This window comes from Bradyrhizobium sp. B025 (assembly GCF_042257955.1).
In the GTDB taxonomy this organism is placed as follows: Bacteria; Pseudomonadota; Alphaproteobacteria; order Rhizobiales; family Xanthobacteraceae; genus Bradyrhizobium; species Bradyrhizobium diazoefficiens.
Window position 1 is genome coordinate 1209193 of sequence record NZ_CP170150.1, and the last position, 461373, is coordinate 1670565.

Annotated in this window: 334 protein-coding genes, 1 tRNA gene, 58 pseudogenes and 1 riboswitch (2 of these 394 cut by a window edge); of the genes and pseudogenes, 226 read left to right on the top strand and 167 right to left on the bottom strand. The window is 59.9% G+C overall.

Features of this window, described 5'->3' with window-relative positions:
• The 7 genes from sctV to ACE10W_RS05815 all read right to left on the bottom strand — a co-directional run.
• A protein-coding gene (gene sctV, locus ACE10W_RS05785; RefSeq protein WP_011084609.1) for a type III secretion system export apparatus subunit SctV crosses the window boundary here: on the bottom strand, window positions 1–1401 show its 5' portion. It extends 699 nt beyond the left edge of the window; only the first 1401 of its 2100 coding nucleotides appear in the window; it begins with the start codon at window positions 1399–1401; its stop codon lies off the left edge, out of view.
• Window positions 1402–1410: 9 nt separating this feature from the next.
• Window positions 1411–1839: a M48 family metallopeptidase gene (locus ACE10W_RS05790; protein ID WP_011084610.1), complete on the bottom strand. Its 429-nt coding sequence runs from the start codon at window positions 1837–1839 to the stop codon at window positions 1411–1413.
• 2 nt (window positions 1840–1841) lie between these two features.
• The gene (locus tag ACE10W_RS05795; protein WP_011084611.1) at window positions 1842–2378 is read right to left on the bottom strand and encodes a hypothetical protein; all 537 of its coding nucleotides are present in this window, start codon (window positions 2376–2378) and stop codon (window positions 1842–1844) included.
• A 33-nt stretch (window positions 2379–2411) separates the two neighbouring features.
• Window positions 2412–3305 carry a hypothetical protein gene (locus tag ACE10W_RS05800; RefSeq protein ID WP_011084612.1) on the bottom strand — a complete coding sequence of 298 codons (894 nt, stop codon included), beginning with the start codon at window positions 3303–3305 and terminating at the stop codon, window positions 2412–2414.
• 116 nt (window positions 3306–3421) lie between these two features.
• On the bottom strand, window positions 3422–3613 hold the full coding sequence (locus ACE10W_RS05805; RefSeq protein WP_014497948.1) for a hypothetical protein: 192 nt from the start codon (window positions 3611–3613) through the stop codon (window positions 3422–3424).
• Between the two features lie 42 nt (window positions 3614–3655).
• Complete coding sequence (locus tag ACE10W_RS05810) at window positions 3656–3964, bottom strand: hypothetical protein (protein ID WP_011084613.1); 309 nt, start codon at window positions 3962–3964, stop codon at window positions 3656–3658.
• A gap of 97 nt (window positions 3965–4061) precedes the next feature.
• Entirely contained in the window at window positions 4062–4622 is a 561-nt protein-coding gene (locus tag ACE10W_RS05815; RefSeq protein ID WP_014497947.1) for a hypothetical protein, read from the bottom strand.
• Between the two features lie 250 nt (window positions 4623–4872).
• Between ACE10W_RS05815 and ACE10W_RS05820 the strand changes: the two genes are divergently transcribed.
• A complete protein-coding gene (locus tag ACE10W_RS05820; protein ID WP_018647482.1) occupies window positions 4873–6327 on the top strand; it encodes a DUF1521 domain-containing protein in 1455 nt (484 codons plus the stop codon).
• Window positions 6328–6481: 154 nt separating this feature from the next.
• The gene (locus ACE10W_RS05825) at window positions 6482–7546 is read left to right on the top strand and encodes an IS630-like element ISRj1 family transposase (RefSeq protein ID WP_011084514.1); all 1065 of its coding nucleotides are present in this window, start codon (window positions 6482–6484) and stop codon (window positions 7544–7546) included.
• A gap of 570 nt (window positions 7547–8116) precedes the next feature.
• On the opposite strand, the gene ACE10W_RS05830 is transcribed toward ACE10W_RS05825, so the two are convergent.
• A complete protein-coding gene (locus ACE10W_RS05830) occupies window positions 8117–8320 on the bottom strand; it encodes a hypothetical protein (protein ID WP_011084616.1) in 204 nt (67 codons plus the stop codon).
• A gap of 416 nt (window positions 8321–8736) precedes the next feature.
• Between ACE10W_RS05830 and ACE10W_RS05835 the strand changes: the two genes are divergently transcribed.
• Window positions 8737–8913 carry a hypothetical protein gene (locus ACE10W_RS05835; RefSeq protein WP_161966260.1) on the top strand — a complete coding sequence of 59 codons (177 nt, stop codon included), beginning with the start codon at window positions 8737–8739 and terminating at the stop codon, window positions 8911–8913.
• A 556-nt stretch (window positions 8914–9469) separates the two neighbouring features.
• Here ACE10W_RS05835 and ACE10W_RS05840 read toward each other — a convergent pair.
• Window positions 9470–10162 carry a secretin N-terminal domain-containing protein gene (locus ACE10W_RS05840; RefSeq protein ID WP_020608155.1) on the bottom strand — a complete coding sequence of 231 codons (693 nt, stop codon included), beginning with the start codon at window positions 10160–10162 and terminating at the stop codon, window positions 9470–9472.
• A 182-nt stretch (window positions 10163–10344) separates the two neighbouring features.
• Here ACE10W_RS05840 and ACE10W_RS05845 point away from each other — a divergent pair, with 182 nt between their 5' ends.
• The 11 genes from ACE10W_RS05845 to ACE10W_RS05895 are packed head-to-tail and all read left to right on the top strand — an operon-like array spanning window position 10345 to window position 18768.
• Complete coding sequence (locus ACE10W_RS05845) at window positions 10345–10845, top strand: nodulation protein NolB (protein WP_026312858.1); 501 nt, start codon at window positions 10345–10347, stop codon at window positions 10843–10845.
• 8 nt (window positions 10846–10853) lie between these two features.
• Window positions 10854–11717 (top strand): type III secretion system inner membrane ring lipoprotein SctJ, encoded by an 864-nt coding sequence (gene sctJ / locus ACE10W_RS05850; RefSeq protein WP_011084621.1) that lies wholly within the window; start codon window positions 10854–10856, stop codon window positions 11715–11717.
• An 11-nt stretch (window positions 11718–11728) separates the two neighbouring features.
• Window positions 11729–12367, top strand: a complete 639-nt coding sequence (locus ACE10W_RS05855; RefSeq protein WP_011084622.1) for a nodulation protein — start codon at window positions 11729–11731, stop codon at window positions 12365–12367.
• Window positions 12364–12984 (top strand): type III secretion system stator protein SctL, encoded by a 621-nt coding sequence (gene sctL, locus ACE10W_RS05860; protein ID WP_011084623.1) that lies wholly within the window; start codon window positions 12364–12366, stop codon window positions 12982–12984. The genes ACE10W_RS05855 and sctL overlap by 4 nt, the downstream gene beginning before the upstream one ends.
• Entirely contained in the window at window positions 12981–14336 is a 1356-nt protein-coding gene (gene sctN / locus ACE10W_RS05865) for a type III secretion system ATPase SctN (protein WP_011084624.1), read from the top strand. The genes sctL and sctN overlap by 4 nt, the downstream gene beginning before the upstream one ends.
• Window positions 14312–14848 carry a hypothetical protein gene (locus tag ACE10W_RS05870; RefSeq protein ID WP_011084625.1) on the top strand — a complete coding sequence of 179 codons (537 nt, stop codon included), beginning with the start codon at window positions 14312–14314 and terminating at the stop codon, window positions 14846–14848. Before sctN ends, ACE10W_RS05870 begins: the two co-directional genes overlap by 25 nt.
• The gene (sctQ, locus tag ACE10W_RS05875; RefSeq protein WP_011084626.1) at window positions 14845–15966 is read left to right on the top strand and encodes a type III secretion system cytoplasmic ring protein SctQ; all 1122 of its coding nucleotides are present in this window, start codon (window positions 14845–14847) and stop codon (window positions 15964–15966) included. The genes ACE10W_RS05870 and sctQ overlap by 4 nt, the downstream gene beginning before the upstream one ends.
• On the top strand, window positions 15959–16624 hold the full coding sequence (gene sctR, locus ACE10W_RS05880) for a type III secretion system export apparatus subunit SctR (protein ID WP_011084627.1): 666 nt from the start codon (window positions 15959–15961) through the stop codon (window positions 16622–16624). Before sctQ ends, sctR begins: the two co-directional genes overlap by 8 nt.
• Before the next feature lie 2 nt (window positions 16625–16626).
• Window positions 16627–16902 carry an EscS/YscS/HrcS family type III secretion system export apparatus protein gene (locus ACE10W_RS05885; RefSeq protein WP_011084628.1) on the top strand — a complete coding sequence of 92 codons (276 nt, stop codon included), beginning with the start codon at window positions 16627–16629 and terminating at the stop codon, window positions 16900–16902.
• Between the two features lie 10 nt (window positions 16903–16912).
• On the top strand, window positions 16913–17734 hold the full coding sequence (gene sctT, locus ACE10W_RS05890; protein WP_011084629.1) for a type III secretion system export apparatus subunit SctT: 822 nt from the start codon (window positions 16913–16915) through the stop codon (window positions 17732–17734).
• Entirely contained in the window at window positions 17731–18768 is a 1038-nt protein-coding gene (locus ACE10W_RS05895; RefSeq protein ID WP_011084630.1) for an EscU/YscU/HrcU family type III secretion system export apparatus switch protein, read from the top strand. The genes sctT and ACE10W_RS05895 overlap by 4 nt, the downstream gene beginning before the upstream one ends.
• Window positions 18769–18777: 9 nt before the next feature.
• On the opposite strand, the pseudogene ACE10W_RS05900 reads toward ACE10W_RS05895, so the two are convergent.
• Window positions 18778–19560, bottom strand: a pseudogene (locus tag ACE10W_RS05900) (IS5-like element ISBj2 family transposase).
• 107 nt (window positions 19561–19667) lie between these two features.
• Here ACE10W_RS05900 and ACE10W_RS05905 point away from each other — a divergent pair.
• A pseudogene (locus ACE10W_RS05905) lies at window positions 19668–20461 on the top strand (IS630 family transposase); the annotation flags it as partial.
• A 254-nt stretch (window positions 20462–20715) separates the two neighbouring features.
• On the opposite strand, the pseudogene ACE10W_RS05910 reads toward ACE10W_RS05905, so the two are convergent.
• A pseudogene (locus tag ACE10W_RS05910) lies at window positions 20716–21021 on the bottom strand (transposase); the annotation flags it as partial.
• A 349-nt stretch (window positions 21022–21370) separates the two neighbouring features.
• Between ACE10W_RS05910 and ACE10W_RS05915 the strand changes: the two are divergent.
• From ACE10W_RS05915 to ACE10W_RS05935, 5 genes and pseudogenes are all read left to right on the top strand, one after another.
• Window positions 21371–22392: pseudogene (locus ACE10W_RS05915) on the top strand (IS110 family transposase).
• Window positions 22393–22626: 234 nt separating this feature from the next.
• Window positions 22627–22785, top strand: a pseudogene (locus ACE10W_RS05920) (IS630 family transposase); the annotation flags it as partial.
• Between the two features lie 324 nt (window positions 22786–23109).
• On the top strand, window positions 23110–24174 hold the full coding sequence (locus tag ACE10W_RS05925; protein WP_011084514.1) for an IS630-like element ISRj1 family transposase: 1065 nt from the start codon (window positions 23110–23112) through the stop codon (window positions 24172–24174).
• Window positions 24175–25177: 1003 nt separating this feature from the next.
• Window positions 25178–25579 (top strand): hypothetical protein, encoded by a 402-nt coding sequence (locus ACE10W_RS05930; RefSeq protein WP_011084637.1) that lies wholly within the window; start codon window positions 25178–25180, stop codon window positions 25577–25579.
• Window positions 25580–26413: 834 nt separating this feature from the next.
• Complete coding sequence (locus ACE10W_RS05935) at window positions 26414–26620, top strand: hypothetical protein (RefSeq protein WP_011084638.1); 207 nt, start codon at window positions 26414–26416, stop codon at window positions 26618–26620.
• A gap of 129 nt (window positions 26621–26749) precedes the next feature.
• Here the strand turns inward: ACE10W_RS05935 and ACE10W_RS05940 are convergent.
• Window positions 26750–28082: pseudogene (locus tag ACE10W_RS05940) on the bottom strand (IS5-like element ISBj2_B family transposase).
• A gap of 625 nt (window positions 28083–28707) precedes the next feature.
• Between ACE10W_RS05940 and istA (ACE10W_RS05945) the strand changes: the two are divergent.
• Together istA (ACE10W_RS05945) and istB (ACE10W_RS05950) are read left to right on the top strand one after the other, a co-directional pair.
• Window positions 28708–30084 (top strand): annotated as a pseudogene (gene istA / locus ACE10W_RS05945) (IS21-like element ISFK1 family transposase); the annotation flags it as partial.
• Window positions 30085–30092: 8 nt separating this feature from the next.
• Window positions 30093–30824, top strand: coding sequence for an IS21-like element ISFK1 family helper ATPase IstB (gene istB / locus ACE10W_RS05950; RefSeq protein ID WP_014497992.1), 732 nt, complete (start codon window positions 30093–30095; stop codon window positions 30822–30824).
• 771 nt (window positions 30825–31595) lie between these two features.
• Here istB (ACE10W_RS05950) and ACE10W_RS05955 read toward each other — a convergent pair.
• Window positions 31596–32036 (bottom strand): annotated as a pseudogene (locus ACE10W_RS05955) (transposase); the annotation flags it as partial.
• A gap of 371 nt (window positions 32037–32407) precedes the next feature.
• Between ACE10W_RS05955 and ACE10W_RS05960 the strand changes: the two are divergent.
• Window positions 32408–33025, top strand: a complete 618-nt coding sequence (locus tag ACE10W_RS05960; RefSeq protein WP_223153747.1) for a reverse transcriptase domain-containing protein — start codon at window positions 32408–32410, stop codon at window positions 33023–33025.
• A 48-nt stretch (window positions 33026–33073) separates the two neighbouring features.
• A complete protein-coding gene (locus ACE10W_RS05965; protein WP_223153746.1) occupies window positions 33074–33604 on the top strand; it encodes a maturase in 531 nt (176 codons plus the stop codon).
• A 292-nt stretch (window positions 33605–33896) separates the two neighbouring features.
• On the opposite strand, the gene ACE10W_RS05970 is transcribed toward ACE10W_RS05965, so the two are convergent.
• The 5 genes from ACE10W_RS05970 to ACE10W_RS05990 form a co-directional block, all read right to left on the bottom strand.
• A complete protein-coding gene (locus tag ACE10W_RS05970) occupies window positions 33897–36212 on the bottom strand; it encodes a hypothetical protein (protein WP_018647880.1) in 2316 nt (771 codons plus the stop codon).
• A 195-nt stretch (window positions 36213–36407) separates the two neighbouring features.
• The gene (locus ACE10W_RS05975) at window positions 36408–37070 is read right to left on the bottom strand and encodes a CpaD family pilus assembly lipoprotein (RefSeq protein WP_011084647.1); all 663 of its coding nucleotides are present in this window, start codon (window positions 37068–37070) and stop codon (window positions 36408–36410) included.
• 10 nt (window positions 37071–37080) lie between these two features.
• Entirely contained in the window at window positions 37081–38535 is a 1455-nt protein-coding gene (locus tag ACE10W_RS05980; RefSeq protein WP_018647881.1) for a type II and III secretion system protein family protein, read from the bottom strand.
• A 26-nt stretch (window positions 38536–38561) separates the two neighbouring features.
• Window positions 38562–39251, bottom strand: coding sequence for a response regulator transcription factor (locus ACE10W_RS05985; RefSeq protein ID WP_011084649.1), 690 nt, complete (start codon window positions 39249–39251; stop codon window positions 38562–38564).
• Window positions 39252–41264: 2013 nt separating this feature from the next.
• On the bottom strand, window positions 41265–42245 hold the full coding sequence (locus ACE10W_RS05990; protein ID WP_014497925.1) for a hypothetical protein: 981 nt from the start codon (window positions 42243–42245) through the stop codon (window positions 41265–41267).
• 685 nt (window positions 42246–42930) lie between these two features.
• Between ACE10W_RS05990 and ACE10W_RS05995 the strand changes: the two genes are divergently transcribed.
• The gene (locus ACE10W_RS05995; protein WP_011084653.1) at window positions 42931–43365 is read left to right on the top strand and encodes a VirK family protein; all 435 of its coding nucleotides are present in this window, start codon (window positions 42931–42933) and stop codon (window positions 43363–43365) included.
• 462 nt (window positions 43366–43827) lie between these two features.
• On the opposite strand, the gene ACE10W_RS06000 is transcribed toward ACE10W_RS05995, so the two are convergent.
• Entirely contained in the window at window positions 43828–44736 is a 909-nt protein-coding gene (locus ACE10W_RS06000; RefSeq protein WP_014497924.1) for a hypothetical protein, read from the bottom strand.
• A gap of 1407 nt (window positions 44737–46143) precedes the next feature.
• Here ACE10W_RS06000 and ACE10W_RS06005 point away from each other — a divergent pair.
• The 4 genes from ACE10W_RS06005 to ACE10W_RS06020 all read left to right on the top strand — a co-directional run bounded on the left by ACE10W_RS06005 (window position 46144) and on the right by ACE10W_RS06020 (window position 53153).
• Window positions 46144–47625 carry a pentapeptide repeat-containing protein gene (locus ACE10W_RS06005; RefSeq protein WP_304550874.1) on the top strand — a complete coding sequence of 494 codons (1482 nt, stop codon included), beginning with the start codon at window positions 46144–46146 and terminating at the stop codon, window positions 47623–47625.
• A 184-nt stretch (window positions 47626–47809) separates the two neighbouring features.
• Window positions 47810–48691, top strand: coding sequence for a pantoate--beta-alanine ligase (locus ACE10W_RS06010; RefSeq protein ID WP_011084658.1), 882 nt, complete (start codon window positions 47810–47812; stop codon window positions 48689–48691).
• A 550-nt stretch (window positions 48692–49241) separates the two neighbouring features.
• Window positions 49242–50483, top strand: a complete 1242-nt coding sequence (locus ACE10W_RS06015) for a cytochrome P450 (RefSeq protein WP_011084659.1) — start codon at window positions 49242–49244, stop codon at window positions 50481–50483.
• A 426-nt stretch (window positions 50484–50909) separates the two neighbouring features.
• The gene (locus ACE10W_RS06020; RefSeq protein WP_018648290.1) at window positions 50910–53153 is read left to right on the top strand and encodes a hypothetical protein; all 2244 of its coding nucleotides are present in this window, start codon (window positions 50910–50912) and stop codon (window positions 53151–53153) included.
• Window positions 53154–53483: 330 nt separating this feature from the next.
• Here ACE10W_RS06020 and ACE10W_RS06025 read toward each other — a convergent pair whose 3' ends face one another.
• The 3 genes from ACE10W_RS06025 to ACE10W_RS06035 form a co-directional block, all read right to left on the bottom strand.
• Window positions 53484–54494 carry an IS481 family transposase gene (locus tag ACE10W_RS06025; protein WP_011084661.1) on the bottom strand — a complete coding sequence of 337 codons (1011 nt, stop codon included), beginning with the start codon at window positions 54492–54494 and terminating at the stop codon, window positions 53484–53486.
• A 142-nt stretch (window positions 54495–54636) separates the two neighbouring features.
• Entirely contained in the window at window positions 54637–54930 is a 294-nt protein-coding gene (locus tag ACE10W_RS06030; protein WP_011084662.1) for an IS5 family transposase, read from the bottom strand.
• Between the two features lie 583 nt (window positions 54931–55513).
• A complete protein-coding gene (locus tag ACE10W_RS06035) occupies window positions 55514–55897 on the bottom strand; it encodes a hypothetical protein (RefSeq protein WP_011084664.1) in 384 nt (127 codons plus the stop codon).
• 227 nt (window positions 55898–56124) lie between these two features.
• On the opposite strand from ACE10W_RS06035, the gene ACE10W_RS06040 reads away from it, so the two are divergent.
• Window positions 56125–56550 (top strand): hypothetical protein, encoded by a 426-nt coding sequence (locus ACE10W_RS06040; protein WP_223153745.1) that lies wholly within the window; start codon window positions 56125–56127, stop codon window positions 56548–56550.
• A 151-nt stretch (window positions 56551–56701) separates the two neighbouring features.
• Here ACE10W_RS06040 and ACE10W_RS06045 read toward each other — a convergent pair.
• Window positions 56702–57498, bottom strand: a pseudogene (locus ACE10W_RS06045) (IS1380 family transposase); the annotation flags it as partial.
• 191 nt (window positions 57499–57689) lie between these two features.
• Complete coding sequence (locus ACE10W_RS06050) at window positions 57690–58229, bottom strand: GNAT family N-acetyltransferase (protein ID WP_014498653.1); 540 nt, start codon at window positions 58227–58229, stop codon at window positions 57690–57692.
• Between the two features lie 556 nt (window positions 58230–58785).
• On the opposite strand from ACE10W_RS06050, the gene ACE10W_RS06055 reads away from it, so the two are divergent.
• Window positions 58786–58992, top strand: coding sequence for a hypothetical protein (locus ACE10W_RS06055; protein WP_011084669.1), 207 nt, complete (start codon window positions 58786–58788; stop codon window positions 58990–58992).
• A gap of 389 nt (window positions 58993–59381) precedes the next feature.
• Here ACE10W_RS06055 and ACE10W_RS06060 read toward each other — a convergent pair whose 3' ends face one another.
• A complete protein-coding gene (locus ACE10W_RS06060; RefSeq protein ID WP_174719444.1) occupies window positions 59382–60728 on the bottom strand; it encodes a citrate-proton symporter in 1347 nt (448 codons plus the stop codon).
• 446 nt (window positions 60729–61174) lie between these two features.
• Here ACE10W_RS06060 and ACE10W_RS06065 point away from each other — a divergent pair, with 446 nt between their 5' ends.
• The 4 genes and pseudogenes from ACE10W_RS06065 (at window position 61175) to ACE10W_RS06080 (ending at window position 64616) form a co-directional block, all read left to right on the top strand.
• Complete coding sequence (locus tag ACE10W_RS06065; protein ID WP_231088534.1) at window positions 61175–61429, top strand: transposase; 255 nt, start codon at window positions 61175–61177, stop codon at window positions 61427–61429.
• Window positions 61430–61448: 19 nt separating this feature from the next.
• A pseudogene (gene tnpB, locus ACE10W_RS06070) lies at window positions 61449–61703 on the top strand (IS66 family insertion sequence element accessory protein TnpB); the annotation flags it as partial.
• A gap of 89 nt (window positions 61704–61792) precedes the next feature.
• Entirely contained in the window at window positions 61793–62428 is a 636-nt protein-coding gene (locus ACE10W_RS06075; protein ID WP_231166750.1) for an IS66 family transposase, read from the top strand.
• A 1426-nt stretch (window positions 62429–63854) separates the two neighbouring features.
• Window positions 63855–64616, top strand: coding sequence for a hypothetical protein (locus ACE10W_RS06080; RefSeq protein ID WP_232675272.1), 762 nt, complete (start codon window positions 63855–63857; stop codon window positions 64614–64616).
• Between the two features lie 2156 nt (window positions 64617–66772).
• On the opposite strand, the gene ACE10W_RS06085 is transcribed toward ACE10W_RS06080, so the two are convergent.
• A complete protein-coding gene (locus tag ACE10W_RS06085; RefSeq protein ID WP_224517533.1) occupies window positions 66773–68431 on the bottom strand; it encodes an outer membrane beta-barrel protein in 1659 nt (552 codons plus the stop codon).
• A 510-nt stretch (window positions 68432–68941) separates the two neighbouring features.
• On the opposite strand from ACE10W_RS06085, the pseudogene ACE10W_RS06090 reads away from it, so the two are divergent.
• A pseudogene (locus tag ACE10W_RS06090) lies at window positions 68942–69724 on the top strand (IS5-like element ISBj2 family transposase).
• A gap of 738 nt (window positions 69725–70462) precedes the next feature.
• Here the strand turns inward: ACE10W_RS06090 and ACE10W_RS06095 are convergent.
• Both ACE10W_RS06095 and ACE10W_RS06100 read right to left on the bottom strand, forming a co-directional pair.
• A complete protein-coding gene (locus ACE10W_RS06095; RefSeq protein WP_011084680.1) occupies window positions 70463–70879 on the bottom strand; it encodes an SET domain-containing protein in 417 nt (138 codons plus the stop codon).
• 684 nt (window positions 70880–71563) lie between these two features.
• Window positions 71564–72892, bottom strand: coding sequence for a hypothetical protein (locus tag ACE10W_RS06100; RefSeq protein ID WP_011084682.1), 1329 nt, complete (start codon window positions 72890–72892; stop codon window positions 71564–71566).
• A 1406-nt stretch (window positions 72893–74298) separates the two neighbouring features.
• Between ACE10W_RS06100 and ACE10W_RS06105 the strand changes: the two genes are divergently transcribed.
• The 3 genes from ACE10W_RS06105 (at window position 74299) to rpoN (ending at window position 80547) form a co-directional block, all read left to right on the top strand.
• Window positions 74299–74913, top strand: coding sequence for a J domain-containing protein (locus ACE10W_RS06105; RefSeq protein ID WP_011084684.1), 615 nt, complete (start codon window positions 74299–74301; stop codon window positions 74911–74913).
• A gap of 1100 nt (window positions 74914–76013) precedes the next feature.
• Window positions 76014–76799 carry a LuxR family transcriptional regulator gene (locus tag ACE10W_RS06110; RefSeq protein ID WP_018645272.1) on the top strand — a complete coding sequence of 262 codons (786 nt, stop codon included), beginning with the start codon at window positions 76014–76016 and terminating at the stop codon, window positions 76797–76799.
• Window positions 76800–79092: 2293 nt separating this feature from the next.
• Window positions 79093–80547 carry an RNA polymerase factor sigma-54 gene (gene rpoN, locus ACE10W_RS06115; RefSeq protein ID WP_011084688.1) on the top strand — a complete coding sequence of 485 codons (1455 nt, stop codon included), beginning with the start codon at window positions 79093–79095 and terminating at the stop codon, window positions 80545–80547.
• 684 nt (window positions 80548–81231) lie between these two features.
• On the opposite strand, the gene ACE10W_RS06120 is transcribed toward rpoN, so the two are convergent.
• Window positions 81232–81570, bottom strand: a complete 339-nt coding sequence (locus ACE10W_RS06120; RefSeq protein ID WP_275937772.1) for a hypothetical protein — start codon at window positions 81568–81570, stop codon at window positions 81232–81234.
• Window positions 81571–81642: 72 nt separating this feature from the next.
• Between ACE10W_RS06120 and ACE10W_RS06125 the strand changes: the two genes are divergently transcribed.
• From ACE10W_RS06125 to ACE10W_RS06140, 4 genes and pseudogenes are all read left to right on the top strand, one after another.
• Entirely contained in the window at window positions 81643–81813 is a 171-nt protein-coding gene (locus tag ACE10W_RS06125) for a hypothetical protein (RefSeq protein WP_014497906.1), read from the top strand.
• Window positions 81814–82369: 556 nt separating this feature from the next.
• On the top strand, window positions 82370–82714 hold the full coding sequence (locus ACE10W_RS06130) for a hypothetical protein (RefSeq protein WP_014497905.1): 345 nt from the start codon (window positions 82370–82372) through the stop codon (window positions 82712–82714).
• On the top strand, window positions 82711–83073 hold the full coding sequence (locus ACE10W_RS06135) for a Wadjet anti-phage system protein JetD domain-containing protein (RefSeq protein WP_026312353.1): 363 nt from the start codon (window positions 82711–82713) through the stop codon (window positions 83071–83073). The genes ACE10W_RS06130 and ACE10W_RS06135 overlap by 4 nt, the downstream gene beginning before the upstream one ends.
• Before the next feature lie 79 nt (window positions 83074–83152).
• A pseudogene (locus ACE10W_RS06140) lies at window positions 83153–83408 on the top strand (IS5/IS1182 family transposase); the annotation flags it as partial.
• 44 nt (window positions 83409–83452) lie between these two features.
• On the opposite strand, the gene ACE10W_RS06145 reads toward ACE10W_RS06140, so the two are convergent.
• Window positions 83453–83671, bottom strand: coding sequence for a hypothetical protein (locus tag ACE10W_RS06145; RefSeq protein WP_161966258.1), 219 nt, complete (start codon window positions 83669–83671; stop codon window positions 83453–83455).
• A 358-nt stretch (window positions 83672–84029) separates the two neighbouring features.
• Between ACE10W_RS06145 and ACE10W_RS06150 the strand changes: the two genes are divergently transcribed.
• The 8 genes from ACE10W_RS06150 to ACE10W_RS06185 all read left to right on the top strand — a co-directional run bounded on the left by ACE10W_RS06150 (window position 84030) and on the right by ACE10W_RS06185 (window position 92770).
• Window positions 84030–85415, top strand: a complete 1386-nt coding sequence (locus ACE10W_RS06150) for a sugar ABC transporter substrate-binding protein (protein ID WP_011084694.1) — start codon at window positions 84030–84032, stop codon at window positions 85413–85415.
• 69 nt (window positions 85416–85484) lie between these two features.
• A complete protein-coding gene (locus ACE10W_RS06155) occupies window positions 85485–86447 on the top strand; it encodes a carbohydrate ABC transporter permease (RefSeq protein ID WP_011084695.1) in 963 nt (320 codons plus the stop codon).
• Between the two features lie 12 nt (window positions 86448–86459).
• Window positions 86460–87320: a carbohydrate ABC transporter permease gene (locus ACE10W_RS06160; protein WP_011084696.1), complete on the top strand. Its 861-nt coding sequence runs from the start codon at window positions 86460–86462 to the stop codon at window positions 87318–87320.
• Entirely contained in the window at window positions 87317–88258 is a 942-nt protein-coding gene (locus ACE10W_RS06165) for a ribokinase (RefSeq protein ID WP_018645268.1), read from the top strand. Before ACE10W_RS06160 ends, ACE10W_RS06165 begins: the two co-directional genes overlap by 4 nt.
• A complete protein-coding gene (locus ACE10W_RS06170; protein WP_011084698.1) occupies window positions 88255–89025 on the top strand; it encodes an SDR family NAD(P)-dependent oxidoreductase in 771 nt (256 codons plus the stop codon). Before ACE10W_RS06165 ends, ACE10W_RS06170 begins: the two co-directional genes overlap by 4 nt.
• Window positions 89018–89845, top strand: coding sequence for an HAD-IIA family hydrolase (locus ACE10W_RS06175; RefSeq protein WP_018645266.1), 828 nt, complete (start codon window positions 89018–89020; stop codon window positions 89843–89845). Before ACE10W_RS06170 ends, ACE10W_RS06175 begins: the two co-directional genes overlap by 8 nt.
• Window positions 89845–90957, top strand: coding sequence for an ABC transporter ATP-binding protein (locus tag ACE10W_RS06180; protein ID WP_018645265.1), 1113 nt, complete (start codon window positions 89845–89847; stop codon window positions 90955–90957). Before ACE10W_RS06175 ends, ACE10W_RS06180 begins: the two co-directional genes overlap by 1 nt.
• Before the next feature lie 133 nt (window positions 90958–91090).
• Complete coding sequence (locus tag ACE10W_RS06185) at window positions 91091–92770, top strand: phosphoenolpyruvate hydrolase family protein (RefSeq protein WP_231166590.1); 1680 nt, start codon at window positions 91091–91093, stop codon at window positions 92768–92770.
• 4 nt (window positions 92771–92774) lie between these two features.
• On the opposite strand, the gene ACE10W_RS06190 is transcribed toward ACE10W_RS06185, so the two are convergent.
• Window positions 92775–93281 carry a hypothetical protein gene (locus tag ACE10W_RS06190; protein WP_018645264.1) on the bottom strand — a complete coding sequence of 169 codons (507 nt, stop codon included), beginning with the start codon at window positions 93279–93281 and terminating at the stop codon, window positions 92775–92777.
• An 800-nt stretch (window positions 93282–94081) separates the two neighbouring features.
• Here ACE10W_RS06190 and ACE10W_RS06195 point away from each other — a divergent pair.
• The 7 genes and pseudogenes from ACE10W_RS06195 to ACE10W_RS06225 all read left to right on the top strand — a co-directional run bounded on the left by ACE10W_RS06195 (window position 94082) and on the right by ACE10W_RS06225 (window position 106537).
• The gene (locus ACE10W_RS06195) at window positions 94082–95251 is read left to right on the top strand and encodes a Tm-1-like ATP-binding domain-containing protein (RefSeq protein ID WP_018645263.1); all 1170 of its coding nucleotides are present in this window, start codon (window positions 94082–94084) and stop codon (window positions 95249–95251) included.
• 52 nt (window positions 95252–95303) lie between these two features.
• Entirely contained in the window at window positions 95304–96104 is an 801-nt protein-coding gene (locus tag ACE10W_RS06200; protein WP_018645262.1) for a phosphoenolpyruvate hydrolase family protein, read from the top strand.
• Window positions 96101–97876: an FAD-dependent oxidoreductase gene (locus ACE10W_RS06205; RefSeq protein WP_018645261.1), complete on the top strand. Its 1776-nt coding sequence runs from the start codon at window positions 96101–96103 to the stop codon at window positions 97874–97876. The genes ACE10W_RS06200 and ACE10W_RS06205 overlap by 4 nt, the downstream gene beginning before the upstream one ends.
• Window positions 97877–98021: 145 nt before the next feature.
• Window positions 98022–98741: pseudogene (locus ACE10W_RS06210) on the top strand (pyruvate kinase); the annotation flags it as partial.
• Between the two features lie 1912 nt (window positions 98742–100653).
• Window positions 100654–102302, top strand: a pseudogene (locus ACE10W_RS06215) (trehalose-6-phosphate synthase).
• A gap of 1163 nt (window positions 102303–103465) precedes the next feature.
• Window positions 103466–105589 (top strand): prolyl oligopeptidase family protein, encoded by a 2124-nt coding sequence (locus ACE10W_RS06220; protein ID WP_018645236.1) that lies wholly within the window; start codon window positions 103466–103468, stop codon window positions 105587–105589.
• Window positions 105590–106330: 741 nt separating this feature from the next.
• The gene (locus tag ACE10W_RS06225) at window positions 106331–106537 is read left to right on the top strand and encodes a cold-shock protein (protein ID WP_018645234.1); all 207 of its coding nucleotides are present in this window, start codon (window positions 106331–106333) and stop codon (window positions 106535–106537) included.
• A 391-nt stretch (window positions 106538–106928) separates the two neighbouring features.
• Here ACE10W_RS06225 and ACE10W_RS06230 read toward each other — a convergent pair.
• The 6 genes and pseudogenes from ACE10W_RS06230 to ACE10W_RS06255 form a co-directional block, all read right to left on the bottom strand.
• A pseudogene (locus ACE10W_RS06230) lies at window positions 106929–107114 on the bottom strand (IS5/IS1182 family transposase); the annotation flags it as partial.
• Between the two features lie 593 nt (window positions 107115–107707).
• On the bottom strand, window positions 107708–108763 hold the full coding sequence (locus tag ACE10W_RS06235; protein WP_231166586.1) for an MFS transporter: 1056 nt from the start codon (window positions 108761–108763) through the stop codon (window positions 107708–107710).
• A gap of 318 nt (window positions 108764–109081) precedes the next feature.
• A complete protein-coding gene (locus ACE10W_RS06240) occupies window positions 109082–110101 on the bottom strand; it encodes an IS110 family transposase (protein WP_018645230.1) in 1020 nt (339 codons plus the stop codon).
• A 128-nt stretch (window positions 110102–110229) separates the two neighbouring features.
• The gene (locus tag ACE10W_RS06245; RefSeq protein WP_018645229.1) at window positions 110230–111786 is read right to left on the bottom strand and encodes an ISL3 family transposase; all 1557 of its coding nucleotides are present in this window, start codon (window positions 111784–111786) and stop codon (window positions 110230–110232) included.
• A 391-nt stretch (window positions 111787–112177) separates the two neighbouring features.
• A pseudogene (locus tag ACE10W_RS06250) lies at window positions 112178–112468 on the bottom strand (IS701 family transposase); the annotation flags it as partial.
• Window positions 112469–113003, bottom strand: a pseudogene (locus tag ACE10W_RS06255) (helix-turn-helix domain-containing protein); the annotation flags it as partial. It lies immediately after the preceding pseudogene.
• A 441-nt stretch (window positions 113004–113444) separates the two neighbouring features.
• On the opposite strand from ACE10W_RS06255, the gene ltrA (ACE10W_RS06260) reads away from it, so the two are divergent.
• Window positions 113445–114920, top strand: a complete 1476-nt coding sequence (gene ltrA, locus ACE10W_RS06260; RefSeq protein ID WP_011084718.1) for a group II intron reverse transcriptase/maturase — start codon at window positions 113445–113447, stop codon at window positions 114918–114920.
• Between the two features lie 123 nt (window positions 114921–115043).
• Window positions 115044–116402 carry an IS701 family transposase gene (locus tag ACE10W_RS06265; protein ID WP_018642936.1) on the top strand — a complete coding sequence of 453 codons (1359 nt, stop codon included), beginning with the start codon at window positions 115044–115046 and terminating at the stop codon, window positions 116400–116402.
• A 43-nt stretch (window positions 116403–116445) separates the two neighbouring features.
• Here ACE10W_RS06265 and ACE10W_RS06270 read toward each other — a convergent pair.
• A pseudogene (locus tag ACE10W_RS06270) lies at window positions 116446–117228 on the bottom strand (IS5-like element ISBj2 family transposase).
• 446 nt (window positions 117229–117674) lie between these two features.
• On the opposite strand from ACE10W_RS06270, the gene ACE10W_RS06275 reads away from it, so the two are divergent.
• The 5 genes and pseudogenes from ACE10W_RS06275 to ACE10W_RS06295 form a co-directional block, all read left to right on the top strand.
• The gene (locus ACE10W_RS06275) at window positions 117675–118781 is read left to right on the top strand and encodes an outer membrane protein (protein ID WP_231166585.1); all 1107 of its coding nucleotides are present in this window, start codon (window positions 117675–117677) and stop codon (window positions 118779–118781) included.
• 102 nt (window positions 118782–118883) lie between these two features.
• The gene (locus ACE10W_RS06280) at window positions 118884–119369 is read left to right on the top strand and encodes a hypothetical protein (RefSeq protein WP_231166749.1); all 486 of its coding nucleotides are present in this window, start codon (window positions 118884–118886) and stop codon (window positions 119367–119369) included.
• An 83-nt stretch (window positions 119370–119452) separates the two neighbouring features.
• Window positions 119453–120286: pseudogene (locus ACE10W_RS06285) on the top strand (transposase); the annotation flags it as partial.
• Window positions 120287–120974 (top strand): annotated as a pseudogene (locus ACE10W_RS06290) (IS3 family transposase); the annotation flags it as partial.
• A 113-nt stretch (window positions 120975–121087) separates the two neighbouring features.
• Window positions 121088–121587: pseudogene (locus ACE10W_RS06295) on the top strand (IS66 family transposase zinc-finger binding domain-containing protein); the annotation flags it as partial.
• 20 nt (window positions 121588–121607) lie between these two features.
• On the opposite strand, the gene ACE10W_RS06300 reads toward ACE10W_RS06295, so the two are convergent.
• From ACE10W_RS06300 to istA (ACE10W_RS06310), 3 genes are all read right to left on the bottom strand, one after another.
• Window positions 121608–121814: a hypothetical protein gene (locus tag ACE10W_RS06300; RefSeq protein ID WP_223153709.1), complete on the bottom strand. Its 207-nt coding sequence runs from the start codon at window positions 121812–121814 to the stop codon at window positions 121608–121610.
• Window positions 121815–121965: 151 nt separating this feature from the next.
• Window positions 121966–122775 (bottom strand): IS21-like element ISBj11 family helper ATPase IstB, encoded by an 810-nt coding sequence (gene istB / locus ACE10W_RS06305; protein WP_018270204.1) that lies wholly within the window; start codon window positions 122773–122775, stop codon window positions 121966–121968.
• Window positions 122772–124310, bottom strand: coding sequence for an IS21-like element ISBj11 family transposase (gene istA / locus ACE10W_RS06310; protein ID WP_011084704.1), 1539 nt, complete (start codon window positions 124308–124310; stop codon window positions 122772–122774). The genes istB (ACE10W_RS06305) and istA (ACE10W_RS06310) overlap by 4 nt, the downstream gene beginning before the upstream one ends.
• Before the next feature lie 971 nt (window positions 124311–125281).
• Between istA (ACE10W_RS06310) and ACE10W_RS06315 the strand changes: the two genes are divergently transcribed.
• From ACE10W_RS06315 to ACE10W_RS06340, 6 genes and pseudogenes are all read left to right on the top strand, one after another.
• Window positions 125282–125470 carry a DUF2188 domain-containing protein gene (locus ACE10W_RS06315; RefSeq protein ID WP_369525341.1) on the top strand — a complete coding sequence of 63 codons (189 nt, stop codon included), beginning with the start codon at window positions 125282–125284 and terminating at the stop codon, window positions 125468–125470.
• Between the two features lie 26 nt (window positions 125471–125496).
• Window positions 125497–126045 (top strand): annotated as a pseudogene (locus tag ACE10W_RS06320) (transposase); the annotation flags it as partial.
• Between the two features lie 258 nt (window positions 126046–126303).
• Window positions 126304–126761 (top strand): annotated as a pseudogene (locus ACE10W_RS06325) (SbmA/BacA-like family transporter).
• A 226-nt stretch (window positions 126762–126987) separates the two neighbouring features.
• Window positions 126988–127559, top strand: a pseudogene (locus ACE10W_RS06330) (transposase); the annotation flags it as partial.
• A gap of 417 nt (window positions 127560–127976) precedes the next feature.
• Complete coding sequence (gene nopM, locus ACE10W_RS06335) at window positions 127977–129722, top strand: T3SS effector NEL-type E3 ubiquitin ligase NopM (protein ID WP_026312873.1); 1746 nt, start codon at window positions 127977–127979, stop codon at window positions 129720–129722.
• A gap of 56 nt (window positions 129723–129778) precedes the next feature.
• Window positions 129779–129949: a hypothetical protein gene (locus ACE10W_RS06340; protein WP_018648285.1), complete on the top strand. Its 171-nt coding sequence runs from the start codon at window positions 129779–129781 to the stop codon at window positions 129947–129949.
• A gap of 170 nt (window positions 129950–130119) precedes the next feature.
• On the opposite strand, the pseudogene ACE10W_RS06345 reads toward ACE10W_RS06340, so the two are convergent.
• From ACE10W_RS06345 to ACE10W_RS06355, 3 genes and pseudogenes are all read right to left on the bottom strand, one after another.
• Window positions 130120–130367: pseudogene (locus tag ACE10W_RS06345) on the bottom strand (IS6 family transposase); the annotation flags it as partial.
• A gap of 286 nt (window positions 130368–130653) precedes the next feature.
• Window positions 130654–131241: an N-acetyltransferase gene (locus ACE10W_RS06350; protein WP_018648286.1), complete on the bottom strand. Its 588-nt coding sequence runs from the start codon at window positions 131239–131241 to the stop codon at window positions 130654–130656.
• Window positions 131242–131490: 249 nt separating this feature from the next.
• A pseudogene (locus ACE10W_RS06355) lies at window positions 131491–132150 on the bottom strand (IS6 family transposase).
• Window positions 132151–134463: 2313 nt separating this feature from the next.
• Between ACE10W_RS06355 and ACE10W_RS06360 the strand changes: the two are divergent.
• From ACE10W_RS06360 to ACE10W_RS06385, 6 genes and pseudogenes are all read left to right on the top strand, one after another.
• Window positions 134464–135528, top strand: a complete 1065-nt coding sequence (locus ACE10W_RS06360) for an IS630-like element ISRj1 family transposase (RefSeq protein WP_253574549.1) — start codon at window positions 134464–134466, stop codon at window positions 135526–135528.
• A gap of 17 nt (window positions 135529–135545) precedes the next feature.
• Entirely contained in the window at window positions 135546–136382 is an 837-nt protein-coding gene (locus tag ACE10W_RS06365) for a hypothetical protein (RefSeq protein ID WP_011084715.1), read from the top strand.
• Between the two features lie 398 nt (window positions 136383–136780).
• A pseudogene (locus ACE10W_RS06370) lies at window positions 136781–137559 on the top strand (IS5-like element ISBj2 family transposase).
• A 387-nt stretch (window positions 137560–137946) separates the two neighbouring features.
• Window positions 137947–139422: a group II intron reverse transcriptase/maturase gene (gene ltrA / locus ACE10W_RS06375; protein ID WP_011084718.1), complete on the top strand. Its 1476-nt coding sequence runs from the start codon at window positions 137947–137949 to the stop codon at window positions 139420–139422.
• Between the two features lie 123 nt (window positions 139423–139545).
• Window positions 139546–140896 (top strand): annotated as a pseudogene (locus tag ACE10W_RS06380) (IS701-like element ISBj6 family transposase).
• 416 nt (window positions 140897–141312) lie between these two features.
• A complete protein-coding gene (locus ACE10W_RS06385; protein WP_080668322.1) occupies window positions 141313–141645 on the top strand; it encodes a hypothetical protein in 333 nt (110 codons plus the stop codon).
• A gap of 137 nt (window positions 141646–141782) precedes the next feature.
• Here ACE10W_RS06385 and ACE10W_RS06390 read toward each other — a convergent pair whose 3' ends face one another.
• The 5 genes from ACE10W_RS06390 to ACE10W_RS06410 all read right to left on the bottom strand — a co-directional run bounded on the left by ACE10W_RS06390 (window position 141783) and on the right by ACE10W_RS06410 (window position 148108).
• Window positions 141783–142487: a competence protein CoiA gene (locus ACE10W_RS06390; RefSeq protein ID WP_011084720.1), complete on the bottom strand. Its 705-nt coding sequence runs from the start codon at window positions 142485–142487 to the stop codon at window positions 141783–141785.
• A gap of 111 nt (window positions 142488–142598) precedes the next feature.
• Window positions 142599–143030: a hypothetical protein gene (locus tag ACE10W_RS06395; RefSeq protein WP_018648597.1), complete on the bottom strand. Its 432-nt coding sequence runs from the start codon at window positions 143028–143030 to the stop codon at window positions 142599–142601.
• Window positions 143031–143076: 46 nt separating this feature from the next.
• Complete coding sequence (locus ACE10W_RS06400; RefSeq protein ID WP_080668323.1) at window positions 143077–143583, bottom strand: hypothetical protein; 507 nt, start codon at window positions 143581–143583, stop codon at window positions 143077–143079.
• 47 nt (window positions 143584–143630) lie between these two features.
• Entirely contained in the window at window positions 143631–147416 is a 3786-nt protein-coding gene (locus tag ACE10W_RS06405) for an AAA family ATPase (protein WP_018648595.1), read from the bottom strand.
• Between the two features lie 2 nt (window positions 147417–147418).
• Entirely contained in the window at window positions 147419–148108 is a 690-nt protein-coding gene (locus ACE10W_RS06410; protein ID WP_018648594.1) for an exonuclease SbcCD subunit D C-terminal domain-containing protein, read from the bottom strand.
• Between the two features lie 156 nt (window positions 148109–148264).
• Between ACE10W_RS06410 and ACE10W_RS06415 the strand changes: the two genes are divergently transcribed.
• A protein-coding gene (locus ACE10W_RS06415; RefSeq protein ID WP_109866565.1) for an IS3-like element ISRj2 family transposase occupies window positions 148265–149394 on the top strand; the annotation gives its coding sequence in 2 pieces (ribosomal slippage) (window positions 148265–148517 and window positions 148517–149394; 1131 coding nt in all).
• Between the two features lie 103 nt (window positions 149395–149497).
• Here the strand turns inward: ACE10W_RS06415 and ACE10W_RS06420 are convergent.
• From ACE10W_RS06420 to ACE10W_RS06455, 8 genes are all read right to left on the bottom strand, one after another.
• On the bottom strand, window positions 149498–150019 hold the full coding sequence (locus tag ACE10W_RS06420) for an exonuclease subunit SbcD (protein WP_011084725.1): 522 nt from the start codon (window positions 150017–150019) through the stop codon (window positions 149498–149500).
• Window positions 150020–150027: 8 nt separating this feature from the next.
• Window positions 150028–152136: an ATP-binding protein gene (locus tag ACE10W_RS06425; RefSeq protein ID WP_011084726.1), complete on the bottom strand. Its 2109-nt coding sequence runs from the start codon at window positions 152134–152136 to the stop codon at window positions 150028–150030.
• 7 nt (window positions 152137–152143) lie between these two features.
• Complete coding sequence (locus tag ACE10W_RS06430) at window positions 152144–153448, bottom strand: SIR2 family protein (protein ID WP_011084727.1); 1305 nt, start codon at window positions 153446–153448, stop codon at window positions 152144–152146.
• Between the two features lie 77 nt (window positions 153449–153525).
• Window positions 153526–154446, bottom strand: a complete 921-nt coding sequence (locus ACE10W_RS06435) for a nucleotidyl transferase AbiEii/AbiGii toxin family protein (RefSeq protein ID WP_018647871.1) — start codon at window positions 154444–154446, stop codon at window positions 153526–153528.
• A complete protein-coding gene (locus ACE10W_RS06440) occupies window positions 154436–155056 on the bottom strand; it encodes a type IV toxin-antitoxin system AbiEi family antitoxin domain-containing protein (RefSeq protein ID WP_026312796.1) in 621 nt (206 codons plus the stop codon). The genes ACE10W_RS06435 and ACE10W_RS06440 overlap by 11 nt, the downstream gene beginning before the upstream one ends.
• A gap of 213 nt (window positions 155057–155269) precedes the next feature.
• Entirely contained in the window at window positions 155270–156016 is a 747-nt protein-coding gene (locus ACE10W_RS06445) for a DCL family protein (protein ID WP_018647872.1), read from the bottom strand.
• Window positions 155991–158471 carry an AAA family ATPase gene (locus ACE10W_RS06450; RefSeq protein WP_231166584.1) on the bottom strand — a complete coding sequence of 827 codons (2481 nt, stop codon included), beginning with the start codon at window positions 158469–158471 and terminating at the stop codon, window positions 155991–155993. Before ACE10W_RS06450 ends, ACE10W_RS06445 begins: the two co-directional genes overlap by 26 nt.
• On the bottom strand, window positions 158464–158691 hold the full coding sequence (locus ACE10W_RS06455; RefSeq protein ID WP_131234255.1) for a hypothetical protein: 228 nt from the start codon (window positions 158689–158691) through the stop codon (window positions 158464–158466). Before ACE10W_RS06455 ends, ACE10W_RS06450 begins: the two co-directional genes overlap by 8 nt.
• Window positions 158692–158936: 245 nt before the next feature.
• Between ACE10W_RS06455 and ACE10W_RS06460 the strand changes: the two genes are divergently transcribed.
• The 6 genes and pseudogenes from ACE10W_RS06460 to ACE10W_RS06485 all read left to right on the top strand — a co-directional run bounded on the left by ACE10W_RS06460 (window position 158937) and on the right by ACE10W_RS06485 (window position 169863).
• Entirely contained in the window at window positions 158937–160133 is a 1197-nt protein-coding gene (locus tag ACE10W_RS06460; RefSeq protein WP_011084732.1) for a hypothetical protein, read from the top strand.
• 173 nt (window positions 160134–160306) lie between these two features.
• On the top strand, window positions 160307–162430 hold the full coding sequence (locus ACE10W_RS06465; RefSeq protein WP_375762586.1) for a ParB/RepB/Spo0J family partition protein: 2124 nt from the start codon (window positions 160307–160309) through the stop codon (window positions 162428–162430).
• 98 nt (window positions 162431–162528) lie between these two features.
• Window positions 162529–162942: a hypothetical protein gene (locus ACE10W_RS06470; protein ID WP_028176020.1), complete on the top strand. Its 414-nt coding sequence runs from the start codon at window positions 162529–162531 to the stop codon at window positions 162940–162942.
• 273 nt (window positions 162943–163215) lie between these two features.
• A pseudogene (locus ACE10W_RS06475) lies at window positions 163216–167539 on the top strand (strawberry notch-like NTP hydrolase domain-containing protein).
• The gene (locus tag ACE10W_RS06480; RefSeq protein WP_375762587.1) at window positions 167539–168606 is read left to right on the top strand and encodes a toprim domain-containing protein; all 1068 of its coding nucleotides are present in this window, start codon (window positions 167539–167541) and stop codon (window positions 168604–168606) included. The pseudogene ACE10W_RS06475 and the gene ACE10W_RS06480 overlap by 1 nt, the downstream one beginning before the upstream one ends.
• 330 nt (window positions 168607–168936) lie before the next feature.
• Window positions 168937–169863 carry a DUF2493 domain-containing protein gene (locus tag ACE10W_RS06485; protein WP_011084737.1) on the top strand — a complete coding sequence of 309 codons (927 nt, stop codon included), beginning with the start codon at window positions 168937–168939 and terminating at the stop codon, window positions 169861–169863.
• A 655-nt stretch (window positions 169864–170518) separates the two neighbouring features.
• Here ACE10W_RS06485 and istB (ACE10W_RS06490) read toward each other — a convergent pair.
• From istB (ACE10W_RS06490) to mobQ, 3 pseudogenes are all read right to left on the bottom strand, one after another.
• A pseudogene (gene istB, locus ACE10W_RS06490) lies at window positions 170519–171372 on the bottom strand (IS21-like element helper ATPase IstB).
• A pseudogene (gene istA / locus ACE10W_RS06495) lies at window positions 171372–172675 on the bottom strand (IS21 family transposase). Before istA (ACE10W_RS06495) ends, istB (ACE10W_RS06490) begins: the two co-directional pseudogenes overlap by 1 nt.
• Before the next feature lie 304 nt (window positions 172676–172979).
• Window positions 172980–173965, bottom strand: a pseudogene (mobQ, locus tag ACE10W_RS06500) (MobQ family relaxase); the annotation flags it as partial.
• A 163-nt stretch (window positions 173966–174128) separates the two neighbouring features.
• Here mobQ and ACE10W_RS06505 point away from each other — a divergent pair.
• Window positions 174129–174269, top strand: a complete 141-nt coding sequence (locus ACE10W_RS06505; RefSeq protein ID WP_156149859.1) for a hypothetical protein — start codon at window positions 174129–174131, stop codon at window positions 174267–174269.
• Between the two features lie 34 nt (window positions 174270–174303).
• Here the strand turns inward: ACE10W_RS06505 and ACE10W_RS06510 are convergent, their stop codons facing one another.
• A complete protein-coding gene (locus tag ACE10W_RS06510) occupies window positions 174304–176574 on the bottom strand; it encodes an outer membrane protein (RefSeq protein ID WP_231166583.1) in 2271 nt (756 codons plus the stop codon).
• 1083 nt (window positions 176575–177657) lie between these two features.
• Here ACE10W_RS06510 and ACE10W_RS06515 point away from each other — a divergent pair.
• Complete coding sequence (locus ACE10W_RS06515) at window positions 177658–178098, top strand: hypothetical protein (protein WP_026312808.1); 441 nt, start codon at window positions 177658–177660, stop codon at window positions 178096–178098.
• Window positions 178099–178133: 35 nt separating this feature from the next.
• Here ACE10W_RS06515 and ACE10W_RS06520 read toward each other — a convergent pair.
• A pseudogene (locus ACE10W_RS06520) lies at window positions 178134–178817 on the bottom strand (class I SAM-dependent methyltransferase).
• Between the two features lie 446 nt (window positions 178818–179263).
• Between ACE10W_RS06520 and ACE10W_RS06525 the strand changes: the two are divergent.
• Both ACE10W_RS06525 and ACE10W_RS06530 read left to right on the top strand, forming a co-directional pair.
• Window positions 179264–179470 carry a cold-shock protein gene (locus ACE10W_RS06525; protein WP_026312807.1) on the top strand — a complete coding sequence of 69 codons (207 nt, stop codon included), beginning with the start codon at window positions 179264–179266 and terminating at the stop codon, window positions 179468–179470.
• A 1101-nt stretch (window positions 179471–180571) separates the two neighbouring features.
• Window positions 180572–180898, top strand: coding sequence for a DUF736 domain-containing protein (locus ACE10W_RS06530; RefSeq protein WP_011084751.1), 327 nt, complete (start codon window positions 180572–180574; stop codon window positions 180896–180898).
• Window positions 180899–181006: 108 nt separating this feature from the next.
• Here the strand turns inward: ACE10W_RS06530 and ACE10W_RS06535 are convergent, their stop codons facing one another.
• Entirely contained in the window at window positions 181007–181423 is a 417-nt protein-coding gene (locus ACE10W_RS06535; protein ID WP_026312806.1) for a hypothetical protein, read from the bottom strand.
• A 137-nt stretch (window positions 181424–181560) separates the two neighbouring features.
• Here ACE10W_RS06535 and ACE10W_RS06540 point away from each other — a divergent pair.
• From ACE10W_RS06540 to ACE10W_RS06560, 5 genes and pseudogenes are all read left to right on the top strand, one after another.
• Window positions 181561–182342: pseudogene (locus tag ACE10W_RS06540) on the top strand (IS5-like element ISBj2 family transposase).
• 1269 nt (window positions 182343–183611) lie between these two features.
• Entirely contained in the window at window positions 183612–185978 is a 2367-nt protein-coding gene (locus ACE10W_RS06545) for an LPS-assembly protein LptD (protein WP_304550875.1), read from the top strand.
• 17 nt (window positions 185979–185995) lie between these two features.
• Window positions 185996–186187 (top strand): hypothetical protein, encoded by a 192-nt coding sequence (locus ACE10W_RS06550; protein WP_014497849.1) that lies wholly within the window; start codon window positions 185996–185998, stop codon window positions 186185–186187.
• 507 nt (window positions 186188–186694) lie between these two features.
• On the top strand, window positions 186695–188008 hold the full coding sequence (ltrA, locus tag ACE10W_RS06555) for a group II intron reverse transcriptase/maturase (protein ID WP_074076608.1): 1314 nt from the start codon (window positions 186695–186697) through the stop codon (window positions 188006–188008).
• Window positions 188009–188874: 866 nt separating this feature from the next.
• The gene (locus ACE10W_RS06560) at window positions 188875–189612 is read left to right on the top strand and encodes a hypothetical protein (RefSeq protein WP_014497847.1); all 738 of its coding nucleotides are present in this window, start codon (window positions 188875–188877) and stop codon (window positions 189610–189612) included.
• 695 nt (window positions 189613–190307) lie between these two features.
• Here the strand turns inward: ACE10W_RS06560 and ACE10W_RS06565 are convergent.
• Window positions 190308–190514 (bottom strand): annotated as a pseudogene (locus ACE10W_RS06565) (IS256 family transposase); the annotation flags it as partial.
• 75 nt (window positions 190515–190589) lie between these two features.
• Here ACE10W_RS06565 and ACE10W_RS06570 point away from each other — a divergent pair.
• The 6 genes and pseudogenes from ACE10W_RS06570 (at window position 190590) to ACE10W_RS06595 (ending at window position 195861) form a co-directional block, all read left to right on the top strand.
• The gene (locus ACE10W_RS06570; RefSeq protein WP_158646974.1) at window positions 190590–190760 is read left to right on the top strand and encodes a hypothetical protein; all 171 of its coding nucleotides are present in this window, start codon (window positions 190590–190592) and stop codon (window positions 190758–190760) included.
• A gap of 116 nt (window positions 190761–190876) precedes the next feature.
• Window positions 190877–191017, top strand: coding sequence for a hypothetical protein (locus ACE10W_RS06575; protein WP_154694111.1), 141 nt, complete (start codon window positions 190877–190879; stop codon window positions 191015–191017).
• Window positions 191018–191444: 427 nt separating this feature from the next.
• A pseudogene (locus tag ACE10W_RS06580) lies at window positions 191445–192025 on the top strand (IS6 family transposase); the annotation flags it as partial.
• Between the two features lie 776 nt (window positions 192026–192801).
• Window positions 192802–195120 (top strand): S9 family peptidase, encoded by a 2319-nt coding sequence (locus ACE10W_RS06585; RefSeq protein WP_011084771.1) that lies wholly within the window; start codon window positions 192802–192804, stop codon window positions 195118–195120.
• A gap of 205 nt (window positions 195121–195325) precedes the next feature.
• Complete coding sequence (locus ACE10W_RS06590; RefSeq protein WP_011084772.1) at window positions 195326–195625, top strand: transposase; 300 nt, start codon at window positions 195326–195328, stop codon at window positions 195623–195625.
• An 80-nt stretch (window positions 195626–195705) separates the two neighbouring features.
• Window positions 195706–195861 carry an IS3 family transposase gene (locus tag ACE10W_RS06595; RefSeq protein ID WP_014497843.1) on the top strand — a complete coding sequence of 52 codons (156 nt, stop codon included), beginning with the start codon at window positions 195706–195708 and terminating at the stop codon, window positions 195859–195861.
• Between the two features lie 376 nt (window positions 195862–196237).
• Here ACE10W_RS06595 and ACE10W_RS06600 read toward each other — a convergent pair.
• Window positions 196238–197570, bottom strand: a pseudogene (locus ACE10W_RS06600) (IS5-like element ISBj2_B family transposase).
• A gap of 392 nt (window positions 197571–197962) precedes the next feature.
• Between ACE10W_RS06600 and ACE10W_RS06605 the strand changes: the two are divergent.
• Entirely contained in the window at window positions 197963–198181 is a 219-nt protein-coding gene (locus ACE10W_RS06605; protein ID WP_223153707.1) for a hypothetical protein, read from the top strand.
• Between the two features lie 99 nt (window positions 198182–198280).
• Window positions 198281–198405, top strand: a pseudogene (locus ACE10W_RS06610) (aldehyde dehydrogenase family protein); the annotation flags it as partial.
• An 89-nt stretch (window positions 198406–198494) separates the two neighbouring features.
• On the opposite strand, the gene ACE10W_RS06615 reads toward ACE10W_RS06610, so the two are convergent.
• The 4 genes from ACE10W_RS06615 to ACE10W_RS06630 all read right to left on the bottom strand — a co-directional run bounded on the left by ACE10W_RS06615 (window position 198495) and on the right by ACE10W_RS06630 (window position 203163).
• Window positions 198495–200474 (bottom strand): RiPP maturation radical SAM C-methyltransferase, encoded by a 1980-nt coding sequence (locus ACE10W_RS06615; protein ID WP_011084777.1) that lies wholly within the window; start codon window positions 200472–200474, stop codon window positions 198495–198497.
• A 700-nt stretch (window positions 200475–201174) separates the two neighbouring features.
• Window positions 201175–201567: a hypothetical protein gene (locus ACE10W_RS06620; RefSeq protein WP_011084778.1), complete on the bottom strand. Its 393-nt coding sequence runs from the start codon at window positions 201565–201567 to the stop codon at window positions 201175–201177.
• Between the two features lie 46 nt (window positions 201568–201613).
• Window positions 201614–202081 (bottom strand): hypothetical protein, encoded by a 468-nt coding sequence (locus ACE10W_RS06625; RefSeq protein WP_026312699.1) that lies wholly within the window; start codon window positions 202079–202081, stop codon window positions 201614–201616.
• A 716-nt stretch (window positions 202082–202797) separates the two neighbouring features.
• A complete protein-coding gene (locus ACE10W_RS06630; RefSeq protein WP_011084781.1) occupies window positions 202798–203163 on the bottom strand; it encodes a Nif11-like leader peptide family natural product precursor in 366 nt (121 codons plus the stop codon).
• 213 nt (window positions 203164–203376) lie between these two features.
• On the opposite strand from ACE10W_RS06630, the pseudogene ACE10W_RS06635 reads away from it, so the two are divergent.
• Window positions 203377–204371, top strand: a pseudogene (locus ACE10W_RS06635) (IS481 family transposase).
• A gap of 251 nt (window positions 204372–204622) precedes the next feature.
• Here the strand turns inward: ACE10W_RS06635 and ACE10W_RS06640 are convergent.
• Together ACE10W_RS06640 and ACE10W_RS06645 are read right to left on the bottom strand one after the other, a co-directional pair.
• Complete coding sequence (locus tag ACE10W_RS06640) at window positions 204623–205942, bottom strand: type II toxin-antitoxin system HipA family toxin (RefSeq protein ID WP_011084785.1); 1320 nt, start codon at window positions 205940–205942, stop codon at window positions 204623–204625.
• Entirely contained in the window at window positions 205942–206193 is a 252-nt protein-coding gene (locus ACE10W_RS06645; RefSeq protein WP_011084786.1) for a helix-turn-helix domain-containing protein, read from the bottom strand. Before ACE10W_RS06645 ends, ACE10W_RS06640 begins: the two co-directional genes overlap by 1 nt.
• Before the next feature lie 471 nt (window positions 206194–206664).
• On the opposite strand from ACE10W_RS06645, the gene ACE10W_RS06650 reads away from it, so the two are divergent.
• The 11 genes and pseudogenes from ACE10W_RS06650 to istB (ACE10W_RS06700) all read left to right on the top strand — a co-directional run bounded on the left by ACE10W_RS06650 (window position 206665) and on the right by istB (ACE10W_RS06700) (window position 225925).
• Window positions 206665–208194, top strand: a complete 1530-nt coding sequence (locus ACE10W_RS06650) for a Wadjet anti-phage system protein JetA family protein (protein ID WP_231166582.1) — start codon at window positions 206665–206667, stop codon at window positions 208192–208194.
• Window positions 208184–208822, top strand: a complete 639-nt coding sequence (locus tag ACE10W_RS06655) for a DUF4194 domain-containing protein (RefSeq protein ID WP_011084789.1) — start codon at window positions 208184–208186, stop codon at window positions 208820–208822. Before ACE10W_RS06650 ends, ACE10W_RS06655 begins: the two co-directional genes overlap by 11 nt.
• Window positions 208819–212253 carry an SbcC/MukB-like Walker B domain-containing protein gene (locus ACE10W_RS06660; protein ID WP_018647407.1) on the top strand — a complete coding sequence of 1145 codons (3435 nt, stop codon included), beginning with the start codon at window positions 208819–208821 and terminating at the stop codon, window positions 212251–212253. The genes ACE10W_RS06655 and ACE10W_RS06660 overlap by 4 nt, the downstream gene beginning before the upstream one ends.
• A gap of 2 nt (window positions 212254–212255) precedes the next feature.
• Window positions 212256–213425, top strand: coding sequence for a Wadjet anti-phage system protein JetD domain-containing protein (locus tag ACE10W_RS06665; RefSeq protein ID WP_011084791.1), 1170 nt, complete (start codon window positions 212256–212258; stop codon window positions 213423–213425).
• A 514-nt stretch (window positions 213426–213939) separates the two neighbouring features.
• Window positions 213940–214230 (top strand): hypothetical protein, encoded by a 291-nt coding sequence (locus ACE10W_RS06670; protein ID WP_014497834.1) that lies wholly within the window; start codon window positions 213940–213942, stop codon window positions 214228–214230.
• A gap of 951 nt (window positions 214231–215181) precedes the next feature.
• Window positions 215182–216480, top strand: a complete 1299-nt coding sequence (locus tag ACE10W_RS06675) for a glycoside hydrolase family 28 protein (protein WP_014497833.1) — start codon at window positions 215182–215184, stop codon at window positions 216478–216480.
• A gap of 217 nt (window positions 216481–216697) precedes the next feature.
• Complete coding sequence (locus tag ACE10W_RS06680; protein ID WP_011084794.1) at window positions 216698–217738, top strand: pectinesterase family protein; 1041 nt, start codon at window positions 216698–216700, stop codon at window positions 217736–217738.
• A 2166-nt stretch (window positions 217739–219904) separates the two neighbouring features.
• A complete protein-coding gene (locus tag ACE10W_RS06685; RefSeq protein WP_018647405.1) occupies window positions 219905–220849 on the top strand; it encodes a hypothetical protein in 945 nt (314 codons plus the stop codon).
• A gap of 1898 nt (window positions 220850–222747) precedes the next feature.
• A complete protein-coding gene (locus tag ACE10W_RS06690; protein WP_018647403.1) occupies window positions 222748–223476 on the top strand; it encodes a hypothetical protein in 729 nt (242 codons plus the stop codon).
• A 93-nt stretch (window positions 223477–223569) separates the two neighbouring features.
• A pseudogene (gene istA, locus ACE10W_RS06695) lies at window positions 223570–225119 on the top strand (IS21-like element ISBj11 family transposase).
• The gene (gene istB / locus ACE10W_RS06700; RefSeq protein WP_253569675.1) at window positions 225116–225925 is read left to right on the top strand and encodes an IS21-like element ISBj11 family helper ATPase IstB; all 810 of its coding nucleotides are present in this window, start codon (window positions 225116–225118) and stop codon (window positions 225923–225925) included. The pseudogene istA (ACE10W_RS06695) and the gene istB (ACE10W_RS06700) overlap by 4 nt, the downstream one beginning before the upstream one ends.
• 436 nt (window positions 225926–226361) lie before the next feature.
• On the opposite strand, the gene ACE10W_RS06705 is transcribed toward istB (ACE10W_RS06700), so the two are convergent.
• The 3 genes from ACE10W_RS06705 to ACE10W_RS06715 form a co-directional block, all read right to left on the bottom strand.
• On the bottom strand, window positions 226362–226742 hold the full coding sequence (locus tag ACE10W_RS06705; protein ID WP_011084799.1) for a transposase: 381 nt from the start codon (window positions 226740–226742) through the stop codon (window positions 226362–226364).
• A 131-nt stretch (window positions 226743–226873) separates the two neighbouring features.
• The gene (locus tag ACE10W_RS06710) at window positions 226874–228481 is read right to left on the bottom strand and encodes a carbohydrate porin (protein ID WP_223153702.1); all 1608 of its coding nucleotides are present in this window, start codon (window positions 228479–228481) and stop codon (window positions 226874–226876) included.
• 507 nt (window positions 228482–228988) lie between these two features.
• A complete protein-coding gene (locus tag ACE10W_RS06715; RefSeq protein WP_161966254.1) occupies window positions 228989–229345 on the bottom strand; it encodes a hypothetical protein in 357 nt (118 codons plus the stop codon).
• 414 nt (window positions 229346–229759) lie between these two features.
• Here ACE10W_RS06715 and ACE10W_RS06720 point away from each other — a divergent pair, with 414 nt between their 5' ends.
• Window positions 229760–230278: a hypothetical protein gene (locus ACE10W_RS06720; protein ID WP_011084803.1), complete on the top strand. Its 519-nt coding sequence runs from the start codon at window positions 229760–229762 to the stop codon at window positions 230276–230278.
• 408 nt (window positions 230279–230686) lie between these two features.
• On the opposite strand, the gene hemN is transcribed toward ACE10W_RS06720, so the two are convergent.
• The gene (hemN, locus tag ACE10W_RS06725; protein ID WP_018648293.1) at window positions 230687–232024 is read right to left on the bottom strand and encodes an oxygen-independent coproporphyrinogen III oxidase; all 1338 of its coding nucleotides are present in this window, start codon (window positions 232022–232024) and stop codon (window positions 230687–230689) included.
• 1642 nt (window positions 232025–233666) lie between these two features.
• A complete protein-coding gene (locus tag ACE10W_RS06730) occupies window positions 233667–234383 on the bottom strand; it encodes a sulfite exporter TauE/SafE family protein (RefSeq protein ID WP_011084806.1) in 717 nt (238 codons plus the stop codon).
• Window positions 234384–235646: 1263 nt separating this feature from the next.
• On the opposite strand from ACE10W_RS06730, the gene ACE10W_RS06735 reads away from it, so the two are divergent.
• Entirely contained in the window at window positions 235647–235766 is a 120-nt protein-coding gene (locus ACE10W_RS06735) for a LuxR C-terminal-related transcriptional regulator (protein ID WP_018646991.1), read from the top strand.
• A gap of 347 nt (window positions 235767–236113) precedes the next feature.
• Here the strand turns inward: ACE10W_RS06735 and ACE10W_RS06740 are convergent, their stop codons facing one another.
• From ACE10W_RS06740 to nodD1, 9 genes are all read right to left on the bottom strand, one after another.
• Entirely contained in the window at window positions 236114–236839 is a 726-nt protein-coding gene (locus ACE10W_RS06740) for an outer membrane protein (protein ID WP_014497822.1), read from the bottom strand.
• An 822-nt stretch (window positions 236840–237661) separates the two neighbouring features.
• Window positions 237662–237907: a hypothetical protein gene (locus ACE10W_RS06745; protein ID WP_011084811.1), complete on the bottom strand. Its 246-nt coding sequence runs from the start codon at window positions 237905–237907 to the stop codon at window positions 237662–237664.
• A gap of 963 nt (window positions 237908–238870) precedes the next feature.
• Window positions 238871–239233, bottom strand: coding sequence for a hypothetical protein (locus tag ACE10W_RS06750; RefSeq protein WP_014497821.1), 363 nt, complete (start codon window positions 239231–239233; stop codon window positions 238871–238873).
• A 1478-nt stretch (window positions 239234–240711) separates the two neighbouring features.
• On the bottom strand, window positions 240712–241068 hold the full coding sequence (locus ACE10W_RS06755; protein WP_231166580.1) for a hypothetical protein: 357 nt from the start codon (window positions 241066–241068) through the stop codon (window positions 240712–240714).
• Window positions 241069–241412: 344 nt separating this feature from the next.
• Window positions 241413–241703: an ABC transporter substrate-binding protein gene (locus ACE10W_RS06760; protein WP_028154217.1), complete on the bottom strand. Its 291-nt coding sequence runs from the start codon at window positions 241701–241703 to the stop codon at window positions 241413–241415.
• A gap of 424 nt (window positions 241704–242127) precedes the next feature.
• Window positions 242128–242841 (bottom strand): MerR family transcriptional regulator, encoded by a 714-nt coding sequence (locus ACE10W_RS06765; protein ID WP_026312621.1) that lies wholly within the window; start codon window positions 242839–242841, stop codon window positions 242128–242130.
• A 122-nt stretch (window positions 242842–242963) separates the two neighbouring features.
• On the bottom strand, window positions 242964–243173 hold the full coding sequence (locus ACE10W_RS06770; RefSeq protein ID WP_014497819.1) for a hypothetical protein: 210 nt from the start codon (window positions 243171–243173) through the stop codon (window positions 242964–242966).
• A gap of 586 nt (window positions 243174–243759) precedes the next feature.
• Window positions 243760–244752 (bottom strand): transcriptional regulator NodD2, encoded by a 993-nt coding sequence (gene nodD2 / locus ACE10W_RS06775; RefSeq protein WP_011084818.1) that lies wholly within the window; start codon window positions 244750–244752, stop codon window positions 243760–243762.
• A gap of 633 nt (window positions 244753–245385) precedes the next feature.
• A complete protein-coding gene (nodD1, locus tag ACE10W_RS06780) occupies window positions 245386–246330 on the bottom strand; it encodes a transcriptional regulator NodD1 (protein ID WP_018646994.1) in 945 nt (314 codons plus the stop codon).
• 793 nt (window positions 246331–247123) lie between these two features.
• Here nodD1 and ACE10W_RS06785 point away from each other — a divergent pair.
• The 15 genes and pseudogenes from ACE10W_RS06785 to ACE10W_RS06855 all read left to right on the top strand — a co-directional run bounded on the left by ACE10W_RS06785 (window position 247124) and on the right by ACE10W_RS06855 (window position 266248).
• Window positions 247124–247756, top strand: coding sequence for a NodA family N-acyltransferase (locus tag ACE10W_RS06785; RefSeq protein ID WP_011084822.1), 633 nt, complete (start codon window positions 247124–247126; stop codon window positions 247754–247756).
• Window positions 247753–248412, top strand: coding sequence for a chitooligosaccharide deacetylase NodB (gene nodB, locus ACE10W_RS06790; protein ID WP_011084823.1), 660 nt, complete (start codon window positions 247753–247755; stop codon window positions 248410–248412). The genes ACE10W_RS06785 and nodB overlap by 4 nt, the downstream gene beginning before the upstream one ends.
• A 14-nt stretch (window positions 248413–248426) precedes the next feature.
• Window positions 248427–249884, top strand: a complete 1458-nt coding sequence (gene nodC / locus ACE10W_RS06795; protein ID WP_011084824.1) for a chitooligosaccharide synthase NodC — start codon at window positions 248427–248429, stop codon at window positions 249882–249884.
• On the top strand, window positions 249811–250440 hold the full coding sequence (gene nodS, locus ACE10W_RS06800) for a nodulation methyltransferase NodS (RefSeq protein WP_014497813.1): 630 nt from the start codon (window positions 249811–249813) through the stop codon (window positions 250438–250440). Before nodC ends, nodS begins: the two co-directional genes overlap by 74 nt.
• A 13-nt stretch (window positions 250441–250453) precedes the next feature.
• Window positions 250454–252163: a nodulation protein NodU gene (gene nodU / locus ACE10W_RS06805; RefSeq protein WP_375762588.1), complete on the top strand. Its 1710-nt coding sequence runs from the start codon at window positions 250454–250456 to the stop codon at window positions 252161–252163.
• 1 nt (window position 252164) lies between these two features.
• A complete protein-coding gene (gene nodI / locus ACE10W_RS06810) occupies window positions 252165–253085 on the top strand; it encodes a nodulation factor ABC transporter ATP-binding protein NodI (protein ID WP_011084827.1) in 921 nt (306 codons plus the stop codon).
• Between the two features lie 3 nt (window positions 253086–253088).
• Window positions 253089–253877 carry an ABC transporter permease gene (locus ACE10W_RS06815; RefSeq protein ID WP_011084828.1) on the top strand — a complete coding sequence of 263 codons (789 nt, stop codon included), beginning with the start codon at window positions 253089–253091 and terminating at the stop codon, window positions 253875–253877.
• Between the two features lie 255 nt (window positions 253878–254132).
• Window positions 254133–256159 (top strand): annotated as a pseudogene (locus ACE10W_RS06820) (carbamoyltransferase).
• A 165-nt stretch (window positions 256160–256324) separates the two neighbouring features.
• The gene (locus ACE10W_RS06825; protein ID WP_011084832.1) at window positions 256325–257437 is read left to right on the top strand and encodes a nodulation protein NodZ; all 1113 of its coding nucleotides are present in this window, start codon (window positions 256325–256327) and stop codon (window positions 257435–257437) included.
• 728 nt (window positions 257438–258165) lie between these two features.
• Entirely contained in the window at window positions 258166–259002 is an 837-nt protein-coding gene (locus ACE10W_RS06830; protein WP_018646999.1) for an SDR family NAD(P)-dependent oxidoreductase, read from the top strand.
• A gap of 252 nt (window positions 259003–259254) precedes the next feature.
• A complete protein-coding gene (gene nifA, locus ACE10W_RS06835; protein ID WP_014497807.1) occupies window positions 259255–261003 on the top strand; it encodes a nif-specific transcriptional activator NifA in 1749 nt (582 codons plus the stop codon).
• Between the two features lie 517 nt (window positions 261004–261520).
• On the top strand, window positions 261521–262387 hold the full coding sequence (locus ACE10W_RS06840; protein ID WP_011084835.1) for an electron transfer flavoprotein subunit beta/FixA family protein: 867 nt from the start codon (window positions 261521–261523) through the stop codon (window positions 262385–262387).
• A gap of 1211 nt (window positions 262388–263598) precedes the next feature.
• Window positions 263599–264750 carry a GFA family protein gene (locus ACE10W_RS06845; protein WP_014497805.1) on the top strand — a complete coding sequence of 384 codons (1152 nt, stop codon included), beginning with the start codon at window positions 263599–263601 and terminating at the stop codon, window positions 264748–264750.
• Window positions 264751–264872: 122 nt separating this feature from the next.
• A protein-coding gene (locus ACE10W_RS06850; protein ID WP_110115815.1) for an IS5-like element ISBj2 family transposase occupies window positions 264873–265633 on the top strand; the annotation gives its coding sequence in 2 pieces (ribosomal slippage) (window positions 264873–265212 and window positions 265212–265633; 762 coding nt in all).
• 315 nt (window positions 265634–265948) lie between these two features.
• Window positions 265949–266248 carry a 2OG-Fe(II) oxygenase gene (locus ACE10W_RS06855; protein ID WP_244611380.1) on the top strand — a complete coding sequence of 100 codons (300 nt, stop codon included), beginning with the start codon at window positions 265949–265951 and terminating at the stop codon, window positions 266246–266248.
• 543 nt (window positions 266249–266791) lie between these two features.
• On the opposite strand, the gene ACE10W_RS06860 is transcribed toward ACE10W_RS06855, so the two are convergent.
• The 5 genes from ACE10W_RS06860 to trpD all read right to left on the bottom strand — a co-directional run bounded on the left by ACE10W_RS06860 (window position 266792) and on the right by trpD (window position 272403).
• Window positions 266792–267259 carry a hypothetical protein gene (locus tag ACE10W_RS06860; RefSeq protein ID WP_018647484.1) on the bottom strand — a complete coding sequence of 156 codons (468 nt, stop codon included), beginning with the start codon at window positions 267257–267259 and terminating at the stop codon, window positions 266792–266794.
• Between the two features lie 469 nt (window positions 267260–267728).
• Window positions 267729–269039 (bottom strand): peptide ligase PGM1-related protein, encoded by a 1311-nt coding sequence (locus ACE10W_RS06865; RefSeq protein ID WP_018647485.1) that lies wholly within the window; start codon window positions 269037–269039, stop codon window positions 267729–267731.
• A gap of 792 nt (window positions 269040–269831) precedes the next feature.
• Complete coding sequence (locus ACE10W_RS06870; RefSeq protein WP_133415003.1) at window positions 269832–270092, bottom strand: hypothetical protein; 261 nt, start codon at window positions 270090–270092, stop codon at window positions 269832–269834.
• Between the two features lie 872 nt (window positions 270093–270964).
• Window positions 270965–271150 (bottom strand): hypothetical protein, encoded by a 186-nt coding sequence (locus tag ACE10W_RS06875; protein ID WP_014497801.1) that lies wholly within the window; start codon window positions 271148–271150, stop codon window positions 270965–270967.
• 239 nt (window positions 271151–271389) lie between these two features.
• The gene (trpD, locus tag ACE10W_RS06880; protein WP_014497800.1) at window positions 271390–272403 is read right to left on the bottom strand and encodes an anthranilate phosphoribosyltransferase; all 1014 of its coding nucleotides are present in this window, start codon (window positions 272401–272403) and stop codon (window positions 271390–271392) included.
• Window positions 272404–273599: 1196 nt separating this feature from the next.
• Between trpD and ACE10W_RS06885 the strand changes: the two genes are divergently transcribed.
• The 5 genes and pseudogenes from ACE10W_RS06885 to ACE10W_RS06905 all read left to right on the top strand — a co-directional run bounded on the left by ACE10W_RS06885 (window position 273600) and on the right by ACE10W_RS06905 (window position 282003).
• A complete protein-coding gene (locus tag ACE10W_RS06885) occupies window positions 273600–273833 on the top strand; it encodes a hypothetical protein (protein ID WP_014497799.1) in 234 nt (77 codons plus the stop codon).
• Window positions 273834–275341: 1508 nt separating this feature from the next.
• Window positions 275342–276586 carry a group II intron reverse transcriptase/maturase gene (gene ltrA / locus ACE10W_RS06890; protein ID WP_014497798.1) on the top strand — a complete coding sequence of 415 codons (1245 nt, stop codon included), beginning with the start codon at window positions 275342–275344 and terminating at the stop codon, window positions 276584–276586.
• Window positions 276587–276762: 176 nt separating this feature from the next.
• Window positions 276763–277867, top strand: a pseudogene (locus ACE10W_RS06895) (IS3 family transposase).
• An 89-nt stretch (window positions 277868–277956) separates the two neighbouring features.
• Window positions 277957–279002, top strand: a pseudogene (locus ACE10W_RS06900) (IS110 family transposase).
• A 2104-nt stretch (window positions 279003–281106) separates the two neighbouring features.
• Window positions 281107–282003, top strand: a complete 897-nt coding sequence (locus ACE10W_RS06905; RefSeq protein ID WP_011084854.1) for a YopT-type cysteine protease domain-containing protein — start codon at window positions 281107–281109, stop codon at window positions 282001–282003.
• 1239 nt (window positions 282004–283242) lie between these two features.
• Here ACE10W_RS06905 and groL read toward each other — a convergent pair.
• Complete coding sequence (gene groL / locus ACE10W_RS06910; RefSeq protein ID WP_014497791.1) at window positions 283243–284883, bottom strand: chaperonin GroEL; 1641 nt, start codon at window positions 284881–284883, stop codon at window positions 283243–283245.
• A gap of 84 nt (window positions 284884–284967) precedes the next feature.
• The gene (locus ACE10W_RS06915) at window positions 284968–285282 is read right to left on the bottom strand and encodes a co-chaperone GroES (protein ID WP_014497790.1); all 315 of its coding nucleotides are present in this window, start codon (window positions 285280–285282) and stop codon (window positions 284968–284970) included.
• Between the two features lie 950 nt (window positions 285283–286232).
• Here ACE10W_RS06915 and ACE10W_RS06920 point away from each other — a divergent pair.
• The gene (locus ACE10W_RS06920; RefSeq protein ID WP_011084858.1) at window positions 286233–286880 is read left to right on the top strand and encodes an FkbM family methyltransferase; all 648 of its coding nucleotides are present in this window, start codon (window positions 286233–286235) and stop codon (window positions 286878–286880) included.
• 822 nt (window positions 286881–287702) lie between these two features.
• Here ACE10W_RS06920 and ACE10W_RS06925 read toward each other — a convergent pair.
• From ACE10W_RS06925 to ACE10W_RS06945, 5 genes are all read right to left on the bottom strand, one after another.
• Complete coding sequence (locus ACE10W_RS06925) at window positions 287703–288869, bottom strand: flavin-dependent monooxygenase (RefSeq protein WP_014497789.1); 1167 nt, start codon at window positions 288867–288869, stop codon at window positions 287703–287705.
• A 1896-nt stretch (window positions 288870–290765) separates the two neighbouring features.
• The gene (locus ACE10W_RS06930; RefSeq protein ID WP_026312601.1) at window positions 290766–291509 is read right to left on the bottom strand and encodes a carbonic anhydrase; all 744 of its coding nucleotides are present in this window, start codon (window positions 291507–291509) and stop codon (window positions 290766–290768) included.
• Between the two features lie 8 nt (window positions 291510–291517).
• Window positions 291518–292231 carry a thermonuclease family protein gene (locus ACE10W_RS06935; protein ID WP_014497787.1) on the bottom strand — a complete coding sequence of 238 codons (714 nt, stop codon included), beginning with the start codon at window positions 292229–292231 and terminating at the stop codon, window positions 291518–291520.
• A gap of 1134 nt (window positions 292232–293365) precedes the next feature.
• On the bottom strand, window positions 293366–294091 hold the full coding sequence (locus tag ACE10W_RS06940) for a hypothetical protein (protein ID WP_014497786.1): 726 nt from the start codon (window positions 294089–294091) through the stop codon (window positions 293366–293368).
• Between the two features lie 345 nt (window positions 294092–294436).
• Complete coding sequence (locus ACE10W_RS06945) at window positions 294437–294727, bottom strand: hypothetical protein (RefSeq protein ID WP_131234261.1); 291 nt, start codon at window positions 294725–294727, stop codon at window positions 294437–294439.
• Window positions 294728–295078: 351 nt separating this feature from the next.
• Window positions 295079–295281: riboswitch (cobalamin riboswitch) on the top strand.
• Window positions 295282–295381: 100 nt separating this feature from the next.
• Here ACE10W_RS06945 and metE point away from each other — a divergent pair.
• The 9 genes and pseudogenes from metE (at window position 295382) to ACE10W_RS06990 (ending at window position 310312) form a co-directional block, all read left to right on the top strand.
• Entirely contained in the window at window positions 295382–297727 is a 2346-nt protein-coding gene (metE, locus tag ACE10W_RS06950) for a 5-methyltetrahydropteroyltriglutamate--homocysteine S-methyltransferase (protein ID WP_011084864.1), read from the top strand.
• A gap of 2029 nt (window positions 297728–299756) precedes the next feature.
• Window positions 299757–299963 (top strand): hypothetical protein, encoded by a 207-nt coding sequence (locus ACE10W_RS06955; RefSeq protein ID WP_026312600.1) that lies wholly within the window; start codon window positions 299757–299759, stop codon window positions 299961–299963.
• 702 nt (window positions 299964–300665) lie between these two features.
• On the top strand, window positions 300666–301676 hold the full coding sequence (locus ACE10W_RS06960) for a glycine amidinotransferase (RefSeq protein ID WP_198046591.1): 1011 nt from the start codon (window positions 300666–300668) through the stop codon (window positions 301674–301676).
• Window positions 301677–303255: 1579 nt separating this feature from the next.
• Window positions 303256–304746: pseudogene (istA, locus tag ACE10W_RS06965) on the top strand (IS21 family transposase); the annotation flags it as partial.
• Between the two features lie 8 nt (window positions 304747–304754).
• Window positions 304755–305618, top strand: coding sequence for an IS21-like element helper ATPase IstB (gene istB, locus ACE10W_RS06970; RefSeq protein ID WP_039183785.1), 864 nt, complete (start codon window positions 304755–304757; stop codon window positions 305616–305618).
• 225 nt (window positions 305619–305843) lie between these two features.
• Entirely contained in the window at window positions 305844–306659 is an 816-nt protein-coding gene (locus tag ACE10W_RS06975; protein ID WP_011084876.1) for a gamma-glutamyl-gamma-aminobutyrate hydrolase family protein, read from the top strand.
• Between the two features lie 163 nt (window positions 306660–306822).
• Complete coding sequence (locus ACE10W_RS06980; RefSeq protein ID WP_223153700.1) at window positions 306823–307692, top strand: EamA family transporter; 870 nt, start codon at window positions 306823–306825, stop codon at window positions 307690–307692.
• A complete protein-coding gene (locus ACE10W_RS06985) occupies window positions 307689–308975 on the top strand; it encodes an ATP-grasp domain-containing protein (RefSeq protein ID WP_038959894.1) in 1287 nt (428 codons plus the stop codon). The genes ACE10W_RS06980 and ACE10W_RS06985 overlap by 4 nt, the downstream gene beginning before the upstream one ends.
• Window positions 308975–310312, top strand: coding sequence for a glutamine synthetase (locus ACE10W_RS06990; RefSeq protein WP_375762589.1), 1338 nt, complete (start codon window positions 308975–308977; stop codon window positions 310310–310312). Before ACE10W_RS06985 ends, ACE10W_RS06990 begins: the two co-directional genes overlap by 1 nt.
• Before the next feature lie 157 nt (window positions 310313–310469).
• Here the strand turns inward: ACE10W_RS06990 and ACE10W_RS06995 are convergent, their stop codons facing one another.
• Together ACE10W_RS06995 and ACE10W_RS07000 are read right to left on the bottom strand one after the other, a co-directional pair.
• Window positions 310470–312167 (bottom strand): outer membrane beta-barrel protein, encoded by a 1698-nt coding sequence (locus ACE10W_RS06995; protein ID WP_080584265.1) that lies wholly within the window; start codon window positions 312165–312167, stop codon window positions 310470–310472.
• Between the two features lie 1118 nt (window positions 312168–313285).
• Window positions 313286–316096 carry a DUF5695 domain-containing protein gene (locus ACE10W_RS07000; RefSeq protein WP_038959897.1) on the bottom strand — a complete coding sequence of 937 codons (2811 nt, stop codon included), beginning with the start codon at window positions 316094–316096 and terminating at the stop codon, window positions 313286–313288.
• A gap of 466 nt (window positions 316097–316562) precedes the next feature.
• Here ACE10W_RS07000 and ACE10W_RS07005 point away from each other — a divergent pair, with 466 nt between their 5' ends.
• Entirely contained in the window at window positions 316563–316712 is a 150-nt protein-coding gene (locus ACE10W_RS07005) for a hypothetical protein (protein WP_231166578.1), read from the top strand.
• Window positions 316709–317182, top strand: a complete 474-nt coding sequence (locus ACE10W_RS07010) for a hypothetical protein (protein WP_011084884.1) — start codon at window positions 316709–316711, stop codon at window positions 317180–317182. Before ACE10W_RS07005 ends, ACE10W_RS07010 begins: the two co-directional genes overlap by 4 nt.
• 670 nt (window positions 317183–317852) lie before the next feature.
• Here the strand turns inward: ACE10W_RS07010 and ACE10W_RS07015 are convergent.
• The 4 genes from ACE10W_RS07015 to ACE10W_RS07030 all read right to left on the bottom strand — a co-directional run bounded on the left by ACE10W_RS07015 (window position 317853) and on the right by ACE10W_RS07030 (window position 321083).
• Entirely contained in the window at window positions 317853–318449 is a 597-nt protein-coding gene (locus ACE10W_RS07015) for an aminodeoxychorismate/anthranilate synthase component II (RefSeq protein WP_018646910.1), read from the bottom strand.
• Window positions 318446–319840, bottom strand: coding sequence for an aminodeoxychorismate synthase component I (gene pabB / locus ACE10W_RS07020; protein ID WP_026312597.1), 1395 nt, complete (start codon window positions 319838–319840; stop codon window positions 318446–318448). Before pabB ends, ACE10W_RS07015 begins: the two co-directional genes overlap by 4 nt.
• 153 nt (window positions 319841–319993) lie before the next feature.
• Complete coding sequence (locus ACE10W_RS07025) at window positions 319994–320311, bottom strand: Dabb family protein (RefSeq protein WP_018646908.1); 318 nt, start codon at window positions 320309–320311, stop codon at window positions 319994–319996.
• Between the two features lie 136 nt (window positions 320312–320447).
• Window positions 320448–321083 carry a GntR family transcriptional regulator gene (locus tag ACE10W_RS07030; RefSeq protein ID WP_018646907.1) on the bottom strand — a complete coding sequence of 212 codons (636 nt, stop codon included), beginning with the start codon at window positions 321081–321083 and terminating at the stop codon, window positions 320448–320450.
• Window positions 321084–321197: 114 nt separating this feature from the next.
• Between ACE10W_RS07030 and bioB the strand changes: the two genes are divergently transcribed.
• From bioB to ACE10W_RS07075, 9 genes are all read left to right on the top strand, one after another.
• Complete coding sequence (bioB, locus tag ACE10W_RS07035; protein ID WP_018646906.1) at window positions 321198–322193, top strand: biotin synthase BioB; 996 nt, start codon at window positions 321198–321200, stop codon at window positions 322191–322193.
• A gap of 50 nt (window positions 322194–322243) precedes the next feature.
• A complete protein-coding gene (gene panD, locus ACE10W_RS07040; protein ID WP_018646905.1) occupies window positions 322244–322597 on the top strand; it encodes an aspartate 1-decarboxylase in 354 nt (117 codons plus the stop codon).
• Window positions 322598–322672: 75 nt separating this feature from the next.
• Window positions 322673–323827 (top strand): 8-amino-7-oxononanoate synthase, encoded by a 1155-nt coding sequence (locus ACE10W_RS07045; RefSeq protein ID WP_018646904.1) that lies wholly within the window; start codon window positions 322673–322675, stop codon window positions 323825–323827.
• Window positions 323824–324459, top strand: coding sequence for a dethiobiotin synthase (gene bioD / locus ACE10W_RS07050; protein WP_011084893.1), 636 nt, complete (start codon window positions 323824–323826; stop codon window positions 324457–324459). Before ACE10W_RS07045 ends, bioD begins: the two co-directional genes overlap by 4 nt.
• Window positions 324456–325721, top strand: a complete 1266-nt coding sequence (locus ACE10W_RS07055) for an adenosylmethionine--8-amino-7-oxononanoate transaminase (protein ID WP_018646903.1) — start codon at window positions 324456–324458, stop codon at window positions 325719–325721. The genes bioD and ACE10W_RS07055 overlap by 4 nt, the downstream gene beginning before the upstream one ends.
• A gap of 1246 nt (window positions 325722–326967) precedes the next feature.
• Window positions 326968–327846 (top strand): 3-methyl-2-oxobutanoate hydroxymethyltransferase, encoded by an 879-nt coding sequence (panB, locus tag ACE10W_RS07060; protein WP_026312929.1) that lies wholly within the window; start codon window positions 326968–326970, stop codon window positions 327844–327846.
• A 3-nt stretch (window positions 327847–327849) separates the two neighbouring features.
• A complete protein-coding gene (gene panC, locus ACE10W_RS07065) occupies window positions 327850–328701 on the top strand; it encodes a pantoate--beta-alanine ligase (RefSeq protein WP_011084897.1) in 852 nt (283 codons plus the stop codon).
• 12 nt (window positions 328702–328713) lie between these two features.
• Window positions 328714–329073 carry a hypothetical protein gene (locus tag ACE10W_RS07070; protein ID WP_011084898.1) on the top strand — a complete coding sequence of 120 codons (360 nt, stop codon included), beginning with the start codon at window positions 328714–328716 and terminating at the stop codon, window positions 329071–329073.
• Between the two features lie 668 nt (window positions 329074–329741).
• Window positions 329742–329942 (top strand): hypothetical protein, encoded by a 201-nt coding sequence (locus ACE10W_RS07075; protein ID WP_014497761.1) that lies wholly within the window; start codon window positions 329742–329744, stop codon window positions 329940–329942.
• A gap of 345 nt (window positions 329943–330287) precedes the next feature.
• Here ACE10W_RS07075 and ACE10W_RS07080 read toward each other — a convergent pair whose 3' ends face one another.
• The gene (locus ACE10W_RS07080) at window positions 330288–330491 is read right to left on the bottom strand and encodes a hypothetical protein (protein ID WP_014497760.1); all 204 of its coding nucleotides are present in this window, start codon (window positions 330489–330491) and stop codon (window positions 330288–330290) included.
• A gap of 396 nt (window positions 330492–330887) precedes the next feature.
• Here ACE10W_RS07080 and ACE10W_RS07085 point away from each other — a divergent pair, with 396 nt between their 5' ends.
• The 5 genes and pseudogenes from ACE10W_RS07085 to ACE10W_RS07105 all read left to right on the top strand — a co-directional run bounded on the left by ACE10W_RS07085 (window position 330888) and on the right by ACE10W_RS07105 (window position 342244).
• Window positions 330888–331166 carry a hypothetical protein gene (locus ACE10W_RS07085; RefSeq protein ID WP_018648581.1) on the top strand — a complete coding sequence of 93 codons (279 nt, stop codon included), beginning with the start codon at window positions 330888–330890 and terminating at the stop codon, window positions 331164–331166.
• Between the two features lie 732 nt (window positions 331167–331898).
• Window positions 331899–332286, top strand: a pseudogene (locus ACE10W_RS07090) (ectoine synthase).
• Between the two features lie 571 nt (window positions 332287–332857).
• A complete protein-coding gene (locus tag ACE10W_RS07095; RefSeq protein WP_275451533.1) occupies window positions 332858–337810 on the top strand; it encodes a non-ribosomal peptide synthetase in 4953 nt (1650 codons plus the stop codon).
• The gene (locus ACE10W_RS07100) at window positions 337807–341832 is read left to right on the top strand and encodes an amino acid adenylation domain-containing protein (protein ID WP_250637787.1); all 4026 of its coding nucleotides are present in this window, start codon (window positions 337807–337809) and stop codon (window positions 341830–341832) included. The genes ACE10W_RS07095 and ACE10W_RS07100 overlap by 4 nt, the downstream gene beginning before the upstream one ends.
• Complete coding sequence (locus ACE10W_RS07105; protein WP_157789304.1) at window positions 341822–342244, top strand: hypothetical protein; 423 nt, start codon at window positions 341822–341824, stop codon at window positions 342242–342244. Before ACE10W_RS07100 ends, ACE10W_RS07105 begins: the two co-directional genes overlap by 11 nt.
• A 1623-nt stretch (window positions 342245–343867) precedes the next feature.
• On the opposite strand, the gene ACE10W_RS07110 is transcribed toward ACE10W_RS07105, so the two are convergent.
• On the bottom strand, window positions 343868–344551 hold the full coding sequence (locus ACE10W_RS07110; RefSeq protein WP_026312933.1) for a helix-turn-helix domain-containing protein: 684 nt from the start codon (window positions 344549–344551) through the stop codon (window positions 343868–343870).
• Between the two features lie 528 nt (window positions 344552–345079).
• Window positions 345080–346397 (bottom strand): annotated as a pseudogene (locus tag ACE10W_RS07115) (IS256 family transposase).
• A gap of 94 nt (window positions 346398–346491) precedes the next feature.
• Here ACE10W_RS07115 and ACE10W_RS07120 point away from each other — a divergent pair.
• Window positions 346492–346758 (top strand): DUF3551 domain-containing protein, encoded by a 267-nt coding sequence (locus ACE10W_RS07120; RefSeq protein WP_018648598.1) that lies wholly within the window; start codon window positions 346492–346494, stop codon window positions 346756–346758.
• 447 nt (window positions 346759–347205) lie between these two features.
• On the opposite strand, the gene ACE10W_RS07125 is transcribed toward ACE10W_RS07120, so the two are convergent.
• Window positions 347206–347625, bottom strand: a complete 420-nt coding sequence (locus ACE10W_RS07125) for a hypothetical protein (RefSeq protein ID WP_223153697.1) — start codon at window positions 347623–347625, stop codon at window positions 347206–347208.
• Between the two features lie 235 nt (window positions 347626–347860).
• Between ACE10W_RS07125 and ACE10W_RS07130 the strand changes: the two genes are divergently transcribed.
• Genes ACE10W_RS07130 through ACE10W_RS07140 form a run of 3 tightly spaced genes read left to right on the top strand, consistent with a single transcriptional unit; the run spans window position 347861 to window position 349689 of the window.
• The gene (locus tag ACE10W_RS07130; RefSeq protein WP_035668596.1) at window positions 347861–348235 is read left to right on the top strand and encodes a type II toxin-antitoxin system RelE/ParE family toxin; all 375 of its coding nucleotides are present in this window, start codon (window positions 347861–347863) and stop codon (window positions 348233–348235) included.
• Complete coding sequence (locus ACE10W_RS07135) at window positions 348232–348552, top strand: helix-turn-helix domain-containing protein (protein WP_011084909.1); 321 nt, start codon at window positions 348232–348234, stop codon at window positions 348550–348552. Before ACE10W_RS07130 ends, ACE10W_RS07135 begins: the two co-directional genes overlap by 4 nt.
• A 12-nt stretch (window positions 348553–348564) precedes the next feature.
• Entirely contained in the window at window positions 348565–349689 is a 1125-nt protein-coding gene (locus ACE10W_RS07140; RefSeq protein WP_011084910.1) for a DUF3800 domain-containing protein, read from the top strand.
• 264 nt (window positions 349690–349953) lie between these two features.
• Here the strand turns inward: ACE10W_RS07140 and ACE10W_RS07145 are convergent.
• Window positions 349954–351083 (bottom strand): IS3-like element ISRj2 family transposase gene (locus tag ACE10W_RS07145; RefSeq protein WP_109866565.1). Its coding sequence is split into 2 segments (ribosomal slippage): window positions 349954–350831 and window positions 350831–351083, totalling 1131 coding nucleotides; the frame shifts between segments, so codons are not numbered across the junction.
• A 168-nt stretch (window positions 351084–351251) separates the two neighbouring features.
• On the bottom strand, window positions 351252–351536 hold the full coding sequence (locus tag ACE10W_RS07150) for a hypothetical protein (RefSeq protein ID WP_018648303.1): 285 nt from the start codon (window positions 351534–351536) through the stop codon (window positions 351252–351254).
• Between the two features lie 862 nt (window positions 351537–352398).
• On the opposite strand from ACE10W_RS07150, the gene ACE10W_RS07155 reads away from it, so the two are divergent.
• Window positions 352399–353316, top strand: a complete 918-nt coding sequence (locus ACE10W_RS07155) for a TauD/TfdA family dioxygenase (RefSeq protein ID WP_011084919.1) — start codon at window positions 352399–352401, stop codon at window positions 353314–353316.
• A 909-nt stretch (window positions 353317–354225) separates the two neighbouring features.
• Here ACE10W_RS07155 and ACE10W_RS07160 read toward each other — a convergent pair.
• The 4 genes and pseudogenes from ACE10W_RS07160 to ACE10W_RS07175 all read right to left on the bottom strand — a co-directional run bounded on the left by ACE10W_RS07160 (window position 354226) and on the right by ACE10W_RS07175 (window position 356605).
• Window positions 354226–355260: a hypothetical protein gene (locus ACE10W_RS07160; protein WP_232585982.1), complete on the bottom strand. Its 1035-nt coding sequence runs from the start codon at window positions 355258–355260 to the stop codon at window positions 354226–354228.
• Window positions 355244–355591, bottom strand: a complete 348-nt coding sequence (locus ACE10W_RS07165; RefSeq protein ID WP_231166576.1) for a trypsin-like peptidase domain-containing protein — start codon at window positions 355589–355591, stop codon at window positions 355244–355246. Before ACE10W_RS07165 ends, ACE10W_RS07160 begins: the two co-directional genes overlap by 17 nt.
• A gap of 145 nt (window positions 355592–355736) precedes the next feature.
• Window positions 355737–355883 (bottom strand): annotated as a pseudogene (locus ACE10W_RS07170) (M12 family metallopeptidase); the annotation flags it as partial.
• A gap of 203 nt (window positions 355884–356086) precedes the next feature.
• Entirely contained in the window at window positions 356087–356605 is a 519-nt protein-coding gene (locus ACE10W_RS07175; protein WP_011084916.1) for a hypothetical protein, read from the bottom strand.
• A gap of 1256 nt (window positions 356606–357861) precedes the next feature.
• Between ACE10W_RS07175 and ACE10W_RS07180 the strand changes: the two genes are divergently transcribed.
• Window positions 357862–358068 carry a cold-shock protein gene (locus ACE10W_RS07180; protein ID WP_011084914.1) on the top strand — a complete coding sequence of 69 codons (207 nt, stop codon included), beginning with the start codon at window positions 357862–357864 and terminating at the stop codon, window positions 358066–358068.
• 294 nt (window positions 358069–358362) lie between these two features.
• Here the strand turns inward: ACE10W_RS07180 and ACE10W_RS07185 are convergent, their stop codons facing one another.
• Together ACE10W_RS07185 and ACE10W_RS07190 are read right to left on the bottom strand one after the other, a co-directional pair.
• On the bottom strand, window positions 358363–358893 hold the full coding sequence (locus tag ACE10W_RS07185; RefSeq protein ID WP_018648300.1) for a gamma-glutamylcyclotransferase: 531 nt from the start codon (window positions 358891–358893) through the stop codon (window positions 358363–358365).
• A gap of 45 nt (window positions 358894–358938) precedes the next feature.
• Window positions 358939–359295, bottom strand: a complete 357-nt coding sequence (locus tag ACE10W_RS07190) for a hypothetical protein (protein WP_223153695.1) — start codon at window positions 359293–359295, stop codon at window positions 358939–358941.
• Between the two features lie 496 nt (window positions 359296–359791).
• On the opposite strand from ACE10W_RS07190, the pseudogene ACE10W_RS07195 reads away from it, so the two are divergent.
• Window positions 359792–360922 (top strand): annotated as a pseudogene (locus ACE10W_RS07195) (IS3-like element ISRj2 family transposase).
• Window positions 360923–361091: 169 nt separating this feature from the next.
• On the top strand, window positions 361092–361907 hold the full coding sequence (locus tag ACE10W_RS07200; RefSeq protein WP_018642937.1) for a YopT-type cysteine protease domain-containing protein: 816 nt from the start codon (window positions 361092–361094) through the stop codon (window positions 361905–361907).
• Between the two features lie 583 nt (window positions 361908–362490).
• Here ACE10W_RS07200 and ACE10W_RS07205 read toward each other — a convergent pair.
• Window positions 362491–363251 (bottom strand): IS5 family transposase gene (locus tag ACE10W_RS07205; RefSeq protein WP_231088440.1). Its coding sequence is split into 2 segments (ribosomal slippage): window positions 362491–362912 and window positions 362912–363251, totalling 762 coding nucleotides; the frame shifts between segments, so codons are not numbered across the junction.
• 92 nt (window positions 363252–363343) lie between these two features.
• A pseudogene (locus ACE10W_RS07210) lies at window positions 363344–363513 on the bottom strand (IS5/IS1182 family transposase); the annotation flags it as partial.
• Window positions 363514–363970: 457 nt separating this feature from the next.
• Here ACE10W_RS07210 and ACE10W_RS07215 point away from each other — a divergent pair.
• The 11 genes and pseudogenes from ACE10W_RS07215 (at window position 363971) to ACE10W_RS07265 (ending at window position 374806) form a co-directional block, all read left to right on the top strand.
• Window positions 363971–364303, top strand: coding sequence for a cytochrome P450 (locus tag ACE10W_RS07215; RefSeq protein WP_269466507.1), 333 nt, complete (start codon window positions 363971–363973; stop codon window positions 364301–364303).
• 16 nt (window positions 364304–364319) lie between these two features.
• Complete coding sequence (locus ACE10W_RS07220; protein WP_018647443.1) at window positions 364320–365525, top strand: cytochrome P450; 1206 nt, start codon at window positions 364320–364322, stop codon at window positions 365523–365525.
• A gap of 83 nt (window positions 365526–365608) precedes the next feature.
• Entirely contained in the window at window positions 365609–366898 is a 1290-nt protein-coding gene (locus tag ACE10W_RS07225; RefSeq protein ID WP_018647444.1) for a cytochrome P450, read from the top strand.
• Window position 366899: 1 nt separating this feature from the next.
• Window positions 366900–367190 carry a ferredoxin gene (locus ACE10W_RS07230; protein WP_018647445.1) on the top strand — a complete coding sequence of 97 codons (291 nt, stop codon included), beginning with the start codon at window positions 366900–366902 and terminating at the stop codon, window positions 367188–367190.
• A gap of 4 nt (window positions 367191–367194) precedes the next feature.
• Complete coding sequence (locus ACE10W_RS07235) at window positions 367195–368040, top strand: SDR family oxidoreductase (protein ID WP_018647446.1); 846 nt, start codon at window positions 367195–367197, stop codon at window positions 368038–368040.
• On the top strand, window positions 368040–369383 hold the full coding sequence (locus ACE10W_RS07240; protein ID WP_018647447.1) for a cytochrome P450: 1344 nt from the start codon (window positions 368040–368042) through the stop codon (window positions 369381–369383). Before ACE10W_RS07235 ends, ACE10W_RS07240 begins: the two co-directional genes overlap by 1 nt.
• A 154-nt stretch (window positions 369384–369537) precedes the next feature.
• The gene (locus ACE10W_RS07245; protein ID WP_026312706.1) at window positions 369538–370536 is read left to right on the top strand and encodes a polyprenyl synthetase family protein; all 999 of its coding nucleotides are present in this window, start codon (window positions 369538–369540) and stop codon (window positions 370534–370536) included.
• Between the two features lie 142 nt (window positions 370537–370678).
• Window positions 370679–372229: a hypothetical protein gene (locus ACE10W_RS07250; RefSeq protein ID WP_026312707.1), complete on the top strand. Its 1551-nt coding sequence runs from the start codon at window positions 370679–370681 to the stop codon at window positions 372227–372229.
• A complete protein-coding gene (locus ACE10W_RS07255) occupies window positions 372226–373128 on the top strand; it encodes a hypothetical protein (protein ID WP_011084944.1) in 903 nt (300 codons plus the stop codon). The genes ACE10W_RS07250 and ACE10W_RS07255 overlap by 4 nt, the downstream gene beginning before the upstream one ends.
• 103 nt (window positions 373129–373231) lie before the next feature.
• Window positions 373232–373518 (top strand): annotated as a pseudogene (locus tag ACE10W_RS07260) (DDE-type integrase/transposase/recombinase); the annotation flags it as partial.
• Window positions 373519–374269: 751 nt separating this feature from the next.
• Window positions 374270–374806, top strand: coding sequence for a helix-turn-helix domain-containing protein (locus tag ACE10W_RS07265; RefSeq protein ID WP_018647449.1), 537 nt, complete (start codon window positions 374270–374272; stop codon window positions 374804–374806).
• 662 nt (window positions 374807–375468) lie between these two features.
• Here ACE10W_RS07265 and ACE10W_RS07270 read toward each other — a convergent pair.
• A complete protein-coding gene (locus ACE10W_RS07270) occupies window positions 375469–376074 on the bottom strand; it encodes a hypothetical protein (protein ID WP_131234258.1) in 606 nt (201 codons plus the stop codon).
• A 564-nt stretch (window positions 376075–376638) separates the two neighbouring features.
• The gene (locus tag ACE10W_RS07275; RefSeq protein ID WP_131234259.1) at window positions 376639–377220 is read right to left on the bottom strand and encodes a hypothetical protein; all 582 of its coding nucleotides are present in this window, start codon (window positions 377218–377220) and stop codon (window positions 376639–376641) included.
• 168 nt (window positions 377221–377388) lie between these two features.
• On the opposite strand from ACE10W_RS07275, the gene ACE10W_RS07280 reads away from it, so the two are divergent.
• Window positions 377389–377931 (top strand): hypothetical protein, encoded by a 543-nt coding sequence (locus ACE10W_RS07280; RefSeq protein ID WP_018647455.1) that lies wholly within the window; start codon window positions 377389–377391, stop codon window positions 377929–377931.
• Between the two features lie 22 nt (window positions 377932–377953).
• Here ACE10W_RS07280 and ACE10W_RS07285 read toward each other — a convergent pair whose 3' ends face one another.
• Window positions 377954–378994 carry an IS4 family transposase gene (locus ACE10W_RS07285; RefSeq protein WP_224516920.1) on the bottom strand — a complete coding sequence of 347 codons (1041 nt, stop codon included), beginning with the start codon at window positions 378992–378994 and terminating at the stop codon, window positions 377954–377956.
• Window positions 378995–379215: 221 nt separating this feature from the next.
• Window positions 379216–379389, bottom strand: a pseudogene (locus tag ACE10W_RS07290) (transposase DNA-binding-containing protein); the annotation flags it as partial.
• Window positions 379390–379521: 132 nt separating this feature from the next.
• Between ACE10W_RS07290 and ACE10W_RS07295 the strand changes: the two are divergent.
• The 3 genes and pseudogenes from ACE10W_RS07295 to ACE10W_RS07305 form a co-directional block, all read left to right on the top strand.
• Window positions 379522–379856, top strand: a pseudogene (locus tag ACE10W_RS07295) (transposase); the annotation flags it as partial.
• Window positions 379857–380143: 287 nt separating this feature from the next.
• The gene (locus ACE10W_RS07300; RefSeq protein WP_231088510.1) at window positions 380144–381298 is read left to right on the top strand and encodes an acyltransferase; all 1155 of its coding nucleotides are present in this window, start codon (window positions 380144–380146) and stop codon (window positions 381296–381298) included.
• A gap of 145 nt (window positions 381299–381443) precedes the next feature.
• Window positions 381444–381668 carry a hypothetical protein gene (locus tag ACE10W_RS07305; RefSeq protein WP_018647460.1) on the top strand — a complete coding sequence of 75 codons (225 nt, stop codon included), beginning with the start codon at window positions 381444–381446 and terminating at the stop codon, window positions 381666–381668.
• A gap of 81 nt (window positions 381669–381749) precedes the next feature.
• On the opposite strand, the pseudogene ACE10W_RS07310 reads toward ACE10W_RS07305, so the two are convergent.
• Window positions 381750–382099, bottom strand: a pseudogene (locus ACE10W_RS07310) (SOS response-associated peptidase family protein); the annotation flags it as partial.
• A gap of 31 nt (window positions 382100–382130) precedes the next feature.
• Window positions 382131–383318 (bottom strand): IS256 family transposase, encoded by a 1188-nt coding sequence (locus ACE10W_RS07315; protein ID WP_375762758.1) that lies wholly within the window; start codon window positions 383316–383318, stop codon window positions 382131–382133.
• A 1022-nt stretch (window positions 383319–384340) separates the two neighbouring features.
• Between ACE10W_RS07315 and ACE10W_RS07320 the strand changes: the two are divergent.
• Window positions 384341–385119: pseudogene (locus ACE10W_RS07320) on the top strand (IS5-like element ISBj2 family transposase).
• A gap of 52 nt (window positions 385120–385171) precedes the next feature.
• Window positions 385172–385474: a hypothetical protein gene (locus ACE10W_RS07325; protein WP_014497718.1), complete on the top strand. Its 303-nt coding sequence runs from the start codon at window positions 385172–385174 to the stop codon at window positions 385472–385474.
• Window positions 385475–385900: 426 nt separating this feature from the next.
• Here ACE10W_RS07325 and ACE10W_RS07330 read toward each other — a convergent pair whose 3' ends face one another.
• Window positions 385901–386104 carry a hypothetical protein gene (locus tag ACE10W_RS07330; RefSeq protein ID WP_014497717.1) on the bottom strand — a complete coding sequence of 68 codons (204 nt, stop codon included), beginning with the start codon at window positions 386102–386104 and terminating at the stop codon, window positions 385901–385903.
• Between the two features lie 672 nt (window positions 386105–386776).
• Entirely contained in the window at window positions 386777–387673 is an 897-nt protein-coding gene (locus ACE10W_RS07335) for a LysR substrate-binding domain-containing protein (protein ID WP_304550877.1), read from the bottom strand.
• Window positions 387674–387781: 108 nt separating this feature from the next.
• Here ACE10W_RS07335 and ACE10W_RS07340 point away from each other — a divergent pair, with 108 nt between their 5' ends.
• From ACE10W_RS07340 to ACE10W_RS07360, 5 genes are all read left to right on the top strand, one after another.
• The gene (locus ACE10W_RS07340) at window positions 387782–388531 is read left to right on the top strand and encodes an SDR family NAD(P)-dependent oxidoreductase (RefSeq protein WP_271554402.1); all 750 of its coding nucleotides are present in this window, start codon (window positions 387782–387784) and stop codon (window positions 388529–388531) included.
• Window positions 388532–388554: 23 nt separating this feature from the next.
• Window positions 388555–389406, top strand: coding sequence for a transketolase (locus ACE10W_RS07345; protein WP_370204084.1), 852 nt, complete (start codon window positions 388555–388557; stop codon window positions 389404–389406).
• On the top strand, window positions 389403–390413 hold the full coding sequence (locus ACE10W_RS07350; RefSeq protein ID WP_304550878.1) for a transketolase family protein: 1011 nt from the start codon (window positions 389403–389405) through the stop codon (window positions 390411–390413). The genes ACE10W_RS07345 and ACE10W_RS07350 overlap by 4 nt, the downstream gene beginning before the upstream one ends.
• Before the next feature lie 193 nt (window positions 390414–390606).
• A complete protein-coding gene (locus tag ACE10W_RS07355; protein WP_304550879.1) occupies window positions 390607–391632 on the top strand; it encodes a TRAP transporter substrate-binding protein in 1026 nt (341 codons plus the stop codon).
• Window positions 391629–393521, top strand: a complete 1893-nt coding sequence (locus ACE10W_RS07360) for a TRAP transporter large permease subunit (RefSeq protein WP_018646980.1) — start codon at window positions 391629–391631, stop codon at window positions 393519–393521. The genes ACE10W_RS07355 and ACE10W_RS07360 overlap by 4 nt, the downstream gene beginning before the upstream one ends.
• 45 nt (window positions 393522–393566) lie before the next feature.
• Here the strand turns inward: ACE10W_RS07360 and ACE10W_RS07365 are convergent, their stop codons facing one another.
• The 3 genes and pseudogenes from ACE10W_RS07365 to ACE10W_RS07375 all read right to left on the bottom strand — a co-directional run.
• Window positions 393567–394457 (bottom strand): SMP-30/gluconolactonase/LRE family protein, encoded by an 891-nt coding sequence (locus ACE10W_RS07365; RefSeq protein WP_011084962.1) that lies wholly within the window; start codon window positions 394455–394457, stop codon window positions 393567–393569.
• Between the two features lie 34 nt (window positions 394458–394491).
• Window positions 394492–394749 carry a hypothetical protein gene (locus ACE10W_RS07370; protein WP_231166575.1) on the bottom strand — a complete coding sequence of 86 codons (258 nt, stop codon included), beginning with the start codon at window positions 394747–394749 and terminating at the stop codon, window positions 394492–394494.
• Between the two features lie 36 nt (window positions 394750–394785).
• Window positions 394786–394830, bottom strand: a pseudogene (locus ACE10W_RS07375) (hypothetical protein); the annotation flags it as partial.
• Between the two features lie 120 nt (window positions 394831–394950).
• Between ACE10W_RS07375 and mmsA the strand changes: the two are divergent.
• Window positions 394951–395952, top strand: a pseudogene (gene mmsA / locus ACE10W_RS07380) (CoA-acylating methylmalonate-semialdehyde dehydrogenase); the annotation flags it as partial.
• Window positions 395953–396459: 507 nt separating this feature from the next.
• Here mmsA and ACE10W_RS07385 read toward each other — a convergent pair.
• Window positions 396460–398436 (bottom strand): PAS domain-containing sensor histidine kinase, encoded by a 1977-nt coding sequence (locus ACE10W_RS07385; RefSeq protein WP_231166574.1) that lies wholly within the window; start codon window positions 398434–398436, stop codon window positions 396460–396462.
• A gap of 228 nt (window positions 398437–398664) precedes the next feature.
• Between ACE10W_RS07385 and ACE10W_RS07390 the strand changes: the two genes are divergently transcribed.
• Both ACE10W_RS07390 and ACE10W_RS07395 read left to right on the top strand, forming a co-directional pair.
• On the top strand, window positions 398665–400185 hold the full coding sequence (locus tag ACE10W_RS07390; protein ID WP_018646982.1) for an ATPase domain-containing protein: 1521 nt from the start codon (window positions 398665–398667) through the stop codon (window positions 400183–400185).
• Window positions 400172–401854 carry an ATP-binding protein gene (locus ACE10W_RS07395; RefSeq protein ID WP_014497707.1) on the top strand — a complete coding sequence of 561 codons (1683 nt, stop codon included), beginning with the start codon at window positions 400172–400174 and terminating at the stop codon, window positions 401852–401854. The genes ACE10W_RS07390 and ACE10W_RS07395 overlap by 14 nt, the downstream gene beginning before the upstream one ends.
• 438 nt (window positions 401855–402292) lie before the next feature.
• Here the strand turns inward: ACE10W_RS07395 and ACE10W_RS07400 are convergent, their stop codons facing one another.
• Complete coding sequence (locus tag ACE10W_RS07400; RefSeq protein WP_014497706.1) at window positions 402293–402526, bottom strand: hypothetical protein; 234 nt, start codon at window positions 402524–402526, stop codon at window positions 402293–402295.
• Between the two features lie 369 nt (window positions 402527–402895).
• Between ACE10W_RS07400 and ACE10W_RS07405 the strand changes: the two genes are divergently transcribed.
• Window positions 402896–404092, top strand: coding sequence for a sensor histidine kinase (locus tag ACE10W_RS07405; RefSeq protein ID WP_014497705.1), 1197 nt, complete (start codon window positions 402896–402898; stop codon window positions 404090–404092).
• Window positions 404093–404271: 179 nt separating this feature from the next.
• A pseudogene (locus ACE10W_RS07410) lies at window positions 404272–404474 on the top strand (transposase); the annotation flags it as partial.
• A 741-nt stretch (window positions 404475–405215) separates the two neighbouring features.
• Here the strand turns inward: ACE10W_RS07410 and ACE10W_RS07415 are convergent.
• From ACE10W_RS07415 to ACE10W_RS07430, 4 genes are all read right to left on the bottom strand, one after another.
• Complete coding sequence (locus ACE10W_RS07415; RefSeq protein WP_018646984.1) at window positions 405216–405512, bottom strand: DCL family protein; 297 nt, start codon at window positions 405510–405512, stop codon at window positions 405216–405218.
• Between the two features lie 18 nt (window positions 405513–405530).
• Entirely contained in the window at window positions 405531–405974 is a 444-nt protein-coding gene (locus ACE10W_RS07420; protein ID WP_026312617.1) for a hypothetical protein, read from the bottom strand.
• A 511-nt stretch (window positions 405975–406485) separates the two neighbouring features.
• Entirely contained in the window at window positions 406486–406893 is a 408-nt protein-coding gene (locus ACE10W_RS07425) for a hypothetical protein (protein ID WP_038967866.1), read from the bottom strand.
• A gap of 100 nt (window positions 406894–406993) precedes the next feature.
• Entirely contained in the window at window positions 406994–407692 is a 699-nt protein-coding gene (locus tag ACE10W_RS07430; protein WP_244442003.1) for a LexA family transcriptional regulator, read from the bottom strand.
• Between the two features lie 240 nt (window positions 407693–407932).
• Between ACE10W_RS07430 and ACE10W_RS07435 the strand changes: the two genes are divergently transcribed.
• Genes ACE10W_RS07435 through ACE10W_RS07445 form a run of 3 tightly spaced genes read left to right on the top strand, consistent with a single transcriptional unit; the run spans window position 407933 to window position 409425 of the window.
• Window positions 407933–408331, top strand: a complete 399-nt coding sequence (locus tag ACE10W_RS07435) for a helix-turn-helix domain-containing protein (protein ID WP_244442004.1) — start codon at window positions 407933–407935, stop codon at window positions 408329–408331.
• 12 nt (window positions 408332–408343) lie between these two features.
• A complete protein-coding gene (locus tag ACE10W_RS07440) occupies window positions 408344–409126 on the top strand; it encodes an ATP-binding protein (RefSeq protein ID WP_038967868.1) in 783 nt (260 codons plus the stop codon).
• 32 nt (window positions 409127–409158) lie between these two features.
• Complete coding sequence (locus ACE10W_RS07445) at window positions 409159–409425, top strand: hypothetical protein (RefSeq protein ID WP_304550880.1); 267 nt, start codon at window positions 409159–409161, stop codon at window positions 409423–409425.
• Window positions 409426–409480: 55 nt separating this feature from the next.
• Here the strand turns inward: ACE10W_RS07445 and ACE10W_RS07450 are convergent, their stop codons facing one another.
• The gene (locus ACE10W_RS07450) at window positions 409481–410014 is read right to left on the bottom strand and encodes a hypothetical protein (protein ID WP_304550881.1); all 534 of its coding nucleotides are present in this window, start codon (window positions 410012–410014) and stop codon (window positions 409481–409483) included.
• Between the two features lie 171 nt (window positions 410015–410185).
• Between ACE10W_RS07450 and ACE10W_RS07455 the strand changes: the two genes are divergently transcribed.
• Window positions 410186–412054: a hypothetical protein gene (locus tag ACE10W_RS07455; RefSeq protein WP_304550882.1), complete on the top strand. Its 1869-nt coding sequence runs from the start codon at window positions 410186–410188 to the stop codon at window positions 412052–412054.
• Between the two features lie 169 nt (window positions 412055–412223).
• Here ACE10W_RS07455 and ACE10W_RS07460 read toward each other — a convergent pair whose 3' ends face one another.
• The 13 genes from ACE10W_RS07460 to ACE10W_RS07520 form a co-directional block, all read right to left on the bottom strand.
• Window positions 412224–413057 carry a host specificity protein gene (locus tag ACE10W_RS07460; protein ID WP_244442005.1) on the bottom strand — a complete coding sequence of 278 codons (834 nt, stop codon included), beginning with the start codon at window positions 413055–413057 and terminating at the stop codon, window positions 412224–412226.
• 495 nt (window positions 413058–413552) lie between these two features.
• Window positions 413553–414617 (bottom strand): IS630-like element ISRj1 family transposase, encoded by a 1065-nt coding sequence (locus ACE10W_RS07465; protein WP_026192128.1) that lies wholly within the window; start codon window positions 414615–414617, stop codon window positions 413553–413555.
• A gap of 147 nt (window positions 414618–414764) precedes the next feature.
• On the bottom strand, window positions 414765–415016 hold the full coding sequence (locus ACE10W_RS07470) for a hypothetical protein (protein WP_038952982.1): 252 nt from the start codon (window positions 415014–415016) through the stop codon (window positions 414765–414767).
• A gap of 107 nt (window positions 415017–415123) precedes the next feature.
• Window positions 415124–415540 (bottom strand): hypothetical protein, encoded by a 417-nt coding sequence (locus ACE10W_RS07475; RefSeq protein ID WP_028153911.1) that lies wholly within the window; start codon window positions 415538–415540, stop codon window positions 415124–415126.
• A 136-nt stretch (window positions 415541–415676) separates the two neighbouring features.
• Window positions 415677–416087: a lytic transglycosylase domain-containing protein gene (locus tag ACE10W_RS07480; protein WP_049832012.1), complete on the bottom strand. Its 411-nt coding sequence runs from the start codon at window positions 416085–416087 to the stop codon at window positions 415677–415679.
• A 12-nt stretch (window positions 416088–416099) separates the two neighbouring features.
• Window positions 416100–416447: an HNH endonuclease signature motif containing protein gene (locus ACE10W_RS07485; protein WP_028153910.1), complete on the bottom strand. Its 348-nt coding sequence runs from the start codon at window positions 416445–416447 to the stop codon at window positions 416100–416102.
• A gap of 10 nt (window positions 416448–416457) precedes the next feature.
• A complete protein-coding gene (locus tag ACE10W_RS07490; protein ID WP_038967769.1) occupies window positions 416458–416664 on the bottom strand; it encodes a hypothetical protein in 207 nt (68 codons plus the stop codon).
• Complete coding sequence (locus ACE10W_RS07495; RefSeq protein ID WP_028153908.1) at window positions 416664–416915, bottom strand: hypothetical protein; 252 nt, start codon at window positions 416913–416915, stop codon at window positions 416664–416666. The genes ACE10W_RS07490 and ACE10W_RS07495 overlap by 1 nt, the downstream gene beginning before the upstream one ends.
• Window positions 416902–417159, bottom strand: a complete 258-nt coding sequence (locus ACE10W_RS07500) for a hypothetical protein (protein WP_028153907.1) — start codon at window positions 417157–417159, stop codon at window positions 416902–416904. The genes ACE10W_RS07495 and ACE10W_RS07500 overlap by 14 nt, the downstream gene beginning before the upstream one ends.
• Window positions 417156–417416, bottom strand: coding sequence for a hypothetical protein (locus tag ACE10W_RS07505; protein ID WP_028153906.1), 261 nt, complete (start codon window positions 417414–417416; stop codon window positions 417156–417158). Before ACE10W_RS07505 ends, ACE10W_RS07500 begins: the two co-directional genes overlap by 4 nt.
• Window positions 417417–417419: 3 nt before the next feature.
• Complete coding sequence (locus ACE10W_RS07510) at window positions 417420–417842, bottom strand: hypothetical protein (RefSeq protein ID WP_145832157.1); 423 nt, start codon at window positions 417840–417842, stop codon at window positions 417420–417422.
• Between the two features lie 75 nt (window positions 417843–417917).
• The gene (locus tag ACE10W_RS07515) at window positions 417918–418181 is read right to left on the bottom strand and encodes a hypothetical protein (RefSeq protein WP_028153904.1); all 264 of its coding nucleotides are present in this window, start codon (window positions 418179–418181) and stop codon (window positions 417918–417920) included.
• An 11-nt stretch (window positions 418182–418192) separates the two neighbouring features.
• Entirely contained in the window at window positions 418193–418579 is a 387-nt protein-coding gene (locus ACE10W_RS07520) for a hypothetical protein (protein ID WP_038967771.1), read from the bottom strand.
• A gap of 496 nt (window positions 418580–419075) precedes the next feature.
• Here ACE10W_RS07520 and ACE10W_RS07525 point away from each other — a divergent pair, with 496 nt between their 5' ends.
• The 5 genes from ACE10W_RS07525 to ACE10W_RS07545 all read left to right on the top strand — a co-directional run bounded on the left by ACE10W_RS07525 (window position 419076) and on the right by ACE10W_RS07545 (window position 423042).
• Window positions 419076–419942, top strand: a complete 867-nt coding sequence (locus ACE10W_RS07525; RefSeq protein ID WP_038967772.1) for a hypothetical protein — start codon at window positions 419076–419078, stop codon at window positions 419940–419942.
• A gap of 669 nt (window positions 419943–420611) precedes the next feature.
• Window positions 420612–421502 carry a DUF2971 domain-containing protein gene (locus tag ACE10W_RS07530; protein ID WP_038945758.1) on the top strand — a complete coding sequence of 297 codons (891 nt, stop codon included), beginning with the start codon at window positions 420612–420614 and terminating at the stop codon, window positions 421500–421502.
• 127 nt (window positions 421503–421629) lie between these two features.
• A complete protein-coding gene (locus ACE10W_RS07535) occupies window positions 421630–422007 on the top strand; it encodes a VRR-NUC domain-containing protein (protein ID WP_038945757.1) in 378 nt (125 codons plus the stop codon).
• Window positions 422007–422648, top strand: coding sequence for a hypothetical protein (locus tag ACE10W_RS07540; protein WP_038945756.1), 642 nt, complete (start codon window positions 422007–422009; stop codon window positions 422646–422648). Before ACE10W_RS07535 ends, ACE10W_RS07540 begins: the two co-directional genes overlap by 1 nt.
• 100 nt (window positions 422649–422748) lie before the next feature.
• The gene (locus ACE10W_RS07545) at window positions 422749–423042 is read left to right on the top strand and encodes a hypothetical protein (RefSeq protein WP_143279770.1); all 294 of its coding nucleotides are present in this window, start codon (window positions 422749–422751) and stop codon (window positions 423040–423042) included.
• On the opposite strand, the gene ACE10W_RS07550 is transcribed toward ACE10W_RS07545, so the two are convergent.
• Window positions 422989–424083, bottom strand: coding sequence for a hypothetical protein (locus tag ACE10W_RS07550; protein WP_143279769.1), 1095 nt, complete (start codon window positions 424081–424083; stop codon window positions 422989–422991). The genes ACE10W_RS07545 and ACE10W_RS07550 overlap by 54 nt on opposite strands.
• A 963-nt stretch (window positions 424084–425046) precedes the next feature.
• Here ACE10W_RS07550 and ACE10W_RS07555 point away from each other — a divergent pair.
• From ACE10W_RS07555 to ACE10W_RS07565, 3 genes are read left to right on the top strand one after another with little or no spacing between them, the layout of a single operon-like run.
• A complete protein-coding gene (locus ACE10W_RS07555; protein WP_038967775.1) occupies window positions 425047–425679 on the top strand; it encodes a hypothetical protein in 633 nt (210 codons plus the stop codon).
• The gene (locus ACE10W_RS07560; RefSeq protein ID WP_304550883.1) at window positions 425676–426146 is read left to right on the top strand and encodes a hypothetical protein; all 471 of its coding nucleotides are present in this window, start codon (window positions 425676–425678) and stop codon (window positions 426144–426146) included. Before ACE10W_RS07555 ends, ACE10W_RS07560 begins: the two co-directional genes overlap by 4 nt.
• Before the next feature lie 40 nt (window positions 426147–426186).
• Window positions 426187–426639 carry a major capsid protein gene (locus ACE10W_RS07565; RefSeq protein WP_304550884.1) on the top strand — a complete coding sequence of 151 codons (453 nt, stop codon included), beginning with the start codon at window positions 426187–426189 and terminating at the stop codon, window positions 426637–426639.
• Between the two features lie 166 nt (window positions 426640–426805).
• Here the strand turns inward: ACE10W_RS07565 and ACE10W_RS07570 are convergent.
• The 3 genes from ACE10W_RS07570 to ACE10W_RS07580 form a co-directional block, all read right to left on the bottom strand.
• A tRNA-Val gene (locus tag ACE10W_RS07570) sits at window positions 426806–426880 on the bottom strand.
• 158 nt (window positions 426881–427038) lie between these two features.
• Window positions 427039–428337, bottom strand: coding sequence for a hypothetical protein (locus ACE10W_RS07575; protein ID WP_060910697.1), 1299 nt, complete (start codon window positions 428335–428337; stop codon window positions 427039–427041).
• A gap of 119 nt (window positions 428338–428456) precedes the next feature.
• Window positions 428457–429062, bottom strand: coding sequence for a DUF1134 domain-containing protein (locus ACE10W_RS07580; protein ID WP_028176026.1), 606 nt, complete (start codon window positions 429060–429062; stop codon window positions 428457–428459).
• A gap of 139 nt (window positions 429063–429201) precedes the next feature.
• On the opposite strand from ACE10W_RS07580, the gene ACE10W_RS07585 reads away from it, so the two are divergent.
• On the top strand, window positions 429202–429687 hold the full coding sequence (locus tag ACE10W_RS07585; RefSeq protein ID WP_304550885.1) for a YHS domain-containing (seleno)protein: 486 nt from the start codon (window positions 429202–429204) through the stop codon (window positions 429685–429687).
• Here the strand turns inward: ACE10W_RS07585 and cysQ are convergent.
• On the bottom strand, window positions 429681–430511 hold the full coding sequence (gene cysQ / locus ACE10W_RS07590; protein ID WP_028176024.1) for a 3'(2'),5'-bisphosphate nucleotidase CysQ: 831 nt from the start codon (window positions 430509–430511) through the stop codon (window positions 429681–429683). The two genes, ACE10W_RS07585 and cysQ, sit on opposite strands and share 7 nt — an antisense overlap.
• A gap of 185 nt (window positions 430512–430696) precedes the next feature.
• Between cysQ and chpT the strand changes: the two genes are divergently transcribed.
• The 7 genes from chpT (at window position 430697) to ACE10W_RS07625 (ending at window position 438261) form a co-directional block, all read left to right on the top strand.
• Complete coding sequence (gene chpT, locus ACE10W_RS07595; protein ID WP_028176023.1) at window positions 430697–431350, top strand: histidine phosphotransferase ChpT; 654 nt, start codon at window positions 430697–430699, stop codon at window positions 431348–431350.
• Window positions 431351–431547: 197 nt separating this feature from the next.
• Window positions 431548–434397 (top strand): hybrid sensor histidine kinase/response regulator, encoded by a 2850-nt coding sequence (locus ACE10W_RS07600; protein WP_304550886.1) that lies wholly within the window; start codon window positions 431548–431550, stop codon window positions 434395–434397.
• Between the two features lie 81 nt (window positions 434398–434478).
• A complete protein-coding gene (locus tag ACE10W_RS07605) occupies window positions 434479–434949 on the top strand; it encodes a chemotaxis protein CheW (protein WP_011084983.1) in 471 nt (156 codons plus the stop codon).
• Window positions 434950–435022: 73 nt separating this feature from the next.
• A complete protein-coding gene (locus tag ACE10W_RS07610) occupies window positions 435023–435388 on the top strand; it encodes a PleD family two-component system response regulator (protein WP_007600538.1) in 366 nt (121 codons plus the stop codon).
• A 75-nt stretch (window positions 435389–435463) separates the two neighbouring features.
• Entirely contained in the window at window positions 435464–436660 is a 1197-nt protein-coding gene (locus tag ACE10W_RS07615) for a chemotaxis response regulator protein-glutamate methylesterase (protein ID WP_304550887.1), read from the top strand.
• On the top strand, window positions 436657–437529 hold the full coding sequence (locus tag ACE10W_RS07620) for a protein-glutamate O-methyltransferase CheR (protein ID WP_304550888.1): 873 nt from the start codon (window positions 436657–436659) through the stop codon (window positions 437527–437529). The genes ACE10W_RS07615 and ACE10W_RS07620 overlap by 4 nt, the downstream gene beginning before the upstream one ends.
• Before the next feature lie 336 nt (window positions 437530–437865).
• Window positions 437866–438261 carry a hypothetical protein gene (locus ACE10W_RS07625; RefSeq protein WP_236842187.1) on the top strand — a complete coding sequence of 132 codons (396 nt, stop codon included), beginning with the start codon at window positions 437866–437868 and terminating at the stop codon, window positions 438259–438261.
• A 57-nt stretch (window positions 438262–438318) separates the two neighbouring features.
• Here ACE10W_RS07625 and ACE10W_RS07630 read toward each other — a convergent pair whose 3' ends face one another.
• From ACE10W_RS07630 to ctrA, 4 genes are all read right to left on the bottom strand, one after another.
• Window positions 438319–439479 carry a glutathionylspermidine synthase family protein gene (locus ACE10W_RS07630; RefSeq protein ID WP_304550889.1) on the bottom strand — a complete coding sequence of 387 codons (1161 nt, stop codon included), beginning with the start codon at window positions 439477–439479 and terminating at the stop codon, window positions 438319–438321.
• 3 nt (window positions 439480–439482) lie between these two features.
• Complete coding sequence (locus ACE10W_RS07635; protein ID WP_304550890.1) at window positions 439483–439872, bottom strand: hypothetical protein; 390 nt, start codon at window positions 439870–439872, stop codon at window positions 439483–439485.
• Window position 439873: 1 nt separating this feature from the next.
• Complete coding sequence (locus ACE10W_RS07640; protein WP_161536234.1) at window positions 439874–440278, bottom strand: DUF350 domain-containing protein; 405 nt, start codon at window positions 440276–440278, stop codon at window positions 439874–439876.
• A 168-nt stretch (window positions 440279–440446) separates the two neighbouring features.
• A complete protein-coding gene (gene ctrA, locus ACE10W_RS07645) occupies window positions 440447–441148 on the bottom strand; it encodes a response regulator transcription factor CtrA (RefSeq protein ID WP_008138878.1) in 702 nt (233 codons plus the stop codon).
• A gap of 449 nt (window positions 441149–441597) precedes the next feature.
• On the opposite strand from ctrA, the gene fliI reads away from it, so the two are divergent.
• From fliI to ACE10W_RS07675, 6 genes are all read left to right on the top strand, one after another.
• Window positions 441598–442923: a flagellar protein export ATPase FliI gene (gene fliI, locus ACE10W_RS07650; protein WP_060910703.1), complete on the top strand. Its 1326-nt coding sequence runs from the start codon at window positions 441598–441600 to the stop codon at window positions 442921–442923.
• 120 nt (window positions 442924–443043) lie between these two features.
• The gene (fliJ, locus tag ACE10W_RS07655) at window positions 443044–443463 is read left to right on the top strand and encodes a flagellar export protein FliJ (RefSeq protein WP_011084990.1); all 420 of its coding nucleotides are present in this window, start codon (window positions 443044–443046) and stop codon (window positions 443461–443463) included.
• Window positions 443464–443645: 182 nt separating this feature from the next.
• Complete coding sequence (locus ACE10W_RS07660) at window positions 443646–444191, top strand: sigma-70 family RNA polymerase sigma factor (RefSeq protein ID WP_011084991.1); 546 nt, start codon at window positions 443646–443648, stop codon at window positions 444189–444191.
• Window positions 444192–444228: 37 nt separating this feature from the next.
• On the top strand, window positions 444229–445320 hold the full coding sequence (locus ACE10W_RS07665) for an anti-sigma factor domain-containing protein (RefSeq protein ID WP_304550891.1): 1092 nt from the start codon (window positions 444229–444231) through the stop codon (window positions 445318–445320).
• 352 nt (window positions 445321–445672) lie between these two features.
• Complete coding sequence (locus ACE10W_RS07670; RefSeq protein ID WP_304550892.1) at window positions 445673–446632, top strand: AraC family transcriptional regulator; 960 nt, start codon at window positions 445673–445675, stop codon at window positions 446630–446632.
• A gap of 116 nt (window positions 446633–446748) precedes the next feature.
• Complete coding sequence (locus tag ACE10W_RS07675; protein WP_304550893.1) at window positions 446749–447969, top strand: NAD(P)/FAD-dependent oxidoreductase; 1221 nt, start codon at window positions 446749–446751, stop codon at window positions 447967–447969.
• A gap of 306 nt (window positions 447970–448275) precedes the next feature.
• Here the strand turns inward: ACE10W_RS07675 and ACE10W_RS07680 are convergent, their stop codons facing one another.
• The 8 genes from ACE10W_RS07680 to ACE10W_RS07715 all read right to left on the bottom strand — a co-directional run bounded on the left by ACE10W_RS07680 (window position 448276) and on the right by ACE10W_RS07715 (window position 455635).
• On the bottom strand, window positions 448276–448476 hold the full coding sequence (locus ACE10W_RS07680) for a hypothetical protein (protein ID WP_011084994.1): 201 nt from the start codon (window positions 448474–448476) through the stop codon (window positions 448276–448278).
• 294 nt (window positions 448477–448770) lie between these two features.
• Window positions 448771–450912: a flagellar biosynthesis protein FlhA gene (flhA, locus tag ACE10W_RS07685; RefSeq protein ID WP_038966504.1), complete on the bottom strand. Its 2142-nt coding sequence runs from the start codon at window positions 450910–450912 to the stop codon at window positions 448771–448773.
• 328 nt (window positions 450913–451240) lie between these two features.
• A complete protein-coding gene (locus ACE10W_RS07690) occupies window positions 451241–451543 on the bottom strand; it encodes a copper-binding protein (protein WP_028175166.1) in 303 nt (100 codons plus the stop codon).
• 16 nt (window positions 451544–451559) lie between these two features.
• Entirely contained in the window at window positions 451560–452012 is a 453-nt protein-coding gene (locus ACE10W_RS07695; protein WP_028175167.1) for a cupredoxin domain-containing protein, read from the bottom strand.
• 32 nt (window positions 452013–452044) lie between these two features.
• The gene (locus ACE10W_RS07700) at window positions 452045–453382 is read right to left on the bottom strand and encodes a copper oxidase (RefSeq protein WP_304550895.1); all 1338 of its coding nucleotides are present in this window, start codon (window positions 453380–453382) and stop codon (window positions 452045–452047) included.
• 13 nt (window positions 453383–453395) lie between these two features.
• On the bottom strand, window positions 453396–454820 hold the full coding sequence (locus ACE10W_RS07705; RefSeq protein ID WP_304550897.1) for a TolC family protein: 1425 nt from the start codon (window positions 454818–454820) through the stop codon (window positions 453396–453398).
• Window positions 454821–454829: 9 nt separating this feature from the next.
• Window positions 454830–455114: a hypothetical protein gene (locus tag ACE10W_RS07710; protein ID WP_304550899.1), complete on the bottom strand. Its 285-nt coding sequence runs from the start codon at window positions 455112–455114 to the stop codon at window positions 454830–454832.
• 77 nt (window positions 455115–455191) lie between these two features.
• Window positions 455192–455635, bottom strand: a complete 444-nt coding sequence (locus tag ACE10W_RS07715; RefSeq protein ID WP_161536228.1) for a hypothetical protein — start codon at window positions 455633–455635, stop codon at window positions 455192–455194.
• 151 nt (window positions 455636–455786) lie between these two features.
• Here ACE10W_RS07715 and ACE10W_RS07720 point away from each other — a divergent pair, with 151 nt between their 5' ends.
• Window positions 455787–457061 carry an MFS transporter gene (locus tag ACE10W_RS07720; RefSeq protein WP_060910709.1) on the top strand — a complete coding sequence of 425 codons (1275 nt, stop codon included), beginning with the start codon at window positions 455787–455789 and terminating at the stop codon, window positions 457059–457061.
• Here ACE10W_RS07720 and ACE10W_RS07725 read toward each other — a convergent pair.
• Together ACE10W_RS07725 and ACE10W_RS07730 are read right to left on the bottom strand one after the other, a co-directional pair.
• Window positions 457058–457464, bottom strand: a pseudogene (locus tag ACE10W_RS07725) (DUF4864 domain-containing protein). The gene ACE10W_RS07720 and the pseudogene ACE10W_RS07725 overlap by 4 nt on opposite strands.
• A 66-nt stretch (window positions 457465–457530) precedes the next feature.
• Window positions 457531–458172, bottom strand: a complete 642-nt coding sequence (locus ACE10W_RS07730) for a TetR/AcrR family transcriptional regulator (protein WP_171463838.1) — start codon at window positions 458170–458172, stop codon at window positions 457531–457533.
• Between the two features lie 240 nt (window positions 458173–458412).
• On the opposite strand from ACE10W_RS07730, the gene ACE10W_RS07735 reads away from it, so the two are divergent.
• The 3 genes in view from ACE10W_RS07735 to ACE10W_RS07745 are tightly spaced (each overlapping or abutting the next) and all read left to right on the top strand, a layout consistent with a single transcriptional unit that may run on beyond the window.
• Entirely contained in the window at window positions 458413–458910 is a 498-nt protein-coding gene (locus tag ACE10W_RS07735; RefSeq protein WP_011085005.1) for a (2Fe-2S)-binding protein, read from the top strand.
• Window positions 458907–459962, top strand: a complete 1056-nt coding sequence (locus ACE10W_RS07740; protein WP_060910711.1) for a xanthine dehydrogenase family protein subunit M — start codon at window positions 458907–458909, stop codon at window positions 459960–459962. Before ACE10W_RS07735 ends, ACE10W_RS07740 begins: the two co-directional genes overlap by 4 nt.
• Window positions 459955–461373 carry the 5' portion of a xanthine dehydrogenase family protein molybdopterin-binding subunit gene (locus ACE10W_RS07745; RefSeq protein ID WP_304550902.1) on the top strand. It continues 843 nt past the right edge of the window, so 1419 of the gene's 2262 nt are visible here — the first part of the coding sequence; the start codon lies at window positions 459955–459957; the stop codon falls past the right edge of the window. Before ACE10W_RS07740 ends, ACE10W_RS07745 begins: the two co-directional genes overlap by 8 nt.

Here is a 461373-nt window from a genome sequence, read left to right on the forward strand (position 1 = left end):
GGCGGCCTTGAGAGCCGCTGCATGCCGTTCTTCGATCCAGACCCGATTCGTTTCAGGGTCTTGTTGAAAGGGGATGCCGCTCAATTCGATGTTCGCGACATCGTCGTTGAGTGCCAAGTGCCCGGGATTGATCACATCACGCTCAACTGGCACACTATCGACATCGACCCTGAACTGCGACGAGGACAAGCTGTCGCCAATCTGGGCAGGGATCCGCGGAATGGTGATGCCAAGGTCCGCCGACACGAGCCTTGAAACACGCGAAATGCTCTCTTCCAGCTCGTCTTTGTCGATCGAATCCGTCAGGTTTGGTGCAAGGAACAACGCGATCGGAAGCGCTTCCGCATGTGCGGCCTGCTTTTGGACCGCTGCAGGAACCGGCGCCGATGCCGCGGCGCTAGCTCCTATTTTGGCGGCAGGCTTGTCGTCTTTGGGGCCGACCTTGACGTAGCTTGCGGCAGCGAACAGGACGGCCAGCACGGCAAACGGGGGCAAAGGAAAGCCAGGAACGAGCCCCATGAATACCAAGACGCAAGCGGCTAGCCTAAGTGCCTCCGTACTTGCGGTAAGTTGGTGAACGATATCGGCGCCGAGTCTGAGTTTGGAGGGTCCGTTGACGCGCGTGACAATGGTCGCGGCGGTAATTGACAGCAGCAGCGCCGGAATCTGCGAAATGAGCGCATCACCAATCGTCAAAAGAGTATATTGATGCAGCGCTTCATCGAGCGACATGCCCTTGGAGAGCAGGCCGATGCTTATTCCGCCAAGCATATTGATGCAGATCACGATCAGCCCGGCGATCGCGTCTCCCTTAACGAACTTCATGGCACCATCCATAGCGCCATGAAGCTGACTCTCTTGTTCCAAGGCGGCACGTCGGCGGCGTGCTTCGTGTTGATCGATGTGGCTGTTGCGTAGCTCCGCATCGATCGCCATCTGCTTGCCTGGTAGCGCGTCAAGCGTGAAGCGCGCAGACACCTCTGCGACGCGTTCGGCACCCTTGGCAAGAACCATGAATTGGACCATGGTCACGATCAAGAATATGACAATTCCGACCGCAATATTCCCTGAAATGACGAAGTCGCCGAAGGTGTGAATGATGCTGCCCGCGTCGCCTTCGGCGAGGATCAGCCGTGTTGTTGCAATCGTCAGCGCCAGCCGAAATACGGTGGAGATCAGGATGACGCCCGGCAAGGACGAGAAATCAAGCGGTGTGCTGAGATAGAGGGCAACCATCAGCAGCAATATGGCAAAGCCAAGATTGAAGCCGATCAGCATGTCGATCACGATGATTGGGATTGGCATGATCATCATGCCGATCGCTAGAAGCAGCATCAAGGCAACCATGAAATCCGGGTGGGCCGGAGCGCGCACGACAAAGCCGCGCAAGGTGTTGGCCATGATAGATCCCTATTGCTTTCGGATGAGGGCTGTACTCGCGCGCAATGACACATAGGTCTGGAAGACCTCGCGAGCCTCGGCCATGCGGCCAGCGTGCCGTAGCGCGTGACTGCGCAACAGCGTCATCGGTATGCGAGAAGAGGGTTGCGTATCAAGTGCGTCCAGCCGGTCCAGCACATGGAGTGCTTCCTCGCCGAGGCCCTCGGCGATGAGCGTGTAGGCTAGAATGCGGAGTAGACCGACGTCGTTGGAATGCTCGCGAGCTGCAATTCGCAACAGAGCCAGGCTGTGTGCGCTCTGCCCGCACGCGAGATGGACATATGAGAGTGCGCAAAGCAGGTCGCGCTCTGGCCCGGAGATCGACGGAATATCGCCGGATTTTGAGACTCCTGGAGCCAGGGGAACGGCGACGCGATGCAATCCATCAGGATCGGCCATGGCTAACCCTTGATTAAGCTGTTTTGGTTTTGTCGGAGCATTAGTAACCGCTGCAGCTCCTGCTGCAGGATTGCCAAGCACTCTCGCGCCGTCTTGTCTTCCGGCGTCGCCTCCAATGTTCGCGTCAAGCGTTCCAGAAGAACACCATGCTTGTCAGCGCGCAGTACGTCGGGATGACGAAGGCGCGGAACTACGAAGGAGAGTAGTCCGCGGGACAGATTGGGACCATAAAGCGAAGCCAATCTCGCGCGTGCATCTACCTCATTCGCTCCTGCTTCGCTTTCGAATAAAGTGACGCGTGAGATGGCGCCGACGGAATCGACCCCGAGCGCCGCTTCGCTCGCGCCATCAATTGGCAGATCATACGAAGCCGCATCCTGCCACGACGCCCGCTTCGTGCCGCTATCCGCATGGGCGCCTCCGACTTCGAGCTTATCACCTCGCGAAGGAGGCGAGCCGATGACTGGTGCGTGCTGGCCCGCATCTAACCCCTGCGATGAGTTGCCGGGCCCTACGGAGTTCTGAGGCAGCCTAGCCATAGCCTTCTCCTTCTCTTTTGCAGGGTAGAGACCTTAATAGGGCAAAGCGGCAGATCGGCCGTTGCGGCTGAGCAGAACTCGTCCATCCTCGATTCGATCAACGGTCCATCCATTACTTAAGAGCGCGCCGACGAAATACTTCTGCCCGGCAATAAGCAGATAAGGTTCGCTTCCGCGCCAGACGGCTTGGACAGCAATCGAAGACGGCATCTTTTCCTCTTTCACCGCGACAGCGTTCACAAGGGTCGGGGTACCATTGCTTTGACGATCGAACCATTGCTGGATTTCTTTCCATTTTGCGACGAGGTCCGGCGCAATCGTCCCTTCCGCGGTCACGACGCCGGGCCCGTGCCCGATCTTGACGTCAGGAAGGCCCTCTCGTTCGATCTGTTGGCGCAGTGATGCGGCCATTTCATCAGCAGCTCTCGCGTCAAAATGATCGACGGTTGGTTTAGCGGCAATTTCGACCGCGTGCGATGATCCGGTGCTTGGCGCCACCGCCCTATCGCCGGGGGCAAAGATGATTGAGACGGTGCCGATCGCGACAGAGCTGAGCAAGATCAGGCTGAGTGCCACGATCGAGCGGCGAGATCGCTTGCTCGAAGCAATTGGTTGGAAATCCTCTGCCGACCAGCGGATGGACATCGCGCCGGCATGAATGATCGCGGGAAGCGGCACTCTGACGCGCTCACCTGTTGCAATGCTAGCGTGACGGTCAATGCTGATTCTGGCAGCGAGCGCTTCGAGCTCGATCGAATCGCGCTGCGGGATGACGCGAAGATGATGCGGTTCGAGCCCTTGTTCAACGAAGATCATGTCCGCATCGAGGCCGCTGCCCACAATGCTCTCGCCGCCCGCCGTCTTTCCTTTGAGCCCGGTATAGACCCCCGAAAGCACCTCGAACTCAAGCGAAACAGAGTCGTTCACGATAATCCCCCGAATAACGAGAGAAGCCGTACGGCGGTGCCGTACGGCTCATCCAGACTTCGTCATTCACAGCGCGGCGACGGTAGCAACTGCGGTGAGCCACCCGTCTTGCAGAATTACTGGACGCGCTCGTCGGCGACCTTCTTCTCGGACGAGAGTTCGGTCGTAATTCTGCGCATTGCCACGGCCTGGGCCTGAACCTTCTGGCTCACACGCTCGAATTCAGCCATCTGGTTCTGGAAGCCGCTATCGCCGGTCTGCTGGGCACCAGCAGCGCCGCCATTTCCGCCAACATTGTCAACCGCCATGTCTATTTGCCTTTCTTTTGGGATAACGCTGGTTCTGATTTGTTACGAGGTGCGGGCCGGCGAGACGATCGCAGGAATGGAAAGGAACATGGGCGTACCGCCGAGCGTGCTGAGCCCGAGGTTCAGCTCCGGGCTCTTGCAGGCAGTCTCGTGCTTGGATTGCACCTCGGTCTTTTCGCCGGCGTCTTTGTGGTCTTCGGCCTTATCATGGTGACCCTCGTCGGGCACCAAGGTGTGGACCACCTTGTCAAAGACCTTGTCCACGGTCCCGCCCAGTGCCGAACCAATTGCCGCTCCGGCCGGGCCGCCTAGGTAACCGCCGGCGGCGCTTCCAATCATTTCTCCGATCATTGCGTTCTCCTATGTTCGTCTTGTTGCGCAGACGACTGTTCGCCTAGCTTCAGCGGCCTCATGCTAGGGGCGCTAGCTTTCGAAAAGCTGACGAGCCTCACGTTGAGGCGAGTGATATTTTGCGGCAGGCTTGCATCTGCTCGCAATCATCGGATCGCCCTGTCGCTCCCAGCGGCGCCCTATAGCCGGCTTGGATGAAGGCGAGTTGAGCCGTGCTTAGCTGCGCGTTCAGGAATGATTTGACTTGGCGGAACCTTCGCAGGCGCGTGGCTTGCAGGGTGGAGCACGGAAGCGGGATAAGGTCATCGAGCCGTGCGGATCTCAGCCCTCGCTTGTCCCGTTTGGCTAAGATGGCGGCTTGCGAAAGCTCACCTTTCGCGAAGTCTTGATGTTTGGGAAAATGCAGCGAGAGTTCAAGCTGTTGATCGCTCCTCGCAGATGATGTGCAGTTCCGGCGGGAGCGCTGATTGCGGTGAGGATGAGATGATTGGCTGATAACCGGCAACGTCGTGTCATTTGCCTGAAGACATGGGAGCACCGCTGGTACCAGACGAATCTTGCCAGGAGGGAATATTAAATCTTGCGATACGTTCAGCGAAGGATGCGTTTCGGACATCCGATCGATGCCAAAGTGCGTGCGGCTTGGCTCGCTGATCATCGTCAGCTTTTCGACAGGTGTTCGGGCTACCGTATCTGTGAGTTGAATGCGCGTGATGTGCTCGTGCGGTTACGGTGATGGGGCGAGAGAGGATCTCCATAGGCTGCCGGTTCTGGCAAGGGAATTAGTCGTTCGTTCGGATGAGCTGATCAGGCGCTCTCATGCAGATCTGAAGCGGCGGATCTTGGGTGACTATGCGCGTAACGCTCACAGTTTTACAGATGTCGTCTATGCAACAGGAGTGAACTAAATGCAGTATCTTCCCGTGGCCGGCCTGCCAGTGGTGGGTGCGCCCGACTCGATGAACGGAGTGGCGCCGGAGGGCGCTGTTGTCACTCCCACCTTCAACGCCATGTTGGGGCAATATGCCCCGGCGAGCTACCAGTACTTGCCGGTAGCCTCACCAGCCCTCGTCGGTACGGCCGTTGGGAGTGTCGTTCCGGTCGTCGTGGCGCCAGCCGTCGTTACGACGCAGGCGTACATGATGGCGCCTCCTCCTTCCACCATGCTGATGAGCCAGCTGAATCAGAATGCCGAGCCTGCTGTGGATCCGGTGTGGACGCATGAGGTCAAGGATGGCAAGGCCACGATCAACCTTGGGGACAAGTATACGATTACGGCCAATGAGAAGGATGGCACGTGGACAGTCCGCAACAACCAGACCGGCCATGTCACGGTCATTCATGGCGACCCGCACGTTGATGCCGACGGAGACGGCAAGGATGACTTCGATTTCAAGAAGGATATGACGTTTCAGCTCGACGACGGCACGAAGATTACTGTGAATAATGTCGACTACGGCAATGGCCAGGCCATCTCTTCAAAGCTTACGATTACGAACGGCCACAACGCGATCGTTGTCGAGGGGCTCGGCGACGACAAGGATGGCAAAAACAATCTGAGGGTGTCGCAGTCCAACGCTGGGATGACCCTTGACGAGTTGACGTCTGATGGTGCCCAAACGATCCATGAGAGTGGACAGGGATGGGTCGATGGCGCCGGACGCGCCGTGAATCAGGCGAGTATCGACGACGGCGAGCAAGGGCGTGGGCCGGGCAACTACCGGTATGCAAGCGGAGCGCCCACCTCTACGGCGCCCGTCTTCTTCGTTCCTCCTCCGCCGCCGCCTCTTGCGATGGTGCCTGTTGCGGCTGCCCAGGTGCCCACGCAGTCTTCTCAGCCGGCGCCAGTGTGGTCACATGAGGTCAGGGACGGCAAGGCTGAGATCAAGCTTGGTGATAAGTATTCGATCTTGGTCGACGAAAATGACGGAACAGTGCTCATTCGTAACAGTCAAACAGGCAAGATCACCTCGATTAAAGGCGATCCCCACGTCGATGCCGACGGTGACGGCAAGGTCGACTTTGACTTCAAGAAGAACATGACTTTCCAGCTCGACGACGGCACGAAGATTACTGTCGACACCGTTGATATCGGCAAGGGCAAAACGATGGCCTCGAAGCTGACCATTACTAACGGCGACAATGCCATGGTCGTCGAAGGGCTTGGAGACCGCTTTGACGGTAAGAACAATCTCAAGGTGACGCAGTCGAATGCGGGCCGTACGCTTGATCAATTGACTTCGGACGGAGCCCAGACGATTTATGAACAACCAGGCTCGGGCTGGGTTGACCGGTCTGGACGCCAGGTGAACCAGGAAATCATCGACAGCAATGAGAATCCAGGCACAACGTCCGATGCTTGAGTTGGCCTGAGGTCTGGCTGGTACTGCGAAGCGGTTCCAGCTTATGGGATAAGTCACTGAAGTGGGCGCTAGCGCCCGCTTTTCGTGTTCAGTGAGGAGATGAAGATACTAGTACCCACTTTTCTTGGAACGTGAGTCGTGATTCAAGGTCGGGATGATACCCGAAGCAAGAGAAGTCCACCTTTCGAGGAAAGATCGCAAGGTGCTTGAGGCGTGCTGTCGCTCACCGGTGACGTTGCAGCGCGATTTGAAGCGGGCGCGGATAGTTCTGTTGGCGGCGGATGGGCGCAGCACCCGGTCGATCGCCAAGGAAGTTGGGGTCCAGCCGCGGATTGTCAGCCTTTGGCGGCATCGCTATGCCGACCATGGCCTTGAAGGGCTGCAAGACAAGCCGCGGCCTGGCAAGCAGCCGATCTATACGAAGACGACCGACAAGCGGATTCTGAAGCTGCTGGATAAGCCGCCACCGCAAGGGTTTGCGCGCTGGACCGGCCCCCTTCTGGCCGAGGCGCTGGGCGATGTCGATGTCCAATATGTCTGGCGGTTCCTGCGCAGCCACAAGATTGACCTGGTGGCTCGCAAGTCCTGGTGCGAGAGCAACGACCCGAACTTTACGGCCAAAGCCGCCGATGTTGTCGGCCTCTATGTCGCGCCGCCGGCGAAGGCCATTGTGCTGTGCGTGGACGAGAAGCCCTCGATCCAGGCTTTGGAGCGAGCGCAGGGTTATCTGAAGTTGCCCAATGGCCGCGCCTTGACCGGCCAAAGCCACGATTACAAGCGGCATGGCACCACAACATTGTTTGCGGCGCTCGAAGTCGCCACCGGAAAGATCATCGCGACCCATTCAAAACGCCGGCGCCGCGTCGAGTTTCTCGATTTCATGAACAGCGTCACCGCGACTTTTCCGAACCGCAAGCTTCACGTCATCCTCGACAACCTCAACACCCATAAAAAGAACGAGGACTGGCTCAAGGCCCACCCCAACGTGCAATTTCATTTCACGCCGACAAGTGCGTCATGGCTCAATCAGGTCGAAGTATGGTTTTCCATCTTGCAGGGGCAGTCGCTCAGCGGCACCTCCTTCACGAGCCTCAAGCAGCTTCAGGAACACATCGATGCCTACGTCAACGCATACAACGACAGAGCCGAGCCCTTCGTCTGGACCAAGAAAAAGGTCCGTCAACGCCGTTTCAAAGGCCGCCGTATCACTCAGCTCTGATTCCGGGTACTAGGTGCGGCGGCCTCGATGAGGATCTTAGCTCTTAGCGTGATAGGGGCAGTCTGAGCTTTGGCGCCAATTCGTAGCGACAAATACGCCATAACTCAGGATCAGGCAGCAGCAACATGCCTCGATGCTGAGGGGGAGCGGTCCCCGGAGTTCTGCAGATATGGGCGCAGCGAGCGCCAAGTCTGCCTATGTTCCGGAAAATCTCGGAGGATCTCTCTAGCGCACGATCTCGCGGGCGGCTGCAGAACCAATCGAGGATAATAGATGACGAAGTTCATCGGCGGGGAGCGCTCGGGCTCGCTTAGAACGTCTGGTGCCCTGGCTAAAGAGCGCTCCTGATGAACCCTCATCGAAGAATATGTGACACGGCGGCATGAGCAAGTCGCTGCGGCGTCTTCCGAAAGTTGCGAGGTCCTGCAGAACGGCCGCACCGCCTGCCTGGAGGATCACCTAAGACGGTCTAGCGGCTGCTGTTGCCAAGTCCGCCTGCTTCACCCGATCGTTTTCGGTTCGGCTTGCCGTCCGTCAGGTCCTCCCTGTGCGCGTCTGATAATCCGGCCTTCAGCCATCATCTAGCTCGCTCATAGCGTCATCCATGTCTGACTGGGTATCGCTTATGACCTGGGTAGCGACGGCAACCAGAGCTTTTTCGAAGGCCCGCTGCAACAATGCTGCGTGCGAGTTGTCGCCGCCGTTCGCGGCGTTATCGGTGTTTGTGCCAGCGTCTGGCGCCGTTGCTGCGATATCGGCTGCGCCTGTGTCCATGTCATAAAACTCAGATAGCGGCGGTGCCGCGAGATGACCTATTCCTTTCGTGCTAGCAGGGGCAGCTTGCAAGAAGCTGACGAAGAGTGAGGCCGGATTGATGCCGCGATTCGTGCCCCGAGTGATCTCAGGTGGTCCGGTGTTTGGAGGTTTGTGCGAAGAACTGTGCTGGTTCTAACAACCGGTATGTTGAAGGTATTTAGGGGGGCCGGTCATACCCAGACTATCCTGATCCGCAACGCGCTTACCTTCATCTCGACGACATGGATCGCCTCGCGGTCCTTTCTGGCGGAGCTTCAGAAGACCCAGGTTGGGGCGGTCCCGCCTGCAATGGCCGGGCATGCGAGGGGCCGGCGTGCGGCGGCTCATCCTGAAAAAGGGGCGGTGCGCGATGGTCCTGCATGCGATGTCCCCGCTTGAGGCTCACCGTGCCGTGGCTCGGCTTCCGATGGGCCGACATCCAGAGTCTGCCATATCACATCTTGATCGAAGCCGGGATGTTCCTCGATCGCCTGAGCTATGGCCTGCGGCGAGAGATGCTGCTGGCCGTTGTCCGGCTCTGGCGCAGCGACGGCCGCAGGCGCGGCATATAGATTATCCTGCCAACCCGAGTCTGGCCCAAGGGGATGCGCTAAATCTGGGTAAGGCGGATAGAGGTGTCCTGTCTCCAAGTATGGAGAGTAGGGATGGCCCGCGTCGAGATAGGGTGAATAAGCCTCGCCCTGCAGCACTGGATGGGCGACTCCCTGCGCCGAAGCGGGAGCCTCTGAACCGCTGAGCTGCCGCTCGAACTCGGTTGCATCTGTAGCCGTCCGTGCTGTGTCGGGCTCCGGGCTCGTATTCGCCGGGGCGACTGCATTGAAATCCACCCTGTTTCTCCTTCCAACTGATGACGCGCATTGAGCTATGCGAAGCCTCAGCTAGCTCGGAAGCGCGCGTGCGGAGGCCCACATTGATCTTTAATGCCTCGCACTGCGTGAAGGCAGCGCTACCCAATTTCCCTCGAGCATCCGGTCTCTTATCCATCTATCGGGCTGCCTCAAGCAGGGCAGCCGTCAAGACCTCGCAGGCTCATGCTGGGGGCTTTAGCTTTCGAAAAGCTGACGATCGGATGCGACTTCAGTCGGAGCGGTCTTGCATCTTCGACCATCACTTCTGGCCTGGACCGGCTTCGCGCACAGCGCCCCCATGAAGCGGCGTTTCGGGAGAAGCTTCCGGCCGCCCGTCCCGGAAGACCGTGCTCGAGGAGCCGCGAAACAACATCAAAACCGACTCGTGTTGTGACCTCTCGGCGGCGGGACTGCGCCGGGCCTGCGCTTCCGCCACAAGGCCCTTGAGGGTCTGGTCCACCAGCGCAACAAATCTGGGTGGGCCAGAAGCAAGGATGAGGCCCTCTCCCGGGGCAGGTTTCACGATATAGCGCTCATCCGAGATGTTGAGCGCGTCGAGCGCGGCCTTGAGCGCATCGAAGCTGATTGGGTTCAATACAATGAGCCGGCTTTGCGCCTCTTGGGCGGCGGAGATGTAAAGGACAAGTCCGTCATAGTACCACTGGAGATTGTACAAAGCAGTCAAACGGTCAAGGAATTCTCGTGGCGGCAGGTCCGGCATTCGTCCACGAATCCGGCCCCTGACGTCGGCGCTGACATTGACCCTGATATTGAGATTGTTTCCGAACTCCTGCAGCGCCGCAGCAAGATCCTGATCGAGAACGGTGTAGCTATAAGGGGCGGGCGGCAGCGAAAGGGATGCAGCAGACGTGCGCAAAATTCCGACACAGATGAGAACACCGGCACAAAAAATTCTTTTTAAGATATGTACCACCGTGGACCGCGCGAGCATTCCTTGACGCCTTCCGCTCATTATGAAGTTAGAGTTTCGCCGCAGCTTGGAAGCCAAACGTGATCATTAGATGACCAAGTCAACCTGATCTCCGTCAGGTTTTCGTCAGCTCGGCAGCCTATGAACTTGATCGGTTCATCGGCTAAAGCTTAGGTCATCAAACCAGCACAATGACACACTCCATGTTGTTAGGCGCAACGCCGATCCCTCCCAGTTCAGCCGGTTGTCTTTCCGGTGCCTGCTCTCCGGCAGCTGCTGGCGAGCAGGCGCGTTTCGAGCAGTCCCTGGCGCAAGTAGCTCCCAATCAGGGGTCTGCTTTCCCGACCGCGAATCCACCCGCAGCGACTCCTCCGATATTGGAGGTCCAGCGCACGAATGTGCTGGCAAGTCCGCCGGGCGACCGAATCCTCCAAACCCTTTCCGGCATCTACCAGGGTCGAGCCGTTTCTCCGGCGATTGCGCCGGCTGTCGTAAATGGGGTGCAGCCTGGGCCGGCTGCGCAGCCACTTTTGCCGGCGGATAACGCCGGAGCCAATGCGGCTGTTAAGCCGGTTGGAGCTGATTTCGAATCGATGATGACGAATCTGCGAGACGTCTACAAAGACGTTGTTCAGGTTTCCCTCGTCTCCAAGGGCACCAGCGCCGTCAGCTCGTCGCTAAACAAGCTGCTATCGGCCGGCTGAGTAAGCTGATGACTGGCGATATGAAGAGGGGGAGCTCCGGCGGCCGTCAATCGTGGCGACGGCTTCGCGTGTTTCTTGCTATGCCCCTTCTCCTCTCGCTGATCGGCTGTAAGACCGATCTCTACACCAAAATTCAGGAGCGCGAGGCTAATGAGATGCTCGCGCTTCTCCTTGGCAAGGGCGTTGATGCTGTCCGTGTTGTCGCCAAGGACGGAACCAGCACAATCCAGGTCGAGGAAAAGCAGCTCGCTTATTCGATTGACCTGCTCAATGTTGAGGGGCTGCCGCGCCAATCCTTCAAGAATCTCGGCGAGGTGTTCAAGGGATCGGGCCTCGTTGCCTCGCCGATCGAGGAGCGGGCACGATACGTTTATGCTCTAAGCGAAGAATTGTCGCGCACGATCAGCGATATAGATGGCGTCCTTTCAGCACGCGTTCACGTCGTTCTGCCGAAGAACGACTTGTTGCGGCAAGGTGCGACCCCATCCTCGGCATCGGTCTTCATTCGACATGGCTCCAGCGCGAGGCTTTCGGCACTATTGCCGCAGATCAAGATGCTCGTCGCAAACAGCATTGAAGGGCTGTCCTATGACAAGGTCGCCGTTGTCTTCGTGCCGGTCGAGCGCGCTCCAGTCGAGCAGTCTGCCGGTCCGGGAGTCCCTGTGGCTCAGTCAGCAAGAGCCGGCTCATCGCCGTTACTTGCGCTTGCTGTAGGAAGCGCCGGAGCGGTATTCGGCATCGTCGCTTGCGTATTGCTGGGCCCGCGCATGCGTCAGTTTGGAAAATCATCGCGTAAGCTGAGCGTGTTCGGTAGGGGCTCGCGCCTGTCTGCTGACCAAGCGGCGGGCAAGATGATTGCTGATGCGTCATAGTCTGGACGCTCATGCCGCCATCAATGTCAACCACAGCCACAAAAACCAATCGCTCGTTCACGCTCGCAGCCGATCGGCTGCGCGAGCTTGCTGCCTCGGCCGATCCCGGTCGTTTCGCCGGGCTTCTTGACCCGCTGCTTTCACCTTCCACTTTGGCTCGGCTACAGCAGAGTGCCAGGCTACAGCCAAGGCTCGCCGAACTGCTTTTGGGCAGCAAGGGGGAGGTGAGCTGCGGCGACTGGAGCGAAGATGCTCTCCTGGGGCATGATCCGCGGCGGGCTGCGCTGCTCGCGGGCGGCATTTGGCATGCACGCTCCATCCTCAAGCTGTTCTCCAGGCACGATCTGCCTGTGTTGGTGGAGTTGATCGGTGCCGAGGCGCATGCTTTCGCAGTCCGGCATTTATCCTGCGCCGTCGCAACGGCCCCGATCGCCGATCCAGAGCAATTGTCCCGACAGATCGAATATGACGGGCATGCTTGTCTCGGCGCTTGGCTCGAAGAGACTTCATCGCTTGCTCGTATCCGCGTGCTTCTACGCTTGCCCGCTGGGACGGCCGCCGAGAGCTCAACTGCCGAGCACCGTAGCGCAGCAGGCCCGCTGCTTTCCCTCGTCATGGCTCATTTGCGCACTGAGGATGCTGGGGCATGACGGCCGATGCCCTCGCACCACCCGCGGCCCCGAAGATTCGGGCTCTTGGACCGCTGATCCCAGCTGCGCAGCTTGAGATCTGGCACGATGCCATACAGGCGCTGGCCGCTGCCGAGCGGCATCTGCAGCGGGTTCGAGGGTGGGCACGCCTGGCTTATGAGCGGGAACGTGCGCAGGGCCGCGCCGAGGGTGCAAAGGCTGGCGCAGAGGAAATGGCCCGGCTGATTGCGCAGGCGACTTGTGAACTGGCCCAACGCAAGGCGGTTCTGGAGCGGGAATTGCCGCAACTGGTCTTTGAGATCGTTCGCGATCTGCTTGGCGCATTTGATTCGGGCAAGATGCTGGTCCAGTGCGTTCGTCATGCCATCGAGCAAAGATATAAAAACACGGAGGTCTGCCTTCACGTATCCCCACTGAAAGCCGACCTGCTAGCCAGTGAGTTCAAGGATTATGACGGACTTGAGGGCCGGCCGAAGCTCAGGATTGAGGCGGATCCGGCGCTGAGCGCGGACCAATGTGTTTTATGGAGCGAGTTCGGCAACGTCGATCTTGGGCTTGCCGCGCAGCTGCGCGCGCTGCGCCTCGGCTTTGGCTTGACGGAGGAAGCTGAATCGTGACCGTGCAACGACCGACCCATCATGCCGCGGCCGCAGAAGGAACCGTAAAGGCCGCACTCTCATCCTTAAGATCTTCCGCCAAGCACATCGATACACGCGCTGTCCGCGGCCGGATCACGCGGGCCGTGGGCACGCTGCTGCACGCCGTCTTGCCGGAGGCCAGGGTCGGAGAACTGTGCTTATTGCAGGATCCTCGCAGCGGATGGTCGCTCGAGGCCGAGGTAATCGGTCTGTTGCCGGATGGGGTGTTACTCACGCCCATCGGGGACATGGTGGGGCTGTCCAATCGCGCAGAGGTGGTGACGACCGGGCGAATGCAGGAAGTGGCTGCCGGCCCCGATTTGCTCGGCCGCGTGATCGACAGTTTTGGCCGGCCGCTCGACGGCAAGGGCCCTATAAAAGCCGGCGAAGCCAGACCGCTGCGCGGCAGGGCGCCTAATCCGATGAAACGGCGCGCGATTGAACAGCCGTTCCCGCTCGGCGTCCGTGTCCTGGATGGTCTTCTCACATGCGGAGAAGGTCAGCGGATCGGAATTTATGGTGATGCCGGTTGCGGCAAGTCGACGCTGATGTCGCAAATCGTAAGAGGCGCAGCGGCCGACGTCACTATCGTTGCGCTGATCGGCGAGCGCGGTCGAGAGGTGCGTGAATTCATCGAACGTCATCTTGGCGAAGCCCTTCACCGTTCCGTCGTTGTGGTGGAGACTTCCGACCGTTCGGCGATGGAGCGGGCCCAATGCGCCCACATGGCGACAGCGCTAGCCGAATATTTTCGTGATCAGGGCCTTCGCGTCGTTCTGATGATGGATTCTTTGACGCGCTTTAGCCGCGCCATGCGTGAAATCGGACTTGCCGCAGGAGAACCGCCGACCCGGCGCGGATTTCCGCCATCCGTTTTTGCACTGTTGCCGGGCTTGTTGGAGCGCGCCGGCATGGGCGAGCATGGCTCCATTACGGCCTTCTATACTGTGCTTGTCGAAGGTGACGGCACGGGTGATCCGATAGCGGAAGAATCACGCGGCATCCTCGATGGCCACATTATTCTCTCCCGCGCGTTGGCCTCCCGGGAGCATTTTCCGGCGATCGACGTGTTGTCGAGCCGCAGCCGCGTCATGGATGCGATCGTGTCCGTGCCGCATCGCAAGGCGGCATCCTTTTTCCGTGATCTGCTGTCACGGTACGCTGAGGCCGAGTTCCTGATCAAGGTCGGTGAATACAAACAAGGCTCTGATCCGCTGACCGATCGGGCGATCGCCTCGATCGAGCAACTGCGGGCCTTTCTGCGCCAGGGGCAGGGTGAGGCGTGCAGCTTTGAGGAGACGATCGCATGGATATCGCGTCTGACCGCCTAAGTCCCGTTCACGCCTCGAAGCTGCGGCTCGTAAAGGACATGCGGGAGCGAAGCGCCATTCGTGAATTGTCTAACATGGAAGCCAAGCGCCACCTTGCGATCCAAGCTGTCCAACGAGCTTTCGAGCATCTTACACATGCCGAAGAGCGCCGGGCAAAGCTCGAGGCAGAGCTCTATCGGGAGATGCTAGCAGCCGATGCGATGTCTGTTTGCGAGCTGCAGCGGCGCTATCATCTCATCATCGGCCGGCTCACAGACGAGATTGCAGCGGCGCAGCAGGTTCTTGAAAATGCCCGTGCTGCTCAGGCGCAAGCTGAGACTGCGGTTCTTGAGGCGAGGGCCGTTTGGGCCAGGCGTTCAGCGGCGAGCCAGAAATGGCGTGAGATTGATCAAGACGTTCGGCGCACCACGAGTGCTCATTTCGAAGCCGCCGCCGAAATCGAAGCTGATGATGAAGTCTTGCTCCGCTACCGGCGCGGCCCGTCAGGGCAGACGGGAGGTGAGCCAGCATGATTGCAGATCCTCTCACGCGCGAGCTCGGGGCCTGCGGCGCGGAAGCCGCACCGGCCTCGGACCGGCCGGCTGAGCGCGCAGCCTTCATGCCGTCGCTGATCCTGTCGCACGCAGTGGCCTCGTGGCTTAACGAGATCACAGCGTTGCGTGCGCCTCTACAAGGCCTCCTCGGCGAGAAGCCGCTATCTGTGCGCGTGAGCCGGACCGTCTGGCAGGCGGAGCCGGCTGCGGCACCGATGCTCGACTGCGTCTTCGAAGTAGAAGGTGAAACCTTGATCCTGTCCTTGCCGGGTAAGCTTGCGGAAGCGCTGGTTCGGACCGTGCAGAATGGGCTTACCTTACCTTCTGAGCCGGCGCGTTCGCTGGTCCTGGAACTTGCGCTTGAACCCTTGCTTGCTGCGCTGGAAAGAATGACGCAGCGGAATCTGCAGCTTGTTCGCACCGAGGAAGCGCGGAGTACGCAGCCTTATCTTGAATTTGACGTCGCCTATGGTGAGCTCGCCAGCAAGGCTCGGCTGCTTCTATTCTCTCCGTTCGACGGTCCGGTGCCTCCGGCTTTCACCGTCCTCGGCGAGCTGCTCGGCCGATTACCGCGACAGGCGGCCAGGCTGCTTTCCGAACTCCCGGTCATCGTTGCAGGCCATATCGGCTCGCTCCGCGTCGCGATCGGCGTTCTTCGCCAAGCAGAGCAAGGCGATGCGCTGCTCCCGGACACAATTCCACTCGCGCGAGGCCAAATTGTTCTCGTTGCAGACCGATTGTGGGCCCCTGCAGAGATTGGCGGCGACAGGCTGGTGCTGCGAGGACCATTCCGCTTGCGATCCCACCCTCTAAAAAGTGAAGATGTGATGCCCCAAAACCAGATGCAACAGCAGCCCCCGTCAGAGGCGGATATCGACAGCATCGAGATCACACTCGTATTCGAATGTGGCCGCTGGCCGATGCCGTTGGGAACCTTGCGAACCATCAACGAAGGCCACGTGTTCGAACTTGGCCGGCATCTTGACGGGCCGGTCGATATCGTTGCGAACGGCCAACGTATCGGCCGAGGCGACATCGTGCGGATCGGCGAGGAGCTCGCCGTCAGGTTACGCGGCAGGTTGGCGCTTAATGACTGAAATTCAACCCAGCATCCTGGCGCTTCTTGCAATAACGGTCGGCCTTGGTCTCCTGGCCTTTGCTGTCGTCACAACTACAGCCTTTATCAAGGTCTCGGTTGTTCTCTTCCTCGTGCGCAATGCGCTAGGAACTCAATCGATACCGCCGAACATCGTCCTTTACGGAGCGGCACTCATCCTGACCGTCTTCATCAGCGCTCCAGTCTTCGAGCAGACCTATAACCGCCTTACCGATCCGCAACTTCGCTACCAGAGTTTCGATGACTGGGTGATGGCCGCCAAGGAGGGACAGGAGCCGCTGCGTGTTCATCTGAAGAAATTCACCAATGAAGAGCAGCGCCGCTTCTTCCTGTCATCCACCGAACATGTCTGGTCGGAGGAGATGCGCGGCAGCGTAACGGCAGATGATTTCTCAATTCTTGTGCCGTCGTTCTTGATTTCCGAACTCAAGCGGGGCTTCGAAATCGGTTTTCTTCTCTATCTTCCCTTCATCACGATCGATCTGATTGTCACCACGATTTTGATGGCCATGGGTATGTCGATGGTATCCCCCACAGTGATATCTGTCCCCTTCAAGCTCTTTCTGTTCGTCACTATCGACGGCTGGTCACGTCTCATGCACGGGCTAGTACTAAGCTACACCACGCCAGGAGGTTGACCATGAACGAAGCCAGCATCCTTACGCACCTCAGTCAATCGCTCGTGCTCTTCATGATCTGGGTTCTGCCGCCGTTGCTCGCAGCTCTGATCTCCGGACTGATCATTGGCCTTATCCAGGCGGCAACTCAGCTCCAGGACCAAACCCTGCCACTGACGGTCAAGCTTCTGGTTGTCGTCGCCGTGCTCGCCGGTTTTTCCCCGGTTCTCAGCGCCCCGCTGATCGACCAGGCCGAGCGCATCTTCAGCGAGTTTCCGGCACTCACCGCAAGATACTAGCAGAGCTTGGATGGCTGGCCTGTCACCCGCAGAGGCGCAAGTTCTCGTTCAGGGCTCGATCGAATTCGTCGCCGCAACCGGCCTGAGTGCGGCCCGCGCCCTAGGCATCATGCTGGTGCTTCCTGTCTTCACCCGGCCGCGTATCAGCGGCCTCATTCGGGGAAGCCTGACGATTGCGATTGGCCTGCCTTGCCTTGCTCAGATCAAGCTCGGTCTGCAGGCCTTGGACCCGAACACGCGCTTGGTTAGCGTTACCATGCTTGGCGTGAAGGAGGTGTTCGTCGGTCTGATGCTCGGCATCCTGCTCAGTATTCCACTATGGAGCATACAGGCAGTCGGCGACATCATCGATACCCAACGAGGAATTTCAAGCCAAGTTGCGGGGGAGGATCCCGCGACGCACAGCCAAGCGACTGGAACCGGGCTCTTTCTCGGTGTTACGGCGGTTACGATCTTCGTTCTGGTCGGCGGGCTGCAGACCATGGTGAGCGGCCTTTATGGCAGCTACCTAGTGTGGCCTGTCTATCAGTTTTTGCCTGCCTTGACAGTGCAAGGGGCAATGGAGTGTCTTGCCCTTCTCGATCGTATCATGATGACGACCTTGTTGGTCGCCGGGCCGGTTCTGGCCCTGCTGTTGCTGGTGGATATCTCGGTCATGATGCTCGGCCGTTTTGCATCTCAGCTCAAGATGAACGATCTCTCTCCGATGATCAAGAATGTTGCATTCGGGGTCATTATGGTCAGCTACACCGTCTATCTGCTCGAATATGCCGGTTCTGAAATCCTGACCTCGAACGACATGCTCGATCATCTGAGGAAGCTGTTGAAATGAGCTCTACGAGTGAGGAGAAAAAGCTTCCTCCGACGCCCAAGAAGCTGCGCGATGCGCGCAAGAAGGGGCAGAGCGCGCGCAGCTCCGATCTAGTGAGCGGCGTCAGCGCCTGTGCCGGTTTCGGCTGTCTGTGGTGGCGAGCGGGTGCCATTGAGGACAAGTGGCAGGAGACGGTCCGGCTGGTCGATAAACTGCAGGAGCAGCCGTTCACAAGCGCGGTGCCACAAGCGCTCAGCGGCTTGCTAGAACTTTCGATTGCCACTGTCGCTCCGTTGCTCGCCGCTGCCGTGACAGCAGCTCTTCTGGCCAATGTCCTGGCCAATGGCGGCTTTATGTTTGCTTCGGAGCCGCTCAAGCCGAAGCTCGAGAAACTCGATCCCATCAAAGGCTTGAAGCGTATCGTCTCGAAACGTTCGGCCATCGAGCTTGGCAAGACCCTGGCTAAAGTGGTTTTGCTTGGTGCGATCTTCTTTTTAACCGTGACCGCGAGCTGGAAAGCGCTGGTGTACCTGCCAGTCTGCGGCATGGGCTGTTTTGGTTTCGTCTTCACCGAGGTTAAACTGCTGATTGGCATTGCCGCTGGAGCTTTTCTGGTCGGCGGATTGGCTGACCTTCTAATCCAGCGTTGGTTGTTTATGCAGGACATGCGCATGACGGAAACGGAGGCCAAGCGGGAGAACAAGGAACAGCAAGGCAATCCGCAGGTGAAGCGCGAGCACCGGCGGCTGCGGCAAGAGTCGGCAAACGAGGCTCCACTCGGCATCAGCCGGGCCACGTTGATATTGCGGGGACCGGCAACGTTGATTGGTCTGCGCTATGTTCGCGGCGAGACCGGTGTGCCGGTGTTGGTCTGCCGTGGCGAGGGTGAAGCTGCTTCACAGCTGCTTGGTGAGGCGCGCGCGCTTCGCCTCAACATTGTGGAGGACAATGTTCTGGCGCGTCAGCTGCTCGGCAAGGCAAGGCTCGGCAACCCGGTGCCTTCGCAGTATTTCGAGTCAGTCGCAAAAGCGCTCTATGCGGCGGGGCTAGTCTAGGGTCCAGACTCAATTGAGCCAATATGCGACGAGAGCGGCGAGATGAACAGCGGCCAAAAAATTACGGGCGAGCTTGTCATATCGCGTGGCGATGCGCCGGAAGTCCTTGAGCCTGCCAAAGCAGCGTTCGATGACATTTCGTCCTTTGTAGGCGCGTTTGTTGAAGCGATGGATGACGACACGGTTAGATTTATTGGGGATTACGGGCTTGGCGCCACGACGAATGATTGCGCCGCGAAGCTTGTCGCCATCATACCCTTTGTCGGCGAGGAGCACGCTCATGGGTGGCGCGAGCGCCAGGACATCGGGAGCCGCAGCGATATCGGCATCCTGGCCTGGAGTCAGATGCAGGACGACCGGCCGGCAGAGCGGATCGCTCAGCGCATGGATTTTTGTCGTGCGGCCTCCGCGCGAGCGGCCGATTGCTTGATTGTGCTCCCCCCTTTTCCGCCGGAGCCACACCGGTGAGCTTTAATCGAGGTCGAGTCGAGCGACAGTACGACGCCGTCTTCGCCAGGCTTGGCCAGCGCTTCGAAGATTGCGCACCATCGTCCTCGCTTGGCCCAGCGATTGAAGCGATTGTAGATCGTCGTGTAAGGGCCGTATTCACGTGGACAATCACGCCATCGTGCACCCGATTGCAGCATGTGAATGATGCCGCTGACGATGCGTCGGTCGTCGTCCCGATCCGGCCCCGTCAGTCCCCTCGGCAGATGCGGTTCGATACGCGCCCATTGCCTGTCGTTCAGCCAAAACAAACCAGCGCGCATTCTCTCGCCCCCGAATCAACACGTAGGCAAGAGAATCACGTGGCGCTATTTAGGTACAGACCCTAGTCATCCGGAACGCAAGTTCGTCGCATTGGTTGATAGCTTGAATCTCGAGAGAGGAGAGCGCTTGTGGCGAATGCAGGTGGGAAAGGCCGGCCGATCGCGCCGTTGGTGCTGAGTCCGCAGGAGCGGGCGTACTTGGAGAGGCAAGTTCGTCGTCATCGTGCTGCGCGGTTGCTTTCCTGAGCGATGCCGCGCGATCCTGCGGTGGGCGGATGGCTTGCCAAGCAAGTCTGTGGCTGCCGAACTCGGCCTCCACGAACACACCGTTGGCAAGTCGCGCCGCCGATTTTTGAAGGATCGCTGTGATGGCTTGCTTGACGAGGCACGCCCTGGCCGCCCTCGCACCATCAACGACGATCAGGTTGCCGCCATGATCGATCGCACGCTGCGTACGACGCCGGCCAAGGCGACGCAATGGTTGATCCGCTCGATGGCTGCGGAAACTGGCTTTTCCCGCACCACGATCCGCCGAATGTGGTCGGCGTTCGGCTTGCAACCGCACCGTAGCCAGACATTCAAGTTGTCGAGCGATCCGCGGCTCGTCGACAAGGCACGCGACATCGTCGGCTTTACCTGTCCCCGCCGAACCGAGCCCTTGTCCTCAGCATCGATGAGAAAAGCCAGATTCAGGCACTCGATCGCGAGCAGCCGGTCTTGCCAATGATGCCCGGCATACCGGAGCGTCGTACGCACAGCTATGTGCGGCATGGTGCGACCACGCTGTTTGCCGCGCTCGATGTCGCCTCGGGGTTCGTCATCGGCAAATGCTACAAGCGCCACCGGGCAGTCGAGTCTTGAAGTTTTTAAAAGAGATCGATGCTCAAGTTCCTGAAGGCCTCGATGTCCATATCGTCATGGACATGTGTAGACGCCCCCGTTGGTGCAAGAAGAATCTTTCGAAGAGTGCGGAGCGTGGTCGGGCGCTGACATGTGTTCGGCCTTTTGTTGCGGCTGCCACATGCCGCTGGCCCGTATGGGAGTTCGCGGAACGGGTCCAATTCAACTTCGCGTGCTCGAGGCGCGTATCCATGATCTGGTTTTCCCATTCCTGTCTCGTGACCGTGCGCCATACTCTCCGGTTGACCTTCTCACACTCACGGTCCCTGCCGCGGAACTACTTCGCCGCAGCCGGAGCCCGATAGGTTCCGCCTCTCGCCATCAATGCCCAGACGATGCGCGCCATCTTGTTAGCGAGGGCGACGATCACCAGCATGGGCGGCTTGAGGGCAAGCATGCGCGCAAGCCAAGAATCCGCTGTCGAGTCTTTGCGCATTGCCCAGCGCACGGCCGCGCTCGCGCCGATGATCAGTAGTCGTCGCAGGGTTCGTTCGCCCATACGTGACGTCTTGCCGAGCTTCTGCTTGCCTCCGGTGGAGCGCTGCAGCGGGGTAAGCCCCAGCCATGCCGCAAAGTCGCGTTGCGACCGTGCACGTCGGCTGCGCGGCAAGACATTTAAGGATCTGATCCCGGCGCAGCTTCTTGCGGAAAAGCACGGTTCCTGATGCATCCGCGCCGTGCATCTGGAACACATTCTTCGCCAGATCCAACGCGATTATGCTAAATTCCGACATGGACGCCTCCGTTCAAGTGATGGTCAACGACACCACTTTGGCACAGCGATGCCGTGAGGGGGCGTCCACATGGGGTAATCGCAGGAGCGTGTTGCCCTAAAGACAATCAATAGTCTTGGAGGGTGGCTGTTCCCCGATAGGATGGAAATACGGGCTCACGACTGGACGCCGGGCCCAAGCATCGAATGGAGAACAGCCATGGAAGAGTATATCGGTCTCGATGTGTCGATGAAAGAGACGGCGGTCTCGATCCGTCGAGCAGGTGAACGGATCTGGCGCGGCAAGTGTGCATCTGATCCCAGTGTCATCGCCGCGCTCATCCGCAAGCGGGCGCCGGCCGTGAAACGCGTGGTGTTCGAGACGGGACCGCTGTCGGTATGGTTCTATCATTCTTTGCGCACCGAAGGATTGCCGGCGATCTGCGTCGATGCGCGCCATGATAAAGCGGCGCTCGATATGGCGGCGAACAAGACGGACGCGAACGACGCCGATGGTCTGGCGCAGCTCGCGGAAGTCGGGTTCTTTCGTGAGGTGCGCGTGAAGGGATTCAACAGCATGCTGACCCGCACGCTTGTCGCGGCGCGCACGCGGCTGGTCCGGATCACCACCGAGCTTTCGAACCAGATCCGCGGCGTCATGAAGACCTTCGGTCTGCTTGTTCCCGCCGGAAAGGGAAGCACCTTCGAGAACGTCCGGAACCTTCTGGCTGATCAGGACGGACTTGCATCCATCGTGCTTCCGATGCTGGAAGCCTGGCGTGGCATTCGCATCCGCGCCGCCGAACTCGGTCGCCAGTTGGTTCGGGATGCGCGCGAGAGTCAGGCCTGCCGCATCCTCATGTCGATTCCGGGCATCGGTGCGATCACCGCAACCTCTTTTGCCACAGCTATTGAGGAGCCTGACAACTTTAGGAAATCCCGATCTGTTGGCGCGTGGATCGGCCTGACAACGCGCCGCTACCAATCCGGAGAAGTCGATTATGATGGCCATATATCCCGACGTGGCGACCGCCATTTGCGTGGGCTTCTCTATGAAGCGGCAGCGGTCATTCTGACGCGCAGCTCAACCGACAGCGCTCTGCGGACGTGGGGACGGCATCTCCGGGAGAGGATCGGCTTCAAAAGAGCCGCCGTGGCTGTGGCACGGAAACTGGCGGTGATAAGCATACGATGCTTAAGACCGGCGAGCTGTTCAATCCGAATGCCGGAGCTGCCGCATAAGCTCGGATAGCGTTCAGAACCTGAACGCCTAAGGTATCCCTGCCAGGACGTGAGCCGAGCCATTCCGCTGATGGGGTTGCACTGCTGACTCAGCAAAGTGCGTCGTCCACATTGAAGGCTCGTCCGCGAAGCTCCATCATGCGGCGACCAATGTCGACCGCGAAGACAACCACGCACCCGGCAGCGTCTCTTGACGAAACTAAATGCTTGACGTCCCAGCAGCGATTAGACGACACCTCCGTCGGGCAACTCGAGGCCGACATCTGCACCTTCATCCACCTGCACAACCAAAACCCGAAGCCCTTCAAATGGACCAAGTCCGCAGACCAGATTTTGGCTTCCGTCAAACGCTTCTGCCACAAAACCCAGCAGACTTTATGTGGCGAACATTAGATTCACGTGACTAGGTCGTCCTGTCCTGACGCTGCGATCTGCAGGCTGGCGCTCAATCGATGCTCGCATCTTCCGCGAGGCGCCGATGCGCTCGCCCGATAGCCTCTGGGCCGCGGCCTCGCCGACCGGATCACCGGATCAGCTGCGGCGCCAAGCGCAACAACTTGTTCGCCCATTTCGGGAGCTTCAGCGCCTACACCCTCGAGGACGTCGACTTGTACCACCTTGGCTAGGGGACCCTGCCACTCGGTTGACAAGCCGGTAGTGCTGATCGTCAACTAGTACCCACTTTTCTTGGAACGTGAGTCGTGATTCAAGGTCGGGATGATACCCGAAGCAAGAGAAGTCCACCTTTCGAGGAAAGATCGCAAGGTGCTTGAGGCGTGCTGTCGCTCACCGGTGACGTTGCAGCGCGATTTGAAGCGGGCGCGGATAGTTCTGTTGGCGGCGGATGGGCGCAGCACCCGGTCGATCGCCAAGGAAGTTGGGGTCCAGCCGCGGATTGTCAGCCTTTGGCGGCATCGCTATGCCGACCATGGCCTTGAAGGGCTGCAAGACAAGCCGCGGCCTGGCAAGCAGCCGATCTATACGAAGACGACCGACAAGCGGATTCTGAAGCTGCTGGATAAGCCGCCACCGCAAGGGTTTGCGCGCTGGACCGGCCCCCTGCTGGCCGAGGCGCTGGGCGATGTCGATGTCCAATATGTCTGGCGGTTCCTGCGCAGCCACAAGATTGACCTGGTGGCTCGCAAGTCCTGGTGCGAGAGCAACGACCCGAACTTTACGGCCAAAGCCGCCGATGTTGTCGGCCTCTATGTCGCGCCGCCGGCGAAGGCCATTGTGCTGTGCGTGGACGAGAAGCCCTCGATCCAGGCTTTGGAGCGAGCGCAGGGTTATCTGAAGTTGCCCAATGGCCGCGCCTTAACCGGCCAAAGCCACGATTACAAGCGGCATGGCACCACAACATTGTTTGCGGCGCTCGAAGTCGCCACCGGAAAGATCATCGCGACCCATTCAAAACGCCGGCGCCGCGTCGAGTTTCTCGATTTCATGAACAGCGTCACCGCGACTTTTCCGAACCGCAAGCTTCACGTCATCCTCGACAACCTCAACACCCATAAAAAGAACGAGGACTGGCTCAAGGCCCACCCCAACGTGCAATTTCATTTCACGCCGACAAGTGCGTCATGGCTCAATCAGGTCGAAGTATGGTTTTCCATCTTGCAGGGGCAGTCGCTCAGCGGCACCTCCTTCACGAGCCTCAAGCAGCTTCAGGAACACATCGATGCCTACGTCAACGCATACAACGACAGAGCCGAGCCCTTCGTCTGGACCAAGAAAAAGGTCCGTCAACGCCGTTTCAAAGGCCGCCGTATCACTCAGCTCTGATTCCGGGTACTAGGGACGGTGCCATCTGGAGCATGTCTCTGGTCGTCTATCTCGAGCCGCGCTGCTACAAGTTCATACGATCACAGCGTTTATACGTCTCAAGATCGGCCCGAGTGCCACATTGCGCCGCACACGTTCGAGAGCCACAGGACGTAAGCCTGCGTGCGAGAGAAAAAGCAAGCCTCCAGCTAAACTCGAGACGCAAGGGTATTGCCGCCATTGTCCATCAACGCCGTTTTCCCGCGCGGGGTGCTTGCAACGTCTATTGCTTCACCTAACCCAACCCGCTAGCTGACACCGGACAAGCTTCGCCGAACATCGCAAGTTTGCGCCGGCAGTTAGCTCGTCGTATCGAAGCATGGATTTCGCATTCGGTCGGCAAGAACCTCTGGATGATCCCGTATAGCGGTGCCGCGGCGGTTAAGTGCCTGGCGGTCGCCTGGTTGCGCGAGCCGCCGAGATGGTTCTAATAGATCATATACGCCAGCCGGCCGAATCGGCTTCCAGCCGTCGAGGGCATCCACCGCGATTCAAAGTCGCTTTCATGTGGCCCGTCCAGAAGCGCTCGTTGGCTCAGAGGGCAGGGCCGTCAACAGGCCGAGCAGGCTGCCAGTGAAGCCTTCGAAGCAGGGTAGAAGCGATCGCCCGTTCCAGCGGCTTGGAGAATCTTAAACAATTATTGAATGTTGATTGCTGCTCCATGTACGTGCGCTCACCGACTTTGCCGCCGCCAGCCATCTACGCGCAGCCGGCACCATCCTCCATCCGATCGCCCCAGTTCTCAGCCTCTGGGCCGGCACCGGTGGGCAAAGCGACAGCACACGGACGCGCGCTTTACAGCCTATGGGCTCTGGCCGTATCGCGTTCACTGCCTCCTTTGCTGCCACGTTACCAAATGAGGTAGGTATCGCGTGTTGGCAATTGTGGTACCTTGTAGGGGATGATCGAAATGAGCGGCGAACAACTTAGTACGTTATAAGCCCTTCAAGCTAGGAGATCTCGAATGGCACCGAATGCAAGCGAAGACGAGAAACGCGAGCGGCGGCCACATGTCGGGCACGACCCGGCTCTGATATCTGGCGCTTCCGCCGATGGCGCTGGGAAATCTACGACAGCCGCATCGCCTATTCCATTTACTTTTCGGGAATGGCAGAGCTCGATTGAAGCGACAAGCAACCTGTTCGCTGCGGCCCTGAAGGACGGACTAGGTTTGGCGGCTTCCTCCCTGCACGATCAGGCCACCTTTCTGAAGGATATCGCGGACTCCAAAACTTCCTCGGAGCTGTTGCGGTGTCACCTGGATTTTCTGGAGAAATTCTGGTCGAGGTCGTTCAGCGCCGGCTCGAAGATATTGGATCATCTCAAGCCACAGCCATCACCCGCGGGAAGGCAGGCGCTTCACTGAGCTTGCGATAAGAGCCCGATCGCAGCTACTTCCTCCAGAGCCGAGGGCATATGTCGCCCACTGACGAGGGTGTGGGTCGCTTTAGTGGCTTCAGCTCACCCGCCAAATCCCACGATTGCTCTGAACTCAAGATGCCGCGAGTTATCTAAGATTCGTTTGCCATAGATACCTCTCTTTTTGTCGAATAGAGCTTTTCTTAGGCGGAGGCAGGCAACCGCTGTCCGCTCAAGGGGGCGCAGATCCGGTTGGCGGCCGATGCCGGGATGAGTGATGACGTGATCGCCACAAGCCTGGGCGTCGGCCACTTGGCGGTCTCCCACCCTTCGACGTTTTTGTCGAAGGCAACCTGGCGGAGAACCAGAGCGAAGAGCCGCCTACCGGGCAGAGCGCGAACTCAACGACAAGGAAGAGGCCCTTCTGGTGGCCACCGCCTGCGGCCCTCCGGCAGGCCGGGCGCTGGACACCGGAGCTGCTAGCTGGCGAATGCTCAGGCTGACGTGGTACCAAGCGTGCCGCCGGAACGTCGTTCTCACGCTTGACTGCAACTTGCCCACACGGGCCGCTTTCGTTTTGGGAATTGCCGGGTCTCGTCAGCTTTCAGTAAGCCAGCCCGGATACAGAGCCGTTGTGGTTAACGGGACGTGGCAGGGACAGCGCTATCTATCCAGAACGGTCAGCGCCGAGTCACGCTTTCCGCTAAACTCAACGGCAGCGCGGAGCGGCAGGGATAGTGCCTTTATCCAGCCCCCCAGGTCGGTAGGCGCCAGGCCGCGCCCGCGCTGTTTCCTGTCGCTGACCTTCTGTAGTCGGCTTTAAGCGTTCAGGGGGTGGAACATGGACGGCTTCAACTCAACATCCTCGCCTTATGCGCCGCAAGTGCGGCGCAACCAGCCGCTGCCAAGTTTGTCTCTTTATGTGCCCCCGAGCTGGCAGCAGGGAGATCCGTGGGCGCCGGAAGACCTCAAGTTGCGAATGGGTTTGCACAAGCTTCTGCCCCATCCGGATCTGAGCCAAATAAAAGTCTTACTCTCGGGGACGTGAACTAAACAGCCGGTATCGGGCCGCCAGGCTCGGAACACGAGATTTTTCTCCGCAGAAACTGAACTAGCTCCCGATTGAAGTCAGCCAAGGCGGCGAGTCGCCCGCGCTGCCTGCGATCCGAGTCGATCGTTAATAAGCCGAATTGGGCTGAACTGGACAGTTGAGCGTTGGCCAGAGTGAGAGCAGGAAGAGGGACAAAAGGTCTCTGAGCCAAGCCAGGACACGGCGGAGGTTGTGGCCAACGGCCGAGAGGAGAACGTTAGCGGCATCTCCGGCGCGGCCTTTGAGATAGCAGCGGCCAAGGTGACCTTCGTTCTTCATGTGTCCGATGATGGGCTCGATGGCGGAACGGCGGCGTAGCTCGCGCTTGATGACGCCGAAGACGCCGCGCTTCTGGCCCGAGATGAAGACGCGGCGGGGATTTTGTGTGTCGTGGCCGCGATATCCCTTGTCGACATAGGCCCGTTCGATCGGGCAGCCGGTGAGGCTCTCGGTGCGCTCGATGACGTTGCGAAGGGTGTGACCGTCGTAGGGGTTGTCCGGCAGCGAGCAGGCGTGGAGCACGAACAAGCCGCCCGGAGCTCTTTGGTTGTTGGTGACGATGGAGGCCTTCACGCCGAACTCATAGGGCGGCGGCCTTGCCCTTGCCGATGCACTCGACCTCCGGAGCATGGAAGGAATACAACTTCCAGCCGCGCTGGCGCTGCTGCTGCGAGCCGATCTGGGTGGCTCGGCTCAGCGGCAGGGCGAATGCCCCCTCCAATGCGGCCTGGCCCTCGGTCTTGCGGCGAATGTCGCGGATGATCCGGCCCAGCCGGCTGCGCAGGATGCGCAGCTGTCGCTGATGCCGGTTGAATTGTTTGGCATGAGCGTAGCGGCCCGCCATCATCGCCGCGCTTTTGGCCACGCGAACATAGGATTGCCGGAGCCTGACCCCGTGCTTCCTCGCCAGGCGGTTCAACCCGCGGATCGCTGCATGCAGCAGCTTGGCGTCGGTCGGGAAGCTGATGGCCTTCGGTTGGACGGTCGTGTCGACCGTGACCCGCTTGAGGTCCTGGCTGCGCAACGCACCGCTCGCGTGCGCCACGCGAAGGCTCTCGGCCAACAACCGCTCCAGCTTGTCGCCGAGCCGCTTGCGCCAGTGGCTCAGGTCTGAGCGCTCATGCGGGAAAACGTGCTGGAAAAACTCTTCGCCGGTGAAGAACTGGAAGTACGGATCGTGGACCCAGCGCTCGCACACCCCCTCGTAGATGTGCTTGAGCAGCAGCAATCCGATCATGAAGCGGGTCGCGATACCCGGCCTGCCGTTGTCGCTGTAGAGCGGCGCGATCTCGCCGTCGATCCAGTCCCAATCGACCCTGCCGGCGAGCAGAACCAGCTCGTGTCGCATGTTGATGATCTGGTCCAGCCGGGACCGGAACAGATCGTTCGAGCCTGTCGTCCTGTGCTTCTTTGGTCGCATCGGTCCCTCCGATGCAGCACAGAATCACGGTTCGCAGCGGCAGGGAAATCCAAAATCGAAATTGCAGGTTTTTGCTGTGAAGCCCCAATCCCCTGCAATCTCAAATGCCGCCGCAACCGGAAAACAGACTCTCAATCAAGTGCTTGGAGGCTTGTTCACGGACAACATCCGAAGCTGATCGCCGAGACACGTGAGGCGACTACCAGTCCTGGGGCGAGAGCTTCGTCGCCCTGGCCGAGGGTCTGCAGAACGCGCTGTGGTCGCTCGGCGGGCCAGCGCGTAAGCATCGCACCGGGCCAAGGCCCGAGCCCGTATCAGAGTCCCGTGAATGGTGTCGTAGTTCAGGTATCCCTGCAACACGCGGCGGAGCCACGCGCCGGTATCAACGATGAACGCCTGGCGGCGGTTCGTTACGCCGTGTCGTATCGTGCCATCCTGGCATTGCGGGAGTCGATTGTCACCCGTCGGATTGTGATGCGCGTTTCGCGGGATCGTGAGCGCGGATTTCAGGGGATCGTGAGCAACGATTTCGCGGGATCGTGAGCAAGGCTTTCGGAGCCTTGCAGCGCTTCGGCCGACAACTCAACCGGCTTAGGGATGACCTCGTGGTTAACGAGGAAGTCCAATGCCTACCCAGAGATTGTCGATGCGCCGGATCAAGGAAGTCCTTCGGTTAAAACATTTTCAAGGCCTGCCAGAGCGGGCCATCGCGCGGAGCGTGGGCGTCAGCAACGGCGTTGTGCACAGCTACCTGAGCCGCGCCCGCTCTGCTGGGTTGAGCTGGCCGCTTCCGGAGGGAATGACCGATGAAGACCTGGAGCTTTTGCTTTTCCCGGCCCCACGACCAGCGTCTCAGAGCCCGCAGCGGCCGGTGCCCGACTGGAGCTACATCGATAAAGAGCTCCGCCGGCGCAACGTAACCCGTCGCCTGCTCTGGGAGGAGTATCGCGCCGTTAATCCCGACGGTTTCGGGTACACGTGGTTCTGCACTACCTACGAGGCCTGGAAGGGGCGGGTCCGACCTTCGATGCGGCAGATTCATCTGGGCGGCGAGAAGGTGTTCGTGGATTTCGCCGGCGACACCATCGACATCGTCGATCCCCTGACCGGGGAAGTGCAGCCGATGAAGCTGTTCGTCGCGGCGATGGGCGCTTCGAACTACACCTACGCCGAGGCCTGCCCCAGCGAGAGCTTGGCCGACTGGATCCGGGCCCACGTCAACTTGTTCACGTTTTTGAGCGGAACGGCGACGTTCGTGGTCTGCGACAACCTCAAAGCCGCCGTCAGCAACCCCGACCGCTACGATCCCGGCCTCAATCGCACTTATGCCGAGATGGCGAGCCATTACGGCACGGCCATTCTCGCCGCACGGCCGCGGCGCCCAAAAGACAAGGCGAAGGTCGAGGTCGCGGTGCAAATCGCCCAGCGCTGGATTCTGGCCCGGCTGCGCAATCAGCGCTTCTTTTCCCGGGCCGAGCTCAACGCCGCCATCAAGACACTCGTCGACGAACTCAATGCTCGTCAAATGCGTGGCTTCGGCTCAAGCCGCGCCGAACTGTTTGCCGAACTCGACAAACCCAAGCTAACCCCGCTGCCAGATCAGCCTTATGCCTTCGCACGCTGGAAGCGCTGCCGCCTCGCTCCCGATTATCATGTCGAGGTCGACGGCCATTGGTACTCCGCGCCGTATCGTCTGATTGGCGAGCTGGTCGATGCCCGTATCGACGATCGGACGGTCGAGATCTTCCACAAGGGCCAGCGGATCGCCAGCCATGCCCGCGCGCCCAACCGACGCGGACACACCACCATCGCCGACCACATGCCCAGCGCCCATCGCCGCTACGGCAAATGGACCCCCGCCGCGGTGATCGCCGCCGGCGAGCGGATCGGTCCTTCGACAGCAGCGTTTTTCCAGGCCGCGATCGACGCCCGGCCCCATCCAGAACAAGGCTTTCGAACCTGCCTTGGCATTCTGGCGCTCGTCAAAAGCTACGGCGCCGACTGACCGGAATGGCCAAGGCCTTCGAGGAGCAGCGCCGATCGCCCGATCTCGAAGCCCTGCCGTTCGAAGATCGCATCGGCCTGTTGGTCGACCGCGAAGCCGCCGAACGCGACACCAGGCGGCTCACCACGCGCCTCAAGATCGCCGCACTGCGCCAGACTGCTTGCGTCGAGGACGTCGATCTGCGCACCCCGCGGGGCATCGACCGCGCCGTTTTCGCCAAACTCGTCGAAGGTCGCTGGATCGATCGCCACGAGAATTTGCTCGTCACCGGGGCAACCGGCCTGGGCAAAAGTTGGTTAGCCTGCGCGCTCGGCCACAAGGCCTGCCGCGACAACCGATCAGTCCTCTATCATCGCGTTCCAAGGCTGTTCGAGGCGCTCGCGCTCGCGCGCGGAGACGGACGCTACGCCCGGCTCCTCAAAAGCCTCGGCCGCGCTCAGCTTCTGATTTTGGATGATTGGGGACTATCGGTGCTCACCGCCGCGGAACGCCGCGATCTGCTCGAAATCCTCGAGGACCGACATGGCCGCGCATCCACCATCGTCACAAGTCAGCTCCCCGTGGACACCTGGCATGGAGCCATTGGGGACCCCACGGTCGCCGACGCCATTCTCGATCGCCTCGTCCACAACGCCCACCGCCTCCAGCTCACCGGAGAAAGCATGCGAAAACGCAGCGCCAAAACCATCACCCTTGACGGCAACCAGAACACTGACTCTATCTCCCATCGGCCGTAGCGGGCTGCTCACGATCGTCTGAATTCAGTGCTCACGATCGCGCGAAATCGATGCTCACGATCCGTGAAATCCGCATTGTGAAGTGCGGATTTCGTTGGGTGCACCGCGCAGATGTGCGTGAACCCGAGGAAGTCGAACGTCTTCGGGCGGCGTTGCCCCGGCGCGAGAGGCGCTCGGCCGCGTACCGTCCAAATTTCAGAATCCGGGTCTTCTCCTCATTTAGCGAAAGACCGAACTCCGCTATTCGCTCACGCAGGGCGTCGAGAAGGCGTAGGACCTCGGTTTTATTTCGAAGCCCATAAGACTGCCGCCGGCATAGCTGCCGCTGCTTCTCCACTCGTGGGTCCAGAGGTCGAAGACGTGATGCACATTCATATTTACGAAGAGCGGCGGGAGCACCGCCCGTTGCCGCGTACTTACTCGTGCTACGGGCTTCGATCTGAATTTTCATTGCACGCAAGGAACTCGCAACTGACGGCATTTCTGATTCTAGAGTGGCCAAGTTCAGAAACATGGCGAAGAAGCCCGCGCACTACATCGCACAGGCGAATCGAAAAAGATTCGGGATTAGCGGGATGAAGGAGATCGTCACGTGACAACGCCAGCGGTCAGCCGCTTGCGTATCAAATCAATCGCAAGAGCCGGAGGTCTGACGGAAGATGAGTTCCTGCCCGCCGCCGTGCATTGCCCGTCAGTAGCGGATCCGGCGCTGCAAGGAAGGCGCCGCGCTTTGGCAGGGGAGCGGAGCTGGTCGGCGACGCAGCGCCATTACGCCCGCGCGTCCTCGGCATCGTCCTGGGCGCACACCGTGGCGATGAAGGCGGAGACGAGGCGCCGTGCGCTCTTGCCGGCACGTGCCAGCGCATTGCGCATGAAGTGGACGCGGCAGCGCTAGTGGCGTTGAGAACTTCGCCGACCGTGGCCGTGATCCCTCATGAGTATCGGAGACGACGAGCCCGTAGCCCCGCAGGCCGCGGCGGACGAGCTTGCGCAGGAGCGCGGCCCAGAACGTCTCGGCTTCGGATGGGCCGACGTCAATGCCGAGCGCCTCACGCCGGCCGTCGCTGTTAACTCGACGCGATGGTCACCGCGACCGAGACGATGCGCCCCTGCTGACGCAGCTTCACGTACGTGGCCGATCCACAGATAGGGCCGATCGCCCTAGAGCGGGCGGTTGAGGAAGGCCTTCACGTTGTCGCCGATCTCACTGCACATGCCGCGCCGGTCATGCCTTCGACCACCAGCGCCATCAGCCGGAGGCCGAGTGTGTTCCCTAGTCACGAAGGCAGCATGAGCATCGTCGTTATGCGAGACGATGCCGCTCCGTCGGGGTCGATGGCCGCATCACGCATGGAAGGCAATCATCGGAACATGAGAGGCCCGATCGGGTCCACTGGATTGGTCTCCAGTGGGGGACAGCGGCGAGGCACTGCCAGAGCCGCGGTCCGAGCTGAGGTCGGGAGTCGGACTGGTCCATAGTACCTGTGAAGTCGTCGAAGGAAACGAGACGTATGGAGGGAAGGGGCCAGCCCGAGGGGAGCCCGCGCGAGAAGGCCAGGGTCCGGACACAGAGCCGGGTTGCCTTGCCGCCGAACCTCGATCGGGTGAACGCGGCGGCCAAGCGGGCTGCCCAAACCCGGTTCACGGCCTTGCTGCACCACATCGACGAGGACGCTCTGCTTCGGGCGTTTCGACGACAAAAGCGGCAGGCCAGCGCGGGGGTCGATGGGGTAACGATGGCGAAGTACGAAGAGGGGCTCACGGATAACATCCGCGACCTCTGCGGACGGGTCCACACTGGTCGCTACCGGCCACAGCCGGTGCGGCGAGTCTACATCCCCAAAGCCGATGGCGGTAAGCGGCCTCTCGGTGTGCCGGCGCTCGAGGACAAGATCGTCCAAAGCGCGGTGGCCGAGGTGTTGAGCGCCGTCTATGAGGCCGACTTCCTTGGGTTCTCCTACGGCTTCCGGCCGGGGCGGAATCCTCATATGGCGCTTGATGCCTTGCATACGGCGATCATGAGCCAGCGTGTGAACTGGGTGCTCGATGCCGACATACGCAGCTTCTTCGACTCGGTCGACCACGAGTGGCTGTTGCGGATGGTGGCGCACAGGATCGCCGATCCTCGCATCCTACGGCTCCTCGAGCTGTGGCTGCGGCCCACCAATGGCGTCGTCGTCATGCCCGCGGTCGCGTCGTGACCGTGCGCTATGCGGACGACTTCGTCATGGGCTTCGAGAGCAAGGCAGATGCGCCAGGAAATGCTCTTGGCCCTCAAGGTGCGGCTGGCCAGCTTTGGCCTGATGCTTCATGAGGGCAAGACGCGGCTGATCGAGTTTGGCCGGTTCGCGGCCGTCTCGCGTCAGCGGCGCGGCGAGCGGCGACCAGAGACCTTCGCCTTCCTCGGCTTCACCCACTACTGCGGGCGGACCCGAGATGGCCGGTTCATCGTGAAGCACAAGACGGAAGGGAAACGCCTGACGCGCAAGCTGACGGCGTTGCGCCAGGACGCCTGGCGGCTCATGCACGCGCCACTGGCCACGCAGCACGAGCGGTTCGCCGCCGCACTGCGCGGGCACTACGGCTACTATGGCAGGCCGCACAATTATCCAGCGCTCAACGGCTTCTACCGCGAAGTGCGTCGGATCTGGCTACGTTGTCTGAGACGACGCAGCCAGAAAAGTCGGCGCATGGGCTGGTCGGAGTTCGACACCCTGACGGCACGCTTCCCTCTGCCCGTTCCACGCATCACTCGCACTTGGGCGCAGGCGCGGATATGACGCGGGTTACCCTCGGGAAGAGCCGGGTGCGGGAAATCCGCCCGCCCGGATCTGTGAGGGCGAAAGCCAAATGGCTGAGCTACTCGACCGCGCCTCTCTTGCTCTGCAGAGTGCGGTGCTGCCGAATGCTTACTTGATCGATAGCTGCTTGAGATCATGGTGGCACTGGAAAGGTCGGATTTGCTCACCGCCCGGCATCGTTGAAGCGTGCTTCTAAGATCTCCGGAAGGAGGATCAGACGTGGTTTTAGGTCCGCCTGAGCAGCTGTCCGAGGTGCCGACGAGCCCCTCATTCAGCCAAATTGTGGCTGATGGAAGAGAAGAACGCGGCTTCCCGGTAGGCTCTCTGCCGTGTAGAGCTGACCGTGGATAAAAAAAGCGGTCATTGGGACGTCCCGGCTCGGCAGAAGGCCTAGATTCTGCAATATGTCGATCACGGCGGGCGAAGCCTCTTGGGAGGCGTGCGTCCAGCCGTCGCCCAAGAACTCTCCCAGTTCAGGCACTTGCGGGACTGGCTGATGGCCTGATGCAGGTGCGGCAGACGGCAGAGGAAGGTTCGGCGCCAGCGCCGAGGGAGCGTCCCTACTCCATTCGAACGGAGCCGCCGAATCAAGCCCTGGCGCAAGACCGCCGTAGATATCTGAGGAAGTCCTCAGTGCCGCAGGCCTAGCTTCGCCCGGCAAAGCGGGCCGAGGGTGATGAATGAGCTGAACGTCCTTGGGCCCTTCCGGTCCCAAGATGGCCGTGTAGCGTTCGCCGCCGATCTCAAAGTTCATGATTGGATGTTCCACAACAGGCAAGAAGTCCCACTCGCCTAACTTGGACAGCATCTCGTCGGGGGCCGGCTGGGTGCGATGGGAAAAATTCTTGGGAACGGCGAAAGAAACATCAAACGTATCGCCGACAGCGGGCGACAGCAGATGGACGAGCTGAACATCGTTGAGCCCTCCCGGTCCCAAGACGGCCATATAGCGCTCACCTCGAATGTCGTAGGCCTTTACCCGCTGTGCTGCATCCGGCAAGAGGCCCCAGCGGCGAAGCCTGTGCATCATATTCGGCGCGGCCTGAGTCCCGTGGGAGAAATGTTCGGGAACGCTCAAAGACGCATCAAAGGCTTCGCTGGCTGCTGCGATCGTCTGCTCAAGGGTGGTCTGCGCCGCAGCGCCTTCGTTCATCATCTGTCCAGAGTGGTCTTCAGAGGCGAAATCGGGCTGCCGCAAGCTCGGATGCCAAGCAGGGGCATCGAAAGGCGCTTCTTGAGCAACACTCTGCGCTGGCGAGGGAACGGTTGGACTCATCGTTGGCCAAGGCATCAGCGCATCGAAGGTCGGCGTTGGCAAAAGGTTCTCGCGGTCCGCTGCATCGAAAAGCGCGTCCTGAGGGACACTTTGCACCGGCGAGTGGATGATTGAACTCATCATTGGACCAGGCACCAGTGCATCGAAGGTCAGCGCGCGAAAGAGGTTCTCGCGACCCTCGGCATGGAAAAGCGCGTCCCGAGGGACACGTTGCACCGGCGAGGGAATGGTTGGACTCATCGTTGGCCAAGGTACCGGCGCATTGGAGGTCGCCGCCGACAAAAGGTTCGCACGATCCGCGGCATCGAAAAGCGCCTCCTGATCGACACTTTGCACCGGCGAGTGAACCATTGAACTGACCGTTGGCCCAAGCATGGTCGCCGGCAAGAAGCTCTCGGCTTCTGCAGCATCGAAAAGCACGTCCTGGGCGACACTTTCCGTAGGCGAATGGACGGCCAACCCCACTCCATGCCAGACCTGCGGAGCATTGAACCCCGGCGGCCGTGAGCTGCGCTCATCTGCATCGTCCCCAATCGGCTGCTCATCGGCCGGCATAGCTGAGGGGGTGGACGGCTGGATGACCTGGCGCGAACTGCCTCCTTCTCCGCCTAAATTGGTCTGCAGGGTAATGGCGCGATAGTCCCGAAGGCCATTCAAGGCGGAGATGAGCATCTTGTCCTTCGGGAACAACCTATCCGCGTGTCCGAGCAGTTTATCATCACTGAGGTCGGCAATGGACAAGGGTCGGAGCGCTACCGCCAACTTCCGCAGTCCGCTCGCATAGCTCTCGGCCGTTTTCCTGCCGATCTGTCGACCAAAACCTGCCTCGGCGGCATCCCTGATAAGACCCTCATCTTCCCTGGAAGGACGATAATGTGTTGAGAGGGGGCGAGCGTTGGCGTCGGGCTCGCGGTACCGACTGATCATTAACAATGCTGGCGCGATGACCCTGTCGTTTGGCAGCAGCTTCCTAGCGTTAGCGAGTAAGGCATCGTCATCGAGCCCAGCAATTGATTTGCCGGACTTCTTCAGCCCCTCGGCGAATTTGCGAAGCCGACGATCATAAATTTTGACGGTGGTCTCACTCGGCGGCGGCCCTCCATTGAGAGCAGCGGCCGATGCCGCCTGGATGAGGTGATCGTCTTCCTCAGTGACATCATGAAGCGCCGCGTGCGGATATACAGGGCCCGCCTCTCGCACGCCTGCCAGGTGCTGCTCAAACGCCACATGCTTTTGATCCGGCTGTTCCACGGCGGCATCCGACGCAGCGGACGCCTTATCGGCTGGGTTGATCGTGTTGAATCGGTCCATGTTCAGTCCGCAGGGCTCGCTCTCTCGCTATTTCGCTACTCACGTTTGCTTTCCAAAACCTGACATCGCCAAGCGGAAAGGTAGAATGAAAGGATAAATGATGGCTCGCAATTGCCTTCTCTGCGCCTTGCAGCATCGCTCGTGCGCCTGAGCGCCAGGTGCTGCACAGTAGGTTCCGACAAGCGCTTAAAGCGCCTATCGGAGCGGCTGCACATTCTGTGTTGTTGGTCCCGCTGCGTCCGGCGCTGTCGTGCTTGCTCCATCTTCTCCGTTGCCCTTGTTGCGCGCTGCGAGAGTAGAGTGACTAGCAAGAGGAGCGGCGGCGCGATCGCCATTTACCGTGCTGACAGACCGATTATCAACCAGGTCGAGCGGATCGTTCACCATCACTCCCAGGTTGTTTTTGGTCGAGCAACCAAGAGTCGGTTCGAACGAATTGTCGTCCACTGCTGGTCCTGCGATCAAAAGCGACGGACAGTTCGGAAGATGCGCTTCAAACGTAATCGCCTCGATCCTGACGGCGGAACGGCCCGATAAATTGAGGGGAGAAGCGGACAGCCGGATGTTAGAGGGAACAACCCCCATGGCGCGTGCTTCGTGCGCCACCTGCGCAATGAGCTTATGGGAGCCGCTGACATCCACATGGAGCGCATCCCGCCGGCCACCACTTGCGTCGGCGATAAAATTACGCAGCTGAAGCTTTTCGAGGGCATGGAGGCTCTGCAGAAGCAAGACACGCTTTTTCTGTTCGACCTGGACTCCTTGTTCGGCAGGATTGGGATGGATCGACGCAGTATTTGCGCAGCCCCCCAATATTGCGGCAAGGACAATCGAATGGGACAAATATCGCATGTTCATATGTCGATCCTCATTCGATGATAAAGCCGGCGTTGCCCGTCAGTCCCGGTGCGCTCGCGCGCGGCGCATCGCGGCCTTGAGGCGGCCGTGCCACCGTGTTCGTCAAGATGCGGCCTGCATCTGATGGCGGTGCGATGCGGTTGGTCGGAATACTTATCTGGCTTGGATTTGATCCCGGCCGTACGATGTAAGGTGTAACAACGATAACTAGCTCGGTTTCGCGTTTTTGAAACGATGAAGAGCGAAAAAGCGCACCAAGGATCGGTACGTCGCCGAGCCAGGGAAACTCGCCGATATCAGTGTTGAAGTTGCGCCTGATGAGGCCGCCGATTGCAAAGCTCTGGCCGCTGGCGAGCTCGACCACGGTGCTCGCCCGCCGCGTCGAGAGGGCAGGAACCGCCATACCATTGATCTTGACTTCGCCTTCGGTCGATAGTTCGCTGACTTCGGGCTTCACACGGACAATGATCTGGTTGTTGCTGAGCACTGTCGGGACGAATTCCAAGCTCACGCCGAACTGCCGGAATTGGACCGAAACCTGCCTGTTGTCCTGCATGACTGGGATCGGAAACTCGCCGCCGGCGAGGAAGCTTGCGGCTTCGCCGGACATTGCCGTCAGGTTCGGCTCAGCCAGGATTGAGGCGAGGTGCTCACTGGCGAGAGCGTCGAGAACAGCGCTGAGGTTGATATTGCCGGTGCTAAACCCGATCCCAATCGTGCCGCCGCCGCCAGCCCTGCCGGACCCTCCCGGTTTGCCGGTGGCAAGGAAAGCGCCGTTTGGGCCCGAGGCGGTGAAGTTGATGTTGAGATCCTTGACGGCGGTGCGGGAGACTTCTGCTACGCGCACGCTGAGATTTACCTGCAGTGAGCCGGCGACCTGGATCTTGTTGACGACCGGGGCGCCCGCGCCAACAAATTGCTCAGTGACCTTCCTCGCAGCCTCAACGACATCGGCATTGGGCGCTATACCGCTAAGGATCGCCCCGCGCGGGGTATAGCTGACCTGAATTGGATAGTCGCCGACCTCGGCCTTGAGCGCGGCCCGTAGATCCTCGAGTGGTTGGGTTACCACAATACGCAGCTCGGCAAGAGCCTCGCCGTTTTCGTTGAGGGCGAACAGGCTCGTCCGCCCGGACTTTTTGCCGAACACGAAAATTGTACTGCTCGACGGAGCTTGATAATCGGCAATTGCAGGGTCGGCGACAAAAATGGTCGCCGCCGGTGCGCTCAAATGCACCGTCTTTCCCTGTGACGAGGTAATATTGAGCGTGCCCGTGGTGCTGCCGGGTGCCGCACGTGGCATCTCTCCTTTGCCGTCCCGCTTGGTCTCGGCTGAGGCCGCAAGCGGAAACAGCAAAGCAAATCCGCATAGGAGGTAGCAGAGACGATTGAGAGCGGCAGAGCGTTGTGGGTTGGTGATCGCAGGCGGCTGGGTAGCGCCGGCGGCATTATTAAGGACCTTCAAGCGATTGTTGCCTTTAAGTGACGCTGCTAGGCAGCCGATGCTGTGCCAACGAGTTCAAGAGTGTAACCGACGCCGCGCGCGGTCTTGATTCTGAGCGTCGCACCCGCCTGGTTCAAATGCGCGCGTAAGCGATAAATCCCGACTTCCAGCGCATTGGTCGAAACCTCGTCATCGAACGCGTACAAGCTATCTTCCAGCGAAGCGCGCGGCACAGTGCGGCCGGCGCGATTGAGCAGATGCTCGAGAATGCACACCTCACGCCGAGCAATCCTCAGGATCCGGCCACCCACCGAGACTTGTCTGGCGATCGGATCGAAATGCAGATTCCCGAATGTCACGACCGGCGCCGTCATTTGCGTTGACCTTCGCAAAATGGCCCGCATGCGAGCGATGAGTTCGTCGATCGACACAGGCTTGGGCAGGAAATCATCCGCTCCCGCATTGAAGGTCGCGATCCGGCGGCTGAGATCATTGAGACTGCTCATCATCATTGCCGGCATTGATCGTCCTTCGCGCCGCAACTGCTTCAACCAGTCCAAACTATCCCCATCCGGCAAGACGGACTCCAGCAGTACGAGGTGGTAGTTTGCGCAATCCAGCGCGGCTGACGCCTCATCCAGCGTGGGCGTCACGTCCACCGCGAACCCGCAATTCACGAGCGTTGCCTTCACAGCGCGGCCAAAGTCCGCATGATGATCAACCAGGAGAATTCGCATCCATCGCCTCTCGTCCGTCCTCGGCAAGACTTGAGCGTGTTAGGGTTGACCAAGAGATCCGGCGACTGGATGCTGCCGGTCTGGCATGAATTCGAAAAGCCGTAGACGACCCGCAAGAGCTTGTTGGCAGGCGACCGATGCATGCGCATCCATTGACATCGGATATGTGACGGCTCGCGGCGGGTCGCCTGGGCGGGCGGCGCAGCTCAACATATCCGTTATGTTGGCAAGAGCTCTGCGATGACTTACGGGGTTGAGAGCCCTGGCGGCGCACTGATGCATCTGTGGGCGGCACATAGCAATGCCTGCATGCGCTGCGCGAATGCTAGCGGTAGTGATCGCGCGAGACTGCCCCAGCGAAAGCAAGGCACGGGCGAGATCAGCTGTATTTGTCGTCGAACAGGCTTGCGAAACCGACATTGAATACTTCCCAGTTCGTCTTGATCCGCGGTCAGTCTTGCGAGGCTGTTGGCCGTAGTGCCGTCAAGTCGCGGCATTGCAAGTGTTCCGCGCTAAAGACACTTCGCGCGCTATGTGCCGGCCAATGGGGCGTAAAAGGCCGAGAAGCGACGAAACGATCAACGCGTCCTTCGGGACAGACGTCCTCTCGTTTGCCGGCGTTATCCAAGTAAGATGTCAACCGTTCCAATGCTCGGTCGCTTCCGAGGCGTTCTCCGTCCCAACTGAGCTAGTGCTGCCAATGAAGGACAAATTACGTGCGGCATTGCTGTCGTGCCTTGTCTGAGGCGGCGACGCCGGCTCCATGTCGTCGGATCGGGTGCACGGCTCAGGAACTCTGCCTTTCGTCGGCATAGGCGAAACAAAGACTGCCCGCGTTGTTCTCGCGCGCTGGATCCAGGTCTGCCTGCGAAGACGGCGCTTCGCCCAGCCCTCACAGAGCAGATGAACGATGCAAGCTCTAAAAAGGAGGAGTTGGGTAGTGTGATCAACCGAATCGGCCGAGCATTGAGTTTTTGAGACGTTCGCAATTGTTGGTACCCGTCAGGAAGAGTTCACACGAGCGGACTGTGTCGCGAGACTGTCGGAAATCCTACAATCTGACGCGAGGTGAGATTCAAGTGCAATTGAATGCTCTTTGTCGGGGTGCCTTCAGTTTGGAATCGTTGTGAGGCAACGGCGACACAGTTCGACCATGCCGTCGAACTGCGCGCGGCGGTCCGTCTCGCTGTGTACAAAGCCGTGAGCATTCGTCCGTCCAATTAAACGTCTCGCAGAAGCGCTATTGAGTGCAGAAGAGGCAGGCGCTCTTGGCAAGCGGGGTAAGCCATGACACCAGGAGCGGGGCGATCCGATCCGCCTCATGCGTGTCAATTTAGCGGGGAGACCGTGGCGAGAGGTGGACGTCCACTTGATGAACAGGAAGCAACGTTCGAGGTGAAGACTGTCGATCGCTCGAGCCAAGTTGTTCGGCAAGGGATTGAGGAGAGAATCGATTGCCAGACGTCATCTTGAATGCGGCCTCCTTATATTGCGATCGACTATGAGCCTCTTAGGCGCGCTCCGCAAAATCGATTGTTTTGATGGAACGCATCCAGGTGACGGATCGGCTGTCTTGTAACAGCGCGGCTTATCGCGGGGAGCGAATGCCCGATGCGATCGCGGCCGAAACACCTGTTGCTTGACCGCGCGGCCAATTTCAGACCGAGTACAGAGAGGGACGCAGCGCGTTCAGCGGCGTAACTCCACCAAAGCCGCCAGCCAGCCGTGAGCTCGTATGTCGTTCGAACTCACAATGTCCAAGGCGCCGGGATGCTCCAACGAGCGCGCACAGGAGGAGGATTGTCCGACATCCTCGCGTCGCCGGAAGTGCATCTTGTCGGAGACCCAACCGCTCTGCCGCTCGACCGGCGAGTTGATCGGGCCGCCGGTCGCCGCATAAGCTTAAGCTGTTCTGCGTGTGCGGAGTTGGTACGCCGCTTCAAGGTCTTTCTTTTGGGAGTTTGGGTGCTTGAAAACCAACGAACCAGCCCAACGGTTTGGCCGAGAGACCATCTACTCATTGCTCTCGCGCTTATAGGGATTTTCTTCTCTGCCGGTGCGGTAGCTTTCCAAGTTTCCGCCCAAGAACAGGCGCTCGGTCTCTTTCGTTGGCGTTCTGCCAAGTGAGCACATCAAATCGACGTCCGCATCGATGTTGTCGTAGTCTTCAGCATTCATTCTGAGCGCAATGCTGCTCATCACGTCGTCTGGCGTCCAGACACTGTGCTTCGGAACAGTGTAGGTGTGCAGTGCGTTCGCATTGTTGGCGATCGCCCTCGCCCAATGATCGCGAGAAACGGCGAGTTTCGCCGGATCTTCGACCAACGATACGAAGGGTGATGTTGTTGTCTTGCCGCGCATATGCCAGCCAGCTTGGCGCGCCCGGTCAATAGGATACCGCTCTGGATGATCTCCAATGGAAGAATGATCCCGAGCCGTGTTGCGAACATGCAATATGGCGCTTGTGTTTTCGTCCGTATGCGGCTTGCAGTCACTATTCTGATTCTGAAAACGCCGCAGTGTGACATAAGACGACCTCACGACGTCGTCAAATACGCCGTCTCGGTCAATGCTAGGTGCGCTCGCCGGTGACCAGCGCGCCGCCTGCTGCACGGCAAGGTCGATCTCATTGCGAAGCACTTCAAGATTGGCACCTGTCAGTGTTGCTGCAAGCTGAGCGCGGGCACTGACAAATGATGGGGCTGGGCAGCTACCGGGTTCCGAGGCGGCCTCGCCTGGCGCAGACGAGGACGTGGCAGTCGCGGAATTTGCCGCTAAGCAGAGTGAAGGCGGCGTCGGGTAGGCCGAATCGAGGTCGTCTATATCCAAGTCATTCAGCTGCTGCTCGAAGCTTGCTTGATCTTCGGAATTGTGTGCCGTTGCGCTGCTCTCGGCGCCAAGCTCATCCTGTTGTCCATGGACGCGGCGCGCCTGCTGTACCACGTTGTGAACCTCAAAGGGAGTGTCCACAGCATTTCGTGGATCAACGTTCATATCTCTCTCCCTTCGAAGTGCCGGATGCCAGCCTAGATTGTTGCAGGCGCAGCTTTCGAGAAGCTGACAGACCAGAGAGGGCGCCATTTAGTTTCAGCTCTTGACGGAGTCGAATTGAGTCAGTCAGCATGGCGAACAGCCAGCCGGAAGGAAGTCGCGCGAAGCGTCGGATCAAAATCGGTGCTGCCGTTTGCCTCCTGGCATTGGTGTTCGATTGGGCTGCTATTGGATGCCTGAGATTGTTCGGATCGGCACGCCAGGACGCGCCCACCACTTCATTGTGGACGCGTGATCTAAGGCAGACAGCCCGTGCACAGCAAGATGGACGAGCCGGTGCTTGAGGTGGCGAAAGGCGCGTTCGTAGATCGTCTACTTATGCAGAGGCGAGAACTACATTCTCTCGCTCGAGAGGCCTGTGGCGGACCAGCGCAACCGGTTTGGTTTGCTGTTTCCAAGCGGACGACGCTGGATCAAGCCGGTCTAGTCGACGCGCGGGAAGCTAAGCCACTTCCGCAAACCTAACATACGAGGTTGTGATGTCGGAATAGCCATTACAACGTCTTGCGCGTCGTTGCGACAGGCTGCTTTGTACGAGCGCGCTTGTTGTCTGGAATCAGCCAAACGCATCGCGAGCATCACGACTTGGAGGCCGCAATCGGCGGTACTTATCGAGGGAGAAGAGCATATGAAGGTTACTGGCCGAGGACTAACGATCCTGTTGTCCTTGCTTTCGGCCGCGAGCGCGCCGGCAAGAGCCGACGACCCCTCGCCGAAATACACTGAAGTACTCAGAGCCCTCCAAGCGGGGAAGAATGTGAAGCTCATCCTCGATATGACCCACTGTACCAACGCGGATGGTGGCAAACCTGCGTCGGCGACGCAGGCCGGTCTGGTCATCAATGCCTTCAGGGTGACCAGCCAGAGCGGCATCAGCTTCGCCAATGCTCATCAAACGGTCGACAGCTCCGGACATGCCGTGACCGAGTACATCCGCCATAGCCTTAGCCGCGAAGGCAAGCTGACGGTGCGAGCCTCCAAACTTGTCGTCGGGACCACCGAACTCGCGAATCAAGGCGAATTCATCTGCGAAGTGCCGGATGGCGCAAAGTTCATCTGGTAACGAAGAGCACAGAGCAGACGGGCGCTTCGTAGACTTGATCCTCCATCGTGTGGACAGCTTCGCCGGGCATGATACGGATCTTTTCGATCGTCAGGACTGCCAGACTCTTTCTAGCCGTCTTTTCGTCAGGGAAGGATCAAGTTGCCTGAACTTGTTGCTCAGCTAACTCATGAATGTCGCCGATCTCCATTCGATCTTTGAGGTGGAAGATCGGCGGCTCATGCAGTCGTCGTATGGGGCTGAGCCAATACCTCTCGGTTGAACGTCCAGATGATCTCGCTACGTCCACGCGCTGCCCGCGGCCCTCGTGAGAACATCATATTTAAGCGGATCCAGCCAGGACCGGCGTTGTTGACGCTCCCCCTCGCCGGGCAGACGGACCGGAGGATTATAGCATGAACGCTGTTTTCGACTTTTCCAAGCATCGGAAAAGGCAAATCACCCTTTCCGGAGCCTGCGTCATCAGCCTTTTGCTCCTGACTTTTTGTACGGATTCGATGCGCTGGCCGTCCGAAAGTCGTCCAGATTCCCACCCAGAAATAGTACCTCACGCTCTTCGGTTGGGGTAGCACTCACCCATGCCAGATCGGGTTCATCATTTTCGGTTCCATCCTCGAGAATACTGACGATGTCTTCCGCCGTCCAAGTTGTGACCCTCGGCACCGTGTAGGTGTGCAACTCATTCGCGTTTTCCGCGATGACTTTGGCGCCAAACTCCTTGTCGTCGTCCGGCGAAACGAGCAGTAGTGAGGCGTCCTCGGACAGTGACACAAAAGGCGAAGAATTGGTATCGCCCCTCATGTGCTCTGCCGCTGCGCGGCCCAGATCTAGTCGTTGGCCTCCCCAGATATTCCAGGGAGCTTGCTCGTAACGCAAAGCCGCCATGGAACGCAAATGGGCCATCGCGCTTTGACGGTCCAACACATGTGGCCTGCAGTGGCTGGCGTGGTTTTGAAAGCGCTGCAGCTCCGTGTATGACGATGCCAACACGTCGTCGTAAACGCGGTCACTGTCGACGCGATAGGCTGACGATCCAGTCGCTCTTGGCCATTGTGCTGATCTTTGCGCAGCGAGTTCGATGTCTCTTCTGAGTTCCGCAAGGTTAGCGCAAGTCAACGTTGCGGCAAGCTGACCGCGCGTTCTCACGAACGATGCAGCCGCGCACCGTTCGTTCTCAGGGATAGCTTGCGCTTTCTTGTTGCCGTCCGTTACCGTCGGGTTCGATCCAGCCGCGGGTGAAGCTAATGATGCGAGGATTGGCTGAGCCTCTCCAAGCCGATGCTCAAAGTCTGCTTGCGCCGTCTCTTCCTGTTGTGGATCGAGGTTATGCATCCGAGCCTCGGATGGGTTGACGTTGTCAAATGGGGCCATTCCGGTCTCCTTTTGTCGGCCTTCAATATCGTCATGCAAAAGTTGATCAGATCAGGAGCAGGAACTGAGACGGGCGCAGTTTGTATAAGATGCACCGGTCTGGTTCTCGAACGTCCGGTGTTGAGGCGTGCGGCAGGCCCCTGACCGGCAATCCAGCTCATGCTTCTCGTCCAGATATTTGTGTTCGAGTCGGGCTCCAGTCCGGATAAAGATGCTGTTATGCTAGAAAGCCTAGCTGTCGAACAGCTGACCAGACCCAATTGCTTGAAGAAAGCCCGTGGCCATTGCGTCTGTGCCGGCGAGCCTGTTGTTTATTGCGGAGCAGAGTTTTGGCGAGATGGGCCATTGCCGCTCTCCGCTTCATGGCAGTACCGTATGAAAGGTTATGGGGAAGCAGCCCGGGGGAGGGCCCGCTTACCGTAAGCTTGAGCCGCATGGGGCAGCCTGCCTGGACTAGCTTGCATCGGCTCCCCGTGAAGGACTTTGAAAAGCTCTTCAAGAAGCTGCTGGGGATACTAACGCCGGATCATGCCGCGGCCATCGGGCTCTGACCGGGCCGCGTGGCATGAAGATCCATTGTTGGGAATACTGATGCGATGGATCGCGTCGGCGCGCCGAGCGTTAGTCGCAAAACAAGCCACGGGGGTGCGACTTCGATCGGCCCAACTCGTTCTCCCATAGATGGACCCGTCGGCTCGCGGAGCAGGCCTAGCCGATCGCGAGCTTTGGCTAACCAGGAGGCCGGCGATCCGCAAGTGTCGAATTGCAATTGATCGATTGCGTGCCCGTAAGGACTGCGGCTCTTGCCCTCCTGCAACCGAAGTCGGAATTTTTGCTTTCAAGGTGGCGTAGCGACCATAATGCGGTTTCTGTCAGCGGGACCGTGTTTGTCAGAATCAGAACATTCTGCGCCCATGTGGAAATTACGCTGCCGATTTAGCTCGACAATTCCGACTGATGCGGCTGGCACGGTTGTTGCTGCCGATGAGGTAAGGCCAGGCTGAGTGCAGAGCTAGGTGAACGATCACTGTTCCGCCCGCAAGCCGCGGGTCCATTCCGAACAAGAAGAAAGACCTAGAATGTTGCGCATTCGGGTTAATGGAGAGTGATGTGGAGTGTCGAAGAGCTGGCGAAAAGAAACACACTTTCGGACATATCAGCGCTGCCAAACAACGGATCAGGGTTGGTGGGTGTGGTAGACAATTGCACCGATTGGCAGTGGACACGCATGACAAGAATTCGGCTGACGTGGTCAAGCGTCGGCCGCCGCGGACAGCGACATGATAAGAGTCTCGTCGACACGTCGTGTCACCAAATCCCCCGGCGAGTTCGCCACAAAGCCCGCAGCCTGCGTCCATGCCAAGCACAAAGAGGTCCTCGTAATCCTGGCAGTACGGAACTCTCGACATGTCGCAAAGGATCGGCGCTGATAGCGAGTGCACCGTGAATGAAGGGGCAGAGCACTACTCAGATCCGAAAGACAAGCTTTCATCAGATGGCGAGTTCGTTCGGTACTGGAGCCGGGCTGCCGACCGGCTGCTGGCGGTTGCTGCTGTTAGGAGGCGAACCGAGGAGGCAATCAGAAGGACCGGGATTGGCTTGCAGCTATCCTCCGAGAACCTTAGCGGTCATGACCTATCAGATTTCCCGCTGCGACGCTGTACCCTCAATCGCGCGCAGCTCTACGGAACAAAGTTGGATCGAGCAGATCTTTCTGAGGCGAACCTTATCTGTCCGGGGCTAGAGCGGGCAAGTTTCATGGGGGCCAAGCTCGATTTTGCCTATATGCATGCGATGGCAGCGCAGGTCTGCAACTTCGATGATGCCAGTCTGCGCAATGTAATCGATGCAACCGGCAGCCTTTTTCACGGTTGCAGCATGAAAAGAACACGCTTTGACAACGCGATGCTCAACGGGCTCCTCGTTTACCAGTGCGACGCGAGTGATGCTGTATTCGACGGCGCGGAATTACAGGGCTCAACCATCAATGAATGCTTCCTCCCTTCAGCGTCCTTCCGCTTCGCAAAGCTGAGCCAGGTCACGATCACGAAGGCGCATCTGGCGGATTGCTCGTTCTTTCAGTCGAAGGGAGACTGTTTATCGATCGTGCGTCCCATCTCGATCGATGGTCTCGTCTTAGAGGGCGCTCATCTTCCGTATCTGAGACTCTCAAAGGTGAGCGGGCGGATTCGGGCGAGAGCCCTGAGCGCCCCATTCGCTGATCTTCACCTATCAAATCTTGCGGGAGCGGAGCTGGAACAGGCAGACTTGACCGAGGCGCGGCTTCTGTCCGTAGGCCTGTCCGACGCGAACCTCGTGGGTGCCGTGCTTACCGGTGCATCTATTCACTCCTGTCAGCTGAATGGGGCGGATCTATCTAGCGCATCAGGTGAAAGCATTTCGATAACAGAGAGCACAATGCGAGCGGCCAAATTCACCGGTTTTCGCGGCCGCTGCGCCTTTGTGCGCGACTGCGATCTGGAGCATGCGGACCTATCCCAAGCTTACCTCTACAGGTCGATGATCACCGGTGATCCGCCGCAATCAATGGCATTGAATCACGCAAATTTCGAGGGATCAAATCTCGTTCAGGCATATCTCGCCGCGGATATGACCGAAAGTAACCTGGAGGCAACGCGAGCCGCATACGTTCGCATGAACCAATCGTCCCTGCGCGATGCGAACCTGAGTGGGATATCGCCGTTCCAGGCCAGTTTCGTAAAGGTGGACTTTTCGGGCGCTAAGATAACCACTTTCGAGCCACCATTTTTCGCCGACCGTTGTCGGGGACTGCAGGTCGCTCTGGAGGGGCGGCAGCCGCGCGAACCATCAAGCTATCTGGCTGAATTCTCATCGGTGATCAGACGGGGTCGAGAAGGGTCAACCTGACTGCTTCGGAGCTGCAAGAACAGTGCGCGCGAGCTTTGGACAGTTCGTGCGGTGGTCGAGGTGTGAGAGGGCGTAAAACCTCTTTGGTGCTCGTTGGCGTGCGCGGCCCACGAGACGCTGGGCGGCGCGCCTTCCGAGATCCGAACGCGCCACTATTTTGGCGTTCAAAAAGCGGAGTAAGAAGATGCATCTGACAGGTCTTTCCGCAGGCAAGGCGTTCATCCGGGAGGTCGCGAGAACAGGTCAGACGATTGGAACGGTCCACACTCTCGGCGCCCTGCATCTTGGGCATGCAGAGCTGATTAGAAGAGCGGCATTGGAGAATGATGTCGCGATCGTCACAGTGTACCCGAACAAGATCCAGCTTAGACCAGGTGGGAGCTACGATTTCAATTTGGACGATGATATTGGACTTGCCCTACGTTCAGGAGCAACTGCCGTGATTTCGTCGAGCGACACCGAAATGTTCCCGGTCGGCTATCGAACGTATGTATCGCAAGGTGACTGTGATTTGCGTTTAGGGGGGCCTGAAACTTATTTGAAGGAAGCCGTTACTGGAGCAATCCGCTGGATCTGCTATTCGAGGCCAACTCGCAGTTACTTCGGCCTGAAAGATATAGGTCAGGCGATCCTGGTAAAGCGCGCCGTCGCAGACCTGCTTCTCGATTGCGAGATAAGGTTTGTGCCGACCGTGAGATACAAGAACGGAGTGCCCATTTCGTCGCGCTTGAGGCGATTTAACCGTTCCGAGCTTGATGAGCTGTCCTGTCTCTTCACGGCACTCAACCGTTCAAGAGAAGAGATCGCCCGAGGAGCGTCAAGCGTGAAGGATCTGGTCGCGTCGGCGACATCTCGGATAGAGTTTCGACAGTTTAGACTCGAGTTTGTTCGGATTGTCGACGCTGATAATTTCAAAGATTTAGAGCAGGTCAAGCTCCCATTCTTAATTATTGGGGCTGCAATGGCTCATGGCCTCACGGTTTCCGATAGCATCTATGTTCCAGATCAGGATACGCTCCTAAATGGTGCTCAGGATATCTGGATCGATTTGCCTAAGCAGTCGTAGCGAGTCGATTACTCATAGATCTTCGCCCGAAAAAGTAGACGGGGTTAGGTGGCTCTTAGCTCCATGTCGATTGGGGCGATATATGCGAGCGGAATGAAGCCAAGTTCGGTTGTAGGAGCCCTCAATGAAGGCGAAGTTTCGCGCTGGGCTCGCGCGGTAGCGCTCAGATAGCGATCGGGCAGCGCGATGACGTTCGTCGGCGGCCTCTGTTAGGGCGGCGCAGGACGGTGTCACTGGGAAGAACAGGACCTAGCCGCGGCAGCCGGACCAGCTCCTTCGCCGTCAGGGCAACGACAGCCACTATGTTGACGCCGATGCCGTTCCCGGAAACGGCGAGGCCAGCGGTGGTGACAGCTCTCAGCGATCCATTGAGTAGATGGAGCCGGAAAGTCAATGCGATCCTTACTGCCCGACATGGTAGGGCTGGCTAGCCGCACTTTGAGATAGTCTGTTCGGGTAGCTTGTCACAGCCAAACGCCACGACAGCTCAAACCGGTGAATCGTAAGTTTGGATCCGTAAGCTCTCGCGAACAAAATCTGCGGAGATGTTATGAACAGGCGATTGGAAATCCATAGAGCGGATGATGGATATATTATCCCGCTCAGCGAGCTGGATGTAAGCGAGGGCAAGCGCTTTCAAGACGACAGCATATGGGGTTGCTTCGAGCGGTTGCGAAGAGAAGATCCCGTTCACTACTGTCAAAATAGCGCTCATGGTCCATATTGGTCAATAACGAAATACCGGGATATCGTAGCGGTCGACACAAACCACCACGCGTTTTCGTCACAGCAAGGTGTCACCATTGTCGAGGTGCCTGATAAGCACTGGACCCCAAGTTTCATCAAGATGGGGCCTCCCCAGCACGCCGAGCAGCGCAACACGGTGAGTCCGATCGTCGGGCCGGAAAGCCTGACGAGGCTCGAAACCTTGATCCGCTCTCGGGTCCGGATGATTCTCGATGGCTTGCCGCGTAATGAAGTCTTCAATTGGGTAACCAAGGTCTCCATAGAGTTGACGACGCAAACGCTCGCCACGCTGTTCGACTTCCCATTTGAGGATCGGCGACTCCTGACCTATTGGTCGGACGCAGCTGTTACAACTCCTAAAGCAGGCTATGCCATCGACAGCTGGGACAAGCGAAGCACCATCTTGTCGGAGTGCCTGGACTATTTCACACGGCTTTGGAACGAGCGCATCAATGCCGAGCCACGCCTCGACCTGATTTCCTTGATGGCGCATTCACCCGTCACACGCCATATGGAGCCAACTGAGTTTCTTGGGAACCTCATTCTACTGATCGTAGGCGGCAATGATACCACGCGCAACTCGATTACCGGCGGCCTCCTGTTCATGAGCCAGTACCCCTCCGAACTGCGGAAACTAACTGACAATCCCAAGTTGATCTCGAGCGCCGTGTCTGAGATCATTCGATACCAGACGCCGATCGCACATATGCGCCGCACTGCTGCTATAGACAGCATCGTTGGGGGAAAACCGATCAGGACAGGCGACAAGGTCGTCATGTGGTACATCTCCGGCAATAGAGACGAAGAGGTCATTGAGAACGCCAACAGTTTCGTGATCGACCGCAAGAATGTGCGGCAACACCTCTCGTTCGGATTCGGAATCCATCGCTGTCTTGGCCGACACCTTGCGGAACTGCAGTTGAGAGTCCTCTGGGAAGAGATTTTGGATGGGGGATTGAAGATCAAGGTCGTCGGCGAACCCGAGCGAATTGCATCTAACTTCGTGCACGGCTATTCCGCTCTCCCCGTGCGGATTGAAGCTTAGGCCATGATCGGGACAGTCTCGACCGCCGGTGTGCGGTGGGTGTGGATTGATGTGAACTATCTTGGCTTCTTCAAACTGCGCAGATGAATGGATAGAAGCGAAGGTTCTGTCGGCAGCTATTTATAACCGGGCAGACGTTGAATCGCCCGTGAAGAACGATACGTGAGGCGAATGCTTGGTGCACGCGACTGTCATTTTTCTATAGCTGTCAGTTTTCTATAAGGGGGCGTCTGGCCTGTTCGCGTCTCAGCTGATGACACCGGAACTGACGCGGTTACTCCAGCAGCATGGAAGCTGCGATAGAAGTCGAACACAAGGCCGCATCTTCTTCCTTGCGCATCCGGATGAATGCTCTTGGTCAGCTAGTCGTCAGCCAGTCGGCCTATCCAGACAGGCTGCGCACCCTCAATTATCCGGAGATGAAGCATGAAAGGCATTGGCCGAGCTGGTCCATCAGAGCTTGAGGCCGCGGGAGCCGAAAGCATTAGGGAATCGAGCCGTTCGAGCCCGGAGTCTGGTCTCTTCCCTGGGGAACGCGATCAGTCCTTCGATGCCGTCGTAGGGCGGATACGGTCTGAGCCTGATGTGAGAGCGGCGACGCTTGCGAACCCGCCGCCAACTTCGGACGTAGCGGCGCCAACGAGGGAGGAGATAAAGGCAGCAAAGCGAGAATTGAGCAGCCTGCTTGAGGAACTTGAAGCTTGCCGCCGAGCGGCCGGGCATGCCCGGAACTTGCCGGAGAGACAAGATCTGATGGATCAGGTCGTCAAAGCAGGCGCAACAGTTCTGGCGTACTACGCCAGTCTGCCACCCGATTTGGCGCGCCGAATTCTGCCAAACGATCGGGCTCGCCGGCTCCGCGATGACACTGTGAGGGAGGCTGACGAATGTAATGAAGTGGCGACCCAGATTATCTACGAGCTGGAGGAGAGCAGAAAGAAAGCACAAGGCGTGCTCGACAGCCTCAAAGACATCGCCTCGCCTGCACAGCTGAGCCGCCTGTTTACAAGCGTTGCGAACCACTATGCAGCATGCATGGAGTTGTGGGGAAAGAAGGTGCTGCGCTGTGAGCGGATGCAGTCAGTCTGTGCCGCTACCGCCCACCTTCCAGGCAGCACGCCCGCCATGCGCACGGCCGAAGATGCCGCACTAAGGCATCATACGGGCTGGGCGCTCTTTACGAAGTGCATGTATCTGCAATCGCGGATCGCTCTCGTGGAGCTTTTAGTCAACTCGCAAGCGAGCACGTTGGAACCAGACGTGCGCGACGCCCTCATGGATGAGAGCGGGAGGGTGCGCCTGCTCGGGGCCTTCATCGGAGATGTTTTTCCGGCGTTCGTCTCGACGGCCCAAGCCGTTCTGTACAGCGATGGAGCGGCGCTCGAAGCGGAGCATCGCGCCGTTCTGGAAGGAGTCATGGAACGACTTTCGGAATTTGCATCGGGGCTGAGCGGCATGCTTGACAGCCTGAGGGGGACTGCAACGGAAACTGACCTTCCGTTGCCGTTGCTGGACCAGATCGTGGAAGCTGCGTGGGTGACGGCGAACGAAGTCATGCGGCTGCTGGCATTGCAGCCAAAGACGCAAGCCACGATTGAACCGCCGGCTTGGGCTGCGCTTCCGGATAATATTGGCCCAGCGGGCGGAGGCAGTCCGGCGCGCAGAACGGGCAAAGCAAGGCCCGCAGCAGCCGCAGGAGAGGGGAGTTCGACGGCCAGCCCCGCCACGCCGCAACTCGCTAGGCCCGATGCGGCGACGGCCCCGGCGGGCAAGGTCATCGTGCTCTCGGATCTCGGTACAAAGAAACTCGCCACTCCGGAGCAGGCACGCGCGTCATCCGCTGCGGCCGATAACCTCCAGATGTGGATGGCTCCGCCATCCAGGAAAGCACTGCCGGGATTACTTGAGCGATTGGACCAGTTGCTGCAGTTCGATCTGCCGGCTCAGCAAAGCGCCGCCTCGCAAGCTCGCCACATGAAGCCCGAGGACGCCGAACACGTGTTGGATATCGTCATCAAGCGCATGCAGACGCAGTCCTCCGAGATTGAGGCCTGTGTAGCCGCGCTGGAGGAGCCTCGCCGGCGAGGCCTGCTCACGCCTGCGCAAGTGCCTGAAGTGCACGAAAAAATAGTCCGGCTGACAAGGATGTGGTCCGAGGTTCAGGGACAGGCAAGCTCATTGAACGCGCGAAAGGCAGCAATCACAAGCGATTGCACGAAGACCTATGCGTTTCCATCGCAAGAATACCTAGAACAGTTGCGGGAAGCGGGAGAACTGGCGTCAGTGGATCCACCGCACGCCTTGAAGGGAGAGCCGGGGACGCTATTCGAAATCAAGCTGCAGCCCAGGGCGCTGCGCAGCGGTGCGATGCCAAGGCCGATGTGGGTGCACATCCATACCAAGCGCCCGGTAAATGCCTGGCAATTGGCAACGCTGGGCGATCGCGAATTCGCCGCTTGCCACGTCAAGTCCGACGAACAGCGCGGCTACAATCGGCACTGGCAGAGCGCTCGAGCCGCCGAGGGGCACGACAATGTCGTGATCCATCGCGGCAGGCTCACTCCTGTGTTCTGCAAGTCCTTGTTAAGCACCGCCGCTGGCCAGCCGTGGCAGCCCCTCCCCGATCCGGAGCACGCTTCAGCGCAGATGGCTCGACTGGGGATCCGGTGAGGTATCGTCTTGCGGCGGTGAGCCATCCGGTGACAGCGCTCATGCCTCCATCGGCTTGGCGGACTGCCTGAGCAGCGCCGAGCCCCATCAAGCTCTATCTTACAAAAGCATGGAGCCTGGAGAGAACACTCCTTTCGGGAGGGTTATCAGCCCGCAGTCCGGAGGATCGCCAATCGGCGCGCAAGCAAGCTTGCCATTGCGGGGTGTGGCGAACATCGGCGCTCGGATGAGAATGTAGGCCGCTGAGTGTTGCAAGACGGAAAACTTTGTAAAAGAAGGGACTTGAGCTGACAGCGAGTGCTTTGTCGCGGCAGGTGTCCGACAAAGGTTTCATGTGCGACCCCACGCAGCCGGCAACAATTTTTCTCTCGACAGAGCACTTGCGTCACGCAAAGTTTGCATCGGCGTCTTGCCGTAGCACCAGCGCCCCTGATGTGGGCGCACCTCATTGTAGGCAGCGATCCACTCATCGAGATCGCTCTGCAAGGCAGTGATGCTCGGATAGATCTTCTTGCGGAACACGACGCGATAGAACTCCTCGAGCACGGTGCGGTGGAAGCGCTCGACAATGCCGTTGGTCTGTGGGCTCCTCGTCTTGGTGCGGGTGTGATCGATGTCTTCGACGGCGAGGTAGAGCTCATATTCGTGATGCTCCGGATTGCCGCAATACTCGGTGCCGCGGTCGGTCAGGATCCGGTTTAGCGGGATGCCCCGCGCATCGAAAAACGGCACCACGCGATCATTCAACAGTTCGGCCGCCGTGATCGGCGTCTTGCGATCATACAGCTTGGCGAACGCCACCTTACTGTAGGTGTCAATGAAGGTCTGCTGATAGATCCGCCCGACCCCCTTCATGTTGCCGACATAGAAGGTGTCCTGCGCACCGCAATAGCCGGGGCACTCGCTCTCGAACTCGCCGTGCGCCTCCTTCTCGGACTTGGCCCTTTCCAACGCAACGAGCTGGGCCTCGGTCAGCACCAGGCCGTCCTGGGCCATCTTGGCCTCCAGCGCCGTCAGCCGCTTCTTGACGTTGGCGAGGTCGTGACGCAGCCACACCGCCCGCACGCCGAACGGGGAGATCGACAGGCCGCGGCTCCTGAGCTCATTGCTGACCCGCACCTGACCCCAGGCCGGCTGGTCGATCCCCAGCTCAACGACGGCTGCCTCGACCTCCGGCGCGACACGGTTCTTCAGGACCGGTTTCTTGCGGCTGATCTCAATCAGCGCCAGCTCGCCGCCCTTGTCGTACAGTTCCTTGAACCGGTAGAAGCTGTCGCGGCTATAGCCCATCATCCGGCAAGCCTGGCTGACGTTGCCGAGCTGCTTGGCCAATTCCAGCATGCCGACTTTCGCGCGAATGACTTCTGTTCCTGGGTCATGGTAACGTCTCCCTGTGAGACGCCGCGGGCTGCGCGGGAGCGCCCTTTAGGTGAGCGCTCCTGCTCGCCCGCAGCTCCATTCCCTGCCAGTTCAAACCTTGCCGTCAGATTAAGTCGAAACTTCTACAGACCATGACATATTCCATGTCCGGCTCGTCTGAGACCGCATCAAACATGCGCTTCCAGACGCCCGCCTTCGCCCAGTCGCGAAAGCGCGTGTACGCAGTTATCCAGTTGCCGAAGGCGCGCGGAAGATCGCGCCACGGACTGCCCGTGCGGGCAATCCACAGCGCGGCTTCGACAAACAGCTTGCCGCTCCGGCCGGGATCGCCCGGCTTGCCAAGACACAGCGGCTCCATCTTCGCCCATTGGGCGTCAGTCAAAACGAATCGGTCCATCCCAAGCTTGAATCACAACCAAGCCAGGATGAGAATCCTAATAAAAAGCCCAATTCTAACAATCTGCCAAAGTAGTGTTAGGGCGCGGATTCATTAAGGCGCAGCCATAGCCTGACTGACGCGAGTTGAACGAAGGCAAGGTAGTTGTCCTGACATCTGCTCCATTTTTTGATCTTCGCATCCAATGCCGGCGAGCCCGGGTGGATGGTCTCGTTGCTCGATGAGTTGGCCCGACACTTCTCGAGACGCCTACGAAGAAAACGGCCAACGAAACCCTCCTCACCCAGGCAACCCGGAAAGATCCCGAGCCATTCTGATGGCGAGGACACAACGACGCTGGCGCCTGCCATAGGCAATCCGCTCCTCCCGCCCGGGCGGGAGTCGAAAACTCCGGCTGGAAGCCGGGGTTTTCTTTTGTGCTATTATAGGCACCAGCTCTCGTAAACCGCCGCCAGTACAGTGCACCTCACGGCTTGAGCCGAATTGGCTTGGGCTTCGCTCCGTCCAAGGCTCGATCGTAAGCCGCAGGTGTCGGTTGGTCTGCGCTCTGCTCCACCTCAAATGGATTGGTAGAGATCTCACGTCACATGAAGTCTCCATCCGAGTCGGGCTCTGATGAAGGTTCATCATCGCTCGACGCTTTGGAGAGATACATCGAAGAATTGGTTGCGCGCTGCCATTCACCATCCCTATATCTCCACTGTTTGGACTGGGTGGGATCAAGTACCATATCATCGGGATCCACATGAACGAAGCCCAGTTGTTCTGCACGGGCTCTCGCTTCGTCATTGGCAGGACGCCAGTTCACTAGCGGCCGTTCGCCGTCTCGCCCTAGTTGGTGCTCGAGCAGAATATCGCCGGCGTTACCGACGAGCGGATGTGCAACCTGAAAATCCACGATTGATGTGACATCAGTCCGTCCGGGAAACAGTTCTCGCCACCGCTGGCTGGTGAAACCAGTCGCCATAGGAAATCCGGCTTCCGTTCTTTGGAGGCCGACGCTCGTATTTCCTAGTTGATAGCTGTAGCCGTTGTTGCACCTTTACTCGCGTCGGATCATCCCCGAAACGACCCGTGATCGCACCTACCAGGCTTGGTGGGACGGCAAGGGTAATGGGCTGCTGCGGGCAGAACTGCTTGTGGTTGTCGCGTCTGCAATTGCCTGAGAAGAGCTTGGAGCCTGACGAGCTTGCAATGCGTTATGCCGAGAAGACCCCGTCCAATGCCAGGAAATGCCTGACGCACGTGCGAGGAAGAAGCAGCAGCACCGGGCGCGCCGAGGAAACCATGCACGAACTTCAGCCGCAGCTAAGAAAAGCGATTGGGCATGGCGGGCGACACCAAATCGGAACGGTGGGCGAGATCGAGCGGAAACCAGCACACCCATGGCATTCCCCATCCTTCATTCAAAGCTCCTGCATTCTTGAAGAAGCCAGCAATCCTGAGAGTGCGACGAATCTGTACGATATCGATCAATCGGAGAGCCTGCAGCGAAGTCCGTCCAAGATTTCACGGACGTCTCCTATGGTCACGTCTCCGCGCCTGGCCGTCGTTCGAGTCGGCGCGCATCATGTGCACATGCACAAACCTCCTAACAATGCTAGCCCGTCCTATTCGTGAGAGTGCGGCTTTGGGGCCCGATTGATGCGGCCGAACATCTTGTCTGACGAGGCGCACAGGATTGCCTTCGGCTTTTCACCGCCTGACGACCCGTACTTTGCAACGCGCTTGAGGTATAGGTTGGGCGAACGGGGGGCGGACGCCCCGCCGGTCAAGGACCGAGCGGCAGCAGCGCACCTGGCAAGCAGCGGATCAGGTCGGCTTCCGGACAGGCCGCGGCGAACGCAAGGCGAATGCGGCTCGTGGTCTCGACCACACGGGCAGCGATTTTCAAGAGCCGAAGACGCAGCGTCGCGAACTCGGCAGCGGCCAATTCCCGGACTTTGGGAATGGCCTCGCGCACGGTCAGCATCAGCCAATAAGCGGCCGTATGGAGCACGAGACGGACCTGGTTGGCGAGCGCCGAACGGCAGCTGGTGCGGTCGGAGGCGAGCTGTGACTTATGCAGCTTGTCAGATTCTCGGCTTGGCCGCGCGCGCAATACAGGCTGTCGTAGATCCACTCGGCCGAGCCGACATCGAGGCTGGTGACGACGAAACGGATGTCGAGGCCGAGCATCGCCGCCTCAATACGGGCGACAGTGCGCCGTTCGCGATCCCAGGACTTTGCCTTGTGGCGGGTCTCGGTATAGCCACGCAGAACCGGCAGGTTCTCGATGGCGCGTCGGGTGCGGATGTCGTCGGCGACCTCGTCGACTTTTCTGGCGAGAGGCTTGGTGCCGGACAGACCGAAGATGTAGTCGATGCCGTTGGTCTCGCACCACGCCATTGCCTCCGGCCGGGCATAGTGCCCGTCGCCACGGAACGTAATTTGCGTGTTGTGCCATCGCGTGCGGATATGCCGTACCAGGCGGCGCAGATGGGCACGCACCTCGACGCCGCCCGGCGTCTTGCCGGGCCGCAGCACGACGGCCACGGGCCGGCTCTTATCCGTGTCGTAGACGTGGATCGACCGCCATCGAAGGCAGCTGTGACTTTCTTGGCGTGAACGGCTGGAAACGAGGATGGCAGAATCGTATCATCGGTCATGGCGGGCGTGGTTTAAGGTGATGGGGTGGCTTCGCAACCGAATCCTACGCCGCATCAGCGCTTTACACCACGCTCGCCAGCCCTCAGGCGCACTCTTACGAATAAGACGGGCTAGCGCTCCATCTCGCCCATAAGAATTTCATCTGAGACGTATCGTGGATTGGAAATGACAGTCCGCATTTCCGCATTCTTGCCCTCGTCCGCAAACCGGAATCCCTTCTTGTAGAAAAATGCTGAAGCTCCTTCATCTTGAGAGAGAAGGGATAGCTTGGAAAGGCCCGCGGACTGCCTAGTATGATCGGCGACTTCAATCATAGCCGTCCCGACCCCTTTGTACCTCGACCGGCCGAGATTTTCTATGCTGAGAATTCGCAAACTGTTGCGCCCCGGCGCCACGGTCATCGCTCCCACCTTATTGCGTTCATTGGCATCAGTAAACAAAGAAACACTTTGGGCGTTGCCAATATTGCTACTTACTCTGTGTAGGCGGACTGACACACCTGTCCTCTTGTCAAAAGCGGAAGACGCTGGTCCAGCAGCTAAAGCGGCCGTAAAAGCAGCACCATCTGCGCCAGAAGTGCCGGCCAGCGCATCGCGCTGCTGGTCCACACTTTGCCCGTCGGAGGGCCAGTTGTTGTAATTGGTTCTCATCACAACGAGCTACTATTTGGACGAGCTGACAGAAAGCTGACAAAGCCGACGCATGAGCCGGTCCTTTACGAATAAGACGGGCTAGCGTAATGATACTCATCGTAGGATGGAACATGCGACATATTGTTAACTCGATCGTCCATGACGACCACACTCCTATGCCGGTTGCATTGTGTTTCAGGTCGTTAGACCTGACTCCGCAGATAAGCAGCTTAGCTGTCCGTAAGCTGACGCCGAGAAATTAACGGAAAACTAGGTGTTTGGCCCCGGCATTTCTGCAGCGGATTGAGTTTGAATCGTTCCGGCTGGGAAGTTCAATCCTGAATCCAAACAGACCCTAGTCGGGTGCTCCGAGAAATGCATCGACGGAGGTGCGACGAGCATCCGATCATAAGTAGGTCTACAGGTTCCGAGCGGGTAGACGGAGCGATGCGGTGATGGCCGAACTTATCCATTCGGTCGATAGATCTGATCAAGAAAATCAATTTTACCGATTGTAGCGTCGTCATATAGACCGTCACCACGGCTGGGGCTAACCTAGGGAAGCGATCTCCCAATGAAGAAGTCAGTTTTGGTGACGGCGAGCGCCCTCGCACTTGCGACCGCGGCGGTACCTCCATTTGCTGCAGAAGTTGCCGCGCAACCGCTCACCTCCAGCGTGCAGGTAGCCGATACATCGTATCCTCAGTGCGCCGATGACCCATTGAATGGTATCTGCGATCTGTTTTTTTGCTTGACCGATCCCGCGTGCGTGCTGCACTGACGACGGAAAACAATCAAGCAGAGAATGAGGATCGAGCCTCGTGCGGCCGCTGCTCCGTCAGCGGCCGCATCCTTATGCCGTTCGTTTACGCTGGCGGATGGTGCGAGCCGCGCCTTCTTGTTCTCTAAAGATGATCAGAGTCATTGCTCACTCCAGCCGGCGGGTGACGGCAGCCCGATCGCTCAACTGCAGCATCGGCGAACGTTGGGTAAACGGAGAAAGCCGTTTCAGACCGCGACGCTGCCGTTACGGCCGGAACTCCTTCACGATGTCAAGCTGCGCCAGTTTTCAGGATAGATTGCTGTTCGGGCTAGCCCCATACCGTGCTCCTGCTCGATGTTCGCATTTCGGACGTCACAGATGTCATCCTTACCTGTTCGGCTAAGCTACTAGGGCGGCGATCGTGCCGTTACAGATGTTCGTCTATGGTTTCGCTCGAAATTGAGTGGCGCCGTCTCCGGCATCATCACCATGGCAAAGAGCCCGGCCGCGCTCGCGAAAAGCATGTACCAGGCGGGCGCGAGTGCGCTCCCGGTCAAGTAGATCAGCCATGTGACGACCAGTTGAGCTGTGCCTCCGAAAATGCCTATGGCAAAAGCGTAAGTCGTCCCGAAGGCGCCACCACGAATGTTCCTGGGCAAACTCTCGGCCATGCTTACGTAGAAGGCGCTATACGGAACCGTTCCGATAAGGGTGAGCGTGCCGAGGCCTCCTAAAAGTGCGAAGGCGCTGCGGCTCTCTGCAATCCACAAGAATACCGGATAGATCATCAGCAACGCAGCTGCCTGCGGCCATATCATGATGCGCCGGCGGCCTGCGCGGTCGGCGAGCAGGCCGCCCAACAGCGCCGCAGCAATGCCTGCCATATTGCTGATGAGCGTGGCGCCGAAGGCGAGAGGCGCGGATACGTGGAGGGTGTTCAAGGCGTAGGTGGTCATATATCCCGTAACGTAAGTAGTGATCGTGCAGCTGGCCAAGATGACGAATCCCAAGCTCATGATGCGGCGAGCGGCGGGCGATCGCCTTACAGGCCGGGTGACCAGAACCGGCGCCTCCGGGCGGAGAAACGTTTCGGGTAGGACGCTCCGCAGCCAAAGTCCGAACGGCAAAGTAACGGCGCCGAGCAACAGCGCGATCCGCCATCCGTATGCATTGAGCGCCTCACTTGTCATGGTGAGCGAGAGTATTTCTCCAACCAACGCTCCAGCCGTCGCAGCGACCTGTTGGCTCGCGGGCTGAAAGGAGACAGCAAGACCGCGGGCTTTGGCTGGTGCCGCTTCCATCAAGTAGGCTGTCGTTGGACCGACTTCGCCTCCGAGAGCAAAGCCCTGCAGCAAGCGTGCGAAGATGGCTAGCAACGGAGCGGCAAATCCTATTGTCTCGTACGATGGCGTAATGGCCAATAATAGGACCGCGACGCTCATCATAGCAAAGCTGGCGGTCATGGCAGGCCGGCGGCCAACCCGATCCGAATAGGAGCCGAGCACGATGGACCCGATTGGCCTGGTCACAAAACCCGCGCCGAAGGTTCCGAGTGACAGCATGAGGCTGGCGAACTGGTCGGTTGCCGGGAAGAACGCCTGACCGATCTGTATTGCGAAAAAGCTATAGGTGCCGAAGTCGTAGAATTCGAGCATATTGCCGATGGTGGCGCCCAACACCGCCCGGCGCGTTAAGCCTTCGTCTGCCGGACTGGGGACCGGCTCCAGCCTCTCTCGAGTTAATTGCCTCGCCATCCTCAACCTGATCTGGAGCGCGAACCCTGGCCCGAACATTTCCACCAGACACCGGTCGCGCAAAGTTGCAGTCCGCTTGCCCGAACTCGTCCTTCACGGCCATTGCGCCTGTCCACATGTAGCCTGAAGCGCGTCGCTACAAACCTCACGGTAACGTCTGCAATAAGAATGCCTGCCTTTCTGGGCCGATTTGACTTCTGGTCTGATCCCAGGCCTGGCCGGTAAGAGGTAAGCGGAGCTTTTCTCCCATTTGATTGACTGGTTTCGCTTCGGCTTTCGCTCTGCGATCCTTGGCTTGTCAGAGAGCCGAGAGGAGACTGAAGGCGATGGAACAATCGGGGGAGGAAGCCGAAGCTGATGGCTTTGTGGGGAAGCTTACGCGCCGGACGCGTTCTGGATGCCGGTTATGGTCTGCGGAGATCAAGGGGCGCGCTGTTTTCGAGAGCATGAAGCCCGACGCCCGGGTATGTGATGTCGCACGGCGTTATGGTGTGAAGGCCCAGCAGTTGACGACGTGGCGCAGATTGGCGCGTGCTGGCCGGCTCGCATTGGTCACGGACGACGCGGCGGATTTCGTGTCGATCGAGCTGAGCGATCCAGTGGCGTCAGGCAAGAGCGAGGGCCCGTCGAGATTACGATTGGCAAGGTTTCGGTCCGCCTGGATGCGGACGTGTCGGCGGTGCGGATCGCGGAGATCGTGACTGCGATCGAGCGCGGCGCATGATCATTCCGGCGCAGGGACTGCGGATTGTGCTTGCTGTGCGTCCTGTTGACTTCCGGTGCGGGCACGACGCGCTGGCCGGTCTTGTGCAAAACACGCTTGGGCTCGATCCGCATTCGGGCCTGATCGTGGTTTTTCGTTCGAAGCGCGCCGACCGGCTGAAGATTTTGCTATGGGACGGCACGGGCCTCGTTTTGGTCTACAAGCGCCTTGGCCGCGATGGTCGTTTCGAGTGGCCGCAGATCAGCGACGGCGTCATGCATCTGACGCGCGTGCAGTTCGAAGCGCTGTTTGAAGGGCTGAACTGGAAGCTGCTGAGCGCATCCTCGAGGGCTTCGACGGCATCCTTCAGGTCGACGGATACCAGGGCTATCATCGGCTCGCACGGCCCAAGCGCAAAGGCGGCGTGCCGCTGCGGCTGGCCGCATGTTGGTCCCACTCAAGGCGCAAGATCATCGCAGCGACTCCGAAAGCCGGCTCACCCATCGCCGAAGCCGTTCTCGCGCGCATCGCCGCACTCTATGCGATCGAGAAGGAGATCCGTGGCGCCGACGCCCCGGCTCGGCAAACGACCCGTAACGAGCGATCACGGCCGCTCGTCGCTGAACTCGAGAGGTTTCTGCGCGAGCAAGCCGCTCGCCTGTCGCCGGGCAGCGAGATGGGCAAGGCGATCGCCTATCTCCTGAACCATTGGGATGGCCTCACCTTGTTTCTCGACGATGGTTGCGTTGAGATGGACACCAATCCCGTCGAAAATCAAATCAGGCCGCTGACTCTGACGCGTAAAAATAGTTCATTTGCTGGTCACGACGAAGGTGGTCGTTCATGGGCGCGCATAGCTTCGCTCATCGCCACCTGCAAAATCAACAGCGTGGAGCCCTACGTCTGGATGAAAGCGACGCTCAAAGCGATCGCAACCGGTCACCCGCAGTCCCGGATCGACGAGCTCCTGCCCTGGTCGTTCGGCCGCACCTCGTAATTCTCCGTCGTTGCCGCCTCCATACCCCCCGCCAGCGATTTGCAAACACGTTGATCAACAGACTGCAATCCCCACGCCAAACCTTTGCGAGTGGGACGCGAACGTCGCTTACGGTAAGAGAAATATGAGAACCTGGTGCAGTTGTCGGGCGCCGCAGACATTACGTTGCTGTGGCGGGTTTGCGACAAGACTGGCTGGCGCCGAACATGATCGACGAGGACGCGAGCCACCTCAGCGTCACGCGTTGCGTCCGCTCCTTAAACAGCCAGTCGGGGCTGCGTCATCGCCTAGACGATGCTGCCAATCAACGCGCCCGAGGCGGTCTCTTGCGCGCGAGCAAGATCACCATTCACCAGTGCTCCACTTTCCGTCGCGGCCGGATCGCCAGCGGACGGGCAAACCGCTTTCCCCCGAGCCGCTTGGGTCTGGCGACCATCAGGACCGAGGCCGTCATGCGTTCCGCGCCGCTCGCTTGCATCTTGGCTATCGCCCGAGCGAGCGCGTCGTCCAGGACGTGAGAAGGCCCAGCTGTTCGGCCGCAACACCGACGAATGCCGATCTCAAGTCGTTAGGTGAGCGCGAGCTTCAGAGTCGCCCATCTTGGTCAACCATGTGGAGAGCTGCTAAGGCTAATCGATAGCGCCACACGCAGAAGCTAGCGTTTGTGTGCCCGGGCGGGCAAGCAAGAAACGGCTACGCTTCTTCGCCAGCGGACGCTTAGAGGAAGACGGCCATTTCAGCGGCGGCTTCGCCAACAATTACAACGATTTGTCTTAATCAGGACACGAGTGAATCCTCTTTTCCAACAACAAGGCGCGAGCGCCATCTGCATGACGCGTAGCATCAATAGCAGCCGGATAAAGTTGGCGGATCGTATTGCCTCATCTGACGATGAAAATCTCAGCTTGGCCGATGTAGCTCCGGCTGACGGCCTGTCCGACGTTGCATCATGGCGCGCAGGATCGGACGCACTGGGGACATCGCGGAGTGCGCATTAAACGCAGCGGCAGCCGCAGTCCCGAGATCATCGGCCAGCGCCGCACCTTTAGCCGTGCGCGGGATGATCGTCTGGGCTGCTTTGCGTCTGAGCGATTTCTTTCTTCATTTAATCAGGTGAACAGATCGCTCCGCTCTTGCCGGACTCTCAGATCGCGCTCTCGTCTGTTCTCGCGTTGGCCCGGCTATCGCGGTCATTCTGCTTATCGGACCAAGCATAGGCTCAAGTGCAGGCCAGAACAACTGGTCGCGGACAGAGATCGAAATGCACATGTTCGGTATGGGACTGGGGCTGGCTGCGGTCAGCGTCGCCTGACCTCCTAACGAGCTTTCCGTCAGATGAAACGATGCAGGACGCAGAGCTGCGCGCCGACCGCGAGTTGAGGTGGAATGAGTTCAGGATCGGAGATGATCGCATCAGACGTGGTAGATGCAGCCGCGAGTTTGTCTTTCTTCTTCGACCTTTGTCAGCTTCTCGAAAGCCAGCCTCTCTAACACTCGAACTTGGCCTCTTGATGACGAAGCTGCCCATGCCGGAATTCGTGACGAACTTCAGCTCATTCCCTCTGGGAGATATTCTAGAGGCCTTTGGTCTCTTAACAAAAAGGAGGGCTTTATGGCTCCAAGCCCGATCGATAATGCCCGTTCACCAGAATCACCGACAGCGCACGTCTGGACACAGGAAGATCATGATTTGTTCAGCGAGATCATGAATGAAGCTGGACCATCATCGTCTGCCGCACCTGAGGAAGCGGTAGATGTCTCCTTCGCCGCTCCCCAGAGATTTTTACACGGTTCGCAAATCGCCCCTGACTCGATGGTCGATAGGCTGTTCCACCGGGGTCTCTTGCCAGACTCGGACCAGCCGACAATGACCTATGAAATCCAGGGTCACCGCTACACGGCCGGTTTGGATGAGTGTAATCGCGTTCTTCTTGTTCATAACCCTGCGGAAGACCAAGTGCTTGGGGCCGGCCGGGCGGGGGTACCGGACTTCGGAGCCTTCTTCGCGGAGAACCGACGCTATGGAAGGCCGCTACCACAGCAATGGGCCACACCTGCCCTCATAGACAAGCTGCGCGAAGAAGGTTTCATGCCGACCGCCAATAGCCCCACGACCATCCATCTTAACGGACGGGCCTACAAAGCCGAACTAGCCGAAGGAGGATTCGTTAAGCTTACGCGGGTATGAGACCAACTTGACGGTGAGCCGATCGCGCTGGGTCTGAGTCGTGCGGTCACTTTGGTTGTCCTTACCTGGATAGACGGTTCATCGCTTAGCAGTGGATTGTTCGAGCCGCCAGCGGGTACGCATCATCGGGCCCGCTGGCAGCGCTCGAGATGCACGGTCATCCTGGCCATTCGTCTGCGTGGTGCCGACCTGTCATCCGGCCGGCAATATTGTCGCCGTGTTGCTTCACTCGAGGATGTTGCTGGCGCTTGACCGATACAGCTCCGGCTGTGGGCCAGTCCGAGGTTGCACCATTGCGCGCGGGATCGGAAGAACCGGGGTGCGTCGCGGAGTGCCCAAGGCACGCCGCCGCGCCCCGGTCCCGGGATCACCGGCCAGCGCCGCACTGTTAGCCGTGCGCGGGATGATCGTCTTCTCGGCTGCTTTGCGTCTGAGGGATCCCCGTGAGCGCTGCACGACGGTGTGCCGCGGCCGAACTGCTCGGGGCGGTGCTTCGCGAGGTGACCGAGAATTACCAGGGCAAACGGGGCTCGGCCGCAAGCCAGCGCTCGATGTCGGCTGGGTTCGGCAAATTGGGCAGAAACCGGTGCCCGTTGAGCACTTGCTTGGAAACGGCGGAGGCCCTGCAAGTGCGAGGCTGGATTGTCTTGGCGGACGCGAAGGTATTCTCAAGGAGGTGGCAGCAAAGATCGCCTAGCCGCAAGGACCGTCGCAAGTGGCGCAGTCGCTTTGCGTAGCAGTGGGATTGCGTGAGCGTATTTGTCGAGGAAATCGTGTCAATTTAACACTACCAAATCTGGGCGTTCTGCAAGCAGTAGCTCCACCGTAGAGTCACGCAAGATCGCATGCACATAGGCGTGTGCAACCAGCCTCAAAAACCGGAAAAGAACGTCATGGCGAACATCAATCTCAGCTCCCAATCTATTGCAGGTGCACGCGCCGGACAGCGAGCCGCCACCGCCCGGAAAGTCATTGAATGGCGAGCGCCGGCCCCGAGACGCCGAGGCTTCCACATGATCCACGGAATGAAGCCCATGGCGCGGATGCTCGCAGCAATTAGGCGCGGGCTAGCCTTGTCCGATCTTGACCGGTGCTGCGCAATCTGGTGGCTCTATCGTCTCCATTTCGGGTTCACCGGCGACGTGATGTTGGGGCTCGCCGCGGTCAGGATTGCCCAGGAGAGATCCCGCTGCGGAATTTAGGAATCGTGGGGGCGCGCCTTCCATACGGGCTCGGCGCCCTGCCGCCGGTTACGTGTTTGGCTGGCGAGGAAAAGTGGCCGAATGCCGATTGCCTTTAGTCTCCCCCAGCCAATTGGGCCGCATTCACTTCTAGCGCCGAGGATCTGCCCGTGGGGGTGGCACCAAAGTGCAGGCAAATACGATGAGCAGATTGCAAAAACTGAACTTGCGCTCGCCCTTCACACGATCAGTAAGCTGAATTTGATGTCGGATGATGCTGCTCATGAAGGTCCCAGCAGGGGCAGACGACCGGGCCATAGCGGGGAGTGTAGGAATCAGGACGGTCTGGAATCCTTGGTCACGTCTGGTGATCGGGGGCAAGGACGCGCGGCTCGCATTCCATCTGGTGATCTTCTGCTGTTACATGAAAGGAAATGACCCGCGTGAGTTCGCGTGGCGATGCAAGGGCGGGTAGCTCGCCAAGCAATACTGCCCGAGTCGTTGCGCTGGATGGATCCTCGCGCAGAACCTCACCGACGCTGTGTACCCACGGCTTGAATTCCTCTGTGAGCGGCTCGTCCGTTGCAGACCGCCAGCCGTTCAACTCTCCCCTCGGTGAATAAGCCGTTGATCTTTCGCCAGGCACTTTGCGTCCGCCTCCGGCCGCCGCGCGATGAGACAACGGCCGCGGCTTCCCGGTCGGTCGGCGCCTTCGCAATGGTACGCGGAATCGGCTTTGGAGCGAATTCCGGGTCAACGGATCGAGCTCTTATCACCAGAAACGAGCTCCGGTTCGCGAGCGGAGTTGCGCTCGCCTTGTCCATGCGGGCGGTTTGCAATCGAAGCAAGCCGGTGTACAGGCGTGATCGCGACATAGTCCTCGGCGGCGAATGGGCGCCGAGGACTGGGGCCATCAGCGAACTTCAGAACGGCCCCTAAGCATCTGCAGTTTGGAGCCTCGTAACAGTGAAGCCCTTAGTTGAGCTTGTAAGACGCCTGGAAGAACGTACCCCACCGTTCCATGCTGTAGTTCGCAAATCCTAGCGAGCCGCAGCCGTTTCCGCAGTCCGCGGAGTCCGCTTCCTTTTTCGTCCACATGGCCCAATAGCGGCCTCCAACGCCTAGGCTGATATTGTTGGTGACAAAGTAGGACAGAAGGCCTTCAACCTGGACGCCGCCGCCACCATTGCCGTGTTGCTCACTAAAGGTGGTCTTTTTGCGCAAGAGATGATTATCGCGGCCCTTGAAGTCGGTCCAGGGCAGGTAAGCGATGTCCGCATTCAGGCGCCAGCGCTCGGTCAGCATAGTTTCGGCGCTCAAGCCGATTCGAGGCGCATTCCATTGAGTATCTTGGCTGCCAACGATCCTATCGTCGCTCGGCTTGATACGACAAAAGTCCTGCGGATTTGTGAGCGGAACGCAACCCCTCGAGTCTGAGCTCTGGCTGTAATAGGCCCAGCCTATAAATCCGCCGATCTTGTAGTTCGTACTGCGCAGGACATCGTAACCGGCGTCGGCCGTGTAATATGCAAATCGCCCGTTTGACTCACCTGAACGAGTATTTAGGTAGGGGTATCCCTCGTGGGGCAGCCAATCTTCATCGTTCGATTTCCCTTTGTTGAAGAACCCGATACCAAGGCTACTCTTCAAGAACACTCCCCAGGGACTGTCGACACGGCCGAATACCTCCCCCGAAAGTCCGTCCAGTGCATGATAAGTGAGCCTGGAAATCAGTATGCTGGGGTCTTCAGGCCAGCCATACGGGACTGCGCTTTGATCCCACTGGAATCTTCCCCGGCTCAGCCAGAGCCGCGAGCCCCCTTCGAACGACCAACCGGACGTGTAGGGAATGGGTGGTACGCTGCCGGCTGATCTCGCATGCAGCGGCGAATCGGACTTTGGTGCGGCTTCTGGGTCCGCACCAAAGTGGTAGTTCAGACCAATTTTCCCAATGTGATAGTTGCTGGACAGGCTGGTCGTGCTCGCCGGCAAAATCGTAGACGGAGATAACTTCGCGGTCGAAGCGGTCGCGACGCTCGGCCCGCCAAAATGCAGATAGTCATACTCGACGTTCACCGACCATGAAGGCGTAAGGGCTTGCTCCACACCGAGCCCGATGACGCCACCAACTTGGCCATAGTCGAAATGGGTTTTCTCCTGTGGCAGGTCGCCCCCTTCAAAGTTGTTGACGATGTCGCCTCGATTATTTTGCCAGGCTGCACCTGCCTTGAGATAGGCAAGCGTTTGCCCGAGCGAGCCGAAGGCGTAACCGATGCGACCGGTCCCGGTCGCAAAGAGGTTCGGAGCTGCGTTGCAGTTTGCGCTTACAATCAAGTCTGAGGCTGCGAGGCAGGTGTTTGAGCCGCTCGCGACAGCTGCGCTGGCATCCAGTTCGAGGCCGTACACCCAACTATTGTTCTGCCAATTGTAGCCGATTTGGCCACCTGCGACGAAGGAGGGAATATCGACGACGTCGCCGTAGATCGGTGGGCCGAACGGATTGGTGAAAGAGGTTCGACCGTACCCGCCGCCTACATGCCCGCCAATGTAGCCTCCGGACCAGTTCCACACCGACGGTGGCAGGGCTTCTCGCCCGAGGTTCGCCATAGATGTACCCGTTGTGGCGATCGCCATGGTCGCAGCCCCCAAAAAGAGAACTCTTGATCGCATAAAGATTGCCCTGAACTTTCCCGAGTTGTAGTCGCGCTCGCTAAGTATCGCCGCACGGCAAATCGTCGGAGCACCAGGCCCCCAATAACGAGCCGGGGCCGCTCCGAAGATCACCGCACGACGATTGGTGATGACGTCCTCAACGTAGCAAGCCGCGTGCCGGAGCAATTCCTTTGTTCTGCAGGAGCTTACTAAGAGCGTGCCGCGTCAACTTCCCTACATTGGGTGGAAGGCGGACGAACGAGTGTCGAGGTTCGCTGCATTGCGGAGCTAGCGTCCAAGGCACGTGCATGTGCCGGAACTTTGTGGTCTGCCCGGTGAGCACAAGCTGGTTCAGCTTGGATGAGCCGTGAGATTTCAAGCCTAGTGTTCTTTTCACTCCGCGAGCTGCCTGATGGCAACCAGCCGGCCGTTGCAAGTTCAGCTCGTACTAGGGTCTGTACCTAAATAGCGCCACGTGATTCTCTTGCCTACGTGTTGATTCGGGGGCGAGAGAATGCGCGCTGGTTTGTTTTGGCTGAACGACAGGCAATGGGCGCGTATCGAACCGCATCTGCCGAGGGGACTGACGGGGCCGGATCGGGACGACGACCGACGCATCGTCAGCGGCATCATTCACATGCTGCAATCGGGTGCACGATGGCGTGATTGTCCACGTGAATACGGCCCTTACACGACGATCTACAATCGCTTCAATCGCTGGGCCAAGCGAGGACGATGGTGCGCAATCTTCGAAGCGCTGGCCAAGCCTGGCGAAGACGGCGTCGTACTGTCGCTCGACTCGACCTCGATTAAAGCTCACCGGTGTGGCTCCGGCGGAAAAGGGGGGAGCACAATCAAGCAATCGGCCGCTCGCGCGGAGGCCGCACGACAAAAATCCATGCGCTGAGCGATCCGCTCTGCCGGCCGGTCGTCCTGCATCTGACTCCAGGCCAGGATGCCGATATCGCTGCGGCTCCCGATGTCCTGGCGCTCGCGCCACCCATGAGCGTGCTCCTCGCCGACAAAGGGTATGATGGCGACAAGCTTCGCGGCGCAATCATTCGTCGTGGCGCCAAGCCCGTAATCCCCAATAAATCTAACCGTGTCGTCATCCATCGCTTCAACAAACGCGCCTCCAAAGGACGAAATGTCATCGAACGCTGCTTTGGCAGGCTCAAGGACTTCCGGCGCATCGCCACGCGATATGACAAGCTCGCCCGTAATTTTTTGGCCGCTGTTCATCTCGCCGCTCTCGTCGCATATTGGCTCAATTGAGTCTGGACCCTAGTTTTTGGGAGCGTGAGTACGCCAGGAAGCTAGGAGTCGTGCTCGGACCGCTTTAGGATCGACGCGCCCATTGTCTTGCGGCTTTCGTCCCTCGCGGCATCCTTGAGCGCGTAATGATAGTTGATCGGCAAGATCGGATGGACCTCGGCCGACGAAATCGATCACACGATAGTCGCTGATCTCTTATCTAAACAGGTCCTGATATGGCAGTATGTAGGATCGTGACCAGATGGGACGGATGCTCTCTGCATTGCGCGAAGCTAAATCGGAGGCGCAAAGATCGAGCCGCGATAAGCCCTCATCAAGTGCGTTTGTAACAGCACATCTGCTACTCTGACATCAAGCGGCACAATCGGCCTATCCTAAAGGTAATATCAGGATCGGTGCCCGGGCCATCTCAGGAAATATCGAGGATCAAGACTCAAAAGTCAGTGCGAGAACGGGCACATCCGCGGAGATCCGGCGTTGGGTAAGCTCTAGAGATGCAATGAAGTCCGCCTCGAGGAGATACCTCATCGAAAGCGCTCCCGCGACGGTGCGCCAAGGAGCTCTGCGCGCCAAGGGATGTCTGTCGAACAAGGCTCCGCTCGCAAATCTTCTTGCTCGGTAAGGCAGCTAGAAAATTGGCCGAGTCGGTCGATGGCCACAACGAGTTGCCGAAAGTCTTGCCGGCGTAATTCGCCAACGGATCAAGTCGTCAGACCGCGAACTTGAATCCACCGTCGCCTAGCCCGTTGGGGCATCAAGATTCATGGATGGTTCTTCATTCCACGATACGTCACACCGTGGATCGAAAAATAAGTAATTGCAGGTCAGTTCTTCACCGGGTTGTACGTCACGGGCTGTGAAAACTCGGCGGTCGTCTTGGTATGTGTTTGGGCGGCTGCTGTGGTTCATGAAGCGGGCATTGTCAGCATTGTACTCGATAACACCATCGTAAGCCTTGTAGTCTCTTGGATAGGCATGCTTATCAAGTAGCGCTTGGAATGTTGGAGCTAGGGCTTCGTATTGTTCAGGCGTCACCGTGATGTCAACGATTGGGTTGTGAATCCAGATCAACGAACCTTTGGGCAAACGAGTCGCGGAGAAAAGTCCAATACCGCCAAACCTGTCTGGCTTCAAAATTGTGTCGACGATCAGCATTGAAGAAGTCTCCCGGAGTTACTACCCAGCAAACTAACTGACGTGAGCTGCGAAATCTGCTGCACGAATTGGTAGGCTCGTTTATCCGCGCCTCCATCACAATTTATGTCTTCTCCAGGCGTATTGGGCCGCCTGCTGCGGATCGCCTCCAGCGACAAGGCCGTGAGCTGGGAGGGCTGCAAGTCAGTCGCATTCCGAGCAAAGATCCGTGTCGATTATAGCGGCGAGCTCGTGTCGCACGATCATGACCTGTTACCAGCGCGACGGCGCGCTCGATGCTCTCGCGGCCCGGCAAGCCGCCGACAAGCCCTTCATCGCAGCTTCAAGAGCCGCCCGCGGGTGAATGCGTCAGTGCGTGCCCAGGCAACTGTGGATGTGGAGCAGATATTGCAGGCAAAGTGCGCGGGAGGCCGGCACTCGACTGCCGATTTCGCTGCACAACCGCCTCGAGGCAATCAACGTGATCACGCCGTAGTTAGCAAGAAAACGGAGGTAGAAGTTCGGCCCAACGAGGAGTTGCTAAGCGATGATGCTGGCAAGTCATCGACGCGAGCAGCGGACATCTGTGCTGCCCAGAACCGCGCCAACCTCGCAGGAGCAGCCGGAGCAAGCTATGGTCCAATAACAAGTCCAATTCCGGAACTATCTGGACGGGCTCCATGCGTTTGAGATGTCCCTCGGCGTCTACATTCGTGGGTGATGGATGAGCCGAAGGTCATCGGAGCCTCCGGGTCCGAAAAGGGCGGTGTAGCGCTCACCATGAATGTCGTATTGTTTTGTCGGATGCGCTTCGTCCGGCAGAAGGCCCCACTGGCCGAGTTTCGCCCGCATCGTGTCCGGCGCGGGTTGGGTGCCGTGCAAAAAAGTCTCGGGAACGGAGAATGATGCAGCGTAAATCTCGCGGGCCGCGGGGTACGTCCTCTGAGCCCTGGAGGACGCCGGAGCGGCTTGCTCAATCGACCGTCCAAAAAGCGATCGGGCGGTTCGATCCGTTGGCTGCAGGCTGGGCGGCAGAACGTTTTCCGGTCGAGATCCGAATTGAATGGTTGAGCCTGGCGGATTGAGTGGGGTGCTTCGCCTCATCGCCCCCGCAGGCACGAACAGCGCCGTGTAACGGTCATTGTGAACGATAAAACTGGTAGGTCGGCTGTCCTGGCTCGGCGGGACGTTGCTGCGCTCGTGCGCAGCGGACGCGTGCTGGTCGCCGTGCTGCGCGTTGAACGGACCAACGGCCGCTTCTGAGTCCAGGGCTTGGTGATGACCCTCGTTTGGTTCGAGAGATGACGATGGGCGAGCGTTATCCACCATGGCCCACAGCAGATCCTGATCGTAGACTTCCTCAGGAAGGACGAACCGGCTGCTGGCCAGAAGCGGTGCGCCGGCGTCTTCAATTAACTCGCGACCGGTTGAATTGCCGGGCTCGGTGCGCTGGCGCGCAGTGGCATTTTCTTCCGCCAGGCTTAGTGTCCTCTGCCTCTTCGTAGGTTGGCCGGTGTAATCCTCATCCACAACGACTTCGTGACCTGAGCTGGAAGCGACCGAGGCTAGCTCGTTTGCAGCCGGCCGGTAGGCGCCGCTCCAGCTGAAGTAACGAACGGCTTCTTCGGGATCCGGTGCCAGACCACCCGGGGCTGGCCGGTTGAGAGACGATGCTAGGATCGCTTCGCGTATCGGCTCTTGCCACGGATCCTGATCGTGACCTTGCGCAGTCAGTTCCTCCGGCCCACCCTGCGGCGCGCGATGCTGCGCAGCGGCGTCCTCGCGTCTGGTGACTGCGTGTTCGGGATGAGGACGGTCCGTGCTCTGGTGCTCAAGTCCCAATGCCTGGGCCAGTCTAAGGCCTTCTTCAGACAGATGAGGGTAGTAGGGATCATGAAAAACGGGATTCTCTGCGATTGTCGAGGTATCAAGCTGGGGCACTTCATCCAAGTAAGGCTCAAACTCCGCTTGCTGCTGTTGCGGTGCCGCGGCGTGGTCACGGTCGAGTGGGTTGATGCGGTTAAAAGGGTCCATGTCGACTCTCCGGTGGTTTGAGTCGGCTCGCAATGCCGATCCAATCGTGTCACTGTCTCACTCTATTAGGATCAGCTGTCGACAAGCTGACGTGCTTAGAGACTAACCGGAGTGCGATCTCAGCTCAGTCATTTCGCCGCAATCGCGACTGGTGACGAAGCCGAGCAGGCGGCATCGTTTTTGCCTGTTTGGGACGGGCTCAAATACTGTCGGCACTCTGACGCCGCGATGATCTCGGCAACTGATTGTGGCTCTTCGGTCATCCCAACGTCTCACGCTTGCTCAGCTTGCACAATCTAATACGGTTGGTGGCCGACAACGGTTCCTGGCTCGCATGTTCGTGTGCCGTACCGCGGCGGATGCTCTCGCTCGGATTGTGGTTCTCTGCTGGTGCTCGGCCGGCAAGACACAGAAAGCCAATAGGCTTTATATCGGCGATCCTTGTCCGGTAATCGCGGCCACGCACATATTTGGTGCGCTCGCAGTAAAGATGTCGAGTGCATGCTCCGCGACCGCGCCGGCTGGGCGCCGTTGAGACCCTCCATGGCCTTCTTCTTGCCGCTCAGAACCAGCTCGGGCTCTCTTTGATCGCCGGCGGACTTGTGCTGCGGCGCACGTATTTGCCCCGCGATCGATTGTTCAGGCCCCAAAAATCGCTAATAGCAAAAGATTCGCCGCATCCTTTCCAGCAGGGCCGATCGTGCCTCCTGAAATCGCGAGTCAACATACGGCCCGGCTAAGCAGGGGATCAAAGCTCCTGGTCGCCGCGCTCGGCTGGCAAAATCAAGTACGTGAAGCGGATCCAACCGGCGAGAGTCGCGCGCCCGGTCCTCACCTTGGGCCCGGCCGCCTCGATTGCGCCGATAGCTTTTGCGGTGTTGCGCGGCCATCCTTGGCCGCTTCATCTCGCCGGCGTCTCTGGAACGATTCCGTCGCGGCACCGGGCGAGCAGAACACGCGCTCTGTTGCGCAGAATTTGTAGCACGCATGATCAACCGCAGGCGGCTGAGCGAAGGGCAGGATGTTGATAGTCTCATTCTGGCCATATCGCCTCGTCGAGAAGTTCTCGCAAATTCACCATCCGCGTTGCTCCGCTGCTTCCCTAAGCGCGTCATCAGCCAGATTCCTGCATAGCTCCCGCTTTGTTCGTATTCACCCGGTCCCGTTCAAGACCTCGATGTGCAGAGCCCGACAGCACATTGCAATTGAATCGATCTGAGATCGCAAAGAGATGATTGTCTGAACCAAGCGCGCGAGTCCTGGCATGTCGATTGCTGGGAAGTGCTTGCTACACCATGCACTGAACTAGACGCAAAGGCCGAGTCAGATCCAACTTGCCGTCGAAACCAATTCTCTAGCTTAGAAGCGGCGCTGCTTACTGCCGCTCCGCCCAACGGAGCCAAGTCATGCTGAGCGACACATCCAAATTCTTCGCCTCCATTCGCATCAACAAGCAGGAAGCGCAGGAGGAGCGCCGGACCGCGGTGCGATGCGAATGGCCTGATTGCCAGAACAAGGCAACCCATCCCGCGCCAAAGGGCCGCCACAATGCGCGCGAATATTGGCACTTCTGCATCGAGCATGCTCGCGAATACAATCAGTCCTACAATTTCTTCTCCGGGATGGACGCCGAAGCGATCGCGCGCTACCAGAATGACGCGCTGACGGGCCATCGTCCAACTTGGAAAATCGGCGAGCCCATCAGCGCCCGCAAGATGACCGGCAGCCCGGCCCATTCCGAGGACGACTGCGATGCTTTTTGCATGCTCGCTGAGCTGAAGGGACGCGCCCGCGCGGAGGCCAGGCCTGAGACGCGCAAGCTTTTCAATGCCAAGCGGAAAGCGTTGCAGGTGATGGGCCTGAATGTCGATGCGACGCTCGGAGATATCAAGGCGAGGTACAGGGCGATGGTCAAGAGGCACCACCCCGATGCCAATGGCGGCGACCGCTCTACGGAGCAGCGCCTGGTCGAGATCATCAAGGCCTACCATTACCTGAAGACCGTGGTGCGGGAGAGCTAACCCGGACACGACTTGAACGGCTTCACCTCACCCGCCATTCCATAGCCCTTCATCGTGTGAAGGCTGCACCCGAGCTGGCGTGTAACCCGCTTCAGACCCTAGGCCCGAGAGGCGCAACATTTCCGCCACGCCACAAGGAGTTCTATCAACCTGCTCCCGGACCGATCAACAACGAGCCTTTGTTTCTTTCCTCGTTCATTCGCTCTCTCCTCGGGTTTGCAAGGAGGGGGCAAGTCTTCACGACGCCGATGGGAAGTTCGCAAAGGCGAGCCACAGCGAAAGTTCGAAAGTGCCGTCCTCGACTGCTCGAAAAGCAGAGCCACACTAAACTGCTGCTCCGCTGCCCGCAGGAAGGTTGGTACTGGACTTGCCTCGCGCGTTAAGATGGCACTCAGGGAGTGCCATTCGCGCCCCGTCAATGCAGGTGAGACGGCAGGCCTTTAATCACGCTCTTGATCTATATCAAATTCTGTGTCGCGCATGAGACGTTGTCGCATGTTCGACGTATGTCACATCCGCTCAACCAGAGGAGACCATCTTTCTGCGAGTGCCCCTATTATGGGGGCAAGTTCTCCGATCGGCGAGTGGTGCGAGAATTGCTGTGCGCATCGGTGGTTCTTGGAAAGTCCTGAGGATCGCATGCACGCTGTCGTCCTCGTCAAGCAGCCATTTGTTGATGTCCGCGGGTGGTGGCCCAAAATGCGCAAGCACCTGAGGGCGCTGGACCCGTCCGGGTGTGGTGTGCCGAGCTGCGAACAGTTCCATGCCGACCTCGCTCCTTTGCGGTGGCGCTCGAGATGCCGGCATGTTCTTACGAGAAGTGCTGACCGTGTCCGCCGCAATCGTTGCATGATTTGCCAGCCGTTCTTTCGAGAGACTGGGGCACTGGCACCTCGGAGAGCAGCCCGACCGGTCAGCAGCGAACAAAGTCAGCTTCGCTTTGGCTCGACCTGCCAGCGTGCGTCAAGTCGCTCCGATTATCTTCTCGGAGCGTGCTGGGACCGTGTGAAACAGTTCTGGGCCGGCGCTTTCCTTTCGCGCGCGAGCTTTCAGCTGCAAGAAGCAAAGCCAACATCTGTGTAAGCAAACGGAAATAGAAAATGGATGACCAGTCGCACGGCAAAATGCCACTCGCTTCAAGCAGACGGGAAAGCCGCGGGCCCGACCTATTCAGCTTCATCGAGTGCGCTATACAGACAAGATCAATCGCAGCGCTGTTCGATCTTCTTGTGAATTTCGCGAGCAATGAAGGCTTTGATAAAGTCGCCTACGGAGCACTCTCCTGCTCCAATGAGCGTCGTTTGCCAGAGTATCTACCGCCCCCGCCAACTATAAACTTCCCGTCTGATTGGTGCCAACGCTATGCTGAACAAGAATATCAAGCGATCGACCCGGTGGTCCGGCGGACAGCAATGCTGCCAAGGCCCTTTCTTTGGGATGAACTAACCAGTCGATATGAACTGCAGCCCCGTGAGCTGCGCGTCTTACGCGAGGCCAAAGAAGCAGGCCTTAAGCATGGCATGAGCGTGCCATTGTTTGGATCGCAAGGCCGATCGGCTTTCGTATCGTTTGCATCTCCTTTCGATGATGCCGATCCACAGGATCGCATGGCTCATCTCACGACATTGGCGTCGGCGTTTCACAACGCTGTCGCGCAGATTACACCGCCGCTTGATGAGAGTTGCGAGACAGACATTCCGCTAACACCGCGAGAAACAGAGTGCCTATACTGGGTCGCAGAGGGGAAGTCAGCCTGGGTAATCGGGCAACTTGTTAACGTCACTGATAATACCGTCAATTTCCACATGAAGAACGTCATCAGAAAGCTAGGGGCGGCAAACCGGACAAATGCTGTAGCCAAAGCAACCCGGCGCGGCATCATTTAGCTCCGTACGCCTTCAAAGGAACGATCAAGGACCCTGCGTCGGCGGGCTCTTCCTTTGCGATTCATCTGCTGCGGTCGGGATAGCCGATCTCTAGTGGATTCAACGATGTACTTCAACGGAATTGGCTCAAACCAGATGACGGGGCAAGCGCATCCGGCGCGCGTGTCCGGTGTTTATCAGTGGCTGGCGTGGACCTAGGGGCGTCGGCGCTTCATGCAAGTCTCGCTGCGTCAGACTCGCCTGAGGCTGGATTTCCTAGTTCGGACAATGCAGGTCCTAGGCGGTAAATCGCATGCTTTGTCATACCGACCACGCGATCCCGGCGCTATTGATATGAAGTTCCATCCGTTTCAGATCGAGGATGTCGATCTGTTTGCCAGGAATCGCGCTGTTATAGGTTTTTGCAAGTAAGTGTTGCTAAACAGGCTGCTCAACGCAATGAACGGGTTGAAGCAACAATGACAACATCTTCATTCTCGCCACCAACCGTCTCGAGGCTCTCGAGGCTGCGCCAGCCGGCCGTCCCGGCCATATCAATCAGGCAACTGAGGTGCCGCTGCTCGATGCGACCGCCCGCGAAAGCTGGTTCGTCCCTATGGCAGGGGCTTGCCGCTGGACGAAGCCGTGATCGCTGAAGCCAGGCCCTTCACCTGAGCGGCAGCGCGGCCCTTATCGAGAAGTTGATGCTTCGCGTTGTGCAATCGAGGCTTGCCAGCTGCGGCAATGTCGGCGCGATTTCCACTAACATGAAGCTACCTGCCCGTGCGCAGCGAGTTCAATCGCGATGCGCATTGCATTGTGGCTATGGTGCGCGCCCCACAACTAGGCGCGTCCCAAGTTACCTATCGAAGGATTTGTGGTGAGGGGTCTCCAGCCGTCGACCTTGCGCATGTTGATCTGGCCGGGGGTGAGCAGGCCAGGACGGCATTGCCGCGGCGGCCGCTGATGGCAAACGGTCTTGATCTTGATCCGTCGCTCGAACTCCTCACGCGGCCGCTCAATTGCGTCGGTAGCCGGAATAAGATGTCGCGGCGCCAACTTCCGCTGCGGTGTTCTACAGCGCGGTGTATGGTGCTACCATCGGCGCAGAGGCAGCGGGAGCGCGAATGGCAGGTACGACGACGCGGGCGATGAGCCGGGGTTCGGCTCGGGAGCTTGCCTCTGCGACCCGGTGAGTTGTACCAAGAGCGCGAATTCTTCTTGTCGTTTCGCCGCAGCTCAGATGCCACTGAGGCGAGTGATTGGGGGCGGCATCCCACCGAAGCTTCGGAGAGGTGTTGTTTGGGGAGGCGGCAGGCTTCACCGGCAGCACCGATATGGCGAGGAGTGGGCCAACGCGCTGGCAAGACCCCGCTGGCCAGCGATGAAATGTTGCTCGAGGTCGTAGGAACATCATGGCGGTCTCGCGCGTGCGGACGCCTCTCGCGGAGCGAGTATGTCGGCCGGCCGCTGCAAGCAAGGCGACTGGCGCAGGGCTCTCGACCAAACCGACAAGATCGTCCCGCTCAGCGGCCAAGCGGAGGAAACTAACTGTCCCAGATTTGATGCGTCAGAGGCCCCAGATTCGTCATCCCGAATACGTTGGAACTTTCGGCAGGATAAGCCGAAGAGCAGGCCAATATATGCCCGCTATTCGAACTTCTGCCGATTTGCGTCAGCAACCCGGACAAGAGACTCTTCTCGACGCACATGGGGCAGACGCTAGCGGCCAACAAGCGGCAGGCGTTGGGCAGCTGAATGGTGATCGCCTCGCAATCGCGTTTGACGCAATAGCGATCTTGCGGCCGGTTCAACCCGCTACCTCAACTATTTTCGACTGCCAGCCCTAGTGCCAATTCGTTTGGGCAACTTCCTTCCACGATCGGCTTCGAAGTTCGCGCTAATTCGAGCGTGCAGCAAGGCTCGACAGCGAGGGACTGTCTGAGTGGCGGCAGGCACTGATCCTGAGCCCCGCGCAGCTGTTGCCGGCGCTCCTGCGGGAGGGTGGAGGATCGCGGCTACGCGCAGAACTCACCGAAACTGCCGGGGACTGCAAGTCCTTGATAGGAGTATCGCCACGGGAAGCTGTCCTGTTTGTTGATGCCCTCGCGTCACAGTGCCGCATCCGAATTCCTAGTCCTCTCATCTCGCGCACAATGGGGATTGACGAGGGAGCTCCGACTGAGTGTCGGATTCCGTTGTTCGCTGCCTTCATCTCACCTCGCATCCGCTTTTGCGCGACATCAAAGCGCTTAGATCAGCTCCTGACTAGATGAGCAAAACGCAGACCAACTTCAGTAACGGTTCTTGCTTCATGGCGCTCACGCAAAGATTAGAGTTCCGGCAATCCCAGTCGCTGGTCATGTCGCCGCAGCTGATGCAGGCGATCAAGCTGCTGCAATTATCTAATCTCGACCTCATGACCTTCGTGGAGGAAGAGCTGGAGTGTAATCCGCTGCTCGAGCGTGCCAGTGACGATGCAGCTGGGGCCGAAGCCCCGACTGAGGTCGATCAGGTCAGCGGCGATCAGCTGGCCGAGGCCCAAGTGCGCGACGCCCGGGATGGCGCCATGACCACCTATACCGAATGGGGTGGCGGCGGCTCGGGTGACGAAGACTACAATCTCGAAGCGTTTGTCGCGTCCGAGACAACATTGTCCGACCACCTGGCCGAACAACTGTCGGTCGCATTCACCGCGCCGGCGCAGCGCATGATCGGGCAGTATCTGATCGATCTCGTCGACGAAGCCGGCTATCTGCCGCCGGATCTCGGCCAGGCCGCCGAGCGGCTCGGCGCAACGCAGGAGGATGTCGAGCACGTTCTTGCCGTCCTGCAGGAGTTCGATCCGCCCGGCGTCTGTGCGCGTAACTTGCGCGAGTGCCTGGCGATCCAGCTCCGCGAGCTCGATAGATACGATCCGGCGATGCAGGCCCTCGTCGAGCATCTCGATCTCCTCGCCAAGCGCGACATCGCGAGCTTGCGCAAGCTCTGCGGCGTCGACGACGAGGACATCGCCGACATGATCGACGAGCTCCGCCGGCTCAGTCCCAAGCCGGGCATGAAGTTCGGGTCGGCGCGGCTGCAGACGATGGTACCCGACGTCTATGTCCGTCCGGCTCCTGATGGCGGCTGGCATGTCGAGCTCAACAGCGACACCTTGCCGCGCGTGCTGGTCAACCAGACCTATTATTCCAAGCTGTCGAAGAAGATCGGCAAGGACGTCGATAAGTCCTACTTCAACGACGCGCTGCAGAACGCGACCTGGCTGGTGCGCGCGCTCGACCAGCGCGCCCGCACCATCCTGAAAGTTGCGACCGAGATCGTGCGTCAGCAGGACGGCTTCTTTACCCTTGGTGTTGCGCATTTGCGGCCGCTGAATCTAAAGGCCGTTGCCGAGGCCATCCAGATGCATGAATCCACGGTGTCGCGCGTCACCGCCAACAAATACATGGCAACAAATCGCGGCACATTCGAGTTGAAATATTTCTTCACGGCATCGATCCCTTCGGCGGATGGCGGTGAGGCGCATTCCGCTGAAGCGGTGCGTCACCGCATCAAGCAGCTGATCGAATCCGAAGAGCCGTCAGCGGTTCTGTCCGATGACGCGATCGTTGAGCGCCTGCGAGTCTCGGGCATTGATATTGCCCGCCGCACGGTCGCGAAGTACCGCGAAGCCATGCGCATTCGGTCCTCGGTGCAGCGCCGCCGCGACAATATGTGGTCAACGATGAACAGTAGAGCATCGGGCGGAACTGGCCTCGATAAATAAACCCCCAGCTGTCGATTTAATCCGGAAGCGTAGCTTTGGAGGTCTCTGAAAGCGGGCCTTTGGAGCGAGATTGTTGATGGTGATGGAAGGAAGCTTCTGGCGCGGCATTTGAGGAGAGGTAGTATAGGCCGACTGCCGTCTAAGAGGGGCGAGCGTTTTCAGAGGCTCCGTCGGCGCCAAGCTCTTATTCCTCCCAAGTCCTCGCCTTGGCTTATTGTCGGCCGATATACGGCCCCGATCGGTAGCAGCCGGCTGATCTCGCACGCCAATGATCGCCACCACCTCTTCCGCGATAACTTTCCGGTTCGTTGCTACGCTGCACAACAAGGTTGTAGGGCGAATTATTGGCTTAACCATAATAGCTCGGCGCTAAATGTTGTAAAAACTACACTTGGAGCGCCCAGATTTTGGAAAATGAACAGGTTTTCGAGTGCGCAACTGTAGCCGCGCCCAGCATCGCCAAGTGCGGTTGGGCGGGATCGTCAGGATTGCGCCAAGTCGGGGCTGCTTAGGACCGGCGAGCTCATGGCGGCTTCAAGACAATCGACGACGTCCCGGCAGGAGGGACACATGACCTGGCTGAGCAGGGACAATCTGCCGAATGGCACGTGTTCTGACGAGGCGCATTCGAACTCGGCGGAAGCTAGCGACGCCGGCACACAAGTCGGCGTCGAACGCCATCGCTCATAGAGTCTTGAGATATTCGACAAGCGCTCGCCGTTCGGCGTCGGTCAACTCTGGTCCGATGATGCCGGGCGGCAGTTTCCTTAAGTCGGTTTCCTTACCCTCGAAAGAATGTCCGCGATTGCTGTTCCCAAGCAGCGACACATCGAAGTTCGTCAGACCGGCCGCACAGCTTTCGGACGACTGTGCTTTCGTCGCGAGCCCGACGTTGACCGGGTCGAACGCACGGCTGCCTACGCAAAACGACATCGGCCGCTTGGCGTGCGGCACCAGCATGTCTCTCAGGGTCGGAACAGACCCGTTGTGCAGATAAGGAGCTGTTGCCCAAACACCGTCCAATGGTCGCGCCCGGTACTGAGTGAAAAGCTGTCCCAGCTATTTAGGTTCATCGAGGGTACGATCAAGCATGTCATGCCGACCATCGTTGCCGAGATCGCCTATCAAAGCCTTGGAAGCGAAAAGCTGGTTGATTTTATCGATGAGCAGATACGCAGCGAGAAGACATCTGCAATTCGCACGCTGCTCTGCTCTTTCATGTTGCTCGAGATCGACTCGTTCCCTAGCTATAACCAGGATAAGTGAGTTTTACGAATCGGAAGATACGCCACGGTGGGTGACAGCTGTCATAACCGAGCGCCTGTACAGCTATTATCGGCAACGACCTCTGGCGGGCGCAACACGCAAAAAATTTGAGGAACTTGTTGTGACGCTAGAAATGCGCTTGGCCGGTAAATCTCGTCCAAGAGTTCGAGGAAATTATTTATCCGCCTTGAAGAAGAAGGCATTCAAAGAACCAAAGTCCTAAACTCTTATTCTGGATGAAGCGCCTCCTACAGTCAAAGATCGAGCCATGTCGCTGGACTTGCGGCGCGGATGGGGCGGCGGACTCGATCATGGCCATGGATCGCCTCAAGGGTCGCGCATGGCAACCGAAAGGCTACCATACGCCGGCCAGCTGATCGTTAGGGTCGCGCCGGGCGGCGATCATGGTTCGATGAACGCCGCTGCGCGCGGATCACGCCCGCCTGCCTTGACCAGATCGAACCACCGCTTCAGGTGCGGATGCGCGCACCAGTCGATCCGTCGTTGATCGACCGGGAGCGGTAGCCCGCGGGTCGCTTCGTCCGATGTCGATACGTTGCGCCACGCCTTCGATCTCGCCCAGGCCATCCTGGACAACAAGCATCTCGACGTGGACTATAAGACCTTCTCGCGACGGACGGTGAGGCACAGCAAGACGCTGGAACGCGTTGAAGGCGTCGTGGTTCGGCTCCTGAGTGGCGTCCTCGAGTTTCCTCCGGGCGCGCGGCCCCGCGAGGCACTGCGGGCGATCGGGCTGGAACGCTTTGCCCCGCCGCTGCTGATCGCGGGTAAGATCGATCTTCTTGGGGCCGATCTCTCCGGAGCCACTCCGCTCATCTCGGGATCGCGCCTAAGGAGGCAGATCATGTCCGCTTCCGGGAGCCGCCGGCGTATGTTTTGACGATCGAAAACTTGGCAAGCTTCAACAGGCACGTCGCCGAGGCCGACGCCGCTCGACTGGGTGCTACGCTGTATGTTGGCGGGTATCCCTCGCTTGCCAGCCAACAGGCCCTGCGCACGATCTCGGCAATGGTGTCCGAACAAACCCCGATCTTTCACTGGTCGGATATCGATCCGGACGGCACCTGGATATTCCACACGATGGAGCGCGCCGTCGGACGACCGATCCTGCCGCATCTCGGGGCGGGCGCCGACCAAAAAGTCCGCACCCGCTCGTTGCCCACCAAACTCCGGCATCGCTTCACTGGCGGCATACTTGGCCAAAGATGGATCCAAGATCCTCGAGCAGGAGGAGCTTGATCCGATTCTTCCTACGCCCACGTAGGCGTTCGGACTGACGAGGGCGCCAGCTTGCGTAACGGGCACGCTTGGCCATTGACGTAAGCGGCTCGGTGACAAGCTGGAGCTCTTGCTGGCCGAGAGCTTGAGGGGGCGCATGAGACCGGCGCGTTGCGGACGCGCGATCTCAAGCAGCGACGGTGGAGACCACCGTTCAGCCCAAGACCATCACCTCCCGACCGATGCCAAGCTGGAATATGCGGCGATTAACCAATCGGCTGGCCCGCGAGTGCGGCCTTAAGTTGCGGCAATCTTATCTGCGCATCGGCTCAGGCGCCTCTCAGTCATCGAGCCGTGAATGGCCACATGAAGAGCGACGGGCATCTCGGTCGCTGCCATCTCAAAGGGCCGGGAGGGGGACGCCGCCAACATCGCCTTCACCGCCGTCGACCACAATCTCCGCCTCACCCTCAGCCTGGCTGAGGCTTTCGTTGGGCCTAATCCGCAACGCCTTGTTGCTGATGCTCGCGGTCGCGCTCGAGCTTCGTCCTGCAATATGGCGGGTTGAGAGACCAGATTGTTTGCGGATCGAGAAAGGTTGCGGCAATGCATCAAGCACTCGTCCCTCTTAAAAGCAGCACAATCAAGAACAAGATCGAGGCGTCCGTGCCGCAAGGTGAGATTAACAGAGGGATTCGAACGAGCTACTATGCATCAGCTCGGGCGGTTGGCCCGGCTCGGCCCTCGTTTGTAGGCTGGCTGCGCGGGGTCTGAACATGGGCCTGCATTGATCATCTCCCCATGGCTTTTGCAACGGCTGCTGTAACGCTGTTTTCTTGACTTACCCAAAAATACCCAACTTCGATCTGAATGGGTGCATAAGGGCGGAAAATCACGGCTAGCGTTACCAACACTCGCGGCCCTGGAAGACGACAGGCACGTGAACTTGAGGGCCGAAGAGCCCAGAGGAGGGACCAATGCCAAGGACGCTAGCCGCACCGCGCGGCCATTCTTACCATTTCGTCAAAGCCGCTCTGATTTGCTCAACTCTCTTGTCCGGTGCGGCCGCATCTTTCGGCCAGGCCAAAGCGGAGGATATCAACTGGCGCCAGTTCGAGGGCGCTTCGATCGTTTGGGCTTACGACATCCATCCATATGCTGACGCGGTTGCAGCACAGCTTCCTGAGTTCGAGAAGTTGACGGGCATCAAGGTGACGCCCGAGCTTTATCCGGACGATGCCTATTGGAATAAGCTGACCATCCAGCTGAGCACAAAATCGCCCTCGTGGGATGTCGTCGGCACAGGAATTCAACCGGCTTGGGATCTTGCGCCCGGTCAACTGCTTGAGCCGCTCGACCGCTATCTGAACGACCCTAAGCTCACATCGGCAAGCTATGACTACAAGGACTTCTTCCCCGCATTGCGTGACGCGCTGACTTGGCAAGTCAATGGCGGGCAGATCGAACCGGGCCGGGGTCAGGTGTGGGCCATCCCGCACGGGTTCGAAAACATCCAATTGTTCTACCGTAAGGACATTCTTGACAAACACGGTATCAAGGTTCCGACAACCCCGCCGGAAATGTCGGCGGCATGCGAAAAGCTAAAATCTGCCGATCCCGCGATCACGCCCCTGGGTGTGCGAGGAGTGCGCTTTTGGAGCAGCATCCACACGGCCGCGATCTCAATCGCCAAGTCCTATGGTGTACACGACTTCGTCGTCAAGGACGGCAAGTTGGAAACCGGTCTCAATTCTCCCGAGTCGATCGCCTTCCACAAAGACTACGTGGAGATGATCAAGAGGTGTGCTGCCCCATCCTTTGCCAACGACAACTGGTACCAAGTGGTCGATGGCATCAATTCGGGTCGGACAGCGATGGCGATCGATTCTAACATGTTCGGGTTCTGGAACGATGTTGCCGGCAAGCCCGCTTCGGGCAAGATTGCCTTCGCTCCGCCACTGCGAGCTCCGAACGGCAAGACTTTCGAATCGAACATCTGGATCTGGTCCCTGGCCATGAATGCTGCTTCCCAGAAAAAGGGAGCGGCCTGGCTCTTCATTCAGTGGGCGACGTCAAAGCAGGTCGAGCTGAACGGTGCCATCGCCGGCAAGCTCGTCAACTCGCCGCGCGCTTCGACCTGGAGCGACAAGGTTTGGCTCGACTATGCGGCTAAACCGGAATTCACAAATTTCGTGGATACCTTCAAGAGTGTTCAGGACCGGGCTGCGCTCGCCTTTACGCCGCGCGTAGGGTTTGCCGAGGCCATGAACGCCTGGGCAGTTGCCATGCAGAAGATGGTTAATGGTGCGGACGTGAAGGCGACATTGGCCGACCTCGCCTCCGAGATTCGCTCCTCCATGTAAGGCAACCGGGGAGCGGCATCACCGGATTGCCGCCTCCACTACCCCCGCGTATCTTTCGAGAAGTGAGCGATGAACCTTCGAGGCATCGACGCAACCGTGATGCTACAATCATCGGTAGGCCAACTGGCACCGCCCAAGAAAGAGCAGGTGCAAAGCGCCGGGCAGCATGCTCTTGACTGGTGGAGCCTTGCTGCGATTGCTCCCGCGATCATCATACTGCTCGGATTTCTTTTTCTGTTTTTCTATGGCGTCTTCCAATCGCTGACCGATCTCAAGTTTGGCCGTCCCCTGGTTCGTTTCATTGGGGTCACCAACTATGAAGTGGCAATCAAGACTCAAGATTTCTGGAACAGCATGCGGGCGACCACGGTGTATGCCTGCTCCGCGGTCCTCGCGGAAGCGTTCTCTGGGCTTGCGCTCGCCAAATTGTTCGCAAGCCGCGTGTTTCTTGCACAATTGATGCGGCCTGTCATTCTCCTTCCGTTGGTATTGCCGCCCATGAGCGTCGCCCTGATGTGGACCACAATGATGGATCCACAAAACGGGATTCTGAACTATTTGCTTTCGCTCGTCGGGATCGGCCGCTTCGCCTGGATTTCGGACGCCGGTACGGCGATGTTCTCGCTAGTTCTCATCGACATATGGACTTACACACCATTTTTTGCGCTCATCATCTTCGCCGGTTTGCAGGGCATTAACGAGGAGATCAGAGAAGCCGCGCGGATCAATGGCGCTAAGGGTTGGGCGACGTTCCTCCATATTGAGCTTCCACTTATTGCACCGTATATCCTGATCGCCGCAGTCTTTCGGCTGATCGAGTCGCTCAATCAGTTCGATATCATCTTCGGAACAACCCAGGGCGGTCCAGGTGACAGTACCTCCGTGCTCTCGGTTCGCGCCTACATCACAGCCTTTCAAAACCTCGCCTTCGGGCGTGGTGCCGCGCTCATGGTTGTCAACTGGTTGATCGTGCTTCTCGGGACCTTGGCCATGGTAAAATTGTGGCGGTTGGTTCGGCAGCGCGTAAGCTAGAGGAGGCTGGCAATGCGCTTCAAACGCTTAACGCCCGCAAGCTTGTTCCTTAATGGACTGGTTGTTGTCTGTACGCTCATCCTGACATTTCCCCTGGTCTGGATCGTGATGATGTCGCTGAAGCAGCAGGCCGAGGTCATGACCTTGCCGCCGCGCTTTGTCTTCACTCCAACATTTGAAAACTTCCGCGTTTTGTTCGATGCCGCCCAGGCCGGGGCGACAAGCTACGGCACCATCAAGGTTGATTTCCTGACGCCGGTCGCCAATAGCGTCGTGATATCGCTTGGCGCGGTGCTCGTATCGCTGATCGCCGGCGTACCCGCAGGTTACGTCTTGGCAAGACGTGATATCCCTAGGAAGGAGGACATCGCGTTCTTCATTCTGGGCTTCCGCTTCGCGCCGGCACTCCTTGTCGTTATACCGCTGTTCAGCGTGTTCCAAACAGTTGGCCTTTATGACACTTATCTCGGCATGATCTGGGTTTATCAGGTCGTCACGCTGCCAATGATCATCTGGCTAAGCCGATCATATATCGAGGACATCCCAAAGGACATTGAGGAGGCGGCGGCCATGGATGGTGCAAAGCCGTTCCGTGTAGTCTGGCACATCGTTCTTCCGCTTCTAAAGCCCGGCCTAATCGGCGCTTCATTGCTCATTTTCTTGCTTGCCTGGCACAATTTCGCTCTCGGCCTGATCCTCAGTTCGACGAAAGCACCGGTCACCGTGGCCCTGCTCAAGCTGCTTAATCCAGGCGTTCAGTTCTATCCGGTCATGGCTGCGGGTTTGGTGGTGACCATGATTGTGCCGATCGTCCTGATTATCCTTGGCCAGCGTCATCTCGAACGTGGCCTTACCTTCGGGGCCGTGAAATGAGCCCCAGACCATTGATGTTCTTCGGAACGACCAATCTTGACCTCTGCTTCAACGTCGAGCGGCTTCCAACGCCGGGTGAAAGCCTGATGGGAAGCTTAAAGCAGAATGCGGGAGGCAAGGGCGCAAATCAGGCGGTCGCCGCCGCTCGATTGGGGCTTCGGCCGAGCTTCTACACCCGGCTTGGCGATGATGACGCTGGCCGATCGTTGCTGCAAGCGCTGCGTGAGGCAGGTGTCCGCCTTGATGCCATTGAGGTATGCCCGGGGGAGATATCCGGTTCTGCTCTTGTCCTCGTCGGCGACGACGGCTCCAACATGATTGTCATAGACCCGGGAGCCAATGCAAATGTCACTCCGAGCATGGTCGAGAAGGCGGCCGAATTCATTGAGCGGGACGCAATCGTCGTTGCCGAAATGGGCATGCCGGTCCCCGCGCTCAATCACCTTTTTGCATTGAAGAGCGTCAAGGAATTCGATCTTATTTTCAATCCGGCCCCCGTGAGGGCGGGCCTGTCGCCCGCGGCGTGGAGGAGTGTCGATTTCGTCACACCAAACCAGACGGAAGCTTTCGAGCTCACCGGTGTCGAGGTGCATGACTTCGACGGCGCCGCTCATGCGGCTGGAAAGCTTCTCGATCTCGGGCCGAAGGCAGCGCTGATCACGCTAGGTGCGCAGGGAGCCTACTACGCCGATGCCAGCGCGACTTTCGCGCTCCGCGCATTTCCTGTGAAGGTCGTTGATACGACCGCGGCGGGGGATGCCTTTAATGGAGCTTTCGCAGCCTCTCTTGCTCATCGGTTGCCGATACGAGAAGCGATCAAAAAGGCGCTCGCGGTTGCCGCCTTATGTGTGACGCGACGCGGCGCCCAAAGATCGATGCCTAGCAGTTGGGCCGTCGACGAATTTCTGAATTCTCAATCGATCTTGGAGTTGGAATGACCGAACAGTTCTCAGTTGCAGACAGGACCGTGCTTGTGACCGGTGCAGGTGGAGGCATTGGCTCAGCCATAGCTAATGCTTTCCGTCAAGGCGGTGCGAACGTCCTGGCAACCGACGCGAATTTGGAAAACCTGCGAGTCATTCTGACTCGTTTGCCGCACGGCAATGGCATCCTGCCGATGAGCATGGATGTGTCACGAGAAGATGATGTCGGCAGGGTGCTTGATGAGATCGCCAAGCGCTTCGGCAGGCTCGATGTCCTGATCAACAACGCCGGAATAAAATCGGCTCAGGCGCTTCTGACCGGAAATGCCGATCGAATCGAAAAAACCATCCAGATCAATTCCGTCGCAGTGCTTCGTTGCGCGAAGCTGGCGATCGAGCGCTTCATGAAGAGCAAAGGCGGCCGCATCGTCAATGTCGGGTCCTCGTTGTCATCTCAAGGTGCTGTTTTCAACTACCAGGCTGGCGGTGCCGACTATTGCTTGTCAAAAGCCATCGTGCACGATGTGACAAAGCTGCTCGCTTATGAATGTGCTCCGTTCAAGATCAACGTCAACGCGATTGCTCCCGGGATTATCGATACACCCTTGCACGGGCGTCCGCGGGAGGAAACCGAAGCGCGCCATAGTGGCCGAATTCCGCTGGGCCGGGTCGGACTGCCGGAAGATATCGCAGGGCTTGCGGTGTTCCTGGCCAGCCCCGCAGCTTCCTACATGACCGGGCAGATTGTCCATGTGAATGGTGGGATGCTGATGAATGGTTAGCCTCAGCTCTAAGATCAACTGGCCGCCGATAGAAGGGATTATCTCCGATCTGGATGGCGTCGTTTATCGTGGCGGCACCGCAATAGCGGATGCCATAGAGGCGTTTACGAGATGGCAGAAAGCAGGCGTGCCATTCTGCTTTGCGACGAACAATTCAACGCATACCCCGGAGGACGTCGTCGGCAGGCTGAGAGGATCTGGTCTTTCGATCGCACCGTCTCAGGTCGTTACAAGCGCTATCACCGCCGCAGAACTCGTTCGAACCAATTATCCGCACCTAACGCGAATCTATGTCATCGGAGCTTCCTCGCTTGTGACGGCCATGCGAGATGTTGGGCTGGAGGTCACGGACCGAGCGCCCGAAGCCGTCGTGATGGGGCTTGACCGGGACATCACGCATGAGAAGCTGCGAATTGCGGTTGAGTCGATCCTCAATGGAGCTGTGTTCATAGGAACCAATCCCGATCTTCTGCTGCCGACGGCCAGCGGGTTCGAACCTGGCGCTGGTGCGACCATTGCAGCTGTGGCCGCTGCTACGCAAGTGCAGCCTTCGATCGTTGGAAAGCCGCAAGTGCCGATGATCGAGACAGCGCTCTCACGCCTCGGTACGAAGCGCGGGTCGACCATCATGATCGGAGATCAAGTTCCTACTGATATTCAAGCCGGAAAGAGGGCGGGTCTTGCCACGGTGCTTGTTACAACCGGCGTGCCAACGCGTCAGGATCCGTCCTTGATGGCTCCCGACTTCATCGTATCGAGCTTGCGCGAGATTGAGGTGAGTGCTGCTCGCGCGGCTCAACCGCGACAGAGGAGGGCATAATGGCCGACGTTCGCCTGGAGGGCCTCAAGAAGACTTTTGGGACAATCGAGATCCTGCGTAATATCGACCTGACTATCGATCACGGCGAATTTGTCGTCTTTGTTGGTCCGTCCGGGTCGGGCAAATCCACGCTTCTGCGCATGATTGGCGGGCTCGAGCCCATCAGCGGTGGGCGGCTCCTCATCGACAATGAGCTCGTCAACGACATCGATGCGGCCGATCGCAACCTCGGCATGGTCTTTCAAAGCTACGCTCTCTATCCGCATATGACGGTGAAAGAGAACCTGGCCTTTCCCCTGCGCATGGCCAAAGCCGGGAAAGCCGCGATCGCCGCCAAGATAGCCAAAACAGCATCGCTATTGCAGATCGACCATCTATTGGAGCGCAAGCCTCGACAACTTTCAGGAGGGCAACGCCAGCGCGTCGCAATCGGGCGCGCCATCATGCGAGAACCAAAAGTTTTCCTGTTCGATGAGCCGCTCTCCAACCTGGACACCGATTTGCGCGTGCAGATGCGGGTTCAGATCGCCAAGCTCCACAAGCAGCTCGGAAATACCATGATCTACGTGACGCATGACCAGGTGGAGGCGATGACCATGGCTGACAAGATCGTGGTACTCAAGGACGGCAACATCGAACAGGTCGGCAGCCCGCACGATCTGTATCACAATCCCGCTTCGCGCTTTGTTGCAGGATTCATCGGCTCGCCCAAGATGAACTTCCTGGGCGGCAAGGTCGAAGCAGCTCATGAACATGGCATGGATGTCCGGTTGGACGCCGGGCCCACGATCTCCGTTCCGGTCCAGCCGGACCAGATGCTGGTTGGCAAGCCGGTCACTGTTGGAATTCGCCCGGACGACTTCTCCTCGTCAATGCCCGGGCAGCAGGAGATCTCGATTGAACTTGGGGTCGATTTCGTCGAGCATCTCGGCAGCGTCACGTACATCTACGGTAATGCCGGAAACGAAGCTCTCGTCGCCAGGGCGCCACACTCCGGTTGGCCCAAAGGCGCCTCCAAGTTCACCCTCACCGCCGCTCCAGCCGATTGCCACTTGTTCATGGGCAATGGAAAGGCGGTATGGCGGTTGCACGCACCTGCGAGTTGGAGCTAGTCTTCACGTAGAGCCGTGCGATGATGCGCGGCTCAGGATCGACAGGCGGACGGCTGAGGTGAAGGGAGCCGGTATCAGGCAGTTCTTCCGCAATTCCCGTTCGTTTGTCCTTGGTGCGGGGATCGGGTCGGGCATGACCGCCAGAGCCGCCGAGCGGGCGGGGGCCGATTTCGTGCTCGCGCTCAATGCGGGCCGTTTTCGTGCCATGGGTGGGGCCTCGCCTGCCTCGATCCTCCCAATCCGCAATAGTAACGAATTCGTGGCAAGCTTCGGACGGACCGAAATTCTGCCCAGCACGAAACTGCCGGTCTTCTTCGGCACCTGTACATTCGACCCCGAGCTCGATGTTGATCGTTGGCTCGATCGGATCATCAAATGGGGATTTGCCGGCGTGACCAACTTCCCATCGGTCATACACATCGACGATGAGCGCAGGTCATTGCTCGAGAAGTGTGGTCTTGGTTACTCCCGGGAAATCGAGCTCCTCGTGAAAGCTGCAAAACGCGGCCTGATGACAATTGCCTATACGCGCAGTCAATCCGAGGCGCGTCGAATGGTCGAAGCGGGCGCCGAGGCCATTTGCATCAACTTCAATCTAAACCGCGCGATTGAAAGCGGAGCCGATCCGTCGGTCAGCCTGTCTGAACTTGCAGCGCGTACGAGCGCCGTTGCGCGCGTTGCTCAATCCGTCAACAAGAGCACCATCTGCCTGCTTGGGGGCGGCCCCATTACGAAGCCGGACGAACTCCTCGACATCTGCCGCGAGACCGGAATCCAGGGTTTCATCGGAGGCTCTTCGCTGGACCGCGTGCCTCTGGAGATGTCGGTCCTCGAGGTGACGTCGGGCTTCAAGACCATCCACCTGTTGCGCGAGAAGGTGGATCTACTCGAACGGCAGCTGCAGTTGAGTGGTTTCAGGCACGGCGTGATCGCGCAGTCCTCGGCAATGAAGCGCATCCTTGAGATCACCAGACGCGTTGCGGCGACCCCCCGCCCGGTCCTCATCTGGGGGGAGGCCGGCTCTGGCAAGCGTAGAATAGCAACCCTGGTTCACGCGTTTAGCGACCGCAGGCACGCCAAAACGGCGTTGTTTCATTGCCGCCCCGGTCCGGCGATGGATATACTTGGCCCGTTGTTCGGCGCCGAGCGTCTTGAGAGCGGCAGACGCCAATTGTCACTCCTGGAGGCGTCGAGTGACGGTGCCGTCGTGCTATTGCATGTCGACCAACTTTCGCGCGATGGACAGGAGCGCCTTGCCGATTACCTCGAGACAGGCGGATTTACCCCTCTGAACGGGGTAACTGTCATGCGTTCCAACGCCCGGATCATTGCCACCGCGACCGTGGCCCGAGGCGCTGGTCTTGAAACGGTTCTGTGCGCGCGGCTTCTCGACCTTTTTACCGGGCTGGATGTCCAATTGCCTTCGCTACCCGACAGGCTTGAAGATCTGCCGCAACTCGTTCAACACTTCACCGTCGAAGCCAAAGGAGATTCCAGCGCCCAGACGCTCACGATAGAAAACTCTGCATTCCTTGCGCTCGCCGGGCACGATTGGCCAGGCAATTTGCGCGAGTTGCGGCAGGTCGTGAACCAGCTCGTGACCTTGCCATCAAGTCACATCACCGGTGAGGTGCTAAAGCCGTTGTTGGAGCCACCTTTTGGCGCACGGCCCGCGGCCTCGCTGTCCGAGCGAGACTGGATCATCGAGGGCTTGAAGAGAAACCGGCTTCACCGCGGCAAGACTGCTCGCTCTCTCGGGCTTTCGCGCAAAACCCTCTACAATAAAATCAAGAAACTGCGGATCCTCGAATAAGGCCTCATGCCCGTCGTAGCGGCTGCTTGGCCGTGGCGGCCTGCTCCAGGGAGAACCTCGGTACCGACGACGATCCATGAGAGCCAAGGCTTACGAGCCCGATATCCGATCCAATCGGCAGCGCAAGCGCCTCGGGTCGCAGATAGACGGCCCCATCCAGCTGCGAACCAAGCCGTTGCTCCGCTGCTGTCATCTTTGCCTCGTCCGCCGCGATAAACAGGACTTTGAACCCGCGCCTTGCAAACCACTCCATACGGCGAAGCTCGAGCTCCTGACCGCGATCGAGCGGCACTCCTGCCGATGTCCGTTCAATCATGCAGGCTGGCGGAAAATTCGTCACTCCGGTCATCTTTGCATCCTGTAACAGATCTCCGAGATCTTCCCAGCAGGCAAAGGGATCGATCATGACGACGGCCGCATAGCAGCAAGGGGGCGCCTTGGGGCTCGCGTGCAAGTCCCGCACGAGGCAGTCGTTCCAGTCGATGACAGGAAGTGTAGCCATGACGAGCATGGCATTCTGCGGAAGAGTCCGCAGTGACGGCGCATAGATCGTTATCTGATCACCGCGAGGCGAGGGGAGACTTGCGGCAAGGCGACCAAAGACATTGGCTCTCACGGTTCTACCCAATCCTACCCATTTGAACCTTTCGCCGATCTTACACGCCATTCCATCGAGGTCTAGACCACCACTCGTCGATCTTTGGGGGAGCAATGTCATGTCTTTCTTCGGCGGGGGAGCCGGGCTCGGCTGGATGCGATGAACGCTAACGCCGTCATAGCCGTTCTTGCTTGAGTAGCCTCTCCGCGCCTTGCTGTGAGCCGGATACGATTTGCCGATGCTGCCCGAGTTCGGCTCGTTCTGAAAAAGGGCCCGTGAAGCGTCTCGGGTAGAAAATTCCGGGCGAGCTATCGCTGCGTCCTACGGATCCGCTAGCAGACCGGCTCGTCTGCTTCCTCCCTGACTCGCGCCGCTGCTGGAAGATTCCGGCAGCGGCATCTTTTTGTCTCGGAGCGCGCCGACGATGCGGGCGGCCCAAACCACAAAGCTCCGCCAGCTGACGCTCGCCTCCTTGCAAAGGGGAGAGGCGGCTTCCCTCGTCACGGTGGCGCTCAGGATGAAGCGGCTGCTGCTATGGCCGCTTGGCAGCTACCCAACTTTACCCAATCGCGCTCGTATCCGGGCTTATGGGCCATTTCACTCCGATCTAGACCTCCAGGTGTCCAGAAGCGTCCAGGAGGAAGATCGTGTCTCACCATTACGCGGACGACGAAAGGTCGATCCGGGATGGTCAGCGGTGCGATCCTGCGGGCATGGCCGCGATCGTCGCAACCCTGGACACAAAGGGCCGCGAAACCGCTTATCTCGCGCGCGTCATCGAACAGTGGGGCCGCAAGACTCTTACGATTGATGTAGGCACATCAAACCGGAGGAACAGCAGCGATGCACGCGTGGTTTCACCCGCCGAGGTCTTGCGGGAAATAGCTGCAAGCGCGCGTGAAGAGGTCAAGGAGCTCCTCCGATCAGGTGCGATCGACGCCATCGTCGGCGTGGCGGGCGGCAAAGGCAGCGCGGTCTTCGGTGAAGTTGTATCGGATTTGCCGTATGGATTCCCGAAGCTACTGGTGAGCAGCGCGAGGCCAGCCCTCCTGGCCGAATTGGCCCTCCACAACGACATCATCCTCTATCCGACCCTGGTCGATCTTTTCGGGATCAACGCGTTCACCGAACGCGTTCTGGACAATGCGGGGCGGGCCATTGCGGCGATGCGCTATGTGCCCGCTCAGGATCGGCGGAAGAAGAAGACGGTTGCGATCACGGCCTTTGGGGTCACGACGCCGGCGGCAAATCGCTGTGTCGCGCGGCTGGCAGAGGCAGGCATCGACGCGATTGTCTTTCCGGCCAATGGCGCCGGGGGCCGCAAGATGGAGCAGCTCGTGTCCGCCGGCGAGTTCGATGCGGTGCTCGATCTGACCACAACCGAGCTCGCTGACGAGCTTGTCGGCGGCACCGCTAGTGCGGGTCCGGGTCGGCTCAAAGCAGCATCTCGCCGCATGATTCCGCAGCTCATCGCCCCGGGGGCCGTCGATATGGTAAATTTTGGCCCTCCCTCGAGCGTGCCTGCCGAGTTCAAGGAGCGCCAATTCTATTCGCATACCCCCTTCACGACGCTCATGCGTACGACCGTCTCGGAGAATGAGCGCATAGGCAGGCTCACAGCCGAGCGCCTTTCGCAAGCAAAGGCGCCCGCCCTCGTTCTGTGGCCGGTCAAGGGGGTCTCTGACTATGACCGGGACGGCGGCATCTTTCGAAACCCTGAAGCCGATAGGGCCTGGTTCGACGCGGTCAGGCGACATCTGCCGCGATCGATCATCGCCCGCGAGCTGGATTGTCACATCAATGATCCGGAATTTGCGGAGGCGGCCGCATCGTGGATCGTCGAACAATTGACACCAGGAGGTTCATCAGTTGCGGATGTTTGATCGGGCCGAAATACTCGCAAAGATCACAGCTCAAGTTGAGGCTGGAAAGGCAGTGCTTGCCGCGGCGAGCAGTTGCGGCCTCGTCGCAAAATGCGCAGCTCTCGGCGGCGCCGACATGCTCGTGGTCTACAGCACCGGGCTGTCGCGGTTGATGGGGCTGCCGACGAGCCGGATCGGCGATTCCAATGCGCGCACGCTCGAGCTCGCGGCGGAGATCCGCAACGTCGTCTCCTCGGTTCCTGTTATAGGCGGTGTCGAGGCCTGGGATCCCCTCCGGCTCGAGCTCGATGATCTCTTGGACAAGTTCTGGGCTGCCGGATTCTCCGGCGTGATCAATTACCCGACCATTTCAACGATGGGTGAGAAATGGCGCGAGCGTCGTGGCCGCGTCGGGCTCGGCTTCGAGCGTGAGGTCGAGCTGATCGCGGCGGCCCGCAAGAAGAACATCTTCTCCCTCGCCTATGTCGCAAGCCCGCACGATGCCAAGGCGATGGCAGCCGCGGGAGCCGACTGCATTGTCCCACATGTCGGCGCAACGCGCGGCGGGCTTGTGGGTCATGAGGCGGGACAGTCGATCGAAGAGGCCATCAGGCGCATCAACGAGATCAATGCTGCCGCTCAAGCCGTTCGGCCGGAAGTCATCCTTCTCTGCCATGGCGGGGCAATCGCCGAGCCCCAGGATACCTCGGAAGTCTACCGGTCTACCGGATGTGTCGGTTTCGTTGGCGCCTCCTCCATCGAACGGATTCCGATCGAGCGGGCGGTGAAAGCTGCAGCCGAAGAATTCAAAGCCGTTCCGCTCCCGCGAAAGCGTCAGCAATCAATGCAGAAATCTGCACCGAGGCACGAATGAACAACCCGATCACCAAATTGAAACCTAGTACCGCTTCCTCCTCCAAAGCGAACAAGCCGACGCACGATTGGGAGACGGACGTGCTCGTGATCGGCAGCGGCGCTGCCGGGCTGTCCGCGGCGCTCTATGCGGCAAAAGCCGGACTTCGCGTGACGGTATGCGAGAAGTCTGGCCGGCTCGGTGGCACGACCGCCCTCTCGAACGGCATGATCTGGGTTCCATGCTCAATGCAGGCTCGAGCGGCGAAAATCGATGATTCGATTGCGAATGCGAAGATCTATCTGCAACACGAACTTGGCGATTACTATCGTCCCGACTTCGTGGATGCCTATCTTGAAGACGGCCCAACGGCGCTCGCCAGCTTGGAGAATGGGGGTGAAGTCAAGTTCACACTGGCCTCCGCTCCGGATTATCATTCGAGCCAGATCGGCGGGATCGACATGGGCCGGACGCTGAGCCCCGCACCTTACGACGGACGGCTTCTCGGCAAGGATTTCGACCTGATAGGTGATCCGATTCGCGTCGTGCTCGGCGGCATGATGATTTCGTCCGGCGAGGTCAGAAGCTTTCTCAATCCCTTCCAGTCGGCTGCCTCGCTCAAGCACGTCCTTCGCCGGGTCAGCCGCTACGCAGGCGACCGGCTGCGCTACAGGAGGGGCACTGAACTCAGTGGCGGCAATGCTCTGATCGCGCGGTTATTGGCAAGCCTTCGCAGATACGACACTGAAATCTGGCCAAGCTGCCCAGCGGTTGATCTGATGAGGGAGGGAGGGAGAGTTACTGGCGCACTCCTCAAGCGGGATCGCACGGATCTCCGCGTCCGAGCCTCGCACGGAGTAATCCTGGCAACCGGTGGCTTTGCGCGGAACGGTAAATTGCGAGCCCAGCTCAGCCGAGCCCACCAGCACAATGATACGCTGGCCCACAGCGATGTCACAGGAGACGGCATTGCGCTCGCAGGCAGGCTCGGAGCTGCGATCGATAATGACGTTGCATCGAGTGGATTCTGGACGCCCGTGTCGATCCTCAGGAACGGCCGCTCCTCGCAAGTGGTCCCGTACGGCTGGCTCGATCGTGGCCGTCCAGGTGTCATCGCGGTGGGGCCAAATGCTAAGCGCTTCGTCAATGAATCCAATTCGTACCATGACATCTGTCTTGCCATGTTCAATAGCGGCTATCCGGCGGACAAGCGGTTCTATTTCATCTGCGACAAGGAATTCGTCCGCCTCAGAGGCATGGGACACCTGCTCCCCTGGCCCTGGACTTTGAGTATCAAGAAGTATGCCCGCTTGGGTTACATCGAGATTGGCCGGACGATTGCGGAGCTTGCGGCGGAATTGGGCCTCGACCCGCAAGAGCTCCAAAAGACCGTTGAAAAACATAATGCCCACGCAGCTGAAGGGCGCGATCCGCTTTTCAAACGCGGTGAATCGGCTTTCAACCGAACCCTGGGAGATCCCGCGGTCGGAAAGAAAAACCCGAACCTTGGAGCTATCAAGAACGGGCCATTCATTGCGCTCCCGATTGTCCCGGCGACCCTTGGAACTGCGACCGGCCTGTCAACGGATCCTGGCGGAAGGGTCCTAAATGGAAACGGCGTGCCGATCGCAGGTCTTTATGCCTGCGGCAACGACATGACTTCACCGATGCGTGGGATCTACCCTGGGGCCGGCATTACGATCGGACCAGCCATCGTGTTCGCCTACCGCGCGGTGAACAGCATCGTACAATCCACCCATCAGGGACAGACGGCGGCGGCATCCGGTGCATAAGTGCAGTGTTTTCACCTCTTGGTCCAGCAACGACGGACGGTGGAGAGAGCGAAAGTGCGCAACGTCGGCCAGCTCGCTTTGAATACCTTGTGAGCGGCCCTATCTCGTTTGATGCTGAACTTATCTTCTGAACTAGAGGGGCACGATGCGCCGCTCACGCCATGCCAAGATTGTCGCAACCGTTGGGCCGGCAACCGCATCACCTGAAAAGCTTTGTGCGCTCTATCTTTCGGGGGCTGATACTTTCACGCTGAACTTCAGCCGCGGGGACCCATGACGATCACGCCCGTGTGCTCGTCTCGATCCGTGCGCTGGAGCTGGAATTCAATCGGCCGATCGGCGTGCTGCAGGATCCGCAAGGCCCGAAGATCCGCAATGGCCGGCTCGATGAAGGCAAGCTCGCGCTGGATGCCGGGGAGACGGTCTGCTTCGCGCTAAGAGACAGGCGGGAAGCAGTCAATCCCGCGGCCTCATCCAGAAATATTCGCAGCCGCTTATCCCGGTCAGGCCCTGCTCATTGACGATGGGCGTTCGTCTAGCTAGTCGTCGAAAAGCTCGGTTCTGAACGGAGAATGGCGTGCGTTGTGATCGGCGGCGTCATCCGTGATCACAAGGGCGCCAGCCTTCCAGGCGCGCTGCTCAAGATCTCGCCTCTAACCAAGAAGGATCGAGTCTTGCGTTCGGCCTCGAGCTTGGCGTCGACTGGGTTGCTGTCCTTTGTTCAGAAACCATCTGACCTGGTCGAGGCACGAGCTTTGATCGGTGAGGCCGCCGGTGGCGTTGCCAAGATCGAGACCCCGATGGCGCTTGATCGTATTGGGATATGATCCACTTGTCAGACGCCATCATGGTCGCGCGAGGCGACCCAGAACGCGGGACCGGGTGTCCAGCGTGCCCGCAAATCGGAGGAGCGCATCGCGCGGCTGAACGACGAGGCGTAAGCGTTGCGACACCATAAATTCGTGCGAAGACGGCATCTTGATTGAGCTTAGCCAGCTACTCGCCCGCTGACGAGCGCGCGCAAAGGCGCGGTTTTGCCTCTGAGAGGAGAACCTTTGGGTCGACTTCGTCCTCTAGCTCGATAATGGCCGCAAGAGCTTTCGCTAGCGGCGTTCCTGCTAGCCGTTGATGCAAGCTCGCTAGGTGGAGATTGCCGCTGGTCAGCTTTTTCTCCTTCAGAATCGAAACGGTGCTTGCAGTGTACGTTGTTCTCTGCCCCTGCGACTGCAGCTCATTCTTCGTTGGCCGCCCGCCGGAACTCGCGTGCTCCGTCGTCCCTGTCCCCGGAGCTGGGCTCAACTCTAAAAAAATAGCATGCGTTCCGCGCGCCTTGCTCCAAGCTGGATTTGGTCTGCTGGACGACGGGCACTGCGCGTCGACTTTTTGTTCTCTGAATGTGTTGCGTCTTAATCGGCTTGATCGAAGGAGGTGAACGTATTTGGCCGCTTGCCTTCGAAAGGGTCGTCATCATTTGCGCAGCTGAATTGCCCGACGAGGGCAGCTCGTCCGTGTTGCTCAGGTCGTCTGGACTGGCTCATTGTGCCGCGCCGCTTGATGTGCGCGAATGATCGTACTTGTTGCGTCTCCGTCCATTTCGGGTGAACTTTGCAGGGGCCGGACCTCGGGGCCAAGCAAGAAAATGAAATCATGACTGCGATGGTGCATATGCGTCAACTGCGGCCGCTACGGTAAAGCCCGGATCGCCTTTTGTGCGCGGCTCGTTTTGCAGGAGTTAGCCGGGACCGGCATACGCTGTAAGCCTGCTCGTAACCCCATCTTGCTGGGGACGCGAAGCGCTGTCCCCGGCGGCTCGACTTGGCGCGGTGATGTTGCTATCGATTCGTACGGAGTTATTTAACGGCGCACGTCTCCGCTAGATTGGTCAAACGTTCGAGCTACAGTTTTGTTCGTTGGCGCATAGTCGGGAGCCGCCCGAATTTGTTAGTGCCGCCGGCAGAGCATTAAGCCGACCACATCGGAGGCATCCTCCTCACTGTGTATGAACAGGGGCATGTCATGGAAGCGGATCGTATCACCACGCACGGCCACAACCTGATAGACCGAATGTTGTGAGGCGCGGTAGTTTGATGCAAGGAGCTTCTTCTGGTTTCTACCTGGTATTCGGATGCGCGCTGGTGCGTTACGGAGGGCCACGCCAGAAGGCCTATGATGGCCGTCTATATCGTGCCGTCGGGATGGCGGAGCGGGCGGCCGATGTTGGCGCGCCGATCTGCGACATCCAGATGATTGACGTACTCGATGGACCTCGTCAATGCGCGCTCGCGCCATTCAAAGGGTGCCGATCAGGACGGTGACCTCGCCACAGCGCCCGAGTCTTCCTAGCGTCAAATCGATGAAGCCAAACGTCGTCTTGCCTTAATCCGACATCTCGTCGCCTCATCTACCACGACCGCCTTGAAGTCCTGGTTGGATGCGCAATCCGGCCATTTTGCTCGACTGGTCAGCTTCCCGAAAGCTGGACCTGCCATCGTGGCGTAGTGGAGATATCTCGGGGCTGATGTACGACCGCATCGAACGTAAACATCGCCAAAGGGAGCTACGAGATGGTTCGAATCCATGACGCGCTCGACAACGCAACGTTGGATTCCGGCAGCACATCAGGCGCGACCGAGCAAGATGAAACCTTAGGCCAAGCGGCCTTCGACCTGCACCTGGACGAGATACCGTTGGAGCAGATGCAAGAAGGAGGTGTAGGTCCTTCCCATACTGTTGCCTCGGGCGACGTGGAGCATCGCTCAGTAAGCCAGCAACCCGACATGAAGCTAGTCGTCATTTCGAACCGCGGCGCGCCGTTCGACCCCAATAAACCCCAGACCGGCGGACTTGCCGCAGCCCTCGAGCCGGTCGTCGAACGTTCCGGCGCGGTCTGGATGTTCTCCTCGGAGAATCGCGGCGACGGGACTGAGCGGCCCCTGCCACTCGTGAAGGCTGGCGAAGGCCATGTGGCCGAACTCGATCTGCCGGCCGCGCACCATCGCGGCTACTATCGAGATTATTCGAATTCAACCTTGTGGCCGGTATTACACTCCCTGTCCGACCGGATGTCGCGCGCGGAAGAGGGATACGACAGCTATCGACAGATGAACAACTTCATCGCGCGTGCGGCGTTCGACTTGCGGGATCGGGACGCATTCTGGGTGCATGATTATCATTTGCTCCCGCTCGGGGGCGATCTGCACAATCTCGGCATCGAGCGGCCGACCGGCTTCTTTCTGCACACGCCATGGCCGACGCCCGACATGATAGAGCGCGTACCCAATCATCGCGAACTATGAAGTCGATGCTGGAATACGATCTGCTCGGCTTTCAGACAAACCGGGATCTGAACAATTTCTTGGCCTGCCTGCGAACCTATTTCGGGCTGGAGAGCAAGGATGGCGTCGTGACCACGGAGCGTGGCCAGACGCGACTTCAAAAATTTCCAATCGGTATCGATCCCAGGCAATTCGCAGAGTATCTTGCGGCAGAGCTATCGCCCGCAGAGCAAGACAAAATATCGTCATTATTGCAAAACTTCGAGGGCGCCAAGTTTGCGATCGGCGTAGACCGGCTCGACTACACGAAAGGCATCGACAAACGCGTCGAAGCGTTTGACCAGCTCTTGGCGGGCGAGCCGGGCAGCATCTCGCTGTTGCAGATCGCGCCGTCCTCGCGCGCCGACGTCGACGAGTATCGAAAGTACAAAGAGGACGTGGAGAATGCGATCAACCATGTCAATGCCGAGCATGGCACAGAGGAGTGGAGGCCGATCCACTACACGAATGACCCGTTCAGCCAGGCTGCACTCGCGCGACTTTACCGCGCGGCACATGTAGGTGTCGTCACGCCGCTGCGGGACGGCATGAATCTGGTAGCGAAAGAATATGTTGCTGCCCAAGATCCGAAGGATCCCGGCGTTCTGGTACTATCGAAGTTTGCTGGGGCGGCTGAAGACTTCAACGAGGACGAGGCCCTGCTGGTAGATCCAAACCATCCCGAAGAAATCGCAGACGCTATTTCGAAAGCGGCCAATATGCCGCTTGAGGAGCGTGTCAGGCGCTGGCGGTCGATGATGGATAAGATTGAATCCTATACCATCCACGACTGGTCGGCGGACTACCTCCGGGAGCTGGACAAGAGCCGCATCACCGTTCCGGCTGATCAGTTCCACCACCTCGGTCTCGGCTGGACCAACGAGGCTCAAATGCCCCTGTATCAAAATTATGCCGCGGCGCTCACCGCCTATAACGAGACCGATCCCGCCGATGCAGCTTTGAAGGAGGCTGCCTATGCAGACGTGAAGTCGGCCTTTGTGGCTTTAGCGGCTCCACTGAAGCATACACAGGACAGACTCTGGGATCTGCCGGCGCCGACAGCTTCACGCGATGGTCATCGCGGACAAGAGGTCGGAGCCCGCGAGGACTGACCGGGCGAAAAGCATAGCACGGCGGATGACAGGCTTCTGTAGCAGGACGAGGAGCAATCCAGGCTTTGGCGCTGACGCGGTTCTTGTGGGCGGCGTGGGGCCCATGAATCAAGACATCATGCGAGTGGTCCATGATCAGAAGGGGACGATACAGTCAACTCATATTCTATCTCTAAACGACGCTGATGCGAGTGGTGGTGGCGCCGGTCGGCGCGCTGCTGCCGTTGATCGTTCCGCCCCGGAAAGCGGCGCTTGCTCTGGGCCGCAACAGCACCGTTACGGAACGGTTCGCAGTGAGGGTTGCACTAGCCTTGAACCAGCCCGGCTGATCCGGCAGCAGCGGGCATTCTCGGATCGAAAATCTCGCCCTTGATCTCGTTTGTGTAATAGGGGGTTCGAGGAAGACCACGGCTCGTGCGTGGGTTGCCGCCGGGTGGATCAGGATCGTTTAAAAGCTGGGCCGTAGCTCCCTCAATTGCTGCTGATGCCCAGCTTCATTTCGCCGTTTTACCCGAAGAACCTGATCTGGTGCTTGTACGTGTTGTTGATTGTCGGCTGAATCTTAAGACGTGTTGCAACGTAGGCCGTTTCTGGAGCGCTTTTACTCTCCTCGTCTCGAGCGCAAGCCTCTCGGCAATCAGTCAACGAACCGATCGTTCGGCGTGACTAGTGGGTTTCGCGAGGAAAAGGCTCGTCCAAATCGGCAACGCTTGCAGTCAGCGAGTCGGAGGTCGCTATGCATACCACCCTTGGCGATGCCGGCTTAGCTGCTGATCAATGCGCTGCTCTTCGTGGGGATGATGCCCGTCGACAAGTCTGCCCGGTGACCCAGCGAGAAGGAGCAATCTCATATGCGGAGGAAAGCTGCTTCGCTGTGTCCCGGGTCTTTGCCACTGAAGATCAAAAATGCTGGCGCTGTCTGGCAGGCTCTGCGCCGAGACGCTGTGATGTCGCTCGGCGTACCAATGTCGGCAACCGAACATGGTCGTGCAGCCACTAACGGCTGAAACTTGCGACTCTTCAGCCGGCACGCAGCTTGCAATGAACGGCCCGTGACATAGCGCAAGCCGCGCTATGTCATGCGCTTGTGTGCTTTCCGCCGCTTCTGCTTGACCCGGCAAGGCCCGCGAGCCTGACCGCTCGACCTCAGCCGGAGCAAATCCATGAATACATTACTCTTCTCCGCCACGCTGCTTTCGATTGCCTGCATCACCTCCACGGCGCTTTCACAGGAGCGAACGGATGCGGCGGTGACTGATGACCCATTCCTTTGGCTCGAGGAGATCGAAGGGCCAAGCGCAGTGGCTTGGGCTCGCGCCGAGAACGAGAAGACGCTCGGGGTGCTCCAGTCAGATCCTCGCTATGGGCACTTCTACGGACAGGCGCTCTCCATCCTGCAGGCCAAGGATCGGATCGCATATGTTTCATTGAAACGGCGCGGCTTGGAGAATTTCTGGCAAGATGAGAACCAGGTGCGCGGCGTCTGGCGACGCACCACGCTCGAGAGCTATCGTAGCAAAGACCCACAGTGGGAAACCATTCTCGACGTGGACGCCTTGGCGGTCGCCGAGAACAGGAATTGGATCTTCCAAGGTAGCAGCTGCCTTCCGCCTGAAGAGCGCCTCTGCCTGATTAGTCTTTCCGATGGCGGCAAGGATGCCGCGTCCATACGAGAGTTCGACTGCGACGCCAAGACCTTCGTTGCGGATGGCTTTTATCTCCCAGAGGGCAAGCAGCACGTCAGCTGGGTCGATCGTGACACACTCCTTGTTGCACGGGACTGGAACGAGGGGACTTTGACGCAAGCCGGCTACCCCTTTGTGGTGAAGGAGCTCAAACGCGCTCAGCCGCTCAGTGAGGCTCGCGAGATCTTTCGTGGCGAGCCCACCGACGTTTCGATGTCCCCCTTCGTGCTTCGTGACAGCGAGGGCAACATTCATGCGACCGGCGCGATCCGCGCAATCAGCTCTTTCGAGTCCGAGTATGTGGTCTTCCGCCCCGGTGGGCCCGTCAAGCTCAATCTGCCGAAGAAGGCCGCGATGATCGGTCTAGTGGGTAGTCACCTGCTTGTAAGGCTTGATGAAGATTGGAGGCCGCCGGGCGATATCAGCTTCGCCGCCGGATCGCTGATTTCGTATGATCTGGCCGAATGGAAACAGGATCCGATGCGCGCCAAAGCCTCGCTCGTCTTCCAACCTGGGCCCCGCCAGGCCCTGAGCGGGTTAGGCGCCACAAAGAATTTGTTGATCCTGACGATCCTTGAGAACGTTCAGAGCAGAGCGTTCGCTTATAAGTACGATCACGGAGCTTGGTCCGCGACGCCGATCCCGCTGCCGGAACATGCAAATGTCAGCCTGTCAGCCACCTCCGATGAAGCGGACCGAGCCATGTTCGCGGTCTCGAGCTATCTCAGACCAACCTCAGTCTGGTATTTTGATGCCGAAAGCAAAAGCCTTGAGGAGTTGAAGACGACACCGGCTGCCTTCGATGCGTCCAATCATATCGTGGAGCAGCTCGAAGCCACTTCGCGTGATGGCACGTCAATTCCCTATTTTCTGGTGCGGCCGAAGAACGCAAGGTTTGACGGGACGATCCCGACACTTCTTTATGGCTATGGCGGTTTCCAGGCTTCGCTTCTGCCCTCTTATCTGGGACCGGTGGGACGGCTCTGGCTCGAACAGGGCAATGCCTATGTCGTGGCGAACCTGCGTGGGGGCGGCGAGTTTGGCCCACAATGGCATCAAGCGGCCCAGACGGCAACGAAGCAGACGACATGGGATGATTTCATTGCCGTTGCCGAGGACCTGATCCGCCGGAAGATCACAAGTCCGAGCCGGCTCGGAATCATTGGCGGCAGCCAGGGCGGCCTGCTCGTTGGCGCCGCAATCACCCAACGTCCCGAACTCTTCAACGCGGCCATCATCAAGGTGCCGCTGTTTGACATGCTTCGATACACCAAACTGGGCGCAGGCGCCTCCTGGATCGGCGAGTACGGTGACCCTGCCATTGCCGAGCAGCGTGCGTGGATCGAAGGCTACTCGCCCTACCAGAAGCTGATGGCGGGCAAGACTTATCCCGCTCCCCTAATTCTTACCTCCACCAAGGACGACCGCGTGCATCCAGCGCACGGCCGCAAAGCTGCCGCGAAGCTCGCCGCGCTGGGCCAGCCTTACTTCTATTACGAGAACATCGACGGGGGGCACAGCGCCGCCGCCAACCTCAGGGAATATGCGCGTCAACTGGCCCTTGAATACACCTATGCATCGAGGCGGCTTTGTTCTGAGTAAAAACTCGGTCAGCGGGCTGAGACCATTGGTTATCTCAACGTCTTCACGGTGCTCAGCTGAATTCATCCAACCCAAGGCGAGAGAGCTGATGAGCCGCCGGCAGACGCGATGAAGGTCGTCAGATGCGCAAGTTACCGGTTTGAACAGCCTCCACCGCTGGCGAGCGGGTTTTCTGGCGTCCAACCACAACATGACGAGCGGGCGGTAAGTTGCCAGATGCGCTTCCTTGAGGATTGTCTCGCAGACCCCTGTTCGTCCGACATGGCCGGCGTGCGGCTAATATCTAAACGCGAACAGCTAAAGCGCAGCTCTGGGACTGTCTTCGTGCTTGAGAAAGCATGTCACGTAGCTCAATGCAGGCATGGCGCGGATTGATTATCCTGATCCAGGCTGCGCGAAGGAGTTCACGGCCGCCCTGTTGTTCAACGACGATCAATCCCATTCGCTTTAGCTCGGCTCCGGATGAGCGCGGCGTGTTCGAGGCTCTGCAACTCTTCTGTAAGCCGCTAGCGCGCGACGAGTGAAGCGAAGGTCAAAACGTCATCCGGATGCTGAAGCCTTGAAGCGAAGTGTGGTCGACGTCACGGCGCTTTCTGTCGTTTGCACAATGCGGCCGCAGATAGACCATGCGATAAAAAAGCGGGCACGTGACCAGCGCAGCGACGCTGGCGTCTTGCCGACCATCTTGATGGCCGGCAGACTCTTCGCTAGATCACAACGGTTCACTATGGAGATGCCGCCGTGGCAATGGGTATTGTGAAGTGGTTCAACTCGACCAAAGGTTATGGGTTCATCAGGCCTGAGGACGGAGGTCCCGATGTCTTCGTGCACATCGGTGCCGTCGAAAGGGCCGGTTACACCACTCTCGAAGAGGGGGCTCGGGTAAGTTATCAGCTCAAGGCCGGGCGTTCGGGCAAGATGTCAGCTGAGGATCTTCGGGTTGGCTGATCCGACTCGCCTCCGGAAACTGCTCTCTGCAAAGCGTGTTCTCGCACCTGTCCGGCGATGCCTTGTCAGGGCGCGCCGTGCGTTTGGCTTTTCGACGGTCTCTTCCAGCCATGAGGCTGTCTCGCAAACCGCATGACAGCGTCGATCTCCCGAGGCCGTCCACCGATCACTGCCGTCAGAGTTACAAGAGTTGCGAGCGGATCGCAGTGTGGGCGTGGCAAGATATTCCTGCGCCCCGAACCGTACGCTCGTGACCGACGCGCCGGGAAGTGCACGCCGCCGGGCTGGTGCTCCCCTGTCCAGGCGTGATGCATGTAGCTCATGAAGGTGCTCGCACAACCGGGTTCGTCCGTTATGGACCATACTGGCCGGCTGCGCTGAGGCAACAGCACGCCCGCAGCAGCTTCTCCGGCAGGATCGCAATCGGCGAATAGAGCGCGGCAAACTCGCGCTCCAGCGTCGACAGCGCCTCGTTCACGATCGTCCGGATCGCTCGCAGCGGATGGTCACGCCGCACCCGAGCCTCGAGATCGACGTGGCTGAACAGCTCGCCCGTTCGATTGTCGCCGCCGCGCACGCATCATTTCCGAATCTCGTCGGAGCCAATGAATCACGGTCGCTGGTCGGCGGCGAGCACGTTTTTCAACGGCCTGCTAGAGGCGTACCTCGCCTAAAGACTTTCGAGGATGAACGTTACGCGCGTGAATTGTATTGGGATTGGTCAAACCATCCACTTCGATAGACAGATTGGAGTAAGCGCCAAAGTCACCGCTGCGCGGCCAGTTGCTCCACCAGCTTGTCGCGTGGCCCTGCCGGGCCCGCCCTTGGACGCCTCCGGCTCGGCCTCTCGTGACTGGAAATGGGGCTCCTCATCCTCGGATGAACCCGCGCGCCACCGTACGCCACCCTCGTAGCCGAGCGACACGGACGCGCCGCCCGCCGCCATATGTGCCGGGTCGAGACCCGTTGTCCCTTCAAGGCGTCCATCTCCGCCTCCAATTGGTTCAAGCGAGCCAGCATCGCCTTGAAGGCGCCAGGGCGGCCCCTTAGTTGTTTCGTACGAGGCGGAACGCGTGCGGCTTCGATCCAAATGCATAGCACGCTGTGGAAATGTCGTTTGAGGCTTCGTTCTTAATTGTGGGACGGCAATAACTCGATCGTTGAGCGATATCATCTCGGACATGCTGCAGTCGCGGTTTCTGCAGGTGCTGCGTCACGCATGAAGGCAACAGCCAGCCCGATGCCGATGAGACCAATCAGAATCGATGCCGCAGCCAGAGACGGGACGCCGCTAGTCTCGACAAGGATGCCGCCGAGAAAAGCGCTAATGGCGATCCCCGCGAAGGTGGTCGAGCTGTTCATCGCCAGTACCAGCTTCGACCTATCTCCGGCCAGACCGAGAAGACGGTGCTGGATCGGGACGAGATACATGTAGCTCACGTTACCCCAAAAGAAGGCGATGAGCACGGTGAGGGCACCATGCTGTCTGAACGCAACCAAACCTACGAGCAGGATGAGTTGCGCGCCTACAACCGCAATGAGAACTTTATACGGGCCAAAACGGTCAGTCAGAACGCCGCACGCAACGTTTCCCGTCACGGCTCCGAAGCCGTAGGCAAAGAGTGCGGCTGAGAGCAGCGGCACCCCGGCAAGCAGAGAACCGATGATGAATACGCTCACATAGGAGTAAACGATGAACTCGGAAACGACGACGAATAACGTCACGGAAAGGATACCGTAGGTGGCCTTGGAGAGGCCTTTTGAGATCGGGCTGTTTCCGCGCTCCGGCGCCTTGGTAGCTATTCCGGACATCATCGGAGCGAAGATTTTCAATGCGAGAAGCCCGGCAATGACGACGAAACCGAATGAGAAGCGCCAGCCGATAGCATCCGCGATCCAGCTTGTGGCAGGAACGCCGGCAACCTGTGAAACAGTCATGCCGCCAAAGATGAGAGACAACGCGAACCCTTTGCGGGCTGGCGGCAGGAGTTCCACGGCCAGCGCGGTAGCCGACGGGGTGAACATCGCCGCGCCGTAGGCCGAAATGACGCGGCCTGCAGCAAGGGTGAGGAAGTTCGGAGCGATCGCGCAGATCAGGTTACCGATGATGAAGATCGAAACGGACAGAATCTGAACATTATGGCCGCTCATGGCCTTGAACATCCAGGCATTCAGCGGCGCGAAGACTGTCATTCGGCCCTTTAATTGCGGATTGTTGTCAATCACCTTTTAAACTTTCCGACGGCACGACGGTAGCGCTCGCGCTGTCGGAGCTGGTCAGGGTTGCGGAGACGGCGCGAGCGCGGCTGATGCGTACTTTGCCGGCCAGGCATTGGATCGCCCGGGCTGGTTATGTCTTCACTGGGGTCACGGTCCTTTCCGAGGTCGCGCAGCGCCTCATGATGATGTCCGGGTCGGACGCCTCAACGCTTGCAGCGGAGTACGGTCGAGCCGCCACCAGCCGAATGAACGAGGTCGCCTCAACACCGTCCCAGCGGGACATCGCCAGTCCGGCAGACCGGACCAGGAACTTGCGAGCAAATATCAGACTGGCTGCGGCTGCCCCCAGTCGAAGGATGTGCCATCGACCCAGATGCAGTGAAGGATGACTGCGATCTTTCGGGCGACAGCGACCTTTGCCTTCCTCATACCGATCCGCTTGGCGAGCTTCATGCCCCAGGCCTTGAGGGAAGACCACTTCTTTGTCCGATAGAGAAGTACGGTGGCGGCCTCAAACAAGTAGGTTCGGAGAAGCCGGTCGCCCCATCGAGATATCTTGCCGTTGATGTCAGTTTCGCCAGATTGGTTGCGCCGAGGTGTAAGGCCGAGGTAGGCGCCGACTGTCAACGCCGACAATGGGTCATCGATCGTATGGCGGAAAGTCAAGGCGGTCACCACGCCGACACCGGGAACGGTCATTAGGCGGCGCGTCGTCTCGTCCGCCTTCGCCAACTGGCGAACTTCGTCGTCGAACTTGTTCTGCTGCTGACAGATATGCTCATGGATCAACAGGAGCGGCGAGATCACGCTAAGGAGTGGATGATTATCGCCCAATAGCTCGCTGACCAGGTTGCGGAACTGCTGGCCGATTGCGCGCGGGAACAGCAAGCCGTATTCTTTGATCAAGCTCCGGACCTGGTTCTCGATGTCTCGGCGCATGGACACGAGCCGGGATCTCGCGACGAGTATCGCGCGGATCTTCTGACTTTCCTCGCTCTTGACCTTGACTTCTCGATACCAATCAACCCGCACCAGTTCGGCCAGACCTCGAGCATCATTCTGATCGCTCTTGTTCATGCGTACGGACAAAGCCGCGTGGGCATGCCGCGCGTCGATGCAAACCACTGGGAGATCGACCCTACGAAGTTCATGCCATAGCCAGCTCGCCATCGCCCCGGTCTCAAATCCGATGCGCTCCGCTTGTGGCGCCCGCTTGCGAAGCAATGCCGCGAGCGCCCCGGGGGCGGACTTTGCCTTTCCTTCGAACAAGATCTGACCCACTTCGTCGACCACACATACCGACGTTTCTTTTTGCGAGACATCCAGCCCAACATATTGCTTCATGGCCCCCTCCGATTCGTGAGATTGCGGGAAGGCTTGAAGATAGCGGACCTTTTTGAGCCGCGGGCGCCGACCGCAATTACGTCATCGTCTGCAAAATTGGCTCTGACGCAGTTTTGGTGCAGCTGGGTTTATTCTGCGCCGATTAGTCTGGCTTGAAGCAGATCGATTTTGCCACGGCCGTACATTTGGCGTCTGACGAGCTTGAGGCGCGTGATCTGCCCCTCAGTCTGTCCGTTGGACCAGGGCGAGGTGATCGCCGCCCGAACCGCCGCTTCATCGTTCGTTACGCCGCGGGCGAACGATGCAACAAGACTGGCGCGAGCGCGCTCGATCCATGGGACGAGGCCCGCCTCGGTCTTGCGTCGGATCATCAGGTGGAATTCGGCGATGATCTCGCGTGCCTCGACCAGGGGTGGCACGCCAGCTTCTACCGCAGCGACGGTCACCGTCTCTGCCTTCGATAGCGTATCCCGTCCGACGGTCATGAGACGAGCGATCGTTCTGGCCGATGGAATCCGATGAAGGGTTTCGACATCAGTCTTTTCGGCCCGCCGTCTACGAGTCGTCCACTCGCCGACAACACGAAGGGAGCCTCGGAAACCGCGCGCCCGTAAGCGGCGCCAAAGTTCAGCGCCGTTTCGGCAACCGGCTGCCCATTGGTCGTCGAGCCATGGCAGGTGCTGATCGAGAGAGCTCTCCCGGGTCCGGAAGACATCATGGCGTTCGCCGCGGATCACCTGTCGCACCAGCCCCCTGCTGTGGCCCGTCTGGCGCACTATCTGCTTGATCGGCGTCCCACCTTTCGACAGGCTCAAGATGGTCGCGTTAGCCTCCTCGCGCCGGAGATAGCCCTCATATTGGAGACGCTCCGCAGCTGTTAGCAGCTCGGGATTGATCGTAGTTGCTCCGATTGCGCTGCGGATCTGGCGCATCGATTTTCGGACGGCATCGAGGTAGGCCCGGCTGGCGTTCTCCATCAAATGCCAACGATCTGCGACCTGTACCGCGTGCGGCAGGGCCTTTGCTGCGGCTTCGCCATATCCTCCGCCGCGGTCGCGGGCGACGATCGCGATCGTGGGATGGGCGGCGAGCCAGGCTTGGGCGGTCGAGGGCTCACGGTCCGGCAGCAGGGTGACCACCCGGCGCCTTTCCAGGTTGCAGATGATGCTGGCGTATCGGTGATTGCGCCGCCAGGCCCAATCATCAATGCCGATAATCCTGAGCGGGTCAGCCGGCGGACGGCTACGGCGTCGAACCACGCGAAGGAGCGTATCCTTGCTCACCGGCAGCATCAGCCGTTTTGCGAAGCCTGCCGCCGGTCGTCCGCCAAGAGCCAGACCGAGGTGATGGACAATGGAGTCCAGCCTCGCCGTGCGTCGCGCTGATGGAGCCGGCACCCCTTCGTCGAAGCGCTCAGTAAAGATTTGGCGCCCGCACAGGACGGCGTCGCAGCGGAAGCGGCGGGCGACCACCAGGAGCTGTACGATCCGCCCCGAAAGCGGGAGGTCAGTCACGCGTCGCCGATACCGGCTATGGACACGCCGAGAAACTGTTCCGCACAAGGGACACAGACCGACGCTTCCGGACGCCCGGATCTCAATCACGGCCTTATCACCTTCGTAGTACGCACTCTCTACAACAAACCCACGCGGCACCAGACTGGAGCGGTGGAGTGCTTGCTGCATGGCGTTGATTCTCCTCCAATCAAAGCGCCACGCATCCCCCAAACTGCATCAAAAGTGAGTCAGAGCCAAATTTACAGGCCGATTGACACTTTGCTGTCCCGACGAATGGCCGAGCGCTCAATGCGTTTCGGTTCTATCTGACCGATCTCTGGAGGCGGACGCTTCGGCGGCGCAGTCAGCGGACCTGTCTGACCTGGGATCGCATAACGCAGATCACCGATGACTGGCTCCCCAAGGCTCGCATCCTTCATCCATGGCCGAAGCTGCGCTTCGCCGTCAAACACCCGAGGTAGGAGCCCGGTGCCTTAATTGGGCTCGCCGGGATCTGCGCGGGGGGCGCCCAGTGATGGGTGTCCCTACCGCGAACAGAATGCGTTTGCGCCACTGTTTTTCAAGGATTTGCTTTCGGCAATATGGGCACTGCTGAGACGGCGGCCGAAGGATGAGATCGACGATGGCGAAACGTACGGCGGGCATGGTTGGTTGAGGCGGAGGCCCGTTGATTCTCTTTTTTTTGCCCCGCGTATGCGAGGCGATGATGTTGCAGGAAGGCGTAGGCAATCATTGTCATCAGGGCGTGGCGATGAAGACCTTGCCATGATCGCCCTTCGAAGTGATCAAGTCCAAGCTCCTCCTTCAACTGCTGATGCGCCTGCTCACAAATCCACCGTGCCTTAATGGTCTCATCGACGCTGAGGACAATGGCTCGGTTCGGGTAAAGCCAGACAATATCGCGCACCTTATCGACGAATAGCGGATCGCTCGACAGTTTAAATGTCTGGCTGCGGTGCGGCTGCAGGCCGAACGCCGTCCACTTTCGGCCGATCGTGGTGTGAGAAAAGCCAGTTTCCGCAGCCATCGAGCGGATCGACCAGTGCGTCCGTCGCGCGGCGTCGTACGCAATGTCCGCTCGATTACCACAGCAACCTGATCGTCGTCGATGGTTCGAGGGCGCCCAGGACGGGCTTCGTCAAGCAGGCCATCACAGCAATCCTTCAAGAATCGGCGCCGCCACTTGCCAACGGTGTGTTCATGGATGCCAAGTTTGGCAGCCACCGACTTGCTTGGCAGACTATCTGCACACCGCAGGATCGCGCGGCAGCGCTCAGATAGCGATTCGGCAACGCGATGACGACGAGCCTCTCCAAGTACGCCCGCTCCTGCGGACTAAGCACCAGCGGCGCGATCGGCCGGCCTCGCACACCCGCATTCGCCACGAGCACTCTCCTCTGTCGAGATTCGAGCTATCAACTAATGTGACGAACTTGCGTTCCAGAGGACTAGCACTACTTTGGGTGCGCCGGGAGACCGGCAAGGAGGAGATGGTGAAAGTCCATTGCGATGAAGGTGTAGCGAACCACATCGGCCCCGAGCCGTGCGCAGGCGTCCGCGAGGGTGTCGGCGAAGCGTCGGTAGGGGAGCATGCAGGCCAGCCATTGAGCCGCGAAACAGTGTTATCTCGGGAGCCGACGCTGTCCAAAGAGCGGAAGGCAACATGGATGAGTGCGCAATTGCGAGCACCCGTCCAACCCGGCGTGGTCGTAGACCCTGGCATGCATGGAAGCTCCTTGTACGGGAACCGGGATATCTCCGGGTCGGCCATCTTCCTCCTCGGAGGAGGTGGTCCGCAGCGGGAAGGCGAGGAGCCGTAGCCGCTGATGCATGACACGGAGAAGTCTGACTCTGGCATAGTAGCTGAGAAGCCGACGAACAAAGCTGGATTACTGGCGGCGGAGTGGGCGGAGCCAAGGCCGGGGACCAAGGGAAACGCGGAACAGCAGCGCATGCACCGGACACAGGGCCGGGCTCGCATGACCCAGTCGCTGGACCGCGTACGGACAGCCGCAAGGCTGAGGAAGAAGGACCGGTTCACCGCGCTCTTTCACCACATCAATGTCGATACACTGCGGGCGGCGTTCTTTGCGCTCAGGCGTAGGGCTGCTCCCGGAGTGGATGGCATGACGTGGCAGGACTACGAGGAAGATCTCGAGCCCCGGCTCGCCGATCTGCACAAACGGGTCCAACGAGGAACGTACCGCCCGCAACCGTCTCGCCGGACGTACATACCAAAAGCAGACGGCAAGCAGCGTCCGTTAGCGATCGCGGCTCTCGAAGACAAAATCGTCCAGGGGGCCACCGTCATCGTGCTCAACGCCATCTACGAAGGAGACTTCTGTGGCTTTTCCTACGGGTTTCGGCCCGGCAGAGGACCACATGATGCGTTGGACGCGCTCTGCACAGCGATCGAGACGCGGCAGGTGAACTGGATCATTGACGCCGACATCCAAAATTTCTTTGGCGCAGTCAGTCAACCTTGGCTGGTTCGCTTCTTGGAACATAGGATCGGCGACAAGCGCATCATCCGCCTCATTCAGAAATGGCTGAAGGCGGGTATTCTCGAAGACGGCGTCGTAACCGCTGATGACAGGGGAACGGGTCAAGGTTCGGTGATTTCACCGCTCCTTGGCAACATCTACCTGCACTACGCTCTCGACCTGTGGGCCAAACGCTGGCGACAGCGCGAGGTCTCCGGCGGCATGATCATCGTGCGTTACGCGGACGATGTAGTAGTCGGCTTTGAGCGCGAGGATGACGCACGTCGTTTCCTTGACGCGATGCGCGCGAGACTGGAGGAGTTCGAGCTGACGCTCCATCCGGCCAAGACCCGCCTGATTGAGTTTGGTCGCCATGCGGCGGCTCAACGCAAGCAGCGCGGACTCGGAAAGCCGGAAACCTTTGCGTTCATGGGGTTCACGTTTATCTGCGGCAAATCACGCCGAGGGCGCTTCCAGCTTCAACGGAAGACCCGTGGCGACCGCATGCGAACCAAACTCCGCGAAATCAAGGAGGAGCTGAGGCGCCGAATGCACTGGCCGATCCCTGCACAGGGGAGATGGCTGAGGCAGGTCTTGACCGGCCACTTTGCGTACTTTGCTGTTCCGACGAATGGCCGAGCGCTCAATGCGTTTCGGTTCTACCTGACCGATCTCTGGAGGCGTACGCTTCGGCGGCGCAGTCAGCGGACCTGTCTGACCTGGGATCGCATAACGCAGATCACCGACGACTGGCTTCCCAAGGCTCGCATCCTTCATCCATGGCCGAAGCTGCGCTTCGCCGTCAAACACCCGAGGTAGGAGCCCGGTGCCTTAATTGGGCTCGCCGGGATCTGCGCGGGGGGCGCCCAGTGATGGGTGTCCCTACCGCGAACAGATTTGTCGGTTTAGTGAGCCTGTCAGGATTCCCGAATCGATTTTTCAATGATTCATAGGGGGTCGGCTTTTGGAGGGCCGACCATGGGGAACGCAACGTCGGATTGGGAAGACCAGCTCGAGCGTTGGCTGAAGCCATTCCTGGATCGCCTGGGTCACAAGGCCCGGCGGCGAATGTGTCCGCGTTACATTGCGGGGCTGATCGGCCCCGGTGAGCGCAAGAGCATTCAACCGATGGCGGAGCGCTTTGCAGCGGGGGATTACGATCAGCTGCACCATTTCATCGCCGATGGCGTCTGGGATGCGACGCCGCTGGAGACAGAGCTGCTCAGGGAGGCCGACCGGCTCGTCGGCGGCGATGATGCGGTGCTGGTTATCGACGATACGGCGGTGCCGAAGAAGGGCGAACACTCGGTCGGTATCGCGGCTCAATATGCCTCGGCGCTTGGCAAAACGGCGAATTGCCAAACATTGGTGTCGCTGACGCTCGCGCGCGGTGAAGTGCCGGTGATGATCGCATTGCGTCTCTTCCTCCCCGGGAGCTGGACCAGCGATGTCGCCCGGTTGAAGCGCGCCGGCGTACCGGTCGACTACCGATCGCCACGGTCCAAGCCAGAGATCGCTTTGGCGGAGATCGATCGCGCGATGGCAGCCGGCGTGCGCTTCGGTTGTGTGCTGGCGGACGCGGGATACGGCCTCAGTGCGCCGTTTCGACAAGGGCTCACGGCACGCGGGCTGGCGTGGGCCGTTGGCATCCCGCGTCACCTCAAGGTGTACCCGGTCGGCGTCAAGCTTATCTGGCCGGTTGCGATGCGCGGGCGTCCCCGCAAGCGGTCCATTCCGGATATCCTGTCGCGCCCGTCCGAAGACATGCTCGCCGACGCCAAGTGGAAAAATGTGAGTTGGCGAACGGGGACCAAAGGCCGATTGAAAGCCCGTTTTGCTGCGGTTCGGGTGCGGATCGCCGATGGACCTCCCCAGCGGATCAAGGACAAAGGCCAGCAGCATCTTCCCGGCGAGGAGGCTTGGCTGATCGGCGAACACAGGACATCAGGGGAAAAGAAATACTATCTCGCCAACCTGCCCGCCGCGACAGATCTGCGCACATTAGCCGCCGCCATCAAGGCGCGATGGATATGCGAACAGGCGCATCAGCAGTTGAAAGAGGAGCTCGGGCTGGATCACTTTGAGGGGCGATCCTGGCAAGGCCTGCATCGTCACGCGCTGATGACCATGATCGCCTACGCCTTCCTACAACACCGTCGCCTCGCCCAGGCGGGGCGGAAAAAAAAGAATCAACGGACCGCCGCCGCAGCCAAGCTTGCCGGCGGTACGCCACGCCATCGTCGATCTCATCCTTCGACCGTCAGCTCAGCGATGCCCGCACTGTCGAAAACGAATCCGTGAAAAGCTGCAACTCAATCTGCCAAAGTAGTGCTAGGGTCCAGACTCAATTGAGCCAATATGCGACGAGAGCGGCGAGATGAACAGCGGCCAAAAAATTACGGGCGAGCTTGTCATATCGCGTGGCGATGCGCCGGAAGTCCTTGAGCCTGCAAAAGCAGCGTTCGATGACATTTCGTCCTTTGTAGGCGCGTTTGTTGAAGCGATGGATGACGACACGGTTAGATTTATTGGGGATTACGGGCTTGGCGCCACGACGAATGATTTCGCCGCGAAGCTTGTCGCCATCATACCCTTTGTCGGCGAGGAGCACGCTCATGGGTGGCGCGAGCGCCAGGACATCGGGAGCCGCAGCGATATCGGCATCCTGGCCTGGAGTCAGATGCAGGACGACCGGCCGGCAGAGCGGATCGCTCAGCGCATGGATTTTTGTCGTGCGGCCTCCGCGCGAGCGGCCGATTGCTTGATTGTGCTCCCCCCTTTTCCGCCGGAGGCACACCGGTGAGCTTTAATCGAGGTCGAGTCGAGCGACAGTACGACGCCGTCTTCGCCAGGCTTGGCCAGCGCTTCGAAGATTGCGCACCATCGTCCTCGCTTGGCCCAGCGATTGAAGCGATTGTAGATCGTCGTGTAAGGGCCGTATTCACGTGGACAATCACGCCATCGTGCACCCGATTGCAGCATGTGAATGATGCCGCTGACGGTGCGTCGGTCGTCGTCCCGATCCGGCCCCGTCAGTCCCCTCGGCAGATGCGGTTCGATACGCGCCCATTGCCTGTCGTTCAGCCAAAACAAACCAGCGCGCATTCTCTCGCCCCCGAATCAACACGTAGGCAAGAGAATCACGTGGCGCTATTTAGGTACAGACCCTAGTCCCATCAGTAGGACTCGGTGAAATTAAAATCAACGGCGACACAGCGCCGTAGTCGGGGAAGCGCAGAGGGCTTCCTGTTGACATCACACGGGCCGGGTCTGCACGCGCCACCGCGCGTACACATTCAGCGCGCGAGCGGGCCACTCTCGGGTAACGTGGCCCTTGTCGGTATCGAGAGCAACTTGGCGCCACACGCCGCGACGAAGTGCCTGCATAGCCTGCGAATTCACTTCGGCACGCGACTTGCTCTCTTTGCGGCATCACCACCAATCGCTTGCGATGATCCTCGGGGGCGGACTCGGTGCGCGTCGCTGTTAGCGTCTGGTCCGCCCCGACGGTTTGCTGCGGCGATAACTTAAGGGCGCTCGGTCGTGGGCCGAGACAATACAGGGAAGTGTTGGATGCGATCCGGAGTTCTTCTTTTAGGAGCCACGACAATTGCGCTCGTCGCAAACGGTGCAGCGAACGCGGCAGACCTTGAGCCAGAAGTGAAACTGCCGCCCGCGGTGTGGAACTGGTCGGGAGGCTATATTGGCGGGCACCTCGGCGGCGGCTACGGCCGAACCTCCTTCAGCAATCCCTACGGTCCGTCAATCTATGGCGATGTCGTCGATACCCCAGTGCTTCTCGCGGGTGGCCAGGTCGGCTACAATTGGCAGAAGAATGGCTGGGTGTTCGGCGTCGAACTCGATGCCAGCGGTGCTGTCTCCGACGGCACGAATACTTGCCTCGCCGCCTCCGGCTTTGTCGTGAGTGCAAACTGCAAGGCAGGTCCCAACGTCTTTGCCACCGGGACTGGGCGCGTCGGTTACGCGTTTGGCGCGCTGGGCCGCACGTTGGCCTATCTTAAGGGAGGAGTGGCTTGGCAAAACAATCGAGGCGACGTCGTCAACAACTTTGAAGGCGGCGCGCCACAGGAGAAAACCCATTTCGACTATGGTCGCCTCGGTGGCGTCATCGGGCTAGGCGTCGAGCAAGCACTTACGTCTGCATGGTCGGTCAACGTCGAGTATGACTATCTCCATTTCGGCGGGCCGAGTGTCGCAACGCCTCCGACGGTGCAGAATCCGCCGTTCGCCATTCTTCCGGCGAACATAACCAGCCTCTCCAGCAGCTATCACATCGGAAAGATCGGGTTGAACTACCATTTTGGCGCCGACCCGTGGGTGGTGCGTTGGCCCGATGCGCCGCTCTACGCAAAAGCGCCCGCCGGCGCGGCGCCGATTGCTTACACGGCCGGTTGGTCGTTCGAAGGCGGATCGCGACTCTGGCTCAGCCGGGGTCGATTCCAATGGGACCGCAGCGCAGTGGCCTCCGGCGGCCTTGAAGACCCCAGCATGCTAATATCGAGGCTCACCTATCACGGACTTGACGGACTTTCCGGGGAGCTATTTGGCCATCTCGACAGCCCGTGGGGGGTGTTCCTGAAGGGCAACATTGGCCTTGGGCGCTTCGACAAAGGACACATGAACGACGAAGATTGGGGCCTCCCCCCGAACCTCTCCTAGGTCAACACGATATCAGGCCAGGCCAACGGGAGGTACACCTACTACACGGCCGACGTAGGTTATGATTTCCTCCGCGCCGCCAACTACAATGTCGGCGGCTTTATCGGCTGGACGTATTACGAACAGAGCTCCGACTCGAGGGGGTGTGTACAGATAGCTGCCCCACCTCCATGCTTGGCGCCGGACGACGACCAGGTCGTTGGCAGCCAGAATACTCAGTGGAATGCAGCTCGTGTCGGCCTAAGCGCCGAAACCATGCTCACCGAGCGTTGGCGTTTGAACGCTGACGTCGCTTACCTGCCCTGGACCGATTTCAAGGGGCGTGACCATCATCTCTTGCGCCCGACGACCATGTTTGATGAACAACGGAGCAATGGGGGCCGAGGCGTCCAGGTTGAAGGCGTCTTGTCCTACTTCGTCACCAGGAACTTCAGCGTCGGCGTCGGTGGCCGCTACTGGGCGATGTGGACCAACAGCCGAAGCGACTCATTGTGCAGCAGCAGCGGCTGCGTTGAACCGACCATGCTTGCGAAGTACAGCATGGAACGCTGGGGTACGTTCTTTCAGGCCTCCTATAAGCTCGATTGAAAAGATCGCACCAAAAGCCAAGAGCCAGGCTTTCGACGCCCCCTCAAGCTTTGGTAGTGACCATCCACCTCCGCGCCACCTGGACCGGCATGCGGATTATCCGAGCCGTTGTTGCAGGCGAGCGCAATCCCGACGTGTTGGCAACCTATCGGGACGTGCGTTGTCATTCTTCGACCGAGACAATCCGCGCGGCACTGGTGGGCAACGACCGGGAAGAACATGTCTTCGCCCTCCGTCAATCGCTGGAACTATACGACGTTTACCAGGCGAAGATGCTGGACTGCGACCGCAAGCTCGAAGCCTTGATCGCCGTATTGAGCAACAAAGGGGCAAAAGCGGGCGCAAAGTTATCAAAGCCACGCGTTAAGACCAAGCAGGTCAACACACCTACCTTCGATGTCAGGGCCGCGCTGTACGGAATGCTCGGCGTCGATTTGACTGAGATCCATGGGTTAGGTCCGTCCCTCTCGCTGAAGCTCATCGGCGAGTGCGGCACGGATCTGAGGGCATGGCCGAGCGCCAAGCACTTCACCTCGTGGCGCTGCCTTGCACCGGGCAACAAAATCTCCGGCGGCAAGGTGCTGTCTTCACGCACACGAAGATCGTCCAGTCGGGCAGCCGCACTGTTGCGATTGGCGGCCACTACTGTCGGACGGAGCGATACGGCGCTCGGCGCATTCTATCGCCGGCTATCCTCACGTGCAGGCAAATCAAAGGCGGTGACGGCGACCGCCCGCAAGATCGCAGTTCTATGCTACAACACCCTGCGGCACGGCATGCCCTACAGAGATCCGGGTGCAGACCAATATGAGCGACAATATCGCAGCCGTGTGCTCGCCAACCTTCAGCGCCGAGCCAAATCACTGGGCTTCGTGTTACAGGCTCTTCCGGGGGACGCCAATCCGGCTGTTTCTTAGGAAGGCCGCAGCCTACTTCGCGAAGGAAGCGACATGAAGTTCGCCTTCGTCGCGAAGCACCGGACGATCTGGCCGGCGGCATGGCTATGCGATGCGCTGGGAGTGTCGCGGTCGGGCTTCCATGCCTGGCTCAACCGCTCTCCCAGCGCCAGATCCCGCAGCGACCAGGAGCTCGGCGGCAAGGTCAAGGCCAGCTTCGTCGCCAGCGACCGCACCTATGGCGCACGCCGGGTGTGGCGTGACCTGCTCGCCGACGGGGCGGATTGCGGCCTGCACCGGATTGAGCGGCTGATGCGCCTGCAAGGCTTGCGGGCGCGGCCGCGACGTCGGCGCTTGCCGAAGGATGACGGCGATCGACAGCTCGAGACCGTACCGGCGAACCTCCTTGACCGGCAGTTCGCCGCCGAGCGTCCCAGTACACCAGCGAGCAGTTCCAGCGCCTGATGGCCGACCACGGCATCGTTGCAGCATGAGCCGCTCCGGCAACGTCTGGGACAACGCGGCGATGGAGAGCCTCTTCTCCTCGCTCAAGACCGAGCGTACGGCCAACAAGATTTATCGAACCAGAGACGAGGCACGCGCCGATGTGTTCGACTACATCGAACGATTTTACAACACGACCCGCAGGCACTCGACCATCGGCTATCTCAGCCCGGTTGCGTTCGAGCGCAAGGTGGGATTAGCTTAACCGGGTGTCCATCAAACCGGCAGCAGCTCAAGTGAAAAGAACTAGCTGCAGTTGCCTTTTTGATTGGCCGCGATCCGACATCGCGCTAACCCAGTAGGCCGTAAGCGTGGCGCAAGCTTGCGAAAGATGCGCAGTTCGGTCGATCGTCGGAAAGCTGGACGCTGATCAACTACAGCCTGTTTTGGAGGGCATCGAAGAGGCCGTCGCGGCTCTCGAAGCAGCCGAGGATCACGCCAATCCAAGAACCTGCGAGAAGCGAACTGCCGAGCGCAGAGCCAACCGCGGTCAGCTGCCGGAGTATTTGCCGCGCATCGTCGAGACCCTGATGCCCACTGCAACCTGCCGCCCGTGCTGCGCAGGCGTCCTTTTTGAAATTGGGAGCGATGAGAGCCAGAGGCTCGACGTCGTACCGGCGCAGTATCGCGTAATCGTCACTCGCCGGCCCAAACTGGCCTGCCGCGCTTGTCATGGCGTCGTCCTCCAGCATGCCGGGCCCGAACACTGCCCACGGAGCGGCTGGTCAGCGCATGTGATCGATGCCAAGTATCATTGGCATTTGCCGCTTTATCGCCAGGCGCAGATGTTGGCGACGCACGGCATCGCCATCGACCGTCGGCCAAGCCGGTAGTCTGATCACGTCCGCAAGCGTGGTCGGCTTGGAGTGAGCACGTCTGCATAGTCCTCGAGAGCCAACCTTCTTTCCTCGCTGATCGCGTCGGCGGCATGAAACTCGAGACCTGCGACAAGTTTCGCGGATACCGATACCGCGGCGGCGTGCTGCACCGAAAGCTCGCGGTGACGCTCAATCACATCAAAAATCGTATCAAATTCAGTCGCCATGGCGCATTTGCCCCAGGCCTATAGCGCGACGATCTGGGTCGGAAGAGCGCGGCGATCAGGATGGCGAGTCAGTGTCGCGGCGCGATGATGATCGCCGCGATGATTGTCGCGCGCAAGAGTTTTGTTTGCTTTGATTGTCGCGGAGCGTCAATCAAGCGAGCGTTTTTTGTGTCGCGTGCTCCGGTGGCCGCCCTGGACCACGCTTTCGCTCGAGGGCAGTCCGCCTGCGATAGCTCTCGACGTTCATCTCGACGATGGTGGCGTGGTGAACAAGGCGATCGATCGCCGCGAGGGTCATAGCTGGGTCCGGAAAGACCTTGTTCCATTCTCCAAAGGGCTGATTGGCGGTGATCAGCAAAGAGCGTCGCTCGTAGCGTGCGCTGATGAGCTCGAACAGCACACTGGTCTCGGCCTGGTCCTTGGTGACATAGGCAAGATCGTCCAAGATGACGAGATCGAAGCGATCGAGGCGGTTGATGGCGCCCTCGAGGTTGAGCTCGCGGCGAGCCACCTGGAGCTTCTGCACGAGATCGGTGGTGCGGGTGAACAGGACGCGCCATCCGTTCTCGATGAGGGCCAAGCCGATTGCTGCCGCCAAGTGGCTCTTGCCTCCACCGGGCGGACCAAACAGCAGCAGATTGGCGCCCTTGCCGAGCCAGCCGTCGCCGGCGGCGAGTGCGGTCATTTGCGCCTTGGAGATCATCGGCACGGCCTCGAAGTCGAAGCTGTCAAAGGTCTTTCCGGTAGGCAGCCGCGCCTCGACGAGATGGCGCTCGATGCGGCGGCGGCCGCGCTCAGCGATCTCGTGCTCGGCAATGGTGGCGAGGAAGCGCGCCGCCGGCCAGCCTTCTTTATCGGATTGCTCGGCAAATTGCGGCCACAGCGCCTTGATGGCGGGCAGCCGCAGCTCGTTGAGCAACAGATTGAGGCGCGCGGTGTCGACTACGTTGGTTGTGCTCATGCGGCGCCTCCGATCTCGGCGGTACCGATGAGGCATTCATAGGTGGCGAGCGGTGCGAGGCGTACCACGACGTTCGGCACCTGGGCGGGATCCGGGGCGAAGTGAGTACGTAGCCGGTTGAGGTCGGGCAGCCGGCCGTCGTTCAGGTCGGCCGTGAGCTGATTGGCGAGTTCGGCCTCGCAACCGCGCTCATGGGCGAGTGCGAGGAGATCGACCATGATCCGGCAGGCCTTCTTGTCCGGTAAGCGTTTGCGCAAGACGTCGAAGGCTCGGCGGTAAGCTTCCCGGGGGAACAGCTGGTCGCGGTAGACCAGGTTGAGGAGCGCCATCGGCTTGCGCCGCAAGGAATGGATCACGTGCCGATAATCGACGACCTGATCGTGCTTGCCATTGGGATGCGGCCGCCCGCGCGGCAAGGTGAGGAGATGCGTGCCGCCGACAAACACGTCGAGGTGATCGTCATACAGGCGCACCCGCAGCCGATGGCCGATCAAGCGCGACGGCACCGTGTAGAACACCTTGCGCAAGGTGAAGCCGCCGGACGATGTCACGTGGACGATCACCTCTTCATAGTCCGACGTGCGGCGGTCCGGCAGATCCTGAAGTGCGCTACGTTCACTGTCGATCCGCTTGGCGTTGCGGGCATTGCGGCGGCTGGCGATCTCATCGATGAAGCCACGATAGGCAGCCAGATCGTCGAAGTCGGCGGTGCCACGCAGCAACAGCGCGTCGCCGATCGCTCGCTTGAGATGACCATGCGAACTCTCGATCGCCCCGTTCTCGTGGGCGATGCCACGATTGTTGCGGGAAGGCCGCATGCCGTAATGGGCACAGAGGTCTTCGTATCGCCGCGTCAGATCGTCTTTGGCGTCGCGGTCGAGATTGCAAAAGGCGGCCGACAGGCTGTCGGTGCGATGCTCCCGTGGCGCCCCACCGAGTGACCACAAGGCATTCTGCAGGCCTTCGGCCAGAGCGACGAAGCTCTCACCGCCGAGCACGACATGGGCGTGCTCAAACCCGGAATAGGCCAGCCGGAAGTGATAGAGACGATGGTCGAGCGGTACGCCCGCGATCGTGACACCCAATTCGCCCATGTCGGTGCCGCGCTGACCGGGTTCGTGGGTCTGGCGGAAGATGACCTCCTGCTCCTCGCCGTGGATCGCCCGCCAGGCCCGGATCCGGCGCTCCAGCGCGCGACGGATGCCGGCGCCGAGCTCGGGATGGCGTCGGAGCAACTCCTCGAAGATCGTGACCGGCCGCACACCGGGGGCGGCCTTCAGCATCGGCACGATATCTGTCTCAAATACGCGGGCCAAGGGATCTGGCCGGCGACGGCCGCGGGGAGCCTTCTTCTGCGACGGAAGGCGTCGATCCTTCTCGATCCGGTAAGCGGTCGAGGTGCTGAACGACGCCTTGGCGGCGGCCACGGGTGGGCTATCGGTCTGACGGTACTTCATGTAGAGCCTCATTTGGTGATCGGTAATGTGTCGGCCTGGCACGCGAGTGATTCCTCTTGGCGGAAGAACCACTTGCATAACCAGCCGGCCGCGATCACCAGTCGGCGCGGTCCGCTGTGGATCGCGCCGACGCCGGGCTCGTAACTCCGGTCGGGCTACGCCCTCCCTGCGTCACGAGCCCGGCGTAGCCCTCTCATCATGGTCGACGCTCCACTTCCATCCTGTTCGCCGCGCGGCACAGGCCACATTAGATCGGCACCAACCAATCCTGGTAGGTGCTTCCAGTCCTTCTCAGCGATACTGCTTGGTAGCACCCTTGGGAATTGAGCCTCTCGGGGGGCCGCGGTGGTCGGTCTCGCTTATCCAAGGGCGAAGGCTGGCCACCGAAGTTTGCAGCGCGTGGTAGGGATAAGCGCTTCCGGAGGCGTGAGCGCCGAGTCACCGCCGCCAACTTCACTGGCCGCGCGGGCGCGGTAGGGACAGCGTCGGGTTCTCACTCCCGACGGCGCCGAGTCATGTCCGCGTGCCTCCAAGTCCGCGTGTGCGCCGCGGAGTGGAGCAACCATGATGCCAAATTTATTGCCTCGTACGATCTAAAAGAGGCAAGGTCGGACCCGCACGAGCGCTTTCTTACAAATGCGATCGAGTGCGGCTGGTCTCCCGGGAGTTTGGACCATGACGACATTCTATTTGGAGGGTTCATTTGTCGATCAAACGCAAACGGTCGCAGCACTCAACCATCAATCCAGCCTTCGACTCCAACGAGAAAGAGAGACTTGCTAGCAGCTAGGCCACATCTACGACGATTGAAGCTGCTACGTTCCGGTTCTCGTGAATAAGGGAAACTAAGGCGCGGCAGTTGGTCTCCGCGGGTACAGCAAACAGGCCAGCCTACAAGGCGCTGCTCCTTGGAGCCCACCAAATCCGGTAGTTGAGGCGACCGCGGCAGATTTGCAGAGTACGACCCCGTTTATCGATCCCAGGGGCGATGCCGGAGCAAGCTTATGGCAAGCGTTCAGTACTTCGTCACGCGCCATAAAGGCCAGTGGATGGTTGCGCTCAATTGCGAGTACTCCGGCCCCTACGCCACTGAGGAAGAGGCGATCCGCGTCGCGGTCGACGCTGCCCACAAGGAGGGAAAGGTAGGACGCGACGCTCAGGTTCTAGTTCAGGGCCATGACCACAGGTTCAGACACGAGTGGACATATGGCCAGGACCCATACCCACCGTCCGGCTAAATCGGGCTGGCGCTGGCCTTCTGGGCCGATCTCGGACACGGCCCTCAGGTGGTCACCCCGTAGTTTTGCAGCAGCGCCTTCTCGATCGCGGGCAAACAACTTGGCTTTGGCGCGCTGTCGACCAGAAAATGGCTTCGTTCTCGACGTCTTGATCCAGCGCCGAACGCGCTGCGCAGCGGCTCATGAAGAAGCTGTTGAAATACGCCGGCACGCCGCCGCGCGTGATGATCACGGACAAGCTCCGTTCGTACGGCCCTGTGAGGGCGAAGATGGGCTTTCACGTCGAACATCGCCAGCACAAAGCTCTTAACAATCGGGCCGAGATTTCTCATCAGCCGACGCGGCGACGCAAGCCGATCATGAAGGGTTTCAAATCGTCCGATCAGGCTCAACGGTTTCTGTCAGTTCACGATCAATCAGGTCGCGAACCTTTTCCACATCCCCTATCCCGGAGCCGTCACCGCCGACTTCCGTCGTGCTTCGCGCGAGCGAGCCTTTGCGACTTGGCGCGAAATCTCCGCGACAAGCCGAATCTCGAACTGAGAAGCGCCTCCTTCGGCTCGGCGGTCGATTAAGTTGACGATGCCCGACGGTCTCCTGTAATCCAAGAGGCCACAGATGCTCGGACCTCTCGTTTTTCCCCCGACCCAAGCTGTTCTTTCTCTCGGCGATCGTTTGGACCGCACTGACGATGCTGGTCTGGTATGGCTTCGCGAGCAATCTGTTCGAAGCGCCGCAAAAGGCAGGTCGGGTTGGCGACGTTCTCGTCGGCGCCGGCTCTCTGGTTCGACCTCTATTTCGCCGCGTGCGCCGCGATATTTGCGGCTGGCTGGATGTTGGTTGCGCCGCACCCCTGGGCGACGTGGTCGATTCTTGGCTCCGCGCTAATACTGTTCACCTCCTACTTTCAGGTCCAGGTCAGCGTCGCCATCAACAGCTGGTATGGGCCATTCTATGACCTTGTCCAGGCCGCGCTTTCGAAATCGGCGCAAGTGATGGTCCAGCAGTTCTACAGCGAGTTGTCGACTTTTGCCGGCATTGCTCTTGTTGCGGTCGTGTCGGTGTGATGACGCGTTTCTTCGTCAGTCACTACATCTTCCGCTGGCGGACGGCGATGAACGATATCTATGTTGCAAGCTGGCCGCGGCTGCGCGCCATCGAAGGCGCCTCGCAGCGCGTTCAGCAGGACCCCATGCGCTTTGCGAGCGGTCGGATATTCCTTCCAGGCTGCGTTCCGCCACCGCTTCCGCGGCGCGACCAGAGCCTTCGGATGATCCAGCCATCCAGCTGATGGAAGGTATCCCTCCATTGAGGCCGCCTTGTTTGACGGACGCGAGCGCTGCAGGTCCTAGGGGTAATCCTAGCATTACAGTTGCCTTTTTAGGAGATGTCTGAATCTATGGACACCATGATTCGGAGGTCGTGGACGCCAGCAGCGTCGATCGAGGAGACGCTTGCGTTGTGGGCGGCGTCGCTTCCAGAGATCAAGAAATGGATACGTCCGTTGTTCACGCAAGAGAGATGGCGTCACCTTGGCTGGCTGCTGGTCACACAGCCGGCGCAAGTTCTATGAGCTGCATGTTGCAGGAAGCTTGAAAGTGGCAACGGCGACGGTCGAGCGGATGGCGAAGCTCTGGCAGGTCGAGAAGACCATACGCGGTCAAAGCCCCGACGTAGGCGTTGCCGCGCGCCAGCAAGCCTCCACAGCGGTCGTCGCAGATCTCTTCGATCTCTGGCAGCAGACATTGCGGCGGATTTCCGGAAAATCAAAACTGGCTGAGGCAATCCGCTATGCCGTCTCGCGCCGTGCCATCTTCGAACGCTTCCAGACTGATGGTTCGCATCGAGCTCGACTCCAACATCGTTGAACGCGCCATCTGACCACAAACAATTACGAGAAAGAATAGCCTCTTTGCCGGTAGCGACGGCGGCGGACGAACCTGGGCGAACCATCGCAACACTGCTGCAGACAGCAAAGATGAATAACGTCGATCCGTGCGCCTGGCTCAGCCTAACGCCTCAGCGTATCGCCAACGGCTGGCCGAGCGGCGAAATCGACGCGCTTATGCCATGGAACCACGCCGCCTGACGGCCGCAGCTTGCCGCTTACCCTTCGACCGAGTACGTGGCAACGAAGAGTGGCAGACGCTCCGAACGCGTAAGCGCTGGCGGTGCCCATGCCAAGGCAATGGGGGCCAAGCTGGTCTTTGCGAAGCTTGACCGGTTCAACCTCAAACCGGGCTTGCTTCGGTCACCGCTGGCAACCGGCGACCCGGGGTTCTGCAGCGACATTCGTCAGCTTATCGACAGGTAGGCCTGCTAAGGGCAGAACGCTGCCACGTTGACGGCCCTCCGGGACTTATCTGGTCAACGAAATGGCAGGAAGCCTCGCAGCAGTATCGATCCATTTGCGCGTTTGGGCTCGTGTGAACAATGATCATGACACCCGGCCTGCTTCGCGACCTTGAGGAGCGGGGGTATTCTTGTTTTGGCGATGGAGATATTGATGAACACAGGACAGGCTCAGTGGAGTGCAGGTTCTTCCTCGGCCGCTTCTGAAGAGGGGGAGCAGGAAAGTTACCTCAGCGGCTTCAGCCGAGCCGTGGCGGATTTGCTCGAAGCCATGACAGGATATCGGACCCCGGCCTCCGCGCGCGCGCAGTTGCTGGACAACTGGGCGGCCGAAGAGGGGCAGGGCGAAGCCGAGAATCGGCGACAGGGACGCGCACGAATTAGGGGGGCGGACAACACTGGCTCGCACTCGCTGGATTTGTCCTCCCTCTCCCTGACCGCTTTGCCCGCCGCCCTGCCGCCAAGATTGCTGGAACTGCGCGCCAGGCACAACGAGCTAAGCAGCCTGCCCGCTAGCTTCCCACCCGGTCTTCAGCATCTTCTCATTAGCCATAACCGGTTGATCAGTTTGCCGGACGCTCTTCCGGCGACCCTCTCTCGGCTGGAGGTGGCCGATAACAGCTTGACCAGTCTGCCGGCCAACCTTCCGGCTGGGCTCGAGATCCTGAACGCAAGCGACAACCGACTAACTAGCCTGCCGGACGCTCTCCCGAGCAGGCTCACCTCGCTCGCGGTTAGTGGCAATCAGCTGACCGACCTCCCCGACTACCTCCCATCGGGGCTCATTGAACTCGATGTCAGCAGCAATCAATTGGCCGACCTCCCCGCCCCCCTTCCGAGCACCCTCCAATCGCTCAATCTCAGCGGTAACCGGCTGACCAGCCTGCCTGAGGATCTTCTTGAGGGGCGTGTACCGAATCTTAGTCTCAGCTACCCGCATTTGGAGAACCTCGAGTTCGGGGATAACCCGCTGCCGGACGACGTCCTCGCTAATCTGGCGACGGCTGAAGCGCCACCGCAGCTTGCGCAGCAATCTCTATATGAGGCTGCCGCGCAATGGCTCGCAGACGACCCGGCGACGCTGGCCAAATGGCAGCACTTTGCGGATGAGCCAGGCGCCCAGGACTACGCGCAGTTCCTGGAGAGGCTACGAGAGACCGTGAACTACGGCAATGACGAGTTTCGGCAGGCAGTGGCTGATGATCTGCAGCAGGCGGCCGCCAATCCGACATTGCGCGAGCAGTTCTTTGCGCAGGCGTCCGAGGCCAACGCGAGCTGCGAGGATCGTGTCACCTTGCACTGGAATGGTATGCAGACCGCGCGCCTCAACGCTGACGTCGAGGACGGGGTATATGACGATCGGCTTGGCGATCTGATCCAGCGCGGCCGTGTCGCCTTCCGCTTGGAGGCGTTGGACGAGATCGCGCGCGACAGGATCAACTCGCTCGCCAGCGGCAACCCGAACGTAGACGACATCGAAGTCTACCTGGCCTATCAACATCGGCTGCGCGAGCCGCTGGAGCTCAGTCACGTCGCCCCTGACATGCGCTTCCTGGCGGTCTCTCACGTAAGCGAGGATGATGCGACGGAGGCGCTCGACCTGGTCCGGGAGCGGGAAGCAAGCCAGTTCACCGACTTCATGGCAAGCCGCTGGCAACCCTGGGAGACGGTGCTGAGGCGCATCGCTCCAGACGAACATGCAGCGATGCAAGACCGGCTCGTCGAAGCCATGGGCGAAGAGTTCCAAAGCCGTCTGGATCAGCGACTGGCCGAACATGGTCTGGTGGGCGACGTCGATGCCGAGCGGGTGCTCGGAGCCCAAGTCCGAAACCAAATCGCAGGCGAGATCAAAGGCGAGGTCATGCACCGGCTGCTCGCAGAGCGCGGCCTAGAACAATAAGACTTCCCAACAGTCCCGCGGGGATATTCTTCGTTGCTCTGTGGCGCTGCCTCAAGATGGATCCTGCAATCGACATCATCTTTGAGCTGACGATTGCCGATTGGCGCTCGAGCGAGGAGGCTGAGGCGCGGCCCGTTGAGGCAGCACGCATCTACCGCCGTGAAGATCGCACGGTGTGCGGCAGCATGAAATGGTCGGCGCGCAGCCTCATTGCCGATTCCTTGTAAGACGGGATGCCCGGGCCTTCTACCGGGCTGCGGAATGCTCCGCCGGAATTCTGTCGTGACCGCGCGCCGCCTTTGCTTCGTACTCGTCCTCGGGCGAGCGAAATCGACGCGTCAACAACCGGCTTTGATCATCGCGATTGTCGCGGTCGGTCAAGTGCATGCTCTCAGTCGTTTGAACGAGCGGGAGCGCGCGAGCGGATCCATCGGAGAACGCATTGCCGAAGTTTTCGTCTTACTGGCGCACGATTTCATAGGTCACGCCAATGCCACGCGCCGCCAGCACTTCAGCACGTCCTCGACCATGCGCAAGCTTGAGAGGAAGCCGGAAATACAACCAAGCGGCATAGCTGATTACTTCCGGTGGGAAGCGATGGCGGCGATAAAGAGGGGTCCGGGCGGTCGGCGTGCTGGTCGTCACCACCCCCTCGGCGGCTCCAATTCGTTAACTTAACGCCATCCAGAGTCTTCCGAAGCCGTCGACCAGATGTGTCTCGATCAGTCTGCTGTCTTCCTCATTTAGACGGCCCGGCTTGTCGAACAGCGTCAGCGGAATGGTAGCTTCCCGACATCATGGAGCATCGCCGCGAGCCCGAGTCGCCCCAATACTTGCTGGCGAAATAATCAGCGCCGCCGCAGACAATACGTAAGCAGTGCTGAAAGGTGGCCCTCGTGAGCCAATGCGAACACAGGCTTTGAATTTCGCTTTATTTGGCTGCTCGCAACATTGGCGTGAGCGGCGGCGAAGAACCATGTTGTATTTTGCCAATGACCTCGAAGCCGTGGCTTTGATAAAAGGGGATGTGATCGGGATTCGAGCTTTCCAGATAGGCGGTAATGCCCTGCTCATCGCATCGTTGAAGAGCGTATTTCATCAACAATGTGCCAAGTCCTTGTCCGACCCAGTTCGGATCGGCCGCGATGAGAGGCAGGTACCAATGCGGCTCGGACGGATGATGTTCGGCCATTTCCTGCCGCAGGAGCGCCATATCTTCGGTGATCGCCGGGTTCAGGGACAGCGCCATTATTTCGTCTAACGCGGACTCGTCTTGCTGCACGCCAGGCGGCAGCCACAGGGCTGCGGCGCGGATCCCTTCCGTGACGTATGCTGTGCCGTGCTCGAATGCTGGTCCACCAGAGGCGTTAACGAACCGAGGCATGCTCCGAAGATATTGGCCTGCGTCAGGCCAACTCCACCGCATCAATGGATCGGCGGCAAAGCCGAGCACAATTGTCCAGACGGTGCTTGTTCGAATGTTTGCATTCGCACATTTGATATCCGACTCCGCCGGCATAATGTGGGTTCCAAATTTTCTGTCTACCTGTCAGAGTTACGTGGCACGACATAAAGAAGACGTGGCCGATCACCAGATTCCTGATATCGACCGGCTGCACCTGGGTTCTGCCCGCTGATGGTCATGTTCCGTAACGACTCAGAATAGATCCATCGCCCGGCACCGGCTCGCCGTGCTCAGCTTCCGGAGCGCTTTTTCATCACTGCAATCCCTGTGCCATACTGAATGTCGAGCGACGGCATCGTCAACTTAACCGACCGCTGAGCTGAAGGAGGCGCTTCTCAAAGGTTCGAGATTCGGCGATAGCGCTTGTCATGGAGATCTCGCGCCAAGTCGCAAAGGCTCGCTCGTGCCAAGCACGACGGAAGTCGGCAGTCAGGGCTCCGGGATCGGGGATGTGGAAAAGGTTCGAGACCTGATCGTGAACTGACAGAAATCGGTGGGCCTGGAGGAGTTGAAACGCATCATGATCCGCTCGCGTCGTCGCGTCGGCTGATGAGAATTCTCGGCCCGATTGTTGAGAACTTTGTGCTGGCGATGTTCGACCCAAAGGCCCGTCTTTGCCCTCGCAGCGCCGTACGAACGAAGCTTGTCCGTGATCATCACGCGCGGCGGCGTGCCGGCGGATTTCAAGAGCTTCTTCCTGAGCCGCTGCGCAGCGCGCGAGTCTCTTCCGCGCTGGATCAAGACGTCGAGAACGAAGCCATTCTGGTCGACAGCGCGCCAGAGCTAATGTTGTTCGCCCGCGATCGAGATAACGATCTCGTCCAGATGCCATTTGTCACCGCGAGCGGGAGCGCGCTCGCGGACCGATCGGAGAACGCCTTGCCGAATTTCGGTCCCCACTGGCGCACGGCTTCATAGGTCAACAGTGCCACGCGCCTCCAGCATTTCCTCGACTATGCGCAAGCTTAAGGGAAACGGGAACTACAACCAAACGGCATATTGACGCCGCCCCGGTGGGCTGCGCCGACAGACTTTCAGCGGTTGCGCAAAAGTACGGTGCACTGCGTGAGCGGGCTGGTGAGCTCGAAATGACGCTGCAACGGAGCCGGACGGCGCGGTCGCGGCCATCTCGTTTGAGCATTCACGGTCGCAAATCGACGCAGAGCGCGGCCCAACCCAAACAACGTCGACTGGTAGAGAAGCGTTCGCCTGAGCTGAACTTCTTGACGGTGGGGCGACCGCGAGTCACCGGACCCGGATTAACGAAGGTCGTCGAACGGCCCACGAAACCCTCGCCAAGGCGTGGGAGGCGAAATCCGCTGCTGCTGGCGCGTTCCAGTCGGCGAGCGCTCGCTGCGAGGAAGCTGCCGCGGGAATGGAGGCCGCGAAGAATCGCCGCGCTTCAGCCGAAGGGGCCTTCAATATGGCCTGTCAGGATATCGCCCGGTCGCAGGGTCAGGTGTTCCCGCTGATTGCCACCGACCCGGCTGTGTCCAGAGCGCTACGAACACGAACTCAAGAGCTCGACCGAACCGTAAATGATACGGACGCCGCCGTCCTGATGCGTCGGGACGACCTGGAGAGATCGCTGGAAGGGCTGACGCGGAGGCATCGACTGACGCCGTTGCAACCCTGACAACGGAAATCGATGCTCAACGAGCTGCCGATTGGCGTGATGCATGTCCCGGGCGCGGGAATTCAGGACAATCTGGGCGACAAGGCGAAGAAGCTCGGCATCCCGGTCTGAAAATTCGGCGGCGCGTGAGCGCCGCAAATTTCTACTACCCGACTTGAGCGACGAAATCGCGCAACTTTCGCTCCGCTTCCTCCGCCGCCTTCTCTACGGCAGGAAAGATCGTGGCCCACACCTCAGCCAACTCCGGAAACTCCATTCGCGCCTCGGCCGGGTTTCAGCGGTAGGGAAATTTGTCGTACCACGTCACTCTTTCGACGCTTGAGGGTCAGAAGCGCTACGCTTCCGCTTTTCAGTTCAACAGCAGCAGCTGTGAGCGCCAGAACCTCTGAGACACGGCCGCCACTTTGCAATAGCACCGTATAGGAAAGTCGGCGTGCAGGATCGAGCCCTTGTGCCGCGCGACGGAAGCGACGGCGCTCCGGTAGTGTCAGGTATTGTCGAATACCCGATGTCGAAAAATAGAGCGAGCTCTCCGCACAAGGGAGCCGGGGGGCTCGCGGTCGAGCGGACGATTGATTTCACAGATGGTAGATGGACTGCCGCTGTCCTTAAATGAGGAGGGGAAATGTCGCGTCCCGGTAGGATTGATTGCAGTCTGCTCCTTCTTTCTTTGCCACCATAGACCGCAGCACAGGGACAGCTGTGCGATCCGTGCCTACGCTCAGGTGAGAAATGCTGCGGTCTGCGGCCGTCTGGTTCGGCGCGCGTTCAATGTAGCGTCGGTTATGGATACGAGCGCACCGGCGCCGAACGTCGCTGTCGCCAGAACCAGCGGAAGTGTTCTCGCCACTGACAGAGCGACAATACACTCCTGACGTGGTGCCTTGGAAAAAGATGCCCCATGAAAATGGGAGCGCAGTCCCCTGCGCTCCGGTCGTTCTTACCATATACGGAAACGGTCACGCTGCCCGTTGCATCACAGCTGTAGCTCTGATCATCGCTAAAGTTCTGATGACAATATTTGGACTATGGACCGGGATGCCACCCCTTCTTGCGCAGCGTGTTGTCAGAACTTTAACAGAGTCGATTGTCAGCTCTGAAACAATGTCTGACTTCCGACGCTACAAACATTCGTAGAAGACGCAGAGCAGCTGCGATTTTCATCGACACGTCCCTTGCTTGGTTCGCGGACGAACATCTCGGATCGCTTTTCCAGGGGGGGTGCTGAAGGTTGCCTTCTCGCGTGTCGCCACGAGCGCCGTGGTCGTCAGCTTACTCTGAGGCAACATGAAACTAGGCTTCAAGCAATAAGGTCGCGTTGGCTTGGCGTCTCCGCCCTCAGCGGTCGGACTTATCAGACGTGATGCCGACGGCCATTTGTTCTTAGGACATCGAGATTGTCGATCTGCTCAGCAAGGGGTTTATACCCGGACGTCGTTTGGCGAACGCAAGTGACAAGCGTCCGCAAACAACAGGGGCCTTTGGCATGAATGTGGCATCAGGGCTCAGTGCAGGGCGGACATCGGTTAGCATGTGATGCCCCATAACATCGGGGTGAAGGAACTTCTGATGAGGGCCGTATCGATTGAGTTCACTAGTACCCACTTTTCTTGGAACGTGAGTCGTGATTCAAGGTCGGGATGATACCCGAAGCAAGAGAAGTCCACCTTTCGAGGAAAGATCGCAAGGTGCTTGAGGCGTGCTGTCGCTCACCGGTGACGTTGCAGCGCGATTTGAAGCGGGCGCGGATAGTTCTGTTGGCGGCGGATGGGCGCAGCACCCGGTCGATCGCCAAGGAAGTTGGGGTCCAGCCGCGGATTGTCAGCCTTTGGCGGCATCGCTATGCCGACCATGGCCTTGAAGGGCTGCAAGACAAGCCGCGGCCTGGCAAGCAGCCGATCTATACGAAGACGACCGACAAGCGGATTCTGAAGCTGCTGGATAAGCCGCCACCGCAAGGGTTTGCGCGCTGGACCGGCCCCCTGCTGGCCGAGGCGCTGGGCGATGTCGATGTCCAATATGTCTGGCGGTTCCTGCGCAGCCACAAGATTGACCTGGTGGCTCGCAAGTCCTGGTGCGAGAGCAACGACCCGAACTTTACGGCCAAAGCCGCCGATGTTGTCGGCCTCTATGTCGCGCCGCCGGCGAAGGCCATTGTGCTGTGCGTGGACGAGAAGCCCTCGATCCAGGCTTTGGAGCGAGCGCAGGGTTATCTGAAGTTGCCCAATGGCCGCGCCTTAACCGGCCAAAGCCACGATTACAAGCGGCATGGCACCACAACATTGTTTGCGGCGCTCGAAGTCGCCACCGGAAAGATCATCGCGACCCATTCAAAACGCCGGCGCCGCGTCGAGTTTCTCGATTTCATGAACAGCGTCACCGCGGCTTTTCCGAACCGCAAGCTTCACGACATCCTCGACAACCTCAACACCCATAAAAAGAACGAGGACTGGCTCAAGGCCCACCCCAACGTGCAATTTCATTTCACGCCGACAAGTGCGTCATGGCTCAATCAGGTCGAAGTATGGTTTTCCATCTTGCAGGGGCAGTCGCTCAGCGGCACCTCCTTCACGAGCCTCAAGCAGCTTCAGGAACACATCGATGCCTACGTCAACGCATACAACGACAGAGCCGAGCCCTTCGTCTGGACCAAGAAAAAGGTCCGTCAACGCCGTTTCAAAGGCCGCCGTATCACTCAGCTCTGATTCCGGGTACTAGGCTGGTGTTTTTGTACTTCGTGAGCGTGCTTGCGGCCTTGCTTTTGCTGGTGGTGAGCAACCGCGGAGCCATGGCAAAACGCTCCGGCTATCGGAGTGATTGTGCCGGGATGCTGATTGTTTCTTCCATCCTACTTGTTGATAATTTTCAGTCGGAATGCCAAGCCCTCCATCTTTTCAGTGACAACCAGCCCATACGAGGGGAGCTCTTTGAGCGGGGTGCGGATCTGTTCAGCTTCAATGGGGCTAATGCGGGTGCACCGTGCAACGCTGTATTGGCTCCTGTGATTCTTCCAGCGCCCTCGCGTCTGCGCTATCGATCGATGACGCTGAGCAGTGACGAGCCGTCAAATTATCCCGACGAAGACGTTCTAAAGAGGAGAGCAGACAAAGGGCCTCGAGTGGCGTCGTTCGCTCCTGCAGGATCGTTCCGGCAGAATGGTCCGGCTCTCCGTGCGGAGGCGCCTGTCGGTTCGATGCTGATGCAGAGGCTAGTTTCTTTGGCATCTCATAGTTTTACGACCTCGGCCGGGGTCAAAATTAGCTTCACGTTGATTATGGCGTCAAACCCGAGCGGTACTGCTTTTGGTCCACAGGTCTTAATGGATGCCGACAGTAAAGCTTTGGTCTGCGAGATCTCGCCCATGGATGCGGAAAGCATCTCTGCGTTTCGGCACTCGCTGGCGCAAGCCTTTGTTCAACAAGCGGCGAATCCCGGTGGGGGGCTCCCGAGCAAGGATGTCGATGATTTGTTTGCGAACAACTGGGCTGCTAATGCAACAAATGGCATTATGGGCGGTTGCCTGCTCGGGAATAATAATGAAAGCGGAAGGATAGTGTAGCGCAGCACATGGGTTGTCACGAACTCCACGAACGAGTCCGGGCCGCCAGATCCGGAATGTCCCTCTTCAACTCCTGTAACAGGAGGGCGTAATTCGCCCGATATGCTCGTCGCCCAGCCATTCCATGTCGTCGAGCACCGCCCGCTGGCCGTGGAGCGAGCCGAATTGAAAAGTGCAGTGCCTGCCGTCGCTTGATAATCGTGTGGACGCGTCGGGTTGCGGGCCATTAGCGGACAACTGGCAGGCAGCTCTTCATAGCTTAGGCGTCGGCGATCGACCATCTGGTCCGTCCCATCGAACACAGGCGGCGCGCCCTCATCAATTGCCATCTGGGCTGACGAGCGCTTGCGCGCACTAGGGTCTGTACCTAAATAGCGCCACGTGATTCTCTTGCCTACGTGTTGATTCGGGGGCGAGAGAATGCGCGCTGGTTTGTTTTGGCTGAACGACAGGCAATGGGCGCGTATCGAACCGCATCTGCCGAGGGGACTGACGGGGCCGGATCGGGACGACGACCGACGCACCGTCAGCGGCATCATTCACATGCTGCAATCGGGTGCACGATGGCGTGATTGTCCACGTGAATACGGCCCTTACACGACGATCTACAATCGCTTCAATCGCTGGGCCAAGCGAGGACGATGGTGCGCAATCTTCGAAGCGCTGGCCAAGCCTGGCGAAGACGGCGTCGTACTGTCGCTCGACTCGACCTCGATTAAAGCTCACCGGTGTGCCTCCGGCGGAAAAGGGGGGAGCACAATCAAGCAATCGGCCGCTCGCGCGGAGGCCGCACGACAAAAATCCATGCGCTGAGCGATCCGCTCTGCCGGCCGGTCGTCCTGCATCTGACTCCAGGCCAGGATGCCGATATCGCTGCGGCTCCCGATGTCCTGGCGCTCGCGCCACCCATGAGCGTGCTCCTCGCCAAGGGTATGATGGCGACAAGCTTCGCGGCGCAATCATTCGTCGTGGCGCCAAGCCCGTAATCCCCAATAAATCTAACCGTGTCGTCATCCATCGCTTCAACAAACGCGCCTACAAAGGACGAAATGTCATCGAACGCTGCTTTTGCAGGCTCAAGGACTTCCGGCGCATCGCCACGCGATATGACAAGCTCGCCCGTAATTTTTTGGCCGCTGTTCATCTCGCCGCTCTCGTCGCATATTGGCTCAATTGAGTCTGGACCCTAGCACTACTTTGGGTGCGCCGGGAGACCGGCAAGGAGGAGATGGTGAAAGTCCATTGCGATGAAGGTGTAGCGAACCACATCGGCCCCGAGCCGTGCGCAGGCGTCCGCGAGGGTGTCGGCGAAGCGTCGGTAGGGGAGCATGCAGGCCAGCCATTGAGCCGCGAAACAGTGTTATCTCGGGAGCCGACGCTGTCCAAAGAGCGGAAGGCAACATGGATGAGTGCGCAATTGCGAGCACCCGTCCAACCCGGCGTGGTCGTAGACCCTGGCATGCATGGAAGCTCCTTGTACGGGAACCGGGATATCTCCGGGTCGGCCATCTTCCTCCTCGGAGGAGGTGGTCCGCAGCGGGAAGGCGAGGAGCCGTAGCCGCTGATGCATGACACGGAGAAGTCTGACTCTGGCATAGTAGCTGAGAAGCCGACGAACAAAGCTGGATTACTGGCGGCGGAGTGGGCGGAGCCAAGGCCGGGGACCAAGGGAAACGCGGAACAGCAGCGCATGCACCGGACACAGGGCCGGGCTCGCATGACCCAGTCGCTGGACCGCGTACGGACAGCCGCAAGGCTGAGGAAGAAGGACCGGTTCACCGCGCTCTTTCACCACATCAATGTCGATACACTGCGGGCGGCGTTCTTTGCGCTCAGGCGTAGGGCTGCTCCCGGAGTGGATGGCATGACGTGGCAGGACTACGAGGAAGATCTCGAGCCCCGGCTCGCCGATCTGCACAAACGGGTCCAACGAGGAACGTACCGCCCGCAACCGTCTCGCCGGACGTACATACCAAAAGCAGACGGCAAGCAGCGTCCGTTAGCGATCGCGGCTCTCGAAGACAAAATCGTCCAGGGGGCCACCGTCATCGTGCTCAACGCCATCTACGAAGGAGACTTCTGTGGCTTTTCCTACGGGTTTCGGCCCGGCAGAGGACCACATGATGCGTTGGACGCGCTCTGCACAGCGATCGAGACGCGGCAGGTGAACTGGATCATTGACGCCGACATCCAAAATTTCTTTGGCGCAGTCAGTCAACCTTGGCTGGTTCGCTTCTTGGAACATAGGATCGGCGACAAGCGCATCATCCGCCTCATTCAGAAATGGCTGAAGGCGGGTATTCTCGAAGACGGCGTCGTAACCGCTGATGACAGGGGAACGGGTCAAGGTTCGGTGATTTCACCGCTCCTTGGCAACATCTACCTGCACTACGCTCTCGACCTGTGGGCCAAACGCTGGCGACAGCGCGAGGTCTCCGGCGGCATGATCATCGTGCGTTACGCGGACGATGTAGTAGTCGGCTTTGAGCGCGAGGATGACGCACGTCGTTTCCTTGACGCGATGCGCGCGAGACTGGAGGAGTTCGAGCTGACGCTCCATCCGGCCAAGACCCGCCTGATTGAGTTTGGTCGCCATGCGGCGGCTCAACGCAAGCAGCGCGGACTCGGAAAGCCGGAAACCTTTGCGTTCATGGGGTTCACGTTTATCTGCGGCAAATCACGCCGAGGGCGCTTCCAGCTTCAACGGAAGACCCGTGGCGACCGCATGCGAACCAAACTCCGCGAAATCAAGGAGGAGCTGAGGCGCCGAATGCACTGGCCGATCCCTGCACAGGGGAGATGGCTGAGGCAGGTCTTGACCGGCCACTTTGCGTACTTTGCTGTTCCGACGAATGGCCGAGCGCTCAATGCGTTTCGGTTCTACCTGACCGATCTCTGGAGGCGTACGCTTCGGCGGCGCAGTCAGCGGACCTGTCTGACCTGGGATCGCATAACGCAGATCACCGACGACTGGCTTCCCAAGGCTCGCATCCTTCATCCATGGCCGAAGCTGCGCTTCGCCGTCAAACACCCGAGGTAGGAGCCCGGTGCCTTAATTGGGCTCGCCGGGATCTGCGCGGGGGGCGCCCAGTGATGGGTGTCCCTACCGCGAACAGATTGTTGATTTTGCCGCGTTTTATAGGATTCCCGAATCAATTTTTCAATGATTCATGGGTGGTCGGCTCTTGGAGGGCTGACCATGCCGGGATGGGAAGACGAACTCGAACGCTGGCTGATGCCGTTCTTGGACCGGCTGGGTCATAAGACCCGGCAGCGGATGTGTCCTCTGTATGTTGCGGGATTGATCGGTCCTGGCGATCGCAAGAGCGTTCAGCCGATGGCGGAACGCCTTGCCACGAGCAACTACGACCAGTTGCACCATTTCATTGCGGACGGTGTCTGGGACGCGACGCCGCTGGAGACAGAACTGCTCAATCAGGCGGACCGACTTGTCGGCGGCAGGGATGCGGTGCTGGTTATTGATGACACCTCACTGCCGAAGAAGGGTGAGCGATCGGTCGGTGTTGCGGCGCAATACGCATCGGCTCTCGGTAAAACTGCAAATTGCCAAACGCTGGTGTCTTTAACGCTTGCGCGCGGCGAAGTGCCAGTGATGGTCGCGTTACGTCTCTTTCTGCCTGACAGCTGGACAAGCGACATGCCCCGTTTGAAGCGCGCTCGCGTGCCAGTCGAACACCGAACGCCACGGTCCAAGCCGGAGATCGCTTTGGCCGAGATTGACCGCGCGATGGCAGCCAACATGCGCTTTGGATGTGTGCTGGCGGATGCAGGATACGGCCTCAGCGCACCGTTTCGACAAGGGCTAACAGAGCGCGGGCTGGCCTGGGCGGTCGGTATCCCTCGGCACCAGAAAGTGTATCCCGTCGATGTGAAGCTCATTTGGCCGATCACCAAAGTCCGTGGCAAACCACGAAAGCACCACGTGCCCGATATCTTATCGATTGCGGCAGAACAAATGCTGGCCAGCGCCAAATGGAAAACCGTGAGTTGGCGTAGCGGGACGAAAGGTCGGCTCAAAGCCCGATTTGCTGCTCTCCGTGTCCGCACCGCCGACGGCCCTCCGCAGCGGATATGGGATAAAGGTCAGCAGCATCTCCCAGGCGACGAAGCCTGGCTCATTGGCGAGCAACGTGCCTCCGGGGAGAGGAAATACTATCTCGCCAATCTTCCGGCGACGACGGATCTGCGCACGCTGGCCGCCACCATCAAGGCACGGTGGATTTGTGAGCAGGCGCATCAACAGTTGAAGGAGGAGCTTGGACTTGATCACTTCGAAGGGCGATCATGGCAAGGTCTTCATCGCCACGCCCTTATGACAATGATTGCCTACGCCTTCCTGCAACATCGTCGCCTCGCATACGCGGGGCGGAAAAAAAAGAATCAACGGGCCTCCGCCTCAACCAACCATGCCCGCCGTACGCCACGCCATCGTCGATCTCCATCCTTCGGCCGCCGCCTCAGCAATGCCCATATTGCCGAAAGCAAATCCTTGAAAAGCAGCGGCCAAAACACATTCTGCCAAAGTAGTGCTAGGTGCGATGCGCGCGAAGATCCGCGTCCCTTTTCCCAGTTGGACATTCCGGCGCCGCTCTTCCATTGCATTGTTGCGAAATTCGAGCTTCTTCTCAGCCGCCGGCCAAATGGTCGGATCGCTACTGCTCGACGGTTGCCAGGAAATTGGGGGTGGTGGTGCCTTTACCGGAGCCTGCTCAGCCAGGATGGGCAGGATGCAGCTCTTCAGCACCTCCGCGAAGCGCCTCTGCTCGGCCTTGATCTCCTCCTTCGTGGCTCCATCCTTGAGGGTGTAGACCTTCGCGCCGCTTCGGTGACGCCAGTCAAAGGGAAGCGCCACGGGACCGGGATAATGCGCGCCGTTCGCTACGAGAATGATGCGGCCCTGTGAGAGCGCATGCTCGGCGTAGCCGAGTTCGGACATGATGTTCGGGTTCTGGAGGTATTTGGGCTCGGAACGCTTTTCGGCAGGTATGTTGGGCTGAAGTGCTGCAGGGGCGGTCATGCCCACCGGGGTCATGTCCGCGACAAAGACGTTCGCGCCGGCGATCTTCTCCAGGATGGTCTTCGTGATGTCCGGGGTTCCAGCGACATTCTTGGTATCGTGATCGACCTCGGGACGCTCCGCCTCCTCATAGTCGGGATCGATGGCGATGAGCTTGCAGGCGTCCTTCAGCGCATCGCGCACAAAGTAGTGATGCAACTTCGGATCGCGATCACTCTGCCATGACCAAAATATCTTCATTGGCAAACATCACCTTCTACTGTCAGCGAGCTTTGTCCCGAGCGCTCGCATTGTGTTTAATCAGGAATACCGGCAGCCATGCAAAGTGCTCTGGCGTGGCGCCGCTCAATACGAGCAAGCCGTCAAGAGGGAGCAGTATCCTCCCAGCGGACAGCTCGCAGAAACTCATCGCGGGTCAGGGCGCAGAGAGCGAATTCGCCGCGCTTCAAGGGGCCTCCAAGACGAGACGCTACGCCGGGGCCTGCAAGGTAGAAGATGTAAGGCCCTGCATTGAAGAAGACGTGGGCTACCGCACGCTTCCACTTCTCGATGAACTGCTTGTTCGGGCCCACCCAGCGCATGATCGCGAATTCCTTGCCGTCGAGATTTACGACCCGTGATCCGAAATCGAGCGACATATTGAAGTACGTCCCAAGGAACGAGCTTTCGCTGTGAATGTGGACCAGCCAGAACATCCGGTGCCCGCGCCGATAGAAGGCCTCCCGCGCGTTTCGCTCATCCTCGCTGATCGAGGAGTGCTGCAGCTCAAGGACGGTCGCGCGCGGGGTGCCGCTGCCGACGAGGACGTCGGCGCGGTGCAGCTCTCCTGTCGTCGGGTCGCGTAGAGCGATCTCGCGGCAGGACATGTCGAAGAGTTCTTTCCAGCCGAGGTGCCAGGCTCCCTCCGGCTCGCTCCAGGGATCGCAATCACCCGCCTTGTGCCGCCAGTGGGACGTGTTCTCGACGGGCATGACGGCGGTGAGCAAGCCGCCGCAGTCGCGACACGTGGTCCGTTCTCCCTTCGCGACGGGGGCGCGCTTCTGGTCGCCGACCCAGGCATAGAGCACGTTTATTGCTCCCCTTTACGCATCGCTAAACCCAACAAGCACGACAATGGCGCTGCCGCCAGCCGGTCGGCCGAGCCTTTGGTCAAAATGCATCCTCCCCCAGCAGACATCCTACCTCGCCGTCATTAGTCGACAGGCGAGCTCCTGCTCGCCCCAACGCGCAGCGAAAGTATCGGATACCTCGAACCAACTGCCGTCATTTCCGGCGCCGTGATAGAGGCCCATGCAGGAGCACTGGCACTCATGCCCAGTCGCATTCTGGCACGCAGGAGAGCATTTCTCCTGCTCACGGTAGGGCTGAATAACGTAGACCTTGCCATATTCGGCCAACGAGCGTTCAATGAAATCGTTGAACCAAGCTTTCGGCAGTTCCCAGTATTTCTTGCCGGCAATCCAAATAGGCGACGTTCGTCTATCATTCTGAAGCCACTGGCGATTCGCTTCTGCGAAGGGAAGTCGAACGCGCAAGCGCTGCCCTCTTCCCGTCCGCCGCAGTACGACCGGTATCCGCTCCCAGACATAGTTCAGCGTCAGTTTGTCCATATTCTATCGAATTTGTTTGACCGCCGCATGACGCTCTCGGCTGTCGTCAAGCTAAGCCCCATGTCGAGGCAAAGTTTAAAGAACTCTTCTGGTGCATCCGTCTTGTCCAGACGATATTGGCGGGTGAGATCCCGAGCATCCTTACCGATCGGAATGACATCACTAGAGGAAACCCACTGTGGGTTACCGACTTTCTCCTCAAATGCTGCAATGACGTCGTCGGGAAGATCGGCACCAAACAGAAAATATCGAAGATAACGGATAAAATGTGGATGCGTGTAAATGTCGGTACCTCTGCAACCATTCTCTCGAATAGACCCTTACGCGACGCTTTGATCCTCCCCTGATGGTATCGGGGGTCATTCCAGTAATTCAGTCTTTCTTGGGGAATTGCGGATCTATCGCTCAGAGATTGGAGCAAGGTAAGGATCGGCTGCGCATTGGCTTTATAAGCTGCGTGGCCCTCATCATGATTGCGATGAGATTCCCAGAGATCGACCTTCGCGAGTATCGCGGCCTCGCTCTCAGTCAGCTTGATATGATACTTCTCCATGTATCTCCTCTTCCGGCCTGAACACTCCGAGGTCGCTTCTCCTGATATTATTGTGCGCTACTCGTCGTAGGCCATGCGGCTCCCATGCTATTAGATACTCTAATTTCGGATCGGCCCGCACCGCGCTTTTCCACGCGCACCTGCACGGCAATCCGCTCGATCATGGCAGCGACATGTGTGATGACGCCAACCTTCTGACCTCTGCCCTGTAAGGTCTCCAGCGCATCTACTGCTAAGTCGAGCGTCTCCGCATCGAGCGATCCAAAGCCTTCATCGATAAACAGCGTGTCGACAAAGGACGATCGACCCTCAAGACCTGACAGCGCCAACGCCAGCGCAAGGGAGACGAGGAAGCGTTCACCGCCTGACAGGCTTCGGGTGCCGCGGACCTCGTCGCCCATGTCGCGATCAATAATATGCAGCGTGAGATCGGACGCAGCCCCTCGCGCGAGCCTATAGCGGGGTGTTAATGCGTGGAGATGATCATTCGCCAATTGCACCATGTGGTCGAGCGTAATGCCCTGCACAAAGCGACGGAAACGATCACCGCTGGCCGAGCCGATAGCATCGTCGACTGCATGCCAGATTACGAGTTCCGCTTTCGCAGTTTCGATTTGAGCGGATAGATTTGCGGCGGCGCGGCGCGCCTCGTCGTCTCGCGCGAGCGTAGCGGCAAGTCCACCTGTCAGTTGTTGCATGTCTCCGATTTCGGTTCCCAACGTCGCGACGACTGCGGCCAATTCCTCGACATCGGTGGTCTCGTTGAACCCTTCCAGCGCCCGGTTTAGGTCATTCTGACGCGTCAGCACTGCGGTGCCCGCATCGTTCACGCCTCGATCGATCTCCCGAATTCGGACCCGTAACGCTCCACTCAATGCTGGGTCGGTTGCGATCAGCGCCGCAACCTGATCCGGCGGGCGAGCAATATCCATGCAGGCGGCGTTGAATGCCTTTTCGGCTAACGCGTTACGGCCTTTGGCGGTCTCCAATCCAGCGGCGGCCTCGTCGCAGCGAGCGCCGGCCGCCTGGAACGCTGCATCTGTGGTCGATTTTGTCTCGCGCGCACGAGCAAGAGCTTCACGGGTGGTCTGGCAAGCCTCGGTGATCCGAGCCCGGTGACTTGCTGTCGCCTCGCCATCGAGGAGTTCTGCTCTGGCACGCGCCTTCTCTCCCTCGGCCAGGCGACGCTGATCGAGAAGAAGAGCCGCCGCCGTTACCTGGGCCTGCGCGTGCCGAAGCGAGGCGTCCGCCGCCGCACGCTCGGGCGCCAGGCGCTGGAGCGTCATTTCAAGCTGGCCAACTTGCTCGCGCAGGGCGGCGTACTCCGTCGCAACCGTTGACAGCGTGAGGCTAACACCGGCGGGATCGACATCGAGGTGGTCGACGGCCAGACCTGCGGCAGCAAGAAACGGCGTGATTTCACGGCTGATGGAAATGAGGCGCTCAGCAAGGCCCGCCGCCTGGACCGTGTACTCAGTTGCCTTTAATTGCGCAGCGTGGAAATTAGAACGTCTTTGGTCGATGGAGCGCGCGGTCGTCTCGATCACCTCACCGAGCGCGTCATGCTTCCGCTGCAAACTGTCGATCTCTGTCCGAAGACGCCGGGCGCTTGCGAGCGGAGACGCAATGGCGGATCGTTCTGCGATCGCGACTGAGATGAGGGCCGCCAGTTTCGACGCAGCCTGGTCATCGAGAACGGGAGGTGCGTTCCCCTCGATCCCAGCCTTCGTGCAGAGATCGTTCAACGACGACCACTGTTCGCCAAAAGCGCTGTTGGCAGCCAGAACTTGTCCACGTGCCACATCGATGCCGCGATTTGTCTCCGCCTGGCGCGCTTCTCCAGCGGAAAGCGCGCGCGTTGCAGCGTCCAAACGTTGGCCCGTCGCGGTCAACGCGGTATCAAGTTCTTCGCGCCGACGGCGAAGCCTAGCAGCTATTTCGTTCAGCGTGCTTGGATGCGCAAGATGGGGATGGTCGGTGCTGCCGCACACCGGGCAGGCCAAATTTGGAGCCAGCAGGCTGCGCAGATGAATGGCCTCAGATGAGACCGCCTCGTCGGCGAGCTCTGCGATCGGAACAATTTCCGCACGCGCGGTCCGATCGCGGAGCTGGTCCGCTTCAGCTTCAACGATCTGGCTTTTTGCTGTGCTTACCGCCTGAGCCGCCAGCGTGTGTTCCGATTCCCGCCGTGTTAGATCTGCCGATGCCCGAGTATACTGGTCGCAGACGGTGCTGGCCTCGCGCAGAGCCTCAAGCGCGCGCTGCAGGTTGACGTCTCGTTCGTGGAGCGTCGCCTCATCGATGCCGGCGAGACTAGCTCTACGATCACCGATTTCACGACTTAAGCCATCCTTTCGCTCGCGATCCTCGGTGAGCTTCTCCAGCAGCGCAGTTATTTCATTTTGCGACAGCGTAGCTGTTTCTTCCGCTCCAGCGGCCGTCACCCTAGCTGCAGCGTGCTCCTGTTGGAGCGCTCCCCGCTTCGCTAACAAGTCCATCGCATCGCCAAGACGATCAGCAAGAAGAACGCGATCCGATCGGCTTTTTAATTGCGCCGCAGTGGTGCGGTACGATTCTGATGTCTGACCGAGAGTCTCATCAATCGTTGCCAGCGCATCGGCCTTCTCGCGCAGTGTCGCTTCCGCCTGCTGCGATTTTTCCAGCGTATCATTAAACTCGGTCCGAGCTGCCGCCAGCTCGGCGTCGAGCCTTTCGGCTTCGTTCCAAAGGGGACCAAAATTCTTGAGGACCTCTTCTGCCGCTCCGTTGGCGGTTACCGCGTCCGCCAGTTGCGTTGTAGATTCCGAGTGTAGTTTCTGCGCTTCCTCGCGTGCAATAAGCAAACCGTCGAGACGGGTTTGGGCCTTCGCTGCCGTCCGCCGTGCATTTTGCAAATCGCCTGCTAGCGGACGAAGCGGCTCGCCAAGATCGAGTTCGGCAAGAGATTGATACTCATCAGCGGCTGCCTCGCGCGCCGCGTGCGCTGCGACCGCTTGAGCCTCAGCCCGCGCGAGGTCGCTGCGGGCGGCGGCCACGCGCTTGAAGTGATCTAACCGCTCGTTGTGTTGATCGCGCTCCGCGCCTTTCTGTGCAATGGTTGAAGCAAGCTGACTCTGCTCGTCCAACAGCGCCTGCCTGGCTTCGTCATCAAGAAGCCCGATGTCGTCTCGACGCCGCTCCAATTGCTCGACACTTCTTCGTCGAGCGTCCGTGCCGTCGTGAACGCGGACCGAGATCGCTGCGTAGATTTCAGTACCGGTGATCTTCTCCAGCAATTCTGCGCGCTCGCTCTCGGCGGCGAGCAGGAAAGCGTCGAACTCGCCCTGTGCGAGGAGCACCGTTCGCCGGAACTGGTCGAATGTGAGGTCGGTTCTCCTCCCCACCGCCTCACGGACCTGAGTCTTGCCAGTCGCCACCGCGCTGCCGTCGTCGAGTCGATACAACGAACGCTGCTCATTCTGCAGCCGCCCATTTGCTCGCCCTCGCGCCCGATTGGCCTCCCAGCGGACGCGATAGCGCTCGCCATCCTGCCCAACGAAATCCACCTCGGCATATCCGCTGCCGGCGCCTCGGCGCAGGATCGCTCGGCCATCATGAATTGAAATCGCCTCCCCACTGGGATCGGGCGCATTCTCCCGTCGACCGACAGAGACGCGTGGATACTCGCCATAGAGCGCGAGGCAGAGCGCGTCGAGGATGGTCGATTTCCCGGCGCCGGTCTCGCCAGTGATGGCAAAGAGGCCGGAACCTGCAAGAGGTTCTGCGGCAAGATCGATCTCGAAAGGAGCACCAAGACTTGCCAGACTCTCGCCGCGGATAGCCAAGATCCGCATGGCTATGTCTCCGCCTGTGCGCGGTGGAAGACATCGAGATGCGTGGCATCCGGGGCTACGCCGAAGGTGCGTTCAAATGCGAGCTTGAACAGATCCTCCGGATCTCTTTCCGCAAGGCGGATCATAGGATCGGCGGAAGTCACGTCGTTTGACGCCTCGGGTATTGCCGCGACACGGGTGTCGACGATGCGCGCCGGAAAGCTCTCCGCAATGCGGTCGACCTCCTCTCTGAACCCGGGCGATAACCCTTCCCGGGCAAGCCTGATCTGGACGAATGGCCGTTTATGAAGCGGCAGGTCCGATGAGAGGTTCATTGCCGTCAGATGATCACCAAGTTCGTTCAAGCGCATATCTCCCGCCTCAGGAAGGCGGACGAAGGCAACTGGCCGGTCGATCGGGATATGTTCGGATAGAACCGTTGTTCCGTCGAGGCTCACAAGAGTGACCCCGTGCGCGTAAGGCATCTCCGTCGCCGACAAGGGAATCAGTGAACCAGAATAGCGGATGGTATCACGACCGATGGCCTGAGCCTTATGCAAGTGGCCAAGCGCCACGTAGCTCGCTTCCGCCGGGAACACGTCGTGCGGCACAGCATGCTGGCCACCAACTAGAATTCTGCGCTCCGCGCCTTCCGACTCAATACCGCCCGCGACATGGAGGTGTCCCGTTAGGACGAACGGTAGACCATCCATCGGTCCCCGTAACGTGTCGACCAATTCAGCATAGAGGCTCCGCACGCCAGCGATGACGGGCGAGTCTAAGAGCTGGCCCCGCAAATTCGGACAGTAGCTTGAGTGGATTTTCTGCCTGACAGCGGCGAGGATTCTTGCTGCGAATCAGGAGCGAAGATGACGAAGAAGAGCCGCCGGACGCATTCTCCGGCATTCAAGGCGAAGGTTGCTTTGGCTGCGGTCAAAGGAGACAAGACACTGGCGGAGCTGGCGCAACTGTTTGATGTTCATCCGAACCAGATCACGATCTGGAAAAACCAGCTCCTGGAAGGCGCCGCCGGCGTGTTTGGGCATGACAAGACATCGGCCGAGACGCCGGTCGATTTGAAGGCGTTGCATGCCAAGATCGGCGAGCTGGCGTTGGAAAACGATTTTTTGTCCGGCGCGCTCACCAAGGCGGGCCTGCTGAGCGCAAAGCGATGATCGACCGCGGTCATGATCTTTCTATCGTGCGCCAGGCGAAGGTCCTGAAGCTGGCTCGCAGCACGGTCTACTATGAACCTCGGCCAGTTTCGGCCGAGGACCTTGCCTTGATGCGTCGGCTCGATGAGCTGCATCTCGATTATCCCTTCGCGGGAGCGCGTATGCTGCGATCGTTGCTGCGGCGGGAGGGGGTATACGCCGGTCGCCGCCACATCGCGACGCTGATGAAGCGCATGGGGATCGAGGCGGTCTATCGTCGCCCGAACACGAGCAAGCCGGCTCCGGGTCACAAGATCTACCCGTACCTGTTGCGCGGATTGAAGATCGAGCGGCCCGACCATGCGTGGGCAATGGACATCACCTACATTCCGATGCGGCGTGGCTTCGTCTATCTCGCGGCGGTCGTCGATGTGTTCAGCCGACGGGTCCTGGCCCATCGCGTCTCGATCACAATGGAGGCGGCCTTCTGCGTCGAAGCGGTCCAGGAGGCGTTGGCGAAGCACGGCAGGCCCGCGATTTTCAACACGGACCAGGGCAGCCAGTTCACCAGCCTCGAGTTCACCGATGTGCTGCTGGACGCGAAGATCGCCATCAGCATGGATGGCAAGGGCGCCTGGCGCGACAACGTGTTTGTCGAGCGGCTCTGGCGCACGGTCAAATACGAAGAAGTTTATCTCCGCGCCTACGACAGCGTGTCCGAGGCGCGAGCGTCAATTGCCAAGTATCTGGCCTTCTACAATCAGGGACGCCCTCACTCGAGCCTTGACGGGCGCACGCCCGACGAGGCTTACTTCGGCACGCAAGCTATGGTGATGGCCGCATGACCGTCGCCGACGATTTTGTCGTCGCTCTGGTCGGGCTACGCCCTCCCGACGCAACGACAAAATCGTAAAGCCCCGCGTTCAGCATAACCCGGCAGGAATCCACTTAAATCCAGCGGGGCGCTGTCCAAACAACCGGGGCCAGCTCTTCTACTTCACCATCTAGCCGCGTCAGATTCGGAAGGCATGCTGCGGTTGGGTAGGAGACTGCAAGCACATGAGCAGCCACCGAACCGCTTGTATCAGCGATAGGAACGAGATGACGGGCCGCCTCGACTCGCCCTTCGCGCCGCCGCACATTGCCCACGACGCGGATGTTGAATGCCTCCAACAGAGGCCGCGGCGCTTCCAACCGACCAGCTGCATCATGGTTGCCAGCAGCGATCACCATAGCCATGCGCGGATTCGCGCGGCTCAGCCGCATGAGCGTATTGTAGAAGAGCTGTTGCGCTTCCCCAGAGGGGTTTTGGCTGTCAAACACGTCGCCAGCGATGATGAGGGCATCGACATCCCGCTCCACAACGATCTCTTCGAGCCGCTCAAACACCTTGCGGTGCTCGTGCTCCCGAGAGAACCCGCGTAAAGTTTGACCGATATGCCAATCGGCCGTGTGAAGGATACGGATCATTGTGTTTATTATTCCTCCGGATCATGCACCGGAGGAGCGCCCGACCATTCTTCGGAGATTGCGCCCCAATCGACGCCACGCTCTTCGGTAAGCGTCCACACCTTCCAGAAATCCGGGTCCGCCGACTGCGGCCGCTGCGCATCGGGCAATTCATCGACCTCAACCAGCACCGGGATCGGCGCTGCCCAGCCCAAAAGAACCGCTTGGCGGGACGGAAGACTCGGCAGTTCACGCAAGAGTCCACCTACATTGTCTGGGACAAGGCGTGCGACGAGGTTCTGGTCCGCGTCATTGACGATACGGTGCAGCACAAACGTGTTGCATTGGGCGAGAACCGTTGGAGAGAGCTCCGATGGTCGCTGCGACGAAAGGACGAGCCCGAGCCCGAACTTGCGCCCCTCTCGAGCGATACGCTCGAACACCTCGCGACAAAGTTGGGTTGGAGATGACGCAGGACCATCATCATCTTTACCGCGTCGAACGAATGTGTGGGCTTCCTCCAACACGAGTACGGTCGGCAAGGTCTGGCCCTTCGGATGGCCACGGCGATATCGCTGAAGCGATTCGAAGACCAGCCGCGCCAAAACTGAAACGACGATGTGGACGATTTCGGACGGAACAAGAGACAGATCGACAACCGCGATCTGGCCGTTACTCGCCCCGTCGTCGCCGATATAGTCCTTTAGCCAGGATTCAAAGGAAGTCGGTGGATCGCGACCGATCACGGCGCCGAGCCGCTGATCAGCGAGCATACCGCGAATCCGCAGCCCGAGCGTCGAGATAAACCCCGCGAGATTACCTCCTTGCTCGGTTGCCACCCGGTCAAGATGCTCGGCGAGAATATTTACGTCGAAGAACTGTGGGGCGTCCTCACTGATAAGGGTTGCGTGACCGATATCCGGCAGCGTTTGAGCCAATGTGTCCAGCGCACTGCGGATCGTTTCGAGGTCGGAAATCGTAAAATCGTTGAAGAAATTACCTGATCGCCGGCCATCTACAATTCCCGTGATCGTCGTGGAAATCGCTGCAAGAGCGCCACTAGCGGTACCGAGGGTCTCCCCGCCAAACTGCGAACAATCTGACGCGATCGTTTCAAGGAGCCGTGCGCACTCGAATCTTGCTTTTGCTGCGCCCCCGAAAGCCTGTGTGCCAGTGTTCAGCATCGCCGAGATCCGAATCGAATAAGAACCAAGGTAGCGCCGAATCATCGCCTCTCTGGGAACTCCCTCCGTTTGGCCGGCCTTCAGCTCCCTCAGCCCCTGCATCAGCAACGGGCGTTGTGCCCCTGGCTGGGCGTGAGCGACTGCGGTCCACTCGTGCCCGCTCCAGAGCCACGCAGGGACATCGAGCGGCCGCTCTCCTCCCGTCACGGGCGGAACACGAAACAACCGCAGCTCGTCTCCGCGATCAGCGAAAGCTCTGGCATATTCGCCATTGGGATCGAGAACGATGAACCGCGCGTTGGGCACCCCCGTCTTGCCAGCCTCCTTGAGGGACTTCTCTGCGGCCTCCATAGACCATCGAATCAGACCCGCCACCGTGCATGATTTACCGCTACCGGTGTTTCCCAATACGGCCAGATGCCGACCGAAAAGCTTGTCAGGGTCCACCATGATGGCCGCGCTCGACGCCATCGGCGACGATCCTATTCTGACTCTCTTATCGTCGTCCCTCGCGCCCACGATGGCTTCGATCTGCGGGGCGGTCGGGATAAGAACTTGGTCCCCCACTGACGGAAACGCGACCACGCCACGGGAGAGTTCGTATCTGGTCATACCCGAGGCGCGGTCGCGCCGAGAGGTCAGCGTTCCCACCGGCGATAGCGACATCTTTCGGAGCGGGAATGGAAGATCAATCAGGCCGAAGTCTTTCAGGCCAGAGCGCTTTGGATAAGGAGAGCGTTCGATCCCAATCCAGGTTATGTAGGCGACTGTCGCGCCCGCTTCATTTGGGATGAGCACATACCCATTGAGACGCGGAAACCCCGCCGGAACTCCAGTATTCAATGCCGTGGAGTGCGGAGCGTCCAGTTCAAGAAGCGCCCGAACTTCGTCAGGCGCAACCGATTCGACGACACCGACAACAAGGCCCGACAATCGTTCGATTGGAGTTGTCATGATCGCCTCATATCGGCCCGGTTGCAGTCGCTGAAAGCGGCACAGTAGCCGGATCGTTGAGTTTCGGATCGCCTGGGCGATGCTTCAACAATTCCGTCACTCGACCCGATATGTAGTCGAGCGCCGGTTTTGGCAGGTAGTTTGCGACCAACGTTGCAAGATCCGAGAAATGCGGCCCGATCAGCAGCGAGACCTGTGCATCGCGCGTCTTTTCAACAAATGCTTTGAGGCGATCGTCCGCCGCATAGGCCATGATCACCAAATGGGTCGACGGAATCGTGAGCATATCGAATAGCACCCGATTCACGTGATCGTCGCCGAACCCATATCCGTAGGTCACGACAACGGCGTTAGGTCGGCAAGCTGCGGCCGCAAAATCGCGAAAGAGCTCCGCATACGGATATTGCGTTGTTTCGACGTCCTTCGCAGGATTGGGGTAGATCATGACCGTATCGACGGGTTCTTTGGGAATGTCGGTATGATCCGCAGGCGCTCCGAATGGGATGCCCTTGCGATAGATCCGCCGTTCGTCCTTATCAAAAAACCAGTCCAGTGAACCATGGAGCTTAGTGAGGCGAATGACGCCCTCCATGAACCGCGGCTCACCCCGAATGCCGGGTGGATTGTAGTGGACATCAACTTCAACGCGCGACGCCCGGAAGACCGGGTTCAGGGCACCGACAAATCTATCGATGATCCGAAGACCTGCAAAATCGCAACCATGTTCGATCAGGCGGTCGTAGTTTGTTGTGAAGACGTGCAAACGTTCACGAGATGCAGCGCGGCTCGCAAAACTCAGCAGGAATGATTGCAGAGCACCTAGGGCAGCATCTTTTGAAGCGGGATCCTTTCCAGCAACAATCCCGCTTTCCGTCTTCAACAATGAAGTGAGAAAGCCAGACATCTGGGCGTCGATGCCCTTCTTGAGGGTGTTTTCTGCTCCCTTGTCGATGACCCCCAACCCCTCGAGCAGAGCAAGCGCACTTCGAAACTGATCTTCGATGTTTGCCGCACCTCTTTTCATCGCCGTCGCTCCGGCCTGGGCGTGCGCGTCGATCGCGGCGTCATATGACGTGCCAAATGTAACCTTGGCCATGCCTGTGGCCCCTACGCCCCCCAGGTAACCAACCGCTGTGGTGAACCCACTGCCGAGCAGCAGGTTGAGGTGCTCTGCTTGGAAAACAGCAGAGAGCCACGGCTCGATATGCTTTCGAGCGCTATTGGTCAGGGAATCCAATTCATCTGGGTCAGTGGGTAGATCGTCCCAGGCGCCTGAGTGACTGCCTACGCGATAAAAGTGCTTCTTATCCATACTTACCCCCAAACCGCGATCGCGGCTCTTTTCTTCGTCAATCGCGCCATGCGGAACGGAGTAAATTTATGATCCCGCTATGCCTCATCGATTGCTGCTCCCGGCGACCATGGCCCGCTCGGCGGCCAAATTCGTTCTTCTTTCAATCCGACGACCAGGGGCATCAAGAAGAGGCGGAGATCGGCGACGGTAACGGCAAAAGCATCCGGTGCGGCTGCCATCCGATCGCGCTCCAGGAAGGCGCGCCACTGGGCGGCCCATGTTTCCGCGAATTCATCGGTCAGACCGACCGGGACAACGGATGGGAGGACCGTTCCGCGTCGCTCGAAGGTCCGCTGAATTGCCTCGGCAAGAGCGGCCCGGCGAAGCTCGAATGTTCGGGAGATTACCCAGAGATCATAGAAATCCTTGAGCCGACTGTTGGCCACGCCGAGCGTCACGAGCGCTGCGAATTTCTCAGCTACCACTGTTTCGACCGGATATGCGCGAAGGTGCGGCGTTGGGGCGTCCAGCAGGGTGGGATAGTCGATCTCGACCGCCGCGGGTGTAATGGCGTCGCCGAAACCGATGTCGACCTGGATCGGAATACGCGCCCCGGCGATAGTTGCCGTTGTGCGGACCCGCACGCCACCATATTCCAGCTCCTCACGAATCGGGGTCGCCATCAGCGCTGCGACATCAAACGTCACACCGTCATCGACGACCGGCTGCGCACAAATGGCCCGGAAGGTTTCGGCAATGGCTTCGGTGTCGCGGTCGCCGTGGCCAAGCAGATCCAGATCGCGCGTAGGCCGAAACGGATCGGCTATCCAGGTCACGAAGAGCATCGCACCTTTGAGGATGAAGCGGTCGCGGTGCGGCGACGCGCTTAGCCGGTAGAGCAGACGCTCGAGCGCATATCGCGTCAGGAGAATCTGGAAGTCCGATCGCTCGGCACGTGCCCGATCGAGGAGCCGCGCTCGCACTGATGCGCCGATGTTGCGAGGCTCACGCGCCATCGGACACCATTGCTTCGACGTAGGGACGCATGACCGACCAGACCCGCGCCTTGCGAGCGTAATGCCAGAGTTGATCCGGCTTGCATCGGCGACGGCGGAGGCCTTCGCGCAGCCCCTCCATCGCGACGTCAAGGCCGATCTTGGTTCGGTAGCGAAAGCAATCGACAATTGTCCTCGCCGGATCCGTGATAGGAACGTCGACATTCTCAATGCGGTGACGCTCGATCCCTTCGGTAAGCGCCGATCCGGTGAATCGCACGAACCGGATAGGTGGATAATCGATCTTGGGTCGCCAGGCGGAGCGATCGATCGCCATCCATACAGCCGACGGCATCTGCAGCGTCAGTTCGTGGTATTGGAGGGCCGAGGTAAGACAGACCACACCCTTTGGAACCAGAACTGCTGCCTCGGCGAGGGTATGGGCAGCCTCGAGGTGGGCGTCGGGGAGTTGATAGAGCCCACGTGCTGGGCGGACGACTGCCTCCTCCCGAACAAGACGGGCAAGCGTCTCCGGGCCGATGCCTTCGGCGATGAAATCCTTCAGCCGGAGCATTCCTCGGGTCTTCAGGAGGTCGAGCGCGCGAAGTCGCTGGGCGCTGGTGGACGGCATGGAGTGTGACGTTTCCTCTGATCTGGAAAGATATAGCAGATGTTTTATCACAAGGTCGTTGGCTTGAAAATCCCCGAATCATCGCCCATCCCCATCCTTCCTCGAAGCTTGACCGAGTGGTGTCGGACGACGACGGCATCGTCGCCGACTTAATATTTTCCTAGTGCCCGGTGAGACGGGAACGCGCGGCGAAACGCTCATGACCGGCAGTGGCTATCCTGTCAGCGTAATCCGGCCGTCCTTCAGCCGATGCCGACTGGCTTGTGCCAGATTGACCGTATTCCGCACGAAATCGAGCCGCGCAATCCCAGCGTGGTAGGCTCGAAACGCCTCGCTCAGGGCATTATCCGTCACCTCAGGCGAGACTTGATCATCCTTGCCTGTCGTGAGCGGCACATTGTCGAGTGATAGCCCGCGCCCGCAAAGAAACGTCGTCACGATGACCTCGAAGGTCATCGGTGGACGGTGATCCATATGCCCCTCGTCCTGCGCGATGCGTTCGCCCGTCACGGCGCAGGAAACCAGACCGTCAGAACCGCTGTGGGTGGCGAAGAGATTATCGCGGGCCTTGTAGAGATCGAAGCGCACCGCGCGTCGAAAGGCTTGGGCGACCTCCTGCTTACGGCTGGGTGGTCGCTGGGAGATGCAGTGCGGATAGGAGAAATCCGTGCCGCTGCCGTCGGTGCGGATGATCCGGAAGCATTGCGTCCCATGCTCGGTCATCATAACCTGAAAATGGCTGACGCCACAGCCCACCTTGGCAACATATTCGGTGTGGCGTTCGAGAAGAGCGGCAACGTCGAGGCCATCCTCGTCGCTCACTCGCTCACCGGGCTGGTGGCGGTTCAGCATGGCCTTGAAGAACGCCGTTGCGTCGCCTTGCTTCTCGAAGCTGCGTGTCGCCAGCTCGACGGGTCTCGAACGCCCCCCCCATTCAAGCCGCCCCTGCTGCTGCCGCAAACTCGAACTGCGCCTCGCAGCCATTATGCGCACATACCGGCTTTTTGAGAGTAAAGGGCCGCTGGAATTTCGTTCGACTGCACTTCTTGCAGGCAAACTGGCTGCGGAAGGTCTTGAACTCCTCCCAGCGCGCTTTCTCGTCACCAATCGAACTGTCGCCATAGGGCCCGTCCTGGAAGTGGCTGCCGAAATTCTCGATCTCGCCCTTCACCAGACTGTCGAGGAAGCGGTTGTTGACGCCCGGCACCAGCGCCGGCACTAGCTTGGCATCCTTGAGCAGGCCGGCGAGCGCAGAGGCCAATTCGCTGCGTTCGTAGGAATAGGCCCTCTCCAGCGGTCGGATGCGGACGCTGACCCCGAAATCCCGACAGATGCCGAGAAGCCACTCCTCCTCCGCCTGGCGCATCTCGTTGGCCGCCGACTGGCCCGCCGCCCAACGCGCCTCGATCATCTCATCGCTGACCTTGTGATCAGCGAAACGCGGCCCGTAGGCCGGATCGAGGCCAATGATCCGGGTGAAGTGCCACGCTTTCGCCTCGAGCTGATCCTTCAAATAATTGAAGAACCGCTCGTCGTGCGTGGTGATCAGGATCTGGCAGTCTCCGAACATGGTGGCGATGAGTCCGGCAATAGTGCGCCTATGATCCGCATCGTAGGAGGTCACGATGTCGTCGAGCGCGATGATGGGCGCGCCTGCATTAAATTGCTTGATTGCAGCCATGCGCAACGCCAGCGCCACCGAATGGATCTGGGAGTCGCTCAAATAGCCACCCGGCTGCACGCCCGTGCGGTTCTTGGCGAAATCGATCAGGAGGTTGAGCCGCTGCTGGTTCGTGTCGTCTTCCGCCGGCAACTCCAACCGGATTGGCGCGGCGCCAGCGCCCTGGATCCGCTTGTAGATGTCGTTCATCGGCGTCTGAAGCTTGTCGAGCAGAGTCTGCACCTTCTTGCGGATCTCGGCCGAGATTATCGTCGCCTGCGCCGTCAACGCGTCGGAGAGTTTCCCCAGCTGTGTTCGCGTCCGTAGGGCGAGGTCCCGCTCGCTCTGTAGCTCCAGCAGCCGATCGATCTTCGTCTTGGCTTTGATATAGGTGTGGTCGCCTTGCTTCGACTCGATGTCGACGATGGCCTGATCGAGCATAGCGAGCAGCTTGGCGATCGAGGCAACGATATCGGCCGAAGCCGGCACGGCAGCCTGAGGCCAGCCGGCGATGCCAGTTTGATATGCGATGAGATCGGCTTTCAGTTTCGCTTCATCGTCGCCGAGGAGGCCAATAAGCCCCGGTAACGCCGCCACCAATTGGGTATGAGCTTTGGTCGCCGCGGTCTTGGCTGCGTCGAGCACCTTCTTGGCGGCGGCATAATCGGCCAGCTCTTCCAGATGCTTGGCGATATGTTCTCGGATGGCCCCGGCACTGCCCGCCGCCGAGTCGGTTACGGGCGTTTCACAGACTGGGCATACAGCAGGCGCCGGTACACCTTCGGCGAAAAGCGGCTCTGCGGCTTTCCACAAAGCCTGAAACATAGTGCTCGCCGCCTTGCCGCGCTCCTCCGCTTCCTCCGCGACGGCGGCCGACAGCGCCCCCAAGGCCGCATCAAAGGTCGGAATAGCGCCGCCGACGACGGTCTTGCCGCTCTCCGCGTCCGTTACCTCAGACCACAAAGCGGCCGCCGCATTGCTGATCTGACGCAGGCCTGCAAGCCCTATCTTGTTCTCTTCGGCCTTGGCTCGCACTTCCAGCTCGATATAGGCCGGATCACCAGCCGTCAGCGCCATCAGCACTAGCACCGCGTCGAGCGGAGCCAAGACCGACGTGTTGGCGTAAGCGAGGATCGCCACCGAATCCCAGGCTTTCACCACCTGGGCCGTCTTCCGAGCAAGCTGGGTGTCTGCGCGCTGCAGTGCCGTGCCGTCCTCTGAGGCAGCCTTCACCTGCGTGCGCAGCGCGCGAATATTCTTCTGCACCTCGACCAGCGGGCCAAGCTGCAGCCAATTGGCGACATCCGTGTAGCGCTGTTCGGGCGTGTGGATTTCGACGAACGTGCGCAGCGCATGCCCGCGGATGATCGGCGGCACCGCGAAGCAGGCGTTCAAAGTCGTGGCCACCGCCGGTATCGGTCGCTTCGTCCCCGTCGCCGGTCGGCTGCCGTTGGTGGCATCCTTGCCCGAAACGACGCCAATCGTGACCGCCGGAGCGATCTTCGCCTCCTCCGACAGATTGTGCGCCATTGCGACGGGGCCGGCCTGATTGTTGATAGTGCGCTGCCCGAGCCTTTCGAGTGTGCCATCCTTGGAGAACATGAATTCCAGCGCATCGATGACACTGGACTTGCCGCTGCCATTCGGCGCGAAGATCGCCAGACAGCGTTTTTTGCTGAAATCGAACGTCTTTGGTTGGAGATACGCGCGGAACCCGGAAAGTCCCAAGGATTGGAGGAAGTAAGGGTCAGCCATTGGCCACCTCCGGTTTTGGAGGATTGGCACGTTCGCCTGCGAGTTTCAGGATGGCATCCTTGGCCTGAGCGACGGGGTTCTGAGCGGGCGCCGCCTTCAGGATGTACGTCTTCAGGATCTCCGCTAGGCCGGCATCGACACCTTCTCTTTGCTTCAGGCTTTCTCCCAATGTCGTAAGAAATGCCTCCGGCGAATCTGCCGGCTCTGCTTCACCTTCCACGCATTTAGCCCCCAGTTGTTTGCTTCTGACAATACACCGCGACTAACCAAAGGAGAATGACGCTTCCTTGAAACTACGTGCCTTTATGGGGAAAGCTTTCCCCTGCGGCCGAGCCGAGGTCTCGGCCGACCCCTTCTGCGGGGAAACCCCGCAATGCCCCATTAGAGTGAGAGGGCGGACCGGCTTCGCCATGACGGGTTGAAGAACGGAGGAGAGGCCTCCGGCGCCTGTCGTGGAGATGAACCATGATCCAAGTCGAAGTTCTGAGCGCTGGCCGCGACCACGTCGGCGGCTACAAGGTGGACGTGACCCGCGGCGAGCGCGTCGGCCGCGTATCGTCGGAGTGGTTCTCGCGACCAGCGGATGAGCGTTATCTCTCGCTGTCAGACCTCTACGCCGCCGTGCACCGCCGGACCGAGCGTAGCCGGATCCGAACGGTCGACAGCGCTGCGATTCGGGTTGATGCCAACCGCGGCAACCCCGAGCGCCTGACGCTGACTCTGCCCGGCTCCGACGCGCCGATCGCACCGACGCACTGGAGCTTCGGCCAACTTGCCAGCCTGGTTGGAGCGCCGGCGGCTTACCTCCGTCAGCTGCCGGCGCCGCTGGCCGGCATTAACCTGCAATACGGCTTGACCTCTCGTTCCGCCGAGCAGATGAAGACGCTCGAGATCGAAGAGGGTCGAGTCGAGCTACGTGCAGTCACCGGGCCCACCTACGGGCGCATCTTTGACCACGAACTCGTGGCAGCCGTTCAGCGCATCGCCGGCAATGGCACGGGCGACACACGCTGGAAGGTGCCTGGCGTGCTCGACTGGTCGACTGGCGTCTACAATCCGAACGTTGATATCAGCCAGGATACGACGACGCTCTACGCGTCCGATCGTGATGTCTTCCTGTTCCTGGTCGACGATCTCAATCCGATCGAGGCCGGCCGGCTGCGCGACGGTTCGCCCGACCTCTATTTCCGCGGGTTCTACTGCTGGAATTCCGAGGTGGGAGCGAAGACGCTCGGCATGGCGAGCTTCTATCTCCGCGCCGTCTGCCAGAACCGCAATTTATGGGGCGTGGAAGATTTCGAGGAGATCACCATCCGCCACTCCAAATACGCCGCTTCGCGGTTTGCCCACGAGGCGGCCCCGGCGCTGGCCAGCTTTGCCAATTCCTCACCGATGCCCTTCGTCAACGGCATCAAGGCCGCACGGGAGAAGATCGTCGCGCGCACTGACGACGACCGCAACGAGTTCCTGCGCAAGCGCGGCTTCTCGAAGGCCGAGACGGCGAAGATCATCGAGAGGGTGTTAACGGAGGAAGGCCGCAAGCCCGAAAGCGTGTTCGATTTCGTGCAAGGCATCACAGCGGTTGCGCGGGGCAAGACCCATCAGGATGCACGACTCGATATGGAGGCGCGCGCGAAGACGCTGCTCGACCGCGCAGCCTGATACCCGGAAAGCCGAAAGATGCGGAAAGGCGTGTCTCCGGCTTCGTGCCTTTCCGTTTGTCCTGATCGTCGGTTTGCGACGCTGCCCTTGAGAGGAAGAGGGCGGCGCCGCGCTTCATGACGGGTTGGAGATCCAGAGAGAGACTTTGGGTTGCCCGTCGCGGAGTATCACCCATGGCTACTGCCGTTCAGAAGATCACCCTGTCGTCCTCGCGCGACATTCCCTTCAATAAGCTGGTGCTCAGCCAGTCAAACGTCCGGCGTGTGAAGGCCGGCGTCTCCATCGAGGAGCTGGCCGAGGACATCGCCCGGCGTACCCTGCTCCAAAGCCTCAATGTCCGGCCGGTCCTCGACGCGGAGGGCGAGACCGGCATGTTCGAGATCCCGGCCGGCGGACGCCGCTATCGGGCGCTGCAGCTGCTGGTGAAACAGAAGCGCCTGGCCAAGACCGCGCCGGTGCCCTGTGTCGTGCGCGATCCGGCGACCGGCATTCTCGGCGAGGACGACTCGCTCGCCGAGAACGTCCAGCGCGAGCCGCTGCACCCGCTCGACCAATTCCGCGCCTTCCTGACTCAGCGTGAGAAGGGCCGGACCGAGGAGGACATCGCGGCTGCCTTCTTCACCTCGGTCAACGTCGTGAAGCAGCGCCTGCGTCTCGCCTCGGTCTCGCCCGCGCTGCTCGACGTCTATGCCGACGACGGCATGTCGCTCGAGCAGTTGATGGCCTTCACCGTCACCGCGGATCACGGCCGCCAGGAGCAGGTCTGGCAGGCCATCTCTAGCTCTTGGCAGAAGGAGCCCTATCAAATCCGCCGCATGTTGACGGAGAAAACGGTGCGCGCCTCCGACCGGCGCGCCGTGTTTGTCGGCCTCGACGCCTACGAGGCGGCCGGTGGCGTGGTGCTGCGCGACTTGTTCCAGTCCGACGATGGCGGTTGGCTTGAGGACATCGCTCTGCTCGACCGTCTGGTCGCTGAGAAGTTGAAGGCGGAGGCGGAAACGATCGCCGCCGAAGGCTGGAAGTGGATGGAGGTCGCGATCGACTTCCCCTACGGCCATGCTCGCGGCTTGCGCGAGCTGGACGGCGTACTTGCCGATCTCACCACCGAAGAGCAGGCGGCCATCGAGGCGCTCGAGGCCGAATATGTCAGGCTCCAAGCCGAGCATGACGGCGCGGATGAGCTACCCGACGAGGTAGACCAGCGACTTGGCGAAATCGAGACGGCCCTCGGCGCCTTCAATGATCGACCCGTCATCTATCAGCCTGCCGACATCGCCCGCGCGGGCGTGTTCGTCGGCATCGACGCCGAAGGCAAGCTCTTGGTTGATCGGGGCTACGTCCGACCCGAGGACGAAGTGCCCGTGACGGAGCCAGAGCAGGGCAGGGGCAGTGAACCCGATGCCGCGGCCCTGGACGGTGCTGAACCATCAGCGCCGGCTATCCAGCGCGCCGTCATCACCATCGGCGGGCAGGATGAGGAGCCCGAGGACGAGGATGATGATGCGGTGAAACCGCTGCCGGACCGCCTGCTCACCGAGCTCACGGCGGAGCGGACTTTGGCGCTGCGCGACAAGTTGGCGATCACGCCTTCGGTCGCTTTCCAATCGGTGCTGCACAAATTCTGCCTCGACGTCTTCATCCGCTATTCCTCCTACGGAACGGCAATGGAGGTCTCAGTGCGCAACGCTAGCTTCCCGGTGCAGGCGCCGGGTTTAAAGGACAGCTCGGCGGCCAAGGCAATCGACGCGCGCCACAAGACCTGGGACGAGCGCCTGCCCAGGGACAAGGCCAATCTCTGGGACTGGCTCAGCGGCCTCACCGCCGACGAGCAGGCGGCGCTCTTCGCGCACTGCGCCTCATTCGGCGTCAACGCGCTCTACGAGAAGGGCGACCGCTACGGCGGCGGCATCACGCCGCACACCGTCGAGCACCGGATCACTGAGGCCGATCGCATCGCCCGGGCCGTCGATCTCGACATGGTGGAGTCCGGTTGGCGCCCGACCGTCGAGAACTATCTCGGCCGCGTCCCGAAGCTCCGCATCCTGGAGGCGGTGCGGGAGGGGGCCGGCGAGCAGGCCGCGCAGCTCATCGATCATCTGAAGAAGGGCGACATGGCCAAGGAGGCCGAGCGCCTCCTGGCCGAGGCCGGCTGGCTGCCCGAGCCCCTGCGGATGCCCGACGCCCAACTGGCGGCGGCTGTCGATGCCGCTGAGCCCGAGGGCGATGGCGAGGCGCTGCCGGAATTCCTCGCCGGCGACGACGAAGCGGACGAGTCGCGCATGATCGCGGCCGAATAGCTCGAGCACGCGGGGCGGCTTCGGCCGTCCCGCGTCTTTTCACTGCCATTCTCACCAAAGCCTGGCGCGAGCCGGGCTTTTGCATTCTGGAGGCTATCGTGCCCTTCTTCACCATCGAGACGACCTATCATTTGCCGATCTATCGGCAGCGAACCTACGAAGCCGAAACGCTCGACCAAGCCTGCGATCTCGCGATCGCCGACGAGGGCTGGGACGACAACAGGTCGGACGTTGAAACGTCTGGCGATACCTATGTTACCGGTGCCTGGGAAGGCCGCGACGCTGCCTTTAGCGGCCGGCGCCTGGCGTTTCCCTCACGTTTCGGCGAGCAGGTCCAGCGCAAGGCCGGCCATTTCGAGGTGCTGCTCGGTCTGCTCAAGATACTCATCCACGCTCCGGAGGAAGGCTCAGTGGATGTCGAGCTTTGGCGCCGACGCGCGGACGTCGCCATCGCAAAGGCCGAGGCCATTCTGGCGGGCGAAAATGATCCGATCGAGGGAGCTGCGTCGTGACGAAATACATCGTCATCTTCGTCGAAGGCGACGAAAACTACCGCGCGGAAGCGGTCGCCGTCGCTGATGACGGCCAAGCCTCGCCATCTTGGCTGCTCGGATACTGATGAATGCTCCGTACACGGCGCGCCGCCATCCGGGGGGCGCCGTTTCTCATGTCGGGCACCGCCTTGATGCTGAGAGGGAGAGGACGGCCGGGACGGGTTTGAGCCGGCGCGGTCAGAGAGAGCGCCGATCGGCTCGCCCGTTCCCGCTCTCCTGAAGGCTTCCTCCATGACTGACCTTTCCCCGATCGCGGCCGATCAGGCCGCGCCGATCTCGCCTGTTCGCGCTCCCGAGGGCGCCAGTGTCATCATCGCTGCCGCGAGTCATCTCCTTCCGCATCTCGAGCGTGGTCGGCGCATCGACGCCGCGATTCTCCGCGCAGCAATGGAAGCGGCCTCCGGCGCATCCGATGCGACGGGCGCGTGGGACTGGAAGATGACCTATGACGCTTGCGAGGTCGCCACCGTCTTGTTCCTACGCAAATACGGAAAGGCGCTCTTCCGCAAAGCCGCTTCTCCGGCTTCTCGACTTTCCGCCTTGGACAAGATCGCGGGGCTCCTGCCGACCCACACGCGCCGCTCTGTCGAAAGCGAGACTTTCCAGCAATTCTCGACACCGCTCCAGCTCGGCCTGACCGCGCTGACCGCGGCCGCCATGACGGCGGCCGATCGCGTGCTCGAGCCGTCCGCAGGCACGGGGCTACTCGCCATTCTTGCCGAGATCGCCGGCGGCGGCCTCGTTTTGAACGAACTGGCCGAGACTCGGGCCGCGTTACTTTCTTCCCTCTTTCCGGCCATTTCCGTCACGCGCTTCGACGCGGCCCAGATCGACGATCACCTCGATCCCCCGGTCGTCCCAGGTGTCGTGCTGATGAACCCGCCGTTCTCGGCGATGGCGAACGTTTCCGGCCGCATGCCCGATACCGCGTACCGTCACATCGCCTCGGCCCTGGCGCGTCTTGCCGATGGCGGCCGGCTCACGATATCAGGCGCAAACTTCTCACCCGACGCTTCAGCCTGGCGCGACGCCCTCGTCCGATTGCAGGAACGCAGCCGCGTGGTGTTCACCGCCGCGATCGCCGGCGCGGTCTATGCCAAGCACGGCACCACCATCGAAACACGTCTCACCGTTATCGACAAGGCGCCGGCCGATGACCCGAACGTGTTCCCTGAATTGCCGGGAGTGGCGCCCGATGTCGCGACGCTGCTCCGCTGGATCGGCGAACGCGTTCCACCTCGCCTGAGCGTCGCATCAACCGGCGCGCTTCCCATGTCAGTCTCGTCAGCGCCTCGCACCGTGCGCGGCTATCTCGCGCCGGCCACCACGCAGTCGGTCAGCGCGTCGGTCGCGGATCCCGAGGCCGTCGACCTCGCGTATGAGACATTCGACTGGATCCCGCCCGAGGGGGCGTGCCTCAGCGATGCCATCTACGAAGAGTACCGGCTCCAATCGATCCGGATCCCCGGCGCGCAGGCGCACCCGACCAAGCTGGTGCAGTCGGCTGCGATGGCCTCGGTCGTGCCGCCGAAGCCGAGCTACAGGCCCCGGCTGCCGGCCAGCCTCGTCAGTGATGGCATCCTCTCCGACGCCCAGCTTGAGACGGTCATCTATGCTGGCGAGGCGCATGTTGACTATCTTGCCGGCTCTTGGACGGTTGACGAGACCTTCGACCTGGTCGCGGCCGCCCGCGACGACGCGCCGAACGCGGTCCGTTTCCGTCGAGGCTTCATGCTCGGGGACGGCACCGGCGCCGGCAAGGGTCGCCAGTCCGCCGGCATCATTCTCGACAATTGGCTGCAAGGCCGGCGCAAGGCGGTCTGGATCTCGAAGTCCGACAAGCTGCTCGAGGACGCGCAGCGCGACTGGTCGGCGCTGGGCATGGAGCGTCTGCTGGTCACGCCGCTCTCGCGCTTCCCTCAAGGCTGCGAGATCCGGTTGGCCGAAGGCGTCCTATTTTTAACCTACACTACGGTCCGACGACCGCGGCGAGAAGCTTTCGCGCGTCCGGCAGATTGTTCAATGGTTGAGCTCCGACTTCGACGGCGTCATCATTTTCGACGAGAGCCATGCCATGCAGAATGCCGGTGGGGGCAAGGGCGAGCGGGGCGATGTCGCGCCCTCGCAGCAGGGTCGTGCGGGCTTGCGACTTCAGCACGCGCTGCCCAATGCCCGCGTTGTCTATGTCTCGGCCATTGGCGCCACCACCGTCCACAACCTCGCCTACGCCCAGCGGCTCGGCCTGTGGGGCGGCGAGGATTTTCCGTTCGCCACCCGCGCTGAATTCGTCGAGGCGATCGAGGAGGGCGGCGTCGCGGCGATGGAGGTGCTCTCCCGCGACCTTCGCTCGCTCGGTCTCTACACCGCCCGCTCGCTTTCCTACGATGGCGTCGAATACGAGCTCGTCGAGCACCAGCTCACCGACGAGCAGCGGCGCATCTACGACGCCTACGCCGGCGCCTTCAGCGTCATCCACAATCACCTCGACGCGGCAATGCAGGCCGCCAACATCACTGGCGAGACTGGCACGCTCAACCGCCAGGCGAAGTCGGCCGCGCGCTCGGCCTTCGAGTCAGCCAAGCAGCGTTTTTTCGGCCATCTGCTCACCAGCATGAAGACGCCGACCCTGGTCCGCTCGATCGAACGGGATCTGGCCGAGGGCCATGCCGCTGTGATCCAGATCGTGTCGACCGGCGAGGCGCTGATGGAACGCCGGCTTGCCGAAATCCCACCTGCGGAATGGAACGACGTGCGCGTGGACATCACGCCGCGCGAGTACTTGCTGGATTACCTCGCCCATTCCTTCCCGGTGCAGCTCTATGAGCCCTTCACCGACGCCGAGGGCAATCTCTCGTCGCGGCCGGTCTTCCGTGATGGCCAGCCGGTCGAGAGCCGCGAGGCCGTCGCCCGCCGTAATGAGCTGATCGAGCGGCTCGCTTCGCTTCCGCCCGTTCCCGGCGCGCTCGACCAGATCGTGCAGCGTTTCGGCACCGACCTCGTGGCGGAAGTGACCGGACGTTCGCGACGCGTGGTGCGCAGGGGTGACCGCCTTGCCGTCGAGAGCCGTGCCGCCTCCGCCAATCTCGCAGAGACCGCCGCCTTCATGGATGACCTGAAGCGCGTGCTTGTCTTCTCCGAGGCTGGCGGCACGGGCCGCAGCTACCACGCCGAACTCTCGGCGCGGAATCGCCGGCTTCGGGTCCATTATTTGCTCGAGCCGGGCTGGAAGGCTGACGCCGCGATCCAGGGTCTCGGTCATACGAACCGCACCAACCAGGCACAGCCGCCGCTCTTCCGGCCGATCGCGACCGACGTGAAGGCGGAGAAGCGCTTCCTGTCGACCATTGCGCGCCGGCTCGACACGCTGGGTGCGATCACGCGCGGCCAGCGCCAGACCGGCGGCCAGGGCCTGTTCCGGCCCGAGGACAATCTTGAGAGCCACTACGCCCGCGATGCGCTGCGCCAGCTCTATCTGCTGCTGGTGCGCGGCAAGGTCGAAGGCTGCTCGCTCCAGACCTTCGAGGACGCCACGGGCCTGAAGCTCATGGACGCGAACGGCATCAAGGACGAGCTGCCGCCGATCACGACGTTCCTGAACCGGCTGCTCGCGCTCACCATCGATCTGCAAGGTGTGCTGTTCACGGCGTTCGAGGAGCTCCTCAATGCCAAGGTTGAGGGCGCCATCGCCAGCGGCGTCTACGATGTCGGGCTGGAGACCCTGCAGGCCGAGAGCTTCATCATCACCGATCGGCGCCCGATCTACACGCACCCCCCGACCGGCGCGGAAACCCGGCTGCTCACCATCATCGAACGCCGGCGCAATCGCCCCATGACGCTGGATCAAGCGTTCGATTATCTCGCCGATGCTCGCGCGGTGCTACTCGTCAACGAGCGCTCGGGGCGCGCCGCGGTGCAGATTCCGGCGCCAAGCCTCATGCTCGATGACGGCGAGATCGAGAGCCGCGTGCGGCTGATCCGCCCGATGGAGCACCATCATGCTTCGATGAAGATGATGGACGAAAGCCACTGGCAGCCTGCAGAGCGCGAGACGTTCGCCGCAGCATGGAACGGCGAAGTCGTCGACGTCCCCGAGTTCGCCGAGAGCACCCTTCACATCGTCGCCGGCTTGCTGTTGCCGATCTGGAAGCGGCTGCCGAACGAGTCGACACGAGTCTATCGGCTCCAGACCGACGAGGGTGAGCGCATCATCGGTCGCAGGGTCTCACCAGCCTGGGCGGCGAACGCTTGCGCGACCGCTACCTGCAGCTTGACCCCACCCGAAGCCTTCGCAGCGCTGATGGAGGGGCGCACTGTCCTCGACCTCGCCGAGGATCTGCAGCTTCGCCGTGTCCGCGTGATGGGCGTCCATCGCATCGAGCTGTCCGGCTTCACTGATGCAATGCGTGACCGGCTGCGCGCCTACGGCCTCTTCAGCGAGATCATCTCGTGGAAGCTGCGCATGTTCGTGCCATCAGATGCGACGGGCGCCGCGGCGTTGGCAAAAGTGCTCGACCACTATCAGGTCGTGCGCATCGGCGAGCGGGAGGCCGCCTGATGGCCCGCGACAACGCATCTGAGCTGGCCCGCCGTCTCGCGCGTGACGCCGAGGCGGTGTGCCGCCATTATCTGTCCGACGGAAGGCGCCAGGGCCGCTACTGGACAGTGGGCGACGTCCGTAATACGCCCGGCCGGTCGATGTTCGTCCGGCTCAGCGGACCGGAATCCGCTCCTGGCGCCGCCGGCCATTGGCGAGATGCCGCCTCGGCCGAACATGGCGATCTCCTCGATGTGATCCGCGAGAGCTGCGGTTTCACTAGCTTTCGCGATGTCGCCAATGAGGCACGACGCTTTCTGAGCTTGCCGCGTCCAGAACTGGAGAATGAGCCAGATCGCATCCGGTCGAGAACATCGCCCGCGCCCCTCGGATCGCCGGAGGCGGCGCGGCGACTCTTCGGCATGTCGCAGTCGATCGCAGGCACACTTGTAGAAGCGTATCTCCGCAATCGTGGCATCACCGCTTTGCACGAAACCGGAAGCCTGCGCTTTCACCCACGTTGTTACTACCGGCCCGACGACCACAGCCCGACCGAGACCTGGCCGGCGATGATCGCCGCCGTCACCGATCTGAACGGCCACCTGACCGGCGCGCATCGCACCTGGCTTGACCCCGGAGGCTTCAGCGAGACGACGCTCGGCAAGGCGCTGATCGACACGCCGAAGCGGGCGATGGGTGACCTGCTTGGCCAAGCCGTTCGATTTGGCATAGCGGGTGAGGTCATGGCGGCCGGCGAGGGCATCGAGACAATGCTGTCGCTTCGCTGTGCTCTGCCGACCATGCCGATGGTCGCAGCCCTCTCGGCGGCGCATCTCTCTGCCATCCTTCTCCCGGACACGCTCCGCCGGCTCTACATCGCCCGCGACAACGATCCTGCCGGTGACGGCGCCATGGCAACCTTGATCGATCGGGCGCAGGAGGTCGGGATCGAGCCGATCGTGATCTCGCCACGGCTTGGCGACTTCAACGAGGATCTTCGCCTGCTCGGATTTGACGCCCTTCGAGCCGCGAGCCGCGTGCAGATCGCGGCGCGGGACGTCGCGCGCTTTATGGAACTGGCGGCATAGCCGGAACGGGGATGAGGTGCGACGCAGCCGCTTCGTTATCGCGAGGCCGGTGATCGTGTTCCCCTCAGCGCCGGAGAGGACCTCCCCACGGCCTTCTGAGAGGGCGATCGGGCGGCAAGCGGCCCGGACCGGCAACCTCCGTGGACCGACTATTTTCCGTCGGCGGCGGAGCCGCCTTTACATCGCGAGGCAAAATAGTCGGCCCCCTTCGGCCCTCCGCTAAGGCTGCGGCCCTCCGCTCGCGCTGCGGGTGCAAGTCCGTTCCGCCCGCCGCTTTCGTCGCCATGAAGGCCGCGATGGGCGCGGTCGATCCGACGAGGGAAAGCCGCAATGACCACCGACCGCGACAACAACTTCGAGCACCACGGCTCATCCCCAACCGACCACGTCCTCCAGGAGCTCCAGCTCTATGGCTACCGCCCCTTCCAGGACGAACCCGATCCGAGGCCGCTCCCCGAAACGCACATCCTCGCCGGCAGCATCGCCGACATCTTCGGTGCCCTGGTGGTGGCGCTGTCCGATACTCGCCTGGAGCCCGACCTTGAAGACCTGCTCTGGTCGACGGTGAACGTCTTCCATCGCGCTATCGACAGGATCGAGCGCGAGCTCGACGATAACGAGCTGGCGCAGCAGCGCTCGCAGCAGGAGCAGGACGGCAGCGAGATCAAATCCGTCGAGCTGGAGCGACTGACGGCGGAAGGGCAGACGCTGATCGAGCGACGAGGCGCCTTCGAGCTGATGCGCGACCACGCCGCCGACGAATTCGAACGCCACACCCACTCCGCTTGGCGGCCGCGCAACGGATCGAGGGTCAATCACCGCAATCTGACCTCAGCGATGATCGACAGCCGCGATTTCCTGGCCGCGAAGAAGCGCGCCGACAACCAGGTGCTCATGCCGCCCGGCCCGAAAGTCGCGTTGACAGGCGGTCTCGAATTCAACGATTACCGGCTAATCTGGGCTAAGCTTGACCAGGTGCACGCCAAGCATCCGGACATGGTGCTGCTGCACGGCGGATCGTCCAAGGGCGCTGAACTGATCGCCGCCAAATGGGCCGATAGCCGCAAGGTCCCGCAGATCGCCTTCAAGCCCGACTGGACGAAGCATGCCAAGCCTGCTCCCTTTAGGCGCAACGATGCGATGCTGGAGACGCTGCCGATCGGCGTGATGCACTTCCCCGGCACCGGCATCCAGGACAACCTCGCGGACAAGGCAAAGAAGCTCGGGATTCCGGTCTGGAAATTCGGCGACGCGTGAGCGCTGCCGCAAATTCTAGCGGTCAAGAGCCTCCGGCTCGCTCGATGCCGCTGATCGTGCGACCAGCGGCGGGCCCACATGCGTTCGCCGCAGCCTTGCACCGGGTTCGCTCGGATCACACGAAAAACCTGGCATGAAAGCCAGGGCTCGTGATGAAACGGCGCCTATCCGGCCGCGACGATCGACTGCTAGTTGGCATGAGGTTTTTTGAACAAAATATGACTCTGCGGCGTCCATTCTTGAGTGTCGCGCTGATATACGTCGCCACCATCGATCGTTGGCCTTGCGATGTAGGTTAAAGTTCTATGGGACTTTCTAGTCCCGCAATGAACCGTTGTTGGCTGCACGAGAGGCAGGCGCTTCGCAATAATTACCATAGGTCGGTGGGAGATTCTAGTTTGTTGAGTGCCACGAACACGCGATCGCCCGCAGCTTCTCATTTCCGAGCCAACCTGAAACGTTGCCGCGTTTCCTCAACTTGAGGACGCTTGCATTGAAACTAGAGCTGGCCCCGCAAATTCGGACAGTAGCTTGAGTGGATTTTCTGCCTGACAGTGGCGAGGCTTCTTGCCGCGAATCAGGAGCGAAGATTGCCAAACGCCATCCGGAACTGCCCCCTTTGCGTTATGAAGAACTGCCCCCACCATCTGGGTTATTATCTCGGTTGAAGGTTGTTTCCGCCGGTGACGGGCCGGAGGAGGCAGAGCCGACCGGAGGGCCGTCACCAGCGGGCGGCGGCTGGATGAGGCCGCTCTTGCGCTTGGCGCGGAGCCGGTAACTGTCGCCGCGGATCGTCAGCACGCGGCTGTGGTGCAAAAGCCGGTCGAGGATCGCGGTGGCGACCACGGGATCGGCGAACACAGTGCCCCATTCGGCAACGCTGCGGTTCGACTTGATCAGCATCGCGCCGGTTTCGTATCGGCGGCTGACCAGTTGGAAGGGCCGCGTCAGGTTCCAGCGGCAGGTAGCCGAGTTCGTCGACAATCAGCAGCTTCGGCTTGGCCAGCGCGAGCAGTTTCGCGTCCAGACGCCGTTCGCCATGCGCCTTGGCAAGACCCGCGACTAGCGTCGTCGCCGTGGTGAACTGCACCGTGTATCCGGCCAGGATCGCGTCTCGTCCGAGCGCGATCGACAAGTGCGTCTTACCTCAGCCTGGCGGGCCGAGCAGCAGCACGTTCTTTCCGTTGGCTATCCAACGTGATGCGGCAAGATCACGGATCTGCTTTGGATCGATTGACGGCTGCGCCTGCGCCTCGAAGTCGAAGCCAGCAAGCTCCTTCACGGCCGAGAAGTGTGCGAGCTTCAGCGCCATCTCTATGCGGCGATGGTCCTTGGGTGCGATCTCGCGCTCGGATAGCAGGATCAGCGTCTCACGCGCCGACAGTTTCGCGCGCGCCGCCTCGTCGAGCAGGCTGTCGAGCTGATCGCGGATACAGAGAGCTGCAGTCGCACCAGCATGGCATCGAGCGGATCGGTCGTTGCTTCCATTATCTTCTTTGCCCGCGCCATCAGAAGCTTCCTCCCACCACGGCTTCGTGTTCGGCAAGAGGGCGCAACAACGACAGCGATGAGGACGGCGTCAGGACCGCCGCCGCGATCTCAGCCCAGCGGACCGCGCTATTGCGACCAGCAACACCATCGAGATGGGGGCGGTGTCGATGATCCGCAGCCGGCGTCCATCCGATTGCTTGTGGATCGCAACCTGGTGCATGCCATGGCGGATGCGGACCTCGCCGGCCGCGACCGTCACCGCCACGCGCTCGCCGATCAGCCGCCACGGCACCGAGTAGCCGTTCGTGTCGATCTCGACGGCGCAATCATGGCCGACGACGCGGGTCAGTTCGCGCAACGATCCGAACGACGGCTGCCCGCAGAGCGGTTTCAACCGGTGTGCCTCGTCACGCGCGAAGCGGACGATCGGCGCCTCGCCGGTCGTGCCGTGGATACGCACGTTCGCTACCTCACGCTCCCACTCGACGAGATGCGCCTCGAATGCCTCCCAGCTCGCGAAGGAATGCCCCGCAATCGCGTTCTTCTTCACGTAGCCGACGCCGTTCTCCGTCTTGCCCTTCGTGCGCGCCCGATACGGCGCGCAAGCGCGAGGACGGAAGCCCCAATGCTTCGCGAACGCGATGAGCCTGTCGTTAAACTGAACCAACCGGCTCACCGCGTCATGGCGCACCACGAGCGCGCGGGGATTGTCCATCAGCACTTCCTCCGGCACGCCGCCGAAGATCGCGAATGCGCTCTCGAGCCCGGCGAACCAGTGCTCTTGCTTCTCGGCCCGGAACGCACGGACATGCAGCAGCCGCGAATGCCCGAGCGTCGCCACGAACACAAACGCCTTGATCTTCACCCCGCCGATCTCGACCAGACGCTCGCCGAAGTCGATCTGCAGCTGCCGGCCCGGGGCGTCTCGAAGCGCGTCGTCGCCAGCGCTTCGGCCTTCAGCGCCTGGCGATAGGGCTGCGCGGCGCGTTGCAGCGTCCGCCGGCTGACTGCCACGCCTCGCTCGGCCAACAAGTCCTGGCGCCCACGTCGGCATTGCCGCGATGCCGAATGAGCCTCTCGCGCAGCCAACCTTCAAGGCCGTCGAGCTGCTTCGGCCGCTCAGGCGACTTGAACGGCTTCACCCCGCCCGCCGCCACGTAGTCCTTCACCGTGTGATGGCTGCAGCCCAGATGCCGCGCAATCGGCTTCACACCCCACCCGCACGCCTCAGGCGCAACATCTCCGCCACGTCATCCGGCGTCTTCATCACCTGCCCCCGTGGATCGCTCCATGGCGAGCCTTCAGCTCGTTCTTGCTTCATTCACTCTCTCCTCAGCTATCCGAGGAGGGGGCAATTGCTCGTGACGCTGAGGAGGCAGCTTTCCATGGCGCGCGACACGAAGATGACGAAGAAAAGCCGGCGGGCGCACTCTCCGGCATTCAAGGCGAAGGTTGCCTTGGCTAACTAGCTCCTGGAAGGCGCCGCCGGCATGTTTGGGGATGACAATCATCACCGACGATCCCGACCTGTTGCCGGGAGTCCGCCTTCGCCGCAAGACTGAACCGGCTGGTGCTGCAGGGGCTCGGCAGCTAGTCCAAACACGTGCCACGCTCCACTGCCCGCCCTTGCGGGTAGCCACGAGGTCGGCGGCGCGCTGTAACCGCTGCTCGGCCTCGATCATGGCGCGGTTGGTAAATCGTGCCTCGCCCCGTTCGTCATTGCCGAGGTCCACGAGATCAGGCGAGGCAGTCACCGCATTCATCACCTGGTTGAATGGTCCAGTCCGTCCGAATGACGATGCGCGAACATCGCAAGGTCACGCCCGGTGAAGGGCGCCTGCTGGTGGGTGATGGCGTCCAGTGCAACATGAGGGTCCGCGATAATCCGCTCGCCATTCTCCCGCGCAATTCGTCGATAGTCCTCGGCGCCCTTGGCCTAAAGACCTTCCGTCTCCATCCGCTGCCGGGGCTGCCAATCTTGTGCTGCGGCTCAAGCGCGATGCCCTGGGCCTCAAGGCTGCGGTGATCGATCCGTGCCATCGATCGAGTTCAGCCAATCGCTCGTTAACATGCTCGGCCCATTGCTCGCGCCCCCGCTCGACAAGCTCCGTGCGATTCCACTCCCACAGCTCGGGACCGAACCTAGGCTCGCCATCCTCGCCAATACTCACGCCGCGCATGGTGAGTATGACATGGGCGTGGGGTTTCGCCATGCCGTCCGTGCCGATATATCCCAATGCAAAATGAGATCAGCGGTCATGCCGGCCTCCACGAACTCGGCCACTACGAAGTCGCGGGCCAGTGTGATGCCCTGTTGCTGGTTCATCTCCTGCGAAATGGCAAACTCCACCTCGCGGGCAAGCTGCGCATCCTTTCTGATCTCACGAGCTTCAACCTCGTTCCAAAGCTGTTCACGGTCGCGCCAAGCTTCCGGCGCGTGCTCTGGCAGCATCACTTCGGAATGGACAATGCCGCTCTTGTTGGAAAAGTGCTGATCGCGGTCGATACGCGCGTCATGCAACCGCGAGCCTGAGCGGTAGGCGGCCGACGCAATCGCGCGCTGTCCTTTCGCGCGGCTGATGACTTCGACGCTGAGGTGATAGATTGCCATGACGGCAATCCAGCTACTATCAACAAGCGCACGTCGGAACGACGTATAAGCGCCCCTTGAAAAAAATTCTCGGGACGGCTCACCATAGTTCGCAATCCACCGGCTGCCTCTCCACAGGCGCGTGGCTATTCTCAGGTGCATCATCAATCGATGGAGACCGAAGATGCGCAAACGACAGGACGTTGATGCGGAGTTGAAAGCATTCGCCAACAGGACGAAACAACTGAGGGAATTGCGCGTGCGGCTGCTCGGAGAACTCGTCGTGCCGGAGCGTCGGCCAGCAAACAAGAAGGCCCAGCCGTGAGGCCGAGCCTTCTTGCGTCAGTATCTCCCGACTCTTACCTCGCTCCAAGTATCGGCAGCTTGTAGTTCACGCCAAGGCTAACGGTCTGTACGGTCGTGCTGTTGGGTGAAAGCGGTACGCTGCCAAGCCCGGCGGTGGTAAAGACGGGCGACTTGCCGAAGTCGTAGTACTTGTACTCCAGCGCCATCGACCAGTTGGGCAGCAGCGCGTATTCAAGACCGCCGCCGACCGTCCAGCCCCAGTTCGTGTTGCCATTCGTCAGTATGGTGCCGGAAATACCGCCGGTGTTGAACTGGTTAGTCTGACGATCCCAGGCGGAGCCGCCCTTGACGTACAGCAACGTGCGGTCAAACGCGTACCCGACGCGCCCGGTCAGAGCGCCAAGAGCGTCGATCTGGCTGCCGCAGTTGAAGCCGGCAATCTGCGGGCTCGGGAATGCACCAAAGCAGGTGTTGGTGCCTTGGACGTTGGCCCAGTAACCCGAAGCCTCAAGACCCAGGACCCAAGAGCCCGTCTGGTAGTTGATGCCGATCTGACCGCCGAACATGGCACCACCCAGATCAGCGTAGTCGCCCGACACCGGCGTCGGGAACGGATCCGCATAGTGGCTTCTGCCCTTGCCCGCGCCGATCGTGCCGCCGAGATAGACGCCGGCCCAGTTCGTGGGCATCACTGGTGGGGGCTCCTTATCGATCCCGTTTGCCTTGGCCTGGGCGGTGTCGAGTTCGCCGGACTTGTAGGAGGCCTGCAGGAAGCCGCCATAGCGCTCCGAATAGAACTTCGTTGTCTGTGGTGAGCCACCGGGAAACTGGGAGTAAGCGCTATCGGTTGTAAAGAACCAGTAGCGGCCGCCCACACCAACGCTGAAGCGGTCGGAGACGGCATAGGACAGCACGGCCTCGAACTGTGTGCCCCAGCCGTGGCCCGGATCAGGCGTGGGATTGATATCGGCACGGAGCCAGTGGTTGTCGAAGCCGGAGCGGCTAGCGTAAGGCAGGTAGGCAGCATCGACTTCAAGCTTGAGCCTGTCGGACAGCCTCGCCTGTGCATTGATGCCGATAGCAGCCGCCCGCCAAGTCTCGGTTTCGCTTAGGACCAGGAAACTCTTCGAAGCCTCTAGCGGGGGCCCGTTGGTCGCCTGTTGTTGGATACCAAAGCCGTTGGCGCGCTCATAGAACGAGTGATAGCCGACGTACGCACCAAGCCTGCGGCCGTCGTCGTTGATGAAGTTGTAACCGACGTCCGCGGTGCCATACGTGAACCTACCACTCTTCATGTCCGAGTTCGTGTTGGAGTAGTTGATGTAAGGGAAATCCTCATCGTTCAGCTTGCCGTCGACGAGAGGCCCGAGGCCAAGATTGCCCCTGGCGAAAAACCCGCTCTTGTGATCGAAGCGGAAGAAGGTTTCCGCGGCATGTCCGGTCTGATCGCCATAGATCAGGCGAGAGACCAGGTGTGTGGGCCGCAAGCCGTACAGGTCCTTCTGCATGCGGCCCGTGCTGCCAAAATAGCGACTCCCGGCTTCAATCGTCCAGCCGCCAAGCAGCACTGGCGTCGTCGCCGCATCGGCCCTGGCATTCAGGATCGGCCCGCCAAGGCCATAATTGACGCCTGCCTTGATCATATCAAACCGTTGCCTGAAGCCGACGGTCGAGGCGTTGTTGAACTGGTCGACGTAGTTGGAGTCCTTGCTGCCGAAATCAAAATGATCGTATTCGACAAACGCTGACAGATTCGGGCTGAATGCGTACTCAAGTCCCAATCCTCCCATCCAACCCCAACGCGTGCCGCTCTGGTTGAACTTGTTGATGTAGTGACTGGTCCGGGCATCGCTCTCGTCGGTCGCCCACGCCGCGCCGGCCTTGCCGTAAATCAGCAGATTGCCCCAGGTCTGTCCTAGCCGGCCAGCAATCGTGCCGAGCGAGGTGACGCGATTGTCGCAGGTAAAGCTGATCACGCCGTAGCGGTTGTCCGCACGATTCGCGCATTTCGCAAAGCCGTCGACATCGGCGGCGCTTGCCGCGATCTCCAGTCCGGTCACCCAAGTGCCAAACTGATAGTTAACGCCGATCTGGCCGCCGCCAAGCAGACCTTCGGCGTTGCCGCTTCCGGGGAAACCTCTGTTGGAGAAATCCGCCTGCAGCCCGGTGGCGGTCTGCCAATCGCTTGAACCGAATGCGCCCCCGAGATGCGCGCCGACGTAAATGCCGGTCCAATTCCACAGGGTCGACGGCGCTGCCGTAATCGGCGGCGCGGTCTTGACCGGCAGGTCCGCCGCGTGAGCCGGACCGTAAAGGCCCGCCATCCAGCAAATTGAGTTGCTGGCAAGCAATGCCTTCAACCAGCACGGACGAGAAAAACGAAACCGATCATGCCCCATGGTTATTGGTACGTCCCTGGTAGACTGGAAAAGTGTGAAATGGATCCGCGGAGCGGGACCGGCCCTGTACGCTGCCGGCTGATTTCGCATACAGCGGCCCGTCGGACCATTGCGCGGCCTCTTGGTCCGCACCAAAGCGGTAGTTCAGGCCAAACTTTCCGATGTGATAGTTGCTGGTCAGGCTGGTTGTGTCCGCCGGCAGAATCGCAAACGGAAGTAACTGCACTGTCGAAGCCGTCGCGACACTCGTGCCGCCAAAATGCCTTGGCTGCGCTGCTCGCGACGAGCGCAATTGGTGTCGCTCCACAAAAGATAATTCTAGATCGCATCAAAGTTTGTCCTGCACTTCCCAGTTCACGACGCGCCTCCTTAAGTATCGCCGCACGACAAATCGTCGGAGCAGACCAGACCCGCGGCAACGCGCGCCAGGTCCGTCCAGAAGACCACCGCACTGCGATTGGTGATGGTGCGCGAATGAAGCAATGCATGTGCCAAACTGAATTCGCATGTTTTGCAGGGGCTTCGGAAGAGTTTGTCGTCAACTTGCCGACTGTTGTCTCAAATTCGACAATGTGAGCTTTCGGCAGTCTCTCCATAGCCCGACATTTGCGAGGGCAGATCCAATAGGCAACGTTTATAGTTGCGTGGAATAGTTGCGCGCCGCCAAAACGGAAAACAATCAGGGCTTTGGAGTGAGTGGCGATTGTGATCCCGGATGCTCAAAAGCAACCCATACGATGGGGTGGCCGCCGAAATGGAGAAGAACACAGGACTTCCTGAAACTGATTGCGCTAGGTGATTTCAACCGGTAGGCGCCCAGTTGAAGATCACAAAGGGTCAAACGCCGATTCCACGAGCCTTTTGGGCGCAAGCTCGCGCTAATGACAAAAAATGCGCAACTTGATCTGTGACGATTCCGTCGCCGCCGTTTGCTGCTATACTGCGTTCGCGCCGCGGTGGTGGTGGAAGGCGCGACCGTCAGACCTTTATCTCACGGAGCCCACCACCATGATCACCTTGGGACCACTGCTTGTTTTCCTCGTCATAGGGTTCTTCGCCTGGCTGCTCTTCACGCTTGCAGTCTTCGCGTTGCCCGTCTTCGCCGGGGTAACGATTGGTCTTTGGGCCTTCCACACGGGAGCCGGCGCTCTGGGCGGCATCGCTGTCGGCCCCGTGGCTGGCGCCGCAACCTTCGGCATCGGCCAGCTCGCACTCGCCCTCGTGACTTGGACTTGGCTCCGGCTCTTCGTCATCATCTTCTACGTCGCACCAGCCACCGTCGCCGGTTACAGCGCTACGCATGGAATTGCCCAGATGGCGATGTCTTCACCCACGTGGCAGACGGTTTTCGCGGTCGTCGGAGCCGTTGCCATCAGCATCACAGCTTTCATCCGCTTCACTGGAATAGCCGCGGACGGACCAGCAAGACAGCGCTTGCCGCGGGGCTGATATGTGTACTGGGGCGGCGGCCTAGTACGACCCAGTCACGACGGTATCGCTTCGCCGGCGATCGATGTGGACGCGGACACGATCAGCATCATGGGCCGTTCGAGTTCTTCGGCCAATTGCGGCATCTGCTGGATCTGCTCGTGTGTCGGGGCAAACTCCTCGACCCGCCGAACTTGAACCAATCCGTCCGACGTTCACCCTCGACGGAATTCGATTGACAGGCCAAGTCTTGCGGCCCTCCTCATCAGAAATCCAGTGCGGATGTGCCGCTGCCATGAAGATCGGATGCTCAATTGTAAAGACGAAATGCCGTCAGGAACCAGCGCCTTGCGGATCAAGCGCACGAGGCGGCCTAAATCCTGAACATAGTGAAAGGTCAGTGCGCTGTAGGCGAGGTCGAAAGCCGTCTCAGGTAGGTCCAGTGTGTCGAGATCGGCGATGCGATACTCGATGGCAGTGTCCGCTGTGTGCGCCCTGGCACGCTCGATCATGTTCCGCGACAGATCGAGACCAAGAACCGAGGCCGCGCCCTGCTCGCGCATCCAGCGCGAGGCCCAGCCGAAGCCACATCTTAGACCGACGACGCGTTTCCCGCCCAGATCGGGCAGCATAGCCCGGATCGCGGGCCATTCAGGAGCGCCGTCGCGTCCATACATCTGCCGGGGCAACTGGCTGTAGCCAGCGAAGAAATCGGGATTGTCGTAAATATTCTGCGCCATGTCTGCCTGCTATTCGGCTTTTCGCCTTGCCCGGGACGTTCCTGCTGATCCAAGCAGAATTGTCGCAGTGGGCTGCGACGCGTCATGATCCGAAATCAAGCTGCACAAAAAGACATCTTAAATCTTAAATCGGGCTTCTCGCGCCGAAAACGAAAAACCCCGGCATGAAAGCCGGGGCCACGTGATGCCACGGCGTACATCCGGCTGCGACAACCAGGCGACAGTTAGCACGCGGTTTTCGAAGAAAATGTGACCTTGCGTCGTCGTTCCTGAAGTCGGCCGATTTCAAGGTGCTTGAACTTCGCACGACCATCACGTGGGGCCTTCTGTCCAAGACCTGCGATCGAGCGAGACAACGGATTCCTTTCCACTTCGCGCAGAGACTTGCCGCCGGTTCGTTGATTGATTTAGATGAGAAGGTGGTTTTTCTTTTTGGAGCAAATGACGTGGCGTTAGGTACCGTTAAGTGGTTCAACCCGACGAAAGGCTATGGATTCGTTGCGCCGGACGATGGTGGCAAAGATGTTTTCGTGCACATCTCTGCGGTAGAGAAGGCCGGCTATACCTCGCTTGTTGAAGGCGCGAAGGTCGGCTACGAGCTGGTGACGAACCGCAGCGGCAAACAAGCCGCAGAAAATCTCCGCCTAGGATGAGGCGGAGCTCGAATGCTGGCATTCTTTGAGCTAGTCCGAATCTCGCGCTTTTGAGACATTTGGAATATATCTCAGTTGGCACTCGAGGGCGGCCAAAGTCGAACGGGCTGAATCCAAAGGTGCAGTCGCCTCGCTTAGGTTGGCCCACGATTCGTCCCGCCGCGAGACAGCTACCAAGCCAATCTCAATGCTATCCTTGAGAGACCTCGGGTCTTCGCTGCATAAGGCGCGCCCCAACTCAAGCAGTGTCCTGGTCAGTGCTCGATGCGCGGAACGTTCCTTTCGCTCCAGGCCGTCGACCACGGCGAGGGCCCCGCGATAGTGCCGTATCGCTTCGATGGTTCTGTTTTCGAGGTTGCTATTGTCGCTCATCCGGTTCTCTTCTCCCTCGAGCTCTAGCGGGCATCGTCCTGCGCGAGATCCTCCTTTTGGGCTGCGCGGCTAATATGTCGTAACCGCTGCAGGGCCGGCCGGGGAAAGGCCTGGCGACGGCTGATAGCGTCACATTGAAAGGGGTTGACCGGATCAGGCATTCAGCGTGCTCGCGATTCTTCCTTGAGATACAGTGAGAGCGGCCCAGGCGTCGAGGCTCGACCGATCATCGCAGAGTGGCAGTTTCGTGGCAGTCCTTGGGCGGCGTCGACCAAATGGCGACGGATCACAGATACGGCCAGCCGCTCTCGTCAACGGGGCGTCCAGCCGATCCGAGATCGCGGAAGCGGAGATCCGTCTACCTGCAATAAAGAGAGCTCATCACCATTAGATTCGGTTGCGCCAACTCTTTCAGTGGACTCGCAGATCGCCACGTTCTCTTTGATGTCAGCTCTGTTCGGACCGAGCGCACCAAACGGCCTCTTCGATGGATTGATCTGGCCGAAGGACGGCTGACGCCTCGACCGCCTATGGCGCAACGGCGCCGATCGACTTTCTTCCCCTGCCGGCTGCGCCGTCATTCCTCGCGAAACAAGAAAGTCGCTTGGCTGCCATCCTCCGCTGACGCTTCGGCCCCTTCGGGGTGCGCCGTCGATCGCCTCCGGCCTGTCGATCACCATCGAGGCCGCAAGGTGCGGGCTCGGAAAACAGAGATCAAGGAGAACTACCATGGCGACCATCGGCACCTTCAAGAAGACCGGCAACAACGAGTTCAACGGCGAAATCGTCACCCTCTCGCTGCAGGCGAGGAACGTCCGCATCGTCCCCGAAACCAGCCGCTCGGGCGACAACGCCCCCAGCCACCGGATCTATGTCGGCCGGGTTGAGATCGGGGCCGCCTGGTCCAAGCGCTCCAATGAGGGCCGCGACTATCTCGGCCTCAAGCTCGACGACCCGAGCTTCACCGCACCGATCTTCGCGAACCTCTTCGCCGATGAGGAGGGCGAGGGCTTCAGCTTGATCTGGTCTCGTCCAAACCGTCGGAACGGCGACTGATCCGATCCGCAATGCCTCGCCCGGCTGGCCCGGGCGGGGCATCGCTAAGCTCAAGAGCTGGCCCGTGCAGAGCTTGGCGAGCCGATACACATGCCGGATCAATCCCGATCAGCGAGCGCGAGTTTGCCCCGCCTTGATCGGCCGTCTTTGATTGGCCTCTAATACGGTATCGACGATGTCCTCCCAGTCGGGGCAAATTGCGACCAACTGATCCAGCACAGTGGGATCGCGCTCGATCTGGCCGAGCGCCTGAGCGCGCCATTGGTCGTTGAAGCTGATGCTCATCAACCCCAAACATTCGACGACCGAACTGTCAGGCGGCAAGTGTTCCAAGATTGCCGTCACTATGCCGGTCCATTGTTGAAGTAGACGCCGATACTCAGCGGCGGGTCCGCTCTCCAACTTCTCTTGAAGGAGATCAATCAGCAAGAGGAAGCGAATCCGCCAAGGTTGGGGCCTGAGGTCCCCGACGTAAGCGTCCATGACTTCGCGGATGTCGGCTGGCAAGTGCTCGGACAAGGTCATAAAGCTCACTCCATCTCACTCAGCACGCCCTTCCGTCCCTGGACAGGTATGCGTCTCTGAAGACAGACCAGATTTACATAAGTCGCCTATCAACTAGGGTCTGTACCTAAATAGCGCCACGTGATTCTCTTGCCTACGTGTTGATTCGGGGGCGAGAGAATGCGCGCTGGTTTGTTTTGGCTGAACGACAGGCAATGGGCGCGTATCGAACCGCATCTGCCGAGGGGACTGACGGGGCCGGATCGGGACGACGACCGACGCATCGTCAGCGGCATCATTCACATGCTGCAATCGGGTGCACGATGGCGTGATTGTCCACGTGAATACGGCCCTTACACGACGATCTACAATCGCTTCAATCGCTGGGCCAAGCGAGGACGATGGTGCGCAATCTTCGAAGCGCTGGCCAAGCCTGGCGAAGACGGCGTCGTACTGTCGCTCGACTCGACCTCGATTAAAGCTCACCGGTGTGCCTCCGGCGGAAAAGGGGGGAGCACAATCAAGCAATCGGCCGCTCGCGCGGAGGCCGCACGACAAAAATCCATGCGCTGAGCGATCCGCTCTGCCGGCCGGTCGTCCTGCATCTGACTCCAGGCCAGGATGCCGATATCGCTGCGGCTCCCGATGTCCTGGCGCTCGCGCCACCCATGAGCGTGCTCCTCGCCGACAAAGGGTATGATGGCGACAAGCTTCGCGGCGAAATCATTCGTCGTGGCGCCAAGCCCGTAATCCCCAATAAATCTAACCGTGTCGCATCCATCGCTTCAACAAACGCGCCTACAAAGGACGAAATGTCATCGAACGCTGCTTTGGCAGGCTCAAGGACTTCCGGCGCATCGCCACGCGATATGACAAGCTCGCCCGTAATTTTTTGGCCGCTGTTCATCTCGCCGCTCTCGTCGCATATTGGCTCAATTGAGTCTGGACCCTAGTGCAATCGTGCGTTCCACCAACTACCGATATCACTGCCAAGGACTCGATTGTCTGGTTCGGACCAATGTCCACAACCGGACGCATGTACCATGAACAAACCCGCTTGAGGATCTCCATCTTCGAGCGGCACGCAGCTTGCTTCGTTTGCGCAGGCGCTCGTTATTGGACAGGAAGGGGCAGCGGAGTGCATGATGCGATCTGGAGTTCGTCTTTGGGAAGCCACAACCATTGCGCTTCTAGCCCGCGGCAGGCCGGCCCGGCCGACTTTGGGCCAGCAGTGAAGCTGTGTCTGATCCTCTGGCACCAATCCGCAAACGGCGGAGCAGAACACAACATTGGCCTCTGGCCCCGACGGTTGCGTTATTCGCGGCTTCGGCCTGAGCCTTCCCATTCTGCACATCAACGGTTTCACCCGCTCGCGCTTCACCGCATGGCTCCCGGCCCGCATAATGGCCGTCATGCGCCGGGGGGCGTGAAACGGCCGATTAGCAAGCAGCTGGCATATTCGCCGCAACAACAACAGATCAGCATCCTTCGGAGTAGGTCGCAGCTGACAGATATCGGAACGACCCACGCGAACCAAGTGGCATGGTCGGCGGACCGACAGTTCGTCAAAGCTTTGGCCAATGAGCGCGGACTGCTCGTGTTCCTGATCCCTTTGCTGAAAAAGCTGCCGCCCAAGATCGCCTATCGGAGACGCGGAGTTTCTCCGCGATCGGCATTTCGCGCTCCGCCCATCGCGCTGCTGCTGCTCCTGGGCTCTCGCAGCTTGCTCCAGTAGCTGTGCTTCCAGGCATAGTTCGGTTCGGATGAACCTGATAACCCGTCAGATCAGCCATCACATGCTTCCGCAAACCTTCCAGCGCGACGCCTTCAGCACGAATTCCCTGGGCCGAAGCGAGGCCGACTTGAAGAGATTTCAGCGTAGCGGTTCGCGTCGATTGCCGAGGGTTTCTGCGCAACCGCAAGAGGGCTGGAGCCAGTGCCACGGCTCGATGCCGAGAATTTAAGGTAACGTGTTCACCATTTTCCTGCTCGCTGTTGTGGCTAGTTGTATCAGGACGTCAAGTAAGTGTGAGTTCATGCAACTGGAGACTTCGGTCTGGCCGCCAGTCTGCGTTGGCCGCTTCATCAGATTGTTGGCCTTGCTGACCCGACGGAAAGGTTAGTGGCTGTGGCTGCGCATCGTCACAAACTGACTGCGGTTGCGCCAGGGCACGATCCGTGGCTCTTCACGTCGCTAGTCTGCGACTGCTTGCTTGCCATAGCCGTTGTCATCGCGACTGGTTTCGGCCCCGTCGTAAAGGCATCGGCGCAGAACGTCTCCTACAATACGCAGCCGCCGCGTCCGAAGCCGCCGAAGGCCGCCAACGACAACCAGATGCTGGTTCAGGCGACCGAGGTCGTCTACGACTACAATAATTCGCGGATCTCGGCGGTCGGTAACGTCCAGCTGTTCTACAACGGCACCAGCGTCGAGGCTAACAAGGTCGCCTACGACCAGAAGACCAAGCGGCTCCATGCCGAAGGCAACATCCGCATGACGGATGCCGAGGGCAAGATCACCTATGCCGAGACGATCGATCTGTCCGACGACTATCGCGACGGATTCGTCGGTTCGCTCCGGGTCGATACCGCCGACCGGACACGGATGGCCGCAACGCGCGCCGACCGTTCCAGCGGCAACTACACCGTGTTCGAGAACGGCGTCTACACGGCCTGCGCTCCGTGCAAGGACGATCCGAAGAAGCCACCGCTCTGGCAGGTCAAGGGTGCCCGCATCATCCACGACCAGCAGGAGAAGATGCTGTACTTCGAGACGGCGCAGCTCGAGTTCTTCGGCGTGCCGCTCGCTTACATGCCCTACTTCTCGACGCCCGACCCGACCGTGAAGCGCAAGTCCGGCTTCCTGATGCCGGGCTTCACCTCGAACACGGGCTACGGCTACGGCGTGGAGGTCCCGTTCTACTGGGCGATCGCGCCCGATATGGACGTGACCTTCAACCCGCGCATCACCTCCAGGCAGGGCGTGCTGTTCCAGGCGGAGTTCCGCCAGCGCCTGATGGGCGGCGCCTACCAGATCCGTGCTTACGGCATCGACCAGCTCGATCGCGGCGCCTTCGCCGGGCAGCCCGGCGACCGCCAGTGGCGCGGCGCCGTCGAGACCAAGGGTCAGTTCGCGCTGAACGACAAATGGGTCTGGGGTTGGGACGGCGTCGTGATGTCCGACTACTATTTCTTCTCGGACTACCGCCTGTCGCAGTACCGTGACCCGCTCGGTTCGTTCCTGAACCTGCCGACCGACGCGGTCTCGCAGCTCTATCTGACCGGCGTCGGCAATCGCAGCTTCTTCGACGCGCGCACGATGTACTGGCTGAGCTTCTCGGGCAACCAGAACCAGGTGCCGATCGTCTACCCCGTGATCGACTACTCGAACGTGCTCAACTATCCGGTGTTCGGCGGCGAGTTCAGCTACAAGACCAACTTCGTGAACCTGTCGCGTGACACCGCCGTGTTCGATCCGATCACGACGCTCGCCAACACCAACAGCCTGTGCACGACGGCGTCGGCCGATCCGCTCGCGCGCACGCCGTCGCAGTGCCTGCTGCGCGGCTTCCCCGGCACCTATACCCGCCTGACGGCGGAAGCGCAGTGGCGCAAATCCTTCACCGACCCGCTCGGCCAGATCTGGACGCCGTTCGCCAGCCTCCGTGCCGATGCGATCAACTCCTCGGTCTCGAACCAGCCGGGCGTGTCGAACTACCTGCCGGTCGGCGACACCCAGGCGATCCGCCTGATGCCGACCGTCGGCCTCGAATACCGCTATCCCTTCATCAACGTTCAGCCCTGGGGCTCGACCACCATCGAGCCGATCGCGCAGATCATCATCCGCCCGAACGAGACCTATGCCGGCAAGCTGCCGAACGAGGACGCGCAGAGCATGGTGTTCGACACATCGAACCTGTTCAGCGTCGACAAGTTCTCCGGTTACGACCGCGTCGAGGGCGGCGGCCGCGCCAATGTCGGCGTGCAGGCCACCACGCAGTTCGACAGGGGCGGCGCCGTCAAGACGCTGTTCGGCCAGTCCTACCAGCTGTTCGGCATGAACTCCTACGCGGTCCAGGACTCCATCAACACGGGCCTGGATTCCGGTCTCGACAAGCCTCGCTCCGACTACGTGGCGAGCATCGCCTACTCGCCCAACCGCACCTACACGTTCAGCGTCCGCTCCCGCATGGACGAGCAGACCTGGAACGTCCAGCGTTTCGAGGCCGAAGGCCGCGCCAACTTCGATCGCTGGTCGATCAGCGTGATGTACGGCAACTACGCGGCACAGCCGGAGCTCGGCTATCTGACCCGCCGCGAAGGCATCCTCACCACCGGCTCGCTGAAGGTCGCGACCAACTGGGTGGTCACGGGCTCGGCGCGCTGGGACCTCGAGGCCAACGAGATCAACCAGTATGTGGTCGGTGCCGGCTATGTCGACGATTGCTTGGTGCTGGGATTGAACTATCTGAAATCCTACAATTATACGGTAGGCGGCGTGCCCCCCGTCTTGAATGAGACCTACATGCTAAGTATAGGTCTACGAACATTCGGGACGATCGCAATCGGCTTCTGAGGCACGGATAGCGGCGCATGCGGGTCACGTCGGGGGACGTCACCACCACGACCGAGGCGCGCAATAGCGGGCAGGCGGTCACGGCTGTGCTGGGAAAGCTCGAGTTCGACGAACGCGCAGAACTGTTCCACTTCAGCCATGTCGGTTTTGGGCGCGCGAGATCGCGGCTTTGGGTCATGACGTCAAACTGCTGCTACCTCAATATGTGAAGCCATTCGGTCCGCCCCGACGGCGCGTATTACCAGTGGAGGAAGGATCCACCCAGAGAGTTGTCGATTGATCTGGTAGCTGACGAGCGGTTTGGACGAGCAATCGGACGGATCGAAGCCTCGTGACAAAGGTCGCTTTAGGCGGCCGAGCAATCCAGCGGGCCGTAACGTGAGTGAAGCCTGAGCACGCCTCGAAAGTTACGATGTGAATGCCGACCCGATCGTATGGCGGGGAAGGCCGTGCGGACAGGGAAGCAATCGACGCACGCACCTGTCTGGTTCACCGGGGTAATGGGCACGGCACGTTGGAAAGGTAGTACGGGTAATCGGGGGAGACCCGTCTTGGTCGAAGGTCGCGCCTTCAGCATTGAGTAGTCGATGGACCGGACGGGAGTCGGACAGGGTCAAAGGTACCGATGAAACCGGGTAATTCCGGCGGAGGAAAGGACCCTGACTTCAGGTGCGCTTTTGAAGATGGCGAGGGAAAGGGTAGATTGGCGATGAGCCTTGAAACGCCCGATAAGATCAGGAGCCTTCAGAGAAAGAAAGCTTTATTGTAAGGCGAAGGCGGAGCCTGCCTTCCGCTTCTACGTGCTGTACGACAAGATCTGCCGCGAGGACATTCTGAGCCATGCCTACAAGCTGGCCCGCGCCAACGCGGGTGCGCCGGGAGTGGACGGAATAACTTTCGAACAGATCGACGCGTCGGGACTCGAAGCATGGTTGGCTGGCCTGCGCGATGAACTCGTCACGAAGACCTATCGGCCCGATCCGGTGCGGCGGGTGATGATCCCGAAGCCCGGCGGCGGCGAACGTCCGCTCGGTATCCCAACAATCCGGGACCGGGTCGTCCAAGCTGCTGCAAAGATCGTGCTGGAACCGATCTTCGAGGCGGATTTTGAGGACGGAGCTTATGGATATCGCCCGCGCCGCAACGCGGTCGATGCCGTCAAGGAAGTGCACCGGCTTATGTGCCGGGGCTACACAGATGTTGTTGACGCCGATTTGTCGAAATACTTCGACACGATACCGCACTCGGACCTCCTCAAATCGGTGGCCCGACGCATCGTCGACCGGAATGTGCTGCGGCTGATTAAGTTATGGCTGCGAGTACCGGTCGAGGAGCGGGATAGCAACGGGAAACGGCGCATGAGCGGCGGTAAGAGCAACAAGTGTGGCACGCCACAGGGGGGTGTCATCAGTCCGCTGCTCTCCGTCATCTACATGAACCGGTTCCTGAAGCATTGGCGTCTCAGCGGTCGGTGTGAAGCATTCCATGGCCAGATTATCTCCTATGCCGACGACTTCGTCATTCTCAGCCGCGGCCACGCGGAAGACGCATTGACGTGGACGAAAGCGGTGATGACCAAGCTTGGGCTGACACTCAACGAGACTAAAACCTCGGTGAAGAATGCCCGATTGGAAAGCTTTGACTTCCTTGGGTACACGCTCGGACCCCGCCACTTCCGCAATGGGGGGCGGTGGTATCTTGGCGCGGCTCCGTCGAAGAAAAGCGTGCTGCGGATCAAGAGGAAGGTCAGCGAACTGCTGACGCCGGGCAACAAGGGCGCTTGGCCCGAAGTACAAGCACGACTGAACCGCCTTCTGCGCGGCTGGTCCGCTTACTTCAGCTATGGCTCGCTTGCTACGGCTCATCAGGCCGTTGATCGACACGTCTTTGACCGCGTGCTCGCCTTTCTGCGCAGACGACATAAGACGCCAGGACGTGGCGTCAGACGGTTCTCTGATCAGATCTATGGGAACCCTGGCGTACTTGTGCTGAACCGCGTGCGCAAAGTGTCGCCGACGTGCGCCTTGTGACGAAACCTGTCGGAAAGCCGGATGCGGGAAAACCGCACGTCCGGTTTGATGAGCGGGGAGAGGAAACGGAACGCGCAACAAGCGCATCACCGCGCCTCTCCTCGACTCTACTCAAGCGCGGGAAGACTGATGCTGCCGACGCAGAGGCGATCAGCGAAGCTGTCGCGCGCAATACCATGCGCTTCGTCCCGGTTCGTCGAACACTGCAATCACGTCCGCTATCATGAGAGCATCGACAACCTCACTCCTGTCGATGTCTACTTCGGCAGGGCTGAGGCGATCCTTGCAAGCCCGCAGCAATTGGCTCTTCCATTCGGTCGTCCCCCATCGCGGGTGTCAAGCCGCGCACGCGGGACCGCGATTTTAATCGACCCGAAGCTACCGGTCAGCGACCGCGGCTGGCTGCCGTGTCGATGCCCGTAACGGGGCGTTCCCTCATGGCCGGCCTTCATGCCGCGTCCGTAGCGCGGCCGCGCAAGGGCCGCATCGAGCTCGCTGCGGAGCAATTCCTCTAATGAGTTCCCGCGTTGGTTTCCGCACCGCCGTTTCAACCGGATCGAACCAATTTCGAAAAGCTGCGGAGCCGTCTCTCTTTCACACGGCGGGGAAATGCATCTTTGTGACATTGCTGGTCATGGCATGGTCTCCGATCCGGCGCTCCAAACGGCGGATGATTCGAGGTTGATCACCTCAGAGACTACGCCGCTTTCAATTCCAACCAATCCTGCGGCGGGACCCTGTCTGAAATCCGCCAGCCTGTCGGGAACGCAACCCGGAGCGCGAGAAAAATAGCACGTCTGGCTCTGCGCATAATGGCCCAACTCTTGCGAGGGGCGAGCGGGCAAAGGTCAGGTTGGAGATTGAGAATGGCGAGCGTGTCAAAGCTAAAGGTGTTTGCGGCCCTGAGTGCGGCCAGTGTTGCGCTTGTGCCAATATCGGCAAAAGCTCCGATATGGAGTTCGAGCGCTCAATACGGGAGCTTTTCAATCGATGGCTACAGTTGGAACAACGACGTATGGGGCAGGGGCGCAGGACCCCAGACTATCTCGGTGAGTGCTGTCAACCAGTGGGGGGTGTGGTCGAACCAGCCTGATACTGGTGGCATCAAGAGCTATCCCCACGAGGGTTTCAATGTCGGCAAACCGCTCAGTTCGATCAACACTCTGATCTCGAACTTCAATCAGGAAGTTCCGACTAGCGGCGCCTGGGACGTCGCCTACGATATCTGGGATAGCTCAAATCAGTATGAGATAATGCTCTGGACGAATTACACCGGCAATCCCGATGGTGGCGGCAACGTCAAGCCCATTTCTTACAAGTACGCTTCTTCCGGGGCGGCGATACCGATCTACACAAATGTCGATGTAGGCGGAGCGACTTGGAACGTGTTTCAAGGAGAAAATCACCATAAGGTCATCTCATTCCTGCGCACTTCGAAGACCAACAGTGGGACGGTGGATATCAAGAGTGTCCTGCAGTGGATCAAGTCTAAAGGGTACTTTGGGGAGATAAACGTCGGCAACGTCCAATACGGCGTTGAGATCACCTCCTCTCCAGGTGGGATGAACTTCAACTTCAATAATTGGACCCTGACATCGAGGTGAGTACCCACGGTCGGTGAGGTGAAGTGGCCTCGGATTTTGGACCGGCGGCTCAGATGGTGCGGATGCCGTTTTGTTTTGATAAACGGAGACCATGAAGAAGAACGAGACGGAAAATCGAAGCAGCGCTGAAGGCAAAGATCGCCTTGGAGCCGCTGCGAGAACAATCAAAGGTGACGGATCTGGCGCTACCAGCGGTGGAGAGAAAATTACGTGAGGCAACAACTCAGTTCAGGAACATTTTCGGCCAGGCAATGCGACAGCTCCCTAGCAAACATGTGGAGCTGATCGCACCGGACGAAAATCGATTCGCACAATGCTCACGCTGCGTGGGCAGCCCGTCGGGGGCTGGGTGGTTTGTTGCGGGGGCGACGTCGAGAAGTGGACTCTTCGCCTAGTCGCCCTCGATCTTCGTTCGCAATCCCCCGAGGAGAGAAACATGTCGTGGGACGACCAGCAATTCTAACGGACGAAAGCTGTGCCGCCGCTCCTACCTTGCAGTGCGCCCGTTTTTCACAAGCTCAAAGAAATAGCGAGCGAAATACGCAATTTTGGATTTTCGCATCACCACCGAACTTTCGGCACTGTTCTTGAAACGGGCCATTCCGCACCTCGCCGAGTTGGGTGAGAACGATCAATGCCCGCTGCGCGACCTTTCGTGAGCGAAGGTAGCGGGAGATGTCCCGATCGCTGTTGAGCGCCGCGCTCGTGACGTGGGCAACGGGCTTGATCGTCATGCGATCGTGGTGAGCTTGAAGGGCCGCACGCAGAACCGACGATTTCTTATGCGCCTTCAATCATCGGAAACCCTTGTTGGCCTCGATCATGCCGGCCGCGACCCATCGCAAGGTCATACCGGCATCCCGCCGGCGTTTGACGTTGCGCGTGACCCGGCGAATGGTGCCCTGAAATGGACCCCGGTTTTGGGACGAGAGGCCAGGTTGGAAAAGGGCCGCTCCGTTTGATCGACGGAGGGCATGATGACGAAGAAGACGCGACGGAAGATCGACGCGGTGTTGAAGGCAAAGATCGCACTGGAAGCGGTGCGGGAGCAGGCGACGGCTGCCGATCTGACCCAGCGCTATGAGGTTCACCGAACCAGATCTATGCTTGGAAGAAGCAGCTGCTGGACCAGGCGGCCCGGCTTTTGACGTGGGTGTCGGGCGCGAGAGCGAAGGAAACGCGCGAACGCGAGATCGAGAAGCTGCACGCCAAGATCGGACAAACTGACGGTCGAGCGCGAGTTTTTAGCGCGGAGGTCCGGAAGATGAGCACGCCGGACCGTCGAGGAATGCTCGAGCGCGTCGACCAGGCGCTGTCGATCCGTCGGCAATGCATGTTGCTCGGCATCGCCCGTTCTAGCGTCTACCGGCCGCTACAGCCGGCCAATTCAACGACCTTGCCCTGATGCAGCGGATCGACGAGCTGATCACCGCCTGGCCATTCCTGGGCTCGCGGCGAATGACCGCGATGCTGAGGCTGAGGGGCTTGCGGTCAATCGCAAGCGCGTGCAACAGTTGATGCGCAAGATGGGCATCGCCGCGCTGGGACCGAAGCCGAACACGACAAAGCCGGCGCCGGGCCACAAGATCTCTGTCCCGATCTGCTGCGCAACATGAACGATCGACCGGCCGAACCAGGTGTGGGCGGCCGACATCACGTATCTGCCCATCGGCCGCGGCTTTCTCTATCTCGTCGCCATCATCGACTGAGCGAGCCGTGCGGTTCTGGCGTGGCGGCTGTCGAATACGATGGACGTCTCGTTCTGCGTGGCGGCTCTGGACGAGGCGCGGCGACGTACGGCACGCCGGAGATTTACAACACCGACCATGGCAAAGGCGTTCTCCGATCGCATCCGCCAGCGCGCTTCCGCTCGCGGTTACAAATGGCATCTGGACGAGGTCGTTATTTCGATCGCGGGCGAACAACATTGGCTCTGGCGCGCTGTCGACCAGAATGGCTTCGTTCTCGACGTCTTGATCCAGCCCCGAAGAGACTCGCGCGCTGCGCAGCGGCTCATGAAGAAGCGCTTGAATCCGCCGGCACGCCGCTGCGCGTGATGATCACGGACAAGCTCCGTTCGTACGGCGCTGCGAGGGCGAGCATGGGCTTTCACGTCGGACATCGCCCGCACAAAACTCTCAACAATCGCGCCGAGAATTCTCATCGGCAGACGCGGCGACGCGAGCGGATCATGAAGCGTTTCAAAGCGCCCCATCAGGCTCAACGGTTTTAGTCAGTTCACGATCAGGTCGCGAACGTTTCCGCATCCCCTATCTCGGAGCTGTCGCCGCCGACCTCCGTCGTGCTTCGCGCGAACGAGCCTTTGCGACTTGGCGCGAAATCTCCGCGACAAGCGCTATCGCCGAATCTCGGACCTTTGAAAATCGCCTCCTTCGTCTCGGCGGTCGATTAAGTTGACGATGCCATCCATGCGTCGCCCACACGTTCTTCCTTGGCCTTCTTGCATCATGGCCGACGAAGACCGAGATGCAGCCCGCAAAGCTGATCGGCCGCTACGGCAGGACGTTCTGGTGTGTTCGAGGTCAGACATACGGCTTGCCTCAACAATCGCTAGCCTTGTCGCGTAAGCGACATAGCTATCGGAAGCCGTCGGGAATGCGCATCGCTTCGCTGGCATGGAGTCTGCTCACCACCAGGGGCGTAGAAGCGACGCCACGACATCGAACGTCGTTGCGGATGGCGCGCACATGTGTTGTTCGTGAGGTGATATGCGACCTGGAGTTCTTATACGGGGCGCGGCAGCAGTTACGCTTGCCGCTTGCGGTGGCGCGAATTCGGCGGATCTCGATCCAGCGGTGAAGGTTTCATCCGACACTGTGGAGCTGGACCGGGAATTATATTGGCGTGCACGGCGGTGGCGGCTATGCCGGACATCTTCAGTGACCCCTAGGCCCATCTATCTATGGCGACGTCGTCCATACCCCTGCATCCCTGGCCGGGGGCCAGAGCGGTGATCACAGCTTTAGACCGTGCCGCCCAGTCGCCCACTCAGGTGTCTGGGAGATCGGAGCCTGATTCTGGCCCAAGACTTGCGTGCAACGTTTAGGACGCTTTGTGCGCAAGGGTCAGTGCTGGGCTTTGGAGGAGACACTGAACGCAGCTGCGCCAATTTCGTGAGGTCAACCCCAGCCTCCGTTATCCCCACACAACGAGGACGAGTGAACGATCATGTACAAGCTCGGCGCTTTCATGCTTGCGCTGCTGGGTCAGCAGGGATTGGCAGCCGCGCAGGCTCCGGCCGACAACATTGCAAAGCCGCTGCTGGTGCCGTCCGATTACGAGCGAGCGCTAACGATCGGCGCTCAATATAACCAGCTCACTGTCAATATGCCCGACGTTCCGTTCTGGCTCGCAGAGGGCGAAGCGTTCGTCTACCGACGGACGACTCAAGGCAAGCACCAGTTCATGCAGGTCGATGCTGCCACTGGCGGAAAGCAGCCGGCTTTTGATCATACCCGCCTCGCGGCGGCGCTGGCCAGGGCAAGCCTCGAGAACTATAAGGCCGACAATCTGCCGTTCGACCGTTTCGAGCTGGCCGACGATGCTCGCATGATCACCTTCAACATCGACAACACCCGGTGGACATGCGACCTCGTAAGCTATGGCTGCACAGCCAATGCCATGCACCCGGACGTCCATCAACAGATGGGCTATGACCCCACTCCGCCCGCGGAGAACGATCCGGAGAACACAAGCATATCCCCTGACGGCAAATGGTTGGCCTATACTACAAAATACAATATCTTCCTGCGCAGCGAGGACGGCTTGCAGGACATCCCTTTGACCTGGGACGGATCGGAAGGCAACTACTATGCTTTCTCGACGCTAAGATGGTCTCCAGATTCGCGTCACCTCGCGGCTTACCGCATCCGTCCAGGCCACAAACGTCAGATCCACTACATCGAATCGTCCCCGACGGACGAGCTTCAACCTAGATATTCGACGATGACGTATCCGAAGCCGGGTGATGCCTTGCCGCTGCTCCAGCCGGTGCTGTTTGACATCATCATGCAGAGCAAGATTGAAATCGACAATGCTTCCTTTCCAAATCCCTACCACCTTTCGCCGATCAAGTGGTGGAAGGATGGTCGCGGGTTCACCTTCGAGTATAATCAGCGCGGGCACCAACTCTATCGACTTGTCGAGGTGGAAGCTGCTGCGGGTAAGGTGCGCTCTCTGATTGATGAGCGCAGCATTACCTTCATCGATTACCAGCCTCTGGTGATGGACCAGCAGAAAACTGGAAAGTTCTTCCGCTACGACGTTGAGGACGGAAAGGAGATCATCTGGGCGTCCGAGCGCGATGGATACGAGCATCTGTACCTCTTCGATGGCCGAACCGGCGAGCTCAAAAACCAGATCACTAGAGGAGATTGGGTGGTTCGCGCGGTCTACTACGTCGATCCGGTCAAGCGCCAGATTTGGTTTGGTGCGAGCGGGAGGGACAAAGGGGAAGATCCCTATTTTGTCCATGCTTACCGTGTCGACTTCGATGGGAACGGACTGACCGCGCTCACTCCTGAACCGGCCAACCATCACATTGAGTTTTCGCCTAACGGCCGCTACTATGTCGACCTGTGGTCACGCATCGATGTCCCGCCGCGCTTGGCGCTGTATCGCGCCAGTGATAATGCCGAGCTGATGCAGGTTGAGAGCGCCGATATCTCGGAACTCATCGCCTCCGGCTGGCAGCCGCCCCTCAGCTTCCATGCCAAGGGCCGGGACGGCGAGACCGATATATGGGGGGTTATTCACAAGCCCCTCAACTTCGATCGAAACAAGAGATACCCGGTGGTGGAAAACATCTATGCCGGCCCTACGGGTTCTTTCGTTCCGAAGTCGTTCTCGGCCTTGGTTGAGCCGCTCACCCAAATGGGGTTTATCGTCGTTCAGATCGATGGAATGGGTACGAACAATCGCTCGCGCGCGTTCCACGACATTGCCTGGAAGAATTTAAAGGACGCCGGCTTTCCCGATCGGATTCTATGGCATAAGGCGGCGAGCGCGAAGTATTCATGGTACGATATTTCGAACGTCGGCATTTTTGGCGGGTCCGCCGGCGGGCAGAACGCGGTGAGCGCGCTGCTCTTCCATTCTGATTTTTACAAGGTGGCGGTGGCTAACAGCGGCTGTTACGACAACCGGATGGACAAGATATGGTGGAATGAACAGTGGATGGGTTGGCCGGTTGGTATCGAATATTCGCTGTCCTCCGCCATCGACAACGCCCACAGACTACAGGGTAAGTTGATGCTCGTTGTCGGCGAAATGGACCGCAATGTCGATCCGTCCTCTACCTTCCAGATGGCTGATCGGCTCATCAAGGCAGGAAAATACTTCGACATGCTTGTGGTACCCAGTGCAGATCACGGAGCGCCCGGCAATTATAGCGAGCTCAAGCTTCTGGACTTCTTCGTTCGCAATATTCTTGGGCAGATACCACCTAACTGGAACGCCCTACCGATTGAGCTGCTGAAACCCAATTAAGGGCCATGATTGCGCGAAGAGCTATCATCATTTAGGTCCAACGCCGTGGCGACTCGAACGAGCGCCCTCCGATTTCGCTTGTCTCTCAGCATTAGTAAGCAAAAGCACAGTCATCTATGACTCTTTGGGAGTTTTGGGACAGGCGCTGAACCTCCTCCGAATGAGTGGACACCTGTAGTAGGCTCATTGAGCCCGGAGGTGTCGAATGGAACGTCAACGTCGGTCATTTACCGAGGAGTACAAGCGCCAGGCCGTCGAGTTGGTGGTGTCCAGCCGTCGCACGGTCACGTCGGTGGCCAAGGAGCTCGGTCTGCGCGACTCGGTGCTGCGGCGCTGGGTCGACAAGCTCCGGCAGGAGCCGGCATCGGCGAGGTGGCGCCCCACCACGCAGGTGACGCCGATGTCGGCGGACCAGGCTTCGGAGATCGCCCGGCTGCGCCAGGAGACCGAACGAGCGCGACATTTTAAAAAACTGTCCAGAGCCGTTGCACGCTGCGCGGGTTAGAAACAGCCTTGTGCTATTCTCTGCGGCCGGGAGGGCAGCGGCCGTCAGCTTATTGGAGGCGCAATAGCTTCTTCCATACCTTGAAGACCGAACTCGTTCATCATCGCAACTACAAGACCCGCGCCGACGCCCAGCGTGATATCTTCGCCTTCATCGAGGGCTTCTATAACCGAACAAGGCTCCATTCCGCCGTGGGATATATCGCCCCGATCGAGATGGAGCTAAACGTCGCCTAAACCCGTCTAATTTTTTGGGGGAAGATCATACGGGACATTCACCGTTCAGCTGTTGCTGCCGCTAGCACCCCTGCCGGTTAAAACTCGACGGCGTTCTCAACATCGAACCAAGCATTGGGCCGAGGCTCGTCAGCTTCTCGGAAGCTAGCGCCCCATTCTGAGATCTCTGGACACTTGACCAACGCAATGCCTTCGAAGCGGCTCTTGGCTCGGCCGGTAAATTGCAAAGGTGAGTGTCGATTTCGCCGGGCTGTTGTTTTCGAGCGCGTCAATCAGCTTCTCGAACTGAACCCTCCGTAGCTCGCGCGGAGGATCCGAGCTTAGCTCGGAGGTTGAGAAACCTCTACGTTCTCCAATGAGCGTGGTGAGTCGATCGTTAATAAGCCGAATTGGGCTGAACTGGACAGTTGAGCGTTGGCCAGAGTGAGAGCAGGAAGAGGGACAAAAGGTCTCTGAGCCAAGCCAGGACACGGCGGAGGTTGTGGCCAACGGCCGAGAGGAGAACGTTAGCGGCATCTCCGGCGCGGCCTTTGAGATAGCAGCGGCCAAGGTGACCTTCGTTCTTCATGTGTCCGATGATGGGCTCGATGGCGGAACGGCGGCGTAGCTCGCGCTTGATGACGCCGAAGACGCCGCGCTTCTGGCCCGAGATGAAGACGCGGCGGGGATTTTGTGTGTCGTGGCCGCGATATCCCTTGTCGACATAGGCCCGTTCGATCGGGCAGCCGGTGAGGCTCTCGGTGCGCTCGATGACGTTGCGAAGGGTGTGACCGTCGTAGGGGTTGTCCGGCAGCGAGCAGGCGTGGAGCACGAACAAGCCGCCCGGAGCTCTTTGGTTGTTGGTGACGATGGAGGCCTTCACGCCGAACTCATAGGGCGGCGGCCTTGCCCTTGCCGATGCACTCGACCTCCGGAGCATGGAAGGAATACAACTTCCAGCCGCGCTGGCGCTGCTGCTGCGAGCCGATCTGGGTGGCTCGGCTCAGCGGCAGGGCGAATGCCCCCTCCAATGCGGCCTGGCCCTCGGTCTTGCGGCGAATGTCGCGGATGATCCGGCCCAGCCGGCTGCGCAGGATGCGCAGCTGTCGCTGATGCCGGTTGAATTGTTTGGCATGAGCGTAGCGGCCCGCCATCATCGCCGCGCTTTTGGCCACGCGAACATAGGATTGCCGGAGCCTGACCCCGTGCTTCCTCGCCAGGCGGTTCAACCCGCGGATCGCTGCATGCAGCAGCTTGGCGTCGGTCGGGAAGCTGATGGCCTTCGGTTGGACGGTCGTGTCGACCGTGACCCGCTTGAGGTCCTGGCTGCGCAACGCACCGCTCGCGTGCGCCACGCGAAGGCTCTCGGCCAACAACCGCTCCAGCTTGTCGCCGAGCCGCTTGCGCCAGTGGCTCAGGTCTGAGCGCTCATGCGGGAAAACGTGCTGGAAAAACTCTTCGCCGGTGAAGAACTGGAAGTACGGATCGTGGACCCAGCGCTCGCACACCCCCTCGTAGATGTGCTTGAGCAGCAGCAATCCGATCATGAAGCGGGTCGCGATACCCGGCCTGCCGTTGTCGCTGTAGAGCGGCGCGATCTCGCCGTCGATCCAGTCCCAATCGACCCTGCCGGCGAGCAGAACCAGCTCGTGTCGCATGTTGATGATCTGGTCCAGCCGGGACCGGAACAGATCGTTCGAGCCTGTCGTCCTGTGCTTCTTTGGTCGCATCGGTCCCTCCGATGCAGCACAGAATCACGGTTCGCAGCGGCAGGGAAATCCAAAATCGAAATTGCAGGTTTTTGCTGTGAAGCCCCAATCCCCTGCAATCTCAAATGCCGCCGCAACCGGAAAACAGACTCTCAATCAAGTGCTTGGAGGCTTGTTCACGGACAACTGGTGAGGATCAGAACAATCGAGCCATGGAACCTGACAGGCACTCCAAATCCAGCGTTGACCAGCCCGACGAGAAGCTTCGCGGCCGAGCGAGGCCCTGACCCTACGCGTCGGCATAGCAATCGTGGACCGGTTCATCATATCGTTTTACAGCTTAAGGGAGATGCAGTGAATCGTGAGGGGCTCTATTCTTCGATGTCCGCCGGATAAATTTGGAAATGCGGCAAATGATGATCGAGGACGATAAGGGGATTCGCCCCGGCATCGAAACGATGCGCGGGTTGCCTGCATTTTATGATGGTGCAGTCGTGACGACATCGTCGCTCACGAATGTAAGTCTATGTGTCGATCTGGACGCGGCGAAGCAGTTGGATCGATTACAGCCGATGATCGAACCGATAAACTACACGACGCTTTGGCAGCTGCAACCTGTGTCAAACAGTTGAAGTTCGATGCGGTTTCTCCTTTTCGCCCGATGAAGTAGTCTACGAAAATCGAGCGATGCAGTTCGTAGCGCATATTTAAGCTATCTAATGCGGAACGAACGCCGCATAAACTTCATCGGCTCCACTAGGGTTGGCGCGATTATCGCCGCCGCTTCGGCCAAATATCTCAAACCATATATGTTGGAGCTTTGGGCTCGACGCCGTTGATTGTGCTCAACGACGCGGGCGAAAAAAATGACAAGGCTGGCGCGAGCGCCAAGCAAAGGAGACAGGCGAGGGGTGTGGCCCTGCGAAGTGCACACCGCAGTTTTCCTTATTCGCGCGGGAGGGCCACTGGCGTGGAGCGTCGGTCGAGATAGCCACCAGGGAACGCAGTCAGGGGAAGGATTGGCGTATATGGATGCCATAACGCGAGCCCAACCAGCCGCGCGTCAAGCCGTACGATCAGTTTGCGGGCGATCATGTTAGCTATCGCCTCATCAATCTCGCCCTGCATTACATTCGCCGCGCCCGGCCGATCGCACAGGCGAGTTTCAGGCGAGCCTTCGTCCGCGGCCAGAAGAATTTCTCGCTCGAGGCCTCTGACGCGGTGTTCGCGCTCGATTGCTATGGCTCGCGTGTCCTCGACTATGATTTCGTCGCCGTTGTCCTGCATCGACAGCATAGAGAAAGTCGGCCCCCTCCAGGCTTTCAGCCAGGCATCGATGCCCTTGGCGACGGCATTTAGCCCCGGGCGGTTTTCGTCGCGCGGTGTGAAATGGCCGCCGACATCGTGGTCTTCGCTGTCTTCGAAGTAGTATACCTGTTCCGAGAGATCGCGCTCCGACAGCGGATACACGTAGCGATAGGGGGCGGCCGGGAGCAGCTTCAGTCCATGTTTCTCAGCTGTGTAATGATAGGGGCTGTAGCGCTGGTATCGCAAGCGTACCGCAGGTCCCGGCTGCAGATGATGCAGCAACGGCAACCAAGAGGCCATTTCCGCATACCATGCATCACACTCGCCGGGAAAGCCCCACAATAAACTCCAACTGACCCGCACGCCGTACTGACGGCACCACTTCAACAGCTGAACATTGTGCGCTGAGGTCGTTCCTTTGCGCATCAGCTTCAAAACACGAGTATCCAGGCTCTCAATACCCGGTTGAATCCAGCGGACGCCGGCGGCAGCCAGCTTTTCCACTTCGTGGCGCTTCAGGTTGGCTTTGACCTCAAAGAAGATCGCGAGCTTCTCGGGTAGCGCGGTGAGGTGAGGGAGCGCCTTTTCAAGGTAGTCAATGGCCATAATATTGTCTACAGCTTCGATGCGCGACGAGCCGTAGCGCGCCGACATCTCAATCATCTCCGCTGCGGCCTGCCCCGCGGGCTTCTGGCGGTAGGTCATCGATCCGCCGTTCAGCCCGCAAAACAGGCAATGACTGCGCTCGCCCCACCAGCAGCCGCGAGAGAACTCCATCGGCAGCCCAGCATGGATGCGGTCGGCGTAGAGCGACGCCTCAACCTCCGCAAAATAGTCCGAGAAATCCGGCAGCGGCAGGTCACGCATGTTCTCGATCACGGCGCGGGGCACTAAGTCGCGCGTCGACGCCGCGGGATAGCCGGCCTCGCGATGCGTCGGGCCGAAAACGCCAAATGGCAGGTCAGCAGGCGGGATGTCTCTGCCGCGATTTAGGATGTCCCAACACAGCGGGCCGATCAGTGCGTCGGCCTCGCCCGACACGACATAGTCGACCCATGGGAAACGCGCGTGAGTGCTGCGCCCCATTACCGACTCGCAGTTCGCTCCACCCATGAGGGTGACAAGATCAAGTGAGCGCTCGCTCAGCCGGCGCAGCAACGCGAGCGAGGGGACATGCTGGGTGAAGGTCGAGCTGCACCCGACCATAGCCGGCCGCTTCGCCAATATCTTGTCAGCCGTCCAGTCGATAAACCCGCCGATGAGCGAGCGCAGCCTAAGGAAATTCGCGCGACGCTCGGCCATACCTTTGCCTGCGTGTATCGGGTTGCGCTCGAAATAGAGGTCGAGGAAGGCGTTTTGTTCGGGTTCGAAGCCGGGAAAAGCAATGCCCGCGAACAGCCAATCAACCAGTGCCTCCTCTGGCGGGCAATTCTCAAGAGGTCCATAGTCGGCGATGCCTATGTATTCTAGAAACCAGATGTTGGCATATGCTATGGTGGATTGCAGTCCAGCCTGGGTCAGCGCTGATTTCAGCAGACCAAGCGCCAGTGACGGCCTTTCGACTGCCGACACAGGCATGTTGACTAGGACGATTGGCACAGCGATACTCATAATCATTCCACGTTATTCATGATGTGCGCACAGGTGCGTTCGCCATGCCATAGTCTCATGCGCCGGACGGCAAAGTGAATTCTGCGCGACTCCTGACCGGAGCCGTGAACATGAAGTCGCTAATTCGGCTAGTGGGCAGCCCGCTTCGAGCCACGATTTCCGCGTCACGTTCGTTGCCCGGCGACTGGACGGCATGAGCAAGCAGAGAGTGCTGGAGCCGAACGGGGAATAATTGCCTGCACGCGGCTCCGCTCTGGTATTTAGCGGCGCCACCCTCGAGTGAGACTCGCTGTTTTTCATCATTGATGAACGGACTGACGTCGTCATTCACATGGACCTATCAAAGTTTCAGGCGCGTCGTCGTCCGCTAGCAGGGATCACCGCCAGTGCAAGTTGCAGTGGCGCGCCACGAAAAGCCACGACCTCTCCGGAACCAGCGGCACCGTCGTCTGGCAGAACCATTTGATTGACCACTGGGCGGGGCAAGCCATTCTCGACTTAACCGCGTGCGTCCCAGTCGTGCACCGCTGATGCCCGAAATGAGGGCTTGGCTCGAAGCCGCAAGCGCGGAACCCCGCTGGTCTTCTTTTGTCACGCCGGTTGTGCACGCCACGAAGCCAGGGACCGTGGATGCGGAGCGGCATGTCATCGCGCTCAGCACTGCTGGATGGTGGGATGCTGCTGTCGCTTGAGGCTAAGTAGTGCCTCAATGCGAATCGGCACAATCTGCACCCGTATGGGAGGACGCGTGTTTGACTCCTTCGATGCGCCTCGTCGTCCAGTCACCGGTCTGCCAGATGAAGCAGTCGTCGAGGTCTTCTTCGATCAGCCCGGTCATGTACAACTGATCGAGCAAGTCGGCGACCCCAAGGAGGGTTGTTCCGTCAGCTGCGACCCGAATAACCAGCTCCGACATTGTGCAGTTGCCGTCCGCGATCAAAGGGCCAACGGAAATCGGGGCGATGTCGTCGAGCACGCGGTGTTCCATGTTGCGTGAGCGAAGATGAAAGCACCGGTTCCCTGCCTTATATTGCAGGTCCCTGCGGAAGCGGATCGGCAGGTCATGGGCTGGGCTCTCGAGCATATACTGTTCGATCATGCTCTGCAGCCCGCCCCGGAAACCGTCAGGCGTGCTGAAGAAGCGTTCACCCAGAATGCGGGTACCCGAGAGGCCAGCGATCGCTACCCGGCACCGGCGTCACCAGTCGTAAACGCCCCTGCCGCATATTTACGAGGAAGCCGGAAACGCAGGCGATCGTCGTGTGATTGCGTTCCAGAAAGGCGATTGCACCGTCCTTGTTAGCGCCCCTGCGCTTCTCCTTCCGCTCGCGCGCGCGCCCGACCATGGCCTTTGCTGTCTGCGCCTCCTTGCCCTGCAGGATGAGTTCGACTCCTAGCAACTCCTCAGGCGAAAAGGCCGTGTGAACCTGATTAAGATGGGCCCTGCTCAGCACGGAGAAACGATTCGTCGTCGTGCGATATAGATTGAAGAGCCCGAGCACGTGCCTGGTGAGTGCCGGATCCTTGAGTGGGGCTGCGGTTGTTGTTTGCGGTAACGCGCCCGTAATCTGATAGTAGTCGAACAGAAAGCGATCGTAGTGTGGGTTGTCCATAGGATCTGTGGCCCAGTAGCAGAAGCCCGTGCGGACTGCAGAACCAAACATTTCGCTCGCGACACCAACCACGCCCCGCCAAAGCGCTGCATGCTCTTTGCTATGTCGTAATAGCCTGTAAAGCGATCGGCCGAGAGGCCACAGAACCAACAACCGACGCTGCAGCCTTCGCTTAGCTCGAAAGCGATTATGGGGTGCGTGAGCGACGCCGCCGACACGCCCAATTGGTCATTGCAGCGCCGGATTTGCCGCTCGCGCCAAGCATGAAAGCGAGGATTGATCGTCGACATCTCGCCTTCGTCGCGCAAGAGGTCGCGATGACGCATCATCTCGCGGAGATACTCATCCCACATCACAGCCAGCGGCCACGGCGCAGACTCCGGCTTGAAGCGGTATTGTTGGTAGCCACCGCGCCAGAGCGGCAGCACCTCCATTGGATCCACATTGATGCCGTACCGCTCTGTTACCGCTCGAGGGGTGGCGATTGCCTCCGCAAGCGCCCTGCGGAACTCCTCGTCACCGACTAACCGCTCCATGAAGCGTTTGAGATGCGATAGCGTGCGCAGTTGCTCCGGGGTACGCCGGTCAAAAATCTGTCGGTAGTGCTCGGCGGCAGCGTGTGTCATTGACGAAGCTTACTTCATGTTTTCATCGCACTTCATCGCACTTCATCGCCTCCTCGAGCAACCACCCGATGCGGTCAGAGCGAAGGCATGTCAGACCTCGGCCACGACCGCTACAATAACAACCACAACAACTGCAACGGGCTCAACTGCTGTGGCGTGGTCAGAGGCCGCTTCCGCGGCTTGCGCGCCGCTCGTGGCCACCTCTGCAAGGGCCTGAACAGCGCCGGTCGAGATCGTATCACTCGAATTAAAAGTGCCACCGGCGAGCGGTTTAGTCGTCAACTTCTGTCGAGCTCGAATGCAACTTTTAGCTTCATCAGGTGTGAAGCTGTAGCCGAGGCTCTTTCCGATCGCGACAATCGATGCAAGGCCGGTAGCAATTGGTTTTACGCGTTCAAGCAGACCACCGTCGTTCCCCAGATCGTTGACGAATCGCTCTACGTCAGTTCGCGACACAGCCAGTCTCCGTGCCTTTGCTCAAAGTCGCCAAATCATCCATCTCGGGCTCACAAGCGATTGGTGCCGACGCCGTTAACAGGGCAAGAGGCGTGCCGAATTGAAGATTGCTGATTTTTCGTTTTTCTGACCCTGCGTATCGTCCACTTGGTGACACTTTGTTGCCGAACTGACAATCGGCCCGCTACGCGGGACGAGGTTTTCGTTGACAGTATCCAAACGGAGCAGGTTCTTCACGGCTGCGCCACAACGACGGAGGCAATCCGTCGAACAATACAAAATAGTCAAGAGAGCCTGGGGGCGCTGTCCAAGCGTTATGGATCAATCCGAAGACCGTCGCAAAATGGAAGAAGCGCGGTTCGGTGGCCGATCTTCCGACCGGCCCGAGAGAGCCAAAATCCACCAGTTTGTCGCTTGAGAAGGAGGCCATCATCGTCGCCTTTTGCAAGCATGCGCTGCTGCCGCTGGATGACTATGACTGCCTTTATGCTCTCCAGGCGACAATCCCGCATCTGACACGCTCATCGCTTTATCGCTGTCTTCAGCGCCATGGCATCTCACGGCTTCCGACGTGGAGGATGGCAAGGGCGTAAGGCGCAAGTTCAAAAGCTATCTCGGATACTTCCACATCGACATCGCCGAGGTTCGCACCGCGATGGGAGGGCTTTATCTCTTCGTCGCAATCGATCGAACCTCGAAGTGCGCCTTCACCGAGTTGCACGAAAAGCCACGAGTGTCACAGCCGACTTCTTGCGGAACTTGATCAAGGCAGTCCCTTACAAGATCCACACCGTTCTGACGGACAACGGCACCCACTCACCGACCCAAGCGGTGGGAGTTGGACTGTGGCCGATATCAAAGCCATGATCGAACGAAAGCAACCATTTTGGGCTCATGCCTTCGAGGTGGCCTGCGCCCGCAATGATATCGATCGTTGCCTGACCAAGCCTAAGCATCCCTGGACCAACGGCCAGGTCGAGCGGATGAACCGCACCATCAAGGAGGCCACAGTCAAGCGCTTCCACTACGACACGCATGACGAGTTGCGCAGCCACCTCGCCGACTTCGTCCGCGCCTACAACTTCGCTCGCCGGCTGAAGACCCTGAAGGGCCTCACGCCCTACGAATACATCTGCAAATGCTGGACTTCCCAGCCAGAACGATTCAAACTTAATCCGCTCCAGCAAATGCCGGGACTAAACACCTAGTTTGGAAACGCAGTCGCTGTTGGAGCTTGCATACGGACGGCGCGGGCCGCTCGCCGTCGAAGGAGAGCGGCAATCGCCGTTCTTGAACCGGGCCCGTTTCTTGAGCCGCTGGTTGGCTGCTTTCGGGCAACGCTCCCTGTTGCTGATCGCGCTGCTGCTCCTCTGGTAGGCAGCTTCCAGGTTTGGTTTGGTAGATCCGGTCTTCCTGCCACCGTTCACGGAGGTCATCGTACGCTTGCGCAAACCGGCGATCATTCACTACTCTTGAGCACAGCCAGCGAATTCACACGGCGCTTTGCGCCATCAGCAATCGATATGGCCATCTTCTCCGGAAATCCTTTTGGAAGCGCATTCAGCACCTGATCTATGGCCTTTGCGGCTGTATCGCCGAGCTGCTGGATGACAACCTTGACTGTTTTGTCGGGTAGACCGCAGCTTTTCGCAGTCTGCACGAAATGTCGGCCGAGAACCGTGTGGACGATGTAATGCCGGTTGCTGCCGATCGCCATGGCCAGCTTCATTTGGTTTTGGCTGATCTGTCCAGCGTCCAAGCTCGGTTGGGTCGAAATGATGTCGTAAAGCGGTGCAAGATGAAAACGACCGCCCGGCGCCAAATGAATGCTAAAATTCTTCGCGTGGCCATCGGTGGCGGCAAGCAGCCAGAACACGATCTGCGCCTTGAAGAAAATGGCCTGGTCGTCCTCAGGCGTATCGCTGCCCTTGAGGAAATCCGAGATTTTGCGGATGCCGGGTCCGCCATCGGATTCATACTTTCGCGCGGGTGGAACGGACAGCGCCTGGCAGCAGTCTTCCTGCGGCAGCCGCAACAGGCGGCCGTCGCGCGTCCAGATGCGATCGAACCGCTCAACTGCGAGCACGCGGCGCCCGGCGAAATCGATGATGCTTGATTTGGCGACAGGCAAGCCGAGTGCCGCAACCAGCTCAAGGCACAGATGCTCGTTTTCAACGCTGCCGGTCAGGTCGATTCCGTTCGGCAACTTCCCGATCTGCGGCTTGATAATGTGCGTAGTTGCGGTCGTGCCATGAGGCACGTGCCACTTGTCTTTCCAGTAAAGCAGCGCTGTCTTTTCCTGCGCGCCCGCGAGAGAAATGCGGAAGTCCTGGTCGGGGCCGATGCCGAGCGGATTGCTGGCAAGGTTGCCGAGAATGGCGGCGATCTCCTGATCGCTAGCGGCGCGGCCATCAATGGCGCCGGCGCCCCCGGGTGCGGCACTGTCGGGAAGGAATTGCAGCGCCCCGATGCAATCGCGGCCGATGGCGGAGAGCAGGCTGTAAGCATCGGCGCCATCAGCATGCGCGCGTTCGGCGACGCGTCGGCGGATGTCGTCATTATCGGGCAGAAGATTGTCAAAAACAGCGACGACGGGATCGCCGATATAACGATCCTCCCGCAATGGCAGCGACACGGAAACGGGGATGGCATTTTCCCACGCGAGCCACTGCTTGTCATACTGGAAATCGATTGCGCCACTGCTCTCGCGCCGCAGCCGCCCGACCAGCCGTGCGTTGAGGTAGACGTTGAGCGGCGCGCGGGCAGGGCGACGCGCCATCAGAACAGATCCTCAATCGCTTCAGCCGTCAATTTGGTGCGCGGCCGGATGACCAGCTCGAGGTCGAGCGCGGCCAGCGCATCCATCAAGATGCGCAGCTGCGTTGCAGGTTCACCGGCCTCCAGCTTCGAGACCGTCGCTTGACGCGCATGCATCTTCTCACCGAGGTCCCCCTGGGTGAGCTTCTTCTGCCGCCGGTAGCGCCTGATCCCGGCGCCGATTTGCTGGGGGGTGCGGGCAATCGTATCCATAAAGGCATGATACGCAAACGCGTATAATTTGTCAATATACGCGACCGCGAATATCTACAGATCATACGCTTTCGCGTATACTAGGCATATTGAAATTACTAAAAAGCTAAAGCTGATGATCGATGTAGAGCTGGGCTCGAATCTGCCGGTGGGCGAGAGAGCCTCCTCGACATGTCGAACGTTCGTATCACTATCGTGCCAAGCAACTCCTTGTATCCATTTTGCCGCAATAGTAACAACAACAAATTCAATGACTTGAGGCCGGATTGTTCCCGATCTGAGACCGGACACTAGCTCCGATCGGACCTTTGGAGTCTCGACAGCGATTGAGCTGGAAAGCTATATTAGAACATACTAAGAACTGATCTTCCGGTTGTGTTTTCAAGACCCACTCTCACTAACATTTTGCCCGGCAGGCCGTGCATTTAGTGCCGCCAACTCAGGATGAGGTCGGGCCCAGGAGCCGCGTCATTGACCTTGTTCCGCCATTTGCATGACGACGCCTTTTTAGCTTTTTCGCGCGATCACAAGCACCTGTACGCAGCGTGTCTGCTGGATCTGCACGAACGCTTCTTTTCAGGCGCGCCGTCGTTCCCGACGCCGCAGCAGGTGGTCCACGCCATCTACGACGTCATGCGCGCCAACCCCGTCCTCTGGAACGAGGGCGATGATTTCGGCAGCCTGCCGGAAATGATCTCCGCGAGACGCCGCCGGATCCGGAAGGCCGACGTCGCGCTCGCTTCCGAGAAGGGCGACAAGGCGCTCGGTCTTGCCCGACAACTATACGCCCGGCTGCTCGTCTGGGGATGGCTTGAAGAGGAGGAATACGGGCTTCGCGTCACTGTGGACATGGCTATGGGACCGCTGCTCGTGCTGCAACGGCTCGCGAGCCTCAACAAGGATCTCTCGCAGCGATTCGGCGGCTTGATCGTGCAAATCCGCCTCAACCTGGAGGCCGTCGAAAAACTGAGGCCTGAGATCACCGACCGCAAGCAGCGCGAAGCCGCGCTCGCCGTCCGCGAGGCGCGCAATCAGGCCGACCAGTTCACTAAGAGTCTGCGGGCCATTCTGGCCGACCTGAAGCGCGTCCGACGGACCGTCATGGAGTCGAAAACAGTCGCTACCCGGCTCGAAGCCTTTTTCGAGGAGTTCATCGAACAGCTCCTGCTGAAGGATTTCGAGTCCATCCTCACCGTCAACCATCCATACCGCTTCCGCGACGCCATCGTCGATCTCGCGCGGAGGATCTCCTACAGCCCGGAAACCATGCAGGTCCTCGCCGAGGAGTACATAGCTTCCAGCATGGCAGCCGACATCGAGGACGGTCGAATGGCCGCGGCCGACGACCTGCTGGCTATCGAAAGCATCTTCGATCAGATCGGGGAGATGTTCGACAGGATCGAGGCCTTCCGCAGGCAGCTCGAAGCCCGGGTCCGCAACACCATTAAGTACGCCGAGCGGGGCGGGCAGGGACTCGTCGGCCGGGCCGGCGGCCTGGTGCGGCGCCTGGATGCCTTACTGCGCGACGGCAGGCACCACAAGGCGACAATCGAATGGAGCATCGAGCCGCTGCGGTCGCCCTGGTCGGAGCACCATCAGGCGCCGGCCAGGCAGCCGCGCCGTCCCGTCGAAGCAAGGGAGCTCGCCGAGCCGCCGTCGGATCCGTTGTATGAACTGCGCAAGAAGCTCCGCCTCGAGTACATCGCTCGCATCGCGCCCCGCCCCGAGGATGTCAGACGATTCCTCGAGGGCCAGGTGCCGCCATTCGCGACCAGGGAAGCCCGCTTCATGGAAATCGATACCGTGGACGACTTTCTCGCCTTCGATTGCGCCCGCCGATATGCGCTGACAGGCGAGGTTCCGGCGCAGGTCGCGGCCGGGTTCGAACTCGAACCGTGCCCCGACACGCCCCCACACGACAGCGAATGGCTCCGTTGCGCCAACTTCCTGGTCAAGCGATCGGGCGCACTCCGGAAGGCGAGGGCGGCTCATGCTCAGTGAGTTCGAAAACGTCGAGCGCTCCTTCGGCGCGGAAAAGGCAGCCGACCTCCGCAAAGCGCAGCACTTCCTGCTACGGCGGCAGTTCGTGTTCGCGGGAGACCCCCGGACCGGGACAGTCTACAACACGATCATGGACGGCCGCTTCCGCGACGTGGTCGACGGCTTCTTCGATAGTTGCGGATACCGCGTCCACCGCGATCCGGAGGCGCAGTGGGCCGGCATCGTCGCCATGGACGAGGACGTGCCGCTGCCCCGGATGAAGCTCGACGAAACCATCGTCATGCTGGTGCTGGCGGCATACTGGCAGCAGGAGGTGAACGTCGGAGCAGTCGAGGACCGGGCCGTCGTAGTGGCCACTTTGAACGACCTGTTCGATCGCTACCGCGAGATGGCGCAACACGGCGGCGGTGGCGCGATCTCGGCCGCCCGGTTCCGGGACATCCTGCGCGAGGTCGCCCAACGCAGTTTGGTCGAGATCGGTGATTTTGACGACGAGCAGCAGGACTGCGAGATCAGGATCCGTCCGATGATTAAGCTGATCAGTGGCGGCGATGCCCTCCAACGGCTCGAGCGCTACGTCCGTAGCGAGGAGGCGCGGTTTCCGCAGCCCGCAGGAGACGAGGCATGATGGAGCTACGCCACCTGACGATGGTGAACTGGCACCTATTCGACGTCGCCGACATCGACGTGAGGGGACACGTCGGGGTCCTGGGCGAGAACCGGTCCGGCAAATCCACAATCCTCGACATGGCACAGGTCGTTCTCACCGGCGGGAGCCGGCGGTTCTTGCGCCTGAACGCGGTCGCCGGCGATAGCGGAAAATCGCGCAGCGGCTCGAAGCGCAGCGTCGTCGATTACTGCCTTGGGACGCTCGGCGAAGATCAGCGCCGGCGCGACGAGGCGCGCACCTACATCGCGCTCGGTTTCGAAGACACGGAAGGCGCCCGGTCACCGGTCACGATCGGCATGGCGCTCGAGGCGCGCAAGTCCGACAGCAGGGAGACCGTGCTGGCACTCTTCGTAGCCGTCGGGACCGTTCTGAGCTCCAAGGACTTCATCGAGCAGCGAGGAAAGTCGCAATTCCCGGCGCAGTGGGAGGACGTGCGCGCCCGGATCGTCGCAGCGGTCGGCGAAGGCAACTTCGTCAATCATCGCGACCGGGCGAGCGACTATGTCCGCGAGTACATGCGCCATCTTCTGCCGCATTCGTCCTTTGGCGAACAGAACGCCAGCGCCCTGCAGAAATCAATCGTCAACGCGATGACGCTCGATCACAACCAGACGGCGACGCAGTTCGTGCGGAACTACATCCTCGAGGACAGTCCGATCGGCATCAAGGAGCTGCGCGAGTCGATCCAGACATACCGCAACATCAGCGAGACCATCCGGAAAATGCGCCTCAGGCTCGAAGCCCTAAGGGCGCTTCGGGGCGTCCTCGCCGCGCTTGAAGAGGCGCTCGAGACCAAGTTCAGGGAGGAATGGGTCGCAAAACGCGCGACTTGGCTCGCGGCGCGCGCGACAAACCTGGACTTCAAGACCAAGCGGCGTACCGAGATGGCGCGCCGGGACGCCGCAGCAAAAGAACTCGAATTCATCGACGACGACGTCAAGGCCATCGATAAGGAGATCGAACGCCTCACGGCCGCGATCGCCGAGCACGATGCCAAGACCGGCAGAAAGTCCCTGCAGCAGACCGCCGATGTGGCCGGGCAGGCGGCGCACCGCGCCTCGGCGGACTTCAAGGCTCGCATGGAGAACATCCGTCGCCTGGAGCCGCTACGCGCGATGTGCGCGGACGGTTTCGAGGACTTCGTTCCTGCGCTTGAGCGTCTTCTGACCGCCACCGCCGGGGCCGACATCGGGGGCGTCTCCGACGAGGTCACCGCGGCCGAGAAGTCCTTCGCGGCAAGCGGCGCCAAATGGCTGCCGAAGATCGACGAAGCGCGTCAAAGGATCATCGCGGAGCTTTCCGGCCTCCGCGGCAGGCGCGACGAGGTGCTCGAACGGATCCGACAGCACGCCGCCGGAGGGGCGCGCGCCTATCTCGGCGACGACACTGAACTCCTCTGCCGCAGGCTGCGGCAGGGTGGAATGGTCCCGCGCGTACTCTGCGACATCATCGAAGTCGCCGAACCCGAGTGGGTAGGAGCCGCCGAGGCGCTCCTCGGTCGCGACCGGGAAGCCGTGTTCGTGGACAGAGCGGATATCAGCGCCGCCACGTCAATCTTCAAGGAAGGTCGCCGCGAGTTTCGCCATGCATCGCTCGTGAGCCTAAACAAGCTCGAGCAGTTCAGGGCCAAGCCGGAGCGCGGCACTTTCCCCTCGATCTTCCGGAGCCAGGATCCGGACGCGATGGCCTTCATCATGCGCCGCTACGGCAACGTCCGTCTCGCCGACACGCTCGACCAGTTCAACAGGCCCGGCCGGGCGATAATGAAGGACGGCCTCTACGACGACGGACTCGTCCGGAGCCATCGCTGGATCGAATCCTCGCAGTATAAGATCGGAAAGGCAGCCCAGGCGAACGCCCTGCGATCCCTGCAGGATCAGGCCGAGGAGCTGGGTCGGATCCTGATCGACAAGGGGAAGGAGGCCCATGCCGCGGAGCAGGCTTTTGCCGCTCTGAAGAACATCTGCGAGGGACGTAATGATCTGGGGGCTTGCGCGGCCGCCTTCGCGGCCGCGCAGACTGAGGTCGCTGAAGCTCAGGCCAGGCTCGATGCCCTCGACGGCGCGGGGGACGGCGGGCTTCGCGACAAAAAGAGGGCGCAGCAAAAGCTGAAGGAGAAGAGGCTGGAGGAGAGAAAGACACAGCAGAAGGCGTTCGGCGAGCATGACGGCGAGGTCAGGTCGGCGGAGAGGAGGCTCGGAGAGGGCGAGAACGTGCCCGGCTCCGAACTCAACCTCAGGGTCGCCCGGTCGATATACCGCAAGTTCTTCCCACTCTACTCCACCGCGAAAGGCAGGGCCGTCTACCGCGACCGCCTCGATGCCGCAGCCCAAAAGGGCTTCGCTGAGAAACACCGGGCCATCGCCGAGAAGGCCTTGAAGGATGCGAATGTGTCCGACAACGAGCGCGCCCGGATCGAGCGACGGGTCCGCGAGCTTCTTTACGATTACTTCGACCAGTTCGGGATGAGTTCGCAGGTCGGTGCGGAAAGCGAGCCGCTGCGGGAGGTGAAGCCATGGATGGAGCAGCTGATCTCGGATATCGAATCCAATGAGCTGCGCCAGTACGAAAGGCAGGCGCGGGATGCGGCGGAAAAGGCCTCTACCCTGCTGCGCGGCGAGTTCATCAACGCGCTCACGGCCCGGATCGGAAAGATGGAGCGGGAGCTGCAATCGTTGAACCGTAGCCTCTACGCACATCCGTTCCATAACGAGCGATATTCATTCCATCGCACCCAGATGGTGGAATTCCAGCCCATCCTGAAGATCATCGAGATCGCCAAAACCTCTCCGGAGGCGCTCGATATGCTGTTCCGGGGCGACGTGCCCGATGACTTCCCGCACAAGGATACGATCGTCGCACTCGAGGCGCTGCTCGAGGACCCCGACAAGGATTTCACCCAGTTCGAGGACTACCGCAACTTCTACACCTTCGAGATCCACATGGAGGATGTTGCCACCGGCCGCTCGACCCGCTGGGAGCAGCGGCGCGGCACCGGGTCTGGCGCCGAACAACAGGTGCCTATCTACGTTGCCATCGGCGCTTCGCTGGCCGCCGTCTACGGCAGCGCGGAGCGTCGTGCCGGCAAGCCCGCCGGTTTCGCGCTCGCCATGTTCGATGAGGCCTTCTCCAAGATGGACGGCAAGAACCAGCGGCAGATGATGAGCTTTTACAAAAACCTCGGCCTGCAGTTCGTGATCGCGGCGCCGTTCGAGAAGCGCGTCGCCGTGCTCGAGCACATGGACACCATCGTGGAGGTGGACCGCATCGGCGAGCAGTCCAGGGCCACTGTGGTGGAACTGAAAGAGAAGGCCAAGCGCGAGCTGATGGCCATCGATCCGGACCTGATGTCCGAAGATGAGCTCGCCACCCGTCTGGCCGCCGAGTAGCCATGGCTCGGCGTTTCACGGATGCGATCGGCCTGCTGAACGACCTGCTCAACCGCTTCGAGGCGGGGGCCGCAAGCCCGATCGCCCACCCGGACTACCCCGCTTTCCCATCAGTAGTCGCGGCGGACGCCTTCCTGAAACAGATCAGGGAAGCCGAAAGCGCCGGCGCGGTCTCCCTTGGTTGGGGGCGGGGCCCCATGCGCGACCAAGTGGCACATGTGCGGCTGGCCTCGGCGGAGATCCTATACCGATATCTCCGCCGTACCCCCGCGTCGCGCATCGCGGAGGATGCCGCTGTGCGGCTTGTCGCCGGGGCGGCGATGCACGACTCTCTGAAGAACAGCGCTTCCCAAGTCGCCGAGGTATGGGGGCGGGGGAAAACGTGGCACGGGGTTGCTTCGTCCGATGTCGAGACACTGCGCGACGCGTTCGTTCTCGCCCAGGCCATCCTGGCTAACAAACATCTTGGCGTCGACTACAAGACCTTCTCGAGACGAACGGTGGGGCACAGCAAAACGCTCGAACGGATCGAAGGCGCGGTCGTGCGGCTCCTGAGCGGCATCCTGGAGTTTCCCCCCGGCGCGCGGCCACGCGAGGCGCTCCGGGCAATCGGCCTTGAGCGCTTCGCGCCACCGCTGCTGATCGCGGGCAAGATCGACCTCGATGGAGCCGACCTCTCCGGAATCTCTCCGCTGTATCTCGGAATCACTCCCAAGGAAGCAGATCGCGTCCGCTTCCGGGAGCCGCCGGCCTACGTGCTAACGATCGAAAATTTCGCAAGCTTCAACCGGCACATCGCCGAGGCGGACCCCGGCCGATTAGGAACGACCATGTATGTCGGAGGGTACCCCTCGCTTGCCACCCAGCAGGCGCTGCGGACGATCGCAGGATTGGTATCCGAACAGACGCCGATCTTTCATTGGTCGGACATCGATCCGGACGGCACCTGGATCTTCCACACCATCGAGCGCGCCGTCGACCGGCCGATCCGTGCCCACCTCATGAGTGTCGAAGTTGCCGAGCGTTTGGGACAAGTGCCGTTCAAAAAATCCGCACCCGCTCGATGTCCACCGGACTCCGGTATCGCAGCTCTGGCAGCGTACCTGGCGAAAGATGGAGCCAAGACGCTCGAGCAGGAAGAACTCGATCCAGTCCTGCCAGAGTTTCATTAGAAAATGCGCGCGGACGCTCGTGGTTGCTGCTTTGGCTGTCTCGCTCAGGACGTCATTTGTTTCAAGCGCGACAACAGCACCGCCCGCAACTACGTGCTGCGGGCAAACCGACATCGTTTCTTCATAAAAACGCTCAACCAGCATTGGCATGCCAGTTGCTTGAAGATGGGACGAAACCACCTGTGACTATGATGCTCGTTCAGCATCCGGTTGAAGTATTGAGATGAAATATGCCCGCTTGATCGATGGCAGAGGTCCCCCGATGCGCTTTCCAAACCGGGCGCCTGCCTCGCGAACTCTGCCATCTTGGGATCGCGCTCCGGTTTGCCGGGCAGAAGCCGATTGTCTTGGGGGCTCGCAACGAATGGTGGTTCTCAGCAAGAACGCCAGCGTAAAGGCGTCCTCAGGACGATCGTTTGGCATCGGATTAGCCCATGGTTCGGGGTGGGGCATCTGCGACATGCAGAGCCTGCGCTCTTGAAGCTAGGTGTCGGCCTTGCATCGGGGCTTGCAGATGGTCAATGAGCTAATGCAGAACGATTGGGATCTTGAGAACATACTCAGGCAACAGGACGAGCTCAAGGTCAAGCTGCTTCGCGCCCAATCGGTTGTCGCCGAATGTAAGGCAGGATTGGCGGATCTGGAGCGGAGGCTTGAGTGTCGAGCGGTCTCGATCGATGAACGCCAGCGCAACTCTGCGGCAAACAATTCAATACGCAACGCACGGCCGCCTAAATCGCGAAGCCTCGATAATCCTGTTAACCCGGATGCTGCCGTGGCGTTTTCGCCTCGATGGGACCGCTGAAAGCTGCCGCCGCGCACGTTAACGGCGACAGGTTTTGGGACGGACCTGGCGAAGATCTCGAGACGCATGGTGTTGCGAACCCGGCGGGCGAACTGGACAATTAGGTGCGGCCTTGCCGATAGGCTCGGCTTTTTGGCTGATCGCGGTGCGTCCGCCAGGGATGCGCGCAGAGCAGCACCAGATAGGGGACGTATCGCCGCGTCTTTGGCTAGAGCCTCCTGTTTCGGGGCTGCTCACGTAGATGTCCTGAATCGAGTGTCAAGAGCTCTCCACTTCCAGCCAGTTCGGTCGTCTTGTCCGTCTTTAAGTCGTTGAAATTTCCGATTAGGCGTCCATGGAGGGGGCGCGAGCGGGCGCGTTCAATGACCACGATGGTCCGCTATGGCCGTTGGGCAGGCGACGTGCCGAGCGGTGCTGACCGCGGAAGCCGACCATGCCTCCGGCATCGCATGGATGATGACGGAACTCACTGACTATGTCCCGCAAGCGATCACTCCGGAACAGGGCGGGTAACGGCAGTCATCTAAAAATTCGTGAGACACCAGGAAGAGGGGATCCGGTGCGAATGCGATCCGGTGCCGGCCGTAGCCTCGTCAGCTTCTCGAAAGCTTTCCCGAATACTCACTGCCCACCGATCCTGGACGAGAGGCTGCGTGGACTCACGCGCAATTGGAGTTGCACAAATGAAATCGGGGACCGGTTGGGAGCTCAATCAGTGTGAGCAGGCTGACGTTACGAAGTTGTTGGATTTTCGTACTATCGCAAAACGCTTCATCTTTTTCGCGCATAGGCAAGGTGCTGCTGCGCGATCTCAAGTCCAGGCGTCTACTGCGTCGGATAAATGTCATCTTGTGCGCGCCAGTGACGCACGCGGCGACTCGATCAAGCCAGCGCTCAATACCAGAAAAGGCACGCGACAATGATGCGCGTGACAAAAGCACGAGCAGGTCAATGACAAAGCGTTTTCGCAACTGGGCCCTATTGTCCATACTCGCCTCCATGGTTGTCGGCCCCGCCGCAAAAGCGCAAGACCGCCGGACTATCGCCGAACCTGTTGCACCTGATACGGTCTGTGATCGCCCTGTGCCTTCCGGCAAGAACGATACAGTTAGCCTACAGGAGGCCATTGAACATTGCCCCGATGGCGCTGCAGTTTATCTCGGGCGCGGCGAGTTTCACTCAGGTCCACTCGAGATGAAATCGGGCGTGACCTTATGGGTCGGACGCGGTGCGACACTGATCGCCATCCCCGAACCTGCCGCTTACGACAAGGGCCTCGGACAATGTGGTCGCATTGCGGAAAAGGGCGACGGTTGCCGGCCATTCATCAGCTTTTCTAAAACGCGCGGCGGCGGTATCTACGGAGAGGGCATCATCGATGGTCAGGGCGGCGCGCTGATCGGCGGCGGCGCGGAAACCTGGTGGCAGCTAGCCCGCCGCGCCCAAGCCCAGGGCGGCAATCAGAACGCCCCACGCTTGATCCAGGTCGATCATGCGCAGGATATCACGTTCTCTGGTGTCACCTTGCGCAACGCTGCCAATTTTCATGTCGCGATGAACCGGGTTGAAGGTGCCACGTTTTGGGCCCTCACGATCGATTCGCCGGCGGATGCCCGCAACACCGATGGCATCGATCTTGGCGCCAGTCAGGATGTGACCATCACCCACAGCTGGATCCGTACGGGTGACGACAACGTCGCAATCAAGGCCGGCGACAATGGTTCAAGCAGCCATATCTCGATCATTGATAATTATTTCGGCTGGGGGCATGGCATGTCGATCGGCAGCGAGGTGAATTCCGGGGCCAGAGACATATTGGTGCGTAATCTGACACTGGATGGTACGACGTCGGGCCTGCGCATCAAGAGCGATGTTGGTCGAGGCGGTCTGGTCGAGAACGTGACTTATGAGTACGTGTGCCTGAGGGGCAACCGGTGGCCGCTGGCTTTCGATGCAAAATATGATCCGCGCGCTCAAGGCACGAGGATTCCGGTCTATCGGCAAATCGTTCTCCGTCATGTGCATGGCGACACTGGTGTGCTGCTGATGCGCGGCATAGACGAGCGGCATGCCCTGGACGTGACACTCGAAGATGTTCGATTTGCCAATTCCGCGACTTGGCAACTTGAACATGCGAACGTCAGCGCAAATCACTCTGACGTATGGCCCCCGCTGCCCGGACGAGCTACACAACCGCCGCTGCGCGGATCGGAGGTATGTTCCAAGGCATTCCGCGACGGCAATCGGTAAGCACTACACGCGGCGCCGAACTCAGGTGGTGAGTTCCGCATCTGGGGCCAAGATTACTGGTGTGACGAAGGTCGGGCTCATGTCCCGAGTTGGTTGCTATTGGCCGACAGTTTTGCAGGGCCGGAAATGTCAAGGTGACGCAGGTTCTGATTTGGCGATGAAAATCTTGTGTCGATGCGCGACGGCTATCCCGCTGAGAAACGAAGTGTAAGATCACATGCGAATTTTCGTTTCCTCCGCTGCACTTCTGGCGGGATGTTTCTGCATCGCCGCGGCGTACGCTCATCCACTGTTGGTGTCGCATGCCGGAAATGCAGACTATCACTCCGTGCAGCAAGCCATCGACGCATTGCCGGCGGAAGGCGGAAACGTCCGGATCGCGCCAGGCATCTATCGCGAGAAGGTTAAAATCACGAAATCCGGTGTTCATCTCGCAGGGACTGGCAACAAGCCGGAGGATACGGTCATTGTGTATGGCGACGGCGCGGTCAATGTAGGAGGAACGGCCCGTTCGGCGACGCTGGATGCCCCTAGCGATGACTTCCGGCTCGAGAATCTGACCATTCAGAACGACTATGCCCTCAATCCGGCCAATCCACCTTCGCAGGCGGTAGCGCTGTCCGTTACCGGAGATAGGGACGTCATTACGCGCGTCCGCCTGCTCGGCGCCCAGGACACGCTGTTTGCCGGCAAGGGACCAAACGGTAGAATGTCACGACAATACTTCTCGAACTGCTACATCGAAGGGCATGTCGATTTCATATTTGGCAACGCCAAGGTCTGGTTCCGGCAATGTGAATTGCACGGCATCGCCAATCAAGCGGTCATCTATACCGCTCAGAGCAAGGCAACGCCGGATGAGGACAGTGGCTATGTTTTTGATCATTGCAGGCTAAGTGCCGACCCTGCTGCGCGCTATATCGCGCTTGGCCGCCCCTGGCGCTCCTACGCCACAGTGGTCTTCCTGTCGACAAAGATAGATGCACGAGTGATTGCGGAAGGCTGGCGCGAATGGGCTCCCGGCGAGACCAACAAGTTGAGCACGAGCTATTATGCCGAATATAGATCCTTCGGCATCGGTGCTAACCCATCAGGCCGCGAGCCTCATTCCCATCAACTGAAAGATGGCGAAGCTGCGAGATGGTCGCTGAGAGTGTTCTTCGCGGGTGTCACAGATTGGCTGCCCACGAACCATCAGGTTCGAACAAAGAGCAATGTTCACGGTGAAGGGGTTCCACGGCGATCCTCGGATGAATGAGGGGAGCGAGCCTGATTGTGATGGAGAGTCTTGTACAGCAACCCAACCGCCGCCGGAGCCAAACCGACGGAAAGGGGGGCCGGCGCGACGATCTCATCTGTTCGCCGTCCACCCACATGCGCCCGCTTCAGCTCGCAGATCATCTTGTCCGTTTTGGCGGATCAGTGTCGGCAAGCTCTACGGACCGTCACGTCAGCACGTCGTCATCGCTCGGGAACGGCTGATTTGCCTGTTCAGCGCCTTGCGCAGATCTCCGGAGAGCGAAGTGGGCTGATGCTTCGCGGCTATATTCGTTCGGTCGGTGAGCGACGAAAATTCCCGTGCGCGAGGCGAGGGCGCCTATCTGCGCCCCGTCGAAAGTTGCTTCGGAACGAGAGCTCAGTCGGTCGAAAAGTTGTTGAGGAGACCAAGGCGCGCCGCGGCGAAATCATCGGTTACGGAGGCGCTGCCTCAGCCAACCAACTCGGTTGACGAGGCCGCAGACTGTTCGGCAGGTTTATTTGACTTCGGGGGCGTTCCGCGAGCTCCATCTTGGCAAGCAAGTTGTGGAGTTCAAGCATGCACCGCGTTGGCAGCTTACGATGGCCAAGCCGTCGTGCAGGTGAGGTCGTGCGCGCTCGAGCGGGGCGGTCCCGAGACTGCAAGAGAAGCCTTGCGGTCCCTCAGTCAAAGACTGAGCCCGATTGAAGTGAGCGAATCGAAGTCTGCCGGATCTTCATTGCCAACTTGGCTTGCCAGGCACCGTTACTGCTGCGAACTCAGGACGCCCTGCACATCTTCTCGAAAAAGAATGTTTGGGGTCGTTTTGATGCCTGAACGCGCTCGTCGCCACTGGGCGAGAATCTCGTCTCCGAGCGGAACGTCCCTTTCGAAGGCTTACGGCGCAATTCGCCGTTTCTCGTACGACGTGGATCTCACATACGGCATTCGAGCAACAGCTCCGGACCCGGTGGACAATTTGGTCCCTCAGAACCGCAGTCAAAGCAAAAGTGCTAACGCGCGAGAACGCCTCCGGTCTGCGTCAAGGAAAAGACGTTGTGCGTCATCAATGAACGCCTGCAATAGGACAAGCTCAAGGACGACAAGATGCACGTCACGTATGATCCATTGGAGACGGTAGCGGCTATGTAAGTCCCGCCGTGATGCTTGAATTCGGCGCACGATCGACCGGCGATCCATTGTTAGATCGGTCGACCAATTTCGTCAGCTCGAACACGAAACCGGCGAAGAGGTGCGATAAAATTGGAGCAACTCCGTCCGTCGTCAGGCGGGTGCCGATGCGACGCCGGTCTCGCGCGCAGCAATATCCTGATCTCGTCAGCTTCTTGAAAGGTTGCGGCTACAACAATCGAGAATCTGAAGAGCTGCAATCTCGCCGTAATCCAGGCCGTACGGATTGCTGCAGGGTCTCTACAAACATGAGGAGAGCAGGATGGATCCGATTGACCCATTCTTCGATTCAGGAGCCTGGATGCGGGAGTACGCCGCGCTGCCGGGGCGGGCGGGTCAGCGACGGGGCGACTCAAGCGAGCAAGGCGACTTTGAGAAGCGTATGGAGGATTTGCATCTCGATCCGTCTGATCAAAGCAAGTCAACTTCACCTGATCGGCCTCCCGCAGGAGGTGGTCGAGCAGTCCGGCGGGACGATTTCGGCGGTTCGATGCGGGCGCCGCCGCACTCCACTTTTAGGGAGAGTGCGCTAGGCGACACGCGCCGGAGCGTAGACATTCCCAGCTTTCAGCTTACCGCTGCGACGCAAGTGCCGCAGTCTAGTTTGCGAGATGATCTGTTCAGCAGCGCGCGCTAAAGCTTTCCGGACGCAGAGTCTGCCGCGTCGGCCAAAAGCGGAAAAAGCCGCAGATTATGGTCACGCTTCAAGTCGGGAATCGGCAAGGCGCTTGGCCGGAGCAGCAGTGAAAATTCGTCGCGCGACGCTGGGCAATCTGACGTCTTTTCGACGAATTTACGAATTGATTATGCGAGGCAGCCGGGCCGGACGCGCGGGGTCCCTGCGGCCGATGAGGAGCTCATTAAAGATTTCCGAAACAAGGCGGCGGGTAACCTCACCGACGGCACGATCAAGAATGCGGCAACCGATTTGCGCCATTTGAGCGTGCTCCTGAGCGAGCACGGCAGGCCCTCAATTGCGGATCGAATAGCCGGGAATTGGAAAACGCGCAGCAGGACAATCCGGAGGTGGAAAACCACCAGCTGGAAGCTGAGCTCGATGAGGAGGTCGACAGGTACGCAGGCCGCCGCGGCACGCGCATCAAGGCGGCCTTGAAGAAGCTCCGTGAGGTCGGTGCCGGAAACGCCCTGGCGCCTGATCTCCGCCGACTGGCTCCTCACGGCGCGGACGCAACCCTCATCCACATGTGGGCGGCGGCGGAAAAGGCAACACACAGGATCGAGCCGAAGACGATCGACAGGCAAGCTCGCCGCATGTCTAAGCTGAGTGAGTGGCTGCGGACCCATGATAGGCCACCGATGGCCGGCCGACTTTCCACCCCCGCGTTTGTCCGGGATCTCGAGGAGTACAGGCGCGAAACCAACGACAAGAAGATCAATGCTGATCTGGTCAAACTTGGCGGATACGAGCAAATCCTGGAGGCGAACAGGGCGCTTGGATTGAGGCCTCCTGAGGATCCGGGCCAGCCTTCTTGGGAAGCTGCTCGACAGCCGCATGCACTGCAGGGTCCTCCCGCAACGCCAGCTAGCCCGAGCGCGGGCGCCTGGGATTGGCTTGGCGAGCAGATCCACGGGCCCAACATATCGATGCCAGCGCCGCCCAGCCATTGGCAGGCCGGTTCGTCGCAGCAGCTTCCCGCAACCCCGGCGACGCCGAGCGCCGGAGCCTGGAACTGGCTTGGCGAGCAGATCCAAGGACCCGCCTCACCAGAGCCAGCGCCGCACTGGGGCGCGCAAGCTCATCCGCCGCTCGAGCTTCCTGCTACACCGGCCACCCCCAGCCAGGGAGCCTGGGCCTGGCTCGGGCAACAGATGCAAGACTCCGCATCGCCGTCGTGCGTGAGGCCTCGATCGTCAAACATCTACGGCGGTCTCGACTCCTTCGTTGATCTGGATCCACCCCACACCCCACGACTTGCGTGACGATGCGCGCTCTGCGCCAGCATCTGAATTTGCAGCCGCCTCGTCGTTCGCAGGACCGCCGGGGGCGGCTCCGGAGCTGCGGGATATAGGAGCGATCGTTGGCGCCGGCTGGCGCCACGGCTCCCAGGCGGCTTCAGTCGTGTTGATCGATGTATTGGGAAATATGCATCTGCTGCCAAACCAGTTCGGGCCAAGTCAGTTTGTGATCAATGGGGAGCGCTATTTTCGGCTACGGTGGACCAGGAGGCCGCAGGGATGTTCGCCTGATCCATCATCCCCGCGTGAGCCAGCCGGATGAACCAGGCCCGTCTCAGTCGCTCTATCGTCCCCGGCCGATCGTGCCAGCCGTGCAATCCGGTGAGGGGCCCGTTGATCTTGGGTATCTGATCCGCGGGGATGGGAGCACCGAGATCGATTCCTTCCGCCCTACCTCGTCCGCGCCCTGGAAGGCCAAGGCATCTTGCCGCGGGCGGGCCAACCAACCTATTTCGAGATCCGCGGAGTGCCTTACAGGGGTGAATTGGTGGAGAGCGAAGGCCGCCAGCGCGTACGCATTTATCCTGAACGTGGCTGAAGAGGCAGCAGGGCCTGCAATCGAGCTTTCGGCGGGGCAGCTCGCGTAAGGCGTTCTATAGCGAGGCTGTTGGCAGGCGATGGATCCGTTGCAGGGGCACGGCCTGAACCGTCCAGCCTCCTCTTTGTAGAATCTGCCAAGCGATTCTACCAATTTGGTGCGTGCCCGGACATGCTTTCTGCATCCCTGATCCTTTCACATAGTCCGCCAATTCTTGTCTTGAAAACCGCAGCTACCACAGATCGAACGCATTCCTGATCGAGGGAGCACCGGCGCCGAGCGCAGGCGATGGCCAAGCGCCAAGAACTTGGCCACCAAACGAAAGTTTGCTGACAAAGGCTTTTCCTGATGGCCGCCCAAATTCCTCGGCGGGCGCGGTATTTCGCAACCTGCATAGCTTAAGGCCTCATGCCCAGTTCAGTTATTGCGCTATGCAAAGGCCCCTCGCGCTGCGTTGCAAACACCTGGTCCGCTCGGGAGCAGAGTGCAAGTGCCCACTGGACCTGGGAAGCCGATGACAGCGAGCTTGGTGCGATAAAAATCGCTAAGGTCAGCTTCCTCCCAGCGCTTTTCCCAAATAATCTCGAAAAGGATCAATGAGGACAGAGTGTGCGGGCGGCCGCCGGCGCTCAGGCTCACCGCCCGCAGCAAGCCAGCGTTCGATAGTCCTCACGCTCATGGCGATCTGCGGCGCGATCCCGCGCGGCGACAGACCGGTGGCGCGCAAGTCGAGGATTTCGGCATGAAGTTGCGCGACGATTGAGAGCCGCGGGCGACGGCTCGTCAGATTCTCGAAAGTTTGTTCATAGTAGGACTAGCTCAATTGATTGCATGACGAGAGGCTAATGTGGAACCGCACAATTTTGACGTAACTGCCGGGCCGCGGTACAGGTCTCGCAAGAGCATCAACCCGACCGATCCGGGCAAGACGACTTTGAGCAGCAATTAAACGAGGTGCGCGAAGCCGATAACGCGATCCCTGACGGTGGGCCACGCGGTAGGCCCTCTACCAATGTGTCTAGCTACACCAGCAGTCCCCGGCCGAGCCGATGAGTGCACTTGCCAGGAGCAACCTCTTGCCAAGCGAGGTCCTCATCAACGATGAGCGTAACACAGCTGAGTTGAGAGCAGCGAAGAGGCCAAGGGCCCTAAAAAGTCCGCAAGGCGTTGCCATTGAGCAGCAGCTGAGCGAGTTCGCCAATTCAGGCGGTGGTGGAGCAATGTCAGCAGCCTCCGCGATGCAGCCGGCTCAATCAACTGGGATTGTGGTACGGGGGCATCAGTTGGACAAGCGGCCTGTTTATCCGAGGATGCTCCCGAAATCTTGAGGCTTGAGGAGGCTCTCATCAAAGGCGGGATGGTCGCCGGTGGGGCGAAGCAACATGCAGGCGCTCTTCTTAGCTTTAGCCGTTGGCTCTTCGCAAAACGCAGACCGAGCATTGTTGCTCGGCAGGACAATAAGTCGCTGAGCAATGGCGGTGACGTATACGAGTTCGTCGGAAAGGGAAATCCCAAAATCCTCCTTGTAGCATTAGACCATCTCCGCACCTTTCGGTCGACGGGCGAAGTCATCGTACGCCAACGGAGCGGTCGCGCCCGCCCCCCGAACGTGGCCCCCATCCATCCCGAAAGCGCGGCACTGATGGAACCGACGCTCATCGGCGACGCCGCTGCACAGCACAGGGCCTCGTACGAAGCTAGCAGTCGGCGAGAGGAGCTTCGGGACGGGCAGGAGGATCAACCCGCCCCGTCGGCTTTCGTCCAAGGGCACGTCGCGATCAATCCCGAGCAGCTTCATCAGTGGGAGCTTTTGCAAGTGCTGGATCATCTTGATCATCAACCCATTCCGTCACCAGCCTCCGTCCCTTCGGACAAGCTTCAGCGACTGGAAAAGGACTTACAGGGCGAGTTGCACCGACACCCTGCCGCGTCGTTCTCCGCCGATCCAGAAGAGTTTAGTTTCGATCTAAAGCAATTCTCTCTAGGTGCCGCGCGGCGAACAGGATGGAAGTGGAGCGTCGACCATGATGAGAGGGCTACGCCGGGCTCGTGACGCAGGGAGGGCGTAGCCCGACCGGAGTTACGAGCCCGGCGTCGGCGCGATCCACAGCGGACCGCGCCGACTGGTGATCGCGGCCGGCTGGTTATGCAAGTGGTTCTTCCGCCAAGAGGAATCACTCGCGTGCCAGGCCGACACATTACCGATCACCAAATGAGGCTCTACATGAAGTACCGTCAGACCGATAGCCCACCCGTGGCCGCCGCCAAGGCTTCGTTCAGCACCTCGACCGCTTACCGGATCGAGAAGGATCGACGCCTTCCGTCGCAGAAGAAGGCTCCCCGCGGCCGTCGCCGGCCAGATCCCTTGGCCCGCGTATTTGAGACAGATATCGCGCCGATGCTGAAGGCCGCCCCCGGTGTGCGGCCGGTCACGATCTTCGAGGAGTTGCTCCGACGCCATCCCGAGCTCGGCGCCGGCATCCGTCGCACGCTGGAGCGCCGGATCCGGGCCTGGCGGGCGATCCACGGCGAGGAGCAGGAGGTCATCTTCCGCCAGACCCACGAACCCGGTCAGCGCGGCCTGTCCGACTTCACCGACATGGGCGAATTGGGTGTCACGATCGCGGGCGTACCGCTCGACCATCGTCTCTATCACTTCCGGCTGGCCTATTCCGGTTTGAGCACGCCCATGTCGTGCTCGGCGGTGAGAGCTTCGTCGCTCTGGCCGAAGGCCTGCAGAATGCCTTGTGGTCACTCGGTGGGGCGCCACGGGAGCATCGCACCGACAGCCTGTCGGCCGCCTTTTGCAATCTCGACCGCGACGCCAAAGACGATCTGACGCGGCGATACGAAGACCTCTGTGCCCATTACGGCATGCGGCCTTCCCGCAACAATCGTGGCATCGCCCACGAGAACGGGGCGATCGAGAGTTCGCATGGTCATCTCAAGCGAGCGATCGGCGACGCGCTGTTGCTGCGTGGCACCGCCGACTTCGACGATCTAGCTGCCTATCGTGGCTTCATCGATGAGATCGCCAGCCGCCGCAATGCCCGCAACGCCAAGCGGATCGACAGTGAACGTAGCGCACTTCAGGATCTGCCGGACCGCCGCACGTCGGACTATGAAGAGGTGATCGTCCACGTGACGTCGTCCGGCGGCTTCACCTTGCGCAAGGTGTTCTACACGGTGCCGTCGCGCTTGATCGGCCATCGGCTGCGGGTGCGCCTGTATGACGATCACCTCGACGTGTTTGTCGGCGGCACGCATCTCCTCACCTTGCCGCGCGGGCGGCCGCATCCCAATGGCAAGCACGATCAGGTCGTCGATTATCGGCACGTGATCCATTCCTTGCGGCGCAAGCCGATGGCGCTCCTCAACCTGGTCTACCGCGACCAGCTGTTCCCCCGGGAAGCTTACCGCCGAGCCTTCGACGTCTTGCGCAAACGCTTACCGGACAAGAAGGCCTGCCGGATCATGGTCGATCTCCTCGCACTCGCCCATGAGCGCGGTTGCGAGGCCGAACTCGCCAATCAGCTCACGGCTGACCTGAACGACGGCCGGCTGCCCGACCTCAACCGGCTACGTACTCACTTCGCCCCGGATCCCGCCCAGGTGCCGAACGTCGTGGTACGCCTCGCACCGCTCGCCACCTATGAATGCCTCATCGGTACCGCCGAGATCGGAGGCGCCGCATGAGCACAACCAACGTAGTCGACACCGCGCGCCTCAATCTGTTGCTCAACGAGCTGCGGCTGCCCGCCATCAAGGCGCTGTGGCCGCAATTTGCCGAGCAATTCGATATAGAAGGCTGGCCGGCGGCGCGCTTCCTCGCCACCATTGCCGAGCACGAGATCGCTGAGCGCGGCCGCCGCCGCATCGAGCGCCATCTCGTCGAGGCGCGGCTGCCTACCGGAAAGACCTTTGACAGCTTCGACTTCGAGGCCGTGCCGATGATCTCCAAGGCGCAAATGACCGCACTCGCCGCCGGCGACGGCTGGCTCGGCAAGGGCGCCAATCTGCTGCTGTTTGGTCCGCCCGGTGGAGGCAAGAGCCACTTGGCGGCAGCAATCGGCTTGGCCCTCATCGAGAACGGATGGCGCGTCCTGTTCACCCGCACCACCGATCTCGTGCAGAAGCTCCAGGTGGCTCGCCGCGAGCTCAACCTCGAGGGCGCCATCAACCGCCTCGATCGCTTCGATCTCGTCATCTTGGACGATCTTGCCTATGTCACCAAGGACCAGGCCGAGACCAGTGTGCTGTTCGAGCTCATCAGCGCACGCTACGAGCGACGCTCTTTGCTGATCACCGCCAATCAGCCCTTTGGAGAATGGAACAAGGTCTTTCCGGACCCAGCTATGACCCTCGCGGCGATCGATCGCCTTGTTCACCACGCCACCATCGTCGAGATGAACGTCGAGAGCTATCGCAGGCGGACTGCCCTCGAGCGAAAGCGTGGTCCAGGGCGGCCACCGGAGCACGCGACACAAAAAACGCTCGCTTGATTGACGCTCCGCGACAATCAAAGCAAACAAAACTCTTGCGCGCGACAATCATCGCGGCGATCATCATCGCGCCGCGACACTGACTCGCCATCCTGATCGCCGCGCTCTTCCGACCCAGATCGTCGCGCTATACTAGGGGAGCTTCGGCGATTGCTTGATAATCAATCCATGCCGTCCCCCGTCTCCGTCCCCTCAGAGGAGCTTCAGCGACTAGAAAAGGACTTGCAGGATGACTTGCGCCAACACCCTGCCCCGTCGTTCTCCGCCGGTCCAGAAGGGCTTAGTTTCGATCTAGAGCAATTCTCTCCAGGGGAGCTTTGGCGATTGCTCGATGATCAATCCATACCGTCGCCAGTATCCGTCGATCCAGATGACTCGGCTCTAAATTTAGGGCAGTCTGATCTTCCCCGAAAGAGTGGAGGGGTTTAAGCGGCTTTTAGCTCCATCTCGATCGGGCGATATATCGATTGCGGAATGGAGCCGGGTTCGGCTCGTAGAAGCCCTCGATGAAAGCAAAGATAATGCGCTGGGCGTCGGCGCGGTTATGGTTGCGATGACGAACCAGTGTATGGAGGAAGCTCTCCATCGGGGCATTGTCGTAGCAAACGGCCTCGCGGCTCATCAACGCGGTGATGCCGGCGCCCGCGAGACCGCCTCGTCTCATGCAATTGGGTTCTTTGGTGAAGGTTGCGGAATTCACGGGCGCGAATAAGGTCATAAGATCAGAATCGCAATCGATGCCCGCGATTCGCCCTTGCTCCATGCCTTCCGCTCGCTGGTTTCCCCCGAGCTTACGATCGTCCAGGTCCTTCCCCATGCCGATAAAGTGGTGCTCGTTGCTCGGTCGAAGGTCGCGCTCTCGTTTCTGTCACGCTTAGCCGACTTGCCGTGGTAGGGTTCGGTCCCATGCGTCACGATAACGTCGGAGCAGAACGGCGCTTGCGATGATCAGAAGAATATCAACGTAGATATCAACAGATTGAGCGCGTGTTCCGTTTGGGGCGTGTGTGTGATGATTGTCGGGTAATGAATGTATGACAGTCCGACGCTTGCATATATCCCCGGAGCGAGATGCGCGATGTATGTTCCCGTGACTGCTGTGCTATCGCGGTGCGCAAGCTGGCCTTTTGCCAGAGCAGCATCCACTGCAAGCTTACTCCAGGCCGTGTTGGTCGCCACGAGAGCAATCAGATCACTGGGCCGGCTATCAAAAGGTCCCTTTGCATAAAGACGAAGCTCGTAATACCGGCTGATCCTGTTGCGCTCAGGTGGAGCTCCCATGACGGAGAAGCCGCCGTAGATGCCGCGAGACGGCGACCCAAGGGCGTCACTCTGCCAGAGCTGCCTGTCCGCAGCGATGTAGTGAAAATTATTTCCGCTCTCCCTTTGTTGCTTGGGATCCGCCAAATTCGTGTAGCGGCTCCTGTTCAAACCAACGCCCGCCCGCAGCCACGTGTCGGGTACGCCGGGAGCAGCCTTGCTCTTGTAGCCGGCTTCTTCGACAAGAAGGATGCCTGCATTGGCCGTGCTCCATTTCAAGCCGGTGGGATTCTCGGTTATATGGGCATAGGCACCATCTGGACTGATTGAGCGCTGGACGGAGACCTTGTTGTACAAGCGAGCGTCAAAATTGTACTTCAAGTTGGCCGCTGGCGTGGGCGCGGCATTGGTGCTCATCCCAGCCTGGAACAAGGCAGACATGTTCGATCCTGTGATTCCTCCGAACAATGTGCCGGTGAATTCATTCTGGTTTCTGAGGTAGCCAAGTTTGAGTTCTAGTGTCCTGTTGAAGAAAGTCTGGTAGTAGGCGAGCGTATTGAGTCCCACCCGATCTGGCCCTGGGCGATCCCACGTCCAGTATTGCTGCTCGGCCCCTACGACAATCTGTCCGTCGGCAATGCCAAACCGGCTCAGATCGTAGGTGACGATCATGAAGTTCGCCGACGCGAAAGTCGGATTCTGGCCCATATAGAGCTGGTTTGCGATAGTGCTTCTGGCTGCATGCGGTAGCTGGTTGCTTGCAAAGGAGTTATGTGTCCACCCGATATAGCCGATGCCGACGTCCGCCAGCGCAGATCTAACGCCCCCCTTGTCCTGATCAATCGTATCTGCAGGACCAGGGATGGGGAACCACAACCCTTTTTCACGCAGATTGTCGTACCTTTGGAAGGGATCGATCGTTTTTTGCGGTCTCGTCTGAGCAGCCCTGTCCGCATTGCCGCGCTTCTCCAAAGGCACTCCGGGACCTGCTGCTCGCGCCGGGGCAGGAGGGCGGATTGCCTGACAGATCAGGTCGATCGGGAGCTTTGCGGCCCGGTCGGAAGTCTTTCCTCTTTTGCTGGCCTGATCCACAGGGTGGTTACTAGGATCAAGTCCGCTCGCGGTTTGTGCCAGTACGGGATTGCCGACCAGACAAGCCGCTAGCGAAAGTGCGATAGCAAGCCCAGATTGCTTGCCCCTTGGTCTTAAATTGAAAGAAAGTGCTGCCGTAGCCGAGTATGTCCGGGGCGAGGTCGTCGCAAGAAGGCAATCACGCATGGCGTAGTTCGGGTCCATGTCTGCCGGCCATGAATATGCGGCCTGATTGGCCCGAAGTGAGCTCGCGGCGGCGTGTGGCACGCGCCTGCTTCCACATCGTCATTGCAAGCGCAGCCAAGCAATCCAGACCCCCCCGCAGTGGCAGTCTGGATCGCTTCGTCGCCAGCGCTCCTCGCAATGACGAGCAAGCGGCATCGCGGCTGTCGTTTCGCGTCCGTGGGGGAGGGGGACGAGCCAGAACTCGATCTATCCGAACAGAGCCACTCAGGCTTCCTGAACCTCTCAGCTCGCGGCGCGAGGATGATCTGGTCCGAAACTTTGGTTGTGCGTGACGCCGGTGCGCCCAGAGCCAGCGGAGAGCGCTGGCTCGGCAAATGCTCACGAGCGCGCGGAGCGTTCTGTCCTGGCCGCCAAAGCGTTGCGAATGTCCACCTTGCTCACTGTGCGTCAGGCGAGTCTGGCGGTGGTGCGCATCTGCATCGAAGGCGGCTTTCTGGACCAAACGGCAGCCACCCGAAAGCAAGGCTAGCCGTGCAAGAGGCTTGGCTTCACGAAGCGTTTCATTGGTATCGTTGTCACCGAAACACGAGACGATCGGCGGGCTTGAAGGCCGAAGAGCTTTTGGATTTGCGCGCGCGGCAACCACACCACAACATCCAACGTGATAGCCCAGGGGACCGGAGGAATCAGCCATCGAGCAGCTTTGGCGGATATCGGCGAGCAGTTGCTTTCTGCCGTCGGCGCGGCAAAACCTGTCTTGCATCCAAAACCTTGATGTGCGCGGCGTTCGTTGGTTACGCTTGCCACGTGCCCGTCATCTCGAACAACCTGCCGGAACTGGTAGTTGATCAGGTGCAATGTTTGCCGGTCCAATCGCGCCATTGCGGCTCGGCCGATCAGCCGTGGCGCTTACGTGGCGCGTCCCAGACGAGGTTGCTGGTCTGGGCAATGCGTGAGGCGGGGCTCCATCGAACACTTGCAGGAATCAGTGGACGGTTTGCATTCGTGCCGGGGCACGGTAAAAAATCTGCAAGGTTCTTCTGAATGATGAGAGAATGCTGCGCCATCGCCGACTACGACGAGAACCATTGCTCGCTGGTGGCGCTATCATTGAGAACGCGCGCAAATTGTCGCGTTGCTCAAGAAGGAGCGTTTCATAGGAGTAGGCGCAGCCGATCGGGAAGCTCACCATAGATTGATTATTGTCGACGCTGGCAGCTCCTGGAACGCGGGAGCATCGCGAGCTATCGCGTCGACAAAATAAGCCTGCTGGAACGAGATCTTGAGCGAGGGACAATGGACTTGATTGATCAAGCGGCCGCTTCAGACTTGCGGCCGCTCTTGCACGGGCCGTCAAGACGGATTCTCCCGGTTTTGGTGCTCCCGCTTATCCTCGTCGGCTCGTGTGCTGCTAGCGCCTGGCTTTGGGCTAACCTTGAAGAGCCTGTCGAGACGCCGGAAAGCAGCGAAGTCGCTTCAACGATGAGCCTGCCACCGGAGGACAGGGCATCCTTGTCCGAGATAAAGTGGGCACAGCAGAAAAATGGTGATGAGATCGCAGAACTCAACCGCCGGATCGATGCCCAGCGGGATGTCCTCAAAGGGGTCCTGGATCAGATCACCATACTGACTTCGCGGATCGATGCGCTGCAGAGTTCAACACCTGTCCCTTCTGCTGCTTCCGAGCCTCCTTTGTCGCCAGCCCGGGCTGTTTCGAGCGCCGCCAGGAAACGCTTCGGGCGGTCCAAACCACAGGGACCTGTTTCCGTCGGAGGCGCGCCAGTGATCGCCGGACCGAAGACAGCCGAGCCTTGAGTCTGGGACGCTGCAGGCGTCGTCGAGTGTCCAACTGTGCTCGAGGAGGTGGACCGTAGCTTCGCAAAGCTGCCTCCAGCCGTAAATTTCCCGAAGCTGGTGCGGGCGCCGGCGTCTCCAGCGGCACGTCGCTGAGGCCGTCACCATCATCAAGAGCAGTCAAGGGGAGGTGGGGCAGAGCCCTTTCGGCATGATCGAGCCGTGGCCCTGAACGGCGGAATCCGCTGCGCTTCTCCTTCAAATCAGCTTCCCTTTAGTCAGCCCTCCCGGTTTGAGGCCATATCTGAAAGATCGTTGTCATGACACCGCCGCTGCATCCTCGAAATCTGGCCTGTCTGCCGGAGGTGCCTCTTCAGATCATTCCGTCGCGAAGAGCTTAAATGTTTGAGATCTGCTCACATGCGCGGCTTAGTTAATAGGGATACGGTCGAGATAGGTGTCGAATGCGGCAGCAACAGCACGAACGAGAAACCTGTGTTCCTGCTTGACCCGAATGAATCCCTCTTCAATGTCCACTATCCCGTCTTCGGCGAGCATTCCCAGCCGGTCGGCCGAATTGAGAAGAGGAATTGGATCAAATCCGTGAGCAGCACAGATCGCTGGTACGTCGGCCTGCAAATCGCACATCAGACGCTCGATAATTGCGGCGCGGAGGCGATCTTCGGGGGAGAGGCAGTAGCCTTTTGAGGTTGCCGGACGACCAGCCTGAATGTGTTGGTGATAGGAAGCGGTTGCGCTCTCGTTCTGAACGTAACCCTCACGCAGACGGCCGATGGCTGACGGACCTAAGCCGATCACGGTTTTGCAGGTATCAGCCGAATAGCCCAGGGAGTTGCGGCGAAGCTGACCGGCTTTCTGCGCCAGCGCGAGCTCGTCGTTGGGCAGGGCGAAATGGTCGAGCCCGATCTGGCGGTAGCCAGCCGAGACCAGCGTATCTGCGATAGCCGCGGCTTGCTCGGCGCGGGCGAGATTATCCGGCAGCGCCGTCTCATCGATCTGGCGCTGACGTTTCATATAGGAGGGGACGTGAGCATAGCCGAAAACTGCAAGCCGGTCTGGCCGCATGGCCAGAGCCGTCCGTGTAGAGTCCACGCAAGATCGCACCGTCTGATGCGGCAGTCCGAAGAGGAGGTCGAAATTGATGCGGCTTATCCCATGCTGGCGAAGGCTTTCGACGACAGACGCCGTCTGCACCTCGCTCTGGACGCGGTTGACCGACCTCTGAACCACCCCGTCGAAGCTTTGCACGCCGATGCTCGCGCGATTGACGCCGGCCACTTGTAATGTTTCAACCATCTCGGCCGTGAACGCACGTGGGTCGATTTCTATGGCGATGGTAGCTGATTTGCTGAACGCGAAGCAGCGTCGCAGGAGTGCCATCAAGGCGAGAAAATCGGCCGGTGCAATAGTAGTCGGCGTCCCGCCGCCGAAATGCACGTCGCTTACCGGCAGCGCGCGAGGCGCTTGCTCTGCGACCAAACGTATCTCGGCATGCAGCGTCGCCAAGTACTTGCGGATCGGTCGCTCGCTGCGAGTGAGGCTTGTAGGGAAGCCGCAATACCAACAGATAGCACGACAGAACGGAACCTGGATGTATAGCGACACGGGATCGTCGGGCGGCAGCCGCCTCAACCATGTCTCACAAGTCTTGGCACCGACGGTCGCGGAGAAATCCGGCACGGTCGGGTATATGGTGTACCAAGGCAGGCGAGCGTCGCAATACTTGTTCAGGAGAGACGTCTGCAAAGCCTAACTTTCTCATGGTCGAGCGGCATAAAGCTGACCGATGCCCACTGTTATGTCTTTGCGTTATGTCAAACGCGTCTAACGGTTCCTGAGATCTGGCCTGCTCTCGACGTCACGGCCAAACGCAGCGTTGGGGTTCATGCCTGGAAGTGAGCGCCGCTCGTCCGCAATTATTCGGACGTTTATGGTGGCATATGAATTTCTACGAGGACGCTCGAATTAGCGCGGTGTACCGCGACTAGCCGTGCGCAGTATCAATCGCTCATCGGGCAGCGTCGTTTCCGCATTCCCCCTGGCGTGCTGCCTTTTTGCGACGGAAACAGGGATCTTAAAACCTCAGCAGGGCAGCTGAGCTTGTTGCTGGACTTCCGAGGAAAGGCCGACGTGGTTGCTCCGCAATCGACGGATGCCTCCCGTTCAAGGCCGGAGCGTCACGGAGATAAGTGACTTGCTAGAGCAGAGCGCGATGTGCGATGTGCGATTGCAGCACGTGACGCTGCGTGCGATTCAAGTCTTTTGTAGCAGCTCACGAAAAACTTTTTTGGTTTCCAGCATAAAATCAATGAGCCTCAATTCCGCCACGCTGCTTGTCTCATTGCCGCAAGCATCATCACGGATGTACTGATGATGTTGGGGTGGCCCCGGCGCACTTCACGCCCCCGGCAAAGTGCGTCGGGACGCCTTGGTTCGCCGGCGTCTCGTTCAGATCCAAATACATGTCACTAACTCACAACGAGTTGGACGTCGTGCTGATGGCAAACGCGAGCTCGGAACGATTTGCTGTACTTTCTATTCTGCTTCATCGGTTGAGGCGTTTTGTTTCTGATAACGCCGTTGCAGCTGTTGATCGGCCAGATCGCATATCTATGCAGCGAGTCTTCATTGGCGTCGCATCAATGCGATGGACCTCCAGATTCGGTTCCACATAAGTCGCCTGGTGAGGCGTCGATCATCCCGTCACAAAACATTCCTACGCTGCGAGCTGGAGGCCATGTATGCAGGAGCCGGGGTGTAAGGTTGTGCCTCATGATTACAGAAAATGGGATTCGCATCCTGGCGTTCCAGTCCATTCACACTGGATCGATAAAGTGTCTGTTTCGAAAACCAATCGAGCGTGGACATCATCTTCGTAATATTCTCCATGAGGACGCAGCCCACACGCGCGCGAGAAAGGAGATTGCGCGGCCTTGCAGAAATACTATATTGAGAGTTCATCGCCCTATCGCTCCTAACCAAGTCGAATGCGCACCCTGGCGCGGTCCTCAGGGTAGTGAGAGCTTGCCGGATCGCCATCGATCAGGTGCTCTTCGTCCGGCACGCTTGATTGAAGCGTCGCGCCAGGCCATAGCCGAGATCGGCGTACGCCTCGTTTGCTCGCCCGGCCTGCCCGACGTTGATCCTGCAGGTCGATTGGAAGCGCGAATCGGATGCGATCTAGTACTGACCGTCCGCCTCAGGACGATGCGGAGCGCGCTCGGATCCGCCTCACCCTCGCTCGACCCTACGGCTTTTCGCGATCGTGTTGGCGGCTTTCAGTGTTGGGCAAGGCGCTCGGACCAGGCTTGAGCCGCGGCTCGCAGAAACCTTGTACTTCGATCTGACCGCGCTGGGATCGCCCGCATGAAAGATGCGCGTTTCCACTTTAAGCGCGAACCAATTGAATGCCGGCAACGAGCAGAACGGCCGCCAGTATGAATCTGATGGCTGTCTGGCTCAACCATTTCAGGCCGATTACTGCTCCAGCGACCGCCCCCGCCAGCGTGAAGATAGCGTATAGAGCCAAATCCGGAGAGGGAAATTGCCCGGTGAAAAGAGCTCCGACGAAGCCGACTGTGGAATTGGCCAGGATAAAAGGGGGTGATAGCGCGACGGTCTGCCTCGGTGATGCCCAATTCAGTGCGATGAGCGTCGGGGCGAGGAACACACCGCCGCCCACCCCAGTCAGGCCAGAAACGAGGCCAAGGACCGCGCCAATGCTCACGCTTTCCCGGAGCGGAATTTCGCCGACGCGATCGACAGCTCGTCCCCGCTGCATGATCATCACTGCGCTCGCCAGAAGAAGAACGAGTCCGGTTAGTGTTTTGTACATGTGCTCCTCGAGCACAATCAAGCCACCGGCAAGCGACGCTGGCATTGACGAAAAGAGAAGAGGGCGCAGGATTGTCCAGTCAACGACCTTGTTGCGGTTGAACAGCCAAGTAGAATAAGCCGCGACGACAATGTTGAGACCAAGCGCCGTGGGGCGCGTCTCTGTCGATGACATACCAAAAAAAGCCATTAGCGAGAGGAATGCAGTCCCGCCAGCCTGGCCAACGCTCGCATATAGCAGGGAGATGATCGCGAAGAGCAGGGAAGTCATGCTTCACATATCTTGGCGACGATCTTCGCCCGTTTTATTAGCAAGCCCATCATGATTCGTGCATCTGGTGCGGCCTAATTGTATTTCCGCTCGGGGCGGATCTAAGCGGTTCGCCGGAATCGTGCGGCCGGAGGTGTAGTCAGTTCAAGTTCCTTAGCGAGTGCCATGTGTGGACCCTCCCATCAATTGCCGAGGTTGGTAGTTGACTGGGCCCCAATAGGGGGCGTTTGAGGCCCTGAGAGGACGGCACTCGAGGGGGCGGCCGAGGTGAGCTGCCGAGGTGAGCTGCATTTGTTGCTGTAGCTTACCCCGTGCCGCAGCTCGCAATGGTACTGTCGCCTTCCCTCCCCATGTCATGAATGCTTCGAGGCACCTACCTCGCAACCAACCGTCCGCATTCGAAGTCCTTTTGCGACGATTGATTTTGGCGAAATCAACAGTTGGTATGGCACTTGCTAGTCCGATCCGGGGGCCTCTCCTTCTGGAATGCGCATGCAAAGTGTCTTCCGCATCAAACAGGTTTCGCGACTGCGCCTATCGCTTGTTGCGTTTTTGACGTGGCCCATTTCTGTCCGTTCGGTTCGTTTGTACCGGGCCTGCCGGACGGGCCCGATGAAATGCCGGACAACGATGCGGGGAGTATGGCGTCTGCATCGGATCTTCCGTTCAGCTCATCGATCGCGTCACCGACGCTGTCACACGCCGAGAATCAGCGACAGGTTAGCGATGGATGATTCGCAAGATTGGGAAAAAAGATGACACTTCTGTTGTCTTCATCTCAAAGCAGGGAATTGGTACTGACAAGACGCAGATCGAGTCTCGCACTGAAAGGTGCGTGCTCTACCTTACGTGTAGTTCAGAGCCCAAGATCTCCTCGTGCTCGCCCGAGAGACAAAGCGAAGCACCGTTCGGACGCGACTGCGGTTTCTCGCCATGCAAGCTAAACCGACCCAAGCATCTAGCCGTGCGTGCGCTCGGTTCTTGTCGCCAGCACAGTCCCGGGGCCCTCGGCCCTTCTATCACTGCCGGCATGAGTAAGATGGAGCATCCTTGTGTTCGCATGGAGTCGATCCGCACGGACGACAGGCGATGATCTCCGAGTTCGCCAGCTCGCCATCAGCGAGCACTTTGTCGATCGCCTCGGAGCAAGGATGATGACGCTATTCGGTTGTTTGACGATGCGATCATCCTGGCGCAGTCGCCGGCAGAGCAACGAATGCGGCCAATGGCGTCAGAGAAGGAAAATCGTTATGGGAAATTGGGATGATCCTGGAAATCAGCGAGAATGCAGTCAATTTTCATGTCAAGAATACGATGGGAAAGCTGGGTGCGACCAGCCGGATTCAAGCAGTCGCGATAGCTATTCGCCTCGATGTTCTTTGAATTCAATTGAGGAACGACCGCCAACTGTCACATCTTTGGCTTCCAGCTTCTGGCAAGTTGAGCACGGTGCTTTCGGTGAACTCGCAGATATAACCCTCCTTTGGGCAAGTCTGCATCTCGCGCTGGGTGAGGTTCTGGGGCTTCGTAAGGTCGGTAAGATGTGGAATCGGCCGATCTAATGCTCACTGGTCGGAGCATGGCTCTCTCCACCAGCGGGTGATTCTTTGCTCAGATGAGCCCGCACCGCTTGCTCGGGACGTCGGACAGGGGTCTAGGGAGAGGAACAGCTGAGGAAAGAACCCCGACCGCGGGCCGGGGTCCCGATTCATCCAAACGCGTGGAGATCTTTATCTGGCGAACGGCCAGCCAAACTTGTAGTTGAGCCGTGCCGTGATGAGATCGACGTCCTGGTGCGCGCGATCCGCGCCAAGGGCCGCTGGGAAGCTTATGTTGCTGCGCTGCATGAACAAGTGGTTATACTCGACGCCCGCTGACCAGTTCGGCGTGAGGCTGACTTCGGCACCGGCGCCCAGCACGCCACCCCAACGCACATCATTGTTTTTGCCAAGCTCGGTGCCGGTTGCCACCGAGTTGACGTAATAGGTGTTGCTGGTCACCGCAGCACCGCCCTTGCCATAAAGGAGCACAGCATTGAACGCGTATCCGATATGGCCCGTGAGTAGGCCGAATGCATCTGTCGTGGTGCCAACGGTGTCTGTCGGGAAGGCGGTGCTGACATTGGAGCCGCGGAAGTCGGCCCAGTTGCCCTGGCCTTCGAGGCCGTACACCATGTTGAAGATTTGCCAACGATAGCCGATCTGGCCGCCAACGGTACCGCCAGTCGAATTATGGCAGCCCTCGGAAGTGATGCCATTGAAATCCCAGCAATTGTGGCTCGTTCCCCAGCCACCGTTTGCGCCCATATAGTAGCCGGACCAATCGATAATCGGGGCCGCGACCGGCAGCGGTGCCGCCTTGACCTTGACGGGCTGCCCGGCCAGATCCGTGCCGAATGAGGGGGCGGCCGCACAGAGTGCGCCGATGCATGCAGTCAGAATAAGAATCTTTTTCATTCGCGTGTTGTTTCCTTTAGGTGCCCCAGGCACCGTGCCGTTTAACAACATGAACGCGAATTGCTGTAACTGGCGCACAACATGTCTTGGAAAGAAACGTGCCCAATCGCCCGCGGCGTCAGATTGCGGAGCTCGCGGTTTCCGCTGCTTTGCTTCTACCGAGACGCTGTGGCTCGGCAGTGGTCGCCTCGCGCGGATCATCCTCTTTGAAAATGATCGTTCATGATCACCTGCGACGCGGAGCAAAGCCAAAAGGTGTTCGGCTCCTTCCGTCGCTAAGCTGCGGCAACGCCCAGCCGCACTTACAGTACTGGATCGATGGCACGCCTCAGGCGCTTAAGGTCATTCTTCCGGCAACACGGACGTGCTATCGCTTGCAATCGCGAGCAACGCGATGCCGATCGATTGCAGGCTCGATCGCTTTGGCTCTGGAACGACCACAAGTCTAGCTCGATGGTCCGTCAACTTCGACCTTGATTGATGGGTCGGGAAGCCCACTGCGTGCTAGACAGTGCTCTTGCTTGAAGTTGCGCAAGATCGTGCCGAGCTCAAGGTCACCGTGGTCGGTTTCCTGGCGCGAGCGAATACCAGCGCGGCCGCCCCGTCTCGCCGCCGTCTGGGCCTGGTGTTCAGCTTCCTGGTCTCGGCCGCCAGAGGAGCTGCAGAGGCAACAGCTTTCTCGAGCGCTCTCGTTTCAGCGGGGCCGCACATGATTAGAGAAAAGTCTGCTCGACCACGCACTGGCCCGAATTTTCCACCGTATGAGGCGCCCTAAATGCCTTAACGGCGCCGGATGCTCTCGCCGCAATAGGCACAAGCGAGTCATTGCCCGGTCGACGGTGCCAGTTCAGCCCGCAAGTTGCGTATCGCCTCGTTGGCCAGATTCAAAGCATTCCGTTCGCCGTTTCTTATCGAGCACTCGAGGTAAGTGCGCAATCGGCTATGAAGGACGGCCTTCAGATTATGTGCCAGCAGCGGATCCTTCTCGACAAAGCTCCAAGCCTTGTCAAATGCGACGCTCACAACGGCATCTGGCACCTGCACCTGCTCGGAAAAGATCTGATCCATCTCTAACGCTCCTCGACATCCTGATACAAGGAAGTACCTTCTCAAAAGCAACCGGATTGTGTTGCGTGTCTCAGCACGAAAGACATCTGCTCTTCAACCTCTTCCACGCTACTCCCGGGACTTCAGGAGAGGATATAGATGCTTGTTGAAGTTGCGATGACCGAACGCCGTAATGCCCGCGCAATTCGAAGAAATTCTGAAAAGAGTGAAGCGAGTACGAGTTGTCGTGCCCTTCATTGCCGTCGTGGGCCTCTTGGTCGGTCACCAAATTGTGGCTTTTCCTTCATTCGGAAGATCGGCCCCCACGGGTTGCGGTTAAAGCCCAGCATGATGAAAAAGGCCGCCTACTCTTTTCCCACTCTCAAGAAGCGTTCAAACCGCAATGGCGCTTGTGACGTCGGATTTGGGGTGATGTAGCCTGTTCCGGATGAGACTTGTCTGCTTTGCGACAAGTCTCGACGCCTATTGCCGTGTGATATTCACCTGCGCGTGGCTTTCTGCTCCGGCCGTGGTGTTTGTTACCGGTCAGGCGCCTAAGAGAGGGAACGAGATGCAAGGGCAATTGCACTTTCCCCACGGCGGATTCTTAGTCGTTTGGCAAAGAAGGGCCGGGCGCCGTCGGTGTGGGTTCAATACGGAGTTGCGTAGGAAAGCCGGCGCAGCGTGGGATCGGCGGCGCGCTTCCGAGCTTTGGATACTTGCAGCTCGTGAAAGGCGTCGAGGGACAGCAAGGCCCAGCTAGATCGAATGCGTCGCCGGCGGCGTGAGATAGAGCAAGCCTGATTTCGAAAGTGGTGGCGAACTGTTGCCATATGAAAGGCCAGCGGAAGCGGCGCGCTTACGGACGGTGAGCCCATAAACAGCAAATGTCGATCCCTGGTGTGTGCGGCCTAAGTGTAACTGTCAGCCCAGCCATAAACGTCCGCTCAACGCCATCAATCTCCAAAAAGCGCAAATGAAATCTCAGTCCGCTGCCGCACGTGAAAGAATGAGCTTGGCGATCGTCAATCGATTGGCGGAAGTCCGCAGCGCGGCCGGTAATGCCGCCACAGTCTGATCAAAAAGGCGTCCCAGAATCTGAAGGTCCTCGGGGTGGTAAACGCCACGGTCTTGCGACAATCGCATTCGTCCGTGGCCGGTTCTTGTATCGCCAAGCTGGCCGAGCTCCAGTTCCGCGGTGATCATTTGGCCTATGAGGGCATTAAGTAATCGGATCGCTTCCAGCTCGTTGCCTTCTTCGCGCATGAGCCCAGCCACGATGTCGAGTTGCAGGTCGACGCGATCCTCGAGGTTTTGTATGCGTGAATTGGAAGGGTCAAGTTCCACGGTATTTCTCCAAAGTGGTGAAATGCAAGACAGGCGGAGTAGAGGTATCGTTTCCCGTTCGCCAAACGGCGGACGCTTCGCTGGACAAATGACTGCTGCACAGGAGGCGCTTCCGGTCCCCTGGAAGAGGGGGCACATATGTGCCGCGAAAGGATTGCAAAAGTGCAATGAGCGTCTAGGGAAAAACGAAAAGCGTTGCCGATGGCGCGGGATTTGAATGGATTCTCGAGCCGCCCAGTGCGTTCGGCAACAGCGGTGACTCTGTTCGGGGCCACACAGCTGATTGTACTGCTCTGCTTGGAGCCGCGGCAACAGCGCCGGACTGTTGAGGCGACCCGCCTGGTCAGAGCGAAAGGTCCAGCCCGCACCCCTGCGAAGGCCAACTCACCTGCCCGAGTTCTACGCTGCGGAGGCATTTACCATCGCCGAGTGTGCGTGATAGCTGTCTTCTTAGAGCAATCAAGTATCATGCCCAAAGGGGCAGGCAACGTCGTGTAGATTGCGCGCCAACTGCGACTGGTCACCGCACTGCATTCGTGCCCCCACGTGTCTTGCCGTCAAACATTGCTCGAAGCAGCCAAGAAGCACGTGATTTGCTCTGCGACCAAGTGATCCATTATCACGCGACATTCGTGAACACTGCCTTCCGTAAGCCGGCGATCGACTTATGCGGTGTTTGGCTTCAATTAGTAAAATAGAAAGTGTTGATGGGATGCATCCAGTTCGTTGATAGCGCAGGCGAGCAATCTCACCGCCTTCATCGGAGCCGGTTGATTGGTTCTCCTGCTATCCGGGCTAGGAAGCATAGGGAATGCCCGGGCAGGCGGCTGAGCCGCTGATGACCCGCCATGCTTGAGAGCGCACGAAGTAGCGGAACGAGTAGCGTTGACTTGGACGCCAAAACCTTGGTGCCCCCGCGGCCAAGAGAGACATGCATCCCGGCGCCGGCTATCCACCAGCTCTCGCTACCCGTATACTCGGCTATAGTCTAGGTAGTGGGCCTGATTGCTTCGTGCCGTCCCGCTGTCTCTTCCATTCGTGGATCTGAGATTGCGCGATATAATCCAGGCTAGAGAATGCGTAGATGCTGGTCGGGCACGAATCTGACAGAAGGCGAACGCCTCCAACAAAATCCGTGCTTGTCCATAAAGAATCGTTAGCTTCGCTTTCCTAGTCCTCAACCTTCGATCACTGGCTGCATAAGGGGCATGCCTTCAAACCTAGCAGAACGGTAAATGGCCGCCTCCGAGGCCAGTGCTGCAGACGGGATCAGACAAGGGGGCTGCTATTTGTCTATCATCGGGCGTAGCACCTTCGGCAGGGCGGCGCTCGGTAGCTCTGCGAGCGCCGCAGCGAGCGCGAAAAACGCTGCAAAAGCAGCGAATATAAAAGCGCTAGCGAGCATTGCTGCGACAACGTTCTGAGGGCGTCTCATCATTCGAGATACTTCGCGTGGGGAATGCTGCGTTGCATGAAAATCAGTACTTCTTGACACGCTCGACATGACCGTCGCGCCAGCGATAAACCAAAAATCCAGAAGCCGAGTTGTCCCTCCTTTTGTCGAACCGGTCGATCGGTCGGGAACGAAGCGCGCTGGCGACCCGGTCAGCATTGAAGGAGCCGCTCCGGTTCACCGCCTCTGCCCAGGCTTGCACAGCGGCACAAGCGTATAGTGTGTAGCCTTCACCGGGCAGCCCGGAAGCTTTGAGTCCGGCGACCGCACTGGCAGCATTGGCGTTCCCAGCGGGGTTGGGCATGAAGGTAAACAATGTGCCATTCCCAGCGCTGCCGGTAATGGCCCAGAATTCGGAGGTCATCAGCGGATCGTTCGCCATGACCGTGAGGTCTGCTTTTGCTTCTGCTGCCTGGGCGTACCAACAATCCGACTTCGGTGTGGTAGCCGCCGATATAGGCGACGCGCAGCCGGTCCTTCTCCATTCTTGAGAGCAAGGCTCTGAAGCCCCTTTCACCGGCAACATAGCTTTGCCGGCTCACCTGCCGTCCCAATCGATGAAGCCGGGCTTCAACCACGTCGACAATCCCCCTGCCAGCAGTCCTCTTGTCGTCCAGCACCGCGATTTTCTCGAGGCGATAATTCGTGTGAATGTACTCGGCGGCAACGGCTCCCTGTTGGTCGTCGGGCCGCAGATCCGAAAGACAGTCTCAAGGCCGTGCTCTGTTAGTTGAGGAGTTGACGAGCCTGGTAACACCTGGACGATGCCAGCTTCGCGTAGATGTCGGAGGCCGGGATCGACGAAGAGGAACAAAAATGGCCAACCACCAACAGGATCCGCTCTGTCGTGAGCTTATTCGCGACTGCGACAGCTTGCCTAGGGTCGCAGGCGTCGTCAGCGACGCTCAATATAGTTTTGGCATTATCGGGAAGCTGGCCTGAGGCGTTCAGGACCTCGACCGCCGCAGCCGCACCATCGCGCATTTGCGCGCCGAATGCAGCGCTGCTTCCGGTCATTGGGCCAGCCACGGCGATCTTTATTTCAGAGCCGCGCGCAGACGGAGCGACGAGAGCGCAGAAGAGAAGCGCCGCAGGCGCAAGAGAGGCATGCCGCTTATTTACCATTGTAGAGCTTCCAATGCTCACCTGAAGTGAACCGCAACTGGTTGTAGTCAACCACGCCTGTAGACAGGCGTTGCTTGCTGGGCAAACCTGCGTTGGCCGGGCGAGCCGCCAACTACGGTAAGATCTACAACTTGACGTTACGTGCGGATCAAGCCCTTTTGGGAAGAGCGATGGAGGCGTCAGGGACGCGGATCGACCGGCGGTGACAATCCTTCCGTTTGATTCCGTAAAACTCCAAGCCGCGTCGGAGAGCGGCCGGTTCACCTAGCGTTTCTTAGCTTGCCCTAACCGGCGTGTGGAACCCGCCATGAATGCGTCAGTAAGGCTGATCCTCCAATCCGCCAAGGGCAAGATCGAGATATTGCATTAGACAGGGATCCCAACCAGCCAGACTGCGGGGCGCGCTTAATCGTGCAAGTACCTTCAGGATCATCGAAACACGTGAATCGTCGCCGGCGATTTCGCTGATCAGCAAGCGTGCTGCAACCGCGACAGCCTTTGCGCGCTCTCCGCAAGGGTGCTCGCCCCCATCCATGCAGTCGCGAAGATCATCACGGATTCGCCGCCAGCGGTCCTCTCGCTCCGCAGCTAAATTGCAGGTGCACCGGGACGTCTGACTCCGCGTCTCGGCGCGCGACATGGCGTTCAGGGTGGCAGGCAGCTCATCCACACTTACCTGCGCCTCGCTGTCGATGGTCATGTTGCGCAAACGGTCGCGCAACAGAGTTGTGCGCGCGACTTGGACTTCTATGCGCTCTAGATGTTTGCGCAGCAAGTCCGTGAGTGAGGTCGTCCCCTCCATAGCTTTACGGATCTCCACGAGCGAGAAGCCAAGCTCACGCAGCGCGCGAATCTGATGAACCCGTTGCCCGCTTTCGCGGTCATACATCCGGTGACCGCCCTCAGTGCGCTCTGTCGCTGCTAGCAGTCCAGTGTGCTCATAATGGTGCAGCGTGCGCACCGTTACTCCGGTCGCCTCTGCAAGTTCGCCAATGCGCCATCGACGCCGTCTTGGTGTAGCTCTGTTCATGTTGTTCAATTTCAAAGCCTACAACCTGACGTCACGTATGATTCAAGCGGATTTCTAAGCTCCAGTTGAATCGCCTTTAATTCATGCGCGCGAGTGGTGACTATCCTTAGAATGGCGGCTGATCAACCCTCAGGAGAAAGGGTGATCAACAAGTTCGCCAGGCGTGCCAGTTCAGCCTCGCCAGCCGCCGTACGCTCCAGGATAAGTTTGGCGATTGCTGCGCAGTTTTCTGGACTCCGCATCGACGGAGGTAGCGCGTCGACGGCGCCGTCATAAAGCCGTCCGAGGGCAGATAGCTCTTCTGGATCGAACACCCCGCTGCAAAGCTTCAACGTTCAGCTCCTTGTTTGAAATTGAGTCAAGCGCAGCGCACGTCGTCAAGACGTTTGGCTGCGGTAGGGCCAAAAGAAGTCATACCTGCGGCGCAAAGCGATGAGGATGTGATGTGCTGCTGTGTGATGCGTTCAGGCCACACGCGTTCGCGATGCTAGCTTCGACGGCACGGCAAGTCCGACGATCTCTATGCTCACAATGAACGGTGGTAGGAATCCGAATAAGCTGATCATCTCCGTTCATCGGGAGCAACTACCGACCCAGGGAGTTGACGGCAAGAGCTCCGTGCCTGGCCTACCTTCTTGAGAGAGCTGCGCCCTGCCGCGGCCGTTGCAACGTAAACGCCTAGCTTCAGTGCGAAGGCATTGCTCCGTCGCTCGCCGGCCCCGTTCCGTTCCCGTCCCTAAAAGCATCAAGTCGGCAGTCTGCCGTTTCTCGCCCCCGAGGCGGAGGTGCGAAGAGCGAAAGCGCCTCTTGCCTGCCGCAAGGATCCTTTCCCCCGGCAATAAGAGCAAGCCAGGCGAGCAGGAATTGTGTGTTGAGACAAGTGTTGGAATGTGAGGTTCGTAGACTTCGCGAATGTGCTTACGGCAACGGTGAGACGGATCGCACGAAATGTCCCGGGGGCTCCGCGTCTTCCGGGCTGCTGGTCACACGGAGCTCTTGTGTAGTTGCCATGCGGGTGGCCTCCTGAAACAAAATGTCCCTCATCCACAGACTTCCCGGGTCGCTGTTGTGAAGTGAGGGCCATTGGACCGCCTCGGTGAAGGCGGGGAATGGATGCGGAAGCTCAACGATCCGAAGGGGCATCGTTCTTTGGAAATGCCTCACGAGCCCTAATGGCATCGTGCCTATGCGGTTCGTCCCAACTATGAGAGGCGGGATCATGCTGAAGCTCTGCACGAGGATGTCGATGCGCCGCGTGGGTCCGAGATCAGTCAAAAAGGAATGCTCAACTGGCGTCCGGGGCGCACCTCCGTGCTTAACTGCAACGTGACCCATCGACATATATCGATCGAATGTAAGCCGGGGTTGTAATTCCCTATTGGTGCAGCAGCCTACGCAGACGAGTCGCTCCTCGAATAGGGCCGCTCTGGGGTGCGTGCTGGACATGAAAAAATCTGGCCGGATAACAAAATCGACTTCACCGCGGCGGAGGAGCAGCTCGTGTTCATCGGTCGGCGCAGCCAATTCGAAGCTGACGGCGGGGGCTTCTCGCGTGACGCGTGCTACGACATTTCGGAAGAGCACAACTGTTACGAAGTCAGAAAGGACGATCCTGAATCGGCGGTTCAATCGAGCTGGGTCGAACGGATGTCGGGCCATAATCGAGAGTTCAATGTGCATCAGAGCCTCGCGCACAGGAGCCGCGAGCCCTTCCGCGCGTGAGCTCAAGACAAGTTCGCGCCCCCTCATTCCAAACAGTTCATCACGGAAATGCTTGCGCAGCCGGGCAACGGCTGCGCTCATTGCCGGCTGACTAAGATTGATCTTGCGTGCGGCTGACGAGAGGTTGCGCTCAGTTATTAGAGCATCCAGCGCGACCAGAAGATTTAGATCCAGACCTTTGAAACGCATCTCTTCCTATCCGGCACAAACGTCGTTGCTGCGCAATAGCGTGCGGTGGCGCCAGCGCCTGGAGCAATCGTCTTGGCCCGCCCCAATGGACATCGGCTCATTCCTGCGCCCGGGAAAGGAAGCTTGCGAGATGACCGCAACAATGGAGAGCAGGCGGAAAGCCGATCGGCAGCGGCGGGAAAGCGTCGGGAGCTCCAAGCTAATTGGTCTTGCCGGTTCCGGCCGGCCACGCAGCAGGGTCGTTCAGTCCGCTGATGGCAGATCAGCCCAGTGTTCGTCAGCGTGCCAAAGCGCGGTGTCGACAGCTGGGTCGTGCAGCGCTTGTCACGAGAGCAACCTACAACCTGACGCAATGTGCGGTTCAAGACATTTTAGTGATAGAGCCAAACATTTGCACGGCAGGCATATTCTTCTGCGATGGTTGCCGGACGTAGCCTGAATGCGTCGTGAGCGCATCAAACCGCACCTTCGAGGTCACCACGCGCACAACTGGAAAAGGCTTCGCGACCGATCGTCGCATTGCGCGTCTGTGGCTCCTTCTCACCTCCATACCCTGGAGAGACGAAAGAAAACGGGGCACGTCGAAGGTTCTACAGTGTGCCGGGGATGTTCAGAGCGCAGCTTAAGGTAAGCCTAACAGCGCCTGCGAGTTGGAGGCTCCTGGTCCCCAGATGCCATGTTGGATGCTTCCTCGAGCAATATCCGACGCATCCAGATGCTCGCGGGGTCGGTATTGTGGAATGAGGGCCACTGCAGGGCCTCTGTGAATGTGGGCAGGGGGAGGGGCGGTTGGATGATCCGCAACGGCATCCGCTTTTCGAAGTGCCTGGCCAGTCGTAAGGGCATCGTGCCGATACGGCTCGTGTCTAGCAACAGGGGCGGAATCAGGCTAAAGCCCTGCACGACGACCTCAATTCGTCTCCTCAGGCCGTGCTCAAGCAAAAACCATTCTTCGAGGTTCGGTCTCAGTGCGCGTCCGAACTTGGCAGTAACGTGCCCCATCGAGATGTATTGTTCGAACGTAAGCTGCCGGGATAGCTGCTTGTTCGCGCGGCATCCGACGCATACGAGGCTCTCGTCGAACAGCGTCGCCTTAGGGTGCGCGCTCGACATGAAAAGTTCCGGCAGAATGAGAAAGTCGACCTCGCCCCGCCGCAGCAGCTCATCCGGTTCATCAGAAAATGGCAGCAGTTCGAAGCGCACCGCGGGGGCTTCTTGCGCCATGCGGTCCACAATTCTGCGGAAAAAAACGATCGTCATGAAATCTGAGAGAATGACCCTGAAGCGTCGGCTCGATTGAGCAGGGTCGAGCGCGTCCCGCGATATGATTGAGAGTTGGATGTGCAGCAGAGCCTCGCGAACCGGACCTGCAAGCGCTTCCGCGCCAGGTGTCGGGACGAGTTCGCGACCTCTCATAGTAAAGAGTTCATCGCGGAAATAGGTGCGCAGCCGTGCGATCGCAGCGCTCATAGCAGGCTGGCTCAGATTGATTTTGCGAGCCGCCGCTGTGAGGTTGCGCGCCGTCATCACGGCGTCGAGCGCAACGAGAAGATTTAGATCAAGTCCCTTGAACCGCATGTGATGAGTCTATCCATCGTGTGGATGTGTTCTATCGAAACAATCGATTTTACCAAACTGGGGGAGGTTGGATAGCAAACTGAAGTTTGGAAAAAGCAATTAGACGCGCCACGATGGTTTCCGGTCGTTCACGTGAGCTAAGAGAAGAGCTCCCAGACGTGGGAGCGCACCATGGGCGCGCGTTGTTGTTTCTCCTTAAGCGTGGCCGTTCGAACGCCAAGCGCGTCCCGATAAACGTTGGTATGCGGATATCATCCGTTTCCATATTTCAGGTTTACCCGCGTACAATTGAGGGCGCGTTCAGCCTCATTCTAGTGTCGAAGAATAGAGGCAGACGCAGGTTGCGGATGCCAAGAATTCCAGGCGCCGTTCCAAATGGCTCGCCTGTCCAGTGCATGTGGGGCGTGTCGAAGATGTATAAAAGCCAGTGTGATCTGATGCCGCTCCGATGCGCCATCGATGAGGCTTGCGCGCCGATGGCCGGCCCTCAGACGTCAAAGCGCCGGAGGGCGATGCGACTGCAGGCACAAAAGCTCGCTGGTGCAGACAGGTTCTGGCTAGCCCAACCGCCTCGTCGGCAGCTTCCGAGTTATCGTGAGCGCGGCATCAACCGCACGAGGGTGCAATCAAGCGATCGCTCCGTCGCGCAAAGGCCAGCGGCGCGGAGTAGGCGAGCAGTGCCGAGCTCCGACAGAGCATGGCGGCGCATCTCAGCATTCATCGGCGGTTCGGCGAATAGCGAATTGACGTGACCATCCCCGCTCTTCATTCCACCGGCGCAAGGAAGCTCGCCATGAACATTGCCGTCTCCCCGACTGCGGAAGGATCTTCTGGGCGCGCTCAAGTGCAGTGGAGCCTTCGTTGGGAAAGTGAACTGCAGCTCGCCGATCATGCCGAGCTCGCGGAGTTCTTCCGCAAGAGTTACGGACCGACGGGTGCGTTCAATGCGCAGCCGTTTGAGCGGAGCCGAAGTTGGGCTGGAGCAAGACCCGAGCTCCGCGTAATTGGTTACGACGCGCGCGGGGTAGCGGCTCACATCGGGCTACTGCGCCGCTTCATCAAAGTTGGTGAAGTCGATCTCCCTGTGGCCGAACTGGGGTTGTATGCGGTGCGCCCCGATCTCGAGGGGCACGGGATAGGCCACGCAATGCGCGTGATGTATCCCGCACTCCAGGAGCTCGGCGTTCCATTCGGATTTGGCGCGGTTCGCTCGGCCCTCGAAAAACATTTGACCCGACTGGTCGAAAGGCAGGGGCTCGCCACCCTGATGCGTGGCATTCGCGTCCGCTCCACCTTGCCGGATGTCTATCCAAATTTATCGCCGACGCGCATCGAAGACGTGATCGTCGTGGTGTTTCCGGTCGGACGCTCGATAAGCGAATGGCCGGCCGGGACTGTCATCGATCGTAACGGGCCTGAGTTGTGACAGAGCGTTCCACCCTATCTACTGTCCGCTGCGACTACGCTGACGCGGGCGGAAGTCGAGCTGTCCATTTGACCTTTGACGATGGGCCAAATCCATTTTGTACGCCAGAGGTGCTCGATGTCCTGGCGCAACATCGGGTCCCCGCGACATTCTTCGTCATCGGGACGTACGCGACGGAGCATCCTGAACTCATCCGACGAATGATTGCGGAAGGGCATGAGGTTGCGAACCATACGATGACCCATCCTGATCTATCCAGATGCGGACCTACGGAGCTACACGACGAGGTGCTGACGGCGAGCGAAGCCATCCGTCTGGCGTGCCCGCTGGCCTCGCCCAGGCATATGCGAGCGCCTTACGGCATATGGACGCGAGATGTGCTCGCAGTGGCGGCGAGCGCTGGTCTCACGGCTCTGCACTGGTCGGTCGACCCTAGAGATTGGTCCCGCCCCGGGGTTGATGCAATTGTGAATTCCGTACTGGCGAACGTACGCCCGGGTGCAATTGTGCTCCTGCACGACGGATATCCTCCCGATGAGGAGGGATTGCCCAGTGGCTCTACGCTGCGCGATCAGACCAGGACGGCGCTGGCATATCTCATTCCAGCACTACAACGGCGCGGGTTTGTAATCCGTCCACTCCCTCAACTCCACTGAAAAAACGACACCCCATGGACCTGCTCGCGACGACCAGTGCTGCCGCCGTTTCATCTTATGCGCTCCTATCGACGATCTATAAGAGCGTGCAAGCGCTTTATGCTCAGCCGGCGATCAACTCATCGCTGGACAACCTTGGACAAGCCGAGGTGGTCGTTCCTGCTGTGGACGTGATCGTGCCGTGCTTCAACGAGAATCCGAACACACTCGCCGAATGTCTGGAGTCGATTGCCAGTCAAGACTACGCCGGAAAGATGCAGGTATATGTGGTCGATGACGGATCGGCAAACCGCGACGTTGTCGCGCCTGTACACCGGATATATGCGAGCGATCCGAGATTCAGTTTTATCTTGTTGGCGAACAATGTGGGAAAGCGCAAGGCGCAGATCGCAGCGATACGCAGCTCATCCGGTGATCTGGTTCTCAACGTCGATTCCGATACGATACTTGCTGCCGACGTCGTCACGAAGCTTGTATTGAAGATGCATGACCCGGGAATCGGTGCGGCCATGGGTCAGCTGATCGCGAGCAATCGCAACCAGACCTGGCTGACCAGGCTGATCGACATGGAATATTGGCTCGCGTGCAACGAAGAGCGCGCGGCACAGGCGCGCTTCGGTGCCGTCATGTGTTGCTGCGGCCCATGTGCCATGTATCGGCGTTCCGCGCTCGCCTTGCTTCTTGATCAATATGAAGCCCAATTCTTTCGTGGGAAGCCGAGCGATTTCGGCGAGGACCGCCACCTAACGATACTCATGCTCAAGGCGGGGTTTCGAACCGAATACGTTCCGGACGCCATAGCAGCCACAGTCGTCCCGCACAGTCTTCGGCCATATCTACGACAGCAACTCCGCTGGGCGCGAAGTACCTTTCGAGATACGTTTCTTGCTTGGCGCCTGCTGCCAGAGCTCGATGGTTATTTGACGCTAGACGTTATCGGGCAAAATCTCGGCCCATTGCTCCTCGCCATTTCATCACTTGCTGCGCTCGCACAGCTCCTGATCGATGGCTCTATACCCTGGTGGACGGGATTGACGATTGCTGCAATGACTACGGTCCGGTGCTGTGTGGCAGCGCTTCGTGCCCGCGAGCTGCGGTTTATCGGCTTCTCGCTCCACACGCCGATCAATATCTGTCTCTTACTGCCTTTGAAGGCCTATGCGCTTTGTACATTGAGCAATAGCGATTGGCTATCTCGGAAAGTCACCGATATGCCGACGGAAGAGGGGAAACAGCCTGTCATCCTGCACCCGAATGCCGGACGAAGTCCTGCTGGTGTAGGGGGGCGCCTGCTCCTATTCGTAAGGCGGCGTTATCGCAGCCTCCATCGAGCCTGGCGGCGACGGAGAGTGTTTCCGGTCGCGATCGTTCGACTGTCTACAAATAAGTGGTCGGCTGATGACTCAGGACGAAAACCATCAGTTATTAGAGCGAGAGTTGGCTGTCGACGACCCGTGGCGCCTCGACACTAGTGCGTTCGAGCAGCAGCGATACGCGCAAATGCTCCGGATGTCGCGCCGCGACGGAGATGCGGCGTCTGCGCTCGAAGTAGGATGTGCAGCCGGTGCATTCACGGAGATGCTGGCGCCGCTATGCGAGCGACTTACGGTCGTGGATGTCATGCCGCAGGCAATCGAGCGAACGCGACTGCGGACCGGGAAATGGTCACATATTAGTTGGGTGACCTGCGACATTCAGCGGTTCTCGACCACTGAGCAATTCGATTTGATTGTCGTGGCTGAGGTTCTTTACTACCTCAGGGACGTCGTCGAGATGCATGCGGCTATCCGCAACCTGGTGAGTATGCTTGCGCCAGATGAGACTCTCATTTTCGGGTCTGCGCGTGATGAAATATGTCAACGCTGGGGGCATGCTGCCGGTGCTGAGACGGTGATCGCTCTCTTCAATGAGAGCCTATCAGAGATCGAGCGCCGGCACTGCTGCACCGGGTCGGCGAGCGAAGACTGCTTGATCGTCCGGTTTCTGAAGCCGGGCGGCGCGTCGGCACAATCAAACGCCGGTCATTAGGCCAGGAGGACGTATGCGCATCTGCGGAATAAAGTTGACACATGACGGAGCAATTGCTGTCGTCGAGGACGGTCGGCGTCTTTTTTGCGTCGAGCAAGAGAAGCGCGGCAATGGTCCTCGCTATCAGTCCGTCGACAATCTCGATGCAGTCGTCTTCGCCTTGGCGGAGCATGGCCTGAATCCGCGCGACATCGATCAGTTCGTGATTGATGGCTGGGACGGGGAGAATGAATCGCAGTTCCAGCTCCTAAGCGGAGCGGTGCCGGTCGCGCTAAAAGGCGCGCCATATGTCGAGCGTCATGCTGAGGGCCTCCTTGATTCCGTCGACGGCTATGGCCTCCTCCTCGGAGGCGAGGAGTTTCCATATAAGAGCTACCCGCATGTCACGGGCCATGTCGCCTCAGCATATAGCACCAGTCCTTTCGCCAGCGCGGGGAAACCCGCGTTGTGTCTGGTATGGGACGGCTGTATCTTTCCACGCCCTTACTATGTCGAGCCCCAGGGCGCGCGGCTCATCGGATCGCTGTTTCCGATGATTGGCCATGCCTATGCCGCCGCGGGCCTTCACTTCGGCCCATACCGGCAGCCGAACCGCTCCAGTTGGGATTTGGGCATTGCTGGCAAGCTGATGGCCTACATCGAGCTTGGTTCCGTGGACGAACGCATCGTGGAAGTGTTCCAGGAGCTTTATGAAACGCGCTCAGCGGCTGACACGGAGCAGGCTCGTCGCTACCGCGAAAACATCAACAATGCGGAAGCGTCTCTCGCAGTTATTCACGACTTCTTCGAGTCAAGCGCATTGCGCCTGAAGGCCAAGCGCGCGGAGGACGTCCTCGCGTCGTTTCATGTGTTTCTGGAACGTCTTCTCGTTAAGGAGATCGCGATGGTTCTGCTACGGCACTCGTCGCTTCCGGGAGCGCGAAATCTATGCATCGCCGGAGGTTGCGGTCTCAACATCAAATGGAACAGCGCGCTTCGCGCGACCGGATTATTCGATGATGTCTGGGTGCCGCCGTTTCCAAATGACAGTGGCTCGGCAATCGGCGCGGCGTGCGGCGCTATGGCAGCGCAAGATGGCTTCGAGCCGTTGGAATGGTCAGTTTACAGTGGCCCCGCCCTGCAGGAGAGCGAGGTTCCGCCGGACTGGGAGGCGGCGCCGTGCAGTCTGCCTGAACTTGCCTCGATTCTTGCTGACAACAAGCCCGTCATCTTTCTTTCCGGGTGTGCCGGGCTCGGGCCGCGGGCGTTGGGCGGTAGAAGCATTCTTGCGGCCCCAACGTCCCCGGAGATGAAGGATCATCTCAACGACATCAAACGGCGCGAACACTTCCGGCCGGTGGTGCCGATCTGTCTGGAAGATCGTGCGCCGGAGATCTTCAGCCCGGGTACGCCAGATCCTTACATGCTATTCGATCACCAAACCCGGGCGAATTGGCGCGACAAGATCCCGGCAGTGGTACATCTCGACGGCTCGGCGCGGCTGCAGACAATTTCCCGCAACTCTCCTCACAAAATTGCTGCGCTTCTCATCGAATTTGAGCAACTCACCGGCATTCCGCTGCTCTGCACCACGAGCGCCAACCTCCATGGACGGGGATTCTTTCCCGATGCTGCGGCGGCATGCCAATGGGGGCGCGTCGAGCATGTGTGGTGCGAGGGCATGCTCTGGAGCAAAACGGTCATCAAGAAGTCATCGCCTACGGAACGACTTCTGTCAGCCTAAGATGAACATGTCCAATATGGCGATCGACCTTGTCGGCGTGAGAAAGTCATTCGGGGACAAGGTTATCGTCAATGACCTGTCGTTCTCGGTTGCGCGCGGAGAGTGCTTCGGGCTGCTTGGGCCAAATGGAGCTGGCAAAAGTACGATTGCACGCATGCTCCTCGGCATGATTTCCCCCGATCGAGGCAAGATTACGGTCCTCGATGAGCCTGTGCCTTCCCGCGCTCGTGCGGCGCGCGTGCGCGTAGGCGTGGTGCCGCAGTTCGATAACCTTGAGCCCGAGTTCACCGTGCGGGAGAACCTGCTTGTGTTTGGCCGCTATTTCGGCATGAGCGCTCGCACGATCGAAGCGGTTGTGCCCTCGTTGCTTGAGTTTGCGCGGCTTGAAAGCAAGGCGGACGTGCGCGTCTCCCTTTTGTCCGGTGGTATGAAGCGGCGGCTGACGCTGGCGCGCGCTCTGATCAATGATCCACATCTACTCGTGATGGACGAGCCGACGACGGGGCTCGATCCGCATGCTCGCCACCTGATCTGGGAACGCCTGCGGGCTCTTCTTGCGCGCGGCAAGACGATCCTCTTGACCACTCACTTCATGGAAGAGGCCGAACGCCTTTGCGATCGGCTATGCGTGCTTGAGAGTGGATGCAAAATCGCCGAAGGCAAGCCAGACGCCTTGATCGACGAGCATATCGGCTGCAACGTGATCGAGATCTATGGCGGTGATCTAGATCAACTCCGGGAGCTGATCAGGCCGTATGCGCGGCATATCGAAGTGAGTGGAGAGACGCTTTTTTGTTACGCGCGATGTCCGGACGAAATCAGCGTGCACCTGCGCGGGCGAACGGACCTTCGCGTTCTGCAGCGCCCCCCGAATCTCGAAGACGTGTTTTTGCGGTTGACCGGGCGCGAGATGGAGAAATGAGCGATGGATGATGGTTATGCGTCGGTCATGCCGGCTAATGCGTACAATTGGACCGCGGTATGGCGTCGAAATTACTTGGCATGGAGGAAAGTCGCGCTTGCATCGCTTCTCGGCAACCTCGCAGATCCCATAACCAATCTGTTTGGCCTTGGCTTTGGGCTCGGACTCATTGTGGGACGGGTTGAGGGGACTTCGTACATTGCGTTTTTGGCGGCGGGTATGGTCGCGATTAGCGCTATGACATCCGCGACCTTTGAAACTCTGTACGCAGCCTTTGCTCGGATGGATGTCAAGCGCACCTGGGAGGGAATTTTGTTCACACAGCTCACGCTTGGCGATATCGTTCTAGGTGAGTTGGTGTGGGCGGCCAGTAAGTCCGTTCTAGCCGGGACAGCAATCGGGATTGTCGCTGCCACCCTGGGTTATGCATCCTGGACGTCGGTTCTTTGTGCGATACCGACAATCGCCCTTACGGGCCTTGTCTTCGCCAGCCTGGCAATGGTCGTCATATCTCTTGCGCCAACTTACGATTACTTCGTGTTTTACCAGTCGCTCGTCCTTACGCCCATGGTGTTCTTGTGTGGCGCGGTCTTTCCGACGAGCCAAATGCCCGACTCATTTCAGCACTTTGCCGGCTTGTTGCCGCTGGCACATTCGGTCGACCTTATTCGCCCAGTGATGCTTGAGCGCGGCGCCGACAATGCCGCCCTACACGTAGGCGCGCTCTGCGTTTACGCGGTCTTGCCCTTTTTCGCGTCGATCGCGTTATTTCGGCGCCGCCTGCTGCGTTGACGTGAGTTCAGCGAAACGGAGAAGTCAAAGCGATGCAGTGTCATGATGCGTTCCGCGGTAGCTCGCGAGTGACCTGGTCTGTCAGAGCAGCTTGTGAAACGGCCTTGAGAAGCCGCGATCGAGCCAGCTCTACGGCCGCCTGTTCGGCCGATCGGACCTTGCAAAGTCGTGTTGTGCTGCCTGGCACGCGCACCGGCTGCGCGTGACTGTACAGATTAGATCGGTGGGACGGCATGGCCTTCCATGGAGAACGGGATGTTGAGCATAGGACTGAGTGGCGGCCTTGACAGAATCTATGAAAGCTCTCCGGAGCTGCCGAATACATTTCTTCACGATGGCGCTGCGGTACTTGTGCAGGACGGCCGCGTAATTGCTGCTGTCGAAGAGGAGCGCCTCAACCGCGTCAAGCACTCCAACAAGTTCCCCAGCAATTCGATCCGATACTGCCTTTCTACCGCAGGAGTCGAGCTCGGCGACATCGACCGTATCGCGTTCTACGCGACTGAAGCTTACTGCAAAGCCATGCTCGAGCGCCTTTCTGTTTCTCAGCCCGTTCCGTTGGACCCCAAACTGTTGCTGCGGCAGCTGTTGGCACGGGAATTCGGGGCCGAGATCGATCCGTCCGGGTTTCCTTCGTGAATCACCACGAAGTACATGCCGTGAGCGCGTTTGCCATGTCCGGGTTCGAGCAAAGTCTGGTGTTTGCGATCGACGGCGGGGGCGATTTTCTCTCAGGCTTAATGGCGGTAGGGTCCGGGACCGTAATTGCGCAGCTTGTAAGTTTCCCGGAACACAACTCTCTTGGGCTGTTCTATCTCGAGACGATCCGATATCTCGGCTGCGGGATGTTCGACGAATACAAAGTGATGGGGCTTGCACCGTATGGTGATCCCGATCGCTATCGCGAGCTCTTCGCGCAGTTCTACGAGTTGTTGGACAGCGGTGGCTATCGCGTTCACCTGGATCGAATCGGACCAGCCCTTTTGCGCAACATCCAGGTTCGGCGAAAGGGAATGCCATTCACCCAACAGCATCGAGATGTCAGCGCGTCGCTGCAGGAAGCGCTGGAGCGGATCGTGTTTCACACCCTGCGGCACCATCGTAAAGCGACGGGCATGACACGCCTGTGCCTAGCTGGCGGGGTGGCCCATAATTGCACGCTGAACGGTAAGCTGCTTTATTCCGGGCTATTTGACGACATCTTTGTTCAACCCGCGGCGCACGACGCCGGTTGCGCACTCGGCGCTGCATTAATGGTATCAAGCGAGCTAGGCAGGCCAGCGCCGCGCGAGCGACTGCCGGACGTTTATTGGGGGCCCGATCTTGGGAACGAGCAAGCCACAGAGCTTGAGCTCAACGCATGGTCAGGCCACCTCGACATTCAACGAAGTGATGACATAGCATCCAGTGCGGCGGACTGGATGGCAAATGGCGCTGTAATCGGCTGGGTTCAGGGGCGCTCTGAGTTCGGCCCACGTGCGCTTGGTAACCGCAGCATTCTAGCGGACCCGCGGCCTGCGGAAAACAAGGATCGCATCAACGCGGTGGTCAAGAAGCGCGAGAGCTATCGCCCCTTTGCGCCATCTGCATTAGAGGAGGATGCGAGCGAGTTCTTTGAGCTCCCCGACGGCACGCGGCAGCTCCCCTTCATGAACTTCGTAGTTCGCGTGCGTGAAGCCAAGGGTAACGTGCTCGGTGCGATCACGCACGTTGATGGGACGGCTCGGCTGCAGACCGTATCGCGCAAGACAAACCCCGCCTACTGGGACGTCATTAATGCGTTCAAGAAGCGAACGAGCCTTCCGATTCTTCTAAATACCTCATTTAACAACAATGCCGAGCCGATCGTGCAGTCCGTGTCAGATGCGATCACCACGTTTTTGACGACTGATCTGGACGGACTTGTTGTTGGGCCGTTCCTCGTCAGGAAGCGGCCAGCATCACTGCAGGATTGGAGTGCGCTGGCTGCGTCATTGCCGCCGTACGCATCCCTTCATCGTGTTCGCTCCCACATAGCGCCAGATCGGCAGGAAACGGTCTGCGAGATCCGCATGGGACATTCCGCCCACTCTAGTATGCGTATCTCACCTGAGCTTTTCGAGATCTTGATGCGAATCGAGGGCGAGGCGTCGCTCGGGTCGCTTTTCGACACAGCCCTGCTGGACCAGGCCAAGCGTGAAGATCTTGTGAAGGAATTGCGGCTCGTATGGGAGCTTCGGGGCGTTCGCCTGCATCCGCTGCACGCGGCTTGCCGTCACGATAATGTACAAAGCGGAACATAGCCATGACTCATGCGCATGGCCACGCCCATGCGTGCATGTGAGGGGACCAGGCCATCCGATGCAGAGCGGGGCATCGGGCATCGGGCTTCGGGCAGGTCGATGCAACACCGTTGAAGAAAGGACGATCGTATTGAGAGAACGCGGCCCGTCACGGATAGCCCTGCTATGAAGTTCTACCGATGCAGCTCGCCGGCACCGCGATTTCAGGCCGTGACGCCGGGCGAGAAGATACGCGAGACGTCTGTACTGACGTCTCTTGTCCAACCAGGAGCGCGCGAAAAGGCAAGGCAGATGGTTAGCGGTTCGAGCAATGATCGGTTCGTAGTGTCCCGGCGACGTACGGGGTTTGGCGACTGTCTGTGGTCACTCGCGGCAGCCTGGCGATTTGCAAAGCAGACAGGACGGACGCTAGCCATTGATTGGCGGGGATCTTGTTATCTTGATGAACCATTCACCAATGCCTTTCCAGTCTTCTTCGAACCGGTTGAAGACATTGGCGGAGTGCGAGTAATTTGCGATGACGACATCAATACGCGTTCGTTTCCAGGACCATTCTTTCCAACATGGTGGAACAAGCCATCTTTCGATTGCATCTATCGACCGGACGAGCAGATTTTCAGGGAACGCGATCAACTCGATCAACTGTTCCAAAGTCAGAGAGATAGTGACGCTAACACGGTTGTGTGTGATGCCTGCCTGATGTGGCGCTGCGATCAGGAAGCGGAACGCGAAATCTTCCGGAGTATTAAGCCGCGGCCTGAAATTCAGGCCCGGATTGATGCTATCTACCGCGAGCACTTTGAGCCGTACAGCGTAATCGGCATTCATGTCCGGCATGGCAATGGCGAAGATATTATGGGGCATGCCCCTTACTGGGCGGACACGGAGCGCGCCTTGCGGCAGATCTACAATGCCATTGATGAGGCCAGGAGTTTATCCCACGCAAAACCTGTGAGGGCGTTCCTGTGCACGGACAGTGCGCTCGTCCTCGAGCAGGTTTCGGTTAAATTTCCCGATGTCTTCGCGATTCCAAAGCAGTTCCAGGCGCCTCAAGCGGGCCCATTGCACCATCCCGCCCTCGGAGCTGAAGGCGGCTTTTCTGCCCTCACCGAGATGTATCTCCTTGCCCGCTGCGACACGGTGATCCGTTTTCCGCCAACGAGCGCTTTTACGCGCTATGCGCGTCTTTTCGCCCCACGCGTTATAGAATTCGATTTGAACGATCCGGGCCGGTTGATCCTGATTGAAGACAACTCGCAAGCGCTTATGGCTTCGTGAAAGTCGCAAACCCGCGTGATCGATCTCACCGCCGCTCTTTACGTCCGATAGCCGTGGAAGTTCTTCTCCGGGCGACGATTTTCTGGCCCGCGGGCTGTCATTGCCGCAACGTTCCAGGGGCGAAGAGAACGAAGCCGCGGCCGAATGCGTTCGGCTAAGGCGCGGCTTCGACAACAACGGCCCTAAAGTGCCGCTGCGTTTTACAGAAGGAGCACGCCTTCGTCTTCGCTTCGGGCGGGCCGCAGACGGAAGCTAAACAACGCTCAATCACGGATGAACATTTCAGCTCGCCAGCTCATGCTTGGAACTAGCGCCGCGAAATCCAGTGCCGCTCAGAGCATGGCGCGATAGATCAAAAGTGGCCGCCGACGAATCTAACGTGCAAGCTTGGTACATCAGTTTTATGTTGGGGCGGCTAATGGCCGTGGCCGTTATCCCCGGGCATTTTTCGACTTCGACGAGAGGCGCCGGCCAGCCGCAGGCTCGTACGGTTGTGCGATCGTGAAAGCGAACGCGGGCTGGGTAGCCCTTTCATGAAGCGGGCGAGTGCTCGCGAACTTACGTAGCAGAGTCACCATCGCTGTCAGAAAGCTCACCTCCGCTGTCTTGAATGCGCCAAGCATTCCGCGTGCGCGACATTAGGACGCAAAACGGAAGCGCATTTACGTACATCGCAGTGGCGCAAATCCTGCTACGCGTGCGCGGGCGCAAAAGTAGAGGAGGCGGCCGTGGGTCTCGATCTGCCAAATGACAATCTGATCCGAGGTCCGCTGCCCGAAGCACATTTGGATCGCCTCGTTGACGCCGTTAATGCGCGCGTTGATCGTGGAGAACTGAAGGTGATGTTACTCACCGGCGCATCGCGCGGAATTGGCCATGCCACTGCCAAGCTATTCTCGGAGGCAGGCTGGCGCATCATTTCTTGCGCACGCCAACCGTTCGACGGCGAGCGATGCCCCTGGGAGGCTGGGAATGACGATCATTTCCAGGTCGACCTCGGCGATCATCGAATGCTGCCGCGCGCAATCACCGAGGTTAAGAAACGCTTGGCCGGTGCGCCCTTGCACGCGCTGGTGAATAATGCGGGTGTGTCGCCGAAAACGCCCACAGGCGATCGGATGACATCGTTGACCACCTCAACCGATACCTGGATGAGGGTCTTTCATCTTAATCTGGTGGCTCCGATCCTGCTGGCGCAGGGTTTGTTTGATGAGCTAAGAGCCGCGTCAGGATCGATCGTGAATGTGACTTCAATCGCGGGCTCGCGGGTGCACCCATTCGCCGGTAGCGCCTATGCGACCTCGAAAGCTGCGCTTGCGAGCCTCACACGCGAATTGGCCCACGACTATGCGCCGCATGGCATTCGCGTCAATGCGATCGCGCCCGGCGAAATCAGGACCGACATGCTGTCGCCCGACGCGGAAGCGCGCGTCGTGGCAAGTATCCCGCTGCGCAGAGTGGGTACTCCGGACGAAGTGGCCAAGGTCATCTTCTTCCTATGCTCGGATGCGGCGAGCTATGTTACGGGTGCCGAGGTGCCGATCAACGGTGGCCAGCATCTGTGAAGCGGCCGGCCCGGCGGCGAAGCTGACTTGAGCTTCCCAACGGACTCACGTTCTCCGCTGACCACGCGCATACAATCAACAGAAAATGAATCGAAGGCACACGGCAAGTTTACTGTCGTGCCATGAAAAAGTGTCACGGTTCGATGTCATCTCGTCAACACTTGGCGCTAGATCGAGAGTGACATGCAAAACGAACCTCGCCAATCCGGACATGGGTCCAGGGAGGATGATCAAGGAAACGGAGACAGGCTTATGCTGCATATCCCCTCCTCGAGCGAAAGACCTGCCTCGCAGCCGGAACCGGAGCGTGCCCCCCCGGGGGAGCCGTCGCATGAGAGCGCGCTGGCCGGCATCTACGAAATATCGAAAATACTAAATGCTCCCGGCCGGCTCGAAGTCACCTTGGCCAACGTTCTCGGTCTTCTGCAATCGTTTGTGCAGATGCGACACGGCCTCGTCTCGCTGTTCAACGATGACGGCGTTCCAGAACTTACAGTTGGCGCCGGCTGGAGCGAAGGCACTGACGAACGTTACCGGACGTGCGTGCCGCAGAAAGCAATCCACGAGATCGTAGCGACAGGCAGGTCTCTTATGGTCGAGAATGTAGCCGCCGAGACGGCCTTCAGCGCTGCCGACCGGGAGGTTCTCGGCGCCTCTGATAGTATACCGGTAGCGTTCATCGGGGTCCCGATTCGCGTTGATTCGACGGTCGTTGGTACGCTGACGATCGACCGTATCCCGGAAGGCAGTTCAAGTCTTCTCGAGTACGATGCGCGGCTGCTCGCCATGGTCGCGAACGTGATAGGACAAACGATCAAGTTACATCGCTTGTTCGCCGGCGATCGCGAACAATCGTTGGTGGACAAGGACCGGCTAGAGAAACAGACAGTTGATCGTGGGCCGCCCGCTCGCGAGCGCAAGCAGCTTCAGGCACACGGGATCATTGGCGACAGCCCGGCGCTGAGCGCACTGCTTGAGAAGATTGTCGTTGTAGCCAGATCAAACAGCACGGTTCTGCTGCGTGGCGAATCCGGTACCGGGAAGGAGCTGGTAGCCAAGGCCATTCACGAGTCGTCCGTTCGTGCTAAGCGGCCGTTCGTTAAGCTGAATTGCGCGGCGCTCCCCGAGACGGTCCTGGAATCGGAATTGTTTGGCCATGAGAAAGGTGCCTTTACCGGTGCTGTCAGCGCCCGCAAGGGGCGCTTCGAGCTTGCTGACAAAGGGACGCTATTTCTTGACGAGATCGGAGAGATCTCACCTCCGTTCCAGGCGAAGTTGCTGCGAGTTCTGCAAGAGCAGGAGTTCGAGCGCGTCGGCAGCAATCACACGATTAAAGTCGATGTTCGGGTGATAGCTGCGACCAACAGGAACCTTGAAGAGGCTGTGGCAAGGAGCGAATTCCGCGCGGACCTCTACTATCGTATTAGCGTAGTTCCCTTGTTGTTGCCGCCGCTTCGCGAAAGACGCAGTGATATTCCGCTGCTCGCAAGAGAGTTCCTCAGAAAGTTTAACAGCGAGAACGGCCGCTCTCTTACTCTGGAGGCGAGTGCGATCGATGTACTGATGAGCTGTAAATTTCCGGGAAATGTCCGCGAACTCGAGAACTGCATCGAGCGGACCGCGACACTCAGTGCCGGAACATCGATTGTAAGAAGTGACTTTGCATGCAGCCAAGGCCAATGCCTTTCCACGACGCTTTGGAAAAGCACATCGTATGGCAAGACAGACCCGGCGGCACCGATGCAACCGGTGCCTGCAAAGTCCATCATCCCGCTGGCTGAAACGGCCCCTCCGCCGCAGGCTGTCTGCGAACCGGGCTCATTGGCACCTTCCGGCACAGTTCTCGTTAGTGGTGCGAGAATGGCTGATCGCGAGCGGGTCGTTGCGGCTATGGAAAAGTCTGGCTGGGTGCAGGCCAAGGCAGCGCGCCTACTCGGGCTAACCCCGCGCCAAGTCGGCTACGCGCTGAGGAAATACGGAATCGAGATAAAGCGGTTCTGAGCGCCCCGCATCGGCCTGGACTGATTCCGCCAAATCGATAAGTGAAGACGGTCCGCGTAGTTAATCTAGCAATCTGAGGGGAATGGACCGCCGGGGGCGTCGGCTTGCCACGACCCCGAGAAGGGCTCAACTATTCAGCGACAGATGGGGCGGAGAGCCTCACTTGCGAGTCGCACAATCGCGAACCGCCGGTTGCTCGAAATGCAAAGAGCTATCATCCTTATCTCAATCAAGCCGGATTGGCGAACGCAATGCTTAATGACCCTCGACCGGTCCGGGCCTGCAGGGGATTAGCGGCAGTCAATCCGCAAGCAGTCCCGCCGCCACTTGCCAGCGTGGTGCTGCGAAACAGCGCTGTCCGAGCCTGCTTTGTGCCGGCATCCCTTTCAGGAAGCGCGGGGTAGAGAGGGCGCACTACCCGGTGTTAAGCCTTGTGACAGCGAGCGGTCCCAAGCGGCGGGGATGGTACAAGACTTGCTGTTCTCTTCCCAACTGACGTAACTTTAGGAGCAACACCTTGCATAATATTGTCTGCATCAAGCAAGTTCCGGACTCGGCGCAGATCCGCGTGCACCCCGTGACCAATACAATCATGCGTCAGGGAGTGCCGACCATCATCAACCCGTATGACCTATTCGCGCTCGAGGCCGCGCTGGGGCTGCGCGATCGGTTCGGTGGCGAAATTACCGTGCTTACCATGGGGCCGCCATCGGCAGAGGAGTCGTTGCGAAAGGCGCTGACTTATGGTGCTGATCGCGCCGTCCTACTTACTGATCGCTGCTTTGCGGGCTCGGATACGCTGGCCACTACGTATGCGCTTGCAACAGCGATCCGGAAAATTGGCAAGGAATATGGTCCGGCAAACCTCATCTTCACGGGAAAGCAGACCATCGACGGCGATACAGCGCAGGTTGGTCCTGGCATCGCGAAGCGACTGGGCGTAGGGCAGCTAACTTACGTTGCGAAGGTCAGATCCGTGGACGTCGCCAATGAAACAATTGAAGCGGAGCGGCGCTCGGAAGGCGGTGTGCAGGTTCTGCACACTAGGTTGCCCTGCCTCATCACCATGCTTGAGGCGACGAATCAGATTCGGCGAGGCGCGATGGCGGATGCCTTGCGTGCCGCGCGAGCCAAAATCGTGAAATGGAGCGCGCAAGATGCAGGTGTCGAAGACATCTCCAAATGTGGGCTCAAGGGCTCGCCGACTGTCGTCAAACGTGTGTTCGCTCCCCCTGCGCGGGCCGAGAGGGCGGCGCTGGTTGAGTCCGCCGAGCAGCCGGCGCAGGCGCTAATAGACGCAATCTTCTTGAATCAACCGAAGCTCGAAACCGATCTGGCGACACTTGCTCGTGACGCCCGATCTGGACTGTCCGGGCAATGTTAGCAACGCGCTCCAAGAAATGTATCAACGCTCGCACCCGAGTCGATGAGAGCGCAACATGTCGTTGTGCAACGCGGTAAGCTACCATAAGAGTTTGCTATGCCATCCGTCGATCTCGCCATCGGCTGAGGCCGCATGTTCCGTAGAGCACGTTATCGCTACGATCGAGTCCGGAGCCGCCCAGGATTGCCGGGGCACGGCCAAACAGGCCTGCGCATATTTCAGATCTTCCGTTTTGTCGTGTTCGACCGTGGAAGACCATTGCGTCCTCCGTACCGGTCGCGAGCAAAGACGGAATACGTCAGCAACCCGGGTCACCATGCTAGCGCTGCCGTCTGCACGTCCAAAGCCCTGTCGCTGGCTTTAAGGAGCAAAGCCAACCTATGCGGCGCCTTTGAAGCAATCCGCCAATTCAGCAGCCGTGTGTATGTGAACAGCCGCTGTTTCGTTCCTGACGGCGGTGCGCAGCCTCTCAAGTGCTATGCACTTGCTATGAGGATAGGTCACAAGTGTTATACCAGCTTCTTCGGAATCTGACGGAGCAAATTCAAGAGTTGGCATGATGGTTGCTGTTAGCCAGTAAAAATTAAGAGGGGGTAACCGCGAATGCGAAGAACAGGCGAGCGGCATGCCACGAACGACCTGAGGCCCTGTGAGGTCGGTAGGCACGAATTGGATTTTACAATGCTGTACCAAGTTGACAGCGGTTCGATGAAATGGCGGCAGCAGCAACCGCGAGGGCTTCATTCATTTGCTCAGGCAGCCAAAGCTGCACCGCGCGACTAGGCGTGTCATTCGCGCATGCGGCATTAGCATCAGAATGGCATGCGCGGCGAAGTATCCAAGACGATTCTCCGCGCGCATGCTCGCCGTGGCTGCCATTGCGGCATCGGATTGCTGCTGGACTGGAAGCCAACCGGATCCTCGCCGCTCCCTCAATGAACGAAGTCCCTTCGATGCGCATGACCAGGACAGAGAAGACCGCAATCTGCCGTGGCCAGGAGAACGACGAAAGTTTGCGTGAAAGGTGAACGCAACATTAGGCCCTTTGAAGCCAATGAACTCAGCGCGGTCAATAGTCGGCCCGGACATGAAGGTAGCTTCGTCAAGGACCGTTTCGCTTCTCATCTGCAGGGAGTCAAATGATATCTCAAGCGTCTCGATTTGCACCGGATCAGCCTCCGAAGTTATCCTGCGAGTACTTGACTGAGCGAGTGCGAGCCTTGTTCGGCCCGCATCCGTTCGCCTCCCAGATGTCCGGAGACCAGGTCGCCAGCCTGCTGCCTGAATACCTAGCGATGTCACAGGCGTTCCCGTACCTGCAGGCAGGGTCGCAAAGGGACCTCATATTCGATGCAATGCATCAAAATCGGGACATTGGGAGGGACATTGAACTGACCAGCGTGGTCGCGAATTTTATCTGCTGGGATGAGACCGGTGGCCATGGCGGGATTCTCCGGGGCGGCAAGGCGGCGTTGCCCGATATTCTTTTGACAGAAAACTTTCACTCCAACCTCTTGAGAAAGGATGCTGCACGACTACTCGGCAGAGCGATAAGGCCCAACTATAGCGACAGGACGAAGCAGTACCTGCATTCTCTCTATGCCGGATTGTCATCGAAAGACCCCCTGGTTCGTTGCGCCTACATGGTCGCCTTTGAGCTCCATGCTGCAGACATGATCCAGTCGCTGTGGACCACTCTGGTCAAAACCTTCAAGGCGCGGCCGGACGATCTTGAGTATTTTCGCGGCCATGTCGGCGGAGAAGATCCCGCGGAGAAGTACCACGGAGAAATGACAGGCCGGCTGATTGGTGAACTTGTGCAGCCTGGCCTTAATGATCGCTTTTTGAATGAATTCGGCCGAGCCTATCGGCTCAGCGTCCAGTGGTGTCGCGATCTGCTCGGAACGGCGGCGCGTACGGGAGATGATCACTCCGAGATGCAACATCATGGCCGTTGTCATTGCGGCGCTATCAAATTCTACGTCAATGCACCTCGAGAGCTCTCTGCAGTTCGATGCAATTGCTCAATTTGTCAAATGTCTGGATTTGTCCACTTGCTCGTACCTGGCGATAAGCTGCGCATCGAGTGCGGCGAAGAGTTCCTCACGACATACCAGTTCAACAAGAATATTGCGCGGCACACGTTTTGCCGGCTTTGTGGCGTAAAGCCATTCTATAGGCCGAGGTCGAATCCCTCCGGGTACAGCGTAAATATCCGATGTCTGGATAGAAAGACCATCGAGCACTTAAGAATATCTGAGTTCGATGGCGCGCATTGGGAGCAAGCATTCCTGTCAATGCAGCAGGACCCGGAGTCATGCTTCGAAGATCAAAGGAGTGAGCTCGAATGGCGCGCGCAATGAAAGATAAATCCTGTCTTCTTTCAGAAGAAGTCCTGACAAAGTACCGGATTGAGCTGCTAGGGTCTGTACCTAAATAGCGCCACGTGATTCTCTTGCCTACGTGTTGATTCGGGGGCGAGAGAATGCGCGCTGGTTTGTTTTGGCTGAACGACAGGCAATGGGCGCGTATCGAACCGCATCTGCCGAGGGGACTGACGGGGCCGGATCGGGACGACGACCGACGCATCGTCAGCGGCATCATTCACATGCTGCAATCGGGTGCACGATGGCGTGATTGTCCACGTGAATACGGCCCTTACACGACGATCTACAATCGCTTCAATCGCTGGGCCAAGCGAGGACGATGGTGCGCAATCTTCGAAGCGCTGGCCAAGCCTGGCGAAGACGGCGTCGTACTGTCGCTCGACTCGACCTCGATTAAAGCTCACCGGTGTGCCTCCGGCGGAAAAGGGGGGAGCACAATCAAGCAATCGGCCGCTCGCGCGGAGGCCGCACGACAAAAATCCATGCGCTGAGCGATCCGCTCTGCCGGCCGGTCGTCCTGCATCTGACTCCAGGCCAGGATGCCGATATCGCTGCGGCTCCCGATGTCCTGGCGCTCGCGCCACCCATGAGCGTGCTCCTCGCCGACAAAGGGTATGATGGCGACAAGCTTCGCGGCGCAATCATTCGTCGTGGCGCCAAGCCCGTAATCCCCAATAAATCTAACCGTGTCGTCATCCATCGCTTCAACAAACGCGCCTACAAAGGACGAAATGTCATCGAACGCTGCTTTTGCAGGCTCAAGGACTTCCGGCGCATCGCCACGCGATATGACAAGCTCGCCCGTAATTTTTTGGCCGCTGTTCATCTCGCCGCTCTCGTCGCATATTGGCTCAATTGAGTCTGGACCCTAGTAAAGGGGTCCGTCGTAATCGCCCCGCAAATGTTATTCACTCAAGACGACATAGCCAGGATCGATCAGCTGCAGGCTGAGATTCCGGAAGAAGAAGTGCGGGAGGGAGATGCGGGCGACTTGCACAGCGTCTTTGTCCAGCGCGTGAGGGTAGACCCGCCCGGCCACGCGCCTAGCAACGTGAGTGGTACTGCTTCGGGTCAGATCATGGAGCTGCTCGAAAGTAGAGATCGCAGCTTCGCGCTAAGAAAGATCTTCGGAGCATCCGCAGATTACGTGGTTCGCCGATGCCAGATGCATCGTATGCCGCCGGGGTCCTTTATCGGCATTCATTTGGATGCGGCGAGTGATCCGGATTTCGAGTACTCGGTGATTGTGCAGCTAGCGAGAGACTTCGACGGCGGTGAATTCGTGGTATATCCAACCGGGTACGAACAACACGTATTCCGGCCGCCATTTGGCGCTGTGCTTGTCACAACCTGTAAGGTCCGGCATGAGGTAAAGCCGGTATCAAGCGGGGAGCGCCGATCCCTCGTATACTTCTGTTCAAAACGCAGCGGCGTGAACCGCCGGATCATCGAGGGTTCTAACGCTCGGCCCTAGCGTGCCGCGCCTGATATGGGTCTCTGCAAATCGTGGGCTGAGCGAGCTCTCCGGGGAATTGATGGCTTTCCCATCTTGCGGGTCCTTCGTGAGGTCCGACACGAGTCTGGTCGCAAGCGATGGCTTACATTGATCGTACGCGTCCGGTGACGGCCCCTAGTTGGGCGTCTTGAGCGGATGGCCGACCTCGCTCATGGGGCATGAGCGACGTTCTGAGGTTACCAATTCCGGGCGTGAGTTCGTGGACGCGCTTGGCGAGATGATCCAGCAGGCAGGCCAGCACAAGCCTGTGGATCTAGGGCTTGGCTGTGGCGATGAAGTGATCGCTTTGGTCGTGTCATTGTTACTCCAAGCTCTGCGCCCCGATCCGGGCCTTTTCCTCGCCCGTCCATCGTCGGCGACGATCCCAGTGATCACCTCGACGCGACGATCACCTTGCTACTGGCTCGAGCATGGTATTTGCCATCGTTCCTCCTCCACGGATCCGCTCATGCCGAGCTGTATCGCGGGCGCCGAAAGGGGAGCGGTTGGGGCCTCACGCCGTTACAATGGGCCGAATATTTCCACCACAATCACCACAATCACGAGGAGAGTGGTCGCAAAGGCCATGATGACCATTCCGCTGCCCGCAGGTAGGAGGCTGAGAGGCGAGGCGATAGGATTGCAGATCGACGGCATCACACGGGGCGGGAGATTGAGCCTCTCAGTGCTATCGAAGATATAGCTAGTCGGGCGTCGGGACTCACGGACCACACATCCAAAGCTGGGTTGCATCCCCGCGGAATTGTCAGCCAGCTGGTCCCGACCGGGGTTGTCCGGCGGCTGCCCGGGAACGAGCGGCGTTTGGCTGTAGTAGGGACCACCATGCTTGGAGCTCGGTGCCACCTCGCGCAGAGCAGTCTGCCTGACAAATGCGGAACTTGCGCCAGCGGCCACATTCATGGCTTTTGCAACTCCAGATGCAAGCAGAATCAAAGCCAAGTCGAACAAGATCAATCGGATCAGCCTCATTGGGGCTCCGAAGATAGCTGCTGCGGCCGCGTTCTTTGCGGCAACTCCTGCTCCTATGCAGCAATTTACGTGCCGGCAAAGTGCGGTCTTTTGGGGCCGCTTATTTCATAGTGAAACTCGCATAAACCCAAGCCAGCGAGTGCAATCGCGCATCGTATTGTCGAGTTTCAACGTAGGCGTCGCAAATCGGCCAAGCAGGACGTGCAATGCGATTAGCTTTTGGGGTCGGCAACTGCGCTGGCAGCCTTACGCCATGACGCTCGTCGCTGTACAAGCTTCGGCGCACCGCTGGTCTCGTCCGGGACGAACAAGAGCACTCTCATAGGGCCACCATTCATCGTCCGACCAAAGCTTGCTCGGTGATTGGGGCACCTTCGTCGCCACGTGAAGGAAGGGAGGCGCGCGTTCCCGGTGCGCGATGGTGTATCCCAGGCTTCGAAGCGATGAATTGAGCGGCTGACGATGTTTGCTACGACTTCAATAGTCGGTGTTGCTGATCGTGGGCCGCGGGCCTGTTCGGCGCAATCACAACGCACTCCACAGTGCCAGCCTTTTCATCGGCAGCAAGCGGGATCACGCCCTCCTTACGTGTGTGGTCGAATATAAGTCCATCCTTGACGAGACGATCATGCGCCGCCCGGAAGGATGCTGATCGCACATTTCTCACAGATAAAATAACGTTACAGCCGAAATAGTCGACGCCTAGCAGCCGGACGGCAATGTCGTGTAACACCGAGCCGCCACCCCAGCGGCCGTTCGCTTCATTGAACAGCAACCGCCCGTCTTGTGCGAAAATGGCGTCGATGTTGATCATTCCGCGATACCCCAGGTCTCGCGCGAGTGCCACAAAACGGTAGGCATGGGCCTGGGCAGCTAACAATTGCTCTTCCTCCAAGTCGCTTGGAAGCTCAAGTCCCGTCCGGATCAGAGCTCTTTCGGATCGGTCTGCGCTTTTACGCAGACGTATGCTTCCACTATTGACAAAAGCGATTGATGCATCATCCTGGATTGTATACTCGAGATAGAATAAAGATCGGGCCAAGTGGTACGATTCCACGACCAGCGTCTTACACGAGGCTGTTGTCATCTCAGACCACAATGCTTCGGGATCAAACGACGGCCACGAAACCCACCGAGTATCTCTGGCTCCAGGTAGCGGATCGCTCTTATTGCTGGTCAGGATGACGTTTCCAACTCCACCAGCTCCATTATCCAACTTTACAATGACCGTGCCGGTCTCGGATTTGAGGGAGGTGACGGCTTTGAACAGTCCATTTGGGTCTGTCGCGACTGATCCATGGGGGAGCGGAAGTGCAACGCTTGTTGCCAATTGACGGAAGTGGCTCTTGCGATTCAACAGATCAGGCCCGCGCTGCAAAGCGAAGTCGTCACCGGTCTTCGGTATGCCTAGAATGGCCGCCAAGCGTGCGACGCCTTCAGTAGAGTAGCAGGGATACAATTGCCAGTCTGATTTCTGGCGAATATGTCTTTTGAGCCGCTCGACAACAGTTTTGGACAGTAACGTACAATCATCGAGGATTGTCGATTGGCGGCTCGCAGGTACAAGCAGGCGAAGAGCCGATGAATGGAAATTGAGCGTTCCGCCAATGAAGGATAACAGATCGGCCGGGATCACTACCGGAGAGACTATCAGGTCGCCCTCCTGAGCAAACCACGCTGAACGAAATGCCGAGTTGGCGGCCAGCGAAAGTTGAGCTTTTGTTAGGTGGGCGCCCGACATCTGAGGCGTACCGGCATTCATAATCAGGATTCGCGGCATTCTCGACCTCCGGACATCTGGTCGTGATCAGGATGGGATCGTCATGGCAACCACGAAGTCGTTGCCATGCCGTGGCAAGGCTCTGGGAGAGGGGAGAATTTGCGCCATCTCGATGTCACCTGCGATGCAGCGGGAGAGAACGGCCCGCCTCGAATCTGCCGATCTCAATTTATGGCTCGGCCGCGTATGAAATGATCTCGCAGAGCCCGATAAACGGGCTCTGACCAAACATGGGCGATCAGCGCTTGCGCCTCGATCCGGCAGTCGCCGCCGCTTGGTCACATAAGCGGCGGGTGCGTCTTCCCATCGAGCAACGGCTCGACCGACCAGCATTCGGCTACATTTGGATGTTCCGTAAGCACTCGCTCTATTCTTGCTGGAAAGATATTCTCGCTTGAAATAATCGAGAGTTGTTTTGCCGCGGTGAAGCGGAATAGATCCATCGGCCTCGCAGTGTCCATTGTCGCCGGCGAGGCTGGGGATCTCGAGTCGGGCTCCTCTCATGGCTCTCCAAGGCGCGAGCGATCCGCTCAATGTATCGATTGAGGATGACATAGCTGGACGGCTTCCGTTCGAAATGAATCGCGGTCTTGTCAAAGGTATAGGTAGCGCTTCCCTCGGCCGGGGTGGAAAAATTCAGCTTGCTATTCATGCGTGTCAGGTCCGCGCATTCTGTTTGCGCCACCCGCAACGGCCCCCCAAATCCTGACGAGGCCCCGGTCATATGCTTCGGCTGGCGCTTGTACAGGCTGTGCTCACACGGTCTTGGCGGAAGCCTTCTTTTAATGGCTGTCATGGGGTGCGAACGATGGATATCGCTCGAGGGAAATCTGCCGATCGATCGATCACTCCGCTCTGCTCAGCTGCGGTGTGCATCTTCCGGTAATGATCGGCACACCACGAAGAGGTCTTCTTGCCGCGTTTTTGATATACAGGCTCGCCGCACATATAGGCCGCTCTCATATCTCCATCTTTGAAACCGATGATGCAACGGCACTGGCCTTCAACATGATGAACTAACAGGACCTTCTTAAGGCCATCGCGGTCTTTCAACTTGCTGCTCCAGCCTGCCAAACAATTTCTTCCGATGCCGCGCTGGTCACGCGGAGTCGCCCGCGCGGGCCACTCGTCGAAACCCGCGCGGGCTCACCATCTGCCAAACCTTGCACGGTCGAAACGCCTTGCCAGGTGCGGAAAGGAGCTTGAAGGTGGCGGGTTCGGCGAACTGAGTTTTGTGCGTTGCTGCGCGAGACGAGCAGCTTCAGGAAGCGGGCGCCACCTAAGCGCTTCCGATAGACTTCCACGTCGATCAATTCTGACCTTATCGGCTCCCGTGGCGAAGTGGCCGCCGGCGGCCATATTGTCAGGATCAGAAATGCCGAACCATTTAGAGCTACGTGCGAGCTCTGGCGCCGCGATCGGAACTCGCTGCACAGCCCTCCCGAGCGAGGGACTATAGACAATGAGGAGCATGACCGGCCATCGGTCAGCGGATATGACCAGCTGAGGCATTCGCAGTCCCTCACACGATAGGTGCCACGCCCGAGAGCGTACGATTTAACGTTACGTCAGATTCAAGCCCCTTTTTTGCGGCCTATGAAAACGTGACCAAGGTAATGCTGGCCCAAGCAGTCCCCCAAGGGGCTATCGCGAACATGTAGCGCCGCCGTGAGGGGGGCGAGCCCCAGTTAATGAGGGCCATTGAGGAGAGATCCAGCGAACGCGTCGGCGGCGTACCCAACGCACGTCGCCGCTCGCTTCCGGCGAAATTTGGAGTTGCTCAGGGGGCGTATGCGGGAATCACCATCGGCGGTCAGTCTGAGAAGGCGAGATATCGAAGCCAAGCTTGGCAAGTGTTTTTGGCGTTTGCGTAAAGCGCCACGCTGGCCTGCCAGTCTCTCGGCATGTAGGCGGCAACGGCGCACCTAATGCGCTCTCAGCAGAACACGTCGTTTTGCCTCGAAAAGATGCTCATCCAGGGTATCGTGCAGCGCACGCCGCAGCTCTGGCGGGATGGAGCTATCTGTATCGATCAATTCCCGAAACTTCCGGATGATGTGTTCTATTGTTGCGATCGTTCCCAGTGTTTCCATCCTCTGCCAGGGCATCATCCATTGTCTCCTTTGGCGCGTAACGCACGTTGCGCCGCGGGTCCTCACCTCAGCAACCGGGCCGAGAACAGCCTCTAGTCGGCAAAGGGGTGGCTGTCGGACACCTGCTCAGCGCGAGTTGTTTCGTCAGCGGCGCTCACTCAAATTCCGCAGAAGTGGCGCGCATTTGCAGCTGCAATATTCTTGCGCACGTAAGCTGCACTCTTGATCGCATTAGTCGAGCCTCAGCCAGCTCAGCTTTAGGCGTTTGAAACCGCAATCAAGCGAGTCAGCCGGGCGGCTGCAGCGCCGTGATCAAGTGATTCTTGGCCAAGTGCCACGCCTTGCTGTAGGTTCGAGGCACGACCGGCCACCACCAGTGCCGCCGCCGCGTTCAAAAGTGCGGCATCACGAAAAGGGCCTGGGAGGCCGTCGAGCACTTTCTCTAACGCAATGGCATGAGACTCGCAATCACAGCTCTCCAGCGCATCGGCGCGGTAGCGGGGGAGCCCGGCTTCTTCCGGCGTCACTTCGAACGTGCGGACTGTACCGGCCTCGACCGCAGCAACAAAGCTTGTCCCGGCGAGGGATATTTCATCGAGCCCGTCCGAGCCATGAACAACCCATACCGAATCGGCACCCAGGTTCTTCAAGACGTACGCCAATGGCTGCACCCATTTGCGAGCGAAAACTCCAAGGATCTGCCGCTTGACGCCGGCCGGATTAGACAAAGCCTCGATTAGATTGAACATTGTGTGGGTTCCAAGCACGCTTCGGATCTGGCTGATGCGCTGCATCGCAGGATAGCCGGCTGACGCAAACATGAAGCCAATGCCGGCTTCGTGCACACAACGTGCGATCGCATCAGGCTTGAGATCGACCTTTACGCCTAGACTCGCCAACACGTCTGCGGTGCTTGAACGCAAAGTCGCAGCGCGGTTAACATACTTGGCGACAGGAACGCCGGCCCCGGCGACGATGAAGGAAGCGCACGTCGATACGTTGAGCGGACGCATCGCCCCGTCGCTCGCACCAGTGATATCGATGGGGTCGCATTGCATTTCCACCTTGGGCATTAAATTCCGCATTGCGGACGCGGCGCCGGTGACTTCTTCGACTGTTTCGCCGCGGACTCTCATCCCAATCAACAAGCCACCGATCTGCGAGGGAGTTGCGTCACCCGACATCATGCTGTCGAACGCTGACGCAGCCTCCTCGCGCGTCAGTATGGCGCCCGTGGCAACTTTCGCGATGATCGACTTGAGCGGTTCCATCGAACTGTGCACGTCCCTTGTCCAATCTGAGCTGCGACCGTTCAGCCAGACGTCTTTGCAGCCGAGTGCCTTGTTGCAGCTGCCTGTCTATTCGCACTCGCTATGCCGCACTTGTCCAACAGGCGGCCGACAGATGAAACGTGAGCATCTGTGGCGACGCTACAACCTGACGCTACGTGAGGGTCAAGCCCTCTCCATTCGATGGTGCCCTAGATAGGACGCCGGCGGCTGGTCAGAGGACTGCAGTCGCTTGATACCAGAACAATAGCGTCGTCTCGAGCCTGCTTGCCGGCGATATTAGGAGGGTCACAAGGCTTTTGGCTTCCGGCGCCGCCGTGGCGGGGGCCGCCGGTTAACCTTCGTGCGATGTGCTGCACGTGAGCTGGGACGACTTCTGGTAAGGAGCCGGGCGGACAAGTCGTAGCACCTTCACTTCGATCTGCTGCTCTGATTGCCGATGTCCCGCCCGGAGATCACGTATCGGCATTGCTGACTGAGGCGATCTTGCTTGGATCTGAGGCAGACAGTGATAGCAAAGCGATCTGGTATATGACTACTACAAAGGCGTAACACGTCTTCCATACAGGCCTCTTTCTCCTCTGCGGTCGGCGCTTGATCAAGCGCGTTGGCTGGCGCGAGCATGACCGTTGTCATTGCCAGGCCAAGAGCGATGGCGCCGTAGCGAAGTCCGAGGTCCGAAGCCAACTTAGTTCGTTGTTTCTGAATCATAACATTCCTTCAATTCGGGTGGGGTGACGTTTTGTTCTTGCTGTGTGCGGAGCGCATCATCTGCCAACCGGAAAGCTGCGGATCTGCTTAGCTGGCTGTCGGCAAGCTCGTTATTCTACTTTGCGGTTCTCATTGTACGGAGCCCGTCATCCGCCGGGAATGACATTCGATGAATCGGGGGTAGGCCTGCACCGGATGGTGTTAGGCTCTCTATTTCGTCGTCCTGGGCTAGCGTACATATTTGAAGCATTCGCAAATGTCGTGATGTCAGGAATCCCCTGGCTCTCAGTGGTGATCCCCACTTGTCCCAACTCGTACAATCTAACGATGCATGCGATTCAAAGTCTCTTCATAAGACCGATGGTCTAAAGCTGTCGGGGGCTGTGGACTAGGGATCGACCGCTTCGGCAGCCGAGCCACGAGCGTCGCTCCTACGTGATGATACGGAGCGTAGGTGTCGCAATTGTTTGATCTACGAATTGCATGCTCTCGGCATGAATCCGAAAAGCAAACTCTACCAACCCGATCACTGGCGAGGCCGCGCGCAAGCAACGCGAAAGAAGGCGGCAGCGCTCGTTGACGGGAAAGCAAAAGACAGGTTGCTTAAGATTGCCTTCGAATACGACAAGTTAGCGCAGCGCGCCCTCGTGTGGCGGATGCGCAAAAATGAGGACGATACGTGGCCTGAGCAAGAGCTGTAAGCGCTGCTACGGCCAATCAAGGCTTCAGCCTTTTGAACTATACCCAACCCAAGGGCGAGGCTGATATCGCTCAACAAGCAAGTCAATCCCGCCTGCTCCGAGCGTTGCGGGAGCGAGGAGCGAGGCGGCCGGGCCGTCCTATGCCATAGGACGTGAGGGCGGAGCCGGCCGCTTGCCCAACGTTCCTTCAGGTCTCTTTGCTTCGTCAGCTTCTCGAAAGCTAGCTTTCACATAACGGTAATGCGGAGTACCAGTTCTCACTTGCAGTCAATCCGTTGCGCCTAACGAGGAAGCCCGGATGCCACCTGCGCGGTACGTCGAGCTGCTACTGGTCATTTTTGGCACTTAGCCGCGGCCGCAACGGCATATCAGTGTCTTTCATTTCAGACATCTGGGTTATGCGTCGGAATTCCTATTGCGGTCGCCGGAACAGCGCACTCTAAATCCAGGTCGCAGCGCGAATTGCGCGCCGGCATCAGGTTATTCGCAGCCGTGGCGGCTGCAGCATGCGATAGGCCCTAGAAGCCTCGCGCGGTCGCCATGCACGGGAGGCTGTCAGAAGAAGGCTGTGATGACCAAGTAGATTCCAGCCCAAAGCACCGCATTTATGAGAAGTGCGACGAGGAGCTCCCAGTTCCACCTTCTCTGCGGTTGCAAGGAGGGACGATCGGCGCCGAAATGCTTGATCATTGGGGGCTTTGTTGCGCGCGAATGTACGTCTCATTGCGCTGAGCGCCGGCCAACAGAAATATGCCAAGCTTTGCATGCCTCCTATCACTCATAAGCTAGCAGTCCTCTCTTCATAGGGCGGTAGGAGAAACGATGTTCGTTGCGTCGCGACCACTCGGCCGATTGATTGCTCGTGTATCTTCGGAACGGCAAGGTCGCGTTCGGCCCACGCAGCAAGCTACATGCCAGAAGGTAGAACTGTCGGCAGCGCCTTTCATTTGATGGGTTGGTCAAACGGAGCCGCTGCGCGACGTCGGAGTCGCGACATTCCTGTCGGAAACAAAACCCGCATTACCGTGTGCAACGAACACCGGCGGCGACGCCGGTGATGCTGTGTTGAAGATGGGAGTTTGGCCTCCCGGAGCCGGCCTTCAGGGGCAGGCTTCAAACCACCTCATGCTGCCGCGTTCAAAAGGCGCGGTGGTGAGCGATGAGGAAAAAGGCGGTGAATGAAACCGTCAGGTAAGTGACAAGAAGATGAGTGCAAGCGAACCGCCGATGACGTATCGAAATGGGTTCAAGATGCTGTCAAGACGGGCGTGGGGTAGTAGCGCTCGGAGGAGTGTGGGCGGAGCCTGTTTACGGCCCACGCGGCAGCCGGTGCATAGGCGGCATGATCTCGTCACAGGCTTCAACACGGAACGTCGGAACCTGACGCAATGCGTCAGGGGCGGAGCAACCCGTAATAGTGAGGAAGCGGCTGTAATGGCCGTGGAGCAAAGGGGTTGCGTTATCCTGCCGGCGTCACTGCGCCAACCGGGAAGACCGGGAGGAGCACGGTGAACTCCGGCAAACCGTTGCCCATCACCAAGCGGATGGTGTGGGAAGCCTATAAGCTTGTGAAGAAGGGAAAGGCGGCGGGCGTCGATGGCCAGAGTCTCGAAGACTTTGCCGGCGATCTTGAGAACCACCGCTACCGGCTGTGGAATCGGTTGGTGTCAGGAAGTTACTTCCCGCCACCAGTGCGGCGGGTCGAGATTCCTAAGGCCGGCGGTGGGATTCGTCCTCTTGGCATACCGACGGTCGCGGACCGTATCGCCCAGATGGTGGTCAAACGGTGTCTGGAGCCGGTGTTGGATGGAGAATTTGATCCGGACTCCTACGGCTACAGGCCCGGAAAATCGGCCCATCAGGCCATAGAGCAGGCGCGTAAGCGGTGCTGGCAGCACGACTGGGTCGTAGATCTCGACATCAAGAGCTTTTTCGACACGATCGATCATGAACTCTTGATGCGCGCGGTCTATCGACACACGAAAGCTGACTGGATCCGGCTCTACATTGAGCGGTGGCTTAAGGCTCCGGTCGAGATGCCCGATGGATCGGTTCGGGCGAGGACGACAGGCAGGTCTCAAGGGGGTGTGGTCAGTCCAATCCTGGCAAACTTGTTCCTGCACTACGTGTTCGATGTTTGGATGAAGGGGTCTTATCCCCACATTCCGTTCGAACGCTACGCCGACGACATCATCTGCCATTGCCGCACGCGGCAGGAAGCGGAGGAACTCAAATCGGCGCTGGAACGACGGTTTGCTGACTGCCATTTATTGCTGCATCCGGAGAAGACTAAAGTGGTCTACTGCGCTGACAGCAATCGACGGCGGTCCTACCCGCAGATCCATTTTGACTTCCTGGGCTTTAGCTTCCGCCCCCGTATGGCGAAGAACCGGTGGGGCAGGATCTTCACCTGCTTCCTTCCGGGCGTGAGTCCGAACTCTCTCAAGGAGATGAGGGCTCGCATTCGAGGATGGCGCTTGCCTCAGCACTCGCCGCTTCCGCTTGAAGACATCGCGCGTAGTCTCAGCCCCGTCCTTCGGGGCTGGGATCAATACTACGGGCGATTCTACCCGACGGAACTGCGTAGGCTCTATGAGTACTTCGATGAGCGCCTCGGCGCGTGGCTTCGGTGCAAGTACAAGCAACTGAAGGGCCATCGGGGACGGTCGTTGCGGAAACTCAACGAGATGGCGAAGCAAAATCCAAAGCTCTTTGTCCATTGGCAAAAGCTTGGACGGGCTACGGTTGGATAACAGGAGCCGGATGATGCGAGAGTATCACGTCCGGATCTGTGAGCGGCCGAGGGTGAAACTCCCTCGGCCTACTCGACAGCAAAAGGTGAGCGCCTCGCGAGCGTCATGCCGTATGACCTTGCCCCGTGGACTTAATCCAGATTGAAGTTCGCTCTGGCCGATATGAGGACCAGAGCATGAAGCGCAGCCGCTTTACGGAAGAGCAGATCATCGGGATTTTGAAGGAGTACGAAGCTGGCGTGTCGGTTGCCGATCTGTGCCGGAAGCACGGCGTCAGCGATGCCAGCATCTACAAATGGAAAGCCAAGTTTGGCGGGATGGAGGTCTCGGAGGCCAAGCGGCTGAGGACGCTGGAGGATGAGAACACGCGGCTGAAGCGGCTTTTGGCCGATCGTGGACGCCCACGGGATGAGCGAACGGCGGGCGTGTAAAGCCATCGGCTGTTGCCGCATGACCATCAGATATCGGACGACCCGGGCGGACGACGCGGCCCTACGCCAACGCATGAGAGCGATTGCCGAGGTGCGCCGTCGCTTCGGCTATCGGCGCCTGCATGTTCTGCTCAGGCGGGAGGGCTATCTGGTCAACCACAAGAAACTGTTCCGGCTCTACCGGGAAGAGAGGCTCGCGGTCCGTCGCCGTGGTGGCCGCAAGCGGGCGCTCGGGACCAGGGCGCCGATGGTGGTGCCGATAGCGCCGAATGACCGCTGGTCGCTCGACTTCGTCTCGGACCAGCTCACCGATGGCCGCCGCTTCCGCATCCTGACCGTGGTCGACGAGTGCACGCGCGAATGCCTGGCGTTGGTGGCCGACACCTCACTCTCCGGCACCCGTGTGGCGCGGGAGCTGGACCGGCTGATGATTGAGCGCGGCAAGCCCAAAATGGTGGTCAGCGACAACGGCATCGAATTGACCAGCAACGCCATCCTGACATGGGCCGACCAGAGCCGTGTCGACTGGCATTACATCGCGCCCCGCAAGCCGACGCAGAATGCCTTCATCGAAAGCTTCAATGGCTGTCTCCGAGACGAATTGTTGAACGAGACGCTGTTCACGTCGCTGGCCCAGGCCCGCGTCGAACTCGGACATTGGCGGGCCGACTACAACGATACGCGACCTCACTCGCAACTCGGATGGAAAACACCATCGGAGTTTGCCTTCACCTGCAACCCGCGACGGGATCTGGCGCTGCGCTATGCCGATGGCTCCGCGCCAGCTCCCGCCGCTGCCACCGCCCAACCGAGCAAATCCAACAGCCGGGGCGAACTCAGGACCGGATAAAACTTGATGTGGTGGAACGGCCCGCTCCAACAGCATCAAAGTGCTAGAACGTGGTCGTTGTTCGAACGCCACAAAGGAGGGACCGTTCCGTGAAACAGGTTATCACCATCGGGCTGGATCTGGCCAAGCACGTTTTCCAGGTTCACGGGGCGGATGCCGAGGGCTCACCCGTGTTCAACCGGAAGCTACGGCGCAGCGAAGTTCTGCGTTTCTTTGAGAAGCTGCCAGCATGCCTGGTGGGGATGGAAGCATGCGGTAGCGCCCACTATTGGGCGCGCGAGATCGCAGCTCTCGGTCATGAGGTCCGGCTCATTCCGCCGGCTTATGTCAAACCCTTCGTCAAGCGTGGCAAGACGGATTCGGCGGACGCTGAGGCCATCAGCGAAGCGGTGACCCGAAAGACCATGCGCTTCGTGCCGATTAAGACGGCTGAGCAACAGGCTGCCGCGATGGTGCTGAAGACCCCGCGCTCTTCTAGTGCGGCAGCGAACGCAATCGGTCAACGCGTTGCGCGCGCATCTGGCAGAATTGGGGATCATCGCCACCGCCGGCCTGGCAAAGGTTGAGGCGCTGGTCGCAATCATACGGGATGAGACAGATGCACGCCTGCCCGCAGCAGCGCGCTTCGCGCTGATGGCTATTGCCGACGAGATTGAAGCTTCAGCCGACCAGATCGAGAGGCTCGAGCGCGCAATCGTCGCGGAGGCCAAGCACGACGAAGGACATGCGTCGGTTGACCACGATCCCTGGCGTCGGCGCCATTACGGCGGCGACCATCAAAGCGCTTGTGCCGGATCCCGGCGGGTTCAAGTCGGCTCGCCACTTTGCCGCCTGGCTGGGATTGACGCCGCGGCCTCATTCAAGCGGAGGCAAAGAGCGGTTGGGACGAATATCGAAGATGGGAAATCCAGAACTCCGCTCTATCCTCGTTGTCGGGGCAACGGCCGTCTTGCGGCTTGTCCGAAACGACGTTCGGGCGCGGCCGTGGCTGAAGGCGCTTCTCGCCAGACGCCCCTTCAAGGTTGCCGCCGTCGCGCAGGCCAATAAGACGGCGCGGATCATCTGGGCGCTCCTGGACAAGGGTGAAATTTATCGGCGTCCCGACCCATTGGCGATTGCCGCGGTGACGCAGTGACCGCCAAAACGATCTGACCGGCGCAGGCCGGCAGAGGGCGAGGTGCAACAACAGGCGATGAACCCATGGGACGAAATCCCGAAACGAGTGAAGCTACTGCCCCCAATGCGCTCAAGCGCGTAAACTTGATTTAGCTCCTCGTTCCGCGGATCTCATCGAGGCCAGCGGCCATATTGTGCCGCGCGCAAAGGCCGGACATATGACCGCACCGTTCCAATGTGTGAAATCGACTGAAAAAGCTCTTGCCTCGCGGGCCGTTCCACATATGGGGGCAAGGTCACGTAGCCAACGCGTTAAGGGCCGCATCTTAGTGAGGCCTATAAATCGAGCGATATTTGCAGTGGCAGCCAATGAGATCGGTTAATCATTGTTCCTGACCGTTAGCTGACGATCGAGGTCGCAGCGGTCCGCTGGATGTGCCAGCTAAGAAGTGCATTCCAGACGTCTGCGGCTATGTACGAGCCGATTTGGACGCCATAAAACTGAATGGTTTTCACATAATTGACGCATTAGGACTGTTCAGCCTTTGCGAGAAGGCCGCAAGGGATCAAGTACACTCCCGCAGAAGCAGCAATGTCGCCCGGAGCTATCTGGTGCGGCAACTGCGAGCATCATGAAGTCTGGATTCCGCCGCCAATAGGAGAGCATGGCATGATGAGGGACAATTCATTGAAGACGAGATGAGGCCTCAAGAGCCGCCGACTTCGCATGCTCAAGCGTGATGTGCGCTCTGCCGGCGATGAGCAGTGAATGCCTGGCACCGATCAAGACTGCTTCGCCGCGGAGAGGCTCAATGGCGGACTTACATAAGTAGCGGGAAGATTCGATCGGCGGGTCGCCTAACTCAACGTACAGATCGTGCCGCCGCCCGTCCTCAGGCAACCGGCGGCACCGAGCGCAATTCGAGCACCAGAGGCATAACTAGAGGAGCGTGAGTGATGATAGACATCTACCGCTTTTGCGGATGGTGCGTTGTAGAGTGGTTCAGGAAAGCTGGGCCGAGAATCGCGGAGGTTGACTTGTTGCGCGACAACGTCCTCTACGTAGAGTTCAGGGCTATCCGAGAGGCAAAGGAGCGGGCGTGCGAGCGCAGGTGGTAGACAAGCTGGAGGCGGGCCGGGTGCAGCATGGCCGGTTCGCGACTGCTCCGGGATCAGGCCCTTGCGGTCTCTTCTTTGTGCAGGGGCCTTGCGGGTGTGAACTAAAGATAAGTGCATTTGTCCGTCCTGGGTGGGAGCATGTCGCTGTTTCGACACCGCGGCGTTGTCCAAACTGGGAGGAGATGTGCTTTGTCAAAGACATGTTCTGGGATGAAGAAGAGTGCGTCATGCAACTGCATCCGCCACATTCGCGTTATGTGAATAACAGCCGATATTGCCTTCATTTGTGGAGACCCATTTATCGAGACATTCCGATGCCGTCTCCGAGCTTCGTAGGCGTCGTTGGATTGAGTCCCTCAGATGCGGCAACGTTGTTCGCGCGGATGAGCGCGACAGCATGACGGACTGAGTTTACAATATCCGAGCACAAGGTGAGGCCGAGCGGGTGCACAAGCACCGGTTCGGCGTCCCGATGAGAAGCGGGTGTATGTCAGGCTCGCTCGGCCGTTGCGGCGTGCAAGGCGGGCTGAGATGAAATGCCGCTGTCAAACAGGAGCAGCCTCAGAGCGAACAACAGCATCTCGCTCGCTGATAGCCGATCACGGGGCGAACTGGGGACGCGAATTGCGCGCTCTTTGGAGGCGAAGTTTTGGGCGCCGGGCGGCGCGGCACGATGAGGGTGAGATCGATCTCAAGCCCACGACCGAGCCTGGTTTGGTGAAGGCATCGTCTAACGCAGCCATCATCCTGACTGAAGCTGAAATTACACGAGCGCGACCTCTTTCACTGTGCAAGAGTCACTAGCTGGTCGGCCACCGCCTCACACCTGCAGCAGCGCCCGGAAGCTGGGACTGTCGCACAGCCAATTTGCCATGACGGCGATAGCTTCCCTAAGCTTGTGTGGTGGCCAGCTCCTCGTCAGTTTGCCGCGATATCGGTCGCAGGCAAGATGTGAGCAGCGCGCCCTCTGAGGAGACGCACGCGGAAGAAGCCGGTGAACCAGCATGTATAATCGAGTCGATGGCGAATACGCACATACTGAGCAAGCTGAGGAATCGAGTTGGCCCGCAGACGGTAGCGAATGTGCCCAAACACTCACCGAAATCGCGCGGCTGGAGAGCCTGGCGCCCGGCGAATTGTTCGATAGAATGGGGCTCTGCTTCAGCAAGCCGCATACCTCAGATGCAATCGATGATAGTTCAAACACCTCGGGCCTCAGCACATCCTCTCTGTCCTCCAGCTCCGAGTTATCCGTTGCCACTAGCCCTGTCCGTCCTCTGTTCGATTACAGGACGGCGGAATTGCCCCAAGCCAATGTCAGTGGAATCTGTGTTGGATTGGCCGCGGAGTGGCTCCTTGATCTCCCAAGCAGCGCTTCCTCCCGAATGGGGGTTCTGCTCCCGGGCACGGAAAATCACCGCTCGGCGGCAAGACGGCAGGAACAGTCTGAAAAGCTTAAGACTCAATTGAAAGAGGATAAGGCGGAAGGGTCTCACAATTTCCAGGCAAAAAGCACAATCTTGCGTGACGCCGGCCTAGAACCATCTGCTGAAGAGACGCGATATAGGTTTGGTACATCTTCGTGCATCGACAAGATCGTAAACGAGCTTGCGCAGGATCCATCCGTCCATTTGGTCAGCTTGAAATTCGTCCAACCTGGCGCCGGCACCCACACGATTGCAACGGCAACGTCGAATGGAACGACGATCCTCTCTGATCCTAACTATGGCGAATTTACTGTTCCGTCAGATCGGGTCGGAGGGTTGTTTAAGAGTCTTGCCGAGCGCTATAGCACCCTGAACAAACGTGATATTTCGGCGGTCGTCACACAAAGGATCAGGTATGGGCATCCCAATGCAACGGACCTTGCCCTATTCCCGCGCGCGGAACCTCATCGGTAGACACGAGGCAGCCGCATCGCCCGCCTTGTTTCACCCGCCGCGGTTTCTGTGGATGTTCAATCGATGCTCTCGATGGAAGTTCTCTGGAAGTAGTGCAGAGAGGGGAATGTTTAGCGACATAGGTTCGCCGGTCACTGAGGTTTGTGAGCCCCGCGCCATCGCGTGTCAGAGCAATCGCCTGCGCTTCCTCTCAGGCCGGACCGGCGGCCCGTTAGGCTAACCTCCTCGTAGGGTTGCGTTACCCGACGCCCAATCGCGCTCAGGGGGCCGGTCGGCAACCAAGCATCCACAGAGTCGGCACTAGCTGGAGCCGATCTGCTTCGGAATCACCGCCAGCCGCTTTTATAGTGAGCTCACCAACCAAATAGCTGCTGCCGGGGGCATCGGCTTGCCGTCGCACCGGCGCCTCAAAGCCAGTCATCGCTCGCCACGAGCTCCGCGACAATCCGCCTTCTCTCGTCGCTGGACTTGATTGACGGCTTCGGTGAGGACCTCATCCGCGATCTGACTCAGTGATATTGCAGCGCTGTGTTGTTCCAAGCTTCTCAATGGAATTGTGCGCCGAGCTGGAGCACTCTTTCACGGATTAAAGTGCCGAATAGTGCGAGTGACATCGCGAAGTTTGGACGAGGAGTTCCTGCGCGGAGCGCTCGCATGGGGGGTATTTAGCTAATTCGGATGACCGGCGCCCGGTAGCGTGGATCCGATTACGCGGGAAGCAGCGGGGGCGCTGGTCGGGTGGATGGATCAGACGCTGTCTCTGCCGCGCATGCGCGACTGGTTGAAGTTAGCAGGAGCGTGACTCGGCGCCGAAATCCCCACGCATACTCGGGGCGAGCGCTGTCCCTACCACGCGCCGCTAACTTCAAGAGTCATTGTACACCGAATAGCTGTCCAAAAGCTGACGAACCCGACGGCATGCATCCGGCGAGAGCGCCTGCGCGGGTTCATGCCCTGCTGCCTAGCACCCAGCCATCTGCCTAGTGGACGACCAACGTAAAATATCGTTAGCATAGACACATTCCATCCCCTCAGCGCGTCGTGCCGGACGCGGTCCTGTCGCCGCCAAGGAACGGTCACAAGCAAGTTGAGCCGGGGCCTGCCGCCGCGCACATGGATAGGCCGATAGGCCCATGGGCTGTATTCTTCGTCGACTGGCAGGCTACAGACCGCTCGCTGCAAAAAACCCTGACATTATCGCCAGGGTTTTGCATGCCATCGAGAATTTAAGGAGGCCGATCAGAAGTCCATACCGCCCATGCCGGGGGCCGCAGGCATTGCTGGACCAGCCGTAGCCTTCTTCGGCAGCTCGGCAACCATCGCTTCCGTCGTGATCAGCAGCCCGGCCACCGAAGAGGCGTTCTGGACCGCGATGCGCACGACCTTGGCCGGGTCAATGATACCCTTGGAAACGAGGTTGCTGTACTCGCCTGTCTGGGCGTCGAAACCAAAAGAGTACTGCTCGTTGTCGAGGACCTTGCCGACTACGATCGAACCGTCCTCGCCGGCGTTGATTGCGATCTGGCGGGCCGGCCAGGACAGCGCCTTACGCACAATCTCGACGCCGGTCTTCTGGTCGTCGTTCTCGGTGCGCAGACCCTTGAGCTGCTCGGAGGCACGGAGCAGGGCGACGCCGCCACCCGGGACGATGCCTTCCTCGACTGCCGCGCGGGTCGCATGCATCGCGTCATCGACGCGATCCTTGCGCTCCTTCACCTCGACCTCGGTCGCGCCGCCGACGCGGATCACCGCGACGCCGCCTGCGAGCTTGGCGAGACGCTCCTGGAGCTTCTCACGGTCGTAGTCCGAGGTGGTCTCCTCGATCTGCGCCTTGATCTGGGCCACGCGCGCCTCGATGTCGGCCTTCTTGCCGGCGCCGTTGACGATCGTGGTGTTCTCCTTGTCGATCATCACCTTCTTGGCGCGACCGAGCATGTTGAGCGTGACGTTCTCGAGCTTGATGCCGAGATCTTCCGAGATCGCCTGGCCGCCGGTCAGGATCGCGATGTCCTGCAGCATGGCCTTGCGGCGATCGCCGAAGCCCGGAGCCTTGACGGCCGCGACCTTCAAGCCGCCACGGAGACGGTTCACGACCAGGGTCGCGAGCGCTTCGCCTTCGACGTCCTCGGCGACGATGACCAGCGGCTTGCCGGTCTGCACCACGGCCTCGAGCAGCGGCAGCAGCTCGTTCAGCGAGGAGAGCTTCTTCTCGTTGATGAGGATGTAGGCGTCGTCCATCTCAACGCGCATCTTGTCGGCGTTGGTGACGAAGTAGGGCGAGATGTAGCCGCGGTCGAACTGCATGCCCTCGACGACGTCGAGCTCGGTCTCGAGCGATTTGGCTTCCTCGACGGTGATGACACCCTCGTTGCCGACCTTCTTCACCGCGTCGGCGAGGAATTTGCCGATCTCCTGGTCGCCGTTAGCCGAAATTGCGCCGACCTGGGCGATCTCCTCATTCGAGGTGACCTTCTTGGAGTTCTTCTGAAGGTCCGCAACCACAGCCTCGACCGCAAGGTCGATACCGCGCTTGAGGTCCATCGGGTTCATGCCGGCGGCAACCGACTTGGCGCCTTCTCGCACAATCGCAGCGGCCAGGACGGTCGCGGTGGTGGTACCGTCGCCAGCAGCATCCGCAGCCTTCGAAGCGACCTCACGCACCATCTGGGCACCCATGTTCTCGAACTTGTCGTCGAGCTCGATCTCCTTGGCGACTGCAACGCCGTCCTTGGTAATTCGAGGTGCGCCGAACGACTTGTCGAGCACGACGTTGCGGCCTTTTGGACCGAGCGTGACCTGCACGGCGTTGGCGAGAATGTCGACACCGCGCAGCATACGGTCCCGCGCGTCTACTCCGAACTTCACTTCTTTGGCTGACATACAAAATTCCTTCAGTCCCTATTAATTCATCCTTTGGCGCGCCCGATGGGCTCTCCTCAGGAGGGGTGAGCTGCGAGCTGTGAATTAGGCGGCTTTCTTCTTGGAGAAGACATCGGTGAGAACACCCATCACGTCGCTCTCCTTCATAATCAACAGGTCTTGCCCATCGATCTTGACCTCGGTGCCGGACCACTTGCCAAACAGCACGCGATCACCGACTTCGATGTCGATCGGAATTAGCTTGCCGCTATCATCGCGGCCTCCCGGGCCAACTGCAACGACTTCGCCCTGCGATGGCTTTTCCTTGGCAGTGTCGGGGATGATGATGCCGCCGGCGGTCTTCTCTTCTGCGTCGATGCGCTTGACCACGACGCGGTCGTGAAGCGGACGGAATTTCATAGAGGTCTCCTGAGCGTGTGAACAAGTTGAAGTTAGGCACAATGTGACAAGCAGCCCGTAGCAAGAGTCAGGCCAGAAATGCGCTAAGCGATCTGCCCTTCCAGTACTGCTGAAGCATTCAGCGGCTGCGATTGTGTTGTCCAGAAGCAAACGCGCAGAGGTGCACCAGCCCGCCCGGCTGTCGTGAAAATGACATTGCGTTTCTTCGAATACTGCATTGATCCCGGGAAGACTTCAACGTTGCTCCGGTGGTCGTTGAACAGGTCGAAAGGCCTCGCGTGTTGGCGGCGGTGCTGGCATTGCACATGATTGCCTGACGGCACCATCTAGCAGCTGTGGCGGGCAAAGCGTGCGGTCCACAAACGGTGTCCAGCGGCGGTGCTCAAACCCTACTGACTTCACCCTGGTCATCGTGCCGGCAGCACTTGAAGAAATTTGCGCGCGCCGCGAAAGCTTGATTGCGCCGGACATCGCGCACCGCGGTGCTTTCACCGGCCGCGTTCCTCGCCGGCGATTCCGCGGAAGAGATTGACGGGAGCTACTATCTGAGATGGCGGCCATCAGCCGACAGCGCACATTTTTGCGCAATTGTCATCGAGATGAGGGGCTGTTGCTATGCATAAGGGGCCACTCTGCTCGGCACGTGCCATAGATCATATCCGGCAGGTGGCGCTTGAACGAAAGCGTTCTTTCGGCCGGCGAAAAGCCAGGACGGCGATCTAACTCACTGAGGCCGCATTTTCCGGCGATAGGGTCGAGATTGCATCGCGAGGTGCTCGATAGATTCCCTCTACTTGATGTCGATGGCATCCAAACAGCTGTCGAGGATCGAAGGGATTGGCGGATATAAGAGCAATATACCTTGATATACGTTGTGCAGCTGCTTCCGGCGTGTGATCGGCTTCCAAGTCGAAATTCATCCGATCTCCGCGCACCATGGAAGAGCATCTGTGTCATCCGTAGAAGTACATCAGCACATCGTCTCACTTCTGCAGAAGCCGAATCCCGTCATCCTGGATATTGGCTGCAATGATGGGACTGATACGCAAAAGTTCCTCGAGCTGTGCCCGCAACCCGAGCTTTACTGCTTTGAGCCCGACCCCCGAGCGATCGCGCGCTTCAAGAAGAAGCTCGGTCCATCCCTCAATAAGGTGAAGCTGCTAGAAATCGCCATCAGCGACCGAAACGGGACGATCGACTTCCATCCGAGTAATGCAGATGGGGATGCGAAAGATTGGGACCTGTCCGGCTCAATACGCCGCCCAAAGAACCATCTTACCGAGTATGATTGGGTCCGGTTTGATCGGCCTGTCTCGGTTGAAACACGGCGGCTGGACGACTGGTGCAGCGAAGCCAAATTGGACGGAGTCGATTTCATCTGGATGGACGTTCAGGGAGCCGAAGCCGACGTTATCGCCGGCGGCATGCGGACCTTGAGCAACACGCGCTTCATCTACACCGAATATAGTGATCGCGAGCTCTACGAAGGGCAGTTGAGCCTGCAAGCCATTCTTAGCTCATTGCCATCATTTGAAGTGGCGGCTCACTATCCGCGCGCAGTGGAAGGTGATGTATTGCTCAGGAATACGCGTGTCTAGCAGCTACTCAGATCTAGCGTCTCATTCATGCAGCGCCTGATCAGCGTACTCTGTGATGGCCGTAGCTGCACAACGGTGATCGTCAAGGCGGGCGGCTATCGTTAGCCCGATTGGTGTGCGGTTTCGAGCCGGCGTGAACGCCAGCCGGTCCATAGGGAGCGGCCAGCGCCATGGTAGTCAGCGGGTCCATCCGATCCTGAGGAGCTAAGGCCGTGGTGCCGTGGCGATCGAACAGCCGATGTAGCAGCAAGGCGTTCGCACATTCATGACGTCGCTTCGTCGGTTCCGCTCTACCGGCAGTCGCCAGGATCTACTGCCGATCACGCCAAACCATCGCGCGGCCTCATCGGCGCGCCCCAAACCGGTCTAGCTTGCTAATGTCACTCCATCCCAACGGCAGAGGGCTGGCTGTATTGGAGGGCTGACATGGGTCTCTTCAGCCGGAAGATGGCCGGTTAGGCGATGCGCGATCTCATGCGGCCGCAGCGTCTCTTCCGCGCCGTCGATGCCGATCCGCCAGCCGCGGCCAAGAGCCAGATTGATCCATCATTCCGATGGAGGTGCACGGTACGCTTCACATCAATGTCGTACTGCCCTTGCCAGTGTCGGCGTGCCGCATCGATAAGCGCAAGGTTGAGTGCCAGGATATTGCGCCGTGCAGTGCTGCACGGTGCGCCCAGGCGGCACAGCCCGTGAGAGTCGAGCCCCGTCGCTCGGTGATTTGGAAAGTTCGTGGGTTGCCGTTGCGCAGAAATTCAGGTCGATCCCGCTCGGCAATCCATTCGCGTGGCCTGTGGTTTGCCCGCGCCTGATCCCTTTACTTCATGGAAAGCCGGGCTGTATTGCAGTTCCGAGCAGGGCGAGGCCAGCACTCTGAAGCGTTCCCTCGTTTAAAGCTGCGTGCTGGGCAACCACGAAGCTGTCGCACATGGCGCGTGCTAGGTTGCTGCTGGTATAGAGCGCCTCAGTTCCAGCAAGACCGCTCGAGATCCTGCAGACCTCAGCGCCCTGCCGCGCGGCGTTCGTCGCGGCGAGCCGCACTTGCATCGTGGTGCTCAGATTTACCCCGCCCGTGAGCGCTTGCTTCCACAGCTCTTCCGTGGCCTCGTAAAAGAAGGAACGAGCGGAACGTAGCATAGATTCGGCTTTGGCGATTTCAAGTTGGACATAGCCGCGCTCAGCCATCACGGGCGCTCCAGTGATCGAGGCGCGGCTTCCGGCCATGGCGATCACCTCGTCTATTGCGGCTCGCGCAATCCCGATGCCGACGACCGCATGCGCCTGCGCAGCGAAAGCGACGGACGGATAACGATAGATCGGCCCATCAAGTGTTGCCGGACCGCCGCGGATCAAGGTCCATTGCTCTGGCACAATGACGTCGCTGACGACAACGTCGTGGCTTCCGGTGCCTCGTAGTCCGATGACGTCCCAATTGGGCCGGATTGTCACCTTCTCTGCCGGAATCACCGCTACACGCGGGAGGTCTCCGGCCGGATCGTCTTCCAGTTTTATACCAACTCCTATCAAATCCGCCCCGGGCGAGCCGCTAGCGAATGGCCACACGCCGTTCACGACAAATCCGCCGGCGCATCGCCTGGCGGGCTGGAGCGGGAAGAGCGCACCCGCCAATACGACGTCAGGTCCATTGGCGTACACTTTTCGAAGCGTGTCGTCCGGAAGAGCAGCGAGGTAGCGAGCTCCATCCCCGAAGCTGGCGACCCAACCGGCGGATCCGTCGGCCTCGGAGATGCGCTCGATCTGGCGGCAAAATTCGGCTGGTGTTCGCTCCTCGCCGCCGAATCGCTTCGCGACCATAGCCCGATAGATACCGATGCGCCTGAAGCCGTCGATGATCTCTTTTGGAATTTCCTGCGCGGGGCCAAACTCGTTGCGACGCGCACGGATCTCGACAAGTAGCGGCGACAGATTATCCCAGGTCGCAGCCGCGGTGTGGGATACAGGACATTGCTTTTCGGGTGAAGCGTTCATAGATCGTCCTCCGCGTCTTGTGCCGACCATGGTCGTGCGTCAGCCATTGACTGCGCACGGGGCGAAGCTGGGTGATACGATACCGGCTGGAGGACATTCTCAGAGCTGTCGCAGTTGATATCGCTTGCATGAGATTGCGCACGGTAGCTTCCCAATTTAAGGGCCGGGAAGCCAGACTGAGATGTAGCTGTTGCCGTTGCATGGAGGCTGGCCGGCAAAACAGCCGGTAGACGGCGGCGCGACATCGGCCCGTGGTTGCCGGGCTGGATCTCCGGCGGCTGGTCGGGGGGGCATGCGATGTCATGTCTTCTCCATGGACGTGTGCTCATACGTCGGACAAGCCGGGTCGAGCCAAGTTTGGAGTTCCTGAGCTATGCTCGGGAGGGCGCTCAAGCCTGCGACTTAGTTTTCCATCGTCTCAGCAATCGGCGTGCCATTAAGCATGTCTGCCGGCCTTGTCCGAATCTCGCGAGATCATTCCGCCGCGCCGTGCCACACATGCTCGTGTCTTCGTGTATACTTTCCGCCAATGTCATTGACTCAACAAGCCGCAAGCAAACCGACAGAAGCGGACCTCGATCGCCGACCGGCCAGATTCAACGTTAGTGCCAAAATTAAGACCCGCTCCGATCTCCCGATGCTACCAACAGCCCAATAGCTGTTCGTGCGACTGCGGGGAGCGCCTGGTTAGAAGCGGACCTCCAGACAGCTGGTGTTCAGCAAACGCACGGAGCTCAAGACGCTGAATTACGCGATCAAATCTGTTCGAGGCACTGCAAGAGTACCCGGCTCATGCAAGCAAAGACAAGGCGCGCTTCGAAGAGGCCCCGGGGAGCTTAGGAGGCTCGTTGCAGCACACGAGCCGTCTACCTTCTGTCCTACAGGACGCAAGAAATTCGGGCAGAATTCTGACCTGTCGACCTCTTTTGCAGCCGCCGGCGCCTCCCTCTTCGGCGGTTTTCCAATGCTGAGATTTTGGCCGAGCTTGCCAAATTCGCGCAGCATGCCTGCGCCACGAGCGTTACGACTGATGAGGGATCCACGTTCTGAAGCTAGTCTTCTGTTTCCTACTGAGCGACGCCGTGGTTGAAGAGCTTGCTTGCCAAATCTATCGGGTGTTAGATGATTTCTGGCTGGCAGACGCGGTGCGCAACATTTGAATCATTGTTCTGGTATTCGCCTGGGCGGACAAATCTGGCACAACTTACTGTGTCCGCAGCGACTAACAACCTGATGGGTTTCGCGTACACGCTATGCAATTTGCGAGCTGCCAGTTTCGTCTCGTGTCGAACTCGTTATGGAGGACGGATAGTAAATTGTCCAAAGCGGGCGGGTCGCGCGACTGTGTGCAATATCAGGCAGCGCATGCGAGATCGTGGTGAAAACAACCATGCTTTCAACGGCCTTATCATTGCGGGCCGGGTCCTTGGCGGCGAACGAGACTATCATAACGAATGATGGCAGTCCTGCTGGTTGTTCTATGTGATCTGCAGCCCTGGCTGAGCTTGGTGATAAAGCAACACCATTCATGGCGTGCTCGATCGGAGCTAGAAGATCTCAGGATCGTCGCCGGCTCTGGAGTTCACAGCCAGGCAATGCGCTTCATCGCTATCTGCTACCGGAACCACGCTATTGGGTTTGCAACTCAATATGGAGGCATGAACGCTGTCGGACGCGTTAGGTGCGTTTCTTGATGCTCGCCGCGTGTTGCTAACATGAGTAGGTAGAACATGAGGAGAATCAAGACGCCACGCATACCGAAGGACTTCCCGAAGTGATCATTATTATGGAGCGGATGGTATCCGGGGCATTTGTCGCAGACGGTGGACCAAACAGCGGAACGGAAGGGCCGTATCACACGGCAGATGATTCGCCTCGGGTGTGAATGTGCTAGCGTCAGCTGACAATATCGACCTTACCGGTGCCGATCCGATACAGGCCTCCGACGACTTTCAGCCGGTTCTGCTCAACTGCAGCCGTCAGAATCGGGCCCGTCGATCTGAGTTTGTTCACATTGTCGATCACATTTTTTCGGGTTGCGTGGGCGGATATATCGCCGGCTTGCCCTAGAGATGCGTTCACCGCGGGAGCAAGTGCGGTCACCAGGGATGAAATGTGCCCTGGCGGCGGCTTATCTTGATGGAGCGACTTGATCGTAGCGTCTATCGCGCCGCAATGATCGTGGCCTAGTACGAGGATTAGCGGCGTGTTCAGTACTGCGACCGCATATTCCATACTGGCGAGCGTATCATCATTAGCGAAGTTGCCGGCGACGCGGCAGACAAACAGATCACCGAGCCCGCTGTCGAACACAAGTTCGGGCGCCACGCGAGAGTCGGCGCAGCTCAAAACCGCCGCATATGGATTTTGGCCTTCGACCAAAGCCGAACGCTCGCGCCTGAAATCGTCGGCTCGCGATGTACCCTGGACATAACGATCGTTTCCCATCAGCAGCCGCTTCAGGGCAGCATCTGGCGACAGCAGGTTATCTGGCTTGGGCGTGCCTTTTGCTTCCCTTGCATCGGCAATTTTATTGCCGAATCGTAGGAAAACTGTCGAAGCAGCAAACAACAACAGCGAACGGCGCGAACGCGCAGTGCTGGTTAAATGGTTCATATTTGGAGAATTGGCTGCATGCATGTGTCGCCTCATCGCACGGCCTTACGCCACCCGGTGGCTTCGGCTTCCGCTTCGCTACAAAGCCAGCGTTCGCTGCGCTTCTTCGTCATATCGATTAGTTCGTAGCTGGCTTGCCCTGGCAGGTGATAAATCCGCTCGCCGCTGCGCTCGACAGTGCCTTTTATCAGGCACTCGGGGGACGGTGGTTCCGACAGCAGGACTGATCCGAGCAGTACTTCCTGCGCGTCGATCGGAACCGACCACGCGCCGATGATCATCGTGCCCTTATTGCGGCGAGGCCAGTCCCACGGAGCGATGAACGCTCCCGACCACAGTCCGGCATGGGCTGTGCTTGCCGACAACTCATAGACAGCGTGAGATGCAGCAGCCGATAGTGCCCAGCCCGAGCGTACCATCCAGACATTCACATTCTCGCCTTCGATGAAGCAGTTACCGAGGGCTCGTCTGTACTCATCGACTCTCTGGGTGTGACAATCCCAGGTTCGCCCATTTGAATGCTTGATAAGCTCGTCGCGAGCAGCTACGCCGCAGGCCCATTTGCGACCGTTGGTGTCGAGACAAATCTGGTCCGTCTCAGGAGCTTCGATGCCTGAGAGCCGAACGTTGGTTTTCTCGATCTCGATCGTATTGCCGTCGAGGATGCGCGGAGCACCGCTGAGCGTCGCGGCGCAGACCGGAGATGTGACGAGAGCGAGCAATGCGAACATAATTCCGCGGTTCACCGACAATAACCTTTCGCTCCTGATCCACGTTTCACGCACGATACGGTGCCGATACATTCGACTGCTTGACAGCATTATGTGCGTTATTCCGCCGGCATTTCCGAGCGCTCTATGAGCGCTTCGCCGGAACGCGAACCTACGGCCTGACGCTGCGTAAGGATCAAGTGATTTCTTCGGGGCGGGCGGCGGTATTCTTCGAGCATCGGCTCTCTCACTAGGACCGCGCTGTACCCTCCACCTGAGGGGGAAATCCTCGCGGGCGGGCCGAACGGGCGATGCTGAACAAACCCGAACCCCGGAATGTTGTGTTTTGCAAAAAAGGAGACCGACTATGAAGCGCCGGCGCTCGCGGTGGAGTCAGGCGTTGAGGAGCAACCTTGTTCTGGTCGGCCACGGCTCCCAGCGGCAATCTTGCCGCTGCCGACGGTTCTGCGATGAAATTTCGCATTTCACACGAAAAGATGTGAAAAATCTTGTCTGGCTCGCTCTGACCGATTTAGAAGAAGACGCAATGGAGTTCAGCGTAGACGCCCGCGCATAACTTAGCTCCTTGCGCGAGCAAACCGCGCAAATCCGATGCCTTTTCCGCCCGGCAGGATGATCGTTGATGTCGACCAGGGCAGGTGGAGCACAGTTATAGAAGTGTTTTCCATGCTTCGAAATCCGGATCTATGACGTGCAGACGAATGGGTGCCAGATAAGCTAGGGCCGAGCCAGTCTGGTCCTCGACGTTCTTGCGTACGGCTCTGAGCTTCCCGGTCTGCACGCTCCGAAATGCGCAAGCGCCCAGCGGTATGCTGGGTTGCTACCGGTGAACGGTTTCCGGTAACTTCCTCGCCGGCTTCGTCTCAGCACTCATTTCCTGGTGCCTTCGACGTTGCTACGCAAACTGATGTCCTCACACCGGGTGGAGTGAAGGCGGGAAAACCACATCTCGCAAGCTCGTGCGCGCCGCTGACACTAGGCGGAACAAACGGAATCGCGCGGCCCGACCTTCTTGCGACGGGACGGACTGCTGCGAGAAAGGCACCCGGACCGTTGCGGATGCTAAAACAAAGCAAGTGTAGAGCGCGTATGTCTTGCAATAGGTTCGAGGCGCTCCGCCACTGCGGCAAGATGTTGCTCTGCGGCGGTTTACTCAGGCCTTGGCTCTCCTAAGTCTTCCTCTTCTTTTGGCTCGGTGCGTTGGAACCAGGAGCCAGGGGGAAATTTCGCGATGCGTTTGGCAAAGGAGGATTGTGGCTCCCAATCCTGTCCTTCTCTCTTCTCGAAAGTGATGACCCCGTTGTGTGTAAAATAACGTGGTCCTTGGATACTACAATTCACCAAGAGCAGAACGCGCCACACGCCACCCTTCTCGGCCGGTTTATCATTCCGCTTCGGTAAGTAGTCCACTCCAACTGGTTCAATGATAGTGCAGCGGCCCTGCCGCAGAAGATCGCCGAGCCGGCCTTGCGGGGTAGTCACAAAGTTGAAGTTGGCCGGATCATGCAGAAAGCGAAGATTTGCGTCCCTTTCGCCATCTGCGACTTCACTGGCGATTAGGGAGAGCGCCAGGGCGCGCCAGCCCAATTCCATCGGCTTCGCATAAGTCGACGCAAGTTCAAGCGTGCCGTCGAGGGCGATCTTCCAGGCGATAACGTACTGTTCGTCCGATTTGTTGTCCCGGTGTCTGGTCCACGAAACGAAAATAAAGTCGTTTTGGCCAAGTTCAACAACGCCCCACATTTGAGGCACGAACTGTGCCACCTTCGAGACATTGGAGATAATTTGTTCTATCGTCTCACCATCTTGCGCTCGCCAAGTTGACTTCAGTCGTTCGACCAGGGGACTGTCGCTGGCCCGAATATTATTGCTCATGGCAGCCGGCCAGGCGAGGCAGATTAAAAATCCGACCACGCTAAGCCATAGCGCGGGTCTTCCAGGCATTCTCTTCATAACCCTCGGCCTATCGCGTTTCATCCAAATATCTTGTGAAGCAGGCAACCTCGAACCTGCTATGCCATCGCAAGAAGTTTACGGGGATGCACCCGCTAGCTGTCCCGCGCGAGCAGGCGCTCCCCTCTATGTCATGCGCAGCTAACTTCCCCGGCAGCGACTGCGTCAATTGGCTGAGCTGGACCTGCCCAGAGGAGGAGACTGGGCATTCCGAGGGTCTGCATTCTTCGTGCCAGGCAATAGGCGGAAAATTTCACGGAGTTTGTGTCACTCTTGTCGACTTTCCGACCTTTGCATGTTTTCGATGTTTCTGTTTGGCGTATCCGCCGCAGCTTGTGCATCCATGTCCCGCACCGGATATTTAGCAGAAGAGTTGAACGCCTCGATGCCGGATGCCTGTGGACGGAAGTGGGTTTGCCGCCATTGAGCTGTGTGGTTCGCTATCGTGCCGCCCGCGTTCGAGCTGCGTGATTGCCAAGCACCAAGCCGGCTTGATCCCAGCTCTGAAGTCTGGGTGGCACGCAAATCAACCCCTCGCCAGTTGCTAAATTTCGCCACGTGCCTTGGCCTATTCGCCGCAGATCCTTTAGTTGAGCGAAGAGCTGGCTAGCTGAGGTGCTGGGCGAACCTCTGGAAATCGCAAAGCCGCATTGAAAGCGCTCTGATATAACGTCGGTACTCCCGCCGGCAGGCTGCTTCTGTCCCTTTCATCAATTTAGCGTGCGGCTCCGCCTCAAGGCAGCTCCGATGCTTATCCGGCATCTGAGAAGGATATGTCTGATTATGGCATCTCTGATGAGAGAATGTTTCTAGATGGTGAAGTCACAGAGATGCACGGTCATTCGGCTAGCGGATGTCGCAGATTAGCTTGCACATAATCTGAGAGGTTGACGGAAGAGTTCTCCTGCCGATAATCCAAGTCGTCGAGGTTCTCCGGTTCCCATTGATCCGGAGCTAAGAGGGAAGCCGGTGCAAATGCCGGCTCTGCCCCCGCAACTGTGAGCGGCGAGCCGCTGTCCGACGATGTCGCTGAAGCCTGCACGGCTTCGGGAAGGCCGGACAGCAGCGATGACCAGCAAGCCAGGAGACCGGCCCCGACAATATATTGGTCCACGGGCGGGGTGTCTCGGTGGTGCGCCAAGCAGCCGTCGCACGCGCGACTTCTCCTGCCTGCGTCCGCCATGGCCTTTGTCCCCAACAGGGGTTAACGCTATGTCTCCTCTCTCTCTTCCAGTTGCTACGCTCGGAACGCCACGCATCGGCCCAAGGCGTGAGCTCAAGCTCGCTCTAGAAAGCTACTGGGCTGGAAAGATTAGTGAACAGCAGTTGCACGAAGACGCATTCGGCCTACGCGCAGCGAACTGGGCTCGTCAAAAATCGCTCGGCGTCACGATCATTCCGTCAAACGACTTCTCGCTGTATGATCAGGTGCTCGATACAAGCGTCATGGTTGGCGCAATCCCGGAGATCTACGCCGCGAACGGAGAATCCGTTTCGCTCCAAACGTACTTCGCCATGGCCCGCGGATCGCAATGCGGCGAGCAGGATGCGAGTTGCGCCCAGAGCCCGCGGGGATCTGGCGTGCCCGCGCAGGAAATGACCAAGTGGTTCGATACCAACTACCACTACATGGTTCCTGAGTTTTACCGGGGACAGGCGTTCAGACTGTGCTCTCGCAAACCCGTCGAAGAGTATGAGGAAGCGAGGGCTCTTGGCTTTCAGACCCGCCCTGTCCTGATCGGGCCGGTCACATTTTTAAAGCTCGGCAAGAGTACCGATAGTGCGTTCCAGCCCCTCTCTCTCCTCGATGATCTGATACCCGTCTATATCGACCTTCTGCATGAATTAGCCAAACGAGGGGCAAGTTGGGTCCAGTTTGACGAGCCCTGCCTGGTCCTTGATCTGGATGAGGCGGCGCGAAATTCGTTGCTGCACGCCTATAACCGGTTCGCAAAGGAGGGACCCGCTATCAAGATCATGCTTGCGAGCTATTTCGGCGCCCTAGGCGACAATCTGGATACTGCCTTGAGCCTGCCAATTTCCGGTCTGCACGTCGATTTGGTTCGAGCGCCAGAACTATTGGATCAGATCGTTGCTGACGGCCGAAGTGATCTCGTCATGTCGCTCGGTGTCATCGACGGCCGGAATGTGTGGCGGTCGAACTTGCCGTCGCTCCGTCAGCGGCTGAAGCCCTCGATTGCGAAGCTTGGCAGGCACCGTGTACAGCTCGCTCCATCCTGCTCGCTGCTTCACGTGCCGGTCGATGTTGAACTCGAGACCGGGCTCGCGTCCGACGTCAAGAGCTGGCTTGCTTTCTCGGTTCAGAAGATGCGTGAGCTTGCGATCCTGGCGCGGGTACTCGCAGGCGACCAGAATGTTGGGCTAGCTCTTGCCGAGTCGGAATGCGCTGCGACTGCCCGCCGGACCTCGCCGAAGATCCATAATGCCAACGTCGCTGTCCGAATGAGGGCGATCGATCAGACGATGCGCCAGCGCGCCACCCCGTTTGCCCGTCGTTCCGAGATCCAAAGGGAACGCTTTGGACTACCGGCTTTTCCCACCACGACGATAGGATCGTTTCCGCAGACCACAGCGGTGCGAAATGCTCGCGCGGCGCATGCGCGAGGTGCGATGAGCGAGGAGCAATACGACAGGTTCCTCAAAGAGGAGATAGCCCGCGCCGTACGTTGGCAGGAGGACATCGGTCTTGACGTCCTCGTTCATGGCGAATTCGAGCGTAATGACATGGTGCAGTACTTCAGCGAGCAACTCGCCGGCTTCGCATTTACAAGGAATGGATGGGTTCAGTCCTATGGTTCGCGCTGCGTTAGGCCCCCGATCCTGTTTGGCGATGTAGTGCGGCCGAAGCCGATCACCGTGGAATGGTGGCGCTACGCGCAATCACTAACTAGTAAGCCGATGAAGGCGATGTTGACCGGACCGGTGACGATCCTGAACTGGTCGTTTGTTCGCGATGATATTCCTAGAAGCGAGGTCTGCCGTCAGCTTGCGCTCGCGATGCGCGATGAAGTCCGCGATCTCGAGAATGCCGGTGCGGCGATGATACAGATCGACGAAGCTGCACTTCGCGAAGGATTGCCATTGCGCCGGTCGGACTGGAAGGCATATCTCGATTGGGCCGGAGATTGCTTCCGCATCTGCTCATCGGGCGTTACCGATCAAACGCAAATCCATACACATATGTGCTACTCAGAGTTTAACGACATCATCGGTGCGATCGCTGCAATGGATGCGGATGTCATTTCAATCGAGACGTCGCGATCGAAAATGGAGCTGCTGGATGCGTTCAGGAGGTACGAATATCCAAATCAAATCGGACCGGGCGTGTACGACATTCACTCTCCGCGCGTTCCCGAGACGGACGAAATGAAGGAGCTGATCGTGCTAGCTCGGACGCGCTTGCAGGATTCTCAGCTCTGGGTCAATCCGGACTGCGGCCTAAAAACGCGCAAATGGGAGGAGGTTCGGCCTGCGCTCGCCAACATGGTCGCTGCCGCGCGCGAACTGCGCGCTGCATCCGATCCGCAAATCCGTTGATCCCGAGCTCCGGTCTGTTCTCGACAAAGCTAATTGGGTTATGGTGATTTACGCTTTCCACATTATCGAGGCTATCCTTGCCGCTGACAAAATGCCCGGTCCACTTCGTGGACCGGGGAAGGTACGGTCTCGGAGAAAAGATGGTGACGCGTTACGCTAGTTTCGTCGGCCGCGGGAGAATTGCCGGCTGCTCGATCAAGGCGACGACATTCGCCGAAAATCTGCGACCCATTCAAGCAGAAGTGCCGCAGCTCAATCATGCCATGGTACGCGGCCGTCTAGGCTGTGATTTGTCGCTCATGGGCACGTTGGCAACGGCCGCGACAGCAATGAGAAAACTAATGCTTGACGGACACCGCAAGGCACCGGCGCGGATTCGGTCCGCTCGGAGATGCCGTCAGGCTCCCTCAATCAATCCACGCTAGATAGTTTCCGAAGAGAGGACGTCAAAGGCACTCCGTACCCCAACTCACGCCAATCCATTTGGAATAACGGCTATCCGGGCCAGATACGCCAATGCGTCGGCCGCACAGCGATTTGCTCTCCGGTATTCGCGTTGATCCATCCGCCGAAGATCCGGCGGCAAGGAAAGACCACCCGGTGAATTGAATTACCCTCGATCACGGCAATCTCCAGATCCTGATCGAAGGGCGGCGCCTTTCCAAGCTGCTCCCATGTCAGATCATTAGATGCTGGGCGGTGTTCATAGCTGCGGGGTGACAAATTCAGATAACCTTGTTAACACCGCGCACATCGCTTGGGTTCTGCGCGGACGGGCCCAAGCCGATAACGTTCGGATGGCCCGCGTTCTCGATCGCGTCAGCCGCGGCGGAGGGCTATCGGCCATGCGCTGTTGTGACGAAACATGATCCGCTCGCGAACTGAAATATTTAGATCTGCGCCACGAAACGACATCTGAGCTTTGGTCGAATTGATTTGGATCAGCTCAAGGCCTCGGCCGTTGATATTTGTAGCTGTGCTGCACAAGTTAGACTGGACTCCAGCTCCAGTAATCCGGCCCGGAGCAGGGTAAATGGTCCGGCCGTCTGTCATATCACGTCCCTTGTTGGTGAGACACATCTCCTTATCCTCCGGCGTCATCGTGTTGGTTGTGTGTGGGGGGCCTCCCTCACGCGCGCATTTTCTTAACACCGTTAGATGGGCGGCATCGCTCTGAGCCCATAGCAGGGCCGTCCCGCAGGCCGATAAAGTAGATGCCGTCGCAAGTCGGCGCAATTTATCATGTGGCCGGTCATTGGCCGCCGCGCGGCTGCGGCTGCGTCTGGTAGCAGTCCTAGGAACGGCAGCGGGTACCCGGGCAAGAAAGCATCATGGGCGTCAAGCATTTCGGTCCGCCGTGCGTCTGACCTTACTAGAAGACCACTTCTATCAGAGGCAGCCGCTGCAGCATTGATGCTTGTCAAAAAGTTGTGCGCGTCCGGGATCGGAGGCTCGTGACCGCTACCAGCCGCAGACGCTCGTCGACATGTTCCGAACTCGCGCTTCAGCCAGCGCCTCGCGTTCTCTGCAACAGACCAACGCGTTGAATTGAGGTGCAACCCACGCCCATGGCTAGGACAACTTTTCGCCATTGCTCCGTGCACGCCGACGGTCAATTGATGCTTCGCCTTTCACTCGGTGGCCTTGCCGGGCGCTGATAGACCTTAAGCTCCGGCGCTGAAGTCCTGGACCGGGCTTATCGAAACGTGGGCTAGGACAAGCGTGATGAGCGGCTTCTGCAATCGCGTCTTCAGGTGGACCGCCGATGCAAGTTCGGGGTTCTTGGTGCCCAGCGATCGCTTGCGCGCATAGCCGCCGGCGCATGGCAGAAATCAGCCCGCGATAAGCCTGCACTTGCGGCAGTCGTTCACAAGACTATCGCGGACAACTCGTAAAGTTCACGGCGGACTTTCTTGGCCTATCTTCGGAGGATCAGACAGACCTCTTGGGATGCTCCTTGAGGCAAATCAAATACTCCCCGCGCGAATGGCAGAATAGTGGATAAGCAAACCACACAAAGAGAGGGGGCATGCCTTCATTTAGCGTCCGGTTTATGAAGATCGTTTGCGACGATGCCGGCGGCGAGCATCGTGCGTGCCAGGCAGCATTCAAGGTCGATGCCGCCTCGCTGAGTGCTGCTGCTCAGCAGGCGGAGACCGATTTCTGCCGGCAAAGGCGGGTCCGCGATTGGACAATCTTCGCCGATGTACTGGAGCTTCGAACACCGCCTGCATGAGCCAATCCGTCCACATCATCTTCGAGCATTCCGCGAGGACGAGCTCTCCTGAGTTGCAAGGGCGTCGCACTTTCCGGGTTTCCAAGGAAGTTTAAGGTCTTCAACTCCGGCCAATGCTCTCAGTTCACGCCCGTGACATTCACCGGCGTCCTCGCCAGTCATGGTATTCTTCGGCTATGGCATCCGGCGCGACGACGTGTTCGTCGAGCATGCCTACGACATTGTGTCCGGCTCCGCGTTTCAATCGGATGAGACTTTGCCCTTTTACAGTGACCGGCGTCCACTTCGAACCTTGGCAGCGGTGCTCCGCATCAGCCTTACTTCCGCCCGCTGCCATTCCGTGCGGTAGCCTTACTGTGGCAAACGTTCCAATTATACAATTTGAACCACGCCGGCAGCCGTATATGGAATCCCGAAGGGACGGCAAATACGTCATCCGCCGGCGAACCTGCCAGGTCAGATAGGTTGAATTCGTGGTGTAGAGCACGTATCCGGCAATGGTGTAGAGCGCATCTGACCAGCCGGCCAAGGCGGGATCATCCCAGTGGGTAGAGAACAGACGATCGCGCTGCTCCGCGTCTGTCCTCTGCGGCAGCGGGCACACAAGCTGGCACGCGGGTCCGCCATCGGATCAAGGACCGCTACCTGGACGAACTGAATGAGGACGTCGAAGGAATTGTGAACACGTTGCGGAAGCTTAACGTGACCGTGCATCGACCGATGACACTCGATGCGTCCACCGTGGAGGTTCGCACCCTTGCTTGGTTGGCCGCAGTCGTGCCGCCGCTCAATGTCCGCGACATAGCGTTAGTGGTTGGAGACGAATTGATCGAGACCCCTCCTATGCTCCGCTCACGATACTTCGAGACGCAATTTCTCAAGCCAATCTTCGCGTCCTATTTCGACCGAGGCGCGCGATGGTCAGTGATGCCGCGCCCGTTGATGACTAACCGTTCATTTGACCGCTCCTACGCCCTGTCAACGACCGGTGGTCCAACGGAACCGATCCACCATCCCGGAACACATCCCTATGACGTTGGCCTCGAGATGATGTGGGACGGTGCGCAGTGTTTGCGTGTTGGACGCGACCTCGTCGTAAATATCGCTACCAAGAATCACGCGATGCCATGTGATTGGCTTGAGCGCCATTTGCAAGGACGATTTCGGATCCACCGTGCCTACAAGCTCTGCGATAGCCATATTGATAGTATGGTCATAGCGCTTGCGCCGGGGCCGCTGCTCGTGCGGTCTCGCGAGGTGGCGGACTATTTGCCAGAAGCAATGCGCAACTGGGACATGATAGTAGCGCCCGAGCCAACCAAAAATAGCTTTCCGGCTTACAACGACGACGATCTGCTGTTGTCCAGTCTTTACATTGATGTCAACGTCCTCTCGGTCGCTCCTGACGTCGTCTTAGTCAACGACGCCTGCCCCGAGCTGGCTCGGATCCTTGAACAGTACAGCTTTCAGGTTGTCCCGGTTCGGCGCCGCCATAGACGGATCTTCGGCGGTGGGTTCGTTCCATTGCGTTACTCTCGACACGGTTCGCGAAGGCGGGCCGGAGGATTACTTCAGCTAGTACCGACGATCGTCTGCTTTCCGGGCAACGATCTGCTAAGCCGCTGCTTTGGGAGCCTCATACCTGGCGAAGCTTATGCTGCATCAGCTAGTTGGGAGAAAAATCGTAGCGTAGGCTGGCATTGCCGTAGTTGAGCCACCTAGATAGACTCTCCGCCGCGTTTGAGGTCGACATTGACGGGTGCCTCTCCGGGCGCCGTAAGTCGGGACGTGCACACGCTCACATCTTGCGGCACCATTGTGCGCGTGACCGTCTTCCCTTATCAGGACGGGAGCTTTTGAATGTCATTTGATCGTCCAGTGACTTAAAGGAAACTGTTGCTTCGATGTCACCAGATCGGTGAACAGCCGATCTACGCTTGTGCGAAAAAGAGCCACCACATGTTCGATATCTATTTGAACCAAAGAAACGATCTTTTGGTCGTGCCGAGAGGCTTTGCGATCCCCGCGGGATTGGGCGGGAATTGGAAACGAAAGAAGCGGGCGGTTCGTTTCGTGAGCGACGTCATTCGTCAGGATGTACAACGGCGTGGCTACTACCGACGTCGTTTGATCTCAAGTCGGTCGAAGTCGGCAGTCGAGACCACCTCACGCTCCTAGTCAACGCAGCTATCTAATGCTGAACCGTTCTTCGGAAGAGTCCTGGCAAGATGCAGTCGAAAAGCGTTGCTTACCGCGGCGACGGCAGGCGGGTGTCGTGCAATCGGCTTTAGGAGGAAGCTCTCTTTTGAAAAGCGGCTCGCAGCTCTGGAGCTTACCTCAAAATATGTAATATGGGCTTTTCCTTAAGTCGATGGCGTGCGCGAGTTTTCAGTTGTCGATACTGAAGATACTCGCCTGCAGCCGCACGGTCTGGCGAGTATCGAAGTCGTTAAGCAGCATTTGGCTATCTATTTTAGCAGCGGCCCGGAGTGGACGGACCGTATGAAGCGGATTGCGAGCCGCGCGACCCCACTCGATGTTTTCGGCCAAAAGCTGATCGAGCGGAAGGCCGGGTGCTGGATTATCACCGAAGAGGGAAGAGAGTACTTGAGGCGCTCGAAAACTTAGATCGGGGTACTATGCAGGCGCAGGTTGAGCGAGAGATCGCGCAAGAGCCGAAAGCTGAGCTGCCGCTCCCTTTGGTTTCTCGGCTGGAAGCGAACACGGGCAGAAAGCGTCCCACGGCATGCGATTGAGCCGACGTAAACCGATGTCGACGTGGAGGAAAGCCGCTTGAACCCTTGCTGGTGGTGATGCAGTTCGACTGGATTGCGAAGTTCAATCTAGAAACAGTGTCGTTGTAATCAGTGTTGTGGAGTCGTTGAACGCGACCAAAGATATTGACCTGAGGGACGAAGGATTTGGCCTCTTCGTGCACATCAGTGTCATCGAGACGGTCGGCTAAACTGATTTCCCGGAAGGCATCCGGGTCAAATACGAGAAGGGGACCAAGAACCCCATGTATTGGTTGGCGAAGGCAGCCGACGAAGGTCTCTGCTCGTCTTTAAGCGGTCTACGCCTGTGGTGTCCTGATCGGCGGTGGACGCCAGTCGTGCTGGATTTTCAGCAAATTTCTTATCCCGAAAATTGGGCATGATGATCTTGCACTGGAATTGAGTGTCATTCGGCCTGCAATATTGACCCCCTAAGCCGGGGGATCGGCGTCCAAAATTGACCCCCTATAGGTTGGTCTGTTGCGCTGCCTGCTTTGGAATGAAGCAGGTGGTCGAGGATGCTGATCGTGGAGACGATTGCGCGGATTCGGCGCGAGCACTTCATCAAGGGCAAGACGATCAAGGAGATTGCCCGTGACCTGAAGGTGTCGCGGAACACGGTCCGGAAGGTGCTGAGGTCAGGAGAGACCTCCTTCGAGTACGAGCGGCAAGTGCAGCCGCGGCCAAAGCTGGGACGATGGGCAGTAGAGCTCGACGGACTGCTGGCGGCGAACGCGGCCAAACCGGCTCGTGAACAGCTGACGTTAATCCGGATCTTCGAAGAGCTGCGCAGCCGTGGCTATGACGGCGGCTACGATGCGGTGCGGCGTTACGCCAGGCGGTGGAGCAAGGAACGCGGGCAATCGACCGCGGCTGCTTATGTCCCGCTAAGCTTTGCCCCAGGCGAAGCCTACCAGTTCGACTGGAGCCACGAGGTGGTCTTGCTGAGCGGCACCACGGTGATGGTGAAGGCCGCCCATGTCCGGCTCTGTCACAGCCGCATGCTGTTCGTGCGGGCCTATCCGCGGGAGACGCAGGAGATGGTGTTCGACGCCCACGACCGGGCGTTCGCCCTGTTCAAAGGCACCTGCACCCGCGGCATCTACGACAACATGAAGACCGCCGTAGAGACGATCTTCGTCGGTAAAGGGCGTCTCTACAATCGCCGCTTCCTGCAGATGTGCAGCCACTATCTGGTCGATCCGGTCGCCTGCACGCCAGCGTCGGGCTGGGAGAAGGGGCAGGTCGAGAACCAGGTCGGGCTGGTCAGGGAACGCTTCTTCACGCCGCGGCTGCGGTTCAAAAACCTCGACGAGTTAAACGCCTGGCTGCTCGACAAATGCATCGCCTACGCCAAGGTTCATCGCCATCCGGAGCTGGTCGATCAGACGATCTGGGAAGTGTTCGAAGCCGAACGCCCCAAACTCGTTCCCTATGCCGGCCGCTTCGACGGCTTCCATGCGGTGACGGCATCGGTCTCGAAGACCTGCCTGGTGCGCTTCGACAACAACAAGTACTCGGTCGCAGCCAGCGCAGTCGGGCGACCGGTCGAGGTTCAAGCCTATGCCGATCGCATCGTGATCCGTCAGGATGGACGCATCGTTGCCGAGCACCCGCGATCCTTTGGCCGCGGCGATACCGTCTACGACCCCTGGCATTATGTGCCGGTGCTCGCCCGCAAACCCGGCGCCTTGCGCAACGGTGCTCCCTTCAAAGACTGGGTGCTGCCAGCCGCGATCGAGCGGATCCGGCGCAAGCTTGCCAGCACCGACGACGGCAATCGACAGATGGTCGACATCCTCAACGCGGTGCTGACTGACGGTCTGCCCGCGGTGGAAGCGGCCTGTGCCGAAGCGCTCAGTCACAGCGTCCATTCGGCCGATGTCGTTCTCAATATCCTGGCCCGTCAACGTGAACCCGCCCCACCGGCCAACATCATGACGCCGGCCGCACTGACGCTCCGTCATGCACCGATCGCCGATTGTGCCCGCTACGACAACCTCCGGAGGACCATCTGATGGAACGAACCCAAATCTTCGACCTCATGGGCGAACTCAAGCTCTACGGCATGAAGGCTGCCTTCGACGAGATCATGGCAACTGCCGTCAAGCGCCAGCACGAACCTCAGCGCATTGTCGGCGACCTGCTCAACGCCGAGATCAACGAGAAGCAAGCCAGGTCGATCAAATACCAGCTCACCATTGCCAAGCTTCCGCTTGCCAAGGACATCGCCGACTTCCAGTTCGACGGCACGCCGATCAATCAGACACTCGTCAATGATCTTGCTGGCGGCGGCTTCATCGCCCAACAACGCAACGTCGTGCTGGTTGGCGGCACCGGCACAGGCAAAACCCACCTGGCCATTGCCATCGCCAGAAGCTGCATCCGATCCGGTGCCCGCGGCCGCTTCTTCAACGTAGTCGACCTCGTCAATCGCCTCGAGACCGAGACCCGCAACGGACGGCAAGGACGGCTCGCCGAGCATCTGACCCGGATGGACTTCATTGTGCTGGATGAACTCGGCTATTTGCCCTTCGCCCAGTCCGGTGGCCAGCTTCTCTTCCACCTCGTCAGCCGGCTCTATGAGCGCGCCTCCGTCATCGTGACCACCAATCTCGCCTTCGGCGAATGGCCGAGCGTGTTCGGCGACGCCAAAATGACCACCGCGCTGCTCGATCGGTTGACCCATCACTGTGACATCGTCGAGACCGGCAATGACAGCTGGCGCTTCAAAAGCCGCGACGACGATCACGCCACCCGCGCTCGTCTCGTCTCCGCTATCCCGGCCAGCTCCAACGAGCCGAGCGCTACCGTCAAACCGCGGCGCACGAAGGGGTCAAAATTGGACGCCGATGAGGGGTCAAATTTACAGGCCGATTGACAACCTTGAGCACCACCTTTCGCCCGGTATCCCGTTTTGGCTGTTGCGCAAGGCTCAGAAAATCCGAATGCAGGATCCGAACTACGCGAAGGTCGCCGCGACTTGGGGCGGGCTCTTTGTCAAGGGACCTCAAGGTCAGCCTAGCGTCATAAGTCAGTTGAAAGAGCGAAATCGACGGCTGTATGAGCAGTCCGTTGCCGCCGTCCGGACGCGGGGCCAGGTGGCGTGAGTCTGCAACAGCCCGAGCGCGCGCGAGCCGTTGTCGGCGTCACTTCGAACCGTCTTCTGGTCGACGGTGTGCATCGCGACTGGTTACGCCGTAAGTACGTGCAGGCACTCCATCGTCATGGGGGAGTTGCTTGCGTCGTATTGCCGACCGTCGACGCGGAAGATGCTGGGGAGGCGTTCGCCACGGCCATCATGCGCCGGCTGGACGGTGTGGTCTTGACAGGTGATGAATCGAACGTCGACCCCGCCGTCCTGTCAGCGCCTGCATCCTTAGTTGATCCTGATCGGGACGTTGAGGCTGGGATCCTTGACCGTCCTAGGGACCGGCTTTCTGCCGTAGCCATACAGAGCGCCATCGCGCTCGGAATGCCTATTTTGGGCATCTGCCGTGGGCTTCAGGAGCTCAACGTCTATTTCGGCGGCACACTCCGCCCATCGCTTGCGGAGTGGAGCCTCGAAAGCGGTGCTATGCATGCCGAGAAGCCAGACCGTCCCAGGGACCGTCAGTACGATGCCGCGCACAGCGTCAGGATATCTTCCGACGGCGCGCTCTTCCCAATCGCCCGGACGATCGAAGCCCAAGTCAACTCGCTGCACAATCAAGGCATCGAGGCGCTTGCCCCGGCGCTGAGGCGGGAGGCGTGGGCGCCTGACGGTCTTGTTGAGGCGGCTTCGGTGATTGGCGCGCCGACGCTGCAAATCGGGGTGCAATGGCACCCCGAATGGCACGTCTCAACCGATCTCCTCGGCAAGCAACTCTTCAAAGCATTCGGAGAGGCCTGTGTTGTGTACCGCGGAACGAAGAATCACTAGGGCAGATCGTGAGATTTCAAACCAAACGTGGTCAGTACAGGCCGAAAGTTGAATGCCTCAAAATCGATGCGCGCGGCCCGGTCCCTGCGAGGGCCGCGCCCCGTCGCGCGGGCACGGGAAGGGTAGACGATTGACGAATAGGTTCGCGCTGGGAGTGCTCTTTGTGGCCCTCTATGTCCTCGTGAGTGCGGCAGGCGAGGTTTATGCCGCAGCGTATTTTCAGCGAGCAGATGCGTTCGTCGCGCTCCTGCTGTCATTTACCGTGGTTTGTCTGACGTTCAATCTCTTGGCGCGCCACGACACAAGCAAGGCAGGAGTGGGGAATCGGTCCCTTTTGGTCTTCGCCGTACTCAACGTCGTGACAGCAATCAGCTGGATCGGCCTATTTATCGGCTTGAAATACGTTGAACCTGCGATCGTCGTCGCGTTCATGGTGGCGTTGGGGCCCACCGCAACTGTGTGGCTAAACGCCGTGATCAGGCGCCAGGGAGTTCCGCCAGCATCCGACATCGTCGTCAGCGCTTCGATCGCGATGATCGCGAGTTACATGATTTGGATCTCGGCCAGCGGCAACGCAGGCGTGGAGTGGGGGGCTCGATCGTCCTTTGGAATAGTCTTGGCCATCGTGGCCGGCCTATCGCTCGCCCTCACAAATGTACTTGTCAAACTGCTTTTCGACCGTGGGTTTTCCGGCCGGCAAGTGCTGGCGCATCGGTTCTATGGAACGATTATCTTGCTGCTGGGACTGGTGGACTATTCATCCATCGTGCCTGAGATCTCGCAGCATTGGTTTGCGATCGCAGCAGTTGGCGTTTCGACGATGATTGTTCCTTTGCTCTTGATCCAGCAGGGCATTCGTTACGTCGAGCCCTTCACCGTCAACATGGTCCTGTCCACCGCCCCTATCATCACCTTCCTGTTCCAGTACTTCGATTCTCGCATCGTGCCTTCGTCACATACGTTCCTTGGAAACATTCTCATTACGGCTGTCGCCGTCAGCAACATCTACTTGCAGTATCGGAGATCCGCATGAAAGAACGGAATTGTGTAATCGTAGACGCATACTCTACCGGCCGATATCTACCGGAACAGTTCAAGCGCTATGGCATTGGAACCGTGCATGTGATGTCGGCCGCACAGATTCCACCCATATTCCAAGCGCACTTTGATGCTAACCTGTATGATGAAGTCATTCGCCCCAGCGAGCGCATGGGGTATGACGACATCGTTGAATATCATCTTCAGGCCCTCCATGGCAGAGAATTTAAGTTCGTTATCGCCGGCTGCGAGTCTGGAGTCGAACTCGCCGATTCGTTGTCGGAGCGGCTGGGCTTACCTTCAAACGGCACCGCTCTATCGGCTGCTCGGCGTGACAAAGCGCGATTGTCTTGCGCGCTGACCTATGCCGGTGTGCGATCGATCAGACAAGTCGTGTCTGACAATGCTGTAGAAATCGCAAGCTGGAAGCGCGAAGCGAACTTCGACGAGATCGTGATCAAACCTCTGAACAGTACGGGAACCGAGGATGTATTCTTTTGCACGACAGATGCTGACATTCAGCGGGCACTAAGCGCGATTGTCGGGAAGACCAACCGTGTCGGAGCGTTGAATCGTTTTGCCCTCGGGCAGGAAAAAATAAACGGTCAACAATACACCGTAAACGCCATCTCGATCCACGGGAATGCCTTCGTTACGGAGGCCTGGACGTATGACACCGTTCCTATCGAGCGAGCATCATCGGTCTGTTCACTCGAGAGATTGTTGGACGGCAGCGAACCAATCGTTCAGGAGCTGTCCGACTACCTGGAACGAGCGTTGCAGGCGCTTCAGATCGCCGAGGGACCGGCTCATGCTGAGATCATCGTCGATCATCGGGGACCAGTTCTGGTTGACTTCGGAGCGAGGCTTCAAGGGACCATGTCGGCAAAAGCACGAACGATGGCGTTGGGGCACAACCATATGACCCTGACGGCCTGGTGCTACGCAGATCCCAAGGGCTTTGGTGAATATATGAGGCTGCGCGGGCCCTACAAGCGGCAGGCTCACGCACTTTGCGTCTCGTTGATCTCAGATATGGGCGGTGTCGTCGCCGGTTACCCGGGACTCGAAGCAATCCGCAAGCTGCCGAGCTTCGCAGACGCCATTGCATTCGTTCCGATTGGTCAAGAGCTTGTTCCCACGATCGACTTGGCGTCGACACCGGGCATCGTTTATCTCGTGAATAGCGACTTGACTACGCTTGAGAATGACTATCGCAAGTTGCGAGCAATGCGGATGGACCAGGTGTTCGATTTAGTGATGCAGGATCGCGACTAATGCCAACTGATCCCAGGTTCACCGGAGCGAATCCAGCCCGCGCGGCGATGGTCGGCGTCAGCGACTTCGATGGCGTTCTGCGAGGCAAACACGTCTTAGGTGAAGATCTCTCGGATGGAGATAAAGTTATCAAGTTCTCTGAAGTGGTGCTGGCGTGGGATTGTACGGACCGGGTCATTCCGGCGAGTTTCACGCAAAAGCCGCTATCAGCGTTCGGAGATGCTGACCTGCGTATTCTATCAGGCACCGGCCGTTCGGTGTCTCATCTCGGCTCTCAATATCTCTACCTCGCGGAGTTCACGGGCGCGCATGAGAACATCTGCCCGCGCGGCGTTCTGCGTAAGGTCCTACGAAGGGCTGCTGACCACGGATACGACTGCACTGCCGGGTTTGAGTTTGAGTTTATACTATTTAAGGAGAACGCAGACACGATTGAAGAAAAGCCGTTCGGTGAATGGGCTCCTTTAACTCGCGGCCCGTTCGGCTACTCGATTGCGCGCTCTATCGCGCAACATGAGCTGTTCGGTGAGATCTTGGCGCTTTGTGAGAAGGCTAGAGTACCTCTCAGCGGACTACACTTTGAAACGGGACCTGGCGTGGTCGAAGCGTCACTTCGTCATTGTGATGCGCTGGAAGCCGCCGATCGAGCAACCATATTCAAGTCGATGATAAAAGCCTGGGCGCAAACGCGAGGCATGATGGCTACATTCATGGCCAAGGTTTCCGAGAAATGGCCTGGCCAGTCCGGCCATATTCACATCTCCATGTCCTCGGATAGTCAAAATGCGTTTTACGACGGTGATGCGTTCGGCAACGTCTCCGATCTTATGAGGCAATTTATCGCCGGACAACTAGAATACATGAATGAGTTCTGTGTGCTCGCTGCGCCAAACTTCAACAGCTACAAGAGATTGGTACCTGGCTCCTGGGCACCAATCTGTCCAAGCTGGGGAGTCGACAACCGCTCCTGCGCGGTTCGCGCCATTCCGGGAGAGCCATCTGCCCATCGCCTGGAGTATAGGCTGCCTGGCGCAGACGCGAACCCATATCTCGCGCTAGCATGTGCGATTGGTTCGGGAATATTGGGCGTCGAGACAGGTCCGGCACTACCGGCTTCGATCGTCGGTGATGCAAGCGTGGAAATGTGTCGTCCGTCCGCGAGACTGCCTCAAAGCCTATCAGAGGCAACATCTCGGTTTGCCGAGTCTGCAGCGGCCAGTGATGTCTTTGGAGAAAGGTTTGTTGGAGCGTTTTCTTGCTCGCGCCATTGGGAGTGGCAAGCCGTTCAACATCGGGTCACCGACTTTGAACGTCGGAGATACTTTGAGATCATTTAGCTTGGGCTCTTCGACAGTTCTGGAGATCATTCTTCTGGCCGGTGCCGGCAGGGCTACTGCGGGGGTCTGTGCCGCTAATGTTGGAGTTCATGCAGAGAAAATGTGCGTTACTCGTAGCGTTGAAGACGCCCGGCGCTTGGTTTGAGGTGTGATCTTTTCAATCAAACTTATAGGAGGCCTGAAAGAACGTACCCCAGCGCTCCATGCTGTACTTCGCGAATATGGCCGGATCACCGACGCAGCCGCTGCTGCTGCACAAAGAGTCGCCCCGCTTTTTGGTCCACATGGACCAGTAGCGCCCGCCGACGCCGACGCTGAAGTTCTTGGTGAAGAAGTAGGACAGCACGCCTTCAACCTGGACGCCGCCGCCACCGTTGCCCCGCTGTTCATCGAAGGTGGTCTCGTCGCGCAAGAGATGGTGGTCACGCCCTTTGAAATCGGTCCAGGACAGGTAGGCGACATCGGTGTTTAAGCGCCAGCGCTCAGAGAGCATGGTTTCGGCGCTTAGGCCGACACGAGGTGCATTCCACTGAGTATTCTGGCTGCCGATGATAGTGTCTGGGTTCGCCGGACAAGTGTAGCGGGGGTGGGCAATCTGCGTGCAACCGATGGAGTCGGAACTCTGTTCGTAGTAGGTCCAGCCGATAAATCCGCCGACCTTGTAGTTGGCGCCGCGCAGGAAATCGTAACCTAAGTCTGCGGTAAAATAGGTGAACCGTCCGTTTCGTTGCCGTGATGCGTTGTTGATATAGGAGAGTTCCCGATCGGCGAGCCAATCTTCATTGTTTATGTTTCCTTTATCGAAGCGCCCGAGGCCAATGTTGCCCTTCAGGAACACTCCCGATGGGCTGTCGACACGGCCAAATAGCTCTCCCGAAAGTCCGTCAAGGCCATGATAGGTGAGCCTCGATACAAGGACGCTGGGGTCTAGAGGCAAGTAGGGCGCTACACTGTGGTCCCATTGGAATCGTCCGCGGCTGAGCCAGAGCCGCGATCCGCCTTCGAACGACCAACCATCCGAATAAGCAATCGGCGGCGCGCCGACTGGAGCCTTCGCGTACTGCGGCACATAGGACCATTGCGCCGTCCACGGGTCGGCGCCAAAATGGTAATTCAATCCAATCTTTCCGATGTGATAGTTGCTGGACGGGCTCGTTGTGTTCGCCGGAACAATTGCGAACGGCGGACCCTGCACCGTCGGAGGTGTCGCGACACTCGGGCCACCGAAATTCAGATAGTCATACTCAGCTGCGACCGACCATGCGGGCGTAAGCGCCTGCTCGACGCCCAGCCCGATGATGCCACCGATGCGACCGTAGTCGAAATGGGTTTTCTCCTGTGGCACGAGTCCGCCTTCGTGGTTATTGATGACGTCGCCCTGATTGTTTTGCCAAGCTGCACCTCCCTTGAGATAGGCCAGCGTGCCACCCGACGCGCCAAACGTGTAACCGACACGACCGGTCGCGGTGGCAAAGATGTTCGGACCTGCCTTGCAGTTTGCACTCACGACAAAGCCGGACGACGCGAGGCAGGTATTTGTGCCGTCTGAGACAGCACCGCTGACATCGAGTTCGACGCCAAACACCCAGCCGTTCTTCTGCCAATTGTAGCCGATCTGGCCACCTGCGAGGAACGTCGGCGTATCGACTATGCCGCCATAGATTGACGGACCGTAGGGATTGCTGAAGGAGGTTCGGCCGTACCCGCCGCCGACGTGTCCACCAATATAGCCTCCGGACCAGTTCCACACCGCCGCGGGCAGTTTCACTTCCGGCTCAAGGTCTGCCGCATTCGCCGCACCATTTGCGACGAGCGCAATTGTCGTGGCTCCCAAAAGAAGAACTCCAGGTCGCATTCAACACGTCCCCTGCAGTTTCTCGGTCCATAACCGAGCGTCCATAAGCTATCGCCGCAGCAAACCGTCGGGGCGGAGCAGACGCTAACAGCGACACGCGCCGAGTCCGTCCCGAAGACCATCGCGCTGCGATTGGTGATGATGCCGCAAAGAGAGCAAGTCGCGTGCCGAAGTGAATTCGCAGGCTTTGCGGGCACTTCGTCGCGGCGTGTGTCGTCAATCTGCTGACATTTGTCTCAATACCGACAGCCGCGCGGCCACTGCCCCACCAATACTTGGCTAGCGCGGTGTCATGGGCCGAAGCGCACGATGCGCCGGTCTCACTTTGGCTACCGGAAGCCTTGCTGCCTCAACAGGTGGAAAGACAGTGCGGAACGGGCTCGTCGCTTCGAAGATATTTGAGATCGATCTGTGCTCCCGAGCGCTCTCATCGAGAGCACTCTTCATTTGACGCCGCTCTAGTCTTCAGACGATATCCTTGCTCCTGCGGGTTGGGATCGAGGCTCTCACAGGTCTCTCCGGCGATTACACGTTCTGCGTCACTCCACAGAGTATCGGCACTGGCGTGTTTTCGGGGATAGATTGCGGCCCCTCTATACCAGCTCATCGGCTGTATCATTTATTGCGGTGTAGATTTCGTCGAGGTCTGCCGCTGTGACGCAAGACGGGGGCACGACGTAGATCGTATTCCCCAAGCGGGCGCAGCAGTAAATTTCGATCGTTTAAGAACGCCAGAAGCGGCACGCGAACGCGTAAGCCGACCGGGACCGATATTGGCGAGGTATCCTTCGTCAGCGACTTTCAGTTTAAGTTCTGTGATTCCAGGTGAACCGCGCGGACCTGTTTGCTGACGCGGAGATCGCCTTGCGCGGCCGTCGTCTCGTAGAGCGCGTATAGTTGGGCTAACGCAGCGCCGGTCAGGTCGTGGAGATCCGGCGCCTCCTCCGGCGAGAAAAGCGTCCACGGGCGCTGAACCCGAGGTATGCAGCACGGCGGTGATGCGGATACGTGCGCCGAGATGCTCGGGATTTGCCGGGATGATCGTCATCGGCTCGGAAGCCGCGTGGAACAGCAGGCCATAAGTGCCGATCGCACCCCATAATCGGCAACACTAGAGTCTAGCGAACCTGAACCCGCGGTAAGCGCGCCGCAGGCAAGCGGACGACGAGCTGGCTGTCCGTGATGTCGATGACTTCCTTGCGCTTTCTCCCGTCATCGTACCGCAATTCGAACGACACTCCCGATCCAGATGGGGCAAAGGGCTCAGGCGTAAGGCTGATCCACCCCGCCCCCAAATTCAGAATGATCGGTCGATCCGCCCGGAATCGCGCGTCGAGCAGCACCAAGTCCAATCGAAGAGACTGGAGCCGCACGTTGAGCCGTCGCCGCACGCCATCACGTGGCCAGATACGCAGTGTGTGAGCGAACGTCTCCATGATGCCACCGTGACAAACCTGCCCAAAGATGGGATCGTCGGCAACGATCGTCGCAGCAGCGCGGACCGCCCCACAAAATCCCAGGTCGATCTCGCACGAGTAATACCACGTTCCACGGTGATGCGGCTGACCGAGCCATGTGGTGCCGCTCGGCGCCGGCTCGAAGCCGCCACCGGCCGCGCCGTCATTCTCCTCGCCCGGATACCAATAGCCATGACCCGCCGACGCAGGGCCGCTGTTCAGCAAAGCCCACGCGCTGAGTTGTGAGGCATAGCCGAGACGAAGGAGCGGATGCGGGTCGTCTGCATCGTTCAGCGCATGATCAAGCAGCGCCCAGCCACCCATCTGCGCCATGTAAGTCAGCGTATAGGCGTCGCCCGCAGTGTGGCGATAATCGCTGCCCAGATAGTAATAAGCAGGTTCCAGCCAGCCACGGCAGAACAGATTTGCAGCGATCTGACGCTCCGAGAAGGCACGCGCCGCCGCCTTCGAAACCCCCATGGCGACAGGGTCGTCAAGGGCCGAGCGCGCCAGTGCCTGCGTTGATTCGAAGGCTGTGGAATCGAACGGATATTCAGACTTGAACAGGTCCGCCTTCGGATCGACGAAGGCGCGCACCTTACGCGCCCAGTGCGCCTCCAACGTCGCCGCCCCGCGTGTCAAGCCCGCCGTCGTGAGCGCCGAAACCAGTTCGGGGATCACACATTCGTTGTAGAAGCCGGTGCGGTAGGCAGACCACATCACCACGCGCATCGGCACCGTGAACATGGCCAGCGCCGTACCGTAGGCGCGTACCAAATAATCTCGTGCGCTCTGGCGGGTGGGTATCGCGGGATGGTCACGCGCGATGCGGTGCATGGCCAAATACATCGCGAAGATGTGCGGATAGACATAAGGCCGCCAGATATGCAGGCGACCCTTCGGGCCGGGATCGCTGCTTTCCCTGTTCTGCTTCCAATCGGGTATGCCGTAGAGGCCGTAGGCGTATGCCTCCTGTGTGGTACGTTGCAGCCCGCCCCAGACGAACGTGTCTATATACCGATCCAGCGCCGCCACTTCCGCCACATCAGGATGCTCGGCATTCTTGGTCGCGAGGTAAGCGGGCTTGCTCAGCCCGGGATCATCACACGTCACCTCGTAGATGCGCCAACCCTTGATCCGGTCGTAATTGTCCGGGCCAAGCAGGACCTGCGTCTCCATATTCCACTCGCCAAACAAACCGTCGTACCATTTGGACGGGTCACGATGCTGCCGCTTCACGATGAAGGTTGCGCGCTTCTTCATCATCGTCTCGACGGGCTCGGTAGCGGAGAATTCAAGAAATGTCTGGCGCGCACCCGGCTGGTGCAGGGTCAGCCGGTTCTCGCCCAATCGCGAAAAGCGAACCCGCCACAGGCGCCTGCCAGCCCGATCCGGCAACCGTTGCACCACCGTGTCGCCGGTAAATTCCGCTTCGATTCGCTCCACCGGAATGGAGGACGCGAGCGCGATGTCGACATGCAGGTCATTGGGAACCGTCATGCCCGGCATCACTTCCACGTCCACCAGACCGGCGTCCGCGATAGCCCTGCGCGCCGCCTCGTAATTGGCAACCCATTGGAAGCGGAGACGGTAACGCCGTTGCTCGGCCGGCGACAGGGACAGGGAATGCGTCGGCTGTCGCCAGCGAGTCCCCGCCGCCACTGCCTCGCCGGCGGCCGCTCCGCCCAAGATGTAGGCGCACCACGTCCCACTGGCTTCGGCCGAATCCTTGTGGACATCCCAATATTCCAGTGACGTGTCCGCTTCCGGTAAGAGCATGAGGAAGGGGCCGGTGCTGTTGCCGCGAATCCAGAAGATGTGCGATCCATGCCCCGAGACGAAGCTGTGCTTCAAAACAGCCACCGATGCCGGTTGCCCTGCCGGAAATTCGGTGTTCATCGGCATGGGAAAATAGAGGTCGCCAACCTCCACGCTCGCCATGCCGTCGTTCCGCAGCATGATCTCCCACGTCAATCCAGCCTCGTCGACTGCGAGGCGGGTCGTGAGAAGGACGCCGGCATCGCGGGCTGCTAGTTCAAGGGCCGCGCTATGCATCGGCTTCGTTGCATCAACGCCGGTTCGAAGCGTATGCCACTCGGATCCGGCACGCCGAACTCTAGCGTGAGCCGTCCCCAGCACGGCTCCAGGCAGAACATAATCCGTGTCATACGCATCGTTACGATAACGCAAGGAGGTAATGCCGTCTTGTGTGCACCCAACGACGAAGGGAGAGTCGACCGCCTTCAACACCATGGCAACCTTGCGCTGCGGCCGATTGGGTGTAGGCAGCGTAACGCCCCCGAAAAACGCGCTACCCAAGAAGCTACTGCCCAACAGCATCGTACGACGCGTATACGTCCAGGCTTTAGACATGGCTTTAGACTTCGTCATCAACCGTATCCGGTATCGCTCCATACGGATGATCAAGGCGTGCCGTTTCCCGCCGTAAACGTCAACGCGACAAAGCGACATACGTTCTCAAGTACCCAGCGTTCGGTTGCCACCGCTTCGTCACCATCGGTCCTCACGGTGCCCTTGGACACCAGAGCTTGCTCGCAAGGAGGCCAAGCTGCTCTTGGGCCTAGTTGCCAATGGCAAAGACCCGGTCGATGACAAAGTTCACGGCGCGCCTGAGGCATTCGGCCGAGCGCCGCCCCTCGACATTGCGCGGCTTCCACTGCCTGCTCACTACTGCGTAGTCTTACTTAATCAGAGTGTCGCGGCTTTTACCGAGAAGATTCCTATTTTTGAGAAGACTCATCTATTCGGCGTGCGGAGAGGCTGAGATGGGTCGGGTAAAATGGGGGACGTCGCGTCGAGGTTTTCGGCGTATGTTGAGGGTTTTACGAGCGTGATCGGGGACGGAGGCTGAGCCAAACCGCTTCGCGATTACTCCGCCGGTCTGATGATGCCTTGCGATCGCAAGAGTGTCGAGCCGATGGCCGCCATCACGGCTCCTGAACGGAGAGCAGCGCAACACCAGTCGTTGTTACATTTTGCCGGTCAAGGCGACTGGTTGGGTCAGCAAGTAAATTTTGTGATTTGTAGTGCGTCGGAAGGACTGGATGTAGGCCAGCTTGGGACATGAGGAACATTAATCGTGAGCTCCGCGCTCGCGAGGGCGCCATTCCGGCACCAGCGCGAGGCAGGCTGAGCGTCGACGACTTCTGTGCCCTCAAGGAAATCACCAAATATTGCCGATGCGGTTGCGGAGGCAGCGCGCGCTCTCTGCCGCGCAATCGTCTGATGCTTTGCGACGTCACCACGACTTTCACGAGATGGGCCTGCCGACATTTCGATGTCGTCGAAATCAACACTCTCTTGGGCCGAAATCTTCCGGACCTGGAAGCTCTCGCCGTTGCACAAGTGCAACGACATTTCGCTGCGATCGGCGAGGCAGACGAACGCTGGGTGGGCGATGGTATGCATCGCATCGAGGGCGAAGAGACTGAGATCTGTCCCTTCTGCGCTCAGGACCATGCGAATTCGCCGCGCATCGAGACTACCGCGCGTACTTCAGTGAGGGCTAAAGACGGCGGAGCAGAGCAATATTGTTGAAAGATACAAAAAGAGAAGGAAGGTTTATCGCGAAATGACAAGAACGCGTAGTCAAATAGCGGACCAAAGTAATGTGTTTAGTGAATGAGTGAAGGACTTGATTCCCTTTCCAGAAAGAACAAATGTTGCCGAGAAAATACAAGAGATTCTAACAAGCGCGGCGAACCGGGCGCCGGAGGAGCCTATTTTTTGACGAATATCGAAACGTTTGCGAGGCGCCGCCGGCGCACGAAGTCGTGCCTCGCGCGCTTTGCTTGTCACCTGAGCATAGGGACGTCCTTTTATGGATCCAATCAGGGCAGCAGAAGACAGCCGATGAAATTGCCGAGCTCAATCGCAACGTCGATGCGCAGCAAGCCGAGCTAAGGCGGATCTCGGATCAGATCGCAACCCTGACCCAAAGAATCGAGGGGCTGCAGAATCCGGCGCCTGTTGCTTCTCCTGCTCCTGCTGCTTCTTTGCCCCCCGCGCGCACCACATCCAAGCCGGCCAAGAGAGACGTCCGGCCCTCGAAACCGCAGGGGCTGGTTTCCGTCGGAGGCGGGCCGCTGACTGCAGAGCCAAGCACGGAACAGCGCTGATGACCACAAAATGCCTGCCATATGAGGCTTCGCCTTCCAACCACGTCGAAAACCGACGGTCCACCATCTTGATTGGCAGGCCGAGCCTCTCATTGCGCCGCGCGGTTTCGGAAATCTTCTGCGAGTCGCAAGAAGTTCATGAGCAGGACGTGCCCCTGTGAGGTAAGTATCGACTCGGGATGGAACTGGACCCCATAGGTGGGATAATAGCCGTGCGTGAGGGCCATGATCTCGCCTTCCTCCGAACGCGCTGTCACTATGAGGTTCTGCGCACATGATTGATCAAGCTCGACGATAAGTGAATGGTAGCGTCCGACCTCAAGCGGGGTTGGCAGCCCCTTGAATAACCCTCGGCCGTCATGCGCAACGTATGAGCGCCGACCGTGCATGGGCCGACGCGCACGCCCCACCCGTCCTCCGAAAACACTCGCAATACACTGATGTCCAAGGCAGATGCCGAGAATTGGTACGCGTCCTGAAAGTTCGCGAACTACTGCTGTCGATATTCCTGCCTCAGTGGGGGTGCAGGGGCCGGGCGATATGACCACCGCGCGCGGGTTGAGACCAACGAGCTCGCTGATGCTGATAGCGTCGTTTCGGATCACTTCCGTTACTTCACTGAGCTTGTGGAAATAGCGGGCAATGTTGAACACGAAGGAATCGTAATTATCGACGATGACAATCAAAATGCACCAGCTGGTTCAGAACCAAATGCATCAAAGATTCGCGCTGCCTTGGCGAGCGTTTCCTCGTATTCGCCCTCGGGCTCCGACAAGGCCGTTATACCGCTGCCCGCATGAAACACAGCCAGGCCGCCGTCGATGGTGACAGTGCGGATCGCAATACTGGTGTCCATGTGCCCGTTGAAGCCGATGAAGCCGATCGCCCCACAATAGACCTCTCGCGCTATGCGCTCGATTTCTGTAATAATTTCCATCGACCGCGGCTTTGGCGCTCCCGTAATGGAGCCGCCGGGAAAGCAAGCACGGAGCAGGCTAACAGCGTCTTCGTCTCCGGCAAGTGTCCCCGTAACGATCGACACGAGATGGTGCACTGAAGCATAGGACTCGAGATTGCACAGGGCCGGAACCCCGACCGAATGCGCGGTGCAAACGCGTGACAGATCGTTGCGCAAAAGGTCGACAATCATCGTGTTCTCGGCATGATCCTTTTCGGAAGCGAGGAGAACAGCCGCACGGCGCTGGTCTTCCTTGAAATCAGGAGAACGCGCGATTGTGCCCTTGATAGGTCGTGTCTCGACTTGTCGCCCCTCAAGTTTCAGGAATCGTTCCGGCGAACTTGATGCGATGGTCAGCTTTCCCCATCGCAGCAGGGCCGCAAAGGGCGCTGGATTCAATGATCGTAGCTGGCAATAGAAGGCGAGCGGATCAAACGAGGTCGACAGGCGGGTGCTGAAACGCTGCGCAATATTCGTCTGGAACACGTCACCCGCGAGGATCAAGTCGATCACGTGTTGTACCGCCGCGATGTACCCCTCGCGGCTGAAGTTCGAGTGCCATGCGCCCGCTTTGCTGGGACAACCCTTCTGTGGCGCCTTTGCACCGGCAAGCAATGCTGCAAACTCGTCGGCTCGACGAAGCGCTCGTTCGCTCCGTCGCACGCTATCCTGCTCCGGCCATCCGGTCGAGACGATCCAGCATTTGTTATCCCGGTGGTCGAAGCTGATGACCACGTCATAGAAATGCAAGATAGATTGGGGCAAACCCAGACCGGCAATTGCCGGCGCAGACAATCGCTCCAATGTCCTGTTCATGTCGTAGGCAAGGTAGCCTGCCGCTCCTCCCTGGAATGGCGGGAGATCGGGACGATGCTCTTGCGGGTACTTCGCGAGTAGCGTGCGAAGGACCTTCCATGGTTCGGCCTCGAAAGTCAGTCCGTTCCAACTGGCTCGGCCGTTCGTGACCCTGTAGGTGCTGAACGGGTCGCACGTTAGATATGAGTAGCGCCCAAGCAGCTCGTGCCTTGCCGCGCTATCGAGAAACGTGAGATGCGATCGATGCCCGAGACGTCGCATCGCCGTGACAGGTTCAACCCACTGCAACTCGCGAACGTACATCGGGTTATCGGTCACAGGGGGCTGACGTCGTGAAGGTGCCGTTCCATCTGTTGCCCCACCGATGAGAATGACGCTTGTCTGCGATGGGCCGAAACATGAGGCCCATTGCCAAGTTAACCCGGCGGCGGACTTTTTGCTGCGACAGCACCAGGATCATCCTGCCGTGGAGGCGAAAGGGGTATCTGTTGATACATCGAAGTCGGCCGCGAACCGCAGCTCGCGGAGCGGTCGGACCCGTTTAATCGACTCCTGGTAGAGCTCGTGCGCTTTGTACGCTGCGAGCTCCGTCTCGCTGTCGAACTCACCATAGACCACGATGTCGATATCGTTGCCGAGCTGATCGGTCTTGCGGTTGCGGGCAACCTCAAGCCGGCGCGCATGTGGTATCGTGGTGAGAAGCGAAAGACCTTCGATGATCTGGTCGATATGCGCCTCGTCCTTGGCGCTGAAGAAGACGATGTGACGAATCATGGCGGTCCGTGGAGATGTCGCTAGCGGGTGCCATAACTATCTGGGAATAGAGCCGGTTGCAATGAGGCTAGTCGCTTGCCGCATGATCGTCGCTTGCAATCGTCGGCGATCCGGCAATGAAGCTTGCCAGATTTGCTCAGGGCGCCGGAAGGGCAAGGCGCTCAATGGTTTGAATGTGCCGCGTGAGCAGGTTACAGGCGTGATCGACGTTGCGCGTTCGCAAGGCTTGCAGAATCAGGCGGTGATCTTGATTGGAGCGCGGTCGCCAGCCCGCCGATCGCGCCATCGCGAACACCAATCGAGAATTGGCAAGCTGCAATCCATCGAGGCTCGCGAGCAGACGCGGCATTCCGCACGGCGCGACCAAGGCTTGGTGAAAGGCGCGGTTGGCCATCTCAAACTCCTCGATCGTCTTTGCATTGTCTCCTTCGATTAGGGCGAGCTCGATTTGAGCCAAATGAGATGTTGTCAGCCTTGGCCCCGAATGGCGCAATGCCACCACCTCGAGCGCGGCGCGCATTTCGGCGATCTCTTTCACTGAACGGGTATCGAGCGGGGCAACCCGAACACCGCGACGCGGCACAGCGACAACAAGATGTTGTGCCTGCAGGTGCCGAAAGGCCTCGCGCACGGGGACGTGGCTGGAATTGAATTCTCGTGCAACGTGATCCTGACGGAGTGGTGCGCCTGGCGCTAAGGCGCCGCTGATAATGCGCTCAGCGATTGAGTCCGCGATGCGCGCGACCATCGTCATGTTGTCAGCAGTGATCATAGATTATCTACCGCAATAATCGGTGCATTTGCGAGGCAGCTCGATTAGCATCTCTTCGAGAGCGATGACTATAGATAATTCACGCGATTATCTACAATTGAGCGGGATTGGGTTATGGATGCTGCTGTGCAAGTCCAACGGAAGGAAGCTAGCAACGGGGCGCGGGTTCGTAATCATTGGAACGTCGAAGAGGTTAAGGCGCTCTACGACCTTCCTTTTGCCGACCTGATGCTTCAGGCGCAGCGCGCTCATCGCAAGAACTTCGATCCAAACCACGTCGAAACTGCGAGCCTGCTCAGCATCAAGACCGGCGGCTGTCCGGAGGACTGCGGCTACTGCTCGCAAAGCGCGCATTATGCGACCGGCCTGAAAGCGACCCGCCTGATGCGTTGCGCCGATGTGGTTGCGACCGCACAGCGCGCGAAGGATGCCGGCGCCACGCGCTTCTGTATGGCCGCGGCCTGGCGCACGCCAAAAGATCGCGATCTTGATTCTGTCTGCGACATGGTCAACGCGGTCAAAGGTCTCGGCATGGAAACGTGTGTCACGCTCGGCATGCTGACACAGAAGCAGGCCGCGCGCCTCGCCGAGGCCGGCCTTGACTTCTACAATCACAACGTCGACACATCGCCCGAGTTTTACAGCAAGATCATCACCACCCGCAGCCTGCAGGACCGCATCGATACGCTGGCGCATGTGCGCGATGCCGGCATCAAGATCTGCTGCGGCGGGATTATCGGCATGGGCGAGCGCGTCGAGGACCGCCTAGGTATGCTCGTGTTGCTCGCCAATCTTCCCAACCATCCCGAAAGCGTGCCGATCAACCTGTGGAACAAGATTGGCGGCGTGCCGGTGGAAGACACCGCGGAGCCTCCCGATTCGATCGCGCTGGTCCGGCTGCTGGCGACCGCGCGGGTCATTATGCCGAGGAGTGTGGTTCGCTTGTCCGCCGGGCGGCAATACATGACCGATGAATTGCAGGCGCTTTGCTTCTTGGCCGGCGCAAATTCAATCTTTGTCGGCGACGTGCTCTTGACCACCAAAAACCCGAAAGTTGATCGCGACGCGGATTTGCTGGCCCGGCTCGGCATCACGTCCGGGCTCGCCTGACGGAAGCAGTGCGCGCAATATGTTGCCCCTACATCCAGCCTAGGTGAGAAATGCAGATAACTTTGATGAAGGGCGAGATCCATCGCGCCTCATTGACCGAAGCCGATCTGCACTATGAAGGCTCGATCTCGATAGATCGTACGCTCCTGGAGGCAGCAGGAATGGTGATCAACGAGCGCGCCGAAATCTACAATGTCGAAACGGGGACGCGCTTTGCCACCTACGTGATCGAGGCGCCGCCGATGTCTGGCACGATAAGCCTGAACAGTGCGGCCGCCCGACTGGTGATGCCCGGAGACAAGATCATTATCGTTGAATATGCCTCATTCGACGAGGCCGAAGCAAAGATGTTCAAGCCGCGCATTGTGCGTGTGGACCGAGACAATCGCATCCTGGCAAGTTGAACCTAACGGGCCATCCTTCCTTCTTAAACGGCCAACGCATTTTTGCGCGATTTGATGCGATCCTCGGAGTGATGAATGCGGTCGATCCAAATAGCTAGACTTAGTCCCTACGTCGCAGCGTTGAATGCCTTGAATGAAGATGAACGGCTGCGCTGCCTCAAGCCGCGCGTGGGGATCGATTTCGCATCGAACGACTATCTGGCGCTCGGGAACGCCTCGCGCATCAAAAAGGCGATGGTCGCCGCGCTCGAGGCGGGCACTCCGGTTGGAGCCGGCGGGTCGCGGCTTCTGCGCGGCAATTGCGAGGAGCATGAACGGCTCGAAACAGAAGCGGCTCAGTTCTTTGGCGCGGAGGCAGCGCTTTTCTTTGGAGGCGGCTACATCGCAAATTTTGCCCTCCTGACAACGCTCCCGCAGCGCGGCGATCTGCTCGTTCTCGATTCGCTCGTGCACGCCAGTATTCACGAGGGGGCGCGGGCCGGTCGCGCAGAGTGTCGAATTCACGCGCACAATGATCCCCAGTCAGTCGAAGACGCAATTCGCGCCTGGCGAAACAAAGGTGGAGCGGGCCGCGTGTGGATTGTGGCCGAAAGTCTCTACAGTATGGATGGCGACTTCGCTCCACTCGAAGAGCTAGTGGCAATCGCCGATCGCCAAGACGCGTTTCTGATCGTGGACGAGGCACATGCCACAGGCGCTTACGGGCATCAAGGACGAGGGCTCACGGCCCCTTATGACAAGCGCGAAAATCTCATCGTCGTTCATACCTGCGGCAAAGCGCTCGGTGCGGCGGGTGCACTTGTTACGGCCTCCGGCATCTTGCGCGATTTCATGGTCAACCGCTGCCGTCCGTTTATTTTTGCCACCGCCCCATCACCATTGATGGCCGTTGCCGTTCGAGAGGCACTCCTCACCCTGCAGAAAGAGCCGGAGCGGCAGCAACGGCTGGCCAAACTCGTTGCGTTCGCGCATCGGCAGATCACCTCGCTTGGTTTGCGCACACCATCGACCTCTCAGATCGTGCCCTACATCGTAGGTGACAATGCTCATGCAATGCGACTTGCCTCTGCTCTGCAGGCGCGCGGCTTCGATATCCGCGGAATTCGGCCGCCAACCGTCCCTGCAGGCACCGCCCGCTTGCGAATTTCGTTGACACTCAATGTTGGCGAAGCGGACGTGCGCGCGATGCTCGATGCGCTGGTTGAGGTGACGAGGGGCTCGTTTCGATGAATAAACGGATCGTCGTGACTGGTACGGACACCGGCGTCGGCAAAACGGTATTCTCCGCAGGGCTCGCCGGGCTTCTCGGCGCGAATTACTGGAAGCCGGTCCAGGCTGGACTCGAACAAGAGATCGACTCCGAGTGCATCCGCCGCCTCGGTGGCCTCTCGTCCGATCGGATTGTCCCGGAGCTCTATCGACTTCGGACGCCCGCGTCGCCCCATCACTCAGCGGAGATCGACGGCGTTCGCATAGATACAGAGACGCTTGGACTGCCGGACAGCGGCGAGCGGCGACTCGTGATCGAAGGCGCCGGCGGACTCATGGTGCCGCTGACAGCGCGCACGCTTTACATCGACATCTTCGAGCGCTGGCAGCTTCCCGTCGTGCTTTGCGCAAGGACGGGACTGGGCACAATCAATCACTCCCTGCTCTCCATAGAGGCTCTGCGGAAGCGTCAGATTCGAATCCTTGGGATTGCGTTCATTGGCGAAAGAAACGCCGAAACTGAAAGCGCGGTTTGCGAGATCGGGAGAGTGCGTTGGTTGGGACGGCTCCCGTGGCTTGTTCCCCTCACAAACGATAGGCTGCAGGCCGCTTTCAAAGACTCCTTTGTTAGCAGCGATTTCCTGAACCTATGAAGACAGCTAAGAGGTCGCCGATCTGGCATCCGTTCACGCAGCATGCTCTACAGCGGGACATGACGAAGGTGGTCCGGGGAGAAGGGGCCTATCTCTACACCGAAGATGGCCGACGCCTTATCGATGCAATCTCCTCCTGGTGGGTCGTGACCCACGGCCATTGCCATCCATGCATCGTGAACGCGATCCGAGAACAGGCAGGCAAGCTCAACCAGGTCATCTTCGCCGGATACACTCACGACCCGGCTGAGCAGGTTGCGACGGAACTATTGAAGGTCACCTCCGCAGCGCTCGAACATGTGTTCTTCTCCGATAGCGGGTCCACCAGCGTCGAAGTCGCGCTGAAAATGGCGCTCGGCTACTGGCGCAATACCGGAAGAGAGCGAACCAAAATTGTGGTGATGCAGCACTCGTACCATGGCGACACGATCGGGGCGATGTCGGTAGGTAGCCGAGGCATCTTCAATGCGGCCTACGGGGCGCTGATGTTCGAGGTGACCTCGATTCCGTTCCCGGCAAGAGATTGTGAGCAAAGAGCTCTCGATGCGCTTGAAAACGCGTGTCGAAACGAACATCCCGCAGCCTTTATCGTGGAGCCCCTGATATTGGGTGCCGGTGGAATGCTGATGTATTCGCCCTCGGTGCTAAGAGAGATGAAGCGGATTTGCGAAGCCTTTGACGTCCTGTTCATTGCGGACGAGGTCATGACAGGCTGGGGCCGGACGGGTACCTTGTTTGCGTGTGAGCAGGCCGATGTCACGCCCGATATTGCTTGCTATTCGAAAGGCCTCACGGCTGGGGCGCTGCCGCTCGCCGTCACACTGTGTCGTGCCGATATTTTCGATGCGCATTATTCTGAAGATCGCACGCGTACGTTTTTTCATTCGAGCTCATATACGGCCAATCCAGTGGCCTGTGCCGCCGCCAAGGCTAATCTGGACCTATGGCAGGATCAGGAGTATCGCTGGCGGCTGGCATCCTTGGCGAGGATGCAAGAACAGGCACTCGCGCCGTTCCGCCTCGATTCACGGTTCGCAAACGTGCGGCGCACAGGAACAGTCACAGCGGTTGAACTCAACACGCGCGATGCCGGCTATCTGGCGGACATCGGTCCGAGGCTTTTGGCTTTCTTCCAAGCGCGGGATCTGCTGTTACGCCCACTCGGTAACACGATCTACGTGATGCCGCCTTACTGCGTTACGGCGGCCGATCTTGATGAAATCTATACTGCCATCCGCGACGCTGCTGACTTGCTGATGTGAGATGCACGAGACTGTGCGATCGTCTGCAGTGACAGGATCTTGGAAGGGAAAGTGCCCGTATTGCTGCTTTTGATAGTGCAACGAGGATGCAGCCCCCAACTTAAGCGCTCCCGATCCAACTGCCGCAGTAATTCTGCGGGCTAGTCATGCAAGGCGCAGCATTTGACCGAAATGTCGAGCGAATTGCGTAAATCACGATAGAGAAATCAATTATCTTGACCAAATTCTCGGCGAGGCTATCTGCGGAAAGTACTGCTTCGCGAGGCAGCCGCACATCAGAGTCAAGGCTCTTGATGGCTGCAACAACCAGGAAGACGGACCGCCGGGCGGGCCGCACCTTCGGTGCGCGCGTGGTGCTGTGGTCAGAGGGCAGCGGGGCTTCCCAGGTAAATGTCTGACAGGAGGCGAGAATGCACATTGGCTTCCGTAATTCCCTCGACCATTCAGCCACTTGCTGCGCGATATGCGGCGGAAAGTTTGGGCTGATCCGCCATTACTGCTGGCGAACGGCTCTTTGCTCGAAGAGATGCGTCAACCGCTTCAAGGCGCGGCGGGAGGCCGATCAGAAATGGCTTCGTTGGCTTCGAGCGGCTTAGGAATGGACTGAGTTGTGCCGGTACGGCCCTGGTCAGAGAATTCGAGTGGCCCTCTAGAGCACGTGGAAATCAAGTGACAGAAACATCGGCGAAAATAATCGACTTCACGGCCTACAGGGCCAGCAGGCTGGCGCGGTCTGAGCGCGTTCGCGACGACATCTACTCGACCGCGACTCTCGCTGCGCTTACGGCGGCCTGTCACCTTTGGACGTTCCTGGCCTGCCATCCGTTTGCTTTGCTCGGTGCGCAGGCGCCGAAGCAGGAGTCTCACGAGTCCCCCTAGCGGGCAGACACGGAGATGTGCCCTAAAGACGAAGTCCCCACTGCGCGCATCTGCGCTCGGTCCGGTCGCCGTCACCGTTTGGAGAGACTGCAATCAGCCCAGAAACGCGTGCAGATGGTGGCTCGTCGCGAGCGCCGCTCCTCGATTGAGGGCGCGGCTGGCATAGCCGCTGAAACTGCACGTGAAGACGAGCCATCGGGTGGTGAAATGGATGAGGAAGGTCTTGTCTCATGGTTGCGCGACCATTGGACTGTTTTTGCGCTGTTCCCCAGTTCTAGACAACTGGGATCTCCATCCTCCATGCCATTGACAGGTTTCTCCCGCGTTCTCTAGGAAGCGCCGACGGTGTGTGCGGAGCGGATTCAATATGAGCCACAGTTCAGAGCAGCCTCTAGAGCGTGTCACGATTCCGGCACTGCAGCAGTGGAAGGATAAAGGACGGCGTGTCGTGATGACCACCGCCTACGATGCGGTTGCGGCGCGCATCGCGGATCCCATTGTCGATATCATCCTGGTCGGCGATAGCGTTGGAAACGTCTGCCTGGGATTCGACAACACGCTGCCCGTCAGCGTGGCCATGATGAATCATCACCTGGAGGCTGTTGCGCGCACGAGGCCTCATGCCTTGCTTGTGGCCGACATGCCCTTTCTCAGCTTTCATGTCGGTTCTGAGGATACGATTCGCAATGCAGGAGGTTTTTTACAGCGTGGCGCCGATGCTGTGAAACTCGAGGGTGGTGCCAAACGCATCGAGATGGTACGCGCCTTGGTCGATTGCGACATTCCTGTGATGGGACATCTCGGTCTGACCCCGCAGAGCGTCAACGTCATGGGTGGATTCAAAGTGCAGGGAAGGACAACAGATACCGCCTTGCGGTTGCTCGATGACGCGCACCGTCTGCAGGAAGCCGGTTGCTTCGCGCTTGTCCTGGAGGGCATTCCTGCCGAGCTCGCGGCGCGAGCGACCGAATCTCTCACGATACCCACCATCGGGATCGGAGCAGGACCCGATTGCTCGGGCCAAGTGCTCGTGTTTCATGATGTCTTGGGGCTAACCGAAGGCCATCGCCCCAAATTCGTTCGTGCCTATACAAATGGATTCCAGTTGTTCCAGGAGGCGCTGTCGCGCTGGGCTGCCGATATCCGCAAAGGGGCGTTCCCGGGCTCAGAGGAGTGCTATCGGCTTCCTGATCAGCTTCGGCATGCCGTCGCCAACTGGGTGCCCTCCAGTTCAACCTCAAGGTAAGAAATGAAAGTAATTACGAAGGTGGCTGAGCTGCGTCGCGCCCTTGCAGACGTTCGCAATGCCGAAAAGCGCATCGGATTCGTTCCGACGATGGGATACTTGCACGACGGCCACCTGGCCTTGATCTCGGCCAGCCGGGAACACTGCGACGTCACTGTCGTTAGCATCTTCGTCAACCCCACTCAGTTCGGCCCAAATGAGGATCTCAGCAGGTACCCCCGCGACTTCGCGCGCGATGAAGCGTTATGCGGCAGTGCCGGGGTCTCCATCATCTTCGCGCCAAGTGCAGAGGAGATCTATCCGGCTCAATTTGAGAGCTTTGTCGAGCCGGGCGAACTCGCAAAGCCGCTCTGCGGAGCTTTCAGGCCTGGACATTTTCGTGGTGTAGCGACCGTCGTCTGCAAGCTATTCAACATGGTGCAGCCGGACGTCGCGTACTTTGGACAGAAGGATTTTCAGCAATGCGCGGTAATACGCCGCATGACGGTTGATCTGAATCTTCCGATCGAGATTGTCACTGTGCCAACCGTGCGGGAGCCAGATGGGCTGGCAATGAGCAGTCGCAACCGTTATCTCTGCCCGGAAGAACGTGATCGGAGCTTGGCGATCAGCCGTGGCTTGTTCGCCGCAGCGCATGAGTTTGCCTCAGGGGAACGCGACGCCGCAACGCTGATTGCGCTTGCAAGAAGGCATTTGGAAAGGGTCGATCGACTACAGTACCTTGAGCTTGTCGACCCTGGGACTCTAAGGATTGCTGACAGCCCTCTGCGCTATCCGGCGGTGCTCTGTGTCGCAGCGTACGTCGGCTCCACGCGGTTGATCGACAATGTAGTCCTGTCCTGGTCGCCATCGTAGCGAGATCCGCAAGTGATTGCGCTCAGGAGCAGTCGAACCGGATGGGCTGGCCCTGAAATCCTCAACATCCTGGAAGAACTCTCGAAGACGATCCGGAACTGCCCTTTGCGTGCTGAACAACTCCCCCACGCTCGAGCTCATGATGTCGGTTGGAGATTGGCTCTGCCGCTGACGGGGTGGAGCGAGGCGGGGCCGCTCCACGCTGCCGAGATCATCCGCCTGCAAGCGGGCATCGCCAAAGGAGATTCGCTCAAAATCGTGTGCTGCCAATACGTGCGATTATGGATCAACAACCACGCGCCCATGACCATGAAATTACTTCACGATGGCGCAGACGACCTCGTCAAGCTGCAAAAAGCCGAAGCTCCCTAAGAGCGGCCAGGGGCGAGTCAAGGGGGCAGTGAAGCGCGGGCGCCGGATCCTGGCCCGATTTCGTCGCCAGACGTCGGGCGGGCGCTGGTTTTTGACGCAAAGATATGCTTCACCGCAAGAATTGGTCGCGATGTCCCTCTACAGTGTAGGATGCCAGGCGCTCGGGTTTGGAGCCGATAGGTGCCGTCTTGTGAAACGACATCGGAGCAGTGGCAAGCTATTTCTACCAACTCCATCGGGGCAGGTATGCCGAAGCGCAGCAGGCGCGATAAACGGCAAATCCTCTGGCCGCAATTGAACCTGATGAGGCTCGGCAACGAGCTAGCACCGTGCGAGCATTGGCCTGCGGCAGCCGCCCAGTCAGTCCGGCGCGCAATAGATGGCCGAGCATGCTGTACATCATCGCAGAGCATGATCGCAGGGAGCTCACATTGGCCTCTGAGCTCTAGCAAGCTTGTCTGCTAGGCCCAGACGGCCGACGAGAAGACAAACGCAGGCCGATCAAGCGAGCTGCCGCAATGGATCAGCGATCGCAGAGGTGCTGGACATTGCACCGCGCTGGAAATCGGCCGACCGGCAGTCGCGGAGGCTCATGCGATCCGATGTACTTGAGTTGCGGTCCAGCAAATGCCCATTATCTTCCCCGATGGTATGAGGGAGATCTCTCAATGCTGGACGTTGGCACGATCACGCTTCTGCGCACGATCCTGGATGAGGTTTGCGTGAGCGTCCCACCGTATGACGCCGGCGTCCGCGCCTACGTTGCCTCCAGAATCCTGGAGGCCGCCACCAGAGGTGAGACGCGCCCCGATCTGCTTAAACAGATCGGTCAGGAAGCTCTTTCCAGAGCACCAACGATGTGGCGATAGATCTAGGACATGGCTTGTCATTGAGGTGAATTTCCAAGTCACAGTGCTGAAGATCCAGCTCGCAGAGTGTATCGTGGTCGCAAATCGATGGTGGCCTAACGTCATCCAAGACGCGGCGTTATCTGATGTGAATCGGTTGGCGCGCTGCTCGGTGCCCGGCCGATCCTTGAAACGAGAGAGCAGCTCGCACAGCAGACGCCGCATCCAAGCCTTGGCGCACGCACCCTTGCGCGCCACGATGCCGGTGAGGCGACGCTCCAATAACCTTCGTCCGGAAACGGGGGCGAAGTCAGTGTTCGGCGCCGGAGCGCCGTCAACTCACGCGAGCCGGTGCGCCGTTGCTGTTTACTCCTGTGTGAGCGCCGCAAGTGCCCTTTCGATCACTGTGATGTCTTGACTGACCTGAGCGATCGCTGGCTTCGGATCAATGCCGGTAACGCAGTTCAACTGCTGCAGCAACTCCCGCCGATGCGCCAGAAGGTTCTCCAGCGCGCTGCGGTTGTTTAGTTTCACATAGCCGTCGACAATCAGTCCAATCGAAAGAGACATCGAAACTCTCAAACAAAGCTGTTCTCAACGAAGATGCGTATAGCACATCGGCAAACGATGTTCAGCTCCTCGGAAGAGAATACTGACGGGCGAGCTTGTTAGCGACAAGCGTCCGGCGCCGGGAGCGTGACCGACTATTCCTTGCGCCTTCCAAGCGCCCAGCTCTGTTTGAGCGACTAGCCGAGCAGAAAGACGGCGTATGGTGAGCCAAGAACGCTGCGGGTCGTGGCGATGGAAATGCTACGCTAGCGGAAGGAGTGTTGTCACGAACTGCCATTGTCCTTATCTGCCCGCCGAACGGCTTCCGAGATGCGATGGCGGGTGGCGCGTTGATCGACGACATGCTCGCCTGAATATCTCTTCGTAGAGATTGCGACGACCTCAGGAGCGTCCAGGATGCTCGATGAATATTTGGCCCGCATTCGTGCTCACCGCACAAACATCCACCGCTATCGTCGCCTGCTGAAGTCGAACCTGTCGGATGTCGAACGTCAGTTCATCGAAAAACGCCTCACCGAAGAGCAGACCGCGCTGGAGTTGCTTTCAGCCGAGACCTTCCCGCTCGCGTTTAGCCTCCGGAAGGGGCGGACATGCCGGCAAACTAGTCGCGGAGCCGCGAACGACGCGCGCGTTCCGGGCGGCCTGATCCGAGGCGCGGTGGGACCCCACGGCTGACCCTCCCAGCTGCGCATCCTCAAAAACCGCTCTGTACCGCGGGCTGTACCTAATTTGCGGGTTCTGATCGCGGCGGGCTTTGTCGAGTCCGATCGCCAAACACTTTCGAGCAGCATCACTGACTTCAATCCGGGACCTCTTCACCAGCGGATTAAAAAGCACCACTGTTCGACCGGTTCTCGCTCAGGACTTGTTTGTACTCGGCCATATCTCGGCAGTTTGTTAGATTGGCTACACGCCTAGCCAAATCGTTCTCACTAGCCAGCTGAGACAGCCACAACTTCATCGTTCATCGGTCTGCGACCACGGCATGAGATTTGCTCTGCTGGCTGAAACGCTGCGGAACCGTATTCGCGGCGAGAGGCACAGCAAGGAAGGAAACGACTTGCCAAATCTGCGAGTGGAGACAGTTTATGTCGGCGGCAGTATCTCCAGCAGCATTCTGGTGAATACACAGGCAAGCGGCGGTACCGCCCGAGACGTGGTACATCAAGTTGGTACGCGCCGATCGGCTGCGAAATACCCTCGTACCGATATTTTTACTAGTCGCCGTCGGGCAAATGGCAGGCCTTTTGCGTGTAGCCGATCCCGTAGGACTACTGCCCAGGTTCTCCGCGGCCGACGGTCGGTTGTTTCGACGGAGACCGCAGTCGGCCGCGCGACAGGGAAGGCGCCGTTCCGGAGCAGAACAACGGCCTCCAGCTTTTGGATCAATCAGAATCGGGCAACACCATGATTGTGCGTAGTCTGCACGACATTGAAGCAACCGATCACTTCGTCGATTGGGGGCAATGGTACGAGCCACCGCCTTCTGACGGATAAGGACGGCATGGGTTTTAGCATCTGCCACACCATCGTGCGCGCTAACACCGTTTCTCTTCTGCAATACCGGAATCATCTCGAAGCCTGCTTCTGCATCGGTGGAGAGGGCGAGGTCGAGGACATGGACGGCAATGTCTTTCCTATTCGCCGGGGCGACATGTATGTGCTTGACAAGCATGACAAGCATCTCCTGCGCGGGGGACCGGACAAGGACATGATTCTCGTTAGCATCTTCAACCCGCCCCTCACCGGAACCGAGCGCCACAAGCTGGACGACCCGGCAGGCTCCACATATTGAGCGATGCGAAGAAACGCCAATCCAATATGAACTGCCGCTAATTGCGAGAAACATTTACTCGAGCGATCCAGCACTGGCTCGTACCGCACGCGCGGACTTTTTACGAAATGCCCACGCGATGCGGTTAGGTTGAGCTGACAAATTTACTTTGGCATTCCAGGTCCCTTTTTTTCTTGTCCGGAATACCCGGCGGGCGGGGTCTTGTGCGATTGATAGCGCGCTCAGTTGTACGATGTCTGGCGACGCTGTTGGACAGCTGACACAGCACCGCTGTGGCTATCGCATTGATTGCACTCGATTTCACCTTTGGCCCGATACATGCGTAATCGTCTAAAGGGCGCCATAGAGGAGAAGTCGTTCGATGAGAACGCTTACCAGAAACGCTGACGCGCTTGAGTAGCAGCTGCGATACCGCCGCCACCATATTTGGTGGTGCGGAACGTTGGCGGAAGATTGAGTGATCCGCTTTGGCGAAGGGTTTCGTCACATCAATGCAGGCCAGCCAAAGCCCGAAAACAGATCCGAACCGATGTGAGCGATTTGCGTGAATCAAGGAAGACGCCTTCCGATCTTGAGCGATGATCAGGTGCAGAGCATATCTGCCGCGGATGAACTGCGGGCGCGTGGGGAGGAGTTTTGGCGACGGCGGCTCGAGCAGTTTAGCAGATTGCATCCTCCTTTCGTGTCATCGTCCGTGGCTGCGGCGCCGTCCCGATGGCAGTCGAGTTCATGGTTTAGCCCAAGCGGTTTGGCTATTTCCCCACAAGATCGCTCGGAATATTTGGTAGCAGCTTGGCTGATCTATCTCGCTCGGATCATGGGGCAAAAAGAGTTTCAACTGGGATGGAAGACTGCATGGGACCGATTGCAAACTGGCTCCAAACTCGTGATGGCCTCCGTCGTGCCGATGGATGTTCGCATTGAGCTTGCTCATGATTTTGAAGAAGTGCGCAAAACCGTAGCGGCCGAAGTCGCTCAGCTGAGGGCGCACGCAAGCTTTGCCCGAGATCTTATCGCGCGCTACCCGACATTGCGAGGAGTGGAGGCACTACGGGCGCGCCAGCCTTGGCCGATTGGCATTGCAATCACGACAGAGAGCTGTCCCGTCGCTGATGCTCTGACGACGAACCGCAAAGCTGGTCATGCCTTGTGCGGCGATTTGCTGACCTTTGAGGTTTGCGCTCTGGATGGGACGTTCCGCTGGCATTTTGATGCCGCTCGATTAGCTCCGAAGCAGATCGACCGCATGACGCAGCATTTGCAAACTTTGCTACGCGGCGTGATGGCCGATGCTGGTCAGCCTGTCGGCCGAATAGACATTCTGGCCGCCGACGAACGCACGTATCTACTTGAGGATTTGAATCGGACGGCGGCGCCTTATCCGTTTGAGCTATGTATCCATGAGCTGTTCGAGGCGCAGGTGCAAAAGGCACCGGAAGCGGTGGCGGTGGTCTATGAGAAGGAGAGACTGAGCTATGGCGAGCTCAATGCGCGGGCCAACCGGCTGGCGCATCATTTGATCGAGCTCGGGGTCAAGCCGGACCAGCCGGTGGCGATCTGCCTCGAACGCAGCCTGGCGATGGTAGTTGGTCTCTTGGCGATCCTGAAAGCGGGCGGCGCGTATCTGCCGCTAGATCCGGCTTATCCGTCGGCGCGGCTGCGGCAGATTGTTGGCGATGCAGAACCGAAACTGCTGCTTTGCGATGTCGCCGGTCGAACCGCATTGGGTGCCGAAGCCGTGGCCGGTGTGACGGTGGTCGATCTGGAGACGGCGACCCCGACTTGGGACGAGCGGCCGCCTTCGAACCCGGACCCGGGCGCGCTTGGCCTCACATCGCGCCATCTCGCCTATGTCATCTATACCTCCGGCTCAACCGGAATCCCCAAGGGCGTGGAAATGTCCCATGGCGCGCTTGTGAATTCGCTTGCGGGGATTGGCACGTCAAAACTGCGCACACTTCAATTCGCGACCCTGAACTTCGATGTGTCCTGTCAGGAATTGTTCATCTGTTGGAAGGACGGCGGAGCGCTTGTGCTCGTGCGGGAAGAGACCCGGAGGCACTTCTCCGACCTGCTGGAGTTTATAGAGCGGGAGGCGATAGAGCGGCTTTTCCTCCCGTTCGTGGCATTGAATCATTTTGCGGAAGTCTGGAGCGCGCAGCGCGTGCAGCTGCCCTCTTTAAGAGAGCTTTATACAGCCGGCGAGCGATTGCAGGCCACTCCACTGCTTAGGACGTTCTTCGAAGCACATCCGAACGCGAGATTGATCAATCAATATGGGTCCACGGAAATCAGCGTCATTTCCGAGCACCACCTTGCAGCTGATCCGTCATGTTGGCCCCAGATGCCTCACGTCGGGCGTCCAATCGTCAACACGCGGGTGTACCTGCTGGATGGCCATGGCGCGCCCGTGCCGTTCGGTGCGGTCGGCGAGCTTTACATTGGCGGGGCGGGGGTGGCACGGGGCTACCTGAACCGCCCTGAGCTGACCGCCGAGCGGTTCATCGCCAGTCCCTTTGTCGAGGGCGATCGGCTGTACCGGACCGGCGACCTTGCCCGTTATCTGCCGGACGGCAATCTTGAGTTCCTGGGCCGCAACGACGATCAGGTGAAGATTCGCGGCTACCGCATCGAGCCGGGTGAGATCGTCGCGCGGCTTTGCGAGCACGCCTGGGTGCGCGAGGCGGTGGTGCTGGCGCGCCAGAACGGCGGCGGCCACAAGCATCTGATCGCCTATGTGGTCTGCGCGCCCGAGGCCGGCTCGGATGAGGGCGGTGGAGGCGCGCTTGCGGGCGCCTTGCGCGCGCACTTAAGTGCGCGACTGCCGGACTACATGGTGCCGAGTGCGTTCGTGCGGCTGGCCGCGCTTCCGCTGACGGTGAACGGCAAGCTCGATCGGAACGCACTGCCGGCGCCGTCCGATCAGGCCTATGCGCTGGCGGCCTACCAGTTACCGCAAGGTGAGGTCGAGACGGCGCTGGCGCAGATCTGGGCCGAGCTCCTTGGTGTCGAGCGCATCGGGCGCAACGACCACTTCTTCGAACTGGGCGGCCACTCGCTCTTGGCCGTGCAGATGTCGAGCCGGCTGTCACAGGCTGTCGGGGTCGAACTGCCACTGTCGACGCTGTTCGCAAGGCCAGTGTTGAGTGACCTGGCGGCAAGCATCGTCGAGCTGTTGAGCTGCTCGGGTCCGCAAGAGCTGCCGTCGATTGCAGCCGTGTCGCGGCATGAGCCGCTTGTGCTGTCGTTTGCGCAGCAGCGGCTATGGTTTTTGGCTCAGCTGAACGAAGGCAGCACCAACTATCACATTCCGCTGGCCTTGCGATTGCGCGGGATGCTCGACCGCAGCGCCTGGCAGCGCAGCCTTAACCGTCTGTTTGCACGTCATGAGGCGCTGCGCAGTGTGTTTGTCGCGACCCAGGGCAAGCCCCGGGTTGAGGTTTTGCCGCCGGACGCGGGTCTGCCAATAGTTGAGCATGATCTGCGGGAGAGATCGGATGCGGAAGCGGCATTTTTGGATCTGTGCCATGAAGAGGGGCGCACGCCGTTCGATCTTGCGCGCGGTCCGCTGATCCGCGGTCGGCTGATCCGCACCGCCGACGAGGAACACGTCTTCCTGCTGACCCAGCATCACATCGTCTCGGACGGTTGGTCGATGGGCGTGCTGCTGCGTGAACTTAGCCAGCTCTACCGGGCATTCCAGGCCGGGCAGGACGATCCTCTGCCGCCGCTTGCGATCCAATATCCGGATTACGCCGCCTGGCAACGCCAATGGCTGTCGGGGGAACGGTTGCAGCAGCAGGCGCAGTATTGGCGCAGCGCGCTGGCGGGCACAGCCCGTCTTGTCTTGCCGACGGACCATGCGCGGCCTGCCCAGCAGTCGTTTGCCGCGGCCGCGGTCCCGATCACCGTCGATGCGGATTTGACGCGGGAGCTGAAGCGGCTGAGCCTGCAGCATGGCTCGACGTTGTTCATGACGGTGCTGGCGGCCTGGGCGGCGGTGCTGTCGCGTCTGTCCGGGCAGGACGATCTTGTGATTGGCGTGCCGAGCGCCAATCGGGGGCACCGCGAGATCGAAGAGCTGATCGGCTTCTTCGTCAACACTCTGGCGCTTCGGCTGGACCTGTCGGGCAAGCCGCGCGTGTCGGAGCTTCTGGAGCGGACGCGGCGCACGGTGCTGGCTGCGCAGGAGCATCAGGACCTGCCGTTCGAGCAGGTGGTGGAGATCGTGCAGCCGCCCCGGGCTCTTGATCACACACCGTTGTTCCAGGTGATGCTGGCCTGGGAGAACAATGCGGTTGGGCCATTGGACCTGCCGGGGCTGAGTGTCGAAGCTGCCGGGGAGGAGATTGATCAGGCCAAGTACGATCTGGAGCTGAGCCTTGGCGAGCATGGCGAGGAGATCGCCGGAACGCTGGGTTATGCCACGGCGCTGTTTGATCAGGCGACGATCGAGCGGCAGCGTGGTTATCTGCTGGCGCTGCTGCGGGCGATGGCAGCCGATGCGCAGCAAGAGGTCCACCGGATTGAGCTGCTCTCGACTGCCGAGCGCACGTATCTGCTGGAGGAGCTGAACCGGACGGCGGCGCCGTATCCTGCGGAGCGGTGCATCCACGAGCTGTTTGAAGTGCAGGTGCACAAGGCGCCGGATGCGGTGGCGGTGGTCTGCGAAGATGAGCAACTGAGCTATGCCGAGCTCAATGTGCGGGCCAACCGCCTGGCGCATCACTTGATCGCCCTCGGGGTCAGGCCGGACCAGCCGGTTGCGATCTGCGTCGAGCGCAGTCCGATGATGGTGGTGGGGCTTTTGGCGATCCTCGAGGCCGGCGGGTCGTATATGCCGCTGGATCCGGCCTATCCGTCGGCGCGGCTGCATCAGGTGCTCGACGATGCGGCGCCGCCGCTGCTGCTGGCCGATGTGGCCGGCCGTGCCGCCTTCGGCGCGGATGTGCCGGCCAAGGTGAGCGTGGTGGAGCTCGATGCTGCGGCGCCGGCCTGGGCCAGCCTGCCGGAAGCGGATCCTGATCGGCGCGCGCTCAGCCTGACCTCCCGCAATCTCGCCTATGTGATCTACACCTCGGGATCCACCGGCAGGCCAAAAGGGGCACAGAATGAGCATCGGGCTATCGTTAATCGCCTGATCTGGATGCAGGACGCCTATGGTCTGAAACCAACAGACGTCGTGTTGCAGAAGACGCCATTTAGCTTCGATGTCTCGGCCTGGGAGTTCTTTTGGACTTTGCTTGAAGGGGCAACGCTGGTACTGGCGCCGCCCGGTGCGCACAGAGATCCCGATACGTTGGTCGACTTGATCGTCAGCCAGCGCATCACGACGGTTCACTTCGTGCCATCCATGCTGGTCAGCTTTTTGGATGCGAAGAGTGTTGACCGCTGCACATCGCTGCGGCAGGTTTTATGCAGCGGCGAGGCGCTCCCTGCCGCCAGTGTGTATAGGGTTCGGCGCGTATTGCCCTGGACGCCCTGCACAATCTTTACGGTCCGACTGAAGCCGCGATCGACGTGACATCCTGGAGCTGCCCGGCTGAGTTTGATGAGGCCATCGTCCCGATTGGCCGCCCTATTGCCAACACGCGGGTCTACTTGCTGGATGGTCATGGCGCGCCTGTGCCGTTCGGTGCGGTGGCCGAGCTCTGCATTGGCGGGGCGGGGGTGGCGCGGGGCTACCTGAACCGCCCTGAGCTGACCGCGGAGCGGTTCATCCCCAGTCCCTTTGTCGAGGGCGACCGGCTGTACCGGACCGGCGACCTGGCGCGCTACCTGCCGGACGGCAATCTGGAGTTTTTAGGGCGCAACGACGACCAGGTAAAGATTCGCGGCTTCCGCATCGAACCGGGCGAGATTGCGGCGCGGCTTTGCGAGCATGCCTCCGTGCGCGAGGCGGTGGTGGTGGCGCGCGAGGATGGTGGCGGCGAGCAGCGGCTCGTTGCGTATGTCGTTGCCGCCGGAGCTGAGGAATCTGATCTTGCCGGCGGTTTGCGGGCGCATGTGAGTGCGGGGCTGCCGGACTACATGGTCCCGAGTGCGTTCGTGCGGCTGGCGGCGCTTCCGCTGACGCTGAACGGCAAGCTCGATCGAAAAGCGCTACCGGCCCCGGGCGACGAGGCATATGCGCGGCGGACCTACGCGCCGCCTCAGGGCGAGATGGAGACGGTGCTGGCGCAGATCTGGGCCGAGCTGCTGGGGCTGGAGCGGGTCGGACGGCACGACAACTTCTTCGAACTGGGAGGGCACTCGCTCTTGGCGGTGCAGATGATGGAGCATCTGCGGCGGCGGTCACTGCGCATCGAGGTGCGCACCTTGTTCGTCAAGCCAGTGCTCGCGGATCTGGCCGCACGCCTGGGCCGCCATCACGAGGTGGCAGTCCCGGCCAACCTGATCACCGAGCGGAGCGTGGCGATAACGCCGGAGATGTTGCCGCTGATCGAGCTCGCGCAGGACGAGATCGACCGGATCATCGCCACGGTACCCGGCTGCAACATCCAGGACATTTACGGTCTGTCGCCGCTGCAGGACGGCATCCTGTTCCATCATTTGCTAGCGGCAAAGGGCGATCCATACCTCCTGGTGTCGCAGATGGCGTTTGCCGAGCGTGGGCTGCTCGCGCGCTATCTTGCCGCGATCCAGCGGGTGGTAGATCGGCATGACATCCTGCGTACCTCGTTTGTCTGGGAGGGGTTGTCGCGGCCGGTCCAGGTGGTGTGGCGGAAGGCGCGACTGGAGGTGATCGAGGTCCAGCTGGATGGCGCTGATGGCGCTGGCGCTGAGCAGCTCAGGAACCGGTTTGATCCGCGCCGGCACCGCATCGAGCTCGGCCGGGCGCCACTGCTGCGGTTTGTGATTGCGCGCGAGCCCGGCAGCGCGCGCTGGCTGTTGCTGGAGCTGCAGCATCATCTGATCGGGGATCACGCAACCCGGGACGTGATGCATGCTGAAGTCCGGGCCAAGCTGGAGGGGCGCGAGCATGAGCTGACGGCGCCGCAGCCATTCCGCAATCTGGTGGCGCAGGCGCATCTACGCGGTGATGCCAAGGCGGATGAAGCGTTCTTCCGGGAGCTGCTGGCCGGCATCGACGAGCCGACCACGCCCTTCAACTTGAGCGAGGTGCGCGGCGACGGCGGCGGGGTTCGTGAGGCGTATCGGATGCTGCCGCCAGCGCTCCATGCGCGGCTGGCGGAACAGGCGCGGCGGCTGGGCGTGAGTCTGGCGAGCCTGTGCCATCTGGCGTGGGGGCAGGTGGTGGCGCGCAGCAGCGGCCGCGAGCAGGTGGTGTTCGGCACGGTGCTGCTGGGCCGCCTGCAGGGCAGCGCCGGCGCCGACCGCGCCATGGGACTGTTCATCAACACCCTGCCGCTGCGGCTTGATCTTGATGGGACCGCCGTCGAGGCGAGCGTGCGGACCACGCACGCCCGGCTGGCCGAGCTGCTGACACATGAGCATGCCTCGCTGGCGCTGGCGCAGCGCTGCAGCGCTATTGCGGCGTCGGCGCCGCTGTTCAGCACGCTGTTGAACTATCGTCACAACAAGGCGCCGGCTGTGCCCGGCTCCGGGACGGATGATGTCTTGTCGGGTATGGAATGGCTGGGCGGGGAGGAACGCACTAACTATCCGCTGACCCTGTCGGTTGAGGATTTTGGCGAGGCGCTGGGCCTCACTGTGCAGGTGGCGGAGCCAATCTCGGCGGATCGGATCTGCGGCTACATGCAGCGGTCGCTCGAGCAGCTGGCAGAGGCGCTGGAGCATGCCCCGGATACGCCGGTACGCGAGCTCGACATCTTGCCGGCTGAGGAGCGCACCTATCTGCTGGAGGATCTGAACCGGACGGAAGAGGCCTATCCAACAGAGCAGTGCGTCCATGAGCTGTTCGAGGCGCAGGTGCAAAAGGCGCCGGAGGCGGTGGCGCTGGTCTGCGAAAACGAGCGGCTGAGCTATGGCGAGCTCAACGCGCGGGCCAACCGGCTGGCGCATCTTCTGATCGAGCTTGGGGTCAAGCCGGACCAGCCGGTGGCAATCTGCCTCGAACGCAGCCTGATGATGATGGTTGGCATCTTGGCGATCCTGAAGGCGGGCGGTGCCTATCTGCCGCTGGACCCAGCCTATCCCAGCGAGCGGCTGCGTCAGGTTGTCAACGATGCCGCGCCGCGGCTGCTGCTATGCGACGTCGTCGGTCGCGCAGCACTCGGCCCCGAAGTGCTGACCGAGGTGACGGTCATTGATCTGGAGACGGCCACGCCCGCCTGGGCCGAACGGCCGGCTTCGAACCCAGACCGGCACACGCTTGGCCTCACATCCGGCCATCTCGCTTATGTGATCTACACCTCAGGCTCAACCGGAACCCCAAAGGGGGTCATGGTCCAGCATCGGGGGTTGGTCAATCTGCTGTCGGCTCAGGTCGGCCTCTTTGGCGCTTCTTCCAACAGCCGAGTCGTGCAGTTCGCCTCCATCGCTTTTGATGCAAGCGCTTGGGAGCTTCTTATGGCGTTTGGCTCCGGAGCGGCTTTGCACTTGCCTGCGGAAGAGATCCGTCAAGCGAGGAACAAGCTATCGGATTATCTCCGAAGCGAAGCCATCACCCACGCGACACTACCCCCAGCGTTGCTTCAGACGAGCAAGGATCCGGAACGTTTGGCTGCGCAAGTTCTCATTCTTGCCGGAGAGCTGCCTAAGCCTGAACTCATCCGAAGTCTGGCCCCAGCATCAATGGTCAATGCTTATGGCCCGACCGAGGCAACAGTCTGCGCGACGATCTGGACTTGCCCGGCTGATTTCAATGGGTCGGTGGTCCCGATCGGGCGCCCAATTGCCAACACGCGGGTGTACCTGCTGGATGGCCATGGCGCGCCCGTGCCGTTCGGTGCGGTGGGCGAGCTTTACATTGGCGGGGCGGGGGTGGCACGGGGCTACCTGAACCGCCCTGAGCTGACCGCCGAGCGGTTCATCGCCAGTCCCTTTGTCGAGGGCGATCGGCTGTACCGGACCGGCGACCTTGCCCGTTATCTGCCGGACGGCAATCTTGAGTTCCTGGGCCGCAACGACGATCAGGTGAAGATTCGCGGCTACCGCATCGAGCCGGGTGAGATCGTCGCGCGGCTTTGCGAGCACGCCTGGGTGCGCGAGGCGGTGGTGCTGGCGCGCCAGAACGGCGGCGGCCACAAGCATCTGATCGCCTATGTGGTCTGCGCGCCCGAGGCCGGCTCGGATGAGGGCGGTGGAGGCGCGCTTGCGGGCGCCTTGCGCGCGCACTTAAGTGCGCGACTGCCGGACTACATGGTGCCGAGTGCGTTCGTGCGGCTGGCCGCGCTTCCGCTGACGGTGAACGGCAAGCTCGATCGGAACGCACTGCCGGCGCCGTCCGATCAGGCCTATGCGCTGGCGGCCTACCAGTTACCGCAAGGTGAGGTCGAGACGGCGCTGGCGCAGATCTGGGCCGAGCTCCTTGGTGTGTCTACCTGGGGCTTCTTCGAACGCATCACTGAAGAATTTGGCGCGAGAGTTTGTTTTGGATCGTTGTGGAACCTTGCGCGATGAATATCGCGAGGTTTTAGAACGCGACACGGAACAATGTTCCATCTCTGAGTTGCTCGAAAAGGCGCAGCAAACAGGAGCGTTAGCTCCAGATCACGATCTTCACAGTGACGTCTCGATGTATCAAAGGGCCGCGGCATTTCAACGGGCGCTACAATCGTATCGCATTCCGTCGCTCCCAATTGAAATATACCAGTTTTATGCCAGTGAGCCTCTTAGTCGTTGGGTACCGCCTGACAAGCAATCTGGTCGCGATGCAAACCTGCCAAAGCTTGGCTGGGACCTGGTCGTCGATGCGGGGGCCATTCATGCGGTACCTGTTCCAGGCAACCACGCGACAATGGTGAGCAACCCAGAAAACCGCCAAGTTCTCGCTCATGCTATTTCAACGGCCCTAATCGGCACTCTTGAATAGGCTCAAAGAATTTCTCCGAAGGCTCAGGTTCGAAGTTTCGTTTCTAGACTAGCCCCAAATATCCATCCCACAAGACAGACCGGGAGTAGATGTTGCGGGTAATCGTACCCGACGATGTTCCATTCAGCGACGCTGACGACGACACGTGCCCGAATGTGTTGATAGTCCCGTTCGTGGTGGAGGGACCTGAATACGGGCCACTCAAGATCGGTCCAGCATACTGCTGCTGGACCGCAGTGTCACCGACGTTCAGGACTAGCACGCCATCAATGTTGTTGGTCGCAAGCCCCTGACGAATTTCTGCATGGTGTACGTCCGCATTGGTGGAAACAACACCAACCCATCTTCAGCAACGACGCCGGCTTTCTTCCTTCCTCTGAGATAGTCGCCTGAATGCTAGAAACTAGAGCGGGGGCCCGCGACGTAAGCGGCTATCCGATTGACCGGTTCGGAGGGAAGGTCCCGGCCTGCATACCTTTTGTATGGATGTTGTGATGCATCCTGCTAGTGTCGTCGCCGCAACGGCTAAGGCGAGGAGCGCAACCCCCCAGTGAAGAAATCGCTGAACTGAACCAGCCCCGCCCCACAACAACTATCGAGTTATCTTTTTTCGATACTCGTCTATCATTGCTGTCGTAACATCACCCAGGTAGCACAGCGGTGCCGCGCCGCCCGGCCGCGAATAGGCGCTTCTGCTGCCGCATGCCCGGCCATTGCGCATCGTGTCATCCGGGCAGGCGCAGGGTCTGCCGGTTGCGTGATATTGATCCCGGCTGGCCTTAATCAGGATCGCGGCGATGGCCGCGGCGGTCAGCGCAACTTCGATCTTGCGTTTTGTGTCGGTTTGCTGTGGGGCGGGATCTTGCAGTGTCTTGGGTATTGCGGTGGCGCCACGCGGGCCGGGCGGAGCAGTCTTGGAAGCTTGCGGCTGCGAAGGGCTGCCCGGCACCGCCGTTAGCGCGAGCGGACTTGCTGGGGGGCTGGTTAGCTGCGCTACCATTGCAGGCGCAGAAGTAGAGGGTCGCCCGTCCTGACGGCCGACGGAATAAGCTCCTATGGCTGTAAGGCCCAGAAGCACGATCACAGTCCAGCCCCGCATGAGGACATTCAAGCGAAGCCGGAGCGATCGGGCAAGTTGCAAATTGTAAATCGAAGGCAAGCCCCCGTATTTTCCCGGAAGTGGCCTTGATGGAGGATTAATTGGGCACGGCCCGTCCGGCCAAAAGCGCATGCTTAGACGTTCGTCGTGTTGTTTCGAATGAGCTTCGGACACGAAAACGTACCGGCGTTTATGCTGTACAAATGAACAGGCGTGCCGACCTTCTGGGTGATTTCGCCTTTGAGACGTTGCGGCGCGCGTGAAACCCGAATGCATTCCATTCGAGATCGAAACGGCGGTCGAGTCTATTGCAATGGTTTGCCGTCGTCACCGGCGTTGGCTCAAGGGCCTGTATGATCCGGCGGTGTTTACCGGCGCCGCCCGAAGGTACATCGCAGCGTTCGGGAAATAGCACTCGATAGCTGATTGGTTGCGCCTCGGAGGTGAGATCAATTTTCCTGAAAGTGCGGTAGTTGCTGCGGGCGATCCTAACCGCGACCGAAGCTTTTCACGCCGTCCGCATGTTAGCTTTGCAGGTCAAGGCTCGCGAGCCGCTGCCGGTCCAGAATCACGATCTCGCGTTGGGTATTGCCGATGAAATCGAGGACACCATCAGTGTGCAATTGCGACACTGCACGCGAAACGGTTTCGACGGTCAAACCAAGGTAATCGGCGATGTCGCGCCGAGACATTGGGAGCGAGATCACGTCAGCAGCCGTGAGTCGTTCATCCATCTCGTGCAAGAACGCGGCAACGCGCTCCAGAGCAGTTTTACGTCCGAGCAGCAGCATATGGTCTTCGGCGTGTTGCAAGTTATTCGTCGTCAAGCTGAGCAAGGTGCGCCAGACAACCGCGTCATTCTCGGCGACCGTCTCAAGGTGTTGCCGCCTGATCAGGCGAACAGCGGTTTGGATGATCGCTTCCGCCCTAAATCGGTGGACTCCGCCGTTCTCGAGTCCAAAAATATCACCCGGCAAATGAAATGCGCCAATCTGGCGCCGCCCATCGGAGAGTAATTTGCAGGTCCGTACCGCGCCTTTCCTGACCTGGTAGACGTACTCGGCTGGCTCACTCTCGATGTAGATGGTTTTACCTTTCTTGTAAGTGAATTCACTCAAGCTGACGATCGGATTCGAGCCGCTCGATATGCCGAGCTCACTGAGCGAATTGATTAGGGATCTATGGTCTGTGGTGATGCTCACGAACATGGTCCGACACTCCTGAACCAGAATATACGAAGGGGAGCCTCGCGAATTGATCCGGCGCAATCTATGGATGTCATTGTAACAAGCGGCCATGAAGAGGAGAAGTCGTGTCATTGTGACGCAGTGCGCGCGCAGCAGTTGAGGTGACGCAATGTGTTGTCATCCGGTCGAGGGGGGCCCGCAACGCGCGTCGGAGCGAACGAAGCGATCATGGATTGAGTGCCATACGAGTGTTCTGCTGCGCGAAGGCGACAAGTCGCGCTTAAAAGATGCGTTTCACTGCGGAGTATCTTTGAAAGGCGGCTTCGGATCGCGAGCGAGTGTGTCCAAGACCAAGGACGGGTGCGGATAATCGGCTCCGGCCCTCTTAAGCCCACCCTGATATCCAACGTCTGCTCAAGAGCCCCCGTCGAGGCTCTGCCACGGGTGATTGTCTCGCTGACGATGGTCCAACTGGACCCGACACCGGCAATTGACTAAGATCAAACCTCTAATACGGAGAGCTATGCGGGATTTTGGGTGACGAGGCGATCAGGCGGCGTGGTTTTCCGGCACTTGGATGACCTCGATGCCGTTTTCGAATCTGACACCTGCGATGACCTTCGGCAACTGATTTGTGCCTTTCAGCCGCCGCCAGGTCTTTGATGCGGCGCAGAGCAGCTTGAACACCATCAACTTGGCAGTCGTTGACGATAACGAACCTTTCGTGCGCACCGTTCTGTGCCGGACCGTCGCGAACACGCTTTCGATGGGATTCGCCGTCCGCAAGTGGTCCCAATGCTCGGCGGGGAATTCGTAGAACGCAAGCATTGCGTCGCGATCTTTCGTCAGGCACTCGACCGCCTTGTCGTACTTCGCTCCGTATTTCTCGGCAAAGACATCGATCGCCACTTCGGCCGAAGCTCGGTTGGACGCCAAATAGACCTCGCGCAGATCCTTCTTCATGCTGGCCTGTACCGACACTGCGACTTTGTTCAAGATATTCGCGGTTTTGTGCACCCAGCACCGCTGATGTCGCGTGGCGGGAAAGACCTCGTCGAGCGCCTTCCAGAAGCCGAGCGCGCCGTCACCGACGGCGATTTCCGGGGCGATCTTCAGCCCACGGGTTTTCGCCTCGACGAGCAGTTCGTGCCAGCTCTGCGTGCTCTCGCGCACGCCGACCTGGAAGCCGATGAGTTCCTTCTTGCCTTCCGGCGTCGCGCCGATCAGCACCAGCATGCATTCGCTGTGGTCTTCCATGCGAGCCTGCAGGAAGACGCCGTCCGCCCACACGTATACGTACCGGCGCGCCGACAGATCGCGCTTCTGCCAACGCTCGTACTCGAGCTGCCACTCCGTCGTCAGTCTGGAAACCACCCCCGGAGAAAGATTCGGCGCATCCTTGCCCAGGAGCGCCGCCAGCGCCTCCTGGAAGTCGCCCGTCGAGATGCCTCGCAGGTACAGAACCGGCAAAAGTGCATCCAAGCTCTTCGTGCGCCGTGCCCACAACGGCAGGATCGCCGAGGTGAAGCGGATCCGCTCGCCATCGCTGGTCACCGCGCGATCGCGAATCTTTACCCGGGCGACTTCGACGGCGCCGATCCCCGTCTGGATCGTCCGCACTGGACCATGGCCGTGCCGCACGAGGCGGTCGCGGCCATCGGGAAGCTTCAAGCCCTTCATCGCGGCGAGAAACGCCTCGGCTTCCATCTCGACAGCCTGCGCAAGCAGCTGCCGAGCACCAGATCGCAAAATATTCGTCAGTGGATCGTCGATCTCATCGGGCTGACGCAGTGGGACAATGTTGCTATGCTCGTTCATGGCGTATCGCTCTCCTTGAGGTTCTGGCAGGCTCGACACCCGCCTCGATACGCCGCCTATCTCATTCCGTCATCACCCAGTTTCCCGCATAGCTCTAATACGGATGCTCTATCCTTCAGCGAATTAAGGAGGCAAGAGATCTCATGCCTTACCTTCTCGCTACCGGAATCCTAGCACTTCCTATCCTCGTCAGCTTTGGATCAGATTTGACCGCTGCTTCACGGGTTCATTCGTACACCCCACCGGCTCGCCAAGACGTTTATTGCCTGCAGGGCCGAGCCTGGGGATATCCGGGCAACTGCCAGTTCTCGACCTACAGTCAGTGCATGGCTACCGCATCCGGCACCTACGCTTATTGCGGTATCAATCCGATGTACGCCTTCGAGCGACAGGGAAGGCAATTGCGCTGAGGCGAACGTCGTCAGGTCAGCCAAGCAGCGTTGGATGACGGACGGACCGTTCAGACTCGTGTCGCGGTTCGCTCGACCCCAGCCGCTGAATCGGCTGATTGGTCCGTTCGTTCGACTGCGCCCGGTGCCATCCTTGCATCTGGACGGCGATATCCGCTCCTGGGGCGGGGCGACACTATTCGAAACGGATCTTCTGGCTCAGATCTCTCGGAAGATAGCAGAAGGCCCGCGCTCTTCCCAGTACTGTCTCAATCTGTCTCAGAGTTCAGCGCGGCGTGCAGCCGAGCCTTCTCCAACCGAGACCTGAGTCCATTCAAACAGGCGGCCAGTTTGGCGAACTCCTGAATGCTGACATAATCAAAGACGAACTGCTCAACCTCTTTCTGCTGCTCGTAAGGATCTTGCGAGCGATGCCCGTGAGCGACAAAAGGACGTACCTGGCATCATTCATGTCGGATTTCCGGCGCACGAACTGCTTACCTCAAGCTCCCTCGATTGCTTGGTGATGAAACCCGACTCGACTCTCATCAGCTTCGCGACAGCATTGACGGGAACACCATCTTCTTCCAGCTCCGTCAGAGCCATCAAGATCATCATTTGCGGACCAGTAATGCCAAGCGCATTCGCGTGGTAGGACCGAAGATCGCAAGACATACGTCGATTGATCTGATCTACCATGTAAAGCGCCTGAGTAGATCCTGACTGACGCGCGGCGCCTTCCGGGAGCGTGTTGCCAATGCAGGCAGCTTGGGTGGCATCTGATCTCAGGAGCTCCAGCCTCAAAATATTGCTTGCTGGCTGGCTGGCTTCAGCAAAGAGGACCGGTCCTCGCTGATCACTTTGACGCGCCCAAAGCGCCCCGATCAATCAGTCGCCACAGCTAGACCATTCGTTCCGGTTCGATTTATGAGGATATTGCCCCCTCCCCAGTGGCGATCACCATAGCTTCAACCCAAGATCGAGGCCATCAAAAGTACGCCTAGCGACGTTGATGGACAGGATCGGAGAGGTCGTCGACGGGCAGTGGCGGAAATTCGCCATTTATAAGCCCGTCAGGAAACCCTTGCAAAATTATAGCAGTAGTGCTATAAGAGAAGGGCGAATGACCACACAGAAGCCCGTAGTTTGGATCGGATCGTCAAAGGACGATCTACGAGCTTTCCCGGACGAGGTTCGCCGCGTCATGGGGTTTGCGATCAATGATGCACAAAACGGCGACGAGCATCCTCGTGCCAAGGCCTTAAAGGGCTTTGGTGGCCGGAGTGTACTGGAGGTCATCGACGATGAAGATGGCGATACGTTCCGTGCCGTCTACACCGTACGCTTCGCTGGCGTTATCTATGTCCTTCATGCCTTCCAAAAGAAGTCGAAGAAGGGGATTGAGACTCCGGAGCACGACATCTTGGTAATTCAGGCCCGGTTGAAGGCAGCCGAGGCTCATTACCAAGAGAACTACGGAAAAGGAGGCAAGAAATGAGTAAGGCAATTAAAGCAACCGCAGGCAGCGATAATATTTTCGCTGACCTTGGCTTTGCCAATCCTGAGGAAGAACTCCTCAAAGCCAAACTTATTCGTGAGCTTCGTGCGATCATCAAACGTCGCAAGTTGACTCAGACAAAGGCTGCCGAACTGCTAGGCCTTAAACAGCCTGATGTATCTGCCCTAGTGACCGGCCGCGTAGGGAAGTTCTCGATCGACAGGATTGTTCGATGCCTAGATCGGCTTAATTATCGTGTGGACGTCGTTATCCGTCATAAGCCCGTTCGTCGCGCATCCTCGCGAGCTGCGGCCTAAGAGTGGGAATGGATGGATATTGACGAACTTCGGGATGCTGAAATCCAGCTACATGGTTTGACCAAGGCCGACGGCGTCTATACGTTTTATCACGATGAGACCAACAATATCCGCAAGTTGTATATTGACGATGGACGTTTGAACGTTGCTGAGCTGAAGGTATTCGTCCTCGGCGGCATTGTGCATGAAGGAGCACCGCGACCGATTGAGATTCAATCGCTTCGAGAAGCGATGCGTATCCAGAAGACGGCTCCGGAAATCAAACTGGAGCATGTCGCCAAGGGTAACTTTCTTGACGTTCTTCGCTCCCGAAAGCTGACCACGTTCCTTCGATGGCTTATCGATAACGGGTTGATGATCCACTATCACGAGCTGGATCCATTCTACTGGTCAGTTGCAGATATCATCGATTCGATCGTGCCTGAACTTGGCAATCCGATGCTCTTGCAATACCACGTCTTGCTGAAAAGCGACCTCGTCGCAGTGCTGCGCTGCGAACTGGCCGCAACCATCCAGCTATTTCACGATTTCGGCTATCCGGGGTTATCACCCGAGGGGCGGAGACCCTTCCTCGACAGGCTCATTGAGATTCTCGAACGTAACAGTGATGTCCTCCGGCATTTCAATGCAATGATGTTGAAAGGTGTACTGCAGGCCGGACGGGCGCTGGAGAGTCTGGAGTTCATTGAAGGTTATTACCCGAACCTGCTCATCGATGAGTTCAGTACCTTTTACCAGGGACGTATCGCGATCTTCAAGAATTCGACCCACATCTTCGACATGGAGAAGGTCATCCACGACCGCCTGCTGGAAACACCTCTGACCAGCCAGGGGAAACCGGTTGCGAACTTCCGATTTGCGGATTCCAAAGCCGAGCTAGGGCTTCAGATCTCAGACGTTATTGTGGGCGTCTTAGGAAAGATGCACACCTACTTTACGAACACGGGTCATGAGGACGTCGCTGCGGATCGAGAGGCTCTGGCCGGGACGAGCCTGGAGAACGCAAAACTCTTGTCGGACCTCATCTCAGCTTCGCATGCAGCCAATGTCACGTTCCTTCATCATGTCGCCAGTGTGCACGACATAGATAAGCTTGATCTGTTTCTTCGCTTTCCAGATGGGGCTCACGTTGCATGAACGAGGCGATCAATAATCGGCATTCGCGAGGGTGGGATACTTCGAACTTCTCAGCTGAACGTCGGGAGTATTTAGATGGTGATCTTGCCTTTGAAGCAATTGCAAGATCTATAGCGTCAGAGCTGGCCCCGGTTGTTTGGACAGCGCCCCGCTGGATTTAAGTGGATTCCTGCCGGGTTATGCTGAACGCGGGGCTTTACGATTTTGTCGTTGCGTCGGGAGGGCGTAGCCCGACCAGAGCGACGACAAAATCGTCGGCGACGGTCATGCGGCCATCACCATAGCTTGCGTGCCGAAGTAAGCCTCGTCGGGCGTGCGCCCGTCAAGGCTCGAGTGAGGGCGTCCCTGATTGTAGAAGGCCAGATACTTGGCAATTGACGCTCGCGCCTCGGACACGCTGTCGTAGGCGCGGAGATAAACTTCTTCGTATTTGACCGTGCGCCAGAGCCGCTCGACAAACACGTTGTCGCGCCAGGCGCCCTTGCCATCCATGCTGATGGCGATCTTCGCGTCCAGCAGCACATCGGTGAACTCGAGGCTGGTGAACTGGCTGCCCTGGTCCGTGTTGAAAATCGCGGGCCTGCCGTGCTTCGCCAACGCCTCCTGGACCGCTTCGACGCAGAAGGCCGCCTCCATTGTGATCGAGACGCGATGGGCCAGGACCCGTCGGCTGAACACATCGACGACCGCCGCGAGATAGACGAAGCCACGCCGCATCGGAATGTAGGTGATGTCCATTGCCCACGCATGGTCGGGCCGCTCGATCTTCAATCCGCGCAACAGGTACGGGTAGATCTTGTGACCCGGAGCCGGCTTGCTCGTGTTCGGGCGACGATAGACCGCCTCGATCCCCATGCGCTTCATCAGCGTCGCGATGTGGCGGCGACCGGCGTATACCCCCTCCCGCCGCAGCAACGATCGCAGCATACGCGCTCCCGCGAAGGGATAATCGAGATGCAGCTCATCGAGCCGACGCATCAAGGCAAGGTCCTCGGCCGAAACTGGCCGAGGTTCATAGTAGACCGTGCTGCGAGCCAGCTTCAGGACCTTCGCCTGGCGCACGATAGAAAGATCATGACCGCGGTCGATCATCGCTTTGCGCTCAGCAGGCCCGCCTTGGTGAGCGCGCCGGACAAAAAATCGTTTTCCAACGCCAGCTCGCCGATCTTGGCATGCAACGCCTTCAAATCGACCGGCGTCTCGGCCGATGTCTTGTCATGCCCAAACACGCCGGCGGCGCCTTCCAGGAGCTGGTTTTTCCAGATCGTGATCTGGTTCGGATGAACATCAAACAGTTGCGCCAGCTCCGCCAGTGTCTTGTCTCCTTTGACCGCAGCCAAAGCAACCTTCGCCTTGAATGCCGGAGAATGCGTCCGGCGGCTCTTCTTCGTCATCTTCGCTCCTGATTCGCAGCAAGAATCCTCGCCGCTGTCAGGCAGAAAATCCACTCAAGCTACTGTCCGAATTTGCGGGGCCAGCTCTATATCGCGAGTAAGCTAGGTCACATTGTCCGCGTACGGAAAGAACACTACCGATCCGGCGACACTCTGTGAGTTGGGTCTTCATCGATATTTCTGCTCGGTCTCTCTTGGATAGCGCCGGATAACATTTTGGCGTTCCTGACTACGTCCGCGAAAACTCTTCGTAGATATCGAGTTCTTCATTGATTTTGCCCCGAGCTTGCGGCCGGCCTCGTCGAGGTAGAGCTGATTGATCAGGCCGCCGTTGTGGGTCAGAAAATCACGCGAAGCCTTCATTTCAACGTCGGTCGCGACAAGATCGGGCTTGAGCTGGATCGAAAGCACTTCCGCCGTCTTCGCCAGATACTCGGATGGATTACCGAACATCAGATCCTGGCACCGCAGGGCGATATAGGCTTCTTCTCCAAATAGCGGTACAGCGCCAAGGCGTCTTCTTCGACGACGCCAATGTGGCCGCGGAGAAGCACTTGCTCGAAAACCATTTCCACAACCAGCTCAGGGCCAGGCTACTTGGCTGCGAGGCGATCACCCAGCTCGTGCGCAGACCGCCATTGCCCCGCGCGAATACCTCAACAGCAAGGGCGAGCTTTCCCGCAAGATGCAGGATGACGCACCGTCGCGTGGAATCTCACGACTGGTGTCTATTACAAAGCGGGCGAGAAGCCGTGGTCTCTTGCCGACATCCGGGATGGCGTCTGCTACACAGTCCTCGTCTTCAAGCGTACAAACAACCCGGTCGAAGCGAAGGAGGCGTGCTGTGGCGCGCAGATGTTCCCTCATACCGGCGAAGGCATCGAACGCCGCGGCTGCGAAGACCGCCCCCGTCAATGGCCCGAACCTCGGCCGGCGTTCTCCGGACGCTGCCGTTCTATCGACGTTTTGCGGCGAGGAACGGGCAGCTCTTAGGGGACCTCTTATCGCTTCGGTGTCAGTGACCGTGCATTCGAACAGATTCCTATTCATCGGGCAGCGGACGCAAGAGCAAACGCTCAGCGAAATACAACGCTTTCGCCGCGGTCAACTACCACTGCTAGCAATTGATCGAACTAGGGATTTGTTCAATATTCGATGAAGCGGATGCTGCGGTAACCTTTTCGAAGTCGCGTGAGTTCAAACGGGAGCCACTCGCTACCCATAGATGATGACGGATCCAGCTAGCGGTCGCCGCTCGCGCTGGTCTGCCTGGTCGAGCGGATAGTGTGGCCTAGGGGCTACGCAAGATGGGACCATGACTGCAATGATCTTGTCGGACAATGTCATTCCTCGCGCCGATGTCATTAAACGCGCAGTGCGCATCGGCGCAGAAATCCGAAATGTCAAACTGTCAGGCGATTTACCGGAGCAGACGATTGCCTCGATCAATGGGCTGCTTTTGGAGCACAAGGTCATCTTCTTTCGCGGCCAGCTCCACCTCGATGATGCGGAGCAGGAGAGCTTTGCCATTCGTTTCGGAGAGTTGACACCTCATCCAACGCTCGGTGCGATCAAGGGAACAGCGTCGATCATCGAGCTTGATTCCACCCGTGCAGGTAGCCGGGCGGATCTCTGGCACACTGATGGAACCTTCGTCGATGCCTACCCTAAGATCGCCGTGCTGCGAGGCATTGTGATGCCACCTTTCGGTGGCGATACGGTCTGGTCAAACACCGCCTCGGCCTACCTCGACCTAGCGCCGCCGCTCCAAGGGCTTGCAGACAGGCTATGGGCCGTTCACAGTAATGCCTTTGACTACGCAATACTTGCCCGCGTCAGCGAGCTCGACAAGAAGCACTTGGACGAAGTCTTCACTAAAACAATCTATCGGACTGAGCATCCCGTTGTGCGCGTGCACCCGGAGACTGGCGAACGCACGCTCGTGCTCGGCGCTCTGGTGCAAAACTTCGTTGGCCTGCCGAAATACGATGGCCAGAAGCTGTTCGATTTGTTTCAGTCTCATATCACTGCGCTCGAAAACACTGTGCGTTGGAGTTGGAGGGATGGTGATGTAGCGATCTGGGACAATCGCGCTACACAACATTATGCAGTGAATGACTACGGCGACCAACATCGCCTCGTTCATCGCGCAACCGTCGCCGGTGAGGTGCCAGTCAGCATCGATGGTCGGAGTAGCGTAACGCGCATAACGGGCGACCACCAAGCTGTCTAGATAAGCGACAACATTGGCTACGACACGCACAATGGAAACTCTGCGGTTGTGCGCTCAATCGCTCTCTGCAATATTCGGCAGCTAGGTTCCCGTCGCAGTCAAAATATGAACCCGATGCGGCGCCTCTCAACTTGAAAAGCAACAACTGTTCTTCACAGGCCGCAAGAGGTTCAGCAGCTGCTCGTAGCGGTACAATAATCATTAGAGCGGCCGGGGAGTGTTCTCGTCGGCAGATGCTGAGTCTCGATCGGCCACATGGCCGGGGGCCTTTCCAGGAATGCTCCGCTCGTACGTTTTTGAGCAATCCCATACGATCTGTCCTTTCTTGGGGTAATGGCCGCGACATTATAGCTGGTTAGCACCGCGCTTTATCGTGCCTTACAACGCTAAGGAAGTTGGGATGCAATATGGATCTGCCTGCACCAGCATGCGTGAGGGATCTACCGTCTCGCCATCCGCAACAGTTTACTCTTACACCGATCGGTTCCTCCTCATGAACGCGGCTGGCGCACTTTCCCGCGCATCCTCAAAGCCGCAGCCCAAGGTCTCAGCGCCCAGTGACCACCCATCGTCTCGGAAGAGTTCTGGCGCAGACGCGCCTGCTTCCCTCGGCTCGGTCGGAGGAACGTCTAGCTGGTTATTGCCCGTTACGACCGTATCTGAGAGAGGCGGCTCAATTTATCGAAGATGAGGTCATCCACCTCTACAAGCACCACAGTGGCCGCCTCGCGTCTTATGGCGGTCCGCAAATGGCGTGCAGTGTTAAGCGTGAATTGCGGTTCCTCGATCAATAAGACTGACTTGTTGACCACAACGTCGGACCCGGTAGTGCTCTTGTCGGGAGGTGCCTCCTCGCTCGCCTCGCCGGCGGTGGGCCGCCACGTCCGATAACCATGATAGCGCCGAAAATCATGGTAATAGCCGGGGTCGTAGCGATAGCCATATCCCCTGAACGCGCTCACATGTTTCTGTGGTGCTTTGTGGATATGCGGCTTCGCCGGCTGCGAAGCAGGACCCTGGTGGGCGCAACCGGCCGCAAGCGCGCAGAAGAGGACAACGAGTATCGCCTGAACCTGCCGGAAAGCGGGGCCGAGCCGATGCAGCCCGTTGGAAGCGCAGGCCGGTAAGGAAAGCATGACCATCGATCGGCACCTGCGTCGCAAGGATCTGGGAAACGTTGACAGTGGCGCCGAGCCATCCGCGGTATCTGTCGACGGCAGGTCCGCTCGTGAGCTTGTAGGTGAAGCGAGCCTGCGCGCCGGTATCGTTGACCGCACAAGCGATATTGCTGGCGCCGTTTCCGGTCTCGACGTGCCACGTGCACCCTGCAATGCGATAGCCGGGCTCTGCAGGGAACGTCTCGGCATAGTCTGCAGTATGCTCTGCAAAGACGACGGGGTGGTCGTCCTTGGTTTTATCCACCGTATAGGAGCGCTCGATCTGCTTCGGTTCGTCAAGCTGTGATACCGGCACGTTCACGATAAGGCGGCGGTCTTCGGGCAGTATCGTGTGGATCGCTCCGGCAAGAATTTCGGGGATCTTCACCCCAGCGTTGGCTTGGGTCTGCACATGCGTGGAGTTCAGCTTGCTCCAGTTCTCAAAGAAGATCGTCGTGTCAACCCATTTCGTCCAGCAGACAGAGGGTTGTGGTAGGGCTGCGATCATGCTGTAGAGCGGGCTTGCGGTGATCACGGTCGCTGGAATGATGAAGTTGACACCGGAAACCTGCGCCTCGTTCCACTTGACGATGCCGCCACGCCGAACTCGTTGAATGCAGGTCCGCCGCTGTTGCCGACATTCATGATTGTGTCGGTCTGCCGTCGGCCGTTCGGGCTCGTCTGGCTGCTGATCAGACCGCTCGAAATGCTCAGATCCAGATCGAGAGGATAACCTAGCAAATAGATCGGGGCCTGCTGGTTGTCGTTGATCACAGGCATCGGGCAACGAGAGGCGCCACGGCTATTGCCGGCGGACTGCGACAGCTCCAAAGAGCCAGGTCCCTGGCATCGTCGCGATGAACCGCAGTGACCTTGATGGGATTCGCATTGCGCGACCCGAGGCGGGCATTGACGTCGAAGCTCTTGTAGTTCTCCTCGCGTCCGATCACATGGCTGTTGGTCAGCACGAGGCTGTCGCCGATGAGCAGCCCGGAGCCGCCGCCGACTTCCTGCTTGTCGTTGTACATCACGCCAACGTACTGGACGTGAACCGTCCTGACATTGTAGCGCGCAGCAATCTGCACCGCCGCGCGATCGGCCAGCGCGGGCGCGCCCATGGATAGTAAGAGACCGAGTGTCGGGAGGGATAGAATTTCCTGACGGCGGCGATATCGAGTGGGCTGAGTTGTCCTTTCCGTTCCATGCTGGATTACAATAGTTCATTATTGAATCGAGATCGTATTGGGTGACCTTATAATCGCCGACCGAGCCGGAAGCTTTTTCGTTACGGCACGCCTCCGGCGCATCGTCGCGGTTCTGTTCATGCGTAAAACCGAGGGCATGTCCGAATTCGTGGACAGCGACAACGCGAATGCAGAACTCGCGCCGATCTCGGAGCCTTTGCTCCAATGATTGAAGCTGAAATTGAGAGTCATGCCTGACGGCTTGCGGTCGAGATACTCCACCCTCCTGTATACTGGCACCAAAACCAACCTTTGGACCCCCAGTATGGGTTGCTGGCAGTGCGTGGACGCGGGCAGACCGGGATCAGACGCACAGCCGACAAGCTTCAGGCGGAATTGGTTGAGGCGGAGATCCCCCAAGCGCTTCCGTCAATGCTGGCCAGATCCTGGCTCAGGGATCAGCGGCGCGCCGCCAACGGAAATTGGCCCTTCTGGCTTAGAGGGCTGGACCGCTCTTTTCGCCAGCTTCGAAGCTGATTGGGCTGCAGGCGGAGAAGAGACTGGCGGCGCAGACGCAGCAGCGAGTGAACTCTGCAAGGATTCGATCTTCGCGGTCAACGCTTCGATTTGGTCCGTCATCCGCTTCAAATCGGCTTGCTGCGCACCGATATTGCGATTGAGTTCTGCGATTACATCGCTCGCCCGTTGTTGCTCGGATCGAACCTCCAGCAGAGCTTCCCTAACCTCAGGTGACAAGCCATGCATCGGCGCGGGCCCAAGCACTTGCGACCTCGCCAAAATTGTCTCCATGTTAGTCCAAACACAGGCTGCCGCGGCACACAAACCAAAGAAGACCAAGAGGACGAGAATCCAAGACGAGCGCCGGGAGGATTTGTGCAAAATGCGCGGTAACTCCGAGGCGTTCGCCTCAGCAACCACATCCATCATTCTCAGCTGCCATTCCCAAATTTTGACGCCTCTCGTTCACGCAATAATGGGCATCAGTCAAGAGCTGCGGGCGAGGTACGATACTGAGCGCAAGCTCGCCGGAAGTCCCGCTATCGCTGTCGGCAATCGCCTTTCGCGTTTTTAGATCGGACTTTCGACCGAGCAGCTTACCGACCGATCATGGCTCGGGTCCGGCTGCTTAGGCCGACAGGCTAGCGGATGCAGGGCCGTGAAGCTGAAGCGGCGTCGAGATCCAGCATGAACTCGCCCATATGCGCCGCAATCCTTTGCTAAACGGGGGATAAGAGCAGGCAACGTCACCTCAGATTGTACCAGGCTCGACATCCGAATTACGATTTTGGCGAACACCTTTGGGGCATCCATTCGCGTTCGTATGGACGCGGCGACACTAGATCGAACACTCGTCCTCGAAACCTGTCTCTTTGAGAGGCGCAAACTCCGTTTTGCCAAGCTTTGGGCTGTCCATGATCAGGCCGGTTCGACGCTTGACAGCCCGACAGCCTTGCAGGAACGAGCGAGGAATAGAATCAAAGGGCCTCCCCAGCTCGACAAGGACGGTCTACATTTGCGTCCCAATCTGCCGGATCCGCATCAGCATTTGTTTTGAGGTTCTTGTTTTAAAGTGGAGCGCGGGGTCCGGCAGGTGCCGCTAAGATTTGCGGCTTTGGTGCTACCGCGTTTGGTTGGAGAAAGTGAGTTTTCAGGTCTCGATACTTAGGATTCTCGCCGGCCAACCGGAGGGCCGGGCGAGCCTTGCCGTCCTCAAGGATTACCTGGCGGTGTTCTACACCAGCGGTCCGGAGTGGACGGATCGTACGAAGCGATTGGCGGCGCAGACGCCGGATCTCAATATTTTCGGACAAGGGCTGGTTACGCGGGAACCCGGACAATGGATCATAACGGACAAAGGGCGGGCCTTTCTTGCTCTTCTGGAACAGAAGAGCGTACCTGACTCTCAGGAGCGAACGCTCGAAGGCATGGTTGAGAAACCCCTTGCAAGTAGGCTTCCCGCGCTTGCGCCGGGCCGACAAGACCACAGTGCCAGTCGCCGGCACCTCCGCCGGAAGCCGCTGAGGGCGCGCGATGGGCGTTCCAGCTAGCCCCTCCCTAAGCTCACGCCCGGCGACGATGTTGCTCCATATCGTGCCGGAGCAACATTGCATACCCCGCGCACCGGCTTGATGCCCTTCGCAAACCATACTTAGATCGCTGTTGTTTGAGATGGAGACATTGTAGTGGCAACCGGTATTGTGAAGTGGTTCAGCGCGACAAAGGGTTATGGATTTATCAAGCCCGATGATGGCGAAGCCGACGTATTCGTGCACATCAGGTCAGTCGAGAAGGCCGGATACACCTCCCTTGCTGAGGGGGCCCGGATCAGCTTCGAGCGCAAGACCGGCAGCTCCGGCAAAGTGTCCGCAGACAATCTGCGTATAGGATAGCCTTCTTTCGCGACGAGGGGAGACATGGTTCTCTAAGGACCAAGCCACCACGATTCGAGACGGATGGTAATCGACGCAAGCAATTGAGATATCGTCACTAAATCAACGTAGAAATATTTCTGTGCTAGCATTTGTGCTAAATCAGCGACTTAGACCTGCCTGAATGTGATAGATGTCACACTTTGAGGCAGCATTCTTGACGAGGCCCCAGCCGGGACGGATGGTCTGCTATCGCCTCGCTACCGAGCTCATCTGCCGGAGCTATACCCTCTCCCATACCCTCAAAGGCAAATCCTAGCCCCGGAGAGCCTGCACTGCTTGCCATAGCTCGGTAACGGCCGGATCGTCTAAACCCACATCGTGCAGGCCTTCAAAATTCCTCCTCACATAATCCAGTGCACTGCCACTAGTGCCTCGGGCCTTGAGGATCATCTCTGCCTTCTTGGCAGTGCTTATCGTCGAACCGAGCGGGTTTACTCCCTCATAGATGTATACCTTGGCGTCTACCGAGCGCCCGTCGGCCAACAGCACCTGCAGATCTGTCGGATCACACGCTTCTCTTTTTCGCAGAGCACGTAAGAGGACCGGTATTTTGTCATTGTCCGGAAACTCAAAAGCGGCTCCCTCACAGCTGGCCCCATCAAACGGCTCCAGATTCAGCGTGATGCCAGGGTTCTCTTTGGTCCCCCAGTTAACCACTGACTTCTTATTGAAGGTTCGACGATAGCCACGAAGCGTTGCGCGCTGAGACCCCGCGCAGCCGAACTCGGACTGCCATCCATCAAAGGTGAGAGACCCGAAGCCAAAGACCCAGACCACGATCACGCCTCCATCTGGGCCAAGGTTTGCTCGAACAGCATACTCACCAGTCTAGTCCCGATAGGGCGTGCAAAGGTCGGAGGCTAGCTGATCAGACACGCCTGTAACCCGCTTCTGGATAAACTCCGGAGTGAAATCCTGAAACCTATCGCTATTCGCTCGCAGCTTAATGATCGCCTCAGGGTCAATCTTCAGAAGTTCCTCCACATAGCCCAACACCTTCACATAAGAAGGGGCGTTCACGTGCCTTGGCCCAACCAGGTTTGCAAACAGGGTGGCAATTCCCTCCTCAATGTTAAGGGCGGCGCCACCCCCGTTCGGGGTAAGGAGGTGCACTATTTCCTGAGACAGTTCGAAACGCGCTTGCTCTTCATTCGACTGACAAGTGTCGCTCAGATGAATCACCACGCATCTGCTTTCCTGCGAGTACTGCGGAAACCAAACACCAGGGCGAGGGCCTCCCACCTCAATTCCAAGGATCGTCCAGCTCCGATCACGCGTGCCGAATTGCCTCTCTGCCTGATTCAACCAATCCCCCAGTAAAGTTGTGAGGGTGTATGTCCAGCGCTTAGACTCCTCCTGCCAAGTCCTAACGAATCCAACCGTCGGCGACGTAAGCATCTATTCAGCCTCCCTTTTAGGGAACCCTACGCTAAAGCTCCGCAGCGGCCAACAGAGATACCCCTCAATCTGCGCACGCACTTGGGACGAAAGGCCGGACTTTACCCACTCGCTCAAACCGAAGCCCCACTCGTAACTCCCGATGCCTTCCTCTTCGCTTTCGCCCTTAGGATGGGAACAGGCGACACGATGGTTAGAGCTGGCCCCGCAAATTCGGACAGTAGCTTGAGTGGGTTTTCTGCCTGACAGCGGCGAGGATTCTTGCTGCGAATCAGGAGCGAAGATGACGAAGAAGAGCCGCCGGACGCATTCTCCGGCATTCAAGGCGAAGGTTGCTTTGGCTGCGGTCAAAGGAGACAAGACACTGGCGGAGCTGGCGCAACTGTTTGATGTTCATCCGAACCAGATCACGATCTGGAAAAACCAGCTCCTGGAAGGCGCCGCCGGCGTGTTTGGGCATGACAAGACATCGGCCGAGACGCCGGTCGATTTGAAGGCGTTACATGCCAAGATCGGCGAGCTGGCGTTGGAAAACGATTTTTTGTCCGGCGCGCTCACCAAGGCGGGCCTGCTGAGCGCAAAGCGATGATCGACCGCGGTCATGATCTTTCTATCGTGCGCCAGGCGAAGGTCCTGAAGCTGGCTCGCAGCACGGTCTACTATGAACCTCGGCCAGTTTCGGCCGAGGACCTTGCCTTGATGCGTCGGCTCGATGAGCTGCATCTCGATTATCCCTTCGCGGGAGCGCGTATGCTGCGATCGTTGCTGCGGCGGGAGGGGGTATACGCCGGTCGCCGCCACATCGCGACGCTGATGAAGCGCATGGGGATCGAGGCGGTCTATCGTCGCCCGAACACGAGCAAGCCGGCTCCGGGTCACAAGATCTACCCGTACCTGTTGCGCGGATTGAAGATCGAGCGGCCCGACCATGCGTGGGCAATGGACATCACCTACATTCCGATGCGGCGTGGCTTCGTCTATCTCGCGGCGGTCGTCGATGTGTTCAGCCGACGGGTCCTGGCCCATCGCGTCTCGATCACAATGGAGGCGGCCTTCTGCGTCCAAGCGGTCCAGGAGGCGTTGGCGAAGCACGGCAGGCCCGAGATTTTCAACACGGATCAGGGCAGCCAGTTCACCAGCCTCGAGTTCACCGATGTGCTGCTGGACGCGAAGATCGCCATCAGCATGGACGGCAAGGGCGCCTGGCGCGACAACGTGTTTGTCGAGCGGCTCTGGCGCACGGTCAAATACGAAGAAGTTTATCTCCGCGCCTACGACAGCGTGTCCGAGGCGCGAGCGTCAATTGCCAAGTAATCTGGCCTTCTACAATCAGGGACGCCCTCACTCGAGCCTTGACGGGCGCACGCCCGACGAGGCTTACTTCGGCACGCAAGCTATGGTGATGGCCGCATGACCGTCGCCGACGATTTTGTCGTCGCTCTGGTCGGGCTACGCCCTCCCGACGCAACGACAAAATCGTAAAGCCCCGCGTTCAGCATAACCCGGCAGGAATCCACTTAAATCCAGCGGGGCGCTGTCCAAACAACCGGGGCCAGCTCTGTAGCACAGAGAGGTGAATCGTCATGTATGATCGAATCGGTGGCTCATCTACACGCACTAGCCAAACTGACGAACCGAGCCAGTCGGTGGATAGCGGCAGCTTTACAGAAACACTTGCAGATCTCGCGCCCCAGTGGAGCTCACGATCGGGGGAGTTGCCTGACAAGATGGGGGCCTGCTGCAGCAAGCCACATACCTTGGATGCAAACGTTCAAACCTCTAGCGCCTCCGAACCCAGTACATCCTCTCCAGAGAGTCCGGCCACCTCCTTGTTCGAATACAGAACGGCCGACCTGCGTGATGCGAATGTGGACGGCATCTGCGTCGGGCTGACTGCGGAGTGGTTCCGCAATCTTAGCAACAGCCCATCAACCCGAATGAGTGCGCTTACACCCGGATCGCAAACGCACGCCTCAGCGGCTGAACGGCAGCAGCAATATCAAGGTCTTAAGGATCAGTTACGAAGCAGGGGAGCAGGATCTTCTCAGGCCGACCTTCAGGCACAAAATACCATTTTGGAGGAAGCAGACTTGGAACCGGCTGGAGAAGAGAAGAGATTCGCATTCGGCAAGTCTTCGAACGTCAAGTCCATGGTGAACGAAATCAATGAAGACGGATCGAACCATTTACTCAGCTTGTATTTCGCTGAAGGCGGCGCCCACACAGTGGCGACGTCGGCCTCGAATGGAACGACCACGCTTTTCGACCCTAACTATGGAGAATTTACTGTTCGATCAGATCCTGACCAGATGGCTTCATTGTTACAAAGCCTCGCCAATCGTTACAGGAATCCCAACGGGCAGCATTTGTCGACAATCACGACGCAAAGGATGCAGTGAGTTGGGCCTTCAGGCCGCGGTGATTGACGCCTTCTGTGAAGGCGCGGATGCGTCGGCCGGCGCTTGCGTTCGGTCGCGGCGGGGGCAAATCTGCAGCGGATAGGCGGCTGCGTGCCGGCTTGCGATTGTGCCGGCATCGAAAGCGGGGGGGCGGCACCCCGCTATCCATGACGGTCGGCACAAATTGCAATTCTGTTTCGCAATGGCCGCCTGCGGTTTGCTCAACTGACGTCGCCAAGAAACAATTGCTGCGGCGACAATCCATGCCGTCCGCTATCGAACCACGCGCTTGATCCAGACCGACTGTGCGCAGAATATGACTTTCCACGACATCAACTTTGAAGCACGCAAAGCCGGCGCATCGATATTGGTCCAGCTGTGACTCTTACAAGCAGCTTCATCCTGAAAAGCCAAAGTCTTGATTGACAAGGCACCTTATCTTCGAACGGTGAAAGCGTCGGAGTTTTCCAAATTGCCAGGGTGCTCCCTGCAGGACCTGAGGGGCGCGACTCCAGCGATTGCGCCGCTGCGGGCGGCGCCACAGAATGCACCCCGGCGCTGGTCGCTAATCTAGGGTCCAGACTCAATTGAGCCAATATGCGACGAGAGCGGCGAGATGAACAGCGGCCAAAAAATTACGGGCGAGCTTGTCATATCGCGTGGCGATGCGCCGGAAGTCCTTGAGCCTGCAAAAGCAGCGTTCGATGACATTTCGTCCTTTGTAGGCGCGTTTGTTGAAGCGATGGATGACGACACGGTTAGATTTATTGGGGATTACGGGCTTGGCGCCACGACGAATGATTTCGCCGCGAAGCTTGTCGCCATCATACCCTTTGTCGGCGAGGAGCACGCTCATGGGTGGCGCGAGCGCCAGGACATCGGGAGCCGCAGCGACATCGGCATCCTGGCCTGGAGTCAGATGCAGGACGACCGGCCGGCAGAGCGGATCGCTCAGCGCATGGATTTTTGTCGTGCGGCCTCCGCGCGAGCGGCCGATTGCTTGATTGTGCTCCCCCCTTTTCCGCCGGAGGCACACCGGTGAGCTTTAATCGAGGTCGAGTCGAGCGACAGTACGACGCCGTCTTCGCCAGGCTTGGCCAGCGCTTCGAAGATTGCGCACCATCGTCCTCGCTTGGCCCAGCGATTGAAGCGATTGTAGATCGTCGTGTAAGGGCCGTATTCACGTGGACAATCACGCCATCGTGCACCCGATTGCAGCATGTGAATGATGCCGCTGACGATGCGTCGGTCGTCGTCCCGATCCGGCCCCGTCAGTCCCCTCGGCAGATGCGGTTCGATACGCGCCCATTGCCTGTCGTTCAGCCAAAACAAACCAGCGCGCATTCTCTCGCCCCCGAATCAACACGTAGGCAAGAGAATCACGTGGCGCTATTTAGGTACAGACCCTAATGCGCCCTACGCTAAAGGCCAGAACCGAGAGGCATCTCCGTAGCTACTTTTGGAAGCGTTTGGTTCAAGAATTGCGTCGCTCCCATGCGAGCCTTATCGTGCCGAACGGATGCTCGACTGTCTCGCGATGCTGGCGCATCGCCTCTGTGTTTGCATCAAGGCGCTGCTGCACGGCCTTGAGCAGACGCTCATGCTTGCGTGCTTCCAGAGTGCCGATCTTGTCCTTCAACTTCGCTGCCGGCACCCCCTCAAGGATAGCTTGAATCGCCTTATCTAGCTCGCGCTCAGTCCACTCCCGGCATCGTGACGCTGCGACCGCGCCCCGTCCCCGAGCTTCCGCATCTAGGTAACCAGAGCCACGAAGGCGGCGAGGTCTTGCCCTCCGGACAGGCTGACGCGATCGCGTTCGATGACCCCGGCGGCATCGGAGTGGTTTCCGGCGAACCACACCTGCTGCAGCCAATCCAGATGCTTGAAATTTCGCGCAAGGGCTGCCCCGCACATTCAGCGCGAGAGCAGGCCTTTGTCGGGCACTTGCTGCGCCCGTTGTCGGCATTGAGACTGAATGCCAGAAACCTGACACTACGCGCAGCTATGTAGTGCCTGCTGAGCCTGCGAATTCACTTCGGCACGCGATTTGCTCTGTTCACGGTGTGGGACTGGTCCGGAGGCTATATTGGCGGACACATCGGGGGCACGGTCGAACCTCCTTCACCAATCCGTACGGTCAGTCGATCTATGGCGATGCCGACAGGTTCGATGTCACCCGGCGGCGCAACCCGCACCTGTCGTTCGGCCAGGGGCCGCATTTCTGCCTGGGCGCAGCGCTGGCGCGTCTAGAATTGGGCTGCGCCTTCCCCGCGCTGTTCGTGCGGCTGGAGCATCTGGCGCTGACCATCGCCGCGGAGGACGTCGTCTACATGCCGTCTTACGTCATTCGCTGCCCGCAGCGCCTGCCGGTCACCTTCCGCCCTTCCATCGCTTAGAGAGTGAAGTGCCACCATGTCCGAACAACAACCCTTGCCGACGCTGCCGATGTGGCGCGTCGATCACATCGAGCCCTCGCCCGAGATGTTGGCGCTACGCGCCAGCGGTCCGATCCACCGCGTGCGCTTCCCCTCCGGGCACGAAGGCTGGTGGGTGACAGGCTATGACGAGGCCAAGGCGGTGCTGTCCGACGCGGCGTTCCGGCCCGCGGGAATGCCGCCGGCGGCATTCACCCCGGATTCGGTGATTCTCGGTTCGCCGGGGTGGCTGGTCTCGCACGAGGGGCGCGAGCATGCCCGGCTACGCGCGATCGTGGCGCCGGCCTTCAGTAACCGCAGGGTGAAGCTGCTCGTGCCGCAGGTCGAAGCGATCGCCGCGCACTTGTTCGAGACGCTGGCGGCCCAGCCCCAGCCCGCCGACCTGCGGCGCCACCTCTCCTTTCCGCTTCCGGCCATGGTCATCAGCGCGCTGATGGGCGTGCTCTACGAGGATCACGCCTTTTTCGCCGGGCTGTCCGATGAGGTGATGACGCACCAGCATGAAAGCGGCCCGCGCAGCGCGTCCCGCCTGGCCTGGGAAGAACTGCGCGCCTACATTCGCGGCAAGATGCGCGACAAGCGCCAGGATCCGGACGACAACCTGCTGACGGATCTGCTCGCTGCGGTCGACCAGGGCAAGGCGAGCGAGGAAGAGGCGGTTGGCCTGGCGGCGGGCATGCTGGTGGCGGGGCACGAGAGCACCGTCGCACAGATCGAATTCGGCCTGCTAGCCATGTTCCGCCATCCGCAACAGCGCGAACGCCTGGTCGGCGATCCGTCCCTGGTCGACAAGGCGGTAGAGGAAATCCTGCGCATGTACCCGCCGGGCGCGGGCTGGGATGGCATCATGCGCTATCCGAGGACCGACGTGACCATCGCGGGCGAGCATATTCCCGCGGAGAGCAAGGTGCTGGTCGGCCTGCCGGCAACGTCGTTCGATCCGCACCATTTCGACGACCCGGAAATCTTCGATATCGAACGCCAGGAAAAGCCGCACCTGGCTTTTTCCTACGGGCCGCACGCGTGCATCGGCGTGGCGCTGGCCAGGCTGGAGCTCAAGGTGGTGTTCGGTTCGATCTTCCAGCGCCTTCCCGCGCTGCGCCTGGCCGTGGCGCCGGAACAACTGAAGTTGCGCAAGGAGATCATCACGGGCGGGTTCGAGCAGTTCCCGGTGCTCTGGTGATGTCGCGGACGCCACGGGCGATCTCGATCTTCTCCGGAATCTGCCGCGCGCCGGTCAGATCAGCCCGCCAACAGGTAACCAGGATGGACGTGCAAGAAACCACGGCAGCATGCCGGGACGCCTTCGCCGAACTGGCGTCGCCAGCGTGCATCCACGACCCGTATCCGTTCATGCGATGGTTGCGCGAGCACGATCCGGTGCATCGCGCGGCGTCGGGCCTCTTTTTGTTGAGCCGCCACGCCGACATCTACTGGGCGCTCAAGGCCACGGGCGATGCGTTTCGGGGTCCGGCGCCCGGCGAACTGGCGCGCTATTTCTCGCGTGCGGCGACCAGCCCGTCGCTCAATCTGTTGGCGTCCACGCTAGCGATGAAGGACCCACCGACGCATACGCGTCTGCGCCGGCTGATCTCGCGCGATTTCACCATGGGCCAGATCGACAACCTGCGGCCGAGCATCGCGCGCATCGTCGCAGCGCGCCTGGACGGCATAACGCCCGCGCTGGAGCGCGGGGAGCCGGTGGACCTGCATCGGGAATTCGCGCTGGCCTTGCCCATGCTGGTTTTCGCCGAACTGTTCGGCATGCCCCAAGACGACATGTTCGAGCTCGCTGCCGGCATCGGCGCCATTCTGGAAGGCCTGGGCCCACACGCCAGCGATCCCCAGCTCGCCGCGGCGGACGTGGCCAGCGCCAGGGTGCGGGCCTACTTCGGCGACCTCATACAGCGCAAGCGCACCGATCCCCGCCGCGACATCGTGTCGATGCTGGTCGGCGCACATGACGACGATGCCGACACACTGTCGGATGCGGAGTTGATCAGCATGCTGTGGGGCATGCTGCTGGGCGGTTTCGTCACCACTGCTGCGAGCATCGACCATGCGGTCCTGGCGATGCTGGCGTATCCCGAACAGCGGCACTGGCTGCAGGGAGACGCCGTGGGGGTGAAGGCATTCGTCGAAGAAGTCCTGCGCTGCGACGCGCCCGTTATGTTCAGCTCCATCCCGCGTATCGCCCAGCGCGACATCGAACTGGGCGGCGTGGTGATTCCGAAGAACGCGGACGTGCGCGTGCTGATCGCGTCCGGCAATCGCGACCCGGACGCCTTCGCCGATCCCGATCGCTTCGATCCCGCGCGGTTCTACGGCACCAGTCCAGGCATGTCGACCGACGGGAAGATCATGCTGAGCTTCGGCCACGGCATTCACTTCTGCCTCGGTGCGCAACTGGCCCGGGTGCAGTTGGCCGAGAGCCTGCCGCGGATCCAGGCCCGCTTCCCCACGCTGGCATTTGCCGGGCAGCCGACCCGGGAGCCCTCGGCGTTCCTTCGGACGTTCCGCGCGCTGCCGGTGCGGCTGCATGCGCAGGGGAGCTGAGATGCGCGTCATGGTCGACCAGGATCTGTGCGGAACCAGCGGGCAGTGCGTGCTGACGCTGCCGGGCACCTTTCGCCAGCGCGAACCGGACGGCGTGGCCGAAGTGTGCGTGGCGACGGTCCCGCATGCGCTGCACGCCGCCGTGCGGCTCGCGGCCAGCCAGTGCCCGGTCGCCGCCATTCGGGTCATCGAAAGCGACGCTGGCGATGGCGAGCCCGCCAGCGCCGACCCTGCGCCTTCTCCAGCGGAGGCCGAGCGGCATGCCGCGAAAGACCAGCACAATCTAGGATGACACGATGGGACGGTTTGAAGGCAAAGTGGCCGTGGTGACCGGCGCCGGCGCCGGCATCGGCAAGGCATGCGCCCTCGCCATCGCGCGCGAGGGCGGCAGAGTGGTGGTGGCCGACATTGATGGCTCGGCGGCTATCGCCTGCACCGCGCAGATCGCGGCCGAAGCGGGCCACGCGCTCGCCCTGGCGATCGACATCGCCGATGCGCAGGCGGTGGCAGCGCTGTTCGAGACGGCGGAGCGGCACTTCGGCGGGGTCGACCTGCTGGTGAACAACGCGAGCGCGATGCATCTGACCCCGCGCGACCGCGCGATCCTCGAGCTGGAGCTAGCGGTCTGGGATCAGACCATGGCGACCAATCTGCGTGGCACGTTGCTCTGCTGCCGGCAGGCCATCCCCCGGATGATCGCCCGCGGCGGTGGCGCGATCGTCAACATGTCGTCGTGCCAGGGGCTCAGTGGTGATACCGCACTGACATCCTACGCCGCGTCGAAGGCGGCGATGAACATGCTGTCGTCCTCACTTGCCACCCAGTACGGTCATGCGCAGATCCGCTGCAATGCGGTTGCGCCGGGTCTCATCATGACCGAGCGACTCCTCGCCAAGCTGGACGCGTGCATGCAAACCCATCTGCGCCGTCACCAGCTCCTGCCGCGCATCGGCCGCCCCGAGGACGTGGCCGCGCTGGTGGCGTTCCTGCTCTCCGACGATGCTGCGTTCATCACTGGCCAGGTCGTGTGCATCGACGGCGGCATGCTGGCGCATGTGCCGACATACGCCGACGGTGGCAACAGCCGCGCCGCGCGGCCTGCCGGCGAGACCGCAGAAGCGGACGCGGCGCCGCGCTGCTGATGGACATGCTGCTCAACCCGCTGAACCGTCGGCATCGGCTGCGGCACGACATCCCGGTCGTGCCCGGCGCTTTTCCCTTGGTCGGGCATCTTCCCGCCGTCGTCTGCGACCTGCCGCGCCTGCTGCGGCGTGCGGAACGGACGCTGGGCAGCCACTTCTGGCTAGATTTCGGCCCTGCCGGACACCTGATGACCAGTCTGGATCCGGATGCTCTCGCACTGCTCCGGCACAAGGACGTGTCCTCGGCGCTGATCGAAGACATCGCGCCCGAATTGTTTGGCGGAACGTTGGTCGCCCAGGACGGCATCGCGCACCGGCAGGCGCGCGATGCGATCCAGGCGGCGCTTCTGCCCAAGGGGCTGACCCTGGCCGGCATCGGCGAGCTGTTCGCGCCCGTCATCCGGGCGCGCGTGCAGAGGTGGCGGGAACGGGGCGACGTCACCATCCTGCGCGAAACCGGCGATCTAATGCTCAAGCTCATCTTCAGTCTCATGGGAATCCCCGCGCAGGACCTGCCGGGATGGCATCGCAAGTACCGGCAACTGCTGCAGTTGATCGTCGCGCCCCCGGTCGACCTGCCCGGACTGCCCTTGCGGCGGGGCCGCGCCGCCCGCGACTGGATCGATGCGCGGTTGCGCGAGTTCGTCCGCGCCGCGCGCGAACATGCCTCGCGCACCGGGTTGATCAACGACATGGTGAGCGCCTTCGATCGCAGCGACGATGCGCTTTCCGATGACGTCCTGGTCGCCAATATTCGCTTGCTGCTGCTTGGTGGTCACGACACCACCGCCTCGACGATGGCCTGGATGGTGATCGAGCTAGCGCGGCAGCCTGGGCTGTGGGACGCCCTGGTCGAGGAGGCGCAACGCGTAGGCGCGGTGCCGACTCGGCACGCGGACCTGGCGCAGTGTCCGGTCGCCGAGGCGCTGTTCCGCGAGACGCTGCGCGTGCATCCGGCGACGCCGCTCCTAGTGCGTCGCGCACTGCGTGAATTGCGACTCGGCCAACAGCGCATTCCTACGGGCACCGATCTGTGCATCCCGCTGCTGCATTTCTCGACCTCGGCGCTGCTGCACGAGGCGCCTGATCAGTTTCGGCTGGCGCGGTGGCTTCAACGCACCGAGCCGATCCGGCCGGTGGACATGCTGCAGTTCGGTACCGGCCCACACTTCTGCATGGGCTACCACCTGGTATGGCTGGAACTGGTGCAGTTCTGTATCGCCTTGGCGCTGACCATGCACGAGGCCGGGGTGCGGCCGCGGTTGCTGAGCGGCGTCGAAAAAGGCCGGCGCTATTACCCGACCGCACATCCGTCCATGACTATCCGCATCGGATTCTCATGAGCTGGCATCGCATGCCCCGTGTGGTGAGGCAGCGGCGCCGGCGACGCGCGGCATTGCTGCACTCGGCGCGCGCGCTCGGTGCGAGGCCGGCAACACCGCGGCGGCTCGCCGCTCGCCGTGGCCGTCTCCTGGCAGGTACAAGGACATGAACAACATGCAGACTGGTTCCACGCCACACGACGACCGAGCTGGCGTTTCCGCGAACGGCATATTGGGCGCGCAGGCGCGCGGCGCATCCGGCAGGCTGCTGCCCGAGATCTGGATGCAGGACGGCGCAAAGCGGGTCGAAGAGGCGCTGGCGCGTCTTCTCTGCGCCGAAGACGACGGTGAGACCGAGCTGATGGCGGCGATGCGCTACGCCACCTTGCATGGCGGCAAGCGCACCCGCGCCTTGCTCTGTTTGGCTGCCGGCGCACTGGCCGACACGCCGGCGCACATGCTCGATGACGTCGGTGCCGCCATCGAGATGATGCACGCCTGTACGTTGGTCCACGACGATCTGCCCGCGATGGACGACGACGTGCTTCGCCGCGGCCTTCCGACCGTGCACGTCAAGTTCGGCGAAGCCACCGCGATCCTGGTCGGCGATGCGCTGCAGGCGCACGCCTTCCTGACCCTGGCGAGCCTGAATGCGCCGGGCGACACCCCTATCGCGCTCGTGCGCGAACTGGCGCAGGCGGTGTCCGCCGAGGGGGCCGCAGGCGGGCAGGCCATAGATCTGTCGCTGGTTGGAAAGCACGTCGAGCTGGACAGGATCGTGGCGATGCACCGGATGAAGAGCGGAGCGCTAGTGCGCGCGTCCGTTCGCATGGGCGCGCTATGCGCTGTCGGCGTGAATGCCGCGCACGCTGCACTTTACTGTGCGCTGGATCACTACAGCGCCTGTTTCGGCCTGGCGTTACAGGTGATCGACGACATTCTCGACGTGACAGCGGATACCGCGGCGCTGGGCAAGACCCCCGGCAAGGACGCGGCGGCGCAGAAGCCGACCTGCGCGTCGATCATGGGACTGCAGGAAGCACGCCAGTTCGCGCTGGATCTGTTGCGCGATGCCGGCGAGGCCATCGCGCCGCTGGGGCCGCGTGCGGAACGGTTGGCGCAACTCATACAGTGGGCCAACGCGTATCTGTTCAAACACGCGCCACGCGCATGAGCGCGCCCGTCCGCATCGAGTCGCCCCTGTGCCGCTGCGATCGGCCGGCGGCAGAGTGCATCCTGCACTGTGTCCGAGTCCGCGGCGCCGATCGCAGCGGTTGCCCGCCGCGGCGCACGTTTCTGCAAACGGAACATCCCGCGTGAACGCGCTGTCCGAACATATCCTTTCCGAATTGCGCCGCCTGCTGAGCGAAATGAGCGATGGCGGCAGCGTCGGTCCGTCCGTCTACGACACGGCGCAGGCGCTGCGCTTCCACGGCAACGTCACCGGTCGGCAGGACGCATACGCGTGGCTCATCGCGCAGCAACAGGCCGACGGCGGATGGGGAAGCGCGGACTTCCCGCTGTTCCGCCATGCGCCCACGTGGGCGGCGTTACTGGCATTGCAGCGTGCCGATCCTCTTCCCGGAGCTGCGGACGCAGTCCAGACTGCAACGAGGTTCCTCCAGCGCCAGCCCGATCCCTACGCACATGCGGTGCCAGAAGACGCGCCGATCGGCGCGGAGCTGATCCTGCCGCAGTTTTGCGGTGAGGCCGCATCCTTGCTGGGTGGCGTAGCGTTTCCGCGCCATCCTGCGCTGTTGCCATTGCGGCAAGCGTGCCTGGTCAAGCTGGGGGCGGTGGCGATGTTGCCGAGCGGCCATCCGTTGCTACACTCCTGGGAAGCCTGGGGGACGTCGCCGACCACCGCATGCCCGGATGACGACGGCAGCATCGGCATCAGTCCGGCGGCCACCGCCGCGTGGCGTGCCCAGGCCGTGACACGGGGGAGCACGCCGCAGGTCGGGCGCGCCGATGCGTATCTGCAGATGGCATCGCGGGCGACGCGCAGCGGCATCGAAGGTGTCTTTCCCAACGTCTGGCCGATCAATGTGTTCGAGCCATGCTGGTCGCTGTACACCCTGCATCTGGCCGGGCTTTTCGCGCATCCCGCGCTCGCGGAGGCGGTTCGCGTGATCGTCGCGCAGCTCGACGCCCGTCTGGGCGTGCACGGTCTGGGCCCGGCCTTGCACTTCGCGGCTGATGCGGACGACACCGCCGTTGCGTTGTGCGTCCTGCACCTTGCAGGCCGTGACCCGGCGGTCGATGCGTTGCGCCATTTCGAAATCGGCGAGCTGTTCGTCACCTTCCCCGGCGAACGCAATGCCTCGGTGTCGACCAACATTCATGCCCTGCATGCGTTGCGACTGTTGGGAAAGCCCGCCGCGGGCGCCAGCGCGTACGTCGAGGCCAATCGCAACCCGCACGGTCTATGGGACAACGAAAAATGGCACGTTTCGTGGCTGTATCCCACCGCGCATGCGGTCGCTGCGCTGGCGCAAGGCAAGCCCCAGTGGCGAGATGAGCGCGCGCTGGCGGCGCTGCTGCAGGCGCAGCGCGACGACGGTGGCTGGGGCGCGGGTCGCGGGTCCACGTTCGAGGAAACCGCCTATGCGCTGTTTGCGTTGCACGTGATGGATGGGAGCGAAGAGGCGACAGGGCGCCGGCGCATCGCGCAGGTGGTGGCGCGTGCGCTGGAGTGGATGCTCGCCCGCCATGCGGCGCATGGATTGCCGCAGACGCCGCTGTGGATCGGCAAGGAACTGTATTGCCCCACTCGGGTCGTGCGCGTGGCCGAACTCGCCGGGTTGTGGCTGGCGCTTCGTTGGGGGCGGCGCGTCCTGGCCGAGGGGGCAGGAGCGGCGCCATGATCCAGACTGAACGCGCGGTGCAGCAGGTGCTGGAGTGGGGACGTTCCCTGACCGGATTCGCCGACGAGCATGCCGTGGAAGCGGTCAGGGGCGGCCAGTACATCCTGCAGCGCATCCACCCGAGCCTGCGCGGCACCAGCGCCCGCACCGGTCGCGATCCGCAGGACGAAACGCTGATAGTGACGTTCTATCGCGAACTGGCGCTGCTGTTCTGGCTCGACGATTGCAACGACCTTGGCCTGATCTCGCCGGAACAGCTCGCCGCGGTGGAGCAAGCGCTGGGGCAGGGCGTGCCGTGCGCGCTCCCCGGATTCGAGGGTTGCGCTGTGCTGCGCGCTTCGCTGGCCACGCTCGCCTACGATCGTCGCGATTATGCTCAGCTTCTCGACGATACCCGGTGCTACTCCGCGGCGCTGCGCGCCGGACACGCGCAGGCGGTAGCGGCGGAACGCTGGTCCTACGCTGAGTACCTGCACAACGGCATCGATTCGATCGCCTACGCGAACGTGTTCTGTTGCCTGTCCTTGCTGTGGGGGCTGGATATGGCGACCTTGCGCGCGCGTCCGGCGTTTCGCCAGGTCCTGCGGCTCATCTCCGCGATAGGGCGTCTGCAGAACGATCTGCATGGATGCGACAAGGACAGGTCGGCCGGCGAGGCCGACAACGCGGTGATCTTGCTGCTGCAGCGCTATCCAGCTATGCCTGTGGTGGAGTTCCTCAACGACGAGCTGGCCGGCCATACGCGCATGCTGCACCGGGTGATGGCGGAAGAACGCTTTCCCGCGCCGTGGGGACCATTGATCGAGGCCATGGCGGCCATCCGCGTGCAGTACTACCGGACCTCGACCAGCCGCTACCGCAGCGACGCTGTGAGGGGAGGCCAGCGCGCGCCGGCCTGAACGCGCAGGAGGCGGCGGCGTGCGCGCGCTGCCGTCGGCCCGATCCGACGCAACGCCGCCGCCCGATGGAGCGAGCATGAGCGACACCGCCCTGAGACTGCACGTCCACGACCAGTTCGCCAACGGCCGGCGCTTCCGCATTCTCAACATCGTCGACGACGTCACTAAGGAATACCTGGGCGCCATTCCGGAGACGTCAATCCGGGGCGGCGGGTGGCCCGCGAACTGAAGGAAATCGTTGAGCGACGCGGCAAGCCAGGAATGATCGCGTCCGACCATGGCACCGAGTTCACCTGCAACGCCATGCTGGCCTGGAGCAAGGACACGGTCATCGACTGGCACTTCATCGCGCCGGGAAAGCCGATGCAGAACGGCTTCATCGAGAGATTCATGTATAGACGGCCGCGCGGATGCAAGGGATTTCAGCAGCAATTTGGATATCGGTCGGGTGCGTTCATGTATACGGCCTATCATTGCGACCGATAGCATGGCCGCTCGCCCTGATGGAGATCGCGGATCGAGGCCTCATCAACGGGTCGCGCTTGTTGCGCTTAAAACTCTTCTGTCAATCGGCCCTTTAATTGCGGATTATTGTCAACTCTCTTTTTTTGAAGCCATTCGGCAAGACGGTAGCGCTCGACCTCCCCGTCGGCCCGATTCGGCGCGCGCCAATTGTGCACACAATCGGCGAGAAATGGGGGAGCGTGCTACGACCTGTTCACAGCCCTTTCTGTCGCGGGCCATGTCGCGCCGAGCAGCCGGGAGTTGTTGGCAATCGCTGGAATTATCGGGTAATTTTGCGCAACAGGCGCAACACGATGTCGACGAACAAATGCGGACTAAGTTATTGAAATAATTGGTGATCCCAGCAGAACAAGCACATCAGCCGGTATCAATGGCTTAGATTGGCAAACCGCCCGTTCGGGCAAGATTGATCCGCAAGCGCTTTTTCGCGCACTGGCAATCAAAAGCCGCCGGATGGTGGGCCAAAAATGCGAAGGGCCGCCTCGGCTAAGGCAGCCCCAGATCGCAATCAAAAGTCCAGTAGCCTCGAATTTAGCACCCAGTCTCCCGAGCCGCAATCCGGAACCGCCATGCAAGCTGCCTTCGCCGCTGCCCTGGCGCGGAAGATGGTGCGGCCGTGAGTGCAATTCTCGACAAGGACCGGACCCGGCGAAAGCTCCATCTGTTAACGCGCGCAAATGGCGATCTACGCATTACCGATCAAGACTTCCGGGTGCTTTGGTATATCGCCGATGCGATCGATCACGAGACCGATCTAGCCCGCCGCAAGCAGGCCACCATCGCTAAAGATCTTGGGAAGAAGGGCGTCCGCGGCGTGCAGTTGAGCCTCGGACGGTTAGCCGAGTTCGGCTACCTCAAGTTCGAGGTCAAGGAAGGCGGGACCTACGTCAATGCCTATCGCCTTCTTCTCGAAGAGGCGAATGTGGGTTCGCCTTCTTCTGACCAGAAGGCGAACAATGGTGAGCCTTTGGATGACCAGAAGGCGAACGTCGGTGCGCTTTCTGCCGGTGCAGTCCCCAAAAAGGCGAACGAGCGTGACGAAAAAGGCGAACCGTCATTCGTACATGATCCCTTATCTGTCCCTGAAGTAGCTGCAGCCGCGCGCGATGACTACGAATTCTATGCGGCGGGGGCGATGCATTGCACTAACTAACCCCCATGCGGCTCGTAGTACGCCCGCATCGCCTTCAGATGCTCTGCCTGCTGGCGGGAGTAGTGCCGGATCGAACGAAGCTCACCGACCATCTGACCGAATGCGAATAGGATGACAGCTGGGATCGAGAAGCACACCGCAGCCAGGAATACTCCCAAGTGGAATAGTAGGTCTGAACCTATGGTCGGTGGTGCTGGAGTGCGAAGCGCGCCAACAAAGACGAGCCACACGACAAACAAATAGACCCCCGAAACAACCTTCAAAAATGTAGCCACCGGTGCCCCCCTTGGCGGCGATCATTCAATCGCAACCAAAGCGCGAGCGCAAGCCGTAGCGCACTAGATCTCGCTTTCCGCAGCAACGGACTTGCGATATGACGGGCGATGCCGCGGAACACAAACCGTACCCTGCCGAATTCGGCAGATCTCTGTTGGTTGCCAAAGACGAGCTATTTGCTGGTCGCCGGATAGTCGTTGCCCTGTCAGCAGGGCCTCGCCTCAGTGGCCGGAAAGGGGTCATCCTTGGACCGGGAGCGACTGCCACCCAAGTCAAGGTGCTCCTAGACGGTGCCAAGGGCTATGTGACCCTGCATGTACCTCGATCTTCTGGAGGATCGTCCCAGGTAGCGCACCGAGGCCGTCGGCTGCCCGCGTTCTGCGCGATTAAGCTGTCTGATGGGCTTTCATGTACGGTCCGAAAAGGCGTGGAGCTTCTTCGTAGAACTTGGTTATCGCCATGAACTCGTCTCCGCGCTTTTTGACCCATGTCGGACGCTCCGGATCGATGAGATTTTGCATCATCGAGTTGGCGAGGTTTAGGTTGATTAGATGCAGACGGATCTTTTCCAGGTATTTCTGAACGTCCTCGCCGAAGAAATAGGGCACGCGATCGATCGCTCGTCCGTACCGAAAGAATAGCTCGTCAGGAGCGGTGCCGCTACGGCATGCCTCACCGACTATCCCTCTAATCTCCTCGAAAATGGCGAGCCGCTTATCAAAGAGATCAAGCACTATCTTTTCGTTCGATGTTTTCCAATTTCGTTCTGCGATATCCGCTTGAACCTTGGCGACCGCGATTTGGCTCTGACCAAGCCGGTAGGCAATCCAGCCAGCAGTAATTGCAGCGAAGACCGTTGCGGCCGGGCCGGCGAAGTCTTTGAAGCGTGCAGGATCGCCCACCAGTAGGCCTACTATCAACCAGAAGGCAGTAGCCACTAGTGCCCCGAGCGCGACTTCAGAGACGCCTTTATGCTTCATCGTCGTGCTCAAGATAGCCCTCGATAAGGCGATCCAGGTCAATCTTTCTAATCGACGCCGCGATCAATCGGTCCACCTTCATATCTATTGGGGCTTTCCACAGAACTCTCAGATAATTGATTAGAGCTCCCCCAACTCCTGCGGTCTGAAGGTTAGGACGGGTCGAAGCAAATGCGCGAACATTGTCTGCGAGCTGGACGTTTGTCATTTTGCTCTTCGAAATGCAATTGATAATGCGTGCCTGCCTTGGCATCTTGCTCGTCAGAGGCAACGCTAATCAGCGCGTCGTAGAAACCGGCCATGTAGGCAGCGCGGATCTGCGCAGGTAACGACTCCCATCGGAAGTAAGTGAAGTAAACGGCATTCGCAGGCGCGGTGATCACAAGCGGAGCCGCTACCAATATGATTCTAATCAAATCTGCCTCGTGATGCCGTGGATTAACAACTGATCGCCGTTGCGTCGCCCCGACTCGGGCGAAGATCATCCGCCCAGCAGACGTGCGCCTCAGTTTTCGCGGGGGTGGATCGGATAGTTGGGTCAAGCTCCGGTGCAGCACTCGTTCACAAACTCTGAGGCTAGCCCACCGTTACGGCATCCGCAGCAAGCAGGTCATCGATCAGCTCGGCAAAGCCCTCTCGTACAAGAAAGCGCCGGCTAAATGCCAGGCGCTGATGGTAGGGAATTAGATATCGATCGAAGCGGTCAGATTGAAGTTGGCGTGCCTCGCGCGCCAGCTCGTCCGTTTCAGGTAGGCCTTGTTCCTTGATTGCGACCAGGAGGTCCTTAAGGTCGGCCGCAGATGTTTTTTCGACAAAGACGGCAAAGTTTTCGATCGAAGCCTTTGCGCCCTCTCGACGTAAAGCCAGCACCATTGTCTGAGCGAGGCGTGCACCTGACCAAGGAAATACAATGACGTCCTGACCGTATTGCAGAAAGCGGTGCCTATCGAGATGGTAGTCGCGGTAGGCTTTGCGCCCTTCCTTGATCATAGCTGCTGTTGCCTCATTCACATCGAGGCCTTTCGAGGAATGACCGTCGTAGATCGATTTCATACGCGCAGCAACCAAGCCGCTTGGCGCTTGGGCTGTACCGCCATAACGGGGCGCGCCAGCAGATGAGGCTTTGGTGACCGTCAACCTGCGGCCGGAATCGTTCACGTTCAGAACGCGCCAGCGCCCGCCAGATTCGACGCGACCATAAAGATTTCTGCACCAGGCTTTTCCAGCACCGAGAACTGGGCGATGGTTTGCAGAGGCGCAACGCTGATCATGCATGGACCAGAAAGCGAATTTGCGGCTAAGGCCGCGTCTTAACAGGGCGACGTCATGATCCCCACACCCTATAATTTTGAGCCAGCCCTCACGGATGCTGAGTACGCCAAGCTCGGCGTCCTGGCTTTGCGCTGGTCCCACATCGAGCACATCCTGGGAAATTGCCTGAAAGTCATTCTTCGCCTCACCGATGATGAAGCAGTAATAGTCGTTTTCACCCTGAGTGCAGACCAGCGGGCGGAAAAGATTCACCAGCTGTCGAAGCTTTCCGAATTACCGGCCCCAGCGCAGAAGGCTTTCGATGAACTAAGGCCAATACTAAAAGGCATCCACTACGTCAGAAATAACGTCGTTCACTCTATCGCTGGGGAGTATGAAGGCGACGACTTCGTCTTTCACCTTCGCTCGAAAAAGCGATCTCTGACCAAAGCCCAGGTATTCAGCACTGAAGAACTAACGAATTATGCCGCACACCTCGTCATCGCCTTCCGCTATGGCTTGGGTTTCAAGGATGGCGCCCCACCGACTGAGTATGCGTGTCCCACGCGCCCTGAGATGCCCGAGTTCCTTCGCTCGATTATCCATTTCAAGCCGTAGACCATTAGCAAGCTAACTCCTTTCAATTACCCATAGTTGTTGCCTCGATTGCGGCTCCAAGTTCGATGTCGTTCAGCCGCGAGAGTCCGCGCCAGATCACGGTACTTCCTGGAGGCGGATCGTTGGCTCGGGCCAAGTATCCTCCGAGCCGCGCGATCTTGACGACATAGTACGAGAGCGTGCTTCGTCGAGAGCAATTACCACCCCGGTCTTTCACCAAATGATCAAGAAGCTTGATTTCGGGATCCGTCAGCGCCGTTTGCGGTATGGCATTCGGCGAGGAGCGATTGAGCATCGTCATCCAGAACACGCGCCAACTCACAATGCAGAAGACCGCGATCAGATTGACCAGACGCTCAGCAGTTCGCAATTTTGAGTCCTCTGCTTTGCAGCCCGATTTGAGGATCTTATGGAAGACTTCGATCTTCCACCTCAACGCGTACCATTCGATCTTCTCGATGGCGTCCGTGCGCGATTGGACCGGGAGATCGGTGAGGAGCTTCCACTCGATTTTCTTTCGCCGCTTCGGCCTTCCCCGCTCTTGAGCATGGATCACGGTCAGAGTGAGTGCGGGATATTTCGTCTGTTTGCCGATCGGCGGCAGGACGCGTATCTTGCGATACCTGATCTCAAGAACGGCGTCGTCGGGATCGCCTTTGTCGTCCTTGACCTTGATCCGATGCAGACCCTTGATCGTAACCTCGTCCATTTCGTCGGCAATTGTATGATTGCCGTCCCCGGCAAGCCGATCAACACAGGTTCGCACCAGGAAATGCGTTCCAACCTCCTCGGCCAGGCAAAACAGCTCATAGATGTCGCTCTCGCGATCACCAATATGAACGCATCGTCCAGGGGCAGCAAGAAGGTCGGTCGATTGCCGTAAATTCTCGAGCCAGCGGATGCTCTCCTTCTGCTCGATCGGCACCCGTGTGTCGGATTGATCCTTCGCTTCAGCGCCGTCGTCCCCTTGAACTTCTTGCGGGTCCAGAACTTGATTGCCGACAGTCCTAGCGGAAGCCCCTCGGTCGTCACGGCGAGACTCGAATGCATCAGGATGCCGCACTGCGTGCGTCCTGCCGTCTTGCCCGTAAAGCCGATCAGATCCGGCTTCTCGCGCTTGAGGCTGAATTCCGTCGTGTCATGGAGGACGAGGATCGGTCCCTCCCTCGCCGCTACGCGCTCGCGCGTCGCCTCGAAATGACCGCCAAGAATATCCGCCTCGTCGACCCGCTCGTTGGAGAAGAATCGATAGGCGGCCTTCGTGTTGGCCCAATCCTGACAAACCAACGGGATGCTTTGACCCATGTCGCTCCCGATTTGTGCGAGCAATTTGCAGAACCGGCGACCAAGCCGCTCATCCTTAAACTCGCATCCCGCAACTTCCCGATCAACCCACGTCTCGATACCGGTCGTCAATCGCTGAGCACGCGCCACCGCGCGTTCCTTCACCAAGCCCATCGAGCACCCCGCACTTCCGAATCAGGTGCTCAACAACGAATCACAACAGATTCTACTGATTCAAGATTTCGACCGCGGCGCCCCGCTCAAATCCGACGTCAAGTGTGGGTAATTGAAAGATCTCTTTGCCGCTTACAATGCGCGCGCGGCCGAGCCGAGAATCTGATCAAGCTGCATATGACGCAGCTCGCCTCCGACCGCACCAGCTGCCGTTCGGCGCTCGCCAACCAGGTCCGTCTCGCGCTCCATACGGCCGCTTATTGGCTGATGCTGACCGTGCGCGAGGCGATTCCCAAAGTCCGGGAATTGGCCGCTGCCGAGTTCGCGACGCTGCGTCTTCGTCTCTTGAAAATCGCTGCCCGTGTGGTCGAGACCACGAGCCGCATTCGCCTTGCGTTTGCCGCGGCATGTCCCGAGCCGACCTGATCCGCCGTTTGCCAGGCGCGCTGCTGCCGCTCGGTCCTTGACCGGCGGGGCGTCCGCCCCCCGTTCACCCACCCCATCCCTCAAGCGCGTTGCAAAGTACGGGTCGTCAGGCGGTGAAAAGCCGAAGGCAATCCTGTGCGCCTCGCCAGACAAGATGTGCGGCCGCATCAATCGGGCCCAAAAGCCGCCCTCTGACGAATAGGCCGGGCTAGCAGTTGACGGTGCTCAGACCGTGTAGCGGCACACGGTATATGCATGTATATGCATGTATATGCATGTATATGTAAAGAAATGCGACAGATGCGTTAATAGAATTGCAGAATCCTACATGTCGAACGCGATGCTCAAATCCAGCTGCGCCTCCCCGAATTTACCGCCCCCCAACGCCTTTCCCGAAGACCCCGGGTCGCTGGCTGCCAAAGAGGTCGCGCGACTGAGCATTCTTGACGGCATGCGGGGAATTGCTGCCATCTGTGTCGCCGTTTTACATTTTTATGAACCCTTTCAGTTCGGTCCTCAGAACCGGATTCCTCACGGTTATCTCGCTGTAGATTTTTTCTTTTGCTTGTCAGGGTATGTAATGGCATTTGCCTACGACCCTTCTCGCGTAGAATTGTCACCCACAGAACTTATTAAAAGGCGTCTGATACGACTGCATCCGCTCGTCGTAATTGGCTCCTTGTTGGGCTTCGTTGTGGTTGTAATCGGACGATTCTATGCGCCTATGGCTGCCGCGTTATTCAATTTTAGTGTCACGGAGTTTTTTATTCTCCTCACCTGCAGCGTACTTCTGTTGCCGCACTTATTTGTCCACGATCCCAGCTTTCCTATTTTTCCTTTTGTCGCTCCCGCCTGGTCATTGCTTTGCGAGTATGTGGCGAGCCTAACGTTTGCTCTTTGTCTGCGCCAACTATCGCTTCGATGGTTGCTAGCGATGCTCGCCTTCGCCGCGGTTGCAACGGCATACACGTGCTACGATTTCGGAAGCCTAAACGGCGGTTTCGACCGCAGAACCTTCTGGATTGGCTTTGTACGGGTAGGTTTTTCATTTATCGCGGGCGTTGTTGCTTGCCGTATTGGCAGGCAACCGCTGTTGCCAGGGGCAGCATATTACCTTCCGCTTATCATGCTTGCGACCTTTTTTTGGCCCTTCCTTTGGAAGCCCTACGATTTCCTGATCGTCACAATCGTATATCCGCTCCTTGTTTGGCTGGGCGCTAATGCAATCGGGAGTCCGTCGATCAACCGTTTTAGCGAGTTTATCGGAGATCTTTCATATCCGCTTTATATGACCCACTACGTTCCACTCATGCTATTGTTCGGCGGAACTTCGGCAGGTTGGGTTGCGCAGATCCATGCAGCGCTAGCGGTACCAAGCATGACTCTAGTTGCAATCGCTTTTAGCTTTCTTGTTAAGCGATATATCGACGAACCGATCCGTGCCACTTTGCGTCGCAGATCATTTGAGCACCTCAAAGGCTAATGCAGGCACTGCCGCAGGTATGCACGGATGTGCTTATCCTGTTCTGCTCTCAGAAGCGCTTTCGCCCCCTCTGGCCTTCCAGCTTCAGGGTAATTAACTAGGTATGAGATGTGGGTAATTGAAAGAGCTAACTCAGGCAGACCACATGTTTCCCATTCACAATATCTTCCCGAAAGAGATGGCGATAATCGGCCGCACCCTGCTGAATTACGGCGAGCTTGAACTCGACCTGATGAATTGCATCCAGGTCGTCCGCCAATACGACATGAACTCCATCTTGAAGGCGTTTCAGGATTCGGGGAGAGAAGAGCCGCATTCAGATCGCGGACGCTCTGGGCCGCGTACCCGAGCAGACACACATGCGACCTAGACGGGACGTCAGCGTCTCAGTCGCATTCCCGCGAGCGCTCCGCCAAAAAGTACATTCAACTGGTGCCCGTGCAAATGCAGCCTACGCAGCGATCTTGTCTTCCTTGTCTGCGCCGCGCATGACGATCCTCAGGGCGTCGTTGGGCAGCGGGCGCTGCAGCGCCTTTGCCTCATCCCAGGGAGTGTGCATCCAGATGTCGCGCTCCTCCTCGGTGGTCAGGATCACGGGCATTGCTTTCGGATGGATCGGCTCGACGACCGCATTGGGTGACGTCGTCAGGAAGCCGTAGACAAGGTGGGGCCGGGGATCGGCTTCGACTTGGTGCCGCGGTCGCCTCTGAACTCGGTCCAGATGCCGCCGAAGCAGAACAGCGGCCGGCTCTCCTCGAGCGCGAACCAAACCACATCTTTCTTCTTCGTCTCGGGATTTGGCGGTACTGTCCAGAATCTTTCGCACTTTTGATCAGGCGACGGCTCCGGTTTCAGAGAGTTGTGGCTGATAGAGCGGTCGCATGTTCATGTAGCATTTGGTCGACCACGCCGTTCCGGCAATGTGCCGCAGCCGGGCCGCCGCCAAATTGAGACAGGATTGACCGTCGGGGAAGGCGCCGACGACACGGGTTCGTCGCCGGATCTCCTTCATGATGCGCTCGAGCGGATTGTTCGTTCGAATCTTCCGCCAATGGATGTCAGGAAAGGCATAGTAGGCGAGCGTCTCGTGAACCGCCTGCTCGACGAGATCAGCAGCTTTGGCCATACGGCTTGCCCGCAGATCCGCGATGACGGTCCTGGCTTTCTCGTCGGCCGCGGCGCGGCTCTCCTGGGCATGAATGGCCTTGAGCATGTGGCTCACCTCGTGGACCCGGGTCGACGGCACGTGGCTGAAGACATTGCGATAAAAATGCACCATGCAGCGTTGATAGCGGGCCTCCGGCAGATAATCCGCAACGCTTTCGACAAGACCTCGGCACGCATCGGAAACCACCAACTGCACGCCCCTGAGACCGCGATCGACGAGATGCCGCAGAAACGAGGACCAGCCGGATTTGTCCTCCTTGGCGCCCTCACAGATGCCGAGGATCTCCCGGAACCCCTCAGCATTGACCGCCGAGGCCACTAGCAGCGACACGTTGCGAACCTCACCAGCCCAGCTGCGCTTCATCACGATGCCGTCGAGGTAGAGATACGGATGCTCGCCTTCGATCCTGCGATTCCGCCGCGCCTCGATCTTGGTATAGATCTTCTTGTTCAGGTTCGACACTGTGCTCGGGCTGACCCGGGTGCCCCACAGCGCCTCCGTGATGTCTTCGACCCGCCGAACCGAAATCCCGGCCAGATACATCTTGATCAGCGCCTCCTCGACCGAGCTCTCCCGCCTCCAGTAGCGCTCGATAATCGCCGTCTCGAAGGTTTGCCGACGTAGCTTCGGAACCTTCAGATTGACGTCGCCCGCCTTGGTCTGCAGCGTTCGCTCGTAGCTGCCTGCCCGCGTGTCCTGCCGGGCCGGGCTGCGCTCATAACGCCCAGCACCGCACAGCTGGTCCGCTTCGGCCTCCAGCATGGCGTTCAGTGTCTCTTCCACCGTCCCGCGGACCATCTCGCCCAGGTGATCTCGAATCCGGGCCTCATCAATTTGGATCACCTGACCCATGGCATTCCCATCGTTCATTCAAAGCTCCTTCATTCTAGAGGAAGCCGTCAATCCTGAAAGTGCGAAAGACTCTGTACGTTACCGAATGCAAAGCAGTTTTGAGATGGCGTGCAATCTTTTGACAAACATTTACGGGGCAATGCAATGAGTTCGAAAAACATCAGAATTTCATCGACATCGGTGACCAGACAGGAATGGCGTGCTGTCGACGCAGTCGTTAACACCAAGGGCAGAGATGCAACATCGTTTCATGCCGAACCGAGTGCCGCAGTAGTTACCGAACGCAGATTAGCAAGTCTGGGGCCTTCACAAAAATTACCGTCTCAATCGAGCCGGCCAATGTGTCGACGCGACAAGCGATCCGCCGGCTGAATGATGAACTGGAGGGGCGAGTCTCACCTTCGGATACGTTCGCATCCAAAACTGCATCCTGATCCGCGCTCATGCTTGGCCCATGCACTTTGCATATGAGACAACGGCGTTCTCGAGCACGGAGTTGATGCAAGGGGACGTTCTGCGAAGGACGCTAGAGCTGGATGCTCTACTGGAGGCAGTTCATCCTCATTTTTTCCACCATCCGAAGAACTTATTCTTCATCGTGCTAACGCAAAGTTGCGACCTAGTACCTCGCGGGCCAGCGGGCGGATGCAAGGCACCGTACATTGCCATTGCACCGGTGCGCAGTCTCGAATTGGTCGTAGAACGACAGGTCGGTCAATTCCAGGCTCCTGCTGTGAAATCCGATCTCCCTATCGTTGGACTTCGGGCGAGAAATAAGATCTCGGAGTTTATGGGCCGGCTTTTGAATTACAACGAGCCTGGCTATTTCTTTCTGGATTCCGAGGGCACAGATCTCAGGTAGACTGCATAGCGTTTCTCAAACTTTCCATCGCTGTGAAGGCCGATCTCCACCTAGCAACCTGCGTTGCGGCGAAGATCTTGCAATTGACAGACACGTTTCAGGCAAAACTTGGTTGGCTAGGGTCTGTACCTAAATAGCGCCACGTGATTCTCTTGCCTACGTGTTGATTCGGGGGCGAGAGAATGCGCGCTGGTTTGTTTTGGCTGAACGACAGGCAATGGGCGCGTATCGAACCGCATCTGCCGAGGGGACTGACGGGGCCGGATCGGGACGACGACCGACGCATCGTCAGCGGCATCATTCACATGCTGCAATCGGGTGCACGATGGCGTGATTGTCCACGTGAATACGGCCCTTACACGACGATCTACAATCGCTTCAATCGCTGGGCCAAGCGAGGACGATGGTGCGCAATCTTCGAAGCGCTGGCCAAGCCTGGCGAAGACGGCGTCGTACTGTCGCTCGACTCGACCTCGATTAAAGCTCACCGGTGTGCCTCCGGCGGAAAAGGGGGGAGCACAATCAAGCAATCGGCCGCTCGCGCGGAGGCCGCACGACAAAAATCCATGCGCTGAGCGATCCGCTCTGCCGGCCGGTCGTCCTGCATCTGACTCCAGGCCAGGATGCCGATATCGCTGCGGCTCCCGATGTCCTGGCGCTCGCGCCACCCATGAGCGTGCTCCTCGCCAAGGGTATGATGGCGACAAGCTTCGCGGCGCAATCATTCGTCGTGGCGCCAAGCCCGTAATCCCCAATAAATCTAACCGTGTCGTCATCCATCGCTTCAACAAACGCGCCTACAAAGGACGAAATGTCATCGAACGCTGCTTTTGCAGGCTCAAGGACTTCCGGCGCATCGCCACGCGATATGACAAGCTCGCCCGTAATTTTTTGGCCGCTGTTCATCTCGCCGCTCTCGTCGCATATTGGCTCAATTGAGTCTGGACCCTAGTTGGCCAAATGTATTCGCCCGTCGGAACGCAGGATATGGATGCTGACAAAGCGACAAAAAATTGCGGACTCTCAGAAGAGCGTTGCTCTGTGGTTCGATGACTCAAAAATCAAAGCGGTTGAATCAAGGTTCGCCGAACTCCGTCAGTTGGATCCCAATAAGAGTATGTCAGAGGCTGAAATTGCGGCGATGATCCGCGCCGTCCCATCCGTCCGAAAAGAGGTGATGACCCGAGCGACGGAAATCATCAAAGATACGCTTGGCGAGAACCAACAGGGAGCGGCTCGACGCTTAAGTTCAAGATTAGCGAGCGACGCTGCGCTAAAGAAGCTTTTGCGGTAGATGTCACATGTCGCGGTGACGTGACAGTCGAGCGAGCAACCAGTAGCTGGATTTCGCCGCGCAGGGCATGATCACGATCACGGATTGGTCACCTCACGCTTCGTTCGGCTCCTAGGACGCAAAGCGTCTGTGGACCCATCACGACTACTGACTTCGTAAAGTCACATAGGCGACCGACCTAGAATACTGAACCTTGTGCGCTGGTGCTGATGGCGATGACATCGCCACGGCGGCAGATCTTCGCGACGGCGGCGATGTCGCCGTCCGAAGCTCCACCCTGAAAGAGTATTTGCGCAGAAGATCGACAATAGGCCGACGGCTCAGGAGCGGCTTTGGGCGCGGCCGGAGCAGGCGCCTGACCATAAGCCGAACCCACGAGGGCCATGCAAAGCGCCGCAGGCCAATGTCTCAGCATGATCTCCGTACCTACTTCTTCGTGCCGTAGGGGCTTTGGTTCGTCGGAGCCAGTGAGATTCCTTCCTCAGATGCTTTGTTGTAGATCGCGTTTTCGGTTCGGCCCAACTTCAGGCCGATCACTCGCGTCGGTGTGTTGCCCTTCACAAGTTGTTTGAGTTGGCTCACTTCGCCTGACGTCGACTGCTTGCCGCTATTCCGGGTCGACTTCGCCATTGCGCTTCCTCTTATTGGTGGGTGCCGTAACGGTTCCCGGTGTTTGAATTCACATAGGTCCCGCCGCGGTGCAACGATCCCGAGCCGCCTGAAAAGCTGCCGCCGTGGCTTGAGGTGTGGTGTCCGCCGCCATAGCTGACACGGCCCCCGTGACCTCCTCCGCGAGCATCGGCCGGTCCAATTATTCCGATTGCCAAAAAAAGCCCGGCAACGAGCGTTGCTGCCCTCATATTGTTCCCCCTCAAAAACGTCTCTTGTAAATTCGCTCCTCTATCCAACTGCAACCGATGCGGGAGCGCAAGCCGTAGTGCACCGATGACACTTTCTCCACTGGTGTGTGGATGTGAGACTTTGGACCTAGGGAAAAATACGGGTAAGGGGCGACCTTAAAGGTGCAGACCGATGATAAACCGGATGGCAAAGAAGGCGCGCCCCCGGCGACCACGGCAGTGGCGCTAATCGCGAACACTACTCTCCAACCCTCGTCCATTGTGCCTCGCGATAAAACGACCCCCGCGGGGGCAACGCGGAGGCCGCTGTTGGGGCGCTCCAAGGCAGGGGGTCCTGAAGCGATACGGCAACGTGCACGCGGTCGGAGGGGTTCCTATGAAGGGCAGATCCTCAAAACGCGGTGGATTTCCGCATCAGCTTCAGGAATATCTCGATGAGGTCTCACTGCGAGGAGCGAACATCTCCGCCGCCGAGTTGGGCCACCACCCAATCCGCAAAAGCTCGTACCGACGATCTTTGTCGGCTTGCGCGCGGGTAGATCAAGCGGTGACCGACGTAGCGGATATCGTTGGCGCGTCCTGCCAGTGGAGCGACCAGGCGCCCGCTCGCCAGTTCTCGTTCGGCCAGAAGCGTTGATTCCAAGGCCACGCCCAATCCCTCCGCAGCCGTTGCAATCGCAAGAAAGCTCCGGTCGAATCTCATCCCGTGAAGCGCAGGTGCTTCCAACCCATTCGCGGTGAACCATTGATGCCACTGCACCCGCTTCACATCGGAGCGGATGAGCGTCTGATCGAGGAGATCGGCAGGCTTCCTGATCGATTTTGCGAGCGAGGGCGAGCAGAGCGGCGTGACCGTCTCCTCCGGCAGAGGGACAATTTCGACACCTTCCGCGCGCGGCGGACCGTAGACGATGTCGATATCGAAATCATCGTTGCTGAAGCGCGCATAGTCCGTGCTTGCAGCCAGTCGAACCTCGAGCTTCGGGTAAGCCGCGAGAAACTGTGCGAGCCTTGGCGCCAGCCATTGCGCAGCAAAGCTGGGCGCGGAATGGACGCGCACCAATTGTGGTCCGCGCGCGGCAACTTCCTCGAGGCCACGGCGGAGCTGATCGAATGCCGCTCCCGTGTGGCGCATCAGGTTCTCGCCGGCCGGCGTGAGCCGCACGGACCGCGCGCTGCGCTCGAACAGAACGGTCCGAAGCGTGCCCTCCAGCTTGCGGATGGCATGACTGACGGCACTCGGTGTCAGGTGAAGCTCATTCGCCGCATCGCGAAACGATCCGGTGCGGGCAGCCGCTTCAAAGGCACGAATTGCCGATATGGGGATATTCGACAGCATGCCATAAGTGAACCAGATTCATCGATCCGTGACAACTGCGCGCTTGTCCGCTCGCCGTCGGCTGGTCATTCCTAAGCGCCAAGGAAGAACAACTTGCGGGAGGAACTGATGCTGCTCAGCGGTAAGACGGCCATCATTTCGGGCGCGGCCTCGCCGCGCGGGATTGGGCTTGCCACCGCCCGGCGGTTCGCCGCCGAGGGCGCTCGGGTCGCCATTCTGGATATTGACGCCGGCGCTGCGGCGGATGCTGCGGCATCGCTTGGAAATTCCCATATCGGACTAGGGTGCGACGTCGCCGACAAATCGTCCTGCGCGCAGGCGGTCGCCCGCGTGATCGAAGCCTTTGGCGGCATCGATGTTTTGATCAACAATGCCGGCATCACCCAGCCAGTGAAGTTCCTGGAGATTTCGGCGGCCGATTGGGATCGCATCCAGGATGTCAATCTGAAGGGTGTTCTGTTCCTCTCCCAGGCCGTGATCCCGCACATGCGAGCACGGAAGTCCGGATCGATCGCATGCATGTCGTCGGTCTCGGCCCAGCGCGGCGGTGGAATTTTTGGCGGCCCGCACTACTCCGCGGCGAAAGCCGGTGTGCTTGGTCTTGCCAAGGCGATGGCCCGTGAGTTCGGTCCGGATGGCATTCGCGTCAATTGCGTCACGCCCGGCCTGATCGGCACCGATATCACAGCGGGCAAGCTGACCGACGAGATGAGGGCAAAGATCCTGGAAGGCATTCCGCTCAATCGTCTCGGCACGGCCGAAGACGTCGCCGGGATCTACACCTTCCTAGCCTCGGATCTCTCCGCTTATGTGACCGGCGCCGTGATCGACGTCAACGGCGGCATGCTCATCCACTGAGCCAGCAAGACAAGGTCAGATCGATGGAACCCGTGACCAAGACCCTTACGAATACGCCCAAGCTGGCGGACCGCGCCTACAACATTCGCCGCAACGCCCTGCGCATGGGTGAGGTCCAGGGCCAGGGCTATATCGCACAGGCGCTGGACATCTCCGACGTTCTCGCCGTGGCCTATTTTCATGCGATGCGCTATCGGCCCGAAGATCCTTCTTGGGAGGAGCGCGACCGCTTTTTGCTCTCCAACGGGCACTATGCCATCGCGCTCTACGCGGCCTTGATCGAGGCGGGGATCGTCCCCGAGGAAGAGCTCGAAACTTATGGCAGCGACGAGAGCCGGTTGCCGATGTCGGGCATGGCCTCCTACACACCCGGAATGGAAATGTCGGGCGGCTCGCTCGGGCTCGGACTGAGCATAGCCGTTGGCATGTGCCTCGGCCTCAAGCGCAAGAAATCCGGGGCGCGGGTGTACACCTTGTTCTCCGATGGCGAACTCGATGAAGGCTCGGTCTGGGAGGCCATCCAGTCGGCTGGCCACTACAAGCTCGACAATGTGATCGGCATCGTCGACGTCAACAATCAGCAGGCGGACGGTCCTTCCACGCAGGTCATGGCGTTCGAGCCGCTGGTGGACAAGCTTCAGGCCTTTGGCTGGTTCGTGCAGCGCATCAACGGCAATGATCTCGATGCCGTGGTTGCCGCCTTTGACGCGGCCAAGTCCCATCCCGAGCCCAAGCCGCGGATGATCGTCGCCGACACGCTCATGGGGAAGGGTGTTCCCTTCCTCGAGCAGCGCGAAAAGAGCCATTTCATCCGCGTCGAGCCTCATGAATGGCAGCTCGCGCTTGCCGCGCTGGAAGCCGGGAGGCAGGCATGAAGACCGTCAGATCAGCACCGCAGCCCGGCAAGCCGCGCCTGACCACCTCCGCCATGATCGCATCGATCGCGGCCGAAGGACAGAAGACGAAGCCGGCGCCTTTTGGACACGCGCTCGTCGAGCTCGCACGCAGCCGTCCTGATGTGGTCGGCATGACGGCCGATCTCGGCAAATACACCGACCTGCACATCTTCGCGAAGGAATTTCCGGACCGCTATTACCAGATGGGCATGGCCGAGCAGCTCCTGTTCGGCGCAGCCTCCGGCCTTGCCGCCGAAGGCTTCATGCCTTTCGCGACCACTTACGCCGTGTTTGCATCGCGGCGGGCCTACGACTTCATACACCAGACGATCGCGGAGGAAGACCGCAACGTGAAGATCGTCTGCGCATTGCCGGGCCTGACCTCGGGCTACGGCCCGAGCCATCAGGCAGCGGAGGATCTCGCGCTGTTTCGCGCCATGCCGAATATGATGGTCATCGATCCCTGCGATGCCCACGAAATCGAGCAGTTGGTGCCTGCTATCGCGGCGCATCGCGGGCCGGTCTACATGCGTTTGCTGCGCGGCCAGGTCCCGGTCGTGCTGGACGAATATGATTACAAATTCGAACTCGGCAAGGCCAAGCTGATCCGTGACGGGAAGGACGCCCTGGTCATTTCCTCCGGCATCATGACCATGCGTGCGCTCGAGGCCGCGCAAACCTTGAAGGACGACAGCGTCGATATTGCAGTGCTGCATGTTCCAACCATCAAGCCGCTCGATACCGAGACGATCTTGCGTGAAGCCGGCAAGTCGGGCCGCCTTGTCGTGGTTGCCGAGAACCACACAACGATTGGAGGTCTCGGCGAGGCGGTTGCCGCACTTCTGATGCGTTCAGGCGTCCATCCGCCATTCCGCCAGATCGCATTGCCGGACGAGTTTCTTGACGCCGGTGCACTTCCGACCCTGCACGACCGCTACGGGATTTCCACGGCAGAGGTCGCACGGCAGATCAAGCAGTGGCTTTAGCGTAGCGGCGCTAAGCTCCAATCGAGCCAAGCCCAGGTGAGGAGTTACGCCCGTCGCAGGTTGCGGCGGCGAGTGATTGCTCCTGCCCAAATACCGGCGGTCGAGAGCCGGCAAGCGAAGAACTCGGAAAGCTGCACGCCAGCCTGCGCTGATGCAACGGGTAGCAACTTCAATGAAGGACCAGGAGGAAAACATGACTGCATCGAAGCCCGGAAGCATCAGTCGCCGTTCGCTGTTGATGGCCGCCACCACCGTTCCTCTCTGCGGGATTCTGACCCGTCCGGCGTCTGCCGCGGAGTTCGTCTACAAGTTCGCGACCGGACAGGATCCAACGCATCCGGTGAATATCCGGGCGCAAGAGGCGATCGACCGTATCCGCGAAGCGACGAGCGGTCGGCTGGAGATCAGGTTGTTTCCGGCCAACCAGCTCGGCTCCGACACAGAGCTTTTGACTCAGGTTCGCAGTGGCGGCGTCGAGTTTTTCAACCAATCGTCCTCGATCCTTGCCACCCTCGTGCCTACCGCAGGCATCGTGAACACCGGCTTCGCATTCGCCGACTACGACAGCGTATGGAAGGCGATGGACGGCGACCTCGGCACCTACATCCGGGCGCAGATCTCTAAGACGCAGATCATGGCGGTGTCGAAGGCCTGGGACAACGGCTTTCGTCAGGTGACCTCGTCGGGCCGCGAGGTCCGGACGCCGGATGATCTGAAGAATTTCCAGATCCGCGTTCCGCCCGCGCCGCTGCTCACCTCGCTCTTCAAGGCGCTCGGCGCCGGGCCGACGCCGATCAACTTCAACGAGGTCTATTCCGCGTTGCAGACCAAGGTCGTCGACGGCCAGGAGAATCCGTTGCCGATCATCGCGACCGCGCGTCTTTACGAAGTGCAGAGCACGTGTAGCCTCACCGGGCACGTCTGGGATGGCTACTGGATTCTGGGCAACAAGCGCGCCTTCGAGCGCCTGCCCAAGGATGTGCAGGAGATCGTGACGCGCGAGCTCGATCGCTCCGCGGTCGATCAGCGGGCAGACATCGCAAAGCTCAGCCAGTCCCTGCGCGCCGATCTGTCGACCAAAGGTCTCAAGTTCATCGACGTCGATCGTGCCGCTTTCCGCCAGGCGCTGTCTAAGACCAGCTTTTACGCCGACTGGAAGGGCAAGTTTGGCGAGGAGGCATGGTCTCACCTTGAAAAAGCCGCGGGCCAGCTATCATGACCAGCGTGAGCCATACGCCGCATGTGGATACCGGGCTCGCGGCCGGCAGATCTCAAGCGAATTCGCGCCGATGGGTGGTGACAGCGAACATGGTGCTTGGCCACGCTGTCGCAGTCCCGGCGGCCTTGCTCGTGCTGGCGGAGATCGTGGTGCTGTCCGCGGGCATCGTGGGCAGATACGTATTCCGCTCGCCGATCGTCTGGTCCGACGAGTTTGCCGGCATTCTCTTCCTCTGGCTCGCCATGCTCGGGTCTGTGATTGCGTTCCAGCGCGGCGAGCACATGCGGATGACCGCCATCGTCGGCGTGCTCAGTGCGGAGCTCCGCGCGTTCCTGGATGTCATAGCGGCCGCGGCGTCGCTGGCATTTCTCGTGCTCGTCGTTTGGCCGGCCTATGAATTCGCCGCCGACGAGGCCTTCGTCACCACTCCGGCGCTCGAGATCGTCAACACCTGGCGTGCGGCAGCGCTGCCGATCGGCATCGGGCTGATGCTGATCGCAGCCGTCCTCCGGCTCATCCGCATCGCGAGCCTGCGCAGCTTGCTGGCCTCCCTGGCGATCGTCGCAGGCATCATCGGAACGTTCATTCTGCTGGCGCCGGTCTTGAAGGCACTTGGCAATCTGAATCTTCTGATCTTCTTCGTTTTCGTGGTCGGCGCGATGGTCTTTGCGGCCGTGCCGATCGCGTTTGCATTTGGCCTCGCCACGGTCGGCTATCTCGCCCTGACAACCAGCACGCCCGACGTCGTGATGATCGGACGAATGGACGAGGGCATGAGCCATTTGATCCTGCTTGCCGTGCCTCTCTTCGTCTTTCTCGGCCTTCTGATCGAGATGACGGGCATGGCGCGCGCCATGGTCAGCTTCCTGGCAAGCCTTTTGGGCCACGTGCGTGGCGGACTGCACTACGTGCTGGTCGGGGCGATGTATCTGGTCTCAGGCATCTCCGGCTCCAAGGCGGCGGACATGGCTGCGGTGGCTCCAGTGCTGTTTCCCGAGATGCGGCAGCGTGGGGCCAAGCCCGGCGATCTCGTTGCGCTCCTGGCCGCGACGGGGGCGCAGACCGAGACGATTCCCCCGTCACTCGTTCTGATCACGATCGGCTCGGTGACCGGTGTGTCGATCTCGGCGCTGTTCACCGGCGGGTTGCTTCCGGGCGTGGTGCTCGCGATCATGCTCGCGGCCGTGGTGTGGTGGCGATACCGCCGCGAGGACCTGTCTCACGTCAAACGGGCGACGGGGCGGCAGATTGGCCGCGCCTTTGTGATCGCGATACCGGCCATCGCGCTGCCATTCGTGATCCGGACCGCCGTCGTCGAAGGCGTTGCGACGGCAACGGAGGTCTCGACCATCGGGATCCTGTACTCGGCCTGTGCGGGACTCTTCATCTATCGGCAGTTCGACTGGCGCCGCATCTATCCGATGCTGGTCGAGACGGCTTCGCTGTCGGGGGCGATCCTGCTCATCATCGGCGCGGCGACGGGCATGGCCTGGGCGCTGACCCAGTCGGGATTTTCTGCCTCTCTTGCAAAGTTCATGACCAGCCTTCCCGGCGGAGTACCTGTCTTCCTTGCCGTGACGATCGTGACCTTCGTGATCCTGGGCAGCGTTCTGGAAGGGATCCCGGCCATCGTCTTGTTCGGCCCGCTCCTGTTCCCGATCGCGCGGCAGGTCGGGGTGCACGATGTCCACTACGCGATGGTGGTCGTTCTCGCGATGGGCATCGGCCTGTTCGCGCCACCGTTCGGCGTCGGCTACTACGCGGCTTGCGCCATCAGCCGCATCAACCCGGACGAGGGCATGAAGCCGATCGTGGGCTACATGATCGCGCTTTTGATCGGCACGCTGATCGTCGCGGCCGTGCCCTGGCTATCGATCGGCTTCCTTTGACGCATCTGCGGGACGCCTTGCGGGACAAAACCGCGAGGCACCTCGTCAGGCGAACTTCGGCAGATGCAGCGGCAGGCCCTCGCAGGGCATATCGATCTCTTCGACTTGCCCCTTGCCGACTTCAGTCACGCGTAGCTTCTTGCCCTCGAGCGTGAAGGCACAATTCGTCGGCTGCGGCCCATCCAGGATCAGCCGGTCGACGACTTCACCCCGTCGGTCCAGCACCCTGACGTTCTTCTGGTTGTAGACCGTGCAATAGAGGCGGCCATCCGTGCCGAAGGCCATCCCGTCCGGACCTTTGAAATCGGGATTGGCATTCGGTTGCAGGACGTTGCCGAAGACCTCGCGTCTAGGCGAGGCTTCGCCGAGCACGTCATATCGGTAGATCTCGCCGGTGAAGGACGCGTTGGCATAGAGGTGATTGTCGGAGCCGAAAGCAATGCCGTTGGTGAAGCGGATCTTCCGATCGAGCACGCGTAGCACCTTCATGGCCGCCGGATCGATCTCATACACACGGCCGTCCCAATCAAGGTCCATATAGCCGTCGACGAAGGCCTGGCCGTTGATGAAATCTTCGGCCGCCATGCCGGAGTCGGTCAGGTAGAGCAGTCCGTTCGGGCCGAAGCAAAGATCGTTCGGAAATAGAAAGCGGTCCGTACCTTCGCCCTGCATGCGCCGGATCTCGTTTCCGCCGTCGTCGATGCAGATCAGCGCCCGGAGGCCTGCTTCCGCGATCCAGATCCGGCCGTGGCCATCAGTCGTCAACCCGTTCGGACGCCCGCCAGTCGTCCGGATCACCCTGCGATTGCCGCGAGAGTCAAGCCGTGTGATGCAAAGGGTCGACGCGGACATTTCGGTCACATACATCGATCCATCGGGCAGGCACACCGGCCCCTCCGGAGCTCCAATTCCGGTGGCAAACAGTCTCGACGCCATTTTTTCCTCCCGTTCTCCAGATTGCCGGCGCTCGTTACGAGATGACCAGGCCGCTGGCCGGATCGATCAGCACCACGCGATTGAGGTCGATGGCGAGGTTGATCCGCTCGCCATGGCTGCTGACGTCATGAGCCTGCAACTCCGCGACCGCATCGACGCCGCCGATCTTGATGGTGGTGAATGTACGGGTCCCCGTCGGCTGAATGAGGTCGACGACGGCCGAATAGGAGACCACCCCGTCGCGCGGAGGTCCGCCGCCAGCCCGGCTGAAGTGCTGGGGTCGAATGCCCACCAGAACTTCTTGGCCATCCGCACCTGTCCGCAATTTGGCTCTTGCATTCGGAAGCGTCAGCGCACCGCCGGACTGAAACACAACTGCGGCGCAGCCGCCGCTTGTCTTGAGGTCGCCGGGACGAGGTTGATCGACGGAGACCCGAGGAAGCCGGCCACAAAGCCCGTACGAGGCTGCTCGAACAGTTCAAGCTGAGCCCCCTGCGGAAACACCTTCATCCTGAAGCCGTCGGAACGTGATCCATCCGCTTCGCTAATCATGGCGGAATGGCTGAAGGAAGCCGGCCTGCCGGATGGCGTCTTCAACGTGGTGCAGGGTGATAAGGAAGCCGTCGACGCGCTACTGCATCATCCGAACGTCTCGGCGGTCAGCTTCGTAGGGTCCACGCCCATTGCGCAGTACATCTATTCGACCGCCGCGAATACCGGAAAACGCTGTCAGGCTCTCGGCGGCGCCAAGAACCACATGATCGTGATGCCCGATGCCGACATGGATCAGGCGGTTGATGCACTGATGGGTGCCGCTTACGGCTCCGCCGGCGAACGCTGCATGGCGATTTCTGTTGCCGTGCCGGTCGGCGAGGGGACCGCGGACAAGCTGATCTCAGCCTTGGAGCCGAAGGTTCGAGGCCTGAAGGTCGGGCCGGGTACCGATCCCGAGGCCGAGATGGGTCCTATCGTCACGAAGCAGCATCTGGACAAGGTCCGAAGCTACATCGATGCGGGCGTTGCGGACGGCGCGAAGTTGCTCGTCGACGGACGCAAATTCAAAATGCAGGGCTACGAAGACGGCTTCTTCCTGGGCGGGACTTTGTTCGATCACGTCAAGCCGAGCATGAAGATCTACAAGGAGGAGATCTTCGGGCCAGTGCTCTCGGTCGTGCGAGCACCGGATTATGCGACGGCCGCGCGGCTGATCAATGAGCACGAGTTCGGCAACGGGACATCGATCTTCACACGTGACGGCGATGCTGCTCGTGAATTTGCTCACCAGATCAAGGTCGGCATGGTCGGCATCAACGTTCCGATTCCGGTGCCGATGGCCTTCCACTCCTTCGGTGGATGGAAAGCGTCGATCTTCGGCGATCATCACATGCATGGACCGGAAGGCGTCCGCTTCAACACGCGAATGAAGACAGTGACAAGCCGCTGGCCAACCGGAATACGGGCCGGTGCCGAATTCGTCATGCCGACCATGTCATGACGGCTGCCGGATACTGCTTTTGTCTGTTCTCCCAGACTGCGAGGGCCATCGGCCCTCGTTCTTTTCATAGGTCATTCTAACGGCCTCTGTCTTAGAGAAATGCTCGAGCATGCCGCAGACAGTTGTGTTCGGCCGTAGCTCGAATGGCGGGTTTTGGCGCCCAAGAAACTTAAAAATGCTTTATCTTTCATTTGGGATTGACTGACACTCTCTCCGTCATTGGCGCGATTTTGTACGCCTCCGCATTTCGACTGAGGTCGACCGCGGGCGCCGAAAAAGTTGGGGTGCGGCCACGCATACTCGGGCCACAGCGACATACGCCTTGCGGCGGCCGATCTTGTCCGAAAGACTGACGAACACGACATACAGAGGCACGGTGATGATAGTCGCGCCGATAAGCATGTAGTTCGCCGTCAGATTCTCGACGCGGAGCACTTTGGCCAACAAGAAGAGCGAATAGAATTGACCTGTGTACCGGATCACGGCCTGCGCTGGCGCGAATTCAATTCAGTATTGGTCAAGCCGGTCTAACATTTCGCGCACACGAAAAGCGAGTTTTGCCTGAGAGATCGGCTTCTCTAATAGCTCGACGCCCTCATCAAGGCGCCCTTGGTGGACCACGGCATTTCGCGAGTAACCTGTCATGTACAGGATCTTGATGCCTGGGCGGATCTGCTGTGCGCGCCGGCCCATCTCCCGTCCATTGATTCCCGGCATGACGACATCCGTCAGCACAAGATCAACCTTCGGCTCTTCCTGCAGAAGGATGGTCAAGGCAGCCTGGGCGCTGGATGCCACAACCACGCGATAATTTAAATCTCGCAGAAGCTCAGAAACATATGCACGCAGGTCCGTATCATCTTCGACGACGAGTATCGTCTCCAGTTTCTCACCTTCCGGGCGAAACTCGTCTGCATTACCCTCGGCGGGTCGAGCATCTCCATGGTAGCGGGGGAAATACATTCTGATGCTGGTACCTTGGCCGACTTCGCTGTAGATCTTCACGTGCCCACCCGACTGCTTTACGAAACCATAGACTTGGCTAAGTCCGAGGCCTGTCCCTTGCCCGAGCTCTTTCGTGGTAAAAAAAGGCTCGAAAGCATGATTGAGGACGTCCGCGGTCATCCCGGTCCCAGTGTCTGTTACGCAAACGATGACATAATGGCCCGGGGAGAGCTCAGGATTCACTCGGCAATAGTCCTCGTCAGCTAATACGTTCATAGCCTCGACCGTGAGTTTACCGCCATCCGGCATCGCGTCGCGTGCGTTGATACCGAGATTGATAATGGCAGACTCGAGGTGGTTGGTATCAGCCTCGATCGACCAGAGACCCGCACTTCCGACGGTTTGAACTTCGATGCGTTCACCGAGGGTACGTTGCAGAAACTCCTGCAATCCATTCAGAAAAATATTCAGATTGATAGGCTGCGGATCCAGCGCTTGCCGACGGGAGAATGCGAGCAGGCGGCTAGTCAGTGCTGCGGCACGCTGCGCGCCGCGCTTGGCATTGGAGAGTGCCCGCTGAAGATTCGTGCTGTTAGTCAGGCCGCGGCTGTTCCGCTCCGCGGTCTCAAGGTTGCCAAGCACGATCATCAGGAGATTATTGAAGTCGTGCGCGATCCCGCCGCTGAGCTGGCCTACCGCTTCGAGCTTCTGAGAGGCGGCTAACTGCTGCTGAGTGCGCTGGAGTTCGTCCTGGGCCTGCTTTCGCTCGGTTACGTCACGCGTTACTTTTGCAAACCCAACCAATTCGCCGGCCTCGTCGGTGATGCGATCGATGACAACTGACGCCCAAAAGCGACTGCTGTCCTTTCGCACTCGCCAACCTTCAGCCTCGAAGCGTCCCAATTTGGCCGCTTCGGCGAGCGCCCGTTTCGGTACGCCAGTTTGAATATCTTCAGGCGTGTAGAAGCGACTGAAGTGCTGACCGATAATTTCATCCGGATCGTAGCCTTTGATGCGCTGTGCACCCGGATTCCAGGTGGTTATATTGCCGGCAGGATCCAGCTGAAAAATCGCATAATCGACAACAGCCTCGATCAATCGACGGTATCGTCGCTCGCTCTCCAGCAGATCGTTGTGGGCCTGCTGACGTTCTGTGATGTCGCGCGTGACCTTTGCAAAGCCGATCACCTGACCTTGCTCGTCGCGGATCGCATCCACGACGACTAACGCCCAAAAGCGGGTCCCGTCTTTGCGGACGCGCCACCCTTCGGAACTGAACCGGCCGGTCTCTGCCGCAATTTTCAACGCTGTTTGGGGAAGCTCTTTCGCGCGATCCTCGGGCGGATAAAACAATGAGAAGGACTTGCCGATGATCTCGTCCGCTGAGTAGCCCTTCAATCGCTCGGCACCGGAGTTCCAACTGCGCACGGTGCCATCTACATCGATCATGTAGATGGCGTAGTCCACGATGGAGTCGATGAGCAGTTGAAGCGGCCGCGCGTCGGCGACCCCGTCGAGCTTTGTTTGCAGTGTTTTCAACGGGTGGAGCGCTCCCAAACAGGTTCAACGTATTTGGATGCGGGATTGTTCCGTACACCGTGGCATTGTGCCCCTGTCGCCGTGGCCGGCCGAGCAATGCTTAAGACCACAGGATCGCAAGTGGTGAGTATCGCCGTCGAGGCTCCGGCTTGGCCGGGGAACCCTGCCCGGGAGCAGAAGTTTCCATAAATCAAAGGCGGCTCCGCCTGCGGCGAAACGGGGGTTGATATGGATGAGGAAAAGCGGTTGCTCGACGGCTGTGAGCTCCCGAGGATTTCCACCGGAAATTTTGGTCTAGATGACATTCTCGGAGGCGGCTTTGATCCCGAGAGAATGTATCTGTTTGAAGGCCAACCCGGTTCAGGCAAGACAACCCTCGCTCTGGAATTTTTGCTGGAAGGAGTTCGCGTCGGCGAACCGACCCTCTACATCACGCTATCGGAGACTGAGCAAGAATTGCGTCTGGTCGCAAAGCGTCATGGGTGGTCGCTCAACGGCATTACAATCTTTGAATTGATCCCGCCTGAGACCACGCTGGATCCGAGCCAGGAACTCACGGTGCTGCATCCGGCCGAGATGGAGCTTAGCGAAACCACGCAGATGATCTTTGACCGGGTCGAGGCACTGGCGCCGGCGCGAATTGTACTCGATAGCCTGTCGGAGCTTCGCCTGCTGGCACAAAGCCCCCTTAGATACCGCCGTCAGATCCTCGCGTTGAAACACTTCTTTTCAGGTCGCAAGTCCACTGTGGTTTTGCTTGATGACCTTTCATCACAGCAGAACGATCTGCAATTGCATTCGATCGCCCATGGCGTTGTGCTTCTTGAACAGTTGGCAATCGATTACGGCGCGCAGCGGCGACGCCTTCGTGTCGTGAAGATGCGTGGTATCGAATTCAAGGGGGGATTTCACGACTTCACCATCCGGCATGGTGGTCTCATGGTTTACCCCCGACTTGTCGCAGCAGAACATCATAAGGAATTCGACAGCGACGTCGTCTTGAGCGGCAATCCGGAACTGGACACTCTTCTGGGCGGTGGCCTTGAGCGCGGAACGAATGTGCTCCTCATCGGTGCGGCGGGCGTTGGAAAATCATCGCTGGCGCTTACCTATGCGATCGCAGCCGCAGCCCGAAACGAACGCTCCGTGATTTTTGCCTTCGACGAAGGACGCGGCACTGTGAGTGCGCGAGCGAAGACGTTGGGACTTCCACTTCAAGACGGGCTCGATAAAGGCTTGATCGATTTTCAGCAAATCGACCCTGCTGAAATGGCGCCAGGCGAGTTTGCCGACGCGGTGCGGAGCAGCGTAGAACGTGCTGACGCGCGGGTAGTGATAATCGACAGCCTCAATGGCTATCTCAATGCGATGCCGGATGAGCGCTTTTTGATTCTTCAGATGCACGAGCTGCTGAGCTATCTCAGTCATCGCGGCGCCCTGACCATCCTCGTGCTGGCTCAGCATGGCCTCGTCGGACCGATGGATACGCCGCTGGACATTAGTTATCTCGCCGATGGCGTGCTGATGCTGCGTTATTTCGAGTTTGATGGCAGCGTGCGGCGCGCACTGTCCGTCGTGAAAAAGCGAAGCGGCAATCACGAACATACGATCCGAGAATTCAAACTGAGCCACCAAGGCATCACCGTCGGACCCCCGCTAAAGGGTTTCAGTGGCATTTTCGGCGGTACGCCGGTGTACAAGGGGGAGGAGGCACCTTTGATGCCTCGGGACACCGATGGTCCGGCCTGAAACGCCAAAAGGCGTGGTTTTGGTCCTGATGCCCATTGGACGGGACGCGGCAACTGTTGCCAAGTTGATCGAAAGGGCAGGCTTACGTCCCGTGGTCTGCAACACGCTTCAGGAAGTGATAGAGAATCTCGAGTGGGTCATCGAAGTCGTGGTTGTGGCGGAGGAGGCGCTCTACGGCAATAATGCCCGCGTTCTGGAGGACTGGGTGGGCCGTCAGCCACCGTGGTCCGATCAACCCTTTGTCGTACTGACCAACCGCAATGAAGGTGGCAAGTTTGCCGCGTTCAGGCGGGAGTTGGTCATTCGCCTGCGTAACGTGGGCTTTCTCGAGCGCCCCTTGCAGGCCATCACGCTTCAGGCCACGGTACTTTCCGCAGAGCGCGCTCGAAGACGACAGTATCAAACTCGTGCGTACCTTGAGGCGCAGCGCGGCGCCTCTGCCGAACTGGAGCGTTTGGTTGCGGAGAGAACGGCTGACCTTGAGCGGGCGAACAGTCAACTCCGGGAAGAAATTGCGGGTCGCGAGCGGGCCCAGGCAGCGTTGCTGCAGGCACAGAAAATCGAGGCGTTGGGCCAACTTGTCGGCGGGGTCGCGCACGATTTCAATAACCTGCTTATGGCTGTCATCGGCAACCTCGACCTGCTTTCGAAAAAACTAGGTGAAGATGCTCGACTTCACAGGCTCCTGGATGGCGCCATGGAGGGCGCCCGCCGTGGCGCCACTCTAACACAAAGGCTACTCGCTTTTGCGCGCAAGCAGGAACTGAAGGCGCAAGCTACAGACGTCCGAAGTCTTGTGGAAGACATGATAGGCCTCATAGATCGTTCGGTGGGTCCGATGGTTCGGATCGAGCTTCACGCCGAAGACAATATGCCGGTCGTCGACGTCGACCCGAACCAGCTCGAAATGGCTCTGCTCAATCTCGCCGTGAATGCCCGGGACGCTATGATTACTGGCGGCGTCCTCACGATCGGGCTGTCCGAGCAAATTGTCGACATCGACGATCAGCTTGGTGTCCAACCAGGCCGATACGTGGTGCTCTCGGTGCGAGATACTGGAGAAGGAATGGACGCACAAACGCTGGCCCGGGCCGTAGAACCTTTCTTCTCAACGAAGGGAGTCGGCAAGGGCACGGGTTTGGGTTTGTCCATGGTGTTCGGCCTGGCGCAACAATCCGGAGGTGCCCTGCGGCTCGAAAGCACCCCCTCAAGCGGGACAACCGCCAGACTTTGGCTTCCCGTTGCCAGTGAAACGTCGCCGCCTTCCGGACGCGCGCCGAACATCGTTACCCAAGCCTCGGCGCCAGCGAAGATTCTTTTTGTAGACGACGATCTTCTGATCGCCGGCAGTACTGTCGATCTGCTGGAAGACCTGGGACATCAGGTGATTGAAGCGCATTCCGCCATTGAGGCGTTGCGGCTTCTTGAAAGTGGCTTAGCTGCTGATCTTTTAATAACCGACCACGCGATGCCAGGAATGACAGGAATCGAATTGGCCCGAGAAGTGCGCCGCCAATATCCTCGACTTCCGATCTTGCTTGCGACGGGGTTCGCTGAACTGGAAGGAAGCGAAGTGGTAGACGTCGCACGTCTCGCGAAACCTTACACGCAAGCTCAACTTGCGACGGAGATCGCGCACCTCCTGCCGAATGGAAGGGATGGCTTCTAATGCCGCTCAGCGGCAGCGTGCACCTGCCGGGTAGACGGATTTCGAGCCGTCCCTTCAGGTGGTTTGTGCGCGCGCCGTAGAAAAGCGGCGCTGCGGCCTTCCGCCGGGCGGGTTCATCGTTTCCCCCATTCGATGACGAGTGGGGGTAGTGCCTGAAACGCCGGGCCGTTATACGCGTTCGCTCAGGCCGCCTTGGACTCGATCTGGTGCACGTTGGCCTGCGCCGCGCCATTGATGGCGATGCGCAACGGCGGCGGCGTGAACTATGTTTTTTGGGGCCCGGCGCGCGGCGAAGTTCAGCTTGTGCTTCTGCTTCTCCCAACGGGCGTTGCTTACGAGCGCCCTCCAATGCGGCCCGCTCGGCCTCGATAGCCTAGTCGAACTAGCCCAGCGAGGCTTGATTGGTTCTTCAGCTTTCTCGCCCATGAGACCGGCTCGCTAGTCTGCGGGCGGGATCGGCGGGGCCGCGTTAAGAAGCTGCGATATCGCGGTTACGATCTGAGCAGGGGCAAAGGGCTTTGCAAGCAGTAGGCTGTTTGGGACGCCCTCGGACGCCCATTCCTCCCCGTGAGTGCCGGTCATGTAGATGATGGGCATCGTCGGATCGATCTCCCGGGCAGAGCGACCGACCTTCCATCCATCGAGCTTTCCCAGCAGGTTGATGTCGGTCACGACCGCCCGGAATTTGGATTCGTCGTCCTGCCTGCAAAAGAGTAATGGCTTCCTCGCCAGACGCCGTCAGGGTGGACGCAAAGCCGCCGTCTGAAAGAGCTTCTTCGACCATAGCCCGAATAAGCTTGTCGTCCTCGACGACCAGAATCTTAACCGCATCGGTCAAAGCCAATCTCCCCCTGGCTCCCTCGTCGCAGTCGCGCGGCAGGGTAAGACGTGGTGGAACAGTAAGTTCCATAATTGAGATCCTACTAGGGTATTTTCCAGCAAGGCCGCGCCAAGCACTAGACGCTAGGAAAGAGGTTAGGCGCGTAACTTATCATGCTACAAGCCGAAGGCGGGCCAGCCAGGGTTCGAAGGGACGAGTTCATGCCAACCCTCACGGGGACAGAATCCGTGACGTCTCCCGTCGCATCGACCGGGGCAACCAGACAGGAACTTCCGTACCGGTTGAGGCAACAGTCCTTGCTGGGCGAGTTCGGCCGAACCGCGCTGCAGACCCGCGACATCGGCCAGATACTCCAACGAGCGACGCAGCTCTGTGCCCAGGGTCTCGAAACACCTTTTGCCAAGGTCCTGGAGTACATGCCGGAGGAAAAACGGTTGCTGGTGAGCGCAGGCGTCGGATGGGCGCCGGAGACGATCGGCCAGATATCCCTGGGCGTCGATCTGGAGTCTCCCGCCGGCTACGCGTTCCATACCGGCCAAATCGTCATTTCCAACCACCTGCAGGAAGAAACCCGCTTTCGAACGCCGAAACTACTGTCGGAGCACGGCATCAAGCGCGCCATCAACGTTCTCATCGCGCGGGGCGGCGAAGGTCATCTACCGTTTGGTGTTCTGGAAGTCGACAGCGCTGACTCGGGTCAGTTCGATCTCGCGGATGCTGATTTCCTTGCCGGCTTTGCGGGCCTGCTCGGCATCGCCATTGAGCGGCAGCATGCCGACGCCGAGCTCCAAAAAGCCCTCGAGCACCAAGCCATGTTGACTCGAGAGATGAGCCACCGTGTCAAGAACAGCCTGGCGTCGGTGGTAGGCCTGCTCCGCGTCCAGTCCCGCAGCGCACAGTCCGAGGAAGTTCAAAACGCGCTCAAGGACGCCGCTTCCCGCATCACGACGATCGCCCAGGTTCACGACCACCTGTGGCGCAGCACCAGGATCGGGTTTGTCGATATTGCGGACTTCGCGGGCGAGCTTTGCAGGAAGCTGCAAGAAACGCTCGCCTACAAGATTGACTGTAAGTTCGACCACCTGATGATTCCGGCGGACAAGGCAATTCCGCTTGGCCTCCTGATCAATGAGCTTGTCACGAACGCGGCGAAGCACGCCTACTCCGACAAGTCCGGCGAAATCCAGGTGGCGGGCGCGGGGCGCGGAGCCGATTTGCATGTCGTGGTAGCGGATCAGGGCGTGGGACTGCCGGCGGATTTCGATATGGACCAGCCGCGAGCGAGCCTGGGCTTCAAGGTGATCAAGAGCCTGCTTGCCCAACTCAATGGACGCATCGCGGTCTCATCAAACGAGCCAAAGGGCACAACAATCCAACTTGATGTGCCGCTCGATTAGAGGAAGTTCCGTCCATCCTACATCCCGGACCTGTCATGGCTTCACGAACTGATAGGCGAAGCGATCGGTCTCGCCCTTGATCGAGGGATCGAACACCTTCATCGAGTGCGGATCGTCCTTGTTCGCGAGCATTGTGCTTTCCGCGTCCAGTACGAAGCCGGCCGCCTCCACCTCCTCGCAGTGAGATTCATGCACTCGTGGATGCCAACGGCCTGCCGGTCCGGCTGGCGCTGACGCCCGACGAGGCTCACGAGAATCGGCTTGCCAGAAAGCGACTATCTTGTCTGAAGCGCGGATCGATGCAGCTTTCTGACGTGGCTACGACGCCGACTGGATTAAGGAGCTCGCCACGAAGAACGGCGCATGGGCCAACGTCCCGCCAACCCGATCTGCTTCGCTCACCGTGCACCAAGATGGTGCACCATGTTTTGCCGGCGCCCCACTGACCCGACAGCAAGCCATGCCCCACCGCTGGCATCAGCCGTTTGATTAGCCATGCCTTGAGCGGCCGCGGATCTGCATCCCCGTGTGAATTGTGAATAAAGTGCGGCAACTTCGGATCCTGCCGCGACGCCTCATCGATTTCGTCGAGATCATCCTCAATATCGTCTTCGTCTGGATCTGGCGCCGGTGTCTCCGGTTTAGGCGAAATTGGCTTGAGTATCTCCCGCGGCGCGTTTCGACAATTTTCTCGGGCGCCTTCATGCCGTCGAGCAGCGGCAACGCCCTATCAGTGTACTTGCTGGCGCTCCTGGAGATCTCGCGGGAAGTCGACCCTCTGCGAAATAGCGGCCGGCAACCTACTCGTTGCGTTGCCACACGCACGCTCGATGTTTCAGCGAGCGCCGTTCTCGTTGCGAAAGGCAGCAATGAAATCGCAACGAATTGGGTGAAACGACCGTGAACAAAACGGGACGAGGACGATCACCACACCAAGAAAGATCAATAACTTAGAAGATGCTCACTGCGTTCGGGACGCCGTGGTCTTAAGCCATCAGATCGCAACTTGAACCGAATGTCGGTATCGGTGGTTGCGCCTCCGCAATTTGAACCTGCGAAAATCTTGCCCGACCAGGCCGAGAACTGCGCACCGCTATGCAACCGAGCTCGGCGAATTGCTTAGCTAGGTACCGTAGATACAGGCCCTATGAGAAAACTTTTCGGTCGCTCCGTCAGTACGGTTCAACCAGAAGCATTTCGTACCGAAGTCAGCAGTTCGGACGTTAAAGTGGGTAATTCCGCATCCCTTCTTGGCCTCGGCATCGGGATGGTGCTCCAGTGCCGCTCGTAGAATCACTGTGTCATTGGCGCCAACCCGATCGCCCACGTCGTACCGGTGAAGCATGTCATTCAAATAAGCAACGGCGTCACCTCTTTTGGCGAAGTGCAGTGGGCCGAGGTCGATCGGCTTCGCGGGCATGTGAAACCTCCATTCCAATCAAGCGGTAGAATTGCTGTCCACGTCGTCGAGCGGCAGAAGCCGCTCGCGTAGCTCGCGGACGATGATGACCGGGAAATCCATGGCTTCGAGCTGACCTTCGCGTTCGGTGACCCACGCCACGCATTCCTCCTTACTGAGATCGGTCTTCTCGTACAAGGCAACCGCGCTCATGCGGGAGAGACCGAGTTCCATGAGTGAGAGGAGGGTCCTCGACGAAATACCAAACTCAAGTTGTGTGCCGATGTCCAAGCCGTGATCAATCAGGTCCTCACGGTTGATCTGGCGGAGATGCATGTGCAGGACATCCATGTAGGCGGACAGATACTTCGGCGCCTTGAATCGCGCGACTTGCTCGACCAGCTCCATCGTGTTGCGGATCTGCACCGGAAGGCTGTAGGTCCTACCGGTGGTACGGTGCCACTCGATGTTCCCGCGGATCATCTCGGCCAACCTCAAGGACTCGGGCGCCTATCTGCTCACCACATTCATGCGGCTCGGGTCCATTTCGGCGGCCAGTCTCTCGAAGCGCCACGATGCCGCGTCGATGGCATATTGCCGAAGTGGAACGCGACCCCGCGTTCAACGAGCGGTGCAAGGCGGAAGTTGGGGCGTACGCCCTTCCGGGCGAGGTCGGCGAGCTGTGCAAGCTCCGGATCGATTGAGCCAGGCTGAGGCAGGAGCTGGCTAACCAGATCGGCGACATCCTCCGACTCTCCGGCGCCGTTCGTGTAGACGAGCGTTCCGCCTCTCTGGCCCGCCGCTGCGGCGATGGGTGAAGAGACGGAGACGATGCAATGCGTCATCGTTCAGACCGGCGCGGATCACCACGTCGATCTCGTCACGGATCGCGACGGCATCGAGAGTTGCGAGATGGCGGCGAGCCACCATCGAATCGCCGACGCTCAACGCAGCGTGCGCGCGCAGAAGCGCGAGCTTGTCGGTCGGCGAGGGCTCACGCATCATTGGCGGGAGCCTTCGAGTGATCGACCGCTTCGTACAGGTTGAGCGGCAGCAAGTAGGGGTTGGGGAATTTCACCGAGCCGTCGAGCGCGCGGAGCTTGAAGGGACGCTTCTCTTCGAGCGCGCTCTTCAGCGCGTCTTGCATCCCGTTCGACCACCCCCGATCCGTGTAGAAGACGGAGTAGTGGGCGGCCTCGCGCCAAGCGAGACCAAGCGCGATCCCCAGCGCGCGCTCATCCGGCTTGGTGTCGTCGAGAACCTGAGTGAGCAGAAGGTGCGAAGCCTGGGCGCTCTCGCCGCGAAGCGCGCAATCCTTCAGGCAACGCCGCGCGTAGGCGACGTTGTCGTTGACCGCCCCAGCGTAGGGCGACTCCAAAACTACTAATTTGATGCTTTGCATGGTCCGTTGCCTCTCCCGAGTGGCAACGGACCATATGGACTCCTATCCGTTATGTCAACGGATGGTGACGGATGGCGACGGACAAATCAATCGGACTAAGTCAAACTAATTCACAAGAACCGATAATGCGCTCCAGCGCCTTCACCTGGGATCGGGGGATATCGATGTCGGCTTCCCCGTTGAGGCACCGCACTGTGATCTTGTCGGTGGAGATCGTGACGATCTGCCGAATCGCAACGCGGTCGTCCTTTTGGCGCACTAGCGCGAAGCCACCATGCACCACGGGCTTGTTTGGGCTCACAACGACAACTTCACCGATCCGGTAGCGCGGAGCCATGCAGTCGTCGGGAACAGTGATGGCGTAGGCATCGCCGTTCGAAGTTATCGACGAGGTCCATGCGGTCCGACGATCTGCTCTCAGAGCGAAGAAGCCGTCAGGATCGGTCAAGCCGATCTGGAACAATGGAATCGCTGCGGCGGGGAGAGGAGCTTCAGCCGCGACGGTTTCGCGCATTGGCAGCAGGTTGGAGGGTGGAAGGTTTCGGGGGCTGCTCTGAGTACCGAAGAAATAGTCGGCGTCGGCGTCCAAAACAGTTCCAAGCTTAGCAAGTGTCTCGCGCGTTGGATTTAGCGAACGTCCTGAAAGAATGTCGTTCGCGTATGTGAGTCCTAGCTTCGCTCGAACCGAAGCCTCTCTTCCCGATAGTCCGGCGGCCACCAGACGTTCCGCAATCCTCGCCTTGATGGTTTCGAGCGCCGGATGCGCTTTGGTGCGCTTCTCATCTGCTCGCGACTTCATTCCCAGCCCCCCACGCACTCTGCTGATCACCATTTCGATAGCCCCTTCTTCTCTAAACTAGCTGTCTCGGGATCGCTACTCGAAGACAAATGCCCTGTTACCAATGCCCGGCGACGGACCGTCCGATGAATTTTGTTATTCATCCGTTGCCATCCGTTGACGCCTCCGATTCCGTCCGTTACAGAAAGTTCAGCGGTTTCACGGAAAAGTTGCCAACTGATTCGGCTTAAAGCCGGATAGGTGACGGATGTCAAGCGGTATCGACGGATGGAATTTGTTAACGAAACGAAGGAAGCGCTGGTCGCGCGCGTCGGGGCGCTCGAACAGAGGTTCGTCGAACTGCGCAACTCTATGCGCGCATCCGCCGCTCTGCCCGCCAACTGGCGGTTGACCCCCAAGGAACGCGACCTGTTCCTGTCGCTGCTCGCGAACGACACCGTCACGAAAGAGATGGCGATGCTCGTTCTCTACGGCACCGAAGATCGCCCGGATCACAGCGTCGCGATGTTCATGTCGCGCATCCGGTCGAAGACCGAACCCCATTCCGTGAAGATCGAGACGATCAATCGCACCGGCTACCGGCTTGTTGACCGGCTGGTGTGGACGAAGACTTTGAAGCTCGACGCCGTCGAGCACTAACCGGGGAGCCACATGGCAATCTCACTGAAGGGCAGCGTCAAGAAGAAGTCGGCTGCCGAAGACCAACCGATCATTACGATCTATGGCGTGCCGAAGATCGGCAAATCGTCGCTGGCTGCGGAGTTTCCGCGTCCGGTGTTTATCCAGACGGCGGCTGGCGAAAGCGTCCCGGCGGGCATCGTCGCGGACACCATCGAAGTCCGCAGCTACAACGATCTGTGCGAGGCCATCGGCGCGCTCGTCAACGAAGAGCACAACTACGCCACGGCGATCTTCGACTCGACGACGGGCCTCGAAAACCTGATCCGCGCGGAAGCCTGCGCGCGCAACGGTTGGAAGACCATCGAAGAGCCCGGCTACGGCAAGGGCTACAAGATCGCGGCGACGATCTTCCTCGAATACATCGACGGCATCATGACGCTGCGCTCGCATCGGCAGATGGCCGTGGTGCAACTCGGTCACTGCGATATCAGCCGCTTCGAATCGCCGACGACCGATCCGTATTCGCGCTATCGCGTCAACCTGCACAAGGACGCCGCCGACATCATCGAAGCGAACAGCGACGTGATCGCGTTCCTCAACTTCAAGGCTTCGATCAAGAAGGTCGATGCGGGCTTCAACAAGCAGCTTACGCACGCTGAAGGCGGCGGCACTCGCTGGATGTTCCTCGAAGAGCGCCCCGGCTTCATCGCTGGCAACCGCTTCAGCATGCCCGCTGAGATGCAGTTCAAGAAGGGTGAAGGCTACGCGGCGCTCGCCAAGTACCTGCCTGCGCCCCTCGCTGAAGCCGCCTAATCACCACCAACACAACGCCATAGGAGATAAACATGGCACAACTGAACGTGAACCTCTCGGACGTGAATGAAAAGGATGCGGAAGGCGGTGGTGGTGTAATCATCCCGCGCGACCGCTACCTGCTCAACATCGTCGAGGGCGAGGTCAAGCGCAACTCGAAGAACACCGGTGATCTGTTCGAGTACAAGGCGGAAGTCGTCGAAGGCGATTCACGCATCAGAACATCACCGCGCAGAAGATCGGTCAGGCTCAGTTGGCCGCGCTCGCCGAAGCGACCGGCATCGGCAAGGCCAACCTGACCGACACCGACCAGCTTCTGTTCCAGCCGTTCTACGCCGATCTCGATGTCGAGACCTACAAGGGCCGCGACAACTCCGACAAGGAACGCATGGTCGTGAAAAAGTTCATCCATGCGGGCAACGCGAACGAGCCGCCGCCGAGCAAGCCCTCGCGGACGCCGAGCTTCTTCACCTTGTCCCAATAGGTGTCCTTCATCGACTTGGCTTCGACGACGTGCCAAGTCTTGGGAGCTTCCGGCAGGCCGAGCACCTTGCCGTCCGTCTTGCCGCGAACGTGGCCGGACACGGCCGTCACGCGGTATTGCTTGCCGCGATCATCGACATCGTCCACTTCGCAGCCGATCATGCGCAGCGCGTGGAGCAGCCGCGTCTCTTCGATCTCGCCGGTCTCGAACGTGATGGCCTTCAGGCCGTCAATCACTTCGGGCTTCGAGGCCCAGCGGAAGGCGTACCAAAGCGCTCGCTCGCACTCTTCACCGAGCAGCGAGATCGAGATGCCGATAGAGTCCCAAGCTTGGCTGCGCGCCTTCGCATAGGCGGCATAGATGGCTTCGGTCGTGGCGCTATGGGGTCTCGGCAACGGTGCCATCAGACAAGCCTCTATCGTTCGCGCCGAAGCGCGTTGTGCAGACTGGATTGTGAGGGGGAGGAAGAAGGTGCCGGGGCCGAAGCCCCGGCGTTAGTTCCAGCGTGCCGTTAGGCGGTACGCTGCCAAGGCATCTGACGGCCGCCGCCGGACGCAGCCGCCCCGCCGTTCTGCGTGGAGCGCGCGGTCGAGGGGTTCGCCTGGGTGGTGGTCGTGGTGGTGGCCTTCACGTTGTCGTTCGCGGCCGGGGCGGGCCGGTGGCTCGGGTCCAAGTACCGCGCGGTCGCCCCTTGGCGTTCGTCCGGCTCGGGACGCCCCATGGCGAAGCGCCACCCGAACCTGTCGTTCGATCCGAGCGGCATTCAGGACTTCGGCACCATGGAGACCTTCACGCCCATCAACGTCGTCATGAAGGCGATGGAGCTTGGCGAGGCGCAGCGGGACGCGGCCGTGCAATGGCTGGGCGAGCAGCTTGGCTATAACTTCGGCGTCGAGATCGACCTGCGCTCGCGCCGGAAGGAAGCCGCGCTGATGGCGGAAGCCGCTCAACGTGACGCCGCCCGGATCGCTTCGCGCGAGAAGGCCATCCTTGAAGCTGCGCCGAGCATGGAGCCGGGCTCTTGGGTCGAGCGCCAGATGGCGGCGGGCATTACCCCGTGGGTCAAGACGAACCCGCAGCCCTATGAACTGGCGGCGCTCGCAACGATCACTGGCGTGCCCGCTACGGTGCCTGCGGAGCCCGCTGGCGAGGCCGCTGAAGATCCTTCTACGGATGCCGACCACAACGAAACGACGCCCACGATGGCGGAATTGGAGGCCCTGTGCCATCCGCCGGGATTGGTCGGGGGCATCATGGATTGGATCGCCGCGTCAACGTCGAGCCCGTCGCGTCCGCTCGCCCTGGGGCCTGCTCTGGGCTTCGTGGGGACGCTCGCTGGGCGGCATCACGCGGGACCGACCAATCTCCGCACCAACCTCTACATCGTCGCCCTGGCCCCCGCTGGCTACGGCAAGGACCATCCTCGCAAGGCACTGTCCCGGCTGGCCGTGGAAGCGGGCCTCGATCGCTATCTCGGGCCGGAAGGCTTCCTGTCCGACTCGGCGCTCCGCAAGACCATCGAGCACAACCCGTCGCAGTTGTCGCTCATGGACGAGTTCGGGGCCTTCATCGCGAAGATCATGGACCGGCGCGCCGGGACGCATCAGTCGAGCATTCGTCAGATGCTCATGCAGATGTTCACTTCGGCGGACTCGCTCTATAAGGGCACCGCGTCGGCGGCCGAAAGCGCCGTGCCGATCTATAACCCCAACTTCTCGATCTATGGCACGTCCACGCCTCACGACTTTTGGCCGTCCATGTCGGGCAAGGGCATCTCGGACGGTTTCCTGCCGCGCTGGCTCGTCCTCACGATCACCGGCGACCCGGCGGACGGCGTTGAGCCGAAGGCGTCGCTCGAACCGCCGACCAAGCTGATCGAGGATTGCCGGGCGATCATCACCCACAACGGGGCGGGCAACCTGGGCGACTCGTCGTCGCGTCCGATCCTGCGGCCTCGCGTGGCCGATTGGGGCGTCGGCGCGAAGGAACGGTGGATGGAACTGAGGTTGGCGTTCAAGCGGCGAGGGGAGGCGTGTTCGCCCGACCTGGCTGCTTTGTGGACCCGCACCATGGAAGTCGCCCTGCGCATCGCCCATATCGTCGCCATCGGCGTCGATCCTATCCGGCCCGTGCTAACGCGCGATCTGGTCGATTGGGCGGCGAAGCTGATGGAGCTTTCGACCCGGCACTGCATCGTCGAGGTCAGCGACCGGCTGGCCCTCAACGATAAGCAGGCCGAGTACCTGAAGGTCCGCCGCTGGATCAAGGAAGCCGGATCGGACGGCGTGACTAGCTCGACGCTGAAGAAGATGGTCAACGGCGAGTTCGACCTGCGCCGCCTGAACGACATCACCCAACAGCTTCTCGAGTCCAAGCAGATCGAGCAGCGGTTCGCCTCGACCAAGACCGGCGGTCGCCCCTCGCATCGGTGGTTCGCACTGTGATGGAGCGGAGTGCCTTTTTACTCTACTTTCTGAATAGGATAGGCAGGCGAATGGGGCGCACGCTGCTAACGTACGCCCCCCTCGTTTAGCGCTAGGACCTTCGCGGCGCCGCGTCCATTCACGAAACAGCCGCTATTTCCTGCCAAGGTCTCTCTTTATTGCGGCTGTTCTACTCCATGCGCATTCGTTCGAGGTACTGCGCCAAGAGGGATGACGGATCACCACCTGAAGAGGTCGTTTCGGCACTTTCGTCACTTGCTTCAGAAGCGGTGTCACTAGAAGCGGTGTCACTATCCTCGACCTTAGTAAGATACTTAGTAGGTTTGTCTACTCGCTGCCACTCGTTGCTCTCGTTCTTCGTCCACACTTCGGGATGCTGGTTAGGATCAAGCACCCAATTATTATCACCCATGTGGACAAAACCCATTTTGGTCAGGCGGGGTTCCATGCCCTCCATGCCAGGACGTGACAAGACCAAGGGATGGTCGCCGTCCTGTCGCAGTTGATGCTCCAGCAGAATATCGCCCGCGTTCTCGACCAACGGATGAGTAACCCGAAGCTCAACCACGGACGTGAACTGCTCGGTCGGCCCACCTGCTTTTAAAAGCCCGACAGTTTCGTCACCTAACTGATAGCTGTAGAATCGTCCTGGCTTGTTTGAATATTCGGGAGTGTTGAGGTAGGCTCCAGCAACCGCTCTTGTGCGCCAAGCCTTCTTGGACACGTGATCCGAGTACTCTTGTGGGTTACCGGCGATGTGCGTGATGTCGTCGCCGTCCAAAAATCTCCTCAGTCCGTTTTCGAAGGAGCGTTGATGATAGATCTCTATGATCGGCGGCTTGGAAGCCAGAGAGTATGGCGTCGTTGTCACCGACGACGACGTACCGGGCTCCATACCCGCAACTGTGTCCGCAAATCGGGGGCTCTCTCCCTCATCTCCAGATTCATCAACATGGCTGGCGCTTCCAGGCTGGCTGGACGATCCAATGATTCTACCATACATCAGATTCGCTCTCCTCTCGGCACAATTGCACGCTGGAGCTCGTGCCGCGCAAGCTCCGCGCGGAGGAGGATATACCGCTTGGCTGACCACAACCTGACGCATAGGCGGCCAATTTAGGCTCATTCCCAATCCTCAAGGGAGCAGTGCAAACAAATAAATAAAGAGTCCTCCGTGAAGAACGCGGACGAGCGATGATTTAAGCGATCTTTTGAGCCGGGACAGTTTCGGCGAAGGCCCGGATGATGGCACGTAAGAGTTCTGCGAGCCATCGCAGGAGCAGGCCGAAGTTGTAGCGGCCGAACTCGCTCTTCAAGTCGCTCCCGCAAAAACACGGCGAGCCAAAGCGCCTAAGCCGTACAATATCGCGCACGGTACGCTACTGCCGACCACCATGATGACCAGAGAGATCACGCCGCGCTCTTTAAGGCCAACGCCCGCAGCGCGTGGATTGACCAAGAAAAAAAGGACTGTCGCTGCCGCGCCTAGTACCCGGAATCAGAGCTGAGTGATACGGCGGCCTTTGAAACGGCGTTGACGGACCTTTTTCTTGGTCCAGACGAAGGGCTCGGCTCTGTCGTTGTATGCGTTGACGTAGGCATCGATGTGTTCCTGAAGCTGCTTGAGGCTCGTGAAGGAGGTGCCGCTGAGCGACTGCCCCTGCAAGATGGAAAACCATACTTCGACCTGATTGAGCCATGACGCACTTGTCGGCGTGAAATGAAATTGCACGTTGGGGTGGGCCTTGAGCCAGTCCTCGTTCTTTTTATGGGTGTTGAGGTTGTCGAGGATGACGTGAAGCTTGCGGTTCGGAAAAGCCGCGGTGACGCTGTTCATGAAATCGAGAAACTCGACGCGGCGCCGGCGTTTTGAATGGGTCGCGATGATCTTTCCGGTGGCGACTTCGAGCGCCGCAAACAATGTTGTGGTGCCATGCCGCTTGTAATCGTGGCTTTGGCCGGTCAAGGCGCGGCCATTGGGCAACTTCAGATAACCCTGCGCTCGCTCCAAAGCCTGGATCGAGGGCTTCTCGTCCACGCACAGCACAATGGCCTTCGCCGGCGGCGCGACATAGAGGCCGACAACATCGGCGGCTTTGGCCGTAAAGTTCGGGTCGTTGCTCTCGCACCAGGACTTGCGAGCCACCAGGTCAATCTTGTGGCTGCGCAGGAACCGCCAGACATATTGGACATCGACATCGCCCAGCGCCTCGGCCAGCAGGGGGCCGGTCCAGCGCGCAAACCCTTGCGGTGGCGGCTTATCCAGCAGCTTCAGAATCCGCTTGTCGGTCGTCTTCGTATAGATCGGCTGCTTGCCAGGCCGCGGCTTGTCTTGCAGCCCTTCAAGGCCATGGTCGGCATAGCGATGCCGCCAAAGGCTGACAATCCGCGGCTGGACCCCAACTTCCTTGGCGATCGACCGGGTGCTGCGCCCATCCGCCGCCAACAGAACTATCCGCGCCCGCTTCAAATCGCGCTGCAACGTCACCGGTGAGCGACAGCACGCCTCAAGCACCTTGCGATCTTTCCTCGAAAGGTGGACTTCTCTTGCTTCGGGTATCATCCCGACCTTGAATCACGACTCACGTTCCAAGAAAAGTGGGTACTAGAGCGGGATCGTCCAAAGTTCGAGGCCGCCTCAACCCGCAATCACGCAGCCTACGATCAGTATCAGATAAAGCAAATTGCCCATGCGCCCCTCAATATCCGGCTAGTCAAAGAACGGCTTCGTTTGGCCGGATACTATGTCGAATCCGGTGATCATAGAGCGGGTCCATGAGATCGTTTCGAGTGCGTTCAGATCGTCGCTGTCCTCACGAATCTTCGTGTAAGCGGTATCGAGGTTGGCGACGAATCCTTCCTTCAGGCCTGGAGCCGTATCCTCCAACGACTTCACTAGCGCCGCGAACATGATGGCGGTGGCCTTCTTCACATTGTCCAATTCAGTCGTCTTCTTGGTCATCTAGGATGCTCCAGTTCCGGGGCCGGAAGCTAACACAACCTCGGATTGAGCGCATAAAAAAGCCCGCTTCGCAGCGGGCTATGATCTTTTCGAAGGGGTGTGGACGACTAGCCGTCATTGGGGAAAGCTGCGGCCATGCGTTGAGCCGCAAGCGACTCAGGCGAGATGTGCGGAAGGGGTTTGATCGTGCGGCGGACGAAATGCTCGAAGTGGGGAGCCGGGAGTTCCATCATTGAAACATCGGTGTTGCCGATTGATGATCCACCGACCGCCATCGTCCCGATCAATCCAGCGGCGATTAGCGCCGGAATCTTCATCATCCTCAAGGCACCCGCCTTGCGGTGCTCGTTCGCATAGAACTTGAGCGCTGCGACGCACATTGCCATGTCGGTCGGCCCAAGAGTCACCTCTTCCCCTGCGCTCAACGCTGATGCAAGCGCGAGCACGTTGCCCCGGTTATTCACGATTAACGGTCCTTTTCTGTCGGGCAGCCCCCGACTCTTTTTTCTTGGTGTGATGACCAAGTCACGGCGATTTCCGCCGTGGCTTGGATGTCTTAATGTTTCATCGGATGATCCGTCAATGAAACACGCGGTTAATTCATAGACAAAATGTCTCCGTATTGAAACGGATGTGCAGAAAGTGCAGCGGGCCGGTGCGCTAATGCATCGCTGCCATCACCTTCCGACCGTAGGCAGTGCAACGCGGTTTAGCGTAGACGCCACGCTGATAGAGACTCACGCCATCGCAGCCGGAACCGCCGCGCGAGATCGCGATGCGAAGGTAGGCCATGCCAGCGCGCGCACCGGTGGCGCAGTCGAACAGGTCTCCGGTAACACCGACCTCGCGGGCAGTGACAGGCTTGACCTGCATGATCCCGCGCTCGCCTGCGCTTCCGAGAAGATGGCAGTTGTAGTTGCTTTCGACCTTGACCACGGCATGGGCGAGGGCGCGAGGGATGCCCTGGGCGTCTGCGGCGGCGTCGATGATTGAGCGGAGGTCGGAGCCGAGCGCAGGCAAAGAGGTTTCCATCACGGCCGCGATTGCTGCCGCGCTCAGAAGGCACTTCATGTTGTCGTTCTCCTAAAAGGCCGCTACGGCTTCACACTCGAAGCGATTGGCCTTGTCTCGGCGACGCATATTCTCTTTGTGCGTTACCATTTCCAGATGATCCGGATTCACGCAGCGGCGTGTCCGGCAGCGATGATCGAGTTGCTTGCGTGGAGGGATGGGACCGTGTTCAAGCACGTACATCACGATATGGACGGCCATGGTGCCGCCATCGAGAGACATGCGCGCGTAGTCCTTCCCCCTGCCTTTGCTACCCGACGTTGGTCCGGTCCACAAGTGGCACGGCGTATCGAGAGGCCCTTCGACGATCTCGACGCGAGCCATAACTTTGTCGCGAATCCGGTCTCTGCGCGTGCTCATTTTGATCGCCCTAAGCGCGCGCCTGCCGCGTCTTGAGCGCTGCAATGTGGAAGGCGCGGTTGTGGGGCGTGTCATCGACGGGCCACAGCACGCGAGACAGAGCGTTGCGGGGCTGGCCGCCTTCGACCCAGGTATGCAGCAACTCGGCGAACGGATCGCCGTTCGCTCGAGTGCGGTTGACGATCTTCACGTCCACGCTGGTCAGGTTGCGCGCCATCACGCGGCTTCCTTGTCGCTGTAGACGCCGAGCACGGCCAGCTTCTCGTCAACGACGGCGATGCCCTGATCGATGATAGCCTTCATCTCGGGCAGCATGCGCGCGACCAGATCGGGACGGACATCCTGCGTGCTGAGCATCGGCGACTTCAGGGTGATCTTCAGTTCCGCGCCAATGCGGACGAGCAATCCTTGCAGGTAGTCGCGTTCCTTGATCAGCTCGGCGACGGCGTTGAAGTTAGCGAGTTTCACTGTTGTCGTTCCCCAAGTTGTCGAGTCCATAGATTTCGCGGAAGCGGTCGCGGCTGATGTGCCTCGGATCAACCTCGACGACGCCCGGCGGCATGAAGGCGTTCGGATCGGGCTCGACCGCGATGCCATCCATCGCGATCTCGCCGGTGGTCAGAAAGCAGTGGCCGTAGTCAGCGGCACGCAGCTTGGCGGCGATCTCGGCGAACGCCGCCTGGGAGATCGGGAGTCGGACGAGCGTCCTCATGCGTAGCCCTCCGCTCGCACGGCCGAGCGCAGGGCGTTGATGCGCTTCTCGCTCTCGGCCAGCTTCGCTTCGAGTTCGGCGATCCGTGCGTTCTGCGCGCGCTCGGTGAACGCGGCGATCTCGCGAGCGAGGTCGGTGCGCTCTGCCGAGACGTAGGCGAGGCCCATGGACTTCTGGCGGGCATCGGCTTGCTGCACATAGGTGCAGTCAACGAACGCCTGGGTGAGCGCGAGTAGGCCGGGTTGAATCTGGCTCATGACTCAGACCGCCTTTCCGTCGCGGGCGGCGACGGAGACCATCGGCGGAACGCCCAAAGCCTTCAGCCACTCGATGCAGAACTGCGCGGCGGTGGCCTGATCGTGATGCTCGGCGAGCGCGTCTTCGATGACCTCGATCATCCCCTCGCGCCCCATCCCCTCGCGGAGCCCGTCGCGGATGTTGATCAGCGCGTGAAGGAACGACACCGCTTCGGCCGCGCGCTTGGCGTTCAGCTTGATCAGCGTGTCGATGTTGCCGCGAAGGATGTCGTTGTGCGCCTTGGACGAGATGGAGGCGCGCAGGTCGAACCAACCGAAGAGCATGAGGATCATGGCGGCGGTGGTGAAGATGCAGGCGGTTGGCGCGTAGCCGTTGAGAGTCGCGTCGAGCGCGAGCGCGAGGCCGAAGCCGCCGGTGATGAGCACAGCGAAGAGACGAAGCATGGTGATGGCTTTCATGGGAGGGTGAACCTGCAAGGATCGCTTGCAGGTTGGAGGGGGTCAGTGGGCGAGGGGCGTGTGGTCGGGCGGCAGCTTCTTGCCGACCGCGCGTGCGCCTTCCGGCGTGACGCTGAAGACCTTCATCGAGCCGTAGTCGGCGCGCGGGGTGCGGATCATCACGCCCTTGTCGGCGAGGCTCTGCGCGAGCTTGATGTCGCTGCCGTTGGAGTGGACGGCGACGCGGTTGCGGCAGACGGCGCGCGAGCGTTCGAGGCCGAGCGCCCGGCGGACCAACATTCCCTCTTCGTAGCCGATGGCGTTCATGGCGCTCCCCCTCAACCGAACAAGGCGTTCTGGTCGGAGTACATTGCCCGCGGCGCGGAGCGACGCGGCTTTGCGTGGATCGCCTGGGGGAGATCGACGGCGGTCAGGCTGTCCTTGTGGCGCAGGACGTGAGCCGACATGCCGCTGATGTTCGTTTTGCGGTCGGTCAGCTTGACGAGCGTGCCGAGCTTGACGAGTTCCGAGACGCGGGGACGGATCGCGAGGACGCTTTCCTTCAGTTGCTTGGCGATCTCGTCCGCCGTCAGGCGGTAGCCGTTGAGCATCAGTTCGATGATCGCGATGCGGAGCATCGCTGCCCGGCTGACGACCTTCTCGGCGGCGTCCTTCGAAGCGCCACCGCCCTTCGATCCCGGCGTGTTCGGATAGTTCTGAGACATAGACAAAGCTCTCCCGTTCGCCCCGAAGGGCGGTTTTCAGATCGGAGATGTGCGGTGTGGATTTCCCGTCCCGTCCGGCCTGAATCAGGCCGGGTCCGCTGGAATCAACGGATACACGATGGATGATCCGTCGAGCAAGGGTTTCGATAGGGATGTTGACGGATGGCCGCAGGCCGATGGTTAGCCAGCGGTTGAGAGCAAGCCGATCTCGCGCATGGAAATCACCAACTCCATATTATCTTTTGAGGGGGGGTTGGGTTTTCGAGGAATACCGTCGCAAAACTAAACCCCTCATTTTCGATAGGCTCTGGCCGACCATTGAAGGGTTTCTCCTATATATATAGTAGTAATATATACTTGTAATATATTCGGTAGAAGATATGTCTGTAGGTGGTTACTACTATATATAGGGGCGAAACCCCTCTAACCGGCAGTTGATGTTTTGCCCGATGACGGATGTGTCCGTCATTTCGACGGATGGAGTTGATATTATCCGATGCGCAGGAAGGTCATGTCGCAGTGGGACTCCAAGGCGGCGTTCCTCAACGTACCGGACGATGGATGGTCCTTCGTTGGCTTCGCCAACGCCTTGCCGTGCCATCCTAGCGAGGCAGAGGCCATCGCTCGGTATCTGCACCGGAAGCGGATGATCTGGCTCTCGATGCGCGCTGGGCACGGCAGGGTCTTCCCGGCGGCGATGCGTCCCGGTCGAGGTCGGCCGAAGGCGAGGGGAGTCGAGCAGCCGCCGTTGATCGACCCGCAACTGGCGGGCTTCCTCACCCAGGCGCATCCGACGTTCCTGAAGATCAGGCTGTTGCTCAGTCGCGATCCCGGCGGGGCATGGAATGAGAACCAGGCGGTCAAGGCCGAGATCAACTTCGCCATCGCGGTCGAGGCGACGAACCTGATGGCGCTCTGCCGGACGTTCGCCAAGGAACACCCCTCCATCCCCATTGCGGCGCTCCGTGACGCGCTATGGCTCGATAGGCCGCACACGATGCCCGTCGTCGCGCAGACGCAGCCCGACCTTGCCATGGCTGGCTCAGAGCAGTTCGTCGTGCAGCCCGTGGCGAAGACCCGGCTCTCGAAGAACCTGACCGACGAAGAGCGCATGATGTCCTACATCGACGCCGCTGGCGCATCAGGCATTGCCGTCTATGAGATCGTGAACAAGGGCAAGATCGCTCGCGACCGCGTCACGCAGATCGGCGAGATGTTCGAGAACATGGGCGCGATCCACTCGGCAGTGGTCCGCATGTCGGATCGCGGACGCACGGGAACGCGGTACTTTATGCGCAAGTACGGCGAGCCGGTGATCGGCGAGGGTGGCCGGCTACTTTATTGTCGCGACTTAGCGATCTGATAGGCACATAGGCTGATCGGCCGCGCGAGCCGCGTTGGCTGCAAGCACCGCAAGCGCTTGCGACCGCAGGGATGTGATGTGCCGATCAAAGCTCGACGAGCGAAGGTTTGGAGTGTTGATTGTCAATGCCCATTCGGACCCATAGTACAAGTTAGCGGCACGTGACTCGGCGCCTTGTCGGAAGCGCTGTCCCTACCACGCGCCGCTAACTTCACCACGGTCAGCCTCAAGCAGCGGAAGAAGCTGACCGGGGGGGATCATTCGGCGAGCGCCCTAGCACTGACGGCAGACGACGTCCTACCGCGCCCACGCTGCCGGGGAAGTTAGCGGCAACGTGAGTCTGAACGCTCACCGCTGGAGGACGGAAAGCGCTGTCCCTATCACGTGCCGCTAACTTCAGTAGTCAGCCTCGCAACAACAGGCCAACCACCCGGCCTTCCCGTGAGGGTGGTCACACCACAGGATAAAGTGGATTTTACCGGGAGAGGGGGCGTGGAGAACCTGCCAGGATTAGTAGGCTGTGTGGTGTTTCAGGAGGTTGTCCATCTGGTCTGAACCGGGGAGCTGAGGTTGCGAAGCTTCAGTGCTCCGAGGAGAGACCAGATGGACGTCCACAAGAATGCGCCTTATGGGCAAATTGTTAGGTTGTGACGGCCAAGCGGAAATCTCATGATCAGACCCGACATTACCGCGTACGACCCCGGAGCAGAAGTCGCAAAGCACGAGGCCGAACTCGAGGAAATAATGCCTTTGTACCACTACACGTCCGCCGCAGGTTTACATGGCATCATAGCCAGCAGATCGCTGTGGACCTCACACTACCGCTTCCTCAACGACACGTCGGAGTTTCAGCACGGCTGGAAGATCGTGATCGAGGCCCTCGACCGTCGCGGCGCCGAAATCAGAGAACTCTCATCGCTTGCCTGGGAGACGATCGCACTGTTTCGTCAACACAGTGACGAAATTCATGGGTTCGTCGGGTCATTGACGTCTAAAGGCGATCTGCTCTCGCAATGGCGAGGCTACAATCGTGGACAAGGCTTCTCGATCGGATTCAACGCAGACTGGCTTTTGAAGAACGCCGCGGCGCAGGGATTTGATATCACGCCCGTCCTCTATGACCCAGAGAGCCAACGAGCGGCGGCTGATGGGGCAGTAACCCTGCTCATCGACCGCTTGTTGGAAGGGACGGATGAGCCGGAGGGCGCCCGCGCACAAGTCAAGACATGGTGGTCGCATGCACTGAAGACAGCTCTCGTTCTCAAGAACGGGCACTTCCAAGAGGAGCGCGAGCGGCGCCTGGTTTGGGTTGGTGTTTCCTGGCCCGCTGGACTAAAGACGCGCTTCTCACCAGCCGGTTTAGTTCCTTACCGTGCCTGTCAGTTTAACAAGGTCGTCATCAACAATGCAGCCACGCACCCCAATAACTGTGGCATCGAGGAAATCATCATTGGTCCCGCTTTGGCGCATCAGCAGACCTGCGCGGTGGACGCTCTATTGGCTTCACACAGCATGCGTCTCACGATCAAGCGGTCGGCGATACCCTATCTAGCAGACTGAACGCCTGTGCTTCTACGAAGAGTTGGTTCAGGGGCGCTCTTTATGGCCCTTTTTCCCGAAGCGAGCGACGCGTTGCGGCTGCCGAACTGGTCTCGACCTGCGCATCCAACCGCGCGAGCATTCGCGCATGGAAACTCGCATCGTCAACGACATCCCTGAGTGGCGCTATCAGGCGGCGGTCATCGCTCGCCTTCACGCGCTCGAAGACGACGGGTATCCGCTCACCTGTGCCGGTGACATGAACCGAGCGAAGCGTTCGCGACGCGAGCGCATGGAAGCCAAGGTAACGGGCCTTACGGCGGGCGAGCCCGACGTTCGCGTTTATGTCACCGGCGGCGTGCTGCTCAGCATCGAAGTGAAGACTCCCACGGGATCGCGCTCGAAAAATCAGAAGGATCGGCACAAGAAGCTGACCGACCTGGGCTTCATCGTGATCACGGCGAAGGCTGCCACCCCGGAAGAGCTCGCGGACGAAGTCGAGCGGATCGTGCGGAGCTATCTGTAGTGCAGATCACGCTCACGCTCACGAAGGGGATGCTCGACCAACTCGATCAGCTTCGAGATCGCAGTATCAACACCGCGACTGCCAAGGCGCTGACCTTCACCGCGCAGGACGCGCAGCAAGCGTTGCGCGTCCAAATCCCAGGCATCTTCGTCCTGCGTCGCCCTTGGGTGGTCAGCGGCATCCGCATTCGTCCGGCGAACGGCGGCAATCTCACGTCAGTCGTCGGCAGCATCGACAAGTACATGGAGCGCCATGTGATCGGTGCGGGCAAGGAGAAGTATCCCGACAACGCCCTATCGATCCACCCGAAGCGCAATAGCAGCGGCCGTCTCGCCACCGGCGGCATCCTGATCAAACCCTACGGATCGATTGGTAGCGCCCCGGTGCATACCGTGGTGCGTCGCCAGTTGAAGCGCATGGACGGTCAGAAGCGGAAGACGTTCCAGATCGTGAGCAACGGCAAGGTGCTGATCGTGCGTCGTCGCACGAAGAAGCGTCTGCCGCTGCAAACGCTCGCCGTGCTGCAAGGAAGCGCGACGATCAATGAGCATTGGGATTTCCTCGGGACCGTGTCCGGCGTCGTCCAGGCGCGCTTCCCGCAGCACTTCTATCGGGCAGTGGTCAATGCAGCGACGCGATAGAGGGGCCATGAGCGAAATGACTCCCACCCCCCTCGGACGTAGGCGACGCACGGTTCTACTCGCGCTCGCGATCTTCGCGATCTTGAGCACGACGGTCCCCATGGCTCTGACCGACGAACTGCACAGCGACCAAGATATCTCTTTGCAGAAAATGCAAACAACTCGGACTAGGGCCATACCAGCGATGTCAGCCCCTTCGACCAAGACCTCGGGCCTGCTAAGGATCAGCGCGCCGCATTACTGTGCTGGGGCGGACGTCATCGACGGGATCGTGTCAGGCAATGTCGCGCCGATTATTCGCTACATGCGTGGATGGCGCATCGAGTGCATGATTGTCCCGTCATCCGTGAAGCTCGTCATTCAACTGTTTTTCCAGTCGCTGAAGCTCCTCTGAAGGAACGGAGACTGGCGACGGCATGGCTTGATCATCCAGATGATCCAGCACTCGCCGAAGCTCCCCCTGAGGGAGCTGCTCTGAATGGAATGCGGCTTGCTCCTGAATGAAAGCCGACGGGGCGGGGTGATCATCTGGCCTTTCCTGAAGCTCCTCTGCGGATTCGGCATCAAGCAGTCGCCGAAGCTCCCCTGGAGAGAACTGCTCGGGATTAAAAGTAAACTCTTCCGGATCGATGGAGAACGACAGAGCAGGATGCTTGTCTCCTAGTCCGTGAAGCTCGTCATTCAACTGTTTTTCCAGTCGCTGAAGCTCCTCTGAAGGAACGGAGACTGCCGAGGGCATCGCTTGATCATCCAGATGACCCAGCACTCGCTCAAGCTCCCCTTGCGGGAGGTGCTCTGAATGGAATGCGGTTTGCTCCTGAATGAAAGGAGACGGCACGGGTTGATCATCTAGCCATTCCCGAAGCTCCTCTGGAGAGAACAGTTCGCGATCCAAAGTAAACTCTTCCGGATCGATGGAAAACGACGGAGCAGGATGATTGTCTCCCAGTGCGTGACGCTCGTCTTGCAACTGATTTTCCAGTCGCTGAAGCTCCTCTGAAGGGTCGGAGACTGCCGACGGCATGGCTTGTTCATCGAGATGATCCAGCACTCCCGGAGGGTCCTCGCGAGAAACTAAATGACTGGTGTCACGATAGCCATGGCCCCTGCTGCCAACGGTGTCGTCAATGCGCTGCGGTTTCATCTGCACCGCGGTTTCGGGGTTGATGAGCGCGTTCTGGAAGGAATGATTGCGCTCAGCGCTACGGCGCACTGCACGCACGACGGGTCTTCCTGTCGCCCGAAAGGTCCGGAAATGATCTATGGATTTAAGGAGAATCGCACTACGCCCTCCAGTGTACTTGTGTATGGCGCCGTCGTCGATCAGCGACTTGCTGTCCAGCCGAGCAACAATGCTCGGTCGGTTATTTTCGAACAGCCAACGGCTATAATCAATCAGGCGGCTTCCATGCTCATGCGCCGTTCTGCTACTCATGCCGCCCTCCATGAGGGCGTGCTCAAGCCTCAGGAGGGCAGCATCCTCGGCATAAAGAGGCCGCTCGTCCGAATGCCCCCGGATTCTAACGCCTGTTGAGGCAACCCGCGGCGCACCGCTACTTTCTCCCGAAGCGGCGTTCGCGCTTGACTGTCGGTATATCACAACCTCTTCAAGATCGGGCAGCGTCCTCCGTCTCTTCGCTGCTCTCGATTGAGCCGCGTCACGCTCATGATTGATAAGGACCCCTTCGCTTTGCAGGAGATTGCTCCCGGCGCTTGCATCCGTCCTTTCGCCAAGGGATTGTTGGACATCGTTACATGCGTGCTTCGCTGGGGACCGGTGCCCGCTGGCAACGTAAGCGGCCTGGCTTGCCTGCGCCACGTGCTGCTCAAATTGACCGGCTTGGCCCGCCTGCGGCTCTTCCGAAACGGCGTGCCGCGCTAGCGACCCAGCTGGCACATTAGATGGATCGAAGTTCTGCCGGTCCATGTCAGCCTCGTGTTCAAGATTACCTGCGTAGGTCCCCTACTGCGGCAAGCTTTCTAGAACCTGACGTAGAGATGTCTCGCAGCGGTCGCAAAGGCCAGCCTGGGAACCGACATCGCTAGGAGTCAGCGTCTTCCCCATGATCTAGCTTCTCGCACCTGCTGCCAGCTTCGAACATCTCACAGATTGTAACTGGGTCCTTCCAGGGCCCTTCCCCCATTCGGGTGACGCGCGACCACTGACCCCTGGCAGATATAAAATTTCAAAAGTGACTTTCTGTTCTCGGATCGGTTGTAGAGCAGGGGGTTCCACCCCCCCCGGCCTGCCCCCGGAAAACATCCGGTTGGCAATTTCCAAAGGCGAAATTGATGTTTTGGTCCGTCGCCGGTCCGGCGAGGCGGAAGGGAGACCGAAACACGCTCGAAAGAAACAATACCGATTGAGACCGTATCGCCTCATCGCGGGAGAGGCGAAGTGGAAGAGATCAGAAAGAGGGTGGTCCGCAACAGGCGGCCGGTGCGTACTGACGAGCAGAAGCGGCAGGCTGCGACCTGGATTGCCGATTACTACCGCCGGAATCCAGCCAAGCGGGCCGAAAAAAACGAGAAGGCGTGCCTCCGGTCATACCTGAAGAAACAGTCGCTCGCTTGTCTGGTCACGCGGCTGTTCCGCAGCAATGTCGAGGCTGTGATCGCCGTTAAGAGGGAGATCGAGGAAGGCAATATCGATCAACGCGGACGCGCTCAGTTGCGGGCCAACGCGATCAGTTTTCTCGGAGGGCGATGCGCGTGGTGCGGCCACGACGACATGCTCTGTTTGCAGCTTGATCACATCAAGCCTGTGAAGCGACGCACCAACGGCATCAAGGCGCACGACTCCGCTGCGTTCTGCCGTGAGATTTTGAGCGGGAAGACCGACAACGCGCAGGTTCTTTGCGCCAACTGCCACATGGTCAAGACGCGGCTCGGCGGCGAGTACGGGGCAGCCGACGCGCTGCCTTTCGACCCCTGGGCGGGGCTCGATGACGATGGGGATACCGGAACGGCCTCGAACGACAACATCCGGTCTGAGACCGTAACGCTCCAAATCGGAGCAATCGCAGCATGATCGTTATCGGCCTCAAGGGCCTTATCGGGTCCGGCAAAACCACCGTGGCCCGCCATCTCATCGAAAATCACGGCTTTGTACGCGGCCGGTTCGCTGGCGCGCTGAAGGACATGCTGCGCGCCTACCTGCGCTACCGGCGCTGCGACGAAGCCACCATCGAGCGCATGATCGACGGCGATCTCAAGGAACTGCCGACGCCCTGGCTGGGCGGCAAGTCGCCGCGCCATGCAATGGAAGGGCTGGGCGGTCATTGGGGCCGCGATTGGATGGGCTCCGAGTTCTGGATCGGGACGGAGACCGACAAGCTCTACATGGGCGCGCCGAAACGCGTCGTGTTCGAGGCCATCGTCTACATCGCTGGCGAAGTCGATCAGGAAAAGCTGATCCTCGGCGCCGGACACACCCTCGGATCGGTGGATGCGGTCTTCCGCACGAAGTCGATCTGGCTCGTTAAGCCGATGGGCTAACCGAGACAACCTCGAAGAAAGCAAACGGGAAGCCCTCACTATGGACCTCTTTTCGACCACCGCCCTCAACCGTGTTGTCGAGGAACTGCCGCTCAACCCGGCGTTCTTCCTCAACACGTTCTTCACGACCGCCGAGACCTCCAACACCGAAGACATCAAGTTTGACTCGGTGAAGGGTCGTCGCCTGATCTCGCCGCTTGTCTCGCCCATCGTCGCGGGCAAGGTGATCCGCGAGAAGGGCTACAAGACTCAGTCGCTCGCCCCGGCCTACATCAAGGACAAGCGCGTCTTCAACCTTCAGCAGTTGGAGCTTCAGAGGCAGCAGATTGAGATGCAGCAGTTGCAGCTTGAGCAACAGCGTCTTCAACTCCAACAATCGACCGACCGCGAACTTCAGCGCCAATTGGAGTTTGAGAAACAACAAGCTGAGCTTTATCGGAAGCGCCATTCCGAGCCCCCGCAATCAAAGAATAAAGCCAAGAACCCGAATTGACTGTGGTGCGGGTGTGAACAACGAGAGAACAAGCTGCGCGGATTTTGCACGGATAATGCACGGGAATGCACGGATGTTCTTACTCTGTCCTACTCTCAGAAACGCTTTAGCGCTCTCTGGCATCCCAGTGTCAGACTAAATTAGTGAGTGATTTGAGGGTCTTGCGTGGTGGGCGCACAAGGGATCGAACCTTGGACCTCTCCCGTGTGAAGGGAACGCTCTCCCGCTGAGCTATGCGCCCGGGACCATCATGCCGACGGCCGGACTTTCGGCCGGCCAGCGCATCAGAGCCCGCGATTTAGAAGTGCGGGCCGAAGGTGTCAAGTTTCGAGGCGTCCTCCGGCCCGAAAACCTTCCGTAGATCACGCAATCCAGCGGTGAAGCCGGGTTTCGGCCCGCTTACGCACCCTGCTGGCGGGCGCGGGAGGCGTGGGCCTGGAGCGCGCGGATACGCTCGGCCAGCGTTCCGCCGCCCTCGGGCAGGGTGCCTGCGGCCGCGCCGTTGCTGGCGGCGTCGTTGGCCGGGCGCGGCGCCGGCTTCGGCGGCTGGCCGGCCTCGGCCGCAAGCAGCGCCTCGATCGGCGAGTTCGGGCCTTCGAGCTGCATCGCCAGCTTTGCGACCTCGGCGGCGATGTCGTTGATGCGCTCACGCAGCAACGCGTTCTCCATGCGCTCGGTCGCCCAGGAGCTTTCCGCCTGCTGCTGGATCGCGTTGATGTCGCGCTGGAGCTTGGCGCGCTCGTCGCGCGCGGTGCGGAGCTGCTCCTCCAGCGCGGCCTTTTCCGCGCGCAGCGATTCCATGGCGGCCGACGACTTGCCGCCGCTCAAGGCGGCGATCTCGACGCGGAGCTCCTTGATTGTGCGCTCGGAGCCCTCGCTGGCCTGGCGGAGCTGGTTGTTCTCGTAGTCGCGCTCGGCGAGCAGCTTGCCTTGCGTGGCGAGGCGTCCCTCGAGGTCGGCGACGCGGCCCGAGAGCATCTCGGCCTCCTTCACCTGCACGATGAGCTGGCGATCGAGCTCGTTGACGCGCTGGCTCAGATTCTCGACGCGGCCGCGCGCATCGCCGAGCTCGCGCGAGGCGGTCTCGGATTCGGTTCGCTCCTGCGTCAGCCGCGCCTGCGTTGCGGCAAACTCCTTCTCGGCATCGCCGACGCGGTTCTTCAATTCCTCGATCTGCGCGCGCACCGCGACCAGCTCGACCTGGCGGCTCTCCGCCATCATCGAGCGGTTGGACAGTTCGGAGTTGATCTTTGCCAGCTCGTTCTGCTTGTCGGTCAGCGCATTCTCGGCGCCGCGCAATGCTTCGGTCTTGGCGCTGAATTCCTCTTCGGTGGCGCGGAGCTGCTCCTTCACCGCCTTCTCGCGCGCCTCCAGCGCGAAGATCGTGGCGTTCTTCTCGCCGAGCTCGATCTTCATGCGGTTGATGGCATCGCTCTTCTTGCCGAGCTCGGCGAGCTGGCTCGTGGTCTTGTTCTTGAGCTGGTCGACGCTCATCTCGAGCCGGCGCGCCGACATGGCGAATTCGGCGCGGAGCTGGTCCTTGTCGGCCTGGATCTCGGCCATCGACAGCGGGGTGGCGGCCTCGAGCCGGCGCGTGGTCAGGCGCACCGCGCGGTTATGCACCAGCGGCACGATGGCAAGCCCGCACAGCATCGCGAGCAGGAAACCGATCGCCAGGTACATGATCGGTTCGACCATGGGCCAGAACTCCCAAAGCTAAGGAAAAATTTACCAACGACAATGCATGGCGGGCCGGCAAAAAGCCAGCCCCGCCCTGTTGTTAACGTGAATCCGGAATTGGACCGGTGGAAGGAGTCCTAGAACGGGTTCCAGGTCGCGCGCGGCGTGTACTTCAGGTAGCCGATATTGGCTCCCAGCCGCAGGCCGAGTCCGGAGCGGATCGGCACCAGCACGATGTTGTTGGCGGTGAGCGCCGTCATGCCGAAGCCGCCGATGATATAGGCCGAGCCGTCGAGGCCGGCGAAGCGCTGGTAGATCGCGTTGGTGGCGGGCAGGTTGTAGACCAGCGTCATGGTGCGCGCGCCGTCGCCGCCCCAGTCGAAGCCGAGCGAGGGGCCCTGCCAGTAGACGCGCAGGTCGCCGGCGTTCTTGGTGTAGAGCGTGCCTTCGCCATAGCGCAGGCCGGCGACGAAGGCGCCGGAGCCTTCCTCACCCAGGATATAGCCGTTCGGCAGGCCCCACTGGCTGACCGCCTTCTCGATGATCGAGGCGAGCCCGCGCGAGACGTTGCCGAAGAAGCGGTGGCCGGCGGTCACGAGCTCGTCCGGCCCATAGGTGGTGGGCGTCGGGGTCCGCTGCGGCGGCGGCAGGTTGGGCGGCGGCGCCTGCTGGGCGGAGGCCGGCACGATCCAGCCGACCATCGCGGCGAGCGCGAGCGCAGCAAGGCGTGATGCGAAAGTCATAAAAGAACCCCTGGTATCGAATCCGATCGCTTCCTTAACCTGACGCCAACAGGCACGGCTCTAGGTTGCGCCGGATGTCCCCTCGACTCGGATGTTATCCGCAGCAACTATGACGGCACAACGGCAGGAAGATAGCCCTTTGCGCCCCGGAATTGCCTTGATCGGCCGCCTCGTCTGCCTGCTGGCGGGCATTTTGATGGCCTGCGCATGGTTGCCCGCCCAGGCTGCCACCACCGAACGGATCGTCGTCAACCGCTTCAGCGGCGTCGCCATCGAGGGCTTCGATCCCGTCGCCTATTTCGTCGATGGCAGCGCCGTGCAGGGGACGGCTGAGTTCGAAGCGAACCTCTGGGGTGCGGTCTGGCGCTTCCGGAACGAGGGCAACCGGGCCTCCTTCCTGGCCCATCCCGAGATCTATGGGCCGCAGTTCGGCGGCTATGACCCTGCCGACATCGCCCGCGGCGTCACCATCGCCGGCAACCCCCGCTTCTTCGCGATCGTGGCGCAGCGACTTTACCTGTTCAGCCGGGAGGCCAATCGCGACGCCTTCGCCGCCAATCCGGAGCGCTTCCTCTACGAAGTCGGCAAGCGCTGGCCGGCGCTTCAGGAGCAGCTCAGTCAGTAGCGGTCTACCGCCTGCGGGTCGCCCCAGGCGATGAACTCCGGGATGATGAAGCCGGTGTCCTGCCGCTGGCCGAACAGGATCTCGCCGCCCTTGCCGTCGGTGACCTTGCCGCCGGCCGCGGTCACGACCGCGCAGCCGGCCCCGACATCCCACTCCGAAGTGGGCCCGAAGCGGGGATAGATGTCGGCGCTGCCTTCCGCGATCCGGCCGAATTTCACGGCCGAGCCGACCGTCCTTCTGACGGCATTGGGCCTGTTGTCGATGAACGCTTCGCTTTTGGGATCACCGTGCGAGCGGCTCACCGCCGCGACCCAGGGCTCGCCCGGCGCCGGCAGCTTGCGGGTATGGACCGGCTCGGCGGCACCGATGGTAGCGCCGTCAAATCTGACGCGCTCGGCGCCGCGGCCGACGATGCCGCGCCAGAGCAGCCCGAGTGCGGGTGCGCTGACGATGCCGAGCAGCGGCACCCCGTGAGTGACGAGGGCGAGGTTGACGGTGAACTCGTCACGGCCGGCCACGAACTCCTTGGTGCCGTCGAGCGGATCGATCAGGAAGAAGCTGTCGCGGAACGGCGGAGCGGCGAGCTGGGTCCGTTCCTCCGACAGCGTCGGGATGTCGCCCGCGAGCTGCGCCAGGCCGTCCGCAATGACGCGGTCGGCGGCAAGGTCGGCCTCGGTCACCGGCGAGCCGTCCTGCTTGCCGTCGACCCGCATCGCCGCGCGGTTGACCGCGAGGATCGCTTCGCCCGCCTTCACCACCAGCGCGGTGAGCGGCTCCATCAGGTCGGATGCGGCCGCGCCGTCGATGATCCGCTTCACCTGCATGCCTCATTCATCGGCAATTCCGTTCCTGCTCGACTGATTCGCCCTGGCTTTATGGCCGCCCCGAACCGATCGCAAGCTAGCTGCCGCAGGCTTGCGAATGTTAGAACCCGCAGCATCCGTCAAGCATGCGTGATTCGCGGCGTCCAGCGCCGTGCAATTCCAGGAACCCTCCAGGACCCCATTATATGTCTGACGCCTCGTCGCCCGCGACCGTTACTGCTCCCGATATGCTCGAACTCGCCGCGCTGCTGTGCTCGCGGGTCTGCCACGATCTCATCAGCCCCGTCGGCGCCATCGTCAACGGGCTCGAAGTGCTCGACGACGATCCCAAGCCCGAGGACCGCGAGTTCGCGCTCGACCTGATTCGCAAGAGCGCCAAGACGGCCTCCGCCCGCCTCCAGTTCTGCCGTCTCGCCTTCGGCGCGGCCGGCTCCTCCGGCGCCCAGATCGACCTCGGCGATGCCCAGACCATGGCGCGCGGCCACATCGAGGACGGCAAGTGCACGATCACGTGGAATCTGCCGCGGCTGCTGCTGCCGAAGAATCGCGTCAAGCTGCTGCTCAACATGCTGGTCGTGGCCCAGCATACGATCCCGCGCGGCGGTACGCTGACGATCGATCCGGTCGGCGAGGGCGAGACGATGAGCTTTCGCATCACCGCGACCGGACACAACGCGCGCCTGCCGCAGAACATCGCCGAGCTCCTGAGCGGCGAGCGCGGGCCCGCTGCGGATGCGCACGCGATCCAGCCTTATTATACGCGGCTGCTCGCGCAGGCCTGCGGGCTCACCGTGACGCTGGCACCGGAAGGCGCAGCCATCATCGTTACTGCTTCGTAAACGCGCGCATCGCTCTCAAGACGTTAATCGAATCTTTACGAGGCGCTTCGGCTTGTCCGGAGCGCCTTATCTCTTTGTTGGTTCCGTTCTTTTCCACATACTCAACCATTATTAAACGCTTTGCGGTGAAGCTGGCCTCATTCCGAAATGGCGCATCACGCCTCGTGCGCGCCCTCCCTGTATGAAGGCCTGTTTTCATGGATGATCTGTTGCGGGAGTTCTTGACGGAGACCAGCGAGAGCCTGGACACCGTCGACAATCAGCTGGTGAAGTTCGAGCAGGAGCCGAACAACGCCAAGATCCTGGATAACATCTTCCGCCTGGTCCACACCATCAAGGGGACGTGCGGCTTCCTCGGCTTGCCGCGACTGGAAGCGCTGGCGCATGCCGGCGAGACGCTGATGGGCAAGTTCCGTGACGGCATGCCGGTGACGGGGCAGGCGGTGACGGTGATCCTGTCCTCGATCGACCGCATCAAGGAGATCCTCGCCGGCCTCGAGGCGACCGAAGCCGAGCCCGAGGGCACCGACCGCGATCTCATCGACAAGCTGGAAGCGATGGTCGAGCAGGGCATGGCGGCGATGTCAGCGTCGGCTTCGCCGATCGCGTCAGGCTCGGCGCAGCCGATGCCGGCGGCTGGCAGCGCTACTGCTGTTGCAGACGCCCCGCCGCTGGTGCCGGAAGCTCCGGCCGCCGCTGCGCCGGCCAAGGAGATGACCACGGGTTCACTGATCGATCAGACCCTGGAGCGCCCGCTGCGCCCGGGCGAGGTGTCGCTGGACGAGCTCGAGCGCGCCTTCCGCGAGACCGCGATCGAAGCCCCAATCCCCGCACCCGTTGCCAAGGCCGAGGTCAAGGCTGAGCCCGCGCCGGCTCCGGCCCCTGTTGCCAAAGAGGCTGCCAAGGAAGCTGCGAAGCCTGCCGCCAAGGAGAAGGCCGCGCCGAAGAAGTCGATGGCCGACGAGGGCGCCTCCGAGGGCGACCGCATCGCCAACCAGTCGATCCGCGTCAACGTGGATACGCTGGAGCATCTGATGACCATGGTCTCCGAGCTGGTCTTGACCCGCAACCAGCTGCTGGAGATCTCCCGCCGCAACGAGGACACCGAGTTCAAGGTGCCGTTGCAGCGCCTCTCCAACGTCACCGCCGAGCTGCAGGAAGGCGTCATGAAGACGCGCATGCAGCCGATCGGCAATGCCTGGCAGAAGCTGCCCCGCATCGTCCGCGACCTGTCGAGCGAACTCGGCAAGCAGATCGAGCTGGAGATGCACGGCGCCGACACCGAGCTCGACCGTCAGGTGCTCGACCTGATCAAGGACCCGCTCACCCACATGGTGCGCAACTCCGCCGACCATGGCCTGGAGACCCCCGCTGAGCGCCTCGCGGCCGGCAAGGGCGAGCAGGGCACCATCCGCCTCTCCGCCTATCACGAGGGCGGCCACATCATCATCTGCATCGCCGACAACGGCCGCGGCCTCAACACCGAGAGGATCAAGGCCAAGGCCATTTCCTCGGGTCTCGTCACCGAGGCCGAGCTCGAGAAGATGAGCGAAGCCCAGATCCACAAGTTCATCTTCGCGCCGGGCTTCTCGACCGCGGCCGCCATCACCTCGGTGTCGGGGCGCGGCGTCGGCATGGACGTGGTGCGCACCAATATCGACCAGATCGGCGGCACCATCGACATCAAGTCGGTGGCCGGCGAGGGCTCAAGCGTCACCATCAAGATCCCGCTGACCTTGGCCATCGTCTCCGCGCTGATCGTGGAAGCCGCCGGCGACCGCTTCGCGATCCCGCAGCTCTCCGTCGTCGAGCTGGTCCGGGCCCGCGCCAACAGCGAGCACCGCATCGAGCGCATCAAGGACACCGCTGTTCTTCGTCTGCGCAACAAGCTGCTGCCGCTGATCCATTTGAAGAAGCTGCTCAAGATCGACGACGGCGCGGCCAGCGATCCCGAGAACGGTTTTATCGTGGTGACGCAGGTCGGCAGCCAGACCTTCGGCATCGTCGTCGACGGCGTCTTCCATACGGAAGAGATCGTCGTGAAGCCGATGTCGACAAAACTGCGTCACATCGACATGTTCTCCGGCAACACCATCCTGGGCGATGGCGCCGTCATCATGATCATCGACCCCAACGGCATTGCCAAGGCGCTGGGTGCCGCCGGCTCCTCGGCCCATGACATGGGCGACGAGAACGGGGCGCATCACATCGGAAGTGGCGAGCAGACCACCTCGCTGCTGGTGTTCCGCGCCGGCTCGTCCCAGCCCAAGGCGGTCCCGCTCGGGCTCGTCACGCGCCTGGAGGAGCTCCCCGCCGACAAGATCGAGTTCAGCAACGGCCGCTACATGGTGCAGTACCGCGAGCAGCTGATGCCGCTCGTCGCCATGGAGAGCGTCACTGTTGCGAGCCAAGGCGCCCAGCCGATCCTGGTGTTCGCCGACGACGGCCGCTCCATGGGCCTCGTCGTCGACGAGATCATCGACATCGTCGAGGAACGCCTCAACATCGAGGTCGGCGGCTCCAGCCAGGGCATCCTGGGCTCGGCCGTGATCAAGGGGCAGGCCACCGAGGTGATCGATGTCGGCCACTTCCTGCCGATGGCGTTCGCCGACTGGTTCACCCGCAAGGAGATGAAGCCGTCGATGCACTCGCAGTCGGTGCTGCTGGTCGACGACTCCGCGTTCTTCCGCAACATGCTGGCGCCGGTGCTGAAAGCCGCCGGCTACCGCGTCCGCACCGCGCCGACCGCGCAGGAGGGCCTGGCCGCGCTGCGCGCCCAGAGCTTCGACGTGGTCCTGACCGACATCGAGATGCCCGACATGAACGGGTTCGAGTTCGCCGAGGTGATCCGCTCCGACAACAATCTCGGCGCGATGCCGATCATCGGCCTGTCCGCGCTGGTGTCGCCGGCGGCGATCGAGCGCGGCCGTCAGGCCGGCTTCCACGACTATGTCGCCAAGTTCGACCGTCCCGGTCTGATCGCGGCGCTGAAGGAGCAGACCGCGGGCGCCGCCGGCGCCTCCGAGCTGAGCCGGGCAGCGGCGTAAGAGCATGATCCGGAAAAGTGTGAAGCGGTTTTCCGACGAGATCATGCTCAAAACGAAAAAGCGGGATCAGGAGATACGCTGATGGCCAACAAGACCCAGTCCACCGAAGGCGCCATGGTCGAATACGTCACCGCGATGATCGGCGGCCAGCTGTTCGGCCTGCCGATCTCCCGCGTCCAGGACGTGTTCATGCCCGAGCGCGTCACCCGCGTTCCGCTGTCCTCCCGCGAGATCGCCGGCGTCCTCAACCTGCGCGGCCGCATCGTCACCGTGGTCGACATGCGCGCCCGCCTCGGCCTGCCGAGGCCCGAGGACGGCAAGGTGCCGATGGCGGTCGGTGTCGACCTGCGCGGCGAATCCTATGGCCTGCTGATCGACCAGATCGGCGAGGTGCTGCGCCTGCCCGAGGACGGCAAGGAAGAAAACCCCGTCAACCTCGACCCCCGCATGGCCAAGCTCGCCGGCGGTGTCCACCGCCTCGACGGACAGCTCATGGTCGTCCTCGACGTCGATCGCGTCCTCGAGCTCGCGCCCGAGATGATGGCGGCCTGATACGGCGGCACTGCCGCCGACGGACTTGCAATTGGAAGTGTCCCCGCGAAGGGGACAGGAAGCAGAGGTTCACATGCGCACTTGTCTCGTCGTTGATGATTCCAGCGTCATCCGCAAGGTCGCGCGCCGGATCCTGGAGGGCCTCGACTTCCAGATCCTCGAAGCCGAGGACGGTGAGAAGGCGCTGGAGGCCTGCAAGCGCGGCTTGCCCGACGCGGTGCTGCTGGACTGGAACATGCCTGTCATGGACGGCTACGAGTTCCTCGGCCATCTCCGGCGCATGCCCGGCGGCGACCAGCCCAAGGTGGTGTTCTGCACCACCGAGAACGACGTTGCGCACATCGCGCGTGCGCTTCATGCCGGCGCCAACGAGTACATCATGAAGCCCTTCGACAAGGACATCGTGACGGCGAAGTTCCAGGAAGTCGGCCTGATCTGAGCGACCGTCCGGAGGCTGAACGGCTCCTTCGGCGTTTGTTTTCAACTGAACCGTTTCAGTCTGAGTTGGTGAGTAATGAGTGTTGCGTTCGCAGGTAATTCGACCTCGGGTTCGTCGCGTGAAGCGGGACCGCTGCGGGTGATGATCGTCGATGACTCCGTCGTCATCCGCGGTCTGATCTCGCGCTGGGTCGGTGCCGAGCACGACATGGAGGTCGCAGCCTCGCTGCGTACCGGGCTCGAGGCGGTCAACCAGCTCGAACGCATCAACCCTGATGTTGCCGTGCTCGACATCGAAATGCCCGAGCTCGACGGCATCTCCGCGCTGCCGCAATTGCTGGCCAAGAAGCGCGATCTCGTCATCATCATGGCCTCGACGCTGACGCGCCGCAACGCGGAGATCAGCTTCAAGGCGCTCTCGCTCGGCGCGGCCGACTACATTCCGAAGCCGGAATCGACGCGCGAAGCGTCGGCCGCGGACACCTTCCATCACGATCTGATCCAGAAGATCCGTCACCTCGGTGCACGGCTGCGCCGGAAGGCCGCGGTTGCGAGCCCGCCGCTGGCGCCTGCGAGCCCCGCTCCGGCTGCACGTGCTGCACCGGTTGTCGCGCGGCCCGCCGCGCCTGCACCGGCCGCCAATGCCCTGTCGCCGGGGGCGCTGTCCACGCGCCCGTTCTCGACCCAGGCCCCCAAGGTGCTGCTGATCGGCTCCTCGACCGGCGGCCCGCAGGCACTGATGGCTCTCGTCACCGAGCTCGGCCCGGTGATCGACCGCTTCCCGGTGCTGATCACCCAGCACATGCCGCCGACCTTCACCACCATTCTTGCCGAGCATCTGGCGCGTTCGAGCCGCCGGCCGGCAGCCGAGGCGGTCGACGGCGAGCCGGTGAAGCCGGGACGGATCTATCTCGCGCCCGGCGGCAAGCACATGCGCGTGGTGCGCAGCGGTGCGGACGTGGCGATCGCGCTCGACGACGGCCCCGCCGTCAATTTCTGCAAGCCCGCGGTCGATCCGCTCTTCACCTCCGCCATCGACATCTGGCACGGCGCCATCCTCTCCGTGATCCTGACGGGCATGGGCTCGGACGGCATGCGCGGCGGCAAGGACATCGTTGCCGCCGGCGGCAGCGTCATCGCACAGGATGAAGCCTCCAGCGTCGTCTGGGGCATGCCGGGCGCGGCGGCAAATGCCGGCATCTGCGCGGCGATCCTGCCGCTCAACCAGATCGGCGCCAAGGTCAACCGCCTGTTCGCGGGAGACCGCTCGTGACGCCGGTTGACTACGAGTATCTGCGCAAGTTCCTGAAGGAGCGCTCCGGCCTCGATCTCTCCGCCGACAAGCAGTATCTGGTCGAGAGCCGGCTGCTGCCGCTCGCCCGCAAGGCGAGCCTGCCCGGCATCCCCGATCTCGTGCTGAAGATCAGGAACGGCGATGGCCGGCTTGCGACCGACGTGGTCGAAGCGATGACCACCAACGAGACCTTCTTCTACCGCGACAAGATTCCGTTCGATCATCTGCGCGAGACCATCCTGCCGGGCCTGATCCAGGCGCGCGCTGCGCGCAAGTCGCTGCGCATCTGGTCGGCGGCGTCGTCGACAGGGCAGGAGCCCTATTCGATCGCGATGTGCGTGAAGGAGATGGGCGCGGCCCTGGCCGGCTGGCGCGTCGAGATCGTCGCGACCGACCTGTCGCAGGAGGTGCTGGAGAAATCCAAGGCCGGCGTCTACAGCCAGTTCGAGGTGCAGCGCGGCCTGCCGATCCAGCACCTGATGAAGTACTTCACGCAAGTCGGCGAGCTCTGGCAGCTCAATGCCGACATTCGCGCGATGGTGCAGTTCCGCCAGCTCAATCTGTTGCAGGACTTTTCCCATCTCGGCACGTTCGACGTGATCTTCTGCCGCAACGTGTTGATCTATTTCGACCAGGATAGCAAGGCGGTGATCTTCGAGCGCATGGCGAAGGGGCTGGAAGCCGACGGCACGCTGCTGCTTGGCGCCGCCGAATCCGTCGTCGGCATCACCGATGCGTTCCGTCCCATCACTGAGCGCCGCGGTCTCTATCAGCTCAACCCGGCGCGCTCCGGCCGCCCCATGGGCGGACTGATGCCGCAGCCGCTGAAGATCGCCGCGGCGCGGTGATTGCCGAATGACAGGCGCTCTGAGAGAGCGCCGTCGTTGCGAACGATCGACAACATCTGACGAGATATCTTCCGTCATTGTGCGCGACGCTTCACGAGCGTTTGAGCCCTGCGAGTTACTCCGCTACCGCGCAATAGACCTCGCGCCGCGATGCAGCACGGTCGTGACCCTGACCAGCATCTGAAAGACCTGCTATGCTGCCGAGGGTCCCGCGGACGCGGGACCCCATTCCATCATGAACGGATTTGAGGAGGACACACCATGCGAATAGCTTGTGCCTCGTACTTTCTGTTGGTTGCGCTTTCGTTGCCCACGACTGCTCGCGCTGGTGAGCAAGTGCTCGAATTCAAGCTCGTCACCAGGCCGGTGGACGTCAAGGTCACCGAGGTCGCGAATGTTGAAGGTCAGACGGTCATGTCCGGCAAGATGTTTGGCGTTGCCTTTTTCAAGGATGGCCGCATCGCCGTGAAGGACTTCGTCAACTCCAGTGATTTGCTCAAGGGCTCGGGGCCCATGTTCGGCTACAGCACCTACACCTTCGACGATGGCTCCTCGATCACGGCGCGCTACGCCGGTGCGATCAAGGACGGTAAGGCAAAGGGCGAATATACGATCCTGTCGGGCACCGGAACGTACGCAAACGCGACAGGCACTGGCGGCTTCGAAAGTGTGCAAAGTGGGTTCAAGGGCGCCTTCCTGTACGACGGACGATTCATCGTCAAGACGCCCTGAGCCGACACCAGGACCTTCGCGCTCGCGTGCCCTTGCCGACGGCGTCGCGAGCGCATTTCACAAGATCGCATGCGGAAGAAAACGCGAGCCGTTGCCGGTGATCGGACTCTCGTCTTCGCGGATCGACAGGCCGCAGGGTTCGTGGTTCACCAGCCAGCTTCCGATCACCGGATAGAAGCCCGAGAAGTTCGGCAGTGGCGAGAGCGCCTGCCGCACGAAGCCTTCTGCACCATAAGGACCTGCGTGCTCGTCGAGCGGCGTTCCGCCGGACACCAGCGTGACATTGGCGCCTTCGCGCGACAGCAGCGGCTTGCGCACATAGGAGCTGCCGAGCTCTGCTGCCCGCACATCGTCCTCGAAGAAGGCCGGCAGCAGGTTAGGATGGTTCGGAAACATCTCCCAGAGCAGCGGCAGGATGCCCTTGTTGGAGAGCACCGCCTTCCACGGCGGCTCGATCCAGCGCGTCGGCGCGCCCTCGAGCTTTGCGCCGAAGGCGTCGTGAAACATCCATTCCCAGGGATAGAGCTTGAAGGCGAGTGCGATGTCGCGATCGTCGAGATCGACGAAGCCGCCAGCCTCGTCACGCCAGCCGATCGCTTCAATGTCGAGCAGCGTGGTCGAAAGCCCCGCCTGGCGCGCGGTGTCTTCGAGATAGGCCAGCGTGCCGGCGTCCTCCTCATTGCCGGTGGTGCCGGTGAGATGGACATGGCGGCCTGCGGCAATCTCTTTCCAGGCTTCGATCAGCCGCTCGTGGATGGAGTTGAACTGGTCGGCGCGCACCGGGACGATACGGCGTTCGATCGCTTGTTCGAGCCAGGTCCATTGGAAGACGGCGGCCTCGAAGATCGAGGTCGGCGTGTCCGCGTTGTATTCGAGCAGCTTTGCCGGCCCCTTGCCGTCGAACTTCAGGTCGAGCCGGCCGTAGAGGCTGCGGTCGTCCCGCTCCCAGCTCTCGGCGATCAGGCTCCAGAATGCCTCCGGAATCTTCAAGCGCTGCAGATGGCGCTCGTCGCCGATGATGCGACCGGCAAGCTCGAGGCACATCGCGTCGATCTCGCCGGTTGGCGTCTCGATGCCGCGCTCGATCTCGTCGAGCGTGAAGGCGTAATAGGCGCGTTCGTCCCAATAGCGTTCGCCGTCGATGGTGTGGAAGACGAAGCCGCATTGCGCTGCGGTTTGTCGCCAGTCGTCTCGCTCGAGACAGATGATGCGTCGCATGGATCAGCCACCGCCCGAGAAGCCATGGCCAAACGAGCCGAAGCCGCCGCGGCTCACGCTGCTGTGGCCCGAGTCGGATGACGTGCTCGACGAAGAATGGCTGGAGGAATCGCTGCTGAAGAAGCTCGAGCGCGACGATGAGCCCGAGCCGCTGCTGCCGCCTGAAGAGCTGCTTCTGCTGCTGCACGCGGTGCTCGTCTGCACCGCCGGATCCGTCCCGGGAGGAGAGGGCTCGCAAGTCTGCCGCGGCATCAGCGTGTAGGCGGTGGTGCCGACCGCGATCGTGCCCATCACCAGGAGCGCGACATGGCCGGAGCGCTTCACCGGCGCCCGCGGTGTCGGCGACACCGGCCGGCGTTTCCCGAACTCCCTGCTGGAGCGTTTGTCGGCCATGTCAGTAGATCATGCAGGCGGCGTTCAACAGGCCCGCGGCGAGCGAGGACAGCCCGAGCCAGATCGCGGGGGCAAGCTCGCCGGCGGCGATCCGCGTCGACAGGTTCGGCACCGGGACCTTCACGAGAAAGAACACGATGATCTGGACGATCAGCGCGATGGCCGCCCAGATCAGGCAGTCCAGCACATTGGCCGAATGCGCGATCGCGCTGATCAGCGGGGCCACGAAGCCGAGCAGGCTGAGGCCCAGCGAGATCGCCGCCGCCGGCTCGTTGTCGCGGATGAGCTGGAACTCGTTGTACGGGGTGATGCGGGTGTAGACGAACAGATACGCCACGATCGCGATCAGCCCGGTGCAGAAATAGACCAGGAAGGCGGGCAGGCCGGCGAGTGATTGCAGGATCATCGTTCCCCCATCGTGCAGCGACCATTCGTCGGCGGGGGGAGGATAGCGGTTCAACGGCGGGACGGCGACGAAGCCGCGTTAGCGTCCCCAAAAAACAAAACCCCGCCATTTGCGGCGGGGTCCAGGCTGGGAGGAGCAAGCCCTGCGGCTCGCGACGTAAACCCAGGATCAGGCGGGAATGCGCTCTTCGTGCTCGTGCGGCTCGCGCAGCACGTAGCCGCGGCCCCACACGGTCTCGATGAAGTTGCGGCCTTCGGAGGCGTTGGCGAGCTTCTTGCGGAGCTTGCAGATGAAGACGTCGATGATCTTCAGCTCGGGCTCGTCCATGCCGCCATAGAGGTGGTTGAGGAACATTTCCTTGGTGAGGGTCGTGCCCTTGCGGAGCGAGAGGAGCTCCAGCATCTGGTATTCCTTGCCGGTCAGATGCACGCGCTGGCCGCCGACTTCGACCGTCTTGGTGTCGAGGTTGACGACGAGGTCGCCGGTCTGGATGACCGACTGGGCATGTCCCTTGGAGCGGCGCACGATCGCGTGGATGCGGGCCACCAGCTCGTCCTTGTGGAAGGGCTTGGTCATGTAGTCGTCGGCGCCGACGCCGAGACCCTTGACCTTGTCCTCGATGCCGGCGAGGCCGGAGAGGATCAGAATCGGGGTCTTGATCTTGGAGACCCGGAGTTGCTTGAGCACGTCATAGCCGGACATGTCAGGCAGGTTGAGGTCGAGAAGGATAATGTCGTAATCGTATAATTTACCGAGATCGACGCCTTCTTCCCCCAAATCGGTCGTATAGACGTTGAAGCTCTCAGACTTCAGCATCAGCTCGATCGACTGCGCGACGGCGCTGTCATCTTCAATCAGCAAAACGCGCATGCCAGTTCCCCATAGTCGCCGCTCCTGGGCGTCAGGTCGGCCGCATTCGCGGCACTCAACAAAACGCCTTTGAACAACTGATTCGGATCCTGACAACAGATGGTTAACAAATCCTGATTCTGGAACGCAAGTCCCCCCGGTGCAATTTTTGTCGAATCGCCCTAAGGTCTTGCGCAGGAAGCAGCTTTCGTTATCCGGCTCCGTTCAAGTTCCACTTTAAGAGACGGGCCTAACCGACTCCCGCGACTCAGCCTTCTTCTGAAGGGGAGTCACGCTCAGTCACAAAGACAGTGACGCAATGATTAACGATGCGGGTAAACACGAAGTTAAGCGCCGTTCAGAAATATGGCGAAACTTAAGAGTTTCCCCGTGAAGGCCCGGGGATCACGACGACGACCACCTTATGAAGGCCCCTCCTATGAAGGCGCGCCGCTTATGAAGGCCCACCGATGAAGGCTCTGGCCGAACAGATCGGCGACATCGACGGCGTCAATATCTATGGCCGTGTGGTCGGTGTGCGCGGCCTGATGGTCGAGGTGGCCGGCCCGATCCATGCGATGTCGGTCGGCGCGCGGCTCGTGATCGAAACCGGCGCCAACCGTTCCATCCCCTGCGAGGTGATCGGCTTCTCCGGCAACAATGCTGTCGTGATGCCGTTCGCCGGTCTCGACGGCGTGCGCCGCGGCTGCAAGGCGGTCATCGCCAATGCCGCCAATCAGGTGCGGCCCTCGGCGGCCTGGCTCGGCCGTGTCGTCAATGCGCTGGGCGAGCCCATCGACGGCAAGGGGCCGTTGCCGCAGGGGTCCTCGCCGATGCCGTTCCGCAATACGCCGCCGCCGGCGCATTCGCGCAAGCGCGTAGGTAGCCCGCTCGATCTCGGCGTGCGCGCGATGAACACGTTCCTCACCTGCTGCCGCGGCCAGCGCATGGGCATCTTCGCGGGCTCCGGCGTCGGCAAATCGGTGCTGCTCTCGATGCTGGCACGCAACGTGGACGCCGCCGTCAGCGTCATCGGGCTGATCGGCGAGCGCGGCCGCGAGGTTCAGGAGTTCTTGCAGGATGATCTCGGCGAGGAGGGCCTGGCGCGCTCCGTCGTCGTGGTGGCGACCTCCGACGAGCCGGCGCTGATGCGCCGCCAGGCCGCCTATCTGACGCTCGCGGTCGCCGAATATTTTCGCGACGAGGACAAGGACGTCCTCTGCCTGATGGACTCGGTGACGCGCTTTGCCATGGCCCAGCGCGAGATCGGCCTGTCCGCGGGCGAGCCGCCGACCGCCAAGGGCTATACGCCGACCGTGTTCACCGAGTTGCCGAAGCTGTTGGAGCGTGCCGGACCGGGCCTGGGGGAGGGCGCGATCACCGCGATCTTCACGGTGCTGGTCGACGGCGACGACCACAACGAGCCGATCGCCGACGCCGTCCGCGGCATCCTCGACGGCCACATCGTGATGCAGCGCTCGATCGCCGAGCGCGGCCGCTACCCCGCCATCAACATCCTCAAATCCGTCTCCCGCACCATGCCGAAATCGGCCGATCCGGAGTTCTGGCCGACCATCCAGAAGGCGCGCCAAGTGATGGCGACCTATGCCGACATGGAGGAATTGATCCGGCTTGGCGCCTACCGGGCCGGCTCCAGCCCCGAGGTCGACGAGGCGATCCGGCTGCACGAACCCCTGGAAGCCTTCCTGCGCCAGCGCAAGGACGAAAATGCCTCATTGGCGGACGGTTACCGCCAGTTGGCGCAAATCCTCGGTAATTTGGAAACGGAACGCTAACTTTGTCAGGTCATCATCCGATCCCACAGAGTAGCAGAGCCGGTTTTGGCCCCAATTGGGCCTGTGGGGAGACGGTGTTGTCCCACGTGCAGCCAGGGGACTTCTGGGGAGTACGAGTCGATGAAGTCACGTGATACCCTCATTCGCCTGAAGAAGTTTCAGGTCGACGAGAAGCGCCGCCGGGTCACCCAGATCGAGACCATGATCGCCGACTTCCAGCGGATGTCGGTCGATCTCGAACGCGAGATCCAGACCGAGCAGGAGCGTGCCGGGATCAACGATCCCTCGCACTTCGCCTATCCGACCTATGCCAAGGCCGCGATCCAGCGCCGCGAGAACCTGACCCGCTCGGCCGACGAGCTCAAGGGCCAGCTCGACGAAGCCAAGGCCGCACTGGCCGAGGCCTTCGAGGAGCTGAAGAAGGTCGAGCTCCTCGACGAGCGCGACCAGGCCCGCGAACGCGCCGAGGAAAACGCCCGCGAGCAGGCCGACCTCGACAGCATCGGCCTGATGCGGGCTCGCATCGGCGCTGTCGCCTGAGGCGCTAGCAGCAAGAACCGCCGAAAATTCGCGAAACCCGGACCCGCAAGGTCCGGGTTTTCGTATGCGCTGTCCACAGCGTGGCGCCACGCCCCTTGGTGGTCGGCTTGGCCGCGCGCTATGGTGGTGCAGTGCCGGGGGCCTGCGCGGAACGCGCCTGAGCCTACGCGTTGGGGGGCTGAATGCTGACGCCAGCAGAGCTGGTCGGGCTGATTGAGGCGGTGGCGAAGGGCGATCAGGCCGCGTTCGAGCGCCTTTACGTCGCCACGCGCGCGAAACTCTATGGCGTCGTGCTCCGTATCTTGCGTCGGCAGGATCTCGCAGAGGAGGTCATTCAGGAGACCTACGTCAAGATCTGGAACAGCGCCGGCCAGTTCAATCCGGCTCTGTCCTCGCCGATCACGTGGATGGCGTCGATCGCGCGCAACCGTGCGATCGATATCGTGCGCAAGAAGTCGGAAGTCTCCATCGAGGAAGAGCCTCAGGCGATGGAGGTTGCGGCCGACAGTCCCGATCCGCTGGCGCGCCGGGAGATGACCGAGGAGCTGAAGCGGCTCCTGGAATGTATCGGCCGGCTCGAGCCGGACCGTCAGAGGCTCGTGCTTCTCGCCTATTACAACGGCTGGAGCCGCGAGCAATTGGCGGAGAAATTCGCCGCGCCCGTCAATACGGTGAAGACGTGGCTGCGGCGCAGCATGTTGGATATCCGCGAGTGCCTCGGTTTATGAGGGTTTATGCTGTGAGGGTGGTTCTGGACTGCAAGTGATGGCCTACACGGAGGACCATATCGCGCTCGCCGCGGAGTATGCGCTCGGTACGCTCGACGCCGATGAGCGCGCGCAGGTCGAGACCATGATGGCGGTGGACAAGGCGTTCGCCGATGTCGTGCAGGCCTGGGCCTACCGGCTCGGCGTCCTCAACCAGATGGTCGGCACGATCGAGCCGCGTCCGATCGTGTGGGAGAACATCAGGTCCGAGCTCGCGCGGACGGCTTTCGCGCAGGAGCCCCCGGCGCTGTCCGAAGCCTCGCCGCCGCCGCCACCTGTACCGGCGTCGTCCTCGTTCGAAGCCGTCACGCCGGAAACGTCATCGGACCGCACGGAGCAACCGGAGCCGCTGCCTCCCGAAGCAGCGCAGACCGAAACAGCTCAGCCCGAAGCCGCGCAATCCGAAGCCGCGCGACCGCCGTCCGATGCGCTTCCCGACGTCGCGCCGATCTTCATGCCGCAGGTCCATGCGCCCGATCCGGACGTCGCGCGCGCGCCGCCGGCGCCGGTCGTGGACAACACCAATGTGATCCGGCTCGAGCGCCGCGTGAAGCGCTGGCGCACGATCGCATCCGCCGTCGGCGCGCTCGCGGCAGCGTTGCTGGTGACGCTGTCGCTTCAGATCTTCCTGCCCGATGCGCTGCCGGGCGGCTTGCGTCCCGCACCGCGCATCCAGACGGTCGAGGTGAAGACACCGGCGCCGCTCGCGGCGTCCGCGCAATATGTCGCGCTGTTGCAGGGCCAGGCCGGCGGCCCGGCCTTCATCCTCACCATCGACGGCGCGACACGGAATTTCACCGTGCGCAAGGTCGGCGCGACGCCGGAGCCCGGCAAGAGCTTCGAGCTCTGGCTGATCTCCGACAAGCTGCCGCGCCCGCGCTCGCTCGGCGTGATCGGCGGCGGCGAATTCACCGCGCGTCCGCTGCTCGCCTCCTACGATGCCGACGTCGTCAACGGCGCGACCTACGCCGTCACCGTCGAGCAGGCCGGCGGCTCGCCCAACGGCCAGCCGACCTCGGCGCCGGTATTTACCGGCAGGCTGATCGAGACCGTGCCGCCGTCTCAGCCGCAGGCGCCGGCGAAGAAGTAGATTTTCCATCGTCGTCCTGGCGGAAGCCAGGACCCATTACCCCAAGAGCTTGTTGCAAGAGTGAGCTGTGGCCGCACGGGCGAGCAACCGCACAATCCTGTGGTAATGGGTCCTGGATCGGCGCTCGCTCCGCTCGCTGGTCCAGGACGACGCTTAGAGGCATTGGGCGCGTCACCATCGTCGCGGCAGCGCCTGATCGACGCATGTCGCCCCGGTCCACCCCGCTGTCGCATTCCGACAAGCCCGGCCAAATCCAGCCCCGCTTTGAACCTCTCCGCAATTCGCGGCGTCAAATCCCCGGAATTCAGGCGGCGCATGCCGATCATGGTGCCGGAGAGGGGCGAGAAATCAAATGGATGCAGCGAAAACGCCGGGCATCTTTGTTCACCAATATGCGGGCCTGCCGATTGGTCCGGCCTTCGAACAATGGCGCGATCGGGCCTTCGGGGCCTGCGGCTTCGACATCGGGCCGAGCCATGGCGACAGCATCGATTGCCGGCTCCAGATCAGCGTGGTCGACAATATCGCGCTGGCCATTCCCGAAGGCGCCTCCGCGCAATATACGCGCACCCAGAGCCACCTTGCCGACGGCAGCGACGATCTCGTCCTGATCGCGGCCCATGCGGGCCTCGTCCGCGTCGGGCAGAACGGCCACACCGTGGAGCTTGCGCCCGCGCAGATGGTGCTCGTCGACATGGGCATCACCGGCACCGTCGGCCATACCGACGAGGATCGCTTCACCACCATCCGCATGCCGCGCCGCGCGCTGCTCGACATCAATCCGCGCGCCGAGGAGAAGCTGTCGCAAGTGCTTGCCGACGGTGCGGTCGCCGAAACCATCTTCCGCTACCACGCGCTCGCCGCCAATCACGGCCCGCATCTCGACGCCGTCGGCCAGCGCCTGACCGCGCAGCACATGGTCGATCTCGTCGGCCTCCTGCTCGGGACCGATGCCGAGCACGCAAGCCTTATGCGCGGCCGTGGGCAGGCGGCGGCCCGTCTCGATCTCATGCGCGCCGACGTGATGGCCGCGCTTGGCCGCAACGATCTCTGCCTGTCGGAAGTTGCGACGCGCTCGGGCCTAAGCCCGCGCCAGGCGCAGCGCCTGTTCGAGCAGGCCGGCACGACCTTCACCGAATTCGTGCTGGAGCAGCGCCTGTTGCTGGCGCGCAAGCTGCTCGGCGATCCCCGCGCGAGAACGCGCAAGATCAGCGACATCGCGCATTCCTCGGGCTTCTCCGACCTGTCCTATTTCAACCGCGCCTTCCGCAAGCGCTTTGGCGCGACGCCGTCGGAACTGCGCGAGGCGTGAGCCGAGATCTTGTGCAGCGGCGCGCGCCGCAGCAGTTGGTCGGCAGGGGCTATTGAGCTATATCTGCCTGCGCGGGGCAGACCGCTCGATTCTTCGGGATAACGCAGTAGGCGGACATGACGCGTATTGTCGTGCTCGGCGCCGGGTTTGCAGGCCTGTGGGCGGCCATCGGAGCTGCGCGCAAGCGCGACGAGATCGGCGCTGCCGGCCGCGACATCGAGATTCGCGTCGTCGACCGCAATCCCTATCACAACATCCGGGTGCGCAATTACGAGGTGGACCTCAGCGAGGTCGCGCTTCCGCTTGGGCAATTGCTCGATCCGATCGGCGTCACTCACGGCCTCGGCGAGGTCGAAGCCATCGATCCGGCACGGCGCGAGATCTCGCTGGTCACGAGCGACGGCGAGGAGACCTTGGACTATGACCGGCTGGTGCTTGCGCTCGGCAGTGAGGTGACGCGTCCCGACATTCCGGGCCTTGCCGACCACGCCTTCGACGTCGACACCTACATTGCGGCCCTGCGCCTCGAGGATCATCTCGTCTCGCTCGGGCGCAGCGTGCCGTCGCCGGGGCGTTCGACGGTCGTGGTGGTCGGCGCCGGCTTTACCGGCATCGAGGTCGCGGCCGAGATGCCGGACCGGCTGGCGCGTGCCGGGATCACCGGCAGCCGCCGCATCATCCTGGTCGATCCGAATCCGACGGTCGGCGCTACCATCGGCGCGCACGCGCGTCCCGTCATCGAGACGGCGTTGTCGGCGCTCGACATCGAGACACGCCTTGGCGCGCGTGTCGCATCGGTCGAGGCGGCCGGCGTTCACTTGAGCTCGGGCGAGTTCATCCCGGCCCAGACGGTGATCTGGTGCGCCGGGCTACGTGCGAGCCGGCTGGCCGCGAGCCTTCCAGGCGCGCGCGATCGCCTCGGGCGCCTTCTGGTCGATCCGTTCATGCGGGTTGCCGATCTGCCTGGCGTGTTCGCGGCCGGCGACGTCGCCTCCAGCGTGGTCGACGGACTGCATCCCACCGTGATGTCCTGCCAGTTCGCCCGCCCCATGGGCCGCTTCGCCGGCCACAATGTCGTGGCCGATCTCCTGGGCCTGCCGATGCTGCCGCTGCGGATCGACTGGTACGTCACCGTGCTCGATCTTGGCAGTTGGGGCGCGCTCTATACGGAGGGGTGGGATCGCGAGGTCCGCACCACCGGCGCGGCCGCGAAGGCGACGAAGCAGACCATCAACCGCAAGCGCATCTATCCGCCGCTCAGCGGGAGCAAGGACGAGCTGTTCGCTGCCGCAGCCCCGACCGTGCAGGCGCCGCCGCCGACTTATGGGGCGCGGTAGTGTCCCACATATCCGGTGTCATCGTCCGCGAAGGCGGACGATCCAGTATTCCAGAGACTGCAGGGGGATACGGAGAAGCCGCGGCGTACTGGATTCCCCGCCTTCGCGGGGAATGACAGCGGTGGTCTTGGCGGCATCCCGCGTGACATCCGCAGTGAAAAACATCACCCCAGACGTGAGAAAGCGCCCGTGGGGGGCGGGCGCTTTCTGTAGTCGACTTGGGGTTGGGGTCGTCTACATATCCACGTGGCGACTTTGGGGGGCTGGTAAAGAGCCGCGTGAATTCAAAAAACTCGTCAGATCTCCTTAGCGAACGAGGGATGCGTTCGAACTGGTGATAACAACCGGCTTGCCGGCCTTGATGACGCGGGCCGTCTGGGTCAGACCTTCGTCCGAACCCGTGCGTGCCGTGATGCCGAAGCCTGCCACCGCGATCCCTGCGACGAGGGCTACGACCACGATCTTCAGGTGGGTCGAGCGATCTGCGCTGTAAATCGAGTGGTTCATGGAAGGCTCCTGCCGCCATCTACCCGAAGTAGTCGCTACCCTGTTCGGGCAGGTTCATGCTTCCGGTGCCCAACAACCTAGTATTGGGGGGATTCGTTCCCAAGGGGCGATCACAAGAGCGTGACAGGACGTGAAAGATCGCGATCAAAAACGATCCTTCATCGTGCAATTTCGTAATTATTTCAAGGTCGTAATGTGCTTGTCAGACGCCTTTTCCGCATCTGGTCGACAAGGCGCCAGGAACTCAAAAACCATTTGCCTGTGGCCGAAAAACACACGGCTTCTTAAGGCAAATCAGATGCTTCCGACCGTTTTCAACCTCGCCCTGGGGTGGATTTCAGCCTGCGACAGCACGGTCGTCTGAGCGCGGAACCGCTCGACGAGAGAGCGGACGAAGGGACGAATTGCCGCAGAGGTGACCAGCACAGGCGCCTCGCCTTCGCGCGCGGCGCGCTCGAAGGCCTCGCGTACGGCGGTCATGAACTCCGACAGTTTCGAGGGCTGCATCGCGAGGCTGCGCTCTTCGCCCTGGCCGATGATGGATTCGGCGAAGGCCTGCTCCCAGCGCGCCGACAGCGCGATCAGCGGCAGATAGCCGTTGTAGGAGGTGTTCTGCGCGCAGATCTGCCGCGCCAGGCGGGCACGGACGTGCTCGACCATGGTGGCGGGATTGCGCGAGAAGGCGAGCGAGTCGGCGATGCCCTCGAGGATGGTGGAGAGATCGCGGATCGAGATGCGCTCGGCGAGCAGCAGTTGCAGCACGCGCTGGATTCCGGAGACCGTGACCTGTCCGGGGACGATGTCCTTGACCAGCTCGCTCTGCTCCTTCGGCAGCTCCTTGAGCAGCTTCTGCACCTCGCCATAGGAGAGCAGGTCCGACATGTTGGCCTTGAGCAGCTCGGTGAGGTGGGTCGAGAGCACGGTCGCGGCGTCGACCACGGTGTAGCCCTTGAGCGAAGCCTCTTCCTTGAGGCTGGCATCGACCCAGGTCGCGGGCAGGCCGAAGGTCGGCTCGGTGGTGTGGATGCCGGGCACCTGAACCTGGCTGCCGCCGGGGTCCATGACCATGAACTGGTTCGGCCAGATCTTGCCGGTGCCGGCGTCGACCTCCTTGATCTTGATGATGTAGGTGTTGGCTTCGAGCTGGACGTTGTCGAGGATGCGCACCGCCGGCATCACAAAGCCCATCTCGATCGCGAGCGAGCGGCGCAGCGCCTTGATCTGCTCGGTGAGGCGGTCGGTGCCGTCGGGGCCGTTGACGAGCGGCAGCAGCGCATAGCCGAGCTCGATCTTGAGGTCGTCGATCTTGAGCGCCGCGGAGATCGGCTCTTCGGTCGCAGCGGTGCCCGGCGCACCGGGCATGCCGGCCGCGGGCGCGGCCTTGGCAATTTCGTCAGCCTTGGCGGTTGCGCGGTTGCGGTTGCGCGCGGTCCAGGCCAGCGCGCCGGCACCGGCGCCGAGCGCGAGGAAGGGAATGGTCGGAATGCCCGGCAGCGCCGCCAGCACCAGCATGACGGCCGAGGACATCGCGAGCGCCTGCGGATAGCCGGAGAACTGCTTCATCAGGGCCTTGTCGGCGGCGCCGGAGACGCCGGCCTTGGAGACCAGCAGGCCGGCCGCGGTCGAGACGATCAGCGCCGGCACCTGGGTGACGAGGCCGTCACCGACGGTCAGCAGCGTGTAGCTGCGCCCGGCGTCGGCGAAGGACAGGCCCTGCTGCGCCACGCCGATGATCATGCCGCCGACGACGTTGATGAAGACGATCAGAAGGCCGGCGATGGCGTCGCCGCGGACGAATTTCGAGGCACCGTCCATGGCGCCGAAGAAGCCGCTCTCGTCCTCCAGCGCCTTGCGGCGCTCCTTGGCGACCTTCTCGTCGATCAGGCCGGCGGAGAGATCGGCGTCGATCGCCATCTGCTTGCCGGGCATGGCGTCGAGGTGGAAGCGCGCGGCGACTTCGGCGATGCGGCCCGAACCCTTGGTGATGACGACGAAGTTGACGATGATCAGGATGGCGAAGACGATGATGCCGATGACGAAATTGCCGCCCATCACGAAGCTGCCGAAGGCTTCGATGACGTGACCGGCGGCATCCGTGCCCTCGTGCCCGTGCGACAGGATCAGGCGGGTCGAGGCCATGTTGAGCGACAGCCGCAGCATGGTCGAGATCAGCAGGATGGTCGGGAAGGCGGAGAATTCCAGCGGCGCCTGGATGAACAGCGACGTCATCAGGATCAGGATCGAGAGCGTGATCGAGATCGCCAGGAACAGGTCCAGCACGATCGCGGGCAGCGGCAGGATCAGGACCACCAGGATGGTGAGGATGCCGAGCGCCAGCGCGATGTCGCCGCGCTTGAGGATGTTGACGATCTCGGTGAGGGTGGGGACGCCGGCGTTTGTGCTCCCTACGCCCTGTCCCGCGGTGACGTCGACCATGGTAGCTGCCTCCCCGCGCGACTGCCGGCCGCGCGCCCCAAACGTCTGCGCGGCGGCCGAAGGGCCGCCGTTCCGAAAGTGAGGCACCGCACTGGCGTCCACGGGGGACCTCCCGTTTTACGCGGCTGACGACACTCGACTTCACCCGGCAATTCTTGCCGGGTGTATGGTTAGCAAAGGGTTAACGAGGGGCGGCGGGAGGTCAGACCGGGGTGTTTCGGCCTTCCGGGTCGTCATTCCGGGGCGGTGCGAAGCACCGAACCCGGAATCTTGAGATTCCGGGTCTGGTCCTGCGGACCATCCCGGAATGACGGGGTAGGTGGCAAAGCTACTTCGCCTTCTCCATCTTCGTCACCGTGTAGCCCGAAGCCGCCTCCTCGGCTTCGAAGGTGACCTTGTCGCCGACCTTCACCTGCTTGAGCAAAGCGGGGTCCTTGACGCGGTAGACCATGGTCATGGGTTCATCCATGCCGAGGCTCTTGGCCGGCCCGTGCTTGAGCGTGATCTTGCCGGCGCTCTCGTCGATCTTCTTGACCTCGCCGCTGATCGAGGCGCCTGGCGCCGCGGCGGCACCGAAGGTCAGGCCGAGCGTCAGCGCGAGCGCGGCGGCGATGCGGGTGATCGATTTCATGGCTCTCTCCATTGCTTCACTTGACGGTGACGTGGCCGACCATGCCGTAGTCGCGATGGTCCGGGATCAGGCAGGAAAATTCGAACGTGCCGGCCTTGCTGAACTTCCAGAGGATCTCGGCGGTCTTGCTCGGGGCGAGCCGGACCCCGTTCGGGTCGTCGTGCTCCATGTGCGGATGTTTCTTCATCACCTCGGCGTGCTCGAGGTTCTCCTTGGTGGTGGCGAGCAGGAATTCGTGGTCTTCCTTGCCGCTATTGCGCAGCACGAAGCGGATCTGTTCGCCGCGTTCGACCGTGATGTTCGACGGCTCGTAGGACATCTCGCTCATCGCGATCTCGACGGTACGTGCCGGCTTCTTGGGATCGCCGGGCTCGCCGGCCGAAAAGGTCTCATGACCGTGCTGGTCATGAGCAATGGCCGGCGCGATCGAAAGCGCAGCCAGCGCGAGGGCGAGTTTGATCGTCTTCATCTTGTTCTCCAGTTGGTGGTTCATCGAAACGCTCACATCTTCATGTTCTTCATCGGCGGCGTGCCGCCTGGCTGCCGCGCCGGTTCCGCGGCCGGCGGCGTCACTTCGTAGGCGACGGTGCCTTGCGGGAATTTGTACGGGCCGGGATCGCGGTAATCGTCGCGCGCGAGGTCCTCGCGGATCTTCATCACCGTGAACATGCCGCCCATCTCGATCGGGCCGAACTGGCCGGTGCCGGTCATCATCGGCAGCGTGTTGTCGGGCGCGGGCATCTCCATGTTGCCCATCGCCATGCCGGTCGAGCCCATCGCCATGCTGTCGGGTGCGAGCTTGCCGACGGCCTTGGCGAGATCCTTGCGCGACACGCCAATGAGGGTGCGCACCTCGTGTCCCATTGCGTTCATGGTGTGATGCGACTTGTGGCAGTGGAACGCCCAGTCGCCGGGATTGTCGGCGAGCACGTCGAACACCCGCACAGCGCCGACGGGGACGTCGGTGGTCGTCTCGGGAATCTGCGCGCTCTCCGGAATCCAGCCGCCGTCGGTGCAGGTCACCGCGAAGCTGTGGCCGTGCAGATGGATCGGATGGTTGGTCATGCTGAGATTGCCGATGCGCACGCGCACCTTGTCGCCGAGCCGCACCGGCAGCGGATCGATCCCCGGAAACACCCGCGAATTCCAGGTCCACATGTTGAAGTCGGTCATCTCGTTGACCCGCGGCAGGTAGCTGCCGGGATCGACGCGATAGGTGCTCATCACGAAGACATAGTCGCGGTCGACGGGCCGGAAATTCGGGTCGCGCGGATGCACGACGACCATGCCCATCATGCCCATGGCCATCTGCACCATCTCGTCGGAATGCGGGTGGTACATGAAGGTCCCGCTCTTCTTCATCTCGAACTCGTAGACGAAGGTCTTGCCCGGATCGATGTGCGGCTGATTCAGCCCGCCGACGCCGTCCATGCCGCTCGGCACGATCATGCCGTGCCAGTGAACGGTGGTGTATTCAGGCAATTTGTTGGTGACGAAGATGCGGACCTTGTCGCCCTCGACGGCCTCGATGGTCGGGCCCGGCGACTGGCCGTTATAGCCCCACAGGTTCACCTTCATGCCTTCGGCGAACTCGCGCACCACGGGTTCGGCGACGAGGTGGAATTCCTTCCAGTCACCGTTCATGCGGAACGGCAGCGACCAGCCGTTCAGCGTGACCACGGGGCGATAGTCCGGGCCGCTGACCGGATGCAGCGGCGGCTGCATCACCACTTTGTCCATGTGAGGTGCTTCCGGAATCGACGCAGCCTGGACGCGGCCGCTGATGGCCGACGCGCTGGCAAGCGCGGCAGTGCCCAAGAATCCTCGGCGGGAATACATGCTGGCCTCCATATCAGTGGTCGCCGTCGGCAGACGCTGCCGCGGCGATGGTGGTTGACGTGTCGCCGCCGGAAGCAGGCGCGCCGCCGCCATTGACGGCGGTCTGCAAGTCGGACTGGGCGAGGAAGAATCTTTGCCTGGCATCGATGGCGCCGCGCAGCGACGCCAGGCGCTGCCGCGCCTCGGTGAGCAACGCAAAAATGTCGACCTGCATGCTGGAGAAGCGGAGCTGCATCTCCTCGGTGATGATTTTGCGCAGGGGGATGATCTCGCGCTGGTAATGACTGGCGATATCGTAGGTGGACCGGTAGGTCCGGTAGGCATCGCGCGCCTCGGAGCGAACGTTCACGGCACGCTCGGTCAGGCGATTGAAGGCGAGATTGTAGGTCTCCGCCGCTTGTCGCACGCGCACCTCACCGCCGTCGAAGATCGGGATCTGGAACTGCACGTCAAAACCGCGTTCGCGGAACGGCGCCCCTTCCGGATCCTGGGTGCGGCGCGAGATGCCGGCGAGATCGAGCAGCGTCACGAAGCGCGTCGCCTCGGTGAGATTGAGCGATTTGGCCAGCGCCGTCAGCTCGAGCCGCGCGATCTGCAAGTCGATGCGATGGGCGACCGCGTCGGCCTCGATCGAAGGCAGCGCTTGTGGCCGGCGCGGCAATGGCGGCAACTGGTTGGGCAGACGGAAATCGAGGCCGTCGTCCCATAGTCCCATCAGGCGCGCGAGCCTTTCGCGCGTGCTCGTCGCGGCCTGCCGTGCGGTCGCGAGGTCGGCGGTGGTCTCGGCGTAGAACACCTGTTCGCGGGCCTGGTCGAGCTTGTTGATCGAGCCGGTTTCGCCGAGCTTTACGGCGAGTTGGGCCGTCGATTCCGCCGTCGCTTTCGCGTCCGTCAGCAGCACCGCCAGCTCGTTGCAGGTGACCGCGCGGACATAGGCGCGGCGCACGTCGGCCGCGAGCCGTAACGTCGCCAGTGCCGCGCGCAATTGGGCCTGGCGGAAGCGGTCGCGGGCGATGTCGGAGCGGAACGGCAGGGTCGCCAGCGCGAGGATGTCACCGACCACCTGGCGCTCGATCTCGTTCGCGCCATTGCCCGATATCCGCGAGATCGAGAACACGGGATTGGGCGGCAGGCTCTGCTCCACCAGCTCGGTTTCGGCCAGCGCCAGCTCGTTGTAAGCGGCTTGCAGCCCCTTGTTGTTGAGCAGCGCGATCTGCACGGCGGTCTCGGCGGTCAGCGTGCGCGCCAGCAACCGGTGGACGGTCGCGTTGACGGCCTCGGCGCCTTCTGCCGATCGGACGAAGGCGACGTCCTTGTTGATGGTCTGGCTGGCGAGGTCCGAGACCGTCGTCATGCCGCCGTCCGGCGAGAACGCCATGCAGCCGGAGAGTCCGAACGCGGTGAGCATGAGCAGGCCGCGCGCAAGATGGTGTGCCATGGCGCGCTCCTACCTGTCCTGCTTGGGCTGCGGCGCGACGGCGTCGTTGCGGTCGCGCCACGGCGCCGGCGTCGCAGGCCGCAGGCTGGTATAGGGCGCGACGGTCGACCGATAACCGGCGCGTGCGACCTTTGCCGAGGGATCGGCAGGATCGGCGTCGGCCACTTGCGTGGTGGCCGGCATGCAGCCGGCCAGCGCGAACGCAATCACGGCCAGCAGCGGCCAGCAAATTAGAAAGAGTCGTCCACGCACCGCGGATGCGGAGCCGGACTTCGCCCCGGAAAGGGTAAGCATGATTCATCCCTGAACTGTCGTGAGACCACAGGCCCGCGCGCGCAGACGCGCGCTGGCCCTGACGTCATCGTGTCAGATCAGGCGATGGGGGGACGGTAGAGCAGGGGCGGCGCCTCGCTACGCAGGCTGGCCACGATCTCGGGCGCGCAGGCGGAGATGGGCTGAAGCGGCTTGGCCACGACGGGCAGATCGGCCGGCAGCGCACTCACGCACATCATCGCGCAGCACGGGCCGACTGTTCCCTTGCCGTCATGATGATGCGGAGCAGGCGCGTCCTGCGCCGCGGTCTGGGGATGCGCATGCGGTCCGGCGTGGTCATGCGAGGCGCCGTCATGCATGTGGCCGGCTGGCGTCTGATGATGCACCGGCACGGGGTCGGCGAGGAGCGCGTCGTCGAGGCACGGCGCCGGACCATTGCCCCAGGCAAGGCTTGCGGCCGGCGCGAGCACGCAGAACAGATAGGCGAGGGCGATGATCCGCCCCACCCTGATCCGCATCGATCGTGTCAATCGCAACAGCATTCCGCCGATAGGCTCCTCGCGCGGCAGTCTTGCACACGCAGATTGCAAACTAATGGCAAAACGCGCATCCGCCAAGCATCTTCTTACCGCAGTGCACCGCGCATGCCCAATATCACGCCACGAAGCTTGACCGTGTTCCGATCCGCGGGCCATGGTTCGGCCCGTGCACGCCCCAAATCATCCCGGACAAACATCAGACTCATTAGACTCATTCAGCCCTGATTCCCGTCAGGCCTGGGTGCGGCTTGTCATTGCGCTTCTGATCGGATCGATCGGAGGCGTCGGCATGTGGGCGATCGTGGTCATGATTCCCGCGGTCCAGGCCGAATTCGCCGCCACGCGCGGCGCGGTGTCGCTGGCCTTCACCCTCATGATGTTCGGCTTCGGGCTTGGCGGCGTGATCGCCGGCAAGATCACCGACCGATTCGGCATCGTGCCGGCGATGGCGATCAGCATCGCCTTCCTCGGCGTCGCCAATGTGCTCGCGGGCCTGTCTGGTCAACTCTGGCAGTTCGTGGCGGCGTATTTCCTGATCGGGCTCGGCACCTCGGCGACCTTCGCGCCGCTGATGGCGGAGGCTTCGCACTGGTTCGAGCGCTATCGCGGGCTGGCCGTGACCATCGTCGCGAGCGGCAATTACGTCGCCGGCACAATGTGGCCGCCGCTGGTGAATTGGGGCCTGCAGACGATCGGCTGGCGCATGACCCATATCGGCATCGGTCTCGTCTGCGTGGGCTTGATGACGATCCTGGTGCTGGTCCTACGCGCGCAGATGGGCGGCAACAAGGTTCGCGATCATGCCAATGCACCGCCGCCGCGGGTCGATCTCAAGCTCTCGACCAATACGCTGACGGTGCTGCTCTCGATCGCCAGCATCTCCTGCTGCGTCGCCATGGCGATGCCGCAGGTGCATATCGTCGCCTATTGCGGCGATCTCGGTTATGGCGTGGCGAGGGGCGCCGAGATGCTGTCCTTGATGATGGCCTGCGGCATCGTCAGCCGGATCGGCTCGGGCTTCCTCGCCGACAAGATCGGCGGCGTCCGCACGCTGCTGATCGGGTCGCTGGCGCAGGGATTTGCGCTGGTGTTCTACCTGTTCTTCGACAGCCTCGCCTCGCTCTACCTGATCTCCGCGATGTTCGGACTGTTCCAGGGCGGCATCGTGCCGAGCTACGCCATCATCGTGCGCGAGGCGATGCCGGCTGGCGAGGCGGCGACCCGTGTCGGCATCGTGATCTTCGCCTCGGTGTTCGGCATGTCGTTCGGCGGCTGGGTGTCGGGCGTCATTTTCGATGCCACCGGCTCGTATGCCGCGGCGTTCGCAAACGGCGTGGCCTGGAACGCGCTGAATATAGGCATCGTCCTGACCTTGCTGATCCGCTCGCGGATGAATTCGGTCAAGGCAAGACCGGGTTTCGCGACCTAAACCGCCTGTCCCGCCTTCAGCAGCGAGCAGCCGGTGATCTTGTAACTGCCATCGGCCTGCTGCTCGAGCGTGTAGAGCGCTCCCAGGCCTCGCCATTGGCGTCGACGATGTGGACGCGCTGGGCGATCCAGTTGCCTTCGGTCTTGCTGTCGCCGAACTCGAAACTCTTGTGGCGGTAGACCGGCGCGTAGCCGTTTTGCACCATGGACATGAAGATGTCGGGCGCCGGAAAGATCTCCTTGATTGCCGGTGCGGCATAGGAATAGGCGGCCGTGGCATCGTCGCGGACGAACGCCTGCTCCTGGGCGCGGATGATGCCCTGTGCCGCGGCGACGTCGTCGGCCAGTGCGCAGAGCGAGCTGAGGACAACAGCGAGAAGGAAAAGCAAGGCTGCGATGCGCATGACAGGCTCCGCATTGATATCCCGGCGGCCTTGATCCTAGCACGATTTTGCAGAACGCGGGACGCGCTATCGCTTCCGCTTCGGCGCCGGCGTCGCGGGCTTGGCGGCGGAGCGCGCCTTGGCCTTCGCGCCGGGCTGCACGCGCAGCCCGTCGACGAACACGTCGAGCATGCGCAGCACCGAGGATTGCCAGCCGGGCTGGTCGTGCATGTAGCACATGCCGATCAGAGCCCTGAGCAGGTCTTCCGGGCTGACATCGGCACGCATCTCGCCGGCCGCGACGGCGCGGTCGAGCAGCGAGCCGATCGCCTTGGTCAGCCGGTCCATCGAGAAGGCCGCAAGTTCCGACGAGCTCTGGAACGTCAGCGCCAGCGCTGCCGACATGCCTTTTTTCGTGGCCACGAATTCGACCCCGGAACGTAGCCAGCGGCGCAGTGCGTCGACCGAGTCCTTCGCATTCTTCAACTGCTCGGCAAGCTCGCTGAGCTGCTCGACTTCGCGCCGGTATACCGCCTCGAACAGATCCTCGCGCGTCGGGAAATGCCGGTAGAGCGTGCCGATGCCGACGCCGGCGCGTTTCGCCACGGCCTCCAGGCTCGCCTCCGGACCGCCCGCGTTGAACACGGCCTTGGCCGCTTCGAGCACGCGCTCGCGATTGCGCACGGCATCGGCGCGGGGCTTTCGGGTCTGGTCGGTGTGATCGTCCATGCCGGCAATGTAGATCACGAATTGGTTAGATTGAACCCTTGGCTAGCTGCATCGCGTTGTCTGCGCATGGGCTTTTGACGAATTCCAAATATTTTTCGGCGGCCCTTGTTAAGCGGAGGGTGCCTCCGTATCTTCGCTGGGATGTTGCCCGGCTTCGTCCGGTCAACGCTGGAATCGACGGCGGCCACGGCGGTGGCGCGCCGCGCGATCACTCATGTCCATATCTGATCGGAGCCTTGTATGAACCACTCCATCAGCCTCACCGTGAACGGTGCGCGGCGCGACTTCGTCCTCGACGATCCGCGCGTCACGCTGCTCGATCTCCTGCGTGAGCGCCTCCATCTGACCGGAACCAAGAAGGGATGCGACCGCGGCCAGTGCGGCGCCTGCACCATTCTCGTCGACGGCAAACGCATCAATTCCTGCCTCGCGCTCGCCGTCAGCCATGACGGCGCCGACATCCTCACTATCGAGGGCGTCGCGCGCGGCGACCAGCTTCACCCCGTGCAGGCCGCCTTCATTGCCCATGACGGATTTCAGTGCGGCTTTTGCACGCCCGGCCAGATCATGAGCGCGATCGGCATGATGCGCGAGGCCCAGGCCGGCGACGATCCCGAACGCATCCGCGAATGCATGAGCGGCAATCTCTGCCGCTGCGGCGCCTATGCCGGCATCGTCGATGCCGTGCGCGAGGCGCAAGAACGCATGGACGAATCCAATCAGAGGCGCTCCGCATGAAGCCGTTCGATTATGTCAGGCCGGCCACGGTTACTGAAGCCGTTGCCGCCGCCGGCCAGCCGGGCGCTGTCTATCTCGCCGCCGGCACCAATCTGCTCGATCTGATGAAGGGGGGCGTGAGCCGTCCGGATCGCCTCGTCGATGTCACGCATCTCGAAGGGCTCGACGCAATCGAGCATCTCGCCGACGGGTCGCTGCGTATCGGCGCGCTGGTGAGCAACGCCGATCTTGCGCATGACCCGGATTTTGCAAAGGCCTATCCGGCCGTCGCCGAAGCGCTACTCTCCGGGGCTTCGGCGCAACTGCGCAACGCTGCGACCGTCGGCGGCAATCTGCTGCAACGGACGCGCTGCGCATATTTCTATGACACCGCCAGCCGCTGCAACAAGCGCGAGGCGGGCAGTGGCTGCGACGCCCGCGACGGCGAGAACCGCACCCATGCCGTGCTCGGCTGGAGCGAGAGCTGCATCGCCACGCATCCCTCGGACTTCTGCGTGCCCCTGGTTGCACTTGACGCCATCGTCGAGATCGAGGGCAGGAGCGGGCGTCGCGAGATCGCACTGGACGAACTGCATCGCCTGCCCGCCGATACGCCTCAGCGCGAGGCCGCGCTCGAACCCGGCGACCTGATTGTCGCGGTGCGCCTGCCGGCTGCGGCGCGCGGCTTTGCGGCGCATGCGCGCTACCTCAAGGTTCGTGAGCGCACATCTTACGCCTTTGCCGTCGTCTCGGCCGCCGCTGCGTTGCAGATCGAAAACGGCCAGATCAGGGAGGCGCGGCTCGCGCTCGGCGGCGTTGCCGCAAAGCCCTGGCGTGCCCGCGCAGCGGAAGACGTGCTCAAGGGTGTCGCGCCCACGGCCGACGCCTTCCAGGAAGCCGCCTGGCGCGCGCTCACCGACGCAAAGCCGTCCGGCGACAACGCCTTCAAGATCGAGCTCGCCCGCCGCATCGTCGTGCGCGCGTTGACTCTCGCCGCCGCCGGTACGCCGGCGCGCCTGCCGGCGCTGCCGGCCTCTCCCTTTGCCTCGACCTCCGGAGCCATCCATGCCTGAGCTCAATCTCACCAGCGCTCCCGCCCATCTGCGCCATGGCTCGAGCATCGGCCAGCCTCTGACCCGGCGCGACGGCCTCCTCAAGGTCAAGGGGCAGGCGACTTATGCGGCCGACAATCATCCGCCCGGGATGCTGTTTGCGGTGATGGCGGTCTCGAGCATTGCGCGCGGCCGCGTGGTCTCGCTCGATGTCTCTGCTGCCAAGCGCCATCCCGGCGTCGTCGACGTCATGACACCAGACCACAAGCCGCCACTCGCGATCGACCCCGAGATCAAGACCAACCCGTTCGTGTTCCGGATGGAGGTGCTGCAGAGCGACGAGGTCCGCTACGCCAACCAGCCGATCGCCGTCGTGATCGCCGAGACGCTGGAAGCGGCAACGGAAGGCGCGGTGCTGCTGGCGCCGCGCTATGAGGCGCTGCCTGCGCTCGTCGGCCTCGATGCCGGCGAGAGCTACGTGCCGCCGGTCGTCGGCGTCGGCAATCCCACGGAAAGCCACCGCGGCGATGTCGAGGCGGGCCTTGCCTCGGCCGAGAAGCAGATCGATGCGGTCTACGAGACGCCGCCGCAATATCACAATGCCATGGAGCCGCATGCGATCGTGGCCAGCTGGGACGGGGACAATCTGTCGGTCGACATGCCGACCCAGGGCCTGATGCTCTCGCTCGGGCGCATCGCCGAGCTGTTCGGCATTGCGCCTGACAAGATCCACATCCGCAGTCCGTTCCTCGGTGGCGGTTTCGGCTCCAAGGGGCTGATGTCCGGCCCGCCGACCCTCGGCATCATGGCTGCCAAGCTCGTCGGCCGGCCGGTGAAGCTCGTGCTGCGCCGTGAGCAGATGTACGGCCCGGTCGGCCATCGCGCACCGACCCGCCAGCGGCTGCGCATCGGCGCCGACGGCGAGGGGCGCCTGACTGCGCTCGATCACCATGCGAGAACCGTGTCGAGCACGTTCGACGATTTCTACGAGCCCGCCGCCGATGCCTCGCACACGCTCTATGCGGCGCCTGCGATCCGCACCTCGCACGATGCCGTGCGCGTCAACACCGGTACGCCGCTGTTCATGCGCGCGCCGGGCGAGGCGACCGGTTCGATTGCGCTCGAGAGTGCGATCGACGAGATGGCCTGGGCCTGCGGCATCGATCCGCTCGCCTTCCGTCTGAAGAACTACGCCGAGGTCGAGCCGATCACGGGAAAGCCCTTCTCATCCAAGGCGCTGCGTGCCTGCTACGAGCAGGGCGCCGCGCGCTTCGGCTGGGCCAAGCGCTCGCTCCAGCCGCGGCAGATGCGCGACGATGCCGGTCTTCTGGTCGGCTGGGGCATGGGCACCGCGACCTTCCCGGCGCTGATGTTCCAGGCGGAAGCGCGTGCCGCGATCCGCCGCGACGGCACCGGTGCAATGGAGATCGGC

Excerpts from the sequence above, each read along its gene's own strand:
- ACE10W_RS05790 (WP_011084610.1), bottom strand. The coding sequence starts at position 1,839 with ATGGCCGATCCTGATGGATTGCATCGCGTCGCCGTTCCCCTGGCTCCA.
- ACE10W_RS05795 (WP_011084611.1), bottom strand. The coding sequence starts at position 2,378 with ATGGCTAGGCTGCCTCAGAACTCCGTAGGGCCCGGCAACTCATCGCAG.
- ACE10W_RS05805 (WP_014497948.1), bottom strand. The coding sequence starts at position 3,613 with ATGGCGGTTGACAATGTTGGCGGAAATGGCGGCGCTGCTGGTGCCCAG.
- ACE10W_RS05810 (WP_011084613.1), bottom strand. The coding sequence starts at position 3,964 with ATGATCGGAGAAATGATTGGAAGCGCCGCCGGCGGTTACCTAGGCGGC.
- ACE10W_RS05815 (WP_014497947.1), bottom strand. The coding sequence starts at position 4,622 with ATGATCAGCGAGCCAAGCCGCACGCACTTTGGCATCGATCGGATGTCC.
- ACE10W_RS05820 (WP_018647482.1), top strand. The coding sequence starts at position 4,873 with ATGCAGTATCTTCCCGTGGCCGGCCTGCCAGTGGTGGGTGCGCCCGAC.
- ACE10W_RS05825 (WP_011084514.1), top strand. The coding sequence starts at position 6,482 with ATGATACCCGAAGCAAGAGAAGTCCACCTTTCGAGGAAAGATCGCAAG.
- ACE10W_RS05830 (WP_011084616.1), bottom strand. The coding sequence starts at position 8,320 with ATGGACACAGGCGCAGCCGATATCGCAGCAACGGCGCCAGACGCTGGC.
- ACE10W_RS05840 (WP_020608155.1), bottom strand. The coding sequence starts at position 10,162 with ATGCTCGCGCGGTCCACGGTGGTACATATCTTAAAAAGAATTTTTTGT.
- ACE10W_RS05845 (WP_026312858.1), top strand. The coding sequence starts at position 10,345 with ATGTTGTTAGGCGCAACGCCGATCCCTCCCAGTTCAGCCGGTTGTCTT.
- sctJ (WP_011084621.1), top strand. The coding sequence starts at position 10,854 with ATGACTGGCGATATGAAGAGGGGGAGCTCCGGCGGCCGTCAATCGTGG.
- ACE10W_RS05855 (WP_011084622.1), top strand. The coding sequence starts at position 11,729 with ATGCCGCCATCAATGTCAACCACAGCCACAAAAACCAATCGCTCGTTC.
- sctL (WP_011084623.1), top strand. The coding sequence starts at position 12,364 with ATGACGGCCGATGCCCTCGCACCACCCGCGGCCCCGAAGATTCGGGCT.
- ACE10W_RS05870 (WP_011084625.1), top strand. The coding sequence starts at position 14,312 with ATGGATATCGCGTCTGACCGCCTAAGTCCCGTTCACGCCTCGAAGCTG.
- sctQ (WP_011084626.1), top strand. The coding sequence starts at position 14,845 with ATGATTGCAGATCCTCTCACGCGCGAGCTCGGGGCCTGCGGCGCGGAA.
- sctR (WP_011084627.1), top strand. The coding sequence starts at position 15,959 with ATGACTGAAATTCAACCCAGCATCCTGGCGCTTCTTGCAATAACGGTC.
- ACE10W_RS05885 (WP_011084628.1), top strand. The coding sequence starts at position 16,627 with ATGAACGAAGCCAGCATCCTTACGCACCTCAGTCAATCGCTCGTGCTC.
- sctT (WP_011084629.1), top strand. The coding sequence starts at position 16,913 with ATGGCTGGCCTGTCACCCGCAGAGGCGCAAGTTCTCGTTCAGGGCTCG.
- ACE10W_RS05895 (WP_011084630.1), top strand. The coding sequence starts at position 17,731 with ATGAGCTCTACGAGTGAGGAGAAAAAGCTTCCTCCGACGCCCAAGAAG.
- ACE10W_RS05925 (WP_011084514.1), top strand. The coding sequence starts at position 23,110 with ATGATACCCGAAGCAAGAGAAGTCCACCTTTCGAGGAAAGATCGCAAG.
- ACE10W_RS05930 (WP_011084637.1), top strand. The coding sequence starts at position 25,178 with ATGGCACCGAATGCAAGCGAAGACGAGAAACGCGAGCGGCGGCCACAT.
- ACE10W_RS05935 (WP_011084638.1), top strand. The coding sequence starts at position 26,414 with ATGGACGGCTTCAACTCAACATCCTCGCCTTATGCGCCGCAAGTGCGG.
- istB (WP_014497992.1), top strand. The coding sequence starts at position 30,093 with ATGGCCAAGGCCTTCGAGGAGCAGCGCCGATCGCCCGATCTCGAAGCC.
- ACE10W_RS05965 (WP_223153746.1), top strand. The coding sequence starts at position 33,074 with ATGCGCCAGGAAATGCTCTTGGCCCTCAAGGTGCGGCTGGCCAGCTTT.
- ACE10W_RS05970 (WP_018647880.1), bottom strand. The coding sequence starts at position 36,212 with ATGGACCGATTCAACACGATCAACCCAGCCGATAAGGCGTCCGCTGCG.
- ACE10W_RS05975 (WP_011084647.1), bottom strand. The coding sequence starts at position 37,070 with ATGAACATGCGATATTTGTCCCATTCGATTGTCCTTGCCGCAATATTG.
- ACE10W_RS05985 (WP_011084649.1), bottom strand. The coding sequence starts at position 39,251 with ATGCGAATTCTCCTGGTTGATCATCATGCGGACTTTGGCCGCGCTGTG.
- ACE10W_RS05990 (WP_014497925.1), bottom strand. The coding sequence starts at position 42,245 with ATGAACGTTGATCCACGAAATGCTGTGGACACTCCCTTTGAGGTTCAC.
- ACE10W_RS05995 (WP_011084653.1), top strand. The coding sequence starts at position 42,931 with ATGAAGGTTACTGGCCGAGGACTAACGATCCTGTTGTCCTTGCTTTCG.
- ACE10W_RS06000 (WP_014497924.1), bottom strand. The coding sequence starts at position 44,736 with ATGGCCCCATTTGACAACGTCAACCCATCCGAGGCTCGGATGCATAAC.
- ACE10W_RS06005 (WP_304550874.1), top strand. The coding sequence starts at position 46,144 with ATGTCGCAAAGGATCGGCGCTGATAGCGAGTGCACCGTGAATGAAGGG.
- ACE10W_RS06010 (WP_011084658.1), top strand. The coding sequence starts at position 47,810 with ATGCATCTGACAGGTCTTTCCGCAGGCAAGGCGTTCATCCGGGAGGTC.
- ACE10W_RS06015 (WP_011084659.1), top strand. The coding sequence starts at position 49,242 with ATGAACAGGCGATTGGAAATCCATAGAGCGGATGATGGATATATTATC.
- ACE10W_RS06020 (WP_018648290.1), top strand. The coding sequence starts at position 50,910 with ATGAAAGGCATTGGCCGAGCTGGTCCATCAGAGCTTGAGGCCGCGGGA.
- ACE10W_RS06025 (WP_011084661.1), bottom strand. The coding sequence starts at position 54,494 with ATGCTGGAATTGGCCAAGCAGCTCGGCAACGTCAGCCAGGCTTGCCGG.
- ACE10W_RS06030 (WP_011084662.1), bottom strand. The coding sequence starts at position 54,930 with ATGGACCGATTCGTTTTGACTGACGCCCAATGGGCGAAGATGGAGCCG.
- ACE10W_RS06035 (WP_011084664.1), bottom strand. The coding sequence starts at position 55,897 with ATGGCGACTGGTTTCACCAGCCAGCGGTGGCGAGAACTGTTTCCCGGA.
- ACE10W_RS06040 (WP_223153745.1), top strand. The coding sequence starts at position 56,125 with ATGCGTTATGCCGAGAAGACCCCGTCCAATGCCAGGAAATGCCTGACG.
- ACE10W_RS06050 (WP_014498653.1), bottom strand. The coding sequence starts at position 58,229 with ATGAGAACCAATTACAACAACTGGCCCTCCGACGGGCAAAGTGTGGAC.
- ACE10W_RS06055 (WP_011084669.1), top strand. The coding sequence starts at position 58,786 with ATGAAGAAGTCAGTTTTGGTGACGGCGAGCGCCCTCGCACTTGCGACC.
- ACE10W_RS06060 (WP_174719444.1), bottom strand. The coding sequence starts at position 60,728 with ATGGCGAGGCAATTAACTCGAGAGAGGCTGGAGCCGGTCCCCAGTCCG.
- ACE10W_RS06065 (WP_231088534.1), top strand. The coding sequence starts at position 61,175 with ATGAAGCCCGACGCCCGGGTATGTGATGTCGCACGGCGTTATGGTGTG.
- ACE10W_RS06080 (WP_232675272.1), top strand. The coding sequence starts at position 63,855 with ATGCAGCCGCGAGTTTGTCTTTCTTCTTCGACCTTTGTCAGCTTCTCG.
- ACE10W_RS06085 (WP_224517533.1), bottom strand. The coding sequence starts at position 68,431 with ATGGCGATCGCCACAACGGGTACATCTATGGCGAACCTCGGGCGAGAA.
- ACE10W_RS06095 (WP_011084680.1), bottom strand. The coding sequence starts at position 70,879 with ATGCTGATCGTCGACACAATTTTGAAGCCAGACAGGTTTGGCGGTATT.
- ACE10W_RS06100 (WP_011084682.1), bottom strand. The coding sequence starts at position 72,892 with ATGGACCCTTTTAACCGCATCAACCCACTCGACCGTGACCACGCCGCG.
- ACE10W_RS06105 (WP_011084684.1), top strand. The coding sequence starts at position 74,299 with ATGCTGAGCGACACATCCAAATTCTTCGCCTCCATTCGCATCAACAAG.
- ACE10W_RS06110 (WP_018645272.1), top strand. The coding sequence starts at position 76,014 with ATGGATGACCAGTCGCACGGCAAAATGCCACTCGCTTCAAGCAGACGG.
- rpoN (WP_011084688.1), top strand. The coding sequence starts at position 79,093 with ATGGCGCTCACGCAAAGATTAGAGTTCCGGCAATCCCAGTCGCTGGTC.
- ACE10W_RS06125 (WP_014497906.1), top strand. The coding sequence starts at position 81,643 with ATGCCGACCATCGTTGCCGAGATCGCCTATCAAAGCCTTGGAAGCGAA.
- ACE10W_RS06150 (WP_011084694.1), top strand. The coding sequence starts at position 84,030 with ATGCCAAGGACGCTAGCCGCACCGCGCGGCCATTCTTACCATTTCGTC.
- ACE10W_RS06155 (WP_011084695.1), top strand. The coding sequence starts at position 85,485 with ATGAACCTTCGAGGCATCGACGCAACCGTGATGCTACAATCATCGGTA.
- ACE10W_RS06160 (WP_011084696.1), top strand. The coding sequence starts at position 86,460 with ATGCGCTTCAAACGCTTAACGCCCGCAAGCTTGTTCCTTAATGGACTG.
- ACE10W_RS06165 (WP_018645268.1), top strand. The coding sequence starts at position 87,317 with ATGAGCCCCAGACCATTGATGTTCTTCGGAACGACCAATCTTGACCTC.
- ACE10W_RS06170 (WP_011084698.1), top strand. The coding sequence starts at position 88,255 with ATGACCGAACAGTTCTCAGTTGCAGACAGGACCGTGCTTGTGACCGGT.
- ACE10W_RS06175 (WP_018645266.1), top strand. The coding sequence starts at position 89,018 with ATGGTTAGCCTCAGCTCTAAGATCAACTGGCCGCCGATAGAAGGGATT.
- ACE10W_RS06180 (WP_018645265.1), top strand. The coding sequence starts at position 89,845 with ATGGCCGACGTTCGCCTGGAGGGCCTCAAGAAGACTTTTGGGACAATC.
- ACE10W_RS06185 (WP_231166590.1), top strand. The coding sequence starts at position 91,091 with ATGACCGCCAGAGCCGCCGAGCGGGCGGGGGCCGATTTCGTGCTCGCG.
- ACE10W_RS06190 (WP_018645264.1), bottom strand. The coding sequence starts at position 93,281 with ATGCTCGTCATGGCTACACTTCCTGTCATCGACTGGAACGACTGCCTC.
- ACE10W_RS06195 (WP_018645263.1), top strand. The coding sequence starts at position 94,082 with ATGGCCGCGATCGTCGCAACCCTGGACACAAAGGGCCGCGAAACCGCT.
- ACE10W_RS06205 (WP_018645261.1), top strand. The coding sequence starts at position 96,101 with ATGAACAACCCGATCACCAAATTGAAACCTAGTACCGCTTCCTCCTCC.
- ACE10W_RS06220 (WP_018645236.1), top strand. The coding sequence starts at position 103,466 with ATGAATACATTACTCTTCTCCGCCACGCTGCTTTCGATTGCCTGCATC.
- ACE10W_RS06240 (WP_018645230.1), bottom strand. The coding sequence starts at position 110,101 with ATGAAGCAATATGTTGGGCTGGATGTCTCGCAAAAAGAAACGTCGGTA.
- ACE10W_RS06245 (WP_018645229.1), bottom strand. The coding sequence starts at position 111,786 with ATGCAGCAAGCACTCCACCGCTCCAGTCTGGTGCCGCGTGGGTTTGTT.
- ltrA (WP_011084718.1), top strand. The coding sequence starts at position 113,445 with ATGCATGACACGGAGAAGTCTGACTCTGGCATAGTAGCTGAGAAGCCG.
- ACE10W_RS06265 (WP_018642936.1), top strand. The coding sequence starts at position 115,044 with ATGATTCATAGGGGGTCGGCTTTTGGAGGGCCGACCATGGGGAACGCA.
- ACE10W_RS06275 (WP_231166585.1), top strand. The coding sequence starts at position 117,675 with ATGCGATCCGGAGTTCTTCTTTTAGGAGCCACGACAATTGCGCTCGTC.
- ACE10W_RS06300 (WP_223153709.1), bottom strand. The coding sequence starts at position 121,814 with ATGGCGACTGAATTTGATACGATTTTTGATGTGATTGAGCGTCACCGC.
- istB (WP_018270204.1), bottom strand. The coding sequence starts at position 122,775 with ATGAGCACAACCAACGTAGTCGACACCGCGCGCCTCAATCTGTTGCTC.
- istA (WP_011084704.1), bottom strand. The coding sequence starts at position 124,310 with ATGCAAGTGGTTCTTCCGCCAAGAGGAATCACTCGCGTGCCAGGCCGA.
- ACE10W_RS06315 (WP_369525341.1), top strand. The coding sequence starts at position 125,282 with ATGGTTGCGCTCAATTGCGAGTACTCCGGCCCCTACGCCACTGAGGAA.
- nopM (WP_026312873.1), top strand. The coding sequence starts at position 127,977 with ATGAACACAGGACAGGCTCAGTGGAGTGCAGGTTCTTCCTCGGCCGCT.
- ACE10W_RS06340 (WP_018648285.1), top strand. The coding sequence starts at position 129,779 with ATGGATCCTGCAATCGACATCATCTTTGAGCTGACGATTGCCGATTGG.
- ACE10W_RS06350 (WP_018648286.1), bottom strand. The coding sequence starts at position 131,241 with ATGCCGGCGGAGTCGGATATCAAATGTGCGAATGCAAACATTCGAACA.
- ACE10W_RS06360 (WP_253574549.1), top strand. The coding sequence starts at position 134,464 with ATGATACCCGAAGCAAGAGAAGTCCACCTTTCGAGGAAAGATCGCAAG.
- ltrA (WP_011084718.1), top strand. The coding sequence starts at position 137,947 with ATGCATGACACGGAGAAGTCTGACTCTGGCATAGTAGCTGAGAAGCCG.
- ACE10W_RS06385 (WP_080668322.1), top strand. The coding sequence starts at position 141,313 with ATGCTCGGCGTAGCCGAGTTCGGACATGATGTTCGGGTTCTGGAGGTA.
- ACE10W_RS06395 (WP_018648597.1), bottom strand. The coding sequence starts at position 143,030 with ATGGACAAACTGACGCTGAACTATGTCTGGGAGCGGATACCGGTCGTA.
- ACE10W_RS06400 (WP_080668323.1), bottom strand. The coding sequence starts at position 143,583 with ATGGAGAAGTATCATATCAAGCTGACTGAGAGCGAGGCCGCGATACTC.
- ACE10W_RS06405 (WP_018648595.1), bottom strand. The coding sequence starts at position 147,416 with ATGCGGATCTTGGCTATCCGCGGCGAGAGTCTGGCAAGTCTTGGTGCT.
- ACE10W_RS06410 (WP_018648594.1), bottom strand. The coding sequence starts at position 148,108 with ATGGATGGTCTACCGTTCGTCCTAACGGGACACCTCCATGTCGCGGGC.
- ACE10W_RS06420 (WP_011084725.1), bottom strand. The coding sequence starts at position 150,019 with ATGATCCGTATCCTTCACACGGCCGATTGGCATATCGGTCAAACTTTA.
- ACE10W_RS06425 (WP_011084726.1), bottom strand. The coding sequence starts at position 152,136 with ATGACAACTCCAATCGAACGATTGTCGGGCCTTGTTGTCGGTGTCGTC.
- ACE10W_RS06430 (WP_011084727.1), bottom strand. The coding sequence starts at position 153,448 with ATGGATAAGAAGCACTTTTATCGCGTAGGCAGTCACTCAGGCGCCTGG.
- ACE10W_RS06435 (WP_018647871.1), bottom strand. The coding sequence starts at position 154,446 with ATGGCGCGTGAGCCTCGCAACATCGGCGCATCAGTGCGAGCGCGGCTC.
- ACE10W_RS06440 (WP_026312796.1), bottom strand. The coding sequence starts at position 155,056 with ATGCCGTCCACCAGCGCCCAGCGACTTCGCGCGCTCGACCTCCTGAAG.
- ACE10W_RS06450 (WP_231166584.1), bottom strand. The coding sequence starts at position 158,471 with ATGGCTGACCCTTACTTCCTCCAATCCTTGGGACTTTCCGGGTTCCGC.
- ACE10W_RS06460 (WP_011084732.1), top strand. The coding sequence starts at position 158,937 with ATGATCCAAGTCGAAGTTCTGAGCGCTGGCCGCGACCACGTCGGCGGC.
- ACE10W_RS06465 (WP_375762586.1), top strand. The coding sequence starts at position 160,307 with ATGGCTACTGCCGTTCAGAAGATCACCCTGTCGTCCTCGCGCGACATT.
- ACE10W_RS06480 (WP_375762587.1), top strand. The coding sequence starts at position 167,539 with ATGGCCCGCGACAACGCATCTGAGCTGGCCCGCCGTCTCGCGCGTGAC.
- ACE10W_RS06485 (WP_011084737.1), top strand. The coding sequence starts at position 168,937 with ATGACCACCGACCGCGACAACAACTTCGAGCACCACGGCTCATCCCCA.
- ACE10W_RS06505 (WP_156149859.1), top strand. The coding sequence starts at position 174,129 with ATGCGCAAACGACAGGACGTTGATGCGGAGTTGAAAGCATTCGCCAAC.
- ACE10W_RS06510 (WP_231166583.1), bottom strand. The coding sequence starts at position 176,574 with ATGGCGGGCCTTTACGGTCCGGCTCACGCGGCGGACCTGCCGGTCAAG.
- ACE10W_RS06515 (WP_026312808.1), top strand. The coding sequence starts at position 177,658 with ATGATCACCTTGGGACCACTGCTTGTTTTCCTCGTCATAGGGTTCTTC.
- ACE10W_RS06530 (WP_011084751.1), top strand. The coding sequence starts at position 180,572 with ATGGCGACCATCGGCACCTTCAAGAAGACCGGCAACAACGAGTTCAAC.
- ACE10W_RS06535 (WP_026312806.1), bottom strand. The coding sequence starts at position 181,423 with ATGACCTTGTCCGAGCACTTGCCAGCCGACATCCGCGAAGTCATGGAC.
- ACE10W_RS06550 (WP_014497849.1), top strand. The coding sequence starts at position 185,996 with ATGCGGGTCACGTCGGGGGACGTCACCACCACGACCGAGGCGCGCAAT.
- ACE10W_RS06560 (WP_014497847.1), top strand. The coding sequence starts at position 188,875 with ATGGCGAGCGTGTCAAAGCTAAAGGTGTTTGCGGCCCTGAGTGCGGCC.
- ACE10W_RS06570 (WP_158646974.1), top strand. The coding sequence starts at position 190,590 with ATGACGAAGAAGACGCGACGGAAGATCGACGCGGTGTTGAAGGCAAAG.
- ACE10W_RS06575 (WP_154694111.1), top strand. The coding sequence starts at position 190,877 with ATGAGCACGCCGGACCGTCGAGGAATGCTCGAGCGCGTCGACCAGGCG.
- ACE10W_RS06585 (WP_011084771.1), top strand. The coding sequence starts at position 192,802 with ATGTACAAGCTCGGCGCTTTCATGCTTGCGCTGCTGGGTCAGCAGGGA.
- ACE10W_RS06590 (WP_011084772.1), top strand. The coding sequence starts at position 195,326 with ATGGAACGTCAACGTCGGTCATTTACCGAGGAGTACAAGCGCCAGGCC.
- ACE10W_RS06605 (WP_223153707.1), top strand. The coding sequence starts at position 197,963 with ATGATGATCGAGGACGATAAGGGGATTCGCCCCGGCATCGAAACGATG.
- ACE10W_RS06615 (WP_011084777.1), bottom strand. The coding sequence starts at position 200,474 with ATGATTATGAGTATCGCTGTGCCAATCGTCCTAGTCAACATGCCTGTG.
- ACE10W_RS06620 (WP_011084778.1), bottom strand. The coding sequence starts at position 201,567 with ATGATCGAACAGTATATGCTCGAGAGCCCAGCCCATGACCTGCCGATC.
- ACE10W_RS06625 (WP_026312699.1), bottom strand. The coding sequence starts at position 202,081 with ATGGACAACCCACACTACGATCGCTTTCTGTTCGACTACTATCAGATT.
- ACE10W_RS06640 (WP_011084785.1), bottom strand. The coding sequence starts at position 205,942 with ATGGCGCGTCGCCCTGCCCGCGCGCCGCTCAACGTCTACCTCAACGCA.
- ACE10W_RS06645 (WP_011084786.1), bottom strand. The coding sequence starts at position 206,193 with ATGGATACGATTGCCCGCACCCCCCAGCAAATCGGCGCCGGGATCAGG.
- ACE10W_RS06655 (WP_011084789.1), top strand. The coding sequence starts at position 208,184 with ATGCTCAGTGAGTTCGAAAACGTCGAGCGCTCCTTCGGCGCGGAAAAG.
- ACE10W_RS06660 (WP_018647407.1), top strand. The coding sequence starts at position 208,819 with ATGATGGAGCTACGCCACCTGACGATGGTGAACTGGCACCTATTCGAC.
- ACE10W_RS06665 (WP_011084791.1), top strand. The coding sequence starts at position 212,256 with ATGGCTCGGCGTTTCACGGATGCGATCGGCCTGCTGAACGACCTGCTC.
- ACE10W_RS06670 (WP_014497834.1), top strand. The coding sequence starts at position 213,940 with ATGGTCAATGAGCTAATGCAGAACGATTGGGATCTTGAGAACATACTC.
- ACE10W_RS06675 (WP_014497833.1), top strand. The coding sequence starts at position 215,182 with ATGACAAAGCGTTTTCGCAACTGGGCCCTATTGTCCATACTCGCCTCC.
- ACE10W_RS06680 (WP_011084794.1), top strand. The coding sequence starts at position 216,698 with ATGCGAATTTTCGTTTCCTCCGCTGCACTTCTGGCGGGATGTTTCTGC.
- istB (WP_253569675.1), top strand. The coding sequence starts at position 225,116 with ATGAGCACAACCAACGTAGTCGACACCGCGCGCCTCAATCTGTTGCTC.
- ACE10W_RS06705 (WP_011084799.1), bottom strand. The coding sequence starts at position 226,742 with ATGGGGAAGGACCTGGACGATCGTAAGCTCGGGGGAAACCAGCGAGCG.
- ACE10W_RS06710 (WP_223153702.1), bottom strand. The coding sequence starts at position 228,481 with ATGGACCCGAACTACGCCATGCGTGATTGCCTTCTTGCGACGACCTCG.
- ACE10W_RS06715 (WP_161966254.1), bottom strand. The coding sequence starts at position 229,345 with ATGGCGCGATTGGACCGGCAAACATTGCACCTGATCAACTACCAGTTC.
- ACE10W_RS06720 (WP_011084803.1), top strand. The coding sequence starts at position 229,760 with ATGGACTTGATTGATCAAGCGGCCGCTTCAGACTTGCGGCCGCTCTTG.
- ACE10W_RS06730 (WP_011084806.1), bottom strand. The coding sequence starts at position 234,383 with ATGACTTCCCTGCTCTTCGCGATCATCTCCCTGCTATATGCGAGCGTT.
- ACE10W_RS06735 (WP_018646991.1), top strand. The coding sequence starts at position 235,647 with ATGATCCTGGAAATCAGCGAGAATGCAGTCAATTTTCATGTCAAGAAT.
- ACE10W_RS06740 (WP_014497822.1), bottom strand. The coding sequence starts at position 236,839 with ATGAAAAAGATTCTTATTCTGACTGCATGCATCGGCGCACTCTGTGCG.
- ACE10W_RS06745 (WP_011084811.1), bottom strand. The coding sequence starts at position 237,907 with ATGGATCAGATCTTTTCCGAGCAGGTGCAGGTGCCAGATGCCGTTGTG.
- ACE10W_RS06755 (WP_231166580.1), bottom strand. The coding sequence starts at position 241,068 with ATGGCGAACGATCCGCTGATGACCTCCGAATTCTGGGCCATTACCGGC.
- ACE10W_RS06760 (WP_028154217.1), bottom strand. The coding sequence starts at position 241,703 with ATGACCGGAAGCAGCGCTGCATTCGGCGCGCAAATGCGCGATGGTGCG.
- ACE10W_RS06765 (WP_026312621.1), bottom strand. The coding sequence starts at position 242,841 with ATGAACAGAGCTACACCAAGACGGCGTCGATGGCGCATTGGCGAACTT.
- nodD2 (WP_011084818.1), bottom strand. The coding sequence starts at position 244,752 with ATGCGTTTCAAAGGTCTGGATCTAAATCTTCTGGTCGCGCTGGATGCT.
- nodD1 (WP_018646994.1), bottom strand. The coding sequence starts at position 246,330 with ATGCGGTTCAAGGGACTTGATCTAAATCTTCTCGTTGCGCTCGACGCC.
- ACE10W_RS06785 (WP_011084822.1), top strand. The coding sequence starts at position 247,124 with ATGAACATTGCCGTCTCCCCGACTGCGGAAGGATCTTCTGGGCGCGCT.
- nodC (WP_011084824.1), top strand. The coding sequence starts at position 248,427 with ATGGACCTGCTCGCGACGACCAGTGCTGCCGCCGTTTCATCTTATGCG.
- nodS (WP_014497813.1), top strand. The coding sequence starts at position 249,811 with ATGACTCAGGACGAAAACCATCAGTTATTAGAGCGAGAGTTGGCTGTC.
- nodU (WP_375762588.1), top strand. The coding sequence starts at position 250,454 with ATGCGCATCTGCGGAATAAAGTTGACACATGACGGAGCAATTGCTGTC.
- nodI (WP_011084827.1), top strand. The coding sequence starts at position 252,165 with ATGAACATGTCCAATATGGCGATCGACCTTGTCGGCGTGAGAAAGTCA.
- ACE10W_RS06815 (WP_011084828.1), top strand. The coding sequence starts at position 253,089 with ATGGATGATGGTTATGCGTCGGTCATGCCGGCTAATGCGTACAATTGG.
- ACE10W_RS06825 (WP_011084832.1), top strand. The coding sequence starts at position 256,325 with ATGAAGTTCTACCGATGCAGCTCGCCGGCACCGCGATTTCAGGCCGTG.
- nifA (WP_014497807.1), top strand. The coding sequence starts at position 259,255 with ATGCTGCATATCCCCTCCTCGAGCGAAAGACCTGCCTCGCAGCCGGAA.
- ACE10W_RS06855 (WP_244611380.1), top strand. The coding sequence starts at position 265,949 with ATGCCGCCGGGGTCCTTTATCGGCATTCATTTGGATGCGGCGAGTGAT.
- ACE10W_RS06860 (WP_018647484.1), bottom strand. The coding sequence starts at position 267,259 with ATGAGGCTGATCCGATTGATCTTGTTCGACTTGGCTTTGATTCTGCTT.
- ACE10W_RS06865 (WP_018647485.1), bottom strand. The coding sequence starts at position 269,039 with ATGCCGCGAATCCTGATTATGAATGCCGGTACGCCTCAGATGTCGGGC.
- ACE10W_RS06875 (WP_014497801.1), bottom strand. The coding sequence starts at position 271,150 with ATGATGCCCTGGCAGAGGATGGAAACACTGGGAACGATCGCAACAATA.
- trpD (WP_014497800.1), bottom strand. The coding sequence starts at position 272,403 with ATGGAACCGCTCAAGTCGATCATCGCGAAAGTTGCCACGGGCGCCATA.
- ACE10W_RS06905 (WP_011084854.1), top strand. The coding sequence starts at position 281,107 with ATGTATAATCGAGTCGATGGCGAATACGCACATACTGAGCAAGCTGAG.
- groL (WP_014497791.1), bottom strand. The coding sequence starts at position 284,883 with ATGTCAGCCAAAGAAGTGAAGTTCGGAGTAGACGCGCGGGACCGTATG.
- ACE10W_RS06915 (WP_014497790.1), bottom strand. The coding sequence starts at position 285,282 with ATGAAATTCCGTCCGCTTCACGACCGCGTCGTGGTCAAGCGCATCGAC.
- ACE10W_RS06925 (WP_014497789.1), bottom strand. The coding sequence starts at position 288,869 with ATGAACGCTTCACCCGAAAAGCAATGTCCTGTATCCCACACCGCGGCT.
- ACE10W_RS06930 (WP_026312601.1), bottom strand. The coding sequence starts at position 291,509 with ATGCATGCAGCCAATTCTCCAAATATGAACCATTTAACCAGCACTGCG.
- ACE10W_RS06940 (WP_014497786.1), bottom strand. The coding sequence starts at position 294,091 with ATGAGCAATAATATTCGGGCCAGCGACAGTCCCCTGGTCGAACGACTG.
- metE (WP_011084864.1), top strand. The coding sequence starts at position 295,382 with ATGTCTCCTCTCTCTCTTCCAGTTGCTACGCTCGGAACGCCACGCATC.
- ACE10W_RS06955 (WP_026312600.1), top strand. The coding sequence starts at position 299,757 with ATGCCTTCATTTAGCGTCCGGTTTATGAAGATCGTTTGCGACGATGCC.
- istB (WP_039183785.1), top strand. The coding sequence starts at position 304,755 with ATGGAACGAACCCAAATCTTCGACCTCATGGGCGAACTCAAGCTCTAC.
- ACE10W_RS06985 (WP_038959894.1), top strand. The coding sequence starts at position 307,689 with ATGAAAGAACGGAATTGTGTAATCGTAGACGCATACTCTACCGGCCGA.
- ACE10W_RS06990 (WP_375762589.1), top strand. The coding sequence starts at position 308,975 with ATGCCAACTGATCCCAGGTTCACCGGAGCGAATCCAGCCCGCGCGGCG.
- ACE10W_RS06995 (WP_080584265.1), bottom strand. The coding sequence starts at position 312,167 with ATGCGACCTGGAGTTCTTCTTTTGGGAGCCACGACAATTGCGCTCGTC.
- ACE10W_RS07000 (WP_038959897.1), bottom strand. The coding sequence starts at position 316,096 with ATGTCGCTTTGTCGCGTTGACGTTTACGGCGGGAAACGGCACGCCTTG.
- ACE10W_RS07005 (WP_231166578.1), top strand. The coding sequence starts at position 316,563 with ATGGCCGCCATCACGGCTCCTGAACGGAGAGCAGCGCAACACCAGTCG.
- ACE10W_RS07010 (WP_011084884.1), top strand. The coding sequence starts at position 316,709 with ATGAGGAACATTAATCGTGAGCTCCGCGCTCGCGAGGGCGCCATTCCG.
- pabB (WP_026312597.1), bottom strand. The coding sequence starts at position 319,840 with ATGTACGTTCGCGAGTTGCAGTGGGTTGAACCTGTCACGGCGATGCGA.
- ACE10W_RS07025 (WP_018646908.1), bottom strand. The coding sequence starts at position 320,311 with ATGATTCGTCACATCGTCTTCTTCAGCGCCAAGGACGAGGCGCATATC.
- ACE10W_RS07030 (WP_018646907.1), bottom strand. The coding sequence starts at position 321,083 with ATGATCACTGCTGACAACATGACGATGGTCGCGCGCATCGCGGACTCA.
- bioB (WP_018646906.1), top strand. The coding sequence starts at position 321,198 with ATGGATGCTGCTGTGCAAGTCCAACGGAAGGAAGCTAGCAACGGGGCG.
- panD (WP_018646905.1), top strand. The coding sequence starts at position 322,244 with ATGCAGATAACTTTGATGAAGGGCGAGATCCATCGCGCCTCATTGACC.
- ACE10W_RS07045 (WP_018646904.1), top strand. The coding sequence starts at position 322,673 with ATGCGGTCGATCCAAATAGCTAGACTTAGTCCCTACGTCGCAGCGTTG.
- bioD (WP_011084893.1), top strand. The coding sequence starts at position 323,824 with ATGAATAAACGGATCGTCGTGACTGGTACGGACACCGGCGTCGGCAAA.
- ACE10W_RS07055 (WP_018646903.1), top strand. The coding sequence starts at position 324,456 with ATGAAGACAGCTAAGAGGTCGCCGATCTGGCATCCGTTCACGCAGCAT.
- panB (WP_026312929.1), top strand. The coding sequence starts at position 326,968 with ATGAGCCACAGTTCAGAGCAGCCTCTAGAGCGTGTCACGATTCCGGCA.
- panC (WP_011084897.1), top strand. The coding sequence starts at position 327,850 with ATGAAAGTAATTACGAAGGTGGCTGAGCTGCGTCGCGCCCTTGCAGAC.
- ACE10W_RS07075 (WP_014497761.1), top strand. The coding sequence starts at position 329,742 with ATGCTGGACGTTGGCACGATCACGCTTCTGCGCACGATCCTGGATGAG.
- ACE10W_RS07080 (WP_014497760.1), bottom strand. The coding sequence starts at position 330,491 with ATGTCTCTTTCGATTGGACTGATTGTCGACGGCTATGTGAAACTAAAC.
- ACE10W_RS07085 (WP_018648581.1), top strand. The coding sequence starts at position 330,888 with ATGCTCGATGAATATTTGGCCCGCATTCGTGCTCACCGCACAAACATC.
- ACE10W_RS07110 (WP_026312933.1), bottom strand. The coding sequence starts at position 344,551 with ATGTTCGTGAGCATCACCACAGACCATAGATCCCTAATCAATTCGCTC.
- ACE10W_RS07120 (WP_018648598.1), top strand. The coding sequence starts at position 346,492 with ATGCCTTACCTTCTCGCTACCGGAATCCTAGCACTTCCTATCCTCGTC.
- ACE10W_RS07130 (WP_035668596.1), top strand. The coding sequence starts at position 347,861 with ATGACCACACAGAAGCCCGTAGTTTGGATCGGATCGTCAAAGGACGAT.
- ACE10W_RS07135 (WP_011084909.1), top strand. The coding sequence starts at position 348,232 with ATGAGTAAGGCAATTAAAGCAACCGCAGGCAGCGATAATATTTTCGCT.
- ACE10W_RS07140 (WP_011084910.1), top strand. The coding sequence starts at position 348,565 with ATGGATATTGACGAACTTCGGGATGCTGAAATCCAGCTACATGGTTTG.
- ACE10W_RS07150 (WP_018648303.1), bottom strand. The coding sequence starts at position 351,536 with ATGTTCGGTAATCCATCCGAGTATCTGGCGAAGACGGCGGAAGTGCTT.
- ACE10W_RS07155 (WP_011084919.1), top strand. The coding sequence starts at position 352,399 with ATGACTGCAATGATCTTGTCGGACAATGTCATTCCTCGCGCCGATGTC.
- ACE10W_RS07165 (WP_231166576.1), bottom strand. The coding sequence starts at position 355,591 with ATGGGCGCGCCCGCGCTGGCCGATCGCGCGGCGGTGCAGATTGCTGCG.
- ACE10W_RS07175 (WP_011084916.1), bottom strand. The coding sequence starts at position 356,605 with ATGATGGATGTGGTTGCTGAGGCGAACGCCTCGGAGTTACCGCGCATT.
- ACE10W_RS07200 (WP_018642937.1), top strand. The coding sequence starts at position 361,092 with ATGTATGATCGAATCGGTGGCTCATCTACACGCACTAGCCAAACTGAC.
- ACE10W_RS07220 (WP_018647443.1), top strand. The coding sequence starts at position 364,320 with ATGTCCGAACAACAACCCTTGCCGACGCTGCCGATGTGGCGCGTCGAT.
- ACE10W_RS07225 (WP_018647444.1), top strand. The coding sequence starts at position 365,609 with ATGGACGTGCAAGAAACCACGGCAGCATGCCGGGACGCCTTCGCCGAA.
- ACE10W_RS07230 (WP_018647445.1), top strand. The coding sequence starts at position 366,900 with ATGCGCGTCATGGTCGACCAGGATCTGTGCGGAACCAGCGGGCAGTGC.
- ACE10W_RS07235 (WP_018647446.1), top strand. The coding sequence starts at position 367,195 with ATGGGACGGTTTGAAGGCAAAGTGGCCGTGGTGACCGGCGCCGGCGCC.
- ACE10W_RS07240 (WP_018647447.1), top strand. The coding sequence starts at position 368,040 with ATGGACATGCTGCTCAACCCGCTGAACCGTCGGCATCGGCTGCGGCAC.
- ACE10W_RS07245 (WP_026312706.1), top strand. The coding sequence starts at position 369,538 with ATGCAGACTGGTTCCACGCCACACGACGACCGAGCTGGCGTTTCCGCG.
- ACE10W_RS07255 (WP_011084944.1), top strand. The coding sequence starts at position 372,226 with ATGATCCAGACTGAACGCGCGGTGCAGCAGGTGCTGGAGTGGGGACGT.
- ACE10W_RS07280 (WP_018647455.1), top strand. The coding sequence starts at position 377,389 with ATGATCCCCACACCCTATAATTTTGAGCCAGCCCTCACGGATGCTGAG.
- ACE10W_RS07300 (WP_231088510.1), top strand. The coding sequence starts at position 380,144 with ATGTCGAACGCGATGCTCAAATCCAGCTGCGCCTCCCCGAATTTACCG.
- ACE10W_RS07305 (WP_018647460.1), top strand. The coding sequence starts at position 381,444 with ATGTTTCCCATTCACAATATCTTCCCGAAAGAGATGGCGATAATCGGC.
- ACE10W_RS07315 (WP_375762758.1), bottom strand. The coding sequence starts at position 383,318 with ATGGGTCAGGTGATCCAAATTGATGAGGCCCGGATTCGAGATCACCTG.
- ACE10W_RS07325 (WP_014497718.1), top strand. The coding sequence starts at position 385,172 with ATGCTGACAAAGCGACAAAAAATTGCGGACTCTCAGAAGAGCGTTGCT.
- ACE10W_RS07330 (WP_014497717.1), bottom strand. The coding sequence starts at position 386,104 with ATGGCGAAGTCGACCCGGAATAGCGGCAAGCAGTCGACGTCAGGCGAA.
- ACE10W_RS07335 (WP_304550877.1), bottom strand. The coding sequence starts at position 387,673 with ATGCTGTCGAATATCCCCATATCGGCAATTCGTGCCTTTGAAGCGGCT.
- ACE10W_RS07340 (WP_271554402.1), top strand. The coding sequence starts at position 387,782 with ATGCTGCTCAGCGGTAAGACGGCCATCATTTCGGGCGCGGCCTCGCCG.
- ACE10W_RS07345 (WP_370204084.1), top strand. The coding sequence starts at position 388,555 with ATGGAACCCGTGACCAAGACCCTTACGAATACGCCCAAGCTGGCGGAC.
- ACE10W_RS07350 (WP_304550878.1), top strand. The coding sequence starts at position 389,403 with ATGAAGACCGTCAGATCAGCACCGCAGCCCGGCAAGCCGCGCCTGACC.
- ACE10W_RS07355 (WP_304550879.1), top strand. The coding sequence starts at position 390,607 with ATGACTGCATCGAAGCCCGGAAGCATCAGTCGCCGTTCGCTGTTGATG.
- ACE10W_RS07360 (WP_018646980.1), top strand. The coding sequence starts at position 391,629 with ATGACCAGCGTGAGCCATACGCCGCATGTGGATACCGGGCTCGCGGCC.
- ACE10W_RS07365 (WP_011084962.1), bottom strand. The coding sequence starts at position 394,457 with ATGGCGTCGAGACTGTTTGCCACCGGAATTGGAGCTCCGGAGGGGCCG.
- ACE10W_RS07390 (WP_018646982.1), top strand. The coding sequence starts at position 398,665 with ATGGATGAGGAAAAGCGGTTGCTCGACGGCTGTGAGCTCCCGAGGATT.
- ACE10W_RS07395 (WP_014497707.1), top strand. The coding sequence starts at position 400,172 with ATGGTCCGGCCTGAAACGCCAAAAGGCGTGGTTTTGGTCCTGATGCCC.
- ACE10W_RS07405 (WP_014497705.1), top strand. The coding sequence starts at position 402,896 with ATGCCAACCCTCACGGGGACAGAATCCGTGACGTCTCCCGTCGCATCG.
- ACE10W_RS07415 (WP_018646984.1), bottom strand. The coding sequence starts at position 405,512 with ATGCCCGCGAAGCCGATCGACCTCGGCCCACTGCACTTCGCCAAAAGA.
- ACE10W_RS07420 (WP_026312617.1), bottom strand. The coding sequence starts at position 405,974 with ATGATCCGCGGGAACATCGAGTGGCACCGTACCACCGGTAGGACCTAC.
- ACE10W_RS07425 (WP_038967866.1), bottom strand. The coding sequence starts at position 406,893 with ATGCAAAGCATCAAATTAGTAGTTTTGGAGTCGCCCTACGCTGGGGCG.
- ACE10W_RS07430 (WP_244442003.1), bottom strand. The coding sequence starts at position 407,692 with ATGAAGTCGCGAGCAGATGAGAAGCGCACCAAAGCGCATCCGGCGCTC.
- ACE10W_RS07440 (WP_038967868.1), top strand. The coding sequence starts at position 408,344 with ATGGCAATCTCACTGAAGGGCAGCGTCAAGAAGAAGTCGGCTGCCGAA.
- ACE10W_RS07445 (WP_304550880.1), top strand. The coding sequence starts at position 409,159 with ATGGCACAACTGAACGTGAACCTCTCGGACGTGAATGAAAAGGATGCG.
- ACE10W_RS07450 (WP_304550881.1), bottom strand. The coding sequence starts at position 410,014 with ATGGCACCGTTGCCGAGACCCCATAGCGCCACGACCGAAGCCATCTAT.
- ACE10W_RS07460 (WP_244442005.1), bottom strand. The coding sequence starts at position 413,057 with ATGTATGGTAGAATCATTGGATCGTCCAGCCAGCCTGGAAGCGCCAGC.
- ACE10W_RS07465 (WP_026192128.1), bottom strand. The coding sequence starts at position 414,617 with ATGATACCCGAAGCAAGAGAAGTCCACCTTTCGAGGAAAGATCGCAAG.
- ACE10W_RS07470 (WP_038952982.1), bottom strand. The coding sequence starts at position 415,016 with ATGACCAAGAAGACGACTGAATTGGACAATGTGAAGAAGGCCACCGCC.
- ACE10W_RS07480 (WP_049832012.1), bottom strand. The coding sequence starts at position 416,087 with ATGAAGTGCCTTCTGAGCGCGGCAGCAATCGCGGCCGTGATGGAAACC.
- ACE10W_RS07485 (WP_028153910.1), bottom strand. The coding sequence starts at position 416,447 with ATGAGCACGCGCAGAGACCGGATTCGCGACAAAGTTATGGCTCGCGTC.
- ACE10W_RS07490 (WP_038967769.1), bottom strand. The coding sequence starts at position 416,664 with ATGGCGCGCAACCTGACCAGCGTGGACGTGAAGATCGTCAACCGCACT.
- ACE10W_RS07500 (WP_028153907.1), bottom strand. The coding sequence starts at position 417,159 with ATGAGGACGCTCGTCCGACTCCCGATCTCCCAGGCGGCGTTCGCCGAG.
- ACE10W_RS07505 (WP_028153906.1), bottom strand. The coding sequence starts at position 417,416 with ATGAGCCAGATTCAACCCGGCCTACTCGCGCTCACCCAGGCGTTCGTT.
- ACE10W_RS07515 (WP_028153904.1), bottom strand. The coding sequence starts at position 418,181 with ATGAACGCCATCGGCTACGAAGAGGGAATGTTGGTCCGCCGGGCGCTC.
- ACE10W_RS07520 (WP_038967771.1), bottom strand. The coding sequence starts at position 418,579 with ATGTCTCAGAACTATCCGAACACGCCGGGATCGAAGGGCGGTGGCGCT.
- ACE10W_RS07525 (WP_038967772.1), top strand. The coding sequence starts at position 419,076 with ATGCGCAGGAAGGTCATGTCGCAGTGGGACTCCAAGGCGGCGTTCCTC.
- ACE10W_RS07530 (WP_038945758.1), top strand. The coding sequence starts at position 420,612 with ATGATCAGACCCGACATTACCGCGTACGACCCCGGAGCAGAAGTCGCA.
- ACE10W_RS07535 (WP_038945757.1), top strand. The coding sequence starts at position 421,630 with ATGGAAACTCGCATCGTCAACGACATCCCTGAGTGGCGCTATCAGGCG.
- ACE10W_RS07545 (WP_143279770.1), top strand. The coding sequence starts at position 422,749 with ATGGCTCTGACCGACGAACTGCACAGCGACCAAGATATCTCTTTGCAG.
- ACE10W_RS07550 (WP_143279769.1), bottom strand. The coding sequence starts at position 424,083 with ATGAGTAGCAGAACGGCGCATGAGCATGGAAGCCGCCTGATTGATTAT.
- ACE10W_RS07560 (WP_304550883.1), top strand. The coding sequence starts at position 425,676 with ATGATCGTTATCGGCCTCAAGGGCCTTATCGGGTCCGGCAAAACCACC.
- ACE10W_RS07565 (WP_304550884.1), top strand. The coding sequence starts at position 426,187 with ATGGACCTCTTTTCGACCACCGCCCTCAACCGTGTTGTCGAGGAACTG.
- ACE10W_RS07575 (WP_060910697.1), bottom strand. The coding sequence starts at position 428,337 with ATGGTCGAACCGATCATGTACCTGGCGATCGGTTTCCTGCTCGCGATG.
- ACE10W_RS07580 (WP_028176026.1), bottom strand. The coding sequence starts at position 429,062 with ATGACTTTCGCATCACGCCTTGCTGCGCTCGCGCTCGCCGCGATGGTC.
- cysQ (WP_028176024.1), bottom strand. The coding sequence starts at position 430,511 with ATGCAGGTGAAGCGGATCATCGACGGCGCGGCCGCATCCGACCTGATG.
- chpT (WP_028176023.1), top strand. The coding sequence starts at position 430,697 with ATGTCTGACGCCTCGTCGCCCGCGACCGTTACTGCTCCCGATATGCTC.
- ACE10W_RS07600 (WP_304550886.1), top strand. The coding sequence starts at position 431,548 with ATGGATGATCTGTTGCGGGAGTTCTTGACGGAGACCAGCGAGAGCCTG.
- ACE10W_RS07605 (WP_011084983.1), top strand. The coding sequence starts at position 434,479 with ATGGCCAACAAGACCCAGTCCACCGAAGGCGCCATGGTCGAATACGTC.
- ACE10W_RS07610 (WP_007600538.1), top strand. The coding sequence starts at position 435,023 with ATGCGCACTTGTCTCGTCGTTGATGATTCCAGCGTCATCCGCAAGGTC.
- ACE10W_RS07615 (WP_304550887.1), top strand. The coding sequence starts at position 435,464 with ATGAGTGTTGCGTTCGCAGGTAATTCGACCTCGGGTTCGTCGCGTGAA.
- ACE10W_RS07630 (WP_304550889.1), bottom strand. The coding sequence starts at position 439,479 with ATGCGACGCATCATCTGTCTCGAGCGAGACGACTGGCGACAAACCGCA.
- ACE10W_RS07635 (WP_304550890.1), bottom strand. The coding sequence starts at position 439,872 with ATGGCCGACAAACGCTCCAGCAGGGAGTTCGGGAAACGCCGGCCGGTG.
- ACE10W_RS07640 (WP_161536234.1), bottom strand. The coding sequence starts at position 440,278 with ATGATCCTGCAATCACTCGCCGGCCTGCCCGCCTTCCTGGTCTATTTC.
- ctrA (WP_008138878.1), bottom strand. The coding sequence starts at position 441,148 with ATGCGCGTTTTGCTGATTGAAGATGACAGCGCCGTCGCGCAGTCGATC.
- fliI (WP_060910703.1), top strand. The coding sequence starts at position 441,598 with ATGAAGGCTCTGGCCGAACAGATCGGCGACATCGACGGCGTCAATATC.
- fliJ (WP_011084990.1), top strand. The coding sequence starts at position 443,044 with ATGAAGTCACGTGATACCCTCATTCGCCTGAAGAAGTTTCAGGTCGAC.
- ACE10W_RS07660 (WP_011084991.1), top strand. The coding sequence starts at position 443,646 with ATGCTGACGCCAGCAGAGCTGGTCGGGCTGATTGAGGCGGTGGCGAAG.
- ACE10W_RS07665 (WP_304550891.1), top strand. The coding sequence starts at position 444,229 with ATGGCCTACACGGAGGACCATATCGCGCTCGCCGCGGAGTATGCGCTC.
- ACE10W_RS07670 (WP_304550892.1), top strand. The coding sequence starts at position 445,673 with ATGGATGCAGCGAAAACGCCGGGCATCTTTGTTCACCAATATGCGGGC.
- ACE10W_RS07675 (WP_304550893.1), top strand. The coding sequence starts at position 446,749 with ATGACGCGTATTGTCGTGCTCGGCGCCGGGTTTGCAGGCCTGTGGGCG.
- ACE10W_RS07680 (WP_011084994.1), bottom strand. The coding sequence starts at position 448,476 with ATGAACCACTCGATTTACAGCGCAGATCGCTCGACCCACCTGAAGATC.
- flhA (WP_038966504.1), bottom strand. The coding sequence starts at position 450,912 with ATGGTCGACGTCACCGCGGGACAGGGCGTAGGGAGCACAAACGCCGGC.
- ACE10W_RS07690 (WP_028175166.1), bottom strand. The coding sequence starts at position 451,543 with ATGAAATCGATCACCCGCATCGCCGCCGCGCTCGCGCTGACGCTCGGC.
- ACE10W_RS07695 (WP_028175167.1), bottom strand. The coding sequence starts at position 452,012 with ATGAAGACGATCAAACTCGCCCTCGCGCTGGCTGCGCTTTCGATCGCG.
- ACE10W_RS07700 (WP_304550895.1), bottom strand. The coding sequence starts at position 453,382 with ATGTATTCCCGCCGAGGATTCTTGGGCACTGCCGCGCTTGCCAGCGCG.
- ACE10W_RS07705 (WP_304550897.1), bottom strand. The coding sequence starts at position 454,820 with ATGGCACACCATCTTGCGCGCGGCCTGCTCATGCTCACCGCGTTCGGA.
- ACE10W_RS07710 (WP_304550899.1), bottom strand. The coding sequence starts at position 455,114 with ATGCTTACCCTTTCCGGGGCGAAGTCCGGCTCCGCATCCGCGGTGCGT.
- ACE10W_RS07715 (WP_161536228.1), bottom strand. The coding sequence starts at position 455,635 with ATGCTGTTGCGATTGACACGATCGATGCGGATCAGGGTGGGGCGGATC.
- ACE10W_RS07720 (WP_060910709.1), top strand. The coding sequence starts at position 455,787 with ATGGTTCGGCCCGTGCACGCCCCAAATCATCCCGGACAAACATCAGAC.
- ACE10W_RS07730 (WP_171463838.1), bottom strand. The coding sequence starts at position 458,172 with ATGGACGATCACACCGACCAGACCCGAAAGCCCCGCGCCGATGCCGTG.
- ACE10W_RS07735 (WP_011085005.1), top strand. The coding sequence starts at position 458,413 with ATGAACCACTCCATCAGCCTCACCGTGAACGGTGCGCGGCGCGACTTC.
- ACE10W_RS07740 (WP_060910711.1), top strand. The coding sequence starts at position 458,907 with ATGAAGCCGTTCGATTATGTCAGGCCGGCCACGGTTACTGAAGCCGTT.